Here is a 461,373-nt window from a genome sequence, read left to right as displayed (position 1 = left end):
TGTTCAAGCTCTGCTTCCATCAGCTGCCCCGGAACAATCTTTTTCGCTTCATCAATGGCTTTCTTCAAAGTCATGCCACTGTTCATTAACAGCTGGTACTTTTTACGTTTCAACTTTTTGCTGGAAAGCCTGTCTTTTTCGTCCAGCCAGACCTTTCCCGAGTCAGCATCCATAATTACTTCCAACTCAACGCTGTCTTCTGGATCAACAATGGCAAACTCATAAACCATTCTACCGTCTTCATCATCGATGCCAAATTCGCTGAGATGCCCGGAATAGCGGTCGGAAATTTTCGCAATGGCCTGTTCGGGTTTGATTTTGGCATTTTCGATAGCCAGCTGAAGCAGGACATTCTCCTGGCTTGCCAGAGCAGCGGTTGATACCAGAAAAAGGCCCAGAATGGCCTCTTTTAAAAGCCTCATGACACTTACCTGTATGAAATCAGTGAATAATCGCAAAGGATAGTGACTCTACAATGAAGACCCAATGAGCATAAGATTAACAAAAGTTAATCTTATGCTCATCTCGAATAATGACCGAGCAAAACTCGGACCGGACTACCACTTTCTGAAATTGAGTCCATACTTCCTATTCATTACAAAAAAATCGTTCATCTCCCAGGATTGAGCATGGACGTCCGTTTCTGACCAGATAACATTCAATCAAGGCAGAACCTTACGCATGAAGCAACGATTAAGTCTTCAGAACATCATTGGTATGGGTTTTATGACCTTCGCCATGTTTCTTGGCGCGGGCAATCTCATATTTCCTCCATTGGCGGGGCAGCTGGCTGGCACCCACGTCTGGCTTGCTGCTGCCGGTTTTCTGGTCACCGGAGTGCTTCTCCCTTTGTTAGCTGTGGTCATGATTTCCCGAGTTGGCGGCGGCTTCAACGAGATCACCGGTGAACTGCCACGCAGCATGATTGCATTGATGGGTTGCTGCATTTATATCATTGTTGTCCCGATATACGGTGTCCCGAGAACCGGCCTTGTTGCCTATGAAATCGGAATAATCCCGTTTCTGAAAGAGCCCGACAGCACTTCCAGACTGGCATACAGCATCATTTTCTTTGGCACTGCCTGGTATCTCAGCCTCTATCCGGGAAAATTACTTGAATCCGTAGGCAAGATCATCACACCGGCCCTCATCCTCTTGCTGATGATTCTCGGTATATCTCCCCTCATCTCCCCTCTGGGAGAAGCCGGTGAACCTATGAACGGATATGCAGAAAATCCTTTCTTTAGTGGATTCCTTGAAGGCTATATGACGATGGATGCTCTGGCTGCACTGCTGTTCGGCATTGTCATCATTACCAACCTTAAATCTCACGGTATTACCGCACCCGACGCCCTGGCCAGATATTCTGTCATAACGGCCTGTCTAGCAGCTTTCGGACTGGCTCTGGTCTACCTGTCCCTCTTCAATCTGGGTGCTCAAAGTCACGGAATCATTGCCCACCCAAACAACGGCGGCCAGATTCTTTCTGTTTATGTCAACAGACTGTTTGGTTTCTATGGCAATGTTCTGCTTGCAACGGTTGTGACACTGGCGTGCCTGACTACCGCAATTGGATTGATCACTGCTGCTTCGGAGTATTTCTGTGATCTCTCCGGGAAACTCAATTACAAGGTACTTGTGGCGACCATCAGTCTCTCCTGCATGATGTTTGCCAACTTTAATCTCAACCAGATGATCGAACTGTTTATTCCTGTTTTACTGGTACTCTACCCGGTCTCTATTGCCCTGATTCTCCTGGGACTGATCAAAAGCCTGCTACCCAATCCTCAGCTGGTCTACAGAGCCACGCTCCTGGTCACCTTTATACTCAGTCTGGTCGATGCCAGTAAGGGTTTGAACCATCCAATTACACAAAAGCTTCTGGTACCTCTTGAGTCACTACCAGGGTACGACTTTAATTTAAGCTGGGTTGCCCCCTCTGTGGTGACTATTGTTCTTACCTGCCTGATCGGGAAACGCGTTACCCCTTCATAGCCTGCTCACAAGGCCAGACTTCTTGGCAAGTCACCAAACATCAAGTAAGCTGCTCGGCTTGCGATAGACTATCGCGGCTACCATTCACTCATTTTATGTAAAAATAAGTAGCTTACCCATGACCCGTTTTCCGGCATTACCCGCGCTTATCCTGGCGATATCCGCTTTGACTGGCTGCCAGGTACTACAAAAACCTGCTCAAACTACGGACAGTCAAAAGACCTCCAGGACAGAAACCGAGGCGCCCGACTCAAAACAGAAGACAGAAGAATTACAAACTTTTAAACCTTCCAAGCCTCTTCATCCGGATACCATTTCTGTTAAACAGCGACTGGTTCAAACCCCCGCCCGTGTTGGCGGAAAACTGGTGTTGGGTTTTGCAGAGATAGGCACTCTCACAGAATACGGTCTGAAAATGAATGCCAAGATCGATACCGGTGCAGGACGCTCGTCGATTGATGCCAGAAACATTAAGAACTTTGAACGGGATGGTAAAAAGTGGGTTCGCTTTGACCTCCCCAGAACCAGCAAGGGCAATGTCACTCTGGAACTCCCCGTCAAAGACACTGTCTTGATCAAGGTTCCGGGCGGTGAAGAGTCCCAGACCCGTTATGTCGTCAATATAAACGTCAAGGTCGGCGATATTACCCAGAACCTGGATGTCTCACTGAACGACAGGGAAAGTTTTGAATTCCCACTGCTCATTGGTCGGGATTTTCTCAAAGACATGGCCATAGCCAATGTTGGCAAGAAATACATCGCAACCGAGAAAGTCCTGGATACCTTGACCGTTAAGCTCCCGACTGGCGGCAACCTGAGTATCAAGAAACAGATTGACAAGCCTGTCGACGTCAGTGGTCTTGCTTTGTTTGGAGAGCTTGAAGAGGTTCGTATCAAAGGATTCAAGAACCCATTCAAGGCACGTATTGATACAGGTGCCAAAACGTCTTCCATTGATGCAACCGATATTGAATACTTCACAAAAAATGGCGAAGAGTGGGTTCGTTTCAAGATCGTCAATGGTGACAACAGCCGGACCTTTGAGCGCAAAGTCCATCGTGAAGTTTCAATCAAACGTCACGGCGGTCTGGCAAACCAGAGCCGGGTTACTGTCTTTATTCCCATAACTTTGGGAAAGATTTCCAAAAATGTTGAATTTACGCTGACCAATCGCACTGGCTACGAGCATCCGATTCTTATCGGTGAAAGACTCCTGAGCAATACGGCTCTGGTTGATGTTGCCCAGCAAAATATTGCTGAGAAAAAGAAGTGAGGTTTTGAATGAAAGGACGTTTTCAACTCAGTCTGGCGGTGGTCATTTTGATCGCGGCAGGTTTGGGCCTGACTTTATACAAACACTTTGCCCTGGGGTTTCCCTTAACCCGGGGAGAAACTACCACCGTCTGGAGTGTTGAAGCTGAAATACAGTTCAAGGCCGACGGTGGACCCGCCAAGGCATCCCTGACCTTACCCGATCAACAATCCGGCTTCCGTATTCTGAATGAATCCTTTGCTTCTCCGGGTTATGGCATCAACCAGTATGATGATGAAGGACAACGTCGTGCAGAGTGGAGCATTCGCAAGGCCAGTGGCAAACAAAGCCTGTTTTACAAGGTGAGTCTGCATCCGGATCGACAACTGGTGGAACCTCTGGCCCCTCCTGTTGAAGAAAACAACGACACCCTGAAGGCCAAACCGTCCCTGCCGGAACCTTATCAGACTGCAGCAGACTCACTGCTGGAACAGGTGAAAGAACGCTCTGCTGATAGTCGAAGTTTCACAGGCACCCTGATCAAGGAATTTATTGCCCAACAGCCCAGTCAGAATACCAACATGCTGCTTAGCATGATTGATAGCCGTGCTGAGCTCACCAATCTGCTGATCGAGATGCTCTCCATGGCCGATATACCGGCCCGGGTTGTTCGAGGCCTTTACCTCGAAGACGGCAGACGTCGTCAGCCCATAGTAGAGATGCTGGAAGTCTACACCAATGATGGTTGGTTACTCTTTGATCCTGAAACCGGAGCATCCGGAAACCCGGAAAACTTCTTCCTCTGGCAACGAGGTGGTAAATCCCTGTTGGATGTCATGGGTGGCACAGCGTCCCGGGTCTCTTTTTCGATGATTTCCCAGAACGAGCCAACAAGGGATCTGGCCATTGAAACGTCCCGGGCTGACAATGCAGCACTGGTCGATTTCTCTATCTACGCCCTGCCTCTGGAAGTCCAGAATGCCTTCAAGAGCATTCTGCTCATTCCGATTGGCACCCTGGTCGTATTGATCATGCGTATCCTGGTCGGCCTGAGAACATCAGGAACCTTTATGCCGGTCCTGATCTCCGTGGCCTTCCTGGAAACCCAGTTACTGCCTGGTTTGATTATCTTTGTCACCATAGTTTCCATCGGCCTCTGGATTCGCTCGATATTGAGTCAACTCAATATGCTCCTTGTCGCCCGACTGGCGGCGGTGATCATTGTCGTCATAGGCATAATGGGCGTTATGAGCGTACTCACCTGGAAGATGGGGATTACCCAGGCCCTGACCGTGACCTTCTTCCCAATGATTATTCTGGCGTGGACCATTGAGAGAATGTCTATCCTCTGGGAAGAAGAAGGCCCCAAAGACGTACTGATTGAAGGCTCTGGTAGTCTGCTGGTGGCCACTATGAGTTACCTGCTAATGTCCAACCCACTGGTTGAGCACCTGACCTATAACTTTCCGGAGTTGCTATTGACCGTTCTGGGTCTGACCCTCATGCTGGGTCAATACACCGGTTACCGTCTGTTGGAACTTCGTCGCTTCAAGCCTCTGGTTGGAGGTTAACCCATGGAGTTCATCAAACGATTTTTTCGCAGTTTTGCCAGTCCATCCAGCCTCCACGAGGCCGGGATTCTCAGCATGAACATGCGGAACCTCGATTATGTTATCAAATATAATCCCCGCAAACTGCTACCTCAGGTGGACGATAAGCTCACTACCAAAAGGATGGCAGAAAAAGCCAATGTAGACGTCCCTGAACTGCTGGGTGTTGTCGAATACCAGCACGACATTAAAGATCTGGGTACCCTGCTTGAAGAACACAACAGTTTCGTGATCAAGCCCGCCCAGGGCAGTGGCGGTAAAGGCATTCTGGTCATCGTGGGTCGCGACGGTCCACGTTATGTAAAAGCCAGCGGCGACACTCTGGAATTTGAAGACATCAACCGACATGTTTCCAACATTCTGGGTGGCCTTTACAGTCTCGGAGGCAAAAGTGATGTAGCCATGATCGAGAGCCTGATCGTGGCAGACCCGGTATTTAATGATTACAGCTTTGAAGGTGTGCCGGACATTCGTATGATTGTTTTCCGGGGCTTTCCGGTGATGGGCATGCTGCGTCTGGCCACCCGGGCTTCTGATGGTAAAGCCAACCTTCACCAGGGAGCCGTTGGAGTGGGTCTGGACATTGCCTCTGGCAAAAGCCTCAGAGCCGTCCAGTTTGATCTGCCGATTGACAGGCACCCTGACACGGGTCACAGCTTTGAAAAACTGGCAGTACCTCACTGGGACAAACTGCTCAAGTTGACATCAGCCTGTTATGACATGACAGGATTGGGTTATCTGGGCGTGGACATTGTCCTGGATGAGAGGGATGGTCCACTGATCCTTGAACTCAATGCCCGACCCGGCCTGGCTATCCAGATCGCCAATGACTGCGGCATCCAGCCCCGTCTGGAGCTGATTGAGTCTCTGCCCAACTGGACTATGCCTATTAACGAGAAAGTCACTTTTTCTAAAGAGCACTTTGCAATGTAATTTCCACTACATCAGGACTCGATGTCCTGATGTACACTCGTTGCACCAGTGACAAGCAACGTCAGTCGAAGTTAAATTAGTGACGAATCCGCTCTGCCACCTTGGCCTGCACACCTTGTCTGTGTCACAATCATTTACAGGGTAAATAGATTTAACAGACGACCCTTTGAAGGAAGAGTGAAAAGCTGTCAATTCGTCATGGAGGACTGCCTGAATTGCGGGTTCTATTGACCTTCTCAACCTGTTCGCAAAGAGCAGTCATTTTCATCAGGGCTCTGGTGCTTCTGCTGATCTTTTTTGTCAGCCAGGCTACCCACGGGACTTCCGTTGCAGAATCTTCACCGTCTGGACCGGTTAAACTGGTCAGCTTCCTGACTTCGGTTCCTGCTCCGGAAGCGATCCTGAGCGGAAAACAGCCCGGCACCAGTGATCGCTGGTACAAACTCCGCCTGACATTGAATCATTCTCTTAATTCAGACTGGTTGTTGGTATTCAGAAGGACTCCCCACAAGAAACTTGATGTCTTCACACCTTCTGAAAAGGGTTATCGGATCACTTCATTGGGTATTGGCAGTCAAAGCCGCAAGTCAGACCCAAGAGTTCTGAAACTCCGGCTACCTGGGAACAAAACCCACGACATTTATATACGTGTGGACAGCTCAGAACCAAACAGGTTGAACCCTCACCTTTGGCCACAATCACTCTACATGCTGGATGAATACAAAAATCAGGCCTTGTCAGCTTCACTGCTGGCATTGCTTCTGCTCTTTCTGATCGTTACAGCGGCTGTAATGATCTACACCCGGCACCCTTCCTACCTGTTGCTTACTGCACACCTGCTGGCCACCACGACGCTGATCGTATTTTACCAAGGCGACATTTTCTGGATAATTAACGGGTCCTGGGACCCCGAATTCTGGGTGCTGATCATGACGGTCATCAGCCTTGTCTCGGCCCTGGGCTGTTACAAGAACCTCGGTTTGCTGGCACTCTATAATCCCAAAACAGACAGACTTATGCTCTGGCTTAGCTGCCTGTCGGTCGGACTGGTTCTCAGCTTCTTCGCCACAGAGAAAACCCTGCTTCTCAATGCGGCATTTTTAATGATCGCAGTGTCCGCAGTCCTGCTCATTGCCAGCCTTCTGACTATTTTTTCGCAGGGTGTCAGACCCGCCAAACTGGCGTTACCGGTCATGCTCACACTGTTCTTTGCCCTATTTAGCAGCTGGGCCTCAAAAGAGTGGCCCAGAGTCATTCCCAGTCAGGCCGAACTGGCATTAATTGCTCTCCAATCCATGCTAATTAACGGTCTTTACTGGATTAACCGCAAACACAAGAATCGCCAGGCTATCTCTATCAATCTGGTTAACAGCCAATTTGATAAACGACGAGTCTTTGATTCAGCCCTTCGCAAACATCTTCAGGCACCCAGCAATGCACTAATGGATGAAAAGACCATTCGACAGCGTATTCTGGCAACTCTGGATGCGATAATACCCGATACACCCTCTATGATACTGATTAAGAATAAAGACCAGTGGGATGTCAGCAGCCATTACCCTAAAGCAGCCCAGATTCTAACAAACAGTATTGACAGTATTGAAGATGAGCTGATGAACATCATTACCTCGGAACAAAAGCACCATATCCGGCTTGAAGATCGAAACGGCGTTAAATACTGGATATTTCTGCTTCACAGTGAAGAAAACCACCATAGTCTGCTGGTGGTCTCACCGGGAAGCCAACCCAACAGACCTTTGAAGTGGCAACAGATAACCGACATCAGCAACCATGCGCGAACCCTGTTTCAGGCCAATCAGCAGACTCGATTCTGGAAACTGCAGGCCAGCCTTGATTCACTGACGGGTCTTCTGAATCGGAGAGCTTTTGTCAATGAGGCTTCAGAACTGCTTCACCGCCCTGATTCCGCAAAGTCCCAATCCTGTCTGATTTTCATAGATATCGATGATTTCAAACAGATCAATGATCGTTTCGGTCACCCGGCGGGTGACAAGGTTCTCTCTGACCTTGCCTGTCAACTAAGGAAAGATCTTCGTCAAGAGGACCTGATTGCCCGCTATGGCGGCGAAGAATTTGTTGTTCTCCTGCCCAACACAGATGCTGTCAGGGGCGTAAAGATCGCTGAGCGACTCAGGAACTCGGCATTACTCTACAAGGGAGGTCCTGTTCCCCTGAGCCTCAGCCTGGGCATTGCTGCCACCGGTCCGCAGACCGACACTCTCGACAAAATACTTAAAGAGGCAGACGACGCTTTATACCAGGCCAAGCATCTGGGTAAGAACAGAGTCTGTCGGGCACCTTCCTGTGCAGATATTCGACTATCGGTTGGTGAACCAGACAAAGTTGGACAGCCTGCGCGAGAAGAGATTACAAAACGCTTATCCTGAAACGTAAATCTACATATACTACACCGTCACACTGAGGCTTTAGAATATAGTACTCATCTCCTACCGAAAAAAACGTAATATACGACAATGACCGCTCTTTTCAGTCGCTGGAGACGGCAACGGAATGACGCAGACCTGCAGCTTGAAGAACGAAATTTAAGCTGGCTGGAGAAAGTGGCACGCGCTCCTCACCAGGAGCCCTGGAGTGTCACCATACTGCAGTACGCCTGGACTGCCGGTCCGGTCACACTTCTGGCCGCCTTTGCAGGCTACTATATTGGTTACGGCACCATGATGCCTTTGGACAAAACCCTGTATTTTGTTGGCTATTCTATTGTTGCCATTGGTCTGGGTCTGTTCACCAAGCTAATTTACGACGTTACCCACGGCCGACGGATCAATCAAGACAAAAACAACCTGCTCAGCATCATCGACCGAATTCCCGAAATCATTTACATGGTGCGTGATCTGACCCAACGTAATATGACCGAAGATGCACGTCGCATCCACTCTGCCGGTATTCTCTTGCAAAAGTTCGATCTTGGTCCGGAATGGATATCAACAGCCATCGAAGATATTACGGGTGACCCCGATCTGGCCCGCAAGGCCGAACAGATTGAAATATTTCGCAGGGCTGGCCTTTATCACAGAATGCATGACATTGTTCACGAAGTCTCCGATGACACAGAGCGTTATCAAAACGAACTCAAAGAACTTCACCCACGCATAGCCAAAGCGCTCAAAAACAGGTTAAGCGGGATCGTGGCCAGACCCCATGAAGGGCAACCCAGGGAGCCTCTGTTTATTGAGCGGATTCTCACTGCCAGCGAGCGAGATAATGAAGAATTGATGACCCTTCACGATGTCGAGGAAATACTCATATTATGCTTCGAGCTGATTTGCGGGCGCAAAATTTCCTGGCTGAAAATTGAGTATACCGGTCGCTGGGATCTGGCCAAGGCTTTGGACAGGCTCGAGGAAGAACGCAATGATTTCCGGATCAGCCGGGCCAGGGTGTACTCACGCCTCAAGGCTCTGGCAACCTGGCTCCATAATGTTGATATCCAGAATGACATTATTACCGATCACGGCCTGAGCCCCCGGAATTTGCTGGCGGCAGTCAGGGAGTCACTCGACACTCTCAGTTTGCAGGTTCGCCAGGCCAGGGACCTGACCCATAAAACCGGCAAACACGTTAAGGCCCTGAACATAAAACGCAAACAACTCGATAAAGCCATTCAACTCTACAATGAAGCTCACCGCGCCTACCTGAAACAGGGACGGGACAGCGACAAACTCAAACGCGCCCTGAAGTACTGGCAAAAACTCTCCACACTCCATCAGCACAACCCTGAAGAGAACTTAAAACGCAGCCTGACTATTTCAGAGCAGAGTATCGAACTGGACGATGACACCAGAATGGAGGTTGCCAACCGTCTGGAAGCGTTTTCAAAGGAAACCCGCTTGAGAAAAGATAGCCATCGAGTCCACTCCCTGTCGCCTGCACGGAGATACCTGACAGAAACACGTGCCAGGGAGGTGGCCATCGAGGTGGCAACTATTCTAGACCCCTACATACATCTTCATGACCCACAGATTCAGAGGGCTATTGAGAGTTCCAATGCTTCCAGCCTGGCTTTTCTTGAGCCCGGTATGAGCGCCAGGACCAAGGCAGCGCTGGGAGAAGCTTTGGCCGCAGATGTTGATAAAAACCTCTCGGCCAGTGCCGAGAAACTGGCCCAGAACCTGATCCGTTACTATCGCGTCCCCCTGAGTGAGAGAACCATTAACTTCCTGGTACACACCTATCAGGCCGATTTGAAACGATTACAGTTCATTGCCCAGTTCGAGAGCCCTATGAGCGCTCGCTATTCACGGGATAATATTTCGCCCATCGAAGTTCCCCCTGCCAGTAACAAATGGCACATTGACTTATACAACGCCAATAAAGTCATCAGCAAATACAGCTCTGCCAGAAGCCATGGCTGAGTCACCTCTCAGCCCATCCTGATAACAATCAACCGAGCAAATATTTTCTATATGCCAATCAGAAATACTGATAGACAGATATTACATCCATCAGCATTCCTTATAGCCAAAAATCCACTTTACATTTCGAATGTTTCGTTTTTACACAGTGATTTATTCTTTATATTCAAACAAAAAACATTTATATCCCTAAAAAAAACCTGGATAACAATATATTTTAAACATTTTTGATGAAGATCAAACTTTGCGTCCTACTGTAGTTCATATATGTAACAAATCCGAGTAACATGTCCACAAATCTGTTTAACCAGCCACAGATTGATCCAGACCCATCTAAAACTCGTATATACCGGCGCACCGGCCAGATACATGCATTTAGCATGTATCTATTATCCAGAATGCGCGGTAACTGCAGCACAAAAAGGACCTCTGTGGCAGCATGCATTTTCTGATTTTCAGTACGGATTTGATTTAACACTGTCATAAACGAGGAGCACCATGATTACAGACGAAATCATCGACCTGTCGCGATTCCAGTTCGCGATGACAGCACTCTATCACTTCCTCTTTGTGCCGCTGACCCTGGGCATGACCTTCATTCTGGCGATCATGGAGTCGGTTTATGTTATGACCGGCAAACAAGTCTATCGGGATATGACCAAATTCTGGGGTAAATTGTTCGGTATTAACTTTGCACTCGGCGTTGCTACCGGCCTCACCATGGAATTTCAGTTCGGAACCAACTGGTCATACTACTCCCATTATGTTGGTGACATTTTTGGTGCTCCACTGGCCATTGAAGCCCTGATGGCCTTCTTCCTCGAATCAACGTTTGTCGGCATGTTCTTCTTCGGCTGGGACCGACTCAGTAAAGTTCAGCATCTGGCTTGTACCTGGCTCATGGCTATAGGTACTAACCTATCGGCCATGTGGATACTGATTGCTAACGCCTGGATGCAGAACCCGGTAGGTGCAGAGTTCAATTATGAAACCATGCGCATGGAAATGACCAACTTTGCTGACCTGATTCTGAACCCTGTAGCCCAGGTGAAATTTATTCATACGGTTTCTGCCGGTTATACAACAGGTGCCATCTTTGTACTGTCTATCAGTGCCTGGTACATGCTTAAAGGCCGTGATATAGGTTTCGCTCGTCGTTCATTTGCGGTGGCCGCAGGCTTTGGTCTGGCATCCATCCTCTCTACGCTTCTGCTTGGCGATGAATCCGGTTATGAACTGGGTGACGTACAGCAGGTCAAGCTGGCAGCGATCGAGGCCGAGTGGGACACCGAACCTGCACCGGCCGCTTTTACTGTTTTTGGACTCCCCAACCAGGAAGAGCAGAAAACAGATTACGCGATCAAAATCCCTTACGTCATGGGCATAATCGCAACCCGCTCAACAAACACAGAAGTACTGGGTATCAAAGATCTGATCGACGACAAGATTCAGAGAATCAACAATGGTATCAAAGCCTACGAACTGCTTGAAAAACTTAAAAATGGTGAAGATACACCCGACAATCGTCGCGAGTTTGATAAAGTCGTGGATGACCTGGGCTATGGCTTGTTGCTCAGCCGCTATACCGACGACATTCGAAGCGCGACACCCCAAATGGTTCGGCAGGCTGCAGAAGAGGCTATTCCGACCGTGTGGCCACTGTTTTTCTCTTTCAGAATCATGGTAGGTCTCGGTGTTGTGATGCTCCTGCTGCTTGTAACCGCCTTCTACAAGACGGCCCGCAGAACTGAGTACAATAGTCCAAAATTCCTCAAACTCTGTTTCTATGCGTTGCCACTGCCATTCATTGCCAGTGAAATGGGATGGTTCGTTGCTGAGTTTGGTCGTCAACCCTGGTCGATCTCAGGCATTCTGCCTACCTACCTGTCTGCTTCTACCCGGACAGAAGCTGACCTCTGGCTCAGCATCATTGGTTTTACTGCGCTCTACAGTATCTGCATCATTATCGAAATTTACCTGATCGTTAAATATGCCCGCAAAGGCCCTAGCAGCCTGCACACTGGCCGCTACCACTTTGAACGCAATCGTACCGACGATATGGCTCAGGCATAAAAGGAGGCCCTTATGGACTACGAAGTTCTCAAATTCATCTGGTGGGTTCTGATCGGAGTCCTGTTCATTGGCTTTGCCATAATGGACGGGTACGATCTGGGGACCGCCAACCTGCTGCCTTTCATGAGCAAAACTGACGAAGAACGTCGTATCATGATCAATGCCGTCGCCCCTCACTGGGACGGCAACCAGGTTTGGCTGATCACTTCAGGTGGCGCACTGTTTGCGGCGTGGCCTATCGTTTATGCCACAGCTTTCTCTGGCTTCTACTGGGCCATGCTGCTGGTTCTGTTCGCACTGATTGTCCGTCCGCTGGCCTTTGATTATCGCTCCAAGGTTAAACCCGAGCAGACAAAGTACTGTGACTGGGGTCTCTTTATCAGCGGCATCGTACCTTCTCTGGTATTCGGCGTAGCCTTTGGCAACCTGTTCCTGGGCTTTGGTTTTAATCTGGATGACACAATGCGCTCCAGTTTTACTCAGGGTTTCTTCTCATTGTTGAACCCCTTTGCCCTTCTTTGTGGTGTTGTCAGTGTCTCTATGCTAACCATGCAGGGATCTGTATGGCAAAGCATGCGCTCTGGTAGCCCAATCAAAGAGCGTGCGACCATTGTCGCCCGCATCTCTGCCCTTGCGACCATTGTCACCTTTGCACTCGCGGGTGTCTGGGTAGCTAACCTGCCCGGCTTTGAGGTCGTCAGCGGTCTGGTTATGAATGGCGAAGCCAACCCTCTGATCAAAACAGTTCACATAGCTGACGCAGGCATCTGGTTGGCTAATTACACCAAGTACCCGGTTATGCTGATTGCACCGGTCATGGGTTTTGCTGGCGCCATTGGTGTCTTCCTGCTGGCCAACAGCCGTCTGCACGGCCTGGCCTTTACCTGCAGTTCAATCACCCAGGCAGGCATTATCATGACAGCCGGCTTCTCACTGTTTCCATTTATTCTGCCGTCCAGCACCCACCCTAACGTTAGCCTGACACTGTGGGATGCAACGTCCAGTTACCTGACGCTGGGAATTATGACAGTGGTTGCCATGATATTTGTTCCCATCATTCTGGGATACACCATCTGGTGTTTCTACAAATTGTGGGGTCGTATGACAGCAGAACACCTTAACGAAAACACCCACTCACTTTACTAAGGAGGGCAGACTATGTGGTATTTTGCCTGGATTCTGGGCGTACTCCTTGCGTGTGCCTTTGGTATCATCAATGTCATGTGGTATGAGTTTCATGATATGGGATTTGATAATGATATCAACGAGTTAGATGACTAGAGCAGGTGTTTGGGAGTAATTTTTTGTTACTCCCAAGCTCAATTTTCGTTCCCAAACATGCCCAAAAAGAAGCAATAATTCCGGATCGTGCCTTATGGCAAGATTTAGTTGCTCAGGAAGAAAACGCCACTCTACAGCAAAAAAGCAGTGAGTGGCGTTTTAGTTTCAGTGCAGCAGCCAGTCCCTGGTCAAAGCGAACAGAGAAGATTTCAGCTGATACAACTGCTCAATCATCAGGCTTTTTGGGAACAGCTCTTCTGGTAGCTGAATACTGATCCCCAGCCCCATAACATCTATCCCTGAGTACTCACAACGTTTCACCAGGTCAACCACCGCATCATAGTGGTCAATATCCGGTGCTCCATCAGTAATCATCAGAATCAAGCGCCTTTCGGCATTTGACTGACAAATCTGATGCACTGCATACCACAACCCTGTGGCCATGGGGGTTGAGTCATGGCTGTCCAGAGCAGAGAGTGTTCCTGCAATTCGTAGATTGGACCTGCCTTTCACCACCCCGATTGATATTTGCCTAAAATCTGTTGTCAAAGAAATAAACAGACATTCAGGTGCACCAACATGCCTCAAGCTCAATACCAGTCTAAGAACCTCAACCACCTTGGCTTGGTTGCCGCTATGTGTCGGGAGTTAAAGATAGCCGAATACATTGATGCCCGTATCACAAATGACTCCGATGTTCGTAATGTCACTATTGGACAAGCTGTAGTTGCAATGATCATCAATGGCTTGGGCTTTACGGGGCAAACTCTGTACATGCTCCCTGAGTTTTTTGAGGATAAGCCGATTGACCGCCTTATCGGGGAAGGTATACAGGCTGAACACTTGAACGACAAGGTACTTGGTCGGGCTCTCGACAGTTTGTACGACGCTGGTGTTAGCGACTTGTATCTCAATCTGGCCGTCAAGGTCGTCAATCATCTGAAACTTCCTTGCAAGGCATTAAATCTGGATGGCACCAGCTTTCATGTGGATGGAGTCTATAACAGTCATGACAATCCAGACGACTTAAATTGTATTCATATCTGCCAAGGTTACAGCCGTGACCACCGGCCTGACCTGAATCAGGTAGTCTTGCAGTTAATGACTGAAAATCAGGCGGGCATCCCTGTGTTTATGGCCCCTGCCAGCGGTAATGTAAACGACAAAACCTGTTTTCAGGAAATTATCAAAAATCATCTGTCATGTTTTAAGGCCGCTTTGAATAGCCGCTATCTGGTTGCTGATGCTGCCATGTATGTTGCAGAAACCCTTCAGTTGCTTGATGAGCAAAAGCAGCTGTTTATCTCCCGGGTACCCCTGAACATCAAGGAGGCAAAGGAGCTGGTCTGCAAAGCGCCAACCGTGTCGCTGGTGCCTGTTGAAGGCTATGAAGATTACTACTCAGCTGAAGTGCCTTCCTGCTACGGAGGGGTTCAGCAACGATGGTTCCTGTTTCTCAACAAAAAGCGCGGGCTTAGTGAACGGAAAACATTGACCCGAAAGATGCAAAAGCAGTCACTGAAAGAGGCCCGTGATCTGGAGAAGCTGAGCAAAAAGGCCTTTTTGTGCCGGGACGATGCATTGAAGGCTTTTGCCTTGTGGCAGAAACAATCGAAACTTTGCCAAAGCGAAACAGAGCCAGAGGTTATCCGTAAACCCTGCTATTCGGGCAAAGGAAGACCATCGCCGGATAGCAAGCCTGATCACTTCGAGTACTTTGTGCAGGCTGAATGCTTTGTTTCCTGCAAGAAAAGGGAGCATGCAGAAGCCTCACTGGGTTGTTTTATCCTAAGCACCAATGAACTGGATAAAAATAGTTTGAATGCCTCTGAGCTGCTGTCTACTTATAAGTCGCAACAAAAAGTTGAAGGCGGCTTTCGGTTCCTGAAGAGCCCGGACTTTCTGGTCTCTTCGCTCTATCTGAAGAAAGCGGAACGTATTGAAGCCCTGTTAATGGTGATGACTCTATGCCTGATGGTCTATGCTGCTATCCAGCACAGAATCAGGCAGGAACTGAAAAAGCAAAGTCGTGTATTTCCAGACCAGAAAAAAAAGCCCTGCCAGAACCCAACAGCAAGATGGGTATTTTTCTGTTTCCAGGGGCTTAGTGTATTAACGGTCAATAATCAGGAGGAACATGTGATTGGCTTGAAGGAAAGGCAGTGGACGATCATTCAAATTTTGGGCATTTTTTACGAGTCCATGTATTCCTGATAGGGGTGGTGAAAGGCGGCTATCAACAAGGCTGGATCAATAAAGATGACTTCCAGAAAACCAGAATCACCAATGAAACCTGGGATAAAGGTTTGCTAACTGAAAAAATAAATCTATTTAGCAAGCCTCACTTTAACCCTCACTAATACCCAATGTCATAGTCTGAATATTATGAATACTGAACTGATGCTCTTTGCCAAGTACGAGAAACCTTACGTCCGCCTCGAAGAGGTATGTGACGAGTTTTTTGGTTTATGTGAGAAAAAGCTAAAGCAGCGGCAGCTTCCCAACAACTACCTGTACCGGTAGTGCGGCTGACTGAAAGTAGGAAGTCGCCGATGATGATTCGGTTGTCAGACTTGGCCAACTATCTTGATAATCGGCATCAAACCTATAGCAGTACTTGGGAAAAGGTTAGAGGAGTACGTTGATCAAAACAGCGCAGTTTATGATATTTAATATATTGACACCTTAGGTATTAATATCTGCATTTAGACAAACCTGTATGTTTGGCATAAGATATAAATTAACACCTTGGGTATTAATATGTCATCTAAAATAAACTGGCTAATAAACCATACCTCTCCGGGCTCTCTGGTGCTCCAACAATGGCTGACGGAGAACGGTATACGTTATTCCCTAGCCCAGAAATATGCCAAAAGCGGCTGGTTGAAGAGACTCAGCTCTGGTGTCTACTATCGTCCGGAACCCAGTGGCAAGATCAAACCTGACTGGCCGGACGCATTGCAGGCTCTTACTCAACAGTTACAGTTGCCAATACACCTTGCAGGGCTTAGCAGTTTGACTCACCAGGGGCTTAGCCATTATCTGCAACTGAATTCAGAACAGGTCTGGGTTGGGACCAGAAGCAAGCAAATCCTGCCCAAATGGTTTCGGGAGTTTTCCGAACAGCCCTGGTTATATAGTGGTAACCAAAAGCTTTGTGAACTAACTGACAAAGATTTCACTACAGTAACCGTAAAAGGAAAGGAACTCAGAGCCAGTCGCCCGGAACTCGCAGCTTATGAAGTGGTCGATGCTATCGGGAAAAATATTCGTTTTGAACACGCCGCCGAATTATTTCAGGGTTTAGTTAACTTGAGCCCAAGAAAAGTGCAGTCACTTCTTAATCGCAGTAATGCTGTTCAGACCAACCGCATATTTCTCTTTCTGAGTGATTACTATGGCCATCAATGGTTTGGCCGTCTTGATGAATCTCAAATACAACTCGGTTCAGGTAAACGTCAAGTAGTGACTAACGGTCGATTCGACGAGCGTTACCAGATCACTGTTCCTCAATCTCTACACTACCCTGCATCGTAAAAGAAGATCAGACTAAAATGGACAAAAAATCCGTTTATTACCAACAGCTGTCCCTGTTGATCCAAATGCTGCCAGTTGTGGCAACCGAGCCTGTCTTCGCCCTGAAAGGCGGAACAGCCATCAATTTGTTTGTTCAGAATTTTCCTCGACTTTCTGTAGACATTGACCTTGCCTACCTTCCTCTCGAACCAAGGGATGAAGCACTGAAAAATGTTCGCTCAGCACTCGAACGTATAGCTGAGCGGATTAATACGCAGCCTTCAACCAGTGCAGTGCTTCAGGACAACCGACAAGACGAATTAAGAATTATTGTTACTACAGAATCCGCAACCATCAAAATCGAAGTCTCTCCTGTTGCCCGGGGTACACTGCATGACCCAGAGTTGCTGCCTGTGGTTGAGTCAGTAGAGGATGGATTTGGCTATGCTGAAATACCTGTTGTCAGTCAGGCCGATTTATATGGAGGAAAGCTTTGTGCTGCTATGGATCGCCAGCACCCACGAGACTTGTATGATGTACAGCGAATGCTAAATGCAGGTGGAATTTCCAGAGAGATATTTACTGGCTTTCTAACCTACACACTGAGCCATCCACGCCCCATACATGAAGTCATGTCACCACGCTGGAAAGAGTTGGAGCAAACGTTTTACGATGAGTTTGCCGGTATGACGAAAGAACCAGTGGAATTGAACGAACTAATAGAAACCCGTTCTCGTATGGTGGCAGCCTTGCAAGCTCACTTCACCGAGAGAGACCAGGATTTTCTATTATCTTTCAAACGAGGCAAGCCAGACTGGACACTGTTTGACGAGCCTTCTGCTGCAGAACTTCCGGCTATCCGCTGGAAGCTAAAGAATATTCAGCAGTTGTCAAAAAACAAAGACAAGCATCAGCAGCAGCTTGAAAAACTGGAGAATACACTGAAGCAGTGGCTACAGGTTTAGAAAATATGCACTGACCACAGCAGGCAGAACTTTAAGTTTCTTACTCCGTTCCCCATGAAAGCGACATCGAAGCCTTGAGCAACTGCCTGTTCACCAGCTCATTTTCAGCCCAGTAATTATTTTCTATTCTCTTGCACTGCCCCCATAAATCCGGTGGCTCTTTGTGCAAGAGGTGAGTATAGCGCCGCAGATGCTCCCAGGTTTTATGACCACTACGAAGTGCCACTTCAGGAATCGACATATTTTGCTCAAACAGCCTTGATACACCTTCGTGCCGAAAGGAATGAAACCGGATATCTGGAAACCCAAGCTCTTTCGTCCAATAGGAAAAGCGCACAGCGATAGATTTTGCCTTATAAGGAAATATCCGGTCTTCCCCCTCGAACTTTGGCTGCCTCTCAATAATTTCAAGACACTCAACAGGTATGGGCACTTTTTCATGGTTCCCGAATTTATTGTTGGGGTCTTTCCTGTCTTCAATGATCACAAGCCCATGCTCCATATCGAGCTGACTGTACTTGATGCTACAAACCTCTCCCTCACGAAAGGTGCTGTATATGCTGAACATCATGATGTGATGGTGAGGTATGGTTCCAGTTGGTTTGTTATAACCAGCCAGTAGTACCTGATATAGCTGAAGTATCTGTTCCTCAGTAGGCCGTATGTCGTGCCGTCGGGATTTTCCCACCAATCCGAGCTTCCAAAGCTCCTTCATCACTTCATCATTAATAAAACTCTTGAAGTAAATTCCTACCCTCTTTTGCCAGCTGACGGCACGCCTCAGTACAGAGACATATAAATGATTGGTCGATGGAGTAACCGTCTCCAGTCGTTCATCGAGGATTTTGATTAAATCCTGCTCGGTAATTTCATTTGACCTCTTCTCTGCCAGCCAGCTTTTCTCCCAAAATTTGATCGCCTGCATATCCCGGCTGATCTGCTTTTCTTCTGGCAGGGTACCCTGTTTTAGCCTGTAATGTTCAAGGTAAGATTTCAGGGTAATATCGCCGGTTCGAGACTGAGCCGCCTCGTACTTTGGTTCCTCTTTTTCCGCTTCTCTCAGCATTTCCTTTTCAACCTGTTTTGCCCAGGCACGTCCTGACGGCTTGTCCGGAAATGTCATCTGTTCTTTGGCTACGAAATGCTTTTTCATGACCTGAACGATGAACTTGTAAACAGTGCCTTTCTTCCGCTTTCGGGTGTCGCAATAGATACTCATCAGCATTACCTTTCAAGCAAGTTTTTGGGAGTAAATTTGGGAGTAAATGCTGATGAATTATAGGTGTTTCAAGGGGTTTTATAGTTCTCAACGGTAATCAGAATCGCAGTAAAACAAGAGGTTAGAGTGACAGGAAGGGGCGCTTAACTTGATGTGGTATGAGTTTCATGAGATGAATTTTGATAATGAAAACAAAGATTTAGAAGAATGATGTGAATTTTGGGGGCCAATTTCACTGGTCCCCAAGCTTAAAAAATCGGGTGTTATTGTGCCTGATGGTGGGCAAAAGGTTGCTTTCTGGAGGGCATTCCCTACCCGGTTTTGTTAACCCCGGAATGATAGAAGAATAGAAAAATAGAATAGAAAAATCATCCTGAAAAATAGTGAAAAATAGGACATCCAAAAAAGAGAAACAGAAAAGGAAACAGTCTGACTGCTGTATCGTCCTAGGAGGCCGACCGAGAATAGCGCCCGTAGCGAGGACGGCAGAAAATTGAGGATGAAAATTCGGTTTTGTGAGGAGAATAGCGAGCTATTTGACGAACAAAAGCGGATTTTCAGACCAATTTGCTGCCGCCGCAGTAGGGCAGTCTATTCTCGGTCGGCCTCCTAGCAGAGGAAAATGCTAATAAACAAGCCGGGGAATGGGTCATGGTACCCCTTTTTGATGAGCTTTTGCCGGGAGCTTGAGGGTTCGCCCGTTGCAACTGATCAGCGGTATATGTCCTTCCAGGCATCTGATTCATGATAAGCTGACTGATACTGATAATCCTCCATAGCTGCTTTCAAATCAGCCACGGAAAACTCCATCAGCTGTTCAACATCTGCAGTAGGATGAGCAGAGTTTGCCCCTTGAGAAGTTTTAGAGTCCTCCTGTGGAGTCCCATTGTTACCGTCAAATTGTGCACCAAATTCTCTGGCGAGCCGACACTCTTGAGCAGATTGAACACTCTCAAAAAAGTTCCTGATACTTCTGGCATTAGCGAAATGTTCACCCTCTTGTTTTTTGATGTCTAATAATGTTTCTTTACAAATAGTGACGGCATCATCTGAGAGCTGATAACCGTTGTGATCACACATTTTCTGGAATATCTGGATTAACTGTTCATTTTTGTAATCATCAAAATGGATCTTTATTGGCACTCTGGATTTAAACCCCGGATTAGACTCAATCAATTGTTCCATCTGCTTATGATATCCAGCCAGGATGACTAATGTATTTATTTTAGGGTCTTCCAACATGACCAATATTTTTTCGATGGCTTCAGTGCCATAATCACGATCTGAACCGGGCTTGAAGAGACTGTATGCTTCATCGATGAACAGTACCCCGTTTTGTGCTGAATTAACCAGCGCCTCGGTTTTGATAGCCGTATGCCCAACATGTTCTCCAACCAGCCGGGATCGATCCGCTATAACGATTTTGTCTTCTTTTATTATTCCGAGTTCATACAAAATATTTGTTAACAGCCGAGAAGACATGGTTTTTCCTGTACCCGGATTACCTGTAAAGAGCATATGACCACGGGATAAATCCTTGCACTCCAGGCTGGCATTTCTCCGCATTTCTCGAACCATCATTTTTTGTTGTATTTTTTCGACGTGTCTTTTTAAGTTCTCTAAACCGACCATATTGTGCAACTTTTTGAGTGAGCCAGAGTCGACATGTTGTTGTCTTTCAAGTTGACCGCTTAACAGACGATATTCCGTGCGCAACCGGTTTATTTTTGGTTGAACGAAAAGTTTGTGGGTCAAGACACGAGTCAAGATCAGAGTACCTATTGATATAGCTACCGCTTTGCCTTCTCCAACATAGTTTCTGCTAATCTTCAATGCTTGCAGGCTAGTAGTAAGGCAAACTGTGCGAACAAGCCACTTTGAGACAGAAGTTTCACTGATTTCGTTTTCCAGTTTATCCAGCGTCTGCTCAAAATTCGGTGGTGAAACTGGTTTCAATCCATTACCACCCTGCCAGGTAATCGTGAACATAATTATCTCCTTTTGATACAGTATATTTATGCGAAGACCATGTTATCAATAACGTCGGCCTTCGCATCATTTCCAGTTTAATTAATGTATACATAAGTGACAAGAATTGCAGTGACAATAATTACAATGAAAAAGATTAATACACCTTCTAATTAACAGCCTGCGCAAAATCTTATTGAATTAATTAAATCGAATGACATTGACTGCATTATTTCTGACCATAGACCAGTGAGAAATCTCCTCTCGACAACCACATTGTTAGTTAAACAAACTAATTTGTTATGCCTATTGACATATTGAGCAGCACAGATGTCAGTTATGTGAGGATTTTTAGTCTTATGGTGTTGCAGTGCTATAACAGGGTGAGTCGTCCGGAAAAGGATCCAAACCGAATAGCGTGGTGTTTTATCCAAGCGGAGATTTTTGGATATCTGTTGACTGTCGAAAAGATGCAGAGCGCTCTATAGGGGGCTTTGTATTGGCAACGAATGATGTGGACGATAAGAAAAAATAGGACATCCACATTGAAAAAAAAGCAGGGAAAAACAGGACATCCATTAAAAAAAGAGCCTCGTCAGCAAAATCTGTGGGGCATTTCTGGTTCGGGCAGGTTGCCCAGTGCGTGATATAAAGCGATTTCTGCACATCTATAGGTTCTGAAACCATACGATTTTCTCGTAGTGAGTTTTATCTTGGTGTTCAGACCTTCCACAATTCCGCTGGAAAATGCTTTTTTTGCCCTGAACCAATTCAGGATCAGTGGTCTGTGTCGCCGAACAGTTTTAGCTACTTTCTTCATCGGTTCTATCTTTGACCGCATGACTCTTGTACACCACCGGTCCAGATACTTTCCTGCCCAGTGTGGTGATATGTAACTCCAGAACACTTGAAACTCCTCTCTGAGCAGATAGGCCCTGACACTTTTGAGATTATACTGAAGCACTGTATTTAACTTGATCTCTTCTTTCTCGGTCAGGTTTTCCTTCCGTTTCAGCAGACACCAACGGGTCTTTTTCAAAACAGGCTCATAGCCATCAGCCTGAAGCTGTTTGTGTTCTGATGCCCTGACCTCATCGATGGCCTTGTTCAGCATGGCCACAATGTGAAATCGATCAAGAATATGCAGCGCCTGATTGGCAAACTCGGCGATCGCCTTTACATAGGGCTTCCACATGTCAGAGCAGACATACCTCACCCGCTGTGTCCGAGTAGAAGAGGCCGTTGCCGACCTCAACCCTCGCAGACCCGGACGAGCGCAATTAACGCATCCGGTTCCTCACAATTATTGGTTCACTAGCCGACGACCATATGAATACCGATGATAGATTTTCGGCGGTGCCAAGGGGAAGCGATCCAGAAGCAGATTGAATTTCTCCCACGTGATATGGCTCTTCTGCGAACGCCGACTGAGCCACTTGTGCCAGATTTTCTTCACTCGATGTAGGATCGTACTTAACGCTTTGGCGTTGCCCGTTATTCCGAAGTATGCGTAGTGCCCCCGAAGCTTCCGGTTGAGCGCTATATATTGTTCACCCAATGACTTATGTCGGTATTTTTGACAGTATTGGTTGAACGACTTCAAAGTTCTGGCAATTCGCCCTTTTGCTGTTTTCTGGTAAACAACAGTATTCCCTCTACGGGAAGTTCCCCAGAAGTGGGTAAACCCGAGGAAGTCAAAGCTGACCGGATTGCCGTTGCGTTTGTTTTCTTTCCGGCAGTAAGGCCGAAAGTCAACGCATCGCGTTTTCTCCGGGTGCAGTGTAAGTCCAAAGCGTTCAAACCGCTTTGACAGCACTGCCTCAACCTTGTTGCAATCTTCATGAACCGAAAATACCATGACAAGGTAAGTAGCCCATAGGAACCTCCCCTACAGGCTCTCTCAGAACCGTACGTGAACCTCTCAGCTCATACGGCTCCCATCATCCAACCGACGGCTTGACACCAAATTTCCAGTGCGGGAACAGATTTGGAAATTTCTTGGCGATTTCCCCAAGTCTGTGTTCCGCCCTTCGCCGGTGCCTTTTAAGCCTTTTGTATTTCCTCGTCGCCCACAAACTGAGTTTGCGGTTGATTTGACGCAGTGTCGGGTACATGGCTGATTTGTAGAAACGACCGTAGTAGTTTATCCAGCCCTGTATCTGAGCCCTGAACATTCGAGCCAGATCAGGAAGCTCTTTGTCACTGCGTAAATGCAGCTTCCAACTTCTTACTACCTGTCTGATGGCCTTTCCTGCTTTTGGACTCATGGCTGGCGTAAAGTTAATGAAGTGCTTGCCCCATCGGTTCTTTGACCTCCTTGGGCGAAATGTATAGCCAAGAAAGTCAAAACTGGTGACAAGGTGCTCCTCCCTCCGGTCGTCGTCTTTACAGTAAACAATCTTTGTCTTGTCCGGATGCATTTCCAGACCGCACTCACGAAACCTTGCCTCTAAAGCATCCTTTAAAGCCTTCGCTTCCACCTCATGCCGACAATGGGCAAGCCCATCGTCAGCATAACGGCAGAATGGAATCGCAGGAAAATTCCTTTCCATCCACTTATCGAAGGCATAGTGCATAAACAGATTACTGAGTACGGGGCTGATCACACCGCCCTGTGGAACACCTCGCTCACGTATAATAACTGTGCCGTCTTCCCGCTGAATCGGCGCTGTTAACCAGCGCTCAATGTAGAGGATCAGCCAGCGATTATTCGTATGCTTGCGAACCGCTTTCATCAGCAGTTCGTGGTCGATGTTGTCGAACAACCCTCTGATGTCAAACTCCAGCACCCAGTTATAACGCCAGCACCGTTTACGGGTGATATCCAACGCCTGATGTGCTGATTTGTTTGGTCTGTAGCCATAGGAGTCTGGATGGAACCAAGGCTCAACCGATGGCTCAAAATGCAGCTTCACAACCATCTGTGCAACCCGATCTGACACCGTTGGAATGCCCAACTTTCTTTCCCCACCTGTTTTCTTCGGTATCGCTACCGTTTTAACAGCAGGCGGAAAGTAGCTGCCAGACGACATCCGATTCCAGATCTTGTACAGATTGTTCTTCAGGTCAGACTCAAATTGTTCAATGGTCTCACCATCAACGCCATGAGCGCCTTTATTGGCTTTGACCAGTTGCCATGCACGTACAACATCGTGCTTGGAAATTTCAAACGGTTTTGTTGTTTCCAAAAATTCCTCCCACCGACAGCGTCGAGCTGCCACAGTGGTTGACTTCTAAATTCAACAGGATGACCGATCCCCTTCGCTCCAACGCCATTACAGCGCCTTCATCACTACTACGGGATCGTCCGCCCCTGTGCCTTGCATTGGTACTCAGACTCTTGCAGGGTCTCTGCTTGAGTGGCTCCCTTAACATCAAGGCGACAGGTTCCCACGTTCCACACAGAAGCCTGTGTTAAGTTCATGCCTTCTCCACGCCGGATGCCATCTGGACAGTAAACAGGTGTCCTCCAGACTTATCCCGGGCTAACGACTACCTCCCGGTTTTGACATCGTTCCTACGCTTTCGACGCGTCATCAAAGGTTCACTTGCGTTCATCTCCTTAACACACACCTGACAGGATCAAGCCCTGCCTTTTCCTTAACGCTCACGACCAAGGCTCTTTACCTTCGCCGCTTAAGGTGGTTTGAAGCCTCCTCCTGTAAGACGGCTCCGAGGGGCCCACCCTCATCTTCTGTGCAGTTGCGCATCAGTGCTGCTTACGCAGCAGTCTGTGCTCGTGGCACACAGTCATCAGCAAATCTCGTCAGATTGCATCTTCCACGCATCCTTGGCTGGACTGTCTGAGTGAACCAGTTATCCAATACATAGTGAAGATAAATGTTGGCTAGTAGCGGTGAAATTACTCCGCCCTGTGGTGTTCCCTGCGTCGGGTAGACAAGCTCCCCAGACTCAAGAATACCTGCCTTCAACCATTTATCGATCAGTTTTCTTACTACGCCATCAGCCAGTCGTCTGGCTAGAAACTGTCTTAGCTGACCATGGTCAATCGTATCGAAATACTTTTGTATGTCCACGTCCAGCACCCAGTAGGCACCATTTCTCATAATGTTTTCACGCAGACTACACAAGGCTTCATGTGACGACCTTTGTTTGCGAAAGCCAAAGGAGCCGTTATAGAAGTCTTGCTCGTAGATGGGTTCCAGTAGCATAACCACCGCTCTCTGAGCAATTTTGTCTTCGAAAGTGGGTATGCCCAAAGGCCGTTTCTGACCGTTTCCTTTATCGATGTAACTCCGCTTCACAGCGGGTGCTCGGTAGCGACCGGATTTGATACGATCCAACAGATTCAGGAGGTTATACTCCAGCTGTCGTTCATACATTTCAGCCGTCTGACCATCTACTCCTGTAGCGCCATCTTTACGGGTCAGTTGGTATGCCTGATAAAGCCACTGATAATCCATGTGATGATTGAGAGAAGTGAAAGCCATGGCCGGGTTGTCTCTGGCCAGTGTGGCTATCCGTTTCTGTTTCGTTGACACAAACACAGGTTTCTGAGCACCTCTTGTGTTTCCCACAAACGGGTCAATAACTATGATGTCCCCTTTCCTCGTCCGGGTCCTCCTGAGCAGAGTTCCCCGTTGTCATCAGTACTATGGGACACTAAGACTTCCAGTACCTACTGCCCGGTCACTTATGTATTCGCTTCCGGGTTCCTGCATGCTGCTTCATGTTTGCTTCATCGGGTTTAAAGCGATACCTGATGACCGGGTTCTGTTCAGCCATAGAACCAATGGCGATTACACCCAGGTCAATACTGGACCTCACAGGTTCCTGAGAAATCCATCCTGTACCTCTGCCCTGCTCTCCGATCCCGGTTAGGTTGATGTTGCCTTACCGTAGCGGCAAACCAATGCTGACCCCATTTCCTGAACAATGAAGTCCACCAACAATTGCAACATTTCGAGACTCAATCACATGGCTTTAGCACCCACTGTCTACGCTTCACAACCATCGTTACCGCTGGCTATGCAAGACTCGTTTCCGGCTGATGGTTAGTCTTTGCCGGGCAGGAGTTGAACCTGCTGGATTTCAATGAATGATTTCAGTTCATGGAACCTCCCACATTCTCAGGCTTCGCCTCATCCAACAACGCCTGACTTTTAAACCGCCCTTCCCAGAAGCGACCTTGGCAGCCATCTTCCTGGTTAGCCTCACGGGCAAGATATTCGTTCAGGCAACGCATGAACCAGCTGATATTCGTTAAACGATTTCGATACTCTTCAACAAATTCATCCAAACGAGCCAGTTCCGAATGACTCAACTGGTCAGCAGCAAGATATCTCTGAACCAGGAGCGGCCCTGTGAAAAGCCTTGTCCATCGACTCAAAATTTCATCTCGTGTCCACTCTCTGGCAGGCTTCTGATTGATATGCAAAACCACATGATAGTGATTCGACATAACCGCATAGGCGCAGACTTCTATAGAAAAGATTGAAACCAGTTCCCTGAGCTTATCTACAACCCACTGCCGACGGTGCTCGTAGTTTTTGCCCGTTAAATGATCCTCTCCGCACAAATATGCTCTGCGTACGCATCGAGCTATACAGTGATAATAAGGCGTACAACCTGGGTCGATCAGAGAACTTCGCGCACGGGTCATAATCTCTCCTGCCGGAACTAAAAATCAGCGACAGGGAACAAAATTAGACGAGCTGGCTTGTTTGTCAAATATAAGGATGTCCTATAATCAATCCTAATCAATCCAGAGGGATAATCACTATCACTCATAATCACCATTGTAATCATAGTGGCACACCAGTAACTGGCTATCTTAGAAGGATGATCTATAAAGAAGGTGTTTATAGGTAGTTTTTCATTTTAGGAAGGCATTTTGATGCATACGTTTAAAGCTACTGGAGTACTGCTACTAATTTTAGTTATATCTGTTAAAGCCAAATCTGACCCTCTGGAAATATACTCACACTACGGCTATGAAATAAATCCAACTCTTGTGTATTTGGTTATAAGCTATCCTTTCATTCACGGTCTTCTTGAGCATCTGTACGCGCTGTCAGATAACTTTATCTTTGCACTAATGCAGCTGGTTTACAGAAGTTCATCAAATGCTGTCGATGAAAGAAACATGATTAATATGGAAAGAAGGTTAGCCACTACATTAGATCGTAATAAAACTGTCAATTACTTCAAAGAGCGCTTATACAAAAATAAGTGGTGGGCTAAAAAAAAACTATAGCCACCTGAATCAGGTAGCTGGATGTCTCTACTCTCCAGCCCCCAAGCACATCGACATTCGGGTCCGCACCGGGGTAGGTTCATCGAGGATGGTTAAAGCTGATCCATAAGCCCTCCAGAGAAACAAGCCCAAGGTTTGCAAGACAAGAAAAGTGTCGTTCAATGCCTCACTGTACAAGGTAGATGTCGCTTCGGCAATTCTACAGGCTATGGAAAATCTCAGAGAGCAGTACAGCCGTGTTGTTGATGGTTAAGCTTATGAGACTCCTGCCAATCAGGTGCAGCCAAAAGTCATCATTCAAGACTTTTGGCTGCGGCCATTTTTTTTGAACCACCAAGGGTGTTCTTGTCTGTTGAATGGCGATCGCTGATGAGAGAGCTCCTGGTGGATGTGCCTGCAGATACGTCGATTTCAGCAAATACTCTGAGCTCTTTTATGCAGTTGGATTTAGCTAAGTAGAATTCTGAATATGAGCAAGTACATTGGATGTTCCACATATGCTTGTAACATTGGATGTCCCACATATGTCTGTTGGATGTCCCACATATGACTTGAGCTAGTACATTGGATGTCCCATATATGCTCTCTCAGTTATTGAGAGTCATGAATCAAAAGAGGCGACATCTATCCTGACACAGAGGGTAAGTTAAACCTCTTGGTTCTTGGCGGAACCCTTGAGGTTAGCTACCGAAGCCTCGGTATGACCTATGCGAGTCTCCCCGGCATAGCCGGGGGTTTACCTAATGATTAATCAATTCTTGTATAATGTTCTATGTGATAAGTAATAGCGAGGGTCAAATCATGAAATCAATCATCTCCTTTTTAATTTCTCTGCTGCTATTTTTTTCGTTTTCTTTGTTTGCTGATTCTTTTGTATTCGACAATCCGGATGAATACACTATAGAAGTATTTGATGGAGATTCACTCATATACGACCAGCATGATAGAAGCATTTATCTTGATCGAAATCCTAAAACCAATTACTTCATAGTAAGAGTAGACAAGTTCACAACTCCTATAAATCTAGTATTAAACACTTCTTTAAATGAACAGTTCTATACAGGAGGTTGTAATTATAGCTTTACACTAAGTAAAAAAAATGGATGGGCTTTTGAGGGCAGTGATTTTCCTTGCACAAAAGGCCAGGACCATTTAAAAGTTGATGCTCCTTTATTTATCATCCGAAATGATTCGATTGACCCAAGTGTTCCAACTAAAAAAGGAATCAATGTCTACCCAGCAATTGCCGCAACTAAAAACGGTTTTACCGCTGATAACCAACGAGGGTTTCTCTATCCAGGAGACAGCAGACCTATTACTGAAGACAATATTATATTAATAAACTTAGGTATAAAACGTGGTTCAAACATACAATTAGGATTTTTTGATCCTGGCATTCCTGGCTATATAGTTTGTGGGGATGATGTAATGCCTTATACCGGTCGATATACATTCACACTGACAAAAGATAAAAAATGTATCATTGCAAAAAATATTAACCAGGTAAAAGCTTACTGATTATTGGAATGTTTAAAAATGGGAGTCTCAGTAATTTAGCAGTCTTCCGGTTGCACACCATATACAGCTGAACATAGGCTCCCATGTTTTGATCTGTATATTCTGTTGACATCAATTGCCATTTTTGATGGCCACCGGATTGATAGCTACAAGGTTTTCTCAAAACCGTCAACAGGTCAGGCAAAAGCCCGACCTGAATCAACGAACTTACTTTTTCATCCAGGCCTCGGACCAGTGTAAACCGGTTCCCGGAGCATAATACAAAGTAGACTGATTACACCAACCAGAGTAAGGGAAAGGCTTGCACTGATAGATCTCACCATCTGTGCCAAGGACAACTGAACCAGGCTGATAGCTACCTTTACCTTCCGGATACTTATATTCGTAATTCGGTGTCGGAGAGGGTGTGGGAACGTTATCTGCTTTTATGACGGAAGTGGATGCTGAGTGTTTAGTGTCAGGAGCCCAGATACGATTGCTGAACAGGTTGTCTTCATCATACATCAAATGATTCATCTCCTGATGCCAGATACCAATGAAGGCTTTACCCTGATTGCGATCATTCACCTTCAGTGCCAACTCTGTGGTCCAGAGGTTAAAGTCGGCATTGCTGCTGGTAATGGCAATCTGCTCATCCGCCACTTCTTTACCTGTGCCGTCAAAGAGTCGGAAGCGGACCCTATCACCAGCTTCAGCAATATCGTGCCCGGTACTCACATAGGTTCCAACATTCACCAGCTCAGGTGAAGGATCCGGATCTGGAGAAGGTGTTGGAGCTGGTGTCACCCCATCACTGCTGAAAGCAATGTCAGAACAGTTATAGAAGCCTTCTCCTGCAGGGTCAGCGCGTTGCCACCGCACATAAAGAATACCGGTACCGCTTCTTCCTTCGGGAATATTGATATCCATCTCGAAATACCCGTTCACTACGGGCAGGTCATCATGGCTGTTGATCAATTCGAGATCGGACCAGTGCAACCTTTGTAGGGAAGAATCAAATCCGGGTCTGGTCAAATAAATTCGCCAATAGCTGGGGTTGTGAGGTGCAGTTGCCCTGAATCTCAGTGTGTGTGTACCGGCAGACAATTCAGTCTTTTGCCATTGCGAGGAAGGAATATCCATGCCCGCTTTAGCGGCAGAGCCAGCACTGCAAAGATTACCATCTGTCACAACCGAGCTGACAGCTGCGTTATTATTATAATCAATGACATTGGCAGCAAACTCATTTTTCTGCACAAAAGGGTATGTACCAGACTCCAGAAACGCAGCACGACAAGCTGCATTGGGAATCGTGGAGCCATCCTGATTACCCCAGTAACCCCCATCATCAGCACAGATTGTCTGCCTTGCTTTGGGAAATTCAGTCCAGCCATGACCAATAGCCATACTGGAAAACACTGCAGTGGCCAGCGATGCCAGCCCGACAAAAGAAGTTTTTATCATTTTTATTCTCATCTTTATTTTCTACCCAGACAAAAGCCATGGGATATAAATACGACTTTCAAATACTAATATTAAGACGATGACAATAAAACTTGCGGATAATACCTACTGAGAATTATTGTCAATACAGAATCCGCAACCATCAAAATAAAGTGATGCTGACCCTATTTTTGCCATGTCATTCTACCTCTCACTCTGAACCTCTCTCTCCAAAACAGACAGTTCACAGGTATCAGAATTATAGAGAAAAACATCCAGTTCAAGTCCTAACTTTTTTTTCACTAAGTTCCGGAACAACTTACAGTCTTCTGAAATATAATTAACAATGAGACTCGATAAACCTGCCTCAGTATTTTTTCCATATTTTTTTTCATATGATGATAAATTAACGACCATTCCAACAATGGATTTTTTCGAGTATGAAATAATAAGTTCGTTTTCTAGAGGGCATTTTTCCGAGTTATACTTTAGATCCAATGAATCTTGCAGTGCAGAAATGGACTCCTTTTTAAATTCATGACTCCCCGTTACCGTTCGGTAGTACCCTCCAAAACTGGTTTCCAGCTCAAAGTATTTTGCTTTTTTTGCTTGTTCATTTTTTAAAAAAAAGTTTAAGTCGAAGGCTTTCTCGGGTATTGAAACCCGAAGATCCTGACCTGTAAGCCTCGAGTAAATATTCTGTAGTGCAAAGTTAAAGTATGTGTCCAACATTAAAGAAACAACTTCTGCTCCGACATACTGTTTATCTATTATCTTTAAGAGCTCATCTTTTACAAATTCATGCTTGTTTATACTCCACTTACAAACTTCGCCCTGATTATCCAGTAATCGTGTATACACATCTTTCGAATATATAGCCTTTACTTCGCACTTATCACGCTCAAGAAGAAAACCAATATCTCTGAATAACTGAGTTGGAACATTGGGGGACATATAGCTTACTGATGACACTTGAATGCATTTTCTATGCTTTAGCTCATCCACCTCTAAACTTACTCTGTCATAGCCTGAACGCAGACCAGTTTTTCTAATTTCGAATCGCTTGGGATTTTCAAGCATTTTGGCAATAAGTTTTCCTTCCTTGAAGGCTTTTATAACTTTACTTTGTTTGTAAGCATTACTGTTACCAGGCAGCTTATCAGGCTTACCTACGGACAGTGCAGGCTGCCGTAATAAGGCAGTTTCATCTTGAAGCCATTCTGCATAAGGCTGTGTGGGTAAAAGTTGAGCATCTATATTTTTATGCGAAGGAGAACTATGCTGCCTTGCAACAAAATATTCCTCTAATTTTTTTCTTGTCCTCATGATTCCTGGTTTGAATTTATCATCATCTTTAAGGACAAGGTTTTTAGGTGAAGGATCCACTGTCACAGGAGAGTATGCACTTCCATCTCTCGTTTGGGGCGGTGCCATAGTTGATACAGTTGATAATGGTTTGATAGATGAATCCATGATTAAGCCCTTTCTTGATAAAATGAATGTTTAGAGCCCTAGTCTTCAAGAAAAGTTCATAACAGCAACGACAGCACCCCTAACAAAATCCCTCAGAGACTGCCCGGTCACCTCGCTGGACCGCCAGAATCGAGCTTTTTTTGGCGTCTGACTGACAAATCTTTGCACTGCATGCCACAATTCTGTGACCATGATTAAGTCATGACTCCCAGAGCAGAGAGTATTTCGACAATTCTTTTACCAGGCCCCTTGACTGAAGCTGTACGATAAACTCCGAATGGTAACTCCAGACTCCATGAACAAAAGCTTCTGGAGCAGAGATATGCTTTAACAGAGAGCAGAGATTAGAAATACTTACCAATGACGCCTATTGTTCACATTTATACTTAAGTAGTACTTCAGTAGGTTATTTTTATCATGACTCCAATTTTTTATTTACCTCAATTCCGGAGAATAAAAAGCAGAAAAATACTTCTCTGTGTCCTGCTGTCTTTTTTTTTGTGCCTGCCGCTTTTTCTGCCTGGGAGTTTAAATATTCTCGTAGCCTGACAGAGTATTGCGATAAAGAAGGCACCAAACTGAAGGAGGATAGTCCCTATCAGTATTTCCTGTGCATCTCAAAAAAAAAGAACAAAGCATCTACGATTTCAAAAGCTGTGAGCCAGGTCATGCCTGTTCCGATGGTGGCTGTTCCAATCAACACACCGGGCGAACAACCAGGCTCTGATGACGCTGAAATTTATTCGGGCTATACCGAAATTGTTATAACCAATACACTTGCCGCAACATCAACCTCTTCGTCTTTAACTGTTTTAGGCGCCATTAGCCTCAATAAAAGTCGTGTGGCCATCAGTGAAAGCGAGCTACCCACACAGGCTCCCCCTATAGCAATAAAAAATGCCTTAGAAACTTTCAGGCAATCCACTGTCTTTAGCGCAAATCCTGATGGAACTCCAATCTACTTTACAACTTCGGCTGTTCAGATGAACTCTGAAAGAGCCAGAACTATTCATGAAGAGATAGGAAAAATAGTAAAACACCTGGATGATCTTGATGAACTAAACGAAGAAATTCCACATTGGATCAGGAGAGTCTGGTTAATGATCCGAAGTTACTATCCGACTTTCACTCGATTCAGCCCTGCAGGGGCATTATTTGTTTCAATATTTTCACCGCTCTACACAAAGCCACTGGAAAACACTTTTACTGACTATATAGAACAACCTTCTTATAACTTCACAGGCTGCCGTGTTTTTGTCATTATCAACACTGAAAGGTTAATAAGGGATATGTACCAACAGGGCGTATTAATTTTTGATCCTAAAAATGGTTTTCCGCTATTGACCAGCGCCAATACGGTGAGAGAATTTGCTTTATCAGCCAACAAATCTGTGCACTCATTTAAGACTAAAGGCGAGTTCATTAGCTTTTCAGACAACTCACTCCAGTGTCAGTGCCCCATTTGCAGCAAAACAGGAAGGCATGCGGCCAGTGCATTTGGAGGCTGTCTGGTTGATGGAATAGTATTACCCAATGTCCTTTTCGTTAATGTCATAGATGAAGTGCGTAATCGACTTGACTCACCTATTGGCAATATATCAGAGATTGAAATGTATGTTCATAACATCTCTGACCCTCGCTTATTAGACCGACCTCTAAAAACCAGGCTCTATAATTTTGTAAATTTCAGTTCTTTTGATGACACGAATGAAAAATTCTTTGGGCGGCACTCCCCGTGCCAATGTGAAAGCTGTCCGAATGTACCGACTAAAGAGTCGGAAGCCTCTGCAGTTTTAGTGACTTTTATTGTGAACGGATTAGTCTTTGTTGCTGCAACAGCAATGGCTATAGCCTGCAACAATGGCCTGAGACGTGTAATCATACATGCCAGAGAACGGTAATCTAAGTACTCAACCATACGAAATCATATTTTCTGACTTATTGTTCAGGCACTCGCGGCAACTGCTCCTGCGTTGCTCTAGCTCCTGCATCCATGCAGTCGTGATGCGTTGCAACTCTGGTCACATAGCTTGCTATGTTCCCGTCGTTGCGCCTTGCAGAGCACCTGCCCAATAAGCCAGAAATATTCGATTCCATATGGCTGAGTACTTACATATCTTTTCAGTCAGACTGCTGATGTTTGCCAGGTCGATTAGATAAAAAGGCCCTCCAGAGACACGATGCGGGTCATGTAATAGAGTGTTATTTAAATTGTTCAGGAGAATCAATCCCAAAATGATCATCAGGCAGAAGCCACTGAAGCTGCTCATCCGATACGGGTGGTTCAGAGTTTAAATTGTCTGTATGACCCAAAGTGCTTTGCATTCCTTCCAACAGCAATCCGAGGTCACTCTCGTTGACTATCATCATGCCCATTCCATAATTAGTGAACAAAGTGACCGTTTGATCATCATTTAAAGCAAGCAAAATCCAGATGTCAGAGTGAGGTTCTGGTAATTGATAGGTCGAGGTTCCATCTGATATATAAAAACGTCCCAGAAAGTTCCATCGTCCCTCTTGCAGGAATCTTAAAATCCAATCCTGCGGTTGCAGATACATCATAGTCCAACCCTGCGGATTGAGATATTGAGTAAGCCACTTCCATTTCCATGAACCTGTCATGTCAAGCACCGAGGATGGCACAACACAGGACTCAATATAAGAGCCAAATGTCATGTGCTCAGGAACAAAAAGATTGTCAATACTTTTCTCATCTCCCCTATCATAATCCAGTAAATAGCCATGCAATCGTTTGACCAGACTATTGTCCTCTTCCTGACGGGCCTGCTGTTGTCGCAGCATAATGTAATAGAGATAAGCAAAAAAACGCCTTTCATTCCTCAGTTGCTTCCAGTCATAGCTCGCCAGGTCAGCTTTTATTTCAATGGACAGCCAGCCAATTCTGATAAAGAAGGTTTTCTCAAGCCGATCTAAATCAACATCAGTGATCTCACCTGCCTCCATAAGGGCAAAAAAAACTGTCAGATCTTCCGGACTGAACAAGCTGGCATAGCCTTCACTATCTCCCCCGGGAAGGTTTCGGTGAATATGTCGCTGCATGAATTCAGATCTTTCTCTGAATGTTTGTATTTCATTGCTCAACCTCTCATTCAGCATGACTGGCTGACCTGTTAAACAGTTATTCGCAACGCTCAGTATATTTGCGTTCATTATGCTATCGTCGTCTGTTTTATCATTCAATAGCTCTACCAGCACTTCGCAGAACCCACGCAAACCCTGACTTGACATGTTAGAACTTGTTTCTAAACATCTGGCGCAAACGCCACCCACTGCCCCGAGGTTTGACAAATGTTGGCAGTCAGGACAACTGGCGTTAACCTTTGGCACAGACAGCGATAAAGTTACTAATAGTAATGCAGTGAAAAGTCGCAGCATACAAAGATGCTTAAATAGTCCTGCAGTTTCTCTCCAGGGCCGATTGTTAATGTTCGATTCAGATTGCACTTTATTGTCTCTATTGACCGGTTGAATAAACGGAAGAGTTTTAAGATTCCTGCCACGCTGGTTTGCAGTAAGAACCAGGCAAGGCAGACATGATAAATAATAACAACGATTTCCAACGGTCGCTCAAAGTTATCAACGCATTATAAAGCTCAGATGTGTTTTACGTGATGACAGTATAGTGAACTAGGACTTATGCGCCGCTTTCTAAATAAATTCAAGAACTTTACTGTTTTTTTCAATTGCTGACCTGACAAAGACTGTATCATTTTTAAGCTCATCATCCGCATAAATGAAAGCACGAGGATGCTTTTTAATTAATTTCAGCAAATACTTGCGATCATTCAATATCTCTTTACTGGCATATGATAAGAAACTAATGTCGTCGGCAATGACTCTTTGAATAAGGTGCTTATCGCTTCGGATTCTTTCACTTGCATCATTCAGAGCCATTGGGGACTTTGCGATAGCGGTCATTACAACCTCATCATTGTCCCGAAGTTCCGGGCTGGCATATTCCAGGTCGCCCGGATGTTCTTTAATGGTGAGTAATACAAAATCTTTATCACTTCGAACCCGTTGGCTGGCATAGGTCAGCCCATATTCCAGCAGGATGTTCCTGACCTTTTCTTTGTGATCCTGAAGCGATTGACCCGGTGAAACAATAAACTCCAGATTGTAAGTATGAGGTGGCTTGATAACAAAGTATTCATTTCTCAGATGGCTATAAAAATGCTCAAATAATGGGGTAGCTTTTCGGGAACCAACGAGTAGGAGATGAAATAAAAATTTCTTGCAGTTGTCCTCACCGATCCCTTCATTTATTAACATTTCCTGAGGATTCTCCTTTGATTCTGCCAACCGTAGACTGTCATCCATAAACTGCTTGTGGTGGCTGCTTAATAACTGGCACCAATCGGGAGCGCTGTGGAAAAATCTGAAATAGAACATTGAAAAAAGGCAATGCTGGAAGGCAAATCTATCAGCTTCTGCAAAAGAATCGCTATTAAGGCGTTGTGCAAGAAAGTTAAAGTTCCACTGATCTCCACCAAAAATGGTCGTATTGTGCCTCAAGTGAACTTCCACCTCATCAAGAGCATCATCTAACACTGCGATCAATTTCTCAAAGGCATCCTGCATAGTTTCAGTGGTTTTCATTCGGGGGCATTCGACGATAATTTCTCCCGCTACGGCATTGCTACTTAGCTTCATGCCATCAGCATTTTTATCCAGCTCGATCGCTTGTAATAACTGCACCAGAAACCACATACGCTTCAACCTGAAGGGTTGATCACTGCCATCAGGACTATAAAACTGGTCAGAGAATGTCAGCCGCAAGGTTCGTTTTTTTCCACCCTCTGCCTGTTCAAGTAACTCAATGATGCCCACATGATTGCCAAAATTCAGGTTAACAATCACGGCATCAACCATATTGACGACAGTTGCATTAATCCGCATTTTTTCGATGGCTGCTTTGCAGGTCTGATTCAATAGCGCCGTTTTATCGCCCGGGGGTGTGCAATCAACATAGGTGACTTCCTGTTCAGTAGAGACTTTGCCCTGACCAGAAGCCAGAGAGACCATTGCCAACGCTTTTACAAAGCGCTGATGCAGGGCAAAAATCAGGTCATGGACACTCTGAACCTGTTCAGCCTCCAAGGGATGGAGTGCCTGGAGAGAAGATTGCAGATGATGGCAGGTGGCCATCCACTGACGAAACATGTCCGGACACAGTTTCAGTGCTTCACCCGCCTGCAGGGGAAGAATGATACGCTTTAACGCTGATCCGATGGTCTCTTTCAGCGTCCCGAAACGGTTAATCAGTTGTGGTAATTCATCGTGCAATGACTCGAGCTGGGGTGAAAGGTGCTCACCCGCCAGTAACAGGAATGCCCGGTAACCTCCCAACAGTGCTTCAGCTCCCTGAAGCAGCAGGGTTACGTCATCCTCTGTCTCTGACATTATCTTTAAGCGTTCTGGAGACATGCTTAGTTTTATTGGATCTGCAAGACAATCCAGTCCGCCGCCGGGGGCAAAGAATGCCAACAGGCGGGCATTTTGATCCACAAGCCATTGAAACCCGCTGGCAACTTCACGGAAGGTCCCTTCAGGGGGAGATAAATCATCCGCTGACTTGCCGGTTCTTACTGATGGCACATCAGAGAATCCAGAGGATTGGGTTCTGTGACTGACCAGTTTTCCAGTAAGGTCACCGTTAACAATAAACGCGCGGGGCATACCGTCAAAGCGGGCGCAGACCAGCGTGGCTTGTTGTTCATCCTGGCCCGTCAATGTCAGGCACTGGTCACCGGCCAGCATTAAAGGTATTTTTTTCTGTCTCAGGAGGATCGCAACATGATCATTGAATCCTCCAATAACAAAGACAAAACCCGCAATCCGCTTCAGGCAATCAGGCTCAAGCATCCAGTCTTCAGCGTGTCGTGCCACGACAATGGCACCGTCTGGCATAGAGTCTGCCTTTTGTTTTTTGGCCAGCCAGAGTGGTCCGGTGCAATAGCCTTCGCTGATGCCCTCGCCACTGGCAAGGGTTACTTCGGGTTCGGCCATGGCAAAATCCATGCCCCCGGAAAGTCGGGTAATTGGGCGCACCTGCAACAGGAACAGACGACCCTGTTGATCGATGCCAAACTCCACATCCACAGGACAGAGCAACAGGTCTTCAAGTATTGCCACTGCCTGCCTGAGTTCTGAAACCAGGTCATCACTGAGTCGTTCCCCAACACTGTCTGGTTTGCCAACGATATTATGAATCTCTGTTTCCGAATAGCCGTCGTTATCGCTATTCCTTTGCAAGATAAAGTGACTTGAGACCGTCCCGGGAAAGTAAGTCACCTGGTCAGCCCCTCCCCTTCGTTCAATATTGATGCGGTGAGGCATGTTAACGGACTTGCCAGCCACTGCGCCTCTGGGCTGACCGGATGAGTACTCAACCCTGATGGTATTATCCTGGAGTGATTGAAAGCTCATGGCTACACCGCCACATTGGCAGACAATACACTGTTGGATGATCAGTGCCATAGGTTCCGGTATACCCCCATGACAGACTCCAGGCCTGTAACCTGAAGCCATAACCTTAAGACAGGTGCGCAATACATCATCTTCTCCCTGAATTTCAGAAAGGTATTTGCCCGCCTGGACATCGCCGTAGTTGTCTTCATTGATACCAGAGCTGCGGACAATAACAGGCTGCGATAGGGATGGCCCGCCCAGTTCAAAGCGCAGATCCCTGATTTGTTGAGCCGTTTCTGAATCTTTTACCTGCTCGTAAAAGTCATGACTGGCAACAAATTTTGCCAGCCCTGTCAGCCAGTCAACCCATCTGGTAGGCTCTGAATCCAGCCAGCCAGTGAGGTGCTTCCTGATATCCACCAGGCTGGTTTCTGCCCCCAATTCAGCCACTATTTCAGGAAGGTACGGGGCTAAACGACGGTTATCCAGTGGCTGTTGTTCAAGAGCATTCGTCAAAGAGGCTGCAACACATCTGAAGGGTGGGACTGTCAGCCCTGCTTCCTGCATACGCTGTAAAAACATACCCTTGCCCCCGAGCTGTTGCCGGTCGGGGAGAGAATGGTCAGAAGAAACAGGAAAAGGTTTACGGCAGATGCGCTTGGCTAATGGTTTTGTCTCGGTCAGAGTGTCATGGGGATCAGTACCCTTTAAATATCTCTTGGATGGGCTTTTGGCCCCGTTATTTTGAGAGGGTTGAGTGGTCGGGCTTTGATAATCAGGACTGCCAAATTGAGGATTTAGCATCAAGATCTCCAATATAACGTCTAATGTTTGTCCATGACTTAATGGCTAATATCTGTGGTTTTCAGTGATCATGGTGCCAAAAAGTTGGAAAAGAAAATCATTCATCCCGGTTGGACAGTAATATTTCTATAAAGTTCAACCGTTACAATGAAGTAGTTAATTTGGTCATTATCATAAGTACCTGGCCATCACCGGAGCCGATTGATAAGCAACAAAAAGATTTACGTGAAGAGCATGAATACGGGTTAACAATTCATGTTGAGGAATATAAAGGGGGCTCAATACCGACAGACCATCCATGGTCTGAATCGCTCGCAGATAGTACCGGCCTGTTACAGTTTCTACAGGCTGTCATCAGGACCCGTTAGGGGAGACTTTTATACTAAACGGATTAGCTAACTGTTGATTGCTGGTTTCGAGCAATCTTCTTAGCTGATCGGCATCCACGCAATCCGATACCTGGACATTAAACGTCAGTATCTGTCTTTCAACCTGTCGTTCAAAGGCTCTTAAATTGTAGCCACCCGAGCACTTCAGTAACTGCGCTATTTGCTGCAAAGCGTCGATTTCCTGAGTGATCGTCAAGCCGTTCCTGCTGAATGTGAAGCTCACCTGAAAATGATTTGGAAACTGGCTATGGCTAAAAAAAGAGATAGAGCCAAAAGTAGATAAACTTTCTGCTACTAACCATCCGAATTCCATGCCAAGTACCCCTGTACCAAGGTTGCCAGCAGTGCGTGCCGCTGTTGAAAGAGTCCTCAAAAAAATTGCAAACTTTCGACGCCACCCGCTTAGATTTGTGAGCGAATCACATGTACAGCTGCCAGAGCTCACGGAAGGCTGATTGGCATAGATTAGGATCGGCTCCTCCATCAGATTGATAAGCGTCATAACGTAATTACGCAGCTCGCTTTCAGGTATTTCATGAGCCGGTAAATGTTCTATTTCTGTTGCTGTTTCTATGTCTGTTGCTGTATTAAAACTTGTCAACCAAGCCAAAACAGTAGTACTTCCGGTTGTCAGGGAACGAGTCCAGTCATTAATATAATCTATTAATGTCGTTATAACTGGCAAAGCAGCTGTTCCAATTGCCGGGTAAGCCGGTAAGCCACCAACGGCTCCACACTCTTCCTGAGGGACTGATGCGCTATCAGTCCTGCCAGATTCCCAGGGAGGCAAGTCATCAATGGTTCCGGATTCCCGATTTGCTCTGGATAACAACCCGGAGGATGGCTCTTGTGGCCCCTGCACTTGCGATGATCCATCGGTTTCTGTATCGGGCTCGACTGATAGCAATAGTCTGACGTATGACTTGGTGCCTTTAAGGTGAAGCAGGTAATATCCTGCTAATGAAGTCGTGGGCATCAGCAGGATTGCCAACACAGTGATAAAACTCCACAAGACTTTCAGGTTGCAATATTTTTTTATAACCTGCTTTTTCATAACCAGACCTGTTCATAACAAACCACTAAAAGTAGTTAAGCCACTTGATAACAGGTGGTCTTTACTTAGATTATTTTCGACTTAGAGAGGGTGCCCGCTCAACCCATAATGGTTTCGGCAATTTTCCGAAAAGACTTGGTCATATAGTTCTAAAAATACGGCGAGCCTGACCAGATCACCGCGCCTGAATCTTTTCAGAATCGCTTATCACCGGTGACATACAACCACAGCCCCCGCTGTCGTAGAGGATACTAATCCACGACAGGGGAACACTTTACACAAGCGATCAGTCCGAGCGCTTCGGCAATAGAAGCCAGAGAACGGTTTGTTTTCCTGATTTTTTTCTCGTAGTTAGTCCAGCAAGGTTAAAAGACAAAGAAAAACTCATTCATCCTTTACCCGCTGGCTGATGGAACTCAATTACATTGCTATCAGGATCACGGATAAAAAGCAGTATTGAGCCATTGTTTGTAGTAACAGGACCTTCTGTGATAGTGATTCCAAACGCCTGCAGCTGCTTCTGAACCTCATGGATATCATCCACTTCAAGCGCCATATGGGTATAGCCCGGGTGCTTTTGGTCAATATCCATCAGGATATTCTCTTGCGGCTGAACCGTTGCGTTCAGGATGAAGTTCAGGTTGACGCCACAGGGGTGCTCCATAATGGCAACCGGCTCTGGCCCCACAGGCCCTGCCAGAAACTGGAAACCGAGCTGCTGATAAAAGCTCCTGGTCGTCTGCAAATCGCTTACCCGAATGCCCACATGGTTAATTCTGCTGACTCTTATCATCACTCACCTCCGTCAGACCCATAAGTACTCAACCGGTCTGACTGTTGTTTAACAGCTGAATTCCTGTTAAGTACCTAACCAGTTGGTTTCGCATATTCTGGACGGCGGCTTTTTCCATCCTTCTACGTTACAACTCTGGTTGCGTAGCTATGGCTACGCGCCCGTCGTTGCGCCTTGAAGGATGAAAAAATCCACTCGCCAGAATATGCGAAACCAACTGGCCAGGTACTTATTACAATTTATCAATTCCACCCAGTCATGTACAAACCGAACGCTAAACAAACCATACCCTGACTTTAGAATTAATAATACCTGAATTATTAAGTACAACTCTACCTGCCTTTATTCATATAAAAGTACAAAATACTGAAATCGTTAACGAAACCATGCAACCAAAACATTATAATCCGGCACAAAGTTTTTCAAACATACCTGTATGTTTACCCATTATTAAAATCCTCAAAAAATATCTCACCAATGACTTGAGCTATCCTTAATTGCCTACATCGGCAAGTTGATTTTAATGAAAAACAGGTGATTGACAATGAAAATGCACGTCAGATCAATTATTTTTTTTCTACTATTATTGCTACCATTTTATTCGCATTCAAAAGATTTACACCTCAATTGGAAGCTGGAACACCATAATAATTTGCTACTAAGTGGTAAAACAGTAACAACCAACCAGGTAAGTCATAGCAATTCTTTAACAGGTTGGAATGATCACCCATCAGAGCTGGATATTTCCACTCCACCTTCTGTTTCTTGTTCAGGGGACAGTTTTGCCATTTATTATGACGTAGTCTCTTTTACTACTGTGAATTTTGATCAAAATAATCCAGGTTATACTGTGCCAAAGCTTTTTAATACTTTATTAGGCAATGGCAATGATCGTCTTGACCATAGTTTCAATACTCAATACACACTAAGAGGTCACACAACAAAAGCAAGTAACCTTGCTGAACTCTTTTGTTGCGTGCTCTGTCATCCTTTTTATCTGGGATTCAAGAAATGCTCAGCCAAAGTCTCACATGGATCTGACAATGAGCTAGCCAGAATCAAAGCATTGGAAGCAGCAATAGCAGCCGATTTTCCAGAGCATATCACTATTCATAAATGCGCTTTATATCATGGGGCTGTGGACAGTCATCATAAGATGCTTTCATCATCAAGCACAGAAGCTACAGACGCTAAGACTCATATATTTGATCTTTTCCTGAATACTCCGGAAACACAGCATTGGCTAATAGAGAATCTAAACCCAAAAACCAACCAGAGGTTAGAACTGATAATACCTGAGTTATTCAATACAGCAGCACCTGCTGCAATTCTTGTGCAAGAGAATAACGGGGAAACTAATGATGAAAGCCTGCAACCATCACATTTTTTATCATTAGATTTTACCAATGGAATTAAAGTACAATATCACCTTAATCGAGTCTCCGACATAGAGATTGAGGTACTAGCAATTGTGGTAAGCGCTGAGGGGTATACCCTCACACTCGTAGTTAATAATTATGATATTACAGCTAACCAACCTCCCCCACATTATGCGGCATTACCAAAAACCTGTAACTGTAACGGCGCATGTAATTGTGACCATTCAAGGGCAAATGATACTGATAATTCAGATAATCGGATTCATAGAATTAACATTATGAATCCTCGTATATTTTTTCCTCATACTCGTCTGTGAGGCTGAAAATGAGCGTCTCCGTTGGGCAGTGGACGTTGGCAACAATCTGCTTCCCAGCCCCCTGAGAGTCATTCAGATGGTAAAATGACCTGGCCAACTGAGCGAAATTAACAGCAACAGAGTCCCAGCAGTGACTCTGTTATGATGCTTTTGTCGAATCGTGCCATCTTTGTGTCAATTCGCTTCAAAACTGCCCCACATCAGTGAATACTCGCCCTTATTTATACCAGGCTGTCGCTCAAGACAATACGTCAGTTTCTACCTGATCGCCACTAGCAGCTCGCCGAAGATTTACATTTATACAAAGACGTCTATTGGTCGCTAGAAGAACTCATAAAAAAAGTTATATCAAATGTTTAAGCTATTCTAAGCTTCAAATGTCTGGAAATTGATATTCGTAAAAAATAGGTAGTTAGTAATGAATATAGACGTCAGATTAATTATTGTATTCTTTCTCTACTCGCTATCATTTTATTCCAACTCAAAAGACTTACACTTTAACTGGAATCTGGAGCTGAACGACAGGTTGCTGATAAGTGGTACAGCCACATCATCCCATCATTGTGGTCATAGAGAAGATTTAACAGAATGTAATTATGAAGACCTTACTCAATCGAAGACTGATTGCTCAGGGTATGATTTTTGCATCTATGAAGTAACTACTGTTACCTCTATAGAATTCAATCAGACTCAATCTTGTAATATTATACCAATGTTCTTTTACAGTTTGTTAGGAGATGGCTTCAATAGCCTTAAACATAGCTCCCTGACTTGTTATACACTTAGAAGTCAATCGCCAAAGACGACATCTTCAATTGCTGAACTGTTATATTCCACTTTCTGCACTCCCTGCTTCATGCCTGCTGAGCTGGTTTCTCAAGATTCGCAAATTCAGCAAGAAAGAGTGAAGGAGTTGAAAGCAGCAACACCAAACCATTTGCCAGATCATGTAACTATCCATAGCCGCTCAATATTATCTGAAACAGCTGTGTCAAATGATCGTCATACGTTTTTATTGTCAAATACAGAAGCTATAGACGATGATACCCATATATTTGATCTCTTCCTGAATAATCCGGAAACACAAAAATGGATAATAGCGCATCTAAATCTTAAAAACGGAATGATGTTACAACTGATAATACCCGGGCTATTCAATACAGCTTTACCCGCTATGATTTTTGTGCAGCATCAAACCAGTGAAGATAACAATGTAAGCCTGCAACCCTCACATTTTGTATCAATATATTTTCCTAACGAAGCCAGAGTGCAATACCACATTAAGAAATTATCCAATAATGATATACAGGTATTAGCAATTGTAGTTAGCTCTCATCTTTACACCCTGACATTCGCTATTGATAACTATGATATTTCAGCCAACCAGCCTCCTGCGTATTCTAACCAGGCAGAAGTAGCACCAGTAAACACCTGTCATTGCCGAGGAGCATGTAATTGTTCCAACCAAAGAAAAAATGATACAGATGAATCACAGGGCACAGAAGACTCAGATTATCAGAGTGACAGCATTATTGGTCATGTAATTTCAGGTCTGGAGCAGTTGAAGTGAACATCAGATTAAACTACTTATTCTCCTGTATATTTCTCAGGCTTTATCATCTTGAAGCGGTCGAGAATAGGATTACCCGAAGCCGACTACATTCACGAAGACAGGTAAAAACACCCACATATCAGGTTGACAAAAAACTCTATACGTTTTTTTAGAGTTGTACAAGGACGTCTAATAGTTATTACAAGCTTCATGAAATTGTTATATGAAAGTTTTGTGCTACCTTTCACCTCTGATTTCTAAAATTCGATATGAGTGTAAAAACAGGTATTTAACAGTGAAAGAAAGCGCCAAATTAATGATTTTATTCTGTCTTATCTTGTTATCATCTTATTCAAACTCAGATGCCTTGCACTTTAAATGGAAGTTGGAGCATTTGGGTAGATTAGTACTCAACGGCACAGCCACATCATCCACTCATTCTAGTCATAGCGGGCCTACAAGAGAATGTTACTGGGATGATCCCACCAAAGGTTTTAGTGATCTATCCGGGGATTACATTCTCATTTATGAACTGCTTTCTTCGATCAATATAGAGTTTAATCAGCAGAACGCTGGAAATAATGTACCCGTTTTTTTTTATGAGTTGCTAGGAAATGGCCTTCATAACCTTCAACATAGCTTCCACACTCGTTACACACTAAGAGGTCAAATTGAAACCAGGAAATCCATGATTACTGAACTTATATGCTGTTTATTCTGTCCTTGTTGGTTTGTGGCTGGCAATGGGGATTATCACGACTTGTTGGACGAAAAAGTAAGATCGCTGGAAGCAGCCACACCAGAACATTTGCCAGAGCATGTAACTATTGATAGCCGCTCTCTATCTCATACAGCTGTGACCAATAATTATCAACCGTTTTTATCGTCAAACACAGAAGCCATAAATGATAACACCCGTATATTTGACCTTTTCCTGAATACTCCGGAAACTCAACGATGGATTATAGGGCATCTGGATTCAACGACCAACCATGTATTGGAATTGATAATTCCCGGATTAATCCGAACTGCTATACCAGCTACAGTTCTCGTGCAAGAGCAAGGCAGTGAAAACTTGCAAGCGTCACATTTTTTATCATTAAACTTTCTGACCGGTACTAGAGTGCAATATCACCTTAACAGGTTATCCAACAATCAAATTGAGGTACTGGCAATTGTTATTAGTTCTGCTGGTTACACTCTGACACTCGTTATTGATAATTATGATGTTATAGCAAACCAGCCTCCGCCACATTACACCGAGCTACCAATACAGTTACCATTACAACAAGCCTGTCATCATCATGGGGCATGTAATTGTGCAACTTCAAGAAATAATGATACCCATAATTCAAATTATCAGCGTGAAACCATAGGTGATAATGGCCAGGACATGCTCAATCATGCAGAAGTGATAGTGCCGCTGGGCACCCAGGAATCGCAAGATATGGATGGCAAACTCAATACGAAAATGTAATGAACATCAGGTTAAGCTATTTCCACCCGTTCACATTTCTCAAGCATAATCGTTTTACCTCTGAGCAACAGGTAGTTAACAATGAAAACAAACGTCAGTGTAATAATTTTATTCTTTCTCTACTTGCTATCGTCTTATTCAAATGCAGAAGACTTGCACTTTAGATGGAAGTTGGAGCATCTGGGTCAACTTGTACTCAATGGTAAAGTCACATCATCCACTCACTCCGGTCATAGCGAAGCCACAAGAGAAGGCTATTGGGATGCCCTCACTAACTATTTGAGTGGTATTTCCGGAGATCATTTTGTTATTTACGATCTGCTCTCTGACACCAATATAGAATTTTACCCGCATGATCCGACCATTAATGTGCCCGATTTTTTTCATGGCTTATTAGGAAATGGCAGCCATGACCTTCAACACAGCTTTCATACTCGTTACACACTAAGAGGTCAAACAACAACCAAAACAGGATCTATTGCCCAATTATTATGTTGCATTTTCTGTCTTCCCTGTTTTTTGAGTAGCAAGATAATTAATCAAGACATTCTGGAGCAGGAAGCAAAACTGAGAGAGCTGGAAACAGCAACACCAGACCATTTGCCTGAACATGTCACGATCGATAGTCGCTCTATGGCTCATATAACTATGACCAGTCATTATGAAACGCTTTCGTCATCAAACACAGAAGTTATAGACGATGATATCCATATATTTGACCTTTTCCTGCGCAATCCGGAAACACAAAAATGGATAACAGGATATCTAAACTCGGAGACCTACCTGACGCATGAATTTATAATACCCGGGTTATTCAATACCGCCAGACCTGCTGAGGTTCTTGTGCAAGAGCGAGACAGTGAAAACGAGAGTGAAGATGATGACACCCTGAAACCAACAGATTTTGTATCATTATACTTTGATGACGGAACCGTCCTGCGATACCACCTCAAGAGATCACTCACCAATGACCTTCAGGTATTAGCGATTTCGGTTAGCTCTAATTATTATACCCTGTCGTTTGTTATTAATAATTATGATGCTTTAGTCAACCAACCTCCCCTGATTCTCTCTTGGGCGGAACTTAGATTCTTTGATCCCTGTGATTGTAGTGGAGCATGTAATTGTGCACTCCCAAGATATAATAATAGAGATGGCTCAAATTATGAGAGTGACACGCATTAGTGTTTATGTATTTTTTAGTGTGAAGCAGTCAAACTGACATCCGCTTAAGCTGCTTCCATCTGTTTATACTCCCACAAAGGCAGTTAAAAACACCTATACATTAAGTACCTAACCAGTTGGTTTCGCATATTCTGGACGGCGGCTTTTTCCATCCTTCTGCGTTCCAACTCTGGTTGCGTAGCTATGGCTACGCGCCCGTCGTTGCGCCTTGAAGGATGAAAAAAACCACTCGCCAGAATATGCGAAAGCAACTGGCCAGGTACTTATGCTTACAAAAAAAACTCAAACGTTTTTCTTTTTTTAAACTAGTTTGAATACTTCACAACTAATGATAAAACTGTACTATAAACTGTGAGGTTTTCGTTGAATAAAACATTTCCTTCTTTCTCAAAAACTTTAACTCCGTCTTTTCTTCTGGCTGTTTCGATATCTCTGTCGACGAGCACCTATGGATTACCAAAGGACACATTGTGTGAAGAGTATGGAGAGCGTTTCAATTTGGCTAACTCACCCTCCAGTCGTGGAGGAGCCTATGGCGAGTGGATTGATAATAAATGCAACATCACTGTTCTTCCATTAAGCGAGCTCAACAGGAAGGTTTCTCTTGTAGATGCCAGACTCCCGATTGTTTTGAAACCATCTCCGGTTTCTGACTCGGGAGGCTCCATAGCCCGCGACCGTCAAAATAACAAAGAAGTAGATGTGTCATTTATTTCATTCGACAACATAGAACCCACCTCGCATACAGTCAAATATTATCCAATGTATTCTCCCAGTGCTAGCAATGATGGTTATTCTGATGGCTTAACACGGAAAGAACCCACCTTAATGGCAGCTCCGGGCTATGAAGAGGAAGTTCTTTTGGAACTGCCGGGCGATGTGATTATTGAAAATGGTTTCATCATCGATCGCTCTCAACTCAAACCCACCATCAGTGGCTGTTTCCATTCAGGTCTTGCCCTTTTTGGCGCATTGATTACAGGCGACGTTTCAGGTGTTGGCTTTTCAGATATAGGTCTTCCCGCATGCACTGGCTTATATATGGGAGGACCTGACTTCACAGCCCCTGTCAGCAAAAACCGACAGGCAACTAAAAAAGGTAACTCAAGAGGCAGTAACGGAAAAGCTGGCGCCAAAAGCAAGAAAAATGGAAATGGCCAGAAAGGTGGTAGCCATGGACGCAATGGAAAAAGTAGCAAAAATGGTAAAAACTCGGGTGCCAGTGGTGGTGCCGGTGGCGGCGAAGACCCCTTTCATAGCGGTAAAGGCCTTCACTATATGACGGAGCCACTTTATAAGACGGTTATAGATGCCATAAAAAACCTGGCCAGTAAGAGACTGGAGAAAGGCTTTGATCGAACGTCAGCCTCGTCAAGATCACTCATAGGACAAATCAAAAAAGGAACAAGGTCCTTGTCAGATGATCAGAGAGCATTCATTTACAGTACTGAGCCCTATAGATCAATCAGTCATTTATTATAAAAAACCGTTGTGATCCTGAAGCACTCTTCAATCGACGATATTGTTGAGTGCTTTTGATGAAAGTGTTAAAGGCCAAGCCATGTCAGTGACTTTAACATTATCTCAATAAGCCCCAAAACAGGGATTTTTGTTTAAATCCATGGCAGGATATCAAACAGGAAGAAACAACAAGAGTCTGACATTATGGAAAAAACAATTGCCACAGACCGGTTAATCCTCAGAGCCTTCACTCAGCAGGATGCTGACCAGGTACAGACACTGGCTGGAGAGGAACAGGTAGCCAGGCTGACCGAAAATATTCCCCACCCCTACCCGGACGGACTGGCAGAAAAATGGATTAAAGATCAAGAAAGCCTGAGAGAAACAAACAGCGCTTTTGTCTATGCCATCAAATTGAAATCATCAAGTACACTGATCGGAGCCATCGGATTGAATAACGCAACTCATACCGAGGCCAAATTAGGTTACTGGCTGGGTCTACCCTTCTGGGGGCAAGGGTATTGCTCAGAAGCCGGGCAAGCACTGCTAAACCATGCCTTTGAACAGTTACCACTCAGCCAGATCCGGGCCAGGGCACTGACCAGGAACATAAAGTCCGAACAGGTTCTTTTAAGGCTCGGTTTTCGGTCCACTTCGGAAATTCTTGAAAAAGTAAAAGAGGACATGGATACGGTAAAGTATTATGTCCTGAACCGGAGTCATTCAAGATGAGCCACCGAAAATAGTCAAGATCGTGATGCTCACCCGGCAGCCAGCGGATCACAGCATCAGCTTTGCAGATTAAATAACCATTCAGCAGTAAAAGAATAATTTATGGAAATAAAACTAGACGACCTACAGGGTCAGGAAATTGCCCATCTGCTCCAGGACCACCTGGATGATATGTATAGTCATTCACCGACAGAAAGCGTTCATGCCCTCGATATTGAGAGGTTGCGTTCGCAAGACATAACCTTCTGGTCCGCCTGGATAAACCGCAACCTGGCAGGTTGTGGTGCATTAAAAGCCCTCTCGCCCTCTGAAGGCGAAATCAAATCCATGAAAACCTCATCTGGCTTTCTCAGAAGAGGTGTAGCTTCCGCCCTCTTAAAAAATATTCTCAGTGAGGCAGAACGAAGACAATATAAGACCGTGTACCTGGAAACAGGCTCCATGAATCACTTCAAACCGGCCTGTGAGCTTTATGAACGCTTTGGTTTCGAGCCCTGTGCACCTTTTGGAGATTATCACGAAGACCCCAACAGTCTTTTCTTTTCAAAAAAACTGTGAACCCATAGCGCCCGGAATTCTGAGTGAATACCGGGTGGCTGGTTGCCTGAATCTTTATCATACCCCTGGAACAACACATCTCTTTTACAGGCAGCAAGTAAACACAAAAATAATGCAAGACCCGTCGAGAGCTTTTTCTGGCACCTGTGAAACGATATAATTTTCCCCGAAAATCATCCGGATAATCATTATGAGATTGACTGAACAGGAACAACAGATCATCAAAAAGGTCATTCAAGGTTACGATGCAAAGGCAGTGATTCTATTGTTTGGTTCGCGTGCCGACAGCGGTAAGAAAGGCGGCGATATTGATCTGCTGGTAACTTCACAAACACTGGGCTTTGCAGATAAACTCAATATTCTCGCTGATCTGCATGGTGAACTGGGTGAACAGAAAATCGATATTGTGTTAGACAACGATGGTTCCGGAGATTTTGCCAGATCAGTTCTCCCCACTGCGATTAAACTTTGAATAAATTGATCCGCCACAGAGTGACCCATGACTGATAAAATTGATCACTACCTGCATGACAAGCTGTCATAAGCCGTCATGGGTAGCCTTCTATACTGAGAGTGTCTTCTTTCAAAACACAATAAGGACAGCTCTACAGGGACTTAATCATGACCAGCAGCGTTGAAAACTGCCTCAATATACTTCGCCAGGACCTTCTTCAGGACATTCCCACAAGCCAGCAGACATCTGAGAATAAGCCTCTCTGGCTCGGAAGGCGTGTGGTCAGAAAAGTAAAGGGTTTCGGTCTTAAGCTGGCCGATATACTCAGGGGCCGGGGCTGGCTCAGTAATAAAAAGATCAATGAACGGGAAATTCGCGAATGCCGGTGGGCTCGAAGTGTTGCCGGGGCTGGACTGGTTGACCAGAATTTTTTTCCTGCCAACATTCCTCAACAGGAGCTTGTTGAGCGCACCCGCCTCGCCCGGGAACTCTGGCAAAAAGACCCGTACAGTTTTGCTCTCTGGTGCATTGAAAACGATCAACCTTTCCCGGAACACTTTCTGGAGGCAGAGCTTATCCCCTGGCAGATGGAGCAATTTGCCAGCCTGGGCCTTAATCGCAATCATGCGGCCCGCATGTCCCTGCGTCTGAGCATTGCAGTTAAGCTGCTGCATCCCTCTGAAGCCGCTGGTCAAAGGGAAAGCCTGTTAACCGTATTGCCCACAGATACCCCGGATGAGATTGAAAGAAAGGAGAAATATAACGAAAAACTTCTCAATCTCGATCATGATGAGGAATCAGCCGATATGTATCTGGACAGTTTTATTGGCAACTATACCCCCAGTGAACAGATCGAACTCCTGAAAGCCTGCCGGGATGAATTGGCGACCCACCCGGAAAGTCATCAGCTATCCGAGCAGAACCTGCTGAGAAAAGTGATCGGTGACCGTCAAAAGCAGGAGACCGCTCAATTTCTGAGCGAGCGACAAGGCAGTGATGACAACCTTGTCGACTTTGATACCGAACTGGACGAGAAAGGTCGTCCAAAAAAACCGTCATGACGATAACATTTGTGGACCATATAAGCCTCCTAGACAATACGTCCGCCATCCATTCGAATCACTCGGTCCATGCGCTCCAGCATGGCCTTCTTATGAGTAATCATAATGACGGTTTTATCCCGGTATGCGTCCAGAATCAGATTCATCAAATGATCCTCACTGACCGGGTCCAGACCTTCACTGGCTTCATCCATAATCAACACTTCACCCTTTTTCAAGAGTGCCCGGGCTATTGCGAGCCTGCGCTGCTCACCACCGGAGAGAGCGATCCCAGCCTGTCCCAACCATAGATCCAGCAGGTTCTGTTCACCCTCAGCCGCCGCAAGACGATCCAGGCCTACCACTTTGACAGTTTCCAGTAGCTCACTGTCTTGCGCTTCGGGTCGGGCCATTTTCAGATTTTGCCTCAGCGTCGTACTGAACACATGGGTTTGCTGGGGAATCACCGTTAATAATTGATAAAGTGAAGCCTCGGAATATTCATTAATAGCAATGCCGCCCAGCTCGATACTGCCCTCAAAACCCGGTAGCTGCCGGGTCAGGATACGGATCAGTGTCGATTTACCACAGCCCGTTTTACCCAGTAACGCCAAGTGCTGACCTGCCGGAACATCAAGACTGATGCCCTCCAGAATCATCGGCCCCGCTGCCGAAATTCCCGCAGCTGCGGGGTATTGGAAACACAGATCCCGAAAAATGATATGACCCTTGAAGGCATCCGGAATGCTTTGATCACCAAACTCAATAGCTTCTTCTTCAAGGATCTCTGTCAGCCTCGAAGCAGCCAGTTGAGTATTGCCGAGAAACTGGAAAGCACCCGGCAGAGGCATCAACGCCTCAAAGCCTGCCAGTACTGCAAAGACGGACATAACCATCACTGGTCCGGAAATAACGCCTTGCTGGTATTCCCCTGCAGCAAGATAGAGCATTATGACCGCTGAAATACCAGCCCCTGCCACCATCAACGCACCACCTAGCCCCTCCAGCCTTGACATTTTTCTCTGGATATAACTCAAATTTTGCCCGGTAACATCGATACGCTCCCTCATCCGGACTTCTGATCCATAAATTCTGGATTCGGCCATGCCCTGCAGATAATCCAGGGCTTTCTGTCTCAGCTCCCCCAGAAGTTTGCCCTGTGCCCGGCCACTCCTGAAACCCAGACGGTAGAACATCACCGGCAGAACGATCAACCAGACTCCCATCAGCAGCAGCGCCCCCTGAGCCAGAACAGGGCTAAAAAAGCTCAGCCCAAGAGAAAGCAGAATCACAACCAGCACCGCAGCAATAACCGGACTGAACAGTCTCAGATACAGCTGATCCAGGGCATCAACGTCCGCCACAAGGCGGTTAAGCAATTCAGCCTTACGATAACGTTTCAACTGAGTCAGAGAAAGTGGGAGCAGTTTTTCGAAAAACCAGCTTCTTAACCAGGCCAACAGTTTGAAGGTCGCATCGTGACTCACCAAACGTTCAAAGTAACGGGCAGCGGTACGACCGATTGAAAAACCTCTGACCCCGGCACCGGGAGAGAAGAAATCAAATCTCTGAGCGGTCACGACCGTCAGACCAGCCAAAGCTGTTGCCGTGATAAACCAGCCTGACAGTGCCAGCAACCCAAGACTGAACAACAAGGTTGCCAAAGCCAAAAACATACCCACAGACAGTGCCCCCCAGTGCCTGCGATAAAGCTTTAAATAAGGCAACAACTCACTCATCATCCAGACTCCCTGCTAAACCGGCCACAAAAGCTTGCACCACCGCAGACTGTTGCCTGAGGACACCGGGTTCACCATCAGCGACCAACTCCCCGTTTTCAAACATCAACACTCTGTCCATCGAATCTATCTGCTTGAGTCGGTGGGTGACAGTAATGACAGTGCATTGCGGATCGATGGCTTCCAGAGCATCCAGGACAAGACGCTCATTGTAGGCATCCAGGCTGGCCGTTGGCTCATCGAGAATTAACAGTTTTACCGGCTCGGCTATAGCTCTTGCCAAAGCTATCCGCTGTGCCTGCCCTACGGAAAGATTGCCTCCCTGTTCTTGCAGCAGACTGTTCAGCCCTTCCGGTAGCTGTTCGACAATCTCCATAGCCTGAGCCTTTGCCAGAGCCCGATTGACCTGAGATTCATCCAGATCCCGACCAAATGAAACATTTTCATAGACCGTGCCATGAATAATCAGGGGCTGTTGGCCCAGCCAGGCAATTCTTTTGCGCCAGTCATCCATTGACAGGCTGGAGAGGTCTTCACCTGCGGCTCTGATTTTACCCTGGTAGTTCCAGAACCCCATGAGGGTATTTACCAGGGTCGACTTACCTGCCCCGCTGGGGCCAATGATGGCCACTCGCTCGCCAGCTGCAATATCAAAAGAAACATCCCTGAGCAAAGCTCTGCCACCGGCACTGCCCTGAACCGTCAGACAATCTGCACTGAGTGAAACCGGCACGTCCATAGCCATTGAATTGCTGCCCTGATGCATCCCGGAGTCTTTGCGCTCTAGCAGCTCAAGGATCAATTCTGCTGCACCCACCGCTTTTGACTTGGCGTGATAGTGCGTTCCCAGATCACGCAATGGCTGATAGAACTCAGGCGCCAGCAACAGCAGAAACAAGCCGGTATAGAGCGTGACCCCGGCACCATAACTGCCAAAATTCAGATAGCCCAGAAAGCTCATTCCCAGATAGACGGCGAGAATAGCAATGGAAACAGAAGCAAAAAACTCCAGCACCGTAGAAGACAGAAAGGCCAGTCGCAGTACCTGCATGGTTTTGTGTCGAAAGTCTTCACTGGCCGATTTCAGCGACTGGTGCTCATGATAGGTCCGCTGAAATAACCTCAGCGTTTCCATGCCCTGCAAACGATCAAGGAAAAAACCACCCAGTCGGTCCAAGGCCCGGAAATTCCGTCGATTCGCTTCGGCTGCCTTCATCCCGACCAAGGCCATAAATACAGGAATCAAAGGGGCTGTTCCCAGGAAAATCAGACCGGCAGTCCAGTTCACTGGAAAGGCCACGATGAGTATGACCAGCGGAACCAGAACTGCCAGAGCCATTTGCGGAATGTAACGGGCAACAAAGTCCTGTAACTCTTCCACCTGCTCTACCACCATGGTCGACCAGCTACCAGCTGGCTGCTCTGCAATGACAAGAGGGCCAAGAGCTTTCAGCTTATTGAGAATAGCTCCTCGAATAGTCTCCTTGACGATCAACCCGGCTCTGAACCCGGTGATCTCCCTGCCCCAATGACAGAGTGCCCGAAGCAGGATAATCATAGCCGTCAGAATCAGGTCATGGATCAAAGACTCCCTGACTGCGCCTTCCATTACGATCTGATGAATAATTTTCGCCAGCAACCCAGCCTGAGCCAGAAACAACAGACCATTGATCAAGCCCAGTATGATGGCTACCAGCAACCAGTTCCGGGTAGGACTGAGCTGGCCAATCAACCATTTATAAGCCTGCTTCTCCGTAATACGACTCATAGCAGAGGACACAACCTGAGGGGGAAAAGAAGACTATTCTATCTGAACTCGGGTGGTTATACAGTCAGGCAACAGTAAATTACCGTCACTCTTCAGATGGAATGGCAATAATTCAATCCGGTTTCACCCAACCGGTCGTAAGTTAAAACGACTCAACGTATAATGACCTGCTTTTAACCCCTCTTCTCAGTGCTAATTCGGGTTACGATGCTGTCTAACATTCGCATTATTCTGATCAATACCTTTCATCCCGGAAACATTGGCTCCGCCGCCAGGGCCATGAAAACCATGGGACTCTCAAATCTTTGCCTGGTCTCCCCGCAACGATTCCCGGATCCGGATGCCGAATCCATGGCAGCAGGAGCCCAGAACGTTCTGGCGGCTGCCAGAGTATTTCAGACCCTGGATGAAGCAATTGCTGACTGCTCAATGGTAATAGGAACCAGTGCCCGCACCCGCAACCATACCTTTAACCGCCCCATGCTGACGGCTGAAGTTTGTGCCGACAAGCTGGTTGCTGAAGCGCCCCGAAATCCGGTGGCACTGGTTTTTGGTCAGGAGACTATGGGACTCACCAATCAAGAGCTGGAGAAATGTCATTATCATGTCTCCATTGATGCTAACCCTGAATACCCTGTGCTCAACGTGGCTTCTGCCATTCAGATTCTCTGCTACGACATTCGCAAGGCAGAATTGCGCAAGAGCCAGCCGGATTTCTCAGGCAACGAAGCAGAAGAATATCCACTGGCCCGTGAGCTTGAATATTTCTACGAGCACCTGGAAGAGACACTCAACAACATCAACTTTATTATCAAACAGCACCCTGGTCTGGTAATGACCCGCCTTCGTCGTCTGTATAACCGGGCCAGGCCTGAAGCCAAAGAACTGAATATGCTCAGAGGCATTCTTGCCGCTGTCCAAAAGTCAGTCAGCAGGGAAAATAGCCCCATCAAAAAAGACAACGAATGACGTTTTGCAGGTCAGTGACAGGCTCTTAGCGGCAGGCTGTTAAACAATGCCGCCTTGAGAGCAGCAGGAGCGGCAAATGAAGAACCTGTCAGCAATCGCCAGAATTTTTTAGGGTACTCTGTCATTTTTCGTGAATAGCCGGTCAGTCGATTTAAGGGAATATCTACACACTGGTCGCCATTGAGGTCATAACCAACGGGCTTACCTTCAGAATCATCAATACGGATGACTTCGTAGGCAGCCCGGGCGTAAGTATCAACAAAGGGATTATTAGCAACAAAGTGTTGCAACTCTGGTTCCACAGAGCCGACCGTGACTACATCATCCGCAAGAGAAAAGGTATTGATCATTCCTCTCCCGCCATTACCGGCTATGGTATAGACCTGTATACCCTGAGTGGTAAGTGCCTCCAGAGCCATTATAATCTGGTAAGTGGTTTTCCAGACTTCATCCGCCTGCCCCATCTCCCTGACTTTCTTCTTATACTCTCCTGCCCGCTGCAACTGAAGTGGCGCTTTGAATGTGCTGATCAACGTGGAAGACTCCCAGGAAAGAAGAACGGCATCAACGGGCTGTTTTTCGAAGCGAGCCAGAATATTCTGAAGGTTGACGAGGATTTCTGACATGGGCTTTTTCCCATCCAGAATCGGGTATTGGATAAACGTAATCTGAGGGTGAGACGCTATCATCCGAACCACATCACCATGATAAAAAGGCTCCCGACGTTCATCGTCGTCTAAGTCCATCATGCCATACAGCCAACCATGGAGAACTCGCTCTTCATCATTTTTAAAACCTTCGGCCGGAGGGAAAAAGCGATCGATGATCGCTACACGATAAACAGGTAACCGCACTTCGGCCTGAGTAAACAGACTCAACAGAACTATCGTAAAACCGGTAATCCATCGCATCGCAGCCTTTGCATCCTTTACTCATCCATCAGTAAAGTCATCGGCTTAAGGGCTTTTTTCTCAATGCGTGCTTATCAATAGAGAAGTGGGTTAACTCGAAACAAATGTTCAGGCACAATGTCCCTTCGTGAAAAACAGAACACCATGCTCGTCACCATAACTGCGTAATTAGAAGTAACCATTTAAGGAAAAAGAGTGTCCGAACAACGAGATTTCTCTGGCTTTGCATTGGGTATAATGGCCTTTACCATCTGGGGGCTGGTACCCATTTATTTCAAAGCTCTGGAACACGCACCTCCGCTGGAAGTATTGGGACACCGCGTATTCTGGTCAGCTTTATTGCTGCTGGCCCTACTGAAAATAACAGGTACGATTTCAGAGCTAAAGCAGATTTTCTCCAGTATCAAACTGTCGGGAACACTGACACTATCCGCTATTCTCGTTGGTGCAAACTGGTTGATCTTTATCTGGGGTGTGACCAATGACAGGATTCTTGAAACCAGTCTCGGTTATTACATCAACCCACTGTTTAATGTTCTTCTGGGCTATCTGTTTTTGAATGAAAAACTGTCACCGCTCAAACAGATTGCTATCCTGCTGGCTACTGTCGCTGTCATCTATCAGATACTGATGTTAGGTATTGTGCCCTGGGTTGCTTTTGCCCTGGCTATGTGTTTTGGCTTGTACGGACTGGTCAGGAAAAAGACTCAGGTGGAGGCTGTACCTGGCCTGGCTTTCGAAACTCTGATTCTGCTGCCAGTGACTCTGGGATATTTTTTCTGGCTCTACAAAAGTGGCAACCACAGTTTCCGTTTCTCGGACCCTCACACCAGTCTACTGTTGTCTCTGGCCGGATTGGTGACCACCGTCCCTCTGGTTTTGTTTATCACGGCGGCCAAAAAGCTGACATTAACCACAATCGGTATCCTGCAGTATCTTGGTCCATCCATTTCTTTTTTGGTTGGACTGTTCGTCTACAAAGAACAGGTGACTCAGGCTCAATTAATCACCTTTGGTCTGATCTGGCTGGCCCTGATTATTTTCACCTTTGATGGCTTGCGTAAAAAGTCATCTCCAATGAACCAGAAACCGAACTCAGTCAAGACTCAGAGCGCAGAGTAAATAACCCCCATTGCAATCGCGAGCCTGCCTGAGCAGGCTCATTTGCAATAGTATCAGGAAATTTACATCACTCCTGATTTTCCCATGACTGACTGCGAACGACCGCTTTCTTCCAACCGTCGTAAAGTTTCAGACGATCTTCATCGGACATCGACGGAGCATAGACTCGATCAACGGAAACCTTATCCTTTAACTCATCAGTGCTTTTCCAGAAACCAACGGCCAGGCCCGCAAGATAGGCCGAACCTGCGGCAGTGGATTCTACAACTGTCGGGCGAACCACTTCAGTGTCGAGAATGTCAGACTGGAACTGCATCAAAAAGTTATTGGCTACCGCACCACCGTCGACGCGCAACTGTTTCATTTCAATTCCGGAATCCTGTTCCATTGCGTCAATCAGATCACGGGACTGATAAGCAATGGCTTCCAGTGTTGCACGAACTATGTGGTTACGGTTAGCTCCCCGGGTCAGGCCAAAGATCGCACCACGCGCGTAGGGATCCCAGTAAGGGGCACCCAGACCTACAAAAGCAGGCACAACATAAACACCGTTAGTGTCGTCGACTTTATTGGCGAAATATTCCGTGTCGGCAGCATCACGGATCAGTCCCAGTTCATCACGAAGCCACTGAACTGAAGCACCACCCATAAATACGGCACCTTCCAGAGCGTATTGCACTTTGCCATCAATACCGAAAGCTATGGTGGTCAGCAAACCGTTTTCTGATTTGACCAGCTCACTCCCCGTATTCATCAGCAGGAAGCATCCTGTGCCATAGGTATTCTTGGCCATACCTTTTTCATGACACATCTGGCCGAACAGAGCCGCCTGCTGATCCCCCGCAATACCGGCTACAGGAATGCGGGTACCGCCTTTTCCACCAATGTTAGTCTGGCCATAAATTTCAGAGCTGGATTTCACTTCCGGTAACATAGAGGAAGGAATTCCCATAGCCTTCAGCAGATTTTCGTCCCAGTCCAGTCTATTGATATCGTACAGCATGGTGCGCGAAGCATTAGAATAATCGGTGACATGGGCACGACCTTCGGTCAGCTTCCAGGTCAGCCAGGTATCGATAGTACCGAACAGCAGATCGCCGTTTTCAGCTTTTTCACGAGCACCTTCTACATTGTCCAGAATCCACTTGATTTTCGTTGCCGAAAAATAAGCATCCAGAACCAGACCGGTGGTTTCCCGGATATAGTTTTCCAGACCTTCTTTCTTCAGCTGCTCGCAGATTTCGGTTGTACGACGACACTGCCATACAATGGCGTTATAAACAGGGCGGCCAGTGTTCTTATCCCAAACGACAGTGGTTTCACGCTGATTGGTGATACCCAGAGCAGCGATTTCGTCAGAACGAATACCTGTTTTAGCCAGAACTTCCGTCAGCACAGAACTTTGGGTCGCCCAGATTTCCATCGGGTCGTGCTCAACCCAACCCGCCTGTGGGTAGTGCTGGGTAAATTCACGCTGTGAAGTTCCCACCATGTCACCGTCGTGATTAAAGATAATGGCTCGGGAGCTTGTAGTACCCTGGTCTAATGAAACAACGTATTTCTTCTCAGTCGTCATAATCAATCTTCTTTATCATTCAGCTCTGGGCTGATATCAGCAGTGCACCCAGTTAAGCCTGTTATACAAAACAGTGAAAAAGACCGCGCTTTCTATGTAACAGGGTGCGTAACGGGTTTTACTGTGTTATGTGGTTTTTATCTCTAATTGGCTCGATGTTGTCTCGGGCTCTAATTGTTTGCCTAACAGGTTAATGTAAATCCATGCGCCAGCCATTGCGCCGCCGATCGGAGCCACTATTGGTACCCAAAAATAGGGATTGGCTCGAGCGCCGGTCAGAGCCACTTCACCCCAACCTGCCATATAGGTGAACAGCTTGGGACCAAAATCCCGGGCAGGGTTCATGGCAAAACCAGTCAGTGGGCCAAAAGCAGAACCAATGGTTGCAATCAGCAAACCGATCAGGAGGGCAGACAGCGCACCATTGGAGTCACCATTGTTGTTATCACCAATAGCCAGAATAACCCCCATCAGCACTGCAGTAATCACAAACTCCACAGCAAATGCCTGCATATTGCTCAGGGCACTGTGCGCATAGGTGGAAAAGATACCCGCTGTGGCCAGGCTCTCTTCGGAACCACGGACGATACCTTGAGACAGTTCAAAATCGGCAAACAGATTACTATAAAGAAAATAAACCAATGCAGCGGAACAGAAAGCACCCAAAATCTGGGCAAGGATGTAAGGCACAACCTTGTGCTTTTCGAAACCTTTAAACACAGTCAATGCCAAAGTGACTGCCGGGTTCAGATGAGCGCCGGAAACACCACCGGTTACGTATATCGCCATAGAGACGCCCAGCCCCCAGACAATAGAAATTTCCAGCTGACCAAAATCCGCGCCTGCCAGAACCAATGCGGCAACACAGCCAACACCGAAGAAAATCAGAAGGCCAACGCCGATAAACTCAGCCAGACATTCACCAAAGAAAGATTTTCGCATAAAAATGAGCTCCGCCCACGTAGGTATACATTCAAGATATTAATTGCGAGGCCTTATAAAAACTTGTTTATTTTTAGCAGCCCCGACAGCGGGCAGATTATTTCAAACAACAACAAAACTCATCAACGCAAAACCATTGATTTAAGTCAACCAATGTTCAAACATGTTCGTTTTTTTTCTAATCAGGTCTATCACTCCGCGCATTATGTAAAGAGTCAAGCATCTTGCTCTGCTATTTTTTCAATGTCGTGCCTTTCATGGGGCCAGGGTGGAAAAATGTCAATGTTATTTCTGCAAAGGGTCAAAAAAGCCCACTAACGAACTTTTCCCAGCTGCCAGTACGCTTCCATTTCTTCCAGTGTTAACTGTTGAAACTCATGGCCTTCTTCAGCAGCCCTTAATTCCATGGTTCGAAAACGCTTCTCAAACTTGTCACTGGCTTTGCGCAATGACAACTCCGCATCCACTGAAAGATGACGCGCAAGATTGACACAGGCAAACATCAGATCACCTATTTCTTCTGCAATCCGATCATTGCCCTGCTGTTCTCGCACAGCTTCACGAATTTCTTCCATTTCTTCCTGAATCTTGTCAAACACGGGTTCGACTTCTGGCCAGTCAAAACCGACCTTTGCAGCCGCTTTTTGCAGTTTGAACGCTCTTGTTAACGAGGGTAAAGCAGCCGGTAATTTTGACGGCATGGCCGACTCTGAAGTCTTCTCCCCCCTTGCCAGTTTCTCTTTCTGCTTGATCGCCTGCCAACTTTCAACGACTTGATCGGAAGTGGTGTCATCATTCGGCGACATTCTGGATTCCAGGGTTCCGTCAGGGAAAACATGGGGATGACGACGCACCATTTTCTCCACCAGACCAGCAGCGACCTGATGAAAATCAAAGAGCCCGGCCTCTTCTGCCATTCTTGAATGAAACACTACCTGAAACAGCAAATCACCGAGTTCTTCACGAAGGTTTTCAAAATCCTCGCTGGCAATGGCCTCCAGAACTTCACAGGTCTCTTCCAGTGTATAGGGGGCTATAGTCGTAAAGTTCTGCTCCAGATCCCAGGGGCAACCAGCTTCGGGGTCCCGAAGCCTGCTCATAAGATACAGCATATCCTCCAGGCTACTCTGACTCATCTGCCTTCCTTGCGATAACGCGCAACTTCGACCACGTTGGGCAGCTGATTGACTTTAGCCAGGACTTTACTCAGTTGCTGCAGACTCTGAACTTCAACCGTCAACAACATATTGGCAATGTTGTCTTCCTTGCTGGTTCGCGTCTGTACTGAGAGAACGTTGACACGCTCATTAGCCAGAACAATGGTAATATCGCGCAGCAGCCCTGAGCGGTCATAGGCGGTGATGATAATTTCCACCGGGTACATGTATTCCGGAGAATAGCCCCAGTTCACCTCTATCAGTCTTTCCGGTTCCAGCTCCTGAAGATTCAGGGCGTTATTGCAGTCCTGTCGGTGAATGGTGACACCACGACCGATCGTGATATAGCCTATGATGGGATCACCGGGCACCGGTTGACAGCAGCCGGCCATCTGGGTCATCAGATTACCCACCCCGTCAATGGTGATAGTACTGTCTGACACTTTTTCCTGAGGTGCCCGGGTACGTATCTCAAACTCTTTTTCTGCTTCCGGCTCCAGCTCTCTTTGAGCCAGGGCTACGGCCTGGGTGACACGATAATCGCCAGCTCCGATGGCTGCGTACATATCATCCATTTCCTTAAAGGGCGTCTGAGGCAGGAGATCGTTGAAATCAACGCCCGTCAGAGCCAGACGTTTGAGTTCAGCATTGAGCTGACTACTGCCATCAACAATATTGGAGTCGCGATCCTGCTTTTTCAGCCAGTTGGTAATTTTGGCTCTTGCCCGATTGGTATTGACATAACCGAGATCCGGGTTGAGCCAGTCACGACTGGGTTGAACATTGGGTCCGGTCAGAATTTCTACCTGATCTCCGGTTTTAAGATTGTGATTCAGAGGCACAATGCGGCCTCCCACCTTAGCGCCGCGACACTTCAAACCCACTTCTGAATGAATTCTGAAAGCAAAATCAATGGGCGTAGCACCCAGAGACAGATCCACTACATGACCTGCTTTTGTGAACACATAAATACGATCCGGCTCGACATCAGAACGCCACTCTTCAGCGATGCCTCCCAGATCACCCAACTCTTCATGCCACTCCATGACATTACGCAGCCAGTTGAGCTTTTCTTCATAACTGTCACTTTTGGTATTAACGTCGGTGCCCTTGTACTTCCAGTGGGCACAAACACCCAGCTCAGCTTCTTCATGCATCGCTTCGGTTCGAATCTGTACCTCAAGCGTTTTGCCTTCCGGTCCAAAGACCGCTGTGTGCAGGGAGCGATAACCATTCTCCTTGGGCGTTGCGATGTAATCATCGAATTCCTGAGGGATATGATTAAACAGAGAGTGCACAACACCCAGAGCCGCGTAGCAATCCCTGACCTCTCTGGTAATCACCCGAAAAGCACGAATGTCATAAAGGTCCCTGAAGTCCAGCCCCTTGCGTTTCATTTTTCGCCAGATGCTGTAGATATGTTTCGCGCGACCATAAACATTGGCTTCTATCTGAGCTTCACCCAGCGCTTGCCTGAGTTGATCGACAACATGGTCAATATATTGCTGGCGATCGGTTCTTTTCTCATCCAGCAGGCGGGCAATACGTTTGTAATCCTGAGGATTCAGATAGCGGAAGGAAAGATCTTCCAGCTCCCACTTGATATAACCGATACCCAGGCGGTGAGCCAGGGGGGCATAGATTTCAAAAACCTCACGGGCCACCCGGCGGCGCTTGTCTTTATCAGCATCTCTCAAAGCTCTGATGGCACAGGTACGCTCTGCCAGCTTGAGCAGTGCTACCCGAACATCGTCAATAATAGAAACCAGCATCTTGCGGACTTTTTCCAGCTGGTCCTGACTCTGATCCAGCACCTGGGTTCTGGCCGGGTTAAGGAGTTCACTGATGGCGGCCATACCCTGAACATCTTTAATCAGACGAACGACGGTCTTGCCGAAGTCTTCTTCCACCTGTTTCATGGACAGTCTGTGTTCACGAACAGCCCGATAGAGAGCAGCAGCCACCAGCGTTTCAGTATCCAGCCTCAGCTCTGCAAGGATTTCAACCATCTCAAGGCCGGTACGAAAACAACCCAAACCTGTAGGCCAGACAGTATCTGCCTGCTGACGAGCCTCAAGCTCGGCCCAACGACTGAGTTCACAGGCAGCCCTGAGGCGATCCGTTCCGGTCACACCAAAGCTTTCCTGCATACGCACCAGCCAGGCATCCAAATCGATGGAGCCATCAAAGCGAACGGGATGATCTTCTCTTACCTTTACCATGCAAGTTTTCCACTTATTTCTTCGGAGGCACTGCCTGAATGAAGGGATCTCCTGAATCAGGACTGTTTAAAAAGTGCCATGGATTCGACATGCCCGGTTTGCGGGAACATGTCCATCACGCCTAATCTGACCAGCTTGAACCCCTGTTGGGCCAGGGCTCCGGCATCTCTGGCCAGGGTTGCAGGGTTGCACGAGATATAAAGCAACCGATCGGGTATATGACCTTTCATGTGTTCAATAATTTCAATAGCACCGGTTCTGGGAGGGTCCAGCAACATGGCGTCGTAATGTTGATGCAACCAGCCCTCCCCTGACTTGTTCCCCTCAACCAGAGCAGTAAGGTTGGCCTGATAAAAGTGGGTGTTTTTCAGACCATTCAGACCGGCATTGAATGCAGCTCTCTCAACAGCCCCCGCACTGCCCTCGACACCAACGACAGAAGTTGTCTTTCTGGCCATTGCCAGAGAAAAATTGCCAAGACCACAAAAAAGATCCAGCACCCGGTCTTGCGGTGTCAATTCCAGCCAATCCAGAGCCTGTGCCACCATTTGACAATTAACAGGCCAGTTGACCTGGGTAAAGTCTGTTGGCCTGAACTGAAACCTAAGGTCCATCTCCGGTATCTGGTAATACAGCCAGGGATCAGCCACCGGAGAGTAGAGGCAACGGGTAAGCTTCTCATCCCCCATCAGGTACAGGTGCAATTGCTGCTCCCGGGCCATTGCTTCCAGCCTGTTCAAATCCTCGGGCGGCAACCCCCTGGTGTGTCTGAGCAGAATGGCGCGGCCGGAATCAGCCAGCAACAGTTCAGCATGACTGATCGCTTCTCGCTGGTTCAGTTCTGGTAAACAGTCTCGCAGCAACGCCGGTAGTGACTGCAAGGGTTCTGCCAGGACCGGACACTCACGAACATCGACAATCTGTTTACTGCTTCTCTCCCTGAACCCGAGTGATAAGTGGCCCTTCTTCCAAAGGATCGACAAACGGGCACGATAACGATAACCATAGGGTTGAGAAGCCAGAGGTTCAGCTATTGCCATGGGCGTCAGCGACGAAAACCGCTGCAACTGATCCAGTACAATAATTTGTTTGCCCTGAAGCTGGCCCTCATGGGACCAGTATTGCAGGCTGCAACCACCACAGACTTTAAAATGTCGGCAGGGAGGAGAGACCCGCTCATCTGAAGCAGACTCTATATCAGTGACCCGACCACTGCTGAAACGACGTCGATCTTCTGTCAGCAGGACCGAAACCTGCTCCCCGGGAAGCGCCCCATCGACAAAAAGGGTTTTGCCTTTTAATCGGGCAAGACCCCGACCATCATGGGAAAGACCCTGTACAAGAACTTCTCCAACGACCCGACGTCTGGCGCCCGGAGAAGCCTTCTGAGATCGCATGAAACTGTATCCTTCAGATTCAGAAATACACACGCAGCCTGTCAACGAAACAACACAGCCCCTCACAACAAGAAGCAGTGCCGGAGTGAATAATGCTGTATTTTCACGGGAATAGCTGCGTAAAAATTAATACCGTTGAGAATTGTACCTACAGCTGTATAAAATTTCAGTACTGGAGAGCAATGACTGTGTAAATGTTTTTTGAACCCGCTTTTAGACGACACAGTCAATGCGTTGATTCCCCTATCGGTTAAAGACGTTGGTAGAAAGATAACGATCACCCCGGTCACAGATAATGCAGACGATGGTGGCATTTTCCACTTCTTCAGCCAGTCTTAATGCTCCCGCGACAGAGCCACCGGAAGATACACCGCAGAATATACCTTCTTTTTTGGCCAGGGTTTTCATGGTTTCTTCGGCTTCGGACTGATGGATATCCATCACTCTGTCTACACGACTGTCATCGAATATTTCCGGCAGGTATTCCGGTCGCCAGCGCCGAATACCGGGAATGCTGGCTCCATCAGCAGGTTGCAGACCTACAATCTGGATATCCGGGTTCTGTTCTTTCAGGAACCTTGAGGTACCCATGATGGTGCCGGTAGTACCCATGGAGCTGACAAAGTGGGTGATCTCACCACCAGTCTGCTGCCAGATTTCAGGGCCGGTGCCTTTGTAATGCGCCAGAGGATTATCCTGATTAGCGAACTGGTTGAGCACTTTGCCCAGACCTTGCTTTTCCATTTCCAGCGCCAGATCCCGGGCCCCTTCCATACCCTCTTCCTTGCTCACCATTTTAAGCTCTGCACCATAAGCAGCCATGGCACCCTTGCGTTCTTCGCTCATGTTATCGGGCATGATCAGAATCATTCGATAACCCTTGATAGCAGCAGCCATGGCCAGGGCTATACCGGTGTTACCACTGGTCGCTTCGATCAGATTATCACCGGGCTGGATGACGCCCCTGGCTTGCGCCTCAGATATCATGGAGAGCGCAGGACGATCCTTGACCGATCCGGCGGGGTTATTTCCTTCCATCTTCAACAGAATAGTGTTCCCTCGCCCGGCAGAAAGCCTCTGCAGCCGAATAAGAGGAGTGTTGCCTACCAGCGACTCGATTGTGGGGTAATCCATACTCTCTAAACCAAAACTTCCTAAACCAAAACTTCCAAAACTGACACATAACTCTTATGATGCCCCCAGCATAAATGATAATAATCCAGTCTGTACAATTATTACTTATGAAAACATCTTTCCAGACTGTTCAGCGCAGGATTCTTGTTTTAGCACTGCTACCGGGCACACTCATCTCTGCCCTTACGTGCAGCCTCTATCTCTGGGCACATTTAGCCGGACTTGACCAGCAGCTGACCACGAAAGCCAGAGACATGACTCGCAAGCTGGCGACGCTTGTAGTTTATTCAATAGAAAGCGGTGAGATGCAGAACACCCGTGATCTGGCGGTCCGGATTCTGGATGATACTGATATCAGGGCAGTCAGCCTGCTCGATCGAAATGGCAGGGAATTACTTCATACCGGCCCCAACCTGCTCCCTGTAGGCATAGATCAACCACTTCCCGACGCTCTGACTCTTTTCACCACCCGGGATACCTTAAGAGCTATTACCCCCGTGGTTCGACTCAGTGGTGATTCAACTGAAACCCTTGGCTGGCTGCAGATTGAATACGCTTATTCGGAAACACGTATACAAAAACACAGAGCCACTCTTGTGGCCGTTATTCTGCTGGCTCTGGCTATTGGCATTGTCCTTTCTCTCTACATGAAGCTGTCCCGCTCCCTGATAAACCCCATGCGGGCCATCGCCGATGCTATGGATAAAATCGATGCAGATGATCAGGATAGCCGACTGGAAGCCTCTCCCGGGAGTCTCTACTTTACACTGGAGCTGGCTATCAACAGACTGCTCGAGCGGCTCACTCACTCCCGGGAGGTGTTGCAAAGAAGCGCTGACTTATCCACCAATGAATTACACGAAACTCTGGAAACCATAGAAATCCAGAATGTTGAGTTGGACCTGGCCCGAAAAGAAGCACTCGAAGCCTATAAGAGTAAAAGTGAATTCCTGGCCAATATGAGCCATGAAATTCGGACACCTCTAAACGGTATTTCCGGCTACACTGCCCTGCTGCTTGAAACGGAACTTAAATCACAGCAAAGGGAGTATCTGTGCACTATTGAGAAATCTGCCCAGGGTCTTATGACCATACTGAATGACATTCTCGACTTCTCCAGAATCGAGGCAGGCAAGCTCGAACTGGACAATCAGCAACTCAGTATCCGGGAAGTGATCGACGATGTCCTGGCTATTATGGCCCCTGCGGCACACCATAAATCGCTGGAACTGGTCAGTTTCATTTATGAAGATACTCCTGAAGATATCATTGGCGACAAGCTGCGGCTCTCCCAGATTCTGACCAACCTGGTAAGCAACGCCATCAAGTTCACCAATTACGGCAGTGTCGCCATTCGAGTCATGCTGGAGCAAGTGGATGACGCTGACATCCATACACTTAAGTTTACCGTCACAGATACTGGTTCAGGGCTGACGTCTGAACAGCACTCCCGCATTTTCAAATCTTTCTCTCAAGCTGACTCCAGCAGAACACGACAAGCCGGTGGTACTGGTTTGGGACTCGCCATCAGCAAAAGTCTTGTCGAACAGATGCAGGGGGAAATCGGACTCGATTCTGATCTGGGCAGAGGCTCTACTTTCTGGTTTACCATTCGAGTCCGCTCGATAAAAGATGAGAGCCTTCTGTTTAAGCCGGAGCCCTTACCCGGCTGCCGTCATGTATTACTTTACGAGCCTCAGGAACTCTCCAGGCTTTCCATAGGGCATCAGGCACAGAGCCTGGGATTAAAAGTCACTTCTTTTCAGTCTTTGTCAGAACTGCAGACTTACGTTGAAACTCATAACAACCATGACCTGCTTCTGCTGAGCCAGGGTGACGATCATCTGCAGCGCACCCTAAAAATCGCCGTAAACTATCTCCAGCAAAGCCCGGTTCTGATTCTTGCCGTGGCCGGTAGCAGCAACCTGCTGGATACTCTGCCCTCAGGGATTCACTGCCTCCTTAAACCCGTAGCCAGAAACAAGCTCTTGCGGGCGATTAAAGGGATGACTTCGAACCCCGCCCCCGGAGCCGATGTCATGCGACCTGCCAAAGCAGTGTTTGAAAAAAAACTGGATATCCTGATCGTGGATGATAATGAGGTCAACCTTAAGCTATTGGAAACCATTCTGTTAAAAATGGATCAGTCTGTAGTCACTGCCAAAAATGGTTTTGAAGCCATTGAATGTTGCCATCAGAAAATCTTCGACCTGATACTGATGGATGTTCAGATGCCTGAGATTGATGGCTTGGAAACGACTCGTCGAATCAGAAATATCAACACTATTTACAACCGTATTCCTATTATTGCAGTGACTGCCCACGCACTGCCTGAAGAACGCAAGCAGATCCTGCAAAGCGGGATGGACGACTATATGACCAAGCCCGTCAACACCCGTCAGCTGGTCTCTACCATCAGTCACTGGACAGGCAATTCAGTGCAGGCACCGGATGACCCGACTGAAGAGAGCCTATCCGTTCAGCTAGAGGCTGACTCCTCACCAATAGACGTGGAAAAGAGCATACAACTGGCAGCCGGCAACCGGGAACTGGCCAGAGAAATGCTGGACATGCTACTTGATGGTTTGCCAGAGGATTTGCAGACCATCGAAGAGAGCTTCCGAAACCATCTCCATGAGCCGTTACTGGATCGGGTTCACAGACTTCACGGAGCTTGCCGATATTGCGCGGCACCAAAACTTCTGAAAGCCTGTCTGGAGCTTGAAACCAGCCTCAAACAGAGTACCCACCTCAATTCAAGCCCTATTATTCATGGTGTTGAAGAAGTGATTAAAGCCATTAAAGAGCTTCTGGAATGGCAGCGGTCGAAGGAAGCAGTAGCTATTGCATGAGGGCTACCTGCTTCTGTTCCAGCCAGCCTTGTTGCGTCTTCGCTTAATTACGATCAGGCGGAACCTTCACGGGCACCAGCATTTTCTGCAGGTTTACCTTACCTTTCTCGTCATATCCCCTGAAGCGCTTCTCCTTAACCACCAGGCCCGCAATACATGACTGCAGTTGTGATCAGGCTTCCATACCCCGGGAAATGTGTCACTGCCAAGGCATTGGATAACTCGCTCTGGCCCGGGGCGACGGTGATAATGCTGTAGTATTCTCAGAATGGTCTCTTCGTTATCCATGGCATTAGGCAAAACCGGTGGTACTCTGAAGGGGTACTCTGAAGGCGTCGACGAGAAATTGCAACGCTTCTGGTTGTGCCAGGGAGGCAGGTTGCACAGATCGACAATGGCTGAGGCCAGGGGACCTTTGCAGTTCAACTATTTGTTGCTGCCCTACTTTGACTTTTTCTGGCCATCGCCGGTAAAAGGGCTTTTGACCACGCCGTTTCCAAAGTGCTTTAACCCAGTGGATATAATCATCTGCACTCAGCGTTCCCAGAGATTTCTCAATATATTCAGGGTGGGTGTCTGCTATTTCTATTTTCGAAGGTCGCCCGGAAATTTCGCTACAACCCTCAAGAAACAGCTCTCATTCTGGTCTCTCTGTGCAAGCAGAGGCCTGATGTTGATTTATTGAAACTTTTTTCAAAAGTACCGGTCTCATATAAAGGTAATCAACGAAATCAAGGAAATTAAGGCTATGGATAGCATTCAACCAACAAGATCAGGCCCGACTGAGGACAAATCTGCCCGGTTGTCGGGTGGTCAGGCAGCGTATGCACTCAGCCGTTCTATCACTCCTAACGATCATGAGAGCCCTCCTCACAAGCAGCTGCGGTTAATGAAGGTTGATCCAGGTGAAGCTTTCCCGTCTTTTACTCCGCTATCCGCTCGTGGTATCGAATGCCCGGATACGAAAAATAGCAAGCCTGCCAGCCATGACTTGCCACCTGACTTTTCAACTCTCATCAAAGACGAGCAAATCCGATCCTCTATAGGCGGCAAGGGATTGTTTCTGTACCGTATGCAACAGGCCGGGATTCCGGTTCCACGCTTCACGGTGGTTGACACAACCCTGATCGCCAGGCTCGAGCAACAGCCTTTCCCCGCAAAATGCCTGTTGCCATTTTTGCCAGATATAGACACGCAGAGTCAGCAATCATTCAGCCTGGAACAACTGCGCACGATCGTTACCAAACTCCCCCACCCGCAACAATCAGAATGGCTTAAGGGTTTATCCGGGTTTATTGCCAGTGAGGATTTCTATCAACAAGTAGAAAATATCAGTGCTGCCCGGGGTATTCGCCATCGCTACTTCAGACTTCGGCAACAAGCCAGTGGAGCCTGTATCGTCCGCAGTTCCGGCGTCGATGAAGACCGCTTCGGCAACGCCCAGGCCGGTCGCTATGATTCCCGGGTTCATGGTGGCGGCGATATCCTGAAAACCTGCCTGCAAGTCCTGTCATCCGCCTACCGGCCTGAAGTCTGCCCGAACGGACAGGTAAAGCCCATGGCGCTGGTCCTGCAGCAGTGCATTCATTGCCTGCTGGGGGGCGCAGTGATCAGCCACTCAACACTAAAGGACAATACCATTGAGGTGGAATATGCACTGGGTCAACCCCGGGGGGCGGTCTCCGGAACCACAGGTATCCGCCCCCATCGCTATTCGATCAAGCGCAGTGATGACGAAAACAGTCAACCAGATCGGCAATTTACCCCGGGTGATGTTACGACACAGTTTGTCCTGGAAAAAATCACCGATGAAGAGACCGGTGAGGCGGGTTATATCGAACGCAGCAAGACTGCAACCACCGATGCAAAAGACATCATGCTCTCTGACAAGATATTGCAAGAACTGCAGAAAAACATAGAAAAGCTCGAAGATATGTTCTGTTGCCCGGTCGATGCTGAGTTCGGCGTGGATGGCGATCTGCAACTCCACCTGTTCCAGAGTCGACCAGTGACTCAGCTGCCGGGCAGTACCCGTTTCTCTGCACCTGCGCCAGCCGCGTCAATGGCTGAAGGAATCATGGTCAGTGAAGGTTGCTGTAGTGGTGTGGCCCTGGCGGTCAACGAACCGGTCAACCCAGAACAGATTCCACCCGGTGCCATTCTGTTTGCCAATCACGCCAGTGACTGGATGCTGGCACCTGATATTTTAAAACGTCTGGGTGGCTGCGTGTTCAAACAGGGAGGAACTAACGATCATGTTGCCATCACCCTGCGTCAGGCGGGTATACCCTGTCTGTTGGCTGGTTGTCAGTATTCTGAGGCATTAAGACAGAGCAGCGGACAACAGGTAACGCTGGTGGCAGGCAGTTTTGCCGACAGCCCCGGAGCCTGTTTGCTGACCGGCGACCAGTCTGCCTACTGGCAGGCCAATAGCAGGACTTCTGGTGAGGATATCATAAGCCGACCCTCAAGCTGTCTCACAGAACCGCCCGACTTCACCAGAGTCGACACAGGTTTTGACTGGCTGAACCGCCAGAATAATCGCTTGCTGGACTACTTTCATGCCGACAGACTACTAAACCACTGCCTTGCTCCGGGTCGAAGCAAGGCAATGAGTATGTCAGCAAACCGAACGAATCTATTACCGGAACTCGGTATGGAGACTCTTCTTCTGCAGAACGATTTGCAGCAATTTCTAACCGGTTATGAGCGCTTTTTATATCTGGCTGCAGGCTCTGAATCGGGCGCCCTATCTTCCGGAGTCCAGCCTTTTGTCAATGAACTCACGGCACTCAAAAAACAATGTAAATACCTGGAGGATGCCATTAATGGTCTCTGCTCAAAAGTGCTCTTGCCGCTGGCTACGGAAGGAGAATTGCCCACCCGGCGGACGAATTTAGGACAATGGCTCAAAGATTGTCAGACCTTGCAGGATAAACTGCAAAAACTGACCCAACCCAGAGAAGTGTGCGATATCCATTCTGCTCATGACCTGATTTACTGGTTTCATCAGCGATTTGTCAGCGCTCTCGCCCCGGTGGCCGAAGCATCCGGCCAAGGTAAAATTACCGAAATTACAGAAAAGAGAATCCTGATTGATTTACTCCCCCGAGGCGTTTCCGGACTATTAAACGACAATTGCATCTCGGTACTGAGCAAACTTAACGTAGCCAGTCTTCGCATGCTTAATATGATGGATGCCGCTTTGATTAGTGCAACACTCGGAATACATGCCTGCACCATAACCATGCTGGAACAGGCCGAGGGTGGCAAGGGCCGAACACTCCGCCTCGACATCTCAGATAAGTTTTCCCAAAACGAGAAAAACAGGAATTTACAGGGCAAACTGAAGCGTTTCTGGTTTTTGGTCCAGACACTGCGCTGCGCATCCATTGATAGCAATTCACGGCCAATGGCAATCAATTTCAATCAAAGTGCGGGAAAAATGACCATAGAATACACTCAGGTTGATACAAAACGAGCATTGCAAGATGGCTTTGTGAAATTGGTGACCATTCTGTCAGGACTCACCAGCATGGATATATCAATCAACAAATTTAATCCCGGTGACACTTCTGAAAAGTGGTATTTTGAAACACTGGTTAAAAAGTGCCAAAACGGGCTGGACGAACCTGAAAATAACTGGATATACAAACATTGTCTGGTACTGGATGCAATCACTAGCCGATATATGCCGACAGAATGGCATTATGATTATACGTTCTTCGATTATCTGGATAGCGAGTACAGACTCTTCTTTGAATTGGCCAAAAGAGCTCGCCACCAGACTAACACATCCAAAGCTCCGAATCGAAATACAGAACTTCGCGAGATCCTCAGCTCAGCGACCAAACACCTTGAGCCGGATGATGCCGCAAGAATAATAAAAGAACTGTTAGCTCACATGGCCATTGGAAGCATATCGACACTCACTTATATTGAACTCTTGCGTGAGGACTTTAATTTAGATGACGACAGGGCTCAGGTTAAATTCCTGGTTCGCCATAACCCAAGGGTATTTGAATATATTGCCGACCGATTTAAGAATGATATTGAAATAGCTGAATCTGCAATAAAAAAGCAAGGAGATTTATTAGAGTATGCCAGCAATCATCTCAAAAATAATAAATCGCTAGTGACGATTGCCGTCAATAATTGTGGTAGAGCCATCGAATATGCCAGTACAGATCTCAAAAATGACCCCGCTGTGGTTTTGTCAGCTACCAGAAACTATGCTTTTGCCTTTTACTATGCCGGACAGACAGTAAAAAACAATGAAGCCCTGTCGAGGAAAATCATTAAGGAAAAACCGGAAGCCATGTACTTTGCTACTGAATCTCTTAAAAATGACAAGGATTTTGTCCTGCCTCTGCTCTCACGATATCCCTGCATTTACGAAGACCTTAGCGATAAACTGAAATCTGATCCGGACATCCAGGCTGCAGCGCAAAGGATGGAAATCTCATACTGATCAACGCCAAATCTCTGCATCCCATGCACTACAGAGGCTGCCTGCTTCATAGCCAGCTCAGTGGATGCGAGTCGCACACCTCAATTAAGCTCGGACTGATTAGTTGAAACTTTTTTCAAAAGCACTGGTCGAAATTAACCAGGATTATGGAAATCACAGTCATGGAAAACACTCAGCTAACAACATCGGGCCTTGCTTCACTCAAACCTGCCCGTAAGCCAAACTGCGACAGAGCATCTGCATTCGCTCGTTCTGTTATTTCTGCCAGACAAGACTCCTCTCCTTGCATGAAGGATAATTCAGACAAAACTCATCTCTCTTGTCCTGAACTCACTGCTCGTGATATCAAACTTCCGAATACGGATAACCGCAGGCCCGTCAGCTATGACTTGCAGCCTGTCACCTTGCCTAGCAGCAATGACAGGCAAACCCGGGCCTTTATGGGCGGCAAGGGGCTGTTTCTGCAGCGTATGCAGCAGGCCAGAATCCCGGTTCCACCCTTCACTGTGGTTGACACAACCCTGATCGCCAGGCTGGAGCAACAGACTTTCCCCGCAAAATGCCTGTTGCCCTTTTTGCCAGATATTGACACCCGGAGCCAGGAATCATTCAGCCTGGAACAACTGCGCACGATCGTTACCAAACTCCCCCATCAGCAACAATCAGAATGGCTCAAGGGGTTATCCGAATTTATTGCCAGTGAGGATTTCTATCGACAGATCAAAAATATCAGTGTTGCCCGGGACATTCGCCATTGCTTCTTTATGCTCCGGCAACAAGCCAGCGAAGCCTGCATCATTCGCAGTTCCGGCGTCGATGAAGACCGCTTCGGCAATGCCCAGGCCGGTCGCTATGATTCCCGGGTTCATGGTGGCGGCGATATCCTGCAAACCTGCCTGCAAGTCCTGTCGTCCGCCTACCGGCCTGAAGTCTGCCCGAACGGGCAGGTAAAACCTATGGCGCTGATCCTGCAACAGTGCATTCATTGTCAGCTGGGGGGGGTAGTGATCAGCCACTCAACCTTACAGGACGATACCATTCAGGTGGAATTTGCTCCGGGTCAACCCCGGGGGGCGGTCTCCGGGAATACAGGCATCCGCCCTCATCGTTATAGTATCAGGCGCAGTGATGACGAAAACAGTCAACCAGATCGGCAATTTACCGCTGGAGACGTTACCACACAGTTCGTTCTGGAAAAAATCACCAGTGAAGAGACCGGCGAAGCAGGTTATATCGAGCAGAGCACCTCGGCAACCTCGGATGCAAAAGACATGATGCTTTCTGACGAGATATTGCAACAGCTGCAGAAATACATAAAAAAGCTGGAAAATATGTTCTGTTGCCCGGTCGATATTGAGTTCGGCGTGGATGGCGATCAACAACTCCACGTGTTCCAGTGCCGACCAGTGACCCAGCTGCCGGGCAGTACCCGTTTCTCTGCACCAGCACCCGCCCTGCCAATGGCTGAAGGAATCATGGTGAGTGAAGGTTGCTGTAGTAGTGTGGCCATGGAAGTCACCGAACCGCTCAGCGCAGAACAGATTCCACCCGGAACCCTTCTGTTTGCCAATCACGCCAGTGACTGGATGCTGGCACCCGATATTTTAGAACGTCTGGGCGGCTGCGTGTTCAGACAAGGGGGGACCAACGATCATGTTGCCATCACCCTGCGCCAGGCGGGTGTACCCTGTCTGTTGGCTGGTTGTCAGTATTCTGAGGCATTAAGACAGAGCAGCGGACAACAGGTAACACTGGTGGCAGGCAGTTTTGCCGGCAGCCCAGGAGCCTGTTTGCTAACCGGCGACCAGTCTGCCTTCTGGCAGGCCAACAGCATCACTTCCGGCCAGGATATCATCGGCTTACCCGCAACCACTCCTGTAGAACCGCCCGACTTCACCAGAGTCGACGAAGGTTTTGCCTGGCTGAATCGCCAGAATAACCGGTTGCTGGACTACTTTCGCGCTGACCGGTTACTAAGCCACTGCCTTGGACCAGGGCGAAGCAAGGCGATCAGTATGTCAGCAAACCGATCGGATCTGTTACTACAACTTGGCATGGAGATTCATTTTCTGCAGGACGATTTGCAACGATTTATAACCGGTTATAAGCGTTTTTTAGATCTGGCCATTGGGTCTACAGCGGGCTCGATAGTCAGTTACTTTATCGATGAACTCCCGCTCCTTAAAAAACAATGGCGCTACCTGAAGGATGCTATTGGTGACCTGTACTCAGAAGTGGTCACGCCGCTGGCCAGCAAAGGAGAATTGCCCAGACGACGGACGAATTTCAGACAATGGCTGAGAGATTGCCAGACCTTGCTGGATAAATTGCAAAAACTGAACCAGCCCGGAAGAATGAGCGATATCCATTCTGCCCACGACCTGATCTATTGGCTTCATCGGCGATTTGTCAGTGCTCTTGCCCCGGTGGCTGAAGCATCCGGTCAGGGACAAATTACCGATATTACATTATATGGAACGCTGATTGATATACTCCCCCAGGGAGTTCCCGGACTATTAAACGACGATTGCCTCTCAGTACTGAGCAAACTTTTTGTAGTAGAGCTAGACATGCTAAATATGGCGGATGCCGCTTTTGTTAATGCAACCCTCGGAGTGCACGTCTGCACCATAACCATGCTGGAAGAGGCTGAGGGAGGCAAGGGCCGAACACTCCGCCTTGACATCTCGGACAAATTTTCCCAAGACGAGAAAAACAAGCACTTACAAGGTAAATTGAAGCGTTTCTGGTTTTTGGTCCAGACGCTCCGTTGCGCATCAATTGATAGCAGTTCACGGCCAATGGCGATCAGTTTCAATCAAAGCGCGGGGAAAATGATCATAGAGTATACCCAGGTTAATTCCACACAAGCATTACAGAAAGCCTTTGTGAAATTGGTGAACATTCTGTCCGGGCTCACCTCCATGGATATATCAATCAACCAATCTAATTTCAGTAAAAATACTGACAAATGGTATTTTGAAACGCTGATTAAAAGGTGTCAAAACGGGCTGGACGAACCAGTAAATAACCGGACGTTCAAACATTGCCTGGTATTGGATGCAATCAATGACAGAGATGCTGCTTATTGGCATCATGAATATACTTTCCTCGATTATCTGGATAGCGAATACAAGCTGTTTTTTGATATGGCCAATAAAGCTTGTCATTGTATTAAGGCAACTGAAGATCCGAACAAAAATTCAGAACTTCGGCAAATATTTAATGCTGATACCAAACACCTTGAGCCGAATGATGCCGCAAGAATAATAAAAGAACTGTTACTTTCCATGGCCATTGCAAGCGACTCGCCATTGCAGGACGCTTGCATTGAACTTCTGCGTGAGGACTTTGATTTAGATCATGACAGAGATCTGGTGCTTTTTCTGGTTCGGCAAAACCCATGGATATTTGAAGATGTCGCCGACCTATTCAAGGATGATATTGACATAGCTAAAACTGCCATAGAACAGGAAACTGATTTATTAGCCTTTGCCAGCGAACGTCTCAAAAACAATACATCGCTGGTATCGCTTGCCGTCAATAATCATTGATTGTGCTCTCCACTCTGCCAGTAAAGATCTCAAAAATGACAATAATGTGATTCTGTCAGCTACCAGAAGAAATATTTATTCCTTTGACTATGCCAGGTCGTTAGCAAAAAACATTGAAGCCCTGTTGAGGATAAGACTGACGGATAGTTGAAACTTTTTTCAAAAACACCAGTCAAATATAGAAAGGATTATGGAGATCACAGTCATGGAAAACACTCAGCTAACAACATCGGGCTTAGCATTACCCACATCTGCCTGTTCGCCAAAATGCGAAAAAGCATCTGCATCTGCATTCGCTCGTTCTGTTATTTCTGCCAAGCAAGATTTCCCACCCTGCATGAAGGATAATTCAGACAAAACTGTCCTCTCTTGTCCTCAACTACCTGCTCGTGATATCAAACTTCCGAATACGGATAACCGCAGGCCTGCCAGCCATGACTTGTCCAGCTTGCAAGCCAACAATGACCGGGCCTTTGTGGGCGGCAAGGGACTGTTTCTGCACCATATGCAGCAGGCCGGGATCCCGGTTCCACCCTTCACTGTGGTTGACACTGCTCTGGTCGCCAGGCTGGAGCAACAGCCTTTCCCCAAAAAATGCCTGTTGCCCTTTTTGCCACACATAAACATGCGGAGCCAGAAATCATTCAGTCTGGAACAATTGCGCACGATCGTTACCAAACTCCCCCATCCGCAACAATCAGAATGGCTCAAGGGGCTATCCGGATTTATTGCCAGTGAGGATTTCTATCAACAGGTCAAAAAAACCAGTGCTGCCAGGGAGATTCACCATTGCTACACCCTACTTCGGCAACAAGCCAGGGGAGCCTGCATCGTCCGAAGTTCCGGCGTCGATGAAGACCGCTTCGGCAATGCCCAGGCCGGTCGCTATGATTCCCGGGTTCATGGTGGCGGCGATATCCTGAAAACCTGCTTGCAAGTCCTGTCATCCGCCTACCGGCCTGAGGTCTGCCCGAACGGACAGGTAAAACCCATGGCGCTGGTCCTGCAGCAGTGCATCCATTGTCGGCTGGGGGGTGTAGTGATCAGCCACTCAACGTTGGAAGACGATGCCATGGAGCTGGAATTTGCACAGGGGCAACCACGGGGGGCCGTCTCCGGAAATGCAGGCATCCGCCCTCATCGCTATACGATCAGGCGCAGTGATGACGAAAACAGCCAACCGGATCGGCAATTTACCCCGGGAGACGTTAGCAGCCAGTTTGTTCTGAAAAAAATCACCGGTGGAGAGGGTTATGTTGAAGAGTGCATTGCGACAACCGGCAATGCAAAAGACATCAGGCTTACTGACAAGATATTGCAACAAGTCCAGAAGTATATAGAACAGCTGGAAAATATGTTCTATTGCCCGGTGGATGTGGAGTTCGGTGTCGATAACCGGGGGAATGTCTTCGTCTTCCAGTGCCGACCAGTGACCCAGCTGCCAGGCAGTAGCCGTTTCTGTGCAGCCGCTCCCTCCCTGCCTCTGGCTGAAGGAACCCTGGTCAGTGAAGGTTATTGCAGTGGCCTTGCCCTGGTGGTTAACGAGCCGGTCAGCGCGGAACAGATTCCGCCCGGTACCATTCTGCTTGCCAATCACGGCAGTGACTGGATGCTGGCACCGGATATTTTAAAACGTCTGGGCGGCTGCGTGTTCAAACAGGGAGGAACCAACGATCATGTTGCCATCACCCTGCGTCAGGCGGGTATACCCTGTCTGGTGGCTGGTTCTCAATATTCTGAGGCAGCCAGCGGGCAACAGGTCACACTGGTGGCAGGCAGTTTTTCCGGCAGCCCCGGAGCCTATTTGCTGACAGGCGACCAGTCTGCCTTCTGGGAGGCCAATAGTAACCATTCCGGACAGGAGACCGTCAGCTCACCCGCAACAGGTGCTGCAGAACCCCCGGACTTCACCCGGGTCGACGAAGGTTTTAGCTGGCTGAATCGCCAAAATAACCGCTTGCTGGATTATTTTCTCCCTGACCGAATACTCAGTCACTGCCTTGGCCCGAGGCGGAGCAAGGTCGTGAGCATGTCAGCAAACCGATCGGATCTGTTGCAACAGCTTGGCATGGAGATTCGGCTGTTGCAGGATGATTTGCAACTGTTTGTATCCGGTTATACGCGCTTTTTAGATCTGGCCAAAGTGTCTCAATCCGATAAAGCACACATTAAAGTGCGAACCTTTTGCAATGAAATCCAGCTCCTTGAAAAACAATGCAAGAGCCTGAAAGATGCCATTGATAACCTGTGTTCAAAAGTGGTCATACCGCTGACCACTGGCCTGAAAGTATCCAGCCAGCCTGCGAATTTCAGACAATGGCTGAAGGATTGCCAGACCTTGCGGGATAAATTGCAAACACTGACCCAGCCCAAGCAAGTGACAGCTATCCATTCTGCTCATGACCTGATTTACTGGCTTCATAAGCGATTTGTTAAAGCTCTTGCCCCGGTGGCTAAAGCATCAGGACAGGGAGAAATTACCAAATTTGCTAAAAAGAGATCGCTGATTGATATGCGCCCCCCAGGCGCTTACGGACTATTAAACCACCGTTGCATCTCGTTACTGGAGGATATTCCCGGATTGAAGCTAAGTGTGCTTAACATGGCGGATGCTGCTTTTGCCACTATATCCTTGGGAGTACACGTCTGCACCATAACCATGCTGGAACAGGCCGAGGGAGGCAAGGGCCGTACACTCCGCCTCGACATCTCGGACGATTTTTCCCAAGACCAGAGAAACATACACCTACAGGGTAAATTGAAGCGTTTCTGGTTTTTGGTCCAGACACTCCGCTGTGCATCGATTGATGAAAATTCACGGCCAATGGCGATCTGCTTCAATCAAAGCACGGGTAAAATAACCATAGAGTGCAATCAGGTTGATTCCACATCAGCATTACAGGAGGCCTCTGTGAAATTGTTGGTTATTCTGTCAGCACTGCGCGACATGGATATGTCAATCAACAATTCTTCTCAGGGTGCAATTGCTGATCGGTGGAATTTTGAAACACTGGTTAAAAGGTGCCAAAACGGACTGGACGATCCCTTAAATAAGTCGACATACAAACAATGCCTGGTATTGGATGCAATCATAAGAAATGAGACAAGCTTCAAAAATTACGTGCTATTGGATTCAATCTCAGGGGGCGGGGATGATGACTTCGACGATCGTCCAAGCCACTCCAGACCTGATGATGTTTCGCTCCTTGATTTTCTGGAAAGTGAATACAGGCTCTTTTATGAAATGGGCAAAGGAATCGGTGCCTGGTTTCAGAGAACTAAGGACCTGAATAACCATTCGGAACTTCGCCAAATCATTACCACTGCTACCAGCCACCTTGAGCCGAAGGCTGCACAAGGAATTATAAAAGAACTGTTATTTTGTATGGCTAGTCTGGATGATTGGCGGCGCATAGATGATGTTGCTATTAAACTCTTGCGTGAGGACTTTGATCTGGATAAGGATAGAGGACTGGTGCTTCTGCTGGTTAAGCAAAATCCAAAGATATTTGCATCTCTCGATGACAAATTGAAGGATGATGTTGACATCGCTAAAACTGCAATAGAACAAAATCCATATTTTTTAAAATATGCCAGCGATCGTCTCAGAAATGATAGAACGCTGGTAAAGATTGCCGTCAAAAAAGATGGTGATGCAATCAGGTATGCCAGTAGCAAGCTCAAGAATGACCACGAGGTGGTTCTGTTGGCCACGAAAAAGAATGCGTATGCCCTTTTTCATGCCGGGAAGACAGCAATAAACGATGAAGCCTTGTTGAGGATTATCATTAAGGAACAACCCATGGCCATCGTATTCTCTAATAAGTCCATCAAAAATGACAAGAAGCTTATTCTCCCACTGCTCTCACGAGAGCCTGACATCTATAAATATCTCAGCAACAGACTGAAATCTGATCCGGATATTCTGGCTGCTGCCGGGCAACGGAGTCAAGGCTCTTCGTGTGTAATCCTCTGACTCTGACTCTGACTCTGACTTTCACCTTCTGAGTGCGCTTTTGTGAACTGATGGGGTGCAGATAAAGACGCCCGGTACCGGAATGTCGCCCCGAAGGTCGCCCGGAAATTTCGCTAGAACCCTCAAGAAACACCTCTCATTCTGGTCTCTCTGTGCAAGAGGAGGCCTGATGTTCATTTATTGAAACTTTTTTCAAAAGTAAGGGTCTTATTTCAAAGAAATCAAGGAAATCCAGGCTATGGAGAGTATTCAACCCACAAAATCAGGTCCGGCTGAGGACAAATCTGCCCGGTTATCGGGTGATCAGGCAGCGTACGCACTCAACCGTTCTGTCACTCCTTACGATCAAGAGAGCCCTTCTCGCAAGCAGCTGCAGTTAATGAAGGTTTATCCAGGTAAAGCTTTCCCGTCTTTTACTCCGCTACCCGCTCGTGGTGTCGAACATCCGGTTACGAAAAATAGCAAGCCTGCCAACCATGACTTGCCACCTGACATTTCTACTCTCATCACAGACGAGCAAATCCGATCCTCTTTTGGCGGCAAAGGTTTGTTTCTGCAGCGTTTGCAGCAGGCCGGTATCCCGGTTCCACCCTTCACTGTGGTTGACACAACCCTGGTCGCCAGACTGGAGCAACAGTCTTTCCCAGCAAAATGCCTGTTGCCCTTTTTGCCAGATATTGACTCGCGGGGTCAGGAATCATTCAGTCTGGAACAATTGCGCAGGACTGTTACCGAACTCCCCCATCTGCAACAATCAGAATGGCTCAAGGGGTTATCCGGGTTTATTGCCAGTGAGGATTTCTATCAACTCGTCAAAAATATCAGTGCTGCCCGGGATATTCGCCATTGCTTCTTCAGGCTCCGGCAACAAGCCGGGGAAGCCTGCATCGTCCGCAGTTCCGGCGTCGATGAAGACCGCTTCGGCAACGCCCAGGCCGGTCGCTATGATTCCCGGGTTCATGGTGGCGGCGATATCCTGAAAACCTGCCTGCAAGTCCTGTCCTCCGCCTACCGACCTGAAGTCTGTCCAAACGGACAGGTAAAACCCATGGCGCTGGTCCTGCAGGAGTGTATTCATTGTCAGCTGGGGGGTGTAGTGATCAGCCACTCAACGTTACAGGACGATACCATTCAGGTGGAATTTGCACCAGGTCAACCCCGGGGGGCGGTCTCCGGAAATACAGGTATCCAACCCCATCGCTATACGATCAGGCGCAGTCATGACGAAAACAGTCAACCGGATCGGCAATTTACCGCTGGAGACGTTACCACTCAGTTTGTTCTGGAAAAAATCACCGGTGAAGAGACCGGCGAAGCAGGTTATATCGAACAAAGCACGACGGCATCCCCGGATGCAAAAGACATCATGCTCTCTGACGAGATATTGCAAAAACTGCAGCAATACACAGAACAGCTGGAAGATATGTTCTGTTGCCCGGTCGATATTGAGTTCGGCGTGGATGGCGATCAGCAACTCTACGTGTTCCAGTGCCGACCAGTGACCCAGCTGCCGGGCAGTACCCGTTTCTCTGCACCTGTGCCAACCCTGCCACTGGCTGAAGGAATCATGGTCAGTGAAGGTTGCTGCAGTGGTGTAGCCATGGCGGTCACCGAACCGGTCAAGGCAGAACAGATTCCGCCCGGAACCCTTCTGTTTGCCAATCACGCCAGTGACTGGATGCTGGCACCCGATATTTTAAAACGTCTGGGCGGCTGCGTGTTCAACCAGGGGGGAACCAACGATCATGTTGCCATCACCCTGCGCCAGGCGGGTATACCCTGTCTGTTGGCTGGTTCTCAGTATCCTGAGGCATTAAGACAGAGCAGCGGACAACAGGTAACACTGGTGGCAGGGAGTTTTGCCGACAGCCCCGGAGCCTGTTTGCTAAACGGCGACCAGTCTGCCTTCTGGCAGGCCCATAGCACCAGTTCCAGACAGGATATCATCAGCTCACCCGCAACCGGTGCTGCTGAGCCACCGAACTTCAACCGAGTCGACGAAGGTTTTGACTGGCTGAATCGCCAAAATACCCGGTTGCTGGACTATTTTCACCCTGACCGGTTAGCAGGCTTCTGCCTTGGCCCGGGGCGAAGTAAGGCCGTCAGCATGTCAGCAAACCGATCGAAACTATTAAAACAGCTTGGCATCGAGATTCAGCAGCTACAAGAGGATTTACAACGGTTTGTATCCGGTTATCAGAACTTTTTAACGCTGGCCACAGCGTCTGAATCGAATGCAATAGCAGCCGAAGTCCAACCCTTTACCGAGGAACTCTCATCCCTTGAAACACAAAGCAATTGCCTGAAAGATGCCATTGCTAACCTGCGCTCAAAAGTGGTCATACCGCTGACCAGCGACCAGGAAGTACCGGACCAGTCTGCGAATTTCAGACAGTGGCTGAGAGATTGCCAGGCCTTGCTGGATAAATTGCAAAAACTGAACCAGCCAGAAGAAGTGCGCGATATCCGCTCTGCCCACGACCTGATTTACTGGCTTCATCAGCGATTTGTTAGCGCTCTCGCCCCGGTGGCAGCAGCATCAGGGCAGGGACAAATCACCAAAATCACAGAAAATAGAACACTGATTGACATACTCCCCCAAGGAGTTCCCGGACTATTAAACGACAATTGCCTTTTTGTACTGAGAAGACTTGGCATAGTAAAGCTACGCATGCTTAATATGGTGGATGCCGCTTTTATTAATGCAACCCTCGGAGTGCACATCTGCACCATAGCAATGCTGGAACAGGCCGAGGGAGGTAAGGGCCGTACACTTCGGCTCGACATCTCTGATCGTTTTTCCCAAGACGAGGAAAAAAAACACCTACAGGGCAAATTGAAACGTTTCTGGCTTTTGGTCCAGACACTACGTTGTGCATCAATTGATAAAAGTTCACGACCAATGGCGATCAGTTTCAATCAAAACGCGGGGAAAATGATCATAGAATACACCCAGGTTGATACCACCTTAGCGTTACAGAATGGCTTTGTGAAATTGATCACTGTCCTGAGAGGACTGCCCTCGATGGATATATCAATCAACAATTTTAATCGCGGAAATAATACCGATAAGTGGTATTTTGAAACACTGGTTAAAAAGTGCCAAAACGGGTTGAACGACGACCTGAATAGCTGGATATTCAAACATTGCCTGGTATTGGATGTCATCAAAAGCCGTCATATACCCTCATACTACTATGACTTTGCGTTCCTTGATTTTCTGGACGGCGAATACAGGTTCTTCCATGAAATGGTCCAACAAGTTGATGATTTTCTTAACACAACTCAAGGCCCGGATAGAAGTTCAAATCTTCGTCAAATCCTGACCGCTGCTACCGGACACCTTCAGCCGAATTATGCTGCAAGAATAACAAAAGAACTGCTAGCTCACATGGCCATTGAAACCCACTCTCCAAAGATTTTTATTTTACTCCTGCGTGAGAACTTTGATATAGATCACGACAGGAATCTGGTGCTTTTCCTGGTGCAACAAAACCCAAATGTATTCAGATATATCTCCGACGAATTCAAGGATGATATTGAAATAGCCAAATCTGCAATAGGACAGCAAGGGCTGTCATTAAAATATGCCAGCGCTCGTTTCAAAAAGGATAGAGTGCTGGTAATGCTTGCCATTAAAAGTGATGGCTGTGCACTAAAGTATGCCGGTACGGATCTCAAAAATGACCCTGATGTGGTTATGGCGGCTACCAGAAGGCATTTTGATGCCTTTCACTATGCCGGGCAGACAGTAAAAAACAATAAAACCCTCTTGAGAATACTCATTGAAGAAAACCCTAAGGTCATGGACTTTGCTCCTGAGTCCCTTAAAAACGACAAGGACTTTGTTCTGCCACTGCTCTCAAGGGATGTCCGCATTTACGAATACCTTGGCGAGGAACTGAAATCTGATCCGGATATTCAGGCTGCAGCCCGGAACCAGGACGCTTGATTCAGGCAATAGAGCAATAGGCACAACTTATGAGGCTGGCTGTGCCTATTCCAGCCAGCCTTGTTGCGTCTTCGCTTCATTCCTTATACGGCAAAACACTAACATCACGATCAGGAACAACCTTCACGGGCACCCGCATTTCCTGCAGCTTTACCTTACCTTTCTTGTCATATCCCCTGAAACGTTTCTCATTAACCACCGCAAATCCTCTTTTCTCAAGCGCTCTTTTTGCCTTACGTGATTTCAGGGTTTCCTGGGTTAATGTGCCGAGGCTCATGAGTATCCCTTTGGATTGCAGTCGTTGCACCTCCTGAACGATGGCCTCTTGTGTTTCAGTGCTCAGTAATCTGAAGCCATGGCGACACTGCGTCTTTTCCAGACGGGTCATTCTTTCAGGCACCCTGACTTGTCTGAGATCATGAAAACTGTTGTGGATGCCACGGGTAATCCCCTTTTTCTGGTCAGTCTTGCACTCTGTATGGTCAGGGCTGGAACAGGTGTTAATGCCTGCACGGCTGGCAATATAGCGCCGGACGTTATCATCCAGGTATTTTTCCATGTTCTGCAGAGGCAGGGGCGTGTGTTCAAATTTATCGGTGATAGCGGTCCTGTCAGGCTGGAGCTGGAAAGTTTGAACATAGGGAACCGTCCGCAGGTCTTTGCTGTCACTGCCAGTGACTTGTAGCAGATCAGCAGCACCGTGCATGGCGGCTTCCAGTTGCTGTTGCAAGTCCGGTTTCAGGGCAGGACCATGGGTGAAATTCCGGGTCAGTTGCGACGGCAGATCCAGACGCGATGGGTCAAACTGTCTGGGCTTTTGTCGGTCTTTGAAGAGTCCCGGGAACGAGGCATCAACCCCGCTGAATCGGATAAAGTCCATGCGGTCGGCAAAGCGCAATACATGCAGATAACCGCGAACCTGTGTGGACAGATTCTGGTCGCTCTTACCCTGTAGGTCGTCTTCCTTGCGGGCCAGTGCTTCGGCAATATCATTCAGCTGATGTTGTGGGTACTGCCCCTTCAGATCCCGCTTGAAATAGGAAGCCGCCCTGTCTTCTTCATCCTCTTTGGGGACATCTTCTGCAGCGGCATCATGATAGATGATCGCCAACGACAACAGGTTCTTTTCAGATTCAGAGAAACGCATCAGATCGGATTTCTCCAGCAACTCGATGTACCACAACAGATTGTTCCGGGCCCGCAATACATGACTGCAGTTGTGATCAGGCTTCCATACCCCGGGCAATGTGTCACTGCCAAGGCATTGGATGACTCGCTCAGGACCGGGGCGACGGTAATAATGCTGCAGTATTTTCAAAATAGTCTCTTCGTTATCCCTGGCATTGGGCAAAACCGGTGGAACGCTGAAGGCGTCAACGAGAAATTGCAACTCCTCTGGTTGCGTCAGGGAGGCAGGTTGGGCAGATCGACAGTCGCTGAGGCCGAGGGACTTTTGCAGTTCGACTATTTGTTGTTGCTCTGCTTTGACTTTTTCTGGCCATTGCTGGTAAAAGGGCTGTTTATCTCGGCATTTCCAGAGTGCTTTAATCCAGATGATATAGTCATCTGCACTCAGCTTTCCCAAGGATTCTTTGATGCCTTTAGGGCCGGTGTCAGCTATTTCTTTTCTCACGGCGCTTAATGTTTGCTCATTGGGCTTGCCAAAATGAAACAGTGCTAACAAATAATTCCTAAGTTGGTTAAAGGGATGATGTCCCTCAAAAGGTCGTTGAAGGACAAGGTAAAACGCTTCCTGCAGTTGTGCTGAACTGAGTCTCAGACAACGCTGATGAAACTCCAGCATCACAGCCGGATCATTGCAAGATGGGTGGCAAAGTATCATAGACCGTAAATCAATACCCTTGTAGGATAATCCCAATGCCTTCAGATGGCGGCAAAGTCTTATTGAATAAAAATCCTGTAGAATGTTGTTGGCGGTTTTCTCATTAACAGACACTCCGCATTTGGCCAGATCAGTGGCTAATTGGACAAAAATAGCTTCCTGTTTAGCTGTCCAGCTCATACACTGGTCTTCGTCAGCTGCTGTCTCTCTGTGAAGATGGTCGTAAAGACATAATTCGCCTGCTGATTCGATCAATACATCAAATAGTGTTTGGTATTCTCCTTCGTAAAATACTTTCTTTTGTACAGGGAAACCCTGGTCTATTAATTTCCGTAAGCGTTGATGAGTGGAGGAATCCGGGTTCGTTACCAGTTTCATAATGTCCTCAACCTGAACCGGATGCCGCTGTGTTGGCAGATACTGTTGATTCAGAATTTCTGCTTTTAACGGCAATGGCAGAAGATTCAATAACATCATCAAGATCTCTTCAGAAATGTTATGGGATATCGCAAAATTTCTGAGCCTGGCTTCATTAAGCGTTAACAGATGATCACTGGGGAGTTCATCCTCAAAATAAACCTCTGCAGAACCGCCTTGCCTGGAAAACACCAGCCAGGGCAATGGGTCTATGCCTAAAGCCTCCTCTAATTGGTGTTTATCCTGCAAATGATCGGTAATACTTTTGGCAATGTTCTCTTTGATCGTGAAAAAACACTTGATGTGTGATTTTGTATAGCCGGTGGTTAGCCATTCTGCAGGGTTTCTTAACTTTTCATTATCTTTTTCCCTGAATTCGGGCGCTTTGAATGTGCCGTTCGGTCGCAGTTCACCTGACGTAGACTTCCTGTATACACTACAGAGCCGGTCAGCTTGTTCGAGCTTTTTCAATCTCAGTGAACTGTGGTCAGGGAGGCATTTAGTAGAAAGTTCATCCGGCTTTAAACCCCTGAACTGTAAATGAGCTGTAACAGCATGATTTTTATAAGCAGCGAGCGTATCGGGTTTTAGAATGCCAACTGTGACATCTTTCGTTGGGGGTAATAAAGAAGGCACATCTTCGATAATCAGGTTGACAGGTCTTGGTGCTTTTGGATGCTCGTCGTTATGGTCATGATAAATCGACTCTTTTTCGAATCTTGTATAACATGATTCCGAGTCGCACGCCCGAATCTGTCGAGCCCCCAAAGTGCCGACCTTCAGGGCTGCGTGCAATTCCTGTCTTAGCTGCTCTCTGCTACCCGGGGACAGGCAGTGTGCAGTGTTTGAATTTTTGCCAGATTGCGCCGAACAACTCTCAGGGTTCGTAAACGATGCTGTCGAGAGTGAATTTCCTGTTTCTGGTAATGAATCCATATCAATAACCCCTGGAGTAATTGCAAAATCATTGTGATGTCCGGATTAGAATTACCCCACTCGTATTGCCGCCCTGATGTTCCTGAAGCAAGGAAGCGTTAAACATAGAGATAAACCCGACGTCATTCCTGAGCCGCTGGTGAGTCACTGCTGACGATGAATACCTGACTTCATCGGGATGATGGTGTTGGTATTAAGGTTCTTTTAAAAACGGCACTATAGTTTCTGACTTTTTTACATCAAAAAAGTTCCTGCAGCTTAAACCCGGACTGACGATTAGTTGAAACTTTTTTCAAAAACACCGGTCAGATGTGAGAAGAATTATAGAGATCACAGTCATGGAAAAGGCTCAACCAACAACACCAGGCTTAACTTCACTGAAACCTGCCCGTAAGCCAGACTGCAACAGAGCATCTGCATTCGCTCGTTCTGTTATTTCTGCCAGGCAAGACTCTACTCCTGACATGGGGCACAGGACGGTTAATTCAGACAAAACGCTTCTCTCTTGTCCTCAACTACCTGCTCGTAATATCAAACTTCCGAATACGGATAACCACAGACCTGCCAGCCATGACTTGCAGCTTGCCATCTTGTCAGTCACCGATGACAGGCAAACCCGGGCCTTTATGGGCGGCAAGGGACTGTTTCTGCAGCGTATGCAGCAGGCCAGTATCCCGGTTCCACCCTTTACTGTGGTTGACACAACCCTGGTCGCCAGGCTGGAGCAACAGCCTTTCCCCGCAAAATGCCTGTTGCACTTTTTGCCAGATATTGACACCCGGAGCCAGAAATCTTTCAGCCTGGAACAATTGCGCACAATCATCAGCGAACTCCCCCATCCGCAACAATCAGAATGGCTGAAGGGGTTATCCGGATTTATTGCCAGTGAGGACTTCTATCAACAGGTCAAATATGTCAGTGCTGCCGAGGATATTCGTCATCGCTACTTCATGCTTCAGCAACAAGCCAGCGAAGCCTGCATCGTTCGCAGTTCCGGTGTCGATGAAGACCGCTTCGGCAACGCCCAGGCCGGTCGCTATGATTCCCGGGTTCATGGTGGCGGCGATATCCTGAAAACCTGCCTGCAAGTCCTGTCCTCCGCCTACCGGCCTGAAGTCTGTCCAAACGGACAGGTAAAACCCATGGCGCTGGTCATGCAGGAGTGCATTCATTGCCAGCTGGGGGGCGTAGTGATCAGCCACTCAACCTTACAGGACGATACCATTCAGGTGGAATTTGCTCCGGGTCAACCCCGGGGGGCGGTCTCCGGACGTACAGGCATCTGCCCTCATCGCTTCAGGATCAGGCGCAATGATGACGAAAACAGTCAACCGGATCGGCAATTTACCGCTGGAGACGTTACCACACAGTTTGTTCTGGAAAAAATCACCGACGAAGAGACCGATGAAACGGGTTATATCGAACAGAGCACCACGGCAACCACCGATGCAAAAGACATCATGCTTTCTGACAAGATATTGCAAAAACTGCAGGAATACACAGAACAGCTGGAAGATATGTTCTGTTGCCCTGTGGATATTGAGTTCGGCGTGTCTATGTTAGGGCAATTGTACCTGTTCCAGTGTCGGCCAGTGACCCAGCTGCCGGGCAGTACCCGTTTCTCTGAACCAGCACCAGCCGTGTCGATGGCTGAAGGAATCATGGTCAGTGAAGGTTGCTGCAGTGGTTTGGCCCTGGCGGTCAACGAACCGGTCAACGCAGAACAGATCCCGTCCGGAACCCTTCTTTTTGCCAATCACGCCAGTGACTGGATGCTGGCACCCGATATTTTAAAACGTCTGGGCGGCTGTGTGTTCAAACAAGGGGGAACCAACGATCATGTTGCCATCACCCTGCGTCAGGCGGGTATACCCTGTCTGTTGGCTGGTTGTCAGTATTCTGAGGCATTAAGACAGAGCAGCGGACAACAGGTAACACTGGTGGCAGGCATTTTTGCCGGCAGCCCCGGAGCCTGTTTGCTGACCGGCGACCAGTCTGCCTTCTGGCAGGCCAATAGCACCAGTTCCGGTCAGGATATCGTCAGCTTACCCGCAAGCAGTCCTTTAGAACCACCCGAGTTCACCAGAGTCGATGAAGGTTTTGGCTGGCTGAATCGCCAGAATGACCGGTTGCTGGACTACTTTCGCGCTGACCGGTTACTAAGCCATTGCCTTGGACCAGGACGAAGCAAGGCAATCAGCATGTCAGCAAACCGATCGGATCTGTTATCACAACTTGGCAGGGAGATTCATCTTCTGCAGGGCGATCTGCAACAATTTTTATCCGGTTATCGGCGTTATTTAGATCTGGCCGTCGGGTCTGAAGCGGTTGCTATACCCTCCAAAATCCAGCCCTTTACCGATGAACTCCCGTACCTTGAAACACAATTGATAGACCTGGAGGATGCCATTGATGACCTTTACACAGAAGTGGTCACGCCGCTGGCTGGCAATGAAGAATTGCCCTCCCGGCGGACGGATTTCGGACAATGGCTGAGAGATTGCCAGACCTTGTTGGATACATTGCAAAAACTGAACCAGCCCAGTTATGAATGCGAAATCTGTACTGTCCACGACCTGATCTACTGGCTTCATCAGCAATTTGTCAACGCTCTCGCGCCGGTGGCTGGCGCATCCGGCCAGGGAAAAATTACCGAAGTTGAAGAAGACAAAACGCTGGTTGAGATACTCCCCCGGGGAGTTTCCGGACTATTAGACGACAATTGCATCTCGGTACTGGGCAAGCCTAGTTTATTTGAACTAAGCGTGCTGAATATGGTGGATGCCGCCTTTGTTAATGCAACTCTGGGAGTGCACATCTGTACCATAACCATGCTGGAACAGGCCGAGGGAGGCAAGGGCCGAACACTCCGCCTCAACATCTCAGATGATTTTTCCCAAGACAAGAAAAACGAGCACTTACAGGGTAAATTGAAGCGTTTCTGGTTTTTGGTCCAGACACTGCGTTGCGCATCATTAGATAAAAGTTCACGGCCAATGGCGATCAGCTTCAATCAAAGCGCGGGAAAAATGACCATAGAGTATACCCGGTTTGATTCCACACCAGCATTACAGAAGGCCTTTGTGGAATTGGTGAACATTCTGTCCGGGCTCACCTCCATGGATATATCAATCAACCAATTTAATTTCAGTAAAAATAACGACAAATGGTATTTTGAAACGCTGGTTAAAAGGTGTCAAAACGGGCTGGACGAACCTTTAAATAACTGGACGTTCAAACATTGCCTGGTATTGGATGCAATCAATGACAGGGAGGCAGATTATTGGAATCATGAATATACTTTCCTCGATTATCTGGATAGCGAATACAAGCTGTTTTTTGATATGGCCAGTAAAGCTTGTCATTTTATTGAGGCAACTGAAGATCCGAATAGAAATTCAGAACTTCGCCAAATATTTAATGCTGATACCAAAGACCTTGAGCCGAATGATGCTGCAAGAATAATAAAAGAACTGCTATGTAGCATGGCCATTGCAAGCGAGTGGCAAGGGCGAGAAGCCTGCATTGAACTGCTGCGAGAGGACTTTGATTTAGATGATAACAGGGATCTGGTGCTTTCGCTGGTTCAGCAAAGCCCGGAAATATTCGGTTTGATCGCCGACCTGTTTAAAGATGATACTGACATAGCGAAATCTGCCATAGAACAGCAAGGAGATTTGTTAGCATATGCCAGCGAACGTCTCAGAAATGACAAGTCGCTGGTAAAGCTTGCCGTCAATAATTATGCGGATGCACTCAAATATGCCAGCACAGATCTCAGAAATGACCCGCAAGTGGTTTTGTTGGCTACCAGAAGCTATTTTCCTGCCTTTTACTATGCCGGACAGACAGCAAAAAACAATAAAGTCCTGTTGAGGACAATCATTGAGGAAAATCCTTTAGCCATGTTCTATGTCGCTGATTCCCTTAAAAATGACAAGGATTTTGTCCTGCCTCTGCTCTTACGAGTTCCCCAAATCTACGAATACCTTAGCGACAAACTGAAATCTGATCCGGATATTCAGTCTGCAGCTGAAAGGATGTAGTGGAATGGGTGACCATTCTGTCAGGTCTGACCTCCGTAAGTTTCTTGACATCCTCCCCGCCGTGAAGAGGGTGTTGCAAAACTTCAACAGCTCATTCTCACGCTCTGTAGTCGTCATTCCCGCGAAGGCGGGAATCCAGCGCCAACGGTGGATCTCTGTCTTCTCGGGGATGACAAGGCCAGGGGGACACCGGGCAGTACGGTTCTGGTGGAGAGTCAGTGTGGATTCCCGCCTTCGCGGGAATGACGAGAATGACGTTATTCCGGACAGCCTTATTGCTTGTTCGCTTCATTACGATCAGGCGGAACCTTCACAGGCACCAGCATTTCCTGCAGGTGTACTTTACCTTTCTCGTCATATCCCCTGAAGCGTTTCTCATTAACCACCGCAAATCCTCTTTGCTCAAGCGATCTTTTCGCCAGGGGTGATTTCAGGGTTTCCTGGGTTAATGTGCCGAGGCTCATGAGTATCCCTTCGGATTGCAGTCGTTGCACCTCCTGAACGATGGCCTCTTGTGTTTCAGTACTCAGTAATCTGAAACCGTGGCGACATTGCATTTTTTCCAGACGGGTCATTCTTTCAGGCACTCTGACTTGTCTGAGATCATGGAAACTGTTGTGGATGCCACGGGTAATCCCCTTTTGCTGGTCCGTTTTGCACTCTGTATGGTCAGGGCTGGAACAGGTGTTAATGCCTGCACAGCTGGCAATATAGCGCCGGACGTTATCATCCAGGTATTTTTCCATGTTCTGCAGAGGCAGGGGCGTCTGTTCAAATTTATCGGTGATAGCGGTCCTGTCAGGCTGGAGCCGAAAAGTTTGAACATAAGAAAGCGTCCGGAGGTCTTCATGATCACTGCCAGTGACCTGTAGCAGATCAGCAGCACCGTGCATGGCGGCTTCCAGTTGCTGTTGCAAGTCCGGTTTCAGGGCAGGATCAAGGCTGAAATTCCGGGTCAGTTGCGACGGCAGATCCAGGCGCGATGGGTCAAACTGCCCGAACTTCTGTCGTCCTGTCAAGAACCCCGGGAACGAGGCATCAACCCCGGTGAATCGGATAAAGTCCATGCGGTCAGCAAAGCGCAGTACATGCAGATAACCGCGAACCCGTGTGGAAATATTCTGGTCACTCTTACCCTCTACGTCATCTTCCTTGCGGGCCAGTGCTTCGGCAATATCATCCAGCTGATGCTGTGGGTACTGCCCCTTCAGATCCCGCTTGAAATAGCTGGCCGCCCTTTCTTCTTCATCCTCTTTGGGGACATTTTCTGCAGCGGCATCATGATAGATGATTGCCAATGACAACAGGTTCTTTTCAGGTTCAGAGAAATGCATCAGATCGAATTTCTCCAGCAACTCGATATACCACATCAGATTGTTCCGGGCCCGCAATACATGACTGCAGTTGTGATCAGGCTTCCATACCCCGGGCAATGTGTCACTGCCAAGGCATTGGATGACTCGCTCCGGTCCGGGACGTCGGTAATAATGCTGCAGTATTTTCAGAATGGTCTCCTCGTTATCCCTGGCATTGGGCAAAACCGGTGGTACGCCGAAGGCGTCGACGAGAAATTGCAACGCCTCTGGTTGTGTCAGGGAGGCGGATTGGACAGATCGACAGTCGGTGAGGCCGAGGGACTTTTGCAGTTTGACTATTTGTTGCTGCTCTGTTTTGACTTTTTCTGGCCATTGCCGGTAAAAGGACTCTTGATCTCGCCGCTCCCAGAGTGCTTTAACCCAGTGGATATAATCATCTGTGCTTAGCGTTCCCAGGGATTTTTTAATGCCGTTAGCGCTGGTGTCTGCTATTTTTTTTCTGATGGCGCTTAATGTTTGCTCATTGGGCTTGCCAAAATGAAACAACGCTAGTAAATATTTCTTAAGTTGTTTACAGGGATGATGTCCCTCAAAAGGTCTTCGAAGGACAAGGTGAAACGCTTCCTGCAGTTGTGCTGAGCTGAGTCTCTGGCAACGTTGATGAAACTCCAGCATCACAGCCGGATCGGTGATAGAGTCGTGATCAATCATTAAAGACCATAAGTCTGTACCCTGGTAGGATACTCCCAATGCCTTCAAGTGGCAGAAAAGTCTTTTTGAATAAAATTCCTCTAAAAGCCTATTGGCGGTTTTCTCAGTAACAGGCACTCCGCATCTGGCCAGATCAGTGGATAATTGGATAAGGATATCTTCCTGATAATCTGCCCAGCTCAGGCACTGGAATTCGTCATTACCCGTCATTCTGTAAAGCTTATCGTTCCGCCAAGATACGGTTGCTGACTTGATCAATAAATCAAATATTGTTTGGTATTGTCCCTGGTAAAGTACTTTTTTTTGAACAGGGAAACCCTGGTCTATCAACTCCCGTAAGCGTTCACGAGTGAAGCAATCCGGATTCGTTACCAGTTTTATAATGTCCTGAGTTCGAAACTGCACCGTTGGCAGATGCTGTTGATTCAGGATTTCTGCTTTTAACGGCATTGGCAGAAGATTCAATAACCTCTTCAGGATCTCTTCAGAAATGTTATGGGAGATCGCAAAATTACCAAGCCTGGTTTCATTAAGCGTTAACAGCTGATCACGGTGGAGTTCATCCTCAAAATAAACTTCTGCAGAACCGCCTTGCCGGGAATAAGCCAGCCAGGGCAATGGGTCAATGCCAAAAGCCTCTTCTAATTGGTGTTTATCCTGCAAATGATCGGTAATACCTTTGGCAATGTTCTCTTTTACAGTCAGAAAACACTTGATTTGTGATTTTGTATACCCGGTGGTGAGCCATTCTGCAGGGCGTCTTAACTTTTCATTATCTTTTTCCCTGAATTCGGGCGGTTTGAATGTGCCGTTCGGCCGCAGTTCACCTGACGTAGATTCCCTATAGACACTACAGAGCCGGTCAGCTTGCTCGAGCTTTTTCAATCGCAGTGAACTGTGGTCAGGTAGGCATTTAGTAGACAGTTCATCTGGTTTTAACGTATTTTCCTCTAAAGAAAATGTGCCGGCATGATCTTTATAAGCAGCGAGCGTATCGGGTTTTAGAATGCCGACTATGACATCGTTTGGTCTTACTAACATCGAGGGCACGTCTTCGATAATCAGGTTGACAGGTCTTGGTGCTTTAGGAAGCTCGTCGTTATGGTCAAGATAAACCGACTCTCTTTCGAATCTTGTAAAACATGATTCCGAGTCGCACACCTCAATCTGTCGAGCACCGAAAGTGCCTGCCTTCAGAGCTGCCCGCAATTCCTGTCTTAGCTGCTCTTTACTACCCGGGGACAGGCAATGTGCAGTGTTTGAATTTTTGCCAGATTGCGCCGAACAACTCTCAGGGTTCGTAAACGATACTGTCGAGAGTGAATTTCCTGTTTTTGGTAATGAATCCATATCAATAATCCTTAGAGTCATTGGAAAGCCATTGTGATGTCCGGATTAGAATTACCTCACTCGTATTGCCGCCAGGAGCCTGACGATAAAATAACTGCCTTCATCGGGATGATGGTGTTGACATTAAGGTTCATTTAAAACCGGTATTGATGCTTTCTGACTTTTTTATATCCAAAAAGTTCCTGCCGCCTGGATCCGGACTGACGGGTAGTTGAAACTTTTTTCAAAAGCACCGGTCAAAGGTAAGAGGGATTAAGGAGATCACAGTCATGGAAAAGACTCAACCAACAACGACGGGCTTTACTTTGCCCGAATCTGCCAGTGAAGCAGACCGCTGCATCGGACGGGCATTCGCTCATTCTGTTATTTCTGCCGGGCAAGACTCCCCTCCTTGCGTGGGGCACATGACGGATGATTCAGATAAAACCGTTCTCTCTTATCCTCAACTACCTGATCGTGATATCAAACTTCCGAATACGGATATCTGCGGGTCTGCCAGCCATAACTTGCAACCTGCCACCTTGCCAGCCACCGATGACAGGCAATCCCGGGGCTTCGTGGGCGGCAAGGGCCTGTTTCTGCACCGTATGCAGCAGGCCGGGATCCCGGTTCCACCCTTCACGGTGGTTGACACAACCCTGATCGCCAGGCTGGAGCAACAGTCTTTTCCCGCAATATGCCTGTTGCCTTTTTTGCCAGATATTGGCACGCGGGGTCAGGCATCATTCAGCCTGGAACAATTGCGCACGATCGTTACCGAACTACCGCATCAGCAACAATCAAAATGGCTCAAGGGGTTATCCGAATTTATTGCCAGTGAGGATTTCTATCAACAGGTAGAAAATATCAGTGCTGCCCGAGATATTCGTCATCGCTACTTCATGCTTCGGCAACAAGCCAGCGAAGCCTGCATCGTTCGCAGTTCCGGCGTCGATGAAGACTGCTTCGGCAATGCCCAGGCCGGTCGCTATGATTCCCGGGTTCATGGCGGCGGCGATATCCTGAAAACCTGCCTGCAAGTCCTGTCGTCCGCCTACCGGCCTGAAGTCTGTCCAAATGGACAGGTAAAGCCCATGGCGCTGGTCCTGCAGCAGTGCATTCATTGCCAGCTAGGGGGCGTAGTGATCAGCCACTCAACACTACAGGACAATGCCATTCAGGTGGAATATGCTCTGGGTCAGCCGCGGGGGGCGGTCTCCGGAACAACAGGAATTCGCCCCCATCGCTATACAATCAGGCGCAGTGACGATAAAAACAGTCAACCAAATCGGCAATTTACCCCGGGTGATATTACGACACAGTTTGTCCTGGAAAAAATCACCGATGAAGAGACCGGTGAAGCGGGTTATATCGAACGGAGCAACACGGCAACTACTGATGCAAAAGACATCATGCTCTCTGACGAGATATTGCAAGAACTGCAGAAAAACATAGAAAAGCTGGAAGATATGTTCTGTTGCCCGGTCGATGCTGAGTTCGGCGTGGATGGCGATCTGCAACTCCACGTGTTCCAAAGTCGACCAGTGACCGAGCTGCCGGGCAGTACCCGTTTCTCTGCACCTGCGCCAACCCTGCCACTGGCTAAAGGAACCATGGTCAGTGAAGGTTGTTGCAGTGGTGTCGCCCTGATGGTCACCGAACCGGTCAATGCGGAACAGATTCCACCCGGTGCCATTCTGTTTGCCAATCACGCCAGTGACTGGATGCTGGCACCTGATATTTTAAAACGTCTGGGCGGCTGCGTGTTCAAACAGGGAGGAACCAATGATCATGTTGCCATCACCTTGCGACAGGCAGGTGTAAGCTGTCTGTTGGCTGGTTCTCAGTATTCTGAAGCATTAAGACAGAGCAGCGGACAACAGGTAACACTGGTGGCTGGCAGTTTTGTCGGCAGCCCCGGAGCCTGTTTGCTGTCAGGCGACCAGTCTGCCTATTGGCAGGCCAGGAGCACCACTTCCGGTCAGGATATCATCAGCTCAGCCGCAACCAGTCCTGCGGAACCACCCGACTTTACCCGTGTCGACGACGGTTTTGCCTGGCTGAATCGCCAGAATCACCGGTTGCTTGACTATTTTCACCCTGACCGTATAACAAGTCGCTGCCTTGGCCCGGGCCGAAGTAAGGCAGTCAGCATGTCAGCAAACCGATCGAAACTATTACAACAACTTGACCTTGAGATTCAGCAACTACAGAAGGATTTAGACCTGTTTGTCTCTGGTTATCAGCACTTTTTAGGTCTGGCCACAGCATCTGAATCAAATACTGCACCATCCAAAGTCAAACCCTTTACCGAGGTAACCCATCTCCTTGAAAAACACTGCAAAAGCCTGAAAGATGCCATTGATAAACTGCGCTTAAAGGTGGTCTTGCCGCTAACCACCGAGCTGGAATTACCCGACCAACCTGCGAATTTCAGACAGTGGCTAAGCGATTGCCAGACCTTGCAGGATAGATTGCAAAAACTGACCCGGCCCGAATTTATACTCAATATTAGTTCTGCCCACGACCTGGTTTACTGGCTTCATCAGCGATTCGTTGATGCACTCGCCCCGGTGGCAGAAGCATCAGGGCAGGGACAAATCACCAAAATTACAGACGCCAGAGTGCTGATTAATATACTCCCTCAGGGCGCTTTGGGACTATTAAACGACAAGTGCATGTCGGTAGCGAGCAAACTTCCCATAACAAGGCTACGCATGCTTAATATGGTGGATGCCGCTTTTGTCAGTGCGAAACTCGGAGTGCACGTCTGCACCATAAGCATGCTGGAAGAGGCCGAGGGAGGCAGGGGCCGTACACTCCGCCTCGACATCTCTGATAATTTTTCTGAAAACGGGTTCAACACACACTTACAGGGTAAATTGAAGCGTTTCTGGTTTTTGGTACAGACACTCCGCTGCGCATCGATTGATAGTCATTCACTGCCAATGGCAATCAGTTTCAATAAAAATGCATGGAAAATGACCATAGAATACACTCAGGTTGATTCAAAAAAAACATTACAAGATAGTTTTGTGAAATTAGTGACTGTTCTGAGCGGACTGACCGACCTGGATATGTCAATCAACAAATTTAATCGTGGTGAAAATCTTGACGAATGGAATTTTGAAACGCTGGTTAAAAAGTCTCAAATCGGGCTGAGCGACTCTGTAAATAACTGGATATTCAAACATTGCCTGGTAGTGGATGTATTCGAAAGCCGTGACGTGCGTCGATGTTACAAAAACTATGCGTTCGTTGATTATCTGGACGACGAATGCAAGTTGTTACATGAAGTGGCCAAAAAAACTCATGAAACTCTTGAGGCATTTCGGGCCTGGTACAGAAGTTCAGAACTTCGCCAAATGTTAGCCGATGCCAGCAAACAGCTCAAACCCGATGATGCGGCAAGAATAACAAAGGAACTGCTGACCCACATGGTCATTGAAGACTTCCACCCGGAGCTTACTTTTACACTCTTGCGTGAGGACTTTAATTTAGATCACGATAAGGATCTGGTGCTTTTCCTGATAGAACAAAACCCGATGTTATTCCGTTTTGTCTCCGACGCATTCAGGGATGATTTCGATATAGCCAATTCTGCAATAAGATCGCGAGGGCGGTTATTAGAATATGCCAGCGATCGTTTCAAAAAGGATAAATCTCTGGTAATGCATGCCATTAGTGATCCTGGCGGTATTTCTCTTGAGTATGCCAGTACCGATCTCAAGAATGACCCTGAAGTGGTTATGGCAGCTACCCGATATAATTATCATTCCTTTCAATATGCCGGGCAGACAGTAAAAAACAACGAATCCCTCTTGAGAGTCCTCATTGCAGAAAACCCTTTGGTCTTGATCTATGCAACTGAGTCCCTTAAAAATGACAAGGACTTTGTCCTGCCAGTGCTCTCAGGAAATACCCACATTTACGAAAATGTCCACATTTACAAATATCTCAGTGACAGACTGAAATCGGATCCGGATATTATGGCCGCAGCCGGACACCCGATTAAAGTTGAACCTGAAACCGCGAGTTCAGATCAGCCTGAAAAGCCGAAAGATAAAAAGCGTTCGTGTGTCATCCTGTGACTCTGATTTTCACCTTCTGAGTGCGCTTTTGTGAACTGATGTGGTGCAGACAAAGAGGCCCGATACCGGAATAAAGTAAGGCTCTCATTTCAAGGAGAGAAATCAAGGAGATTAAAGCTATGGAGAGCATTCAACCAACAAGATCAGGCCCGACTGAGGACAAATCCGCCAGGTTGTCGGCTGGTCAGGCAGCGTACGCACTCACCCGTTCTATCACTCCTAACGATCATGAGAGCCCTCCTCACAAGAAGCTGCGGTCAATGAAGGTTGATCCAGGTGAAGCTTTCCCGTCTTTTACTCCGCTATCCGCTCGTGATATCGAATGCCCGGATACGAAAAATAGCAAGCCTGCCTGCCATGACTTGCCACCTGGCATTTCTACTCTCATCACAGACGAGCAAATCCGATCCTCTTTTGGCGGCAAGGGACTGTTTCTGCACCGTATGCAGCAGGCCAGGATACCGGTTCCACCCTTCACTGTGGTTGACACAACCCTGATCGCCAGGGTCGAGCAACAGCCTTTCCCCACAAAATGCCTGTTGCCCTTTTTGCCAGATATTGACACGCGAAGTCAGGAATCATTCAGCCTGGAACAATTGCGCACGATCGTTACCGAACTATCGCATCAGCAACAATCAAAATGGCTCAAGGGGTTATCCGAATTTATTGCCAGTGAGGATTTCTATCAACAGGTAGAAAATATCAGTGCTGCCGAGGATATTCGTCATCGCTACTTTGTGCTTCAGCAACAAGCCAGCGAAGCCTGCATCGTCCGCAGTTCCGGCGTTGATGAAGACTGCTTCGGCAATGCCCAGGCCGGTCGCTATGATTCCCGGGTTCATGGTGGCGGCGATATCCTGAAAACCTGCCTGCAAGTCCTGTCCTCCGCCTACCGGCCTGAAGTCTGTCCAAACGGACAGGTAAAGCCCATGGCGCTGGTCCTGCAGCAGTGCATTCATTGCCTGCTGGGGGGCGTAGTGATCAGCCACTCAACACTACAGGACAATGCCATTCAGGTGGAATATGCTCTGGGTCAGCCGCGGGGGGCGGTCTCCGGAACAACAGGAATTCGCCCCCATCGCTATACAATCAGGCGCAGTGACGATAAAAACAGTCAACCAGATCGGCAATTCACCCCGGGTGATATTACGACACAGTTTGTCCTGGAAAAAATCACCGATGAAGAGACCGGTGAAGCGGGTTATATCGAACGGAGCAACACGGCAACCACCGATGCAAAAGAGATCATGCTCTCTGACGAGATATTGCAAGAACTGCAGAAAAACATAGAAAAGCTGGAAGATATGTTCTGTTGCCCGATTGATGCTGAGTTCGGCGTGGATGGCGATCTGCAACTCCACATGTTCCAGAGTCGACCAGTGACCGAGCTGCCGGGCAGTACCTGTTTCTCTGCACCTGCACCAACCCTGCCACTGGCTAAAGGAACCATGGTCAGTGAAGGTTGCTGCAGTGGTGTGGCCCTGGCGGTCACCGAACCGGTCAACGCAGAACAGATTCCGCCCGGAACCCTTCTGTTTGCCAATCACGCCAGTGACTGGATGCTGGCGCCTGATATTTTAAAACGTCTAGGTGGCTGCGTGTTCAAACAGGGAGGAACTAACGATCATGTTGCCATCACCCTGCGTCAGGCGGGTATACCCTGTCTGTTGGCTGGTTGTCAGTATTCTGAGGCATTAAGACAGAGCAGCGGACAACAGGTAACACTGGTAGCAGGCAGTTTTGCCGGCAGCCCCGGAGCCTGTTTGCTGTCAGGCGACCAGTCTGCCTATTGGCAGGCCAGGAGCACCACTTCCGGTCAGGATATCATCAGCTCAGCCGCAACCAGTCCTGCGGAACCACCCGACTTCACCCGTGTCGACGACGGTTTTGCCTGGCTGAACCGCCAGAATAACCGGTTGCTTGACTATTTCCACCCTGACCGTATAACAAGTCGCTGCCTTGGCCCGGGCCGAAGTAAGGCAGTCAGCATGTCAGCAAACCGATCGAAACTATTACAACAACTTGACCTTGAGATTCAGCAACTACAGAAGGATTTAGACCTGTTTGTCTCTGGTTATCAGCACTTTTTAGGTCTGGCCACAGCATCTGAATCGAATACTGCACCATCCAAAGTCAAATCCTTTACCCAGAAAATCCGACGCCTTAAAATACAATGCAAAAGCCTGAAAGATGCCATTGATGAACTGCGCTTAAAGGTGGTCTTGCCGCTGACCACCGAGCTGGAATTACCCGACCAGCCCGCGAATTTCAGACAGTGGCTAAGCGATTGCCAGACCTTGCAGGATAGATTGCAAAAACTGACCCGGCCCATATCTGTGCTCAATATTAGTTCTGCCCACGACCTGGTTTATTGGCTTCATCAGCAATTCGTTCTTGCACTCGACTCGGTGGCAGAAGCATCAGGGCAGGGACAAATCACCAAAATTTCATACACCGAAGTGCTGATTAATATACTCCCCCAGGGCGCCTGGGGACTATTAAACGACAATTGCATGTCGGTACTGAGCAAACTTGCCACATTAAGGCTACGGATACTTAATATGGTGGATGCCGCTTTTGTCAGTGCAACACTCGGAGTACACGTCTGCACTATATCCATGCTGGAACAGGCCGAGGGAGGCAAGGGCCGTACACTCCGCCTCGACATCTCTGATAAATTTTCCCAAGACGAGGAAAACACACACTTACAGGGTAAATTGAAGCGTTTCTGGTTTTTGATCCAGACACTGCGCTGCGCATCGATTGATAGTCATTCACTGCCAATGGCGGTCAGTTTCAATAAAAATGCATTGAAAATGACCATAGAATACACTCAGGTTGATTCAAAAAAAGCATTACAAGAGGGCTTTGTGAAATTAGTGACTGTTCTGAGCGGACTGACCGACCTGGATATGTCAATCAACAAATTTAATCGTGGTGAAAATCTTGACGAATGGAATTTTGAAACGCTGGTTAAAAAGTCTCAAATCGGGCTGAGCGACTCTGTAAATAACTGGACATTCAAACATTGCCTGGTAGTGGATGTATTCGAAAGCCGCAACAGGAATCGATGTCACAAAAACTATGCGTTCGTTGATTATCTGGACGACGAATACAAGTTGTTACATGAACTAGCCAAAAATACTCATGAAACTCTTGAGGCATTTCAGGGCTCGTGCAGAAGTTCAGAACTTCGCCAAATGTTAGCCGACGCCAGCAAACGACTCAAACCCGATGATGCGGCAAGAATAATAAAGGAACTGCTGACCCACATGGTCATTGAAGACTTCCACCCGGAGCTTACTTTTACACTCTTGCGTGAGGACTTTAATTTAGATCACGATAAGGATCTGGTGCTTTTCCTGATAGAACAAAACCCGATGTTATTCCGTTATGTCTCCGACGCATTCAGGGATGATTTCGAAATAGCCAAGTCTGCAATAGGATCGCGAGGGCGGTTATTAGAATATGCCAGCGATCGTCTCAAAAAGCATAAACCTCTGGTAATGCTTGCCATTAGTGATCCTGGCTGTGTTGCGCTTGAGTATGCCAGTACCGATCTCAAAAATACCCCTGATGTGGTTATGGCAGCTACCCGATATAGTTTTCATTCCATAAAATATGCCGGGCAGACAGTAAAAAACAACGAATCCCTCTTGAGAGTGCTCATTGCAGAAAACCCTATGGTCTTGATCTATGCAACTGAGTCCCTTAAAAATGACAAGGACTTTGTCCTGCCAGTGCTCTTGGGAAATACCCGCACTTACGAAAATGCCGACATTTACAAATATCTCAGTGACAGACTGAAATCGGATCCGGATATTATGGCTGCAGCCGGGTACCCGATTGAAGTTGAACCTGAAACCGAAAGTTGAGATCAGCCTGAAAAGCCGAAAGATAAAAAGCGTTCGTGTGTCACCCTATGACTCTGATTTTCACCTTCTGAGTGCGCTTTCGTGAACTGATGTGGTGCAGACAAAGAGGCCCGGTACCGAAATAAAATAAGGGTCTCATTTCAAGGAGAGAAATCAAGGAGATCAAAGCTATGGAGAGCATTCAATCAACAAAATCAGGCCCGACTGAGGACAAAACTGCCCGGTTATCGGGTGGTCAGGCAGCGTACGCACTCACCCGTTCTGTCACTCCTTACGATCATGAGAGTCCTTCTCGCAAGCAATTGCAGTTAATGAAGGTTTATTCAAGTAATGTAAAAAATTAAGACACCCAAATAAAAATTAAAAAAAATTAAGACACCCATAAAATAAAAAAATTAAGACACCCATAAAAATGTCTCTTCAGGGGAAAAATAAAAAATTAAGACACCCATAAAAATGTCTCTTCAGGGGAAAAAAATAAGACATTCAAAAATGTGTACTCCCAAAAAGGATCAGAAAAATCTATCTTCAAGTAGCGTATCAACGAACCAAACAGCGCCACCCAACGAACAGAGGCTGTTCAAGCCATAATTCAGGCAATACAAATTCATTCCGACATAAGTCGAAGAGAGATAAAGAGAGGGTCTTTGACGTCTTAACTGACTTCTACGCTAACCTGTCAGGTACAAACGACTGCAGGCGTTTAAACCTCGAAGCCACTTCTGTCCGGCTTCAAGTGCACAAGCCTTCATCGCCTTCAGACGGCCAACTGCCCGATAAAAACGATTATTCCATTGCATGGTTTTCAGCCACTCATCCGGATCAATTTCCAATCTTTCAAGAATCGGAGGGGTACACGACGGGATGGAACCTTTCTTGTCTGCCCTGACAATGCGGCCACTCCAGTCAACCAGTTCCAGATAGTCGTGAAGAAGGTACGGAAGGGCAACGTCCGTATTCTGGCCCTGCAAACAAAAAGGTTTCAGGGTCAGCGGCTGATTTTTAGTCTCAGAATGTGTAACCTGCTCTACGCGTTCCTGAATCGACGTGTAGTCTGATTCTTCCGGTGTTTCTACCTTTCCAGCCCGAATCGGATTCAAGTCAACGTAGGTCATGCAGGTCAGTAACGCTGCTTCGTCCAGCAATGCCTGGCTTTTAAAGCGTCCTTCCCAGAAGCGTCCTTTACACTGGTCTTCTTTGTTGGCCTCACGAGCAAGATGTTCATTCAGGCAGCGCATAAACCAGCTGATATCCGTTAAACGACGCCGGTATTCCTCAGCATATTCATCGATACGGGCCAATTCAGCTCTGCCCAGCTTGTCAGCGGCCAGATGCCTTTGCACCAGAAGCGGACCTCTGAACAAGGTCGTCCAACGGTGAAGCACTTGATTCCGTGACCAGCCTCTGGCAGATGACTGATTGATGTGCAAAACCACATGATAATGATTCGACATGATAGCGTAAGCACAGACTTCGATAGCAAAGACTGAAACCAGTTCCCGGAGTTTATCCACCACCCACTGACGGCGATGCTCGTAGTTCTTGCCAGTCAGGTGGTTCTCTCCACAGAGGTAAGCCTGACGAACACATCTTGCCATGCAGTGGTAATAAGGCGTTGTGCCGGGATCAATCAGGGTATTGCGAGCTTGGGCCATGAACTTACCTGTCTGGGTAAAAAATCAGTGATGGGTGAAAAAGTAGACCAGGTGGATGGTAAAGCAAATTTATGGGTGTCTTTTTGATTGGAACTTTTTTTATTTTGTTGCGTCTAAATTAGTACAGGACGCAGTTGTTCATTTTGAGCTGAAGCTCGCGGATTTTTCCGGGCTGCAACTCATCGAGCTCAAAAGGTGCCTGCAAATTCTGAGCAGTGACTACGGAATAACCCAACAACCAAGTAAAGGAGAATCTTATGAATAATTTTAACTCTTATGGAACTAATGAATTTACTGCGGGTCCTTACCAGAAGCAAATGATGTCAGATACGCAGTCAGTCATCACGAAAAGTTTTGATGACTATAAAGTCCCTCGCTTTATAGACACTTCTAATTATAGATATCGCTATGAGACTAGAGGATTGTCTTCATATTCTATTAAGACTTCTGACGATAATTCTGAAAACAATAATAATAAAATCTTACAATTGCATACAGATGATCATGAATGGGTTAAGATGAATGAGAATGTTCAGGCCATAGGGCTTAAGGGTTGCTTATTCTTCATTCATGTTCCTTATTGTTGTAATTACTATAATGCCTGGCATTTTTCCTCGGCGTACGCAGCAATTTTATCAGCCGAAAAAAATGCAGCCATCTGCATGTTGGATTCTCCTGATGAAGTTGAAGCAGCTTACCGACAAGCCAGGTCGTGGCGAGATATGCTGAGTCAATATCCCGGGACGACCTATTTATGTGCCAATGACGACGTTACAGATGAGCTCAGGAGTGTTTTTGGTGTTAGTCCGGATAAAATCACCAAAACTGGAGAATCAGTAGCTGTTGACGTCACATTTAATATTGCTACCCGAACCTTTGAGGTGAGACATTCTCTTGAAGTTGACGCCGCTAACAGTGAGCTTGAATCCCTAGTAGAAATGCTGCAAGAACATTCCGGGACCAGCTATTTACATGGCCTTAACGATGCTGGAGATCTGAAAGGGAATCCTTCTGATATTGATGCGGCTAGACCAAAACCGGAGGACAGAGCTGACTCAGCCACGGAATAGATGGCATTGTTTGGGCCGCTCTTATTGACACCCTCTCCTAACAAGGAGGTTGACCGAAAATAGCGCCTGCCCAGGCGACCCATAGCGAGGAGGTTAGGAAATTGAGGATGAAAATTCGGTTTTGTGAATTCTGAGCAGTGACTACGGAATAACCAAGTAAAGGAGAATCTTATGAATAATTTTAACTCTTATGGAACTAATCAATCTACTGCGGGTCCTTACCAGAAGCTAATGGAGCCAGATAGGCAGAAAGCCATCACGGAAAATTTTGATAAAAATAAAGCCCCTCGCTTTATAGACACTTCTGATTATAGATATCGCTATGAGACTAGAGGATTGTCTTCATATTCTATTAAGAATTCTGATGATAATTCAGAAAACAATGATAATAAAATCTTACAATTGCATGTGGATGAACGTGAATGGATTGGGATCAATGAGAATGTTCAAGCTACAGAGATTTATGGTTGCTTGTTCGCCATTCATGTTCCTGATAATGCTGAATTCTATAATGCATGGCATTTTAACTCGGTGAACAAGGCAATTTTAGCCGACGATTTAATAGAAGCCATGTTCATGATGGAGAATCCTCTTGAAGTTAGATCAGCTTACCGCGAAGCTCAGTCCTGGCTAGAAATGCTGAGTCAATATCCCGGGACGAGCTATTTATGTGCCAATGACGACGTTACAGATAAGCTCAGGAGTGTTTTTCGTGTCAGTCCGGCTAATTTCACAAAAACTGGAGAATCAGTAGCTGTTGACGTCACATTTAATATTGCTACCCGAACCTTTGAGGTGAGACATTCTCTTGAAGTTGACGCCGCTGACAGTGAGCTTGAATCCGGAAAAGAAATGCTGCAAGAGCATCTCGGGACCAGCCATTTATATGGCCCTAACGACGCTGGAGATGATCTGGAAGGGAATCCTTCTGATATTGATGCGGCTGTAGAAAAACCGGAGGACAGAGCTAACTCAGCCACGGAATAGATGGCATTGTTTGGGCCGCTCTTATTGATATCCTCCCCCAACCAGAGGCTGTCGTGAAACTCCAACAGCCCGTTCCCAGCCTGAAGAGAGTTTTGCGACATCGTCAGAACGTGGAAACGAGTGATAACAATCAGGGTTAGCACTCAAGGATAACAAAAGCGAGAGCATGCTCTGCTTCATCAGAGAGGCTCAGATGGATCGCTTTTATCCCCCTCTCTTTTTGAAGTTCCCGGGCGTAGTCCAAAAAACGCATACGAGGCGCGCCCCTCTCATCACTGAATGTCTCAAGATGCCGAAACGAAACCTTGCCTATGCCGGTTCCCAGAGCCTTGGAAGCGGCTTCCTTGGCCGCAAAGCGCTTGGCCAGCCAGGCTGCCTGCTGGGGGTGGGACGCAAAGATTTCCAGCTCGGAATCCGTAAGAATTCTGCGAGTAAAGGCCTCTGCCCGCCGCTCCAGGATTTTCCTGAATCGCGCAATACTGGCGATATCCGTGCCTATGCCTGCAATCATTTATGAAGAGAAGCTCTCAGCATTAAGGTCTTCATCTCTTTTACGGCAGTTTTCAATCCGCTAAAAAATGCCCGACCAATAATAGAATGACCAATATTCAATTCATTCATGCCATTGATAGCAGCAACAGGCTCCACGTTCTGATAGTTCAAACCATGCCCGGCATTCACTATTAAGCCTTTAGACAGGGCAAACTCAGTGGCTTTTTTCAGCCTGTCCAGCTCTGTCTGCATAGCTTCTGGTGTTTCTGCATCGGCGTATGCACCAGTATGTAGTTCAATGACAGGCGCTCCCGCTTCCACAGAAGCTTCTATCTGCCCCAGATCCGGATCAATGAAAAGAGAAACTTCGATACCAGCCTTTGCCATTCGCGAGCAGGCAGAGGAGATGGAAGACATCTGTCCAACAATATCCAGCCCCCCTTCGGTGGTCAGCTCTTCGCGTTTTTCGGGTACCAGGCAAACTGCGTGAGGCAGAACCTCTTCAGCAATGGCTAACATTTCTTCCGTAGCAGCCATCTCCAGATTCATACGGGTCTGAAGTACATGGCGAATCAGCCTGACATCCCGATCCAGAATATGACGGCGATCTTCACGCAAATGCAGAGTGATACCATCGGCTCCTGCCTGCTCCGCCTCAATGGCGGCCTGAACCGGATCAGGGTAAGTACCTCCCCGGGCCTGACGGATGGTTGCGATATGATCAATGTTCACACCCAGCAGGATGCGGTTGTGAGGAATCATGAGACAAACTTCTCCCTGGTACGGAAAAATTCCCGACTTTTCAGCGGCTTCTCTCCCACCAGAGGAACCAGTGCCAGACGGGTTAATCGTTTATAGCCCGGATAATGCCGAACCTTGTCAAAACGCCTCTCTGCCAGAGACAGCAGCAGCTCTCCGGAAAAATAGTGGGACCGGTCTTTTTCCCTAAGCTCAAGAACAGGTATAAAACCCACTCCGGCTTTGAATTCATAAAGCAGATCGGGTTTTATGTCTGTCCCTGATGCAGCGTCAGAAGTCAATGACGGGGCGTAGCCAGTTATTTCCAGCAATTCAATCTCAAACACTCTCAACAAAGGTTGCAGAGGCGCTCCCGAAGTCAGTTGTTGCAGCACAGCACTGTACAGGTCGAACAACCCCTCAACATGCTGTCCTGGCAACACTGAACGCATCAAGAGTTCATTCAGATAAAAACCACAGTAGAGTGATTGTCCCTTCAGGTTTATGGCGGCAGCGGTTTCAAAGCTGTTGAGAGTTTTCAGTTCTGACCGCCCTCTCCAACTGACGAAGAGCCGGGTAAAGGGCTGAATAGCCCAGGAGCGGGATTTTGCCTGACGAACCCCTCTGATAACCATGGCAATACGGCCATGGTCTTTCACCAGGAATTCAGCAATAACAGAGCGCTCCTTGTAGGGTCTGCTGTGCAGCATCCAGGCTGCGCTCAGTTCATTCATCAGTCGAAGTCGTAGCCAAGGCTTTTCAGAGCCCTGTCATCGTCAGACCAGCCTCCCCTGACCTTAACCCAGAGATTCAACATGACCTTGCTGTCGAACATTTTTTCCATATCAATCCGGGCTTCCTGACCGATCTGTCTCAGTCTGGCACCCTTATCACCAATGACAATCGCCTTTTGACTGGAGCGTTCAACCAGAATCAGACCACTGATGACCAGCAATGGGCCTTTTGGACGCATTTCCTGCTTGAACTCTTCGATCTCAACCGTCATTTCGTAAGGCAGTTCGTCACCCAGCTGACGCATGATCTTTTCACGAATCAGCTCAGCGGCCATGAAGCGGGAACTGCGATCAGTGATCTGGTCTTCCGGGAAGAAGTGAATACTCTCAGGCATCAGATCAGCAATCAATTTTTCCAGTTCTTTCAGGTTATGACCATGCAGAGCCGACACCGGAATAATAGCTTTAAAGTTCGCCTTATCAGAAACTTCCTGCATAAACTGCATCAGCTCTTCTTTGCGTTCCTTGAGACGATCGACCTTGTTCAGTACCAGAATAATCGGACACTTGGCATGACTGAGTTTAGTGAGCACGAGCTGGTCTTCTTCGGTCCAGGTCAAACGATCGACAACAAACACGACGGCATCAACACCGGTCAGAGCACTGCTGGCAGCACGGTTCATGTAACGGTTAATGGCCTTCTTTTCCACTTTGTGCATACCGGGGGTATCCACAAATATGGTTTGTACATTATCTTCCGTCTTTATACCAAGAACCTGGTGTCGTGTGGTCTGGGGACGGCGGGAGGTAATGGACAGCTTCTGTCCCAGAACATGGTTGAGCAGCGTTGATTTACCTACATTAGGGCGCCCGACAATTGCCACGTAGCCACATCGTTGACCTTCAGTCACTGCTTCAGATCCGGTCACGGCTGAAATCATTGATTATCTACTCGCAGTTTTTCCAATGCAAAACGGGCAGCTTGCTGCTCTGCCCCTCGACGACTGGGCCCCTGACCTTCAGTGGTTATGTCCAGACTTTCCAGCTCACAAACCACAGTGAACACCTGATCATGGGCATCACCTTCAATATTCAACACCCGATATTTTGGCAGAGGATTCTGACGAGCCTGAAGGAACTCTTGCAGACGGGTTTTAGGGTCCTTGTTCTGCTGATCGGTGACGGAGAGCCCTGCCAAACGATCAGTAAACCAGCTGCGAATACGCGCACGACAAGCCTCCATGCCAGCATCCAGATAGATGGCACCAATAATCGCTTCTACCGCATCCGCCAAAATGGATTCGCGACGATAACCACCACTCTTCAACTCACCCGAACCCAATCGCAGAGAGTCTCCCAACTGGAATTCACGGCCAATTTCAGCCAGTGTCGCTCCTCGTACCATACGAGCACGCAGTCGGCTTAGCTGGCCTTCCCGGGCATCAGGAAAACGCTCAAACAGAGCTTCTGCGATGACAAAGTTAACGATGGAATCCCCAAGGAATTCGAGTCGTTCATTATTACGACTGCCACAGCTCCTGTGGGTCAGAGCCAGCTCCAGCCGGTTACGATCAGAAAATGTATAGCCCAGCCGTCTTTCCAGCCGGGCAAGTTCATCAGTCTTCACTGAGTTTTAGCATTCCAGTTATGTTCAAAAGTTAATACAAGATCAGCGTTGTGCACCAGATGTACACGACGCTCATAATTGATTTCAACCGCCACCGACTGGCCCTTATTCCGAAGAACATTGGATTCTTCCCTGGCCAGCTGCACCCGGTTAGTCGAGAGCCCCTTATTTAGCCATTCTCTTACCTGCTGCACTCCCGCTTCTTTAATACCTGGCTTGGTATCCAAAGACGTCAGCACTTTCTTGATGGCATAATCATCCAGATAGACCGGTGTCACCTTGAGAGTCAACATGATCATAAAACCACCGACCAGTATAGCTACCAGCCAGCCCAAAGTACTCAGTCCTTTTTGTCTGTTTTTTGCAACGGTCATGATCCCTCCCGCCGGGCTATTATTGTCCGTTTTTTAAACCCCGGGACAACTCTGTCTCTGCTCACCATAACAGGCAGAGCCAAACCGAGAGAATAATTAATTTATTGTCCCATTATTCTTGAAACCGGGCAGCTGAGTCCAGCTCGGCCAGTGCATCCAGATATAAACGGCTTTACCGACAATATTCTTCTCAGGCACGGTTCCCCAATATCGACTGTCGTTACTGCGATCCCGGTTATCCCCCATCATAAAATACTGCCCTTGGGGAATGACCCAGATTCCTTCAGCTCGCAGACTTCTCACGCCCAGGTCCTTGCGAATCTCGAAGCTTTTATCATCAATGGTCTCTTCAAACAGCTGATAAGCTCGACTTTCATCCCTCAGTTGCGCGATGTATTTCTCGGGAACCGGCTTGCCATTGATGGTGAGTTTCTTGTTCAAATAGCGAATTTCATCTCCCGGTATACCAATCACCCGCTTGATAAAATTGATATTCGGATTTTGTGGCTCCTTGAAGACCATAACATCGCCACGCTCTGGCTCATTGATGGAGACAATTTTGGTACCAATGACCGGTAGACGAAGTCCGTATTCAAACTTGTTTACCAAAATAAAGTCTCCCACCTGCAGGGTAGGTATCATGGAACCGGAGGGAATCTGAAAGGGCTCAAAGAGAAAAGACCGGACCACCAGCACCAGAGCCAGAACCGGAAATATCGACTTCGAGGTCTCAATAATACTGGGCTCTTTCTCCAGACTGACCAGAGTCTCCTCGTCCGGCTCAGAACCCGAACTGGAGTTGAAGCTTTCTATGGCCGCCTTTCTTTTGGGCAATAGAACCAGCCTGTCAAACAGCGCAACCAGACCTGTAATAAAAACCGCCAGAACCAACAGCAGTGGAAAATTAATATCCATGGTTATTTGTTCTCAGATACCCGATCTTTTTTCTACCAAAATTGCTGCCAAGGCAGAATCTAAGCTGCCTCAACGGGATGTTTTTTCATATTCATGGGAAGTCCGCCTGTTTTGACAGACTCTCCATTGAGTAACCCTGACACTTTTTATCAAAGGTCAGTTATTTATCTACCTTAAGCACAGCAAGAAAAGCTTCCTGAGGAATTTCAACCCGCCCCACCTGCTTCATCCGTTTCTTACCTGCTTTCTGCTTCTCAAGCAGCTTACGCTTACGAGAAGCATCACCACCGTAACATTTCGCAGTCACATTCTTGCGCAGCGCCTTAACAGTGGTCCGTGCACAGATCTGACCACCTACTGCAGCCTGAATGGCCACATCAAACATCTGGCGCGGGATAATCTCTTTCATCTTTTCAGCCAGTGAACGACCTCTGGAGACTGCATGATCTCTATGAGCAATCAGAGCCAGTGCATCAACTTTCTCACCATTGATCAGAATATCCAGCTTAACCATGTTGGCCGTTTCAAAACGATCAAAACTGTAGTCCAAAGACGCAAAACCGCGACTAACAGACTTCAGACGATCAAAAAAATCCAGAACCACCTCGTTCATAGGCATATCATAGGTTATTGCCACCTGGCTGCCAGTGAACTGCATGTCTTTCTGAACTCCCCGACGCTCAACACACAGGGAGATCACGTTACCCAGATAATCCTGGGGAACCAGAATATTTGCCTGAACGATGGGCTCCCTGATTTCCTGGATACCAGCTGGATCTGGTAGTTTGGATGGGTTATCAACCTCTACCAGATCGCCATTTTTCAGCTCTACTTGGTAGATAACCGTCGGTGCAGTAGTAATCAGATCCAGGTTATATTCACGTTCAAGTCGCTCCTGAATGATCTCCATATGCAGCATACCCAGGAAGCCACAGCGGAAACCAAAGCCCAGGGCATCACTGCTTTCAGGCTCGTAGAACAAAGAAGCATCATTAAGACTCAGTTTTTCCAGGGCTTCACGGAAAGACTCAAAGTCGTCAGAGCTGACCGGGAAAAGACCTGCATAAACTTGAGGTTTGACCTTCTGAAAACCTGGTAGTTCCTGAACACCCGGTGTTTTTGCCAGAGTCAGGGTATCGCCCACTGGTGCTCCATGAATGTCCTTGATGCCGGCGATAACATAGCCGACTTCACCCGCTTTCAGTTCACCAGTAGCATCCATCTTTGGAGAGAAGATACCCACATTATCTACGCCGTGGGTCTGGCCAGTCGATTTGACGAGCACCTTGTCACCTTTCTTCAAGGTACCGTTCTTGACACGGACCAGAGATACAATACCGAGATAATTATCAAACCATGAATCAATAATCAAGGCCTGCAACTCACCGTCGACATCACCTTCTGGAGCAGGAATAGTCTGAACCAGACGCTCAAGCACATCGTCAATACCCAGACCACTCTTGGCGGAGCAGCGTACTGCATCCAGGGCATCAATACCGATAATTTCTTCGATTTCCTGCGCAACTCGCTCAGGTTCTGCCTGAGGCAGATCCATTTTATTCAGCACGGGCATCACTTCCAGCCCTTGCTCGATTGCGGTGTAACAGTTTGCCACAGACTGAGCTTCAACGCCCTGAGCAGCATCCACTACCAACAGAGCACCTTCACAGGCAGAAAGAGAACGTGAAACTTCATAGGAAAAGTCTACGTGTCCGGGCGTATCAATGAAATTCAACTGGTAGGTGATACCGTCTTTAGCGGTATAGTCCAGAGTGACACTCTGCGCCTTGATGGTAATACCACGCTCACGCTCAAGTTCCATGGAGTCAAGAACCTGGGCTTGCATTTCACGATCACTTAACCCTCCGCAGGACTGGATAAAGCGATCTGCCAGCGTCGACTTACCGTGGTCGATATGGGCAATAATGGAGAAATTCCTGATATGACTTAAGTCGCTCACGATTGCATCACTACAAAAAATTTGTCCCCGTTCAGAGCTCAATCTCTTTCACGAGGACAGTTGTTCAGCTTGCAGGGTCTTCGCGAGCCTGAAACAAAGGCGCGAAGCTGCTGTAAATTCAGACGAAGTCTACAGCATCTGAAGATACAGATCACCCCTGAAGACCTGAAACCCCAACCAGAACTGAATTATTCGGTCAGCCGGAATGTGATGTAGCCTGACTGCCCACCACGAATTACCCTCATGGAAACCGAGCGATCTACAGGAAGATCAGCCACTACTTTGTTAAAGTCCTTAACTGATTGAATACGGTCATTATTCAGATCTGTGATAACATCCCCTTTACGAAGACCAATGGATCGACCCACACCTGAAATCTCGCCAGTCACCACCACTCCTTTAACACTCTTTTCAAGGCGCAACTTGTTGCGATAGTCATCATTGAGGGCTTCGACCTGGATACCCAGACGGTTCTTTTTAATATCTATGCTTTGAGGACGTTCTGAGCCCTGCCCCTGCTCATCAGGCAACTCACCGACTTCCACCTTAATGATTTTTTTCTTGCCTTCACGAATCAGCTCAAGCGTTGCCTTGTCTTCCGACTTGATAACACCAATTGCCATGGGAAGAGCACCAGATCTCATGATCTCACGACCATTGACCCGGGTAATGATATCGCCTGGTTGCAACTTGGCTTTATCTGCAGGTCCACTGGGCACAATCTGACTGATCAGGGCCCCCATCGGCTTTTCAAGACCAAAAGACTCTGCCAGATCGCGATCCACCTCCTGAATAGCCACCCCCAGCCAGCCACGAGAGACATAGCCTTTATCCTTAAGCTGTTCAACAGCCCATTCAACATGGTCCGAAGGAATAGCGAAAGACAGCCCCATGAAACCACCGGAGCGGGTAAAAATCTGGGAATTGATACCAATCACTTCACCCTTCATGTTGAACAGCGGGCCACCGGAATTACCCGGGTTAATAGGCACATCTGTCTGAATGAATGGAACATAGGCGTCACTGGGCAGACTTCTGTCCAGAGCACTGACAATGCCTTTGGTGATGGAATACTCAAAGTTAAAGGGTGAACCAATAGCTGCCACCCATTGTCCCGGTTTAATATCTTCCGAATTACCCATCTTCACTGCGGGCAAATTGGCATCACTCTCAATTTTAAGCAACGCCAGATCAGAGCGCTTGTCGGCACCAATCAGTTTGGCCACCTTCTCACTGCGATCATGCAGTCTGACGATAATTTTATCTGCACCCTGCACCACATGATTGTTAGTAAGGATATAGCCATCATTAGAGATGATAAATCCGGAACCCAGGGACATGGGCTGCGGCTTACCAGAAGGCGCCTCAGGCATGGGTAAACCAAAATAGCGACGAAATATCTCGGGCAACTCTTCGCTGCCCGGACCATAAATCTGCCCACGCCCCTGTTTTGGGGTCGCAAGTGTGCTGATATTAACGACTGCGGGCGAGGCCTCTTCAAACAATCGGTCAAAGTCCGGTAACTCAGTGGCCTTAACCATTTGCAATGAAAGCAGCGAGAGACTCAGAAAATAAATAAAGTTCCTGAAGAGAAGGTTGACCCTGTTCATGAACCTGACTTCTCCTTACACCTTGTGATTAGAGACCCAAAATGGGTTTTGTGAATGAATGGTTATAACGTTTATTATGAAAAATATTCTGATGGCTAACTTTCCATATTCATTTTTCATGTTAAAAAACATTTTTCTTTGTTTTAAGCTGTTTATGCAGACCAGGACTGATCGATTGTGATTAGTTCAGGTCCGACCAACTTGCGGGGCATCACCTTTATCACCCTGACGCGACATTGGTCGCTGGTTGAATGACCCAGCATACGCACGGAAACAAACCCCGCAGCAAGGCCTGCCATAGCAGACAAGGCGGTAAAAAAATCACTCCAGCCAACAGCCGTGGCCAGCAAGAGTGCCCCCATCATAGCTACCAATGGCATCAGATAAACCAGAAACGAGGCTCTCATCAACGCACTTTCAGGTATACCTATGATGACCTGATCATCCTCTTCAATAGAGAAGTCATTGATCGCCTGGATATACGACTGATGTTTATTGGAGCGATACTTCTCAAGCAGATTCTGACCACAGCCATTTCGTACACTGCAACTCGAACAGGTGCTTTTGCGAATGGTTTCTACCCAGACAGCCCCCTGCTCAATAGCCACAACCCTGCCTTCTTCCTCAATCATTTATCTGCCTTCCGACTCTGTTCCCTGGGGCGAACTGAAACCGCTATCCTCTCGGCCGTACCCAGTGGAATCTCTCCCAAAACAGTGACATGAAAATACTTTTCACCGTTACGAAAGACTTTAGACACTGCTGCCATAGAACCGATCTGCTCAGTAGCCTGACTCAATACCCGGGTTTCATCCGGCTCAACAAATACTGAAAAACTGGCCAGTCCATCAGAAAAGTTCAGAGTATCCACCTTTTGATTACTGACAGCTGAGTTTCTACTGCTGTGGCCACGAGGCGAAAAGCCTTCAGGTATCCAGCCAGTTTCCCATTTCCATTCAGCCTTTTCAGGGACTGATTTACTGCTAAGTTTCACTACATTCTTGCCCGATGATTCAGGCAGTTTCCGTTTTAATCGCTCCAGCTCTTGCGAAGTCAACTCTTTCGGAAATTCAAGGCTGGTAAACTGCATTCTCTCGATGATCCTGCCTTCTTTGTCCACCATAACGGACTTGAGCAGCAGACCGGTTCGACGATCCAGCCATAATTGATAACCGTAACGGAAGCGGTCCGTTGGTACCACCAGCAGCTGAACGGCTTCCCTGCCCGCCACCCTGTCCAGTGCGGCTGGCTTCAGTTTGTAATGTTTGTCAAAATGACCGGAAGTAAAACGCCCCACCATAGGAACCAGAGACTCGTGCTCAAACCTTGCAGGCTCTCTTCCAGCGCTGGCAAAAGTGATATTGTTTCCCTGACGAACCATCTCTCTGGGCAATCCATCAAGGTAAGCAATACTCTCCAGCTCTTCTGACTTACCATTCACCTTCTGAAGCGTATGCGTAACTGCCAGGGTCTCAAGATTAGCACCCTGTTGGTAAACAAAGTGTCCGCGATAGGTAAGATTTTGAGTGGCCTGAATCATGGTTTCCATCCACTTTTCGGGCGTATCGGCAGGCTTGGATGACTGGCCGACAGGCTTAGATGACTGACCGACAGATTTAGATGACTGGTCGGCAGGTTTTGATGACGGATTGCCCGATTTTGATGACTCCCCGTCAGCAAAGGGACGACCCACTGTTACTACCAGCAAAACCAGCAGTAATGGCAGTAAACGCCCCCTGTTCAATCGAATTCCTTTCATAAACTCATTGTGATTCAAAAGTGGTCAAGCGTGCAAAAGGGAGGATTCCCTGTCCTGAATTCATGGCACTCATTTCAGCATGCTGAAGTGCATAAGCCCTGAAACGTTCCTTAATAGCCCTGTCTGCTACGCTCTGGGCCTGAGCAAGTTGTTCCGGGGTAATGCTGTCATGCTGACGAGAGTTGTATCCCGCCTGGATCCCGGCAGCACCATAGCCATTATGCATGATCTGCACAGGCTGCAACAGTGTCGTTTGATCAGTTACCGATGTGACCAGAGGTAAAGCTTCCGGAGTGGTGTGGTAATTTTTTACACCCAGCAACACAGCCAATGCAACAGAAGCAGCTACCGCTAGTCGCCCCGCTTTAGACCACCAATGCCCAACACCCTTCAAGACGCTGTAACCGGTTACAGATCTTTCTTTAGCCAGAGAATGAGGTGGCTCAGCCTCCAGTTGGTCGCGAATACCGGCTGACAGATCGATATTCATAAATTCGTTGGTTTCTCGCCGCAGCGCGTCACCTGCTATCTGATACCTGCGAGCTTTGCCCCGTAGATCTTCATCGCTGCCGATATTATCAAGCACCCGCCGCAGTTCAAACTCTCCAGCTTCACCGTCCATCGCTGCTGACAGTGACTCATTCAACCTTTCCTGGGCATGATTGTGAGGTGTCTTCTCACTCATAGGCATACCTCCGGTCATCCGACCTGTCTGATACCCGATGCATCAAGTATCAACAATATCAATCAACATAACACGAAAATGATCACCATAAGGAAATCATTTTCTTCACTCATGGCCTTCACGGCCAGTTATGGACCGCGACGCAAAAGTGGCTCGACTTCCTTATCAATCGCCTCTCTGGCACGGAAGATTCTTGATCTTACCGTACCGACGGGACAATCCATAACATTAGCAATTTCGTCATAGCTGAGACCATCAAACTCCCTCAGCACGACAGCCGTTCGCAACTCATCCGGCAGACGACGGATTACATCATGGATAACCCGTTCAATCTCATCCCGGTAAAGATTTCTCTCGGGGGTATCAACCATTCGAAGAGACGTTGTAGTGTCCAGAAAATCTGCATCATGAACATCAATTTCAGACTCCGGAATCTTCCGCCCCCTGGAAACCAGATGATTCTTGGCAGTGTTCACAGCAATCCGGTACAGCCAGGTATAAAAAGAACTGTCGCCGCGAAACTTGTCTATTGCCCGATAGGCCTTAATAAAAGTTTCCTGAGCTACATCCTGCACTTCCTGATAGTCAGTAATGTAACTACCTACCAGACCCAGTACACGATGCTGATACTTGAGAACCAGCATATCGAAAGCCGCTTTATCGCCCTTCTGAACGCGCTCAACGAGCTGCTTGTCCGCCTGTGGTTGTTCTACCATAGAGGGGGTCTCCCACTATTGCAGAAAACACATGGGCAAAAGGGAAAGGAATGGAAATATGAGACAGTCAGCTGACCGACCACAAATCGGCATCCCGGCTGACCAGCCCCCCCCCCTTTCCACAAACACATGCTTGTGCTGTGAACTCTATTTTCTTCTATATAGACCATGTTTTGGCCAGAAAGTTCCCGAACTCATTCAAAAAAATTCACAGTATCGGCTGAAAACTGATTCGGATTATCACAGCGTACTATAGTGCTCGCCATAATTTCTATATACTAGATACCGATTTTTCAGTGTTTTATAACGCCGTACGTTGTGTCTGCTTTATATACCGCCAAAAGCGAAGACTGCATTACGAACCTCAGGGAGCGTAATGATTTTCACTGCAAAGGTGAGTGATATTCTCCGTACAGACCATCGGCAACCTATGACACAGCTTTAGATGGAAGTGAGTTTAACCGCCATGATTCTTAGTTCCAGTTTCACCTGTAAAACGACCATATTCACTTTATGTCCAGCTTCAGACACAGGAATCTCCACTGTCTATTGATGCCCAGTGGATAATTTCCCTGCCCGTGTTCATAATATTTTTCAGACCTGAGTCTGTCAGTGACAGACTCCCGGTACAGACCCAGCAGTCTGTTATAAAAGGATCAGAGAATATACATGCATCCAATACTTGACTATGACGTAGTAATCATTGGCAGTGGCGCAGCGGGACTGACACTAGCACTGCACCTGGACAGCCAACTTCAAGTCGCCATTCTCAGTAAGGGTGAGCTAATGGCCGGCTCTTCAGCCGGGGCCCAGGGTGGTGTCGCTGCTGTTCTGGACACACAACAAGACAGCCTGGACAAACACATAGAAGACACACTTCTTGCAGGTGCAGGACTCTGCAGGGAGTCCACTGTCAGGCACGTTGTAGAACAGGGTAATGCCAGCATCCAGTGGCTGATTAACCAGGGTGTCCCCTTTACCCGTGATGAAGAAGATGAAAAAAACTTTAATTTTCACCTGACCCGTGAAGGCGGTCACAGCACCAGAAGAATTATTCATGCTGCCGATGCGACCGGCAGAGCCATTTCAGAAACCCTGATCGATAAAGCCAGAAAACAACCCAACATTCATCTCTATGAGCACCACCTGGCCATCGATGTCGTTGCTACCAACAAACTGGGCCTGGATGAGCAAAGGTGCGTCGGGGTCTATGTGCTGGATATTCGTTCAGACCAGGTAAAACTGTTCCGTGGACGTGCACAGGCTATTGCCAGTGGCGGAGCCAGCAAAGCCTATCTTTTTACCACTAACAGCGATGGTGCCAGCGGAGATGGTATTGCTATGGCCTGGCGTGCGGGCTGCCGGGTTGCCAATCTGGAGTTCAACCAGTTTCATCCCACCTGTCTATTCCATCCCAAGGCCAAATCCTTCCTGATATCTGAAGCGGTTCGAGGAGAAGGAGGTATGCTGGTTCGCCCTGATGGAACACGCTTTATGGATGACTACGACCACCGTGGCGAGCTGGCCCCCCGAGATATTGTTGCCAGAGCCATCGATCATGAAATGAAAAAGCTGGGTGCAGACTGTCTGTTTCTGGATATCAGTCACAAGCCACGGGATTTTATTACTTCCCACTTTCCGAATATTTATGAACGGTGTCTGGAATACGGGATTGATATGACCCGTGAACCTCTCCCCATCGTTCCGGCAGCCCACTACACCTGCGGTGGCATTCTTGTTGACCTTAACGGTCAAACGGACCTTCCGGGACTTTACGCCATCGGTGAATGTTCATTTACCGGCCTGCATGGTGCCAATCGTCTGGCCAGCAACTCACTGCTGGAATGTTTCGTCAGCGCCAGAAGTTGTGCCGAAGACATCAACCGCACCATCGCCGATCAACCTCCCTGCCCTGAAATTCCGGTGTGGGACGACAGCCTGGTGAGCGACTCTGATGAAAATGTTGTAATCTCGCACAACTGGGACGAACTCAGACGCTTCATGTGGGACTACGTTGGCATTGTCAGAACGACCAAACGCCTGCTAAGAGCCAGAAACCGCTCCAGATTGTTACAGCATGAGATTCATGATTTTTACAGCAACTTCAAGATCAGCAATGACTTGATTGAATTGAGAAATCTGTCTCAGGTTGCGGAATTGATTATTGAATGCGCTCTCTCCCGGCAAGAGTCACGGGGATTGCATTTCAACCTGGACTTCCCGTTCACACAGGATCACAGCAAGGAAACTACCCTGATACCGGAAAATTTTGTGCCGGAAAACGCAATTAAGTTTTAATACCTCCAAAGGGCTGAAATCCACAGACTCGCAGGCCAGACATTTTCTAAGCCCCGGGTTTCGGCTCTTTAGAAACAGGAGCATGGTTCCTTCTCTGTTCCGGCGCTATCAGCATCGCCCCAAGACAGCCGACAACCCCAGCGACCATCAGGTAAAATGCTGGAGCTGCCTGCAACTCTGTCACTCGAATCAACCCCATTGAGATAACCGGGCCAAATCCGGCAAAAATCATGGCAGCTATGTTGTAAACGAAAGCCACTCCGGTAAAACGGATGCTTACTGGAAAGGCCGATACCAGCAACAAAAAGGAAATAGCATCAATACTTCCCCATAAGATGGCTCCAATGAGAGCAGTCACCGGCAGATTCGCATCGCCAGAAGCATACCAATGAAAAAGTGGCCAGGCCATCACAACGATCAGAAAAGAAGACCCCAGCATCAGATAGCGCCTGTCTAACCGATCAGCCAGCCAGCCCGTCAGCAGGCACACAGGCACTCCGACAAACATACTGATCCCGTTGGCCACCGCCACTTCTCTGGCCGAATAATCAAGCAGCCCTGTCAGATAGCCAGGCATAAACAGTACCAGGATTGTCACAGCAACCAGCACCGGCATAACCAGCAGAAACCCGGTAAAAATTTTTGACTTGTATTGCTTGAAAAGGGTGCGCACTGGCACTCTCTCTGCTTCACCCCGAGCCAACAGCTGCCTGAAAGCTTCCGGCTCCACAAAATGTCTTCTGACGACATAACTGACAGCCCCAAGAGATCCACCCAGTATGAAGGGCACTCGCCAGCCCCAATCAATCATTTGCTCCACCGTCAACAGATAAACAAGAACCCCTTGCAGGCCAATACCCAGAAGAGTTCCAGTCATAGTGGTTGCACTCAGGATACTGACAGCAAAACCCTTTGATTGAGCAGGGACGGTTTCATAGAGATAAACGAAAGCACCACAGAGCTCACCTGCAAAAGAAAACCCTTGCAAAAAACGTAAAACAGCAAGGAGTACAGGTGCCAGCAGCCCCCACTGAGCGTAACCGGGTAGCAGGCCAATCAATAATGTTGAGATAGCCATTAAGAGAATGGTGACCGTAAAACTGGATTTACGGCTATGGCGATCTCCCCAGTGACTGAAGGCGATAGCCCCAAGTGGCCTGGAAATGTACCCAAACGCAAAAGTAACAAAGGTATTAATGAGTGAACTGGTAGTACCAGAAGCTGGAAAAAAAACCTGAGAGATATAGACTACCATGTACGCATATACAGTAAAATCGAAGGCTTCAAGGAGTCCGCCCATTGATGTAATCGCTATTACCTTTTTCTGGGACAAAGCCATAGCTAACTCTCTGAAAAATTCATCAGTAATATTGCAAAAAAATGACTTAACTTAATCTCAATAGGTCTGCAAAAAAGCATCACATATCATCTATCCGCTTCTGGGAGCCCGTTTCAGAATAGCACCCGTCAAAAAGCCTCTCGGACTACTGTCCTACGCGGCAACGCAGGAGCAGTTGCCGCGTAGGACAGTCTGTGCCCGGTCAGGCTCCAGGTGCATCACCGATCGTTAGCCATAATCATAGACAGCTCTCTGAGACGTAAAGTAGGAGGCAGGAAGTCGTGAAAGCCCACAGAAATGGCTGCCTCTATCAACTGGGCGATGGAATGCACATCAAACTTTTTCTTCAGATGCTCAATGTGGGACCGGATAGTGTTTTCAGACAGTGACAGAATGCCGGCAATTTGCTTGATCTGCTGATTACAGATCAGGAAGAACAACACCTCGGACTCTCTGGGACTCAGGTTGGGCATGACACCCACACGAAATGTTGACTGACCTCTGGCTCGACCGTCCAGCTTCATCAGACAGCGGATGTTCATGGCTGCTTTCATCCATGACTGCGTCACCGAATAACCATGGCTGAGCACACCGTCTACCTGGTGCAGATGGTTGTAGTGAGGTTTTTTCCTGGAAATGTAGGCAAACCAGCCATTTCCTCCCGGATGCACATTAAGGACAGTAATCTCTTTTTTTTCCCTGATACAAATGTTGTTCTGCTCCACAATCTGGTCAGCACAGCGAGAGAATATGGGTGCTGGAATCTCTGAAAACCCTTTTCCACAGAGTTTGTAGCGGCGTGGAATACCGAACAACCGAAGAGAGTGCTCATTCATATAGAACGCTCTGGCATGGCAATCATGCACACCCCAGGCCTGCATGCGGTCGTGCTCCATAAAATGCATGAAGTCACTGGAGAGTTCCGGAGCAGAAGGTAAGTTATCGATAGAGGTCATTTTGTTATCACAATCGGTATGACTCAATACACCAGGTTTGCTCCTGCCCATCGTGGCCAGGCATAAAAAATTACAATCTGGACAACACTCTGAAATACTCACCGAAAGCCAGCTCAAAGTGACAAGAGTCACAATCCATTCAGTTGCAATTCAAGGCAAACCCAACCTGCGAATGAACAAGGATAGACCAATATTGACCATCACTGTGCGATCGATCATATTTTTAAAAAATAAAGAACATAAGTACTCAACTATTTACCTGCTGTGGCACAATGAACTTTAATCAGTCCGTTTCGTAATCTTTCATTAGGGTTTTGACTGGACAGGTAAAAATGTGCTGCCTAAGCTTCCTTCTGCTCTTGGCATTCAAGCAAGCTATTGCGTCCAGAAAACAACCTTTGTTTTTGGCTTTTATCCTTTAAGATGGTTTGTATAATTCATGAAGATACTTTCAAGTCTGTTTCTAGCCTTGATGCTGCCTTTTTGCTCTTTTCTCCGGGCTGCGAATAATGAAATTTTTGACGACGGCCTGCCGCCATATAATCATAAAGCCAAAATTAAAGTCACAAAATTCATGAATGGCTACTTGATCACCACCTCTAAAAAAATATCTGTCTCCATAAATCCGTTGGCTAAGACCATGCAAGGGAGTCAACCAATAAACAAAATTGAGTCCAAAGTTCGCTTTCAGAATAAAGAGTCTAATTTTCTTTATTACACTCTCAGTGGGTATGCATTAAAGGAGCCTTTGTTCCATCTGGTTTTAATTGAAGAACCAGAAGACTCTTCAAAATTGTATCTTGGTTACTATGAAGAGGATGAAGACAGTGTTATTGATACCACTGTTTTAAGTTCAACTCCTGCGTCCATCTTTCTAAAAAACGTTCTGGAAAAGTCTGACACATCGGCTTCCAAAATCAATGGATTCAGCACCAATAAGACTGTTTTACCACCTCATTCAGGGCAGTCTGCAAACGACACCTTGATAAATACCAATCTTACTTCCAGGAATACCGCCGGGTTACAGGGTTTGATGCCGAAAGAGCCTGAGCTTAAGCCCTTCAGACCCATACTAAGTCTGGAAAAAGGGCAGGATTATGCAATCGAAGTAGTCTGGAAATCAAAGGATGCAATAACGTCAGTTGTAATGTCTGACACCAGTAGTATGACGTTTACAGCAGCCAGTACTTCAGCAACCGTGTCTTCATCAATACACCCTTCACCAGTCCAGTCTTCATCAATATTGTCTTCGACAAAACAAATACAACCAGTCCCATTGGCAGAAATTTCCGAAAATGTCGGCACAGAGATTATTATCAAAGATAAAGACGGGATGACTCTGGCAACATTAAACCTTGATCTGGAGCCGGGTTATTTTTCGCTCAGTGATGAAAACGGATATTTGCTAGAGTACGGAATTGATCGGTTCGGGATTCATCAGCTCACTAAAATTCAAACTCATATTGAATATGTGAAAAAAAACGGGTCTAATCCTGATCGGGAAAAACCTGAGCCTGACATCATGCGTAATTTTATTGCCGGACTTGTCGCATTTGGATTAGGCTGTGTTGGTTTGGCAGCATTTATAAACCATCGTAAGAATCGTTCCCCTGCGAGACTTGATGAAGTGCCTTTATAAAAAGACCCTGAGTTTATTTATACGCTCTCTTTTGCCAACGGTTGCAGCATTAGTGGCAATTACAGCTTTCATGTCCTCTATAACGAAATTTAACTGATTGTTTGGAGCAGTGAAACACCAGTATTCGTTATGGCAGCAATATAAGCAGATATTCGTCGCTGCGTTCATCAATAACTAAACACAGCGTCTACCTTGTGCAGATGGCTATGTCGAAAAACCAACCATTTCCTCCCGTATGCACATTCAGGACAATAATTTTTGACCCTGATACCAATGTCGTTCTGCTAAACAATCCGCTCAGAAGAGCGAGACAATATGGCTACTGGAATTTCTGTAAACCGTTTTCCGCAGAGCTTGTAGTGGTTTGGAATATCGTACAACCAGAGAGAGTGCTCATGTATTTTGAGTGGACAGATAACAATGTGATATCGAATTTTCCTGCTACCATAAACATCTGACAAAACTATTATGTTCGGAAAATAAAATTTTCTTTGATTTTTTATCCTTCAGGTGCTTTGTAAAAATCATGAAGTTACTTTCTAGCCTTCTTTTATCCCTGACGCTGCCCTTTTGTTCTTCTCTTTGGGCTGTGAATGATGAGATCAGACCAGACGGTGTGTTTCCATACGATCCTCAGGAATACGCCGCTGACGAAGGAGTTGGTGCTGTTCCTGAAAGGGACAGAAGAGAAGCGCGAAGGGGCAGTGGATCCTCTGGAGGCGGCTCAAAGGGAAGCGGCTCAAAAGGAGGCGGCTACAAAGGAGGCGGCTACAAAGGAGGCAGCTACAAAGGAGGCGGCTACAAAGGAGGCAGTCATAAGGCGACAAACTACATAAAATCATTAGCATCAGGCGCCAAAGTCAAACTCACAAAATTCATGAAAGGTTACTCTCTGACCAACTCTAAAAAAATATCTGTCTCCGTAAACCCGATAGGCAGGTCCCTGAGGGGAAGTCAGCCAGTACACAAAATTGAGTCCAAAGTCCAATTTCAAAGTAAAGAGTCTGGTTTTCTTTACTACACACTCAGGGGATATTTATTACGGAATACTTTGTTCCATATGGTTTTAATTGGAGACCCGGAAGATTCCTCAAAATTGTATCTTGGTTACTATGAAGAGGATGAAGACAGTGTTATAGATACAGCTACTTCCAGTTCAACGGCTGCACCCATTTATTTGCAGAACGTTTTAAATAAGTCTGAAACGCCGGTTTCCAATGATTCTGAAACCAATAGCACGGTTTTACCACCTCATTCAGGTCAGACTTCAAACGACACTTTTATAAATGCTAATTTAACATCCCACAACACCACCAGATCGCTGGGTCTGATGCCAAAAAGACGTGAGCTTAAGCCCTTCAAACCCATTCTAAGTTTGGAAAAGGAGCAGGATTATTCAATCGAAGTCGTCTGGAAATCAAAGTCTGAAATAACGTCTGTTGCCATGTCTGACACTAGTACAATGACGTATACAACAATCAACCCTTCACCAACCCAGTCTTTATCACCACAGTCTTCATCAATAGCCTCTTCGAAGAGAGAAATACTGCCAGACGCCTCGGCCATTCCAGAAAATGTCGGCACACAGATCATTATCAAAGATAAAGAGGGGATGACTCTGGCAACATTAAACCTTGACCTGGAGCTGAGTCACTTTTCATTCAGTGATGAAAACGGATATTTGTTGGAGTACAGGATTGATGGGGACGGGATTCATCAGCTCACTAAAATTCATACCGAAACTGAATATGAGAATCAAGGCAGAATTGTTTTCACCTCTCAAGAAGGACCTGATGATACCAGTCTAATCGTGGTTGGCTCAGTGGTTGCTGGGCTTCTATTACTCTACGTCGGTGCACTCGCATTAATACACTATTATGAGAATCATTGGGAGAAGAGACCTTACGCAAATCCTTGAGTTTTTTTATACGCTTCTCATTTGCTCCAGTTGCAGCACTGATGGCAGTCTCTACTGTAATAGCTTTTTTAACGACATTTAACATATAGTTTGATGCATGGAAGCACCGGCATTCATCAGTACTAAGCGCAACCTGAAATAAACACGAGTACCATTCATGCAATCGACGACTTCTTTATTGGACAAGTAAAAATATGCTGTCTAAGCTTCCCACCAGTCTGATCATCCGGTTCAGCTGTTGTTTCCGGCGAACAACTTTTTCTTTTGGTTTTTAACCTCTTCAGCTGGTTACCATAATTTATGAAGATATTTTCAAGCCTGCTTTTGGCTCTGCTGCTCCCTTTTTGTTCTTCTCTTTGGGCTGGGAATGATAAGATCGGAGCAAATAGTTTGTTGCCATACGACTCTTATGAGTACGACGTTAATGAAGAAGGTGACGTTGTTTCTGAAAGGGACAAAAGGGAAGCGCGAAGAGATGGCGGCTCTTCAGGAGGCACTCACAAGCTAACAAACTACATAAATTCATTAGCATCAGGAGCCAGAATTAAACTCACAAAATTCTTGAAAGGTTACTCCCTGACTACCTCTAAAAAAATATCTGTCTCCGTAAACCCGCTGGGTAGGTCCATGCGGGGGAGTCAGCCAATTTACAAAATTGAGTCAAAAGTCCGCTTTCAAAGTAAGGAGTCTGATTTTCTTTACTACACACTCAGGGGGCATTCATTACAGGAGGTTTTGTTCCATCTGGTTTTAATTGAAAACCCGGTCGATTCCTCAAAATTGTATCTTGGCTACTATGAAGAGAGTGAAGACAGTGTTATAGATACAGCTGTTTCCAGTCCATCGGCTGCGCCGATCTGTTTGCAGAACGTTTTAAATAAGTCTGACTTACCGGTTTCAGTCACCAACGCTACTGACACTAATAGCACGATTCTAACACCTCATTCAGGCCAGTCTTCAAACAATACTTTTATAAATGCTAACTTGACTTCCCATAATAACACCGGGCCAGAGGGTTTGATCCCAAAAAGGGGTGAGTTTAAGCCCTTCAAACCTATTCTAAGCTTGGAAAAAAAGCTGGATTATTCGATTGAAGTCGTTTGGAAAGCAAGGGCTGAAAGAACCTCGGTTACCCTGTCTGACACTGGTCTAATGACGTATACAACAATCAACCCTTCTCCAATCCGGTCTTTATCAATATCCTCTTCAACAAGAGATATACTGCCAGACGCCTTAGCGGCCATTCCTGAAAATGTTGGTACAGAGATTATTACCAAAGATCAAGACGGGATGACTCTGGCAACGTTAAGTCTTGACCTGGAGCCGAATTACTTTTCGTTCAGTGACGAAAACGGATATTTGCTGGAGTACAGGATTGATGGCGATGGAATTCATCAGCTCACTGAAGTTCAGACCGATACTGAATATGTAAACAGAAATGGAAATAGAGACAGAAACGGAAATCTGGCAAAACCTGAACCTGCCTGCTCAATCCATTGTGCTTTGGCGTTAGTCGTCGCGATTGGTCTAGGTTGCATGGGTTTTGCAATAATGATAGTCAAGTATCAGGATCGTCGACTCGAGAGACAACATTATAGATTCCAGCGAAACCTGTTCGGTGAATAGCCCCCTATGATTCAGTGGCTGTCAATTTCTTCCTTCAGTCATCAACAGCAGGCGCAACCTCAAAGCATGCAGCGATTCAGGGTGATCAGAGTCTTTGAAAAAATTCACTGAATAATTTCGCTCATCCTCCCCACGAAATCTCAGACACATCAGCCATGGCAATACCAGCCATTCCCCCCTTGGTCGGCATGTCTGCCAACCTTTATGAGTCTCGATAAACCATCGATCTCCATGCCAGCGAATAGCCAGCACGCTAGTGCCAATACTCTTTTTTAGCCGCAACAGATAATAATGAATGGCATAGGCATTCAGGCCTGCAAAAAACAACAGGGAGTAAGTAAAATCAAGAGAGGTGAAAAACAGTGCCAGACTGGCAAGCAGATAACAGAAAACAGCCAGTATGAAGTGACGAACAGAAAGGCCTGCCCGCACTTCAATCAGAGTATCATTGGATGCTAACCGCATTCTTCAAACCACTCGCTAAACCACTACGGGCATATTGCAGAACTTTGTCCACCATACTTGCCAGCCCAGGGTCCTGAGGACGACCTTCTCCCATAAACCAGGCAAACAGGTCCGGATCTTCGCAATCAATTAATTTCAAGTAGACAGACTGATCTTCCACAGAGAGTTTTTTAAAAACCTGATTGGTGAAGGGCTCGAGCAAGACATCCAGCTCCAGCATACCGCGTCGACTGTGCCATTGCAGGCGTCTGAAATCATCAGCGCTCAACATTATCGCAATACTCCCTTGATTGAGTTCGATAAACAGGAACAGAAAGTCTTGTCACAGGACCAGAAGCCTGTCTAAAAGTAGACAGGACAAGCATCTTGTTTCCAGCGACGAGTATTATACGGTTTAGTTAGAGTCCTGAATACTCTATATTATGACGACTAACATTCACCCGCCCTTATCTGTATCCATTGCCAGCCAGCGGGGATACTGAAATCAGCATACTTTCGAAACATTGCAGAGAATGGATCATGACTAACGATCAAGAAGAAAGATTCCAACAGTTTTTTACTGAACGGGGCGCTCGTTATGAAAACGGCAAACTGCTTGACTTTGGTGAGGCCTCTCCAGCAGCCGAACCGGAAAGCCCGATATTATCTGTTCTGGATCAAAAAGCACTTTTGCAGGTTTCTGGCCCGGATAGTCTGAAATTTCTCCAGGGACAACTCACTTGCAATCTTGATACGCTTGCGACTGACCAGTTTTGCGGGGGAGCGGCCTGCACCCCCAAAGGTAGAATGTTCACCAGCTTCAGACTGCTCATGGCCGGTGAAGATCAATTTATGATGGCTATGCATCAGGGGCTGGTTGAGAGCACCCGGACCGGCCTGGGAAAATACGCTGTTTTTTATAAAACCGAACTGACCCCTGACCAGAAGTATGTTTGTCTGGGGCTTTCCGGAAATGCTGTTGAAGAGAAAATTGCCAGTCTCTTTAATGATGTTCCCGATGGCAACAGCGCGCTCAATATTGATCAGCAGGGTTGGCTTCTGAATGTTTCCGGGAGCCTGAATCGTTTTGAACTCTGGATTACCTTCGAGCATCTGGCAACACTCTGGGACAAACTCACTGAGCAGTTCTCACCCGCAGGGCATCAGCACTGGCAGCTGCTGGACTGTCTCGCAGTCGAGCCCTGCCTGTCACCGGAAACCGCAAATAATTACATTCCGCAGCATCTCAACCTGCCCTCACTGAAAAGTGTCAGCTTCAGAAAAGGCTGCTACACCGGCCAGGAAATAGTTGCCCGCATGCAAAATCTGGGGCAGCTTAAGAGTCGTTGCTATCGCCTCAGCTCAGACCAACAGCTGAGGCTGGAACCTGATACGCACCTGTTCAATAGCACAGGCAAAGCTATAGGTGAAGTGATTGAAAGCGTTCAAACCGGACAGGGAACAGAGCTGCTGGCGGTGATTCGAGTTGAATCCGCCCAGAAAAATGATATTCGACTGGATGGCGGTGAAGGACAAAAACTCAATTGTCAGCCACTGCCTTACGAAGTGGATCCCAAACAGGAACTGCAATTTTAAAAAGTGTCTAACTGCCAGTGAACTCTAAGTACTCAGCCATACGGAATCGAATATTTCTGGCTTATTGGGCAGGTGCTCTGCAAGGCGCAATGACGGGAACATAGCAAGCTATGTGACCAGAGTTGCAACGCAGTCAGAGTGCCTGAACAATGAGTCAGAAAGTATGATTTCGTAGGGTTGAGTACTTAAACCAGGGTACCTGCACATTAACAGGAGGTACCTCTGGCTTCAGATGCTCAGAACACCATCAGCTGAATACTGAGCATTCATTCCCTTGAGCTATTCCCGACGAATAACCCATCGATAATATAAAACATTGTCGTTTGTCCTGAAACCTCCACAAGCCGGTAATCTGTGTTTTAAAGTAGCGCTACCGGCTGCAATAAACAAACAATCCAAAGATGTAAATTTCATATCGTTTTGGAAAACGTTTTAGCTTTATTTATGAAATTTCCGGTCTAGGATGAGTAGCGCCCTTAAAATGAATTGTCACGGCACGGATGCTTTTGTTTTAACTTTTAAAAATCAGGCAGAGTGCAGTTATGAACATTTCCAGATCCGGGTCAGGGGTCGTGATATTTTCAGCAATCTATGCCCTCTCTTGTCATGCTTTGCCCTCAGGTGGCTCAACGGACAGTTCCATCGTTAGAGAGGTTTCAAGTTGTTCTGAATTGACCCTGACACACCCAGATCCGGGTCACTACCTGGATCGCAACAAAGCCGTAGTGTGTTGTTCTCCATGAACTTATGGCCCAGAGAAAATATTCTGAGCTTTGTCGATGCTACCTGTAACAGTCTCGTTGATCAGCATGATAATGATCTATCCATTGACTCAGCTCATCCAGCAGATCCCTATCACTATATGGGTGGCGTTTTTGGCAGTAATAACTGTTCCAATATCAAAATGGTTAATGGACCCTTTGGATTAAAAAACAGAGAGCAGGCATGGGGTTGGATATCCGTAGACGACACTGATCAACACAGTTGTACGACTCTGTTTGAAAAGGTTTATCGAACAGGATTTGCCCCAGTGCGCACATGGGCCAGGGCGGGTTTTGATGTTAAGTGTGATTCTTCTGTGCCAACACCCGGTTCATCACCCGCATTCATTCCTGATGCAGGTGATACGGGCGCTATGTTTATGAATAATATTGAAACAGCAGAGTCACAAAGACTGGAAAGGTTAGCCACATGGGAAAAAGTAGGCTTAGGTGCTGGCTTCTCTATTTTGAATCAGGCTATAACTCAAACCTGGTTCCACCTTTCAAAACTTATCAAGCAGGCCTGGATAAGACATACCAGTCAGGTGTTAGCGGCGACATTGGGTTTGGGTCTTCCGGCTCTCCCGTTGTTACCGGAATGTATTATTGGATTGAGAAGAAAGTCAGGACATAACCCATCAGGGGATCCTGGTCTATTGAGACGTCCAGATCTATATCAACCAGGTAATTTATTAGCGACATCTTCCGTTACTCAAGGATCTTTTGCTGAATTAGCTGTTTCCATAGCGCATGATGGGCGTTGGCCCACCCACGACCATACTTCCATCACTGGTGAAGAACAGGCGGATCACTTTATTACCCGTGATGGGATAACCTTTGCGGGCACGCATTTGATCCTCGACTTTTGGGGAGCTGAAAAGCTGGATCACCCCGCTCTGATGGAACAAGCACTGCGTGATGCGGTTGCAAAGGCAGGTGCTACCTTGTTGCATATCCATCTTCATCGCTTCGAGCCCAATGGCGGCATTTCTGGCGTTGCAATACTGGCTGAGTCGCATATCAGTGTGCACACCTGGCCAGAGAGGGACTTCGCGGCGTTCGATATCTTTGTCTGTGGTGATGCTCAGCCAGGATTAGCGATTCCGGTCTTAAAGGCCGCCTTCAATCCTGACTCGGTTAATATGGTTGAGCACTTGCGCGGTCAGGTACTCAGCGAAAGTGAGTAAAGCATTTATCATTAAGCGAATACACCTGTGGGAAGTTTTTCAAAGAACCTTTTATAAGGTGCTGTGCCAATAATATCGCGTCAACAAAATGCACTTTGAAAGTAACGAACCGACTATAAATTCAATCGTCGGGAATTGCTGCATTTTCTTAATGCTCGATTTCTGACTGAAAATCCTCAAGAATCTGCTCAGCTACTTCAAAATCATAGACTCTGATGCTTTTCTGCAGTCTGTCCAGTTTCTGTTTGTCAACCTTACCGTTCAGTCCGCCAACCAGTTCAGACAGAGACTCTGATGCAGAAACATCGCCTTCCTGAAGTTGAGTGATCATGGAACTCATCAGAAAGGACAAGCGTTCAACCTCAACCATCCCTTCGCCTATCACTTCTTCTTCCGGGCCGTTCTCGACCAGCTGCTTAAGACTCTCCATCACTTTGTTAAAGGCATGCTCAAAACTTTCAATCAACGCTTTTGAAGGCAATTCATCCCGGTTTCTCAAGGCTGCCTCCAAACGAGCCGCAGTAATATGCAACTGTTCTGCCCCAAGGCTGCCTCCAGCCCCCTTAATGCCATGAACAATAAAACGGGCACCCTGCCAATCCCGTTTATCCAGACAATTCAAGAGCTTTTGCAAGTCTTCTCTCTGATCCAGATAAAAGTTCACTAGCAACTGCCGGTATAAATCGACATTTCCTCTAACCCGGTTCAGACCATTGTGGAGATGAATGCCTTCCAGTTTCTCAAGATCTTCTGCAAACGCTTTTTGCTCTGATGCATCCTTTGCAGCGAGGCTGGATGACTTTCCTCGTTCAGGCACCTGAAGCCAGCGACCTACCATTTCCTGCAACTCAGCAGGATTCAAAGGTTTGGAAATATGATCATTCATCCCCATCTGCAGGCAACGCTCACGGTCACCGGTCATAGCATGGGCCGTCATGGCAACAATCGGCAAATTTTTATCACCTGAATTTCGTCGTATGACTCTGGTTGCCTGATAACCATCCATCAGGGGCATCTGAATATCCATAAAGACCAGGTCAAAAGCTTTGGATTCAAGAATATCTACAGCCTCCTGACCATTATCTGCCAGGGTCACCTTCAGCCCCATACCTTCGAGCAGCTCACGGGCTACCTGCTGGTTAATCTCATTATCTTCCACCAGCAGAATATCACCATTGAACGTCTGCTTGCCGGCACTGCTGTCGATACCCTTGCGGCCGCCACCCGAGCTTTTATAATCAAGGGTGCGAAGAATGGTTTCTATCAACACAGAGCTGCTGGCAGGCTTGATCAGGAAAGCGTCTACCCTGCCAGAAGCCCTGATCATGACCTCTTCACGACCGTAAGCTGAAACCATGATCAATACGGGTGCAGAGTCGAGATTCATCGCTCTGATCTGCTCTGCCAGCTCAATGCCATCGGTATCTGGCATTCGCCAGTCCAACAGAGTCACAGTAACCGGATTATTCGAGTCAAGATTGTGCTCTCTCAGGATATTCAGAGCCGTTGAACTGTCACAGGCTTCCAGAGTTTCACAGCCAAAACTGTTGAGCTGACTAACCAGTATCTTCCGGGCCTCATCAGTGTCATCGACGACCAGCACTCGTGTGCCGACCAGCGCCTGATCATTAAGCCCAATCGGTACACCCAGACCCAGCTCAACATCAAATCTGAAGGTACTGCCCCGATCAATTTCGGACTCCACCTCAATATCACCATTCATCATATTGACCAGACTTCGACAGATGGCCAGACCGAGACCCGTACCCCCAAATTTACGGGTAGTGGAGCCATCAACCTGAGAGAAAGACTCAAACAGTCGGGCCTGATGTTCAGGACTGATACCGATACCGGTATCCTGTACTTCAAAACAGATTCTGGCAGTTTTTGAATTAAGCGACAGTAGTCTTACTGAAATTCTGACAGCCCCAACGTGGGTAAATTTCACAGCATTGTGAATCAGGTTAATCAATACCTGTCCAAGACGCAGAGGATCACCCCGGAGGTGGTCCGGAACATCCGGCGCAATATCGTAGCCAAGTTCAATACCCTTCTCTTCTGCCCTTACGTTGGTAATGTCATAAACATTGTCAAAAACATCCTCCAGATTAAAGTCAATGGTCTCCATATTGAGCTTTCCGGCTTCAATTCTGGAAAAATCAAGGATGTCATTAATAATGCCTAGCAGAGCATGGGCAGAGGACTGGATCTTGGTGACATAATCCTGCTGCTTGTCAGACATATCTGTTTGCAACACCAGGTGGCTCAGGCCAATAATGGCATTCATTGGCGTACGGATTTCATGGCTCATATTGGCCAGGAAGTTACTTTTCGCCTGGTTAGCCTGATCTGCGGCTTCTTTGGCTTTATGAAGCGTTTCTTCAGCGTGCTTGCGGTCGGTGATGTCACGCCCGGTAGCAGAGAGATAACCTTCGCCTTCGTACTCCATATAGTTCGCCGTCACTTCAACCGGGAAAACCCTGCCATCATGGGTTTTGCGCAGGGTCTCATAAGTCATTGCCTTGCGCATGGTCAGCTGATCCCAGAGGCGCTCCCAGGAAGTTTCCGTCACCGCAGGATTGATATCCATGATGCTGAGTTCCATCACCTGTGCGGTGGTATAGCCCAGGGCGCGGCAAGAAGACTCATTCACATATTTATGGCTGCCATCATGGCGGAACCAGTGAATGAAGTCAGCAGCCCGATCCAGCGTGAAACGGGCCATTGAGAGTTCACGCTCACGTTCTTTCTGCTCGGTAATATCCACCATGGTGCCCACTGCTCGCAATGGATGACCACGACTATCCCGGAAAACAACCTTACCTTTGTTCCTGACCGTAGCGAAACTGCCATCCTTGCGTCTGATCCGGTATTCATAGACGAAGGCTTTATCCGAGTGAGCAAACTGGTCGTTAAAGAAATCTACGGTTGCAATCTTGTCATCTGAGTGGATCAGCCGACGCCAGCCCCCTGGGGTATTTATCAGCTCTCCGGCCTCATAGCCGAGCATACTTTGATATCGGGGACTGAAATAGATACGTTCATTAGCGACATCCCAGTCCCAGAGACCATCGGAAGCAGCATCCATCGCCAGCTGATAGCGCTCTTCACTCGACCTCAGGGCATCTTCGGAGAGTTGTCTTGAACGCGCAACAGCCACCAGTTCACTGGCCCTGCGCAGGAGATCCACTTCATCACTCAACAGTTCGTCTTCGGTCTGGCGATTGAGAAAAATGACCCCACCTATCTCTTCAGCGAATAGCCTCATGGCCACATGAATCCCTGCTACCACTCCGTCCTTACTGATGCTTCTCAAAGATTCGCTTTTGGCCAACTGTTCACTATCAACACTCAATTTCATTGTTGCTATACCATCTTCAGATGGCTGGCTTCCCTGACTGAGAGCACCCCGGAGCAACTCATTCAGGTCAGCCATTTTCAGAAATTTTCTGTCGGACCAGAAATGTTCAATGGCTGCATGTCCATCCGTTCTCGAATAAACCAGAGCTATGTCGTAACTCATAAAGACAGCCAATTTGCGAAGGAAGTACTGAACGGCCTCTTCAAGCGGTTTGTTAATGAACTTTCTGGAAATATCACTGAGCAGGCGGTCCAGATCTGAACGGGCTTTCAACTCTTCTTCGGCACGCTCCCTTTCACCGATTTCCAGAGTCAGCCTTCGGTTCCAATAAATAATGAGAATCAGCGTCACAAAAATCAGTAACAGCCCGATAAACAGTTCCTTGTTAGGCTGCCACCTCAGCTCAGTAATAGAGACCCAGCGACTGTTAATCTGCGACTTCTCTGCCTCAGTCAAACTGTCAACCGCTTTCTGTAGAATGGAACCCAGCATGGGCCAGTCATTGCGACTACCAAGAGCATATTCATATTCAAAACCTGCCTCACCCACCACGCGAAGATTGGTGACTTTGAGTCGATCAAGCTCAAAACTGGAAGCTGCAATGTCGGCAATCACCGCATCCAGAGCACCGCTGGAAACCCGACTGATACCTCCACTGAGACTGGCCACCGGCTTGAAATTAATACCGGAATTTTTCGCTCTGAAATAATCAAGAGAAGCACTGCCAGGCACATAACCCACATCGTGTCCTCTCAGATCCCGAATATTTTCAATGGTTTTATCCGAGGTTCTGGCCAGAATCACGGAAGGCACCTTAAACAACGGGCTGGTGAAGTCCAGATAACGACTGCGCTCGTCTGTCTTCTGTGCCATGCCGAGCACATCGGTTTCGTGACGATAGGCACGACCTAGAGATTCGGTCCAGACCTTGGAGGGGTTAAGACGGAATGTTAAACCCAGACGATCTTCAAGAAGACGAATATAATCAACGGCTATGCCTTGATAATTCCCTTCTTCGTCCTGAAAAAGGAACGGAGGATGATCCGCCTGCACATCAATCTGGATAATACGATTCCTGTCCAGCCAGCGACGCTCCGCTTCGGTCAGGTTGACATTGGTAACGCCCTTGCCAAAATACCGGTTATCACTGTTAACAATCCAGCGCTCTTCAATCTTACGGTATTCTTCTGGCGAGATATCTCCCAGCCCAGTGTTGACCAGAGTAATCAGATCATCTGTTCTATCGGCGGCTACCCCGGCAGCAATCGCCTCATTCATATTGAAGTATTTGCCACTTTTGAGTTCACCGATCAGCCCCATAGCGCCCAAGGCAGACTCAACCACCACAGGCTCAGCCAGGAGCGCATCAATATCACCTTTAAACAGACTCTGGATCAGCTCAATGACATTATCACGGGTTACCACTATAACCCCCGGAAGCCACTTGTCGACAAATTCTTCATGACTGGAGTCTGTGACAACGCCCAGCCTTCTGCCTTCCAGATCAGGCCCAAGATCATTGAGAGTCTGGTTACTGCGATAGTAAATTCGTGAATTGATGCCATAGAATGGATTGGACATACGCATCCACTCACTGCGAGCCCGGGAGGGCGAAATGCTCCCGAGAACATCTACCTTGCCACTCTTCAGTGCCCGAATGATCTCTTTTTGTTCTCCCATTCTAAAGCGAACAGGCGTAGAAGTTTTTTCTGACCACTTTCGCCAGATGTCTACATACATACCTGCCGGTTTACCCAGCGCATTCACAAAAGACAGCGGCGACGAGGCTGATTCCAGAGCAATAACCAGTTTGCCAGAAGTCTGGCTATCATTCCCAAGCCAGTTCTCGAATACCAGACTCTTACGGTCCTGCGGTATCATTTCCATACCGCTTTCAATGATAGAACCCAGGGCAGAACGTTTTTTATTAATCCCGGCCAGAAGTGAAACAGAAGTATTCAAAGGCGATGCATAAGGCGAGTATTCGGAGCTGACCCCCCGGCTTTCCAGATAATACCCCAATACATCTGCATTACCGGCAAACAGCGTCACCTTCCTGGCAGCAATGTCGTCAATCATTAAATGCTGATTGTCATACTCTTTCAGACGGACGTCAGGAAACCGCTTAATGATCTTGTCTTTCAGATAGTCATTGTCCAGAATGGCCACCTGATGCTCTGACAACAGCTCCTCAATGGGCTTTGGGGTAATGTCGTTGCGGATAAACAAAGCCCTGCGACTCTGGAAGATCTCGCGGGTCATAACACCTATTTCGGTGACTTCATCTGCCGACCCAAGCAGAGCAATGACATCAATTTCATTATTTTTAAGTAGATCGATCGCCTGTTGTCGAGCCATGGGATAGAACTTGACGGGCACGCCAACCTGTTCAGACCACTCCCGCCAGAGGTCGAGTATCAGACCGTCCGGTTCACCGGCATCATTGGTGAAAGCCCAGGGCAGAGAGTCTTGCGTATAAGCAATTTTAAGAGGCTTGAAATAACTGGAGTCCGACTTGAGCCTGCTGTCATCAGCCCAGGCTGAAAACGACAAAGTACAGAAAAAAAGCAGGCTAACGAAGTAAAAAATCAGGCCACGTTTTCTTTTTATAGTGAAAACAGACTCTTCACCGAAGGCTTCCAGACTAACCAACGGTTCAGGACTGTTTTCACGCTCAAGGCTTTTTAGAGCGTATGACATAAGAGCTCGTTCTGGGTCTATATAGGACTTGGCACGAACATTTTACCTGTAATCAACGGCTATGCCACTGAGAGAAGTACGCAATTTCACAGACAAGAACCTAGAATAAATAGAGGTATACCCATTCCGGATGAATCATGGATATTGAAAAACGATCCCAACAGAGTCTTGATGAGAGTAAAAACTGCATTCTTGAGGCCCAAAACCTGATGGACAAAATGGCCGCCCTGCGAGGAAAGCTAAACATCCAGGAAGGCGCAGGCAGACGCTACCTGCAAAGAATCAAGCCTGATGAAGCCAGCCTGAAAACCGCTGAAAAGGAAATTGCCAGCCAATACACCGGAAAAAGCAGCAACCCGGAAAGGAAGAAAAAGAAGCACAAGAACCTTATGAATGCCCTGCACAGACATGGCAGAGCCTGATCAGGAACACAGGCAGATTGTGATTACTGCCTGAAAGCATTGTTTTTTAACTTAAAGTCTTGGTACTCCTCCATTTGTGTTGACATAACCCACCAGAACATGAAGAGTTAGAACCTTCATAGATACAGGCTGATTTTCCTTTCGTGTTCACTATTTATCACTCTAACCAGCTTGACCTGCTTAAAGACCTGCTGATTGATCTGATACAGCGGGATCCTCTTCCCAACCCACTGGAAGACGAACAGATTCTTGTTCAGAGCCCCGGCATGGCCCAGTGGCTTCGGCAGGAGCTGGCTCAATCCATGGGCATCGCGGCATCTCTCAATTTTCCGTTGCCAGCCAGTTTTCTCTGGGACATGTTCGTCAAGGTGTTACCGGATGTCCCGGGACGTTCAGCCTTCAATAAGGAAGCCATGACCTGGAAGCTGATGTCATTGCTGCCCGACATGCTGGAAGAAGAGGCCTTCAAGCCTCTCAGGCACTATCTGGCCGATGATAGCGACACCGTGCGGTGTTACCAGCTGGCAGGCAAGGTAGCGGATATTTTTGACCAATATCTGGTCTATCGACCGGAATGGATCGCTGACTGGGAACAGGGAAAGGATAAGACAGCAAGAGATCAGCTCTGGCAGCCTATGCTCTGGCGAGCACTGGTCTCAAGAACGTCGGAAGCGGGCCAGTCACACTGGCATCGGGCCAATATGCATCAAAGTTTTTTGAGCGCATTGGAGAACGACTCTCATAAACACTTTCTTCACAAACAAGACCTGCCCCGCAGGTTATTTGTTTTCGGAATTTCCGCACTCCCCCCGCATTTTGTAGAAACCCTGAAAGCACTGGGTCAACAAACCGACGTCCATCTCATGGTCTGCAACCCCTGCCAATACTATTGGGGTGACGAGAAAGACCCTAAATACCTGGCCAAACTGGCAACCCGGCTCTTCAGTAAACAGGTCAGTCAATCGACGGCACATAAAGCTGAGGGCGCTTCACAACAGACTGACCTGTTCGAATCCCTGGTTGATGAGCAAAGCAACCCCCTGTTAGCCTCCATGGGCAAGCTGGGCAGAGATTACATGCATCAGCTGCATGACCTGGACGCAACCGAGATCATGGCCTTTGTTGACGGTCAGGAAGATTCACTGCTGCACCGGATTCAGAAAGATATCCTGGACCTGACCGACAGAACTCTTGAAGGTCCCGTCACTATAGCCCCTGATGATCAGTCTCTGGTTTTCCATAACTGCCACAGTGCGCTCAGGGAAGTGGAAGTTCTTCATGACCAGTTGTTAAGACTGTTTGAACGAAATCCTGATCTCACACCCAGAGATGTTGTTGTCATGCTGCCTGATGTAGATCAATACAGCCCCTGGATTCAGGCTGTTTTTGGTGGACTGCCGGATCATCACAACAATCCACGCTATATCCCCTTTGCTATTTCAGATCGAAGCGCCCGCCAGGAGTTTCCTCTGCTGAAAGGCTTACTGGAGCTGCTTGACCTGGACAATCAGCGCTGTGGTGCCCAGGAAATGCTGGAATTGCTGGAAATTCCAGCCATTCAGAGACGCTTCCAGATTGATGAAAAGGGCTTTGAACTCCTGCGCCGATGGATCGCTGAATCAGGCATTCGTTGGGGATTAAGCCCTGAACACCAGAGTGGCTTTGGCGTCCCGCCAAGAGAAAGTAACTCCTGGCTCTTTGGCCTCAAGCGGATGCTGCTGGGTTATGCGCTGCCAGAAGATGCCGGACTTTTCTCGGGCATACTGTCACTGGATTCTTCACAGGGAATGAATGCGGTTCTGAGCGGAAAGTTGGCAGCTTTTGTTGAAGAAGCCTCTGAACTGATTCTGCAACTTAACGAATCTCGCTCCATTGAAAGCTGGACACTTTTTATCAATCAGATACTGGAAAACTTCTTTCAACCCGATGAAGAAGACGAATACGCACTGAAACTGGTCCGAAGCTCACTGGAACACCTGACAGAGCAAGTTCGGGATGCAGGTTATAGCGACAGGTTATCCCGGCCTGTCTTACTGGATTACCTGACAGAACGACTCACCAGCGAACGGAGCAGCCAGAAATTCCTTTCAGGCCGAGTCAATTTCTGCACCCTGATGCCCATGCGATCCATTCCTTTTAAAGTGGTGTGTCTGCTGGGTATGAATGACGGTGCTTATCCAAGAAGCATTGCTCCAGCCGGTTTTGACCTGATGACAGAAAGCCCCCGACGGGGTGATCGCTCTCGCCGTGAAGACGACCGTTACCTGTTTCTGGAAGCCTTGCTATCGGCCCGCCAGACTCTCTACATCAGTTATACGGGTCGAAGCATTAAAGACAACAGTGAACGTATACCCTCAGTACTGGTAACGGAACTGCAGGAATATTGCAGTCAGTTTTTCACCGATAGTGAAGCTTTTCAGAACCTGATCACAGAACACCGGCTACAACCCTTCAGTCAGGAGAACTTCACCCCGGACAGCGGTCTGTTCAGTTACGCCAAAGAGTGGTTACCGAATGCCAACAATCCTACTGAATCATCCGCTCCTTTTCTGGCTTCACCACTAAGCACTCGAGAAACGCCGGAAGCACTTGAAGTCCCGGAATTATTGAGATTCTTTCGTAATCCCAGCCAATATTTCTGTAACCGAAGATTAAAAGTTTTCTTCGAGCAGGAAGACACCCTGCTGGTGGAAACCGAACCTTTTGCCCTGGATGCACTGGACACCTATTGGCTCAAAACGTCCATGCTGGACACTCTTCTTGCAGATAACAGGCTGGACAGCCTCCGGGAAAAATTAAACGCCACTGGCACACTACCCCATGGTGCCTTTGGTGAGCTGCTTCTGGAAGACCAGCAGAATGCCGTCTCACCACTCGTGGAAAAGCTGAAAGATGCCACCCTTGCCCCCCTGGATGATGTTGAGGTTAATCTGTCAGTAGCCGGTATCAAGGTCACTGGCTGGCTGAAACAGCATTACTCATTTGCAGGTCAGAATTCCGGATTGCTGCGCTACCGGGCTGCAGGACTTAAGGCAAAAGACAAACTCTTCGCCTGGATTGAACATCTCTTGTATTGCGCTTCCCTGGAAAGTGAATCACATAGCGGTGGCCATACCCGGTTGATGGGACTGGACGATGAGATCCTGTTTACCCCCATTGCCCGACAACAGGCCAGAGCCTACCTTGGCGATCTGGTGTCTCTCTACCTGCAGGGGCAAACCCGACCTGTTCCTTTCTTCCCAACCACCTCACAGGCATGGCTGGAAAAAGAAGACGACGAAGAAAAAGCACGCAAAGCGGCTGAAACGGCCTTTTATGGGGGTTTTAAGATTCATGGCGAAGTTGAGAATGTTTACATTCACAGGACGTTTCCTGAACTGGAACCCATCTTTGACGAATTTACCAACCTGAGTCGTCTTATTCTTGAGCCCATGGCCCGGACGATAGAAGTGGTTTCAAAAGGAAGCCGCAAATGACTGATACCACTCAACAGCCTGCAGCGGAAAACCAGCCCATGGCAGAAATAGCCAATCCACCACTACAGCTGGATGCCCGAACCTTCCCCCTGCATGGAAACCGCTTGATCGAAGCCAGTGCAGGAACAGGCAAAACCTACACAATTGCCAACCTTTTCCTCAGGCTGGTCCTTGGCCACGGACCTGAGCATAACCATAAAATATCAGCCCACTGTCAGCCTTTAACAGTGGACCAGATCCTGGTAGTCACCTTCACCGAAGCAGCCACTGAAGAGCTGAGAGACCGAATTCGTGCCCGGCTTCATCAGGCCAGAGAAGCGTTTGAAAAAGGTCTGAAGGATGATGACTTCATAGCAACACTGATGAACGACCTTGATCGTCACCCAGAAAGAGCAAAACTATTGCTGGCCGCAGAGCGTCAGATGGATGAGGCAGCGGTATTCACCATACACGGCTTCTGTCAGAGAATGCTGAAACAACATGCCTTTGAAAGTGGTACGCTGTTTACCAATGAGTTAATTACCGACGAATCCCACCTGCTGGAGCAGTCAGCCGCAGACTTCTGGCGCACCGAACTTTACCCACTTGACAAGCCTCTGGCACGACTGGCGCGATCTGTCTGGAAAACCCCCGGCGGTCTGCTTAACGATCTGCGAGGGCTATTGGGTAAACCGGGGCTGCAAATCAAAACCGGTGCAATGCCTGATAACCTTGAACGTTTCAAGCAAAAGTTTGTTGAACCCGCTGTGGCCATCAGAAATTTATGGCGCGACGATCGCAATGCCATAGAAGATCAGCTGCTGTCTTGTGGTCTCAATAAACGAAGCAAACCTTTTACGCGAATAGCCAAAATGGCGGCTTTTGCCAACAGTGATGCCCTCTTCCCGGTTCTTGGTAAAAACGAGAGCTGGGAAATCTATGGCAGGGAGATTCTGGAAAAGGCCCTGTCCAAAAAAGGCCAACTGCCCGGACACAAGGTTTTTGGTCTCATCGAAAACATACTGGATCAGTCCACCAGCATTCAGAACGCCTTCAAAAGCATGATGCTGGCCAGAGCCCTCTCCAGCATTCAGCAGAGAAGCCACAGAATCAAAAACCAGAAGCATCAGATGTCTTTTAACGACCTTCTGACCCGACTCCATCAGGCACTGCATCAGGGTCACGGCGAACAGCTGGCAAACAGGCTGCGAATCCAGTTTCCGGTGGCCATGATCGATGAGTTTCAGGATACCGACCCACTGCAGTATGCTATTTTCAGCCGAATCTATCCCGGTCACTCAAGCCCCAACCGTGATGCCGGGCTGTTTATGATAGGCGACCCAAAACAGGCTATCTATGCTTTCAGGGGCGCCGATATTTTCACTTACATGCAGGCAAGAAAGCAGGTTTCGGCTCACTACTCACTGGATACCAACTGGCGTTCCAGCAGCAATATGGTGCAAAGTGTGAACCGGATTTTTGAGCAATGTCTCAAAACATCCGCTGACACAGGTCGCCCACCTTTTATCTACCAGGACATTCCCTTTTTATCCGTCAAACCTTCACCGAAAGCCGACCGTCAACGACTGTTGGAAGCAAACTCTGAGGTTCCGGCTCTGACAATCTGGTGGCAGGATAATGAAGGCACTACGGTGGGCAAAACAGATTATGAGCAGACCATGACTCTGGCGACAGCCAGTGAAGTCAACCGATTGCTGAGCCAGGCTCAGGCTGCCATTCATTCAGACCAACAGCAAAAGTCTTTAAAAGCCGGAGATATTGCCATTCTGGTAAGAACTGGCCGACAAGGCCTGATGATCAGGGAAGCCCTGGCAAAACAGGGGATTCCCAGTGTTTATCTGAGCAGCAGTGACTCGGTGTTTACCTCAAATGAAGCGGTTGATGTGCTGAGAATTCTCACCGCCTGCCTCAATCCGGGCCACGACAGAACCTTGAGATCCGCCCTGGCAACGCCATTGTTGGATCTGACGGCTGAGGCCCTGGATGCACTGAATGAAAATGAGCTTGCCTGGGAAGAAGCCGTTGAAGAGTTTTCCAACTACCACCAGATCTGGATGAAGCAGGGTGTTTTGCCCATGCTCAGAGTCATGGTGCAAAAACGCAAACTGGCAGAAAAGCTGTTAGCAAAAGACCATGGCGAGCGACGTCTGACAGACCTGTTGCATGTGGGTGAGCTGCTGGCAGCAACCAGCCTTGAGCTGGAGAGCCCCCACGCTCTGCAGAGATGGCTGTCTGAACACATCAGCAAGCCGGACACCCATGCCGATGAGCAGCAGCTGCATCTTGAAAGCGAACGCAACCGGGTCCAGATTGTCACCATCCATAAATCCAAGGGGCTGGAATACCCTGTCGTGTTTTTGCCCCATATCTGCAGTTTCAGGGAAGCGGAAGAGCCGGTTTATCATGACAGCCAGCATACCACCTTAGACCTGTCTGGTGATGATCAGGCCCTGATTAAAGCCGATGAAGAAAGACTGGCTGAAGACATTCGATTGTTGTATGTAGCACTCACCCGTTCAGTTCATCGTTGCTACATGGGCATGGCTCCCGTCAAAAGTGGTTCGGGACGAAAAGGTGATCTGACCGATCTGCACAGAACTGCCATTGGCTGGTTGTTGAACGGCCCTGAAGAGCTTGATTATGCGACGCTGGAGCAACAACTGAAACATCTGGCCGAAAGCCACCCTGGCATTGCTTTCCAGCCCGTTGAAGACCTTCAGCTACCTCATTACCAGAGCGAATCTGAAGAGACTCCTCATCTTGTCGCAGAAGAGTTCAGGGGTGACATCCAGAAGGACTGGTGGGTCACCAGCTACTCCGCATTGTCCAGAACCTCGCAGTCTCATAAAAAAGAGCAGAGTCACCACAAAGCTCAGGAGCCTGATGCCTCTCTGGAAACAGCCGGTCTGGATATCGAAGTAATCAATGAGGCAGAAGCAGCTTTTAGCAATGAGCAAGAGCCCGAAGCGGAAACATTGGATATTTTCACATTTCCAAAAGGCGCTCGACCCGGTACCTTTCTGCACGCCCTGTTCGAAAACCTCGAAGATCTGACAGCAGATACACTGAATGACCTGCCCCGGGATTTATCTGGCTATGTGCTCGAACAATTGCAAATGGAAGGCTTTGATGAGAAGTGGTGCCCTACCCTCGAAAATATGCTGGATCATTGCCTGAAAGCACCATTGAACGACAACGGACTCACTTTGGGTGATCTGCCCAAGCGTTGCAAAAAAGTCGAGATGGAGTTTTATCTGCCGGTGAGCAGGCTCAGAGCCAGGGAACTAAACGCCATCCTGCAGTCAGAAGACAGACTGTCAGCCGAGGCGGGATTACTGGACTTTGTAACCGTGAAAGGCATGTTAAAAGGCTTTATCGATCTGACCTTTGAACAAGATGGCCGCTGGTATGTTCTCGATTACAAGTCAAACTGGCTGGGTGACCAGCTCGTCGATTACACCCGGGAGAACATGCAGAAAGTCATGATTGAGCACCGATACGATCTTCAATACCAGCTCTATTCACTGGCATTGCACAGGCTACTGAGTAGCAGGCTGCCAGATTATGACTTTGAGCAACATTTCGGGGGGGTTTATTACCTGTTTCTCAGGGGTATACGAAAAGATGAGCCAGGCCAGCCGGGCATTTTCCACTGTCGCCCCAGTAAAATCCTGATTGAAAAACTGGATCGTCTTTTTTATGGAGACTCTGCCCTAAGTGAAGAAGGCTCCACCAAAACCGGAGTCTCTTCATGATCAATGCCATTAAGCATCTTTACCAACAAGGCAAGATTCGCCCCCTGGATTACCAGTTTGCCCGTTTTATTCATGAACTGGACGACACGCCCTGTGTTGTAATGGTGGCAGCCCTCATCAGTCATGAGCTGGGTCGAGGCAACCTCTGTCTGGAGTTCAGTCATTTATTCCATAAGCCATTGTTCGAATTGAGTCTGGCAAACAGCAATGCACTCAGGGCTTTAGCAGACATTGACAATCAATCCGAAGACAAGCTGATCAGTCTTCTACTCTCAAGTCCGGTTATCAGCAAGGGTGAAACCAATTCGCCTCTGATTCTGGACGCTAAGCGACTCTATCTCTATCGATACTGGCAACATGAGTGTCTGGTTGCCCGACACCTGCTCAAAGAGGGAAAACAGTCAGAAGACTTTCAGGAAACCCGAGCCATTCTGGATCGGCTGTTTCAGCGAAACTATTCCGCTCTTCTTGAGAATCGTCCCGATACCAGCGATTCGAAAGCCCTCCAGGAATACCTCATAAAATGGCTCGATGTAGAATTTCCTGAGGCCATTGACTGGCAAGAATGTATCCAGACGCTGCTGTCTGCCAGAGAGACTGGAGACCTTAAGGTTTTCGATCAAACAATCCCGCAACACGATTGCCTGAACTGGCAGAAAGTTGCAGCGGCCATGGCAGCGACTCAACCCCTGGTCATCATCAGCGGTGGACCCGGTACAGGTAAAACAACAACGGTCACAAGACTGCTGGCCATGCTGGTTGAGAAAGGACTGAAGAGTGACAAAATACCGGACATCCGACTGGTGGCACCCACTGGTAAAGCCTCTGCCCGGCTCACTGAATCGATGGGGGGCGCCCTGCCCGCTCTTCACTGCAATGAAGAGGTGCGTAAGTTGATCCCAACTCAGGCAGGAACGATTCATCGGCTCTTGGGTGTTATCCCTAACCGCCCGGAATTTCGCCACAACGCCAACAACCCACTGCATCTGGATGTTCTGGTGGTGGATGAAGCCTCTATGGTTGATCTGACACTCATGCGTCAGCTGCTGGACGCACTGCCTGACCATGCCCGAGTTATTCTGCTGGGTGACAGAGATCAGCTGGCTTCTGTGGATGCTGGCAGTGTGCTGGGTGATATTTGTTCCGCTGCCGAAGGTGGTTACTCACAGGCCCAGGCTAATACACTGGAACAATTAACCGGCTTTGATCTGAAATCATGGACAAGACGACAAATGTCCACAGTAAAAGAGAACGCTATGACAGCCTGTTTTTCAGAAAAAAGTCGGGCTATCAATGACCGCTTCTGTCAGCTTCAGAAAAGTTACCGATTTGATGACCGATCGGGCATAGGCACGCTGGCCAAAGCCGTCAACAAAGGCGGCACCAGACTTATAAAGGAGATATTTCAGCAAACATTTGCTGATATTGCCCTGCACCCTGTAGACGATAGCAGCTACTCCCAACTGATGTCACTCTGTGCACAGGGCTATACCCCCTATCTTCAGGCCATTAATGATCAGCAAGATGAAAAAACAGTTCTCGCTGCCTTTAACCATTTACGCTTGCTCTGTGCATTGCGGGAAGGACGCTGGGGTGTTGAAGGACTCAATGATGGCATTCGCTCAGCTCTGGCAAGGAGCAACCTGATTCCATCAGAAGGCTTATGGTATCCGGGCCGCCCGGTTCTGATTACCCGAAATGCCCATGACCTCGGCCTGTACAACGGTGATATTGGCATTGCTCTTCCTGATTGCAATGGCCGCCTGAAAGTGGTCTTTGAATTACCCGACGGTAGCCTCAAACATCTATTGCCCAGTCGCTTGCCAGAGCACCAGACGGTCTTTGCCATGACCATACACAAAAGCCAGGGGTCAGAATTCCCCCACACCGTCATGGCACTTCCAGAACAGATGACACCGGTTCTTACCCGGGAACTGGTTTATACCGGCATCACCCGGGCCAAGGCCAGACTGGATCTGTTTGCACTGCCGCAGATTCTGGTCAAAGCCATTCAACAGAAGACCCTGCGTTCATCAGGATTGAAAGACCGACTCATTAACCATTAAAGCCCCTGAAATTGCTGTTATGACCAAGAAAATCTACGTTATTTACACCGGCGGCACCATCGGCATGAAACCCACTGATTCGGGTTATGCCCCCTCTGGTAATATGCAGGCGCTTCTGGATGAAAAACTGCCTCCCCACGTCCGTCAGGGTCTGCCCGACTTTGACCTGGTGGAGTATGGGGAGTTGATCGACTCCAGTAATATCCGCCCAAAAAACTGGAAGCAGATAGCAACGGACATTGCTGATCACTATGAAGACTACGATGGTTTTGTGGTTCTGCACGGTACCGACACCATGGCATTTTCCAGCTCCATGCTGTCTTTTATGCTTCGCAATCTGGATAAACCGGTTGTCTTTACCGGCTCCCAGATCCCTCTGTGTGAACCTCGTAGTGACGGACTGGAAAACTTTGTCGGCGCCCTGAGTATCGCCGCTGATGAGCGCATCAATGAAGTATGCCTGTACTTTAACGGTCGTTTAATGCGCGGCAACCGGGCTCGCAAACAAAACGCCTATCTTTTTGATGCTTTTGACTCTCCCAACTTCCCCTGGTTGGGACGTGCCGATATCAATATCGAGATCAATGATCTACTGTTGTTGAAGCCTGAAAAAAAACCAGAATTTCATCTTGAATGCTCTGAAGATACCCAGGTCGGCATTGTGCAACTCTTCCCCGGTATCACAGCCCAGTGGCTGGAAGCGGCCCTGAACCAGCCTCAAAAAGCCTTTATCATAAGGACTTATGGCACAGGGAATGGCCCTGATGACGACCCGGCCCTGCTGAACGCACTGAAAAAGGCGACAGATGCCGGAAAAATCATCGTCAATCTGACCCAATGCCACAGGGGCGCTGTCCATCAAGGCAGTTATGCCGCAGGCTCTGCACTGGCCAAAGCGGGGGTAACTGGTGGTCTGGACACCACGACTGAAGCCATGTTCTGTAAGCTTCATCACTTACTGTCAAAAGGCCTCTCAACACAAGAGATCAGAGAACTGGTCGGAAAGAGTATTTCTGGTGAGCTGACGATCTGAAAAAAGATGAGGACTTTCGAGTCCTCATTCAGTCGCTATCATGGCAGCTGCCAGTCGATGGGCTGAACGCCTCTGGAAGTCAGATAATCATTAGCCTGCGAGAAAGGTCGGCTGCCAAAGAAGCCCCGATGTGCTGACAGTGGCGAAGGGTGCACAGTCTGCAATACCCGATGTTTGCTGCGGTCAATGAATTGCCCTTTACGCTGGGCATAACTACCCCAGAGGATAAACACCAGCCCTTCTCTCTTATTGTTCAGCTCTGCAATCACTCTGTCGGTAAACTGCTCCCAGCCTCGCTTTTGATGGGAAGCAGCCTGCTTGTGTTCAACAGTCAAGACGCTGTTGAGCAGCAAAACCCCTTGCTCAGCCCAGTGTTCCAGGCAACCGTGACTGGCTGGGGGAATCCCGAGATCATTTTGCAGCTCTTTGTACATATTGATCAGTGAAGGAGGAATACGAACATCTGGACGCACCGAGAAACTAAGTCCATGAGCCTGACCCGGGCCATGATAGGGGTCCTGTCCAAGAATCACCACCTTGACCTGTTCAAAAGGTGTCAGCTCCATAGCCCGAAAATATTCACTGCCCTTAGGATAAATCGTTTTACCAGCGGCCTTTTCATTCAACAGAAAGCTACGCAAAACCTGCATATACTCCTTGTTGAACTCACTCTGCAAATGAGACTTCCAGGAGGGCTCCAGTCTGATTTCCTGCATAGGACTTCCCCGGTTCTGTAAATATTAACAATAAGAGTTGAATGATAATCGAGTCAGCAAGTAACTGACCAGTTGGTTTTGCATATAGTGGCGAGTGGATTTCTTCATCCCTCGTGGCACAGCCACGGCCCCATAGCCAGGGCAGGTTAACAGAATTGAAACGCAGAAGGATCGATTAAGACGTCGCCCAGAGAGGCAGAACCAACAAGGCAGGCACTTATACATACGATTGATGTTAAACTGACTTGATAAAATAGTTTCGTACACCCGTTAGCAGAGAGGTGTACGGTATTTTTAACTTTACAGAATGCCTGTTGACAGTCCGTGATTAATCAATGTTTGAACATCAACATTATCTGGCGATGTAGTCTTTCTTTAATCGGTGTCATATCCAGTCCACCTTTCTGCAACAGCCCCTCATACTCAACCTGCGCAATGAACGAGGCAAGCAGTTGTGCATCGGTTTCTGGCTGTGAAGAGCCTGTGCGCCTGAAGAGTGAAGTCAGGCTGTTCAACAGATAGGTCTGATGTTTAAAAGCGATGGGACGCAGATTTTCATTTCTCAGGCACTCCAGCTGGAAAGCCCGCTCTGCGATCAGGTAATCACGATGCTCAGTCAGCTGGTTGCCAACATAATCAACGGCCAGATCCAGCATCTGATCAACAAACTGATCCCTGGAATCACTGGAGTCATCCAGCAGTGAAAGCGCTTTTTGCAGCTGATCATCAGACTCTTCCCAGAATGCCTTGAAAGTTTCAGCCCCCATTTCCACAAACAGGGTAAAGGTGTCTGTTATGAGGTCGGAAATATCTTTGAAGTAATAAGTAGTCGCAGAGAGAGGTACTTGAGCTTCTTTAGCGACTGCGCGGTGTCTTACACCACGAACGCCATCTCTTACTACGATTCTCAGTGCTGCCTCCAGTATGGTTCGACGGCGCTGTTCACTATTGGCCCGACTGGTTTTACGCCCTTGGTATTTCAGAGTTCCATTTCCGAGAGCTGCTCCTTCATTCCGGGCCATCTGCGTTAGGACGCAGTTTCTTTCGTCACTGTACGTTGCTTCCATGATTAAATGCCTTGCAGTTGCCTGTTAGTCTTAAGACGTTTGAAACCCTCGCTTGAAAGAGAGGTTTCAGCTACGCCAATCTTCTTGTACTTCAGCCTGAAAATGACGGTTAAAGTGTCATTGTCCAGGCTTGGTCAATGGCCGCTGAAGACTGGGCTGCAGGCTAGGAGGCAGACAGATCAACTGTCTGCCATGATTCCAGCCGGGATTACTGCTGGGGTCGCATGTGCGGGAACAACAGTACATCACGGATAGAAGGTGCATCAGTAAACAGCATGACCAGACGGTCTATGCCGATACCTTCGCCCGCCGTTGGCGGCAAACCGTACTCCAGAGCGTTGATGTAGTCTGCATCGAAATGCATGGCTTCATCATCACCAGCGTCTTTTTCTGTGACTTGCTGATGAAAACGCTCAGCCTGATCTTCAGAGTCGTTCAACTCGGAGAAACCATTGGCCACTTCACGACCGCCCACGAAAAACTCAAAGCGGTCAGAAATGAATGGATTGTCATCATTACGACGAGCCAGAGGCGAAACCTCTGTCGGGTATTCGGTAATGAATGTCGGATCCATCAGCCGGTGTTCAACCGTTTCCTCAAATATTTCGATCTGAACCTTGCCCAGGCCCCAGGTACCCTTGACCTCGATACCCAGCTTTTCCGCAACCCGGGTTGCTGAATCAATCGTATCGATGTCAGCAGCCTCAAGATCCGGATTGATGTGCAGTATAGAATCGAAAACGGACATACGCACAAATGGCTTGCCGAAATCGATCTCCTTACCCTGGTAAGTCACTGAGGTTCCACCGGTCACGTCTTTTGCCAGACGCTTAAAGAGGGCTTCCGTGTGATCCATCATATCAATGTAGTCTGCGTAAGCCTGATAGAACTCAATCATCGTAAATTCAGGGTTATGACGTGTAGACAATCCTTCGTTACGAAAGTTCCGATTAATTTCAAACACCCGTTCAAATCCGCCCACCACCAGACGCTTCAAATAGAGCTCTGGAGCAATACGCAAGTACATATCAATATCCAGCGCATTATGATGAGTCACGAACGGACGAGCGCTTGCACCACCCGGTATCACCTGTAGCATCGGGGTTTCCACTTCCATGTAATCCTGCTCATGGAAATAGTCACGAATCACCTGAACAATACGGGAACGAACACGAAATGCTTCCCGGGACTCTTCGCGGGTAATCAGGTCCACATAACGCTGACGATAACGCATTTCGGTGTCGGTCAGCCCCTTGTGCTTCTCGGGCAATGGGCGCAGGGATTTGGTCAGCAACTCAACCTGCTCCATGTCGACATAAAGATCCCCCTTGCCGGAACGCTGCAGGGTGCCTTCAGCACCGATGATGTCACCCAGGTCCCAGGTCTTGGCTTCCTTCAGCACTTCTTTAGCCAGCACCTTGCGATTCACGTACACCTGGATACGACCAGACATATCCTGAATTTCCATGAATGCACCACGGTTCAGCATGATACGGCCAGCTATCTTGACCTTCTTTCCAGCTTCCAGCAGCGCTTCCTTGCTGGCATCTGCAAACTCTTTTTGAAGATCAGCAGCCAGTGCATCACGACGGAATTTGTTTGGAAAAGCGACCCGTTCAGCACGAATGGCAGTGAGTTTTTCTCGGCGAAGAGCCACCAGCCGGTTCTCTTCCTGGGTATCTAAGATCTGTTCTTCAAACATAGTTTCTCCGGTTCAACCCCAGGGGGGGGCGGGAGTTAACAGTTGCCTGCTACTCCTTTGCGTAAACTGTTCTCTGCCAACGGCTGACTTTAAAGGCCTTTCTTGAGACTTGCCTCGATAAACTTATCGAGATCTCCGTCAAGAACGGCCTGGGTATTTCGGGTTTCCACGCTGGTTCTCAAATCCTTGATTCGGGAATCATCCAGAACGTAGGAACGAATCTGACTGCCCCAACCAATATCGGACTTGGAATCTTCCAGAGCCTGGGCGTCAGCACTGCGCTTCTGCATCTCCAGCTCATACAGCTTGGCTTTTAACTGCTGCATAGCCTTGTCCTTGTTCTGATGCTGGGAACGCTGATTCTGACACTGCACCACAATACCGGAGGGCTCGTGAGTAATACGAACCGCAGAATCGGTGGTGTTTACGTGCTGACCACCGGCACCACTGGAGCGGTAGGTATCAATTCGAAGGTCGGCCGGATTAATCTCAATCTCGACATTATCGTCTATCTCCGGAGAGACAAAAACCGATGAGAAGGAGGTATGACGACGGTTACCAGAATCAAATGGAGACTTTCGTACCAGACGATGCACACCTGTTTCTGTTCTCAACCAGCCAAAAGCATATTCACCGGTAAACTGAACCGTAGCCGACTTGATACCAGCTACTTCGCCCGCAGATACTTCAATGATTTCTGTTTTGAAGCCTTTCTGCTCACCCCATCGCAGGTACATCCGCAACAGCATATTGGCCCAGTCCTGGGCCTCGGTACCACCGGAACCCGACTGAATGTCCAGATAGGCATTGTTGGGGTCCATTGCCCCGGAAAACATACGCCGGAATTCCAACTCTGCCAGTTTTTCGCCCAGCTGGTCCAGCTCTTCCACAACGCCTTCGACGCCGTCTTCGTCCTGCTCTTCCACCGACATTTCCAGCAGTTCAATGGAATCTTCCAGGCCTGATGTCAGCTGATCAATGGTAGCAACGATGCCTTCCAGCATGGAACGCTCTTTGCCCAGGGCCTGGGCACGCTCCGGTTCATTCCAGACATCCGGATCTTCAAGCTCCCGCTCTACTTCCTGCAGACGCTCACTCTTGTGAGCGTAGTCAAAGATACCCCCTAAGCACGTCAGTACGCGCTGTCAGATCCTTAATACGCTCCTTGATAGGGTTTACTTCAAGCATGGTTTATCGCTCAATATCGTTCAGTGTTCGATGAAAAATCGGGAAATATCACTTCGGCTGTCGGTATTGACCATGAGTAAGGCAAATGCCTGAACAGGAACAGAACCGGATGGCTTGCCCCGGGCAGTGACAGGAAAGAATGATTTCCACAATAAAAAACAGCCGACCATTCTACCTGATCAGCCCAAGTGTTGGAATGAGAGAAAAACAAAAGCTAGCCCCCGAATGTCTGGCCAGGAGACTATTCAGGGAACCTTTTCAGCATCTGGCAGTCAAATGTAATGAGAACAGAAAAAAAGCAACCAACAAGAGGTGTACATCATGATCAAACAGAAATTGACGGCCCTGGCCCTGATACTGCCCCTGACCGCTGTAGCCCTGTCCGGCTTTGCTGATGAAGAAGAGCCAAAGCAGGATGAGAGCAATAAAAGCGAGAAGGTTCTGATCCTTCAAAGCCTGATGGCTAAAAATGAAGAGACAAACACCGAAGAAGAGTCTGCGGAGGATGAAAAACCATCGACAGAACAAAACAACCGTTTTGAACTGCTGTAAAAAGATGGCGAGGCCGGAACAAAGTCAAAAGCTGGCATCCGGCAACTGCTTCTGCCGTCGATGAACCCCATCGACAGCAGAAGCAACGCTCTCTGCCAGATTCAGAAAACTGTATGCTCTATGGCTCTTCTGAAAGGCGGCAGAGAGTCCAGAATCATACGACCATACCTCGCTGTGACCACTCTTCGATCCAGCAGGGTGATCTGGCCGGTATCCTGCTCTGTTCTTAACAAACGACCGCAGGCCTGTACCAGCTTGATGGCTGCATCTGGAACGGTTATTTCCATAAACGGATTCCGACCCTGAGCCTCAAGCCATTCTGACAGTGCCGATTCCACAGGATCATCGGGAACCGCAAAAGGAATTTTCGCGATAATAACATGCTCACAATATTCACCAGGCAGGTCGATCCCTTCCGCCAGACTGGCCAGACCGAAGAGAATACTGTCTTTGCCTTCATCAATATGCTTGCGATGCAGTTTCAGAAGTTCCGCCCGGGAATAATCATCCTGCAAAAGGATCTTCTTGCGCCAGGCATCATCGAGACCAAAATGCACATCTTTCATCTGCTTGCGTGATGAAAAAAGTACCAATGTACCTTTTTGTCTGGCCATCAGATCGGGCAGCTTCTCAACGATTTCTTCCGTGTGCTCTTCACTCTGACGAGGATCAGACAACATACCCGGTACCACCAGCTGTGCAGCGAGACTGTGCTGAAAAGGGCTGGGAACCACAACGCAACGGGATTCAGACGGAACCCCTGAGCGCATACGGAAACGATTGAAGTTGCCCAATGCAGTGAGTGTGGCCGACGTAACAATCGATGCATAACCCGGATTCCAGAGCGTCTGCCAGAGTGTTGCCGAAGAAAGTATTGGGCTGCTGAAAACCTCCAGTTCCTCACCAAAGGGCCCTTCACTCCACTTCAGCCAGCGGGCACTGGGTGGCTCACCCTCAGGGTCTTTCATGGTGTAGGTCAACCAGAGCTTAAACTGGTTTTCCAGACGCATTTGCATTGCACCCATTTCCGGATACAGTTGCTCGGCCTGCCAACGGTCAATACCCGGGACATCACCGTCCATGGCATCGTCCAGTTCCCTGGTAATTTTTTCTACCATACCACTGCAACGACTGAAACCGGCTTTGAGTACTTCAGCCTGCTGACGAAGTGCTTCAGGTATTTTCCCTTGCTCAAAGCGATAGACAGCAACCGTCGTATCACCCTGAATTCGAGGTTCAAAGGTTGCAACACCCTGTAACAGAGTATGGGTGTGACCCAGGGCATTCACCAGTTCATCAAACTCAGGCATGAGTTTTTCGAGTCTTTCACCCAACTCACCGGGCAAGGCGTTTTGGGACAGGGTTTTCTGTAGAGACTTACTGGCTTTCTCCAGCCAGCTGGCCGTTCCTTTTATTCTCGAATGACAGGCGAAATGATCGATCGCCTTGTCAGGCAGATGATGGCCCTCATCGAAGACGTAAACGGTATCTTTCGGATCAGGCAGAATAGCGCCACCGCCCAGGGCCAGATCGGCCAGCACCAGATCATGATTGGTCACCACCACATCGGCCTGTTCAAGATCTGCCCGGGCTTTATAGAAAGGACACTGATTAAAATAGCCACAGCGGCGGCCACTGCACTGGGAATGATCCGTGGTAATCATTCGCCATTGTTGATCTTCCAATGCATCGGGCCAGCTGTCGCGATCACCCTCCCACCTGGAAGCGGCAAAGTCTTCCAACATAGTTTGATAGAGCTTCAGGGAAGTCTCGTCCTGCGCCAGTGTGAAACCTTCTGCGGCAAACATATCCATTAATGAGGCCGTTGACTGCTCTTCCTGCAACAACCGATCAAGCTTGCTAAGACAAGCATACCGCCCACGACCCTTGGCCAGGGTAAAAGAGAACTTAAGTCCGGTTTTCAGGATAATATCGGGCAGGTCCTTGCCGATAATCTGCTCCTGCAGCGTCACAGTGGCTGTAGAGATTACCAGTCTTTTATCAGCAGCCTGCGCCATCACCACAGCAGGCAGAACATAGCCCACCGTTTTACCGGTACCGGTACCAGCCTCGACGACAATCACGGAAGGATCAGAGGTTCTGCGCCCTTCACTGTCGGTCTTGACCTCACCCAGGGAACGGGCGACTTCTGCAATCATCTGTTTCTGACCGGGCCGGGCCTTCAGCTTTTTGCTGGCCAGAAACGTGCTGTAAGCCTTCTGGATCTTTTTTTTGTGTGAATCTTCAAGCACTGTGCTGATCACCCACCGGCTGGGTTGGAATTTTTTTCATCAGACTCATCAGGTGAAAGCCGCCAAAGATCAGAATCATGTAGCGATCTTTCATGGACAGCGGCGCGCCCATAGCGGCAAAACGGCGACTGAAGAAGAAATGCTCTGCCGTGTGCAACAGCAGCAACAGGGGCGCAGCCCAATTCAATACGGACCCCATGGGTTCTGCCACGGGCACAAAGAGATTCCACAGTGCTGAAAGCCAGAATAAAACCACCACCGCTTTGCCAAAGCCCATGTATCTGATCCTGTAATTTAAGTAAAATGATATTCTATCGAAAACCCATCACTCCTGCTCGAAGAATTCTATGACTGAAAACAGCCCTGAGCTTAAAAACAGCCTTGAGCACAAACATCCTTATTCAGACGCCTCTATCAACCATTGCCCTTGTGGTTCAGGCCAAACCTATAAAGCATGCTGTGGCCCTTACCATTCGGGGCAAGCGGCTCCAACCGCAGAAGCCCTGATGCGTTCCCGCTTTTCAGCCTATTATCTTAAAAACACGGATTATCTGCTGGCCACCACCTGGCAGCGCCAGATCAATGGCTTGGATAAAGCCGACATTCACCGAGAGACAGACGCCACCCGGTGGACCCGACTGGACGTGGTCAGCACTGAAGCTGGCGGCAGTGCTGACAGCCGGGGAAAAGTGGAATTCAAAGCCTGGTTCCTGAACCCCGCCACCGGCAGGGAAGAAGCGCACCATGAGCACTCAGACTTCATCAGGGAACAGGGTCACTGGTATTTTATTTATCCGGATATACCTGCCAGACTGCCTGGAAGAAACGACCCTTGTCTCTGCGGCAGTGGCAAAAAATACAAAAAGTGCTGCGGTTGACTCTCTCTCAGCTTTATCAAAAGACAGCAAAATTTAATTAAGAGAGGTGAGGTGAAACTTGTTTTTAATTGCTAAACCTTCCGGTTCAACCTGCCAGTACACTGTCGTTCTTGTGTTGCTCTGTTTACTATTGCTGCCCTTACAACTACTGGCTTTGACTTGTCACAAATGCGGCTTCAATTACAATCGAAAAGACTTCTCGTTCTGCCCAATGTGTGGGGAAGAAGCTGAAAATGAAGATCTTCTGCATCGCACAATGCCTTCCCAATCAGCAGCGCCAGTAAGTCCTGGTGCACAGGTGGATGAATCGCTGAGAAATCTGGAGTTTGCCGTAAATGTATTTAGCCGTGCAGCCCCCAATATTCCTGAAAATTTTGTATTATCCCCTGATAGTCTTTTTCAGACACTGGCATTGTTAGTATTAAATGCGGGTGCTGACGGTGCGATCGAGCAATGGCGTCAAAATTGTCTGAGTGAGGATCATTCTAAGCCATCCGGTGCAGCAGCCCATGAACAGAACAAGAACCCTTCTTCGATTATCTTGCTCGCAGCCAGTCAACCTGAGGCTGTGGCAGTTTATAGAGAGAGACTTAAACAAATACACGACGATTTTCGTGGTAAAATCAACTTGATGAGCCTCACGCTTATGCATAGCCTGGCCCAAGAGCTCAACGGACTATTTTGCCAATTAACCCATGGTATGGTGCACCGTTTATGCAGCCCCATCGCTTGGTCCTTATCAACATACATGGAACTCATGACTTCGATTTACTTCACAGGGCTGTTGGAAAGGTCTCGTGGGACCGAAAATGCAGCTTTATTTACCTTACCCGATGGTCAGGCAGCCGTTGTAGACAGAATTATGAATGGAGAAATCAATCCTTCCCGGTACGCACATCACAATGATTGGGAAGCAGTTACCTTTCCCTACCGGAGAGATGATGAAATAATTTTGGTCTTACCCCCGCCAGAAACAATGCTAAGAGCAGTCACATCAAAAATAATAACGGCATTATTTTCATCATTAGACTCCGACGAATCCTTTTCATCCAGCTTAACGATGACTCCCGGACTTCCACCCTCTAAAATTGCTAAGAACACTGACTTGAGCGAAGCTTTACGTCCATCAGGTTCAGGTTTACTTTCTGTTGTTACCACCGATCTGAGTTCAGGCGCTATGCCAGCTCTGTCGTTTCCTATGAATGCCTTTAGTAATCAAGAAGCCCCGGACGCAGCTCTAACCAATACTGATTCTAACAGAAACCGTGAAGGAGATAGAATACAATCAATCCGATTTGATCGACCCTTTCTTTATATATTGCGTAATAAAATAACAAAAAGAATCAACCTCATTGGCAGATACTTCTTTCCACCGGACTCAGGGACAAGCTCTTCAAGAAAAACAAAAAAACAAAAAAAACAACAAATAAAAAAATAAAAATAAAAATCAAAAATAAGACACCCATAAAAAAAAGGCCTCGTCAGCAAAAAAAAATAAAAAAAATAAGACACCCATAAAAAAAACAAACAAAAATAAACAAAAATAAGACACCCATAAAAAAAAGGCCTCGTCAGAAAAAAATAAGACACCCATAAAAAATGTCACTTCAAGGGAAAAAATAAAAAAATAAGACATTCAAAAATCTGTACTCCCAAAAAGGATCAGAAAAATCTATCTTCAAGTAGCGTATCAACGAGCCACACAGCGCCATCCAACGAACAGAGGCTGTTCAAGCCATAATTCAGACAATGCAAATTCATTCCGACATAAGTCGAAGAGAGATAAAGAGAGGGTCTTTGACGTCTTAACTGATTTCTACGCTAACCTGTCAGGTACAAACGACTGCAGGCGTTTAAACCTCGAAGCCACTTCTGTCCGGCTTCAAGTGCATAAGCCTTCATCGCCTCCAGACGGCCAACTGCCCGATAAAAACGATTATTCCATTGCATGGTTTTCAGCCACTCATCCGGATCAATTTCCAATCTTTCAAGAATAGGAGGGGTACACGACGGGATGGAACCTTTCTTGTCTGTCCTGACAATGCGGCCACTCCAGTCAACCAGTTCCAGATAGTCATGAAGAAGGTAGGGAAGGGCAACGTCCGTGTTCTGGCCCTGCAAACAAAAAGGTTTCAGGGTCAGCGGCTGATTTTTAGTCTCAGAGTGTGTAACCTGCTCCACGCGTTCCTGAATCGACGTGTAGTCTGATTCTTCCGGTGTTTCTACCTTACCAGCCCGAATCGGATTCAAGTCAACATAGATCATACAGGTCAGTAACGCTGCTTCGTCCAGTAATGCCTGGCTTTTAAAGCGACCTTCCCAGAAGCGTCCTTTACATTCGTCTTCTTTGTTGGCCTCACGAGCAAGATATTCATTCAGGCAGCGCATAAACCAGCTGATATCCGTTAAACGACGCCGGTATTCCTCAGCATATTCATCAATACGGGACAACTCAGCGCTGCCCAGTTTGTCAGCGGCCAGATGCCTTTGCACCAAAAGCGGACCTCTGAACAAGGTCGTCCAACGGTGAAGCACTTGATTCCGTGACCAGCCTCTGGCAGATGACTGATTGATGTGCAAAACCACATGATAATGATTCGACATGATAGCGTAAGCACAGACTTCGATAGCAAAGACTGAAACCAGTTCCCGGAGTTTATCCACCACCCACTGACGGCGATGCTCGTAGTTCTTGCCAGTCAGGTGGTTCTCTCCACAGAGGTAAGCCTGACGAACACATCTTGCCATGCAGTGGTAATAAGGCGTTGAGCCGGTGTCAATCAGAGTATTGCGGGCCTGAGCCATGGACTCACCTGTTTGGGTAAAAAATCAGTGATGGGTGAAAAAGTAGACCAGGTGGATGGTAAAGCAAATTTATGGGTGTCTTTTTAATTATTACGAGTCCATGTATTCCTGATAGGGGTGGTGAAAGGCGGATGTACTGGGCAAGCTGCCCGAACCAGAAATGCCCCACAGATTTTGCTGACGAGGCAACTTTTTAAACTGACCGTCAAATCCAATGGCTATGTAATTACCCGACGAGTGGATTGAATTCTGGATGGGATACAACCAGGAAACTATCCTATATTGAATTTCAGATTTCGTATTCAGTTGATCGCATCCATAGGGCAAGGGTTCGGTAGACAGAGAGGTTATGGCAAGTAAAAAACCTTAAACCAAGGTAAGAAGGTACAGACGTGGTTTTGCTCAGTCATTTTTTCAATTCAGTCTGCCATTACAGGATCCTTATGGTATTGCTCTGCTTATTCTATTTATCGTTGCCAGCCTCACACCTTCTGGCTGTGACTTGTGGAAATTGCGGTCTGAATTACGATGATGAAACCCTTTCATCCTGCCAAACACCGTCGTGTAACATAGAAGCTGAGAGTGAGCCCCCTCAACATGACACAGCACCTCCTGAAAGGGCAACACCAGTTAACCCTGATTCAAATCCTGTTGCACAAGTGGATGGATCCCAGGGAAATTTTGATTTTGCAATGAAGGTATTTTACCAGGCATCAGCAAATATCCTTAAAGATTTTGTCATGTCCCCTGACAGCCTTTTGCAGACAATGACGCTGTTACTGTTACAAGCGGGTACCAACAGTACGGACGAGCAATTGCGTCGAATTTATTGGCCAGGCTATGATTATGAGCCATCCGGTGCAGGCGCAACAGCCGGTGGAAAGAACAAAGACCCTTCTTCGATTATCATGCTCGCAGCCAGTCAACCTGAGGCTTTGGCAGTTTATAGAGAAAGACTTAAACAAGTCGACAATACTCCTGGTAATGTCGACTGCACCAATCGCGGACAAACCCAAACCCTTGGCCAACTGCTTAACAGACTATTTTGCCAATTAACCCATGGTATTGTTCAAGATTATTGCACTCCCGATGCTTACTCCTTTCAGTTATCTTTCTCCATAGAACACGCATGCTATTTATACTTCAGAGGGATGTGGAGAAAGTCTTTTGGGACCGATAGTGCCTATTTATTTAACTTACCCAATGATCAAGCAGACGCTTTAAAAAGAATTATCGAAGGAAAAACCAATCCTTCTCAATACGCACGTCACAATAATTGGAAAGCATTTAACTTTCCCTTCCGGGAAGACAATGAAATAATTTTGGTTTTACCACCGGCAGGGGTGTTTCTTTATGGGCTAAAGTGTAACATAATATCGGCCTTGGTATCCTCGTTCGACTCCAAGGAACCCTTTTCATCCAGTTCAACGACAACTACCGAATTCCCACCCTCTGAAGTTGATAAAAACACTGACTTGAGTGAAGCTCTAAGTCGATCGGGTTCAGGTTTACTTTCTATTGCTAGCAGTGATCTGGGCTCAGGAGCTATACCAGATCTGACAGTTCGTTCGAATATGTTTAGTGAACAGGGAACCCGGGGCGCAGCTTTAACACACGCTGATTCTGACAGAAACCATGAGAGAGATACAATACAACCAATCCGGTTCGATCTGCCCTTTATTTATATCTTGCGTAATAGAATAACAAAAAGAATCATCTACATTGGTCGGTTATTTTATCCCAGAGACGCCTCATGATTGTGAACCCGCTGACCGGGATCAGGAGAGCCTCATAAATCCCTCGCTGATTTCCTCGCAAGCGAAGGTCAATGGGACTTCCAAAGATTTAATGAGGGATATAAGCAATGAAAAGACAATGGACATTTGTTTTATACGACGTCGACACTCTATGTCCTTCAAATTGTTTTAGTTTTTATCTGGACGCTGATCAGAAAACCACCCTATATTGGACTATGGATTTCACACTCGATTGAGTGTTCGGCAAAATAACGTTCCATAAAAAAACAGGAAGGTTATTCCAGCTCACCCTAAAACTTCAGGCAGCATGGTACAAGCGTGGTTTTACTCAGAAAATCTTCCGATCCAGACTGCCATTACAGAGTCGACCTGGTACTGGTCTGTTTACTCCACATATTCTTATTGCCTTCGCAACTTCTGGCTGTGACTTGTGAGCAATGCGGCTTCAATTACGATCAGGAAGACTTTAAATTTTGCCCAACAGCGTCATGTAATAGAGAAGCTGAGAGTCAGCCCCCTCAACATGACACAGCACCTCCCCAGGGGGCGACAGGAGTAAACCCTGATTCAGATCCTGGTGCGCAAGTGAATGGATCCCAGAGAAATCTTGATTATGCCATCAATGTACTTGGCCATGTTGCCGCAAATATTCATGGAGATTTTGTCATTTCCCCCGATGGCCTTTTTCAGACAGTGGCAATGTTGCTGCTACATGTGGGTGCTGACGGTGCGGCCGAGCAATTGCGTCAAATTTATGTGGGAGAGTATTCTTCTGAGCCAACCGGTGCAGCATCATCACGCGCTACAGAATCCGGACAGGAGAAAAACCGGAATATGACTGACTGGCTCGCAGCCAGTCAGCCTGATCCTCTGGCAATTTACAGAGAGAGACTTGAAGAAGCAAACCGCCATGCTCGTAGTAATGTCAACTTCACCAACCGTGGGCCTATAAAAAACTTAGCCCTGTTGCTCAACAGTCTATTTTGCCAGTTAACCAGCGGTATAATTCAACGTTTCTGCAACTCCAACGTCTGGCCCCGATCCTGGTCCACAGAACTCATAAGTGCTTATTACTTCATAGGGCTGCGTGAAAGGTCTTTTGGAACCCAAAATGCAGCAGGTTTATTTACCTCATTACCTAACGACCAGGCCGCCACTTTGCGTAGAATTGTGGATGAAGAAATCAGACCTTCCCAATACGCCCATCACAATGATTGGGAGGCATTTTCCTTTCCCTACCCCAACTGGGGAAATGAAGAAATGGTATTGATTATACCACCGGCAGGGATAGTGCTTTATGGACTAAGTTCAGAAATAATAAAGGCATTATTATCGTCATTAGACTCCGAAAAATCCATTTCAACGACAACTCACGGACTTCCACCCTCTCGCGTTGATACAAGCACTCACTTGAGCGAAGCTTTAAGTCGTTCAGGTTCAGGTTTACTTTCAGTTGTTACCAGTGATCTGAGTTCAGGAGCTATACCAACGATGCCTGCTCGTATGAATGTGTATAGTGACCAGGCAGCCCCGGACGCAACCTTAACGCACACTGATTTTGAGAGAACACACGAGGGAGATACAATACGACCAATCCAATTTGATCGACCCTTTATTTATATCTTGCGTAATAGAATGACAAAAATAATCATCTATATTGGGCGGATATTTTATCTCAGAGACACTTCATGATCCTGAACCCGTTAATCGGGATCAGGAGATCCTCTTGGCTCCCTCGCTGATTTTGTATAAATTCAACACACTCTGATTTGAGACCAACCCTAAAATTAAGTCAACAAGGTACAAACGTGGTTTTACTAAGCAAATATTCCGATAGGGTCTGGCTTTCGATAAAGGCATTAACTCAAACAACTTTACATTCTCTTTTTACAAATACACTCAGCTTAGGAACCATGCTATCGGAGCCTGTACCTGTTTTAATTAATGTGTTTAATCAACACAGCGCCATAGAAGTTAACGAACAAGGAACCGAAGCCGCTGCTGTAACACACATCGGTTGTTCGAGAGGATTTAGTATGAATAGCCCTAAGCCCATTGAATTTACACGGCCATTTATTTATATATTGCGTAATAAAATAACAAAAAAAATCATCTTCATCGGGCAAATACTTGATCCCCGGAAATCAGGAGCAGGTACTTCAGGATCGGGTACCCAGTAATCGGGGTTGGGGGAGCCTCACGACCCCCCACCCTTTGTTGCAAACGAAGAAGAATGTGGCTTAGAAAGATTTTAATCTTCATACTGATTTGTTTTTTTGGCGCCAACCAGGAAACCATCCTATATTGAGTGCCTGATTTAACACTAGGTTGACCATTCTGCAGGGTAGCGGTTCATAAGATAGGGACGATATTCCTAACCGAAGATTAAGACGACAAGGTACATACATGGCTTCACCAGGCAAGGCTTCCAATATAGCCAGGCAGTACAGGTCCGTTTCAGTGTTATCCTGTTTGTTCTGCTTCCTGTTCATACCCTCACAACTTCTGGCAGTGAACTGTATAAAGTGCGGCCGTGAGTACAGTGATGACTTATTTAAAGAATCTGAACCCTGCTATTTATGTCGAACAAAAGACGGTTCTGATTCTGCTGATGAGGGTCATGATTTAAATCCCGGTGCACAGGCAGATGAATCACACGGGACTCTGGGTCTTGCCATAGATATATTCAGGCGTGCAGCACGGGCAACTCCTGAAAATCTGGTCCTGTCCCCTGATGGCATTTTTCAGACACTGTCACTGTTACTGATGGGGGCCACTGATGAAACCCGGCAATTGCTTCAAAAGTGTCTGGGAGAGGATTATTCTGAGCCATCCGGTGCCACAGCATCAGGCGCGACAGCCTCTGGACAGGACCAATACTGTATTGCCAATTGCCTGCTTGTCTCCAATAGGCATACTCTTCAGGAAACTTATAAAAAAAAGCTTGAACAAATAAACGCCGATATTCGAGATAACGTCAACTTCTCCGACCGTGCATCATTACAAAGCCTTGCTCAAGAACTCAACGATCTATTTTGCCAATTAACCCATGGATTGGTTCGAGAATTTTGCCAGGACAATGATTGGCATTCCAATACTTCCATGGCACTCATAAATTCTGTTTACTTCAAAGGCCTCTGGGAAACGTTTTTCAGGAAACGAATTGGAGGATCAACATTTACTTTACCCGATAATCAAAGAGTTGTTTTAGACGGGTTTATGGATGGAACAATTAATGCTGACCAGGAGGCTGAATATAATGATTGGAGGGCAGCTGCCGTCCCCTACCAGGGAGATCATGAAATGATTTTGGTTTTACCCCCGGAAGGGATAATGCCCCACGAGGTATCGCCAGAAATAATAATGGCACTATTCTCATCATTAGACTCCAAAGAGCTATTATTTTCAAGCTCATCAGTTCCTCTTGGTCTTGGACTCCCGACTTTTAGTGTTGACTCGGACACTAAATTGATAAATACATTAGCTCAAACAACTTTACACTCTCTTTTTACAGGCACACTCAGCTTAGGATCTATGCTATCCAATCCAGCACCTGTTTTTATTAATATGTTTAATCAGCACAGCGTCATAGAAGTTGATGAACAAGGAACCGAAGCCGCAGCTGTAACACACGTCGGTTTTTTTACATCAACGGGTATGAGTTTTCCGAAGCCCATTAACTTTACACGACCATTCATTTATATATTGCGTAATAAAATAACAAAAAAAATCATCTTCATTGGACAGATACTTGATCCCCGGACTTGAAAGAAGACTCTTCAGGTTCGGGTCCCAATAATTGACATGGGGAGCCTCACGACTCCCCATCACCCTTTCTTTGCAAGCCAGATGGAATAGTGTTCTCAGAGATTTTTGGGTAAATAGCCATCGATAGACATTAAATCTTTAATTTTTACAGCGTCAATTCCCTCGACCCTTGAGCAGGTTTAATTTTTCAGGCACTCACCAAAAAACCATCCTATATTGTACTACGGGTTCCATTCCCCACTCCTCAGGGCAACTGTCCGGTGAATAGGAAGGTCATCTTGTGACAATCCCTGAAATTGAGAAGTTATGAGGTGCCAACATGGCTCAAGTAATGAAATCTCCCGATATAGCCTTGCAGCACAGGCGCATTTTGCTCTTAGTCAGTTTGCTTTATTTCCTGTTGCTACCCTCACAACTCTGGGCTGCGCCCTATGACCACTTCGGCAACAACGAAAATCCTGGAAAATCTTCACCCTACCCGGTATTTCATGAAGAAGTTTCTGGCGACGAGCTTCAGGGTGACACGATGCCTTACCAATCAGTAACACCAGAAAACCCTGATCCAGATCCTGGTACACGAGCGGCTGAGTCCAAGCAGGATCTGGAGCTTGCCATAAGTGTATTTAGTCAGGCAGCAAAAGCAAAAGAAACTCCTGAAAATTTTCTTTTCTCCCCTGATGGCCTTTTTCGATCGCTGGTACCAGTACTCATGGGGGCTTCTGGAGAAACCAGGCGATTGCTTCAAAGCTACATGGGAGATAACTATTCTGAGCCATCCCCTGCAGAAGCAACCACAACATCTTCTGCACAGGACGACTACTTCGTCTCGAACACTGTGCTCTTGTCCGAAGAACTTGAAATTAAGGAAGCTTATCGTGGGAGAGTTAAAGAAGTAAACCTCGATGTTCGTGAAAAAATCAGGTTCGACGACGGTAAATCTTTAGAAAGCCTTGCTGATGAGCTCAACGAACTATTTAGCAAATTAACCCATGGCATGATTCCAAAATTTTGCAGCCCCAGAGAATGGTCGGCAGATACCACCTTGGGACTCATAAGTTCTATTTACTTCAATGCGCTTTGGAGAGACTCTTTTCAAGTCGGAATGATAGGTTTATTTACTTTACCCGGCGTCGTCAACAAAGTCATTTTGGACAAATGGTTGCAGGGTGAAATCAGTTCCTCCCAATACACAAGTCACGAACATTGGCAAGCAGTCAAAGTTCCTTACCGGGGAACCCATGAAATGGTTTTAGTTTTACCTCCCGAAGGGATAATGCCCCATGAGATATCAGCAGAAATAATAATGACTTTATTTTCATCATTAAACTCCGAAGAATCATGTCCATCATGTTCAAAAATCTCTATTGGACTTCCACCCTTTAAAGTTGATTCGGACATGGAGTTGAGCAATTATTTAAGAGAAACACCTCTACGTCCTGTTTTTACAGGCGTCGTCTTTAGAGGAACCAGCCCCCTCGAATTAGGAGATATGCTATTATCCGATCCTCGAGCTGCTTCTATTAATTTTGTTCGTCAACATTGCGCAATTGAGGTTAATGAAGCTGGGACCCGAGCCGCAGCTGTCACACGCACCGGTACAACGAGATCGTTTGGAAGAGGAGGACATGATAGAAAATCCGTCCAATTTAATCGACCATTTCTTTATTTTTTGATTGATGAAGAAACAGGAAGAATCCTCTTTATTGGGCAGATACTTGACCCTCGAAGCACTTCAGGATCGGGTACCGGTAGCCATTAATCAGGTGAGCTGTTCAGTGAACAGGAAGGTCATCTTGAGACAACCCCTGAAATCAGTAAGTTATAAGGTGCCAGCATGGCTCAGGTAATTAAATCTCCCGATATAGCCTTGCAGCACAGGCGCATTCTGCTCTTGGTCTGTTTGCTTTATTTCCTGTTGCTACCCTCACAACTCTGGGCTTTGACCAATGACAACTGCGGCATCAATCAGGATCGTGAAAAATTTTCAGCCTGCCCGGCGTTTCATGAAGAAGATTCTGACGACAAGCTTAAAGGTGACACAATGCCTGTCCAATCGGCAACACCAGAAAGCCCTGATTCGGATCCTGGTACACGGGCGGCTGAGTCCAAGGGGCATCTGGAGCTTGCTATAAGTGTATTTAATCAGGCAGCAAAAGTAACGCCTGAAAATTTTCTTATCTCCCCTGATGGCCTTTTTCGAGCTCTGGTACCATTACTCATGGGGGCTACTGGAGAAACCAGGCGGTTGCTTCAAAGCTACCTGGGAGATAATTATTCTGAGCCATCCCTTGCAGTAGCATCAACCGCAACATCTTCTGCACAGGACGAATACTCCATCTCGAACACTATGCTCTTGTCCAGTGGACTTGAACTTAAGGAAACTTATCGTGAGAGACTTAAAGAAGTAAACGTCGATGTTCGTGATAACATCAACTTCTTCGATGGTGTATCTTTAGAAAGCCTTGCTGATGAGCTCAACAAACTATTTAGCCAGTTAACCCATGGCATGGTTCCACAATTTTGCTACGCCGACCAATGGTCGCCAGATACCACCATGGCACTCATAAATTCTATTTACTTCAAAGGGCTTTGGGAAAGGTCTTTTAATGTCCGAAAAGCTAAATTTACTTTACCCGACGGTCAGAGAGTCAATTTGAACGAATTTATGGTGGGTGAAATCAGTTCCTCCCAGTACACAAATCACAATGATTGGGAAGCAGTCACCGTTCCTTACCAGGGAGCCCATGAAATGATTTTAGTTTTACCTCCCCAAGGGATAATGCCCCATGAGATATCAGCAGAAATAATAATGGCATTATTTTCATCATTAAACTCCGGGGAATCATGTCCATCATGTTCAAAAATCTCTATTGGACTTCCACCCTTTAAAGTGGATTCGGACATTGAGTTGAGCGATTTTTTAATTAAAACAGCTTTACATCCTCTTTTTACAAGACCCCTGGAATTAGGCGCTATGCTATCCAATCCTCTAGCTGTTTCTATTGATGAGGCTCATCAACATTGTGCGATTGAGCTTAATGAAAATGGGACCCGAGCCGCAGCTGTCACACACCTTATTTCTACGAGATCGACCAGGGACAATCAGAGAAAATCCGTCCAATTTAATCGACCATTTCTTTATGTATTGCATAATAAAATAACAAAAAGAATCCTCTTTATTGGGCAGACACTTGATCCTCGAAGCACTTCAGAATAGGGTACCGGTAGCCATTAATCAGGTAAGGGGAGCCTCAAGACTCCTCTCACCTTTAGTCGTTGGCAACGGGGGAGTCGTTTAATTGCGAGCAACCAGTTTCTTCACACACTCTGGTCCCTTGTTCGAAACATGATTCACCGTTCTGCCCACTTTATAAAAAGACAGTTTACTGACTGTCTCAGTCGGTTTGCCCAAACTCGCCAGAACCGTCTTATAGCGCTCACCCAGCCACTCCCTGGCCTGTTTTTGTTGCAACAGAACCGGCATTCTCTCAGTCAGCGGTGTAATATCACTGATAGCAGGACGAGTAAGAATCGCGCAGGACTCGAAACTCAACTGGTCGTCCACAGGATAACTCTCCCAGAGACCGGCAAACAGGCACAAACCACCCGACTTTGGACGTATATACCATGGCTGACTGTGATCCCCTACCCTTTGCCAGTCGAACCAGCCATCGGCCAGAATCAGACAACGCTGCTTTCTGAGGGCACTACGAAACATTGGTTTATCGGCAGCGGTTTCGATTCTGGCATTGATCTGGGCTCTGGAAAAATCCTGCAGCCAGTGAGGAACCAGCCCCCACTTAACCCGCGCGGTTTCAAAACAGCCCTGCTCATTATTTTTGACAATAAGCACCTGTTCACCAGGCGCAACATTATAGGAGGGAATATTGACTTCCGTCTGGTGGATACCCAGACACCCCAGGTCGATCTGATCAGCCATCAGCGTGTAACGACCACACATAATCACTCTTCCTGAATGTGATCAGATTCTTCCAAAACGGGGGACGCCCTGAGGTAATCCTCGATCATTTCTTTAGCCAGACCGGCATCGTAATCGTCAACGTAGAGAGCCAGCAGACCGGTAGCGGGTAGTTCACCCACGGCACCCGCCAGATAGCTACCTCCCAGATGGCAGGCAATGCCATGGCTCTCCAGAACATCCTTGAGGCATTGAGCCTCAAGGAGATTTTCAGGGCTGAATATCTTGATCATACTTTTAATAAAAACACGGCTATCGTCGTCAAGCAAGCTTACTTCAGGTAGACCGTCCTGATCTGGCTGACCAGCTCGTTCGCTTTAGCTCTCTGGGCAGGGTTGAGCAGTTCAGACAGCTCCTGCTTCTGTTTACGGGCCGCTGTCAGAAAGTCCCCCTCGGAATCTTCCAGACTCAGGGCAGTCCACATATAAGCAGCAATCAGGTTGCGGTCTGTGCCTGCCCCTTTATAATACGATTTCCCCAGTTCATACTGAGCCTCTGCACTCTTGCCCTGTCGACCTGCGGCCCGTTCGATCAGTTCAAAACCTTTTTTGGGATCTTTAGCTACACCCCCCAGACCCTCTCGATAGGCCTTGCCCAGCAAAAGTTCCGCCTGAACATTACCCCTGTTTGCCAGAGGTTCCAGCAGAGAAAGGGTTTGACTGGCATTTTGCGGCATGACTTTACCAGCAACCAACAGGCTACCCACTTCAAGCACGGCCTGTTCATCACCTGAGCTGGCCCGCTTCAACAGACCGGAAAAGTCAGTAGCCCAGCCACTCAGGGAAAACAGTAATGTCATGGCCAGCAGCCCACCCTGGCACTTTTTACTCAATAACATCTATTACCTCTAGCCATTTTGAGCAGTCGACTGCTCAATGATTTCATTTTTGAAACACTGATTTTTTCGATTGGGCAGAGTATACACACTCAAGGCAGGGAATTCTGCAAGGTTTCAATTATCACCAACTCAATAATCATTTAAATCCACATCAACAAACATTCATACGTCCAGCCATTCTCAAACCGTTACAAAGTGCCACAACCCGGCTACAGACCCTTTGTTTTAATAACTATATACTCGTGGTTTCACTCACTGCTGTTATAAAAGGCAACCACCCGAAACAGATGGAACGTTTTGAAGAGATCCGCCCCTATCACGATCAGGAAGTAAGGCCCGTCCTGGACCGCCTGTTGCAAGACCGTGAGCTTATTCAGGCACTGGTGCGTCATCAATACCCTGATATGCCTGCTTTCCTTAATGGTATTGCAGGCTGGCTGACAGCCATCGGATTGCGCTACAAACTGAAGAACATACATGACATTGATGGACTGCAACACGTCATTGAACCTTACCTGACCCGCGTCATTGAAGGCAGTACTTCCGGCATCAGCTTTTCCGGACTGGATCAGCTCAACAAAGAGCAGGTTTATCTGTTCCTGTCCAATCACCGGGACATTGTCATGGACCCGGCTTTTGTCAATCTGGCTGTTTACAAACAGGGCATGCAAACCGTTCGAATAGCCATTGGTGACAACCTGCTGCAAAGACCTTTTGTCAGCGACCTGATGCGTCTTAACAAAAGCTTTATCGTCAAACGCTCTGTGGAAGGCCGCCGGGAAAAACTCAGGTCTTATCAGACACTGTCAGCCTATATTCATCACTCCATAGATACCGGGCATCCCGTCTGGATCGCTCAAAGTGAAGGCCGGGCAAAAGACGGTGACGACAAAACCGACTCTGCTATCATCAAAATGCTCCACATGAGCCGAAAGGCTGCGGAAACCTCTTTTGCCGACAGCATTCGCTCCATGAACCTGGTACCGGTTTCGATTGCTTACGAATACGACCCCTGCGATATGGCCAAAGCCAGAGAACTCCACGCCACTGAAACCTGGGGTAATTACGAAAAATTTAAAGGAGAAGACCTGCAAAGCATAGTGACAGGCATCGAAGGCTTCAAAGGCAAGGTTCATGTGGCTTTCGGTACACCGCTGTTCGAGGAGTATGAAAATGCCAATCAGGTTGTTGAAGAGGTAGATCGCCAGGTTCATCAAAACTACCATCTGTTCGCTTCCAATCTGATTGCCTTTGATCGGCTCCGCAGTGGCTATCCCAATGTCACAGAGTGCACTTTAGAGGCTCTGTTTGAAAGGTTTTGCCCGGAAGAATCGCTCGACGATAAAGTCACAGACTTCAATGATCGCATAACCCAGTGCCCGGAGGCTCATCAACCCTGGTTCCTGAGGATGTACGCCAATCCTGTTATCAATCATTTTGCCGGAAAACGACATGTCTTTGCATAAGCTCTGTTTTTTTGTCCCTGAAAGTCATCTTGAATCAGTGAAGACTGCCGTCTTTGCTGCGGGTGCCGGTCGTTATGAAAAGTACGACAACTGTTGCTGGCAAACGTTAGGTCAGGGACAGTTCAGAGCGCTGGATGGCAGCGATCCTTTTATCGGTAGCCAGGGTAAGCTGGAAACCGTTCAGGAATTCAAGGTTGAAATGATCTGCGAGGACCAGTATCTGAAAGCCGCCATTGCAGCGTTGAGATCGGCACACCCTTATGAAGAGCCAGCCTTTGAAAGCTGGCCGCTTGGAGCCTGAGTCTAAAAGCCGGGAAACGCCTCACCGAGAAAACGAATAAAGTTTCTTTTAGCCTTGTGCTTTTCGCGCAGCTCTTCAAACCAATGACTGAATGCCTGCTGCTGATTCAGTCCAGTCAATATCTGCTGACACTCGGCCATTAGCTCGACCGCCTCTTTATAACTATTATTCGTTTTTTTCTGTAGACAAGCTTCAACCAGCTTCCCATAGAGAGCAAAAGAGCGTTCTCCATCCTGCCGAAAATGTTTCCTCAGCTCGAAGAGCAATGCCACATCCGGTTCTGCATCTGTAACCAGTTGCCAGGCCGACTCCAGATCGGACTCGGCAAGAAAAGTCATCATCAGTGTGTTTAACACACGGTGGTGGAGATACCCCTGAGTACTAACGACACGCTCTTTCATCCAGTCTATGGCTTTTTGCCGCCAGTCTTGCTGACTGTTCAGGTCTTGTGAAAGCTCCTGCAAATACTCAAAAGTGGACAGTGTTGGTGACTCTTTAAATTGCTCCCAAACATCCTGCAAAGCTTCAGAGCTTCGCCCCGTTTTCAAAAGCAGCAACTGTTGCAGTTCATGAATCTCAGCTGATTCACCGAAACGACTGCTCTGCCGAGCTCTATCAAGATAATTGTGGACTTCGTCATGCTCATCCAGCTCCAGATAACAGCGCGCAATAACCAGATAGTCTTTCTCAGTCATGGCAATCTTTTTATAGAGCTGAATCAATGTCTTGTAGTCATTTTCCAGTTCGGGTTCGACTTGCAGGACACTGAGCAACCGGTCATAAATGAGGCGATCCCGCCAGTTATCACTTTTCAGCCTGGGTAACTCATCCCAACGAGCCCGGGCGATCTCCAGGAAAGTCTTCTGACACTCTGGCGTCATAACTTCACTGAAATCATCCGGGACGCGGCCATGCCATTCATCTTCATCCTTGAGCAGCAACTCCAACAGATGCTGAGCCTTGGACGCTTCAGACCAGTTCAGTGAAGCAAAGGCCTCAACATACATCCTCTGTAACTGAGCGACAGCCTCAAACCTGAAACCTCCGGAATCATCCACTGTCTCCAGCGCACGGACGATTCTTGACATAGCATAGTCCAGCAACGCCAACTGATCAGTAGCTGCCAGCTTTTTTAAAGGTGGTTCAAGATTAGAGAGAACCTGTTCGACATTGGCAAAATACTGCCTGACTTGAGCGTATCTAAAGTAATGTCGATTGTAGGGGATAGCGGCGGTTATTCGTTTACGGATGGTTTTTCGGTCCATAATGCCCAGTGCTGTTTCAGCCTTGAGCAACCAGTGCTCTCGCACTGAACGACTGGCGTCTATCATTTCAACAAAGTGCCCCACCAGTTCTTCTTTGGGCATCTGCAATAAATAAGCGGCCAATACGTCTGTGGCCTGTGCGCCTTTTTTCACCCGGGGAACAGAGACTTTATCTCGCAACACCATAGCCACAGCAACACAGTGTTTGCAAAAGTCGATGCCATCAGAAGCCGGACAGTTACAACTGCCGTCCAGGGCACTCTGGGTATAAACCAGATTGACCTGATAAACCTCGCTGCCCATAACACTGGCTGAAATCCTCTGGCCCCGGATCGTCAGGTCTGTAACCCGTCCTTCCTGGTAGTACCCCTTCCCCCGGGAAAAAGCTTTCTCGCCTGCCAGTTTCACTAACTGCTGATCGGTAATTTCCGGCTTGTCATTCACGCTGCTTCAACCTGATAAAATACCCCTGAAATTCAGGAAGCCACTCTACGGCCCGGCAGGGCAATATCTTCCATCCGCTGAGGGAAATCACCTGTCTGACGATCACTGAAGTAATGGCGAAGGGTGCGACTGATGGTGTTGAAAGCCAGCTGATCCCAGGGAATATCTTCTTCACTGAAAAGGGCCACTGCTTCACTTTCTTCACCGGCGCTGTATTCGGGTTTATCAAGATGAGCCAGAAAAAATACCGAGAGTTGGCTCACATGAACAATATTAAACAGGGTATATAGTGATTGCAGAGTAACCTCGGCTCCGGCCTCTTCCATGGTTTCCCGCAGGGCAGCCTGCTCAAGGGTTTCTCCCAGCTCCATAAAACCGCCGGGTAATGTCCAGTAACCCCTGCGTGGTTCGATAGAGCGTTTGCAAAGGAGCACTTTACCTTCATAGACTGGCAGACAACCGGCAACGATTAACGGATTTTGATAGTGAATTTTGCCACAGTTGTCACAAACATCACGTAACCGGTTATCGCCACAAGGAACTTTCTTACTGACCTTCGCACCACACTCACTGCAGAAATTCACTGTTTTTCCTTCTAACTATGAAAATCTTTCTTCACCTTAACCTGATTCATACCTGAAGTCACTTGAATCAGAGTTGGTGTAGAAAATGCTTATCATTTCTTTACCAGATGGATCATGCCGTAAAAAATATCTGTGTTATGATCTTTTCAAAGCCTGAAAAATTAGTGTTGCACCCACGGAAGCTTAGCTCTGCCTGGTGTTACTGGCAGTCTGGTACCCAAGGTCGATAACAATAATGTTCCAACGGCGCCTTTTTTCAATGTCACTATATTTTCTGAGCATCTGAATGTCGCCAAGAAAGCCAGAGATTCACTTGTTATATGTTGATTACAGATATAGAACGAAGACTCCACAAACATCAGCCAAGAAGTATAGACACTCCTCTACCGGAAGCCGCAGTATTGATACCTCTGGTGACTAATGGCCAGGGACAGGCCACCGAAATAATCCTTACCCGAAGGGCTTCGCACATGAACAAGCATAGCGGTGAAGTGGCGTTTCCCGGTGGCAAACGGGAAGATGACGATCATAATCTGATTCAGACCGCCCTGAGAGAATCCCAGGAAGAGATTGATCTGAACCCTGCTTCCGTCCATATATTGGGCACCATGGGTCCAGTTATTTCGCGCTTTGGCATCAAGGTGATCCCTGTCGTCGGTTCTGTACCGGAAAACCTGTCACTCAGCGCAAACATTGAAGAGCTGGACCGCATTTTTCACGTCCCACTGGAGTTTTTCACCAATCTGGACAACCTGCAGTTTCACCATTGGAGCATGAACGATAAAACCTACTCCATGCCCTCTTATCAATACGATGAATATCTGATCTGGGGATTGACGGCCATTATGCTGGTAGAATTTCTGAATGTGGGATTAAACACCACTATTCCACTGGATGCCCCTCAGTTCCATGCCAGCCACAGTTTTACGCAAAACCGCTAACTTTCGGATGGCCTGAGGTTAAAGTCCATTTTACAGAATAAGTGACTCAGGTTAAGCAGTGAAAATTTTCACTGCTTTTACTCGATTGTCCTTGACCTGCATAATCTCAAACCGGTATTCGCCTACTTTGAGACAGACACTGGACTCCGGTATAAACTGCATCATCTCGGTGATCAAACCGTTAATTGTTCTGGCATCCCCGGTGGGTAATTTCCAACCCAGAGAACGGTTAATATCTCTTATGGATGCAGAACCATCAATGATGTAAGTGCCGTCTTCCTGAGGGGTAATATCCTGGCTGGAGTCGGAAACATCGGTAGTAAAGTCACCCACAATTTCTTCCAGAATATCTTCCAGCGTCACCAGGCCCAGAACATCGCCATATTCATCGACTATCAGCGCTACACGCTCTTTTGACTTCTGGAAATTAAACAGCTGGGTATGCAGGGGAGTGCTTTCAGGAACATAATAAGGCTCTGTGGTTTCCTGCAGGAGAAGCGCTTTGTTGACTTCTTCCTGACTCAATAGTCGCGCCACCTTTCGCATATGCAACATGCCCACAAGATTGTTCACATCGCCACGATAGACTGGCAAGCGGGTGTGCTGACAGGCCCTTAACTGCTCCAGGATATCCTTGATGTCATCGTCAATATCAATTCCGAAAATTTCATTTCGGGGTACCATGATATCGTCTACCCGGACTTTCTCCAGATCCAGAATACCCAGCAACATTCCCCGTCTTTTCTGCGGCAACAACATGCCAGGGTCGGTCACAATGGTGCGCAGCTCTTCAGCGTTCAACTGATCCTCGGCAGCCTGACCGGGTTTGATACCAAAAGGTCTCAGCAGGAAACCACAGACCCAGTTTAAAACGACCACCATGGGATAGAAGAGTTTCAGCAGCGGCGTCAAAATAAAAGAGGCAGGAAAAGCAATCTTTTCAGGATAGAGCGCGGCAACTGTCTTGGGTGTTACCTCACCGAAAATCAGTACTGCCACCGTCAGACCCAGAGTAGCAATTGCAATACCGCTATCCCCCCAGAGCCTCACTGCCACCAGAGTGGCCAGGGCAGAAGCCAGGATATTGACAAAGTTGTTGCCAATCAGAATCACACCAATCAGTCTGTCGGGGCGTTCAAGCAGTTTATGAGTCCGCATGGCCGCTTTGTGATTCTTGCGAACCAGATGGCGAAGGCGATAACGGTTGATCGCCATCATGCCGGTTTCCGAACTGGAAAAAAAAGCCGACAGCAACATTAAAAGGGCCAATATGGTTAAAAGAAGACTGGTAGATGCTTCGCTCAAGGCTGAAATCGCTCGTTAAGATTCTGTTTATGAAAGCGCTGATTCTAACGTTTCATACTCTAAACCCCAAACACTTTTATCGCTCTTCCTGACTCAAATAGAGCAAGGTCAAAAAAAACAATGTGGCCACCCTGAAGCCTGGCTGAATACCACTCCAGCTGCGGGACTGCCAGGCCAGAAACCACTCTCCCGAAATTCCCATAAAGGCCAGAAACCAGAGCATGATGCCCAGAGTCAAACCCAGCAGAGCCAGACACTTGCTTTCATGGAAATTCTCACCGTGCAGATTGAAGAACATACAAGCGACACCCGTCCAACATAAAAGGGTTATAATGGCTTCAACAGCAATAATCAGGCTGTAAGCAATTTTCCAGACCATGGGATCATGAATTGCTCGCCATTCTGCCTGAGCATGGTTCCCGGTTGTATCCATACTCATCACATGCTGGACATAAAGGTAATTGCTCTGATAGTCCATCAGATTATTAAACACAACCAACGTACTAAATAGAGCAACACCCGCCGTCAAGAAAATTTTACTGAGCTTGGTGGCTATTATCATTTTCATAGCCATAAACAATAGACCGACTTACAGACATCTCAAGCTGCCGGAAAAAAAAAGAAGTACCAAGAGAGATTAAGAGGAGCAGGAAACAGAGTCTGCTCCGAAAAGGCTCATCTAACCAGGATAAAGTCAACAACCGTCCGCCAGCCAAAGTAAGCCACCAATAACAGGACAAAACCGGCAACCGTCCAACGCATGGCCTTTTGTCCTCGCCAGCCATTGACCCAGCGCCCAATCAGCAGTGTCGTAAACAGCACCCAGGCCACCAGAGAAAGCACTGTTTTGTGGAACATATCACTGGCAAACATATTATCGATATACAGGAAGCCTGAAATCAGCGAGAGGGTCAGCAGGATCACTCCTACAGATAGAAACTCGAACAGCAATTTTTCCATAGTCTGCAGGGGCGGCAGGGCTTTTAGCAGACGCTTTTGATTGTGACTCCTCAGCTGCTTCTCCTGATAGGCCAGTAGCAGTGACTGACACACGGCCACCATCAACAAACCATAGGCCAATACCGACAGCAGAACATGCACCACCATCAGGGTGGGTGAATGAAAAATGTGTTCCAACGGAGCCAGCCAGTCCGCCAGAACCGAGATGATGGTAAAAGGCAGAATCGTAACCAGCAGACTTTCAGAAGGCTTTCGCAAACTGCTGAGCAGTACTACCAGTGTGACTATCAGTGTCGTCAAAGAACCGATCGTGAGAATACCAAGGTTGGTCCCTTTATCGGTGTGAATAGAAAAATAGAGCGAAAAAGCATGTAAAGCAGCTCCGACTGTGGTTGCCAGCAACACCACCTTTCGAGCGCCACCGCGACCAGTAATTCTTCCCCATTGGCAGACCATTCCCACCGCATAAAAAATGATGGCACCGATGCTGACGAGCATGAAATTCATTGATTCTTTTATAACCTCCATCTGAAATTTTCCTGATGGCGAAACCGTCACAAAGCCACTTAGGAAGATGCAAACCAGAGCTTGCCATGTCCAAATCTACACAAGAACCACTTTGTTTTCATCCATCAAGTGGAAATACTGTCTCTGCCGGGACCCGATACTGCCCCTTTTGCGCTGGATTGGATATAATGACTGCCAATTACATACTTGCACCTTACTTCAAGGTATTTCCAAGGTAACTGGATGTTCGAGAATTTAACCGAACGCCTGTCGCAGACGCTTCGTAACGTCACCGGCAAGGCGAAACTGTCTGAAGACAATATTAAAGATACCCTGCGCGAGGTTCGCAAGGCTCTGTTGGAGGCTGACGTTGCGCTGCCGGTGGTCAAAGAGTTCATCAACCGGATCAGAGAGCGGGCGATTGGTCAGGAGGTACAGGCCAGCCTGAGCCCCGGCCAGGCCTTCGTCAAGATTGTTCAGGCAGAACTGATTTCGGTCATGGGCGAAGCCAATGACCAGCTGAACCTGTCGACCCAGCCACCTGCGGTCCTGCTGATGGCCGGTCTTCAGGGTGCCGGTAAAACCACCTCTGTGGCGAAACTGGGCAAGTTCCTCAAGGAACGCCACAAAAAATCTGTGATGGTCGTCAGTGCCGACATTTACCGTCCGGCAGCGATCAAGCAACTGGAAACGCTGGCGGGTGAAGTCGGCGTCAATTTCTTCCCATCCAGCAGCGAACAAAAACCCGTTGATATTGCCACAGCAGCCATTCAGGAAGCTCGCCTGAAGCATATTGACGTGGTCATTGTCGATACCGCCGGTCGTCTGCACATCGACAGCGATATGATGGCTGAAATCCAGGCATTGCACGGTGCCATTAATCCTGTCGAAACCCTGTTTGTGGTTGACGCCATGACCGGCCAGGATGCCGCCAATACCGCCAAAGCCTTTGGTGATGCGCTGCCCCTGACCGGTGTCATTCTGACCAAGGCAGATGGTGACGCACGCGGAGGTGCCGCCCTGTCAGTTCGCCATATTACCGGCAAGCCAATCAAGTTCATGGGTGTCGGTGAAAAGACAGACGCTCTGGACCCCTTCCACCCTGACCGTATCGCTTCCCGAATCCTGGGCATGGGTGACGTTCTCTCCCTGATTGAAGAAGCTGAACAGAAGCTCGACAAAAAGAAAGCCGACAAACTGGCCAGCAAACTGAAAAAGGGTAAAGGCTTTGACCTGGAAGACTTCCGTGACCAGCTTCAGCAGATGAAGAAAATGGGCGGCCTTGCAGGCGTTATGGACAAACTCCCCGGCATGCCGGGTATGCCAGCCAACATGCCCGGCCAGATGGACAACAGGATTTTTGTCCAGATGGAAGCAATCATCAACTCCATGACCCCGGCTGAACGTGCAAATCCGGATATTATGAACGGCTCTCGCAAGAAGCGCATTGCCTCAGGTTCCGGCACCCAGATCCAGGACATCAACCGTCTGATCAAGCAGCACAAGCAGATGAGCAAGATGATGAAGAAAGTCACCAAGAAAGGCGGCATGAGCAAGCTGATGCGCGGTCTGGGTGGCATGAAAGGTCAGATGCCCGGCGGCATGGGCGGTATGATGACTCCAGGCGGCGGCAAGAAGTTTCCTTTCTAAGCTCTTTTGAAGAGTGGTACCACTCGTTCCCACGCTCTGAGGGTGTCGCAAAACTTCAACAGCTCGTTCTCACGCTCTGAAGTCGTCATTCCCGCGAAGGCCGGAATCCAGCGCCAACGGTGGATCTCTGCCTTCTCGGGGATGACAAGGCCAGGGGGACACCGGGCATATTGTTCTGATGGAGAGTCACTGTGGATTCCCGCCTTCGCGGGAATGACGAGAATGAAGCCGGGAATGACGAGAATGAAGCCGGGAATGACGAGAATGAAGCCGGGAATGGCGAGAATGAAGCCGGGAATGGCGAGAATGAAGCCGGTAATGACGAGAATGAAGCCGGGAATGACGAGAATGAAGCCGACAATGACGAGAATGAAGCCGGCAATGACGAGAATGAAGTCGGCAATGACGGGAGTCAGCGCGTTCCCACGCCGGAGAGAGTTTTGCGACACCCTCGCTCTGCGTGGGAATGCATACCTACCCTAAAAAGCTGACTCTACAACGCGAGATGGGTATGGGTTCCCACGCTGGGACCCTCAGGGCCTGAAAGCATGGAACCCAGAATTGTCCTGGTGCCAACGCCTCACTGACCAGCTGTAATCGTATTTCTTCATCGACCGTAATAAAAAACATGACTTTTCCTTTCTCATTCATGGATCAGGAAACGGTCGATTTTATATACGACAAACATCACCTATACCAGGTATTCAGGCTTTTCAGTCAACCCGGACAGTTTCAATAACATTAAGAATGGGCAATCTGAAAAGACTTTTTTAAAACTTACGTGCAATATAAAAGTCATAACAAGCCCGTCGTTTTAGCTCACAATGCCTGCCCTCCTCTCATTCCATGAGACTTTCCGCAGCAAGATAAGTGTCAAGCATATTGTCAGCAGGACGGTTATTCCTTAGAATATGCGCCCTTCATGGCCCACTGTCAGTGTTCCATGAATCTGAAGGCTCCCGGAGCCCTCAGAGATAAGCGTTGCCGGACATCACGATTACAGGAAATTATTCCATGGTAACAATTCGTTTAGCTCGCGGCGGTTCCAAAAAGCGTCCGTTCTACCACCTGACTGTTGCTGACAGCCGTAAGGCTCAAGGTGGCCGTTTCATCGAGCGTGTAGGTTTCTTCAACCCTACTGCCCGTGGTCAGGAAGAGCGTCTGCGTGTGGATCAGGAGCGTGTTGAGTTCTGGCTGAGCCAGGGCGCTACCGTATCCGACCGCGTTAGCAAGCTGCTGAAAGACGCCAAAGCAGCCTGAGGTCAGATTTGAACAACCCTGAGCCGTTTAGAACAGCCCCGGGCCGTTTAAACAACCACCTCAAAAAGGAACAGAACCAGTGAAAAAAGCATCAGCAACCGCTCAACCCAAACAGGTTGTCCTCGGAAGTATTACTGGTGTGTACGGAGTAAAAGGCTGGGTGAAAGTGTATTCACACACCAATCCCATGACCAATATTCTGAACTACAAACACTGGATTTTGCGCCAGGATGGTCGCCAGCAGACCATTGAAGTCGATCAGGGCCGCCGTCAGGGCAAGGGACTGGTCGCACACATCGCCGGATGCGATGACCGGGATATCGCCCGCCAGTTCACTGGCTCAGAAATCCTCATCGCTGAGAGCGAACTGCCCCCACTGGCTGATGACGAGATATACTGGCATCAGCTTGAAGGTCTGGAAGTGAAAACCGCTGACGAGGCGGGCAAGGAGCTTCTGCTGGGCAAAGCCAGCCACCTGATGGAGACAGGAGCCAACGACGTATTGGTCATCAAAGCCTGCAAGGGCAGCATCGACCGACGCGAACGACTGGTCCCCTGGTTACTGGATCAGGTGATTATGGAAGTGAATCCGGAAGCAGGATTCATTCGGATTGACTGGGATCCGGAATTTTAACCGTTATGAGTGAAACTGACATGGACAGCCCTGGTCTGATTAAAAGCCCAGAGCCTGCGGACAGCCTTGAGCCATTAAACAGCCCTGAGCCGTTAGACAGCCCTGAGCCGCAGAACAGCCATGAACAATCACCCGTAACAGCAGATATGTGGTTCGGTGTAGTCACCCTCTTCCCGGAAATGTTTCGGGCCATTACCGATCACGGCATATCCGGCCGTGCTGTAAAGGAGGGAATTGTCTCGGTAGAAACCTGGAATCCCAGGGACTTCACCCACGACAGACACCGGACTGTGGATGACCGACCTTACGGCGGTGGTCCCGGCATGTTGATGAAAATTCAACCTCTGCGTGACGCCATCCATGCAGCCAAGAAGGCTGCAGGAGCCGATGCCACGGTAGTATACCTGTCTCCCCAGGGACGCCTGCTTGACCAGGCCGGGGTTCAGGAGCTGGCCGCCAGAAAGCGGCTTATTCTGGTATCGGGGCGGTATGAAGGTATTGATGAGCGTGTAATCAACGAAGAAGTCGACGAGGAATGGTCGATCGGTGATTACGTGTTAAGTGGTGGCGAACTCGCCTCCATGACTCTGATTGATGCAGTTTCACGCTTTGTACCGGGCACCCTGGGTCACAAGGATTCCGCATTAGAGGATTCCTTTGCTGATGGCCTGCTGGATTGTCCGCACTACACCCGCCCTGAGGTTTTCAAGGGGCAGAGAGTGCCGGAAGTCCTGTTGTCTGGGGATCATGCAAAAATTCGTGCATGGCGCCTCAAACAGGCACTGGGCAGAACCTGGTTGAGAAGACCGGACCTGTTGCAAGACAGAAAACTGACCCGTGAAGAGGAAAAACTGTTGTCTGAATTCATTCAGGAGCATCATTCTTCGGATAGCCACAGCAAGGCAGACTCGACGAGCGGAACACTTGACTAACGGGAGCAAGATTTAAAATGAGCAAGAACAGAATCATTGAAGCGCTCGAACAAGAGCAGATGACCAAGGAAATCCCGAGCTTCGGCCCTGGTGATACCCTGGTCGTACAAGTTAAGGTTAAAGAAGGTAACCGTGAGCGTCTGCAGGCGTTCGAAGGTGTCTGCATTGCCAAGCGTAATCGTGGCCTGAACTCCGCTTTCACCGTTCGCAAGATTTCCAGCGGTGTTGGCGTTGAGCGTGTTTTCCAGACATACAGCCCTCTGGTCGCTTCTATCAATGTGAAGCGTCGCGGTGACGTACGTCAAGCCAAGCTGTATTACCTGCGCGCTCTGAGCGGTAAAGCGGCTCGTATCAAGGAAAAGCTCAACTAAGGGACGCTTTTCGCCTCGCGCGGAAAAACTCTTTAGGGTTCTCCAAAACCCTGAGCATGACGCCCAGGGTCATAAAAGTTCTGACAATCCGGCAACCTTGTCAGTCCATAAAAAAAGCGACGAAAGTCGCTTTTTTTATGGCTTCAAAACAGAAAACAGCTTTTCATTTTCAGGCTTGTACTGTTTTCTTTACGATCCTTCCATATGCCGCAATAATGGAGACCTGAACCTGATATACAGATAATAATGGCCAATACCTCCATCGAACTGTTTCTCAACCACCTCTGGCTTGAGAAAGGCCTTAGCGAAAACACCCGCACGGCCTATAAAAGCGATATAGAACAATTCGCTTCCTGGCTTTCTCAGAACAGACTCACACTTGAGAAATCATCTACTTCGGACCTGAGAAACTATCTGGCCTGGCGACACCAGCAAAAGTTTCAACCCAGCTCAACAGCCAGAGCACTATCCAGCCTGCGCGGCTATTACCGTTACCTTTTAAGAGAAAACATGGTCAGTCAGGACATTACTCAAAATATTGAGATGCCCAAACAGGGACGGCCTCTGCCCAAATCCCTGACGGAGACTGACGTTGAAAACCTGCTTGCAGCCCCTGATCTTGATACCGATTTAGGAGTTAGAGATCGATGTATGCTGGAGCTACTTTACGCCTGCGGACTCAGAGTATCGGAGCTGGTCAACCTCAACCTGAATCAAATCAACCAAAGGCAGGGCATCGTTCGTATTCAGGGCAAGGGTAATAAAGAGAGGCTGGTGCCTATGGGTGAAGAGGCCCTGAACTGGCTTCACCTCTACCTGAAAGACAGCAGACCCTTTCTGATCAGTGACCCGGAGAATCGGGTACTGTTTCCCGGCCGAAACGGCAGCCCGATGACACGTCAGACCTTTTGGCACCGGATCAAACAACATGCCATAACAGCTAACATTCAAAGCACGGTTTCCCCCCACGTTCTTCGACACGCCTTTGCTACCCACCTGTTGAACCATGGAGCCGACCTCCGGGTGGTCCAACTGCTACTGGGACACAGCGACCTTTCAACGACCCAGATATATACCCATATTGCCCGGCAGCGGTTGAGCGAACTGCATGAATCTCACCATCCCAGAGGCTGAATGCAGGTTCAGCCTTTTTAAACAGTAAAATACAAGACTAAGCTTCATTTGACAGACACCCATTGAACATCCGAATCCGGCTTCATCAGACCCAAAAAAAACAGATATTAAGTATTTATAAGCATCACTATTTAGCAATTATAAGACCTACGCCTTTTAATTTAGCCATTCGGATTAAAATCAGAAAACATTGTGTAGGCTTGCGCTTTGAACTTACCGGATACCATCAGGCTCTACCTGAGACCCTGGGCAGTTACAGCACTGCTGCTTTTGCCTTCTGCCATCCTGTCAACAGCCCAGGCAGCTGACAGATATGAAAAGTTAGCTAACATGTGTCGTGCCTGCCATGGTCAGGATGGTAGTAATAAGTTCAATACCATCCCGAATCTCAAGTGGCAGAATCGCCAGTACCTTTTCGCTCAATTACAGGCTTTCAAAAGCGGGAAACGACAGGACATCACCATGACTAAAGTCGCTCAACTGTTAAGTGAAGAAGATATGCTGCGTCTGGCTGACTTTTTCTTCGAAGGCAAAAAGCCTTGAGCATACCCAAAGCCTCTGTAACCTGAACAAACCAGACGCCAAAAGGTTAACCGGATACCAGACAATGAACAGAAGAAAGTTTCTACAGCAGGCACTGACCGCATCCGCTGCTTCCATTCTGTCTGTGAGGTGGGTTTTTGCTCAAAACCGTCCCCCGGGTCTGGAGCCTGTTGACATCTCCACAATGAAATGGGTCAGGGCGGAAGATCTGCCAGATTATTACACGGTATTGAATACCAAGCCGTTAAATGCCCATCCTGCTGAGCATATGCTGGACCCGGCAGTCACACCGGCAAACATAGCCTTTACACGCTGGAATGGTCTGATGCCGGATTTCGACAAGATAGACCCGAAGACCTGGACCTTTACTGTCGACGGTGAATCCGTCGTCAAATCCAGGACTTATACCATTGATGAACTCAAAAGCAGGTTCAAACACCACAAACAGAACCTGGTTCTGGAATGTGGCGGCAATAGCCGTAAAAATTTTTTTCCCAACACCAAAGGCAACCAATGGAATAACGCTGCCGTTTTTTGCTCACAATGGACCGGCGTCCTGCTCAGCGATGTACTGAAAGACTGTGGCGTGAAAGACGACGCAGTTTACACCGGTAACCATGGGATTGATAAACAACTGAGCGGCACAGGACCTGCGATTTCGCGGGGTGTACCCATTGCCGCAGCCATGAATGATAACGCCCTGATCGCCTGGGCTATGAATGGCGAAGATATTCCATTTCGCCACGGTTTCCCCCTGCGCATTGTCTTTGCTGGCCGCCCGGCTTCTGTCTCCCAGAAGGCAGCCACAGGTATCAGTGTTCGTAACAAGGTGCATGATGGCGCCAAGATGGCAGCACCGGCCTATCAGGTTCCCAGATACCCTATAGCACCCGGAGAGAAAGTGCCCAATGAAGATTATGAAATTATCGAAGAGATGATCGTCAAATCTTTGATCACTTTCCCGCAGAGCGGGATTGAACTGTCACTGGGTAAAACCCAGGAAGTGAGGGGGCACGCCTGGGCCGGTTTGCGAAAAGTCGTCAAGGTTGAAGTCAGTTATGACTATGGTACTCGCTGGCATCAGGCCGAATTGAGTCAACCGGTCAACAAGGGTGCCTGGCAACAGTGGCGCATAAATCTGAAGCTGCCAGAGCAGGGTTACTACGAAATCTGGGCCAAAGCCACGGACAGTGAAGGAGATTCCCAGCCTGTGGTACAACCCCAGTGGAATCCGAAAGGCTACCTCTTCAATGGCTGTCACCGAATTGCTGTGAGGGTTGCCTGATGCCGGACTTAAAAAAGCTCAAAATATTGATAGTCTCGGCGTTACTTTGTGGAGCAAGCCTGGCCGCACCCGATGAAGTGCCAAAAAAAGAGTACCCGGTTGATCCCGGGTCCGGACTGATAATGGCCCCGGGCTGGGAGATGGTTAACGCTCAGTGTAACGTCTGCCATAGCAGTCTTATTATCAGCCAGAACAGTGGTGACAAAAAAGCCTGGCGTGAGACCCTGCAGTGGATGATAGATACCCAGGGACTCTGGGATCTTTCTGAAACCTGGGAACCGATCCTGGACTATCTCAGCACCAACTATGGTGTTGCAGATATTGATAGGGAGACTTTTCGAAGGCTCCCCCTGGACGCGGCATTAATGCCTCCACCCAGAAAGTAAAGACCCAACTCCGAACGGGTCACGGTTTATGTCGCCGCCTGTTAGAGCACTCACCACTCGTTCCCACGCTCTGAGGGTGTCGCAAAACACTGATTCCCACACTTTCAGGCCCTGTGGGTCCCAGCGTGGGAACGAGTTGTCTTCACTCCCGTCATTCCCGCGAAGGAGGCTGTCGTAGTCGGGCTGGTCTGTGACACCCTCATAATCGGCGAGGATGGCCAAATATGGCGATGCGGGGAGATCTTCCCGAATGCCAGTAGTTTGTCGGCTCACGAAAACGCAGAACACAGCGGGCGAAGAAGGTGCGACATAACCGTAACAGATACGGATGGCCAACAGAGGCTATGTTGGACGCTCTGCAGAAGTTCAAGAGACCTGACGGAACACAAAAGGAGATATCACAACCAACCAGTAGTCAATTTTCTGATTCATGACAGCTAAAACTGACAATTCCAATAAAGTGTCTAAACTTCTGCCCCAGAACCTACGATCATATTGGCAGTAACTACCTGACTTGCTTCACACTGTCGGTCGAGAAAAAAACAATACTCAGGAGGATGACTCATGCGCCTAAGCACCCTGATCTTATCTGCCACTCTGGCGACTGCCCCCTTTTTGCGGGCTGCGCCATTAGCAGACCAGGTCACTCAAGAAGTACAAAATGCCATTACCAGTGAACTGAAAGGTCTGGATCCCAACATTCCCATTAAAAAGATTGAAAAGACTGGCTGGGAAGGCGTGTTCAGAATAACGCTGGAAGGCGGCAGCGTGATCCATTCCAATGAAACCGGCAAACTCCTGCTGCGTGGTGACATGCTGGAAATTAACAATGGCCAGATCGTTAACCTGACAGAAGAACTCCGTAATAAAGCCGTGGCAGACCAACTGAAGTCTCTGAAAAAAGAAGATCAGATTGTCTTTTCACCCGAAGAGGTCAAAGGCGTTGTTTATATCTTTACAGATACCGACTGTGGTTACTGCCGAAAGCTCCACCAGGAAGTGCCTGAACTCAATAATATGGGGATAGAAGTACGTTATCTGGCTTTCCCCAGAGGCGGAAAACAATCCCCCGCCTACGCCAAAATGGTTAATGCCTGGTGTTCACCTGAGAGAACGCAAGCCCTTTCAGAGCTGAAAAACGGCAAAGAGATTACTCATCAAGCTTCCAAAGAAGACAAAGATCAAACCCGATGCGAAGTTCTCGTTGAAGAGCAATTCGAGCAGGGCCTGAAGCTGGGTGTGAGCGGAACCCCTGCTCTGTTTCTTGAGAGCGGCAAAGCCATACCCGGTTACCGCCCAGCTGTGGAGCTTGCCAAAATTATGGGCATTACACCTCCTCCTGCCCCTGAACCAGCTCCTGACACTAAAGCTGACTCTGCGCCAAAGTCATAGAGTACTTCAGGGTGCGAACCTGCTTCGCACCTGCTTCCCAAATCAGTCATACCGCCATACATTAATAGCCTCTGATCGTCAGCAGGAACAGCGAAGAACCTGCAAACAGTTCGGGCAAACTATCGCTCTTAAGGCCGGTTTATGGCTATAATCCCCCATCCATTGATAATAAATCAGAGCGCTTTCTGTTTCTGAAAGCCGTCGACACAGACAGTGAGTTGAGATCAGCTCACGGGGGATAACAGTTTGAAACCGGTCAAAGTAGGAATATGTGGCCTGGGTACCGTAGGCAGCGGTACGTTTAATGTACTGACACGCAATGCCAGTAGCATTGCTGCACGAACTGGCAGACCCATTATTGTAGAGCAGATTGGTGCCCGTCGGGACAATCCTGCTGCTGATACCTCGACCACCCAAGTCACCCGTGACATCTTTGATGTCGCCCGTAATCCCGAAGTGGATATTCTTGTCGAAACCATTGGCGGATACGATGTTGCCAAGGAGTTGATTCTCACAGCGATCCAACACGGCAAACATGTTGTTACGGCCAACAAAGCGCTGATAGCCGAACATGGCAATGAGATCTTTCAGGCAGCCCGTGAAAAGAATGTCGTGGTTGCCTATGAAGCGGCAGTGGCTGGCGGCATCCCTGTCATCAAGTGCCTGAGAGAGGGTCTGGCAGGCAACCAGGTTAACTGGCTGGCCGGCATCATCAATGGAACCGGTAATTTTATTCTGACTGAAATGGGCGACAAAAATCGTTCATTTGAAGAAGTACTCGCCGAGGCCCAGGCCCTGGGGTACGCAGAAGCTGACCCCACCTTTGATGTAGAAGGCATTGATGCCTGCCACAAACTGACCATTATGGCTTCTATTGCCTTTGGTATCCCTCTGAACTTTGAGCGCGCCTATACAGAAGGTATCAGCCGTATAACTCCGGCCGATATTCAATACGCGCAAGAGCTGGGCTACCGCATAAAACATCTGGGCATTGCCCGACAAACTGATGAAGGCGTTGAACTCAGAGTTCATCCGACCCTGATTCCGGCTTCCCGACCACTGGCCAATATCAACGGCGTTCTGAACTCTGTTGTGATCAATGCAGATGCCATCGGTGAAACCATGATGGTGGGACCCGGTGCTGGCGCCGAGCCAACAGCCTCTTCTGTTGTTGCCGATATTATGGACATTGCCAGAGCACTGGCAACGCCAGAAGCAGCCCCTAACCCACTGGGTTTCTCCGAAGATCAGTTACAAAGCATTCCAGTTCTGGCCATCGGTGAAACACTGAGTCCCAATTATCTGCGCATCCATGCTGACGATCACCCTGGTGTCATGAATGCCATTACCCGGATTCTCAGTGACCGTGGGATCAATATGGATGCCATCACCCAAAAAGCGATCCGTGAAAGCGATGGCTTCGCTGACATTGTTATCCTGACCCAGACCATCAAAGAATCGGAGCTGGATAAGGCCATTGCCGAAATTGAAAGCCTGAGCGATATCCAGGCACCTGTCACACGCATTCGTGTTGAGACCATGGCTTGAAAACTGTCGTTTGTCAGACAGCTACTGATTAAGTCCTGAGTGCATAAGCCCCGGAAGGAGTGAGATTCAAGTCTCACCCTTCATGGGAAAGCAGCCATGAACTCATAAACAATAGATGGAATAGACCGTGAAATACATCAGTACCCGGGGACAGGGTGGAGAAAAGAGTTTTAAGGAAGTACTTCTGGCCGGTCTGGCCGAAGACGGTGGCTTGTACATCCCTGCCGAACTGCCCCAGTTTGATCAAGATAAAATCCGCTCACTGAGGGGCCTGCCTTACAACGAACTGGCCTTTGAAGTGATTAAACCTTTTGTGGCAGGTGAAATTCCTGACCCCAAACTGAAGGAAATGATTGATGACAGCTACGCAACCTTTGCTCATGAAGCAGTTGCACCGCTAACTCAACTAAAAAGTCACCAGTGGGTCATGGAGCTGTTCCACGGCCCTACCCTGGCTTTTAAAGATTTTGCCCTGCAACTGCTTGGCCGATTACTGGATTACACTCTTACCGAAAGAGGTGAACGTGCTGTCGTTCTGGGTGCCACCTCCGGTGACACAGGTTCGGCAGCTATCGAAGGCTGTCGGCACAGTAAAGCGCTGGATATTTTCATCCTTCACCCCTACGAGAGAGTCTCTGAAGTCCAGAGACGACAAATGACTACTATTTTGGACAACAACGTCAACAATATCGCTGTTCAGGGTAACTTTGATGACTGTCAGGCGATGGTCAAACGGTGCTTTGCCGATCAGTCCTTCCTGCCAGACTCGCCAGGAAAAAAGACCCGCCTGGTGGCTGTCAACTCCATCAACTGGGCCCGCATCATGGCTCAGGTCGTATACTACTTCCATGCAGCATTGGAGTTGGGTGGCCCGGACAGAGAGGTTTCCTTCTCGGTACCCACCGGCAACTTCGGTGACATCTTCGCAGGTTACATCGCCCGGGGTATGGGACTGCCAATCAATAAGCTGATTGTTGCAACTAACCGTAACGATATTCTGCACCGCTTTTTCCAGAGCAACGATTACAGCAAACAAGGCCTCGAACACACCCTGTCGCCCAGTATGGATATTATGGTGTCAAGCAACTTTGAGCGCCTGCTGTTCGACCTTCAGGATCGTGATGGCCAGGCCCTTGCCGCACAGATGGCAGCCTTTGAAGAAACCGGCAAGCTCTCGGTTTCAGAACAGCGCTGGCAGAAAATCCGCGAGTTGTTCGACAGCAGTCGTAGTGCCGACCAGGATACCTGCAATGCCATCAAAGACCTGTTTGATCGCACTGAATACCTGGCCGACCCTCATACTATTACCGCTATCAGAGCACTGACAGAAGTTGAAACGGACAGCCGTATTCCCAATGTCGTTCTGGCAACCGCTCACCCTGTGAAGTTTCCCGAAGCCATTGAAAAAGCCGGACTGGACGCCCCGGAGCTGCCACATCATCTGAAGGACCTTCTGGAACGTGAAGAGCGTTATGAGGTTCTGCCTGACGACCTGAACGCTGTGAAAAGCTTTATTCAGAATCATCTGGCACAATAAAGCTTACCGCAGGCAGCTTATCCTGAGCTGCCTGCTCTCATTTAGCCAATAACCCTCCTGTGCTCTGACGCTCTCTGTGATAGAGTAAACCGATACTTTTTACTGCAGACAGCCCAGAACTTCCATGCCGCTTCAGATCATTAGACGCACCAGCACCCCTCTCTCTTTAACTAATGGCATAGACCCGCTTCTCGCCCGAATATACAGTGCCCGGGGCATCAGCCACCCTTCGGAAATCAATCGTCAGCTAAAGGGTCTTCAGAGCTATAAAAGTCTCAAGGATATTGAAAAAGCAGCCAGTCTTCTGACTGACGCTGTTTATGGCCAGCAACGTATTTTAATCGTCGGAGACTTTGATTGTGACGGAGCCACCAGCAGTGCGCTGGGTGTCCTGGCCATGAGAGAAATGGGTGCAATAGTGGATTACCTGGTGCCTAACCGATTTGAATATGGTTATGGTCTGACACCGGAGATTGTTCAGGTCGCCAGACAATATCAGCCTGACGTTCTGGTCACCGTCGACAATGGCATCTCCAGCATAGAAGGCGTAGCAGCTGCAAAATCTCTGGGCTGGAAGGTCATCGTCACGGATCACCATCTGGCCGGCGAACAGATTCCTCAAGCCGACGCTATCGTCAACCCCAATCAGCCTGACTGCCCTTTCATCGGTAAAAATACCGCCGGAGTGGGCATTATTTTTTACGTCATGTGCGCACTGAGAACCGAGTTGCGCAGGCGGGGCTGGTTTGCAGGAAAAACCGAGTTCAACCCTTTTCAATTACTGGATCTCGTTGCCTTGGGTACCATTGCTGACGTTGTCAGTCTGGACGCCAACAATCGCATTCTCGCCTATCAGGGTCTGGCAAGAATTCGTGCTGGCCATTGTCGTCCGGGGATTCAGGCACTGATTGAGATCTCAGGCCGACAACAGTCACGCCTGACCTCTTCCGACCTGGGATTTGCCCTGGGACCTCGCCTCAATGCAGCGGGACGCCTGGATGACATGTCCACCGGTATCGAATTATTACTGACAGAGCGTATCGAGACAGCACGGGAACTGGCTGCTGAGCTGGACGGTCTTAACCGGGACAGAAAAGAGATTGAAGCAGGAATGCAAGTAGAGGCCATGAGCGACTTGTCCAGCCTGAAACTGGATCAGCATTCCGACTTGCCCTGGGGGGTCAGTCTTTTCCGCGAAGGCTGGCATCAGGGTGTGGTAGGCATTCTGGCCTCAAGGGTGAAAGAGAAATTACACCGCCCGGTGATCGCCTTTGCAGAAGCCGACAATGACGAAATCAAAGGTTCGGCAAGGTCCATAAAAGGTTTGCACATGCGCGACGCTCTGGACAGTGTTGCCCGGGAAAACCCCGGCCTCATCATCAAATTCGGCGGTCATGCCATGGCAGCAGGTCTGAGCATTTATAAAAAAGATTTCGAGACGTTCGCGGCTGCTTTTGACCGGATTGTAAAACAGGAGCTCTCTGCTGAGCAGCTTGAAGCAGAGATCCATACCGATGGCGAACTGGGTGTCTCCGAGCTGACAATGGATACGGCTCAACTGCTACGCGATAGCGGGCCATGGGGACAGAATTTCCCGGAACCTTCATTCGATGGCCGGTTTCAGATCATTCAGCAGCGGCTGGTAGGCCAGAAACATCTGAAAATGGTGCTCAAGCTGCCTTCGTCAGAATATTATGTAGATGCCATTGCCTTCAACATTGACCCGGGGCAGTGGCCAAACCAGAACATAACAACCGTTAAAGCGGTTTATAAACTGGACATTAACGAGTTTCGGGGTCAACAGAGCCTTCAGTTGATTGTTGACCACCTTGAATCAGCCTGATAGCAGGGGGACTGCCCTCATTGGCATATCATTGTTCTTTGCAGGTTTCTCAACTATTTTAGTGACAAGATAACTCTTTCCAGAAGACACAAGAAAAATGACTGAGCCCCGAAATTTCAGTATTGCTGCCCCCCTGATTGTTTTAATCATTTCACTAGGTTTATTGATTCCCGGAATCACCCAACCCATGATCACACTTCAGGCGGATATGAACCGACAGGCCCTGGTCAAGGAAGGTCAAAAAATTATGGAACAACAGTCCATTCACCCGGCACTGCTGACTATGGCCAACCAGTTTCTCTCTAATCTGAAGGTGGAAGGCCAGAGCCGGGTTTATGACAAGACCCGAAGCATTCTTGGCACTGCCAGCGACCTCTGGAATTTTGGCTACAAATTTGTCGCCATTCTGATTCTTACCTTCAGTGTCCTGATACCTGCTATCAAAAGCTTACTCTTGCTGGCATCCTGTCACTCGCCATCACGAAGAGTTGCACTTAAAGTCAACGCTGCGCTCGGTAAATGGTCTATGGCAGACGTGTTCGCAATGGGGATCATCATTGCCATGCTGGCTGCCAACGCCACTGCGTCGGAAAGCGCTCTGCTGAATTTTCAGGCAGAACTGCACTGTGGATTCTATCTCTTTGTCGCCTACTGCCTGGTTTCAGGATTGACAGGGCAGCTGTTATTGAAAGAGCAGCCATAAACTGCTCAATCTTCCATCTCACTTACCTGAAGTTCCAGCGCATCAATCGAAATTTTAATTTCGGCCAGACAGATGATCAGGGAAATCAATAAAGCCAGCAGGCTTATACCAAAAATGATAAAACCCACCTGATATTGACCCAGGTGAAGAAGAAACATAACCAGAACACAGCAGATAAAGCTGACAATTCCAGCTCCCTGCATGTGTTTGATGAGTATCATTCGTCGCCTGAGGTTTTCCATCTGCCCTTTGATGTGAGGGTTATCCGGATGTTTCTTGAACTCACCGTGAAGATTTCTGATCAATGTAGCCAGCGCCAGAAACTTGTTGGTATAGGCAAGGAACAATAGAGAAATGGCCGGAAACAACAGGGCGGGAGTTGTCAGATTCAGCTCCATGGGACCTTATCAGAGTTTAAATATTGAGAGATGCCATACTATATCCTTCCACCCCTGCGTTCAAACAACTCCAATTGCTGCATCTGCCCCGAGGTTCTCAAATCCAGCAGCCTTACGCCAACACCCAGTAGACGAACAGCTTTATCCCCCCTTTGCCAGGCTCGAATCAGCAATGCCTGGAAGTGTGCCTCGGGTGCCAGATCATCGGACTCTATCATTTCCTCAAGTGTTGTCTGGGTGAAATCGTTGAACTTCACTTTTACAAACCGCTTGGTGACCGAATATTCATTCCTGATTGCCTGAAAACGTCGCGACAGATCCTCAACCAGGGGTTTTACCTGAGTCAGTATCGACTGTTCGTCCTGCAAATCTGCATCAAAAGTGTGCTCAACAGATAACGACTTCCGTCTTCTATCCAGCTCCAGTGCACGATTGTCCTCGCCTCTGGCAAGCTCCCAGAGGCGCTCGCCGAAACTGCCAAACCAACGACACAACTCAACCGGAGAGTATTGTCGCAACATGCCACAGGTCATAATCCCTTTGCTATGTAGCTTTTGAGCAGTGACCTTGCCGACACCGTGTATCTTCTCAACCGGTAATTCAAAAACAAAATCCTGAACCTGGTCGGGCGTGATCACACAAAGACCTTTTGGCTTGTTCCAGTCGGATGCCACCTTGGCCAGAAATTTGTTTGGAGCCACACCCACAGAGACAGAAATCCCCACCTCTTCCAGGACAGACTGCATAATCTCCCGGGCCATCAGCGTGCCACTGCCCTGGCAGTGACTGGAGTGGGAAACATCCAGATAGGCCTCATCCAGCGACAAGGGCTCAATCATCTCAGTGTAACGATGAAAAATGGCATGCATCTGCCGTGAAGCGGCTTTATAGACATCAAACCGGGCTGGCAAAATAATCAGATCAGGACAGAGCCTGAGTGCACGATAGGACGCCATAGCAGAATGCACGCCCGACTTTCGCGCCGCATAACTGCATGTGGCAATCACTCCTCGACGTTCAGCTTTACCCCCCACAGCAAAAGCCTTGCCTTTTAGCGTGGGGTCATCCCTCTCCTCTACAGAGCAGTAAAAGGCATCTGCATCAACATGGAGAATTTTTCTCTGAACGGATTGATTCGTTTCCTGCATGGTGTTATCGAAAAATAGTGCGAAAAAAATTGAAGCTGCCTGTAAAGACTAACGACAGGTGAAGCAGGAAACAATGATTTCTTAGTGACTTTTTATACAGCCTTGATCGATCTCTTCACTCTGGACGAGGGTATCGCAAAACTCCAACAACTCGTACCCATGCTCTGGGGTCGTCATTCCCGCGAAGGCGGGAATCCAGCGCCAACGGTGGATCTCTGCCTTCTCGGGGATGATAAGGCCAGGGGGCACCAGGCGGTATGGTTCTGGTGGTAAGTCAGTGTGGATTCCCGCCTTCGCGGGAATGACGAGAATGAAGCCGGGAATGACGAGAATGAAGCCGGGAATGACGGGAGTCAACTCGTTCCCACGCTGGAGAGAGTTTTGCGACACCCTCTGGACATGTCTGACCTCAAAAATGTTCAGCAAAGTCTTAATGACGCAGAAAGATGCCATGTCACCCCAAGAGAGATGTCGCAACGCTGAATATTTAGGTATTTTCAAATGATCGATAAAAAACGAGGGAAATTTCCGGTCTGCTTCAGCCCGGTTCTATCCAGCAATCAGGAAAAACGACAATATTTTCACTGATCAGGGTTCTCAGAATAGATCAGACCTTATCTCCAGAAATAAGCAGAGTAATGATTTTTAGCCCGTTCGCTGGCATATTCCGGCCCATGCTCTCGCAAGACATTATTGAGCTTTTCTTTATTAACTGAAAGTGGCTGAACCGGTAGAAGATAAAACTCCAGTTTGTAGCTGAAGGATGGATTGATCACAAAGTAGTGGTTTTTATAGCCAAACAGCAACTCAACCACTTGAACAGCGTATTTGGGATGTAACAATACATAATGATGTAAGAACTCCCAGCGAATGTCCTCAGCGATCTCATCATTCAAGAACATCTCCCTCAGACTATCTACTGTTTTTTTCCCCTGAAATACTAACGAATTACACGAACCTAACTGCTGGGCCCAGCGAACAAACTGTTGCAGTCGGTTGCTTAATAACTGGCAGCATTCGCTGGAAATCCTGAACCCACCGCAGTAAAACATTGAGAAAAGGCAATGTTGAAAGGCAAATCTGTCAGCTGCTGTTGCAACATCGCGATTAAGGCGTTGTGCAAGCAAGTTGAAGTCCCACTGATCTCCTTCAAAAATACGTAAGTCCTCTAAATGTCTATCCAGATTATACATGGAATCTAACGCAATCATCAGTTTTTCAAAGGCATGCTGCATGGTTTGATGCAATTTCATTCGCGGGCATTCGACGACAATTTCACCCGCTATGGCATTGCAAGTTACCTTCATACCACCAGCATTTTTATTCAGTTCGATCGCTTTCAGCAACTGCACCAGAAACCACATACGCTTTAACTTGGCGCTGACATCGACACCATCATTGCCATCAAATTGGTCAGAAAACTTAAGCCGCAAGGTTCGTCCTTTTCCCCCCTCTGCGTTTTCCAGTAGCTCGATAAGGCACAGATGAACGCCAAGCTTCAGGTTAACAATCGTGGCACTGTCCATACTGAAGACAGTCCCCGTAGACCCGGAATTTTCAATGGATGATCTGTCGGACGGCCTCAGTAGCGATACTTTGTCACTCGGGGTCGTGCAGTCAACATAGGTGATTTTCTTTACTCTCGATACCCTGCCCTGAACCGAATCCAGAGCAATCGGAGCCAGCGCGTTTACGAAACGCTGATGCAAGGCAAAAATCAGTTCATGAATACTTCTGACCTGCTCAGCCTCTTTAAGATGCAGTGATTGCAGAACGGATTGTAGTTGCTGACAGTCTGCAACCCACTGACGGAAGGATCCCTGCCTTTTTTCAGCAGCTTTCAGGGGCAGCATAATAGCCTCCAGGCCTGACAGGACGCTCTCTTTGAGTGTCTTGAACCGTTTGATTAATTGTTGTGCTTCATCCTGCAAAGGTCTGACACTGCTTCTCCCCAGCTGCAAGAATGCATGGTAGCCATCCAGAAATGCTTCAGCCCCCTGAACCAGTTGATTTACCCTGACTCTGATCTCTGCCAGCAACTCTGCCCGTTGCGGCGACATGCTCAGTTTTATGGGATTTGCCAGACAATCCAGTCCGCCACCGGAGGCAAAAAATGCCAACAAACGGGCATTTTGATCCGTGAGCCACTGAAAACCGCTGGCGATATTAAGGAATGTGCCTTCAGGGGGGGACAAATCACTCCGTGACGGGACGGCTCCGGTGAGCGGCACATCAGAAAATGCAGAGGACAGACTTCTGTGACTGGCAAGTTTACCGCTAAGGTCACCGGCAACAATAAAGGCGCCAGGCTTTCCTTTGAAGCGGGCAAAGGCGAGCGTCGCCTGTTGGCCAACCTGAGCGGCCACGACCGCAAACTGTCCACCGGCCAGCATCAAGGTTTTTCCTTCCTGTTTCATAACGATCGCGACATGATCGTTGAAGCCTCCTTCGGCAAAGACAAACCCCCCTGCCCGCTTCAGGAACTCTGGCTCAAGCATCCAGTCTGCAGCGTGTTGGGCCACAACAATGGCACCCTCTGGCATAGAGTCCGCCGCTTGTTCTTCAGCCTGCCAGATTGTTCCGGTGCAATGGCCTTCGCTGACGCCCTGACCAACGGTCAGGGTCTTTTTGGGTATCGGCATCGCAAAATCCATGCCGCCAGAAAGCCGGGTAACAGGGCGCACCTGCAACAGGAACAAGTTACCCTGATGATCGATGGCAAACTCCACATCCACGGGGCAAAGCAACAGGTTCTCCAACTCCGTCACCGCCTGACTGAGTTTTACCACCAAATGATCACTGAGTTTATGAACACTGTCGTCTGATTGGTCGTCCGCATCATAAATTTCTGTTTCCAAATAGCCGTTATTGTTTTTGTGCAGGGCGAAGTGACTTGAAACCTTGCCGGAAAAGTATTGAAAGTGTTCAGCGCCTTCCTTGTGATAAATATCGATACGGTGGGGCGTATTACCGGACTGACCTGCCACTACGCCTCTGGGCTGACCCTTTGTGTACTCAATCCTGACGGTATCATTCTGAAAGGATTGAAAGCTCATGATGACTCCACCATATCGACAGTCAATACACTGTTGGATGATCAGCGCCATGGGTTGCGGTATGCCTTCGGGACAGACTTCAGGACGGTAACCTGAGGCCATGACCTTGAGACAGGTTCTGAAAACATCGCCTTCTGCCTGAATGACAGAGAGGTATTTGCCCGCCTGGGCATCACCGTAGTTATCTTCATTGATGCCAGAACTGCGAACAATAACGGGCTGTGATGCAGAGAGTCGGTCCACCTGACGGTGAAGTTCCCTGATTTTTCGGGCCGCTTCAGAATCTTTAACCCGTTCGTAAAAGTCATCACTGGCAATAAATGTTGCCATACCTGACAGCCAGTCATCCCTTTTGGTTTGCTCTGAAGGCGGCAGGGTATTGAGGTATTCCCGGAGGTTCTTCAGGCTGGTCTTAGCCAGCGGTTCAGCAACAAACCCGGGCAAATAGTGATCTAACCGATGAGTATCGAGAGGGTGTTGTTCCAGCGCATTCATGATTTGAGCAGTCACACATTCGAAGGGCGGAACAGACAGACCGGCTGCTTTCATGCGCCACAAAAACATCCCCTTGCCCCCGAGCAGTTCCCGTTTGCAGGAAGAATGGTAAGCAGCCTGATCTGAAACAGCTGAATGACAGCTGCGCTTGACCAGCAACCTTGGGTCGGGTGTACCACTGATATCAAGATTATCGAAATACCTTTTAGCTGGATGACCTGCCTCATTGGATCGAGTGCCAGCTGCGGTATTCTGATTTGGATTGGTTGTCAGGCTTTCAGGACATGATGCTCTGACAGTAACATGATTCATTAGACATCCCTCTCATAATGCTCATCTGTGACTCAATAGCTGATGAGTCACTTAATTACTTCCCTTTGACATTGATATTTTTATAAAGTTCATGAAGTTTTCACGAAGTTCGGGATTGCTTTGTTTCGCTGGCAAAGAATAAGGGAGAAATACTATCGGCCATTGCCATTTGCCAGTTGAATAATGTCTTTATCGCTTCGGAGCTCTTCACTGGCATAACACAAAACTGTGGGACATTCTGCGACAGCGGCCATAACGATATCTCTATCATTCCTCAGCACCTCATTCAAATATCTCAGTTCCATGGGATATTTTGAAATGACGGGTAATACAAAGTCTTTATCATTCCAGACTGGTTGGCTGGCATATTCCAATCCATGTTTGAGCAGGGCATTCCTGACCTTTTCTTTGTGATCCCCAAGCGGTTGGCCTGGTGCCGCATAAAACTCCAATTCGTGACTGAACGATGGCTTAATAACAAAGTATTGATTTCCCAGGTCATACACTTGCTCAACCCATCTGGTAGCACTTTTAGGTTCGAATAATAAAAAATGATGTAACAGCTCCCTGCGGATGTCCTCACTCATCTCTTCAGTCATAAAGATGTCCTGCAGACTCTCTTCGGGTTCTCTATTAAAAAACAATGACCACTGATACGCGCCTAACCGCCGGGCATGATGGATAAGCTGTTGGTGGTGGTTGCTCAATAAACTGCAGAAAGCGGCAGTAGTGTAGCGACCACCCCTGAGCCAATAAAACATTACGAAAAGGCAATGTTGAAAAGCGAATCTATCCGCGTCTGTCGCAACATCACAATCAAGACGTTGTGCAAGCAAGTTAAAGTCCCACTGACCGCCTTCAAAAATGGGTGAGCACTTCAACCGAATGTCCATATTATACATAGCACGTAACACAATGATCAGCTTTTGAAAGGCATTCTGCATGGTTCCAGGTAATTTCATTCGGGAGCATTCGACAATAATCTCACCCGCTACTGCGTTGCAACTTAGCTTCATGCTATCAGCATTTTGATCCAGTTTGATCTCTTTCAGTAATTGCGCCAGAAACCACATACGTCTGAACTTGCCAGATTTATCACGGTCCTCAGGCCTGTCAAATTGATCGGAAAATGTCAGCCGCAAGGTTCGACCTTTCCCCCCCTCTGCACACTCAAGCAGCTCGATAAGGCCCACATGACTTCCAAGATCCAGGTTAACAATCGAGGCTTCATTCATAATGATGACAGTCCCTATAAGCCTTAACTCTTCCATAAGTGCTCTGAGGGACGGACTCAATATCGGTGTTTTTTCACCCGGGATCGTGCAATCAACATAGTTGATTGCCCTTTTCCTGGTCAGTTTGCCCTGACCCGAGGCCGAAGTGACCGGTCCCAGCCCTTTTATGAAGCGCTGATGCAGGGCAAAAATAAGCTCATGGACACTCCGGACCTGCTTAGCCTCAGCCGGGTTGAGTGCCTGAAGACAGGATTGCAACTGATGGCAGTCTGTCACCCATTGACTAAAAATTACCGGGGATACCTGTCCTTTTTCAGTAGTCTGCATTGGCAGGATGAAACGCTCTAACCCTGATCGGATGATCCGTTTCAGTGTTTCGAACCGGTTGCTCAGTTGCGGTAATTCTTCCTGCAGTGATTTGAGTTGAGGTGAATCGCTGTTACCCGCCAGCGACAAGAATGCTCTGTACCCATCAAGCAGTTTTTCAGCCCCGTAAACCAACTGTTTTGTGGTGTCTTTGATCTCTTCCAGAATCTTGGGTCGTTGCGGCGACATGCTCAGTTTTATCGGGTTTGCCAGACAATCCAAACCGCTGCCGGAGGCAAAAAACGACAGCAGCCGGGCATTTTGATCCGTGAGCCACTGAAAACCGCTGGCAACCTTAAGGAAAGTGCCTTCAGGGGGGGACAAATCATCCCGTGACGGGACGGCTTTGTGTGACTGCACATCAGAAAAAGCAGAGGTCAGGCTTCTATAACTGGCCAGTTTTCCGGTAAGGTCACCGGAAACAATAAAGGCACCCGGCTTACCCTTAAAGCGGGCACAGGCCAGCGTCGCCTGTTGGCCATCCCCGGCGGCCACAACAGCCGCAAACTTTTCACCGGCCAGCATTAACGTTTTTCCTCTCTGTTTCATGAGGATCGCTACATGATCATTGAATCCTCCTTCAGCCATGAAAAAACCTCCCGCCCGCTCCAGAAACTCAGGCTTCAGCATCCAGTCTTCAGCATGGTGGGCCACGACAATGGCTCCCTGTGGCATAGAGTCGGCCTCTTGTTGTTTGGCCAGCCAGAGGGGTCCGGTGCAAAAGCCTTCGCTGACACCCTCGCCAATGGCAAGAGTCTCTTCGGGTACAGGCATGGCAAAATCCATACCACCAGAAAGTCGGGTAACAGGACGCACCTGTAACAGGAAAAGTTGACCCTGATGATCGATGGCAAACTCCAAATCCACGGGGCAGAGCAACAGGTCTTCCAGCGTTGTCACCGCTTCCATGAGTTCTGAAACCGTTTCATCACTGAGTTTCTGTCCGCCGTCGTCTGATTGAGCACCAGCATTATCAATTGCTACTTCCGAATAGCCGTTATTCTTCTTTTGCAGGACGAAATGACTTGAGATCGTGCCGACAAAGTATTGATAGCTGTCAGCTTCTTCTTTACGATCCTTGCGATAAATATCAATGCGGTGGGGCCTGTTACCGGACTGCCCTGCTACCACACCTCTGGGTTGACCTGGTGTGTACTCAACCCTGACGGTATCATCCTGAAAGGATTGAAAGCTCATGACGACGCCACCATATCGACAGTCAATACACTGTTGGATGATCAGCGCCATGGGTTGTGGTATGCCTTCGGGACAGACTTCAGGCCGATAACCTGAGGCCATGACCTTGAGACAGGTACTTAAAACATCGCCTTCTGCCTGAACGACAGAGAGGTATTTGCCCGCCTGGGCATCGCCGTAGTTATCTTCGTTGATGCCGGAACTGCGGACAATCACGGGCTGTGATGCAGAGAGTCGGTCCACCTGACGGTGCAGCTCACTGATTTTTCGGGCCGCTTCAGAATCTTTAACCTGTTCGTAAAAGTCATCACTGGCAATAAATTCTGCCATACCTGACAGCCAGTCATCCCTCTTGGTTTGCTCTGAAGGCGCTAAGGTATTGAGGTATTCCCGGATGTTCTTCAGGCTGATCTCCGTCAGCGGTTCATCAACAAACCCGGGGAAATAGTGGTCTAAAACATGGGTATCGAGAGGGTGTTGTTCCAGTGCATTCATGATTTGAACAGTAACACATTCGAAGGGCGGAACAGACAGACCGGCTGCTTTCATGCGCCACAAAAACATCCCCTTGCCCCCGAGTAGTTCTCGTTTGCAGGGAGAATGGTCAGCAGCCTGATCTGAAACAGCTGAATGACAGTTGCGCCTGACCAGCAAGCTTGAGTCGGGGGTACCACGGGTATCAAGATTATCGAAATACCTTCTGGCTGGATGACCAGCCTCATTGGATCGAGTACCTGCTCCGGTATTCTGATCAAGATTGGTTGTCAGGCTTTCAGGACACGATGCTCTGAAAGTAACATGATTCATTAGACATCCCTCTCATAAGTACTCAGCCATGCGGAATCGAATATTTCTGGCTTATTGGGCAGGTGCTCTGCAAGGCGCAACGACGGGAACATAGCAAGCTATGTGACCAGAGTTGCAACGCAGTCAGAGTGCCTGAACAATAAGTCAGAAAATATGATTTCGTATGGTTGAGTACTTAATGTTCACCTGTGACCCAATAGCTGATGAGTCAATTAATTACTGTCCTTGGACATTGATATTTTTATAAAGTTCAACCGTCGGCCAAAAGCACGCATTAGAAAAAAAGCCAATAAGCTGGCAAAACGGCTTGTGCCGGTCAACGATGTCAGAATTGATCAGACCTTATTCGCAGATTACTCGACGTATTCACGAACGTCGGGGTTTCTTTGTATTGCTGCCTCAATAAAATCCTCACCATCTTCAAATTCGAAAGCAACAAAATTGAAAACATCAGAATCCTGTTCAATCAAGTCCAGCATATAGTCACGATCCTTCAATAGCGTTTTATTGGCATATCTCAAGATATTAAAATTGATAGCCACTAAGGTTTTAATTATGTTTTTATCGCTTCGGATTCTTTCACTGGCATATCTGAGGGCTGCCGGATAATTTTTGATAGCGGCCATTACAACTTCTTCATTATCCTGTGGTTTCGGGCTGGCGTATCGCAGTTGATAGCCTTCTTGGGTGACTGCAGCCAGAACGACCTCGTTATCACTCTTCAGTTCTTCACTCAAATGTATCAGATTATAGGGGTTTGATGAAATGGCTGCTAATGCAAGGTCTTTATCATTTCGAATCCGTTGGCTGGCATATTTCAATCCTCCCCTGAGCAAGACACTCCTGATCTTTTCTTCGTGATCCCCAAGCGACTGCGCCGGTGGAAAATAAAACTCCAGGCTGTAAAGATAGGACGGCTTGATCACGTAGTATTGATCTTTCAAATCAGGATACACAAGATCAACCCATCCCATAGCCTTACCGGGATGTAACAATAAAAAATGATGCAGCAGCTCCTTGCCGATGTCCTCAGCGTTTTTATCACTCATCAATACTTCCCGAAGATTGTCCTTCGAATTAATGAGCCGTCGACTATGATCAATAAAGTCTTGTTGATGACTGTTTAATAACTGGTAGCAACCGGGATTAATGCCATTTCTGTGACTATCAACCATTAAGAAAAGGCAATGTTGAAAAACGAATCTATTGGCTTCTGCCGAAAAATCGCTATCAAGGCGTTGTGCAAGCAAGTTAAAGCTCCACAGATCTTCTTCAAAAATGCTTCTTAGCTCTAAAAACTCATCCAGATCATAAATGACATCTAACGCCGTTATCAGCTTTAAAAAGGCATCCTGCATGATTTCAGGTGATGTCAATCGGGAGCATTCGACGATCATTTCTCCCGCTGCAGCGTTGCAACTCAGCTTCATGCTATCAGCATATTTATCCAGTTCGATCGCTTTCAATAACTGCGCCAGAAACCACATACGTTTCAACTTGCCGGGTGCATCACTGCCATTAGTGGCATAAAATTCCTCAGAAAATATCAGCCGCAAGGTCCGCCCTTTTCCCCCCTCTGCGTTTTCAAGTAGCTCGATAAGGCTCTTGGTATCTTCTAAATCCAAATTAACAGTCAGGGTATTATCCATACGGATGACAGTCCCTTTAAGAAGCCTTAACTCTCTCAGACCTGCCCTGCAGGACGAACTCAATACCGGTGCTTTTTCACCCGAGCCATCCGTTGTCGTACAGTCAACATAGATCACGCCCTCGTCCATGGCCAGCATGCCCTGAGCCGAGACCGGAGTATCTGGTGCCCGGGACTTTACCAGGCACTCGTACAACGCAAGCATCAGGCCATTGACACTCAGGACCTCTCCAGTCTTCATGGGATAGAGTGCCTGAATACAGGATAGGATGACTTCTCTGTCATTCTTCAGTTCTTCACTCACGTACTCGAGATTGTATGGATGTACGGCAATGGCCGCTAATACCAGATCTTTATCATTTCGAACCCGTTGGCTGGCATATTTCAGTCCTCGCTTGCGCAAGACATTTTTAATCTTTTCCGTTTGATCCCCAGGCGACTGAACCGCTGGAACCTCAAAATTCTGGCTGTAACTGAGGGATGGATCGATAACAAAGTATTGATCTCTCAGGCTATATACATCCTCGTATAATGGAGTAGCCTTATTGGGCTCTAACAATAAAAGATGCTGTAAGAGTTCCCTGCGGTTGTCCTCAGCGATCCTGTCACTCATTAACACTTCCCGAAGATTGTCCTTTGATTGAGCTAACCGTCGACTATGATGAATAAACTTTTTTTGCTGTTGGCTCAATAACCGTTTTAATAACCGGAAGCAATCCTGAGTAATCCAATCCCCAATGCCATAAACCATTAAGAACAGGCAATGTTGAAAAGCAAATCTGTCGGCTTCAGCCGCAACATCGCTATCAAGGCGTTGTACTAACAAGTTAAAGCTCCACTGATCTCCTTCAAAGATGGCTGTCGACTTTAAGTCCATATCCAGATTCTTAATGACACGTAACGCCGTTATCAACTTTACAAAGGCATCCTGCATGATTTCACGTGATTCCATTCGCGGGCATTCAACAATCATTTCACCTGCTATGGCATTGCAACTTAGCTTCATGCTACCAGCGTGTTTATCCAGTTCGATCACTTTCAGCAAATGCGCCAGGAACCACATACGTTTCAATTTGCCGGGGGCATCACTGCCATCAGCCCTGACAAATTGGTCAGAAAATTTTAGTCTCAAGGTACGTCCTTTCCCCCCCTCTGCGTGTTCAAGCATCTCGATGATGCCCATGTGATGTCCTAACTCAAGGTTAACAATCAAAGCATCATCCATACTGACAACCGTCGCTGAACGCTTTGATTTTTTGAGGGATGCTTTGCAGGGGTAGCTCAATAGCTGTCCCATTTCATCGTCGCCACCCGGAGTCCTGCAATCAACATAGGTGATGTCCTTTTTCCTGGATATCCGGCCCTGACCCGAAGCCAGAGCGACCGGCGCCATTGCCTCTACAAAGCGCTGATGCAGGGCAAAAATCAATTCATGGACACTTCGAACCTGCTCAGCCTTCCCGGGGTTGAGTTCTTGAAGACAGGATTGTAGCTGATGGCAGGCGGCCAGCCACTGGCGAAAAGTTCCGGCAGGTACCAGGCCTTCTTCAACGGATTGCAGGGGCAGGATGATACCCTCTAGCCTTGACCAGATAATCTGTTTCAGCGTCCCGAAGCGGTCGATCAATTGCTGTGATTCTTCCCAGATTGACTTGAGCTGAGATGAATCACCGTCATCCGCCAGCCGCAGGATGGCCCGGTACCCCTCCAGCAAGGCTTCCGCCCCACAAATCAGGCGATTTATGCTGTCCCTGGTCTCTGACAATAGCTTTGATCGCTGCGGCGAAATACTCAGTTTGATTGGGTTTGCCAGACAATCCAGTCCGCCGCCGGTGGCAAAAAATGCCAACAGCCGGGCATTTTGATCCGTTAGCCATTTAAAACCGCTGGCCACCTGAGAGAATGTGCCTTCAGGGGGAGACAAATCATCCCGTGAGGGGACGGCTTTTGCTATCGGCACATCAGAAGCAGCAGAAGGCAGGCTTCTGTAACTGGCCAGTTTACCGGTCATGTCACCGCTGACGATGAAAGCACCGGGCTCACCGTTAAAGCAGGCACAGGCCAGTGTCGCCTGCTGCCCATTATGATTGACTACTGACGCATACTTTTTACCGGCAAGCATTAAAGCTATTTTTTTCTGTTTCATGAGGATCGCTACATGGTCATTGAATCCTCCTTCGGCAAAGACAAAACCCCCTGCTCGCTTCAGGAACTCAGGCTCAAGCATCCAGTCTTCAGCGTGCGGGGCCACGACAATAGCTCCGAACGGCATAGCGTCTGCCTCTGGTTTTTTGGCCAGCCAGATGGGGCCGGTGCAATAACCTTCGCTGACGCTCTCGCCAGTGGCCAGGGTCTCTTCGGGTATGGGCATGGCAAAAACCATGTCGCCGGAGAGTCGGGTAACAGGGCGTACCTGCAACAGGAATAGCTGTCCCTGATGATCGATAGCAAACTCCACATCCACGGGGCAGAGCAACAGGTTTTCCAGCTCTGTTACCGCCTCCCTGAGTTTTGAAACCCTGTCATCAGTGAGTGAATGCCCAGTGACCTTTGATTGCGGATTGGCATCATCAATTCTTGTTTCCGAATAGCCGTTATCATCCTTGTTCCTGTGCAGGATAAAGTGACTGGAGATGGTCCCGGGAAAGTATTGGTAGCTGTCAGTTTCTTCTTTAACACCCCCGCGATAAATATCAATGCGGTGAGGCCTGTTACCGGACCGCCCTGCCACCACGCCTCTGGGCTGACCCTGTGTATACTCAAGCCTGACGGTATTATCCAGATAAGATTGAAAGCTCATGGCGACACCACCATATTCGCAGTCAATGCACTGTTGGATGATCAGCGCCATAGGTTGTGGTATAGCTTCGGCGCAAACTTCAGGTTGGTAAGCTGAAGCCATGACCTTAAGGCAGGTTCGCAAAATATCCTCTTCTCCCTGAACTAAAGAGAGGTATTTGCCCGCCTGGGCATCGCCGTAATTATCTTCATTGACGCCAGAACTGCGGACAATTACGGGCTGCGATCTGGTGAGTCTGTCCAGCTCGGTGCGCAGATCCCTGATATTTTGGGCTGCTTCAGAATCTTTAACCTGTTGGTAATAATCATCACTGGCTACAAATTGTGCCAGACCCGCCAGCCAGTCATTCCTTTTGGTTTGCTCTGAGGGCGGCATGGCACTAAGGTATTCCCGGATGTTCTTCAGGCTGATCCCGGCATCCAGTTCACGGTCAATCCCGGGGAGATAGCGGCCTGAAAGATGGCTATCCAGAGGGTGTTTGTCCAGAGGGTATTGTGCAAGCGCATTCATGACCCGGACTGTCACACATCGGAACGGTGGAACAGACAGACCGGCGCTCATCATGCGCTGCAAAAACATTCCCTTGCCCCCAAATTCTTCCCGTTTGGCGGATGAACGGTCAGCAGCCTGATCTGAGACAGCTGAACGGCAGGTGCGCTTGGCTAGCGGCGTCCGGTCCGGAACGTCACCGGGATGAAGATCACTGAAATGCCTTTTGTGTGAATGCTTAGCCTCATTATCCTGATCAGGAACAGTTGTCAGGCCACTGGGACCTGGTATGTCTGTAGCAGGAGGTAACATCAAAATATCCCTCTCAGGTTCTTATTCATCCATGACTTAATCGCTATGGCATAAAACGTTTGGTACTTTTGACAATGATATTTTTACGAAGTTCACCACTCAGGCTGAAGAGCACAACAGGAAAGCGGCAATAAGGTGTGGCAAGACGATTTGAACCAGTCAACGTTTTCAGAGCCAATCAGACCTTATCCGAAAGTTTCCTGATGTATTTAATAACTTTGGGGTTTCTGTGTCTTGCTGCCTCAATAAAATCCTTATCCTGTTTAAGCTCAAAAGCAACATATTTGAAAGCTCGATGATTTTTTGCAATTAAGTCCAGCATAAAATCGCGATCACTCAATACACTTTCACTGGCATATTCTGAGTATTGAATATCATTAGCCATTGCGATTTTAATAATATTTTGATTGCTTCGCATTTTTTCACTGACATACCTCAGAGCCTCTGGATATTGTTCGACAGCCGCCATTACCACCCTGACATTATTCTTAAGTTCTGGACTGGCATATTGCAGCTGATTGCCATCTCGAGTGACTGATGCCATGACGACATCAGTATCATCCCTCAGTTCTTCATTCACGTATTTCAGTTGTTCGGGATGTTTTGCAATGGCGGCTAATACAAGTTCTTTATCATTCAGAACCCGTTGGCTGGCATACATCAACCCATGCATGAGCAGGGCATTCCTGACCTTTTCTTTATGATCCCCGGACGGCTGTCCCGGTGGAGCATAAAACTCCAATCTGTAACTGCAGGATGGCTTGATCACAAAGTATTGATTTTCCAGGCCATACAGACGTTCAACCAATCGAGTGGCGTAACTGAAGTCGACCAATAAAAAATGATGCAGGAGTTCCCAGCGAGTGTCCTCAGCGATCTCATCACTCATTAACATTTCCCGCAGAATGTCCTCCGATTTTCGTCGCCAAAAAATTGCCCGCGTGCACTCACCTAACCGCTGTGCATGTTCAGTAAAACGTTGAAACTGATTGCTCAATAACCCCCGGCAAGCCGGAGTGATGCACCAACCTTGTTTGTAAAACATTAAGAAAAGGCAATGTTGAAAGGCGAATCTATCGGCTTCTGTCGCAACATCTCGATTAAGCCGTTCTACAAGCAAGCTAAAGTCCCACTGGCCTCCTTCAAAAATAACCCTTTTCCGAAACTTTTGATCCAGTTCAGCCATTGAACCTAACACAATGATCAGTTTTTCAAAGGCATGCTGCATGGTTTCACGTGATGCTATTCCCGTGCATTCAACAGTGATTTCACCTGCTACAGCATTGCCATTCACATGCATGCTATCGGCATCTTTGTTCAGCCCGATTGCTTTCAGTAACTGCACCAGAAACCATACACGAATAAACCTGCCGGTTTTTCCAACACCATCAGATATATTGAATTGGTCAGAAAATTTCAGCCGCAGAGTTCGTCCTTTACCTCCCTCTGCATTCTCAAGCAGCTCGATAAGAGCCAGGTGACATCCTAACTCGAGGTTAACAATCAAGGCTTCATCCATACTGATGACAGTCCCTGAAAGCCTCAACCTTTCCATGGATGCTTTGCCTGACAGTCCCAATAGCGATAACTCTCCGCCCGGAGTGGTAAAATCAAAATAGGTGATGTGCTCTTTTCTAGATATCTTGCCCTGAACAGAAGCCAGAGTGACGGGGGCCAGAGCCTCTACGAAACGTCGATGCAAGGCAAAAATAAGCTCATGGACACTCCGGACCTGTTCAGCCTGCTCAGGGTCCAGTGCCTGAAGACAGGATTGCAGCTGATGGCAATCTGCCACCCACTGACTCAGGATTCTCGGGGATACATCCCCTTCTTCAGCGGCCTGGATTGGCAGGATAATATTATCTAACCCTGATCCTATGGTCTGTTGCAGCGTCTTGAACCGTTTCCTCAGTTGCGGTAATTCATCCCGCAATGACATGGTCAGGTATGGTCGACTTTTTAGAGCCAGCCCCAGAAATGCCTTGTATCCAGCTAACAGTTCTTCAGATCCATGAATCAGCCGTTTCACGCTATCTCTGGTCTGTGCCAATAGTTTTAAGCGATCTGGCGACATGCTCAGTTTTACCGGGTTTGCCAGGCAATCCAGTCCACCACCGGAGGCAAAAAATGCCAAAAGCCTGGCATTTTGATCCGTTAGCCATTTGAATCCACTGCCGACATGACAGAACTTGCCCTCAGGAATTGATAAATCCTCCCAGGACGGAATTGCGTTCGCCAGGGGCTGATCAGAAAAAACACTGGCCAGGCTTCTGTGACTGACCAGCTTTTCTGTCATGTCACCGGCAACAATAAAGGCTCCGGGCTTGCCTTTAAAGCGACCGCAGGCCAGTGTCGTCTGTTGGCCATTGTCAGTAGCAAATACCGGACACTGATCATTAGCCCGCATCAGGCTTATTTTTTGCTGTTTCATGAGGATCGCTACATGATCATTGAATCCTGCTTTGGCAAAGACAAACCCCCTCACTTGCTTCAGGAACTCTGGCTCAAGCATCCAGTCTTCAGCGTGGTCGGCGACGACAATGGCGCCTTGTGGCATAGCGTCTTTTGCTCTTTTTTCAGCCCGCCAGAGGGGACCGGTGCAATAGCCTTCACTGATGCTGTCGCCAATGGCCAGGGTCTCTTCGGGTATGGGCATGGCAAAAACCATGTCGCCAGCGAGCCCGGTAACAGGGCGTACCTGCAGGAGGAACAGGCGCCCCTGATGATCAACGGCAAACTCCACATCCACAGGGCAAAGCAACAGGTTTTCCAGCTTTATCACCGCCTCCATGAGTTCTGAAACCGTTGCATCCGTGAGTTGCAGTCCACCGTCGCATGATTGAGCATCAACATTATCAGTTATTGTTTCCGAATAGCCGTTATTGTTCTTGTGCAAGACAAAATGACTTGAGATCGTCCCGGGAAAGTATTGATAACTGACAGCTTCTTCTTCGTGATCCTTGCGATAAATGTCGATGCGGTGGGGCGTGTTACCGGTCTGCCCTGCCACTACGCCTCTGGGTTGACCCGATGTAAACTCTGCCCTGAGGGTATTATTCTGGAAAGATTGAAAGCTCATGGCGACTCCGCCGTATCGACAGTCAATGCACTGTTGGATGATCAGGGCCATAGGTTGCGGTATACCTTCGGAGCAGACTTCAGGCCGGTAAGCTGAAGCCATGACCTTAAGACAGGTTCGCAAAATATCCTCTTCTCCCTGAACTAAAGAGAGGTATTTGCCCGCCTGAGCGTCGCCGTAATTATCTTCATTGATGCCGGAACTGCGAACAATCATGGGCTGTGATGCAGAGAGTCCGCCCACCTGACTGTGCAGCCCCCTGATTTTTCCGGCCGCTTCAGAATCTTTAACCTGTTGATAATAGTCTTCGCTGGCAATAAATTCTGCCAGACCCGCCAGCCAGTTATTCCTTTTGGTCTGCTGTGAAGGTGGCAAGGCATTGAGGCATGCCCTGATGTTCGTCAGGCTGATCTCTTTCTCTGCTTCAAGTTCATATTCAATCATTGGCAGATAGCGGGCTAAAAGCCCGGTATCCAGAGAGTGTTGCTCAAGCGCGTTCATGATCCGGGCTGTCACACATTGAAATGGCGGAACAGACAAACCGGCTTTTTTCATGCGCCACAAAAACATTCCCTTACCCCCCAGTTCTTCGCGGTTGAGGGGAGTCGGATCTGAAACAGAAAAACAACAGTGACGTTTGGCTAAAGGCGTTTTGCTGATCGAAACGCCACTGGAATCAGAATCACAGAGATGCTTTTTGGGTGAACTATCAGTTCCTCTGGATGGACTACCAACCCGGTTATTCTGACTTGAATAAGCTGTCAGAAGTCCATCATTCGATTTATCAGAATTGACATTTAACATTAAGATATCCCTTTCGTGAATAACTGGCACACCAATAAAGTTCAACCTTCAGTCTGAAACAGGCACCAGTAAAAATGACAATAAGCCGTTAAGGTCAAGGTTGTCAGAATAGATCAGACCTGATTCACAAAATTATTGATCGTACCTAAAAGCAAAGTATTCATTTCGCAGCCGTTGACTGGCATATAGAAGCCCATTCCTCTGAAAGGCTTTCTCGACTTTCTCTTTATGCTCACTGAACAGCTGATCAGTTGAAACGACAAAATTCAACTGGTAATCTTCTGATGGTTTGATAATAAAACTTTTACCCTTCAAATGGGGATACACATCCTCAAACAACGGAGTCACCAATCCGGGATCTACTAATAAAGAATGATGCAAAAGTTCCCTGCGATTGGCCTCACCAATATCATCACTCAGCAGCACTTTTTCATAAGCATTCTCCAAATTAACTAACCGCCGGGAATGATCAATAAATTGCATCTGCTGGTGGTTTAATAACCGGTAGCAACTGGGAAGAATGTCATATTGCTGACTAAGAGCCATTAAGAAAAGACAATGTTGAAAGGCGAATCTATCTGCTTCTGTCACAACATCACTATCAAGGCGTTGTGCAAGCAGGTTAAAGTTCCACTCAACCTCTTCAAAAATGCTTTTATCCTCTAAAAAAAGATCCAGATTCTGAACAGCAAGTAAAGCTGTTATCAGTTTTTCGAAAGCCTTCTGCATGGTTTCAGGTGATGTCATTCGGGGGCATTCGACGATAATCTGCCCTGCAACGGCGTTGCAGCTTAGCTTCATGCTATCAGCATTTTCGTCCAGTTCGATGGCTTTCAGTAACTGCACCAGAAACCACATACGTTTCAGCTTACCCGGTTCTTCACTACCATCCGATGGATGAAATGTGTCAGAAAATTTCAGCCGCAAGGTTCGTCCTTTCCCCCCCTCGGCCTTTTCAAGCAGCTCAATTAAGCCCCAGTGTTCGCCAAACTTCATGTTAACAATCAAGGCTCCCTCCATAGTGACGACCGTCGCATGACGCACTAATCTCTTGAGAGATGTTTTGCAGGACGTACTGATTAGCGGGACTGTTTCACCCGGGGTCGAGCACTCAACATAAGTGACGTTCTTATCCATAGATATCTTGCCCTGACCCGAGGTCAGTGTGACCGGTGCCAGCGCCTCTACAAAGCGCTTATGCAGAGCAAAAATCAGCTCATGGACACTTCGAACCTGCTCAGCTTCTCTGGGGTTGAGTGCTTGCAGACAAGATTGCAGCTGATGGCAGGCAAACACCCACTGCCGAAACACTAACGGGGAAACCAGTCTTTCTTTAGCGGCTTGCATTGGCAGAATGACACTGTCTAACTTTGATTCCACGGTCTCTTCCAGCTCCACAAACCGTTCCCTCAGGAGTGGAAATTCATCCTGCAATAACTTGACATGGGGTGAATCTTTTTTTCCGGCCAGCTGCAAGAATGTCTGGTAGCCCTTCAACAGGGCTTCAGCCCCATAAATCAGCCTGTTAACCCTGTCTCTGGTCTCTGCCAGTAGCTCTGAACGTTGTGCCGACATGCTCAGTTTTATCGGGTTTGCCAGACAATCCAGTTCGCTGCCGGAGTTAAAGAATGACAGGAGCCGGGCGTTTTGGTCGGTGAGCCATTGAAAGGCACTGGTGACCCTGGAGAATGTGCCTGGAGGGGGGGACAAATCATCCCGTGACGGGAGAGTTTTTGCTAAGGGCATATCCGCAAAATCAGAGGACAGACTGCTGTGACACGCCAGTTTTTCGGTACAGTCACCGGCGACAATAAAGGCGCCGGGCTTACCCCTGAAACGGGCACAGGCCAGCGTCGCCTGTTGGCCAACAAGAGTATCCATTGCCGCAAACTGACCAGCAACCAGCATCAAAGTTTTTCGTTTCTGTTTCATGAGAATGGCTACATGGTCATTGAATCCTCCTTCGAGAAGGACAAAACCCCCCGCCCGATCCAGGAACCCGGGCTCAAGCATCCAGTCTTCAGCGTGGTGGGCCACGACAATGGCTCTCTCTGGCATAGAGCCTGCCTGTCGTTTTTTGGCCAGCCAGATGGGTCCGGTACAGTAGCCTTCGCTGACGCTTTCGCCAATGGCCAGGGTCTGTTCGGGTATGGGCATGTTAAAATCCATGCCGCCAGAGAGTCGGGTAACAGGGCGCACCTGTAACAGGATCGGACGACCCAGACGATCGATGGCAAACTCCACATCCACCGGGCAGCACAACAGGTTTTCCAGTCTTGTTACATAGTCACTGAGTTTTGAAACCATGTCATCAGTGAGTGCATGTCTAGCGTCGTCGGATTGGGCATCGGCATCAAAAACCTCAGTTTCCGAATAACCGTTATCATTTTTTTTCAGGATAAAGTAACTGGAGATCGTCCCTGGAAAGTATCGGAAACTGTTAACTTCTTCTACGCGATCCTCACGATAAATATCAATACGGTGGGGCCTGTTACCGGACTGCCCTGACACGACACCTTTGGGCTGACCATATGTGTACTCAAGCCTGACGGTATTCTCCTGAAAGGATTGGTAACTCATGGCAACCCCGCCATATCGACAATCAATGCACTGTTGGATGATCAGTGCCATAGGTTGGGGTACGCCTTCGGAGCAGACTTCAGGCCGGTAAGCTGAAGCCATGACCTCAAGGCAGGTTCGCAATACATCCTCTTCTCCCTGAAGTTTCGAGAGGTATTTGCCCGCCTGGGCATCGCCATAGTTATCTTCATTAATGCCAGAACTGCGGACGATAAACGGCTGTGATGGGCAGAGTTTTTCCAGCTGACAGCGCAGGTCTCTGATTTCCCGGGCTGCTTCAGAATCTTTAACCTGTTGGTAACAGTCATCACTGGCAATAAATGTTGCCAGACCCGCCAGCCAGTCTTTCCTTTTGGCTTGCTCAGAAGGTGGCAAAGTAGTGACGTATTTCCTGATCTTCGACAGGCTGGTCTCTGCCTCCGGTTGATCAGGAATCCAGGGGAGATAGCGGGCCAGGCAGCGGCGATCCAGAGGCTCATGTTCAAGTGCATTCATGACCTGGATTGTCACACATTCAAAGGGTGGAACAGGAAGGTCGGCTTCCTTCATGCGCTGCAAAAACATTCCCTTACCCCCAAGCTGTTGGCGGCTGGGGGGAGAATAGTCATCAGCCTGATCTGAAACAGGTGAACGGCAAAGACGATCGGCTAACGATGTCTGGACGGGAACGCCAGTGAGATCAGGATCACTGAAATAGCTTTTGTGTGGACTCTCAGCCCCGTCGAACAGACCCTCAGCCCCGTCGAACAGACCCTCAGCCCCGGGAATCTGATTTGAATTGGTTGCCGGAGTCGGAGAATCTGCCCTTTGATAGCAAGTGGGTAACATCAAAATATCCCTCTCATGTTAATATTCATCCATGTGACTCAATGACTGGAAAGTCAATAAACCTTTGACAATAGTTTTTTTATAAAGTTCACCCCTCAGGCTGAACCACGCAATAGGGGGAACAACAATGAGCTGTCAACACAGTTGGCACTGTTTAGCGTTGTCAGAATAAATGAAACCTTGTTCAGAGATTACTCGAGGTGTTGACTCACTTCGGGGTTTCTTTTTTTTGCTGCCTCAATAAAAGCCGCATTTTGTTTAAGCTCGGAGGCAACATAAATAAAAGCAGCAGAATCCTTTTGAATCAGGTCCAGCATATAATCACGATCCTTCAATACCGTATTATTGACATACATCAGGCAATTAATATTGACGGCTATTAAGGTTTTAATAATGTTTTTATCGCTCCGAATTCTTTCACTGGCATATTGCAAAGCGCCTAAAGAATTTGTAACAGCGGCTACGACAACCTTCTCATCATCCTGAACTGTCGGGCTGGCATATTGCAGATGACAACCATCCTTAGTGATCGCAAGCATGACGACCTCTGCAACATTCTTCAACTCTTCACTGACATATTTCAGGCTATCCGGATGTATCGCAACAGTTGCCAATACAAGGTCTTTATCATTGCGAATCCGTTGGCTGGCATGTATCAGTCCATCCCTGAGCAAGAAATGCCTGAGCTTTTCTTTATTATCCCCAAGCGACTGAACCGGTGAGAAATCAAACTTCAGGCTGTAACTGCAGGATGGCTTGATCACAAAGTAATGATCTTTCAAATGGGGATACACAAGCTCGACCCATCGATTAGCCCTACCGGGATCTAACAATAAAAAATGATGCAGAAGTTCCCTGCAGATGTCCTCAGGAAGCTCATCACTGATTAACACTTCCCGAAGGTTGTCCTTTGATTTAACCAACCGATAACCATGATCAATAAACTGTTGTTGATGATTGTTTAATAACTGACAGCAATCGGGATCAATGCCATATTGGTAATTATCAATCATCAAGAAGAAGCAATGTTGAAAGGCGAATCTATTGGCTTCTGCCGCAACATCGCTATCAAGGCGTTGCGCAAGCGAGTTAAAGCACCACCGCCCCTCGTCGAAAATACTTATCGAGCCCAGGAGTATATCCAAAGAAATAACTGCTCTTAATGCCGTTATCAGTTTTACAAAGGCATCCTGCATGGCTTGAGGTGATGTTATTTGCGAGCATTCGACCATCACTTCCGCCGCTGCAGCGTTGCAAACAGACCTGATACTATCAGCATTTTCGCCCAGTTCAATAGCTTTCAGTAACTGCACCAGAAACCACATACGTTTTAACTTGCCAGGTGCATCACTGCAATCAATACAGGAAAATTTATCAGAAAACTTCAGCCGCAAGGTACTTCCTTTTCCCTCATCTGCATTTTCAATCAGCTCGATTAAGCCCACAAGACCGAATAACTCAAAGTTAACAATCAGGTTATCATCCATACTGATCACAGTTCCTCTAAGAGGTCTTGATTCTCTGAGGGATGCTCTGCAGGACGGACTCAATACCGATGCCTTTTCAGCCGTGCCTCCCTGAATCCTGCAATCAACATAGATGAAGTTCTCGTCTCTGGATAGCATGCCCAAAGCCGAGGCCGTGGTAACCAATGTCCGGGCCTCTGTTAAGACCCAATGCAAGTCAAAAATCAGGTCATTGACACGGCGGACCTCCTCAGTCTTCAAAAGATTGAGAGTTTTAAAACAGCTCAAGACGACTTGTTTATCATGCTTCAGTGCTTTACTCACATATTTCAGGTTGTATGGATTTACGACAATGGTTGCTAATACAAGGTCTTTATCATTTCGAACCCGTTGGCTGGCATATTTCAGTCCATGCTTCAAAAAGAAACTTTTGACCTTTTCTCTATCTTCCGCAAGTGACTGAGCAGGTGGAGCATTAATCCCCATCCTGTAGCTGCAGGATGACGTTTCAATAACATAGTATTGATCTCTCAAATCAGGATAAACATCCTCAACCAATGGAATAGCCTTTTGGGCATCTATCAATAACAGGTGATGTAAAAGCTCCCTGCGGGTGTCCTCACTGATCTCATCACTCATTAACACTTCCCGAAAATGCTCCTTCGGCTTTTTCCAGCACTCTTCTAACCGTTGAACATAATCAATAAATTGTTGGTGTTGTTTACTTAATAACTGGCAACAATCGGGACTCATCCTGGAATAGTCATAAATCGTTGAGAAAAGACAATGTTGAAAGGCAAATCTATCGGCTTCTGTCGCTATATCTCTATCAAGACGTTGCGCAAGCAAGTCAAAATTCCACTGATCCCCTTCAAAAAGGGTGCAGTCCTTTAAATAAATATCTATATCCTGAATAGCATGCAAAGCTGTCATCAGTTTTACAAAGGCATCCTGCAGGGTTTGACGTAATGTCATTCGGGCGCATTCGACAATCATTTCTCCCGCTACGGCATTGCAACTGAGCTTCATATTACCAGCTTGTCCATCCAGATTGATCGCTCTCAGTAACTGCACCAGAAACCACATACGTTTCAACTTGCCGGGGCCATCACTGCCATCAGCTCTGGCAAACCGGTCAGAAAATTTCAGCCGCAGGGTACGTCCTTTGCCCCCCTCTGCGTTTTCAAGTAGTTCGATAAGGCCCACATGTTGTCCTAATTCAAGGTTAACAATCAAAGCATCATCCATAATGATGACAGTTCCTCGACACTCTGATCTTATCAGGGATACCTTGCAGGACCGATTAAATAGCGGTGCCTTTTCAAACGGGCCTCCTGGAGTCCTGCAATCTACATAAGTGACCGGCCACCCCCCGCTTATCCTGCCCTGACCCGAGGCCAGAGTGACCGGTGCCAGTGCCTTGACGAAGCGCTTATGCAAGGCAAAAATCAGTTCGTGGACACTTCTGACCTGCTCAGGCGTATTGGGGTTGAGTGCCTTAAGAGAGGATTGCAGCTGATGACAAGCTGCCAGCCACTGTCGAAAAACCCCCATGGATTTCTGACCTTCTCCACCGGCTTGCAGGGGAAGGATGAACGTTTCTGACACTGACTGGATGTTCCCTTTCAATGTCTCGAACCGATTGCTCAGTTGCGGTAATTCATTCAGCCATGGCTGGACCTTGGAAGGATCCCTGTTAGCGGCCAGCTGCAGGAGTGACTTGTACCCATCCAGCAATGCTTCAGCCCCATAAATCAGCCGGTTTACACTGTCCCTGGTCCCTGCCAGCAACTTTGACCGTTGTGGCGACATGCTCAGTTTTATCGGGTTTGCCAGACAATCCAGTCCGCCGCCGGAGGCAAAAAATGCCAACAGGCGGGCGTTTTGATCTGTGAGCCACTGAAAACCACTGGTAACCTGATCGAATGTGCCTTCAGCGGGCGACAAATCCTCCCGTGACGGAACAGCGTTGGCTAACGGCACATCAGACACAGCAGAACAGAGACTTCTGTGACTGACCAGTTTTCCAGTAAGGTCACCAGCAACAATAAAGGCACCGGGCTTACCCTTAAAACAGCCGCAGGCCAGGGTCGCCTGTTGGCCATCCTGAGCGACCACTGCCGTAAGCTGACCACCAGCCAGCAGCAAAGTTTTTCCAGCCTGTTTCATAAGGATCGCTACATGATCATTGAATCCTCCTTCGGCAATGACAAATCCCCCTGCCTGCTTCAGGAACTCAGGCTCAAGCATCCAGTCTTCAGCGTGTCGGGCCACGACAATGGCACCCTCTGGCATAGAGTCTGTTTTTTGTTCCCTGGCCAGCCAGATGGGTCCGGTACAGAAGCCCTCGCTGACGCTCTCGCCAGAGGCAATGGTCTCTTCCGGTATGGGCATGGCGAAATCCATGCCGCCAGAGAGTCGGGTAACAGGACGCACCTGCAACAGGAACAGACGACCCTGGTGATCAATGGCAAACTCCGCATCCACAGGGCAGAGCAACAGGTCTTCCAGCTTTGCCACCACCTCCTTGAGTAATGAAACCATCTTATCACTGAGTTTCTGTCCACCGTCGCCTGATTGAACGCCAACATTATCAATTCTTGTTTCCGAATAGCCGTTATTGTTCTTGTGCAGGATGAAGTGACTTGAGATCGTCCCGGGAAAGTATTGAACGTCTTCAGCGCCTTCCTTGCGATAAATATCGATACGGTGGGGCGTATTACCGAACTGTCCTGCTACTGCGCCCCTGGGCTGACCGGGTGTGAACTCAATCCTGACGGTATCATCCTGAAAGGATTGAAAGCTCATAATGACCCCGCCGTATTTGCAATCAATACACTGTTGGATAACCAGCGCCATGGGTTGCGGTACACCTTCGGAGCAGACTTCAGGCCGGTAAGCTGAAGCCATGACCTCAAGGCAGGTTCGCAATACATCCTCTTCTCCCTGAAGTTTCGAGAGGTATTTGCCCGCCTGGGCATTGCCGTAGTCATCTTCATTAACGCCAGAACTGCGGACAATAATCGGTTGTGACAGGGAGAGTTTGTCCAGCTGACGACGCAGGTCTCTGATTTGTTGGGCCGCTTCAGACTCTTTAACCTGTTGGTAATAGTCATCACTGGCAATAAATGTTGCCAGACCCGCCAGCCAGTCTTTCCTTTTGGCTTGCTCAGAAGGTGCCAAAGTAGCGACGTATTTCCTGATTTTCGACAGGCTGGTCTCTGCCTCCGGTTGATCAGGAATCCAAGGGAGATAGCGGGCCAGGCAGTGCCGATCCAGAGGCTGATGTTCCAGTGCATTCATGACCTGGGTTGTCACACATTCAAAAGGTGGAACACGCAGACCGGCTTCCTTCATGCGCTGCAAAAACATTCCCTTACCCCCAAGCTGATGGCGGCTGGGGGGAGAATAGTCATCAGCCTGATCTGAAACAGGTGAAGAGCAAAGACGATTGGCTAATGATGTCTGGACGGGAACGCTAGTGGGATCAGGATCACTGAAATACCTTTTGTGTTTACTCTCAGCCCCGTCGGATAGACCCTCAGCCCCGGGAATCTGATTTGAATTGGTTGCCGGAGTCGGAGAATCTGCCCTTTGAGAATAAGCGGGTAACATCAAAATATCCCTCTCATGTTAATATTCATCCATCTGACTCAATGACTGGAAGGTCAATAAACCTCAGACAATAGTTTTTTTATAAAGTTCACCACTCAGGCCGAACCAGGCAATAGGGGAAACAACAATGAGCTGTCAACACAGTTGGCACTGTTTAGCATTGTCAGAGTAAATAAAACCTTGTTCGGAGATTACTTGAGGTGTCGAATCACTTCGGGGTTTCTTTTTTTTGCTGCCTCAATAAAAGCCTTATATTGTTTAAGCTCATCAAACGCATACAAAAAAGCAAAAGAGTCCTGTTCAATTAAGTCCAACATATACTCCCGATCATTCAATAATGTTTTCCTGACGTTTTGTAGAATATCAATATTAACGGCTATCAGGTTTTTAATAATGTTTTTATCGCTTCGGATTCTTTCACTGGCATAAGACACAGGTCCTGAATAAGCTGCAACTGCAGCCCTGACAATCTCTTCATTGTCCCGAAGTCTCGGGCTGGCATATTTGAGATGTATACCATCCCGTTTGATTGCGACCATGACAATTTCATAATTATCCCGAAGTCTCGGGCTGGCAAATTCCAGATAACTGCCATGAATAGTGACTGCAGCCATGACAATTTCATAATTATCCTGAAGTTTCGGGCTGGCATATTTCAGAGAAGAGCCATTTTGAGTGACTGCAGCCATGACGACCACTTTATCATTCTTGAGTTTTTCACTCGCATATTTCAGGTTATCTGGATGTCTTGCAAGGGTCGCTAATACAAGGCTTTTATCATTTCGAACCTGCTGGCTGGCATATGTCAGCCCTTCCTTCACCACAACATTCCTGACCTTTTCTTTGTGATCGGGAAGCGCCTGCCCCGGTGGCACATCAAACATCAGCGTGTAATCCCATGATGGCTTAATAATATAGTATTGGCCTCTCAAACGAGGATAGACAAGCTCAAACAGTGGAGTCGCCTCATCGGGATTGAGCCATAAAAAATGATGCAGTACCTCCCTGCGGGTGTCCTCACCCACCTCATCACTCATTAACACTTCCGAAAAATTCTTCTCCGATCGAAAGAACCGCCGACTATGATTAATAAACTGCTGTTGATGGTCGCTTAAGAACGAGTAGCAAGCATCTGAAATACCGATCGCAACGGAGTAATATAGTGTGCATAAGCCATGTTGAATTAAGCATTTTTGAAAGGCGAATCGATCGGCTTCTGTCACAACATCGCTATCAAGGCGTTGTGCAAGCGAATTAAAGCTCCACTGATCTCCTTCAAAAAGGGCTATATTACGTATGTACAGATCCAGACTATAGGTTGAATACAATGCCATTATCAGTTTTTCAAAAGCCTGCTGCAGGATTTTACGTGATGACATTCGGGAGCATTCAACAATCATTTCACCCACTGCGGGATTGACACTGATCTTCATACCATCTGCCTCTTTATCCAGTTCAATTGCCTTCAGCAACCGCGCCAGAAACCACATACGCTTCAACTTGCCAGGTTGTTGATAGCCATCAGGGCTCCGAAACCGGTCTGAAAATCTAAGCCGCAAGGTTCTTTCTTTCCCTCCTTCTGCGCATTCAAGTGCCTCGATAAGGCCTAAATGATGCCCAAGCTCCAGATTAACCAACAAGGCATCATCCAGACTGACGACAGTTACCAGGTGCCTTGATTGTTCAAGCAATGCTTTGCCTGACTGCCTCAATAACGGCACCTTTCCATCTGAGCCACCCGGAGTCGTGCAATCGACATAGGTGATTTTCTTTTCTGTAGATATCCTGCCCTGTCCCGAAGCCAGAGTGACCGGTGCCAGTGCCTCTACAAAGCGCTGATGCAGGGCAAAAATCAGCTCATGGACACTTAGGACCTGCTCAGCTTTCCAGGGGTTGAGTGCCTGAAGATCGGATTGTAGCTTATGGCAATCGGCCAGCCATTGACGAAAGATACCGGGGAATGGCCGCCCTTCTTCAGCGGCTTGCATGGGCAGAATGACACTCTCCAGCCCTGATTGGATAGTCTTTTGCAACGTCTCAAACCGGCTGATCAGTTGCTGCAATTCATCCCGCAATAACTGAACCTCGGGCGAACCTTTCTCACCCGCCAGTTGTAAGAAGGCCCAGTAACCCTGCAACAGGGCTTCGGCCCCATAAACCAGCCGATTTACGCTGACTTTAGTCTCTGCCAGTATCCTGGATCGTTGTGGCGACATGCTGAGTTTTAGCGGGTTTGCCAAACCATCCAGTCCGCCACCAGGGGCAAAAAATGCCAGCAGGCGGGCATTTTGATCCGTGAGCCATTTGAAACCGCTGGCAACCTGAAGGAATGTACCTTCAGGAAAGGACAAATCATTCCGTGAGGGGACGGCTTTGGCTAGCGGCACATCAGAAACAGCTGAGGACAGGCTTCTGTGACTGGCCAATGTTCCGGTAAGGTCACCGGCAACAATAAAGGCTCCGGGCTTATCGTTAAAGCGGGCACAGGCCAGCGTCGCCTGTTGCCCAACCTGAGCTTCCACTGCCGCAAGCTGCCCACCGGCCAGCATCAACGCTTTTTGTTCTTGTTTCATAAGGATCGCAAAATGATCATTGAATCCTCCTTTGGCAATGACAAAACCACCAACCCGCTTCAGGAAACCGGGCTCAAGCATCCAGTCTTCAGCGTGTGGGGCCACGACAATGGCACCCTCTGGCATAGAGTCTGCCTTTTGTCGTCTGGCCAGCCAGAGCGTTCCGGTGCAAAAGCCTTCACTGACACCCGTACCTGTGGCAATGGTCTCTTCGGGTATGGGCAGGGCAAAATCCATGCCGCCAGAGAGTCGGGTAACAGGGCGCACCTGCACCGGGAAAAGCTGCCACTTACGATTGATGGCAAACTCCGCATCCACGGGGCAGAACAACAGGTTTTCCAGCGTTATCGCCATCTCTCTGAGATCTGAGACCGTTTGATCACCAAGTAACTGTTCACCGTCGTCTGGCTGGGCACCGACATTATCAATTCTTGTTTCTGAATAACCGTGATTGTTTTTGTTCAGGACAAAGTGACTTGAAATCGTACCGGGAAAATATTGATAGCTGTCAGGGCCTTCCTCATCAGAAATATCGATACGGTGAGGCGTGTTACCTGACTGCCCCGCAACCACACCTCTGGGCTGACCCTGAGTAAACTCAACCCTGATGGTTCCATCCTGAAAAGATTGAAAGCTCATGACGACACCGCCGTATTGGCAGTCAATACACTCCTGGATGATCAGAGCCATGGGTTGTGGTATGCCTTCGGGGCAGACTTCAGGGCGGTAGCCTGAAGCCATGACTTTCAGACAGGTACGCAAAACATCGTCTTCTTCCTGAACCAATGAGAGGTATTTGCCTGCCTGGGCATCGCCGTAATTATCTTCGTTGATGCCAGAACTGCGGACAATAATCGGTTGTGATAAAGAGAGATTGTCCAGCTGACGACGCAGGTCTGTGATTTGTTGGGCCGCTTCAGACTCTTTAACCTGCTGATAAAAGTCATCACTGGCAATAAATTCCGCCAGCCCCGTCAGCACCCCGGCTCTTTTGACGGGTTCTGAAGGTGGCAATGTATTGAGGTATTCCCTGATGTGCGTCAGGCTGCTCTGCACACCCGGCTCATAGGCGATATCGGGAAGATAGCGAGTTAAAGAGTGAGGATCCAGAGGGTGTTGTTCAAGCGCATGAATGAGCTGAGTTGTCACACATTTGAACGCTGGAACACGCAGACCAGCTTCCTTCATTCGTTGCAAAAACAGTCCCTTACCCCCAAGCTGATGCCGGATGGGGGGAGAATAGTCATCAGCCTGATCTGAAACAGATGAACAGCAGGTGCGTTTGCTAAGGCACGTCGGGTCTGGAATGGAAGTGCTATCAAGATAACTGAAATATCTTTTGAGGTAATTAACAGCCCTGCCGTATAAACTACCAACCCTGCCGGATGAACTACCAGTCCCGGTAATCTCATCTGGATTCGTTGTTGGACTCCGAAGCGCTGACATTTGAGAATTAGCAGGTAACATCAAGATATCCCTCCCATGTTAATATTCATCCATGATTCATCTAGAAAAAACATCAATTAATCTTTTGACAATAATTTTTTTATAAAGTTCAACCTATAGGATCCTTCAACACCGCTTTACTGACATATCTTAAGTTATCAAAACTGACAGCCATTAAGGCTTTGATAATGTTTTTTTATCGCTTCGAATTCTGTCACTGGCATATTCCAGGGCTGCTGAATCATGTTTGATAGCGGCTTTGACAACCTCTTCATTATCCCGCAGTTTGGTGCTGGCGTATTGCAGGCTAGAACCATCTCCGGTGACTGCAGTGAGGACGACCTGTTTATCACTCCTCAGCTTTTCACTGACATATTTCAGGCTATACGGATGTATTTCCAGAGCCGCTAACATAAGGTCTTTGTCATTTCGAATTCGTTGGCTGGCACATTCTATGCCATGCTTGAGCAAGAAACTCCTGACCCTTTCTTTTTGCCCCCCGAGCAACGGCATCGGTGGCACATCAAACTCCAGACTGTAACTACAGGACCGTTTGATAACATAGTATTGATCTTTAAGATGAGGATACAAAAGCTCAACCCATTGACTGGCGTTACCAGGATATGACAATAAAAAATGATGTAATAGCTCCCTTAAGATATCTTCAGAGACCTGATCACTCATTAATAGTTCCCAAACATTGTCCTTCGATTTGACCAGACATCGACCTTGATCCATGAACTCTTGTTGATGCTTGCTTAATAACGGGTAACACTCTGGAGCAATGCCATCTCGGATACTATTAACCATTGAGAAAAGGCAATGCTGAAAGGCGAATCTATTAGCTTCTGCCGAAGCATCGCTGTCAAGGCGCTGCGCAAGCCAGTTAAAGCTCCACCGACCTCCTTCAAACAGAGTTATCCGACTTAAGAATCGATCCAGACTAACTAATGAATATAATGCCTTGGTCAGTTTTACAAAGGCCTCCTGCATGTTTTCACGTGTTCTCATGCGAGTGCATTCAACGATAATTTCACCCGCTACAGCGTTACAACTTGTCTTCATGCTACCCGCATTTTTATTGAGTTCGAACGCTTTCAGTAACTCCACCAGAAACCACATACGTTTTAATTTGCCGGGTGATTCACTGCCATCATCACTGTCAAAAGAGTCAGAAAATTTCAGCCGCAGGGTTCGTCCTTTCCCCCCCTCTGCACGATCAAGTAGCTCGATAAGACTCACATGAGTGCCTAACTTCAGGTTAACAATCAAGGCTTCATTCATACAGACGACAATCGCTTTACGAAACAATAATCCTTCGAGGGTTGCTTTGCAGGCTGGACTCAGTAGCGGTGCCGTTTCACTCGGAGTCCTGTGATCAATATAGGTGATGCGCTTTTCCCGAGAGACCCTGCCCTGACTCGAGGCAAGAGTGATGGGTGCAAGCGCATTTACGAAGCGCTGATGTACAGCAAAAATCAGTTCATGGACACTCTGTACCTGCTCAGCCCTCCAGGGGTTGAGAGCTTGAAGAAAGGATTGCAGCTGATCGCAGTCTGCCAGCCAATGACGAAACGTTACCGGAGATAGCTGCCCGTCTTCAGCAGCTTGCATTGGCATAATGATACTCTTCAAGCCGGATAGGATGGTCTGTTTCAGCATCTCAAAGCGGTTGGACAGGTGCAGAAATTCATCCAGCAATGGCTCAACCCGGGATGAACGGCTGTCGCCCGCCAGCCGCAGGAATGCCTCATAACCCTGCAACAGCTTTTCAGCTCCATAAATCAGTCGGCTTATGTTCTCTCTGGTGCCTGCCAGTAACTCTGATCGTTGCGGCGACATGCTTAGTTTTATCGGGTTTTCCAGACAATCCAGTCCGCCGCCGGAGGCAAAAAATGCCAGCAGGCGAGCATTTTGATCCGTGAGCCATTGAAAACCGCTGGCGACCTGACAAAGTGTATCTTCAGAGGGAGACAAATCAGCCCGCGACGGGACGGCTTTTCCCGGCAGCACATCAGAGAAGGCAGAGGATAAATTTCTGTGACTGGCCAGTTTTCCGGCAAGGTCACCGACAACAATAAAGGCGCCGGGCTCACCATTAAAGCGAGCGCAGGCCAGCGTCGCCTGTTGGCCATCCTGAGCGATCACAGCTGCATACTCAGCACCGGCCCGCATCAAGGCTATTTTTTCCTGTTTCATAAGGATCGCTACATGATCATTGAAGCCTGCTTCGGCCAGCACAAAACCTCCTGCCCGTTTCAGCAAGCCAGGCTCAAGCATCCAGTCTTCTGCCTGCCGGGCGACGACAATAGCGCCCTTTGGCATAGAGTCTGCCTGTGTTTTTTTAGCCAACCAGAGTGGCCCGGTGCAGAAGCCTTCACTGATGCCCTCGCCAATCGCCAGAGACTCTATGGGTATAGGCATGGCAAAATCCATGCCGCCAGAGAGTCGGGTAACAGGACGCACCTGCAACAGGAACAGGCTACCCTGATGATCGATAGCAAACTCCACATCCACGGGGCAGAGCAGCAGGTCTTCCAGTTTTGTCACCGCATCCCTGAGATCTGAAACCATTTTATCAGTGAGTTTTTGTCCACTGTCGTCTGATTGAGCATCGGCATTAGCAATGATTGTTTCCGAATAGCCGTTATTGTTCTTATGCAAGACAAAGTGACTGGAGATTGTTCCGGGAAAGTACTGATAGATGTGAGCTTCTTCTTTGTGATCTTCGCGATAAATATCAATGCGATGGGGCCGGTTACCGGACTGCCCTGCCACTGCGCCTCTGGGCTGACCACGTGTGTACTCAACCCTGATGGTATCTTCCTGAAAAGATTGAAAGCTCATGACGACACCGCCGTATCGGCAATCAATGCACTGTTGGATGATCAGTGCCATGGGTTGCGGTATGCCTTCGGAACAGACTTCAGGCCGGTAACCTGAGGCCATGACCTTAAGGCAAGTGCGCAATACATCCTCTTCTCCCTGAACTTCCGAGAGGTATTTGCCCGCCTGGGCATCGCCGTAGTTATCTTCGTTGATGCCGGAACTGCGGACAATAACGGGTTGTGATCTGGAGAATTTGTCCAGCTGATGGCGAAGAGTCCTGATGTGTCGAGCCGCTTCAGAATCTTTAACCTGTTCGTAATAGTCATCACTGGCAACAAATTGCGCCAGACCCAGCAGCCAGTTATCCCTTTTGCTTTGCTCTGAAGGCGGCAAGGCATTGAGGTGTTCACGGATGTTCTTGAGACAGGTCTCTGCCTTCAGTTCACGGTCAATCCCGGGGAGATAGCAGGCAAAGTTATCCAGAGGCTGTTGTTCAAGAGCACTCATGACTTGAGCAGTAACACATTCGAACGGTGGCACAGACAGACCGGCTTTCTTCATGCGCTGCAAATACATTCCCTTGCCACCAAGTTGTTCCCGGCTGGCGGCAGAACAGTCAGCAGCCTGGCCTGAAACAGGGGAACAGCAGGTGCGCTTGTTTAGCCACGTTGGATCGGGAACGTCACTGAGATCAAGATGACTGAAATACCTTTTGGGGGAACTGGCAGCTCTGCTGGATGAACGACCAGCCCCGGTATTCTGCTCTGGGTTCGTTTTCGATATTTGAAGATCAATAGTTTCAGGCAACATCAAGATATCCCTCTCATTTATCCATAATTCAATGACTAACGCCTAAAAAATCGCTTATTACATATATGACAATTATTTTTTTATAAAGTTCACCACTCAGGCTGAACCAGGCAACAGGTAAACAACAATGAGCTATCAACACAGTTGGCACTGTTTAACGTTGTCTGAATAAACGCGTTAACTCTCTTAAGGGCGAGTCACCATAAGCTGGCCGTCGTCTCTCTTGACCACTATGAATTGCACAAAGGCAGTTCCTGCTGATGACTCATAGGGAATACCATTACCCAGGTCGTAGGCACTGACGGTAATTTTGCGTACCAGACATGCGCCTCGGGAAGGTGCAGTAAATGCTCCCCAGGGGGCGAGTGCATAGGTTTGTGTATCACAATCCCAAGCGGATCCGCCAATGTATTTGATTTCACCATATACATCGAGGTCAGTTTTATTAACGATATGGACATGAGACCAGGCAAAAACCTGAGTTGCAAACAGAAGCAATATGCCGACGATCATGCTTCCTGACTGTTTTACCTTTAACATATTTCATAGCCTTAAGACTTAAATGACTGATTATATCACTCAGGCTTCTGACTCACTCTCAGGGCATTATCCGTGCCGCCGTCTGCTTAAGCGACACACTGCAAACCAGAAACCACCAGACCGGGTTCTTTCGCTAATATATATGCGTTGCGTAAGGCTGTTAAAGTTAGAAAGCACGATGGGTATTACATGAGGTGTTGACTCACTTCGGGGTTTCTTTTTTTTGCTGCCTCAATAAAAGCCTCATTCTGTTTAAGCTCGGGAGCAACAAAAATAAAAGCAGCAGAATCCTTTGCAATTAAGTCCAGCATGTACTCAGGATCCTCCAATATCGTTTTATTAACGTATATCAGGTTATTAACGTTGATAGCTATCAAGGTTTTAATAATGTTTTTATCGCTTCGAATTCTTTCACTGGCATATTTCAGAGCGCCTGAAGAATTTGTAACAGCGGCTATGACAACCTTCTCATCATCCTGAAGTGTCGGGCTGGCATATTGCAGATAACAACCATCTTTAGTGACTGTATGCATGACGACCTCAGCAACACTCTGCAGCTCCTCACCTACATATTCCAGGCTATGTGGATGTCTTGCAAGAGCCGCTATCACAAGGTCTTTATCATTGCGAATCCGTTGGCTGGCACATTTCAGTCCATCCCTGTGCAAGATGTCCCTGACCCTTTCTTTATGATTACCAAGCGACTGAACCGGTGAGAAATCAAACTTCGGGCTGTAACTGCAGGATGGCTTGATAACAAAGTAATGATCTTTCAAATGAGGATACACAAGATCAACCCATCGATTAGCCTCACCGGGATCTGACAATAAAAAATGATGCAGTAGCTCCCTGCGGGTGTCCTCAGGGAGTTCATTTCTCATTAATACGTCGCCAGGATTACCCTCCAATTTAAACAACCGATGACCATTATCAATAAACTGTTGTTGATGACTGCTTAATAACAAGTAGCAACTGAGATCAATGGCATATCGGTAACGTTCAGCCATTAAGAAAAGGCAATGTTGAAAGGCAAATTTATTGGCTTCTGCAGCAACATCGCTATCAAGGCGTTGCGCAAGCATGTTAAAGCTCCACTGACCCCCTTCAAAAACAGGTCTTGGGCCTAAAAACATATCCAAAGATCTAACAGCCTCTAATGCCCTTATCAGTTTCACAAAGGCACCCTGCATGACTTGAGTTGATGTTATTTGCGGGCATTCGACGATCACTTCAGCCGCTGAGGCGTTGCAACCAGGCTTCATGCTGGCAGCACTTTTATCCAGCTCTATCGCTTTCAGTAACTGCACCAGAAACCACATACGTTTTAACTTGCCAGGTGCATCACTACCATCAGAGTAGGAAAAATTGTCAGAAATTTTCAACCGCAAGGTACATTCTTTTGCCTCTTCTTCGTTTTTAAGTAGCTCGATAACGCCTACAAGATCGGTTATCTTAAAGTTAACAATCAAAGTATCATCCATACTGATAACAGTTCCTTCAAAAAGTCCTGATTCTCCAAGGACTGCTCTGCAGGACGGATTCAATAGCGTTGACTTTTCACCCGCGCCACCCGGAGTCGTGCAATCAACATATATGACCTTATCATCTCTGGATAGCATGCTCAGAGCTGAGGCCCTGGTAACCGGTCTCCGGGCCTCTGTCACGGACCTATACAAGTCAGAGATCAGGTGATTGACAATGCGTACCTCCTCAGTCTTCAAAAGATTGAGCGCTTTAAAACAGGTTAGAACGACTTCTTTATCACACTTCAGTTCTTCACTCACATATTTCAGGCTGTATGGATGTACGGCAATGGTCGCTAATACAAGATCTTTATCATTGCGAACCCGTTGGCTGGCATATTTCAGTCCCTGCCTGCGTAAAACATTCTTCATATTTTCTCTTTGAACCCCAAGGAACTGAATGGGTGAAACCTCGAAATTTACACTGCAACTGCAGGATGGATTGATAACAAAGTACTGATCTTCCAGCTTATACACCTCTTCAAACAATGGCGCAGCGTCATCAGGCTTTAACAATAAAAAATGCTGCAAGAGTTCCCTGCGGGTGTCCCCGGGGATCTTATCACTCATTAACGTTTCCAGAGGGGGGTGTATTGATTCAGCAAGCCGTCGACTATGACGAATAAACTGTTTTTGATGATTGTTTAAGAACTTTATTAATAATCGGTAACAATCCTCATTAACGTTATATTGAGCAGAATAAGCCATTAAGAAAAGGCAGTGTTGAAAAGCGAATCTATGGGCTTCTGTCGTAACATCGCTATCAACGCGTTGCATAAGGCTGTTAAAGCTCCACTGATCTCCATCAAAAATGGCTGCTGACTTTAAGTCCTCATCCAGGTTCTTAATGACAGATAATGCCGTTGTCAGTTTTACAAAAGCTGCCTGCATGATTTGATGTGATTTCATTCGGGGGTATTCGACAATCATTTCACCCGCTACGGCATTGCAACTGAACTTCATAGGACCCGCTTGTTCATCCAGATTGATCGTCTTCAGTAACTGCGTCAGAAACCACATACGTTTCAATTTGCCGGAACCATCACTGCCATCAGCTGTGGCAAACCGGTCAGAAAATTTCAGCCGCAGGGTACGTCCTTTCCCCCCTTCTGCTTCTTCAAGTAGCTCGATAAGGCCCACATGATGTCCCAGTTGAAGGTTAGCAATCAAAGCAGCATCCATAATGATGACAGTCGCTTCACACTCTGATCTTACGAGGCATTCATTGTAGGAGTGAGTGAATAGCGGTACCTTTTTAGCCGAGTCACCCGGAGTCCTGCAATCTACATAGGTGATGGGCCATATCCTGCTGATCTTGCCCTGACCCGAGGCCAGAGTAACCGGTGCCAGTGCCTTGACGAAGCGCTCATGCAAGGCAAAAATCAGTTCATGGAGACTTCGGAGCTGCTCGGGCGCATTGGGATTGAGTGCCTGAAGAGATGACTTTAGTTGCTGACACGCCGTCAACCAGTGTCGAAAAATGCCCATGGATTTCTGACCTTTTTCACCGACTTGCAGGGGAAGGACCATCATTTCTAACTCTGATTGGATTTTCTCTTTCAACGTCTTGAACCGGCTGGTCAGTTCCGGTAATTCATTCAGCCATGGCCCGATTTCGGATGGGTCCTTTACGCTCGCAAGCTGCAGGAATGACTTGTACCCATTCAGCAATGCTTCAGCCCCATGAATCAGCCGGTTTACACTGTCCCTGGTCCCTGCCAGCAACTTTGAGCGTTGTGACGACATACTCAGTTTTATCGGGTTTGCCAGACAATCCAGTCCGCCGCCTGAGGCAAAAAATGCCAACAGGCGGGCGTTTTGATCTGTGAGCCACTGAAAACCGCTGGTAACCTGATCGAATGTACCTTCAGCGGGGGACAAATCCTGCCGTGACGGAACGGCTTCGGCTAACGGCACGTCAGAATCAATAGCGGTCAGGCTTCTGTAACTGGCCAGTTTTTCGCTAAGGTCACCAGCAACGATAAAGGCGCCGGACCTCCCCATAAAACGGGCACAGGCCAGCGTCGCCTGTTGCCCAACCTGAGCTTCCACTGCCGCAAGCTGCCCACCGGCCAGCATCAACGTTTTTCCTTCCTGTTTCATGAGGATTGCTACATGATCATTGAATCCTCCTTCGGCGATGACAAAGCCTCCTGCCTGCTTCAGGAACTCAGGCTCAAGCATCCAGTCTCCAGCGTGATGGGCCACGACAATGGCACCTTCTGGCATAGAGTCTGCCTCCTGTTCACTGGCCAGCCAGATGGGTCCGGTGCAGTAGCCTTCGCTAACGCTCTCGCCAGAAGCAATGGTCTCTTCCGGTATGGGCATGACGAAATCCATGCCGCCAGAGAGTCGGGTAACAGGGCGCACCTGCAACAGGAACAGGCGACCCCGGTGATCAATGGCAAACTCCGCATCCACGGGGCAGAGCAAAAGGTCTTCCAGTTTTGTCACCGCGTCCCTGAGATCTGAAAGCATTTTATCAGTGAGTTTCAGACCACCGTCGCCTGATTGAGCATCGACAGTATCAATTCTTGTTTCCGAAAAGCCGTTATTGTGCTTGTACAGGATGAAGTGACTTGAGATGGTCCCGGGGTAGTATTGAACGTCTTCGGCGCCTTCCTTGCGATAAATATCGATACGGTGGGGCGTATTACCGAATTGTCCTGCCACTACGCCTTTGGGCTGACCCTTTGTGTACTCAACCCTGACGGTATCATCCTGAAAGGATTGAAAGCTCGTAAAGACCCCGCCGTATCGGCAATCAATGCACTGTTGGATAACCAGCGCCATGGGTTGTGGTATGCCTTCGGGACAGACTTCAGGCCGGTAACCCGAGGCCATGACCTTAAGACAGGTTCGCAAAATATCCTCTTCCCCCTGAACTAAAGAGAGGTATTTGCCCGCCTGGGCATCGCCGTAGTTATCTTCATTGATGCCGGAACTGCGAACAATTACGGGCTGTGAGTTGGAGACTTTTACCAGCTGAGAGCGCAGAGCCCTGATTTGTCGGGCCGCTTCAGAATCTTTTATCTGTTCGTAATAGTCATTACTGGCAATTAATTTCGCCATACCCGACAGCCATTCATCCCTTTTGGTTTGCTCTGAAGGCGGCAGGGCATTGAGGTATTTCCTGATGTTTGCCAGGCTGGTCCCCGCCTCCGGTTCATAAATAATTCCGGGGAAGTAGCAGTCTAAAAGATGGGCATCCAGAGGGTGTTGTTCAAGCGCATTCATGACTTGAGCACTAACACATTCGAAGGGCGGAACAGACAGACCGGCTGCTTTCATGCGCAACAAAAACATTCCCTTGCCCCCGAACTGTTCCCGTTCGGAAGGAGAACAGCCAGCAGCCTGCTCTGAAACAGCTAAACGGCAGAGACGTTTGGTTAAAGGGGTTTCGCTGGTCGAAACGCCACGGGGTACAGGATTATCGAAATGCCTTTTGATTGCACTGCGAACCCTGTTGGATAGACTGCCAGCCCCGGTGTTCTGATTTGAACAGGTTCCCGGGCTTCGGGGATCTAATTTGCCAAAATTTTCAGGTAAAGGTAACATCGCGACATCCACGTCATACTAAGTACTCATACATAATTTAATTGCCAGAAATTCAATGTATCACCCTGTTCAGGCAATGATATTTTTATAAAGTTCCCCCCGTCAGACTGAAATACGAAATAAAAAGAATGCCAATAAGCTGGCAACAGGGTTTGCACTGACCAACTTTTCAGAGCCGTTCAGACCTTATCCAAAAGCTCTCTGGTGTATTGAATAACTGCGGGATTTCTTTGTTTTGCTGCCTCGATAAAAGCCTTATTAAGTTTAAGCCCGGGAGCAGCAAATTCAAAAGCACGTGGATTTTGTTCAATAAAATCGAGCATAGAATGGTAATTATTCAACACCGTATTACTGGCATATGCCAGGTAATCAATATTATGAGCAATGACACTTTGAATAATGTTTTTATCACTTCGGATTTTTTCACTGGCATACCTCACAACTGCTGGACGCTTTGCGATAGCCGCTATCACCAGCTCATCATAATTTGGGAGTTCCGGGCTGACGCAGCTCATACAATAGCTCTTCTGAGTAACTGCGGCTAGGATGACATCTTTATCACTCTTCAGTTCTTCACCTACATATTTCAGGTTAAATGGATGTACTGCAATGGCTTCTAATACAAGGTCTTTATCATTTCGAACCCGTTGGCTGGCATATTCCAGCCCATCTTTCAGCAAAGCTTGCCTGACCTTTTCTTTAATATCCGAAAGCGACTGAACCGGTGGAACAACAAACGTCAGCGTGTAAGCGTGTGATGGCTTGATAATAAAGTATTGGCCTCTCAAATGGTGATAAAAATCCTCAACCGGGCCAACAGAGTAATAGGGATCTAGCAATAAAAAATGATGTAAGAGCTCCCTGCGCATGCTCTCATTCATGTCATCACTCATAAATATTTCCTTCAGACTCGCCTCCGGTTTTTTCCCTGAATAGACTAAAGACCGACACTCCCCTAATCGCTCAGTATGATGAACAAACTGTTGAAGATGGTTACTGAGTAACTGGCAACAAGCGGGACTCATCCAATAATCGTTCTTATAAAACATTGAAAAAAGGCAATGTTGAAAGGTGAATCTATCAGCTTCTGTCGCAACAACGGGATTAAGACGTTGTGCAAGCAAGTTAAAATCCCAATGAGGTTCTTCAAAAATGTCTTCGTAATCAAAGAGAATATCAAGATCAGTCATAGAATCTAAAACAAGCATCAGCTTTTCAAAGGCATACTGCATAGCTTGAGGTGATTGCATTCGCGTACATTCGACAATAACTTCACGCGCTACCGCATTGTAACTGAGCCTCATTGGATCAGCATTTTCATCCAGTTCGATGGCCTTCAGAAACTGTGTCAGAAACCAGACCCGCTGTAACTTGCCGGATTTATATAAGCCACCAGGTCTATCGAATTGGTCAGAAAATTTCAGCCGCAAGGTTCGTCCTTTCCCACCCTCTGCGTTTTCAAATAATTCAACAAGGCTGACATGAACGCCTAATCCCAGATTAACCAACAAGGCATCATCCATAATGACAACAGTCCCTGAAAGCTCTAATTCATTCATAATGGCTTTACCGGTTGGACTCAATAGCAACGCATTTTCATCAGGATTACCCTGGGTCGTGTAATCAACATAAGTGATTCGCTTTTCCCTGGATAACCGGCCCTGACCCGAGTCCAGAGTGATCGGTGCCAGTGCTTTTATAAAGCGCAGATGCAGCGCAAAAATCACTTCATGGACACTTTGGAACTGCTCAGCCTCCCTGGGATTGAGTGCTTGAAGACAAGATTGCAGTTGTTGGCAGGCTGACAGCCAATGACGAAACGATAACTGCCGTTCTTCATCGTCATCCTGGGGCAGGATGATAGCCTCCAGCAATGATTGGATGGTCTGTTTCAGTGTCTTGAACCGGTTGCTTAATAGTGGTACTTCATCCTGCAATAACTGAACCTCTGATGAACTGCTGTTACCCGCCAGCAGCAGGAATGCCCGGTACCCATCCAGCATTGCTTCAGCTCCATGAACCAGCCTGTTTACACTGTCTCTGATCTTTGCCAGTATCCCGGATCGTTGTCGAGACATGCTCAGTTTTACCGGATTTGCCAGACAATCCAGTCCGCCGCCGGAGGCAAACATTGCCAACAGACGGGCATTCTGATCTGTGAGCCATTGAAAACCGTCGGCAACCTGAAGGAATGTGCCTTCAGGGGGGGACAAATCATCCCGTGACGGGACGGCCTTTGCCAACGATAGATCAGAAAATGCAGAGGACAGGCTTCTGCAACTGGCCAGTTTTCCGCTAAGGTCACCGGCAACAATAAAGGCTCCGGGTTTTTCGTTAAAGCGGGCGCAGGCCAGCGTCGCCTGTTGCCCAACCTGAGCGACCACTGCCGTAAACTGGCCACCGGCCAGCATCAAAGCTATTTCTGCCTGTTTCATGAAGATTGCTACGTGATCATTGAATCCTCCCTCAGCAATGACAAAACCACCAACCCTCTTCAGAAACTCAGGCCCAAGCATCCAGTCTTCAGCGTGGTGGGCCACGACAATGGCTCCCTCTGGCATAGAGCCTGCCTCTGGCTGACTGGCCAACCAGAGTGGACCGGTGCAGAAGCCTTCGCTGACGCCCTCGCCAATGGCCAGGGTCTCTTCGGGTATGGACATGACAAAATCCATGCCACCAGAGAGGCGGGTAACAGGGCGCACCTGCAAAAGGAACAGACACCCCTGATGATCAATAGCAAACTCCACATCCACGGGGCAGAGTAATAAGTTTTCCAGCTCTGTCAGCCACTCCATGAGTGTCGAAACCGTGTCATCACTGAGTTGTTGTCCAACGTCGCCTGACTGGGCATCGGCATTATCAATTCTTGTTTCCGAATAGCCGTTATCGTTCTTTTGCAGGATGAAGCGATTTGAGATCGTCCCCGGAAAGTATTGAGAGCTGGCAGCTTCTTCTTCACGATCCTCGCGATAAATATCAATACGGTGGGGCCTGTTTCCGGACTGCCCTGCCACTGCGCCTCTGGGCTGACCCCGTGTGTACTCAATCCTGACGGTATCATCCTGAAAGGATTGAAAACTCATGGCGACTCCGCCATATCGACAATCAATGCACTGTTGGATAATGAGCGCCATGGGTTGCGGTATGCCTTCGGGACAGATTTCAGGCCGGTAAGCTGAAGCCATGACCTTGAGACAGGTTTGCAAAATATCTTCTTCTCCCTGAACCAAAGAGAGGTATTTGCCCGCCTGGGCATCGCCGTAATTATCCTCATTGATGCCAGAGCTGCGGACAATAACCGCTTGTGATGCAAGGAGTACACCCAGCTGACGGCGCAGACCAGCTATTTGTCGAGCCGCTTCAGAATCTTTAACCTGTTGGTAATAATCATTACTGGCAATAAATTCTGCCAGACCCGACAGCCAGTCATCCCTTTTGGTTTGCTCTGAAGGCGGCAAGGTATTGAGGTAGTCACGAATGTTCCTCAGGCTGTTCTCTGTGTCCCACTCATGGACAATCCCGGGAAAATAGCGGTCTAAAAGATGGCTATCCAGAGGGTGTTGTTCAAGCGCATTCATAACTTGAGCAGTCACACATTCGAAGGGCGGAACAGACAGACCAGCCTTTTTCATGCGCCACAAAAACATCCCCTTGCCCCCGAGTTGTTCCCGATTGTGAGGAGAATAGCCAGCAGTCTGATCTGCAACAGATGGACGGCAGTGACGCTTGGTCAGGGGAGTTTCGCTGGTCGCAACGCCACAGGGATAAGGATCACTGGAATGCCTTTTAGATAAACTGCTAATCCCCTTGGATGAACTGTCGGCACCAGCATCCCGATTTGGATCAGTTTTCGGGATTTGACCCTCTGAACGGCCAGAATGAGCAGGAAACATCAAGACTTCCCTCCGTTATTGATATTCATCCATGATTCAATCGCTGACGAATAAAAAAATCTCTTTCTATTGACAATAATTTTTTTGTAAAGTTCAGCCTGAAGCACGCAACAGGATAAATAAGGTTTGCACTGGAGGGCGTTATCTGATGAGAAAATTATTGCTTGCCTGCTTAAAAAAACCGGTAGCAACTGGCTGATAATCAGGCTTAGAGGATGTTACACAGAACGCTATGGTCCTCAGCGTTTTCGGGCTGATTTTTCTGTTGTGAACTTGCACTCCCAGTACTCAGACACATTCTTAAAGTCTTCTCGGAGAGGTATTGAACAACATCAGGGTTCCTGTAGATTGCTGATCGGATAAAATCCCTATCGCGCCTGAGTTCATCAACAGCATAATTGAAAACACGACAATGATGTTCAATCAGGTTCAGCAGATACTCGCGATCACTCAGTATTCTTTTACTGGCACATTTTAAGTTCACAATATTATCATCGATAACCATTTTTATAATGTTTTTGTCGCTTCGGATTCTTTCACTTGCAAAACTCAGCGCTGGTGGATAACTGGCGATAGCGGTCTTTACAATATTTTCATCATCCCGCATTTCCAGGCTGGCATATTTCAGCCAAATGCCGTCCTCTTTGATTGCAGTCATGACAACCTCTTTATCATTCTTCATTTTTTCACCAGCAAATTTAAGATTTTCTTGACGCTCTGCAATGATTGGTAATACCAGGTCTTTATCATTCCGAACCCGTTGACTGCCATATTGCAGTCCGTGCTTCAGCAAGGCTTTTTTGAATGTTTCTTTATCACCAGAAAGCCACAGATCCGGAGGGACTTCAAAACTTAGCCGGTAACTGTAGGATGATGGTTTTATAACATAGTATTTATCTCTCAAATCGGGATAAATATCTTCAACCAATGGAGCCGTTCTTTTGGCATCGAGGAATAACAAATGATGTAAAAATTCCCTGCGGGTTTTTTCAGTGATCTCATTGCTCATCAATATTTGCCGATAGTCGTCCTCCGATTTATTACGACACTCATCAAACCGTTGGGCATAATTAATAAATTGCTGGTAGTGATCGGGTAATAACAGCAAATAATCAGGACTGTAGGAGAAATGCTTCTCATAATACATTGCGAAAAGGCAATGTTGAAAGGCGAACCTGTCAGCTTCTGCCGCAACATCGCCAGTCAGGCGTTGTGCCAGTGAGCTAAAGTTCCACTGATCTCCTTCAAAAACCTCAATGTACTGCATTTTACAATCCACATCACACATATCACGTAATACAACAATCAGTTTTTCAAAGGCATCCTGCATGTTTTCAGTTGCTTTTATTCGAGTGCATTCGACGATAATGCCTCCCGCTACCGCATTGCAAAACAGCTTCATGCTATCAGCATTTTCATCCAGTTCGAGGGCTTTCAGTAACTGCACCAGAAACCACATACGCTTTAACTTGGCGGTTGTATCAACACCATCATCTTTATAAAACGGATCAGAGAATTTCAGCCGTAAGGTTCGTTCTTTGCCTCCCTCTGCGTATTCAAGCAGCTCAATAAGGCATACATGACTTCCAAGCTCCAGGTTAACAATCAAGACATCATCCATGATGACGACAGTCCCTGAACAAGCAAACTTTTCAATTAATGCTTTCGAGGACGGCCTCAATAGCAGTGCCTTTTCTCCCGGGTTGCACTGAGTTGTGTAATCAAGGTAGGTAATATTCGCTTCTTTTGATAGCTTGCCCTGACCGGAAAGCTGAGTGATCGGTGCCAGTGCATCTACAAAGCGCCAGTGCAAGGAAAAAATCAGCTCATGAACACTCCGGACCTGCTCAGCCTCTTTAGGATTCAGTGCTTGCAGAGAGGATTGCAGTTGCTGACAGGCAGTCAGCCATTGATGAAATGTTATCTGCCTGTTTTTACCATCATCCAGAAGCAGGATAATAGCCTCTAAACTGGATCGGATGGTCTGTTTCAGCGCCTCGAACCGGTTGCACAATGTCGGTATTTCATCCCGCAATAACCGAACCTCGTAAGCACCTGTTTTTCCCGCCAGCAACAAGAACGCACGGTAGCCATCCAGAAATGCTTCAGCCCCCTGAACCAACCGATTTACCCTGACTCTGATCTCTGCCAACAACTCTGAACGTTGTGTTGACATGCTCAGTTTTATGGGATTTGCCAGATAATCCAGTCCGCCACCAGAGGCAAAAAATGCCAACAAACGGGCATTTTGATCCGTGAGCCACTGAAAACCGCTAGCGACATTAAGGAATGTGCCTTCAGGGGGGGACAAATCATCCCGTGACGGGACGGCTCTGAGCAGCGACACATCAGAAAATGCAGAGGACAGGCTTCTGCGACTGGCAAGTTCGCCGCTAAGGTCACCGACAACAACAAAGGCGCCAGGCTCACCTTTGAAGCGGGCAAAGGCCAGCGTCGCCTGTTGGCCAACCTGAGCGGCCACGACCGCGAACTGTCCACCGGCCAGCATCAAGGTTTTTCCTGCCTGTTTCATAAGGATCGCGACATGATCATTGAAGCCTCCTTCGGCAAAGACAAAACCCCCTGCCCGCTTCAGGAACTCTGGCTCAAGCATCCAGTCTGCAGCATGGTGGGCCACGATAATGGCCCCCTCTGGCATGGAGTCTGCCGATTGTTCTTCAGCCAGCCAGAGTGTTCCTGTGCAATGGCCTTCGCTGACACCCTCACCAATGGTCAGGGTCTCTTTGGGTATTGGCATCGCAAAATCCATGCCGCCAGAAAGCCGGGTAACAGGGCGCACCTGCAACAGGAACAGGTTACCCAGATGATCGATGGCAAACTCCACATCCACCGGACAGAGCAACAGCTTTTCCAGCTCTGTCACCGCCTGACTGAGTTTTGCAACCAAATGATCACTGAGTTTATGCTCACTGTCGTCTGATTGGGCGTCCGCATCATAAATTTCTGTTTCCAGATAGCCATCATTGTTTTTGTGCAGGACAAAGTGACTGGAGACCTTCCCGGGAAAGTATTGATAACTGTCATTGCCTTCCCTACCCTTGCGAGAAATATCGATACGGTGGGGCGTGTTACCGGACTGTCCTGCCACTATGCCTCTGGGCTGACCCCGTGTGTACTCAATCCTGATGGTATCATCCTGAAAAGATTGAAAGCTCATGACGACTCCACCATATCGACAGTCAATACACTGTTGGATGATCAGCGCCATGGGTTGCGGTATGCCTTCGGGACAGACTTCAGGCCGGTAACCTGAGGCCATGACCATGAGACAGGTTCTGAAAACATCGCCTCCTGCCTGAATGACAGAAAGGTATTTACCCGCCTGGGCATCGCCGTAGTTATCTTCGTTGATGCCGGAACTGCGGACAATTACGGGCTGTGATCCAGAGAGTCGGTCCACCTGACGGTGCAGCTCCCGGATTTTTTGGGCCGCTTCAGAATCTTTCACCTGTTCGTAAAAGTCATCACTGGCAATAAATGCTGCCATAGCTGACAGCCAGTCATCCCTTTTGGTTTGCTCTGAAGGTGGCAAGGTATTGAGGTATTCCCGGATGTTCCTTAGGCTGGTCTTTGCCAGCGATTTATCAACAAACCTGGGGAAATAGTGGTCTAAAGCATGGGTATCGAGAGGGTGTTGTGCCAGCGCATTCATGATTTGGGCAGTCACACATTGGAAGGGCGGAACAGACAGGCCCGCTTCTTTCATGCGCTGCAAAAACATCCCCTTGCCGCCGAGTTGTTCCCGATTGGGAGGAGAATAGCCAGCAGTCTGATCTGCAACAGATGGACGACAATCACGCTTGGCCAGTGGAGTTTCGCTGGTCAGAGCGCCCGAGGGACCAAGATCACTGAAATGCCGCTGGGATAGGCTGCGAGCCTCGCTGGATGGACCGCCAGCGTCGGCATTTCGATTTGGATCAGTTTTCAGGATTTGACCCTCTGAACGGCCAAAATTAGCATGAAACATCAAGATATCCCTCTATTATTAACATTCATCCATGATTCAATGGCTGTGACATTAATCAATTACTTTGTTTGGACAATACTATTTTTATAAAGTTCAGCCTGAAGCACGCAATAGGATAAATAACAACTCGGTTTGCACTGGAGGGCGTTATCTGATGAGAAAATTGTTGCTTGCCTGCTTAAAAAAACCGGTAGCAACTGGCTGATAATCAGGCTTAGAGGATGTTACACAGAACGTTATGGTCCTCAGCGTTTTCGGGCTGATTTTTCTGTTGTGAACTTGCACTCCCAGTACTCAGACACATTCTTAAAGTCTCCGCAGAGAGGTATTGAACAACATCAGGGTTTCTGTGGATTGCTGATCGGATAAAATCCTTATCGCGTTTAAGTTCATTAGCAGCAGAGTCGAAAGCACGATAATTATGTTCAATCAAGTTCAGCAAATACTCGCGATCACTCCGTACTCTTTTACTGGCACATTGTAAGCAACAGATATCATCAACAATTGCCATTTGTATAATGTTTTTGTCGCTTCGGATTCTTTCACTTGCAAAACTCAGTGCTGGTGGATAACTGGCGATAGCGACCTTTACAATGTTTTCATCATCCCGCATTTCCGGGCTGGCATATCGCAGCCAAATGCCATGCTCTTTGACTGCAGTCATGACAACCTCTTTATCATTCTTCATTTTTTCACCAGCAAACTCAAGGTCTCCTTGACGTTCTGCAATGATTGGTAATACCAGGTCTTTATCATTCCGAACCCGCTGACTGCCATATTGCAGCCCGTGCTTCAGCAAGGCTTTTTTGAATGTTTCTTTATCATCAGAAAGCCACAGATCCGGAGGGACTTCAAAACTTAGCCGGTAACTGTAGGATGATGGTTTTATAACATAGTATTTATCTCTCAAATCGGGATAAACATCCTCAACCAATGGAGCCGTTCTTTTGGCATCGAGGAATAACAAATGATGTAAAAATTCCCTGCGGGTTTCTTCAGTGATCTCACTGCTCATTAATATTTGCCGATAGTCGTCCTCCCATTTATTACGACACTCTGCAAACCGTTGGGCATAATTAATAAATTGCTGGTAGTGATCGGGTAATAACAGGAAACAATCGGGAGTGTAGAGGATATGCTTCTCATAATACATTGCGAAAAGGCAATGTTGAAAGGCGAACCTGTCAGCTTCTGCCGCAACATCGCCAGTCAGGCGTTGTGCCAGTGAGCTAAAGCTCCACTGATCTCCTTCAAAAACCTTAATGTACTGCATTTTACAATCCACATTACACATAGCACGTAACACAATGATCAGTTTTTCAAAGGCATCCTGCATGTTTTCAGTTGCTTTTATTCGAGTGCATTCGACGATAATGCCTCCCGCTACCGCATTGCAATACAGCTTCATGCTATCAGCATTTTCATCCAGTTCGAGGGCTTTCAATAACTGCACCAGAAACCACATACGCTTTAACTTGGCGGTTGTATCAACACCATCATCTTTATAAAACTGGTCAGAGAATTTCAGCCGTAAGGTTCGTTCTTTGCCTCCCTCTGCGCATTCAAGCAGCTCAATAAGGCACACATGACTTCCGAGCTTCAGGTTAACAATCAAGACATCATCCATAACGACCACAGTCCCATAACAACTACACTTTTCGATTAATGGTTTCGAGGAGGGCCTCAATAGCGGTACCTTTTCTCCCGGGTTGCGCTGAGTTGTGTAATCAAGGTAGGTAATTTTGTTTTCTTTTGATAGCTTGCCCTGACCGGAAAGCTGAGTGATCGGTGCCAGTGCATCTACAAAGCGCCAGTGCAAGGCAAAAATCAGCTCATGAACACTCCTGACCTGCTCAGCCTCTTTAGGATTCAGTGCTTGCAGAGAGGATTGCAGTTGCTGACAGGCAGTCAGCCATTGATGAAATGTTATCTGCCTGTTTTTACCATCATCCAGAAGCAGGATGATAGCCTCTAAACTGGATCGGATGGTCTGTTTCAGCGCCTCGAACCGGTTGCTCAATGTCGGTATTTCATCCCGCAATGACCGAACCTCGTAAGCACCTGTTTTTCCCGCCAGCAACAAGAACGCATGGTAGCCATCCAGAAAAGCTTCAGCCCCCTGAACCAGCCGATTTACCCTGACTCTGATCTCTGCCAGCAACTCTGAACGTTGTGGTGACATGCTCAGTTTTATGGGATTTGCCAGATAATCCAGTCCGCCACCAGAGGCAAAAAATGCCAACAAACGGGCATTTTGATCCGTGAGCCACTGAAAACCGCTGGCGACATTAAGGAATGTGCCTTCAGGGGGGGACAAATCATCCCGTGACGGGACGGCTCTGAGCAGCGACACATCAGAAAATGCAGAGGACAGGCTTCTGCGACTGGCAAGTTCACCGCTAAAGTCACCGACAACAACAAAGGCGCCAGGCTCACCTTTGAAGCGGGCAAAGGCCAGCGTCGCCTGTTGGCCAACCTGAGCGGCCACGACCGCGAACTGTCCACCGGCCAGCATCAAGGTTTTTCCTGCCTGTTTCATAAGGATCGCGACATGATCATTGAAGCCTCCTTCGGCAAAGACAAAACCACCTGCCCTTTTCAGGAACTCTGGCTCAAGCATCCAGTCTGCAGCATGGTGGGCTAAGACAATGGCTCCCTCTGGCATAGAGTCTGCCGCTTGTTCTTCAGCCAGCCAGAGTGTTCCGGTGCAATGCCCTTCGCTGACACCCTCGCCAATGGCCAGGGTCTTTTTGGGTATAGGCATCGCAAAATCCATGCCGCCAGAAAGCCGGGTAACAGGGCGCACCTGCAACAGGAACAGGTTACCCAGATGATCGATGGCAAACTCCACATCCACCGGACAGAGCAACAGCTTTTCCAGCTCTGTCACCGCCTGACTGAGTTTTGCAACCAAATGATCACTGAGTTTATGAACACTGTCGTCTGATTGGGCGTCCGCATCATAAATTTCTGTTTCCAGATAGCCATCATTGTTTTTGTGCAGGACAAAGTGACTTGAGACCTTGCCGGGAAAGTATTGAAAGTTTTCAGCGCCTTCCTTGCGACAAATATTAATACGATGGGGCGTGTTACCGGACTGTCCTGCCACTATGCCTCTGGGCTGACCCCGTGTGTACTCAATCCTGATGGTATCATCCTGAAAAGATTGAAAGCTCATGACGACTCCACCATATCGACAGTCAATACACTGTTGGATGATCAGCGCCATGGGTTGCGGTATGCCTTCGGGACAGACTTCAGGCCGGTAACCTGAGGCCATGACCATGAGACAGGTTCTGAAAACATCGCCTCCTGCCTGAATGACAGAAAGGTATTTACCCGCCTGGGCATCGCCGTAGTTATCTTCGTTGATGCCGGAACTGCGGACAATCACGGGCTGTGATCCAGAGAGTCGGTCCACCTGACGGTGCAGCTCCCGGATTTTTTGGGCCGCTTCAGAATCTTTCACCTGTTCGTAAAAGTCATCACTGGCAATAAATGCTGCCATAGCTGACAGCCAGTCATCCCTTTTGGTTTGCTCTGAAGGCGGCAAGGTATTGAGGTATTCCCGGATGTTCCTTAGGCTGGTCTTTGCCAGCGATTTATCAACAAACCTGGGGAAATAGTGGTCTAAAGCATGGGTATCGAGAGGGTGTTGTGCCAGCGCATTCATGATTTGAGCAGTCACACATTGGAAGGGCGGAACAGACAGGCCCGCTTCTTTCATGCGCTGCAAAAACATCCCCTTGCCGCCAAGTTGTTCCCGATTGGGAGGAGAATAGCCAGCAGTCTGATCTGCAACAGATGGACGACAATCACGCTTGGCCAGAGGAGTTTCGCTGGTCAGAGCGCCACAGGGACCGGGATCACTGAAACGCTTTTTGGGTAGGCTGCGAGCCTCCCTGGATGGACCGCCAGCGTCGGCATTCCGATTTGGATCAGTTTTCAGGACTTGACCCTCTGAACGGCCAAAATTAGCATGAAACATCAAGATATCCCTCTATTATTAACATTCATCCATGGTTCAATGGCTGTGGCATTAATCAATTACTTTGTTTCGACAATAATTTTTTTAAAAAGTTCAGCAATCAGCCTGAAACAAACAACAGAAAAAACAACAACACGGTTGGCACTGGCAGAAGTTGTCTGGATAAGTCAGACATTAATCGCAGATTATCTGAAGTATTCTCGAAGCTCGGGGCTTTTGAGGGTTGCTTCATCCATAAAAACCGGATCAGCTTTAAGCTCTGAAGCAGCATATCGGAAAGCTTGATGATTCTTTGCAATTAACTCCAGCATATATTCACGATCATTCAATAACGTTTCGCTGGCATAACACAGAGCTCTGGGATTTTTTTTGACAGCGGCCATGACTATAGCTCTATCATTCCTCAGCTCCTCGCTCAAATATTTGAGCTCTAAGGGATATTCTGAAATGAAGGGTAATACAGAGTCTTTATCATTCCAAACCCGCTGGCTGGCATAATCCAATCCATGTTCCAGCATGACATTCCTGACCTTTTCCTTATAGTCCCCAAACGGTTGACCTGGTGACAAATAAAACTCCAGTCTGTAACTGTAAGACGGCTTGATAACAAAGTATTGATTTCCCAAGACATACACTTGCTCAATGAATCTGGTAGCGCTTTTGGGCTCAAACAATAAATAGTGATGCAAGAGCTCCCTGCGGGTGTTCTCACTCATCTTATGACTCATTAAGATTTCCTGCAGACTCTCTTCCGGTGTTTCATGAAAAAACAATGACGACTGATACTCACCTAACCGCCGGGCATGATGGGCAAACTGCTGGTGATGGTCGCTCAATAACTGGCAGCAAACGGCAGTATAGTGCCAACCATTCCAATTCCGATAAGACATTACAAAAAGGCCATGTTGAAAGGCAAACCTATCGGCTTCTGTCGCAACATCACAATTAAGACGTTGCGCAAGCAGGTTAAAGTCCCACCGACCTCCTTCAAAAATGGGTCTGGAACGCAAATCAAGATCCAGATCAAACATAGCACGTAACACAATGATGAGTTTTTCAAAGGCATACTGCATGGTTTGACGTAATTTCATTCGGGAGCATTCGACGATCATTTCACCCGCTACGGCGTTGCAACTCAGCTTCATGGGATCAGCATTTTCATCCAGTTTGATTGCTTTCAGTAATTGCGCCAGAAACCACATACGCCTGAACTTGCCGGATTTATCAGCGTAACCAGTTCTGTTAAATTGGTCAGAAAATGTCAGCCGCAGGGTTCGTCCTTTCCCTCCCTCTGCCTGTTCAAGCAACTCGATAAGGCCCACATGACTGCCAAGTTTCAGGTTAACAATCAAGGCTTCATCCATGGTGATAACAGTCCCTGAAAGCTTTGACTCTGCAATAAGTACTTTGTCGGACGGCCTCAGCAGCGGTGCCTCTGCACCCAGTGTCGTGTAATCGACATAGGTGATTTCCCCTTTTCTGGACAGAATGCCCTGACCCGAGTCCAGAGTGACCGGAGCCAGCGCTTTTACGAAGCGCTGATGCAGGGCAAAAATCAGCTCATGGACACTTCGCACCTGCTCAGCGCTTTCAGGGTTGAGCGCTTGAAGACAGGATTGTAGCTGATGACAGTCTGCCACCCACTGACGAAAGCTTACCGGGGATACCTTCTCTTCTTCAGCGGCTTGCATGAGAAGAGTGATACGCTCTAACCCGGATTGAATGGTCTGTTTCAGCATCACGAACCGGTCGATCAGTTCTGGTAATTCATGCCGCAATGACTCGACTCTGTGTGAACTTTTCTTAACAGCCAGTTGCAAGAATGCCCCGTACCCATCCAGCAGCGCTTCAGCCCCATAAACCAGCCGATTTATGCTGTCCAGGGTCTCTGCCAGCAGCTTTGATCGTTGTGGTGACATGCTCAGTTTTACCGGGTTTGCCAGGCAATCCAGTCCGCCGCCGGAGGCAAAAAATGCCAACAGGCGGGCATTTTGATCCGTGAGCCACTGAAAACCGCTGGCGACCTGACGGAATGCGTCTTCAGAGAGGGACACATCATCCCATGACGGGACGGCTTTTTCTTGCGGCACATCAGAAACAGCAGAGGATAGACTTCCATGACTCACCAGCTTCCCGGTCATGTCACCGGTAACAATAAAGGCACCGGGCTTACCGTTAAAGCGGGCACAGGCCAGCGTCGCCTGATGGCCAACCTGAGCGGCCACAGACTCAAACTGATCACCGGCCAGCATCAGGGTTTTTCGTTGCTGTTTCATCAGGATCGCGACATGATCATTGAATCCTCCTGTGGCAGTAACAAAGCCTCCTGCCCGCTTCAGGAACCCGTGCTCAAGCATCCAGTTTTCAGCGTGTTGAGCCACGACAATAGCGCCCTCTGGCATGGAGTCTGCCGCTGATTCTTCAGCCAGCCAGAGTGGTCCCGTGCAATAGCCTTCGCTGACCCCCTCGCCAATGGCCAGGGTCTCTTCGGGTATGGGCATGGCGAAATCCAGGCCGCCGGAGAGTCGGGTGACAGGACGCACCTGCAACAGGAAAAGGCGACCCTGATGATTTATGGCAAACTCCACATCCACGGGGCAGAGCAACAGCTTTTCCAGCTTTGTCACCATCACCCTGAGGTCTGCAACCATGTCATCAGTGAGTTGTTGTTCAACGTCGTTTGATTGGGCATCGGCATCATCCATTCTTATTTCCGAATAGCCGTTATTGTCTTTACGCAGGATGTAATGACTTGAGATGGTCCCGGGAAAGTATTGATAGCTGTCGGCGCCTTCCTTGCGAAAAATATCAATACGATGGGGCCTGTTACCGGACTGCCCGGCCACTATCCCTCTGGGCTGCCCCCGTGTGAACTCAACCCTGACGGTATCATCATCAAAGGATTGAAAACTCATTGCGACTCCGCCGTGCAGGCAGTCAATACACTCCTGGATAATCAGCGCCATGGGTTGCGGTATGCCTTCGGAACAGACTTCAGGCCGGTAAGCTGAGGCCATAACCTTTAGACAGGTTCGCAAAATATCCTCATCTCCCTGAACTTCCGAAAGGTATTTGCCCGCCTGGGCGTCGCCGTAGTTATCTTCATTGATGCCGGAACTGCGGACAATAAGCGGCCCTGATGTTGATAGTCCGTGATCCCTGATGTGTTGGGCCGCTTCAGAATCTTTAACCTGCTCATAAAAGTCATCACTGGCAATAAAGTTCGCCAGACCCGCCAGCCAGCTGTCTCTTCTGGCTTGCTCTGAAGGCAGCATCGCATTGAGGCATTCCCTGATGTTTGCCAGACTGATCTCCGACTCCGGTTCATTGCCGATCCCGGGGAAATAGGGTTCCAGACGCTGGCTATCCAGAGGGTATTGTTCCAGCGCATTGGTGACCTGAGTTGTCACACACTGAAACGTCGGCACAGACAAACCGGCTGCTTTCATGCGCTGCAAAAACATTCCCTTGCCGCCCAATAGTGCCCGGTTGGCAACAGAACAATGAGCAGCCTGATCTGCGACAAGTGAGTGGCATTTGCGCCTGGCTAGTGACCTTGTATCGGGAATGACAACGGGTTCAATATCACCAAAATACCTATTGGCTGAACTATAAGCCTTAGTATTCTGATCGGGGGTTGCCAGACTTTGAGAATCTGATCTGCCAGTGGTTGCAGGCGGTAAAGGTAACATAAAGATATCCCTCTCATGTAAATCCATGATTCAACAGCGAGTCATTACCTTCACGTTCGACAATAAGGTTTTTATAAAGTTCCCCCGTCAACGCAGTAGAAAAACAGGGTTGGCACTGGTCAGCGTTGTCTGAATCGATCAGACCTTGTTCGCAGATTAAGTACTCAACCATACGAAATCATATTTTCTGACTTATTGTTCAGGCACTCGCGGCAACTGCTCCTGCGTTGCTCTAGTGCAGCTAAGCTCTGATATCCATACACCCCTCGTTCCCACGCAACAAAGGGTGTCGCAAAACCCTGGTTCACCTCCCGTCATTTCCGGCCTCACTCCCGTCATTCCCGCGAAGGCGGGAATCCACACAGACTCATCACCAGAACCATACTGCCCGGTGCCCCCCTGGCCTTTTCATCCGCGTGAAGGCAGAGACCCGCTGTTGGCGCTGGATTCCCGCCTTCGCGGGAATGACGACCACAGAGTATCGGAACGAGTGGGCTGTATGGATATCAAGGCTTGGCTGCACTAGCTCCTGCATCCATGCAGTCGTGATGCGTTGCAACTCTGGTCACATAGCTTGCTATGTTCCCGTCGTTGCGCCTTGCAGAGCACCTGACCAATTAGCCAGAAATATTCGATTCCGTATGGCTGAGTACTTATCTGAGGTATTTTCGAAGTTCGGGGTTTCTTTGTTTTGCTGCATTGATGAAAGCTTTATTATCTTTAAGCTCGGAAGTAGCATAATCGAAAGCTTCATGATTCTTTGCAATTAACTCCAACATATACTCAGGATCATTCAATATCGTTTCACTGGCAAAAAATAAGGGATTTATACTGTCAGCAATGGCCATTTGAATAATTTTTTTATCACTTCGGAGTCTTTTGCTGGCATAACAAAGAAGTCTGGGATCTTTTTTGACAGCGGCTATGACGACATCTCTATCATTCCTCAGCTCCTCACTCAAATATTGCAACTCCATGGGATATTCTGAAATGATGGGTAATACACAGTCTTTATCATTCCAAACCCGTTGGCTGGCATAATCCAATCCATGTTCCAGCAGGGCATTCCTGACCTTTTCCTTATGGTCACCGAACGGTTGATCTGGTGGCGCATAAAACTCCAGTCTGTAACTGTAAGACGGCTTGATAACAAAGTATTGATTTCCCAAGTCATACACTTGCTCAATGAATCTGGTAGCGTTTTTGGGCTTGACCAATAAATAGTGATGCAAGAGCTCCCTGCGAGTGTTCTCACTCATCTTATGACTCATTAAGATTTCCTGCAGACTCTCTTCTGGTTCTTTATATACTAACAATGACGATTGATACTTACCTAACCGCCGGACATGATGGGCAAACTGCTGGTGATGGTCGCTCAATAACTGGCAGCAAGCGGCAGTATTTTGCCAACCAGTCCAATTCCGATAAGACATTGCGAAAAGGCCATGTTGAAAGGCAAACCTGTCCGCTTCTGTCGCAACATCACGATCAAGGTGATGTGCAAGCAGGTTAAAGTCCCACTGGCCTCCTTCAAAAATGGGTCTGCCCTTCAACCAAATGTCCAGATTATACATAGCGCGTAACACAATGATCAGTTTTTCAAAGGCATCCTGCATGGTTTGACGTAATTTCATTCGGGAGCATTCTACGATCATTTCACCCGCTACGGCGTTGCAACACAGCTTCATGGGATCAGCATTTTCATCCAGTTTGATCTCTTTCAGTAATTGCGCCAGAAACCACATACGCCTGAACTTGCCGGATTTATCAGCGTAATCAGTTCTGTCAAATTGGTCAGAAAATGTCAGCCGCAGGGTTCGTCCTTTCCCCCCCTCTGCCTGTTCAAGCAACTCGATAAGGCCCACATGACTACCAAGTTTCAGGTTAACAATCAAGGCTTCATCCATGGTGATAACAGTCCCTGAAAGCTCTGACTCTGCAATAAGTACTTTGACGGACGGCCTCAGCAGCGGTGCCTCTGCACCCGGTGTCGTGTAATCGACATAGGTGATTTCCCCTTTTCTGGACAGAATGCCCTGACCCGAGTCCAGAGTGACCGGAGCCAGCGCTTTTACGAAGCGCTGATGCAGGGCAAAAATCAGCTCATGGACACTTCGCACCTGCTCAGCGCTTTCAGGGTTGAGCGCTTGAAGACAGGATTGTAGCTGATGACAGTCTGCCACCCACTGACGAAAGCTTACCGGGGATACCTTCTCTTCTTGAGCGGCTTGCATGAGAAGAGTGATACGCTCTAACCCGGATTCAATGGTCTGTTTCAACATCTCGAACCGGTTGCTCAGCAGCGGTAATTCTTGCCGCAATGACTCGACTCTGTCTGAACTTTGCTTAACAGCCAGTTGCAGGAATGCCCCGTACCCATCCAGCAGCGCTTGAGCCCCATGAACCAGTCGATTTACGCTGTCCAAGGTCTCTGTCAATAGTTTTGATCGTTGTGGCGACATGCTCAGTTTTACCGGGTTTGCCAGACAATCCAGGCCGCCGCCGGTGGCAAAAAATGCCAACAGGCGGGCATTTTGATCCGTGAGCCATTGAAATCCGCTGGCGACCTGACGGAGTGCGCTTTCTGAGAGGGACAATTCATCCCATGCAGGGATGGCTTTTGCTGAAGGCTCATCAGAAACAGCAGAGGATAGAATGCCGTGACTCAACAGTTTCCCGGTCATGTCACCGGCAACAATAAAGGCACCGGGCTTACCGTTAAAGCGGGCACAGGCCAGCGTCGCCTGATGGCCAACCTGAGCGGCCACGGACTCAAACTGGTTACCGGCCAGCATCAGGGTTTTTCGTTGCTGTTTCATCAGGATCGCGACATGATCATTGAATCCTCCTGTGGCAGTAACAAAGCCTCCTGCCCGCTTCAGGAACCCGTGCTCAAGCATCCAGTTTTCAGCGTGTTGAGCCACGACAATAGCGCCCTCTGGCATGGAGTCTGCCGCTGATTCTTCAGCCAGCCAGAGTGGTCCGGTGCAATAGCCTTCGCTGACACCCTCGCCAATGGCCAGGGTCTCTTCGGGTATGGGCATGGCGAAATCCAGGCCGCCGGAGAGTCGGGTGACAGGACGCACCTGCAACAGGAAAAGGCGACCCTGATGATTTATGGCAAACTCCACATCCACGGGGCAGAGCAACAGCTTTTCCAGCTTTGTCACCATCACCCTGAGGTCTGCAACCATGTCATCAGTGAGTTGTTGTTCAACGTCGTTTGATTGGGCATCGGCATCATCCATTCTTATTTCCGAATAGCCGTTATTGTCTTTACGCAGGATGTAATGACTTGAGATGGTCCCGGGAAAGTATTGATAGCTGTCGGCGCCTTCCTTGCGAAAAATATCAATACGATGGGGCCTGTTACCGGACTGCCCGGCCACTATCCCTCTGGGCTGCCCCCGTGTGAACTCAACCCTGACGGTATCATCATCAAAGGATTGAAAACTCATGGCGACTCCGCCGTGCAGGCAGTCAATACACTCCTGGATAATCAGCGCCATGGGTTGCGGTATGCCTTCGGAACAGACTTCAGGCCGGTAAGCTGAGGCCATAACCTTTAGACAGGTTCGCAAAATATCCTCATCTCCCTGAACTTCCGAAAGGTATTTGCCCGCCTGGGCGTCGCCGTAGTTATCTTCATTGATGCCGGAACTGCGGACAATAAGCGGCCCTGATGTTGATAGTCCGTGATCCCTGATGTGTTGGGCCGCTTCAGAATCTTTAACCTGCTCATAAAAGTCATCATTGGCAATAAAGTTCGCCAGACCCGCCAGCCAGCTGTCTCTTCTGGCTTGCTCTGAAGGCAGCATCGCATTGAGGCATTCCCTGATGTTTGCCAGACTGATCTCCGACTCCGGTTCATTGCCGATCCCGGGGAAATAGGGTTCCAGACGCTGGCTATCCAGAGGGTATTGTTCCAGCGCATTGGTGACCTGAGTTGTCACACACTGAAACGCCGGCACAGACAAACCGGCTGCTTTCATGCGCTGCAAAAACATTCCCTTGCCCCCAACTAGTGCCCGGTTGGCAGGAGAACAATGATCAGCCTGATCTTGAACAGGAGAACAGCATTTGCGCTTGGCTAGTGACCTTGTGTCGGGAACGCCAGTGGCTTCAGGATCACCAAGATACCTTTTGGCTGGACGATCAGCCTCAGTCTCATGATTGGGGTCAATTGCCAGACTTTGAAAATCTGATCTGCCAATGGTTGCAGGTGGTGAAGGTAACATAAAGGTATCCCTCTCACGTTAATATTCATCCATGATTCAACAGTGAGTCATTACCTTTGATTGGACCATAATGTTTTTATAAAGTTCCCCCGTCAGCTTTAAACAGGCAGTAGAAAAAACAACAACAGGGTTGGCACCGGTCAAGGTTGTCTGAACCGATCAGGCCTTATTCGTAGATTATCTGAGGAATTTATGAACTTTAGGGTTTCTTTGTTTTGCTGCATTGATAAAATCCCTATCATCTTTAAGCTCCGGAGCAGCATAACTGAAAGCTCCAGGATTTATTTCAATTAGTTCGAGCATATACTGGCGATCCATCAATACCTCTTTACTGACTACTCGTAAGTGACGGATACTATTAGCAGTGATCATTCGGATAATGTCTTTATCGCCTCGGAGTCTTTGGCTTGCAAAACGCAGAGATTTTGGATTCTTTGCGACAGCGGCCTTGATGACATCGCTGTCATCTCTCAGTTTCTTACTCAATTTTCGCAATTGTGCAGGATCTTTTGAAATGGCGGGTAATACAAAGTTTTTATCATTCCGAACCTGTTTACTGGCATATTCCAATCCATGTTTCAGCACGGCATTCCTGATCTTTTCTTTATGATCCCCAATTGGCTGGCCCGGTGATACATCAAACTCCAATTTGTCATTGCAAGATGGGCTGATAACAAAGTATTGATTTCCCAAGTCATACACTTGCTCAATCAATCGAGTAGCGATTTTGGGTTTGAGAAGTAAAACATGATTTAAGAGCTCTCTGCGGGCGTCCTCACTCATCTCATCACTCATCAAGATTTCCTGCGCAGTTTGTTCAGATTCTTCCCGACTTACCAATGACAAAAGATAAATACACAACCGATGAGCATAATCAACAAACTGTTGATGGTGTTTGCTCAATAACTGGCGCCAAGCGGCAGTTTTGTGCCAACCACTACTAGGCTCATAAGACATTAAGAAAAGGCCATGTTGAAAGGCGAATCTATCTGCTTCTGTCACAACATCATGATCAAGGCGTTGTGCAAGCACGTTAAAGTCCCAATGGCTTCCTTCAAAAATGGGTCTGCTCTGCAACCGAAAATCCAGATCACGCATCTCACTTAAGACAATGATCAGTTTTTCAAAGGCATACTGCATGGTTTCACGTAATTTTATTCGAGAGCATTCGACGATCATTTCACCCGCTACGGCGTTGCAACTCAGCTTCATGGGATCAGCATTTTCATCCAGTTTGATCTCTCTCAAAAATTGCGCCAGAAACCACATACGCCTGAACTTGCCGAAATTTTCAGCGTTATCATCTTTTTCAAATTGGTCAGAAAATGTCAACCGCAGGGTTCGTCCTTTCCCCCCCTCTGCGTGTTCAAGCAGCTCGATAAGGCTCACGTGACTGCCAAGATTCAGGTTAACAATCACAGCCTCATCCATAGTGATAACAGTCCCTCGACGCCTCAATGCTTTAATTAATGTTTTGCCATTCGGGCTCAGTATCGCTGCCTTCTCATCCAGGTTACCCCGAACTGTGCAATCAACGTAGTCAACGAAACCTTCCCTGGAAAGCCTGCCCTGGCCCGAGTCCAGAGTGACCGGTGCCAATGCCTCCACAAAACGCTGATGCAGGGCAAAAATCAGTTCATGGACACTTCGCACCTGTTCAGCGCTTTCAGGGTTGAGTGCTTGAAGACAGGATTGTAGCTGATGACAGTCTGCCAGCCACTGACGAAAGCTTACCGGGGATAACTTCTCTTCTTCGGCAGCTTGCATGGGAAGAGTGATACGCTCTAACCCGGATTGAATGGTCTGTTTCAGCAACCCGAACCGGTTGCTCAGCAGCGGTAATTCTTGCCGCAATGACTCGACTCTGTCTGAACTTTGCTTAACAGCCAGTTGCAGGAATGCCCCGTACCCATCCAACAGCGCTTGAGCCCCATGAACCAGTCGATTTACGCTGTCCAAGGTCTCTGCCAATAGCTTTGATCGTTGTGGTGACATGCTCAGTTTTACCGGGTTTGCCAGACAATCCAGCCCGCCGCCGGTGGCAAAAAATGCCAACAGGCGGGCATTTTGATCCGTGAGCCATTGAAATCCGCTGGCGACCTGACGGAGTGCGCCTTCTGAGAGGGACAATTCATCCCATGCAGGGATGGCTTTTGCTGAAGGTTCATCAGAAACAGCAGAGGATAGAATGCCGTGACTCAACAGTTTCCCGGTCATGTCACCGGCAACAATAAAGGCACCGGGCTTACCGTTAAAGCGGGCACAGGCCAGCGTCGCCTGTTGGCCAACCTGAGCGGCCACGGACTCAAACTGATCACCGGCCAGCATCAGGGTTTTTCGTTGCTGTTTCATCAGGATCGCGACATGATCATTGAATCCGCCTGTGGCAGTAACAAAGCCTCCTGCCCGCTTCAGGAACCCGGGCTCAAGCATCCAGTCTTTAGCGTGTCGGGCCACGACTATGGCTCCCTCTGGCATAGAGTCTGCCGCTGATTCTTCAGCCAGCCAGAGTGGTCCGGTGCAATAGCCTTCGCTGACACCCTCGCCAATGGCCAGGGTCTCTTCGGGTATGGACATGGCGAAATCCAGGCCGCCGGAGAGTCGGGTGACAGGACGCACCTGCAACAGGAACAGACGACCCTGATAGTTTATGGCAAACTCCACATCCACCGGACAGAGCAACAGCTTTTCCAGCTTTGTCACCATCACCCTGAGGTCTGCAACCATGTCATCAGTGAGTTGTTGTTCAACGTCGTTTGATTGGGCATCGGCATCATCCATTCTTATTTCCGAATAGCCGTTATTGTCTTTACGCAGGATGTAATGACTTGAGATGGTCCCGGGAAAGTATTGATAGCTGTCGGCGCCTTCCTTGCGAAAAATATCAATACGATGGGGCCTGTTACCGGACTGCCCGGCCACTATCCCTCTGGGCTGCCCCCGTGTGAACTCAACCCTGACGGTATCATCATCAAAGGATTGAAAACTCATGGCGACTCCGCCGTGCAGGCAGTCAATACACTCCTGGATAATCAGCGCCATGGGTTGCGGTATGCCTTCGGAACAGACTTCAGGCCGGTAAGCTGAGGCCATAACCTTTAGACAGGTTCGCAAAATATCCTCATCTCCCTGAACTTCCGAAAGGTATTTGCCCGCCTGGGCGTCGCCGTAGTTATCTTCATTGATGCCGGAACTGCGGACAATAAGCGGCCCTGATGTTGATAGTCCGTGATCCCTGATGTGTTGGGCCGCTTCAGAATCTCTAACCTGCTCATAAAAGTCATCACTGGCAATAAAGTTCGCCAGACCCGCCAGCCAGCTGTCTCTTCTGGCTTGCTCTGAAGGCAGCATCGCATTGAGGCATTCCCTGATGTTTGCCAGACTGATATTTGCCTCCGGTTCATCGCCGATCCCGGGGAAATAGGGTTCCAGACGCTGGCTATACAGAGGGTATTGTTCCAGCGCATTGGTGACCTGAGTTGTCACACACTGAAACGTCGGCACAGACAAACCAGCTGCTTTCATGCGCTGCAAAAACATTCCCTTGCCACCAAGCAGTTCCCGGTTGGCAACAGAACAATGAGCAGCCTGATCTGCAACAGGTGAGTGGCATTTGCGCTTGGCTAGTGACGTTGCGTCGCAGTAGCCAATGGGTTCAAGATCACTGAAATACCTTTTGTATGAACTATCAGCCTTAATATTCTGATTGGGGACACTGGCCAGGCTTTGAAAATCTGATCTGCCAATTTTTTCAGGTGGTAAAGGTAACATAAAGATATCCTTCTCACGTTAATATTCATCCTTGAATCAACGACTGGTGATTATCTTTACGTTTGACAATCATGTTTTTATAAAGTTCCCCCGTCAGCTTCAGGCACGCAGTAGAAACAACAACAGGGTTGGCACTGGTCCACATTTTCTGAATCGATCAGGCCTTGTTTGCAGATTATCTGAGGTATTCACGAAGTTCGGGGCTTCTTTGTTTTGCTGCATTGATAAAAGCTTCATTATCTTTAAGCTCGGAAGCAGCATAATGGAAAGCTTCATGATTCTTTGCAATTAACTCCAGCATATACTCAGGATCACTCAATACCGTATCACTGGCGAATGTTAAGGCATAAATGCCATCAGCAATTGCCAATCCAATAATGCTTTTATCGCTCCGAAGTCTTTTACTGGCATAACGCAAAGCTCCCGGATACTTTTCGACAGCGGCTATGACAATCTCTCTATCATCTCGCAACTTTTCACTCAAATATCGCAGCTCCATGGGATGTTCTGACATGACGGGTAATACAAAGTCTTTATCATTTCGAACCCGCTGGCTGGCACAGTCCAGACCATGTTTCAGCAAGGCACTCCTGAGCTTTTCTTTATGATCCCCGAGCGGTGGGCCCGGTGGCGCATAAAACTCCAATTTGTGTCTGAACGATGGATTGATAACAAAGCATTGATTTTCCAGGTTATACACTCGCTCAACCAATCGGGTGGCGCTTATGGGATTTAATAATAAAAAATGATGTAAGAGTTCCCTGCGGATATCCTCAGTTATCTCATCACTCATTAACATTTCCAGCAGGCTTTCCTCCGGTTTTTCCCGGAGAAATACTGAGTACTGACAGGCACCAAACCGCCGGGCATGATGAATAAACTGTTGGTAGTATTTGCTTAATAACCGGCAGCAAGCTGCTGTAATGTACCAACTCCCCCCACTCCGATAAGACATTACGAAAAGGCAATGTTGAAAGGCGAATCTATCCTCTTCTGTCGCAACATCACGACCAAGGCGCTGTGCAAGCCGGTTAAAGTCCCACTGGCCGCCTTCAAAAATAAGTTTATCCCCGAACTGACGATCGAGATTATACATAGCACGTAATACAATGATCAGATGTTCAAAGGCATACTGCATGGATTTACGTGATTTCATTCGGGGGCATTCGACGATCATTTCACCCGCTGCGGCGTTGCAACTCAGCTTCATGCTACCCGCATTTTCATCCAGTCTGATCTCTTTAAGAAGTTGCGCCAGAAACCACATACGCCTGAACTTGCCGGATCTACCATAGTCAAAAGGTCTATCAAATTTGTCAGAAAAGGTTAGCCGCAAGGTTCTTTCTTTACCTCCCTCTGCCTGTTCAAGTAGCTCGATCACGCCCACATGACTGCCAAGATTCAGGTTAACAATTATGGCTTCATCCATACTGATAACCGTCCCTGAGAGCCCCAACTCTTCCATGTATGCTCTGCCGGTCGGCCTCAATAGCGGTTCCTCATCACTTGAGGTTGTACAATCGACATAGGTAATTTTCCTTTCACTGGACAGTCGGCCCTGACCCGAGGCTATTGTGACCGGTGCCAGTGCCTTTACGAAGCGCTGATGCAGGGCAAAAATCAGCTCATGGACACTCCGGACCTGATCAGCCTGCTTGGGGTTAAGTGCCTGAAGGCAAGATTGCAGCTGCTGGCAGGCGGCCAGCCAGTGACGAAAAGCGCCCTTGGATTTCTGGTCTTCTTCACCGGCTTGCGAGGGGAGAATGATACTCTCCAAACCATATCGGATGGTCTTTTTCAGAGCCTCGAAGCGGTTGACCAGTTGCGGTAACTCTTCCCGCCATGACTTGAGCGGAGATAAATCACTGTTACCCGCCAGCCCCAGGAATGCCCGGTACCCAGCCAACAGTGACTGAGTCCCAAGCACCAGCCGATTGACGCTCTCCCTGGTCTCAGCCAGTAGCTTTGATCGTTGTGGCGACATGCTCAGTTTTATCGGGTTTGTCAGACAATCCAGTCCGCTGCCGGAGGCAAAAAATACCAACAGTCGGGCGTTTTGTTCCGTGAGCCATTTAAATCCGCTGGCAACCTCAAGGAATGTGCCTTCAGGGGGAGACAAATCCTCCCGTGACGGGATGGCCTTTGCCAGGGGTGCATCAGCAACAGCAGAGGCCAGGCTTCTGCGACTGGCCAGTTTTCCGGTAAGATCACCAACAACAATAAAGGCTCCGGGCTCACCGTTAAAGCGGGCGCAGGCCAGCGTCGCCTGCTGGCCATTCTGAGGGGCCAATGCCGCAAACTCTTCAGCGCACCGCATTAAGGTTATTTTTTCCTGTTTCATGAGGATCGCTACATGATCATTGAATCCCGCTTTTGCAAAGACAAAACCCCCTGCTTGCTTAAGGAACTCTGGCTCAAGCATCCACTCTTCAGCGTGGTCGGCCACGACAATGGCTCCCTTTGGCATAGAGTCAGCCGCTTGTTCCCGGGCCAGCCAAAGTGTTCCGGTGCAATAGCCTTCGCTGATGCCCTCACCAATGGTCAGAGTCTCTTTGGGTATGAGCATGGCAAAATCCATGCTGCCAGAGAGTCGGGTAACAGGGCGCACCTGTAACAGCAACAGGCAACCCCGGCGATCAATGGCAAACTCCACATCCACAGGACAGAGCAACAGGTCTTCCAGCTTTGTCACCGCCTCTATGAGTTCTGAAACCGTTTCATCAGTGAGTTTCTGTCCACCGTCGTCTGATTGAGCATCAACATTATCAATTGATATTTCCGAGTAGCCGTTGTTCTTTTTGTGCAGAACGAAATGACTTGAGATCGTCCCGACAAAGTATTGATAGCTGTCAGCTTCTTCTTTACGATCCTCGCGATAAATATCAATACGGTGGGGCCTGTTGCCGGACTGCCCTGCTACCACACCTTTGGGTTGACCGTATGTGTACTCAACCCTGACGGTATCATCCTGAAAAGATTGAAAGCTCATGACAACCCCGCCGTATTTGCAGTCAATACACTGCTGGATGATCAGTGCCATCGGTTTTGGTATGCCTTTGGGACAGACTTCAGGCCGATAAGCTGAAGCCATGACCTTAAGGCAGGTACTTAAAACATCCTCTTCTTCCTGAATTAAAGAAAGGTATTTGCCCGCCTGGGCATCGCCGTAGTTATCTTCATTAATGCCAGAGCTGCGCACAATCACGGGCTGTGATTTAGAAAGCTCTTCCAGCTGGCGGCGCAAAGCCCTGATTTGCCGGGCCGCGTCGGAATCTTTAACCTGCTGGTAATAGTCATCACTGGCAATAAATTGCGCCAGACCCACCAGCCATTCATCCCTTCTGGTTTGCTCTGAAGGCAGCAAGGCATTGATAGACTCCCGGATGCTTTTGACACTGGTTTCAGTCTGGGGTTCACAAACAAACTCAGGTAAATAACGGTCTAAAAGATGGGTATCCAAAGGGTGTTGTTCAAGCCCATTCATGATCTGGGCAGTAACACATTCAAAGGGCGGAACAGACAGACCGGCTTTTTTCATGCGCCGCAAAAACATTCCCTTGCCCCCAAATTGTTCCCGGTTGCCGGAAAAACAGTCAGCAGCCTGATCTGAATCAGGTGGACGGCAGGTGCGCTCGGTCAGTGACTTTGGATCGGGAACGACAGTGGTATCATGACCAGCCAAATAGCCTTCGGATGAACCATCAGCCCCTATGGATGGAATCGCAGTCCCGGCATTCTGATCCAGATTCGTTGTCAGGCTGTAAAGGTCTGATTTATCAACTAGAGCAGCAGGTAACATCAAGAAATCCCTCTCATATTAATATCCATCCCAGAGTTATTGGTTAGCATTGACATCCTCCCCGCCCTAAAGAGGGTGTCGCAAAACTCTGGTTCACATCTTCAGAGGGTGTCGCAAAACTCTCTCCAGCGTGGGAACGATTTGACTCCCGTCATTCCCGGCTTCATTCTCGTCATTCCCGGCTTCATTCTCGTCATTCCCGGCTTCATTCTCGTCATTCCCGCGAAAGCGGGAATCCACACTGACTGACCACCAGAACCATACTGCCCGGTGCCCCCCTGGCCTTGTCATCCCCGAGAAGGCAGAGATCCACCGTTGGCGCTGGATTCCCGCCTTCGCGGGAATGACGACCTAAGAGCATGGGAACGAGCTGTTGGAGTTTTGCGACACCCTCTAAAGGACGGGGATTCCTACGGCTAGACGGTCATGCTCGACCGCAGTGTATACCTTACCCTATAGCGGCATACACCTTATTCGACAATCTGCTCTACCTTTCGGATTGTCTAGGCGACCCCGTTAACAAACACGGGCAGAAAGCGGAAGGTATTTTACTTTTCCTGTCAGGTAGCGTAATCGCTAAAAACACCTGACGGATAGTAAAGTAGCACAAGGGGCTTGCTCTGCAAGCCGAGCTTTCATCCCCGTCATCAAAGTACGGGGTTTTATGCTCATTCGATAACTGCCTTTCACCACAGCGACTGATATTTACCTAAGTAACCGTCTGAGAACCTCAACCACCCTGGCTTGATTGCCACTATGGTGTCGGGAGTTGAAGATAGCCGAATATATTGATGCCCGTATCACAAATGACTCTGATGTTCGTAATGTCACTATTGGACAAGCTGTAGTTGCAATGATCATCAATGGCTTGGGCTCTACGGGGCAAACTCTGTACATAGCAGTAATTCATTGTTTACCGGCACTGAGTAGCGACATTCTGCCTATGCAGAAAGACGGACACTTTGCTCGTTTCGCTCAACAATAGAATGAACTTTCTTTTCAAAACCGACTCTAACCGACGAGATTATTGTTCGACATCCTTAACTATCGGGAATAAATATTTACTCCCAGGGAACCAGACATGAATGGAATAGACACTAACTTCAGTAGTGAAAGTCACAACTCATCATCACCCGGGCAAGTGGAATCGGCAACTTCAACGGGCACCATTGCAGGCAGGAGTGTCACTGTATCAATCAGGGAAACAAAGGATAAACTCTCACTGCTGGACTTATCCTCATTATCCATAATTTTTCGCTGTCTGGAACTTCGGGATATCTGCCGTTTAAAACAGGTATGTACCCTCCTGCGCGATGCAATCAAAGAGGATAATGCTGAGGCAAAAGCCTGGTATCGCCGTTTTCCTTCCTCGCACCAGAATCAGCTGAGGATAGCCATCAATACAAAAAACAAGGATCAACTTCGTGATTGGTTTGAATCGTTCACGAATGATCAGGCGTTAGTGAAGTCACTCACAGATCGCGACCCGGAGGGGGCTTATGTGCCTGCTCTGTTTTTTTTCACCAAAGCCAGGCTGATGGCTGAATGTAAAACATTTAAATTAGTCACAACGTCAACCATTCACGAACATAAATTCCTGATCTCAGCCAGCCTCAGTGTCGATGGCTGCCACTTGGTCACCGTCTGTCAAGATCACTCAGCAAAAATCTACTTTCATAAGGATGTTGGATTATGGGAACTAAAACTCGTCATTCGCCATGCCCATTGGGTCTTTTCAGCCACCTTCAGCCCCAATAGTCTGCATCTGGTGACTACCAGTTATGATGGCAAGGCCTTAATTCACAGCCACAAGGCCGATGGGTCCTGGGAACTGGCAGGCATCATTGCTCATACTGATGGTGTCGTCTCAGCCAGCTTCAGCGCTGATAGCCGCCATCTGGTGACTGCCAGTAAAGATAAAACGGCAAAAGTCTATGGCCTCAGGGACGATGGATCATGGGGAAGCGAAGCTACTATCTTGCAGAAAAGTCCGATCAAATTTGCCAGCTTCAGCTCCGATGGCCAGCATCTGGTGACCGCCTGTAAAGATAAAACGGCAAAAATCCTTAGTCAGCAGGCCGATGAATCATGGTTAGAAAAAGTCAGCATCGACCATCATGGCAGCGTCCAATCAGCCACCTTCAGCCCCAATAGCCACCATCTAGTCACTACCAGTAAAGATGGCAAGGCTGTAATCTACGGTCATAAGGCCGATGGATCATGGCAACCAGAAGACACCATTCACCATACTGACTGTGTCTGCGATGCCAACTTTAGCCCCGATAGCCGTTATCTGGTAACTGCCAGTAGTGATAACACGATAAAAATCTGTGCCCGGAAAACCGATGGATCATGGGAGCCTGTCGCCAACATCAGCCATGAAGACGAAGTCTTCTCAGCCACTTTCAGCCCTGATGGCCGTCATGTGATGACTGGCAGTAGTGACGAAACAGCGAAAATAATTGGTCAGGAGGCCGATGGTACATGGTTAGAAAAAGCCAGCATTTCCCACCATAACAGCATTAACCCTCATGGTTGCTGCGTCACCTCAGCAGCCTTCAGTGCCGATGGCAGCCATGTAATCACCGCCGGTTCCGACGGCGCAGTCAAAATCACTGAACTACGGAGCAGTAATTCATTGTTTACCATCACTGAGTAACGACATTCTGCCTATGCAGAAAGACGGACACTTTGCTCGTTTCGCTTAACAATAGGATGAACTTTCTTTTCAAAGCCGACTCTAACCAACGAGATTATTGTTCGACATCCTTAACTATCGAGAATAAATATTTACTCTCGGGGAACCAGGCATGAATGGAATAGATACTGACTTCAGTAGTGAAAGTCACACCTCACCACCACCCGGGCAAGAGGAATCGGCAATAACAACGGGCACCATTGCAGGCAGGAGTGTCACTGTAGCAATCAGGGAAAAAAAGGATAAACCCTCACTGCTGGACTTATCCTCATTACCCATGATTTTTCGCTGTCTGGAACTTCGGGATATCTGCCGTTTAAAACAGGTATGTACCCTCCTTCGCGATGCAATCAAAGAGGATAATGCTGAGGCAAAAGCCTGGTATCGCCGTTTTCCTTCCTCGCACCAGAGTCAGCTGAGGATAGCCATCAATACAAAAAATAAGGATCAACTTCGTGATTGGTTTGAATCGTTCACGAATGATCAGGCGTTGGTGAAGTCACTCACAGATCGCAACCCGGAGGGGGCTTATGTGCCTGCTCTGTTTTTTTTCACCAAAGCCAGGCTGATGGCTGAATGTAAAACATTTAAATTAGTCACAACATCGACCATTCACGAACATAAAGCACTGATCTCAGCCAGCCTCAGTGTCGATGGCTGCCACTTGGTCACCGCCTGTCAAGATCACACAGCAAAAATCTACTTTCATAAGGATGCTGGATTGTGGGAACTAAAACTCGTCGTTCGCCATGCCCATTGGGTCAATTCAGCCACCTTCAGCCCCGATAGTCAGCATCTGGTGACTACCAGTTATGATGGCACGGCCTTAATTCACAGCCACAAGGCCGATGGGTCCTGGGAACTGGCGGGCATCATTGCTCATACTGATGATGTCGTCTCAGCCAGCTTCAGCGCTGATAGCCGCCATCTGGTGACTGCCAGCAAAGATAAAACGGCAAAAGTCTATGGCTTCAGGGACGATGGATCATGGGAAAGCGAAGCTACTATCTTGCAGAAAAGTAAGATCAAATTTGCCAGCTTCAGCTCCGATGGCCAGCACCTGGTGACCGCCTGTAAAGATAAAACGGCAAAAATCCTTAGTCAGCAGGCCGATGAATCATGGTTAGAAAAAGTCAGCATCGACCATCATGGCAGCGTCCAATCAGCCACCTTCAGCCCCAATAGCCACCATCTAGTCACTACCAGTAAAGATGGCAAGGCTGTAATCTACGGTCATAAGGCCGATGGATCATGGCAACCAGAAGACACCATTCACCATACTGACCGTGTCTGCGATGCCAACTTTAGCCCCGATAGCCGTTATCTGGTAACTGCCAGTAGTGATAACACGATAAAAATCTGTGCCCGGAAAACCGATGGATCATGGAAACCTGTCGCCAACATCAGCCATGAAGACGCAGTCTTACTAGCCACTTTCAGCCCTGATGGCCGTCATGTGGTGACTGGCAGTGACGACGTAACAGCGAAAATAATTGGTCAGGAGGCCGATGGAACATGGTTAGAAAAAGCCAGCATTTCCGACAATAACAGCATTGACCCTGATGATGGCTGGATCACCTCAGCAGCCTTCAGCGCCGATGGCAGCCATGTGATCACCGCCGGTTCCGACGGCGCAGTCAAAATCACTGAACTACGGAGCAGTAATTCATTGTTTACTGTCACTGAGTAACGACATTCTGCCTGTGCAGAAAGACGTACACTTTGCTCGTTTCGCTTAACAATAGGATGAACTTTCTTTTCAAAGCCGACTCTAACCAACGAGATTATTGTTCGACATCCTTAACTATCGGGAATAAATATTTACTCTCAGGGAACCAGGCATGAATGGAATAGATACTGACTTCAGTAGTGAAAGTCACACCTCACCACCACCCGGGCAAGAGGAATCGGCAACAACAACGGGCACCATTGCAGGCAGGAGTGTCACTGTAGCAATCAGGGAAAAAAAGGATAAACCCTCACTGCTGGACTTATCCTCATTACCCATAATTTTTCGCTGTCTGGAACTTCGGGATATCTGCCGTTTAAAACAGGTATGTACCCTCCTGCGCGATGCAATCAAAGAGGATAATGCTGAGGCAAAAGCCTGGTATCGCCGTTTTCCTTCCTCGCATCAGAATCAGCTGAGGATAGCCATCAATACAAAAAACAAGGATCAACTTCGTGATTGGTTTGAATCCTTCACGAATGATCAGGCGTTGGTGAAGTCACTCACAGATCGCAACCCGGAGGGGGCTTATGTGCCTGCTCTGTTTTTTTTCACCAAAGCCAGGCTGATGGCTGAATGCAAAACATTTAACTTAGTGACTAGATCAACCATCAAACTAAATAGCCGCATCGACTCGGCCAGTCTCAGTGTCGATGGCTGCCACCTGGTCATTACCCGTTACGATAACGACACAGCACAAATCTACGTTCACAAGGGTGCTGGCTTATGGGAAGTAAAAGACATCATTCACCATGCCGATTGGCTCAGATCAGCCACCTTCAGCCCCGATGGTCAGCATATGGTAACTGCCAGTACCGATGGCACGGCTGTAATCTGTGGCCATCAGGCCGATGGGTCCTGGGAAAGAGTAGGCTGCATTACCCATACTGCCCGTGTCAGCTCAGCCAGTTTCAGCACCGATGGTCGCCGTGTGGTAACCGCCAGTAGAGATAAAACGGCAAAAATCTATGGCCTCAGGGACGATGGATCATGGAAAAGTGAAGCCACTATCCAACAGGACAGTCCGATCAAAAGAGCCAGCTTCAGCTCCGATGGCCGCCATCTGGTTATAGCCAATAAGCATCGTACGGCAACAATCCTCAGCCAGCAGGCCGGTGAATCATGGTTAGAAAATACCAGCTTTGAACATGATAACAGCATCAAATCAGCGACCTTCAGCCCCGATGATCACTATATGGTGACCGCCAGTACCGATTACACGGTTGTAATCTTCGGTCATAAGGCCGATGGATCATGGGAACAAGAAGACACCATTCACCATAATTTCTGGGTCTACAAAGCCAACTTCAGCCCCGATAGCCGCTATCTGGTGACTGCCTGTGAGGATCGCAGGGCAAGAATCTATAGCCAGAAAGCCGGTGGGTCGTGGCAACAAGAAGCCAGCATTTTCCATGAAGGCGGAGTCATATCAGCCACTTTCAGCCCTGATGGCTGCCATGTGGTGACTGCCAGCAAAGACGGAACAGCGACAATAATTGGTCAGGAGACCGATGGGTCATGGTTAGAAAAAGCCCGCATTTCACACAAAAACGGCATTTTTTCTAATGATTGCGGTTTAAAATCAGCCGCCTTCAGCGCCGATGGTCGCTATGTGGTAACCGTCTCCAGGGACCGATCGGTGAAAATCACTGAACTACGGAGTAATCATTAATGGCTCTCTAGGAGCCTCCTAGTGCATCAATAAATTACTTTCTTTTGACAGTACTGTTTTTATAAAGTTCACTCTTCAGCCTTAAGTTTGCCACGATACCTTGTCGAGACGATTGATGTCGGTGGCTGGAAAAAACTCCACCCAAACATGCCAAAACATGCCGGGCCGCAGGGCTTCAATCCGCATCAATCGGCCACGATCCGATCGGCCATTGAAGTCGATACGGGTGACAGACTGACCGCTGTCGTTGTACCAGGCCCCAAGACTTTCCAGTTTAGAATCGTATGCAATGACTACCGCTCGACCGCCAATCGTCACGTTGATGACATTATCCTGCTCAAACACAAAGTCCTCTGTATAGGCCACTGCATCACCATTTAGCGCGATACCCCATATATACGTCTTGTTAGGGAGCCGATCATCATAATGGGTCATATTATCGATAACAGGCGTGTTCTCACGAGCATGCCGACCGAGCAAGACAGCAAAGATCGAGTCGATACCGGCATCCAGCAAACGCAGAAACGGATTAGACACCGGCTTGTTCAGAAACACACGCCCATTTGGATAGGCCTTTTCAAAGGCGCGAAAACTCATGCGAAACGTTGGCCAAAGCGGCATGCCCTGGCGCTCGCAGGTCGAATGTCTGTCGGGCCGTCCATGACTGTTTGCAGACAAGTCGCAAACGCGCTGACCGAAAATATGCTGAATCGGCTCACGGGTTTGTTTGTCACGCATCACCAGGTTATTACCATGCTGTGCCAGCACGTCTAAATCGATAGGACGGCCATCCATTTCGGCCTTGAAGCCCAAACCCAGATTTGCCAGTGCGCAATAAGTCATGATCAAGCGCTTCTCGCCACCAAGACCTCTGGCACTGCTGGCCAGGTGCGGCCGACTCAAGTCGTAATCACTATGCGCAGCCGCTTCGCCATTGTTCTCGATCACCAGCATACTGGTGGAGGGATTGATAAAGTTGCGAGCCTTGTCGATGGAGTAATAGCTTGCAGTGCCTTGCTGATTGCGCAGGCCTATGTGAATCCAGACATAGGGAAAGCCATAGAACAATGTCACCAGTGCTGCCGCTGACCAGAAGGTCCAGCCGCTGCCGGCATCATACGTCAGATGACACAGGGCCATCAGCAACGCCAGACCAAGGCCGATCGCCATGAGGCGACGCTCCTGGCGAATCGCACGAAGGATGTTTTCTCGCTTAACCCTGATGAACGACTGACTGATATCACCCAGATCCCGAAACAGAATCGCACCAATAACCAAAGTGCCTGCCAGACTGAGCCAGAAGACCCACTGCCATAACATGATCCGAACCTCCGAGAGAACATGGTTGCCGCCGAAGAATTGACCGGATGTATAACAACCCCTGATGCTTTGCTTGTGCATTCTAGCGCATTATCGAACAGCAGATGCCGGAATTGCGGACAATAACCGACAGTGTCCTGGAGAGTTCGTCCCGCTGACAGCGCAAAGTGCTGACTTGCACTCTCAGTACTGAAGCACATTCTTAAAGTCGTATCGGACTTAAAGTCGTCTGGGAGACATATTCAACAACATCCGGGTTCCTGAAGATTGCTGACCTGATAAAATCCTTATCGTATCTAAGTTCATCAGCAGCATAGTCGAAAACATGATGATCACGTTCAATCAAGTTCAGCAAATACTCGCGATCACTCAGTACCTTTGTACTGGCACATCGTAAGTAAACAATATCATTATCGATAACTATTTTTATAATGTCTTTATCACTTCGGATTCTTTCACTTGCATATCTCAGCGCGGTTGGATAACTGGCGATAGCGGCCTTTACAATATTTTCATCATCCCGTATTTCCGGGCTGACATATTGCAGCCAATTGCCGTGCTTTTTGATTGCGGTCATGACAACCTCTTTATCATTCTTCATTTTTTCACCAGCAAACTCAAGGTTTTCTTGACGCTCTGCAATGATTGGTAATACCAGGTCTTTATCATTCCTGACCCGTTGACTGCCATATTGCAGTCCGTGCATCAGCAAGGTTTTTTTGAAAATTTCTTTATCATCAGAAAGCCACAGATCCGGAGGGATTTCAAAACTTGGCCTGTAACTGTAGGATGATGGTTTTATAACATAGTATTTATCTCTCAAATCGGGGTAAACATCCTCAACCAATGGAGCCGTTCTTTTGGTATCCAAGAATAACAAATGATGTAAAAATTCCCTGCGGGTTTCTTCAGTGATCTCATTGCTTATTAATATTTGCCGATAGTCGTCCTCCGATTTATCACGACACGATTTATCACGACACGATTTATCACGACACGATTTATCACGACACTCTGCAAACCGTTGGGCATAATTAATAAATTGCTGGTAGTGTTCGGGTAATAACAGCAAATAATCAGGACTGCAGGTGAAATGCTGCTCATAATACATTGCGAAAAGGCAATATTGAAAGGCGAACCTGTCAGCTTCTGCCGCAATATCGCCAGTCAGGCGTTGTGCAAGCAAGCTAAAGCTCCACTGATCTCCTTCAAAAACCTTAATGTACTGCATTTTACAATCCACATTACGCATATCACGTAACACAATGATCAGTTTTTCAAAGGCATCCTGCATGTTTTTAGTTGATTTCATTCGCGTGCATTCGACGGTAATGCCTCCGGCTACTGCATTGCAATTCAGCTTCATGCTATCAGCATTTTCATCCAGTTGGAGCACTTTCAATAACTGCACCAGAAGCCACATACGCTTTAACTTGGCGGTTTTACCAACACCATCATCTTTATAAAACTGGTCAGAGAATTTCAGCCGTAAGGTTCGTTCTTTGCCTCCCTCTGCGTATTCAAGCAGATCAATAAGGCACACATGACTTCCAAGCTTCAGGTTAACAATCAAGACATCATCCATAATGACCACAGTCCCATAACAATTAAGCTTTTCGATTAATGGCTTCGAGGACGGCCTCGATAGCGGCGCCTTTTCTCCCGGGTTGCGCTGAGTTGTGTAATCAAGGTAGGTAATTTTCTTTTCTTTTGATAGCTCGCCCTGACCGGAATGCTGACTGATCGGTGCCAGTGCATTTACGAAGCGCCGGTGCAAGGCAAAAATCAGCTCATGAACACTCCGGACCTCGGTTGCTCAATGTCAGTATTTCATCCCGCAATGACCGAACCTCGAAAGTTTCCGAATAGCCGTTATTGTTTTTGTGCAGGACAAAGTAACTTGACATCTTGCCGGGAAAGTATTGAAAGTTTTCAGCGCCTTCCCTGCGACAAATATCGATACGGTGGGGCGTGTTACCGGACTGTCCTGCTACTGCTGCTACTGCTGCTACTGCGCCTCTGGGCTGACCCAGTGTGTACTCAATCCTGACGGTATCATCCTGAAAGGATTGAAAGCTCATAACGACTCCACCATATCGACAATCAATACACTGTTGGATGATCAGCGCCATGGGTTGCGGTATGCCTTGGGGACAGACTTCAGGCCGGTAACCTGAGGCCATGACCTTAAGACAGGTTCTGAAAACATCGCCTCCTGCCTGAATGACAGAGAGGTATTTGCCTGCCTGGGCATCGCCGTAGTTATCTTCGTTGATACCGGAACTGCGGATAATCACGGGCTGTGATCCAGAGAGTCTGTCCACCTGACGGTGCAGCCCCCGGATTTTTCGGGCCGCTTCAGAATCTTTAACCTGTTCGTAATAGTCATCACTGGCAATCAATTTCGCCAGACCCGCCAGCCAGTCATCCCTTCTGTTTTAGACAGACTGGCTTCTTTCATGCGCTGCAAAAACATCCCCTTGCCCCCAAATTGTTCCCGGTTGCCGGAAAAACAATCAGCAGCCTGATCTGAAGCAGGTGAACCGCAGTTGCCCTCGGTTAGTGACTTTGGATCGGGAACGACAGTGGTATTATGACCAGCCAAATACCCTTTGGGTGAACCATTAACCCCAATGGATGGACTGGCAGTCACGGCATCCTGATCCGGATTCGTTGTCCGGCTATAAAGATCTGATATATCAACTAAAGCAGCAGTTATCACCAAGAAATCCCTCTCATGTTATTATCCATCCCATTACTAGGAGCCTGACCGAGAATAGCGCCCGTAGCGAGGACGGCAGAAAATTGAGGATGAAAATTCGGTTTTGTGAGGAGAATAGCGAGCTATTTGACGAACAAAAGCGGATTTTCAGACCAATTTGCTGCCGCCGCACGACTGCATGGATGCAGGAGCTAGAGCAACGCAGGAGCAGTTGCCGCGTAGGGCAGTCTATTCTCGGTCAGGCTCCTAGTGCATCAATTAATTAGTTTCTTTTGACAGCAGAATTTTTACAAAGTTCCCTCATCAGCCTGAAGTACGCAATAAGAAAAACAACAACAGGGTTTGCACCGGATGACATTGTCTGAATAGATCAAACCTTATTCGCAGATTATTCGAAGTATTCAGAAACCTCGGGGTTTCTTTTTATTGTGGCCTCGATAAAATCATCATTATCTTTAAGGCTGGATTCAAGCAATAACGATACAGATGACTCAGATTATCAGAGTGAAAACATGAGTGATCGTGTATTTTTTGGTCTAGAGCAATCAAAATGAACATCAGGTGTCAGAATCCTCAAAAAAAACAGTCATATAAACTGTGTGTGCTACTCTCAATCATTCACCGAAAATTGATATTAGTAAAAAACAGGTAATTAACGATGAAAATAGACATAAGATTAATCATTTTACTCTGTCTCTGCTTGCTATCATCTTATTCAAATTCAAATGACCTGCACTTTACATGGAAACTGGAGCGTTTAGGTCAATTAGTACTTGATGGTACAGCCACATCATCCGCTAATTTCAGTCACAATGGGAGAACAATAAATAGCTATTTGAATAACCCCACTAGCTTTTTTAGTTATATTTCCGGGGATCGTTTTGTCAATTATGACCTGACCTCTTCCGCTAATATAGAGCTTAATCAACATAACACGGCCAATCGTGTGCCAGCTTTTTTTAGTAGCTTATTAGGAAATGGCCAACATAACCTTCAGCATCGCTTACACACTCGTTACACACTAAGAAGTGAAACGAAAACAACAGCACGTAAATTTGCCCATATATTAAGCTTTTTTGCTATGCCTTTTATCTGGACTAGCAGGATGCTTTTTCAAAACTTACTAAATAGCGAAGAAAAGGTGAACGCGCTTGAAGCAGCAACGCCAACCACTTTACCAGAACATGTAAGTATCGATAGTCGCTCTATATCTGTATCTCGATCTCCTACAGATGAGACCGATAATGCTCAAACGCTTTTATCGTCAAGCACAAAAGCTATAGACGATAATAACCTTATATTTGACCTTTTCCTGAATAATCCAGAAACACGACAATGGATAATAGAGCATCTACTAAACTCTACGTCCTACGGTACGTTTAATTTGATAATACCTGAGTTATTCAATACAGTCAGACCTGCCAATATTATTGTGCATGAGAAAACCAGTGAAGATGATAGTGCAAACCTGCAACCATCAAATTTTTTATCATTATACTTTCAAAAAGGAACTGTCGTTCAATACCACCTTAGGAAATCACCCAACAATAACATTCAGATATTAGCGATTTCAGTTAACTCCAATTTTTATACCCTGACATTCTCCATCGATAATTATGATGCTGCAGCCAGAGCTAACCAACCCCCCGCACATTTTGCGGAATTCCCGGAAAACTGTAACTGTGGAGGAGCATGCAACTGTGCTACCTCAAGAAATAATGATACTCAGTTCAGCTTTGAAGCCATGAGAGCGACGATGCTCTGTTGGCAGATACTGAACGACAAAGATGGCAGGTTCAGTAAGAAGTTGTTTCGCGGCTTTTCACAAGACTTGCAGGACCGGGAAGCCAGGGACGATTTCAATATGGCGCTTTATCACTCTTTCTCGTCCATGCGTAATGACATAAGATCGCTCACACAAGATGATGTGAAAGAGATCCTGAAATGGCCGAAAAGGAAAGACAAGGATGACGAGCCCAATACCGAGCTGTAATGAACACCAGGTTAAGCTACTTCCACCAGTTCACATTTCTCAGGTGTCGTAGTTTTACCGCTGATCAGGAGGAAGTCCTGTTCACGGGTCGGGAAATTTATGCGCCACAAGTAAAAAAGGCTAAATTAGCCTTACCTGTTGTTTGAACTATGATGCAGCAGCCTCCTACTTTCAGGTATGCAATTATGCAATATGATCTCATCAAGGCATTTCTTGATGCCATTTCGACATTGACCAGCCATCAGATGAATATTCTCATCAAAGCCCTTTCTCCAGAGGTTGAGAACAAAACGCATAAGCCGAACCTGAGTAGTTGTTGAAGTTTTGCAACACCCTCTAAAAGTACAGGGTTTTACGCTCTTTCCGGTGAAAAATTGACGGCTTACTCAGAACCCGTAGCTGACTCTGGCAATAAAACCATAGGCCTTGAAGCTGTCCATCCAGTCATAGTGATAGCTGATAGTAAAGGCCAGGTTGCTGTGGCTCTCCATATTAATCACTGCATCGAACTGGTAACGGCTTTGTTCACGTTTGGCCCCGCTCATCAGAAAAGCATTGCCACCCTGGGCAAATTGCGCGGTCATGCTCACCGGGTCATCCTTGAAATCGTGGAAGGCCATCAGGCTGACTTCAGGTTTGACGGTCATACTGGCTGTGGTGATATCGCCCGACAGTTTCAGACCAGCGCCCAGTTCCAGTATCTCGTAAGTGTCGCTTTTGACTCTTGCAAACCGCAGGATATCTGACCAATCGTTAACGCTTGTCTCCCGGTAGTCGTCTGGCTTGATGCTGGCATAGTTGAAGGCCAGTTGTGGCAACCAGTGCCATTCTCCTGACTGACCCAATGGCATTTTATAGCCAGTCAGAAGACCAACATCCCACGAATTGAGATCATGTTTGGCCTTGATCTCATTGCCGACAACGTTACGTTTACCATCATTATTACTCCAGCTGTAACCTATACGGCCATCGACAAACACGGAGCCCTGCGCAAAGCTCGAATAGACGCTGAAGGTATGCCCTTCGGTATCAATCCTGCTGCTTGAGCCATCGGTCCCGTTAACATCACCCTTTGAGTAGGTATAGGCGACACCTAACGTCATGCGTTCATTCAGATCAGAGTCAACACCCATTGTGAAGCCGTGGGTTTTGGCTTCATAGCCGTTGTACCCGTCCTTTTTATCCTGCCTGGCATCCGTGTTGGCATACTGCATCCAGACATTACCGGAGGCAACCATATCACCCGCAGCAATACCGTTGCGAAGGCCAGTCTGTCGGGCGCCAACTGCAGTACGGGCCTGTCTGATCGAAGCGTTGGCAGAACTTATGGACGCACCGGACAGGTCCGGAGTCATCTGGTTGACAATTTTGGCGACTTCGGCAGTGTTGTTATTGATCATCTTGACCTGACTCAGGATCCAGTTATTCAATGGTTCACTGTCGTTTGATTGACGGGTAGTCAGTGCTATTTCAATCGCTTTCAAGGCTGAATCGTTGGCACCGCCGGATCTGGCAAGATCCGCAACAAATGTCGCTACATGGTAGCTGACAAGGAACAGCTGTCTGGCCGTCAGGCGAAGGTAGTAAAGGGTGTGAGGAGTGAATGAAGTCGTTACCAGGGAGGGCATTGTTTTAATGTCGCAGTCGCTTGATTGCATCAAAAGATATTCGGTGCTCTCACCGATATCCGGTTGATTATTCAGTAAAACACCGGCTTCAGGGCCGACTTCAATTCTGCTGGCTTTGATGTAAGGTGCTTTCAGGTCACGCAGTTCATCCAGAGTCACTACCAGTGTGCCCTCTTGCTTATAAAGACCTGCCACTTCCAAGGCACTGTCACGTCTGGACGACAGAGCTGCAGAAGGTGCCTTCGGGTATAAAGTACCGCCTTTGTTAATATGGACAGTTGTCTTGGCCAAGGCGGTTGAGGTATCAGATTCAGCTTCTGAAACAGATTGTAAAAATTTGACGGGAGTGACAGACAATTTCAGGTTTGAGGTCAGGGTCAGTTTGCCTGAAATGCTCACTGTTCCCATAGTCTCAATCAGCTGACCGCCGAATTGAGCCTCCGGACCACTGAAGGTCAGGGAGTCCAGCCCGATAATGTCGCCCTCTACGGTACTGTTCTGAACATCCAGACTGTCACCTTTACCCGGTAGGCTCCGGATGCTGCCAATGGTGCCAGCCTTAAGGACAATGTTGATGGGTGGGCGGTGACCGGTGTCATCAAACTTCATCTCCTTTATTGTGCCACGGGTGTTTAATGGTACTTTCTTGAAAAGTACCGCTGACTTAGTGAATTTAAGAGGTAATGTTAAAGCACCGCCAGCAGGGCCTGCGTCTCTGGTCGTTATCAGTCTGGCTGTACCGTCTTCAGTCACCGTGATGCTTAATGGGTTCTGTATTGCAATGGTTTCCCATTGTTTGCCTGTGATCGAGACATCATCTATGCCACTGACCGATCCAGTGATCTTGCCACCGCTGAGAAACAGACTATCGCCGTGGCCTTGTTGACCTTTAATGTTTTCGGTGATGCCATCGAGATGGTTCAGAAAGAGTTTCGGACGTGCGGAGTCTGGCCCTGAGAGATCGATTTCATGGATTTCACCGCCTTCATTATTGATAGCAAAGGCTGACCGATTAAATAAAGACTTTTTAAAGCCTAATACCAGACGATCAGTTCCTTTTTCAACCTTTGGGTCATCCGTGATTCTGTTAACGACAGCGCCTTTAACAAGGTTCACAAGGTCAAGATTATCCATTCTCAAATAGCCCCATGTATCTCCCTGCACGATCAGGTTGTCAAAGCCGCTCTGTTCCCTGATAGTGCCTGCGACCATTACAAGAGTGTCGTTCATTCCAGGGCGTGCTTTTACAAGGTCAGCAGCTCCACCGGATTGGATAAATTGCAGTGAAGGGCGGTGGGCGTCGCTGGAAAAGTCCAGGCTTGCCAGTGTTCCATGGTTATCCACTTTAAAAAAATCGTTGTTGCTAAAGGTGCCGTTAAATGCCACAGCTAAGGTTTTATTGCCATAGGTGGAACGAGTATTGATGCTGCTGACCCGGGCATCAGGACTTATGGTTATGGAACTGGGGTTGTTGACTTGCCCTGACACCGACCAGGCATCTGCACTGTCCAGCAGGATGTGTCTGGCTCCTTGAAGCTTTCTGATCTGGGCTTCACCTTTCAGCCATAGATCTGCCTGTTTATCGGCATGACTGGTAATAATGACTGGATGATTCTTATCACTGATGATGCTCAGGGTCTCTTCTGGAACTGTTTCCTGATCTTTTTTGTCGTAAACACGGATCTGATGAATGGGGCTTTCCAGAGTCACTTGTCGTGTATTTGTGGCCCAGTCCAGAAAATCCCATTTTTTACCTGTTACCCTGATGGTATGGATGCTATCAACCGCTCTTTTTACTGAGCCGGAGTCCAGTATCAGTTCATCATTTTTATCAGAGCGACCTTTGATTTCTTTAACTATTTCACCGCCTTTCTGAGAGAGCTTTAAAGAAGGGCGCTGAGCATGAGCTGACAAGTCCAGACTCTCCAGTGTTCCATAGTTATCCACTTTAAAGTCGTCGTCGGCATCAATACTTTTAAACACCAGAGCCAGAGATTGAGTCCCGAATCCGGAGTGGGTACTGATATTCTTGACCTGTGCACCCGGTCTTATGGTTATGGAGTCAGGGTTTAGTACTTGCCCCGTCACCGACCAGTCTTTAGCGCTGTCCAGCCAGATACCCCGGGCTCCTTCAAGATCGGTGATCCGGGCCTCACCTTGTAACCATAGATCGGTTTGTTTATCGGCATGACTGGTGATACTGACTGGATTGCTACGGGTGATGATGCCCAGAGTCGCTGCTGGCAACCCTTTTTTCCATTCCTCGTCTGTCTGCTCTCTCTGGTCTGAAACACGGATCCGCTGAATAAGGCTGTGCAGATCCACTTTGTGTGTGCCGGTGGCCCAATTCAGAAAAGTCCATTCCCGACCTGTTACCCTGATGGTATGAATATCATTAACCGCTTCTGTCAACGAACCCTTGTCAAGTATCAGTTCATCATTTTTATCAGAACGACCCTTGATTTCTTTTACTTCACCTCCTTTCAGAGAAAACTGCAATGGAGGGCGGTTAGCGTTACTGGAAAAGTCCAGGCTTCCCAGTGTTCCACTATTATCTACTTTAAAGACATTGTCGTCTTTGTAGGTGCCGTTAAATAACAGGGTTAAGGTTTTATCCGAGTTTCCCCTGTTTAAGTGGGTGGAGTGGGTATTGATACTGCTGACCTGTGCTTCAGGGCTTATGGTGATAGCATTGGAGTTGTAAACTGAGCCATTCACCGACCAGTCTTCAGCACTGTCAAGCAGGATATTTCGGACACCTTTAAGATCGCTGATGTTGGCTTTTCCCCGCAACCATAGATCCGTTTGTTGATCAGCATGACTGGTAATACTGACTGGACTGTTGCTGGTGATCAGGTTCAGAGTGGCGCCTGGCACGACTTCCTGTTGTTTCTTGTCGGAAACCCGGATCTGATGAACAGGGCTTTCCAGGATCACTTGTCGTGTGCCGACGGCCCAGTTCAGAAACGTCCATGCTTTACCCGTCACATTGATGGTACGGATATTATTAACTTCGCCTGTTACTGAGCCGGTGTTCAGTATAAGTTGATCATCCCGATCAGGATGACCCTTGATTACTCCCATCTCACCCCCTTTCAGAGAGAGCTGTAGAGGTGGTCGTTTAGCGCCGTTCGAAAAGTCCAGTCTCTCCAGTGTTCCGCGGTTATCTACTTTAAAAAAGTTATCGTCAGTGTAGGTGCCGTTAAATGTCAGGGATAACGTATTATCGCCGTGACTGGAGCGGGTATTGATGCTGCTGACCTTGGCATAGGGAGTTATGGTTATGGAGTCAGGGTTGGGGACTGATCCTGTCACTGACCAAACGTCAGCACTGTCCAGCAGAATATTCCTGACTCCATGAAGATCGCTGATCTGAGCTTTACCTCGCAACCACAGATCCGATTGTTGATCAGCATGGCTGGTGATACTGATTGGACTGTTGCTGTTGACCAGGCCCAGAGTGCTGCCTGGCAAGGTTCCCTGTTCTTTCTTGTCGGCAATACGAATCTGATGAACAGGGCTTTGCAGATCCACTTTCTGTGTGCCGGTAAGCCAATTCAGAACCGTCCACTCCCTACCTGTTACCCTGACGGTATGGATATTATCAACCGTTCCTTTCACTAAACCCGTCTTCAGTTCAAGTTCATCTTGTTTATCGGAACGACCTTTGATGGCTGCTGTTTGACCTTGTTGCAGAAACCACAGCCTGGGACGCTCAGCGTCACTCGAGAAGTCCAGACTCCCTAATTTCCCCTGATTATCCACTTTAATGAAGTCGTTGTTGGTATAGCTGCGGTTAAATGCCAGACTTAAAGCGCCACGGTCACTGCCACGGCTGGAGTGGGTATTGATGCTGTTGATCTGCGCACCGTCATTTATATTTATGGAATTGGGGTTGTACACTGGCCCTGTCGCTGACCAGGCGTCAGCATTGTCACTTGTTACCGTGATGGTAGAGATATCATTGACCGCTTCTGTTACTGACCCCTTATTCAGTACAAATTTATCATTTAGGTCAGAACGGCCCTTGATGGTTCCTGTTTCCCCCCCTTCCAGAAACAACAATAGAGGTTTTCGGTCGTCTTTTGACGATAGATCAATCGTCTTGATGATGCTCTCAGGCAAGCTATGAACAACCAGATCACGAGCAACCAAAGTTGATTGGCTGAACGACAAATAGAGTGATTTGGATTTGTTCGAGGGACGTTTAGTAGTTATCTCTTCAATCTGACCTCCTGAACCTGCTGTAATGGTGAGCAGGTCAGGCAAAGGTGCAACAGGCGAGACTGACCAGTTCCCGGAATGGTAAACAGCTATATGTTTTAGCTCCGGTAAATGATTAAGCTGAGCGCTACCGAAAAGGTTCAGACTCTCTACCTTCCCTCCCCCTTCAGTATTTATGTCCAGTTTGTTCTGGCTCTCACTTGTAGTAGCAAACCTTAAGGAAGCGTCAGGGGCTTCATGGGAGGATGCTATTGTATCGCTCACAAACAAGCTATTGATTTGACTGGATGTATCAAACCTTGTCGCCTCTGAAATCCAGCCACTCAGGCTCCAGCCTGATCCGGAAATCTTAATGGTGGAAAAGCCGGAAATATTGCCCTTTATGGATAATGTCGTATTTTTACCCGGAACTTCTTCAGGAAGAGCAATATAAAGAGTGTTGTCTTCGCCACCAGCACCCTCGATGTTTCCTGTTATGAATCCTCCGTGCAAATACAGAGGGGATTGACTTGCCTGCTCCATTTTAATGGCAGGCGACCCCTCAATGACGTATCCGGGTTTAATGCTAAGGCCTCTTGGAAAATTACCAGAATAAAGCAATCCGGTGCCAGTACCTCTTACGGTTCCCGCATTCACTAACTGACCATTGCCTGAGATTTTGATGCCAATGGCATTATCTTTGGTAAAAATATCACCACTGTTGTCTACTTTAGCTCGATGTGTGTCTGTGCTCATACCAACACTATCGTCGCCAGAAACGTTGATAGTGGCCCAGTTGGCAGCGGTGGAGGAGTAACCGACCGGGGGAGGGTTACTGGCATCGGCGGTTGCAGCCATACCATAATTGTTTTTGCCATTAACGTTGAGGGTACCTCTATTGCGAACTTCTGCATTACCCTGTTCTACTCCGAAGTCGTGGACATTTTGATTTCTGGCTTTCATTCCATAGGACGGCTGGTCGCTTGAGGACTGGCTAGACAAGTTAAGAGTGCCACTGTTTGTACCCAAACCGTTGATAATGAGAAAGCCCATTGCGGGAGCGCTTAAAATATTAAAGGTTCCATTTATCTCATTAGCGGCCTCAGAAGCTTTGTGCGCAGCCTGAAAGGCTGTGGGTGCAGTTCGTCTCTTTATCCCCTGAATAGTGACTATGCCCTCGTTGCTGATAGTATCCCCATATTTGGTCAGGGCCATGACGACGTCTGCAGCGTAACCCTTCTTCTCCCGTGCACTGCTGAGTATACCTTTGTTAGTGACTCTATTATTCATGCCTACAGCGCTGACGATCATATGAACCCCGGCCTGCACTTTATTGCCACTGGGTAATTCGCTCGTCAGAGAACCTTCGATGTTTAATGTTCCATTCACCATTTTTATGTAATTTATCTCGTCGGGTTTGGATGGATCAGCGGGACCTATGGTAACGGTACTATCTTTTGGGATGGATTCTACCCACTCTACAACTTTGGTTTTATGGGGGGGCCATTCCTTGGGGTCAAAGCGGCTGCCGCCGCTATCATCTCCCAAAACCCACCCGGAAATCACAGAAACAACGGCAAAAGCCAGAATAATCTTCGAGTAAAAAACATGAGGCCTGGGATGACTCATTGATAAACCTTCAAAAGTCATTGGAATATCAGCAGGAGGCGTATTATGGGAAAGAGGCGGCAGACAGTTTGGGAGAAACCGCCGCTGAAAATCTGATTTGGCGTTCGAAAGACGACCGGAGCTTGACCACGCTCATTTTAGGTAATCAAAGGAATGTTTTGAAATACCCATTAATTTTTAAAAAACAGGTTTTTAGCCCGAAAAACGACACAGTTTACGTATTCCGGGGCTGACTTTGATCCCTCATCTGCTGTTTAATAGCCCGGCTTCAAGTCATAATGAAGTGACTTGAGTGAATGTTGCCATGACGACATAGCTGCCATTCTTGGGCTCTTCACTCACATATTGGCGTTCTTTGGGATCTTCAGAGATAGTGAGTATAAAACTTTCTATCATTTCGAATCGCTTGGCTGGCATATTTCAGCCCATGCGTTCGTATGGCATTCTCAATCTTTTCTTTGTGATCCCCAACCGGCAAACCCGGTGGCACATAAAACGCCGGACGCTCACTGAAGGAGGGCCTGACAACATAATATTGACCTTTCAATTGAGGATACATAATGTCAAAAAATGGCATAGCTGCTTCAGGATTTCTGAATAAAAAATGCTGCAACAGTTCCCTGCGGTTGTTATCACTGCGCTCATCACTCATTAAAAGCGCCTGAAGATCGTCCTTTGATTTTATCGCGCACCGGGATAAACGTTGAACATCATCAATAAACTGTTGGTATTGCTTGCTTAATAACGGGTAGCAAAGAGTAACTTTGTGTAAATAGGTATAACTGATTGAGAAAAGGCACCGTCGAAAGGCGAATCTATCGGCTTCTGTCGCAATATCGCGATCAAGCCGTTGTTCAAGCAAGTTAAAGTCCCACTGGTCCCCTTCAAAAATGGGTTTATTGTCCAAATTCATATCCACATCTTTAATATCACGTAACACTATGATTAGTTTTTGAAAGGCATTTTGCAGGGTTTCAGGTGATCTTATTCGGGGACATTCGATGATAACTTCACTGGCTACGGCATTGATACTTGTCTTTAAGCCATCGGTATTATTATCGAGTACTATCTCTTTCAGTAACTGCACCATAAACCACACACGCTTTAATTTGCCGACTGCAAAGTCCCATTCTTTACCAAAGGTGTCAGCAAATTTAAGCCGCAAGGTTCGTCCTTTGCCCCCTTCTGCATGTTCAAGCAGCTCAATAACACTCATATGATTGCCAAGCCTCAGGTTAACAATCAAGGCATCGTTCAGACTGACGACAGTGGCTGTAAAATTAAATTGTTCCATGGCTGCTGCTGCGGAAGGCGTCAGTAGCGGCGGCCTTTCACAAGGGGTCGTACAATCAACATAAGTGATATCCTTTCTCTTGGATATACTGCCTTGCCCCGAACCCAGAGTCACGGGAGCCAGCGCCTCGACAAAGCGCTGGTGCAGGGCAAAAATCAGGTCATGGACACTTTGGACCTGTTCCGCCTCCTTTGGGTTGAGTTTTTGCAAACAGGATTCCAGTTCCTTGCAATCTACCAGCCACTGACGAAATATTACCGGGGAAAGCCGCCCTTCTTCAGCGGTTTGTATTGCAGAAATGATACTCTCCAACTTTGATTCGATGGCCCGTTTCAATGCCTGGAATCGTCTGCTCAGTTGCGGGAATTCAACCCGCAACGAGTTGACCAGAGGCGAATCCGTTTTACCAGCCAGCCGCAAGAACGCCTGATACCCCTCCAACATGACTTCAGCCCCACGAATCAGCTGGTTTACGTCGTTCCTGATCTCTGCCAGTCGTTGCGATCGTGCTGGCGACATGCTCAGTTTTATGGGGTTTGCCAGACAACCCAATCGGCCATCGGAGGCAAAAAATGCCAACAAACGGGCATTTTGGTCTGTGAGCCAGTGAAAGCAGCTGGCGACCTGACGGAACTGGCATCTATGAGGGGACAGTTCATCCCTTGAAAGGCTGACTTCCTTCAGGGGCGCATCAGAAAAAGCTGAGGACAGGCTGCTGTGACTGGCCAGTTTTTCAGTAAAGTTACCGGCAACAATAAAGGCTCCGGGCTTACCCATGAAGCGGGCACAGGCCAGCGTCGCCTGTTCACCAACCTGAGCGGCCAACGCCGAATACTGGCCACTGGCCCGCATGAAAGTGACTTTTAGCTGTCTCATGAGGATCGCTACATGATCATTGAATCCGGCATAGGCAAAGACAAAGCCACCTGCCCGCTTCAGGAACCCGGACTCAAGCATCCAGTCTTTAGCCTGTTGAGCCACGACAATGGCGCCCTTTGGCATAGTGTCTGCCTGTCGTTCATTGGCCAGCCAGATTGGCCCTGTGCAATAGCCTTCGCTGATGCTCTCGCCAATGGCAAGACTCTCTTCGGGTATTGGCATGACAAAATCCATACCGCCCGAGAGCTGGGTAACAGGGCGCACCTGCAACAGGAATAAATTACCCTGATGATCGATGGCAAACTCGACATCCACGGGGCAGAGCAACAGGTTTTCCAGCTCTGTCACCGCCTGGCTGAGTTTTGTAACCAAATGATCACTGAGTTTATGCCTGCCGTCGTCTGTTTGTGCGTCAGCATTCTGAATAGCTGTTTCTGAATAACCCTTGTTGTTTTTGTGCAAGACAAAGTGACTTGAGATCGTACCCGGAAAGTATTGAATGCTGTCAGCTCCTTCCACGCGAGAAATGTCAATGCGGTGAGGTGTGTTACCAGACTGCCCTGCCACTGCCCCCCTGGGTTGACCGGGTGTGTACTCAACCCTGATGGTACCATCCTGAAAAGATCGAAAACTCATGGCGACCCCGCCGTATTTACAATCAATGCACTGCTGGATGATCAGCGCCATGGGTTGCGGTATGCCTTCTGGACAGACTTCAGGCCGGTAAGCTGAGGCCATGACCTTCAGGCAGGTACTTAAAACATCGTCTTCTTTCTGGACGACAGAGAGGTATTTGCCCGCCTGGGCATCGCCGTAGTTATCTTCGTTAATACCAGAGCTGCGGATAATAATCGGTTGAGAGGTGGGGCACCCGTCCAGCTGACGACGCAGATCCCTGATTTTTTGCGCCGCTTCAGAGTCTTTAACCTGTTGGTAATAGTCTTCACTGGCAATAAATTCCGCCAGACCTGCCAGCCAGTCATCCTTTTTGCTTTGCTCTGAAGGTGGCAAGGTATTAAGGTATTCCCGGATGTTCGTCAGGCTGGTCAGTGCATCGGGTTCATCAACATTCACAGGGAGATAGCGGACTAACAGCTGTCTATCCAGAGGGTGTTTTTCGAGCATACTTATGACCTGGGCTGTCACACATTCAAAGGGCGGAACAGACAGACCGGCTTTTTCCATGCGCATCAAAAACATCCCCTTGCCCCCCAATTGTTCCCGGTCGGAGAAAGAATGGTCAGCAGCCTGACCTGGAACAGGCGAACTACAAATGCGCTTGACCAGCAAAGTCGAGGCGGGAATACCGCTGGGATCAAGGGCACCGAAATATCTTTTAGGTGAATCACCAGCCCTATTGGATCGAGTGCCAGCCAGGGTATTCTGATTTGGATTTGTTATCGGGTTTTTAGGATCTGATGTCTCAGAGGTAGCACAATGCATAAAATATCCCTTTCATTATGTTCATCTATGAATCAACGGTTGATACGTTAATTGACTACTTTCTATAGACATTGATGTTTTTATAAAGTTCAACCGTGCGGCTGAAGTGGGCAAAACGCAATCTGCTGGCCAATGCTTCAGAGCCGGTCAGACCTTGTTAGCAAGGTATTTCGACGAATTCAAAAACTGCCGGGTTTCTTATGGTTGCTGCATTGATAAAGTCATAATCCATTTGAAGGCTTGAATCAGCAAATTCGAAAGCAATAGAGTTCTGCTCAATTAAGCCCAGCATGTACTCTCGATCATTCAGTAAGGTTTCACTGGCATAATATAAGCTATGAACATCACCAGAGCTTGCGATTTGTATAATTTTTTTATCGCCTCGTAATCTTTCACTGGCATGACGCAGGGCTTGCGGAAACGTCTCAACAGCGGCCATGACCACCGCTTCATCGTCCCGAAGTGTTGCGCTGGCATATTCCAGCATACGACCATTCTGAGAGACTGCGGCCATGACGACCTCTTTATTGTCAAGAAGCTCCGGGCTGGCATATTGCAACTGTCTGGCCTTCTGAGTCACTGCGGCCATTACAACCTCTTTATCATTTTTCAGTTCTGTACTCACATATTCCAGGTCACCTGGATAAACTCTAATGGTGGGTAACACAACCTCTTTATCACTTCGAACCCGTTGGCTGGCATATTTCAGCCCATGCATGAGTAAGACATTCCTGACCTTTTCTTTATCATCCGGAACTGGCTGACCCGGAGGAATATCAAACTCCAGTCTGACATTAAAGGATGGTTTGATAACATAGTATTGACCTTCCAGATGGGGATACACATGGGCAAACAATGGCATAGCATGTTCCGGATGTATCAATAAAAGATGCTGTAATAGTTCCCTGCGGCTGTCGTTACCGATCTCATCACTCATTAACACTTTCCCAAGATGGCGCTCTGATTTACCTAAACGTCGACAATGATCTATAAACTGTCGTTGTTGCTGGTTGTTCAATAACTGGTCGCAGGGAATAAGGCATTTGTAAAAAATGTATAATTTCCAATCATAAAACATTGAGAAAAGACATTGATGAAAAGCGAATCTATCGGCTTCTGTGGTAATATCACGATTAAGGCGTTGTGCCAGCAGGTTAAAGTCCCACTGATCTCCTTCAAAGATGGGCAGGTCCGACAATTGTTGATCCAGATTATAGGTATTGTTTAATACAGTGATCAGTTTTTCAAAGGCACCCTGCAGGACTGGACGTGATTTTATTCGGGAGCATTCGACGATCATTTCACCTGCTACTTCGTTGCAGCTCAGCTTCATGCTCTGCGTATTTTCTCCCAGTTCGATCGCTCTCAGTAACTGTGCCAGAAACCACATGCGCTTTAACTTGCCGGGATTATAAAGACCTGATGCACGATGCTTACGAAATTTGTCAGAAAATTTCAGTCGCAAGGTTCGTCCTTTACCCCCCTCTGCCTGTTCGAGCAGTTCGACAAGGCCTACATGACTTCCTAATTTCAGGTTAACAATCAAGGCATCATTCATACTGATGACAGTCGCTTTATTCGCTGATTTTCCGATGGACTCCTTGCCGAACGGAGTCAATAGCGGTGCCTTTTCACCCGACTTACCCGGAGTGGTGCAATCAACAAAGGTGGCTTGCCCTTGTTTGGATAGCCTGCCCTGACCCGACCCCAAAGTGACCGCTGCCAGAGCCTCTACAAAGCGCTGATGCAGAGCAAAAATCAGTTCATGGACACTATGCACCTGCTCGGCCTTCCCGAAGTTGAGCGCTTGAAGACAGGATTGCAGCTGATGGCAGTCTGCCACCCACTGACGAAACATTAGCGGGGAAAGCTGCCCGTCTTCAGCAGCTTGCATTCGCATAATGATATTCTCCAAGCCGGATTGGATGGTCTGTTTCAGCGTCTCAAAGCGTTTGTTCAGTTGCGGTAATTCATCTCGCAATGTCTCAATCAGGGATGAACTGCTGTTGCCCGCCAGCTGCAGAAATGCCTGGTACACCTCCAACAGCTTTTCAGCGCCATAAATCAGTCGTTTTATGTTCTCTCTGGTCTCAGCCAGTAGCTCTGATCGTTGCCGCGACATGCTCAGTTTTATCGGGTTGGCCAGGCAATCCAGTCCACCACCGGAGGCAAAAAATGCCAACAGGCGGGCGTTTTGATCCGTCAGCCACTGAAAACAGTTGGCGACCTGGCGAAGTGTGTCTTCAGAGGGAGACAAATCATCCCGTGACGGGACGGCATTTCCCAGGGGCATATCTGAGAAGGCCGAGGATAAACTTCTGTGGCTGGCCAGTTTTTCGGTAAGGTCACCGGCAACAACAAAGGCTACGGGCTCACCGTTAAAGCGGGCGCAGGCCAGTGTCGTCTGTTGGCCTTTCTGAGCGGCCAATGCCGAAAACTGATCATCGGCCCGCATTAAGGTTATTTTTTCTTGCCTCATGAGGATCGCGACATGATCATTGAATCCTGCTTTGGCAAAGACAACCCCCCTCACTCGCTTCAGGAACTCAGGCTCAAGCATCCAATCTTCGGCATGGTCGGCCACGACAATGGCTCCTTCTGGCATTGAATCTACCGCTTGTTCTTCCGCCAGCCAGAGTGTACCGGTGCAATAGCCTTCGCTGATGCCCTGACCACTGGCCAGGGTCTCTTCTGGTATAGGCATGGCAAAATCCATGCCGCCAGAGAGTCGGGTAACGGGGCGTACCTGTAACAGGAACAGGCGACCCTGACGATCAATGGCAAACTCCACATCCACGGGGCAGAGCAACAGGTCTTCCAGCTTTGTCACCGCCTCCATGAGTTCTGAAACCGTTTCATCAGTGAGTTGCAGTCCACCGTCGCCTGATTGAGCATCAACATGATCAATTCTTACTTCCGAATAGCCGTTATTATTCTTGTGCAAGACAAAGTGACTTGAGAGGGTTCCGGGAAAGTATTGATAGCTGTGAACTTCTTCTTTGTGGCCCTTGCGATAAATATCGAGGCGGTGGGGCGTGTTACCGGACTGCCCGGCCACTACGCCCCTGGGTTGACCCAGTGTAAACTCTGCCCTGACAGTATTATCCTGAAAAGATTGAAAACTCATGGCGACCCCACCATATTGGCAGTCAATGCACTCCTGGATGATCAGCGCCATGGGTGGGGGTATGACTTCGGGACAGACTTCAGGCCGATAACCTGAGGCCATGACCTTAAGGCAGGTACGCAAAATATCCTCTTCTGCCTGCACTACCGAGAGGTATTTACCGGCCTGGGAATCGCCGTAGTTATCTTCGTTGATGCCTGAGCTGCGCACAATAACCGGCTGTGATGTGGAGAGTCGGTCCAGCTGACGGAGCAGACCTCTGATCTCCCGGGCCGCTTCAGAATCTTTGACCTGTTCGTAATAGTCATCACTGGCCACAAATTGCGCCAGACCCTGCAGCCACTTATCCCTTTTGCTTTGCTCTGAAGGCGGCAAGGCATTGAGGTGTTCACGGATGTTCTTCAGGCTGGTCTCAGCCTTCAGTTCGCGGTCAATCCCGGGAAGATAGCGGTCAAGTCTATCCAGAGGGTGTTGTTCAAGAGCATTCATGACTTGAGCAGTAACACACTCGAACGGTGGCACAGACAGACCGGCTTTCTTCATGCGCTGCAAAAACATTCCCTTGCCCCCAAATTGTTCCCGGTTGGAGGGGGAACAGTCAGCAGCCTGACCTGAATCAGCTGGACGGCAGGTGCGCCTGGCGAGCGACGCTGGGTTGGGAGCGCCACCGGGATCAGAATTGCCAAAATACCTTTTGGGAGAATCATCAGTCCCGATGGATGGACTACCATCCTGGATATTATGATTTGGAATCCTTGTCAGGCTTTTAGAATCTGACATCTCAGCAGTAGCAGGTAACATCAAGACATCCCTCACATGTTAAAATCATCCATGATTTAATCGCTAAAGTTCATTAGATTACTTTCTTTTGACAATGACATTGTTATAAAGTTCAACCGACAGCCTGAAGCTGACAATAGAAAAAAAGTAATGAGCTGGTAACAACCTTTGCACCGGTCAATGTCCCCGGAGTTGAAAAGAACTTAAGTACTCAACCTTACGAAATCATATTTTCTGACTTATTGTTCAGGCACTCGCGGCAACTGCTCCTGCGTTGCTCTGGCTCCTGCATCCATGCAGTCGTGATGCGTTGCAACTCTGGTCACATAGCTTGCTATGTTCCCGTCGTTGCGCCTTGCAGAGCACCTGCCCAATAAGCCAGAAATATTCGATTCCGCATGGCTGAGTACTTATTTGCAGATTACCCGACGTATTGACGAACTTCGGGGTTTCTGGAGATTGCTAAATTGATAAACTGAGTATCATTTTGAAGGCTGTTAGTAATATTTGAGAAAGCAAATGAATCGATTGCAATCAAGTCCAGCAAAAACTCGCGATCATTTAATATCTGTTCACCGGCCCCTCTTAAATAACACATACTTTTAGCAACGGCTATTCGAACAATATTTTTATCGCTTCGCAATCTTTCACTGGCATACTCCAGGGCTCCGGCATACTGTTTGACAGCAGCCATTACCACTTCCTCATTATCCTTAACTTTCTGGCTGGCATATTGTAGCTGAGAACCATTCTGAGTGACTGATGCCATGACAATATCGCTGTCATTCCTCAACTCTTTACTGACATATTCCAGTTGTTCAGGATGTTTTAAAATGGCGGGCAACACAAGGTCTTTATCATTCAGAACAGCCTGACTGGCATATTTCAACCCATGCTTGAGCAGGGCATTTTTGAACTTTTCTTTGTGACCCCCAGATGGCTGACCTGGCGGAACATAAAACTTCAGACGTGTACCGCAGGATGGTTTGATAACATAATGTTGACCTTTCAAGTGAGGATACATAATCTCAAAAAATGGCATAGCGGTTTTAGCATATGTCAATAAAAAATGCTGTAAGAGTTCAATGCGGGTGCCCTCACCGATCTCATCACTCATTAACATTCCCCGAAAATGGTCCGCCGATTTTCTCATGCACGTTTCTAATCGTTGAACACGATCAATAAACTGCTGGTGTTGTTTACTTAATAAATGATAAAAACGCGGAACTCTATGTAAATAAGTTCTGGCAATTGAGAAAAGGCAGTCTTCAAAGGCAAATTGATCGGCTTCTGTGACAACATCGCTATCAAGGCGCTGTGCAAGTGTGTTAAAGCACCAGTGATCTTCTTCAAAAATGGCTCTGTCCAGAAAAACATCTAATTGATCAGTAGCACCTAGCACTGTTAGCAATTTTTCAAAGGCATACTGCATGTTTTTCGTTGATGTCATTCGGTGGCATTCAACGATAATTCTTCCCGCTGCGCCGTTGCAACTGAGCTTCATGCTATCAGAATCTTTATCCAGTTCGATCACTTTCAGTAACTTGGCCAGAAACCACATACGCTTTAACTTGCCCGGTTGATCACTGCCATCAGGTTTCTGAAACTGGTCAGAAAATGTCATCCGCAAGGTTCGTCCTTTACCCCCCTCTGCGTGTTCAAGTAGTTCGATAACACTCATATGTTGACAGAGCGACAGGTTAACAATCAAGGCATCGTCCAAACTGACAACAGACCCTGAAAGCCATAATTTATTCAACATTGCTTTGCCGGCCGAGTTCAATAGCGGTGTCGCCTGACTGCGGGTCGTCCAATCAACATAGGTGATGTTATTTCCCTCAGATATCCTGCCCTGACACAAATCCCGAGTAACCGGCTCCAATGCCTCTACGAAACGCTGATGCAGGGCAAAAATCAGCTCATGGATACTACGGATCTGTTTAGCCTCATCAAGGTTGAATGCCTGAAGACAGTATTGCAGCTGATGGCAGTCTGCCACCCACTGACGAAACACTCCCGGGGATAACTGCCCTTTTTCAGCGGCTTGCAGTGGCAGAACGACACTCTTTAGCCCTGATTGAATGGTCTCTTTCAGCATCTCGAACCGGTTGTCCAGTTGCGATAATTCATCGCACCTTGACTTGACCTCGGATGAAGGCCATTTACCTGCCAACTGCAAGAAGGCCCGATACCCATCCAGCATTGCTTGAGCCCCATCAACCAGCCGATTTACACTGTCCTCAGTCTTTGTGAGTAGCTCTGATCGTTGTGGCGACATACTCAGTTTTACCGGGTTTGACAGATAATCCAGTCCACCGCCAGAAGCAAAAAATGCCAACAGCCGGGCATTTTGATCCGTGAGCCATTGAAAACCGCTGGCGACCTGATGGAATGTGCCTTCAGGTGGGGACAGATCCTCCCGGGACGGGGCAACTTTTGCAAACAGCGCATCAGAAACAGCTGAGACCAGACTTTTGTGACTGGCCAGTTTTCCGGCAATGTCACCGGCAACAATAAAGGCTCCGGGCTCACCGTTAAAGCGGGCGCAGGCCAGCGTCGCCTGTTGGCCATGGTGAGCGGCCAAGGCCAAATATTGGCCACCAGCCCGCATCAGGGTTATTTTTCTCTGCCTCATGACTATCGCGACATGATCATTGCATCCTGCTTCGGCCAGGACAAAACCCCCTGCCCGCTTCAGGAAGCCAGACCCAAGCATCCAGTCTTCAGCGTGGTGGGCCACGACAATGGCGCCCTCTGGCATAGATTCTGCGCGTTGTTTATTGGCCTGCCAGAGTGGTCCGGTACAGAAGCCTTCGCTGATACCCTCGCCAATGGCCAGGGTCTCTTCGGGTATGGACATGGCAAAAACCATATCGCCAGAGAGTCGGGTAACAGGGCGCACCTGCAAGATGAACAGACGACCCCAATGATCGATGGCGAACTCAACATCCACGGGGCAGAACAACAGGTTTTCCAGCTCTGTCACGATATTTCTGAGTTTTGAAATCATCTTATCAGTGAGTCGCTGCCCGCCGTCGTTTGATTGGACATCAGCGCCAGCAATTCTTTTTTCCGAATAACCGTTATTGTTCTTGTGCAGAATAAATTGGCTTGAGATCGTCCCGGCAAAGTATTGATAACTGTCAGCTCCTTCTCGACCCTCGCGAGAAATATCAATGCGGTGAGGCGTATTACCAGACTGCCCTGCCACCACACCTCTGGGTTGACCGGATGTGTACTCAACCATGAGGTTATCATTCTGAAAGGATTGAAAGCTCATGGCGACGCCGCCATACAGGCAGTCAATACACTGCTGGATGATCAGTGCCATGGGTTGCGGTATTCCTTCGGCACAGACTTCAGGCCGGTAGGCTGAGGCCATGACCTTAAGGCAGGTGCTTAAAACATCGTCTTCTTCCTGAACGACAGAGAGGTATTTGCCCGCCTGGGCATCGCCGTAGTTATCTTCATTGATGCCAGAGCTGCGAACAATCACGGGCTGTGATAGGGAGAATCCGTTCAACTCCTGGCGCAGATCCCTGATGTGTTGCGCCGCTTCAGAACCTTTAACCTGTTCGTAATAGTCATCACTGGCAATAAATTCTGCCAGACCCGCCAGCCAGTTATTCTTTTTGGTTTGCTCTGAAGCGGACAAGGTATTGAGATGTTCCCGGATGTTCGTCAGGCTGGTCTCTGCGCCCCATCCATGGGCGATCCCGGGGAGATAGCGGGCTAAACGATGGGGGTCCAGAGGCTGTTGTGCAAGCGCATTCATAACTTGAGCAGTGACACATTTGAAGGGTGGAACAGACAGACCGGCTTGCACCATGCGCAGCAAAAACATGCCCTTACCCCCAAATTGTTCCCTGTTGGCGCTAAAACAGTCAGCAGCCTGATCTGAAACAGGTGAACGGCAGGTGCGCTTGGTTAGCGACCTTGGATCGGGAACGCCACCGGGATCAAGATCCCTGAAGTGCCTTTTAGACAATTCATTGACCTCAGTATTCTGATTGGGGTCGGTCGCCAGGTTTTGATGATTTGAAATTTCAACAGTAGCAGTAGCATTTAACATCAAGATATCCCTCTAATGATATTATTCATCCATGATTCAAGTGCAAACGTTTAAAGCGATTACCTGACATTTGACAATGAGACTTTGATAAAGTTCACCCGTCCGTCTGAAGCAGATAACAGGAAAAACGATAACGAGCTGTTGAGGTCAACATTTTCAGAATAGATCTGAACCTATTCCCGGAATCAGACCCATTTACCCAGTAAGGGGTTTCTCAGGGTTGCTTCATTGATAAAATCTGTATCAGTTTTAAGCTCCAGAGCTACATATTGGAAAGCCTGATAATTCTTTGCAATTAAGTCCAGCATGAACTCGCGATCACTCAATAAGGTCTCACAGCCATATTTTAAGACATTAACATTGACAGCCATTAAGCTTTCAATAGTGCTTTTATCGCTTCGGATTGTGTTACTGGCATAGGACAGAACTTTTGCCTCCTCTGCGGCAGAGGCCATGACAACATCTCTGTCATTCCGCAGCTCTGCACTCAAAAACTGCAGTTCTTCGGGATGTCGTGAAATAGCGGGTAATACAAAGTCTCTATCATTTCGGACACGTTGGCTGGCGTATCTCAGTCCGTACTTAAGCAAGGCATTATTAATCTCTTCTTTATGATCCCCAAGCGGTTGACCCGGTGGCACATAAAACTCCAGTCTGTAACTGTAAGATGGATTGATAACAAAGCATTGATTTTCCAAATCGTACAGTTGCTCAATCAATCGGGTAGCGTTTCTGGGATTTAATAATAAAAGATGATGTAAGAGCTCCGTACGAGTGTTCTCACTGATCTTCATTAACCTTTCCCTCATAGCGTCCCATGGATTCCCCCTGATAAACTTTGACCTCCGACACATACCCAAGCGCCGGGCATGATGAGCAAACTGTTGGTGGTGTGTGCTTAAAAACTGGCAGCACATAGCAGTAACGGACCAAATGCTCCCAGCCCGATAAGCCATTATGAAAAGGCAATGTTGGAAGGCGAATCTATCCGATTCTGTCGCAACATCACGATTAAGACGCTGTGCAAGCAGGTTAAAGTCCCACTGACCTCCTTCAAAAATGGGTCTGGAATTCAAATCAAGATCCAGATCAAACATAGCACGTAACACAATGATCAGTTTTGCAAAGGCATACTGCATGGTTTTACGTAATTTCATTCGGGGGCATTCGACGATCATTTCACCCGCTACGGCGTTGCAACTCAGCTTCATGTTATCGGCATCTTTATCCAGTTCAATCTCTCTCAATAATTGCGCCAGAAACCACATACGCCTGAACTTGCCGGGTCTGTCATAGTCATAGTTTGCATCAAATTTGTCTGAGAATGTCAGCCGCAAGGTTCGTCCTTTACCCCCATCTGCCTGTTCCAGTAGCTCGATAATGCCCACATGACTTCCCAGCTCCAGGTTAACAATCACGGCTTCATCCATACTGATGACGGTCCCGGAAAGCTCCAGCTCTTCCATAGAGACTTTATCGGAAATTCTCAATAGCGGTGCCTCTTCACCCGGTGTCGTACAATCGACATAGGTGATGTTTTTTTCCCCGGATATCCTGCCCTGACCCGAAGCCAGAGTGACCGGTGCCAATGCTTTTACAAAGCGCTGGTGCAGGGCAAAAATCAGTTCATGGACACTCCGCACCAGATCAGCCTCTTGTGGATTGAGCGCTTGAAGAAAGGATTTTAGCTGATGGCAGTCTGCTATCCACGGACGAAACATTCCCGGGGATAGCTGCCCGTCTTCAGCCACTTGCATGGGCTTAATGATTTTCTCCAGGCCGGACTGGATGGCCTGTTTCAACGCCTCGAAACGGTCGCTCAGTTCCAGCCATTCTTCCTGTAATTGCCTGACCTCAGGTGAACCGCGTTGTCCTGCCAGCTGCAAGAACGCCTGATAGCCAGCCAACAGAGCTTCAGCGCCATAAATCAGCCGATTTACGTCATTCCTGGTCTCAGCCAGTAACTTTGATCGTTGCGGCGACATACTCAATTTTATCGGGTTTACCAGATAATCCAGACCACTGCCGGGGGCAAAAAGTGCCAACAGCCGGGCATTTTGATCCGTGAGCCATTGAAAACCGCTGGCGACCTGACGGAATGTGCCTTCAGATGGAGACAAAGCTTCCCGGGACGGGAAGGCTTTTGTTGACGGTGCATCAGAAAATGCAGAGGACAGGCTTCTGTGACTGGCCAGTTCTTCGCTAAGGTCATCGGCAACAATAAAGGCTCTGGGCTTGCCTTTGAAGCGGCCACAGGCCAGCGTCGTCTGCTGGCCAACCCTGGCAGCCAGGGTGTCAAAATGCCCACCGGCCAGCATTAAGGGCTTTTTTTCCTGTCTCATGAGTATCGCCACATGATCATTGAATCCTCCTTCTGCAATGACAAAACCTCCTGCCCGCATCAGGAACCCGGACTCAAGCATCCAGTCTTCGGTGTGTTGCGCCACGACAATGGCTTTATCTGGCATAGCGCCTGCCTCTTGTTTTCTGGCCAGCCAGAGTGGTCCGGTGCAATAGCCTTCGCTGATACCCTCGCCAATGGCCAGTGTCTTTTTGGGTATGGACATGGCAAAATCCATGCCGCCAGAGAGTTGCGTGATGGGGCGCACCTGCAACAGGAACAGGCGACCCTGTTTGTCTATGGCAAACTCCACATCCACGGGGCAGAGCAACAGGTTTTCCAGCTCTGTCACCGCCTTCCTGAGATCTGAAACCATTTCATCAGTGAGTTTCTGTCCACCGTCGTCTGACTGAGCAGCCACATGATCAATTCTTGTTTCCGAATAACCGTTATTGTTCTTTTGCAGGATAAAGTGAATTGAGATCGTACCGGGAAAGTATTGAGAGCCTGCAGCTGCTTCTTTGCAATCCTCACGATAAATATCAATACGATGGGGCGTGTTACCGGACTGCCCTGCCACAACACCTCTGGGTTGACCCCGTGTGTACTCAACCCTGACGGTATCATCCTGAAAAGATTGAAAGCTCATGGCGACACCACCGTATTGGCAATCAACGCAGTTTTGGATAATCAACGCCATGGGTTGCGGTATGCCTTCGCGACAAACTTCAGGCCGGTAACCTGAAGCCATGACCTTGAGGCAGGTTCGCAAAATATCCTCTTCTTCCTGAACTAAAGAGAGGTATTTGCCTGCCTGGGCATCGCCGTAGTTATCTTCATTGATGCCGGAACTGCGGACAATAATCGGCTGTGCCATGGAAAATCGGTCCAGCTGACGACGCAGATCCCTGATTTGCCGGGCCGCTTCAGAATCTTTAACCTGTTCGTAATAGTCATCACTGACAATAAATTCAGCCAAACCCGCCAGCCAGTCATTCCTTTTGGTTCGCTCTGAAGGCAGCAGGGTATTGAGGTATTCCCGGATGTTCGTCAGGCTGGTCCCGGCCTCCGGTTCACGGTCAACCTTCTGTAGATAGCGGTCTAAACGATGCCTGTCCAGAGGATGTTGATCAAAAGCATTCATGACTTGCGCAGTGACACATTTGAAGGGTGGAACAGGCAAATCAGCTTTCTTCATGCGCTGCAGAAACATCCCCTTACCCCCAACTTTTTCCCGGCCAAGGGGAAAACAGTCAGCAGCCTGATCTGAATCAGCTGGACAACAGGTGCGCCTGATAAGTGGCTCCGGGTCGGCAATGCCATCGGGATCAGAATGGCCGAGATACCTTTTGGGCACATCATCAGCCCCGATGGATGGACTGCCAGCCCGGGTATTATGATTTGGATTCGTTGTCAGACTCTGAGGATCTGACGTCTCAGAAATAACAGGTAACATCAGGATATCCCTCTCTAACGTTAACAATGATGTTTTTATAAAGTTCGCCAATCAGCCTGAAGCAAGCAAATTGATCAGGCTATGAAATAAGCTCTTGTAGGCTCATCAAAGTATTTAAAAGGTGAAAATCAGGCTCAGAGGATTTTACAAATAGCTATGGGCTTTGGTTTTTCAGGCTGCTGTTTGTATTACGAACCGGCAAATTCACTACTGTAGTATTTTTCTAAACTTTCCTCGTCTACGTGTTTAACAACACCCCGGTTCCTGTGGATTGCTGACCTGATAAAATCCATATCACGTTTAAGATTATGCGCAACAGATATGAAGGCACGGGAATTATGTGCAATTAAATCCAGCAAATACTTGCGATCATTCAATACCCTTTCACTGGCATAATATAAGTGGTCAATATGCTTATCAATTACCATTTGAATAATGTTTTTATCGCTTCGGATTCTTTCACTTGCATACCCGAGAGCCTCTGGATAATCGGTGATGGCAGCCTTTACAACCTCTTCATTATCTTTAATTTTCGGGCCGGCATATTGCAGATAAAAGCCATGTTGGTTGATTGCAGTCATGACGACCTTTTTACTATTCTTTAGTTTCTCACTGGCAAATTCAAGGCATTTGGGACGTGCTGCAATAATTGTTAATATCAGTTCTTTATCATTCCGAAGCTGTTGGCTGGCATATTGCAGTCCATGCTTCAGCAAGGCTTTTGTGATCTTTTCTCTATTATCCGCAAGCGACTTACCCGGTGGAACATCAAAACTTAGCCTGTAACCGTAGGAGAATGGTTTTAGAACATAGCATTGATGTCTCAAATCGGGATAAACATCCTCAATCAATGGAGCAGTCCTTTGGGCATCCAGGTATAACAGATGATGTAAAAGTTCCTTTCGGGTTTGCTCTGTGATTTCATTGCTCATTAATATTTCCCGAAAGTTGTCCTCAGTTTTATCACGAGACTCTTTATCACGAGACTCTTTATCACGACATTCTTCAAACCGTTTGGCATAATGAATAAACTGTCGGTGGTGGCTTGGTAATAACTTGAAACAATCGGGAGTGTAGTGGATACGCTTCTTATAATACATTGCGAAAAGGCAATGTTGAAAGGCGAACCTGTCAGCTTCTGCCGTAATATCGCCATTAAGCCTTTGTGCCAGCAAGCTAAAGTTCCACTGATTGCTTTCAAAAAGGTCAATGTGCAGCATCTTACAATCCAAATCACACATACCACATAACACAGTGAGCAGTTTTTCAACGGCATCCTGCATAGTTTTAGTTGTTTTCATTCGAGTGCATTCGACGATAATTTCTCCCACTACCGCATTGCAACGCAGCTTCATGCTATCAGCATCTTTATCCAGTTCGAGCACTTTCAGTAACTGCACCAGAAGCCACATACGCTTTAACTTGGCAGCTGAATCAATACCATCATCTTTATAAAACTGGTCAGAGAATTTCAGCCGCAAGGTCCGTCCTTTACCCCCCTCTGCGTTTTCAAATAGCTCGATAAGACACAGATGACTTCCAAGCTTCAGGTTAACAATCAAAACGCCATCGGCAATGATGACCGTTCCTGAGCACCCTAACTTTTCAATTAATACTTTGCAGGACGGCTTCAATAGCGGCATCTTTTCATTCGGATTACCCGAAACCGCACAATCAACATATTTGATGCTCCCGCTACTGGATTGCCTGCCCTGACCCGAAGCCAGAGTAACCTTCGCCAGTGCACTTACAAAGCGCCGATGCAGGGCAAAAATCAGCTCATGGACACTCCGAATCTTCTCAGCCTTCTCAGGGTTGAGTGCCTGCAGACAGGATTTCAGCTGATGGCAGGCGTCCAGCCACTCAGGAAAAGTTACGGTGGATAACGGCCCTTCAACATCGGCTTTCAGAGGAAGCCTGATCGTTTCCAACATTGATCGGATGGTCTTTTTCAGTGTCTTGAAGCGCTTGTTTAATTGCGGTAATTCTGCCAGAGCTGGCTTGATCCAAGGTGAATCGCTGTCACCCGATAGCAGCAGGAAGGCCTGGTACCCCTCCAGCAGGACTTCAGCTCCATAGAGCAGGCGTTTTAAGTTGTACTTATTCTCTGCCAGTATCTCTGATCGTTGTGGCGACATACTTAGTTTTACCGGATTTTCCAGACAATCCAGTCCGCCTCCGGAGGCAAAAAATGCCAACAGACGGGCATTTTGATCCGTGAGCCATTGAAAACCGCTGGCGACCCGGTCGAATGTGCCTTCAGGTGGTGACAAATCCTCCCGTGACGGGACGGGTTTTGTTGTCAATGCATCAGAAACAGCTGAAGTCAGGCTTCTGTAATTGGCCAGTGTTTCGGCAATGTCGCCGGCAACAATAAAGGCACCGGGCTTATTTTTAAAACGGGCGCAGGCCAGCGTCGCCTGTTGACCATCCTGAGCGAACAATGCCGAATATTGGCCACCAGCCCGCATCAAGGTTATTTTTTTCTGTTTCATAAGGATTGCTACATGATCATTGAATCCTGCTTCGGCCAGGACAAAACCCCCAACCCGTTTCAGAAACTCAGGCACAAGCATCCAGTCTTCAGCGTGGTGGGCCACGACAATGGCTCCCTGTGGCATAGAGGCTGCCTCTGGTTTTCTGGCCAGCCAGAGCGGTCCGGTGCAGAAGCCTTCGCTGATGCCCTCGCCAATGGCCAGGGTTTCTTTGGGTATGGGCATGGCAAAAACCATATCGCCAGAGAGTCGGGTAACAGGACGTACCTGCAACAGGAACAGGCGATCCCAATGATCGATGGCGAACTCGACATCCACGGGGCAGAACAACAGTTTTTCCAGCTTTTTCACCAGTTTCCTGAGTTTTGATACCATCTCATCACTGATTAGCTGCCCGCCGTCGTTTGCCTGGACATCGACAACATCCATTCTTTTTTCCGAATAACCGTTATTGTTGCTGTGCAGGGTAAACTGGCTTGAGATAGTCCCGGGAAAATATTGATAACTGTCAGCTCTTTTTCGACCCTTGCGAGCAATATCAATGCGGTGAGGCGTGTTACCAGACTGCCCTGCCACTGCACCTCTGGGTTGACCGGGTGTGAACTCAACACTGATGGTATCATCATCAAAAGATTTATAGCTCATGGCGACCCCGCCGCATCGGCAATGAATACACTGCTGGATGATCAGTGCCATGGGTTGTGGTATGCCTTCGGGACAGACTTCAGACCGGTAACCTGAGGCCATGACCTTAAGACAGGTACGCAAAATATCCTCATTTCCCTGAACCAGTGAAAGGTATTTGCCCGCCTGGGCATCGCCGTAGTTATCTTCATTGATGCCAGAACTGCGGACAATAACCGGCTGTGATATGTAGAGTCTGTCCAGCTCATGGCGCAGCCCCCTGATTTGCCGGGCCGCTTCAGAATCTTTAACCTGTTCGTAATAGTCATCACTGACAATAAATTCAGCCAGACCCACCAGCCAGTTGTTCCTTTTGGTTTGCTCTGAAGGCGGCAAGCTATTGAGGTATTCCCGAATGTTCGTCAGGCTGATCTCTGCCTCCGGATCATAAACAACCCCGGGGAAATAGCGGTCTAAAAGTCGGGTATCCAAAGGCTGTTGTTCAAGCGCATTCATGACCTGAGCAGTCACACATTCGAAGGGTGGAACAGGCAGATCGGCTTTCTTCATACGCTGCAAAAACATTCCCTTGCCGCCAACTTGTTCCCGGCTGCTGGGAAAACTGTCAGCCGCCTGATCTGAAACAGGTGAACGGCAGGAGCGCATGGTTAGCGACCTTGGCTCTGGAAAACTACGGGTGCCATGGTCACTAAAATGCTTTTTGGATGAACTACCAGCCCTGCTGGATGAACTTCCAGTCACCGTATTCTGATTTGAATTTGCTTTCGGAGTTTGAGCATCAAATGTAGTGGGAAACATCAAGATATCCTTCTTGTATTAACATTCATCCATTATTCACTAACAGCTAATTAATAAGCCTCTTTCTTTGACAATGATGTTTTTATAAAGTTCACCCGTCACCCGTCAGGCTAAAACACGCAAAAAAACAACAACAAGCCGACAACACAGCTTGCACTGACCAACCTTGTCTGAATCGATCAGTTTTAACTCGCAGGCTTCTCCACGTATCTTTGAACTTCGGCGTTTTTCCGGATTGCCACCTCAATAAAGGCCCTCTCACGAAGAAGCTCTTTGTAGGCATATTTAACAGCAAGAGCATTATCTTTAATTAAGGCCAGCATAGACTTGCGATCACTCAATATCGTGTCAGTGGCCCATGACAAGCGATTAATATCATCAGCAATCACCCTTTTAATAATGTTTATATCGCTTCTGATTCTCCAACTTGCAAAACGAAAAGCTTTCGGATGCGAAGCGAAAGCGGTCATTACAACTTCATCATCATCCTGCATTTCCTCGCCGGCATATGCCAATCCAATGCCATATTGAGTAACGACGGACATAACGATCTTTCTATCATTCCTCAGTTCTTCACTAGCATATGTCAGGTCACCCGGATGCACTTTAACCGTTGCCAATACCAGCTCTCTATCATCTCGAACCCGCCGACTGGCATATTTAAGCCCATGCTTCAGCAGATTTTTTTTAATCTCTTCTCTACCACCCGGAAACAACTGACCCGGTGAAACAGAAAACCTTAGCTCGTAGCTGTAAGCCGGGTCGATAATAAAGTAATCATTTCTCAAATTGGGATACTCATCTTCAACAAACCAAATAACCTCTTGGGGGTGTGATAATAAAAGATGATGTAACAATTCCCTGCGGATGTTTTCACCCATCTCATCACTCATTAGCACTTCCACAGGAGCCGAAAAAACTAACTCTCGACACTGATCAATAAACTGTTGTTGGTGATGGCTTAATAAATGATAGAAAACGGGGGTTGTTCGGTCTTCTCTATATAAATCACCGGCTATCAAGAACAGGATATGTTGAAAGGAGAATCTGTCAGTTTCAGTAACCGCATCACTATCGAGGCGTTGTGCCAGCATGTTAAAGTTCCACTGTTCTACTTCATCTCTTTCAAAAATAGCACTGTCCGCCAAGTAAAGATCCATATCACGAGAAGCACGTAACGCTGTCAACAGTTTTTCAAAGCCTTCCTGCATGGTTTCAGGTGATGCCATACGGGCACATTCGACGATCATGTCTCCAGCTATGGCGTTAAAACTAACCTTCATGGTTTCGCCCTCTTTATTCAGTCCGATCATTTTCAGTAACTGCACCAGAAACCACATACGTTTTAAAGCACCGGGATTGTCACTGCCATCAGGTTTATCAAACCTGTCGGAGAATTTCAGTCGCAGGGTATGGCCTTTCCCCCCTTCTGCGTCCCTGAATAGCTCAATAACGGCCACATGATAGCCAAGCTTCAGGTTAACAATCAAAGCATCATTCATACTGAGAACAGTCCCTCTGCGCCCTGATCGCTGGATCGATGTTTTGTCGCACGGTCTTAAGAGCGGTGCTTCTGCACCCGGAGTCGTGCAATCGACATAGGTGATCTTGTTTTCCGTAGATATCCGGCCCTGACCCGAAGCCAGAGCGACCGGTGCCAATGCCTCCACAAAACGCTGATGCAAGGCAAAAATAAGCTCATGAACACTCCGTACCTGCTCAGTCTCCCTGGGGTTAAGTGCCTGAAGAGAGAATTGCAGCTGGTGGCAGTTAGCCACCCACTGACGAAAAGCTCCCGTGGATAACTGCTCTTTTTCATCGGATTGCAGGGAACGGATGATCGTTTTTAACCCTGATAGGATGGTCTCTTTCAGCGTCGCGAAGCGGTTGATTAGCAGCTGCAATTCATTCAGCAATGGCTGCACCTTTTGTAAATCTTTGTCACCCGCCAGGTTCAGGAAGGCCCGGTAACCCTCCAACAGTGCATCGGCCCCATGAATCAGCTGATTGATGTTGTCACTGGTCTCTGCCAATAGCTCTGAGCGTCGTGGCGACATGCTAAGTTTTATGGGGTTTGCCAAACAATCCAGTCCCCTGCCGGGGGCAAAGAATGCCAACAAACGGGCATTTTGATCCGTGAGCCATTCAAAACCGCTGGTGACCTGGCGGAATGTGCCTTCAGGGGGGGACAAATCATCCCTTAACGGGATGGCTTTTACTGACGGCAGATCAGCAACAGCAGAGGACAGGCTTCTGTGACTGGCAAGTTTTTCGCTCATGTCACCGGCAACAATGAAGGCTCCGGACTCACCTTTGAAGCGGGCGCAGGCCAATGTCGCCTGATGGCCATCCCGCTCGGCCAGGGTCGTAAACTCTTCGCCGGCCAGCATAAAGGGTATTTTTTTCTGTCTCATAAGGATGGCCATGTGGTCATTGAACGCACCTGAGGCAAAGACGACACCTCTAGCCCGATCCAGACATTTGGACGTAAGCATCCAGTCTTCAGCATGTCGGGCCACGAGAATGGCTCCCTCTGGCATAAAGCCTGCCTGTTGTTTTTTAGCCAGCCAGAGTGGTCCGGTGCAATAGCCTTCACTGATGCCCTCGCCACTGGCCAGGCTGTGTTCGGGCATGGGCATGGTAAAAACCATGTCGCCAGAGAGTTGGGTTATAGGGCGCACCTGCAACACGAACAGCCCCCCCTGATGATCGATAGCAAACTCTACATCCACGGGGCAGTGCAACAGGTCTTCCAGCTTTGCCACCACGTCCTTAAGTTTTGAGATTATGTCGTTACTGAGTATGTGGCCATTACTGAATTTTTGACCATCGTCGTCTGATAGCGCATCCCCATCATCAATTCTTATTTCCGAATAGCCGCAATTATCTGTGTTTTTGTGCAGAATGAAGTGGCTTGAAATCTTTCCGGGAAAGTATTGAACGTTTTCGGCGCCTTCTTTGCGAGAAATATCAATACGGTGGGGTGTGTTACCGGACTGTCCTGCCACTACCCCCCTTGGCTGACCGTGTGTGTACTCGACCCTGAGGGTATCATCATCAAAGGATTGAAAGCTCGTGGCGACTCCACCTTGCAGGCAGTTAATACACTCCTGGATAATCAGCGCCATGGGTTGCGGTATGCCTTCGGAACAGACTTCAGGCCGGTAAGCTGAGGCCATAACCTTAAGACAGGTTCGCAAAATATCCTCATCTCCCTGAACTTCCGAGAGGTATTTGCCTGCCTGGGCATCGCCGTAGTTGTCTTCATTAATGCCGGAACTGCGGACAATAAGCGGCCCGGATGTTGATAGTCCGTGATCTCTGATGTGTCGGGCCGCTTCAGAATCTTTAACCTGCTCATAAAAGTCATCACTGGCAATAAATTTCGCCAGACCTGCCAGCCAGCACTCTCTTCTGGTTTGCTCTGAAGGCAGCAACGCATTGAGGCGTTCCCTGATCTTTGCCAGACTGATCTCCGCCTCCGGTTCATCGCCGATCCCGGGGAAATAGGGTTCCAGACGCTGGCTATCCAGAGGGTGTTGTTCCAGCGCATTGGTGACCCGGGTTGTCACACACTGAAACGGTGGCACAGATACACCAGCTGCTTTCATGCGCTGCAAAAACATTCCCTTGCCGCCCAGTAATTCCCAGTTGGCAGGAGAACAATGAGCAGCCTGATCTGCAACAGGTGTGCTGCATTTGCGCTTGGCTAGTGGCGTTGCGTCGGGCTCGCCAATGGGTTCAGGGTCACCAAGATACATTTTGGCTAAACGATCAGCCAAAGTCTCCTGATCGGGGAGAGTTGCCAGGCTTTGAGAACCTGATCTGTCAATATTTACAAGTGGCAAAGGTAACATAAAGATATCCCTCTAACGTTAATATTCATCCATGATTCAACAGCGAGTCATTACCATTTCTTTGACAAGAATATTTTTATAAAGTTCCACCATTGGCCTTAAGCACATAACTTAATCAGGATAAAAGATGGAGCATTCCGAACTTATGTGCCAGACCATTAGTCCACAAAAGCAGCTTGGCGAGGTTGATATCTCTGCCATTACATTCAATCTCAGATCAAGGGATGACATTCCCCGCTTGCTCCTGGCATTGCAATATATCTGGACAAATAAGAACTGGTACGTTGGGTAAAAGATTCAGACTACCAGTGTCAGCTGATTGTCCGTCGTGTATTGAGCCATGAAAGCATCCCTCATAATGAGAAGGTTTTTTCTTTGTTCGAACGTCATACCGAATGGATCAGCAAAGGTAAGGCTGGCACTCCTGTAGAGCTTGGCCTCAGAGTCTGCGTATTGCAGGATCAGTTTGGCTTTACCCTGCATCATCTGGTCATGGAAAAACGAGAGGTTATGACCCCCAAAGCATTGGTCACTGGAGTTGTATCCGCTGATGAAGCAGAGGATTAAGGCTCTGTCGTGCAAACAGCTGAGTCAAAGTAGAACTGACCCTCGACGTTGGTCAGTCCAGTCAAAGCAGTGGCTTTGGAATCATTGACAGGAGTACATCTATTCACGATCTGGCAAAGTGTCGGTGCACTGGTCGTTGCCGGGCCATGGGCTTTACTGTGAACACCAGTACAAACTGCAAACCCTGCAAGGGGTACTGCTCACATACCCTCGAAAAGTTCACTAGGAGCCTGACCGAGAATAGCGCCCGTCTAGGCGACCCCGTAGCGAGGACGGCAGAAAATTGAGGATGAAAATTCGGTTTTGTGAGGAGAATAGCGAGCTATTTGACGAACAAAAGCGGATTTACAGACCAATTTGCTGCCGCCGCACGACTGCATGGATGCAGGAGCTAGAGCAACGCAGGAGCAGTTGCCGTGTAGGGCAGTCTATTCTCGGTCTAACGGGATGGTCCGCCCCTCCTAAACGGCTTCAAATGAGCCAAAATGGAGTTAACCATTTAAACAGGATTAACCGGAGCGAACCACCCATGACTATTTCAGTACATGGTATCGATATTGGCAAGAACAACTTTCACCTGTTTGGTGTTGATGAGCAGGGTAGCAAAGTCATCAGAAAGAAGTTGTCCAGGAAGAACCTTCTGGAGTACGTGGCAAATCTGGAGCCATGCATTATCGCTATGGAAGCCTGTGGTGGTGCTCACTATTTGGCTCGGTTATTCAAGAACTATGGGCATACTGTCAAGCTGATTTCACCTAATTCTGGAAGATGCTGAAAATGGACTCCATTCGCTGACTCGTGAGCTGCTACATGGTTTATCAGAAGAGTTGGCCAGTCTTGACAAGCGTATTCAACAGTATGACCAGAAAATTCAGGAGCTGGCTGAAAACGACGACGAATGTCGTCGAATGATGACTATGCCGGGTATCGGAGCCATCACTGCCACTGCATTGAAGGCAGCCGTTGGTGATGCGACGTATTTTAAATCTGGTCGACACCTTGCCGCATGGTTGGGATTAGTTCCAAGACAGCATTCCACAGGCGGTAAGTCAGTCCTGCTGGGCATCAGTAAACGGGGTGATAAATACCTGCGCACATTATTGATACACGGCGCACGTTCGGTACTCCACTGCCTCAAAAATAAGGATGACCGCTGTAAAAAATGGGTTAGCCAACTTAATGAGCGCAGCAATCACAACGTTGCCGCCGTTGGTCTGGCTAATAAAATGGCTCGGATTGTCTGGGTCATCATGACCCGAAATGAAGTTTACAAGGCTGCATAATGAGGTAAAGGCGGCAGCGGCAAAGTAAAGCATAAGCTTAATCAAAGGGGAACCCCCCCGCAGATTGCGATGAGCATGCACAGTTGATGGCAAACAGGTAAAAACCGGCAACCTGAAACCTGATAGGAGTCTTGGCCCTTGAGGCCGTCGGACTGATAAGGCCAGGTTGCGCGGATACCCATCAGGGCCAGAGGGTTAGACCTCATGAATAGGCCGTATATATGATTGCAGTTATCTTTGTTTGCTAATTAACAAAACAGGCTCTTGCAAAACGGGGCGGACCATATAAGGCTCCTAGTGCAGCCAAGCCTTGATATCCATACAGCCCACTCGTTCCGATACTCTGTGGTCGTCATTCCCGCGAAGGCGGGAATCCAGCGCCAACAGCGGGTCTCTGCCTTCACGCGGATGAAAAGGCCAGGGGGGCACCGGGCAGTATGGTTCTGGTGATGAGTCTGTGTGGATTCCCGCCTTCGCGGGAATGACGGGAGTGAGGCCGGAAATGACGGGAGGTGAACCAGGGTTTTGCGACACCCTTTGTTGCGTGGGAACGAGGGGTGTATGGATATCAGAGCTTAGCTGCACTAGTACCGTTGTTAGTTCGCCATCAGTACGATACAAGGCAACATAATCACTGCTACCAAAGTCAATCAGCCACTCCCTAAACTCAGGCTCCATGCCATCAACAGGCCGACCAACTTCAGGTTGATGGGCTAAAATTTTCACATTAGAACGGATTGTTTTGATAGCACGGCTGGCAGACTTTCCACCTTTGCTTGCCAGAAACCGATGAAGTCGCTGAACATCTCTAAGGGCAGAAGGTGACCATATCAATCGTGACACTTAGGAATCTCCGCATCTTCTCCGGCTTCAAGTTTGGCCAGCCATGCATCTGCCTCTTCAAGCGTCAGGTGCATGCCATTTTCCTGATAGGCTTCCCAAGCATTGAGAGCATCCTGCTTGAAGGCTTCTTTCTTTTCCTCACAAGCCACATAGTGACGAATTGCCTCACACATAATCCAGTGGGCTGATCGGTGTCTGGCTTCAGCCAAGTGCTGAACCCTCCTTTTCAAGTCTTCATCAAGTTTAACTGAGGTGGTGGCCATCCTCTTCTCCTTTGGTATTAAAAGGTGTTACCTATTAACACTGCACCACTACAACAGAAAGTAAAGAAAACCCTCGTTTTATTTACTTTTGTACTGGGTGACCAGAGTGAGCCTTTAAGTACCTGGCCAGTTGGTTTCGCATATTCTGGCGAGTGGATTTTTTCATCCTTCAAGGCGCAACGACGGGCGTGTAGCCATAGCCAGGCAACCAGAGTTGGAACGCAGAAGGATGGAAAAAGCCGCCGTCCAGAATATACGAAACCAACTGGTTAGCTACTTACCTTTGATTTGACAAGAGAATTTTTATAGAGTTCCGCCATTCGCTGCAAGCACAGAGCTTAATCAGGATAAAAAATGGAGCATTCCGAACTTCTTACTTGCGTATGTATTTAAGAACTTCGCAATTTCTTTGGACTGCTGCATCAATAAAGTCCTCATCTTCTTGAAGTCTGTAGGCAGCATATTCGAAAGCCAGAGGATATTCCTGAATTAAGTCCAGCATATACTCGCGATCATGAAATACCGCTCTGTGGGCATGTCTTAAGTGAGTGATATCATCAGCTATCAAGATTTTAATCATGTTTTTATCGCTTCGAATTCTTGGACTTGCGTACTTAAAAGCGCCTGGATACTGTGCGATAGCAGCAATGACAACCTCATCATCATCCTGAAGTCCCGAGCTGGCATATTCCAGCAGACCGCCATCTCCAGTGACTGCGGCCAGGACGACCTCTTTATCAGCTTTCAGTTCTTCACTCAAATACTTCAGGTTATGGGGATGTGCTGCAGTGATAGCTAATACCAGATGTTTATCATTTTGAGCCCGTTGGCTGGCATATTCCAGCCCATACTTCAGAAAGAAACTCTTGACCTTTTCTCTGTCTTCCGGAAGCGACTGACCTGATGGAACATCAAACTCCAGGCTATAACTGCAGGCTGATGGTTTTACAATATAGTATTGGTCTCTCAAATCGGGATAAACAGCCTCAACCAATGGCATAGCGTTTTGGGCATCTATCAATAACAGATGATGTAAAAGCTCCCTGCGGGTGTCCTCACTGATCTCATTACTCATTAACACTTCCCGAAAATGGTTCTCCGACTTTCTCCACCACTCTTCTAACCGTTGAACATAATCAATAAATTGTTGGTGTTGTTTACTTAATAACTGGTAACAATCGGGAGTAATCGTGGAATAGTCATAAATCGTTGAGAAAAGACAATGCTGAAAAGCAAACCTATCAGCTTCTGTCGCTGTATCTCTGTCAAGACGTTGCGCAAGCAAGTCAAAATCCCACTGATCCCCTTCAAAAAGGCTGCAGTCCTCTAAATAAATATCCATATCCTGAATAGCATGCAAAGCTGTCATCAGTTTTTCAAAGGCATCCTGCATGGTTTGACGTGATGTCATTCGGGTGTATTCGACAATAATTTCTCCCGCTACGGCGTTGCTACTGAGCTTCATACCAGCAGCATTTTTATCCAGTTCGATCGTTTTCAGTAATTGCACCAAAAACCACATACGTTTCAATTTGCCGGGTGCATCCGTGCCATCAATGGCATCAAACTCGTCAGAAAATTTCAATCGCAAGGTTCGTCCTTTACCCCCCTCTGCGTTTTCAAGCAGCTCGATAAGCGCCAGGTGATGTCCTAACTTAAGGTTCACAATCAAGGCATCATCCATACTGATGACCGTCGCCGGACGGGCTAATTTTTTGAGGGATGCCTTGCAGGAGGGACTCAATAGCGGAGTCCTTTCACCCGAGCCAACCGGAGTCGTACAATCAACATAAGCGACTTCTTCCTCCTTGAACGATCTGCCCTGACCCGAGGCCAGAGTGACCGGAGCCAGTGCCTCTACAAAGCGCTTATGCAGGGCAAAAATCAGCTCATGGACACTGCGCACCTGCTCAGCCTCTGAAGGGTTGAGTGCCTGAAGACAGGATTGTAGCCGGTGGCAGGCGGCCAGCCACTGACGAAACGATATCTTCCCATCTTCACAGTCATCCAGTGGCAGGATGATAGCCTCCAGCTCTGCTCGGATAGTCTGTTTCAACGTCTCGAACCGGTTGATTAATAGCGGTAATTCATCCAGCAATCGCCCGACCTTGGGTGCCCTGCTGTTACGCGCCAGCAGCAAGAAGGCCAGGTAACCCTCCAACAGGGCTTTTGCGCCATAAATCAGCCGATTTACGCATTCCCTGGTCTCTGCCAGTATCTTTGCTCGTTGTGGCGACATACTCAGTTTTATCGGATTTGCCAGACAATCCAGGCCACTGCCTGGGGCGTAGAGCAGCAGCAGTCGGGCATTTTGATCTGTGAGCCACTTAAAGCCACTGGCGACCTGACGAAATGTGCCTTCAGGGAGGGACAAATCATCCTGTGTCGGGATGGTTTGCGGTAAGGTTTCATCGAAAAAAGCACTGGATGGCGTTCTGAAACTGGTCAGTTTTGCGCTATGGTCACCGACAACAATAAAGGCACCGGGCGTCCCTTTAAAACGAGCGCAGGCCAGTGTAACCTGATGGCCGTCCTGAGCGGCTATGGCCGGGTACTGGCCAGCAGCCAGCATCAAAGTTTTTGCTTTCTGTCTCAGGAGGATCGCTACATGATCATTGAATCCTCCTTCATCAAAGACAAGCCCTCCTGACCGCTTCAGGAACTCAGGCTCAAGCATCCACTCTTGCGCGTGGTGGGCCACGACAATGGCTCCCTCTGGCATCAAGTCTGCCTTTTGTTTTTTGGCTACCCAGAGTGGTCCGGTGCAATAGCCTTCGCTGACAACCTCGCCGATGGCCAGAGTCTCTTCGGGTATCGGCATGGCAAAACTCATGCCACCAGAGAGTCGGGTAACAGGGCGCACCTGCAACAGGAACAGGCGCCCCTTATGATCGATGGCAAACTCCATATCCACAGGACAGAGCAAGAGGTTTTCGAGCTTTGTCACCATCTCCCTGAGTGCTGAAACCCTGTCATCACTGAGTTGCTGACTGAAGTCGTCTGATTGAGTATCCGCATCATGAATTCTTATTTCTGAATAGCCGTTATTATTCGTGTTTTTGCGCAGGATGAAGCGACTTGAAATCGTTCCGGGAAAATAGTGAGCGCTGTCAACGCTTTCTTTGCGAGAAATATCGATGCGATGGGGCCTGTTACCGGACTGTCCTGTCACAACGCCTCTGGGCTGACCCGGTGTGTATTCGACCCTGAGGGTATCATCCTGAAAGGATTGAAAGCTCATGACGACCCCACCATATTGGCAGTCAATGCACTGTTGGAGGATCAGCGCCATGGGGGGTGGTATAACTCCGGGACAGACTTCTGGCCGGTAACCTGAGGCCATAACCTCAAGGCAGGTTCGCACAACATCCTCTTCTCCCTGAACTTTCGAGAGGTATTTGCCCGCCTGGGCATCGCCGTAATTATCTTCGCTGATGCCAGAGCTGCGAACCATCACCGGCTGTGTCCATGGTCCGTCCAGCTGAGCACGCAGTTCCCCGATGTATCGGGCCGCTTCAGAATCTTTCACCTGTTCGTAAAAGTCATTACTGGCAATAAATTTCGCCAGACCCGCCAGCCCGATATCCCTTTTCACTTGTTCTGAAGATGGCAGGGCATTGAGGTATTTCCGGATGTTAATCAGGCTGGTCTGAGCCTTCTGTTGATGAACAATCCCCGGGAGACAGCGAGCAAGTTGATGGCTATCCAGAGGATATTGTTCAAGCGCATTCATGATTTGAGCAGTAACACACTTGAAGGGTGGAACAGGCAGACCTGCTGCCTTCATGCGCTGCAAAAACATTCCCTTGCCCCCAAGCAGTGCGCGGTTGGGGCGAGACTGGTCAGCAGCCTGATTGAGTGGAACTGAAGTCTGTATACGACAGACACGATTGGCCAGTAGTGTCTGGCAGGGAATGGGACTGGCAACCAGATAACTGAAATATCTTTTGGCTAAAAGGTTAGCCCTGTTAACTGAACTGAGAGCCCCGGTAATCCGATTTGGAATGGTTGTCGGGATTTGCTGATTTGAACGATCAGAATTGGCATGTAACTGAGACATCCCTCTGATGTTTATGTTCAACCTCCGGGCTTGCATCTGCCAGCCCGTTGCCATACCGAGTGACCGCAGCCATGACGACGTACTTATCATTCTCTGGTTTTCCACTAATACCAATCGAACTTTCTAATTCCCTATTGCGCACTTCATTAACAGACAACATCTAGATTTCCCTCTCCCCCCTTTGACAATGGCGTTTTTATAAAGTTCACACGTCAGCTTCAAGCACGCATTAGAAAAAGCAACAACAGGCTGGCAACAGTGTTGGCACTGGTCAGCGTTGTCTGAATCAATCAGACCCTGTTTGCAGATTATCTGAGGTATTTACGAAGTTCGGGGTTTCTTTGTTTTGCGGCATTGATAAATTTTTTATCATCTTTAAGCTTTACAGCAGCATAATGGAAAGCCTGAGGATTTTTTGCAATTAAGTCGAGCATGCACTCGCGATCACTCAAAACTTTTTCGCTGGCAAATGATAGGGGATAAGTACTCTCAGCAATGGCCATTCGAATAATGTTTTTATCGTTTCGGAGTCTTTCACTGGCATAATTCAGAGCTAAGGGATTTTTTTCGACAGCGGCCATAACAATATCGCTGTCATCCCTCAGCTCCACACTCAAATATTGCAGTTGTTTGGGATGTTTTGAAATGGCGGGTAATACAAAGTCTCTATCATTGCGAACCCGTTGGCTGGCATATTCCAAACCATGCTTCAGCACGGCATTCCTGACCTTTTCTTTATGATCCCCGGACAGTGCCTGAGGTGACGCATAAAATTCCAATCTGTAACCGTAAGATGGCTTGATAACAAAGTATTGATCTCCCAGGTCATACAGTTGTTCAACCAATCGGGTAGCGCTTTTGGGATCGAATAATAAAAAATGATGTAAGAGTTCCTTGCGGATATCCTCACTCATCTCATCACTCATTAAGATTTCCCGCAGACTCTCTTTCGGTTTGTTCTTAAGCAACAACGACCACTGACACGCGCCCAACCGGCGGGCATGATGAGCAACCTCTTGCTGGTGTTTGCTTAACAGCCAGCAGAAAGCGGCAGTCGAGTATTGACCACCCGCAATCCGATAAAACATGACAAAAAGGCAATGTTGAAAGGCAAATCTATCCGCTCCTGTGGCAACATCACGTTCAAGGCGTTGTGCAAGCAGGTTAAAGTCCCACTGACTTCCTTCAAAAATGGGACTGCACTTCAAATGCAGATCCAGATCAGACATAGCAGGTAAGACAGTGATCAGTTTTTCAAAGGCATCCTGCATAGCTGGACGTGTTGTCATTCGGGAACATTCGACGATAATTTCACCCGCTACGGCGTTATAACTTAGCTTCATGTTATCAGGATTATCAGCCAGTTTGATCTCTCTCAGTAATTGCGCGAGAAACCACATACGCATTAACTTGCCGGATTTACCTGCGTAATCAGTGCTAACAAACTGGTCAGAAAATGTCAGCCGCAAGGTGCGTCCTTTCCCTCCCTCTGCGCGTTCAAGCAGTTCGATAAGGCTCACATGGCTGCCAAGATCCAGGTTAACAATCAAGGCTTCATCCATACTGATAAGAGTCCCTGAAAGCCCTGACTCTTCCATGAATGCTCTGCTGGACTGCCTCAACAGCGGCGCCTCTTCACCCTGGGTCGTGCAATCAACGTAGGTGATTTTCCTTTTTATGGACAGACTGTCCTGACCCCAGGCCAGAGTGACTGGTGCCAGCGCTTTCACGAAACGCTGATGCAGGGCAAAAATCAGCTCATGGACACTCCGGACCTGCTCAGCCTCCTCAGGGTTAAGTGTTTGAAGACAGGATTGTAGCCGACAACAGTCTGCTACCCACTGACGAAACATTACCGGGGATAGCTTCCCTTTTTCAGTGGCTTGCATGGGAAGAATAATACGCTTTAACCCGGATAGAATGGTCTTTTTCAACATTGCGAACCGGTCGTTCAATTGCGGTACTTCTTGTCGCAATGACCTGACCCTGTGTGAACACCTCTTACCAGCCAGTTGCAAGAATGTCCCATACCCATCCAGCAGAGCTTGAGCCCCATCAACCAGCCGATTTACACTGTCGCAGGTCTCTGCCAGTCGCTTTGATCGTTGTGGCGACATACTCAGTTTTACCGGATTTGCCAGACAGTCCAGCCCGCCGCCGGAGGCAAAAAATGCCAACAGCCGGGCATTTTGATCCGTGAGCCATTGAAATCCGCTGGCGACCTGACGGAGTGCATCTTCAGAGAGAGACAAATCATCCCATGACGGGATGGCTTTTGCTGAAGGCTCATCAGAAACAGCAGAGGATAGAATGCCGTGACTCAACAGTTTCCCGGTCATGTCACCGGCAACAATAAAGGCACCGGGCTTACCGTTAAAGCGGGCACAGGCCAGCGTCGCCTGTTGGCCAACCTGAGCGGCCACGGACTCAAACTGATCACCGGCCAGCATCAGGGTTTTTCGTTGCTGTTTCATCAGGATCGCGACATGATCATTGAATCCGCCTGTGGCAGTAACAAAGCCTCCTGCCCGCTTCAGGAACCCGGGCTCAAGCATCCAGTCTTTAGCGTGTCGGGCCACGACTATGGCTCCCTCTGGCATAGAGTCTGCCGCTGATTCTTCAGCCAGCCAGAGTGGTCCGGTGCAATAGCCTTCGCTGACACCCTCGCCAATGGCCAGGGTCTCTTCGGGTATGGACATGGCGAAATCCAGGCCGCCGGAGAGTCGGGTGACAGGACGCACCTGCAACAGGAACAGACGACCCTGATAGTTTATGGCAAACTCCACATCCACCGGACAGAGCAACAGCTTTTCCAGCTTTGTCACCATCACCCTGAGGTCTGCAACCATGTCATCAGTGAGTTGTTGTTCAACGTCGTTTGATTGGGCATCGGCATCATCCATTCTTATTTCCGAATAGCCGTTATTGTCTTTACGCAGGATGTAATGACTTGAGATGGTCCCGGGAAAGTATTGATAGCTGTCGGCGCCTTCCTTGCGAAAAATATCAATGCGATGGGGCCTGTTGCCGGACTGCCCGGCCACTATCCCTCTGGGCTGCCCCCGTGTGAACTCAACCCTGACGGTATCATCATCAAAGGATTGAAAACTCATGGCGACTCCGCCGTGCAGGCAGTCAATACACTCCTGGATAATCAGCGCCATGGGTTGCGGTATGCCTTCGGAACAGACTTCAGGCCGGTAAGCTGAGGCCATAACCTTTAGACAGGTTCGCAAAATATCCTCATCTCCCTGAACTTCCGAAAGGTATTTGCCCGCCTGGGCGTCGCCGTAGTTATCTTCATTGATGCCGGAACTGCGGACAATAAGCGGCCCTGATGTTGATAGTCCGTGATCCCTGATGTGTTGGGCCGCTTCAGAATCTTTAACCTGCTTATAAAAGTCATCACTGGCAATAAAGTTCGCCAGACCCGCCAGCCAGCTGTGTCTTTTGGTTTGCTCTGAAGGCAGCAGCGCATTGAGGCGTTCCCTGATGTTTGCCAGACTGATCTCCGCCTCCGGTTCATCGCCGATCCCGGGGAAATAGGGTTCCAGACGCTGGCTATCCAGAGGGTATTGTTCCAGCGCATTGGTGACCTGAGTTGTCACACACTGAAACGGTGGCACAGACAAACCGGCTGCTTTCATGCGCTGCAAAAACATTCCCTTGCCGCCAAGTAATTCCCGGTTGGCAGGAGAAATATGAGCAGCCTGATCTGCAACAGGTGAGCTGCATTTGCGCCTGGCTAGTGACCTTGTGTCGGGAATGACAATGGGTTCAGGATCGCCAAAATACCTTTTGACTGAACGATCATCCTCAGTCTTATGATTGGGGTCAATTGCCAGACTTTGAGAATCTGATCTGCCAATGGTTGCAGGTGGTAAAGGTAACATAAAGGTATCCCTCTCACGTTAATATTCATCCATGAATCAACGACTGGTCGTTACCCTTACGTTTGACAATAATGTTTTTATAAAGTTCCCCCGTCAGCTTCAGGCACACAGTAGAAAAATAACAACAACGGGGTTGGCACTGGTCAACATTATCTGAATCGATCAGACCTTGTTCGCAGATTATCTGAGGAATTCATGAACTTCAGGGTTTCTTTGTTTTGCTGCATTGATGAAAGCTTTATTACCTTTAAGCTCGGAAGCAGCATAATTGAAAGCCTGAGGATTTATTTCAATTAATTCGAGCATACACTCGCGATCCTTCAAAATCTTTTCACTGGCCAATGATAAGCTGGAAATACTCTTAGCAATGGCCACTCGAATAACCTTTATATCCCCTCGGGCTCTCTCACCTGCATGAACCAGAAGTGTGGAAGACGTTTCGATAGCGGCCTTGACGACATCGCTATCATTTCTCAGCTCCTCACTCAAATCTCGCAGTTGTGAGGGATCTTTTGTAATGGCGGGTAATACAAAGTATTTATCATTTCGAACCCGTTGACTGGCATATTCCAATCCATGCTTCAGCACGGCATTCCTGATCTTTTCTTTATGATCCTCAAGTGGCTGGCCCGGTGGTACATAAAACTCCAATTTGTAATTGCAAGATGGATTGATAACAAAGCATTGATATCCGATGTCATACACTTCCTCAATCAATCTAATAGTACTTATGGGATTAAATAATATAAAATGGTGCAAGAGTTCCCTGCGGGTCTGTTCACTCATCTCATCACTCATCAAGATTTCCCGCGCAGTTTCTTCAGGTTTTTCCCGACTTTTCAATGACAAACAATAAACACATAAGCGATGAGCATAATAAATAAACTGTTGATGGTATCTGCTTAATAACTCACAGCAAGGAGCAATACTGAACCACTCTCTTTTATTCTGAAAAGACATTAAGAAAAGGCAACGTTGAAAGGCGAATCTATCCGCTTCTGTCGCAATATCACGATTAAGGCGCTGGGCAAGCAAGTCAAAGTCCCACTGGCCTCCTTCAAAAATGGGTCCGTAATTCAAACGAATATCCAAATTACTCAAAGCACATAACACAATCATCAGTTTTTTAAAGGCAGCCTGCATGGTTTGAGTTGATTTCATTCGGGGGCATTCGACGGTCATTATACCCGCAACAGCGTTGCAACTCAGCTTCATGCTATCAGCATTTTCATCCAGTTTGATCTCTCTCAATAATTGCGCCAGAAACCACATGCGCCGGAACTTGCCGGATATATCAAAATCATCAGATCTATCAAATTGATCAGAAAATGTCAGTCGCAAGGTTCGTTTTTTACCTCCCTCTGCGTGTTCAAGCAGCTCGACAAGGCTCATATGAGTGCCAAGCTTCAGGTTAACAATCAGAGCATCATCCATACTGACGACAGTCCCTGAGCGCCTTGATCCTTCAATGAATATTTTGTCGGACGGCTTCAATAACGGCGCCCCTGCGCCCGGACTCGTGCAATCAACATAGGTGATGTCGTTGATCGTAGATATCTCACCCTGACCCGAAGCCAGAGTGACCGGTGCCAGCGCTTTTACGAAACGCTGATGCAAGGCAAAAATCAGCTCATGAACACTTCGCACCTGCTCAGCGCTTTCAGGGTTGAGCGCTTGAAGACAGGATTGTAGCTGATGACAGTCTGCCACCCACTGACGAAAGCTTACCGGGGATACCTTCTCTTCTTGAGCGGCTTGCATGAGAAGAGTGATACGCTCTAACCCGGATTCAATGGTCTGTTTCAACATCTCGAACCGGTTGCTCAGCAGCGGTAATTCTTGCCGCAATGACTCGACTCTGTCTGAACTTTGCTTAACAGCCAGTTGCAGGAATGCCCCGTACCCATCCAGCAGCGCTTGAGCCCCATGAACCAGTCGATTTACGCTGTCCAAGGTCTCTGCCAATAGCTTTGATCGTTGTGGTGACATGCTCAGTTTTACCGGGTTTGCCAGACAATCCAGCCCGCCGCCGGTGGCAAAAAATGCCAACAGGCGGGCATTTTGATCCGTGAGCCATTGAAATCCGCTGGCGACCTGACGGAGTGCGCTTTCTGAGAGGGACAATTCATCCCATGCAGGGATGGCTTTTGCTGAAGGCTCATCAGAAACAGCAGAGGATAGAATGCCGTGACTCAACAGTTTCCCGGTCATGTCACCGGCAACAATAAAGGCACCGGGCTTACCGTTAAAGCGGGCACAGGCCAGCGTCGCCTGTTGGCCAACCTGAGCGGCCACGGACTCAAACTGGTCAGCGGCCAGCATCAGGGTTTTTCGTTGCTGTTTCATCAGGATCGCGACATGATCATTGAATCCGCCTGTGGCAGTAACAAAGCCTCCTGCCCGCTTCAGGAACCCGGGCTCAAGCATCCAGTCTTTAGCGTGTCGGGCCACGACTATGGCTCCCTCTGGCATAGAGTCTGCCGCTGATTCTTCAGCCAGCCAGAGTGGTCCGGTGCAATAGCCTTCGCTGACACCCTCGCCAATGGCCAGGGTCTCTTCGGGTATGGACATGGCGAAATCCAGGCCGCCGGAGAGTCGGGTGACAGGACGCACCTGCAACAGGAACAGACGACCCTGATAGTTTATGGCAAACTCCACATCCACCGGACAGAGCAACAGCTTTTCCAGCTTTGTCACCATCACCCTGAGGTCTGCAACCATGTCATCAGTGAGTTGTTGTTCAACGTCGTTTGATTGGGCATCGGCATCATCCATTCTTATTTCCGAATAGCCGTTATTGTCTTTACGCAGGATGTAATGACTTGAGATGGTCCCGGGAAAGTATTGATAGCTGTCGGCGCCTTCCTTGCGAAAAATATCAATACGATGGGGCCTGTTACCGGACTGCCCGGCCACTATCCCTCTGGGCTGCCCCCGTGTGAACTCAACCCTGACGGTATCATCATCAAAGGATTGAAAACTCATGGCGACTCCGCCGTGCAGGCAGTCAATACACTCCTGGATAATCAGCGCCATGGGTTGCGGTATGCCTTCGGAACAGACTTCAGGCCGGTAAGCTGAGGCCATAACCTTTAGACAGGTTCGCAAAATATCCTCATCTCCCTGAACTTCCGAAAGGTATTTGCCCGCCTGGGCGTCGCCGTAGTTATCTTCATTGATGCCGGAACTGCGGACAATAAGCGGCCCTGATGTTGATAGTCCGTGATCCCTGATGTGTTGGGCCGCTTCAGAATCTTTAACCTGCTCATAAAAGTCATCACTGGCAATAAAGTTCGCCAGACCCGCCAGCCAGCTGTCTCTTCTGGCTTGCTCTGAAGGCAGCATCGCATTGAGGCATTCCCTGATGTTTGCCAGACTGATCTCCGCCTCCGGTTCATCGCCGATCCCGGGGAAATAGGGTTCCAGACGCTGGCTATCCAGAGGGTATTGTTCCAGCGCATTGGTGACCTGAGTTGTCACACACTGAAACGGTGGCACAGACAAACCGGCTGCTTTCATACGCTGCAAAAACATTCCCTTGCCCCCAACTAGTGCCCGGTTGGCAGGGGAACAATGATCAGCCTGATCTTGAACAGGAGAACAGCATTTGCGCTTGGCTAGTGACCTTGTGTCGGGAACGCCAGTGGCTTCAGGATCACCAAAATACCTTTTGGCTGAACGATCAGCCTCAGCCTTATGATTGGGGTCAATTGCCAGACTTTGAAAATCTGATCTGCCAATGGTTGCAGGTGGTAAAGGTAACATAAAGGTATCCCTCTCACGTTAATAATCATCCATGAATCAACGACTGGTCATTACCTTTACATTTGACAATAATATTTTTATAAAGTTCATAATTCAGGCTAAAAAATACCTGACGTATTTATCAACTTCGGGGTTTCCAAGCCTTGCTGAATCGATAAAAACCTGATCATTTTTAAGCCTGTAAGCCGCATGTTTGAAAGCTCCAGGATACTCTGCAATTAAGTCAAGCATATACTCGCGATCATTTAACAAGGTTTTACTGACATATCGCAAGTGACAAACGCCTTGTTTAATTACACTACTAATAATGCTTTTATCTCTTCGAATTCTTTCACTGGCATACTCCAGAGCATCTGGACTCTGTTTGATAGCGGCCTTGACAACGTCATCATCATCCTGAAGTTTCGAGCTGGCGTCGATCAGACAACAGCCTCTCTGAGTAACTGCGGCTATGACAACCTGTTTATCATTCCTCAGTTCCTGACTTGCATATTTCAGGTTAGATGGATGCCCTGTAACAGCTTCTAATACAAGCTCTTTATCACTTCGAATCCGTTGACTGACATATTCCAGTCCATCTTTCACCAGGGCTTTCTTCACCGTTCCTTTGATATCCGAAAGCGACTGAGACGGTGGAACATCAAATGTCAGCGTGTAATCCCGTGATGGTTTGATAATAAAGTATTGATCTCTCAAATGCGGATAAAAGTACTCAATCAGTCCTATAGAGTAATGGCGATTTGACAATAAAAAATGATGTAAGAGCTCCCTGCGGATATCCTCACTAATCTCAACACTCATTAAAATTTCCCTTAGACTATCCTCCGGTTTTTTCTTGGAATTTACTAACGCCAGACACTCCCCTAACTGCTCAGCATAATAAACAAACTGTTGAAGGTGGTTGCTTAGTAACTGGCAGCATTCGGGAACAAGACGGCATAAACGCAGATAATACATTGTGAAAAGACAATATTGAAAGGTGAATCTATCGGTTTCTGTCATAGCATCGGAATTAAGGCGTTGTGCAAGCAAGTTAAAATCCCAATGATTTTCTGCAAATGTCTTTCTGTCAGTAAAGAAAATATCAAGCTCAGACATATCACTTAACACAATCATCAGTTTTTCAAAGGCATCCTGCATGGCTTTGCATGATGTTATGCCGGAGTATTCGACGATAATTTCACCCGCCACGGCGTTACAACCCAGCTTCATGCTAACAGCCTCCTTACCCAGCTTGATCGTTTTCAGTAGCTGCACTAAAAACCACATACGTTTTAACTTACCGTGTTCATCACTGCCATCAGGGCTCCGAAACTGGTCAGAAAATTTCAGCCTCAAGGTTCGTCCTTTACCTCCCTCTGCGTTTTCAAGCAGCTCGACAAGGCTCATATGACTGCCAAGCTTCAGGTTAACAATCAAGGCAGTATCCATACTGATGACAGTCCCCAAGAGCCCTGATTCTTCAATGGATACTTTGTCGGACGGTCTCAATAACGGCGTCTTTGCGCCCGGTGTCGTGCAATCAACATAAGTGATGCCATTTGCCGTAGATACCTCACCCTGATCCGAAGCCAGAGTGACCGGTGCCAGTGCCTCCACAAAACGCTGATGCAAGGCAAAAATCAGCCCATGAACACTTCTCACCTGCTCAGCGCTTTTCGGGTTGAGTGCTTGAAGACAGGATTGTAGCTGATGACAGTCTGCCAGCCACTGACGAAAGCTTACCGGGGATACCTTCTCTTTTTCAGCGGCTTGCATGAGAGGAGTGATACGCTCTAACCCGGATTCAATGGTCTGTTTCAGCATCTCGAACCGGTTGCTCAGCTGCGGTAACTCTTGCCGCAATGACTCGACTCTGTCAGAACTTTGCTTAACAGCCAGTTGCAGGAATGCCTCGTACCCATCCAGCAGCGCCTGAGCCCCATGAACCAGTCGATTTACGCTGTCCAAGGTCTCTGCCAGTCGCTTTGATCGTTGTGGCGACATACTCAGTTTTACCGGATTTGCCAGACAGTCCAGCCCGCCGCCGGTGGCAAAAAATGCCAACAGCCGGGCATTTTGATCCGTGAGCCATTGAAAACCGCTGGCGACCGTATGGAATGTGTCGTCTGAGGGGGACAAATCATCCCGTGACGGGACGGCTTTTACTGGCGGCAGATCAGACAGGCTTCCATGACTCACCAGTTCCCCGGTAATGTCACCGGCAACAATAAAGGCTCCGGACTTTCCGTTAAAGTGGGCACAGGCCAGCGTCACCTGTTGGCCAGGCTTAGCGGCCACTGCCGCGAACTGACTAGCGGCCAGCATCAGGGCTTTTCGTTTCTGTTTCATGGCGATCGCTACATGATCATTGAACCCTCCTGTGGCAGTGACAAAGCCTCCTGCCCGCTTCAGGAACCCGGGCTCAAGCATCCAGTCTTCAGCGTGTCGGGCCACCACTATGGCTCCGTCTGGCATAGAGTCTGCCGCTGCTTCTTCAGCCAGCCAGAGCGGTCCGGTGCAATAGCCTTCGCTGACACCCTCGCCGATGGCCAGGGTCTCTTCGGGTATGGGCATGGCGAAATCCAGGCCGCCAGAGAGTCGGGTGACAGGACGCACCTGCAACAGAAACAGGCGACCTTGATGGTCTATTGCAAACTCCACATCCACGGGGCAGAGCAAAAGTTTTTCCAGCTCTGTCACCATCTGCCTGAGGTCTGAAACCATGTCATCAGTGAGTTGTTGCTCAACGTCGTTTGATTGGGCATCGGCATCATCAATTCTTGTTTCTGAATAGCCGTTATTGTTCTTTTGCAGGATAAAGTGACTCGAGATCGTCCCGGGAAAGAATTGAAAGCGGTCAGTTTCTTCTTTGCTATCCCCGCGATAAATATCGATGCGGTGGGGCCTGTTACCAGACTGCCCTGCCACTACGCCTCTGGGCTGCCCCATTGTGTACTCAACCCTGACGGTACCATCGTTAAAGGATTGAAAGCTCATGGCAACCCCGCCGTATTGGCAGTCAATGCACTGTTGGATGACCAGTGCCATGGGGGAGGGTATGCCTTCGGAACAGACTTCAGGTCGGTAAGCTGAAGCCATAACCCTGAGGCAGGTACGCAAAACATCCTCATCTCCCTGAACGTCCGAGAGGTATTTGCCCGCCTGGGCATCGCCGAAGTTATCTTCATTAATGCCGGAACTGCGGACAATAACCGGCTGTGATGTGCAGGTTCCATCCAGCTGACGACGCAGATCCCTGATTTTTTGAGCAGCTTCAGAATTTTTAACCTGTTCGTAACAGTCATCACTGGCAATAAATTCCGCCAGACCCGCCAACCATTCATCTCTTTTGGTTTGCTCCGAAGGTGGCAAGGCATTGAGGTATTCCCTGATCTTCGTCAGGCTGGTCTGTGCCTGCTGTCCGTGGTCAATCCCGGGAAGATAGTGGGATAAACGACGGGTATCCAGAGAATAACGTGCAAGAGCAGCCATGACCCCGGTTGTCACACATTGGAATGGCGGAACAGATAAACCGGTTTTGCTCATGCGCCACAAAAACATCCCCTTGCCTCCAAGTTGTTCGCGGAGTGTGTCAGCCTGATCTGAAACAGACAAACCACAGAGACGCCGGGATAAAGGAGTTTGAATGGATCGAATGCCAAAGGACTGAGGGTCACTGAAATACTTTTCGGGTGAACTATCAGCTCGGTTATTCTGATTGGGAATCCTTCTCAGGATTGGAGGCTTTGATGTACCAAAATCAGCATTTAACATTATGACATCTCTCTTATGTTAATGTTTTCTGTTATTTATTAGCTGACCCCGGAGTTTTTTATGATCTTACGACCAATAAGTTAGCAACGCAGCTTGCACTGGCCATTGCTGTCAGAACAGATCAGACACTATCTAAAAAATATCTGATGTATTTATCAACTTTGGGGTTTCTAAGCATTACTGAATCGATAAAATTCTGATCACTTTTAAGCCCGGAAGCCACATATTGGAATGCTTCAGGATACTCTGCAATTAAGTCAAGCATATACTCGCGATCATTTAACAAAGTTTCACTGGCATCTTGCAAGTAAAAAACGCCATGTTTAATCACACTATTAATAATGCTTTTATCCCTTCGGATTCTTTCACTGGCAAACTCCAGAGCACCTGGATTCTGTTTGATAGCGGCTTTGATAACGTCATCATCATCCTGAAGTTTCGAGTTGACGTCAAACAGGAGACAGCCTCTCCGGGTGACTGCGGCTATGGCAACTTGTTTATCACCCCTCAGCTCCTTACCTGCATATTTCACGTCCGATGGATGCCCAGCCAGGGCTTCTAATACAAGCTCTTTATCACTTCGAATCCCTTGGCTGACATATTCCAGCCCACCCTTCACCAAGGCTTCCTTCAGCGTTCCTTTGATATCCAACAGCGACTGAGACGGTGGAACATCAAAGGTCAGCGTGTAATCGCGTGATGGTTTGATAATAAAGTATTGACCTCTCAAATCAGGATAAAAATACTCAATCAGTCCTATAGAGTAATGGCGTTCTGATAATAAAAAATGATGCAAGAGTTCCCTGCGGATATCCTCACTAATCTCAACACTCATTAAAATTTCCCTCAGACTGTCCTCCGGTTTTTTCTCGGAATAGACCAACGCGCAACACTTCCCCAACTGCTCAGCATAATAAACAAACTGTTGAAGGTGGTTGCTTAACAACTGGCAGCATTCGGGATTAATACGGCAAAAATCCCTCAGATAATACATTGTAAAAAGACAATATTGAAAAGTGAATCTGTCGGCTTCTGTCATAACTTCGGGATTAAGGCTTTGCGCTAGCAAGCTAAAGTCCCAATGATCTTCTGCAAATGTTTGCCTATCCCTGAAGAAAAAATCAAGCTCAGCCATACCATTTAACACAATCATCAGTTTTTCAAAGGCATCCTGCATGGCTTTACGTGATTTCATACCGGAGTATTCGACGATAATTTCACCCGCCACGGCGTTACAACCCAGCTTCATGCTATCAGCCTTTTCACCCAGGTTGATCACTTTCAGTAGCTGCACTAAAAACCACATACGCTTTAACTTACCATGCTCACCACTGCCATCAGGGCTCCGAAACCGGTCAGAAAATTTCAGCCGCAAGGTTCGTCCCTTACCCCCCTCTGTGTGTTCAAGCAGCTCGACAAGGCTCATATGACTTCCAAGCTTCAGGTTAACAATCAAGGCATCATCCATACTGACGACAGTTCCTGAAAGCTCTAAACCTTCTATGTACGCTTTGCCGGATGGTCTCAATAGCGGTGCCTCTGCACCCGGTGTCGTGCAATCGACAAAGATGATGTCATCTACCGTAGATACCTCACCCTGACCCGAAGCCAGAGTGACCGGTGCCAATGCCTCCACAAAACGCTGATGCAGGGCAAAAATCAGCTCATGGACACTTCGCACCTGCTCAGCCTTTCCAGGGTTAAGTGCTTGAAGACAGGATTGTAGCTGATGACAGTCTGCCACCCACTGACGAAAGGTTACGGGGGATACCTTCTCTCCTTCGGCAGCTTGCATGGGAAGAGTGATACGCTCTAACCCGAATTGAATGGTCCGTTTCAACCTCTCGAACCGGTTGCTCAGCTGCGGTAATTCATTCCGCAATGACTCGACGCGGTCTGAACTTCTCTCAACAGCCAGTTGCAGGAATGCCTTGTACCCATCCAGCAGTGCTTTAGCCCCATAAACCAGTCGATTTATGCTGTCACAGGTCTCTGCCAGTCGCTTTGATCGTTGTGGCGACATGCTCAGTTTTACCGGGTTTGCCAGACAATCCAGTCCGCCGCCGGAGGCAAAAAATGCCAACAAGCGGGCATTTTGGTCCGTGAGCCATTGAAATCCGCTGGCGACCTGACGGAGTGCGCCTTCTGAGAGGGACAAATCATCCCATGAAGGGATGGCTTTTGCTGAAGGTTCATCAGAAGCAGCAGAGGATAGAATGCCGTGACTCAACAGTTTCCCGGTCATGTCACCGGCAACAATAAAGGCACCAGGCTTACCTTCAAAGCGGGCACAGGCCAGCGTCGCCTGTTGGCCAACCTGAGCGGCCACGGACTCAAACTGGTCACCGGCCAGCATCAGGGTTTTTCGTTGCTGTTTCATCAGGATCGCTACATGATCATTGAATCCTCCTGTGGCAGTAACAAAGCCTCCTGCCCGCTTCAGGAACCCGTGCTCAAGCATCCAGTCTTGAGCGTGTCGGGCCACGACAATGGCTCCCTCTGGCATAGAGCCTGCCGCTTGTTCTTCAGCCAGCCAGAGTCTTCCGGTGCAATAACCTTCGCTGACACCCTCGCCAATGGCCAGAGTCTCTTCAGGTATGGGGATGGCGAAATCCAGGCCGCCAGAGAGTCGGGTGACAGGGCGCACCTGCAACAGAAACAGGCGACCTTGATGGTCTATGGCAAACTCCACATCCACAGGGCAGAGCAAAAGTTTTTCCAGCTCTGTCACCATCTGCCTGAGGTCTGCAACCATGTCATCAGTGAGTTGTTGCTCAACGTCGTTTGATTGGGCATCGGCATCATCCATTCTTGTTTCCGAATAGCCATTATCATTTTTGCGCAGGATGTAACGACTCGAGATCGTCCCGGGAAAGAATTGAAAGCTGTTAGTTTCTTCTTCACTATCCCCGCGATAAATATCGATGCGGTGGGGCCTGTTACCGGATTGTCCTGCCACTACACCTCTGGGCTGACCCATTGTGTACTCAACCCTGACGGTACCATCCTCAAAGGATTGAAAGCTCATGGCGACCCCGCCGTATTGGCAGTCAATGCACTCTTGGATGACCAGCGCCATGGGGGATGATATGCCTTCGGAACAGACTTCAGGTCGGTAAGCTGAAGCCATAACCCTGAGGCAGGTACGCAAAACATCCTCATCTCCCTGAACTTCCGAGAGGTATTTACCCGCCTGGGCATCGCCGTAGTTATCTTCATTAATGCCGGAACTGCGGACAATAACGGGCTGCGATTTGGAGGATCGGTCCAACTGTCGGCGCAGCCCCTTGATGTGTTGGGCCGCTTCAGAACCCTTAACCTGCTGGTAATAGTCATCACTGACAATAAGTTGCACCAGACCCGCCAGCCAGTCATACCTTTTGGTTTGCTCTGAAGGCAACATGGTATTGAGGTATTCCCGGATGTTCTTCAGGCTGGTCTCCGTCGCCGGTTCATAAACAAACCCGGGAAAATAGCGCTCTAAAAGATGGCGATCGAGAGGGTGTTGTTCAAGCGCATGCATCACTTGAGCCGTAACACATTCGAAGTGCGGAACAGACAGACCGGCTTCTTTCATGCGCAACAAAAACATCCCCTTGCCCCCGAGTTGTTGCCGTTTGGAGGGAGAATAGCCAGCAGCCTGATCTGAAGCAGGGGAGCGGCAGGTGCGCCTGGTAAGCGACGTTGGATCGCGAACGCCACTGGGATCAAGATCACTGAAATGCCTTTCAATTGAACTGTTGACCTCAGTATTCTGATTGGGAACGGTTGCCAAGCTTTGAGAATTTGAAATGTCAAATCTAGTTGCAGGTAACATCAAGATATCCCTTTCATGTTACTGCCTTTCACCACCCCGATTGATATTTGCCTAAAATCTGTTGTCAAAGAAATAAACAGACATTCAGGTGCACCAACATGCCTCAAGCTCAATACCAGTCTAAGAACCTCAACCACCTTGGCTTGGTTGCCGCTATGTGTCGGGAGTTAAAGATAGCCGAATACATTGATGCCCGTATCACAAATGACTCCGATGTTCGTAATGTCACTATTGGACAAGCTGTAGTTGCAATGATCATCAATGGCTTGGGCTTTACGGGGCAAACTCTGTACATGCTCCCTGAGTTTTTTGAGGATAAGCCGATTGACCGCCTTATCGGGGAAGGTATTCAGGCTGAACACTTGAACGACAAGGTACTTGGTCGGGCTCTCGACAGTTTGTACGACGCTGGTGTTAGCGACTTGTATCTCAATCTGGCCGTCAAGGTCGTCAATCATCTGAAACTTCCTTGCAAGGCATTAAATCTGGATGGCACCAGCTTTCATGTGGATGGAGTCTATAACAGTCATGACAATCCAGACGACTTAAATTGTATTCATATCTGCCAAGGTTACAGCCGTGACCACCGGCCTGACCTGAATCAGGTAGTCTTGCAGTTAATGACTGAAAATCAGGCGGGCATCCCTGTGTTTATGGCCCCTGCCAGCGGTAATGTAAACGACAAAACCTGTTTTCAGGAAATTATCAAAAATCATCTGTCATGTTTTAAGGCCGCTTTGAATAGCCGCTATCTGGTTGCTGATGCTGCCATGTATGTTGCAGAAACCCTTCAGTTGCTTGATGAGCAAAAGCAGCTGTTTATCTCCCGGGTGCCCCTGAACATCAAGGAGGCAAAGGAGCTGGTCTGCAAAGCGCCAACCATGTCGCTGGTGCCTGTTGAAGGCTATGAAGATTACTACTCAGCTGAAGTGCCTTCCTGCTACGGAGGGGTTCAGCAACGATGGTTCCTGTTTCTCAACAAAAAGCGCGGGCTTAGTGAACGGAAAACATTGACCCGAAAGATGCAAAAGCAGTCACTGAAAGAGGCCCGTGATCTGGAGAAGCTGAGCAAAAAGGCCTTTTTGTGCCGGGACGATGCATTGAAGGCTTTTGCCTTGTGGCAGAAACAATCGAAACTTTGCCAAAGCGAAACAGAGCCAGAGGTTATCCGTAAACCCTGCTATTCGGGCAAAGGAAGACCATCGCCGGATAGCAAGCCTGATCACTTCGAGTACTTTGTGCAGGCTGAATGCTTTGTTTCCTGCGAGAAAAGGGAGCATGCAGAAGCCTCACTGGGTTGTTTTATCCTAAGCACCAATGAACTGGATAAAAATAGTTTGAATGCCTCTGAGCTGCTGTCTACTTATAAGTCGCAACAAAAAGTTGAAGGCGGCTTTCGGTTCCTGAAGAGCCCGGACTTTCTAGTCTCTTCGCTCTATCTGAAGAAAGCGGAACGTATTGAAGCCCTGTTAATGGTGATGACTCTATGCCTGATGGTCTATGCTGCTATCCAGCAAAGAATCAGGCAGGAACTGAAAAAGCAAAGTCGTGTATTTCCAGACCAGAAAAAAAAGCCCTGCCAGAACCCAACAGCAAGGTGGGTATTTTTCTGTTTCCAGGGGCTTAGTGTATTAACGGTCAATAATCAGGAGGAACATGTGATTGGCTTGAAGGAAAGGCAGTGGACGATCATTCAAATTTTGGGCATTTTTTACGAGTCCATGTATTCCTGATAGGGGTGGTGAAAGGCGGATGTTATGTATTCATTTCGCACCCTTTGACTGGCACCCGAATCGAAGGCACCAGACTCATCGTTAAAACGGGGGCAGACCAGCGTCAGGGTCCAGCATCAAAATTTTTCCTTTCTCTTTCATGAGGGTCGCTACAGTGTCAGTGATGAGTTCTGCTTTGGCCAGGACAAAGCCCCCTGCCCGTTTCAGGAACTCAGGCTCAAGCATCCAGTCTTCAATGTATGGGGCCGAGACCATGGCACCATCTGGCATAGATTCTGCCTCCCATTCTTTGGCCAACCAGATTGGCCTGGTGCACAAGCCTTCGCTGCCCCCCTCGCCGATGGCCAGGGACGCTTGGGAATGTTTAACCTGTTCGTAATAGTCATCACTGGCAACAGGTGGTGTCAGACCCTGGATATTGCGCTTGGATAGTGGCGTTGCTTCGGGAACACCAGTGGATTTAAGATCGCCGAAATGCCTTTTGTGTGAACTATCAGCCCCGGTATTCTGATCGGGGACAGTAGCCAGACTTTCAGAATCTGATCTGACAATGTTTGCAGGTGGTAAAGTGAACATAAAGACATCCCTCTCAGGTTAATATTCATCCATGACTCAATGGCGAGCCGCTATACCCATCGAACTTTCTAACGCCCTGCTGCACTGAAGATTTGAGCCTTAATCCTGCGTTGGCGATCGTCGCCTTGCCTTAAGGCTCAAATCTCCATGCTCATCACGGGCGTCAGAAAGCACGATTGGCATTACTTTAATTTGACAATCATGTTTTTATAAAGTTCCCCCGACAGCTTCAGGCACGCAGTAGTAAAAACAACAACAGGCTGGCAACAGGGTTTGCACCGGTAGAGTTTGCAAATTCACCGATCAAATAAAAACCAGTATTCTTTTCGCACCCTTTGACTGGCATGTTCGATCTCATGCTTCAGCAAGGCTTTTTCGACTTTTTCTCTATTTTGCCGCCAAAGCGGCTGATCCGGTGAAACAGCAAACCTCAGTTCGTAACCTTGTGATGGTTCGACAACAAAGTATTTATCTCTCAAATGGGGATACACATCCTCAGTCAATTGACTAGCGATGCTGGGCTTATACGTTAAAAGATGATGAAAGAGTTTCCTGCGCGTGTCATCAGCAATCTTGTCATTCATTAAAACTTCCCGAAGCTGGCGCACTGGTTTACAATCGTACTCTGCCAAGCGGCGAGCTTGATCAATAAACTGTTGGTAGGGGTTGGCTAATAATCGGTAGCAATCTTCAGTGATGTAATTTCGTGTACCATGAACCAGTACGAAGAGGCATTGTTGAAAGACGAATCTATCAGTTTCTGTCGTAACATCGCCATTAAGGCGTTGTTCAAGCAAGTTAAAGTTCCACTGATCTCTTTCAAAAATGACTTTTCCATTTAAATATAAATCCAGATTGCTAATGACCTTTAATGTCGTCATCAGTTCTACAATAATATCCTGCCTGGTTTTAACCAGTGGCATTCGAGCGCATTCGACAATAATTTCTCCCACTACGACATTGCAGCTTAGCTTCATAGCATCAGCATTTTTATCCAGTTCGATTGCTTTCAGTAACCGCGCCAGAAACCACATACGTTTTAACTTCCCAGGTGCATCACTGCCATCAGGGCTATAAAATTTGTCAGAGAATTTTAGCCGAACGGTTCGACCTTTTCCCCCCTCTGCATGCTCGAATAGCTCGATAACAGTCTTATGATCACCAAGATCCAGGGTAACAATAAAGGCATCATCCATACTGACGACAGTCGCTTCAGACTCTAACTCATTGATGGATGCAACGGTCGGGCTCAATAGCGGAGCCTCTTCACCCCAGGTCGTGCAATCAGCATAGGTGATGTCATTTATTTTAGATAGCCTGCCCTGACCCGAGTCCAGAGTAACCTGTCCCAACGCCTTTACGAAGCGCTGATGCAAAGCAAAAATCAGCTCATGGACACTCCGGACCCACTCAGCCTTACCAGGACTGAGTGCCTGAAGACAGGATTGTAGCTGATAACAGTCTGCCACCCACTGATGAAATATTCCCGGGGATAGCTGTCCTTTGTCGGAGGCTTGCATGGGAAGAGTGATACGCTTCAACCCGGATTGAATGGTCTTTTTCAGCTTCTCGAACCGATTGATCAGTTGCGGTACTTCATCCTGCAATGACACGACACTGTGTGAACGTCTCTCTCCAGCCAGTTGCAAGAATACACCGTACCCATCCAGCAGCGCTTCAGCCCCATGAACCAGTAGATTTACGCTGTCACAGGTCTCTGCCAGTCGCTTTGATCTTTGCGGCGACATGCTCAGTTTTACCGGGTTTGCCAGACAATCCAGTCCGCCGCCGGAGGCAAAAAATGCCAACAGTCGGGCATTTTGATCCGTGAGCCATTGAAATCCGCTCGCGACCTGACGGAGTGCGCCTTCTGAGAGGGACAAATCATCCCATGACGGAGCGGCTTTTGTTGAAGGCACATCAGAACCAGCAGAGGATAGACTTTGGTGACTCACCAGTTTCCCGGTCATGTCACCGACAACAATAAAGGCACCGGGCTTACCGTTAAAACGGGCACAGGCCAGCGTCGCCTTTTGGCCAACCTGAGCGACCACGGTCGCAAACTCGCCACCCGCCAGCATCAGGGTTTTTCGTTGCTGTTTCATCAGGATCGCTACATGATCATTGAAGCCTCCAGTGGCCGTGACAAAGCCTCCTGCACGCTTCAGGAACCCGGGCTCAAGCATCCAGTCTTGAGCGTGTCGGGCCACGACAATGGCTCCCTCTGGCATGGAGTCTGCCGCTGATTCTTGAGCCAGCCAGAGTGGTCCGGTGCAGTAGCCTTCGCTGACTCCCTCGCCGATGGCCAGGGTCTCTTCGGGTATGGGCATGGCAAAGTCGAGGCCGCCGGAGAGTCGGGTGACAGGACGCACCTGCAGCAGGAGCAGGCGGCCCTGATGGTCTATGGCAAACTCCACATCCACGGGGCAGAGCAACAGTTTTTCCAGCTTTGTCACCATCTCCCTCAGGTCTGAAATCATGCCATCAGTAAGTTGTTGTTCAACGTCGTTTGATTGGCTATCGCCATCATCAATTCTGGTTTCCGAGTAGCCGTTATTGTCCTTATGCAGGATAAAGTGACTCGAGATCTTCCCGGGAAAGAATTGAAAGCTTTTAGTTTCTTCTTTGCTATCCCCGCGATAAATATCGATGCGGTGGGGCGTGTTGCCGGACTGCCCTGCTACTACGCCTTTGGGCTGACCCTTTGTGTACTCAACCCTGATGGTGCCATCCTCAAAGGATTGAAAGCTCATGGCGACCCCACCGTATTTGCAGTCAATGCATTGTTGGATGACCAGTGGCATGGGGGAGGGTACGCCTTCGGAACAGACTTCAGGCCGGTAAGCTGAAGCCATAATCTTGAGGCAGGTACGCACAATATCCTCTTCTCCCTGAACTTCTGAGCGGTATTTGCCCGCCTGGGCATCGCCGTAGTTATCTTCATTGATACCGGAACTGCGGACAATAACGGGCTTTGATTCGGAGGTTCGGTGCAACTGTCGGCACAGCCCCCTGATGTGTTCGGCCGCTTCAGAATCTTTAACCTGTTGGTAATAGTCATCACTGGCAATAAATTGTTCCAGACCCGCCAGCCAGTGATTCCTTTTAGTTTGCTCTGACGGCGGCAAGGCATTGAGGCATTGCCTGATGCTCGTCAGGCTGGGCTCTGCCTTCAATACACAGCCAATCTCAGGGAGATAGCGGTCTAAACGATGGCTATCCAGAGTCTGTTGTTCAAGGGCATTCATGACTTGAGCAGTAACACACTCAAATGCTGGAACAGACAGACCGGCTTTCTTCATGCGCCACAAAAACATTCCCTTGCCGCCAAGTTGCTCCCGGTCGCCGGGAGAACAGTCAGCAGCCGGTGAACGGCAACTGCGTTCAGCCATTGGCGTTGGATCGACAACAACTCCGGGACCAACATTACCGAAATGTCTTTTGGGTGAACTATTAGCCCCGTTAATCTGATTGGAATGAGTTGCCGGGCTTTGAGGATCCGTTTTTTTTAAAACAGTTGTATCTAACATCAACACACCGCCATTAAATAAATCGATTACTTAACTTTCGACAACGGTTTTTTTATAAAGTTCACCCATCGGCCTTAAGAAATACCACAACGCATTTCATCGACCCATGTTGTCAGAGTCAATCTGATATTCTCCAAACGGCCCCCGATGTATCTAATAACTTTGGGGTTTCTTAGCTTTGCTGCATCGATAAAAGTCTGATCATACATAAACTTGAGAGCCGCATATTCGATAGCACCAGGATCCACTGCAATTAAGTCGAGCATATACTCGCGATCACTCAACAGGCTTGCCTCGACATCCATTAAACATTCAACATCTATAGCAACCAGCTCTTTAATAAAGTCTTTATCGCTTCGGATTCTTTCACTGGCAAACTGCAGAGATCTTGAAAACTTTTTGACAGCAGCCTTGACAACATCATAATCATCCTTAAATTTCGGTCGGAGGTACCCCAGTTCACAATCACAATTAGACACTAAGGCGATGGCGACATCTTTATCTTCCTTCAGTTCTTCACTAAAATGCCTCTGTTTTTCCGGACTTGTTATAATGGCTTCTAATACAAGTTCTTTATCACCTCGAATCCTTTGGCTGACGTCTTTCAGCCCATTCTTCGCCAAGGCTTTGCTGACCTCTTCTTTAATATCCGAAAGAGACTGACTCGGTGGCACAGCAAACGTCGGCTTGAAATCGCGTGTTGGTTTGAGAATATAGTATTGATCTCTATAACGGTCATAAAAATCCTCAAACGGTGGAATAGAGTAATGGGCTTCTAACAAAAAAAAATGATGTATCAGCTGCCTGCGGGTGCTCTCACTCAACTCATCACTTCTGAATATCTCCCTCAGACTGTCCTGCGGTTTTTCCCCGCGAACGACTAATTTCCGACACTCATGTAACTGCTCAGCAAAATGAACAATCTGTTGAAGGTGGTTGTTTAATAACTGGCAGCAAGCGGGACTAATAGTAAGGCGGTCAACCTTCAGATAAGGTATTGCGAAAATGCAGTGTTGAAAGTTGAATGCATCAGTTTCTATTGTAACATCGGGATTAAGACGTTGCGCAAGCAGGTTAAAATCCCAACGAGTTTCCTCCAGAATAGCTGCTTTATGAAAGGCTAAATCGAAACCAAAGATAGCTTCCAGGACAATCATCAGTTTTTTAAAGGCAGCCTGCATATCTTCACGTGTTTTCATTCCCGGATATTCGACAATTAATTGTCGCGCCACGGGGTTGCAGGCGAGTTTCATGCCAGCAGCATTTTCATCCAGTTTGATCTCTTTCAGAAGCTGTGCCAGAAACCACACACGCTGAAACTTGCCATTATCAAAGGCTGCATCGAAGTTGTCAGAAAATTTCAGCCGCAAGGTTCGTCCTTTTCCACCCTCTGCGTTTTCAAGTAATTCGACAAGGCCCACATGATTCCCTCCCCCTAATATCAGATTAACGATCAATGCAGCATCCATACTGATGACAGTCGTGTCACGCGCCAATTGTTCGATGGATTCCTTGACGGACGAACTCAGTAATGGTGCCCTTTCACCCGATATGTCCGGAGTTGTGCAATCAACATAGGTGATCCACCCTCTGGAGCCTGGCCCTTTACTGACACACTCCTTGGATAGCCTGCCCTGACCCGACTCCAAAGTGACCGGTGCCAGGGCCGCTACGAAGCGCTGATGCAGAGCAAAAATCAGCTCATGGACACTTCGGACCAGTCTGGCCTTGTCAGGCTCCAATGCCTGAAGACAGGATCGCAGCTGATGACAGTCTGCCAACCACTGACGAAAATCTCCCGGGCATGCCTGCCCTTTTTCAGCGGCTTGCATTGGCCGAATGATTCTCTTTAGCACTGGTTGAATGGTCCGTTTCAGCATTTCGAACCGGTTGATCAGTTGCTTGAATTCTTCCTTCTGTGGCTTCAGCTGAGATAGATCATCGTTACCCGCCAGACTGAGGAAAGCCCCATACCCATCCAGCAGTGCTTCAGCCCCACCAACCAGTCGAATTACGCTCTCCTGAGTCTTTGCGAGTAGCTCTGATCGTTGTGGCGACATGCTCAGTTTTACCGGGTTTGCCAGGCAATCCAGTCCGCCGCCGGGGGCAAACAATGCCAGCAGGCGGGCATTTTGATCCGAAAGCCATTGAAAAGCACTGGCCACCTGAAGGAATGTGCCTTCAGGTGGGGTCAAATCATCCCTTGAGGGGACGGCCTCTGCTAAAAGTTCATCAGAAAATGCAGTAGACAGGCTTCTGTGACTGGCCAGCTTTCCGGAAAGGTCACCCGCAACGATAAAGGCTGCGGGCTCACCGTTAAAACGGGCGCAGGCCAGCGTCGCCTGTTGGTCACTCTGAGCGGCCAATGCCGCAAACTGTTCACCGGCCCGCATTAAGGGTACTTTTTCCTGTTTCAGGACGATCGCTACATGATCATTGAATCCTGCTCCGGCCAGGACAAAACCCCCTGCCCGTTCCAGGAATTTGCGCTCAAGCATCCAATCTTCAGCGTGGTCAGCTACGACAATGGCTCCCTTCGGCATAGAGTCTGCCGCTTGTCGTTTGGCCAGCCAGAGTGGTCCGGTGCAGAAGCCTTCGCTGATACCCTCGCCAATGGCCAGAGCCTCTTCAGGTATGGGCATGGCAAAAACCATATCGCCAGAAAGTTGGGTAACAGGGCGCACCTGCACCACGAAAAAGCCACCCTCAGGGTCGATAGCAAACTCTGCATCCACGGGGCAGAGCAATAGATTTTCCAGCTTTGTCAGCGCCTTTCTGATTTTAGAAACCATTTTATCAGGGAGTCGCTGTCCACCTTCGTTTGATTGGACATCGGCATCAGCAATTCTTTTTTCCGAATAGCCGTTATTGTGCTTTTCCAGGATAAAGTGGCTTGAGATCCTCCCGGGAAAGTATTGCGAGCGGCCAGCCTCTTTTTTGCGATCCTCGCGAAAAATATCGATGCGGTGTGGTGTGTTACCAGACTGCCCTGCCACTGCGCCTCTGGGTTGACCGCGCGTGTACTCAAACCTGATGGTTTTATCCTGAAAGGATTGAAAAGTCGTGCCGACCCCACCATACAAGCAGTCAATACACTCCTGGATAATCAGCGCCATGGGTTGCGGTGCACCTTCGGGGCAGACTTCAGGCCGGTAACCCGAGGCCATAACCTCAAGACAAGTAAGTAAAACATCGTCTTCATTCTGAACTTTAGAGAGGTATTTGCCCGCCTGGGCATCGCCGTAGTTATCTTCATTGATACCGGAACTACGGACAATAACGGGCTTTGATTTGGAGGATCGGTCCAACTGTCGGCGCAGCTCCCTGATGTGTTGGGCCGCGTCAGAATCTTTAACCTGTTCGTAATAGTCATCACTGACAATAAATTGTGCCAGACCTGCCAACCAGTTATTCCTTTTGGTTTGCTCTGAAGGCGGCAAGGTGTTGAGGTATTCCCGGATGTTCGTCAGGCTGGTCTCTGTGCCCCATTGAGGGTCGATCCCGGGGAGATAACGGGCTAAACGATGGGTATCCACAGGGTGTTGTTCCAGAGCATTCATAACCTGGGCAGTAACACATTTGAAGGGTGGAACAGACAGACCGGCTTCTTTCATGCGCTGCAAAAACATACCCTTGCCGCCGAGCTGTTCCCGGTTGCCAGGAGAACGGTCAGCAGCCTGACGTGAGCGGCAGGTGCGCCTGGTGAGTGACTTTGGATCGGGTACACCACCGGGATCAAGAGCACTGAAATACTTTTTAGCAGGTGCACGATCAGCCTCAGCAACCTGATCGGATTGAGTTGTCGGGCTTTGACGATTTAACAGGCCACAAGTAAAGGTAGATAGTTGCATCAGGATTCCCCCCCCCCTATGTTATTGTTCTTCCCCGATTTAATCGCTACTGCAAAGAACGATTATTTATATAACCTTTGACAATGATTTTTTTATGAAGTTCACCCGTCGTCCTGAAGTACGCAATTTGATCAGGATAAAGAATCCAGTCTTCTGAATGCCAATGAAAAGACTCTTGAGAAAATCCCGACAGGTTCCAAAAACCAAAGATCCAAACAACTGCGGCCGATAGAAACATTGTTCAGGACGCAGCCGGCACTTGATGTCAGGGCCGGCTTCAAAACAATAACAACGGTCGGTCTCCACCACTGACCAGGTAATTGGCACTCTGAGTCCATGGCATACAAGATCATCATTGCAGACGACCACCCTCTGTTCAGGGCCGCATTACAGGCTGCTCTGCGTCAGGGGCTGGAGAATCCTGAAATTTATGAAGCCGGGTCCATCGCAGCCCTGCAGAAGATCCTTGAACAGGTGCCATCGCCTGACTTGATCCTTCTTGATCTCAACATGCCGGGTGCTCATGGCCTTTCTGGTCTGATCTTTCTCAGGGGACAGTATCCGCAGGTCCCTGTTGTTATTGTTTCCGCTTCCGAGGATGCCCAGATCATCCATCGCTCACTGCATCATGGCGCTCAGGGTTTTATCCCGAAATCCTCACCTCTGGATGTTCTGAAGAATGCCGTGTCTCAGGTGCTTGAGGGGAAGACCTGGCTGCCAGAATCGCTGCCCGAACTGCCAGAACAGGGACAGCTGTCCGAACTGGAAGAAAAGCTCGCCACACTGACGCCACAACAATTCAGAGTTCTGGGCATGATTAGCGAAGGGCTGTTGAACAAACAGATTGCCTACGAACTGGAAGTATCAGAAGCCACGATAAAGGCACATATCACAGCTATTTTCAAAAAACTGGGCGTTCGCAGCAGAACCCAGGCTGTGATTGCCATGAACGAGCTGGAAATTGATCAGCCTTTCGCAGGTGACAACGGCTCGTCTGCTGTCCCTCCTCCTGCTTAATCAACTCACGGTCAAATATAGCCCTGACGGATACAGGCGCTGTGAGCGATGAGAATAGAATTATGGTGACAAAGTCTGATTTCTTTATGGAAGTATCGCCTTAAGATGACATTCAGACACCACAATGCTAAAAACTACAAACACCGTATCAATACACTGCCAGAAGAACAATCACAAGAACAATTAAAATAAACCAGGGATTCATTATGAACGAAGTGCGTGTGTACCCGGTAACTGAGGTCCAACGAGAGAATACATTGGCAGATAACAAACGTTATCTTGAGATGTACCAGCAATCAGTCGTCAGCCCCGAAAAGTTTTGGCGAGAGCATGGCAAGAGAATCGACTGGTTCACTCCATACACTCAGATCAGGAAGGTGTCGTTCGATCATGAAAATGTCGATATCAAATGGTTCTTCGACGGCACCACGAACGCCTCTTTCAACTGTCTGGATCGTCACCTCAACAAAAAAGCCGATCAGGTTGCCATCATCTGGGAACCGGATGAAGAAGGCGATGCCCCCAGAAAAGTGACATACCAGGAGCTTCACGAACAAGTTTGTCGGTTAGCCAATGGGCTTAAGAGTCAGGGCATTGGCAAAGGTGATGTTGTCGCCATATACATGCCAATGGTCATAGAGGCCACAGTGGCGATGCTGGCCTGTTCACGCATTGGCGCCATTCACTCAGTCATCTTCGGTGGCTTTTCACCCGAAGCCCTGGCGGGAAGAATAATCGACGCCAACGCCAGGCTGGTTATTACCGCTGATGAAGGCATTCGGGGTGGACGAAAAGTCCCTCTCAAAAAGAACGTTGATCAAGCTCTCGAAAACCCGGAAGTGACCAGCGTTGAAAAGGTCATTGTTTTGCGACACACCGGTGAAACGGTTTACTGGCAGGATGGTCGTGATCTGAGCTGGCAGGATCTGACGACCATGGCTTCACCTCACTGTACGCCTGAAGCGATGAACGCCGAAGACCCACTGTTTATACTCTACACTTCCGGCTCCACGGGCAAACCTAAAGGCATTCTGCACACCACTGGCGGTTATCTGGTTTATGCATCCATGACCCATCAGTATGTCTTTGACTATCGGGAGGGTGAAGTATTCTGGTGTAACGCTGACATTGGCTGGATTACAGGCCATACCTATGTCACCTATGGCCCACTTCTGAATGGCGCCACCATGGTTATGCACGAAGGTGTACCCAACTACCCGGCCTGCAACAGAGTCAGCAAGGTCATCGACAAACATCAGGTTAATATTCTTTACACCGCCCCCACGGCAATACGGGCGCTAATGGCTGAAGGTGATGCGGCTGTTGCAGACACTCATCGCTCCAGTCTCAGACTTCTGGGCACCGTAGGAGAACCGATCAACCCCGAGGCATGGAACTGGTACTACAAAACCATCGGCAATGAAAACTGCCCCATAGTAGATACCTGGTGGCAGACAGAAACGGGAGGGGCCATGCTGACACCTCTCCCCGGCGCCACCGATCTGAAACCCGGTTCTGCAACTCGCCCATTCTTCGGTATCAGACCCGCCCTGGTTGATAACGATGGTCGTATTCTCGAAGGCGAACAGGAAGGTAACCTGGTTATTCTCGATAGCTGGCCCGGACAAGCCCGGACCGTCTTTAATGATCATGAGCGCTTTGTTCAAACCTACTTCTCCAGCTTTAAGGGTATGTACACCACGGGTGATGGCGCCCGCAGGGATGATGATGGCTATTACTGGATCACGGGGCGTGTTGATGACGTTCTCAATGTCTCCGGTCACCGCATGGGTACTGCTGAAATTGAGTCCGCTCTGGTTTCTCATCATGATATTGCCGAAGCTGCTGTTGTTGGCTTCCCACACGATATCAAGGGGCAGGGAATATACGTCTACGTAACACTGATAGCCGAGTCTGAGTATTCAGAAGAGCTACAGAGTGAATTAAGACAGTGGGTTCGCAAGGAAATCGGCCCTATAGCCTCACCGGATATCATCCAGTGGGCTCCGGGACTCCCCAAAACCCGATCCGGCAAGATTATGCGCCGAATCCTGCGCAAAATTGCCTCAGGCGAGTATGAAAGTCTGGGAGATACATCGACACTGGCGGATCCTTCTGTTGTAGAAACGCTCATCAGGGACCGCGCATTAGCGGGCTGACCTTGTTCCCGGACTGAGATTTTAAACCCACAGAGAGCTCTGCATTCCGGAGCTCTTTGTCTCACCCTTGGTATAGTTATTAACCGCAGCATTTTAATCTTTTATTGACTTTAGGGATCATCGTCCATACTATGCGCTCCTCGTTGATGCGGGGTGGAGCAGCCTGGTAGCTCGTCGGGCTCATAACCCGAAGGTCGTCGGTTCGAATCCGGCCCCCGCTACCAACAACAACGACAGTTGATTACCAGAAAACTGTCGGACAGATTTCGGTGCGGGATGGAGCAGCCTGGTAGCTCGTCGGGCTCATAACCCGAAGGTCGTCGGTTCGAATCCGGCTCCCGCTACCAACTTACAACGACAGTTGACCACCAGACAACTGTTGCACAGATTTCGGTGCGGGATGGAGCAGCCTGGTAGCTCGTCGGGCTCATAACCCGAAGGTCGTCGGTTCGAATCCGGCTCCCGCTACCAACTTACAACGACAGTTGACCACCAGACAACTGTTGCACAGATTTCGATGCGGGATGGAGCAGCCTGGTAGCTCGTCGGGCTCATAACCCGAAGGTCGTCGGTTCGAATCCGGCTCCCGCTACCAAATACAAGCCGGATTTTCCGGCTTTATTTTTTTTGCAGAAAAAACTTTTAATGCCTGCATCAGGCAGGGATAAAAGATTTCTCTTCCGTTCGTGACTGTTTGGGATCTCAATGCAGAAAAAAGAGGCCAGCTCACTCACAAAAACGGCACTTGTCGTTGAGGGCGGAGGAATGCGTGGTATATACTCCGCCGGCATTCTGGACGCCTTCATGGACAAACGCCATCGGCAGTTCAATGGCTTCTATGGAGCTTCGGCCGGTGCGCTCAACCTGGTTTCCTTTATTGCCGGTCAACGGGGTCGTAACCTCGACATCTACACAGGCGCCTGTCTGGAAACCCATTTCATCAGCCTCAAGCGCCACATGAAAGGCGGTAATCTGTTTGACCTCGACTGGCTGTTTGATCGCATCCAGAGACAGCACATGAATATTGACAAGTTTCGAAACCATCTTCGAGACAAAACATTCACGGTTGTTACCAGCTGCGCAAGTTCAGGTTACCCTATCTACCACAAGTTCGATGAATACTTTGAACTGGAACAACTGTTCACAGTTCTGAAGGCCTCCAGCGCACTTCCCATGATTTATCGTAGTACCATAACCATTAATGAAAGAAATCATGTAGATGGAAGTCTTGCCGACCCCCTGCCAGTTATGAAAGCTGCCGAGGATGGCTATGAACACATAGTTGTGTTGAGGAGTCGCGAAAGCCATTATCGCAAGAAGGCTTCGTCGAGCAATAGATTGCTGGCCTGGCAATTCCGAAAGCAACCTGAAGTGGCCGAGCTGATTCGCCAGCAGTACTCAATCTATAACGAAACTCTGGACAGCTTTGATCAGTTAAAACGTAATGGTATATCCATTACAGAAATTGCTCCGGATACTTCCCTGAGTTCAACCAGAAGCACGCGAGACCGTGCCAGACTGGTTTCCGACTACCACAAAGGCTATTCCGCAGGGTTTTCGTTCCTCCAACAGCTCAATCAGGCCTGACTGACCTGATCCTGGTGATCATGCCGATTTACAAACTCTGTAACATACTCTCTGGCTTTATTAACCATCCCTACTAGGCTTATGAATCTGTGGAACTGACGATTGTCTCAATCAGCTCGACAGGCTCAGCAGTGCCTGTTCTAAAACCGCCAGATTCAGAGCAGGTTGTATACTTGCATTCCGAAGGTTCAACCATAGAGGTTTCATTATGCCAAGGCAGATTCTCGTTCCGGTTGCTCATGGCTGTGAGGAAATTGAAGCCGTCACTATTATCGATACCCTTCGCAGGGCCGGAGCCCAGGTCTCTGTCGCTGCCTGCACTTCCGATGGCAATCTGGAAATTGAGGCATCCAGAGGTATCAAGCTGATAGCCGACGATCACATCGAAGTATTTCTCAATAAAAACTTCCACCTGATAGCCTTGCCCGGGGGCATGCCCGGGGCAGCCAACCTCAGAGACAACCCACACCTTACGGAACTTTTGCAACGGCAACACAAAGCCCAACGCTGGTACGCCGCTATCTGCGCCTCATCAGCCGTTGTACTGGCTCATCACTCACTTCTCGATAATGTGCGTGCTACCTGCTACCCCACTTTTTTTGATCAGCTTGAGGGGGCTCTGCCACAACCGGAAAGCCCGGTGGTCGTCGATCAGAAAAACCGGGTAATTACCGCTCAGGGGCCCGGCTGCGCCATGAATTTCAGCTTCGCTCTGATTGATGCGGTATACGGTAAAGACGCCTACCGTCCTATAGCCAAACAGATGCTGGCAGACTGGGCACTCTGAGCACAACATCCAGACAGTGGATGTTATGACATTAAGCTGCCATGAACAGCAGTGTATTTCGTTAAGCCTGAACTCAAAAAACTCAGCGCCCTCTTTCGTCCGGAAAAAGTATTCCCCAGTAAGCCACACCTCATAATGGCTTTCAGCTGCGCCGCAGGCGCTCTGAGGTAGAATTTTGTGTTTTATGTTCTTTCCAGGTGGTTAGTAAAACTCACACTTTATGAACTTTGGTTTGAGATCAGAGTCTAAATCATATATCTAATGATTAAAGGGTCTTGATATATGGATGGCATAGGAAAAGGAACTGATTTTCAAGTCGGAGTCATGAACAGCTCATTGCTCAGGTCATACAGAGATGAACCATTGTGGAATGGAATTCCTGTTTGCACAGTAAACTGTACAGAAAAACATATTTCATTTTGTCCAGACCACGAACGCTCTACCCGCTTGTTCAATCGCTCAATTGAATTGTCTTTGAGTAATACTTGCATTGATTTCATCAAGTATTCTGTCGGAAACAAATGGCAGTTAATGGCATCATCTTTAGGTTTCACTGATACTGAAATTCAAGAACTTCAGTATACCTATCTCCGTGGAACCGAATCTCATCACAACAAGCTTCACTTTAAACTGCCTGACTTTGTTTTTTTAATTGAAGCTATGATACGAAAAGCCCAAATTGATAAAAATATGGATTCAGAAGCTATCTTTAATGCTATCGAAAGAAGTGGGCATTTTAACAAAAAAATTTACCCATTTCGGGAAATACACAATCAAGAAAAAATCCAGACAAATTCTTTTCCTGATAAATCAGGCTGCTTTACATCATATATTTTTCTTATTTGGATTAAAAAAGATGAAAGCTCATTCGCTTTACCAAACACAACGGATTGCCCGGTAAAACAAAGATGTTATGACTGGGCTCAACACAATAATGATAAATTAGTTGTTTTATGGTACAGCTCATCAATGTTATATCGAAAAGAAGAAAAAAACACATTCTCAGATTTTCAAAGGAATATTTTATCTGATGGAATTAAAAATATATTGATCCTGGATATTGATAATATCAACTGGGGTGATGAGGAAAGATATACTTACTGGCATATAGGAAAATCCAGAATTTCTGAAACATTGGTTTTCAACAAGGAACTAGCGTTCAGTCAAGTTATAGATGGCTTAAGACCTGTGCTTTTATCAAAAGGAAGTTCTTATATAAAATCTGCGATGAGGGAATCACATATTCATGAAAAGCAAATTCCAACTATGGGGGCTTATTTTGATGTAGATTATATACCTGTCCCGTTCAAATCATTTTATCATCCCTATAGAAAGATTTGTAGAGACGGTACTTTTGATAAAATATTTTTTTTTGAAGGATCGCTTTCTATTAGTGGCATGGTGCCTAACAGCTTTCTTGCCACTTATGAAGATAATAATAATTTAATAACAGATTACCCAATGTGCGACGCATATGGAACCTTGTCTTTTTACGCGGATTACAGACCCCATCTTGTTGCAACAACCAGACTTTTCAGGATGTCTGATTGTATATATGATGACGATGGGCAATTACTGAAATGGGAAAGGCAAGCTACCTGGACTGAAAAATATTCAGACAAAACACTCTACAACAGCGCATCTAAAGATAAACCATCTTTACCTGACTACTTGGTAAAATACAAAGCATCAGGCAGCTCAGGATCTGACCCAATGGTGCAGGATTAATGTTGATTACATAGCGCCAAATTCAGCAGTAGAGCCACTTGCACTGTCTGCCGGAATTTTTACGGATTTGTTTTTCTCATATGCACCCTCATTTATGACAATGGTATGAAATTCAGGCTGGCCTTCAGCATTGATAAAATTCACTTCAACCCAACGCTGACCAAGTTATACCAGATTCGCTACAAAAATTGTCAATCTATCAACACTTTACTCTGAAGCCGTATCTTCTGATGCCTCAAGTAAATCTGAAAGTCATCGAAAACACTAATTACATAATCAATCATAAGCTTCCCTAAGCCAGGGATATATGGTTTGATTGAAAAAGAGGTTAGAAAAAGCAGGTAAGGACGCTTGCACTTATTAATAAAGCCTTGAGGTACTCATTATGGAAAGCGTAATCATTCTGTTCTTATGTGGGCTGGCTCTCTATCAGTTGAGTCTGAGACAAGACAAAATGGCTGAACAGCTGATCGCTCAGACGTTTAACCGGTTTGAACGACGCTACAACGATATTACCTACTCCTGCCTGAACTCTACAGTTGTCAAAAAACAACTACATGGCTTCCCTGCAGTCCCCCTGGTACCATCTGTTAACTACACGGCCAGAGCCTTGTGTTATTCGGAGAATAAAAACTGGTTCTGGTTTGATGCCAGTATCCGCAACATGAAGCTCTACTCGACCAGCATCACTCCTGTTTCACAACCAGAAGCCTGCGATGCACTTAGCAATGATCCAGAGGTACTCAGCCAGTATTTTCCGGAGAATAAAGACAACGAATCCAAGGCTGAGACAAGTACCTGATAAACTATCTACTCAAAATATTTTCAGGTACTCATAAAAAAACCAGCGCAAAGCCGGTTTTTTTATGAGTACCTGAATGGATATCAGGAGTTTTTTTCCAGCTCTTCCTTACGCAAATCTTTCCTCAGAATTTTTCCGACCGGTGTCATGGGTAGCTCCTGACGGAATTCTATATCCTTGGGCACTTTGTATGCAGTCAGATGATCCCTGCAATAAGCCACCACATCTTCTTTCTTCAATTCGTCGTCTGCAGGAACCACAAACAACTTGATTCTCTCTCCGGTGACGTCATCAGGAATGCCGATGGCGGCACAATTCTCTACCCGGTCAAAGCTGGCCACTATATCTTCAATCTCATTGGGATAAACATTAAAGCCGGAAACCAGAATCATATCCTTGATTCTGTCAACAATTTCAACAAAGCCGTCTTCTTTAATAACGGCCACGTCGCCGGTTCTCAGCCAGCCATCCTCAGACAGCACCTCGGCAGTGGCTTCTGCCCTTTTCCAGTACCCCTGCATGACCTGGGGTCCTCGCACACACAGTTCCCCCCTCTCTCCTACGGCTTGAGCTTCGCCGCCATCATTAATCACTTTCAGTTCAGTACTGGGCAATGGCAGCCCGGCAGTGCCCAGCTGGGCAGTATCGCCAAAAGGATTCATGCAAACTGCTGGAGAGCACTCCGTCAAACCATAGGCTTCCGAGACATAACATCCGGTAAATTTCCGCCAGCGAATTCCGGTTTCTTTCTGCAAAGCCGTACCACCGGAAAGGGTAAGTTTTAGTTTACTGAAATCGCACCCCCTGAAGTCTGGGTGATTGAGCAAACTGACAAACAGCGTATTCAAACCAATGAAGCCAGTAAACTGCCAGGGCTTAATAAATTTGATAAAGGTTTTGGTATCCCTGGGATTGGCAATCAGGACATTCTGATTTCCCATATACGGCATGCAGAGCAGATGCACGGTAAACGCATAAATATGATAAAGAGGCAGTGGCGCCACGAGAATTTCATTGCCGAGCTGCTGTACCGGCTGACCACTTTCATCCAGCTGTGAGAGAGCTGACGCAGCCTGAAGCATATTGGCAATCAGGTTGCGTTGAGTCAGTACCGCCCCCTTCGCAACCCCTGTGGTTCCGCCCGTGTACTGGAAAACAGCAGGGTCCTCAGGTGCAGGAGGATTTTCAAGAGGTACAGCCTGAAAGGCTTCGCCTTTTGCCAGTGCATCCCTGAAAGACACCGCCTTTGGCAGATTAAAAGGCTCCACCATCTTCTTGACATGTTTTGCAGCAAAGTTAATCAGGGTACGTTTTGCAAATGGCAGCATGTCGGCCACGCGGGTTACAATCAGGTGCTCAATGCCGGTTTTTTCTACAACCTCTTCAACCAGATGGCCAAAGTTGTCCATAAACACCAAAGCTTTGGCACCGGAATCATTGAACTGATGCAACATTTCCCGATCGGTGTAAAGAGGGTTGGTATTAACTATGACAAGACCTGCTCTGATGGCTCCGTAGACGGCTATAGGATACTGAAGCAGATTCGGCATCTGGATGGCAATTCTGTCACCAGGCTTCAGGGATGTGTGCTCACGAAGATAGTTGGCAAACTGCTGACTGTAGCGGTCCAGATCACCGTAAGTCAGAGTATACCCAATACCTGTAAATGCCGGTCGGGAAGCATTTTTTTCAAGAAGCTCCTCTATAATCGCCAAAAGATTGGGGTAGCGATCGGGATCAATAGTTTCAGCAACGCCAGCCGGACGCTTATCGCTCCAGAAAGATGCTTCCATAAGTACCTGCTCTCTTCTTGTTATCATGCGACGACTTCTGGCGCACACAAGTGATCGTTCGCCTGCTGCCGCATACATCACCATTTATATAAGAGTGTTCGCACTTTTGGGTCTGGCCGACTTCTGTCGTCAACCGTCAACTACCAGCCCCATAGGCTCTTTGCTCTTACAGCCGCTTTGGCGCATTTGTAGGGTAAATACGCTAAAAATGCACCTGCACTCATATAGCCGCTAAGGGAGTTTTACCAGCTTTTCGTGGTTGATACTAACCTTATCAGCACTTTGTTCGAAGATGTAGACCAAATAAAGAACTCTGGAAAAGATAGGTAGTTTCACTTAACCTAGGATTTAAATCACCTGAAAATCAAAGTTTATAAAATCTTTATCAGGGGAAAGATAGCCCAAAAAAACCATTTCATTTTTTAAACTTAAGAACGATGAAATGAGATAGGCTCTGGGAAAGTGAAAATAACCATTAGCCCACGCAGAACCATCAGCTAAGGAAAGCATTTCGGGTAGACGGCCATGATCGAGTTTTACCTTAAAATACTCTCTGGCAATCACCAGGGGGCTGAAATTCCACTTGAACCCGGAAGCTACTCTCTGGGCAAAAGCGATCAGTCTGATCTGGTCCTGACCGATGAATCACTCAGTGATCTGGAACTTATAATAAACATCAGCCCGCAGGGTCAAATCAAAATATCCAGCCAGTCTAAAGACGGATTACTCTATAGTAACGGCCTGCCCCGGGGCTCAGAGCTAAACGCCAGTCATTTTGACATCATAACCTCCAGTCAACTGTTTTTTTCTCTGGGTCCTGTAGATGCGGATTGGCCCGATCAACCACTGCCAGAGCTTCAGAGACCTGACCCGGAACCGGAAGAACATCAGAACAAAGGCTCTGAGCAAGATGAAGATGATGAATTCCCCGATGCTCCAGACATCCTGACGGAGGATGGGGATGAAGAGCTTGACAGTGATGACCTCAATAACCTGAACAATGATCTGGATGACATTGGCGACTCTCTGGCAGATGACGAAGAGGCTGAAGACGAATCAGAGGAGTTTGAGAACCCCCTGAAAAATATTGACCGGAAATGGCTGATAGGAATCCCGGCAGGCATATTTGCACTTTTCCTGCTTCTTATTATTTTACTTTCAGGTGGCTCTGACGAAGCGCCTCCTGAAATAAGCCATCTTGATCAGGCCAAAGAGATCCGCAATCGACTGAACCAGAAAAACATCAAACTGAAAGAGCTTCCTGACCAGAGCATCCTGATCTCTGGCTACACCCTGACAATGAGTGATAAACAGACAATCCAGCGTGAACTTCGTGAGCAGGGGATTCCTTTCAGCTCACAGCTGGTGGTCATGAGTGAATTAAGGGCTAATGCCGATGTGCTTTTAAAGAATCAGGGGCATACGTCTCTCAGTCTGGAGCTGGATAACTCGCCTGGTTCACTGGTTATGACCGGTTATGTTGCCTCCTCAGAAGAGCTTCAGAAAATCACTGCCGCTCTGAAACAGGAGGTTCACGGACTGGTTTCCATTGTCGATCAGGTAGAAAATCAGGCAGGTCGTCTTAACACGCTCAAGTCCATGCTCAGGGAGAAAGGCCTTAGCCCCCGCATACATTTGATACAAAAACCTAATCAAATCACTTTAGAAGGCCACCTCTTGGACGATGAACAAGTATATAACCTGAACGATGTGGTCACACGATTCAGAAAACAGTATGGCAATCAGCCCCAGCTGAAACTCGCTACCAAAACAGCTGGAGCACCTGCCAAAGTATTAAACACCCCACTGGCCCCTTCTCTGAAGATTCGGTCAGTGAGTATGGGAAGGGTGCCCTTTGTAACCATGGAAGATGGTGCCAAATACCTGATCGGCGCAAAGCTGGCCAACGGGTATATAATTGAAGATATTAATCTTGACTATCTTTTATTATCAAAAGGCACAGATCGGATCAAATATCGTCTTGGAGGCAACAGTGAAGGACCCACAAACCGACAATGAGAAAGTCCATCTCTCCGACCTCGAAGATCGCCTGATTCAGGACACTGACGGTGAGCTCAAGGAGCAGGTTCTGAAGGAATTGGTGGATGAAGCCTTGCGCCTGAAGTCGGAACGGGACAAAGGGCTTTCTCCTGATGAGTTTGAAATCAACGACAAGATGATCACTGCCCTGATCGCCGCTGCTGAAGTCGTTGACAAGACCTGGAATACTCATCACAAGAAACGCGCTGATTAAACACCTTCTGACAGCTACGTCCGACAGGGAGAGGGATCATGGCAGAGCAGAGAGCCAACCATTTAAACTTCGATCATGTACAGAACGTATTTGGTAAAACGGCCGAAAATCTTGATCAGGCCCTGAAAAGCAAAATATCGAGCATGGACCCGAACAATACCAAAGACATGGTGGAGTTTCAGGTTGAGTTCAATAAATACATGATTATTGAGGGTTTGAGATCCAGCATCATCAAATCCATCAAAGACACACTCCAGAGTATTATCCAGAAGTTGTAAGCCGGGTAAACAGCAAGAGGCCTGAAACATGACCGATGAAAAAATAATCAAAACCCTGGCAGATGTAGGCTTTATGGCCTCCAGCGTGGGTATGTCAAAACATGCTTTCGGTATTTTCAGCGCTCTGGAGAAAGCCAGACCTGAGAGCATCCTGCCTACTCTGGGCTTTGCCTTGACCTTCATTAATAAAAAGATGAATCAGGAAGCCCTCGAGATTCTTCATAAGGAAGCCATCCCAAAAGATCCTGACAACCCGACGGTTAAAGCCTTTATCGGTATGGCTCTGATGATGGAAGGAAGAAATAAGGAAAGTGAAGATTACCTGACCACGGCCAACAAAGAAGGTGACCAAGAGACCACCATCATGGCCAAAGAGCTATTGGAGAACATCAGAAAGGGTTAAGTCTTTCTCTCCCTGTCAGCCAACGCTTCCAAAACCCCATGCCTGAGCTCTTCAGGCATTCCTTCTCCCGCATTGATATGTTGCTCAAACCAACCTTCAATCATCTGCTGAAAGGCATTCAGGAATCGATCCCTGAGCTTGTGATCCGTCAGGCTGGCAATCAACTCTGACTGTTTTTCTATGGTATTTACAGAAAAGTAATGACGACTTATTTCATCCAAAGTTCCATCGTATCGCTGGACAAATACCCCGGTCTCTCCAAGCTTTCTGACAAATTCACGCTGCTCCAGAGCCAGCCACCCATCCGTCACCGAATCAGCCAGAACACTGACCGGCTCCTGCCACGGAGCATCAAGCCAGCGCTGACTGACCTCGGCGGCCAGCGTGATGCGCCTTGCCAGACGCAGAAAATAACCTCTGCGGCGCTCTCTGGAAATATCCTGCAACTCTCTGGCGACATGAAGGTCACGAAACTGTTTGCGAGCCTCATTGAGATTCCAGCGCGGCTGATACCTCACCTCACAGCCTGCCATCGACTTCAGGTAATCACACCACTGCTGTGAATGTTGAGAAATAGCAGACACTGAACATCGAAAGCCTTCCACAAACGCTTTGCTATATTGAGAGGCCACTGACGGATGACGATTATCCAGAGAGTGTCGACCCTCTTCCATCAGCAGGTGATCCAGAAAAGGAGTGATTTTTTGCGGTTGTTCCGCCACCAGCTCACCATTTTCCAGTTTGACGGAACGGTAATGAGTCTGACAGGTATGGAAATTTTCCCAGATTTTCATCAAACCGGTCTGGCCCAGGCTGGAATCCCGAATGCCTCTTAAAAAACCCAGCTCGGGATTTTGCAACTCTGCCTGCAATTGCATAATCACAGCACTGTGCAGTGCTGTCTCAGCATCAATAAGGTAAGGCTTGTTACCATTGACATGAAGATTTTTGCTGTGAATATCTGCCAGACCCGACATAAGACAGAAGCCGCCCGCCACACCCATGCGACGATGGTAAGTTTCTGGATCATCACACTCAGAAAGAGTTTCCGGAGCAATAAACTCAACATAACCGTAGGAAGACTTATTCAATATCCTGAATACACCCAGAGCTTCCGAGTCCTGCAACCAGCCATTCAGTGACTGGGCCATGCTCCGCTTATCACCCAGTAATAACTGGTCAATGGCAAGATCCCTGAGTTTGTATACCAGGTGCTCACCATTGTTAAACGCCAACTGGTAAACGGGCGATCCAGCATCTGATTGCAAATGACGAATAGAAATCAGACCAGAAGCCAGTTTACGGCTCTCTCCAAGCTGAGGGCTCCCTGAAAAAAAGTAATGATTGATCTCTGACAAGTCCTGCTTTACCCGACTCAGCAATGAACGGATCACTCTGACTTGCTGGAAAAACTCTTTCTGAATGTTTCGATACCAGTGAGGATAGGCTTCAATCAGTGTCTCCATCCCTTTGGATTCCAGTAGCTTTAGCACTTCACCGTAGCTGGTCAATGTGTGATCTTCTGCAAACCAGCCAATAGCCTGCAGCAACCTGTCATCCATCCATTCAATGACTGACTGGGCAATGGATTGAATCAAGCTACTTTCTGAACCCTCTTCAGAACTATCAATGTCATTCACATAACTCTGAATGAGTTGGACGTATTGAGTGATAACGGGCTTGATCCATTTGGATCTCAGCTGCTCGGGAAAGACCAGGCCACACACCGGGCAGGGATCTTCAACCTTGAACCAGTCCGGTAATCCGGGGAAAGAGGGCTTGCGCCCCTCTGCCTCATCGGAAAAAGAGACCAGCTGATACTTCAACATCCAGGATAATAAAAATAATAAGGTCTGCCTTTCAGGAAACAGCTTCTGCATGTTGCTGACGCTTTGAGGTGTCACCAGTTTCCTGATCACCTCTCTTATTTCGTTTTTATCAAGGAGATGATTCAGCTGATTGAAAAAGAAACCTCTCTCCGACATCAACAAAACCCGGAGACCTCTGTCGGTGGCTACAAGGAAGTCCGTTTCCTGCAGAGCCACAGACGCATAATGCCCAAACACGTCCTGGTAGGGCATACCCACTGCCCTACCCTGATGATGTCGTATTCTTGATGCTTCCAGCCTCAAATCGTCTACCAGCCGGTGATACTGATCAATCAGCAAAGGCCAGCTGAAGGTTTCATTCACCCTCCGGATGGCCGCATCGGACATTTCTTTCCGGGTAGATTCATCCATTAATAATGTCGACAAGGCTGTTTTCAACGCTTCTATATCTACAGCGACTCCCTGAGCCTGAATCAGCTGAGCCTGAGTTTTGCTGACAAGGCTGAGAGAACGGGAAATAGCATCATGGTCAGCCGAGGTGGTTTTGATCAGGAAACCTTCCTGCCCGGAAACAATCAAGTCTCGATAACCATTCCAGTCTGAAAGAATCACCGGAATACCTGCCCTCATTGCTTCTAACGGAGCCAGCCCAAAGCTCTCCTGAACATTATCTGCAAGAGAAACAAACACATCCGCTTCAGCCAGCAACTGCTCCCGCTTCTCATCATCAACGGTGAGTTCAAAGCGAATACAATCTTCAAGATTAAACTCATAGGCCTGAGCCAGTAATGAGCGAACATATTCGCCGGAGGCATCACCAGCCCCAGCAATCACCAACTGAAACCGGGAAACGGTTCCTTCCTCAAACAGATCATTCAATGCCAGTAATAATGGATGAAGGTCCATTTTATCGGCTGCTGATAACCTGCCAAGACAGAGCATCTGAAGCACATTACCTTCTCTTGAAGGAACAGCCTCTTGTCTGGCCGGTTCAATACCCAGTGGAATGAGACTCACTTGCCCACGATAGGGAACAGCCCTACCCACAGTATCACTGACACTGGCACTGGCCGAAGAGATCAGACGCTTCATCACAGTTTTCTGAGCTGTGGAACTGCAGAGGATGGAGTCACAAGGTTTAACGGGAGAGAAGATCAAATCCCTGACCCGGGATAAACGGGCATCATCACTGAGACTGTGAGCCCTGCCAGTGATAGGAAATATACTGGACGCATGTCTTTCTCGCAGAGCGGCCAGGTCTGATATGTAGGGATCGCCGCAATGAAAAACGCTATAAGCATGCCTCTGAAAACAGGAAGGCAGGTCATGAACCGGCAGAATATTGATATTTTTACCCGCCCCGTACTGGTGCAGGTATTCTTTCCAGTCTTGCCTGAAAGCAGGAATCTGCCCTTCATGAAGAAACAGATGCAGTTCGTTAAAACGGCTGTATCGAATCACCGCCTTCAAAAAGGCTTCATTGGCCTTACGGAGTCCGTTATACCCATCGATTGAGTTCTCTGCCCAGGTGACAAGACAACCGAATAAAGAATGATTAGAAACCGGATCCATCATGGCATGATCATCGTTGGCATGGTCGGCATAACAGTCTGCTCCTGACCGACTTCTTTGAGGTAATACTCAAAGTTATTGGCAAACTCAGCCAGAGCTTCCTCAAGGAGGTTGTCATCCATCCCCTGAAGCGGGCGGGAGTAATGTAAAGCTAACGCATCTTTCTCAGGCTCTATGGACAAAATAACCCGCTGGGTAGTCGCCAGACCCACAGTTTTGGTCATCAGATTTCGGAGGATATTTTCCCGATCTTTTTCACCAGGTGGCAGCTGGGCAATGACGCCATGGATAAAGAATCGCCCATTGGCCTGAAAACAGGTGAACTCAATGCGGCTGTCGATGGTGAGGTAATAGCGGTTATCGCGAAAGTCCAGTTCACCCAGCTGATTATTGCGGGCAACGGCTTTCATAAGATTGTCGAAACTCATAGCTTCCCTGCTCCGGGTGAAGGCATCCATGCCTTCTGATGGGGTATTAATTACAGTTTACTATGAAATACTGTTTCGGCAGGTAGCGGAAAAAATCTCCCGGGATTATAACTTGTAAATACCGTCTGGGCTTATTCTGCCACCAGGTGATCTTCAGATTTGGCCATCTGCCCGGGGGACATCTTGCGAAAGACAAGCACAAGCAAAATAAAACCGGCTCCGGAAGCAAGAAAGCCCATGATTGAAGAATCCGTCAGCCCCATCACCAGATAGCCCAGCATAGCCACAACAGCAATACTGAGGGCATAAGGAAGCTGAGTCATCACATGATCAATGTGGTGACAGGAGGCCCCTGTAGACGACAGAATCGTGGTATCGGAAATCGGTGAGCAGTGATCGCCAAACACCGCACCGGCCAGAACAGCGGCCAACATTGGCAGAATCATGGCAATATCTGCTGCTGCAGCCATATCTCCCGCTATGGGCAACATGATGCCGAAAGTGCCCCAGCTGGTGCCGGTTGAGAAAGCCATAGCGCCGGAAACCACAAACAGGATCAGAGGTAAATAGCCAGTATCAATCTTCGAGCTGCTGACCAGGTGAGCCAGGTACTTGCCGGTTTCCAGAGAGCTGATGATATCCACCAGCACCCAGGCCAGCACCAGAATGTAAATGGCAGGCAGCATGGAGCGCGTACCTTCCACAATCGCCTTACCCCAGGTGGAGGCATCCAGATTATGGCTGAGCATTCTGATCGCCGTGACCAGAAGGCCAGCAAGACCGCCATAGATAAGCGAATTGACCACATTGGTGTTTTCAAAAGCGCCCAGAATAGAGAATGGCGTACCGGCTTCCTGAAGCGCAGAAGCGCCCGTAGCAATCAGGAAAGCGGTCGTCGCGATCACCAGAGAGAGAACAGGAATCACAAGATCGGCAACCGTTCCTTTTTCACTGCTACTGATGGCCTCAGAAGATCCCGGAGGTGTCCCTTTTCGGCTGTCATACAGTTCACCGGCTCGGGCACGGCGCTCATGGGTCCGCATGGGACCAATGTTTAAATCCATGGCCGCAGTACAAAACACCAGTGCCAGAGCAAAGACAGCGTAGAGATTCATCGGCACCATACTGACAAAAGCACCAATAGCAGTGACATCGGTCACTTCATGGGCCACCAGAATAGTGCCAATCAGGGCAATGATGTAGGCACCCCAGCTGGAGACAGGTGTAATGACACAGACCGGTGCCGCCGTTGAGTCAATCAGGTAAGCCAGCTTGGCTCTGGAGACACCCTGACGATCTGTCATGGGACGACCAATATTGCCAACGGCCAGTGCATTGAAGTAATCATCAATAAAGATAATGATACCCAGCAGCACAGTCACCAGTTGTGATCCCTGCCGGGATTTTACTCTCTGACGAGCCCAGTCACCAAAGGCTCTGGCGCCACCAGAAACATCTATCAGAGTGGTAATGATGCCAAGTATCACCAGAAAGAACAGAATAAAGACAGTGCCTGTATTGAGACCATTATCCCAAAATATCCCGGCAAAACTGTTAAGCAGGTAAGAAAACGTTCTGCCGGCGCTGAAGTCAGTCAGCAGCAGCGTACCGGCAAGGATACCTGCGCCAAGAGAAAACAGGACGTGACGAGTCAGAATCGCCAGGATAATAGCCACTGCCGGAGCGACTAATGACAGGGATGATGTGCTGTAACTGAGTAATTCCATAAATACTGATCTTTTGGGTGAACACGTCCGGAGGGCAGAATATTCATGACTGCCGACTTTAAGCTTAATTCACGAGACAGGATCAGGAGGGCAATGGATTGAAGCAGAATACGACCGGATAGATCCCGTATCTGCCTGTTGCTGAGCAACCTGCCTTTTGGGCAAAGTCCTTCAGAAACGATTGTCCAGTAGCGCTCCACAGTAAAAAACTGTGACAATGATACACCTCTTCGATGTACCACCAGCAGATGAGTTTGACGACGACTCTGCTTCGGCACCTTTTCCTTTCATCCGGCTCTCTGTCCTGGTCAATCCAGGACATTCGGAGTCACCCTGCTACGGATTACTGATAAACGGTGCGCCTCTACTTTTAGCCCTGACCCATGGATTCCATGGACCAATGGCTGATTATTGTGGGTAGTTCCTGTGCATTTGCAGGGAAGCACCCTTTCACTCATAACCGCTCTCTAACAAGCTCTGTAACCTGAAGCGAATCCGGCTTATGGTGTTTATTAAGAGGATCACAGGCAGAAGTGTAGCGACAGCATCCTGCCACGTCACCCCTGCTGATGGGCGGTAATTATGCACATCGCTGGATGATTGACAATTGTGAGATATAGTTAGTGAGGTTTTGCTCTTTATGGAAATAGATTCTTCACGTTCTCATCTCATCCGGCGCTCCTGGGTTTGACAAACTTTGAATTACTGCAGGGTCACAGCGATTATCACAGGGGAGTAATTCATTATGTTCAACCCAGTGCACCCCGGCGAGGTTCTCAAAGAATCTTATCTGGAGCCACTGAATATCAGCGTAACGGAGGCTGCCAAGCATCTGGGAGTTGCGCATAAAACCCTGTCTGAACTCGTTAACCAGAGATCAAATGTCAGTGTAGAGATGGCTTACAAATTAGCTAAGGCTTGCAATACCTCCCCTAAGCTGTGGCTGAATATGCAGGTTAACTACGACCTCTGGCGCAACAGGGATATGGACAAAATCCAGATCGCTGCCTTTGCTTGATGACTAAGACAATTTCTCTGGTTCCCACACACCAGAGTTTAATCATGGCTTTTGCATTCCGAGGTATTTTTGAGCATCCCGATCAAATGAATAGATTTGTTCGCAATCGGCTTTTTGACACTTTATTGTGATAAGACAGTCGTTTAATTTCGGCTTTGTCTTTTTATAGAGCCTCAAGGCAGCTTGCATATCGGATGCATTTTCAACAATTAACTCTTTAGTCGTCAGAAGGCTTTCTAAAATGGCAATCAAGTCGGTTTTTTCCAGCTTATAGCCTCTTTGCAGAGTGAAATAAACCTCCAGCATAACGGGCTCTGTTACGTAGCCCTGATATTCAGGTGTGAGTTGCTTAAATAATCTGGAGGCCTGTTTGGACTGAGATGGGTGATCCTGGGTCAGAAATCGGAGCAAAATATTGGTATCCAGTCCAATCATACTGCTAACCTTTGATCTTGTTCGTCGCCGTTATCCTTTCCGGAATACCCCTCTGAAATACAGGCTTTGATCTCATCGTCCGAAAGACTTATGTTTGTCTTAACCGCTCCACACAGCGACATAATGCTGAGGTTTTTGGGAGCAATTTGCCAAGTGCCGTCTTCCTGCCGGATGAACTCAAGCTGGTCGCCTTCACTAAGGTTCATATCTGCTCGCACTTTGGCAGGTATAGTGATCTGACCTTTTGATGTTAATTTAGCTGTGGGCATGGCTGTACCTCTATGATTCCTTAAATTCCTTACATTATAGTAAGGAATTTTTTGGAAGTTCTGTTTTTAACTCCTTCCGATGCTGCTTGTGAGAATGCCCTACGCTATGATTTCTTCGGTTCCCAGGCTCCAGCATGGTAACCAGGCACAATTCACCGGGATTCATAATGTCTATATAGCAACCCTTCCAGTCTCCAGGGCTATCGCCCAGTCCAAGCGATTTCTCTGCTTTGCTGCCTGAACAGCACTCTCATATTTATATGGAATTCTCATATGTTCAACTTGCCAACCAGATGAAGTACTTTCAACAATGCAGTACGAAGCCAAATTGGAATAGTTTTCCATTTTGTGGGGAATTGGCTCATCATCAAAATAGGCGGGTAATCCAACGCTTCCGGGGTTTACAACAAGCTGGCCGTTACTGAGCTGCACAGAGCGTGGAATGTGGGTATGACCACATAAAATCAATGATTCTTTGACCCCTGTCAGTAATCCCAGGATTTCTGTGTCTGATCTCACTCTGGCATAACCTTGAGTAACATCCTCAAGCATGTAGACCAGGTCATTGTCTGGAGTGCCGTGACAGATGAAAACATCATTATCCAGAGATTTTGCTTCTGGTAATTCCCTCATCCATTGGAGTGGCTCTTTACCCAATTCGGACAAGATAAATTGCATTGTTGGATTTGAAGAGATCTCTGATTCTGTAGCCTGATAAATTTGACGGTCCTGATTCCCTCGAATCGTTATTACTTCTTCTGTTTGGAGAAGATCATAGGTCTCTCTTGGAGCCAATGGGCCATATAAAATATCTCCAAGATTTATAAGGCCATCAACGCCCTTGCGTTTTGCATCCAAGAAAATGGCTTCCAAAGCCCATACATTGCTATGAATATCAGAAAGTACTGCAAATTTTTTCATATTCTTGGTTCTGCAATTTACTCAAATGTTTGATTTGGCCATGTAACAGCTTACTTGCCGACTCAGTTTCGCATAACACACTTAGTGTGAAAACCAGAGTTTTTCGGCCCCCTGTGGAGCGTGAGAACAACTCAAAAAAAACGGCTCATCCTTCGACAAGCCGCTCCATTTCACTTAACCGGTCAATCCGATGCTATTCCCACTCAATCGTCGCAGGTGGCTTGCTGGATACGTCGTAAGTCACCCGGGAAACATGCTCTATCTCATTGATGATCCGGCTGGAAACCTTCTCCAACAGTTCATAAGGCAGGTGGGCCCAACGAGCCGTCATAAAGTCGATGGTTTCTACCGCGCGTAAAGCCACCACATACTCGTAACGACGACCGTCACCAACCACACCTACGGATTTAACCGGCAGGAAGACAGCAAAGGCCTGACTGGTCTTGTGATACCAGTCGGCTTTATGCAGTTCTTCAATAAAAATGGCATCTGCCTCACGGAGAATATCGCAGTACTCTTTCCTGACCTCTGCCAGTACCCTTACGCCCAGACCCGGGCCGGGGAATGGGTGACGATAAACCATGTCATAGGGCAGTCCAAGCTCAAGACCAATCTTGCGCACCTCATCCTTGAACAGTTCACGCAGAGGCTCAACCAGCTCCATCGCCATATCTTCAGGTAAACCACCCACATTGTGGTGTGACTTGATGACATGGGCCTTGCCAGACTTGGCGCCTGCTGATTCGATTACATCAGGATAGATAGTGCCCTGAGCCAGGAACTGGACATTATCCAGGGCAGCAGCCTGCTGATCAAAGACTTCAATAAAGGTGTTACCGATAATTTTTCGCTTGGCCTCAGGGTCCTGAACACCTCTTAGCTTGTCCAGAAAAAGCTCTTCAGCATCAGCGCGAATAACACGTACCCCCATGTTCTCAGCGAACATGGCCATCACCTGATCACCTTCATTCAGACGCAGCAGACCATTATCGACAAAGACACAAACCAGCTGATCACCGATAGCCTTGTGCAACAGCGCTGCCACAACACTGGAATCCACACCGCCAGAAAGACCCAGCAGTACGGTTTTATCACCCACCTGTTCCCGAACGCGGGCAATGGCATCCTCAATAATTTGTCCCGGAGTCCAAAGCTTTTGGCAGCCGGCAATATCAATGACAAAACGTTCCAGGATGCGACCGCCCTGTTTGGTGTGAGTCACTTCGGGGTGAAACTGGACACCATAGTATTGCTTCTCTTCACAAGCTATGGCTGCAAAAGGACAGGAATCGGTAGAAGCCGCTACCACAAAGCCTTCAGGCAGCTGGGAAACCTTGTCGCCGTGGCTCATCCAGACATCCAGACTCAGACGACCCTGCTCATTCACATGGTCTTCAATGCCATCGAACAGTCTGACCTTGTTTTCCAGATTCACTTTGGCATAACCGAACTCACGCAGATTTGAGGTCGATACCTTGCCACCCATCTGCCCTGCCATAGTCTGCATGCCATAGCAGATACCCAACACAGGAACCCCCAGATCAAAAACAGCCTCCGGCGCGCGAGGCGAAGCATCACCGGTCACGGATTCAGGCCCACCGGAAAGAATCACCGCCCTGGGGGCAAACTCGACAATAGCCTGCTCATCCATATCATAGGGATGCAGCTCACAATAAACGCCTATCTCACGTACACGACGGGCGATCAGCTGTGTGTACTGGGAACCAAAATCCAGAATCAGAATTCGTTCGGCGTGGATATCCTCTAACATGTGTCTTCTCAAAATTAGATAACTGCTACGACAAGCAACAAGCGGTCTTCGAGGTGGATGAAGGCCTGTTACTGATACGACATTCGTTAAACTGCGGATGATAGAGCCAACAGTTCAAGGGATAATCAAATTAACCCACCCGGTAATTGGGTGCTTCTTTGGTAATGGTTACATCATGGACATGAGACTCTTTCATACCCGCATTGGTCACCCGAACGAACTCAGGCACCGTGCGCATGGTCTTCATATCTGCCGAGCCGGTGTATCCCATTGCAGCACGCAGACCGCCTACCATCTGATGGACAATGGCATTCAGCGGCCCTTTGTAGGGTACACGACCTTCAATACCTTCCGGGACCAGCTTCTCGGCACCGGCTTCCGCACTCTGGAAGTAACGATCACTGGAGCCGGAAGCCTGAGCCATGGCACCCAGAGAACCCATGCCACGATAGGCTTTGTAACTTCTGCCCTGATACAGTTCAACTTCGCCGGGAGCTTCCTCGGTACCTGCCAGCATACTTCCCAGCATGACCGCACTGGCACCCGCTACGATGGCTTTAGCCAGATCACCGGAGAAGCGAATCCCGCCGTCGGCAATCACCGGAATACCCGTTCCTTCCAAGGCTGCCACAACGTTGGCTACCGCAGAAATCTGCGGTACACCGATACCGGTCACGATGCGAGTAGTACAGATTGAGCCGGGACCGATACCCACTTTCACACCATCGGCACCTGCATCAGCCAGGGCCCTGGCTGCTGCACCGGTAGCAATATTACCGCCAACAACCTGAACCTGTGGATAGGTTTCCTTAACCCAGCGAACCCTCTCGATAACCCCTTTGGAGTGACCGTGAGCGGTATCAACGATCACAACGTCAACACCAGCATCGACCAGAGCAGCGACTCGCTCCGGGGTTTCAGGTCCGGTACCAACTGCCGCACCCACTCTCAGCTGACCATGGGAATCTTTACTGGCGTTAGGGTAGTCCTGGGCTTTCTTGATATCTTTTACGGTCATCATACCGACCAGATTAAACGCCTCATTAACCACCAGCACTTTCTCGATACGATGTTTATGAAGCAGCTTGCGAACGGCCTCCTGGTCAGTTCCTTCCTTCACAGTGACCAGTCTCTCTTTAGGGGTCATGATATCAGCCACAATCTTGTCCAGATTGGAGACAAAACGAACGTCACGGCTGGTGACAATACCGACCAGATCACTGCCATCCAGGACAGGAACTCCGGATATCTTATGACGACCGGTCAGTTCAAGAAGATCTCTGACCGACGCTGCCGAGTCAATCGTAATAGGGTCCTTGACCACACCACTTTCATGCTTTTTGACCTTGCGAACTTCATTAGCCTGTTGAGCAACAGTCATATTCTTGTGAATGATGCCAATCCCACCCTCCTGAGCCATGGCAATGGCCAGACGAGCTTCAGTCACGGTATCCATGGCTGCCGAGATCAGGGGGATTTTCAGCTCGATTTCGCGAGTCAGTTTTGTGGTCAGAGAAACATCTTTGGGGAGAACTTCTGAATATCCGGGCAGAAGCAGGACGTCATCGAAAGTGAGGGCTTCTTGGGCGATTCTCAGCATTACCTGTTACCGATCCGAGTGTATTGAGTGGATGGAAAGAATCCAGAGGATTATACATCAAGATCATTATCAATAAAACAGAAAATCCATTCAAATAGTTTGAATGCGCATACAAAAATACCAAGAGGCGGCTCAAGATCTTTTTCCCTTGAGAAATCAGGGTATAAGAGGGTAGCACCCCGGCAATATCAGCCGCGAACAGTACACAAACGGACACCGACTCAGATTTTGAGAATCCGGACTATCGGCTGGTCTGCCAAACAAGATAACCGACACAGTACATGAGTTTACGATTATTGATCATCACCCGAAGGTGTTGTTTCAAGAAACGTTTGGTATTTTCATCAGGATTTTTGCAAAGCTAAACGACTGACTGTTGCCTAAATTGAAAAGTGTCATCAATGCGTTAACCCCATTCTGGAAAAAGCAGACTCAGTGGACATCCCTTTGGTTACTTTTGACTCTGATGTTAATTCTGATATTCCAAAAACATGTATCGCAGCTCACAATAAAAAGACAGGACCAATGGCCCTTGAAACCTTAGCTGAGATCATTAGAGATCAGACAAGTTAGCCATTATTTTTCGCAATGCCTGCATTTCGTCTGCTACTAATTGCATTGAAAATTTTGTTAAGCAGATCAAAAAGAACTTCCCATCTATCGAGCTGATTAGTTTTCTTTATTCAAATAGAGAACCACAAAAAGTAATGAACCAGACAATGAAAACTGTTCTTATCAGTCCTGACCTGAAACCAATTTATGCCAGTAATAAGTGGTACTTATTCAGATGTAGCCAGTGCTAATCAAAGCCGATGACTGGCTGGAAAAATCAAGTTAGCTGGTTTTGATGTCGTTGATGCCGTCATTAACTTGGTTTTAACGTTCCGCAGGGACTCATTATTCAGGATACCCATCATAATGACTTCCTTGACCTTACGAACTTGAATATTGAGAAGGTAATCCATGTATCTCCAAAACTTGTAAACATTAGAAAAACACGCAGCCCTGAAAAAAATAATTTTATCAAGCCATCAGGTTAATAGATTACAAACTGTTAAAGAAAAAATATCCTCCTCCGGCTTTTCTATGACTACCGGCATTCACTAGCCGTTCTGACATCAATCGATTTATTCCTGATCGGGATGGTGAATATCACCGGTTCAAAACCAACACCCAAACTACATACAGAGCCAATCTTGCTACATCCTGAACCCACTGCTATTTTTTCTCAGACTCCATGGATATCAAAACAATACAGTCGGTAAAAATAAAAACTGTTATTTAACAGGTCAACTTTGATTGACAAATTAATAATTATCAAATGGGATCTACGGCAATTCTATGCTTGTTTGTCACAGAAGACTGTTAAAACTTCTCTTAATTGCCCTGCTATTCATAATTGAAATGAACGTACAATCAGGTCATACCTCCGGCCACCAGAATGAACCCGGGCACAAGGCACCAGAAATCCGCTTTTTGGGTCTCTACGCCGGATTTAAAGCCAATAATTTCCACCTCAAGCTGGGTAACCATTATCACGTAATACACGACGTTGGCAGCCCCAAAAAGCTGTCCCTTTTTTTCCAGAATCAATGGTTGAGTCATCTGCCCGGGTTTCTGTTAGCAAAGCTGCTTCCTCCTTCAACCGTACCCTACCCTTCTTTCAGTCGCGGATTTCCCTCACTGTCCCGGGCTTTTGGTGATGCCCCCGATTGCAACCCTCATCCGGTGATGATCGATCACTCTTTGCTGAAAGGCCAACTGTCAATACAAACCACTTGTATCGAAAATCATCCTGTCTGGCAGATTACGGCCTCACCCTCGACATCATCGTCAGAGACTCAGGCCGTCGAGGGTGATTCTCTGTCTGCCTGGCTGTCGCTTTGGAAACTACTAAACGACACCCATACCAGTACACTTTTCCTGCGTCCCTGGCGAGAAAGTCAGCAGAATCGCCTGCAGGCCATTATCTGCCAGACCAATCCGCTTACAGAGCATAAAAAGTGTCAGAGCGTTCTTATTGATTTCCCGCTGAATCACGCAAAACCCTGGCTATTGCCCGAACTGGCTGGAAAAGACAGTATCAGCGCTGACGGGCAAACCGCTTTGGACAGTAGTTATATCAAGCGGGTCAATCAGGCTATTGATTGCCTCTCTTCCCACGATAAGTTGTTTGGAGAACCCAATAAAAGCAAGCCAGCTGACAAAGAAAAAATACACGCTTGCCAAAATAAGCACTGGCTTTATCAGTGGTCAGATCAAAACTGGGTTTATCAACCTGGCATTCCCGAGACTGCAATAAACCCCGGCCCGGCACTCATGACCGGGAAGTACTTTAACCTCTGGGCACTGGAAAAGGTATCGCCCGGCAATGATACCTACCCGGCCTGGTCGAGATCTTCTTTGTTCATCGCCCGCAACGACAGACATCGGAAATACCATTTCTGGGGAGCAGGTGACCCGGTGCTGCTGATGCGGTTCGCTGATGCCCCTTATAATGTCGAGGATCATTACGCCGGTTGGGATGGACCAGAGATTGGCACCCTGGTAGAAAGTGAGCATCTCAACCTGGCTGCCCTGCTTATGAGCACGGTGACCAATACGCCCTTTAATCTCTATCAGTGGCGGGGAATTCTCTCAGGGTTCACATCACCCATCCCGAAAAGCCTCAGTGCCCTGGTAAGGGAGCAGATTCTGAGCGACCCTGGTTCACTTTACCAGTTTGTTAAACGGCGGCCTGAGTTACTGAACAATGTGTTGACCTATTTAAACCGTGAGTTTCCGGGCCACCCTGTCCACTCATACTTTTCCGGTCGTGTATCACCTTTTTTTAGCCATCAAACAAACGGAAACCCATTGGCTTTGGTGCCCGAAACAAGCAACGCGTTCGACCGTTTTCTTACCCTTGCCCCCCCTCATCAATCAGATGCATCACTCCCTTCAACAGAGTTTGCTTCGGGCATAATGACTGTTTCTGGTATTCAAGGGAGTAGTGAGCCGCCTGTAGCCCAAGCCTGCCCAGCTTTTTGCTCTGACCAAAAAGCGCAACAAGGCGGCAACAGAAGTCAACGAAGTGCTAAATCGGACGCCAGGAAAAATAACGATAATGAGCCGCCACCACCGGACGGCAACCATCCGGTCACACCAGCAGACGCAGTGTACTCAGCCTCCCTGCTTAAACGTCTATTGTATTTGTACAGGTGCTCCGGTCTTCGGCCTGAAAGAGTGACTCAAAGATCAGACTTTCTTTCAGAACAGCTTGGTGTCACATCCAGGGAAAAATTTGAAACCCTGCTCCGTCTGTGCCAACCACCCGATTGTGGAAGTGAAACATTATATAACCAGATGCTCCGGGGTTTTGACCCAAAAGACCAACAACACATGATGCTGGCATCAAAAGCTTTGCAAAATTCGATACAAGTCATCGTTCATGATGGTCAGGAATATCGCTGCTATGACCATGATAAAAACCACGATCATGCTACTCGTCGGCTTCTGGAAAGGCTTGAAGATCGCTATATCTTCCTGTTTCACAACAATCACGCTGTAAAACTGTCTTCTCACAGTGACAACAAACTATGGTTCACTCACTTCCTGACCAACTCCCGCTTAAATACTGAGGAAAGTGACTGGCTGGCAGCCAATTGGGTTGAAAAGGCTTTATGGGATCTGTTTCCACAATGGCAGAAAGATGTCTTATTATGCCGGGAAAGTCTTGAAAACCCATCCATAAAATTTGCCAGCGAAGCACTAAAACGGGCATTTACTTCACCTGCTGAATTCATGCGGGGAGGACACGAAAATAACCAGTTCAGGTTTTACAATAAATTAGGCCTTGTTTGCTACCCCTTCGAGGATACAGAGAACCCCGATGGAATGTTTTACATTAGTAAAAACGTGCTTGGAGCAGTGATTTTTTTCTGGGAAGACTCTGCCAGCAAATATATTTCCTTTATAGCGCCGGATCTCTCCACATCAGCAATAAACGACAAAATACAGTCTTTGGATACTCATTTAAAAGATTATTCCGAGGGTGCATTTTTAGTAAAAAAACAGGATATCCGCTATGTAATTCCTGCACTGATAGTGCTCGCACCTGTTTTTAGAAAAACCTATACAGAAGCCGAAAAAATTATATCCGATACTGAAGGTGCTCTCGTTTACGGTGGTTTAGCCAGGTGGCAACACCTCAGGTCATCGGTTAAACCCACTGAACTGGGCAAGGTACCTGTTACCAATGATATTGACCTGGCAGTCAAAGATACCACAAGCCTGGAAAACATTTCGGCTTCTATGGAGGCAAAGCTAAGAGGTGTCCTGCCTGGCACTACCGTTAGACGCAACAACATTTACGGTACGGTTTTAGACAGCCCAAAGATCTTGCAGCGCCAAGGGCTACTGCACACCTTAAAGATCAACTGCTTTCCCGATACGAACGAAGAAAACACCATCGGGTTCGCCAGTTACGAGGCGAAAAAATGGCGAATCTTATCAATCGATATTTCTGCCGGTCCTGAAGGGTATTTCGATTTCATACATGTAGAACCTTTTGCCACAGGCTCCAGACTGGCTATGCCAAACCTGCCCACAATGGTTGAAAAACTGTTGCAGGATACCCAACTCGATCAAACCTACCCGGGTATTGATTCAAAGCGACGGATGAAAAATGCTCAAAATGCATTAAAAATATTGCTATCAAGTGACACTGAGCAACAGGTACAGACAATGATTCAAAAGTCGGTATTCAGCAGCTCTTCAGAGTCATCCGGGTTACCGGAATTTCTGCATCCGTATATCAAGCCTGAACCCGAAAATGAACAGAAAAGCACTATTGAGTTAGAGAATAAGGCAGAGAATAAGGCAGAGAATGATGCGAATAATCAACATCCTTTAGTTGCTGCCAAAACCAAAACAACAACTCCCGCTGTCAATGAGCCTCTGAAAGACAATGTACCGGGACAGACAACTATTGCCGCACATGCTGCAATTGCCAGTACTGCTAATGTCAAAGGTACAGAATCGATAACTCATGATCCGACTTTAAATTCCCGTAGGAAGAAAAAGAAACAGAGACAAAAGCTGAAAAAAACGGTTCAGCCAAAAGCAGGCAACATTGCAACTGCGACAGACGAGGGCGATATCAAAGTAGAAGCCAGCCCTGATAATCAAAGCGCTACAGTAGTTCATAACAGCAAGACAACAGCCCCTGATACTACTGAACGCTCAAACAAAAGAAAGAAGGAAACCGTCGCCCAAAAGCCAATCTCGAATCTGATCGACTTAGAAACGGCACTGTCCTGGTCCGTAGAAATATCAAACTGGCTTAAGGAGATGGAATATAACTTTTCGGGAGAGCTAAACAAGGCAATAAAGACACGACATTGTGGTCCCACTGAAGAAAGGGAAGCCTCTGATGAAAACAAAGCCACAGCAGAAAAACCTGCCACCAATACAGAACTGGATACACTGCAAAATCAACTGCAGGAGGGAAAAGCAAAAATCTTGAAAATACTGGCCTGTACCGGGGCTTCTGCTGATACATCCGGATATCAACCTTTCATCACCATCAATCTGACTAATACCCTGAGTAGAGAGCAGCACATAGAGTTAAAACAGGCAGCTTATGAGGACCACTTTCCCTATGCCCAACTGGTTCAGGCGTTGTTCATTTTGAACAAAAAATTACCCTCTGGAAAATCAGAAGCACTTCAGATCTATGAACATGCCTTCGAGCTATTGTTACCGGCAGCTATTGCCGGTATACCACTTGCCTATCAATTATTAATCGCAATGCAATTGCACAGCCACCATCCGGCGGGCTGGCCCCAGATAGAACCTGTAAACCGATTGTTACGTAGTATGACTTCCAGAGAGACAAGCTTGAACCAGGTAAAGATTGAAGGCTTGTTGAATGGTGGATTTCTGGAACAGCTCTATCAGGATACAGATGTTACCGCCCTGTTAAAGATTGAGCAGGGTTTCGCCAAAGCGTCAGACCTCTCAGGCAGAGGCAGAGAAGTGAAGGCCATACTCAATGCCCTGAGAGAACCGGATACCCCCTCTACATTAAAAGCCCTGAAAGCTGTCCGCCCCGGAACCCGGGAACTGCAACAAACCATCGCTTCACTGAAACTGATTCTGGAAAGAAAAAAAGAACCAGCGGCAGGTCAGATACATAGTGAGCTTTGGGCCTGCACCCTCAACACCCTGCAGATCCAGGGAGCCTCCAGGAAAAAAACTCAGTTCATTGATATAACGAGTTTCCCGCAGGTGCTGGCGATGACTGACCTGAAAGTATTCACGGGCGCTGAGCGTACCGGACAATCGTTCAGAAGTAATCAACCCAAATTCATAGCTTTTTGGAAAATGAGTTTTTGGGAGGACTATCTCAAAGCTTCGTTGAGCAAAGACAGGAAGAATGAAAGGGAAGTATTTGAGGAGTATCATGACAAAATAGGCCATAAAGCGACTGATAAATTCAGGCCCTATTTAATTAACGACTGGATTCTTGCCCGATCTTTTCTGTTTTCAAGGAGCTTTGTTCAAACCAGAGAAGTTCCGGTTTCGATCTCCTCCACTCCACCAGTCATTTCGAAGCAAGTAACTTCTGGATCAGGCACAAATTCTGGAAAAACAAAAAACTCAGCCAGACCGTCAAAAGGACCAAAGCCAGGCATCAGAATATCAAAAGACCAATTCAATGAACACGCTCACATCCAGTATTTATTACAGCTGGATATAAATATTATTCAGGAAGTCAGATTTATTCAGGAAAACCCGGAAAATTTTTTGCAACAGGTAGAAAAGCAGATCTCTGCATTCAGAAGGTCTTTACTAAAAAACAAAAATCCAACAAACGAGCTGGGAATAGGATATTACTATTTTCTAAAGGCACTCGCACTGATGAGGGCAAAAGTGTCAGGTGATAACAGAACCATTGAATTGTCCTTTAGCCCGGAAGTCAGGCTCAACGCCAAAAACATAAAGGAAACTATTATACACTCTCAACATTTCTACTTCCCTTATGCAAGGATGCTCATGCTGTTTTTCGATTATGCTATTAAAGGAGAGCCTGACGTTAAATTACAAGCCTGTATCTCTGCATTCTCCGGGGTGTCACAGTCTATTGAGATTTTATTAGAAATGGAATCAGATTCAGCAGCTCTGGCCGGAATCTTACTCAAGTGGCTACTGCTGATTCCAAAGCCTTTCGAACTGAGACTGGCCCTTGCTGCAGATATTAACCTGAAAAACCCGCAAAGCAAGATTCCGGGCAGGATAACACCTTCCATACTTATAATCAGAGAGTTTTTGGATCAGCTTCCGCTAAAAAGCACTGATGACGCAGTTGATCTTGCCTTGAAGCGAATAAGCGAGATGTTTCTGAATATCCAACAGCTGCCAAAAGGACAGCACGAACAAATGCTGGCGGTAGCGGCATGTTTAGCGGCAACGGAAGCAGCGCAAATGGAATCGGCGGCAATGAAAGCGCATGAGGAAGCACAGAAGCGTGCAGATACAATCAAAATCAATGAAGCAGCGTTGGCATTTGTGGTAGCGAAAGCAGCAGCAAAAGAGGCATCGGAGGCTATAGCAGAAGTGGAAATGCGAATGGAAATAGAGGTAGGAGATGGTTCTAAAGCGGCAGCATCAGTGGCAGCTCAATCGGAACTGTCAACAGCGGCAATATTGAGACTGGAAGTGGCATCGGAGAAAGCAGTGGAAGCAGAAAAAGTAATGCAAGAGGAAGCGAAAAAGGAAGCAATATTAAAATTGGTGCTGCACTTTGCCACTGATCGAATAGACTTGCTTCACTTTAATAGCCTGGATTTATCCTCAGTTATCTTGCGTCTTACTGTGCCAGGCATTCTTTACGCAACCTCATTGGGATCCGCATTCCTCACCAAAAAAAAGGCGCAACTCGCTGAAGATATTAATCCAGAGAAGCGGGCAATTGCAGACATCATTAAACTTGCTTTTCATCTGATCGGTTCACCTGAAGAAGTAGAGCCCGTTTTTCCTCATCTTGAAGCCCTTCCCCTCGATACCCAAGTCAACTTAACCGCTAATCATTTTGGCCATGACATACAACTTCTAAAAAAATTAATTAGCTTATTCCCTGAACTGGCTGCCGAGAATAAGCTACAATGGTACAATATTTATTTGCTGATTCACGAGTACACGATCAGGCAGTTCGGTGGCAATGCAGAACAGGTAAAACAACTGCAGAATGATTCAGAAGATTGGAAAAAAACACGTAAATGGCTTGAAAACCATATATGGTATAAGCCATTCCAAACGGGTGATACTTATTTTACACCAAAGAACGTCGACTATGCTATTTTTGACACTACTTTGATTAAAGAGTTCAAAAGTGGGGACGAAAGAGCTTTTATTTTTGCTATTGAGCAAAGCAGCAGAGTTGGCTATCAGAAATTGTCACAACGGATAAACCAATATAAAGATAAAAATGACCCTGAATCAGTAGATATTTTAAGCTGGCTTCATTGCCTGGCTGGCTTGACACTTCTGGAGGCGGAAATAAGTTCTGATCACCAGCGGGTAATACTAAACGGCCACAAAAGAGTCCTGCGCATTGCTTATGATCATTTCTTCAAGTCACGTAAAATTGGCTTTCAATATGCTGGTTATCTGGAATCACTGGTACTTATGCGACTAATAAACCACTACCAGCATTATCAGGGCGAGACATCCGAAGCCTGGCAAACTGACTCGATCAACAAGCCTGTTACTGAATATGCATCGACCAAAAGACCGGAGGAAAAAATCTTTATTGAAGCGGATAAGATTGTTACGGAAGTTTTGCCTGGCTTGTTATCAAGCTCTATATTTGGTGTACGTTTTGCCGCTGAAACAGCCATCAGAATATTTACTGACAAACGCTTTAATCTTCTGCATATCCCACAGGCTGGCTGGCCGGCAATGATCATAAGACATCTTCTGGTTACCCCTGTAAATCATCACCTCCAGTTTCTGTTCAGCAATGGTGAGTCTGAAGCTGAAAAAGCGTTATTTCCCATGATAAGTGACCCAGACAGTATTGAAGGAATACTTATGAAACCACTGGAGGAAACAAGGCAGGTAACCATTCATGAAAGACTGAAAGATTATGGTATTTTCCTGGACAATGAAATCGAAAATAGCAACAGGCCAGAAAATATTAAAAAGTATTTAAGTCTTGTCAAGGCTTTTGTATTGGATAAACCAGAGGTTCTGAATACAGCATCCGAGGCAACAGTCTCTGATAGTGATCAACTCTCAGAGAATATTGCAAGCTATGAGTTAAGCCGTTATGACTATACAAAATTGTTTGAAGCACTTCAGGAAACACCACATCCTGAAACCGGTTTTGATGAATTCGTTTATAACCTGCCCCAGCTGGAATCTCACCCAAATTATGAGGCTATAAGCAATGCTCTTTTGAAGAAACATCGCACAAAGTCAGCCTTGGTTCACTATTATTTATGGGCTTATGAGACCCTCAATGATAACAGTGATAACGAGCGAGACCTGTTCTGGGATGGGATAATGACACAGGAGATTGAAAAAAATGAACCAATGAAAAGAGCTTTTCTTGCACTTCTGGCAACTGCCGATCTAACTGTTATGTATGAAGAGAAGCGGGAAGCCATGATTACCGCATTCAAACGATACAATATAGATATTGCTTCCTGGTTGGCCTTTTTACACTCGATTACAGCCACTTCCGCCTTCCTTCTGGGAGAGAAGCAAAAAGCAGATTTCCATTTCAAGCGTTTTTCAATACAAAAAGAAATATTACCTCAAACCGGATTAATATATTAAGTACCTAACCAGTAAGAGTACCAATAAGGCCAAATGCTTCGGTTCGACAACCCGGCACCGGGCATCCGGCAGATTAACGTATCACCTCTAAGAGTCTATTCGCACAGGTACAAAGCCATCAGGTTCATAGCTTATAAACTGACCGGAGATATTTATTCTCCGACTTTTCAAGAACTACCAGCGTTGACTGACCGGGATGGTGAATATCTCCGGTTCAAAACCAACACTCAAACTACATTCAGAGCCATCCTTGCTACATCCTGAACCCACTGCTATTTTTTCTCAGACTCCATGGATATCAAAACAATACAGTCGGTAAAAATAAAAACTGTTATTTAACAGGTCAACTTTGATTGACAAATTAATAATTATCAAATGGGATCTACGGCAATTCTATGCTTGTTTGTCACAGAAGACTGTTAAAACTTCTCTTAATTGCCCTGCTATTCATAATTGAAACGAACGTACAATCAGGTCATACCTCCGGCTACCAGAATGAAGAGCACAAGGCACCAGAAATCCGCTTTTTGGGTCTCTACGCGGGATTTAAAGCCAATAATTTCCACCTCAAGCTAGGTAACCATTATCACGTAATACACGACGTTGGCACCCCCAAAAAGCTGTCCCTTTTTTTCCAGAATCAATGGTTGAGTCATCTGCCCGGGTTTCTGTTTGCAAAACTGCTTCCGCCTTCAATCATACCCTACCCTTCTTTCAGTCGCGGCTTCCCCTCACTGTCCCGGGCTTTTGGTGATGCCCCCGATTGCAATCCTCATCCGGTGATGATCGATCACTCTTTGCTGAAAAGCCGCTTATCAGTGCAAACCACTTGCATCGAAAATCATCCTGTATGGCAGATTACGGCTTCACCCTCGACATCATCGTCAGAGACTCAGGCCGTCGAGGGTGATTCTCTGTCTGCCTGGCTGTCGCTTTGGAAACTACTAAACGACACCCATACCAGTACCCTTTTCCTGCGCCCCTGGCGGGAAAGTCAGCAGAATCGCCTGCAGGCCATTATCTGCCAGACTAATTCGCTTACAGAGCATAAAAAGTGTCAGAGCGTTCTTATTGACTTCCCGCTGAATCACGCAAAACCCTGGCTATTGCCCGAACTGGCTAAAAAAGACATCATCAGCACTGACGGGCAAACCGCTTTAGACAGTGGCTATATCAAGCGGGTCAATCAGGCTATTCACTGTCTCTCTTCCCACAATAAGTTGTTTGGAGAATCCAATAAAAGCAAGACAACTGACAAAGAAAAAATTCACGCCTGCCAGAATAATCACTGGCTTTATCAATGGTCGGATCAAAGCTGGCTTTACCAACCGGGTATTCCCGAGACTGCGGTAGAACCCAGCCCGGCACTCATGAACGGGAAGTACTTTAACCTCTGGGCACTGGAAAAAGTATCGCCTGGCAATGATACCTGTCCAGCCTGGTCAAGATCTTCTTTATTCATCGCCCGCAACGACAGACATCGGAAATACCATTTCTGGGGAGCAGGTGATCCGGTGCTGCTGATGCGGTTCGCTGATGCCCCTTATAATGTCGAGGATCACTACGCCGGTTGGGACGGACCTGAAATTGGCACCCTGGTAGAAAGTGAGCACCTTAACCTGGCCGCCCTGCTTATGAGCACGGTGACCAGTACGCCCTTTAATCTCTATCAATGGCGGGGAATTCTCTCAGGGTTCATATCCCCCATCCCCAAAAGCCTCAGTGCCCGGGTAAGGGAGCAAATTCAGAGCGACCCCGGTTCACTTTACCAGTTTGTTAAACGGCGGCCTGAGTTACTGAACAATGTGCTGACCTATTTAAACCGGGAGTTTCCGGGGCACCCTGTCCACTCACACTTTTCCGATCGTGTATCACCTTATTTTACCCGTCAAACAGACGGAAACCCACTGGCTTTGGTGCCCCAAACAAGCAACGCATTCGACGGTTTTCATCCTCCTGCCATCCCTCATCAGCCAGATATGTCACTCCCCTCTATAGGGTTTGCATCAGGCATAATGACTGCTTCTGGTGTCCAGGGGAATAATGGACCGCCTGAATCTCAGTCCTCCCCGAGTAATCCCTCTGCACAAAAAGCCGAACAAAGTGGCAACAAAAGTAAACGAACTGCCAGCTCTGTCGGTAGGAACAATATTGACGACAATGAGCCACCACCACCGGGCGGCAAGCATCCGGTCACACCAGCAGACGCAGTGTACTCAACCTCCTTGCTTAAACATCTATTCTATTTGTACAGGCGCTCCGGACTTCGGCCTGAAAGAATGGCCCATAGATCAGACTTTCTTTCAGAACAGCTTGGTGTCACATCCAGGGAAAAATTTGAAACCCTGCTCCGTCTGTGCAAACCGTCCGATTGTGGAAGTGAAACATTATATAACCAGATGCTCCGGGGTTTTGACCCGAAAGACCAACAACACATGATGCTGGCATCAAAAGCTTTGCAAAATTCGATACAAGTCATCGTTCATGATGGTCAGGAATATCGCTGCTATGACCATGATAAAAACCACGATCATACTCCTCGTCGGCTTCTGGAAAGGCTTGAAGATCGCCATATCTTCCTGTTTCACAACAATCACGCTGTAAAACTGTCTTCTCACAGTGACAACAAACTATGGTTCACTCACTTCCTGACCAACTCCCGCTTAAATACTGAGGAAAGTGACTGGCTGGCAGCCAATTGGGTTGAAAAGGCTTTATGGGATCTGTTTCCACAATGGCAGAAAGATGTCTTATTATGCCGGGAAAGTCTTGAAAACCCATCCATAAAATTTGCCAGCGAAGCACTAAAACGGGCATTTACTTCACCTGCTGAATTCATGCGGGGAGGACACGAAAATAACCAGTTCAGGTTTTACAATAAATTAGGCCTTGTTTGCTACCCCTTCGAGGATACAGAGAACCCCGATGGAATGTTTTACATTAGTAAAAACGTGCTTGGAGCAGTGATTTTTTTCTGGGAAGACTCTGCCAGCAAATATATTTCCTTTATAGCGCCGGATCTCTCCACATCAGCAATAAACGACAAAATACAGTCTTTGGATACTCATTTAAAAGATTATTCCGAGGGTGCATTTTTAGTAAAAAAACAGGATATCCGCTATGTAATTCCTGCACTGATAGTGCTCGCACCTGTTTTTAGAAAAACCTATACAGAAGCCGAAAAAATTATATCCGATACTGAAGATGCTCTCGTTTACGGTGGTTTAGCCAGGTGGCAACACCTTACGTCATCGCTTAAACCCTCCGAACTGGGCAAAGTACCTGTTACCAATGATATTGACCTGGCAGTCACGGATATCAAAAGCCTGGAAAACATTTCGGCTTCTATAGAGAAAAAGCTAAGAGGCGTCCTGCCTGGCACTGCTGTTAGACGCAACAACATTCACACCTTAGTTCTAGCCAGCCCGGGAGAATTGCAGCACGGAGGGCTCCTGCACACCTTAAAGATCAATTGTTTTCCCGATACAAATGAAGAAAATACCATCCGGTTCGCCAGTTACGAGGCAAAAAAATGGCGAATCTTATCGATCGATATTTCTGCCGGTCCTGAAGGATATTTCGATTTCATACGTGTAGAACCTTTTGCCACGGGCTCCAAAATGGTTATGCAAAGCCTGCCCGCAATGGTTGAAAAACTGTTGCAGGATACACAACTTGATCAAACCTACCCGGGTATTGATTCAAAGCGACGGATGCAAAGTGCTCAAAATGCATTAAAAATATTGCTATCAAGTGACACTGAGCAACAGATACAGACAATTATTCAAAAGTCAGTATTCAGCCGTTTTTCAGAGTCGTCCAGGTTACCGGAATTTCTGCATCCTTATATCAGGCGTAAACCTGACAATGAACAGAAAAGCACTATTAAGGTAGAGAATAAGGCAGAAAATGATACGAATAATCAACATCCTTTAGTTGCTGCCAAAGCCAAAACAACAACGCCCACTGTCGATGAGCCTCTGAAAGACAATGCACCAGGACAGACAACTATTGCCGCACATGCTGCATTTGCCAGTACTGCTAATGTCAAAGGTGCAGAATCGATAACCCATGATTCGGCTTTAAATTCCCGTAAGAAGAAAAAGAAACAGAGACAAAAGCTGAAAAAAACGGTTCAACCAAAAGCAGGCGACACTGCAACTACGCCAGACGAGGGCGATATCAAAGTAGAAGCCAGCCCTGATAATCAAAGCGCTACAGTAGTTCATAACAGCAAGACAACAGCACGTGATAATGCTGAACGCTCAAACAAAAGAAAGAAGGAAACCACCGCCCAAAAGCCAATCTCGAATCTGATCGATTTCGAAACGGCATTGTCCAGGTCCGTAGAAATATCAAACTGGCTTAAGGAGGTGGATTATAACTTTTCAGGAGAGTTGAATAGAGCAATAAAGACACAAAATTGCGATGCCACTGAAGAAAACAAAGCCACTACAGAAAATCCTGCGCTCGAAACAGAACTCGATACACTACAAAAACAACTGAAGGAAGGAAAGACAAAAACACTGCAAATACTGGCCAGTTCCGGAGCTTCTGCTGATACATCCGGAGACCAGCCGGTCATTACCATCAATCTGACTAATATCCCGGACAGTCAGCAACGCAGGCGTTTAGAGCAGGCGGCTTATGAGGACCACTTCCCCTATGCCCAACTGGTTCAGGCGTTGTTCATTTTGAACAAAAAATTACCCTCTGGAAAATCAGAAGCACTTCAGATCTATGAACATGCCTTCGAGCTATTGTTACCGGCAGCTATTGCCGGTATACCACTTGCCTATCAATTATTAATCGCAATGCAATTGCACAGCCACCATCCGGCGGGCTGGCCTCAGATAGAACCTGTAAATCGATTGTTGCGTAGTATGACTTCCAGAGAGACAAGCTTGAACCAGGTAAAGATTGAAGGCCTGTTGAATGGTGGATTTCTCGAACAGCTCTATCAGGATACAGATGTTACCGCCCTGTCAAAGATTGAGCAGGGTTTAGCCAAAGAGTCAGAACTCTCAGGCAAAGGCAGAGAAGTGAAGGCCATACTCAATGCCCTGAGAGAACCGGATACACCCTCCACATTAACAGCCCTGAAAGCTGTTCGTCCCGGGTCTCGGGAACTGCAACAAACCATCGCTTCACTGAAACTGATTCTGGAAAGAAAAAAAGAACCAGCGGCAGGTCAGATACATAGTGAGCTTTGGATCTACACCCTCAACACCCTGCAGATTCAGGGTGCACCCAGGAAAAAATCTCAGTTCATTGATATAACGAGTTTCCCGCAGGTGCTGGCGATGACTGACCTGAAAGTATTCATGGGCACTGAGCGTACCGGACAATCGTTCAGAAGTCATCAACCCAAATTCATAGCTTTTTGGAAAATGAGCTTTTGGGAAGGCTATCTCAAAGCTTCATTGAGCAAGGACAGAAACAATGAAAAGGAAATGCTCTACGAATATCATGAAAAAATAAGGAATAAAGCGATTGAAAAGTCCAGATCTGATTTAATAAAAGACTGGGTTCTAGCTCGATCTTTGCTGCTGTCAAGAGATTTCATTCAAACCAAAGAGGTGACGGTTCCGGCTGCCACTAAACCAGCCACTTCAACTCAACTCACTTCGGCAACAGTTACAAATACTGAAAAAGCAAAAAAAACAATAAATGCCACCAGACGACGAACGGAGCTGAAGCCAGGCATCAGACCCTCTACAGAACAAGTCAATGAACAACTACATACACAGTATTTGTTGCAACTGGATAACAATATTATTCAGGAAGTCAAATGTATTCATGAGAACCCGGAAGTTTTTTTGCAACAGGTGGAAAAGCACATTACTGCATTCAGAAAAGTTTTATTAAGAAATCATGACCATACAACAAACAAGCTTGGAATGGGTTATTACTATTTTCTGAAAGCACTGGCCATGTTAGGGGCCAAAATGTCGGATGACAACAAAACTATTGAGTTGTCCTTTAGTCCCGAAGTCAAGCTCAACGCCAAAAAGATAAAAGAGGCTATTGTATTGTCTAATAGTCATTTTTTCCCTTATGCCCCGATACTCTTGCTATTTTTTGAACATGGTATGGAAGGCAACCCCAGCGCAGTCACGCAAGCTCATCTCTCTGCATTCTCGGGGGTATCTCAGTCTATTGAGATTTTATTCGAATCGGACTCAGACTCAGCGGTTCAGGCCGGAATGTTACTCAAGTGGCTGGTGCTGATTCCAAGGACTTTCGAACTGAAACTGGCCTTTGATCCAGACACATACCTGAAAAACCCCCATAGCCAGATGCCGGGAAGGGTAACACCTTCCATAAGTGTACTCAGAGAGTTTCTGGAGCAGCTTTCAATAAAAGGCTCTGATGGAGCAGTTGATTTTGTTTTGAATCGAATGAGCCAGAAATTTAAAAATACCCGACATTTTTCAAAAATACAGTATGAACGAGTGTTAGTAAAACCGGAATCAACTGCAGCTGTGCTTACCGCAAAAGAGGCTAATGCAGCGGCAGAATTAGCCGTAAATGAAGAGCAAACGAAAGCGAGAGCGTTCAAGGAAGCGAAAGAGTTAGAGGAAGTGAAAGCAAAAACCTTATCGGCAGTGGATTTAACAGCGAAAGTGCAAGTACTAACAGCAAAAAAAGCAGCTCAAAAAGCAGCACAGGAAGCAAAAGCAAAACTGACAGCAGCAAAGAAAGCGATAGCGGCAGCTGAAGAGGCAGCGACAAAGAAAGCGATAGCGGCAGCTGAAGAGGCAGCGGCAGCTGAAGAGGCAACTAAAGTGAAAGCGGCAGAGAGGGCGGAAGCAACAATAAGATTGATACTGTACTTCGCAACCGGTCGAATGGAACTGTTGGATTTTGGTTGCCTGGATTTATCTCTGTACATCATTAACTTTTCTATATTCGGCTCTGAAGCAAACCCGGAGATTCCCATATTCCTTAGAAAAGCTCAGAGGACGCTCTCTAAAGATATTGACCGTCATAATCGGGCATTGGCAGATATTATAGAACTTGCTTTTTATCTGGTTGGTGCATCAACAGAAGCAGAGCCGACTCTCCCCCATCTTAAAGCCCTCCCCTTCGTTAACCAGGCTCGCTTAACATCCCTTCATTTTGGTCATGATGTACAACATCTGACAAAGTTAATTGGTTTTTCTCGTGAACTGGTTACCGAGGATAACACGTCGTATTGTTATAACACCCTTTCGCTGATACATCAGCATATCATCACGCTCATCGGTGGAAATGCAGAAAATGCACGAAAACTCCAGATTGATTCAGGTGATTGGGAAGAATTACGCAAAATATTTAAGCTCTTTATATGGCATAAGCCAGTAAAGGCTGTTGCACGTAATGTTCAATCAAAATTCATCGACTACTTTGTCTTTAACAGTGAAAATTTGAAAAGGTTCGCAGATGGAGACGAAAGTGCTTTTTTTCTTGCCATTGAACAAGCCAAACAAGCTGGCTATCAGAAATTAAAACAGAAGTTAAGTCTGTATGAAGATAAAATGGATTCCGAATCATTGCAGATGTCAGGCTGGCTTCATTGCCTGGCTGGATTGACGCTTCTGGAGGCAGAATTAAGATCTTTCCAAGAGCCGATAGTATTAACCAGTCGCAAAAGAGTTCTGCCCAGTGCACATGATCATTTCAGGAAAGCACGTCAACTTGGCTTCCCTTATGGTGGTTATCTGGAATCACTGGTGAGTATGCGGCTAAACAACTACCAGCATTATCAGACCGAAACATCAGAAGCCCTGCAAAAAGACTCGACCAATGGGCTTGTCATTCAATACGCATCGACCATAAAACCAGGGGAAAAGCTCTTTATTGAAGCGGGCAAAATTGTTACGGACACATTGCCCGGATTGTTATCAAGCTCTCTAATGGGTGTGAGTTTTGCTGCCGAAGCAGCCATAAGAGTATTTACTAATGAACGGTTTAATCTTCTGCATATTCCTCAGGCTGGTTGGTCAGCACTGATCACAAAGCAATTTTTGATTACCCCCGTAAACCATAACCTCCAATTTGTGTTCAATAATGATGGCACTGAAGTTGAAAAAGCGTTATTTCCCAGGATAATTGATCCAGACAGTATTGAAGGAATACTTCTGAAACCACTGGAAAAAACAAAGCATTTTTCCATTAAAAAAAGACCGAAACACTATGGTATTTGGCTGGATGGTGAAATCAAAAGTGGTGGCAGATCAGAAAATATTAAAAAGTATTTAAGACTTGTCAAATCTTTTGTATTGGGTGAATCAGACGCACTGGATATATCATCAGAGGCAGCAGCTTCTGATGTTGAACAACTCTCAGAAAATACTGCAAGCTATGAGCTAAGCCGATATGATTATGCAACATCGTTTGAAGTACTGCGGGAAACACCAAAACCTGAAACCTATTTCGATGAGTTCGTTTATAACCTTCCCCGGCTGGAATCTCACCCAAATTATGAGGCTATAAGTAATGCTCTTTTGAAGAAACATCGCACAAAGTCAGCCCTGGTTCATTATTACTTATGGGCTTACGAGACCCTTAATGATCACTTTGATAACGAACGGGATCTGTTCTGGGATGAGATAATGACAAAGAAGATTGACGAAAATGAACCAATGAAACGTGCTTTCTTGGCAGTTCTGGCAACGTCCGACTTAACGGTTATGTACGATAAAAACCGGGAGGCCATGAACATTGCATTTCAAACGTATAATAGAGATCTTGCCTCCTGGCTGGCCTTTTTTCACAGGATCTCGGCCAATTCCGCCTTTATTCTGGGAGAGACACAAAAAGCAGATTTCCATCAAAAGCATTATGATAACCAAAAAGCAATATTACTTTATTCAGTACCTGACCCGTAAGATTACCAGAAAGACCAAAGGCTAAGTTAGCCTTATCTGTTGTTTGAACTATAATACAACGGTCTCCTACTGTAAGGGATGCCGTTATGCAATATGCTCTCTTCAAGTCATTTCTTGATGCCATTTCGACATTGACCAGCCATCAGAAGAATATTCTTAACAAAGCTCTTTCTCCAGAGGTTGAGACCAAGACGCATCAGCCGAACCTGAGCACCACCATTCAACAGAAATTCTCTGAGCACCCGAGGTGCCCTCATTGTGAAAGTGATCAGATAAAACGCTGGGGTAGCAGTGATGGCAAGCAGCGCTACCGTTGCAAGTCATGCCACAAGACATTTAATGCATTAACAGCAACCCCGTTAGCCCGGCTTCGACATCCTGAAAAGTGGCAGACTTATCTGAATGGAATGAGCCACTCCACAACCCTGCGAGTGGCAGCATCTGAATGTGGCGTCACTCTGCGCACCTCTTTCCGCTGGCGACACCGCTTCCTTGTCGTGCTGGAGGATGACCAAGGAAATGATCTGGGTGATATTGTTGAACTGGATGAAACATTTTTGCGTGAGTCCTTCAAAGGGCAGAGATCAGAGCTACCAAGACCAGCAAGACAAAGAGGTAATGATAAAAAAACGGATTGCCGCAAAATTCCCGTTTTGGTCGCAAGAGATCATTCCTCACGAACAGTTGATGGCATCCTCGCCAATGAAAGTGCATCGGAGATGCAGCAGCACCTCGAAGGCCATCTGTCTTCAAAAGCCATTCTGTGCGCTGAAGCCAGCCTGGCTCACGAAAAGCTGGCCAGAGACATGGAGCTGCCGTTGAAAGAGTTAGTGACCTCAGTCGGCCAGCACGTCATTGAAGGTGTGTTCCACATCCAGCATGTGAATGCTTACCACAGCCACTTGAAAGGATGGATTCATGGTGTTTTTCACGGGATTGCGACCAAATACTTGAAACATTATCTGGGCTGGCGGCGAGTGCTGACAGAGGCTACCGAGCTAACAGGTGAACGGCTTTCTGAAAAAATTGCGGGACACTGGTTCAAACAACAGATAAAAGCAACTTAGCCAAGACCAAATGTGTAAATTGAAGACTTGGGTTCAGTTTACGCTCATTATTTTCTATAAACGGCGATAGTTTTCTAACCAGTCAAATAAGGGATCTACAACCCAGCGTTCGGCAGAATTACATAAACCCCATTAAAAGCTATTCACGCAGATACAAAGCCACTCTTGCTACATCTTGGTCCCACTGCTATTTTTTCTCAGTCTCCGTAGAGATCAGAACAATTTATTCAATCAGTATCAATAAAAGCTGTTATTTAACAGGTCAACTCTGATTAACAAATTATCAAATGGGGTCTACGGCAGCTCTATGCCTGTTTGTCACAGAAGACTGTTAAAACTTCACTTAGTTGCGCTGCTATTCGCGATTGAAATGAACGTACATTCAGGTCATGCCTCCAGCTACCAGAATGAACCTGGGTACAAGGCGCCAGAAATCCGCTTTTTAGGTCTCTACGCAGGATTTAAAGCCAATAACTTTCACCTCAAGCTGAGTAATCATTATCACGTAATACACGACGTTGGCACCCCCAAAAAGCTGTCCCTTTTTTTCAGGCATCAATGGTTGAGTCACCTGCCCGGCTTTCTGTTAGCAAAGCTGCTTCCTCCTTCAATCGTACCCTACCCTTCTTTCAGTCGCGGATTTCCCTCACTGTCCCGGGCTTTTGGTGATGCCCCCGATTGCAACCCTCATCCGGTGATGATCGATCACTCTTTGCTGAAAGGCCAACTGTCAATTCAAACCACTTGTATCGAAAATCATCCTGTCTGGCAGATTACGGCCTCACCCTCGACATCATCGTCAGAGACTCAGGCCGTCGAGGGTGATTCTCTGTCTGCCTGGCTGTCGCTTTGGAAACTACTAAACGACACCCATACCAGTACCCTTTACCTGCGTCCCTGGCGAGAAAGTCAGCAGAATCGCCTGCAGGCTATTATCTGCCAGACCAATCCGCTTACAGAGCATAAAAAGTGTCAGAGCGTTCTTATTGATTTCCCGCTGAATCACGCAAAACCCTGGCTATTGCCCGAACTGGCTGGAAAAGACAGTATCAGCGCTGACGGGCAAACCGCTCTGGACAGTAGTTATATCAAGCGGGTCAATCAGGCTATTCACTGCCTCTCTTCCCACGATAAGTTGTTTGGAGAATCCAATAAAAGCAAGCCAGCTGACAAAGAAAAAATACACGCTTGCCAAAATAATCACTGGCTTTATCAGTGGTCAGATCAAAACTGGGTTTATCAACCTGGCATTCCCGAGACTGCAATAAACCCCGGCCCGGCACTCATGACCGGGAAGTACTTTAACCTCTGGGCACTGGAAAAGGTATCGCCCGGCAATGATACCTACCCGGCCTGGTCGAGATCTTCTTTGTTCATCGCCCGCAACGACAGACATCGGAAATACCATTTCTGGGGAGCAGGCGATCCGATATTGGTCATGCAGTTCGCTGATGCCCCTTATAATGTCGAGGATCATTACGCCGGTTGGGATGGACCAGAGATTGGCACCCTGGTAGAAAGTGAGCATCTCAACCTGGCTGCCCTGCTTATGAGCACGGTGACCAATACGCCCTTTAATCTCTATCAGTGGCGGGGAATTCTCTCAGGGTTCACATCACCCATCCCGAAAAGCCTCAGTGCCCTGGTAAGGGAGCAGATTCTGAGCGACCCTGGTTCACTTTACCAGTTTGTTAAACGGCGGCCTGAGTTACTGAACAATGTGCTGACCTATTTAAACCGTGAGTTTCCGGGGCACCCTGTCCACACATACTTTTCCGGTCGTGTTTCACCTTTTTTTAGCCATCAAACAAACGGAAACCCACTGACTTTGGTGCCCGAAACAAGCAACGCATTCGACGGTTTTCATCCTCCTGCCATCCCTCATCAACCAGATATGTCACTCCCCTCTATTGGGTTTGCATCAGGCATAATGACTGCTTCTGGTGTCCAGGGGAATAATGGACTGCCTGAATTCCAATCCTGCCCGGCTTTTTCCTCTGAACAAAAAGCGCAACAAAGCAGCAACAGAAGTCAACGAAGTGCTAAATCAAATGGTGAGAACAATATTGACGACAATGAGCCACCACCGGGCGGCAGCCATCGGGTCACACTGGCAAACGCAGTATCTTCGGCATCCTTGCTTAACCATCTATTGTATTTTTACCGGCGCTTCGAGCTCAGGCCCGGAAGAGTGATTGGTGTGTCCGATTTTCTTCAGGAAGAACTTGATATTAAATCCAGTGGAAGATTTGAAACATTGGTCAGTGAATGCCAACCACCTGACTGCGACAGTGAAACATTATATGACCAGATACTCCAGGGTTTTGATCCGAAAAACCAACAACACATGGAATTGGCATCAAAAGCCTTGCAAAATTCTATAAAGGTCATCGTGCCTGGTGGTCAGAAATATCGCTACTACAGCCATGATATAAACCATGCTCATACGCCTCAACAGCCTCTGGAGGAGTTTGAAGGTATTCATACGTTCCTCTTTAGCGAGAATCACGCGGTAAGACTGTCCCGTCACGATGACAACGACCTGTGGTTCAATCACTTCCTGAACCGCCCCCACTTAAGCAAACAGGAGAACAAATGGCTGCGAGGCAGTGAGTTTGAAAATGCGTTATGGGAGCTGTTTCCACAATGGCAAAAAGATATTTTATTATGCCGGGAAAGTCTTCAGTGCAACACTATAAAATCTGCCAGCAAGCAGCTAAAACAGGCGTTTACTGCACCCGATAAATTCATGCAGGGAGAATACGGACACAACCTATTCAGTTTTTACAACAAATTACGCCTTGTTTGTTACACGTTCGACGATACAGGGAACCCCGACGGAACATTTTACATCAGCAAAAACCTGCTTGGAGCAGTGATTTTTTTCTGGGAAGATTCTGCCAGTAAATATATCGCCCTTATAGCTCCGGATCTCTCGACATCAACAATAAACTACAAAATGCAATTTTTGGATATTCATGTAAAAGCTTATTACGAGGGCGCCTTTTTAGTAAAAAAACAGGATGTCCGCTATGTAATTCCTGCACTATTGGTGCTCGCACCTGTTTTTAGAAAAATCTATACAGAAATCTGGAGTGTTATATCAGATATTGATGGTGCTCTTGTTTATGGGGGTATAGCCAGGTGGCAACATCTTTCATTGTTGGTTAAGCCCACCGAACTTGGCAAGGTCCCTGTTATTAATGATATTGATTTGGCAGTTGAGGATATCAAAAGTCTGAAAACCATTTCAGCCGCTTTAGAGAAAAAGCTAAAAAGTACCCTGTCTGGCCCCATTGTTAGAAGCGGCAACATTCATGCTATGGCTCTAGCCAACCCAAAAGAATTGCAGCGCAAACGGCTACTGAATAACGTAAAGATCACCTGCCTTCACGATAAAAACAATGAAAAGACACTGGGGGACGTCCGTTACAAGACAAAAAAATGGCGAATCTTATCGATCGATATTTCTGCTGGCCCTGAAGGGTATTTCGATTTCACGCGTGTAGAACCTTTTGCCAGGAATTCCAAACTGCTTATGCCAAGCCTGCCCGCTATGGTTGAACAACTGCTTCAGGACACACAACCTGATCAAACCTACCCGGGTATTGTTGCAAATCGACGGGTGCAAAATGCCCGAAATGCATTGAAAATATTGCTATCAAGTGACGCTGAGCAACAGGTACAGACAATTATTCAACAGTCAGTGTTCAGCGGTTCTTCAGAATTATCCAAGTTACCGGAATTTCTGCATCCTTATATTAAGCCGCAGTCTTACAATGAACAGGAAAGCACTATCAAGGTAGAGAATAAGGCAGAAAACGATGCCAGAGATCAACACTCTACAGTTGCTCATGACAGTGAGGTGGTGGCACCTGATCCTGCTGAAGGGTCAAAAAAGGGAAAGAATAAAACCGCCGCACAAAAGCCAATCCCGAATAAGATCAATTTCGAATCTGCATTGTCACAGTCCGTAGAAATATCAGACTGGCTTAAGGAGATGGATTATAACTTTCCGGACGAGCTTAATAAGGCAATAAAGATGCAACATTGCGATGCCACAGGAGAAGGCGAAACCCCTGAAGAAAGCCCTGCGCGAGATACAGAACTCAATACACTGCAAAATCAGCTGGAAGACGGAAAAACAAAAACCCTGCAAATACTGGCCTGCTCCGGAGCTTCTGCAGATAAATCCGGTGACCAACCGGTCATCACCATCAATCTCGCTAATACCCCGGGCAGTCAGCAGCGCAGAGACTTGGAACAGGCCGCTTATGAGAGCCACTTCCCCTATGCACAACTGGTTCAGGCGTTGTTCATTTTGAACCAGAAACTCCCATCTGGAAAACCAGAAGTACTTCAGATCTATGAAAAAACCTTCGAGCTGCTGTTACCGGCAGCCATTGCCGGTATACCGCTTTCGTACCAATTATTAATCGGGATGCAATTACACAACCAACATCCGGCAGGCTGGCCCCAGATGGAACCTGTCAACCGGCTGTTACGCAGCATGGCTACCAGAGCGACAAGCTTCAACCAGATAAAGGTTGAAGGCCTGTTGAAAGGTGGATTTCTGGAGCAGCTCTATCAGGATACTGACGTCACTACCCTGACCAGGATTGAGCAGGGGTTAGCCAGAGAGTCAGACCTCTCAGACAGAGGCAGTCAAGTAAAGGCCATTGTCAATGCCCTGAGAGAACCGGATAACCCCTCCACACTAACAGCACTAAAGACAATCCACTTCGGGGCTCGGGAACTGGAACAAACCATCGGGTCGCTGATACTGATACTGGAGAGAAAAAAAGAACCCGCAGTCGGTCAGATTCACAGTGAACTTTGGTCGTACAGCCTCAACGCCCTGCAAATTAAGGGCGCCTCGAAAAAAAAACCTCAGTTCATGGATATATCTTATTTCCCAAACGTACTGGCCATGACTGATCTGAAAGCATTCATGGATACTGAGCAAACCGGACAACTGCTCAAATATCATCAACCCAGATTCATAGCCTTTTGGAAAATGGGTTTTTGGGAAAGCTATCTCAAAGCGTCGTTAAGCAAAGACAGCAAGGCTGAAAAGGAAATATTTGACGAGCATCATGACCAAATAAATAATAAGGCGATTAAAAAGTCCAGACCCGATTTAATAGAAGACTGGATTCTTGCCCGATCTTTGCTGCTTTCAAGAGACTTTATTCAAATCAAAGAAGTTCCGCCTCACCCTACTCCATCGACTTCGGTGCAACTAACGTCTGAAACAGATAAAAACCCTGAAAAAGCAAAAAAAACCGCAAACGCAGCCGGTCAACCAACAGCACTGAAGCCAGGTATCCGACCCTCGGCAGGACCATTCAATCGGGAAGAACATCTCCAGAATTTGTTTCAACTGGATGACAAGATTATTCAGGAAGTCAAATTTATTCAGGAAAACCCGGCATTTTTTTTGCCGCAGGTGGAAAAGCAGATTTCTGTATTCAGAAGGGCTTTACTAAAAAATAAAAATCAGACAAACGAGCTGGGAATGGGTTATTACTATTTTCTAAAGGCACTGACACTGATGGGGGCAAAAATACCAGAGGATTACGAAACGATTGAGTTGCCCTTTAGCCCGGAAATTAAACTCAACGCCAAAAAGTTAAAAGAGACTATTGTGTTGACCGGTCACAAAAGTGCACTGGCCAGTGCTTATGATCATTTCATGAAAGCACGTCAACTCGGCTTCCCTTATGGTGGTTATCTGGAATCATTAGTGGCTATGCGGCTAGACGACTATCAGTATTATCAGGACGAGACATCAGAAGCCTGGCAAACAGACTTGGCCAATAAGCCTGTTATTCAATACTCATCGACCATAAAACCCGGGGAAAAGATCTTTATTGAAGCAGGTAAGATAGTTACGGACATTTTGCCCGGGCTATTAGCAAGCTCTCTACATGGTGTACGTTTTGCCACTGAAGCAGCCATCAGAGTCTTTACTAATGAACGGTTTAATCTTCTGCATATTCCTCAGGCTGGTTGGCCAGCACTGATGGCAAAGTTTTTTTTGATTAACCCCTTTGAACATAACATCCAATTTGTGTTCAGCAATGATGGCCCTGAAGTTGAAGAAGCGTTATTTTCCAGGATAGTTGACCCAGGCAGTATTGAAGGAATGCTTTTGAGGCCACTGGAGAAAAAAAGGGAATTTACAATTAAAGAAAGACCAAAACAATATTGTATTTGGCTGGACAGTGAAATCGAAAATAGTGACAGGCCAGAAAATATTAAAAAGTATTTAAGTCTTGTCAAAGCTTTTATATTGGACACATCAAAGGTGCAGACTACATCATCTGGGAAAACAGCTTCTGATATTGATAAATTGTTGGAGGATATTGCCAGCTATAAGCTAAGCCGGACAAAATTGTTTGAAGTGTTGAAGGAAACATCACATTCTGAAAACAATTTAGATGAATTCTTTTATAACTTGTCCTGGCACCAACCCCACCCGAATTGTATGGATTTAAGTTATGCTCTTTTGGAAAAACATCGCACAAATTCTGCCCTGGTTCACTATTATTTGTCGGCTTACGATACCATCACTGATAGCCGCTACAACGCACAGGTTCTGTTCTGGAACGCGATAATGAAACAGGCAATTGAAGAAAATGAACCAATGAGAGAGGCTTTTTTCGCACTTCTGGCAACCGCCGATCTGACGGTTATGTACGATGATAACCGGGAGGCCATGAGCATCACATTTAAACCATACAAAAAAGACCTTAATTCCTGGTTGTCTTTTTATCACTGTATGTCAGCCCAAATCGCCACTATTCTGGAAGAGGCGCAAAATACAGATTTCAATTCCACTTATTTTGAAGTCTCAAAAAAATATAAAATCATTAAGCACCGGATCCGTTGATTCTGTCGCATAGTGATTGAGTTTACTGCGTTGACCCGATGCTGTCAGTCTGGCCTCTGTAGACAAAGCCGCTCACTGCAGCAACATAAAAAAGTTATCACAAGATTCGCAGCCAGCAGCCAATCCGAACACGGAACCATTCTTGCTACATCCTGAACCCACTGCTATTTTTTCTCAGACTCCATAGAGGTTAGAACAATTCATTTAATCAGTATAAAAAAACTGTTGTTTAACAGGTCAACTCTGATTAACAAATGAAGTTATCGAATGGGATCTACGGTAATTCTATGCTTGTTTGTCACAGAAGACTGTTAAAACTTCTCTTAATTGCTCTGCTGTTCATAATTGAAATGAACGTACAATCAGGTCATGCCTCCGGCCACCAGAATGGACCCGGGTACAGCGCACCAGAAATCAGATTTTGGGATCTCTACGCCGGATTTAAGGCCAATAACTTTCACCTCAAGCTGGGTAATCATTATCACGTATTACACGACGTTGGCACCCCCAAAAAGCTGTCCCTTTTTTTCAGGCATCAATGGTTGAGTCAGCTGCCCGGGTTTCTGTTAGCAAAACTGCTTCCGCCTTCAACCGTACCCTACCCTTCTTTCAGTCGCGGCTTCCCCTCACTGTCCCGGGCTTTTGGTGATGCCCCCGATTGCAACCCTCATCCCGTGATGATCGATCACTCTTTGCTGAAAGGCCGACTGTCAGTACAAACTGCTTGTATCGAAAATCATCCTGTCTGGCAGATTACGGCCTCACCCTCAACATCATCGTCAGAGACTCAGGCCGTCGAGGGTGATTCTCTGTCTGCCTGGCTGTCGCTTTGGAAACTGCTAAACGACACACATACCAGTACCCTTTTCCTGCGTCCCTGGCGAGAAAGTCAGCAGAATCGCCTGCAGGCCATTATCTGCCAGACCAATCCGCTTACAGAGCATAAAAAGTGTCAGAGCGTTCTTATTGATTTCCCGCTGAATCACGCAAAACCCTGGCTATTGCCCGAACTGGCTGGAAAAGACAATATCAGCGCTGACGGGCAAACCGCTTTGGACAGTAGTTATATTAAGCCGGTCAATCAGGCTATTGATTGCCTCGCTTCCCACGATAAGTTGTTTGGAGAACCCAATAAAAGCAAGCCAGCTGACAAAGAAAAAATGCATGCTTGCCAAAATAATCACTGGCTTTATCAGTGGTCAGATCAAAACTGGGTTTATCAACCTGGCATTCCCGAGACTGCAATAAACCCCGGCCCGGCACTCATGACCGGGAAGTACTTTAACCTCTGGGCACTGGAAAAGGTATCGCCCGGCAATGATACCTACCCGGCCTGGTCGAGATCTTCTTTGTTCATCGCCCGCAACGACAGACATCGGAAATACCATTTCTGGGGAGCAGGTGACCCGGTGCTGCTGATGCGGTTCGCTGATGCCCCTTATAATGTCGAGGATCATTACGCCGGTTGGGATGGACCAGAGGTTGGCACCCTGGTAGAAAGTGAGCATCTCAACCTGGCTGCCCTGCTTATGAGCACGGTGACCAATACGCCCTTTAATCTCTATCAGTGGCGGGGAATTCTCTCAGGGTTCACATCACCCATCCCGAAAAGCCTCAGTGCCCTGGTAAGGGAGCAGATTCTGAGCGACCCTGGTTCACTTTACCAGTTTGTTAAACGGCGGCCTGAGTTACTGAACAATGTGTTGACCTATTTAAACCGTGAGTTTCCGGGCCACCCTGTCCACTCATACTTTTCCGGTCGTGTATCACCTTTTTTTAGCCATCAAACAAACGGAAACCCATTGGCTTTGGTGCCCGAAACAAGCAACGTGTTCGACGGCTTTAATCCTCCTGCCATCCCTCATCAGCCAGATATGTCACTCTCTTCTACAGGGTTTGTATCAGGCATAATGACTGCTTCTGGTGTCCAGGGAAATAATGGACCGCCTGAATCTCAGTCCTGCCCGAGTAATCCCTCTGCACAAAAAGCCGAACAAAGTGGCAACAAAAGTAGACGAACTGCGAGCCCTGACGGCAGGAATAATATTGACGATAATGAGCCGCCACCACCGGACGGCAGCCACCCGGTCACACTGGCAGACGCAGTAACATCAGAATCCTTGCTTAACCATCTATTGTATTTCTACGGGTGCGCTGGACTCCGGCCTGAAAAAATAGGCGATATATCGGATTTTCTTCCGGAACAGCTTGGTATCACATCCAATAAAAAATTTGAAACCCTGTTCCATCAATGCCAAATACCCGATTGCGATAGTGAAACATTATATAATCAGATGTTCTGGCGTTTTGACCCGAATAATCAACGACACATGATTCTGGCATCAAAAGCACTGGAAAACTCTATACGGATTTTTGTTTCTGATGGTCAGGGATATCACTCCCACAACTACCATGATCGTACGCCTCAACAACTGGACAAGTTTGAAGATGTCGTTACGTTTCTGTTTCACGAAAATCACGCTGTAAAACTGTCTCATCTCAGTGACAACAACCTGTGGTTCACCCACTTCCTGATCAGCTCCTGCTTGAATAAGCAGGAAAACGAATGGCTGCAAGACAGTGATTTTGAGAATGCATTATGGGAACTGTTTCCACAATGGCAAAAAGACATTTTGTTATGCCGGGAAAGTCTTCAGTGCAACGCCATAAAATCTACCAGCGAACAGCCAAAAGAGACGTCCATAAAATCTGCCAGCCAAGTGCTAAAACAGGCATTTACTGCACCCGATAAATTCCTGCGGGGAAAACAGGGACAGAACCTGTTCAGGTTTTATAATAAATTAGGTTTGGTTTGTTACCCGTTCGACGCTACAGAGAAACCCGATGGAACGTTTTACATTAGTAGAAACGTGCTTGGCGCGGTGATTTTCTTCTGGGAAGAATCTGCCAGTAAATATATCGCTTTTTTAGCACCTGATCTCTCCACATCAGCAATAAACAACGAAATGCAATCTTTGGATATTCATGTAAAAGCTTATTACGAGAGCGCATTTTTAGTAAAAAAACAGGATATCCGCTACGTAATTCCTGCACTATTGGTGCTCGCACCTGTTTTTAGAAAAACCTATACAGAAGTCGATAGAGTTATATCCGATATTGGAGATGTTCTTGTTTATGGTGGTTTGGCACGATGGCAACATCTTTCGTCATTGGTTGGCCCTACCGAACTTGGCAAGTTACCTGTTACCAATAATATTAATTTGGCAGTCGATAATATCAAAAGTCTGGAAACCATTTCGGCCTCTTTAGAGAAACAGCTAAGCAGCGCACTGGCTGGCACCGTCGTAACACGCAGCTACATTCATACTATGATTTTAGCTAACCCCAAAGAATTGCAGCACAGTCGGCTACTGCATAACGTAAAGATCAGCTGCACTCCCTGTAAAAACAATGAAAAGGCAATGGGGTTCGTCACTTGCAAGGCAAAAAAATGGCGAATCTTCTCGATCGATATTTCTGCTGGTCCTGAAGGCTATTTCGATTTCACCCGTGTAGAACCTTTTACCAGAGGTTCCAAACTGCTTATGCCAAGCCTGCCCGCTATGGTTAAAAAACTGCTTCAGGACACGCAACCTGATCAAACCTACCCGTGTATTAATGCAAATCGACGGATGCATAATGCTCAAAATGCATTAAAAATCTTGCTCGCGAGTGACACTGAGCAACAGGTTCAGGCGATTATTCAACAGTCACTGCTCAGCCGATCTTCAGAATCATCCGGGTTACCGGAATTTCTGCTTCCTTATATCAAGCCCGAACCTGACAAGGCACTGGAAAGCAATAGTGATATTGACGAACATGCAACAGTTTCTACTGCTAATTATGCCGAAGGTGCAGAGGCGATAACAAAAGATTCTTCTTTCAATTCCCATAAGAAGGAACAGAAACAACAAGAAATAAGCGACATTGCCACTGTGCCTGAAAAAAACGATATCACAGTAGAAGCAAGCCCTGATGATCAACGCTCTACAGTTGCTCATATTAGCGAGGCAGTGGCACCTGATACTGCTGAGCACTCAAATAAAGGAAAGAATAAAACCGCAGCCCAAAAGTCAATCTCGAATACGATCAATTTCGAAACAGCCTTATCTCAGTCCGTAGAAATATCAAACTGGCTTAAGGAGATGGATCATCGCTTTGCGGACGAGCTGAACAGGACAACAAAGACACAAGATTGCAAAGCCCCTGCAGAAAACCCTGCGCCCGATACAGAATTCGATACACTGCAAAAACAACTGCAGGACGGAAAAACAAAAACCCTGAAAACACTGGCCTGTTCCGGAGCATCTGCCGATACATCCACAGACCAACCGGTCATCACCATCGATCTGGCCCATACCCCGGGCAGTCAGCAGCGCAAAGGCCTAGAACAGGCCGCTTATGAGAACCACTTCCCCTATGCGCAACTGGTTCAGGCGTTGTTCATTCTGAACCAGAAATGCCCTGCTGGAAAATCAGAAATACTGCAGATCTATGAGAAGGCTTTCGAGCTACTGTTACCGTCAGCCATTGCCGGTATACCGCTTGCCTACCAATTATTAATCGGAATGCAATTGCGCAACCAACATCCGGCAGGCTGGCCCCAGCTGGAACCTGTCAACCGGCTGTTACGCAGCATGGCTTCCAGAGCGACAAGCTTAACCCGGATAAAGGTTGAAGGCCTGTTGAGCGGTGGATTTCTAGAGCAGCTCTATCAGGATACAGACGCCATTACCCTGACCAGGATTGAGCAGGGGTTAGCCAAAGAGTCAGACCTCTCAGACAGAGGCAGAGACGTGAAGCACATTGTCAGTGCCCTGAGAGAACCGAATACTGCGTCCATATTAACAGCCCTGAAAACAGTTCGACCCAGGGCTCGGGAGCTACAACAAACCATCGGCTCACTGATACTGATACTGGAGAGAAAAAAAGAACCCGCAGTCGGTCAGATTCACAGCGAACTTTGGTCGTACAGTCTCAACGCCCTGCAAATTAAGGGCGCCTCGAAAAAAAAACCTCAGCACATGGATATATCTTATTTCCCACAGGTACTGGCCATGACTGACCTGAAAGCCTTCATGGATACTGAGCAAACCGGACAACTGCTCAAATATCATCAACCCAGATTCATAGCCTTTTGGAAAATGGGTTTTTGGGAAAGCTATCTCAAGGCTTCGTTAAGCAAAGACAGCAAGACTGAAAGGGAAATATTTGACGAGCATCATAACCAAATAAATAACAAGGCGATTAAAAAGTCCAGACTCGATTTAATAGAAGACTGGATTCTTGCCCGCTCTTTGCTGCTTTCAAGAGACTTTATTCAAATCAAAGAGGCTCCTGCCTGCCCCACTCCGGCGCAGCTAACGTCTAAAACAGGTACACATTCTGAAAAAGCAAAAAGAACCGTAAATGCGGCCAGGCAGTCAAAAAAAATGAAGCCTGTTATCCGACCATCAACAGGACCACACAATGAACAAGTACATACCGGGTATTTACTTCAACTGGATAACAATATTATTCAGGAAGTCAGATTTATGCAGAAAAGCCCGAAATTATTTTTGCAACAGGTAGAAGAGCACATCACAGCATTCAGAGTAGCTCAGGTACAAAATGGCAATGATTCAACAAACACGCTGGGAATAGGTTATTACCACTTTTTGAAGGCACTGGCCTTGATAGGGGCCAAAATGTCAGATGACAACAAAACTATTGAGTTGTCCTTTGGACCGGGAGTCAAACTTAACGCGAAAAAGATAAAAGAGTCTATTTTAATCTCTAAAGAGTATTACTTCCCCTATGCTCCAATGCTCTCTCTGTTTTTTGAACATGGTATGGAAGAAAAGCTTAAAACACCAAAGCAGGCCCTCTACTCTGCATTCTCCGGGGTGTCACAGTCCATTGAGATTTTATTAGAATTGCAAACATATGCACCGGTTCTGTCCGGACTGTTACTCAAGTGGCTGATACTGATTCCAAAGACTTTCGAACTGAAACTGGCCTTTGATGCAGAGACTTACCTGAAAAACCCGCAAGTCAATATTCCGGGCAGGGTAACACCTTCCATTCGTTTACTCAGAGAGTTTCTGGAGCAGCTTCCGGTAAAAGGCTCTGATGGCGCAGTTGATGTTGTTTTGAATCGAATGGGTCAGCAATTTACCAATACCCGGCATCTGCAAAACGTACAGCATGAACAAGCGGAAGCGACTGAGTCCGTGTCAGCAGAAGCGGCTACGACAAGTGCAGCAGATGCCATAGCTGAATTAGCCATAGAGGTAGCGATAGCAGAAGCAAACTCGCACTTGTGCTCGAGCTCGTGCTCGTGTTCGAACTCGAACTCAACAGAAAACGCTATAGTGTTAGCGGAAGCAATAGCGGAATCGAAAGCAAACGTCAAAGCGAAAGCGATAGCCTTGGCGGAAGCGACAGAGAAAGTGACAGCAGAAACGAACTCGAACGCGACAGCGTTAGATAAAACGACAGCGGTAGTGGCAGCGTTAGATAAAGCGGCAGAGACAGGTAAAGCGGCAGCGATCACGGTTCTGGAAAGGTTAAAGGAAGCGAAAGCGAAAGCAATTAAGGAAACGATAGACGAAACGGTAAACGAGGCGGTCAAGGTAGCAGTAAAGGAAACGGCAGAGAGTAGAGCAGCAACATTAAGATTGGTACTGTACTTCGCTACTGGTCGAACGGAATTGATTGATTTTGTTTACCTGGATTTATCCACATTGACCATTGTTTTTTCTATAATTGGCTCTGAATCACACTCGGGACTCTTCGAGTACCTGAAAAAGGCTCATAGGCAGCTCTCTAAAGAGACTAATTTTGATGATCAGATGATGGCAGATATTATAGAACTTGCTTTTCATCTGGTTAGTGTATCATCAGAAACAAAGCCGACCCTTTCTTGTCTTAAAGCCCAACCCTTCAATGCCCAGGCCCTTTTAACCGCAATGCATTTCGGTCATAACTTACAACTTCTGACAAAATTAATCGGTTTTTCTCGCGAACTGGTTACCCAAGATACCAAATTGTATATTTACAACATTCTTTTGCTGGTTCACCAGTATATTCTCGAGCTTATCGGTGGAAATGCAGAAAAGGCAAAAAAACTTCAGGTTGACTCAGATGGTTGGCAAACACTACATACATGTTTTAGGAACTATGTATGGCATAAGCCAGTCAAGGCTGTTGCACATAATATGCAATCAAAAGTCATAGACCATGTTGTCTTTAACAGCGACAGCGTAAAAAATTTCACAGATGGAGACGAAAATACTTTTCTTGTTGCTATTGAGCAAGCCAGAAAAATTGGCTATCAAAAATTAAAACAGCAGTTAAACCAATATGAGGGAAAAGTGGATTCTCAATCTACAGCGATGTCAGGCTGGCTTCATTGCCTGGCTGGATTGACGCTTCTGAAGGCACAAACAAGTTCTGATGACCAGCGGGTAATATTGACCGGTCGCAAAAGAGTACTGACCATTGCTCATGAGCATTTCGCAAAAGCACGTCATCTCGGCTTCCCCTATGGAGGTTATCTGAAATCACTGGTGGACATGCGGCTAGACAACTACCAGTATTACCAGAACGAGACATCAGAAGCCTGGCAAAGAGATCTGACCAATAAGCCTGTTATTCAATACGCATCGATCAAAAAACCAGGGGATAAGATCTTTATAGACGCGGGTAAAATTGTCACGGACATCCTGCCCGGGCTATTATCAAGCTCTCTATATGGTGTACGTTTTGCCGTTGAAGCAGCCATCAGAATCTTTACTAATGAACGGTTTAATCTTCTGCATATGCCTCAAGCTGGTTGGCCGACACTGATCGCAAAGCACTTTTTAATTCTCCCCGTAAACCATAGCTTACAGTTTGTCTTCAACAATGATGTCACTGAAGTTGAAGAAGCGTTATTTCCAAGGATAAGTGATCCTGACAGTATTGAAAGAATACTTCTGGAACCAATGGAGAGAACCAGGCAATTTGCCACTGAAAAAAGACCAGAACAATATGGTATTTGGCTGGACAGTGAAATCGAAAATGGCGACAGGCCAGAAAGTATTAAAAAGTATTTAATCCTTGTCAAAGCTTTTTTATTAGATAAATCAGATCTGCTGGAAACACCGGCAACAGTTTCTGATAGTGATCAATTATCAGAGAGTACTGCAAGCTATAAGCTACGCCGACTTGACTATACAGCATTGTTGGAAGAACTACAGGAAACACCACAACCTGAAACCGGTTTGGATGAATTCGTTTATAACCTGCCCAGACTGGAGTCTCACCCAAATTACGAGGCTATCAGTAATGCTCTTTTGAAAAAACATCGCACAAAGTCAGCCCTGATTCACTATTATTTATGGGCTTACGAGATCCTCAATGATAGTCGTAACAACGAACGGTATTCGTTCTGGAATAGGATAATGACACAGAAGATTGAAGAAAATGAACCAATAAAAAAGGCTTTTTTCGCACTTCTTGCAACCGCTGATCTAACGGCTATGTACGATGATAACCGGGAGGCTATGTGCACCGCATTTAAAAAATACAAAAAAGATCTTAATTCCTGGTTGTCTTTATTTCACTGTATATCGGCTGAAATCGCCTCTTTTCTGGGAGACGACCTAAAGAAAGATCACCATTATCTCGAGTATTTTAGAGCCTTGACAGAATATTAAGTCATTAAGTAACAGCCCCCTTATTCTCATCTATCTGAATACCAACTTTTTCCATCCCTCTGCGTTCCAACTCAGTTTAATTGGCTGAAGCTATTCGCCTGTTGTTGTCACCAAAGCTATAAACGCCTTAAAGGATGAAAACCTTCTGAAAAATATTAGTGTTAGGCACCCTACGGTTGCCACTCATTTCAACTTCGACAGCCCAAAAGAATTCATCAATGAACATGAAACAAACTGACGTACGATTCTCAACGTATATCAATTTAGCAAATAGATTTTTGTCGTATAATTATTGAGTCGGCTGCTTTAACCCGAAATTGCCAGCCTCACCTCCGGAAACAGAGCCGCTACCTTCAGCAGCAACATAAAAACGTTATCACAAGATTCGAAACCAGCAGCCAAACCGAACGCGGGACCATTCTTGCTACATCATGAACCCACTGCTATTTTTCCTCAGTCTCCATAGAGACCAGAACAATTCATTCAATCAGTATTAATAAAAACTGTTATTTAACAGGTCAACTCTGATTGACAAATTAATAATTATCAAATGGGATCTACGGCAATTCTATGCTTGTTTGTCACAGAAGACTGTTAAAACTTCTCTTAATTGCCCTGCTATTCATAATTGAAATGAACGTACAATCAGGTCATACCTCCGGCCACCAGAATGAACCCGGGTACAAGGCACCAGAAATCCGCTTTTTGGGTCTCTACGCCGGATTTAAAGCCAATAACTTCCACCTCAAGCTGGGTAACCATTATCACGTAATACACGACGTTGGCAGCCCCAAAAAGCTGTCCCTTTTTTTCCAGAATCAATGGTTGAGTCATCTGCCCGGGTTTCTGTTAGCAAAGCTGCTTCCTCCTTCAACCGTACCCTACCCTTCTTTCAGTCGCGGATTGCCCTCACTGTCCCGGGCTTTTGGTGATGCCCCCGATTGCAACCCTCATCCGGTGATGATCGATCACTCTTTGCTGAAAGGCCAACTGTCAATACAAACCACTTGTATCGAAAATCATCCTGTCTGGCAGATTACGGCCTCACCCTCGACATCATCGTCAGAGACTCAGGCCGTCGAGGGTGATTCTCTGTCTGCCTGGCTGTCGCTTTGGAAACTGCTAAACGACACCCATACCAGTACCCTTTTCCTGCGTCCCTGGCGAGAAAGTCAGCAGAATCGCCTGCAGGCCATTATCTGCCAGACCAATCCGCTTACAGAGCATAAAAAGTGTCAGAGCGTTCTTATTGATTTCCCGCTGAATCACGCAAAACCCTGGCTATTGCCCGAACTGGCTGGAAAAGACAGTATCAGCGCTGACGGGCAAACCGCTTTGGACAGTAGTTATATCAAGCGGGTCAATCAGGCTATTCACTGCCTCTCTTCCCACGATAAGTTGTTTGGAGAATCCAATAAAAGCAAGCCAGCTGACAAAGAAAAAATACACGCTTGCCAAAATAATCACTGGCTTTATCAGTGGTCAGATCAAAACTGGGTTTATCAACCTGGCATTCCCGAGACTGCAATAAACCCCGGTCCGGCACTCATGACCGGGAAGTACTTTAACCTCTGGGCACTGGAAAAGGTATCGCCCGGCAATGATACCTACCCGGCCTGGTCGAGATCTTCTTTGTTCATCGCCCGCAACGACAGACATCGGAAATACCATTTCTGGGGAGCAGGTGACCCGGTGCTGCTGATGCGGTTCGCTGATGCCCCTTATAATGTCGAGGATCATTACGCCGGTTGGGATGGACCAGAGATTGGCACCCTGGTAGAAAGTGAGCATCTCAACCTGGCTGCCCTGCTTATGAGCACGGTGACCAATACGCCCTTTAATCTCTATCAGTGGCGGGGAATTCTCTCAGGGTTCACATCACCCATCCCGAAAAGCCTCAGTGCCCTGGTAAGGGAGCAGATTCTGAGCGACCCTGGTTCACTTTACCAGTTTGTTAAACGGCGGCCTGAGTTACTGAACAATGTGTTGACCTATTTAAACCGTGAGTTTCCGGGCCACCCTGTCCACTCATACTTTTCCGGTCGTGTATCACCTTTTTTTAGCCATCAAACAAACGGAAACCCATTGGCTTTGGTGCCCGAAAAAAGCAACGTGTTCGACGGCTTTAATCCTCCTGCCATCCCTCATCAGCCAGATATGTCACTCTCTTCTACAGGGTTTGTATCAGGCATAATGACTGCTTCTGGTGTCCAGGGAAATAATGGACCGCCTGAATCTCAGTCCTGCCCGAGTAATCCCTCTGCACAAAAAGCCGAACAAAGTGGCAACAAAAGTAGACGAACTGCGAGCCCTGACGGCAGGAACAATATTGACGACAACGAGCCACCACCGGGCGGTAACCATCCGGTCACACCAGCAGACGCAGTGCACTCAACATCCTTGCTTAAACATCTATTGCATTTTTACAGACACTGCGGACTTTGGCCTGGAAGAGTAATCCATGGCTCGGATTTTCTTCCAGAGCACCTCGATATCACATCCAGTGAAAATTTTGAAACCCTGGCCCGTCAATGCCAACCACCTGACAGTGAAAGTGAAGCATTATATAACCAGATGCTCCGGGGTTTTGATCCAAAAAACCAACAACACCTGGTGCTGGCATCAAAAGCCCTGCAAAACTCTATACTGGCCATCGTTCCTGACGGTCAGAAATATCGCTGTTATAGCCATGATATAAAACATGATCACATGCCTCAACAACCTCTGGAAGGGCTTGAAGATTGTCATACGTTCCTGTTTCACGAGAATCACGCTGTAAGACTGTTTCATCACAGTGACAGCAACCTGTGGTTCACTCACTTCCTGATCCGATCCCAATTAAACGAAGAGGAAAACCAATGGCTGCAAGACAGTGAGTTTGAAAATGCTTTGTGGGAGTTGTTTCCACAATGGCAAAAAGACATTTTATTATGCCGGGAAAGTCTTCATTGCAACGCCATAAAATCTACCAGCGATCAGCTAAAAGAGGCGTCCATAAAATCGGCCAGCAAACAGCTAAAACAAGCGTTTACTGCACCCGATAGATTCATAGAGGGAGAACACGGACATAACCTACTCAGTTTTTACAATAAATTACGCCTTGTTTGTTACCTGTTCGATGATACAGAGACTATCGATGAAACTTTTTACATTAGCAAAAACCTGCTTGGAGCCGTGATTTTTTTCTGGGAAAACTCTGCCAGTAACTATATCGCCTTTATAGCTCCAGATCTCTCGGCATCAACGATAAACAACAAAATGAAATCTTTGGATAATCATTTAAAAGCCTGTTCCGAGGGCGCATTTTTAGTAAAAAAACAGGATATCCGCTATGTAATTCCTGCACTGTTGGTGCTCGCACCTGTTTTTAAAAAAACCCATGCAGAAATCGAAAGTGTTTTATCCGATACTGGAGATGCTCTTGTTTATGGGGGTTTAGCCAGGTCGCAACATCTTTCATCAGTGGTTAAACCCACCGAAATTGGCAAGATACCTGTTACCAATGATATTGAATTGGCAGTCAGGGATATCAAAAATCTGGAAACCATTTCGGAGTCTATAGAGAGTAAACTAAGAAGCGCTCTGTCTGGTACCATCGTTAGGCGCAGCAATATTCACACTATGGTTTTAAACCCAAAAAAATCGCAGCGCAGACGGCTAAGGAATACCGTAAAGATCAACGGCTATCCTGATAAAAACAATGAAAAGGCCATGGGGTTGAGCCGTTGCAAAGCAAAAGAGTGGCGAATCATATCAATCGATATTTCTGCCGGTCCTGACGGGTACTTCGATTTCATCCGTGTAGAACCTTTTGCCAAGGGTTCCAAACTGCTTATGCCAAGCCTGCCCGCTATAGTTGAAAAACTACTTCAGGACACGCAACTTGATCAAACTTACCCGGGTAGTAATGCAACAAAGCGACAGGCGCAAAATGCTCAAAATGTATTAAAGATCTTGCTCGCAAGTGACACTCAACGACAGGTTGAGGAGATTATTCAGCAGTCAGTGTTCAGCAGCTACTCAAAATCATCCAGGTTACCCGAATTTCTGATGCCTTATATCAAGCCACAACCTGACAACGAACAGGAAAGCACTATTAATGTAGAGAATAAGACAGAAAATGATGCGAGCGATGAACACTCTACAGTAGCTCATGACAGTAAGCCAGTGGCACCAGTCCTGGCTGAACATTCAAAAAAGAAAAAAAACGAAACCTCCGCCAAAAAGTCAATTTCCGATACGATCGATTTCGAAACGGCATTGTCTCAGTCCATAGAAATATCAAACTGGCTTAAGGAGATGGATTATAACTTCCCGAATGAGCTGAATAGGGCAACAAAGGCACAAGATTGCGAAGGCTTTGAAGAAAACGAAGCCTCTAAAGAAAACCCTGCGTCCGATATAGAATTCAATACACTGCAAAATCAACTTAAGGAAGGAAAAACAAAAACCCTACAAATACTGTCTTGTTCAGGGGCTTCTGCAGATACATCCGGTGAGCAACCGGTCATCACCATCAATATGGCAAATACCCCGGACAGTCAGCAGCGCTCAGGGTTAGAACAGGCTGCTTATGAAAACCACTTTCCCTATGCACAACTGATTCAGGCGTTGTTCATTCTGAACCAAAAAATCCCATCCGGAAAACCGGAAGCACTTCAGATCTATGAAAATGCTTTCGAGCTGCTGTTACCGGCGGCCCTTGCCGGTATACCGCTTGCCTACCAATTATTAATCGCGATGCAATTACACAACCAACATCCGGCAGGCTGGCCCCAGATAGAACCTGTAAACCGGCTGTTACGCAGCATGACTTCCAGACAAACCAGCATCAATCAGGTGAAGGTTGAAGGCCTGTTGAGTGGTGGATTTCTGGAGCAGCTCTATCAGGATACAGACGTCACCACCCTGACCAGGATTGAGCAGGGCTTAGCCAAAGAGTCAGAACTCTCAGACAAAGGCAGAGAAGTGAAGCACATTGTCAATGCCCTGAGACAACCGGATACCCCCTCTATATTAACAGCCCTGAAAGCAGTTCATCCCAGGACTCGGGAGCTGCAACAAACCATCGGGTCACTGATACTGATACTTGAGAAAAAAAAAGAACCCGCAGTCGGTCAGATTCATAATGAACTTTGGTCGTACAGCCTCAACGCCCTGCAAATCAAGGGAGCCTTGAAAAAAAAATCTCAGGTCATTGATATATCGTGTTTCCCATATGTGCTGGCCATGACTGACCTGAAGGCATTCATGGATACTGAGCGCACCGGACAATTGCTCAAAAATCATCAACCCAGATTCATAGCCTTTTGGAAAGTGGGTTTTTGGGAAAGCTATCTCAAAACTTCGTTAAGCAAAGACAGCAAGACAGAAAAGGAAAGATTTGACCGGCATCATGAAAAAATAAGCAATAAAGCGATTAAAAAGTCCAGATCCAATTTAATAAAAGACTGGATTCTTGCCCGATCTTTTCTGCTTTCAAGAGATTTTATCCAAATCAAAAAGGTTCAGGCTTCCCCCACTCCATCCACTTTAACGCAGCTATCATCTGGAACAGCTACAAACTCTGAAAAAGCAAAAAGAACCGTAAATGCAGCCAGACAGTCAACAGAACTGAAGCCAGGCATTCAACCATCAAAAGGACTATTCAATGAACAACTACATAACCAGTATTTATTTCAGCTGGATAACAACATTATTCAGGAAGTCAGATTTATGCAGGAAAACCCGAAAAGATTTTTGCAACAGGTAGAAGACCGCATTACCGCATTCAGAAAGGCTCTGGTAAAAAATAGCAATAACTCAACAAACAAGCTGGGAACAGGTTATTACTATTTTCTGAAGGCACTGGCCATGATAGGGGCCAAAATGTCAGATGACAACAAAACTATTGAACTGTCCTTTAGCCCGGAAGCCAGACTCAACGCGATAAAGATAAGGGAGTCTATTTTAGTGTCCAAAGATCTTAACTTCCCTTATGCCTCGATGCTCTTTCTGTTTTTTGAACATGGCATGGGAAGAAAGCCTAATCAAGTAATCCAGGCCTATTGCTCTGCATTCTCCGGGGTATCACAGTCTATTGAGTTTTTATTAGAATCGCGCGCAGATACACCGGTTCTGGCCGGACTATTACTCAAATGGCTGGTGCTGATTCCAAAGCCTTTCGCACTGAAACTGGCCTTTGATGCCGACACTTACCTCAAAAACCCGCAAAGCAAGATTCCAGGCAGGGTAACACCTTCTATACATATACTGAGAGAATTTCTGGAGGAGCTTCCGGTAAAAGGCCCTGGTGGTGCAGTTGATGTTGTATTGAATCGATTGAGCCAGCTATTTACAAATACCGCGTATCTGCTAAACGAACAGCATGAACAAGGGGAATCGTCTCAGTCAGCCTCAGTGGCAGCAATTGAGGCCAAGAAAGCGGCAGAAGAAGCCATAGTAGAAGTAGCCATAGCAGTAGCGGTAGCGGTAGCGAACGAGAACGAGAACGAGTTAGCGAACGAGATAGTAAAAGTGAAGGCGACCGCAAAAGAGAAAGCGATGGCGTTAACGAAAGCAACAAGGAAACTGACACTAATAACGAAGTCGAACGCTACAGGGTTGGAGATATCGACAGAGGTGGTAACGGCGATAGGTAAGCTGGTAGACGCAGGTAAAGCGGCAGCGAATACGATAATAGAAGTGTTAACGGACGAGAAAGCGAAAGCGGTAGAGGAAGCGGTAGAGGAGGCGATAGACGATACGCTAAGGGTAACGGTATTAGAGGCGGAAGAAAGAACAGAAGCAGCATTAAGATTGATACTTTACTTCGCCACTGACCGAACGGAATTGATTGATTTTATTTGCCTGGACCTATCCATATTGACCATTGTCTTTTCTATAATTGGCCCTGAATTAGACACGGAGCTCCCCATATACCTGAAAAAAGCCCAGAGGAATCTCTCTGAAGATAGTGAACCTGAAAATCGGGCAATGGCAGATGTTATAGAGCTTGCTTTTCATCTGGTTGGTGCATCACCAGAAGCAGAGCTGGCCCTCCCTCATCTTAAAACCCAATCCTTCGATAACCAGGCTCTCTTAACCGCTATGCATTTTGGTCATGACTTACAATTTTTGACAAAATTAATTGGTTTGTCTCGCGAACTGGTTACCGAAGATAGCCATTCGTTTTATAACATTCTTTTGCTGGTTCACCAGCATATTCTCACTCTTATCGGTGTAAATGCAGAAAAGGCAAAAAAACTCCAGGCTAACTCAATGGGCTGGAAAATATTAGGCACCGGGTTGAAGAACTCTGTATGGTATAAGCCGGTCAAGACTGCTTCCCATAATATGCAATCAAAAGTCATGGACTATGTTGTCTTTAAAAATGACAGCGTGAAAAAGTTCTGGGATGGAGACGAAAGTATTTTTATTCTTGCTACCGAGCAAGCCAGAAAAGTTGGCTATCGGAAATTAAAACAGCAGTTAAACCAATACGAGGGTAAATTGGATTATCAATCTTTACAGATGTCAGGCTGGCTTCATTGTCTAGCTGGATTGACACTTCTGGAAGCAAAAGTAAGTTCTGATCACCAGAAGATAATATTAACCGATCGCAAAAGCGTCCTGATCAGTGCTCATAATCATTTTATGAAAGCACGTGAAATTGGCTTTCATTATGGTGGTTATCTGGAATCTCTGGTATTTATGCGACTAGCAAACCACTACCAGTATTATCAGAACGAGACATCAGATACCTGGCAAAAAGACTCAATCTATAAGCCTGTTATTCAATACACATCGACCAAAAGACCAGGAGAGAAGATTTTTATTGAAGCGGGAAAGATTGTTACGGAAATTTTGCCCGGTTTGCTGGCAAGTTCTTTACTTGGTGTACGTTTTTCGGCCGAAACAGCCATCAGAATCTTTACTGATAAACGGTTTAACCTTCTGCATATCCCACAGGCTGGTTGGCCGACAATGCTCACAAAGTACCTTTTGAGTTGCCCTGCAAACTATCGCATCCAGTTTCTGTTCAGCAATGACGGTCCTGAAGCTGAAAATGCGCTATTTCCCAGGACAAATGATCCAGACAGTATTGAGGGAATACTTCTGAAACCACTAGATAAAACAAGACAGGTATCCATTAGCGAAAGACCAGAGTATTATGGTATTTTTCTGGACAGTGAAATCGAGAATGGTGACAGGCCAGAAAGTATTAAAAAGTATTTAAGCCTTGTCAAAGCTTTTTTATTCAATAAATCAGATCTGTTGGATACACCATACGAGGCAACAGTTTCTGACAGTGATCAATTATCAGAGAGTATTGCAAGCTATAAGCTAAGCCGGTTCGACTATACAACATTGTTGAAAGAACAACAGGAAACACCACAACCTGAAACCGGTTTGGATGAATTCGTTTATAACCTCCCCAGGCTGGAATCTCACCCAAATTACGAGGCTATAACGAATGCCCTTTTGAATAAGCATCGTAAAAAGTCAGCCCTGATTCATTATTATTTATGGGCTTACGAGACCCTCAATGATAGCCTTGAAAACGAAAGGGATCTGTTCTGGAGTGAGATAATGACAAAGAAAATCGAAGAAAATAAACCAATGAAAAAAGCTTTCTTGGCACTTCTGGCAACCGCCGATCTAACGGTTATGTACGATGATAACCGGGAGGCAATGATCAATGCATTCAAACAATACAATATAGATCTTTCTAGCTGGCTGGCCTTTTTACACTCGATCTCAGCCACTTCCGCCTTATTTCTGGGCGAGAAGCAAAAGGCAGATTATCATTTCGAGCTTTTTGAAAAACTAAAAGGCATGTAACTTCATTAATTAACTAATCAGCAGGAATAGCAGGAAGACCAAATCCGTAAATTGAAGGCATGTGTTCAGTTTACGCTTAGCTACAAAGCCACTCTTGCTACATCCTGAACCCACTGCTATTTTTCCTCAGGCTCCATAGAGATCAGAACAATTCAATAAATAAAATCTGTTGTTTAACAGGTCAATTCTGATTAATAAATTAATAATCATCAGTTGGGATCTATGGCAACTCTATGCTCGTTTGTCACAGAAGACTGTTAAAACTTCTCTTTATTTCGCTGCTGTTCATGATTGCAATGAACGTACAAACAGGTCATGCCTCCGGCCACCAGAGTGAACCCGGATACAAGGCACCAGAAATCCGCTTTTTGGGTCTCTACGCCGGATTTAAAGCCAATAACTTTCACCTCAAGCTGGGTAACCATTATCACGTAATACACGACGTTGGCACCCCCAAAAAACTGTCCCTTTTTTTCAGGAATCAATGGTTGAGTCATCTGCCCGGGTTCCTGTTTGCAAAACTGCTTCCGCCTTCAATCATACCCTACCCTTCTTTCAGTCGCGGCTTCCCCTCACTGTCCCGGGCTTTTGGTGATGCCCCCGATTGCAATCCTCATCCGGTGATGATCGATCACTCTTTGCTGAAAAGCCGCTTATCAGTGCAAACCACTTGCATCGAAAATCATCCTGTATGGCAGATTACGGCTTCACCCTCGACATCATCGTCAGAGACTCAGGCCGTCGAGGGTGATTCTCTGTCTGCCTGGCTGTCGCTTTGGAAACTACTAAACGACACCCATACCAGTACCCTTTTCCTGCGCCCCTGGCGGGAAAGTCAGCAGAATCGCCTGCAGGCCATTATCTGCCAGACTAATCCGCTTACAGAGCATAAAAAGTGTCAGAGCGTTCTTATTGACTTCCCGCTGAATCACGCAAAACCCTGGCTATTGCCCGAACTGGCTAAAAAAGACATCATCAGCACTGACGGGCAAACCGCTTTGGACAGTGGCTATATCAAGCGGGTCAATCAGGCTATTCACTGCCTCTCTTCCCACGATAAGTTGTTTGGAGAACCCAATAAAAGCAAGACAACTGACAAAGAAAAAATTCACGCCTGCCAGAATAATCACTGGCTTTATCAATGGTCGGATCAAAGCTGGCTTTACCAACCGGGTATTCCCGAGACTGCGGTAGAACCCAGCCCGGCACTCATGAACGGGAAGTACTTTAACCTCTGGGCACTGGAAAAAGTATCGCCTGGCAATGATACCTGTCCAGCCTGGTCAAGATCTTCTTTATTCATCGCCCGCAACGACAGACATCGGAAATACCATTTCTGGGGAGCAGGTGATCCGGTGCTGCTGATGCGGTTCGCTGATGCCCCTTATAATGTCGAGGATCACTACGCCGGTTGGGACGGACCTGAAATTGGCACCCTGGTAGAAAGTGAGCACCTTAACCTGGCCGCCCTGCTTATGAGCACGGTGACCAGTACGCCCTTTAATCTCTATCAATGGCGGGGAATTCTCTCAGGGTTCATATCACCCATCCCGAAAAGCCTCAGTGTCCTGGTAAGGGAGCAGATTCTGAGCGACCCTGGTTCACTTTACCAGTTTGTTAAACGGCGGCCTGAGTTACTGAACAATGTGTTGACCTATTTAAACCGTGAGTTTCCGGGCCACCCTGTCCACTCATACTTTTCCGGTCGTGTATCACCTTTTTTTAGCCATCAAACAAACGGAAACCCATTGGCTTTGGTGCCCGAAACAAGCAACGTGTTCGACGGCTTTAATCCTCCTGCCATCCCTCATCAGCCAGATATGTCACTCTCTTCTACAGGGTTTGTATCAGGCATAATGACTGCTTCTGGTGTCCAGGGAAATAATGGACCGCCTGAATCTCAGTCCTGCCCGAGTAATCCCTCTGCACAAAAAGCCGAACAAAGTGGCAACAAAAGTAGACGAACTGCGAGCCCTGACGGCAGGAACAATATTGACGACAACGAGCCACCATCGGGCGGTAACCATCCGGTCACACCAGCAGACGCAGTGCACTCAACATCCTTGCTTAAACATCTATTGCATTTTTACAGACACTGCGGACTTTGGCCTGGAAGAGTAATCCATGGCTCGGATTTTCTTCCAGAGCACCTCGATATCACATCCAGTGAAAATTTTGAAACCCTGGCCCGTCAATGCCAACCACCTGACAGTGAAAGTGAAGCATTATATAACCAGATGCTCCGGGGTTTTGATCCAAAAAACCAACAACACCTGGTGCTGGCATCAAAAGCCCTGCAAAACTCTATACTGGCCATCGTTCCTGACGGTCAGAAATATCGCTGTTATAGCCATGATATAAAACATGATCACATGCCTCAACAACCTCTGGAAGGGCTTGAAGATTGTCATACGTTCCTGTTTCACGAGAATCACGCTGTAAGACTGTTTCATCACAGTGACAGCAACCTGTGGTTCACTCACTTCCTGATCCGATCCCAATTAAACGAAGAGGAAAACCAATGGCTGCAAGACAGTGAGTTTGAAAATGCTTTGTGGGAGTTGTTTCCACAATGGCAAAAAGACATTTTATTATGCCGGGAAAGTCTTCATTGCAACGCCATAAAATCTACCAGCGATCAGCTAAAAGAGGCGTCCATAAAATCGGCCAGCAAACAGCTAAAACAAGCGTTTACTGCACCCGATAGATTCATAGAGGGAGAACACGGACATAACCTACTCAGTTTTTACAATAAATTACGCCTTGTTTGTTACCCGTTCGACGATACAGAGAACCCTGATGGAACATTTTACGTTAGCAAAAACCTGCTTGGAGCAGTGGTTTTTTTCTGGGAAGAGTCTGCCAGTAAATATATCGCCTTTATAGCCCCTGATCTCTCCACATCTGCAATAAACGACAAAATACAGTCTTTGGATAATCATGTAAAAGATTATTCCGAGGGCGTATTTTTAGTAAAAAAACAGGATATCCGCTATGTGATTCCTGCACTCCTGGTGCTGGCACCTGTTTTTAGAAAAACCTATGCAGAAGCCGAGAGTATTATATCCGATACTGAAGATGCTCTTGTTTATGGGAGTTTAGCCAGATGGCAACATCTCTCGTCATTGTTTAAACCCACCGAACTGGGCAAGGTACCTGCTACCAATAATATTGATCTGGCAGTTGAGAATATTCAAAGTCTGGAAAAGATTTCGGCCTCCCTTGAGGAAAAGCTGACACGCGCCCTGCCTGGCACTACCGTGAGACGCAACAACTTTCACACCATAGCTTTAGCCAGCCCGAAAGAATTGCGGCGCACAGGGTTACTGCACACTTTAAAGATCCATTGCTTTCCCGATAACGGCAAAGAAAATACGATAAGATTCGCCGCTTGCAAGACCAAAAAATGGCGCATCTTATCGATCAATATTTCTGCCGGCCCTCAAGGGTATTTCGATTTCACCCGTGTAGAACCTTTTGCCAAGAGTTCCAGGCTACTTATGCCAAGCCTGCCCGCTATGGTTGAAAAACTGCTTCAGGACACACAACTTGATCAAACCTGCCCGGGCATTGATGCAAAGAAAAGGGGGCAAAATGCTCAAAATATATTAAAAATCTTGCTGGCGAGTGACACTGAGCAACAGGTTCAGGCGATTATTCAACAGTCACTGCTCAGCCGTTCTTCAGAAGCATCCGGGTTACCGGAATTTCTGCTTCCTTATATCAAGCCCGAACCTGACAAGGCACTGGAAAGCAATAGTGATATTGACGAACAGGCAACAGTTTCTACCGCTGCTTATGTCGAAGCTACAGAAGCGATAACAAAAGATTCTTCTTTCGATTCCCAAGAGAACAAACAGAAACAACAAGAAATAAGCGACATTGCCACGGTACCAGAAAAAAACGATATCACAGTAGAAGCAAGCCCTGATGATCAACGCTCTGTAGTTGCTGATAACAGTGAGGCAATGGCACCTGATCCTGCTGAACGCTCAAATAAAAGAAAGAATAACACCCCAGCCCAAAAGTCAATCTCGAATACGGTCGATTTCGAAACGGCCTTGTCTCAGTCCGTAGAAATATCAAACTGGCTTAAGGAGATGGATCATAGCTTTGCGGACGAGCTGAACAGGGCAACAAAGACACAAGATTGCAAAGCCTCTGCAGAAAGCGAAGCCCCGACAGAAAATCCTGCGCCCGATAAAGAATCCAATACACTGCAAAAGCAACTGCATGACGGAAAAACAAAAACCCTGAAAACACTGGCCTGTTCCGGAGCATCGGCTGATACATCTACAGACCAGCCAGTCATCACCATCAACCTGGCCCATACCCCGGCCAAAAGCTTAGAACAGGCGGCTTATGAGAACCACTTTCCTTATGCGCAACTGGTTCAGGCGTTATTCATTCTGAACCAGAAATTCCCAGCTGGAAAATCAGAAGTATTGCAGATCTACGAAAAAACCTTCGAGCTACTGCTACCGGCAGCCATTGCCGGTATACCGCTTGCCTACCAATTATTAATCGGGATGCAATTGCGCAACCAACATCCGGCAGGCTGGCCTCAGATGGAACCTGTCAGCCGACTGTTACGCAGCATGGCTTCCAGAGCGACAAGCTTCAACCAGGTAAAAGTTGAAGGTCTATTGAAGGGTGGATTTCTGGAGCAGCTCTATCAGGATACAGACGCCATAACCCTGACCAGGATTGAGCAGGGGTTAGCCAAAGAGTCAGACCTGTCAGACAGAGGCAGAGAGGTAAAGGCCATTGTCAATGCCCTGAGAGAACCGGATACCACCTCGATATTAACATCCCTGAAAGCAGTGCGTCCCGGGGCTCGGGAGCTGCAACAAACCATCGGGTCGCTGATACTGATACTGGAGAAAAAACAAGAGCCTGCAACCAGTCAGATTCACAGTGAACTTTGGTCGTATAGCCTCAATGCCCTGCAAATTAAGGGAGCCTTGAAAAAAAAACCTCAGCACATGGATATATCTTATTTCCCACAGGTACTGGCCATGACTGACCTGAAAGCATTCATGGATACTGAGCAAACCGGACAACTGCTCAAATATCATCAACCCAGATTCATAGCCTTTTGGAAAATGGGTTTTTGGGAAAGCTATCTCAAGGCTTCGTTAAGCAAAGACAGCAAGAGTGAAAAGGAACTATTTGACGGGCATCATGACCAAATAAGTAATAAGGCGATTAAAAAGTCCAGACCCGATTTAATAAAAGACTGGATGCTTGCCCGCTCTTTGCTGCTTGCAAGAGACTTTATTCAAATCAAAGAGGTTCCGGCTTCCGCCACTCCGGCGCAACTAACGTCTGGAACGGGTACACATTCTGAAAAAGCAAAAAGAACCGTAAAAGCAGCCAGGCAACCAAAAGACCTGAGGCCTGGCATCCGACCATCAACAGGATCGCACAATGAACAATTATATATCCGGTATTTAGTACAACTGGATAACAATATTATTCAGGAACTCAGACTTATTCAGAGCAACCCGGAGAATTTTTTACAACAGGTAGAAGCTCACATCACTGCATTCAGAAAAGCTCTGGTAAGAAATGGCAACGATTTAACAGACAATCTGGGAATCGGTTATTACTATTTTCTGAAGGCACTGGCCATGATGGGGGCCAAAATGTCAGATGATGAAAAAACCATTGAGTTGTCTTTTACCCCTGAAGTCAAACTCAACGCTAAAAAGATAAAAGAGACTATTAGATTGTCTGATAAACATTTCTTCCCCTATGCCCCATTGCTCTTGCTGTTTTTTGAGCATGGCATGGGAGGAAATACTAATACAATAGCGAAGGCCCATTACTCTGCATTCTCCGGAGTGTCGCAGTCTATTGAGATTTTATTAGAATCGCTCTCAATCCCACAGGTTATGGCCGGACTATTACTCAAGTGGCTGATACTGATTCCAAAGCCTTTCAAACTGAAACTGGCCTTTGATGCAAACACCTACCTGAAAAGCCCGCAAAGCAATATTCTCGGCAGGGTAACACCTTCCATACGAATACTCAGAGAATTTATGGATCAGCTAACGGTAAAAGGCTCTGACGGCGCAGTTGATGTTGTTTTGAGTCGAATGGGCCAGAAACATACCATTACCCAGCATCTGCCAAACAAACAGAATGAAAAAGCGGAAAAGAAATCGGCTGCAGCCGAGTCAGGCAAAGCAGGAGTGGCTGGAGTACTGTTAGCCGCAACGAAAGAAGCTCTGAAAGCTTTAGAAGTAGCGAAAAATGCTTCGAAAGCAGCAGCAGTAGCTCTGGAGACAGCAAATGCAGAAGCGAGAGAGGCTTCGAGAGCGGCTGCAGTTGCCTTAGAGGTAGCGAATACAGAAGCGAAAGAGGCTTCGACAGCGGCAGCAGTAGCCTTAGAGATAGCGAATACAGAAGCGAGAGTATTAACGTTAAATACGGAGTTAGCAAAAGCTAAAGTGGAAGTGATAGCTGCAGAAAAAGCGCTGGCGGCAGCGAATTTGGAAGCAGTAGAGACAGCGGAAGCAGAATTAAGATTGACACTTTACATCGCTACTGGCCGAACGGAACTGTTGGATTTTCATAGCCTGGATTTTTCGACATTGATCATTAACTTTTCTATATTAGGCCATGCTTCAGGCTTGGAGGTTACCACATTCCTGAGACAGGTTCAGAGCGAGCTCACTAAAAATATTGATCCTGAGAGGCGGGCACTGGCAGATATTATAGAACTTGCTTTTTATCTGCTTTTGTATAATCCATCACCAGAAGAAGAGCCGGATCTCCATCATCTTAAGGCCCTTCCATTCTCTTCCCAGGCTAACATGACCATTTTTCATTTTGGTCATGACTTACGACTTCTGGCAAAAATAATTCATTTGCTTCCTGAAATAGCTGTCCACGATACCATGTCGTATTATTACAACACCTTTTTTCTGATTCACGAGTATATTCTCACGCTCATTGGTGGAAATGCAGAAAAGGCAAAAAAACTCCAGATTGATTCAGTTGGTTGGCAAACATTACACGATTGGTTTAGGCACTATACATGGTATAAGCCAGCAAATACTGTCGCAAGTCGTATTGAATCAAAAATCATGGAACAGGTTGTCTTTAACTATGACAGCTTGGAAATATTCATAGCTGGAAACGAAAGTATTTTTATTCTTGCTATTGAGCAAGCCAGAAAAGTTGGCTATCAGAAATTAAAACAGCAGTTAAACGAATATGATGGTAAATTGGATATTCAATCTGTACAGATGTCAGGCTGGCTTCATTGTTTGGCTGGATTGACGCTTCTGGAGGCACAAGTAAGTTCTGGCTTGCAGCGGGTAGTATTAAACGGACACACAAGCGTCCTGTCCAGTGCTGTTTATCATTTCGGAAGAGCACGTCAACATGGCTTTCCTTATGGTGGTTATCTGGAATCACTGGGGTTTATGCGGCTGTCAAACCACTTCCAGTATTATCAGGATGAGACTTCAGAAGCCTCGCGGACAGACTCCACCAATAACCCTGTTATTCAATACACATCGACCAAAAAACCAGGGGAAACGATCTTTGTTGAAGCAGGTAAAGTTGTTTACGATATTTTGCCCAGCTTATTAACAAGCTCTAGATTGGGTGTACGTTTTGCGGCTGAAGCAGCTATCAGACTCTTTACTGACAAGCGGTTTAATCTTCTGCAAACCCCTCAGGCCGGTTGGCCAGCACTGATCGCAAAGCATTTTTTGATTACCCCCGTAATCCATAACCTGCAATTTGTATTCAGCAATCATGGCCCGGAAGTTGAAGAAGCGTTATTTCCCGAGATAAGTAATCCTGACAGCATTGAGAGAATACTTCTGGAACCACTGGAGAAAACAAGGCATTTCCCCATTAAAAAAAGACCAAAACAATATGGTATTGCTCTGGACAACGAAATCAAAAGCAGTAGCAGGCCAGAAAATAGTAAAAAGTATTTGAGCCTTGTCAAAGCTTTTGTATTGGGTAAATCAGAGGTGCCGGATATATCATCCCTGACAACAACTTCTGATGTTGATCAATTATCAGAGAATATCACAAGCTATGAGCGAAGTCGGTTTGACTATACAACGTCGTTTGAATTGCTACATGAAACACCACAACCTGAAACCGGTTTGGATGAATTCGTTTTTAATCTGCCCCGGCTAAAATCTCACCCAAAGTATGAGGCTATCAGTAATGCTCTTTTGAAGAAACATCGTACAAAATCAGCCCTGATTCACTATTATTTATGGGCTTACGAGACCCTCGATAACAGCTATGACAACGAACGGCAGCTGTTCTGGGAAGAAATAATGACAAAGAAGATTGAAGAAAATGAATCAATGAAAAAAGCTTTCCTGACACTCCTGGCAACCGCCGACCTAACGGTTATGTACGATGATAACCGGGAGGCCATGAACACTGCATTCAAACAATACAATACCGATTTTGCTTCCTGGTTGGCCTTTTTTCACGGGATCTCGGCCACTTCCGCTTTTGCTCTGGGAGAGACACAAAAAGCAGACTTCCATCAAAAGCAATATAAAAACCAACAAAAAATATTACTTCATTCAGCACCTGGCTGGTTAAGAGCACTGGAAAGGCCAAATGAGTAAATTGAAGGCATGTGTTCAGTTTACGCTCAGCTACAAAGCCACTCTTGCTACATCCTGAACCCACTGCTATTTTTCCTCAGACTCCATAGAGATCAGAACAATTCAATAAATAAAAACTGTTGTTTAACGGGTCAACTCTGATTAATAAATTAATAATCATCAATTGGGATCTATGGCAACTCTATGCTTGTTTGTCACAGAAGACTGTCAAAACTTCTCTTTGTTTCGCTGCTGTTCATGATTGCAATGAACGTACAAACAGGTCATGCCTCCGGCCACCAGAGTGAACCCGGATACAAGGCACCAGAAATCCGCTTTTTGGGTCTCTACGCCGGATTTAAAGCCAATAACTTTCACCTCAAGCTGGGTAACCATTATCACGTAATACACGACGTTGGCACCCCCAAAAAACTGTCCCTTTTTTTCAGGAATCAATGGTTGAGTCATCTGCCCGGGTTCCTGTTTGCAAAACTGCTTCCGCCTTCAATCATACCCTACCCTTCTTTCAGTCGCGGCTTCCCCTCACTGTCCCGGGCTTTTGGTGATGCCCCCGATTGCAATCTTCATCCGGTGATGATCGATCACTCTTTGCTGAAAAGCCGCTTATCAGTGCAAACCACTTGCATCGAAAATCATCCTGTATGGCAGATTACGGCTTCACCCTCGACATCATCGTCAGAGACTCAGGCCGTCGAGGGTGATTCTCTGTCTGCCTGGCTGTCGCTTTGGAAACTACTAAACGACACCCATACCAGTACCCTTTTCCTGCGTCCCTGGCGGGAAAGTCAGCAGAATCGCCTGCAGGCCATTATCTGCCAGACTAATCCGCTTACAGAGCATAAAAAGTGTCAGAGCGTTCTTATTGACTTCCCGCTGAACCACGCAAAACCCTGGCTATTGCCCGAACTGGCTAAAAAAGACATCATCAGCACTGACGGGCAAACCGCTTTAGACAGTGGCTATATCAAGCGGGTCAATCAGGCTATTCACTGTCTCTCTTCCCACAATAAGTTGTTTGGAGAATCCAATAAAAGCAAGACAACTGACAAAGAAAAAATTCACGCCTGCCAGAATAATCACTGGCTTTATCAATGGTCGGATCAAAGCTGGCTTTACCAACCGGGTATTCCCGAGACTGCGGTAGAACCCAGCCCGGCACTCATGAACGGGAAGTACTTTAACCTCTGGGCACTGGAAAAAGTATCGCCTGGCAATGATACCTGTCCAGCCTGGTCAAGATCTTCTTTATTCATCGCCCGCAACGACAGACATCGGAAATACCATTTCTGGGGAGCAGGTGACCCGGTGCTGCTGATGCGGTTCGCTGATGCCCCTTATAATGTCGAGGATCATTACGCCGGTTGGGACGGACCTGAAATTGGCACCCTGGTAGAAAGTGAGCACCTTAACCTGGCCGCCCTGCTTATGAGCACGGTGACCAGTACGCCCTTTAATCTCTATCAATGGCGGGGAATTCTCTCAGGGTTCATATCACCCATCCCCAAAAGCCTCAGTGCCCGGGTAAGGGAGCAAATTCAGAGCGACCCCGGTTCACTTTACCAATTTGTTAAACGGCGGCCTGAGTTACTGAACAATGTGCTGACCTATTTAAACCGGGAGTTTCCGGGGCACCCTGTCCACTCACACTTTTCCGATCGTGTATCACCTTATTTTACCCGTCAAACAGACGGAAACCCACTGGCTTTGGTGCCCCAAACAAGCAACGCATTCGAGGGTTTTCATCCTCCTGCCATCCCTCATCAGCCAGATGTGTCACTCCCCTCTATGGGGTTTACATCAGACATAGTGGCAGCTTCTGGTGTCCAGGGGAATAATGGACCGCCTGAATCTCAGTCCTCCCCGAGTAATCCCTCTGCACAAAAAGCCAAACAAAGTGGCAACAAAAGTAAACGAACTGCCAGCTCTGTCGGTAGGAACAATATTGACGACAATGAGCCACCACCACCGGGCGGCAAGCATCCGGTCACACCAGCAGACGCAGTACCCTCAGCATCCTTGCTTAAACATCTATTCTATTTGTACAGGCGCTCCGGACTTCGGCCTGAAAGAATGGCCCATAGATCGGACTTTCTTTCAGAACAGCTTGGTATCACATCCAGGGAAAAATTTGACACCCTGCTCCGTCTATGCAAACCACCCGACTGTGGCAGTGAAACATTATATAACCAGATGCTCCGGGGTTTTGATCCAAAAAACCAACAACACATGATGCTGGCATCCAAAGCACTGGAAAATTCTATACAGGTCATTGTTACTGATGGTCGGGGATATCTCTCCCATAGCTACCATGACCACACCCCTCAAGAGCCTCTGGACGGGCTTGAAAATATCCATATGTTCCTGTTTCACGAGAATCACACGGTAAAACTGTCTCATCAAAGTGACAACGCCCCCTGGTTCACTCACTTCCTGATCAGCTCCTACCTGAACAAGCAGGAAAACGAATGGCTGGAAGACAGTACGCTTGAAAATGCTTTATGGGAACTGTTTCCACAATGGCAGAAGGATGTTTTGTTATGCCGGGAAACGCTCCAGTGCAACGCCATAAAATCTGCCAGCGAACGGCTAGAGGAGGCATCCACAAAATCTGCCAGCGCACTGCTGGAAGCGGCGTCCATACAATCTGCCAGCGAAATGCTACAACAGGCGTTTATTGCACCCGATAAATTCATGCTGGGAGATCTCGGACAGAACCTGTTCAGGTTTTACAATAAATTACGCCTTGTTTGTTACCCGTTCGACGATACAGAGAACCCTGACGGGACATTTTACGTTAGCAAAAACGTGCTTGGCGCAGTGGTTTTTTTCTGGGAAGAGTCTGCCAGTAAATACATCGCCTTTATAGCCCCTGATCTCTCCACATCTGCAATAAACGACAAAATACAGTCTTTGGATAATCATGTAAAAGATTATTCCGAGGGCGTATTTTTAGTAAAAAAACAGGATATCCGCTATGTGATTCCTGCACTCCTGGTGCTGGCACCTGTTTTTAGAAAAACCTATGCAGAAGCCGAGAGTATTATATCCGATACTGAAGATGCTCTTGTTTACGGGGGTTTAGCCAGATGGCAACATCTCGCGTCATTGTTTAAACCCACCGAACTGGGCAAGGTACCTGCTACCAATAATATTGATCTGGCAGTTGAGAATATTCAAAGTCTGGAAAAGATTTCGGCCTCCCTTGAGGAAAAGCTGACACGCGCCCTGCCTGGCACTACCGTGAGACGCAACAACTTTCACACCATAGCTTTAGCCAGCCCGAAAGAATTGCGGCGCACAGGGTTACTGCACACTTTAAAGATCCATTGCTTTCCCGATAACGGCAAAGAAAATACGATAAGATTCGCCGCTTGCAAGACCAAAAAATGGCGCATCTTATCGATCAATATTTCTGCCGGCCCTCAAGGGTATTTCGATTTCACCCGTGTAGAACCTTTTGCCAAGAGTTCCAGGCTACTTATGCCAAGCCTGCCCGCTATGGTTGAAAAACTGCTTCAGGACACGCAATTTGATCAAACCTACCCAAGCATTGATGCAAAAAGAAGGGGGCAAAATGCTCAAAATATATTAAAAATCTTGCTGACAAGTGACACTGAGCAACAGGTTCAGGCGATTATTCATGAGTCACTGCTCAGCCGTTCTTCAGAATCAACCGGGTTACCGGAATTTCTGCTTCCTTATGTCAAGCCCCAACCTGACAAGGCACTGGAAAGCAATAGTGATATTGACGAACATGCAACAGTTTCTACTGCTACTTATGTCGAAAGTGCAGAGGCGATAACAAAAGATGCTTCTTTCAATTCCCATGAGAAGAAACAGAAACAACAAGAAATAAGCGACATTGCCACGGTGCCAGAAAAAAACGCTATCACAGTAGAAGCAAGCCCTGATAATCAATGCTCTGCAGTTGCTCATAACAGTGAGGCAGTGGCACCTGATCCTGCTGAGCGCTCAAATAAAAGCAAGAATAAAACCGCAGCCCAAAAGTCAATCCCGACTACGATCGATTTCGAAACAGCCTTGTCTCAGTCCGTAGAACTATCAAACTGGCTTAAGGAGATGGATCATAGTTTTCCGGACGAGCTGAACAGGGCAACAAAGACACAAGATTGCAAAGCCTCTGAAGAAAACCCTGCGCCCGGTACAGAATCCGATACACTGCAAAAGCAACTGCAGGACGGAAAAACAAAAACCCTGAAAATACTGGCCTGTTCCGGAGCCTCTGCTGATACATCCACAGACCAGCCAGTCATCATCATCAACCTGGCCAATACCCCGGGCAGTCAACAGCGCAAAGACTTAGAGCAGGCGGCTTATGAGAACCACTTCCCCTATGCGCAACTGGTTCAGGCGTTGTTCATTCTGAACCAGAAATTTCCATCTGGAAAATCAGAAATACTGCAGATCTATGAGAAGGCTTTCAAGCTGCTGTTACCGGCAGCCATCGCCGGTATACCGCTTGCCTACCAATTATTAATCGCGATGCAATTACACAACCAACATCCGGCAGGCTGGCCCCAGATGGAACCTGTCAGCCGACTGTTACGCAGCATGGCTTCCAGAGCGACAAGCTTCAACCAGGTAAAAGTTGAAGGTCTATTGAAGGGTGGATTTCTGGAGCAGCTCTATCAGGATACAGACGCCATAACCCTGACCAGGATTGAGCAGGGGTTAGCCAAAGAGTCAGACCTGTCAGACAGAGGCAGAGAGGTAAAGGCCATTGTCAATGCCCTGAGAGAACCGGATACCACCTCGATATTAACATCCCTGAAAGCAGTGCGTCCCGGGGCTCGGGAGCTGCAACAAACCATCGGGTCGCTGATACTGATACTGGAGAAAAAACAAGAGCCTGCAACCAGTCAGATTCACAGTGAACTTTGGTCGTATAGCCTCAATGCCCTGCAAATTAAGGGAGCCTTGAAAAAAAAACCTCAGCACATGGATATATCTTATTTCCCACAGGTACTGGCCATGACTGACCTGAAAGCATTCATGGATACTGAGCAAACCGGACAACTGCTCAAATATCATCAACCCAGATTCATAGCCTTTTGGAAAATGGGTTTTTGGGAAAGCTATCTCAAGGCTTCGTTAAGCAAAGACAGCAAGAGTGAAAAGGAACTATTTGACGGGCATCATGACCAAATAAGTAATAAGGCGATTAAAAAGTCCAGACCCGATTTAATAGAAGACTGGATTCTTGCCCGCTCTTTGCTGCTTGCAAGAGGCTTTATTCAAATCAAAGAGGTTCCGGCTTCCGCCACTCCGGCGCAACTAACGTCTGGAACGGGTACACATTCTGAAAAAGCAAAAAGAACCGTAAAAGCAGCCAGGCAACCAAAAGACCTGAGGCCTGGCATCCGACCGTCAACAGGACCATACGATGAACAAATTTATAACCAGTATTTATTACAACTGGATAACAATATTATTCAGGAACTCAGACTTATTCAGAGCAACCCGGAGAAATTTTTGCAACAGGCAGAAAAGCAAATCACTGCATTCCGAAAGGCAATAATAAGAAATGGTAACCATTTAACAAACAGACTGGGAATCGGTTATTACTATTTTATGAAGGCACTGGCCATGATGGGTGCCAAAATGTCAGATGACAACAAAACCATTGAGTTACCCTTTGGCCCGGAAGTGAAACTCAACGCCAAAAGGATAAACGAAACTATTTTATTGTCTGGTGATCATGGCTTCCCTTATGCCCCGATACTCTTGCTGTTTTTTGAATATGCTATGGAAATAGAGTCCAGTGCAACATCCAGAGCCATTTACTCTGCATTCTCCGGGGTGTCACAGTCTATTGAGATTTTATTAGAATCGGATTCAAACCTAATGGTTATGATCGGAGTATTGCTCAAGTGGCTGATACTGATTCCAAAGCCTTTCGAACTGAAACTGGCCTTTGGTACAGAGACTTATACGAAAAACCCGCAAAGCAATATTCCCGGCAGGGTAACAACTTCCATACGAATACTCAGAGAGTTTATGGAGCAGCTTCCGATAAAAGGCTCTGATGGTTCAGTTGATACTGTTTTGAGTCGAATGAACCAACAATATACTATTACCCAACATATGCGTAACGGACAGCATGAACGATCGCTGGTGAAAGCGGGAACAGCTGCGGCAGTGATAGCGACGTTGAGAGAGGCTGCGGCAGAGAGAGAGGCTTCGGCAGTCAGGGAAGCTGAGAATGCGGCAGCAGTAGCCATAGAGTTAGCAGATACAAAAGCGACAGCAGCAGCGATAGCGCTGGCAGAAGCTACAGTGGAAAAGAAACCTCAAAGGAGAGCGCCAGAGGAATCGGGAACGGTAGCGACAGCAATAGCGGAAACGAAAGCGGCAGTGACAGCGGCAGCGAAAGCAAAAGTAGTAGCGGAATCGAATGCGGCAGAGAAAGCAAAAGTAGCAGCGAAATCGAAAGCAGTAACAAAAGCGGCAGCGGAAGCAGAAGCAAAATTGCAAGCGGAAGCTGATAAGGAAGCAATATTAAGACTGATTCTCTACCTCGCTTCTGGTCGACCGGATTTGTTGGATTCTGATTATCTGGATTTATCTATGTTGACCATTTACTATTCAGTCTTCGGCCTGGCATCAGACTCGAACGTGTACGTATCCCTGAAAGAAGCTCAGGGCAAGCTCTCTAGTGATACTGATCCTGATATTCGGGTAATGGCAGATATTATAGAACTTGCTTTTTATCTGGTTAGTGAATCACCAGAAGCAGAGCCGGATCTCCCTCATCTTAAAGCTCTTCCCTTTGAAATCCAGGCCCGCACAACCGCACTTCATTTTGGTCATGACTTTCGACTTCTGAAAAAAATAATTCATTTGCTTCCCGAAATGACTGCCCACGATAAAGAATCCTACTGGTACAACACCTTTTTTCTGATTCACGAGTATATTCTCAGGCTCATTGGTGGAAATGCAGAAAAGGCAAAAAAACTCCAGATTAAGTCCTATGACTGGGAAACATTTCTCGCACGTTTTCAACACTTTGTATGGCATAAGCCAGTAAACACTATTGCAAGTCATATTGAATCAAGAATCATCGAACATATTGTCTTTAATCATGAACACTTGAAAATGTTCACAGCTGGAAACGAAAATATTTTTATTATAGCTATTCAACAAGCGAGAAAAGCTGGCTACGAGGAATTAAAACAGCAGTTAGAAGAATATGAAGATAGAATGGACTCTCAATCATCAGAGATGTCAGGCTGGCTTCATTGTCTGGCTGGCCTGACACTTCTGGAGGCACAAATAAATTTGGACTTTCAGCAGATAATATTAACCGGTCACAAAAGAGTTATGCTCAGCGCACATGCCCATTTCCAGAAAGCACGCCATCTCAACTTTCCTTATGCCGGTTATCTGGAATCACTAGTGGCTATGCGACTGGATAACTACCAGTATTACCAGGACGAGACATCAGAAGCCTGGCAAACAGACCTGGACAATAAGCCTGTTATTCAATACGCATCGGCCAGAAAACCAGGGGAAAAGATCTTTATTGAAGCGGGTAAGATTGTCACGGACATCTTGCCAGGGCTATTAGCAAGCTCTCTATATGGTGTAGGTTTTGCCGTTGAGGCAGCCATCAGAGTCTTTACTGATAAACGGTTTAATCTTTTGCATATCCCCCAGGCTGGTTGGCCAACACTGATCGCAAAGCATTTTTTGATTACCCCCATACACCATAACATCCAATTTGTGTTCAGCAATGATGTCCCTGAAGTTGAAGAAGCGTTATTCCAGAGTATAAGTGATCCTGAAAGTATTGAGCGAATACTTCTGGAACCACTGAAGAAAACAAGGCTTTTTCCCATTAACCAAAGAATAAAACAATATAGTTTTTGGCTGGACAGTGAAATCAAAAGTGGTGACAGGCCAAAAAATATTAAAAACTACTTAAGCCTTGTTAACGCTTTTTTGTCGGATAAATCGGAGGCGCCTGATACATCATCTGAGGCAACTGCTGCTGATATTGATCAATTACCAGAGACTATTGCCAGCTACGAGCTAAGCCGATATGACTATACAAACCTGTTTAAAGCACTGCGGGAAACACCACAACCTGACTCCAGTTTTGATGAATACGTTTATAACCTTCCGCAACTGAAATCGCACCCGGATTATGAAGCTATAAGTCATGTTCTTTTGAAAAAACATCGCACAAAGTCGGCCCTGATCCACTATTATTTTTGGGCGTACGAGACCCTCAATGATAGCTGTGACAACGAACGGGATCTGTTCTGGAATGGGATCATGAAACAGAAGATTGAAAAAGATGAAAAAATGAGAAGCGTTTTTTTGGCACTGCTGGCAACTGCCGATCTAACGCTTAAGTACGATGATAACCGGATGGCCGTGAGGACCGCATTCAAAAAATACAATCTGGAAATTAGTTTCTGGGTGACTTTTTTTCACATTTTCTCACGCGAAATCGAATTTTTTTTGCATAAATCAGAACATGGAAATGGCGATGGATGAGATGTGGATGTTTATTAAAAACCGAATGATAAGTACCTGGCCAGTTGGTTTCGCATATTCTGGCGAGTGGATTTTTTCATCCTTCAAGGCGCAACGACGGGCGCGTAGCCATAGCTACGCAACCAGAGTTGGAACGCAGAAGGGTGGAAAAAGCCGCCGTCCAGAATATGCGAAACCAACTGGTTAGGTACTTAATGTTCGGTCTTTAAAAAGTTGTTGATAATCTACTCAGTAAGAGTATCAGGAGGCCCGTGGCTGAAATACCCAACCTGACATCAATGATGTGTATAGTTTGCTCGGGAATAATCCGGTATATTGTTGTTCAGCCTTATCTCATCTCTCAAACACTGTAGCATCAACATTCTCATGCAAGGCCAGAATTTATTTCATGCTGAGCCGGGGTCTCCCGCTCAATCAGACAATCAGCGTCCTCTGACGGTAACAGAGCTGAACAGCCAAACCCGGAGAATGCTGGAAACGCGCTTCGCAAACGTCAGGGTGGAAGGCGAACTTTCCGGCCTTGCCCGACCCGGATCAGGACACTGGTACTTCACCCTTAAAGATGCCAATGCCCAGATTCGCTGTGCGATGTTCAAAAACCGCAATCGCAGCATTCGTTTTGTTCCGGCTGAAGGCATGCAACTGATTGTCAGGGGTCGGGTGAGCCTTTATGAGGGCCGGGGCGACTACCAGCTGATTGTCGATCACATGGAAGAAGGCGGTGCCGGTGCTCTTCAACGTGCTTTTGAGGCGCTTAAGCTGAAGCTGGACAACGAGGGTCTGTTCAATGCGGAGCGGAAAAGGCCCCTGCCTGCCCTGCCCTCCCATATTGGTGTTGTGACCTCTCCAACAGGCGCGGCTATCCGCGACATCCTGGCGGTATTAAAAAGACGCTTCCCCTCCATACCCATCACAGTCATTCCCAGTTCGGTTCAAGGGAAAGAAGCCGCCGACGAGCTGGTCAGAGGCATTGAAATGGCCAATCGCAGTGGGTTGTTTGACGTTTTGATTGTCGGTCGTGGGGGTGGTTCACTGGAAGACCTCTGGCCTTTCAATGAGGAAAGAGTCGCCAGAGCCATAGCGGCTTCTGAAGTTCCCGTGGTCAGTGCTGTGGGCCATGAAATTGATTTTACCATTGCTGATTTTGTCGCTGATTACCGGGCACCGACGCCATCGGCGGCGGCTGAAGTACTCAGTCCGGACCAACAGGATATTCTCAATAAGCTCGGTCTGCTGAATCGAAAGCTACAGACTCTGATGAAGCATCGTCTGCAGGCCCTGTCCCAGCGGCTTGATAACACCAGTCTGCGCCTGCGTCATCCGGGGGAACGCCTGAGAGAGCTCAACCAGCGGCTGAAAGATCTGGACATTCGTCTGCAACAATCGATGACCATAGCCCTTCAGGCTCAGGCTGCAAAGTATCAAAGGCTAAACGACAGGCTTTTACAGTCTTCACCTTCAAGACGCATTGAGCGGCTGCAAGGAGAGTTGAATCTGCTGAAAAGCCAGCTTGATTCATTTCTGCAGGTACTTTTAAAACAGAAAGAAAATCGCTTGAAACAACTGACAGGCATGCTGGATGCTGTCAGCCCTCTGGCAACCCTGTCTCGAGGCTACAGCATTGTCGCCAGAGGCGATGAATTTATTCGGGATGCCGGACAACTGACTGAAGGTGAACAGGTGACAGCCCGATTCAGCCAGGGTTCAGCAGACTGTCAGGTGATTAAGATTCACAAATCGTAGGCGTTTTGCAACACCTTCTTGATGAAAAAGATAAAGAAACACTCTTGTTTTCTTAATCTATCCTTCTTCTCTGTAAACCAGAGGGCAAGGATAGAATTATTAAACAATCACTTTTTGCGGCACTGCTGTTACTGTCGTTTTCTGTGGTCTGCCCATCAGTCACTGTAGACACAAACGGCAATGTAGGACCAGACTCATCACCTGATGACAAACGACACAAACCTGATAGTCAGGAAGTGCAAGCGAATCTTATAGAGTCAATTTCCTGGCCATGGCGTTACGCGACGAATCTGCTGGTTGCTTATGAGCTCATTCTGACTACCAGAGACGCCTCTCCAGGCTCAAACCCTCATTCACCCATAGCTGTAGAAGCAGTTTTCACTGTTGGCTGGCTTTTAAAAAGCTATTGGAATGCCAATTCACTACTGTTTAACCCAATTGAGCAACAAGAGGCGAGTCAAAATCACCGACTTGCTATCACCGCCGTGATGCCAGGCTCGGAACAAGGCCCACCTCCCTATCAACCATCAGAATCATCAGGCCAGGGTGCCCCACAAACCAGCACTTACACCACAGGCTATTTCACCAGTCTCCTGTTTTCTGACTCTGCCGACGGTGACGAGGGTCCTGAACAACACCTGCATACTTTGGGTTTAAATTGTTATATCTATCCCTGTAATGGTGTTTGTCGATTCCGACAATCTTCCGACCCATCCGATAGCGTAGAGCCAGGTTGTGAAGAAAGTTCGACATACGACACTGAAGAAACATCCGGAAAAAGTGCATGCTCCCACCTGGCCAGTAGACACTGTTATCGTTGCGGCCCTGTAGACGGGGTCGCCTTAGACGGGGTCGCAGACTCAACAGGTGCAGGGACCGCCAGTACAATTGACACTACCGGGCGAGCAACCTGCAACGTAATCTTAGTCGGCGAGGATGGCCAACTGTGGCAATGCCGGAAAGTCTACAAGAATGAAAAAACACTTTTGTCTCACAAAAACCAATACCATAGCGGGCAAAAAACCTGTTACGTCACAATAGTCGGGGAGGATGGGCAGCCAAGGCCTTGCGGAATGGTCTGCCAGAATGTTGTAGCCCTCAAGTATCACAGGAGAAGCGTCCACACCAGGCAACAAACCTGTAACGAAACCATAGTTGGGCAAGATGGCCAGCACCAACCATGCGAAAAAAACTACAATAGTCTTCAAGCCCTGTCGAATCACAAAAACTTATACCACAGCGGGGAAAAAACCTGCGGCGTAAAAGTAGTCGGAAAGGATGGCCAGCCACGACCATGCGGAATGGTCTACAGAAGTGTTGGTGCCCTGTCGAGTCACAAAAGTAGATTCCATACCGGGCAAAAAACCTGTGTCATGATGGTGCTCGGGAAGAATGGCCGGTCGCAGCCATGCGGAACACTCTGCAGCAATGCTAAAGCCCTGTCAGCTCACAAAACCGCTCTCCATAGCAGGCAACGAACCTGTGACGTAACCGTGATCGGGGAAGATGGCCAGCCTCACCGATGCAGGACGCTCTGCAAAAGTTCTAAAGCCCTGACGGATCACAAAAGAACCTTCCATACTGGACAACAAACCTGTGACGCAACCTTAGTTGGGGAAGATGGCCAGAAGCGACTATGCGGGACAGTCTGCAAGAATGCTCAAACTCTGTCTAATCACAAATGCAGAATGCACGGCGGGAAACGAACTTGTGGAGTGACCATGGCCGGAGAGGAAGGCCAGCAGCAGGCATGCGGAAAGGTCTACAAGAGTTATCAGGACCTGAGGAATCACATAAGAAAAGATCACACCGGGCAACAAACCTGTAAGGAAACTGTCATTGGGAAGGATGGGCAGCAGCGGCCGTGCGGGGCGGTGTATAAGAATGCTATGTGCCTGTCGAGTCACAAAAGCACATACCATAGCGGACCAAAAACTTGCGACTTAACACTCATCGGAGTGGATGGCCGACCATGGCCATGCAGAAAGCTCTTCAATAATTCCTATGCCCTATCGACCCACAAAAGAAGAGACCACAGCGAACCACAGACCTGCGATGTGACAGTGATCGGCGAGGATGGTCTGCAGAGACCATGCGGGACTGTCTGCAAGAGTGCTTTTGACCTGTCGAATCATAAAAGAAGACATCGAAAACGCCAGCTTGTTGATGTAAACCGGAACAATCACCTCAATCCTTGAAATGGCACCCGCCCTTGAGGGGGTATCGCAAAATTCCCTTGTCGCCAGAGGCGATGAATTTATTCGGGATGCCGGACAACTGACTGAAGGTGAACGGGTGACGGCCCGATTCAGCCAGGGTTCAGCAGACTGTCAGGTGATTGAGATCCACAAATCCTGGTTGTTGGCGTTTTACAACGCCTTCTTGATGAAAAAGATAAAGAAACACTCTTGTGTTCTTAATCTATCCTTCTTCTCTGTAAACCACAGGGCAAGGATAGAATTATTAAACACTCACTTTTTGCGGCACTGCTGTTACTGTCGTTTTCTGTCGTCTGCCAGACTAAAGCGTTGGCAAGACGTTTTGTTATCGAGGTTGAACAGAATGCAGATTTTCCCGATCATAACTTTTCTATAAAGCTTAACCGACCAACATTTTCAGGCAACCCATCAGACATTGTCGACACAAACGGCAATGTAGAGCCAGACTCATCAGCTGATATAAAACGACAAGTGCCTTACAGTCAAAAAATGAAAGCGACTCTTGTAGAGTCGATTTCGTGGCCATGGCTTTATGCGACGAATCTGCTGGTTGCTTGTGAGTTCATTCTGACCACCAGAGATGCCTCTCCAAGCTCAAACCCTTATTCATCCTTAGCTATAGAAGCAGTTATCACCGTTGGTTGGCTTTTAAAAAGCTATTGGAACGCCAATTCACTGCTGTTTAACTCTACTGAGCAACAGGAAGCGAGTGAAAATTACCGGCTTGCTATCACTGCTGTGATGCCAGGCTCTGAACAAGGCCAACCCTATTATCAAGCACCGGAATCATCAGGACGTGCTCCACAAGCCAGCACTTACAGCACAGGCTATTTCACCAGTCTTCTGTTTTCTGACTCTGCCGACGGTGACGAAGATCCTGAACAACACCTGCATACTTTGGGTTTAAATTGTTATACCTATCCCTGTAATGGTGTTTGTCGATTCCGACAATCTTCCGACTTATCCGACAGCATAGAGCCAGATTCTGAAGAAAGTTCGACATACGACACTGAAGAAACATCCGGAGAAAGTTCATGCTCCCACGTGGCCAATAAACACTGCTATCGTTGCAGCTCTGTAGACGGGGTCGCCTCAGACGGGGTCGCCTCAGACGGGGTCGCCTCAGACGGGGTCGCCTCAGACGGGGTCGCAGACTCAATAGGTTCAGCCGCAGCCGGTACAACTGAATCTGACCGGCGAGCAACCTGCAACGTGATCTTAGTCGGCGAAGATGGCCAACTGCGGCAATGCCGGAAGGTCTTTAAGAATCAAAAAATACTTTTGTCTCACAAAAACAGATACCATACCGGACAAAGAACCTGTGGCGTTACACTCGTCGGGGAGGATAGCCAGCCAGGGCCATGCGGAACGGTCTGCCAGAATGCTGCAGCTCTCGCGTATCACAAAAGAAGTGTCCACACCGGGCAACAAACCTGTAACCTGACCATGGTTGGGAAAGACCGCCAGCAGCGACCATGCGGAAAGTCTTACAACAGTCTTCAAGCCCTGTCGAATCACAAAAGCTTATGCCATAGCGGGGAAAAAATCTGTCACGTAAAAGTAGTCGGAAAGGATGGCCAGCCACAACCATGCGGAATGGTCTACCGAAATATTGGTGCCCTGTCGGATCACAAAAAAAGATGCCATACCGGGCAAAAAACCTGTGTCGTGATGGTGATCGGGAAGAATGGTCAGCCGCAGCCATGCGGGGCAGTCTGCAGCAATGCTAAAGCCCTGTCAGCTCACAAAAACAATCACCATAGCGGGCAACGAAGCTGTGGCGTAAACGTGATCGGGGACGATGGCAAGCCTCGCCGGTGCGGGGCGCACTGCAGAAATTCTAAAGCCCTGGCGGATCACAAAAGAACCTTCCATACTGGACAACAAACCTGTGACGCAACCCTAGTTGAGAAAGATGGCCAGAAGCGACTATGCGGGGTAGTCTGCAGAAACGCTCAAAAACTGTCGAGTCACAAAAGCAGATTCCACAGCGGGAAACGAATCTGTGGCGTGGCCGTGGCCGTGGCCGTGGCCGGAGAGGATGGCCAGCAGCAGCCATGCGGCAAGACCTACAAGAATTCTCAGGACCTGAGTGATCACATAAGAAGAGATCACACCAGGCAACAAACCTGTAAGGAAACTGTCATTGGGAAGGATGGGCAGCGGCGGCCATGCGGGTCGGTGTGTAAAAGTGCTTCAAGCCTGTCTATTCACAAAAGCACATACCATACCGGACCAAAAACCTGCAACCTGACACAAGTCGGTAAGGATGGCCGACCATGGCCATGCGAAAAGCTCTTCGATAATGCCAAAGCCCTGTCGAACCACAAAAGGAAAGACCATAGCGAACCACAAACCTGCGATATGACAGTGGTCTCAGAGGGTGGTCTGCAGAGACCATGCGGGACGGTCTGCAAGAACGCTTTTGACTTGACGAATCATAAAAGAATACATCGAAAACACAAGCTTGCTGATGTAAACCGGAACAATGACCTAACTCCTTGAAATCACCTCCTTGAAATGACACCCGCCCTTCAGAGGGTGTCGCAAAACTCTCTCCGGCGTGGGAACGCGCTGACTCCCGTCATTGCCGGCTTCATTCTCGTCATTCCCGCGAAGGCGGGAATCCACACTGACTCTCCACCAGAACCATACTGCCCGGTGTCCCCCTGGCCTTGTCATCCCCGAGAAGGCAGAGATCCACCGTTGGCGCTGGATTCCCGCCTTCGCGGGAATGACGACTTCAGAGCGTGAGAACGAGCTGTTGAAGTTTTGCGACACCCTCTTAGGAGCCTGACCGAGAATAGCGCCCGTAGCGAGGACGACAGAAAATTGAGGATGAAAATTCGGTTTTGTGAGGAGAATAGCGAGCTATTTGACGAACAAAAGCGGATTTTCAGACCAATTTGCTGCCGCCGCAGTAGGGCAGTCTATTCTCGGTCAGGCTCTTAGTGAAGAAGACACAAAAACACTCTTATTATCTTGATCTATCCTTCAACTCTTTAAACCGGAAGGCTGACCTGGAATGGTGCCCGTTCTCGCTACGGGCGGACCATATAAGCCTCCTGGAGAAGTGCTACCCGAAATTCTTGAAGAGTTTCGCCGAAACCCTGGGCAACAGAAGGACCCCACCAAGTAGCTCAACTCAGACATTTAGCAGATCGCCAGCCAGAAAACTGGCTGGCCAGAAGGATCAGAGCAAAATTCCCAACATCCGACGCAGAGGCTCTGCAGCCCCCCACAACAACTGGTCACCTACCGTAAAGGCAGACAGATATTCAGGACCCATATTCAATTTGCGAATACGACCCACGGGAATATCCAGACTGCCGGTCACCGCTGCCGGTGTCAGCTTCTCCATGGTCACCTCACGATCATTGGGAATCAGAGAAACCCAATCGTTGGCATTGGCAACAAGGCTTTCGATATCAGCTATTGGCACATTTTTGTTCAGCTTGATGGTCAACGCCTGACTGTGGCAACGCATGGCACCGACACGAACACAGACACCATCAACCGGCACCAGAGCCTGACCGTCCAGACCGAGAATCTTATTGGTCTCTGCCTGAGCTTTCCACTCCTCACGGCTCTGCCCGTTCTCCAGTTGACGATCAATGTAAGGGATCAGACTGCCTGCCAGAGGCACCCCGAACTCACTTTGTGGTAAATCCGAGCTGCGCAGCAGATCAGATGTCTTACGATCAATATCAAGAATGGCACTGGCTGGATCGGCCAGCTCCCGGGCAACGTTATCGCGAATCACACCCATCTGAGCGATCAATTCACGCATGTTTCGGGCACCGGCGCCACTGGCAGCCTGATAAGTCATGGCGCTGACCCAGTCCACCAGCCCCTCACGAAACAGACCACCAATGGCCATCAGCATCAGGCTGACAGTACAGTTACCACCGATAAAATTCCTGACACCGGCATCAATGGCCCGATCGATAACAGGACGATTGACCGGATCCAAAACAATAACACTGTCGTCCTTCATCCTCAGAGAAGAAGCGGCATCAATCCAGTAGCCGTGCCAACCACTGTCACGCAATGGCTGAATAACCTTATTGGTGTAATCGCCACCCTGACAGGAAATAATGATATCCATAGCGGCCAGCGCTTCAATTGAGTGAGCGTCCTGAAGCGCTGTAGCAGGTCTGCCCGCATCCTGACCTACGAGTGGACCAGGCTGACCCTGCTGGGAAGTGGTAAAGAAGACCGGGTCAATATTCGCAAAGTCGTTTTCTTCACGCATACGATCCATCAAAACCGAGCCGACCATTCCCCGCCAGCCAACAAAACCGACCTTTTTCATAACTAGCCTCCCTAAATGCTCAACCCTTCAAACAAGCCACTAAGGCATCGCCCATTTCAGAGGTGCTTACCTGTTTGCAACCTGCTGATGCAATATCTCCGGTACGCAGTCCCTGATCCAGAACATCGCTGACGGCTTTTTCAATCGCATCTGCCGCTGCAATTTCCCCCAGGGAGTATCGGAGCAGCATCGCCAGAGAAAGAATCTGAGCCAGCGGGTTCGCTTTACCCTGACCGGCAATGTCCGGGGCAGAACCATGCACAGGCTCATACATCCCCTGGTTGGCTTCGTTCAGGGAAGCCGATGGCAACATACCAATGGAGCCGGTCAACATAGCAGCACAGTCGCTGAGAATGTCGCCAAACATGTTGCCGGTGACCATTACATCAAACTGTTTGGGTTCACGCACCAGCTGCATTGCCGCATTATCAACATACATATGGCTCAGTTCCACATCGGTGTAGTCAGAGCCCATATCTGACACTATTTCACGCCAGAGAGCGGTCACTTCAAGCACATTGGATTTATCAACCGATGTCAGTCGACCACCACGCTTTTGAGCCGCTTCAAAAGCCACTTTGGCAATACGCTTGATTTCAGATTCACGGTAGACATAGGTGTTGTAACCTTCCCGCTCTCCGCTCTCGAGGGTACGAACACCTCTTGGCTCACCAAAGTAGATACCACCGGTCAGTTCACGGACGATCAGAATATCCAGACCCGCCACCCGTTCGTGCTTGAGACTGGATGCTTCTGCCAACTGGGGAAACAGCATTGCTGGTCGCAGATTGGCGAACAGTCCCATTTCGGAACGCAGCTTCAGCAGTCCACGCTCAGGACGGTTCATCATCGGCTGGTCATCCCACTTGGGACCACCCACAGAACCAAAGAGAATCGCGTCAGATTTTTTCGCTTCGGCCAGAGTCTCGTCGGTCAGGGGAACACCATGAACATCCAGCGAAGCACCACCCACCAGACCTTCACTGATTTCAATAGCCAACCCAAAGCGGGTTTTAACGACATCCAGAACTTTCAGCGCTTCTGCCACAATCTCAGGGCCAATGCCGTCACCGGGCAGGCATAAAATCTGTTTACTCACTTCCCTTTACCTCTCATTAAAAACAGTGTTTTGTAAGCTCGATTTGACACTGGGCAGGCTGTTGAAAAACTCCCCCAGGGCTCCGGCGGCTGTCACAAAAAGCTGATTCCCACGCTCTCAGGCCCTTTGGACCCCGGCGCGGGAGTGAGAGCTTTGCAATAGCCTCTGATGTATGGGAGCAAGAGTCGACTTACTTTGTTATTTGTTAAACTGGCAAAATTTAATGAATAGCATCAAAAAGCCAGGGCTGACTGTTGCGATGGCGCCCTTCAAAGGCTTTGATCGCATCAGCGTCCTGCAATGTCAGACCTATGTCGTCCAGACCATTGAGCAGACAGTGACGTCTGAACTCATCAATCGAAAAGCTGAGTTCACTGCCATCAGGCTTGATCACTTTTTCACGTTCCAGATCCACGTTCAGCTGATAGCCTTCCTGCGCATCAATTTCACTGAACAGCTCGTCAACAGCCTCTTCCGAGAGAGTGATCGGCAGAATGCCATTTTTGAAACAGTTGTTGTAAAAAATATCAGCAAAGCTCGGCGCAATGACGCAGCGAAAACCAAAATCATCCAGAGCCCATGGAGCGTGCTCCCGACTGGAGCCACAACCAAAGTTTTGACGGGCGATCAGTACCGATGCCCCCTGATAACGATCCTGATTCAGCACAAAGTCAGGATTCACCGGACGCTTTGAACAATCCTGGCCGGGCTGGCCCTCATCAAGGTAGCGCAACTCATCAAACAGATTGGGACCAAAGCCACTGCGCTTGATGGACTTGAGAAACTGCTTGGGAATGATCATGTCGGTATCAACATTGGCACGATCAAGAGGTGCTACCAAACCTTTATGAATAGTAAATGCCTTCATGGTGTCTTAAGCCCCCTGCCCCATCATCTGACGCACATCAACAAAATGGCCGGTTACCGCAGCCGCTGCGGCCATAGCCGGGCTTACCAGATGGGTTCGACCACCAAAACCCTGACGACCTTCAAAATTGCGGTTTGAAGTGGATGCGCAATGCTCACCGGCACCCAGTTTGTCGGCATTCATGGCCAGACACATGGAGCAGCCCGGCTCACGCCATTGCAGACCGGCCGCTTCAAAGATTTTGTCCAACCCTTCATTTTCTGCCTGTTCTTTTACCAGACCCGAGCCCGGGACAACCAGAGCTTCCTTAACGGTGTCAGCTACCTTTCGACCTTTTACGACAGCAGCCGCCTCTCTGAGGTCTTCAATTCTGGAGTTAGTACAGGAACCAATGAAAACACGATCAACAGGGATATCCGTGATCGGCATGCCTGCTGTCAGCCCCATGTACTCGAGGGCTCTTGCATAACCTTCCGCATCTGCCGGGGACGGTACATTAGCATCCACAGGCAGAACCATTTCAGGTGAGGTACCCCAGGTCACCTGAGGTTTGATGTCTTCACCTTTTAAAACAACCACTTCATCAAAAACAGCATCAGCATCAGAGTGCAGATCGGACCAGGCCTCTACCGCCTTGTTCCAGAGCTCACCTTTGGGTGCAAAAGGACGACCTTTTACATAATCGACCGTGGTCTGATCGACCGCAACCATACCTGCACGGGCACCTGCTTCAATAGCCATATTGCAGACAGTCATTCGACCTTCCATACTCATGGCTCGCAGAACGTCGCCACCAAATTCGACAGCAAAGCCGGTACCACCAGCGGTTCCGATCTTGCCAATAATGGCCAGAACCACGTCTTTCGGCGTAACACCCAAACCCAGCTCGCCATCAACACGCACCAGCATGTTTTTCATTTTCTTGGCAACCAGGCACTGGGTAGCCATGACGTGTTCGACTTCGGAGGTACCAATACCATGGGCCAGCGCGCCGAAAGCACCGTGAGTAGAGGTATGGGAATCACCACAGACTACGGTCATACCTGGCAGAGTTGCGCCCTGTTCAGGACCCACAACATGGACAATCCCCTGGCGGGTATCCATCATATCGAACTGGACGATATCGAAATCGTGGCAATTATCATCCAGCGTTTTAACCTGAATTTTCGAGATAGGATCTTCGATACCATCAATGCCGGTTTTGCGCTCATTAACGGTAGTTGGCACATTATGATCAGGCGTTGCCAGGTTGGCATCAATTCGCCAGGGTCGGCGGCCAGCAAGACGCAGACCTTCAAACGCCTGGGGAGAGGTGACTTCATGAAGTAGCTGTCGATCAATGTAGATCAAAGACGAACCATCGTCTCGTTGACGAACAAGGTGGTTGTCCCACAACTTGTCATAGAGCGTCTTACCTGCCATTGGTTGAATCCTCATTACAGCGTTTCCGTTTTATGGGTATCCTAGAACGACAGAACAGATTACTCAAATTCATCTTTTTCATGCTATTAATAACTATAAGTTATCAATCATTTACCCCTTACAAAAAACTGAACCATGGATATACCCAGCCTCACCGCATTTCTGACCGTTGCTGAGTGCAAGTCTTTCTCCCAGGCGGCAGAAAAGCTGCATTTAACCCAGCCGGCCGTCAGCAAGCGCATTGCTTCGCTTGAGAGCCAATTAGGCACCCAGTTATTTGATCGCATGGGTCGACAGATCAATTTGAACGAAGCTGGACGCATCCTTATGCCCAAAGCCAGACAAATGCTGGACTTGATGAAGGACTCCCGTCAGGAAATCAGTAACCTGAAGACTCAGGTAAAAGGGACTCTGGCCATAGCCACCAGTCACCATATAGGCTTACGCAGGCTCCCTGACATCTTGAGGGAATACTCCCGCCGCTACCCGGATGTCAAGCTCGACATTCGCTTTGTGGATTCGGAGGTGGCTTATGAAATGCTGAGTCGTGGTGAAATTGAATTCGGTATCGTAACACTCTCTCCTGACAACCCGGATCGATTTGAATCCCGTCTGGTCTGGAATGACCCGCTGATTTTTATGGCGGCCAGAGACCACCCCTTATCCAGCCTGAAAAAAGTCACCACCCAGCAGTTAAGTGAACATCAGGCAATTCTGCCAAGCTCAAACACATTCACTCACCGGCTGGTTCGCACACTGTTTGAAGAAGAAGGTCTGTCTTTGCAAACCACCATGTCTTCCAATTACCTCGAAACAATCCGTATGCTGGCTTCCATCGGCCTGGCATGGACCATTTTGCCCGCCTCGATGCTGGACGACGATCTCATTGCATTGAACACACAATGCCATACGCCTTCAAGAAAGTTGGGGTATATCATCCACAAAGAGCGAACCCTGTCGAATGCGGCCAATGCGCTTCTGGACCTTCTGAATCAGGAAACCGGCTGATCATTGTTATTCGCCAACTTGTCCCTATAATTCCACTATCGATTTCACTACCTTTCACAGAACTGACGGAGTGTTGTATGTTCAAGGCGCTGTTGCTGGAGCAGGAAGGCCAAGCCACTGTATCTTCTGTCCGGGAACTGGACGACAGTCGTTTACCCGAAGGGGAGGTCACGGTAGCCGTCGAATATTCCTCGCTGAACTATAAGGACGGTCTGGCCATCACTGGCAAGGGCAAGATTATCCGCAACTTTCCCATGGTACCGGGCATTGATTTTGCGGGTACAGTCATTGATTCTGACAATCCTGAATTTTCAGAAGGTGACAAAGTTATCCTCACCGGCTGGGGCGTGGGTGAAAACCACTGGGGTGGTATGTCTGAAAGAGCCAGGGTCAAAGCCAGTCAACTGGTAAAAATGCCAAAGGGACTCAACAGCCAGAAAGCCATGATGATCGGCACAGCAGGTCTGACAGCAATGTTGTGCGTAATGGCTCTGGAACACTCAGGTGTCACACCTGAAAAAGGTGAAATTCTGGTCACCGGTGCCAGTGGTGGCGTGGGCAGTACTTCTGTCGCCCTGCTGGCAAAATTGCATTACGATGTTGTCGCTGTATCAGGTCGTCCGGAAAACTCCGGCATGCTGGTCAACCTGGGAGCCAAACTGATCCTGCCAAGAAGCCGTTTTGAGGAGCCAGCCCGCCCGCTGGATAAACAAATGTGGGCGGGTGCAATTGATACGGTTGGCAGCAAGCTGCTCGCCAGGGTTCTCTCAGAAATGAACTATGGCGGTGCCGTTGCAGCCTGTGGACTGGCAGGAGGTTTTGACCTTCCGACTACGGTGATGCCATTCATCTTGAGGGGCGTAAACCTCCAGGGCGTCGACTCTGTGATGTGTCCAACAGAAAAACGTACTCAGGCCTGGGAGCGACTGGTGGACCTGTTACCTGCTGATTTTTACAACTCTGCCTGTCAGGAAGTGACACTGGAAGAAATTGCTGAGTACGCTGAAGCCATCACGGTGGGTCAGGTGACCGGTCGTGTGATCGTGAAAATCTAACCCGTTCTTTTTATAAGTCATTTTTATAAGCAGCCTTTACAAAAGGCATCGAATTTTTCGCTCTGCTGTTTTTCAGCTGACTCATTTTCTCATCCTCTTGATGTTGTCGTGCTGTTCATGATCGCTCCATGAATCTTGCGGCAACATGCTTTCATGGCAAAAATTGAGGATACACTCATTGAAGCCATGTACTGGTATTAACCCCTAATTACTTCGAACCCTTTAAGTGCAATAGTTCGAGGTTTGACTGATTAAACAAAAACAACCATGAATTTGCGCCCCGTTCTGCTTGTCATAGGCCTGTTTCTGATGATGCTGTCAGTATTGATGCTACTGCCAGCCCTGCATGATTTCGTCATTGGCGAGGAAGGAATTTATTCATTCGGCTTGTCGGCCCTGATCACCCTGTTGGCAGGCGCACCACTTTACTACTTTTGTCGTGTACCTGTATTCAGCCTGCAACCAAGGCAAATATTTCTGCTGACCAACGCATCCTGGTTGACACTGAGTGCCTTCGCAGCTCTGCCTCTCTACATACAGCTGGATATCAGCTACACCGACGCATTCTTTGAAACCATGTCCGGGATTACAACCACCGGTTCTACCGTGCTCAGTGGACTTGACCAGATGAATACTGGGGTCCTGCTGTGGCGCTCTCTGCTTCAATGGCTCGGCGGCATTGGCTTTATTGTCCTGGCTGTAGCGGTACTGCCTTTTCTGAAAGTCGGTGGTATGCGTCTGTTCCAAAGCGAATCTTCCGACTGGTCAGACAAAGCCATGCCCCGTTCAGGCAGCATCGCCAAACGTATTGTTTGTATCTACTTGGGCATGACCATTTTTTGTGCGTATCTCTATTTTCTCGGAGGCATGCATGGCTTTGAAGCCATCAACCACGCCATGACCACGCTTTCCACCGGAGGCTACTCAACTTCCGACAGCTCCATGGGTCACTTCAAAAACCCCTTCATTCACTGGGTTGCTATAGTGTTCATGATTTTTGGATCGCTTCCCTTTGTCCTTTTTGTCAAATTTCTCAGGGGTGATTCTCAGTCTTTGTTGAGGGATAACCAGGTTCAGGCTTTTCTCAAATTCCTGCTCATACTCTGGGGCTTTTTGACTCTGCGACTGTTTATAAACAGTGATTATTCACTGCTCAAGTCTTTGACCCTGGTCGCCTTTAATACTACTTCTGTGATCACGACGACAGGTTTCGCATTGACTGACTACGAGTCATGGGGAGGGTTTGCAGCCGCCCTCTTCCTCTGCCTGACGGTCATTGGTGGCTGCTCAGGCTCCACAGCAGGAGGAATAAAGGTTTTCCGTTTTCAGATTGCAGCACGTTTGCTGGGCATTCAACTGAAACAACTGGCTCATCCGAGAGCCTGTTTTGTACAAAGCTACAACGGCCATCAAATCAGTAGCGACATATTGAGATCTCTGATCGCTTTCTGCTTCTTTTTCGCACTCCTGACCACTATTCTCACCCTGCTTTTGAGCTTTCTGGGGCTGGATCTTGTCACCAGTCTCAGTGGTGCATTGACAGCAGTTGCCAACGTAGGACCCGGACTTGGAGATATTATCGGACCTGCGGGCAACTTTTCATCACTGCCTGATGCCGCCAAATGGTTCCTGAGCGTGGGAATGCTGCTAGGCAGACTGGAAGTTATTACCGTTTTGGTACTCTTCACTCCAGCATTCTGGAAGCACTAGGAGCCTGACCGAGAATAGCGCCCGTAGCGAGGACGTCAGAAAATTGAGGATGAAAATTCGGTTTTGTGAGGAGAATAGCGAGCTATTTGACGAACAAAAGCGGATTTACAGACCAATTTGCTGCCGCCGCAGTAGGGCAGTCTATTCTCGGTCAGGCTCCTAGGAGCCTGACCGAGAATAGCGCCCGTCTAGGCGACCCCGTAGCGAGGACGCTTAAGTCCGACAGGCTGCTAGAAAACTGATATAAATCAAATAGTATTTATCGTTACTGCTGTAATATTCTTCGCCGCAAACGAAAGCATTGAAAGCAGGCTGCAACCTGTTTGATGCTAAATAAAATCAGCCATAAGCAGAAAGTGTCGTTTTTTGAACCGAGAAAACAGTCACTTCTATAATATGTATATTGCTTGCCAATGAATGATAATCCTCCGTCGCACCTTGTCAGCCTGATTCGTCAGCGCTCAAATAACCATTCCCGTCAAACGGCTATTCGTTTCTCTGAAAATCATCAATGGCAATCCATGAACTGGCAGCAGCTCGGAGAAAAGATCGATTGCGTTTCCCGTTCTCTGCTAACAGACAATCTGCCGATTCAGACTAATATCGGGATCTGGTCACAGAACCTTCCCGAATGGACTATTGCAGACCTTGGCATTTTGCAGACTCGCTGCGTCACTGTGCCCATTTACCCAACCAATACCGCTGAGCAGGCTCGCTACATTATTGAAGATGCCGGAATTTCCATTTTGTTTGTCGGCGAACAGGAGCAGTTCGATAGCGCGCTGAAGCTTCTGGACCATTGTGAATGTCTGGAGAAAGTTATTGTATTTGACTCCCGGACTAACCTGAAAGGCTGCGATAAAGCACTGTATTTCAGTGATTTTATGGCCAGTGCTCCCACTGAGTCCGAATTATTGACAGAACGCCTGAAAAATCAGGCTCTGGACGACCTCTACACCCTGATCTATACCTCGGGCACCACCGGTCAACCAAAAGGCGTTATGCTCGATTACAACAGCATCGGTGCATCGTTTGAGTCACATGATCTTCTGATTCATATTGACCATACCGATGTATCCATAGCGTTTTTGCCTCTGAGCCATATTTTTGAAAGGGCCTGGAGTTATTACGTTCTGACCCGGGGCGCTGTTAACTGCTACCTGAAAGATCCGACCAAAATTGCAGAAATATTGCCCACACTGAAGCCAACGGTGGTCTGTGCAGTACCACGCTTCTACGAGAAGATTTATACCGGCGTGAACACCATGGTACAAAAGGGCTCTCCGCTTAAGCGCTTTATTTTCAAGACGGCTATGAAAGTCGGTCTCACCACCATGGAATTGAAGCGCCAGGGCAAGACAGTACCCGGTTATCTGACAAGCCTGAACCAGCTGGCTGACAGAATGGTGTTCAGCAAAATCAAAGAAAAGCTGGGAGGGCGTATCCGTTTCATGCCCTGTGGTGGTGCCCGGCTGGATGACGAAATCAACCGTTTTTTCCATGCCCTTGGCATCAATGTCAAAGTGGGTTATGGCATGACTGAAACCACGGCAACTGTTACCTGCTTTCGCGATACGGGTTACCAGTTTGGCAGCTGCGGCTCACCGCTCCCCGGCACTCAGGTTAAAATCGGGCAGGAAGGCGAGATACTGGTGAAAGGCCCAACCGTCATGCGCGGCTACTACAAAAAGCCGGATGAAACAGCCAAAGCCTTTGATGCCGATGGCTGGCTAAAAACCGGCGATGCAGGTCTGATCGATGAGACAGGGCAGCTTCGCATCACCGAGCGCATCAAGGAGCTGATGAAAACGTCCAACGGCAAATATATTGCACCTCAATACATAGAAGGCACTTTGGGCAAGGATCGGTTTATTGAACAGGTTGCCATCATTGCTGATGCCAAAAACTATGTTTCTGCTTTGATAGTACCTGCTTTTGAAGCATTGGAAGAGTATGCAAAAAGCACTGACCTGAAATACGAAAACAAAATGGATCTGATCCGCAATGCGGATATCCGGGCTATGTTCCAGAAACGCCTGGATCACATTCAGAAAGAACTGGCCCGGTACGAGCAGGTTAAGAAATTCACTCTGCTGCCTCGTGAATTCTCCATCGAAACGGGAGAGATCACGCCAACACTGAAATTGCGCAGAAAGATTATCATGGAACGTTTCCGCAAGGAAATCGAAGCCATGTACCAACCGGTCACGTCACCCTGACACCAAGGCAGGCCATTCTCAAAACGGATGGCCTCTTAATGCTGCAGTGGAAAGCCCTACTTGGCTTATCAATATTAAATCACCTATCCTTCCCTGCTTCAGTTTTATTAGCCTGTCAAAAGACTCTTCATTCATCTAAAGGTTTAAGTGCTCATGGAGCAATATAATTTCACCTATAACGATATCCATAACACCATTCGCGCCTCAGCGGAAAAGATCAGAGCCTCCGGATTTGAGCCTGATTATCTCCTGGCCATTGGTGGCGGTGGTCTGATTCCAGCACGCATCATGCGCACCTATATCAACAAACCGATTCTGATTGTATCCCTCTCCCGCTACAGTGACGAGACAGGTACGGCGCCATCAGAGACACCGGTCAAACTACAATGGCTGGAAACAGACACCAACCTGGATGGTAAAAAAGTTCTGGTCATTGATGAGGTCGATGATGAAAGAACCACTCTGCAGTTCACACTGAATCATCTGTACGACACACACCCTGAAACCGAGTTTGCTGCCTTCGTCGTGCACAATAAACTGAAAGAAAAGAAAGGCACACTGCCAGAGAGGCTGAACCACTTCTTCACTGGTGAGGACATCCACGACCACTGGATTAACTACGCCTGGGATGCTGAAGACATTGATCAGTTTGGCAAAAAGTAAGCCACTGAAAGCCGTTGAATACTCATAACACAACCCCCGACCCCTGACAGAGGGCCGGGGAACGGAACGGTTCAGGCCTGACCCTGAATAACCGGAGCCGGACTGACCACATCAGCATTCTGGGCACGTTGACGCATCAGGTGATCCATCAGGGTGATAGCCATCATGGCTTCAGCAATGGGTACAGCACGAATTCCGACACAGGGATCGTGACGTCCCTTTGTGACCACTTCAACAGGTTCGCCTTCCATATTGATGCTCTTGCCAGGCGCAGTCATGCTGGAAGTGGGTTTCAGGGCAATATGGGCAACAATATCCTGACCTGAGCTGATACCGCCAAGAACACCACCGGCTGAATTGGACAGGAAGCCTTCTGGCGTCAACTCATCACGATGCTCTGTTCCCTTCTGGGCTACAGAGTCGAAGCCATCGCCTATCTCAATACCTTTGACGGCATTAATGCTCATCAGAGAATGAGCCAGGTCGGCATCCAGACGATCAAAAACCGGTTCACCCAGTCCCGGCATCACACCTGTAGCCATCACGGTCACTTTGGCCCCGGTAGAATTACCATCACGACGCAAATCATCGATCAGTTTTTCCATGGCGGGCACTTTATCCGCATCCGGGCAGAAGAAAGGATTGTTGCGAACTTCATCCCAGTCAATCTTGTCGATACTGATCGTGCCCAGCTGGGACAGATAACCTTTAATTTCGATGCCCTGACTTTCCAGGTATTTCCGGGCAATCGCACCGGCTGCAACACGCATGGCGGTTTCACGAGCAGACGAGCGTCCGCCGCCACGGTAGTCACGAAAGCCGTATTTGTGGGTGTAGGTATAGTCAGCATGGCCAGGACGGAAACGATCCATGATATTGGAATAATCTTTGGAACGCTGATCCACATTTTCGATAAGCAAACCAATGGGGGTGCCGGTGGTTTTACCTTCAAAAACGCCGGACAGAATCCTGACCTGATCCGGCTCACGACGCTGCGTCGTATATTTAGAGGTACCGGGCTTGCGCAGATCGAGATCCTTTTGCAGATCGGCCTCACTCAGAGGTATGCCCGGAGGGCAGCCATCCACTATACACCCCAGGGCAATACCATGGGACTCACCAAAGGTCGTAACCCTGAAAACCTGGCCTATGCTGTTGCCTGCCATTTCAACTTCCCCCTCCTCTGACAGTTGTCCGTCGTTGCTCCCGTCAGGGATTTAATGCTCTACTGTGAAACCTTTTTCCAGAAAAAGGTTTCAGTCATTCATAGCTGTTTCAGCCTGCTTTCTTTGCTCACGGCTGCTAAACAGAGGCTGATATTTACGACAGCTTCCGGCATCCAGTATCAGGATGCCATGACCACCTGCCTCAAACTCCGGCCAGATAAACGGCACATCAGGATACTCATCTCTCAGGGCCCAATGACTGTTACCTACTTCCAGAACCAGCAAACCCTTTTCATCCAGAAAGTCTGCGGCACGTGCCAGAATAACGCGGGCCATATCCAAACCGTCTTCTCCCGCTGCCAGACCGAGCTCCGGCTCGTGGCTGAACTCATCCGGAAAATCGACCATATCTTCAGCATCCACGTAGGGTGGATTGCTGACAATCAGCTGATACTTTGGCTTTTCCGGAGCATGATCGATCGCTTCAAAAAGATCAGAACGAATGGCCTGAACCCTGCCCCAGAGCTCATGACTGTCGATATTGATACCCGCCACTTCCAGAGCGTCTTCTGATATATCCAGTAAGTCGACTGTGGCTTGAGGAAACTCATGGGCCGCAGCAATACCAATACAGCCGGAACCTGAACAAAGATCCAGCACCCTTTCAACCCGGATGTCCATCAACCAGGGTTGAAACTGATGCTGAATCAGCTCGGCAATCGGTGAACGAGGTACCAACACTCGCTCATCAACGTAATAGGGTTGACCACAGAACCAGGCCTGATTGACAAGGTAAGCCAAGGGTTTGCGTTCTGAAATTCTGCGCTCGATCAGCCCTGCCACTCTCTCCTGCTCATTCAGGGAAAGTCGGCAGTCCATGTAGGGTTCCGGCAATTCCCAGGGCAGCTGTAGCACCTGAAACACCAGATGAAAAGCCTCATCCAGAGCATTATCACTTCCATGCCCGAAAAACAGCCCGGCTTCGTTAAATCGTGATGCTGCCCAGCGAATGAAGTCCCGGATACTGACCAGACCATCATAGGGCTTGATGGCTCTGTAGGACTTGCCGGTATGCGTGTCACTGATTTCAGTCACTCTCTCTCCTCTGGGTCACTTTCAGGATCTCCCCTGCAAAACCGCCATAAGGTAGCATATTCAGGCACAGGCAAAGAACCACTTTTTCGCCGCAAACGGCTCCGAACAGCTGCCACGGTATTAGTCAGACCACAATTAGGGTTAGAATACCTCTATTTCAGGCTACCGGGAGCCTGTTAAGTCTGTTTAAAAATGAGCGCAGAGTCATGACCGAAAACGATAACGACGATCAGGAAGGCCTGTTCAAAGAAGCCATGATGGACGTGCGGCCATTGAAGAAAACCAATCGCTCTGCTGAGCTCAAAAAACCAGCGACTAAAGTGCCCGACTGTACACTCAGAGCTCGTCGGCAGTCTGCTCAGATGGAAGACAAGCCGGGCGGAGCCGCTCTTTCGGAAGCCTGGGTTGAACCTATAGAACCAGAGCAAAAACTGGTATACAGCAGATCAGGCATTCAACATACCCGTATGCGCCAGTTACGCCAGGGATTACTGCCTATCCAGTATCAACTGGATCTCCACGGTTACAGGATCGAGGAAGCCAGAGAGCTGATTTCAGAGTTTCTATTGTTCTGCCGTAATGAAGGCATGCAATGCGTTCGAATTATCCATGGCAAATCACACCGCAGTACCAATCGCCAGAACACCCTGAAAAGTCATGTCAATCACTGGCTGCGACAGCTTCCGGAAGTCCTGGCATTTTGTTCAGCACCCCCTTCAGAAGGCGGGACCGGGTCGCTTCTTGTGCTTTTGAAGAGAAAAGCCTGATAACCCTTCACAAACACCTTCAGCACTCAGCCTCACTAATAGGTTGAGATTTTTTTCAAACAGAGGAAACTTATGCTTCCAGGAGAATGGCAGACTCCTCCTGGTGACGGGATTCCCATTGATCCAGGGCATCAATAGCCAATTGTCTGCCCACAGCCGCGATCTCGTTAAAGCGATGGAATTCGTAGAACTGACAGATGTTTCGAGGCACATTGACCAGGACATCTGGCTGATAGCCCGCCATTTTATATCGGGAAAGTGACTCCTGCATCACTTCCATGGATTGGTTGGAAATTTCCATCAGGCTCATGGAAGCACTGAGTTCATCCTGAGACTTTTTACTCTCATTGACACCTACAAACTTGTCAATAAGCCCGTCAAAAATGGATTTTTTCTCCTTCTCTCTCTCTTCAGCCCCGTCATTTTTCTGAAAAGGTTTGCCCAACAGATCAACAGCCACCACCATATCGGCCAGAGCGGACCCTGCAGGTGCCATTGGCAAAGGATTAAGCACACCGCCGTCTACCAGCACCTGACCATGTATTTCTACCGGACTGAACAAAGAAGGAATGGCACTGGAAGCACGAATAGCCGTCACCAGATCACCACGCTGGAACCAGATTTCCTTGCGATAAGTCAAACTGGTAGCCACCGCTGTATAAGGAATCGGCAGATCTTCTATACGACAGTCACCAATAATATCGCGCATGCGTTCAAAAAGACGGTCACCCTTGATGACGCCCGGACGCCCCAAAGAAATATCCAGCAAACGGATAATCTCGAACGAATCAAGGGTCTCGGCCCATTGACAGTACTCATTCAGTTTACCCGTAGCCCATAGACCACCGATCAGTGAGCCCATGGAAGAACCGGCTATAGCCGTAATTTTGTACCCTCTGGCCTCCAGCTCCCGAATGACCCCGACATGGGCATAACCCCGGGCACCACCACTGCCCAAGACCAGAGCTACTCTTTTTGTCATCGCTCTTGTGTCCTTTGAATTGCTTGCGTTGGGCAATAGCATGAACCCTGTCAGCCCTCAGGTCTATAGGGTCTGGATACTTTGAGTTATCGGTAATGACTGAAGTCAACCAGCACTCTGTTTCGATCCAGACAGCAGGTTTACTCATACTGGTTTTTGTTTTTTTCCCGGGAGATGGCAAGGTATTGCGATGAGTATGGTCGAAACTGTCAGGCTAGCCTGCCCGCAATCTGAGCTACACTCAGCCCTGACTAAAGGAAGATGGAAATTTGAGTGCAAATTAAAACAGTGATCTTTCTTATAATCGGGACGCTCTTGATCTCTTTGGCAGTCAGCGGATTTGGTGATAGCCGTTTTCAAGGACGTCTGCTCATCGTCACAAACAGGGCGCTTGACCAGGAGGCTTATCTGATAACAAATTTTGTCTTCTTTGTGCCTGAAGACTCTCTGGCCTTGTTTGAAGAAATGCTGGTCGCTGCAAATGCTACCCACATTGGCAGGGTGCCAATAGACGAAGTTTCATTCAACTGTTATCTACTCAATCGCGATAACATTGAAACTCCCTCAACGGAACAAGGAAACTTCTTGTGCATCAGCCCTGCATTGCAACTGGATAGAACTGACAGTGACGAGGGTGACCTGGCTACAGGTAAGGTTTCTGAGGAAGCAGAGAAAAACGGCATGAGCTTCGCATTGCCAGAATGGCCCGCATTAATACCTGAACCCAACTTGCGATTATCAGGGGGAGGCTTTCCATTTGACCCACCACCGCCTTCTCCTCCTTTTATGCCGGGTATTCCTGCCAAGGGATTTTTTAATCTGCCCGACTGGCAGTTTGACTACCTATTAGCTTTGGCCCGGATCAGCCAGTGGCTGAAACAATGGCTTCATAATGGGTATCCCACCACTTCCGGTAAATCCCGACAATTCGTCAGGGCAGCAGATTTATCTGCGGCTTTGGATGGAATTAAAAAGGCACACAATAAATCCTTATTCCGCCAAATGCCGTTAGATGCCTCAGAACTGCTTGCTCAACTTCCAGGGAAAGGTTTGTCCGGCTATTCGCAGATACATCAGTCAGAGACAGTTATGTTGTATCCCGTATTTATACTACCAAAGTCTGCGTCAAACAGCTTTGAAGAAGCGCAAGGGGTTGAATATGTTGGAAGAACTTGCAGCATATGTCTGACTAATTTTGAGGAATCTGACGACGTAGTGAAAACGTCATGTTCGCATTTGTTTCATATAGACTGTCTGAAACTGTGGTTAACGACAGAAATTGATGAGCGAACAGTTAATTCCTGCCCGGAATGTCGACATGATCAGGGCGCTTTACATGGTTTTTTGATCCATAAAGAAAACACTGTCAACCAAGAGAGACTAGTCAGCTTTGCTCGTATCGCACTCCAAGAGGTTGCTCAAATTGTAACGGAAATGCAGGCAGGGAGAAGAACCTGGCCTGAAGATGAAGAGTGTACCTATGCAAGGTTGAGCACTGCAATACGTAGCAATGATCCGGCCATTACTGAGCAGGCACGAGCACTTAGGCCATTGGTTAATTTTTACTCTGTGCAGCATCTGATGTCACAACTGCGGGCAGGTAGAGGAACCTGGCCTGAAGATGACGAATATATCTATTTAAGGTTGGGTAGTGCAGAACGTCGCAATGATCCGGCTATTGCTTTGCAGGCACAGGCACTCAGGCCAATGGTTAATTTGCACTCTGTGCAGCATCTGGTGTCACAAATGCAGGATGGGAGAGGAACCTGGCCTGAAGATGACGAATATATCTATATAAGGTTGAGAGGTGCAGAACGCAGCAATGATCCGGCCATTGCTGAGCAGGCACAGGCACTCAGGCCATTGGTTAATTTGTACTCTGTGCAGCATCTGGTGTCAGAAATGCTGGCAGGAAGACGAACCTGGCCTGAAGATAACAAACATATCCATGCAAGGTTGAAAAGTGCAGTACGCAGCAATAATCCAGCCATTGCTGAGCAGGCACAGGTACTCAGGCCATTGGTTAATTTGTACTCTGTGCAGCATCTGGTGTCACAAATGCAGGATGGGAGAGGAAACTGGCCTGAAGATGACAACACTATCTATGCAAGGTTGAGAAGTGCAGAACGCAGCAATGATCCTGCCATTGCTGAGCAGGCACAGGCACTCAGGACATTGGTTAATTTGTACTCTGTGCAGCATCTGGTGTCACAAATGCAGGATGGGAGAGGAACCTGGCCTGAAGATGACAAGCCTATCTATGTAAGGTTGAGTAGTGCAGAACATAGCAATGATCCTGCCATTGCTGAGCAGGCACAGGCACTCAGGCCATCGGTTAATTTGTACTCTGTGCAGCATCTGGTGACACAAGTGCTGGCAAGGAAAGGAACATGGCCTGAAGATGACAACCCTATTTATGTAAGGTTGAGTAGTGCAGAACGAGACAATGATCCGGCCATTGCTGAGCAGGCACAGGCACTCAGGCCATACGTTAGTTTTTTACACCGTGAAGTATCCGGTGTCACAAGTGCAGGCAGGGAGGGGAACCTGACCAGAAGATGACAACCCTATCTATGCAAGGTTGACCAGTGCGGAACCTGGTAATGATCCGGTCATTGCTGAGCAAGCACGGGAACTTAGGCCGCTGGTTGATAAATACCGTCGTAAGTCGTCAGTCAAGTGCTTCCCTGAAGATAGCCATCGCTTCGAGCAACAGACAACCACCTTGGCAAAAGCTGGTGGAGAGCGTTTAAAGCACTTTCAAGTCCGATGGTCAATGACCTTGTTATCATGGTTTGACGGCTGTTTTTAAATAAGAAGTAATTTGTGGTTTCACGACCAGCTTCATTGTCAACTTAATAGTGAATTCAGCAGCTAATGCCGCTACTTTTACCTTTCGGTCAGGTAATTTTCCACAAGAATTAGCGGCTGCAGCAAGGCTTTTAGAAATATTCACCAAACCTCTGGTGGCGGACCGGAATGTTATGTCAGAGACGCCCTTTGGCATCAAATTCTCTTCAACTTGACAACTCCTTACCTCTCGGACCCGGAATCTTCCTGAGTCACCCTGGGCAATGCCATTAACCTGACAGCCCGAGTTTGTTCTTAAATGGGCAGGCCAGTTTTGACCGCAAAGTTTTTCCAAGATCATACTAACATCCTTGTCATAAGACTTAGCTTCGATACTTTAACAATAGGAATTTGGTTCAGATCTCACAATTAGATCAAAGTATTACTTGTTGCCTCTCCTGATGTGGGCTGGTAGTGCTTTATTTACTGGCTGACTAAATATTAAACAGTGAAAACGGGGCGTTAAAAACATTCTCTGTCTGTTGCTTAGAACCTTCTCAGCATAAGAGCTTTTCTAAGTACCTGGCCAGTTGGTTTCGCATATTCTGGCGAGTGGATTTTTTCATCCTTCAAGGCGCAACGACGGGCGCGTAGCCGTAGCTACGCAACCAGAGTTGGAACGCAGAAGGGTGGAAAAAGCCGCCGTCCAGAATATGCGAAACCAACTGGTTAGGTACTTATATGCACAGGGAACTAAATGCATAGACAATGATCTAAAACTATAAGCCATTTGAAAAATCAGAGACAGGAGTATGAGATATGAACGGAACCAGACCACCCGGCACACCACCCGGCACACCACCCGGCACACCACCCGGCACACCACCCGGCACACCAAGTCCGTCAGCACCTTATCAAGAGCCCACCGACAATTGCCCTGTTTGTCTCGAATCCTTTGCCGGAAGGGAAGTCAAGGTTCTCGAAGATTGCCGCCATATGTTTCACGAAGACTGCCTGGCGAGGTGGCTATCGGACAATAATATCTGCCCTATGTGCAGAACCAGTCTCAGGGGAAGGGAAGTACAACCAGTGCCTGCCATGCCATTGAACTTTCTAGATTTGTTGCTTCATCAGCCAATCTACTTCGAGTTCACTCTATCTAGGCAGCAGAGATTGAGTTGGCCAGAACATTCAATCAACTCACCCAGAGTTGACGCTCGTTACGGCTAATTAAAAGAAATCACTGTGAAATTCCCTTGGGTCACTTGGGTTGCTACTTTCTCAAGTTTTCGCAGTGGTTCCTGTTTTGACGAATGAATGGGATCGGGCCACTCTTTTTCTATCTGGAAACTGTTGTACCATTAGCCCGACTTGGAGGTAATGGTGCATTTCGCCTTTATATGTGATGCTTTATTCTAAAAAACCGCCCTATTCCGGCAAAAGCGGGCTGAGGTATATCATGCGTCTTGAAAATGTGCGTCTACATCAACAGGAAGGCCTGTTTGATATCCTTTTTAATCAGGGCATGATCCTGAGCGTTACTCCCGCCGGTACTCAACGCCAGCCTGACACTGATAGCCTTGACGCCGGGGGTAAGCTGGCACTCCCTCCCTTCATTGATCCTCATGTCCATCTGGATACCTGTCTAACGGCAGGTGAACCCGTCTGGAATCGCACAGGCACCCTCTTTGAAGGGATTCAAAACTGGTCTGAGCGCAAGAAAAACCTGACTCACGACGACGTCAGGCAACGAGCCAGAAAAGCACTTGCCTGGTATATAGGTCAGGGCGTGCAGCATGTTCGCAGTCATGTCGACACTACCGATCCGGGTCTTACCGCAGTTCATGCTCTGCTTGAGCTGAAAGAAGAAGTTAAAGATCTGATTGATATCCAGCTGGTCGCCTTTCCGCAGGAAGGCATCCCATCTTTCCCTAAAGGTGCAGAGCTTCTCGAAGAAGCCATGAGACTTGGCTGTGATGCCGTCGGCGCTATTCCCCATTTTGAATACACCCGTGAATATGCTCTGGACTCTCTCAATACCGCCTTTGACCTTGCCGAAAAATACGACAGCCTGATCGACATTCACTGCGATGAGATAGACGATGAACAATCCCGATTTGTCGAGACTGTTGCCTGTCTGGCTCTGGAACGCAACATGGGTCAGCGTGTGACTGCCAGTCATACTACTGCCATGCATTCCTATAACAACGCCTATGTCGTGAAGCTGATGCGGCTGCTGAAACGGTCAGGCATACACTTTATCGCCAACCCGGTAACCAACCTGAACCTTCAGGGGCGAATGGATTCTTACCCGAAACGCCGTGGTATTACTCGTATACCAGAACTGCTTGAGGCCGGTGTAAATGCTTGCTTTGGTCAGGACGACATTGTTGACCAATGGTTCCCGATGCAGGGCTGTAATATGCTACAAGTGTTGTTTACAGGTCTGGTGGGCTGTCAAATGACAGGGCTGGATCAGATAAATCAGGGCATCGACCTGATTACCACTAACAGTGCGAAATGCCTGAATATTCACGACCAATACGGGATTGAAGAAGGGAAACCCGGCAACCTGATTGTTTTGGACTCCGAGACCGTCTTTGATGCCATCAGACGTCAGTCAGTGGTAACCCACTCTTTCCGCAACGGCCAGCTGATTGCAGAAACCAGACCCGCAGAGTCGTGCATCAGGGCTAATCACTCGCTGTCTGGCCCTATCGATTATTCTTTCTGCCCTCAATAAGCTTTTTATCTGATAGACACCAGGAGAAGCAGATACTTAGAATCTGCCTGCTGAAAAAATACTTGCCTCCCTCTTGGGGAGGCAATGTTATTCACGGTAGAATAACTGCCTTAAAATTAAAACATAGCCCGGTGCAGTCGCATCCGGGGCAGTCAACCCGCCCTTTTTAATCGTAACCAAACCATGAAAAACAGCGATTTACAGGCTCGCTTCAACGCCATACGCTCCAACAAGATATTTGAGCTCTTTGTCGTTAGTATCATCATCTTCTCTGCCCTGGTCATTGGCGCGAAGACTTATAAGCTGCCACCGTACCTTGAAGGCACTATCAGCGTGCTGGACGTCGGTATTACACTCTTTTTTCTGGTGGAAATACTGATCCGCTTTTTTGGCGAAGAGAACAAAAAGAATTTCTTCAAGTCCGGCTGGAATCTCTTTGACACCCTGATTGTGATCGTCAGCCTGATCCCGGTCAGCGATACCGAGATGGCTCTTGTGGGTCGATTAATCAGAATTTTCCGGGTACTGCGGATGATATCTGTCATCCCCGAGCTTCGACTGCTACTGAACTCACTGCTGAAAGCTCTGCCACAACTGGGTTATGTCATGTTGCTGATGTTCATCATTTTTTATATCTACGCCGCTGTTGGCAGCACCTTCTTCCTGAATATCAATCCTGAACTCTGGGGTAATATCTCCATCAGTATGCTGACCCTGTTCAGGGTCATGACTTTCGAAGACTGGACCGATGTCATGTATGAAACCATGGCTGTCTACCCACTGAGCTGGGCCTACTATCTCAGTTTTATTTTCTTCACGACCTTCGCCTTTCTGAACATGATCATTGGTATTGTCGTCAACGTTCTGGAGGAAGAGCGTCAAAAGGTGCGCAGTGAAGAAGAAGCTATTAAGAATGAGGGTCAACCCAACCTTGAAGATTTGCAGCAACAGCTGACCGAAATCAAATGCCTCCTGCAAAAGAAAAGCTAATCATCGGGTCTCTGCCAGACTGTTTAGCCTAGGAGCCTGACCGAGAATAGACTGCCCTACTGCGGCGGCAGCAAATTGGTCTGAAAATCCGCTTTTGTTCGTCAAATAGCTCGCTATTCTCCTCACAAAACCGAATTTTCATCCTCAATTTTCTGTCGTCCTCGCTACGGGCGCTATTCTCGGTCAGGCTCCTAGCAGGTTGGAGATACTCAGAACAAACGGTTCAAACCATCCAGAGTAGCCACACGGTAGGCTTCGGCCATAGTGGGATAGTTGAATGTGGTGTTCAGGAAGTAGCGGATATTGTTAGCTTCCCCTTTTTGGGACATCACAGCCTGACCGATGTGTACGATCTCCGATGCCTGGTCACCAAAACAATGGATACCCAGCACTTCACCGGTCTCGCGGTGGAACAGGATTTTTAGCATACCCACTGTTTCGCCGGTAATCTGGGCCCGGGCCAGCCTCGAGAAGAAAGCTTTGCCCACTTCATAGGGCACAGCAGCAGCTGTCAACTCTTCTTCGGTTTTACCCAGCGAGCTGATTTCCGGAATGGTATAGATACCGGTCGGTACTTCGTTGACAAAACGCCACTGCCCGATATTTTCCATATTACCTGCGGCGGACCTGCCCTGATCATAAGCGGCACTGGCCAGGCTGGGCCAGCCAATCACATCGCCCGCTGCATAGATATGATCAATCTCTGTCTGATAATTCTCATTAACAGACAGCTGTCCGCGGCTGTTCGGCTTCAGACCTATCAGTTCAAGGCCCATATCCTGAGTATTGCCCGTTCTGCCATTGGCCCACAATAGAATATCCGCTTTCAGCTTCTTGCCTGATTTCAGGTGCATCACTACGCCGTCATCCAGCATTTCCACTTTCTGGTATTCTTCATTGTGACGAATAATGACGTTCATTTTCCGCAGCTGGTAGCCCAGAGCATCGGAAATCTCCTTATCCAGAAAAGAGAGCAGACGATCACGGGTATCCACCAGATCCACCAGCACACCCAGACCAGAGAAAATGGAGGCATACTCGGAACCGATAACACCCGCTCCATAAATGATCATCCGGCGTGGAGTAGTGGTTAGCTGAAGAATAGAATCACTGTCGTGAATCCGTGGATGACGGAAGTTAACATCTGCAGGCTGGTAAGGACGGGAGCCGGTGGCAATCAGAATATTGGACCCGTGAAGTTTTTCGACATGGCCATTATCCTGCTGAACCTCAATAGTATGCTCGTCAACAAAGGAGGCATGGCCAAAATAAAGATCAATCCGGTTTCGGGCATAATATAAGGTGCGGGACTGCACCTGCTTCTGAATGACGCGTTCAGCCGTTTTCAAAACCTTGGGAAAACTGAACCAGCGGGGCTCACCAATTTCACGGAACATGGGATTGGTATTGAAGTCCATGATCTGTTTGACTGAGTGCCGCAGAGACTTGGAAGGTATGGTACCCAGATGGGTACAGTTACCACCTACAAAGGCATTCTGCTCAACGACTGCAACCTTCTTGCCCAGCTTGACAGCATTCATTGCCGCCCCTTCGCCCGACGGCCCGGAACCCAGCACAACCAGATCGTAGTGACTTACACCCATCCTTTAACCCCTCAAAGCGATCCGGGCAGCATTGCATCAGGTCATGAACTCTGTGCCCAGAGGTTCATGACACTGCAAGGCTCCCATATTTTTATTAATTTTCTCAGAGGCTGCCCACAAACTTTAAGGGAACAGCCTCTTAACCTTCAATACAGAAACAATCGGTCATCCGTATTGGGAAACTCCGGTTTTTTCCGGATATTGCTCGCACTCTTCCTGCAGAGCAGAAAGCCCGTTCAGAGAGCAAATCAACTCTTCTTAACAGTCTTTTCGGCAGTCGCATCGTAAAACAGATGCTCCATATCCCTATGCTGACCTTCAGAGAAAGGATCGTTCTTGTCCCCACCGCCACAGATCATGCAGCCATCCTTCAGGCCAAGGGTGCTCAAACCACCACAGGACCCCTTGATCGGCTTGTTGGCAACAATTACACCAATGGCCATCAGGGCCATCAGTAGCAAAAAGATTCCAAATGTAATCAGCATCAGTGTCATGATATTGCCCTCCTGAGAAGAGGCCCGTAGCTAAAGAAAACACTCTTATTTATCTAGCACCGCTCGGGCACTGTTAATTTTATATGACAGTTTTTCATTGCAATAAGTGCTCTGTCGTTTGCAATGGCAGCCAGGGTTATCGGCCTGGTCATCACTCAATTCTGTTCTGGCAGAAAGGGTTTGAATGCATCACTGCTGACCGCTTCAAAACCCTTTTCAGTATGATAGGTGAAGTAGGCTGAGATTCCCTCCCTGTTGGCCAGCTTCAGACCTTCTTTATCACCTAAAACCATAAACAGGGTGGCCAGTGCATCAGCCTCAGCAGCATTATCCTCAATCACAGCCACTTCGGCCAGACGCCCCATTTCAGGATGGCCGGTTCGGGGATTGATCGTATGGGAATACTTCTGGCCATCCACTTCAAAATAATTCAGGTAGTCGCCCGATGTCGCCATGGCCCTGTTTTCCAGCTCAACAATCAGGGCCGGATTACTGCCGATCATAGCTGGACCACGGATACCCAACTTCCAGAGAGAGCCATCCGGTTTAGGGTCACCGACTATGACCTCACCACCAATCTCAACCAGATAACTGTTGATGCCTTCTGACTTGAGCAGATAAGCCACTTTGTCGACACCATAACCTTTGGCAATGGAGCTGAGATCCACAAAGACGTCTTTGGTTCGGGTCAGCTCATCGTTTCGGGTATCTGCGATAACCGCCTGATAACCCACTTTAGCCTGAGCTGCAGCAATCTCTTCATCAGAAGGCAGTTCAGCCGGATAATTATTGATCATCCATTCTATGTATTCCGGAGCTTTTTTATCACCGGAACCGGACGATTCTTCTTTACTTTGTGAGGCTTGCCTGCTGGCATCGGAAGGGCCAAAACCCCACAGATTTACCAGAGGACCCACAGTCACATCGTAGGCACCATCCGACATGCGGGAAACCACCAGACTTCTCTCGACAAGATCCACCAGCTCATCGGAAGCCTTGAATGGCTTCCCGATTTCGGCGCGGTTGAATTGCATCAACTCGGAGTCTTCACGGTATGTAGACATGCTGTCGTTGATCTCTTCCAGCAGCCTATCCACCTGCTTTTTAACACTCCCTGTCGAATGGGAAAAAGGCGTTGAAACGTAAGTAATACTGTAGGTAGTGCCCATGGTCTCACCCTTTATATGCTTCAGGGTAGGACGCAAAGACAGAGCATAAAAGCCAGCAGCCAGAAGAATTAAGCCGATCAACAGTGACCACTTATAGGATTTGGACAACAACCTGTTCTCTCCCGTAGACACTGGAAATGCCGTTCTGACACCTCCAGAATTCGTTCAAGGGGACGCAGTGTACCACCGGGAGTGTTGCATCGTCATCCGTACAGAGCACCAGAGCGCTTTCTTATCTGACCAGACCATCAATATTGACTGGTCTGCCAGCCGGAGCACATCTGAATACCCTTCTCCAGATTGCTCTCAGGTGTCTTTCCGGTCAGGTTCATGATCTTTTGTCAGGTCGGTCAGATAAAAACACTCTCTGGCTCAAAAGCCCCTGCTATTTTTGATACGATCTAATCGTTGGTCCGTCAGCCCAGGTAGCGTGGGTACCACTACTGATACGGTGCGGAAGCACAATGCGGCAAAGGGCTCCTGCTTCTAAATCTCTGGCATCGATCAACACACACTCCGAACGGTTTTCATTCATATCCGTAATGAAGGTCACCAGGTAACCGTCGTCTTCATCTTTCGCGTTGATACGCGGTACAAAGGGCGCTTCACTGCCAAAGCGCTGTTCACCAAAGGGCAGGCTCCAGGACTCACCGGTCTGAGTATCATGCTTGACAATGCCTGAGAAAATAAACATATCGGGCTCACCCCAAACGGAATACACGAATCGAGATTTCTGGCCAGCGTACTGTTGATTAAACGTGCCGAATTCCAGATCCCGATCATCCAACCTGCCCTCAACAACCTCACCTGTTACCAGGTTAAATCGCCAGCGATACAGCTTCGGCTGAAGATGATTCAGGGCCAGCTGAGCCATCAGTTTACCAGCGCCTTTGGGCAAGCCAGGGATGGGATCCGGATTGGGGTTTTCCTGAAAATATCCTTCCAGAATAACTTCATCACCCTCTTCGTAGGCATTAAGCCAGTGCAAAACATAAGTCGGCTTTGCTTCAAACTGAACAATGTCTTTCTCGTTACCGAACCTGGGAATGATAGAAAATCGCGAAGGCAACTCAGGGTAATAGCAAGGGAAGTGAATATTGTCTTCCAGCAGCACGGGGTCCCAAAACAGTGGCAGGTCGGCAAAAATCGAGTAGTTTTCAGAGAATGCCATGTCATGGGGCAAGCGGGGACCGGGTAGCGGCACCGGTGTGAAGTGCACCAACTTGCCGTCACGATTAACGACACCGTAGTGTTGATAAGGTGGATACCTGGAATAATTGAAGAACAGCATCTCACCCGTCTTTTCATCGACTTTCGGATGGGCAGATATCCCATCAATGGGTGCCCAGCTAACTGTGCCCAACTGTTCAAGGGTATAGGGGTCCAGCTGATAACCGTCACCGCATTGCCAAAATGTGGAAATGATCTTGCCTGCGTGAACCACCACGTCCGTTGATGAACCATCTTTCGAACTGCCCTGAGCACCAACCCCCGGGCGCTTCGACATCTTGTGGTCATTGATAAAACCAGCCCAAAGCGCTTCTCCGGCCTCCTGCTCGGCGACAAACCCCTTGGTGCGAACAAAGCGGTTACTGTATTCAGCCTTTCCATCGCGAAATGACATCGCATGAATCATGCCGTCAGCATCAAAAGGGTGGTAATGACCGATGGGTTCCTGCACAGGGTTTTCAGTATTTCTTACATATACGCCGTCTATATCGGTCGGTATTTCCCCAATAACCTCCATATCACAGGCCGTGAATTCCGTGAAATTGGGAGTCCAGGCACCGCTTAGATAGGGGTGTGAACTGGGCTTCAGACTGTGTTTGACCTCGTTCTTATGGGTAATCTTCATCATTTACCCCCTTTCCGGGCTAGTGAAATACTGGGCTCTGAAGGAGCGTGGGAACCCATACCTATCTCGCGCTGCAGAGTCCGCTTTTCAGGGGAGAAGCGAGGCGTCGCCTCGCTTTCAGGTGAATGTTGCAAAATTACTGCCCGCGCACAATAAACCAGTCCGTAACGTAATTGACCTGGGGCTTTCACAGTCCTTGTTGCTCCAGTGTAATAAAGAGTTTTCAACAGTCTGGATAGCAATAGGACCACCTGTGCCAAACATACCGATGCAGAAACCGGAGTCTATGTAGGTCGTGGAATGAATCCACTCTTGTGTAAAGGTATCTGCCAAGTTTAGATAGCTGAATGGCTTAACTGTTTTTATATCAGTGACTATTGCTTCGTTGTAACAGGTTATAACGTTTTTAATAGAGAATTTTTTTACTCCGCAGTGCAAGAAATGTTCGAACTGATGACATGATGGAAGCTGATCCTTATCGTCTTCGCAAGTCGTACAGTAATTGGCCCCTAGTGAAATCCACTGAACAAATCGTTTTCCCCAGAGAGCCGGAGGGTGATATTCACGCTCAATGTCGTCCTGCTCTTTGACAACAAAAGAAATATCGTCATCTTTGTCTTGAAAAAGTGATCTTATGTACTCATTAGCGCCCTCATCACAAAATGAGCCAAAAGCTCTGCCTCCGATTTCAAAGCTATGGAGGGTTGTTTTGTTGGTAATAGAGGGATTTATTAATGACTGATGTGTCTGTATAAACGAATCCTTTATATAAACCCTGACAGTTTTTGCATGGCCTGTTTTTTTACCGGCAAATGAGGTGTTGCTGTTTTCCTCTGGACTATTGTTGTTCACGGTTTTTTCGGGGCGAAACACAGTGTTTGTGCTAGATGATATGTTCATCATATTTCCTGTTTTTTTGCGCAAGTACGATTGCATTGCCTATTGGCCATAAGAGCGCCCCCAGCCTTGTTAGAGTTCATCCCTTGAATCAGGGAGGTTAGGATCAACAAGGCCTTTCTCATCCACCAACCGGGTAGTAAAAGAATGAAAATAGTTTAATCCGTTTAATGGATAGCTCAGCCCCTCCAGCTTGTCGGGCCGCGTGTAGTGCGCAGAAGCTTTTTCCCACTGGCATTGCCTGGGCTCTATCCAGGCACCTTTTGTCCAGGCTTCTCCAGAGGTCAAACCGGTATCGCATTGATAGACGAACTGCCCAAAACCTTCAAAGTCCGCTTCTGCAGAATAGATAATGCCCTTTTTCATGCTGATCATATGATGATGCGCATAACGCTTCTTCTTCTCTTTAGTGGCTGGCAGTAAATCAGATTTATCCTGAAAGTCGTGGGTCACTCTGAATGTTTTGGGATAACCATCTTCAAGCAGCGGTGGTTCTTTGCCATCCAGTATTTCCAAGCTCACCGCTTTTCCCCAGGCACCAATATAGGCCATGCTCACGGGCTCTACAGGGTATCGAACAACGACCAACTTGTGATGCTTGCCTCTGAGCACCATTGAACGGGTGTAAGGGTCAACATTAAGGCCACTGAAGTCTCCTCTCAAAGTGGAAGGCACAAGAGCGTGTATTTCTAACATATCGCTCGTTATATAGTTGGTTTCGCCGAACTGTAAGAGACCATCCCCTTTCGCATTGATCGGTTCATCTTTTATATCATCCCAACGGCTGGCAGGCTTGCCATTATTGAGGTTGACACTTTGCAGGAGCGCTCTGGAGTAATAACTCTCAGATTTCTTCAGATTTCTTTGCATGATACCCAGTACATGGAAAGTTCCTTCATTATCCTGGTAAATATCCAGCCCGGTCATGGGTTTGGAGTGATCAACCCCCTTGCGGAAATCTTCCATTGGAAGGTAGGTTCGGTGTTCCCAGCCCGGTACTGTCACCAGCTCTTTCTTGTCAATATCGATGATAAACAGATGTCCATGCTGAGCGGCAAACAACCAGTTTTTCTTATAGCGCTGGTTAAATTCAGCACTATGCGCCAGATAAACAGGCGAGTTGGCATAGGATAAATTGAAGAAACCAAGATTTGGTGATGGAGAATCGATTGAGAAAGACTCCTCTCCTTCGCCCCCAACAAATACCAAACCGTTGGAACAACCAAAAGCAAACCGGTTATTTCCCAGAGGCTTATGGAATGAACTCAGACTGTGATGATGAGCCATGGTTTTTCCGGTTAGAGGGATATTGGTAAATTCATTCATAAGACAACCGGGAAGGTTACCATTAAAAACCGTTTTCCAGGCCTTGCTGCCTGGCCTGCTTTCGATAACAACTGCATTACCGTCACTATTGACAGCTCCAAGCTGAAATACCAGGGTTTCCTCAGCATGTGAATTCAGTGAGGATACCAGCGTGACAGACGACAACAACAGAGCTTTAAGTGTCCGGATCATACAAACCTCCTTATCAGGGTAATAATGTAAGTACCTAACCACAAATAAATGGCCTCTATGAGTTTTGACTCAGTAAATTGCCAAGGGTTCAATGAAACCGACAATTTTAGACGAGCGGGCTAAATAGGCCACACACTGCAAAAGTTAAGAAAGGCAGGTCAGGCTGATCGGGCACAGACCGTCGTTTTGCAGGACACCACCTTCTTGCCCAACAACCCGGTAGCCAGCAGTTCATGTTCATAGCTCATAGGGTGTGGGCGCCCCTGCCCTTTTCGGGGAGTCCTGTTAGAGTTCATCTCTTGGCTTAGGATCATTGGGATAAATAACGCCCGTTTCGTCCTCCACCCGATCGCTGAAGAAATGGATTTCGTCCATCACTCGGGCCGTGAAGGAATGGTAGTAGTTCAATCCGGTTAATCGATAGTTCAGCCCCTCCAGCTTGTCGGGCCGGGTGAATCTGGCAGAAGCTTTTTCCCAATTGCATTGCCTGGGCTCTATCCAGGCACCTTTTTTCCAGGCTTCTCCAGAGGTCAGACCGGTATCGCATTGATAGACGTACTGCCCAAAACCTTCGGAGTCTGCTTCTGCAGAAAAGATAATGCCTTTTTTCATACTGATCATATGGTGATGCGCATAGTGTTTCTTCTTATCTTCAGTGACCGTCAGTAGATCAGAATCATACTGAAAGTCATGGTTGACTCTGAATGTCTTGGAATAACCATCTTTAAGCAATGGAGGCTCTTTGCCATCCAGTTTTTTTGAGCTCACCAATTTTCCCCAAGCACCGATATAAGGCACGTTTACGGGTTCTTCAGGGTATCGAACAATAACCAGCTGATGATGCCTGCCCCTTAGCACCATTGCCCGGGTATAAGGGTCAACATTGAGGCCACTGAGGTCTCCTCTTAAAGAGGTATTCGTACCAGGGTGGTGTATCCCATTTTCTTCATCTGCTATAAACAGGGTTTCACCAAACTGTAACAGACCATCTCCTGCCCTGTTGATCGATTCATCGTCAATATCATCCCAATAGCTGTAAGGGATTCCATCTTCGAGCGTTACATGTTGCAGGAGTGCTCTGGAATAATAACGCTTTTTTTTCTTCAGATTTCTTTGCATGACACCCAACACATGGAAAGTCCCTTTTTTGTCCTGGTAGATATCCAGCCCGGTCATGGGCATAGAGTAATCAACACCCATGCGGAAATCCCACATAGAGAGGTAGTTTCCTTCTATCCAGTGCGGAAACCTAACCAGCTGCCTCTTGTCGATATCGATAATAAACAGGTGTCCATGCTGGGCGGCAAACAACCAGTTTTTCTTGTAGCGCTGATTAAATTCGGCACTGTAGGCGAGATAAACAGGCGAGTTGGCATAGGATAAATTGAAGTAACCAAGATTAGGAGATGGAGAATTTACCGAGAAAGGCTCCTCTCCTTCGCCCCCAACAAACACCAAACCGTTAGAACAACCAAAAGCAAACCGGTTGTTTCCCAGAGGCATGTGAAAAGAGCTCAGACTGTAACGATGAGCCATAGTTTTGCTGGTCAGGGGAATATTGGTAAATTCATTCATCAGACAACCGGGAAGATTGCCATTAAAAACCGTTTTCCAAGCCTTGCTATCGGGCCTGCTTTCGATAACAACTGCGTTACCGTCGCTGTTGACCGCTCCAAGCTGAAACACCAATGTTTCCTTAGCTTGTGAATTCGGTGAGCAAAGCAGCGTGACAGATGAAAACAACAGGGCTTTAAGAGTCCGAATCATAAAAACCTCGAAATCAGGGCGATGAATGAAGCCATAAGTGCTTGGCCTTTATGAAATTTGACTCAACAAATTGCCAAGGGCTCAATGAAACGGATAAGTTTAGACAAGCGGGCTGAATACGCCACGCATCAGGAAAGGCAGGTCAGGCGGTCACCCAGAGAATAACGGCATCTTCCTCACTGAGAGAAATCAGAGCATGTCCCATCTCGGCATCGTAATAGGTGCTATCACCCTCATTGAGTTCTACCGGTTGATAAAACTCTGTGTAGAGCATGATTTTGCCACTGAGAACCAGCAAAAATTCCTCACCCTCATGCCTTACCCAATCCTGATAATCCTCAAATGACCGGGCACAAACCGTCGTTTTGAAGGGCACCATCTTCTTGCCCGACAACTCAGTCGCCAGCAGCTCATGTTCGTAAGTGGTGGTGGGGTGTGGGCGCCCCTGCCCTTTTCGGGTAATGTCCCGGCGACCGCTGGCGGCCTTCTTTTCCGAAGGTTGGGTGAACAACTGGGGGATATCAATACCCAGACCCCTGACCAGTTTGGTCACAGCAGTAAAGGTGGGCGATATCTGCTCATTTTCTATTTTGGAGAGGGTTGATCGGGCCAGACCGGTTTTCTGGCTGGCTTCTTCCAGTGTCAGATTGAGGCTCAGACGGATTTCACGGACTCGCTGTCCCAGTTGCAACGGCTCAACAGCAGCCTCCCTGTTACTGCGGGAGATGATGACCGACTGTTTTTCCTGCTTCAGAAAGTGCGCCTGCTCTGATATTTCCTGTTCTGACATTTATAGTTATCTCTACTTCCAGACGTACTCGATACTATATAAGCTTCCCGTAAAAAGAAATAAGCTACCCGGAAATTAAATTCCCCTAAAATCTGTCAAAAAACATTCAGCGTTGTATTTACTCAATTAATTCATTAAGTTAGGCGTACCGTCAGGATAAGAAACCTTTGTACTGCAGGTCTCGTCCTGACCCTGATCATCTGTCTGAGCTGACACCCTGTGGTGTCCTATAACAAAGACCTGAAAATAATAACAGAACATCCAATAGCGTGGAGTGAAGTTTCATAATGGAAACACTGACCGAAATCATCGGTGCCATTAATGGCGTCGTTTGGGGACCCATGATGCTGGTCCTCATGCTGGGGATAGGACTATTCCTGATGCTGGGCCTGCGACTGATGCCCATCCTGAAGCTGGGCACCGGCTTTAAACTCCTCTGGCAAGGCCGCAGTGCCGGGTCCGGCGACTCCGGTGAAATCCCTCCTTTCCAGGCCCTGATGACCGCCCTTTCTGCCACCATCGGTACCGGTAACATTGCCGGTGTTGCAACGGCCGTCTTCATGGGGGGTCCCGGTGC

The 461,373-nt window shown here is 47.6% G+C and carries 249 protein-coding genes, 4 tRNA genes, 4 pseudogenes and 1 riboswitch (2 of these 258 running past the window's edge); of the genes and pseudogenes, 125 read left to right on the top strand and 132 right to left on the bottom strand.

From position 1 onward, the window contains the following. Nucleotides 1-422, bottom strand: partial view of a PepSY domain-containing protein gene (locus ACOJUO_RS19570; protein WP_422137891.1) — the 5' portion only. It extends 109 nt beyond the left edge of the window; 422 of the gene's 531 nt are visible here — the first part of the coding sequence; its start codon is at nucleotides 420-422; the stop codon falls past the left edge of the window. 259 nt (nucleotides 423-681) lie between these two features. Here ACOJUO_RS19570 and brnQ point away from each other — a divergent pair, with 259 nt between their 5' ends. The 9 genes from brnQ (at nucleotide 682) to cydX (ending at nucleotide 13,541) form a co-directional block, all read left to right on the top strand. Then, complete coding sequence (gene brnQ, locus ACOJUO_RS19565) at nucleotides 682-1,995, top strand: branched-chain amino acid transport system II carrier protein (RefSeq protein WP_422133616.1); 1,314 nt, start codon at nucleotides 682-684, stop codon at nucleotides 1,993-1,995. 118 nt (nucleotides 1,996-2,113) lie between these two features. Continuing rightward, nucleotides 2,114-3,268, top strand: coding sequence for an ATP-dependent zinc protease (locus ACOJUO_RS19560; protein WP_422137890.1), 1,155 nt, complete (start codon nucleotides 2,114-2,116; stop codon nucleotides 3,266-3,268). Nucleotides 3,269-3,276: 8 nt separating this feature from the next. After that, the gene (locus ACOJUO_RS19555) at nucleotides 3,277-4,818 is read left to right on the top strand and encodes a UUP1 family membrane protein (RefSeq protein WP_422133614.1); all 1,542 of its coding nucleotides are present in this window, start codon (nucleotides 3,277-3,279) and stop codon (nucleotides 4,816-4,818) included. Between the two features lie 3 nt (nucleotides 4,819-4,821). Next, complete coding sequence (locus tag ACOJUO_RS19550) at nucleotides 4,822-5,790, top strand: alpha-L-glutamate ligase-like protein (protein ID WP_422133613.1); 969 nt, start codon at nucleotides 4,822-4,824, stop codon at nucleotides 5,788-5,790. A gap of 215 nt (nucleotides 5,791-6,005) precedes the next feature. Then, the gene (locus tag ACOJUO_RS19545; RefSeq protein WP_422133612.1) at nucleotides 6,006-8,198 is read left to right on the top strand and encodes a diguanylate cyclase; all 2,193 of its coding nucleotides are present in this window, start codon (nucleotides 6,006-6,008) and stop codon (nucleotides 8,196-8,198) included. Between the two features lie 87 nt (nucleotides 8,199-8,285). Beyond that, nucleotides 8,286-10,187 carry a hypothetical protein gene (locus ACOJUO_RS19540; RefSeq protein ID WP_422133611.1) on the top strand — a complete coding sequence of 634 codons (1,902 nt, stop codon included), beginning with the start codon at nucleotides 8,286-8,288 and terminating at the stop codon, nucleotides 10,185-10,187. Nucleotides 10,188-10,685: 498 nt separating this feature from the next. Beyond that, a complete protein-coding gene (locus ACOJUO_RS19535) occupies nucleotides 10,686-12,260 on the top strand; it encodes a cytochrome ubiquinol oxidase subunit I (protein ID WP_422133610.1) in 1,575 nt (524 codons plus the stop codon). A 12-nt stretch (nucleotides 12,261-12,272) separates the two neighbouring features. Next, entirely contained in the window at nucleotides 12,273-13,406 is a 1,134-nt protein-coding gene (gene cydB / locus ACOJUO_RS19530; RefSeq protein ID WP_422133609.1) for a cytochrome d ubiquinol oxidase subunit II, read from the top strand. A gap of 12 nt (nucleotides 13,407-13,418) precedes the next feature. Further along, complete coding sequence (cydX, locus tag ACOJUO_RS19525) at nucleotides 13,419-13,541, top strand: cytochrome bd-I oxidase subunit CydX (protein ID WP_422137889.1); 123 nt, start codon at nucleotides 13,419-13,421, stop codon at nucleotides 13,539-13,541. 165 nt (nucleotides 13,542-13,706) lie between these two features. Here the strand turns inward: cydX and ACOJUO_RS19520 are convergent, their stop codons facing one another. Further along, complete coding sequence (locus tag ACOJUO_RS19520) at nucleotides 13,707-14,090, bottom strand: hypothetical protein (RefSeq protein ID WP_422137888.1); 384 nt, start codon at nucleotides 14,088-14,090, stop codon at nucleotides 13,707-13,709. A 30-nt stretch (nucleotides 14,091-14,120) separates the two neighbouring features. Between ACOJUO_RS19520 and ACOJUO_RS19515 the strand changes: the two genes are divergently transcribed. From ACOJUO_RS19515 to ACOJUO_RS19500, 4 genes and pseudogenes are all read left to right on the top strand, one after another. Next, nucleotides 14,121-15,755: an IS1634 family transposase gene (locus ACOJUO_RS19515; protein WP_422137887.1), complete on the top strand. Its 1,635-nt coding sequence runs from the start codon at nucleotides 14,121-14,123 to the stop codon at nucleotides 15,753-15,755. A gap of 275 nt (nucleotides 15,756-16,030) precedes the next feature. Continuing rightward, nucleotides 16,031-16,186: pseudogene (locus ACOJUO_RS19510) on the top strand (pyocin activator PrtN family protein); the annotation flags it as partial. A gap of 115 nt (nucleotides 16,187-16,301) precedes the next feature. Further along, entirely contained in the window at nucleotides 16,302-17,078 is a 777-nt protein-coding gene (locus tag ACOJUO_RS19505; protein ID WP_422137886.1) for a type IV toxin-antitoxin system AbiEi family antitoxin domain-containing protein, read from the top strand. A gap of 17 nt (nucleotides 17,079-17,095) precedes the next feature. Continuing rightward, nucleotides 17,096-18,022, top strand: coding sequence for a nucleotidyl transferase AbiEii/AbiGii toxin family protein (locus tag ACOJUO_RS19500; RefSeq protein ID WP_422133603.1), 927 nt, complete (start codon nucleotides 17,096-17,098; stop codon nucleotides 18,020-18,022). 40 nt (nucleotides 18,023-18,062) lie between these two features. Here the strand turns inward: ACOJUO_RS19500 and ACOJUO_RS19495 are convergent, their stop codons facing one another. The 8 genes from ACOJUO_RS19495 to ACOJUO_RS19460 form a co-directional block, all read right to left on the bottom strand. Then, nucleotides 18,063-19,241, bottom strand: coding sequence for a tyrosine-type recombinase/integrase (locus tag ACOJUO_RS19495; protein ID WP_422137885.1), 1,179 nt, complete (start codon nucleotides 19,239-19,241; stop codon nucleotides 18,063-18,065). Nucleotides 19,242-19,952: 711 nt separating this feature from the next. Next, nucleotides 19,953-21,197 carry an AAA family ATPase gene (locus tag ACOJUO_RS19490; protein ID WP_422137884.1) on the bottom strand — a complete coding sequence of 415 codons (1,245 nt, stop codon included), beginning with the start codon at nucleotides 21,195-21,197 and terminating at the stop codon, nucleotides 19,953-19,955. A gap of 607 nt (nucleotides 21,198-21,804) precedes the next feature. Then, nucleotides 21,805-22,464 carry a transposase gene (locus ACOJUO_RS19485; RefSeq protein ID WP_422133599.1) on the bottom strand — a complete coding sequence of 220 codons (660 nt, stop codon included), beginning with the start codon at nucleotides 22,462-22,464 and terminating at the stop codon, nucleotides 21,805-21,807. A gap of 685 nt (nucleotides 22,465-23,149) precedes the next feature. Beyond that, nucleotides 23,150-24,397 carry a group II intron reverse transcriptase/maturase gene (gene ltrA, locus ACOJUO_RS19480; protein WP_422137883.1) on the bottom strand — a complete coding sequence of 416 codons (1,248 nt, stop codon included), beginning with the start codon at nucleotides 24,395-24,397 and terminating at the stop codon, nucleotides 23,150-23,152. Nucleotides 24,398-24,504: 107 nt separating this feature from the next. Beyond that, nucleotides 24,505-24,633: a hypothetical protein gene (locus ACOJUO_RS19475; protein WP_262599910.1), complete on the bottom strand. Its 129-nt coding sequence runs from the start codon at nucleotides 24,631-24,633 to the stop codon at nucleotides 24,505-24,507. A 295-nt stretch (nucleotides 24,634-24,928) separates the two neighbouring features. Next, nucleotides 24,929-25,711, bottom strand: coding sequence for a reverse transcriptase domain-containing protein (locus ACOJUO_RS19470; protein ID WP_422137882.1), 783 nt, complete (start codon nucleotides 25,709-25,711; stop codon nucleotides 24,929-24,931). Between the two features lie 148 nt (nucleotides 25,712-25,859). Continuing rightward, on the bottom strand, nucleotides 25,860-25,997 hold the full coding sequence (locus ACOJUO_RS19465; RefSeq protein WP_422133597.1) for a hypothetical protein: 138 nt from the start codon (nucleotides 25,995-25,997) through the stop codon (nucleotides 25,860-25,862). Between the two features lie 277 nt (nucleotides 25,998-26,274). Then, the gene (locus ACOJUO_RS19460) at nucleotides 26,275-26,832 is read right to left on the bottom strand and encodes a transposase (protein WP_422137881.1); all 558 of its coding nucleotides are present in this window, start codon (nucleotides 26,830-26,832) and stop codon (nucleotides 26,275-26,277) included. A 234-nt stretch (nucleotides 26,833-27,066) separates the two neighbouring features. Between ACOJUO_RS19460 and ACOJUO_RS19455 the strand changes: the two genes are divergently transcribed. Both ACOJUO_RS19455 and ACOJUO_RS19450 read left to right on the top strand, forming a co-directional pair. Further along, nucleotides 27,067-27,426: a hypothetical protein gene (locus ACOJUO_RS19455; protein WP_422137880.1), complete on the top strand. Its 360-nt coding sequence runs from the start codon at nucleotides 27,067-27,069 to the stop codon at nucleotides 27,424-27,426. Between the two features lie 801 nt (nucleotides 27,427-28,227). Then, nucleotides 28,228-28,944: a hypothetical protein gene (locus ACOJUO_RS19450; protein ID WP_422137879.1), complete on the top strand. Its 717-nt coding sequence runs from the start codon at nucleotides 28,228-28,230 to the stop codon at nucleotides 28,942-28,944. 207 nt (nucleotides 28,945-29,151) lie between these two features. Here ACOJUO_RS19450 and ACOJUO_RS19445 read toward each other — a convergent pair whose 3' ends face one another. Together ACOJUO_RS19445 and ACOJUO_RS19440 are read right to left on the bottom strand one after the other, a co-directional pair. Beyond that, nucleotides 29,152-30,387 (bottom strand): lytic polysaccharide monooxygenase, encoded by a 1,236-nt coding sequence (locus tag ACOJUO_RS19445; RefSeq protein WP_422137878.1) that lies wholly within the window; start codon nucleotides 30,385-30,387, stop codon nucleotides 29,152-29,154. 183 nt (nucleotides 30,388-30,570) lie between these two features. Next, on the bottom strand, nucleotides 30,571-31,839 hold the full coding sequence (locus ACOJUO_RS19440; protein WP_422133592.1) for a hypothetical protein: 1,269 nt from the start codon (nucleotides 31,837-31,839) through the stop codon (nucleotides 30,571-30,573). A 500-nt stretch (nucleotides 31,840-32,339) separates the two neighbouring features. Here ACOJUO_RS19440 and ACOJUO_RS19435 point away from each other — a divergent pair, with 500 nt between their 5' ends. Then, nucleotides 32,340-33,740 (top strand): hypothetical protein, encoded by a 1,401-nt coding sequence (locus ACOJUO_RS19435; protein ID WP_422133591.1) that lies wholly within the window; start codon nucleotides 32,340-32,342, stop codon nucleotides 33,738-33,740. Between the two features lie 301 nt (nucleotides 33,741-34,041). On the opposite strand, the gene ACOJUO_RS19430 is transcribed toward ACOJUO_RS19435, so the two are convergent. The 4 genes from ACOJUO_RS19430 to ACOJUO_RS19415 form a co-directional block, all read right to left on the bottom strand. Further along, nucleotides 34,042-35,088: a hypothetical protein gene (locus ACOJUO_RS19430; protein ID WP_422137877.1), complete on the bottom strand. Its 1,047-nt coding sequence runs from the start codon at nucleotides 35,086-35,088 to the stop codon at nucleotides 34,042-34,044. 420 nt (nucleotides 35,089-35,508) lie between these two features. Further along, complete coding sequence (locus tag ACOJUO_RS19425; protein ID WP_422137876.1) at nucleotides 35,509-39,075, bottom strand: DUF4116 domain-containing protein; 3,567 nt, start codon at nucleotides 39,073-39,075, stop codon at nucleotides 35,509-35,511. 354 nt (nucleotides 39,076-39,429) lie between these two features. Next, nucleotides 39,430-40,518, bottom strand: coding sequence for a hypothetical protein (locus ACOJUO_RS19420; RefSeq protein WP_422137875.1), 1,089 nt, complete (start codon nucleotides 40,516-40,518; stop codon nucleotides 39,430-39,432). A 388-nt stretch (nucleotides 40,519-40,906) separates the two neighbouring features. After that, a complete protein-coding gene (locus ACOJUO_RS19415; protein WP_422133587.1) occupies nucleotides 40,907-41,311 on the bottom strand; it encodes a VOC family protein in 405 nt (134 codons plus the stop codon). 544 nt (nucleotides 41,312-41,855) lie between these two features. On the opposite strand from ACOJUO_RS19415, the gene ACOJUO_RS19410 reads away from it, so the two are divergent. The 9 genes from ACOJUO_RS19410 to ACOJUO_RS19370 all read left to right on the top strand — a co-directional run bounded on the left by ACOJUO_RS19410 (nucleotide 41,856) and on the right by ACOJUO_RS19370 (nucleotide 51,487). Then, nucleotides 41,856-43,007, top strand: a complete 1,152-nt coding sequence (locus tag ACOJUO_RS19410) for a hypothetical protein (RefSeq protein WP_422133585.1) — start codon at nucleotides 41,856-41,858, stop codon at nucleotides 43,005-43,007. Nucleotides 43,008-43,425: 418 nt separating this feature from the next. Next, nucleotides 43,426-44,577: a hypothetical protein gene (locus ACOJUO_RS19405; protein WP_422137874.1), complete on the top strand. Its 1,152-nt coding sequence runs from the start codon at nucleotides 43,426-43,428 to the stop codon at nucleotides 44,575-44,577. A 277-nt stretch (nucleotides 44,578-44,854) separates the two neighbouring features. Next, nucleotides 44,855-46,036, top strand: coding sequence for a hypothetical protein (locus ACOJUO_RS19400; protein ID WP_422137873.1), 1,182 nt, complete (start codon nucleotides 44,855-44,857; stop codon nucleotides 46,034-46,036). A gap of 81 nt (nucleotides 46,037-46,117) precedes the next feature. Then, nucleotides 46,118-47,221, top strand: coding sequence for a hypothetical protein (locus ACOJUO_RS19395; RefSeq protein WP_422137872.1), 1,104 nt, complete (start codon nucleotides 46,118-46,120; stop codon nucleotides 47,219-47,221). Nucleotides 47,222-47,584: 363 nt separating this feature from the next. Continuing rightward, entirely contained in the window at nucleotides 47,585-48,703 is a 1,119-nt protein-coding gene (locus ACOJUO_RS19390; protein ID WP_422137871.1) for a hypothetical protein, read from the top strand. 183 nt (nucleotides 48,704-48,886) lie between these two features. After that, nucleotides 48,887-49,414 (top strand): GNAT family N-acetyltransferase, encoded by a 528-nt coding sequence (locus ACOJUO_RS19385; RefSeq protein ID WP_422133579.1) that lies wholly within the window; start codon nucleotides 48,887-48,889, stop codon nucleotides 49,412-49,414. A 102-nt stretch (nucleotides 49,415-49,516) separates the two neighbouring features. After that, on the top strand, nucleotides 49,517-49,972 hold the full coding sequence (locus tag ACOJUO_RS19380) for a GNAT family N-acetyltransferase (protein ID WP_422137870.1): 456 nt from the start codon (nucleotides 49,517-49,519) through the stop codon (nucleotides 49,970-49,972). A gap of 190 nt (nucleotides 49,973-50,162) precedes the next feature. Continuing rightward, entirely contained in the window at nucleotides 50,163-50,444 is a 282-nt protein-coding gene (locus ACOJUO_RS19375; RefSeq protein ID WP_422137869.1) for a nucleotidyltransferase domain-containing protein, read from the top strand. Nucleotides 50,445-50,593: 149 nt separating this feature from the next. Next, nucleotides 50,594-51,487, top strand: a complete 894-nt coding sequence (locus ACOJUO_RS19370; protein ID WP_422137868.1) for a hypothetical protein — start codon at nucleotides 50,594-50,596, stop codon at nucleotides 51,485-51,487. A 29-nt stretch (nucleotides 51,488-51,516) separates the two neighbouring features. On the opposite strand, the gene cydC is transcribed toward ACOJUO_RS19370, so the two are convergent. Both cydC and cydD read right to left on the bottom strand, forming a co-directional pair. Beyond that, nucleotides 51,517-53,208 carry a heme ABC transporter ATP-binding protein/permease CydC gene (gene cydC / locus ACOJUO_RS19365; RefSeq protein WP_422137867.1) on the bottom strand — a complete coding sequence of 564 codons (1,692 nt, stop codon included), beginning with the start codon at nucleotides 53,206-53,208 and terminating at the stop codon, nucleotides 51,517-51,519. Beyond that, the gene (gene cydD, locus ACOJUO_RS19360; protein ID WP_422137866.1) at nucleotides 53,198-54,973 is read right to left on the bottom strand and encodes a heme ABC transporter permease/ATP-binding protein CydD; all 1,776 of its coding nucleotides are present in this window, start codon (nucleotides 54,971-54,973) and stop codon (nucleotides 53,198-53,200) included. Before cydD ends, cydC begins: the two co-directional genes overlap by 11 nt. Before the next feature lie 207 nt (nucleotides 54,974-55,180). Here cydD and trmJ point away from each other — a divergent pair, with 207 nt between their 5' ends. Then, nucleotides 55,181-55,942 (top strand): tRNA (cytosine(32)/uridine(32)-2'-O)-methyltransferase TrmJ, encoded by a 762-nt coding sequence (gene trmJ, locus ACOJUO_RS19355; protein ID WP_422137865.1) that lies wholly within the window; start codon nucleotides 55,181-55,183, stop codon nucleotides 55,940-55,942. Nucleotides 55,943-55,953: 11 nt separating this feature from the next. On the opposite strand, the gene ACOJUO_RS19350 is transcribed toward trmJ, so the two are convergent. Continuing rightward, on the bottom strand, nucleotides 55,954-56,853 hold the full coding sequence (locus tag ACOJUO_RS19350; protein WP_422133572.1) for a hypothetical protein: 900 nt from the start codon (nucleotides 56,851-56,853) through the stop codon (nucleotides 55,954-55,956). 195 nt (nucleotides 56,854-57,048) lie between these two features. On the opposite strand from ACOJUO_RS19350, the gene rarD reads away from it, so the two are divergent. Then, nucleotides 57,049-57,975: an EamA family transporter RarD gene (gene rarD, locus ACOJUO_RS19345; RefSeq protein WP_422133571.1), complete on the top strand. Its 927-nt coding sequence runs from the start codon at nucleotides 57,049-57,051 to the stop codon at nucleotides 57,973-57,975. 67 nt (nucleotides 57,976-58,042) lie between these two features. On the opposite strand, the gene glpK is transcribed toward rarD, so the two are convergent. The 6 genes from glpK to cysM all read right to left on the bottom strand — a co-directional run bounded on the left by glpK (nucleotide 58,043) and on the right by cysM (nucleotide 66,403). Continuing rightward, on the bottom strand, nucleotides 58,043-59,551 hold the full coding sequence (gene glpK, locus ACOJUO_RS19340) for a glycerol kinase GlpK (RefSeq protein ID WP_422133570.1): 1,509 nt from the start codon (nucleotides 59,549-59,551) through the stop codon (nucleotides 58,043-58,045). Between the two features lie 126 nt (nucleotides 59,552-59,677). Continuing rightward, the gene (locus tag ACOJUO_RS19335) at nucleotides 59,678-60,493 is read right to left on the bottom strand and encodes an MIP/aquaporin family protein (protein ID WP_422133569.1); all 816 of its coding nucleotides are present in this window, start codon (nucleotides 60,491-60,493) and stop codon (nucleotides 59,678-59,680) included. Nucleotides 60,494-60,807: 314 nt separating this feature from the next. Beyond that, nucleotides 60,808-61,629, bottom strand: coding sequence for a nucleoside triphosphate pyrophosphohydrolase (gene mazG, locus ACOJUO_RS19330; protein WP_422137864.1), 822 nt, complete (start codon nucleotides 61,627-61,629; stop codon nucleotides 60,808-60,810). Next, the gene (gene relA, locus ACOJUO_RS19325) at nucleotides 61,626-63,872 is read right to left on the bottom strand and encodes a GTP diphosphokinase (RefSeq protein WP_422133567.1); all 2,247 of its coding nucleotides are present in this window, start codon (nucleotides 63,870-63,872) and stop codon (nucleotides 61,626-61,628) included. The genes mazG and relA overlap by 4 nt, the downstream gene beginning before the upstream one ends. Before the next feature lie 56 nt (nucleotides 63,873-63,928). Next, nucleotides 63,929-65,269, bottom strand: a complete 1,341-nt coding sequence (gene rlmD / locus ACOJUO_RS19320) for a 23S rRNA (uracil(1939)-C(5))-methyltransferase RlmD (protein WP_422137863.1) — start codon at nucleotides 65,267-65,269, stop codon at nucleotides 63,929-63,931. A gap of 243 nt (nucleotides 65,270-65,512) precedes the next feature. Beyond that, nucleotides 65,513-66,403: a cysteine synthase CysM gene (gene cysM / locus ACOJUO_RS19315; protein WP_422133565.1), complete on the bottom strand. Its 891-nt coding sequence runs from the start codon at nucleotides 66,401-66,403 to the stop codon at nucleotides 65,513-65,515. A 107-nt stretch (nucleotides 66,404-66,510) separates the two neighbouring features. On the opposite strand from cysM, the gene ACOJUO_RS19310 reads away from it, so the two are divergent. Next, nucleotides 66,511-69,255, top strand: a complete 2,745-nt coding sequence (locus tag ACOJUO_RS19310; protein ID WP_422133564.1) for a response regulator — start codon at nucleotides 66,511-66,513, stop codon at nucleotides 69,253-69,255. A gap of 93 nt (nucleotides 69,256-69,348) precedes the next feature. On the opposite strand, the gene ACOJUO_RS19305 is transcribed toward ACOJUO_RS19310, so the two are convergent. Further along, entirely contained in the window at nucleotides 69,349-69,681 is a 333-nt protein-coding gene (locus ACOJUO_RS19305; RefSeq protein WP_422133563.1) for a hypothetical protein, read from the bottom strand. Between the two features lie 322 nt (nucleotides 69,682-70,003). Between ACOJUO_RS19305 and ACOJUO_RS19300 the strand changes: the two genes are divergently transcribed. From ACOJUO_RS19300 to ACOJUO_RS19285, 4 genes are all read left to right on the top strand, one after another. After that, entirely contained in the window at nucleotides 70,004-73,726 is a 3,723-nt protein-coding gene (locus ACOJUO_RS19300) for a DUF4116 domain-containing protein (RefSeq protein WP_422137862.1), read from the top strand. A gap of 161 nt (nucleotides 73,727-73,887) precedes the next feature. Then, nucleotides 73,888-77,280, top strand: coding sequence for a PEP/pyruvate-binding domain-containing protein (locus ACOJUO_RS19295; RefSeq protein WP_422137861.1), 3,393 nt, complete (start codon nucleotides 73,888-73,890; stop codon nucleotides 77,278-77,280). 205 nt (nucleotides 77,281-77,485) lie between these two features. Beyond that, nucleotides 77,486-81,256 carry a DUF4116 domain-containing protein gene (locus ACOJUO_RS19290; protein ID WP_422137860.1) on the top strand — a complete coding sequence of 1,257 codons (3,771 nt, stop codon included), beginning with the start codon at nucleotides 77,486-77,488 and terminating at the stop codon, nucleotides 81,254-81,256. 238 nt (nucleotides 81,257-81,494) lie between these two features. After that, nucleotides 81,495-85,208 carry a DUF4116 domain-containing protein gene (locus ACOJUO_RS19285; protein WP_422137859.1) on the top strand — a complete coding sequence of 1,238 codons (3,714 nt, stop codon included), beginning with the start codon at nucleotides 81,495-81,497 and terminating at the stop codon, nucleotides 85,206-85,208. A 76-nt stretch (nucleotides 85,209-85,284) separates the two neighbouring features. On the opposite strand, the gene ACOJUO_RS19280 is transcribed toward ACOJUO_RS19285, so the two are convergent. Further along, nucleotides 85,285-88,404, bottom strand: a complete 3,120-nt coding sequence (locus ACOJUO_RS19280) for a hypothetical protein (protein ID WP_422137858.1) — start codon at nucleotides 88,402-88,404, stop codon at nucleotides 85,285-85,287. A 338-nt stretch (nucleotides 88,405-88,742) separates the two neighbouring features. On the opposite strand from ACOJUO_RS19280, the gene ACOJUO_RS19275 reads away from it, so the two are divergent. Further along, nucleotides 88,743-92,450, top strand: a complete 3,708-nt coding sequence (locus ACOJUO_RS19275; protein ID WP_422137857.1) for a DUF4116 domain-containing protein — start codon at nucleotides 88,743-88,745, stop codon at nucleotides 92,448-92,450. Between the two features lie 97 nt (nucleotides 92,451-92,547). Here ACOJUO_RS19275 and ACOJUO_RS19270 read toward each other — a convergent pair whose 3' ends face one another. Next, the gene (locus tag ACOJUO_RS19270) at nucleotides 92,548-92,742 is read right to left on the bottom strand and encodes a hypothetical protein (RefSeq protein WP_422137856.1); all 195 of its coding nucleotides are present in this window, start codon (nucleotides 92,740-92,742) and stop codon (nucleotides 92,548-92,550) included. After that, nucleotides 92,723-95,827, bottom strand: a complete 3,105-nt coding sequence (locus tag ACOJUO_RS19265; RefSeq protein ID WP_422137855.1) for a hypothetical protein — start codon at nucleotides 95,825-95,827, stop codon at nucleotides 92,723-92,725. The genes ACOJUO_RS19270 and ACOJUO_RS19265 overlap by 20 nt, the downstream gene beginning before the upstream one ends. 269 nt (nucleotides 95,828-96,096) lie before the next feature. On the opposite strand from ACOJUO_RS19265, the gene ACOJUO_RS19260 reads away from it, so the two are divergent. From ACOJUO_RS19260 to ACOJUO_RS19250, 3 genes are all read left to right on the top strand, one after another. Further along, nucleotides 96,097-99,897: a DUF4116 domain-containing protein gene (locus tag ACOJUO_RS19260; protein WP_422137854.1), complete on the top strand. Its 3,801-nt coding sequence runs from the start codon at nucleotides 96,097-96,099 to the stop codon at nucleotides 99,895-99,897. A 119-nt stretch (nucleotides 99,898-100,016) separates the two neighbouring features. Then, nucleotides 100,017-103,772 (top strand): DUF4116 domain-containing protein, encoded by a 3,756-nt coding sequence (locus ACOJUO_RS19255; protein ID WP_422137853.1) that lies wholly within the window; start codon nucleotides 100,017-100,019, stop codon nucleotides 103,770-103,772. A 170-nt stretch (nucleotides 103,773-103,942) separates the two neighbouring features. Further along, on the top strand, nucleotides 103,943-104,116 hold the full coding sequence (locus tag ACOJUO_RS19250; protein WP_422137852.1) for a hypothetical protein: 174 nt from the start codon (nucleotides 103,943-103,945) through the stop codon (nucleotides 104,114-104,116). A 327-nt stretch (nucleotides 104,117-104,443) separates the two neighbouring features. Here ACOJUO_RS19250 and ACOJUO_RS19245 read toward each other — a convergent pair whose 3' ends face one another. Next, the gene (locus tag ACOJUO_RS19245; protein ID WP_422137851.1) at nucleotides 104,444-105,427 is read right to left on the bottom strand and encodes a transposase; all 984 of its coding nucleotides are present in this window, start codon (nucleotides 105,425-105,427) and stop codon (nucleotides 104,444-104,446) included. 257 nt (nucleotides 105,428-105,684) lie between these two features. Here ACOJUO_RS19245 and ACOJUO_RS19240 point away from each other — a divergent pair, with 257 nt between their 5' ends. Both ACOJUO_RS19240 and ACOJUO_RS19235 read left to right on the top strand, forming a co-directional pair. Then, nucleotides 105,685-106,497, top strand: coding sequence for a hypothetical protein (locus ACOJUO_RS19240; RefSeq protein ID WP_422137850.1), 813 nt, complete (start codon nucleotides 105,685-105,687; stop codon nucleotides 106,495-106,497). Nucleotides 106,498-106,668: 171 nt separating this feature from the next. Then, nucleotides 106,669-107,484: a hypothetical protein gene (locus ACOJUO_RS19235; protein WP_422137849.1), complete on the top strand. Its 816-nt coding sequence runs from the start codon at nucleotides 106,669-106,671 to the stop codon at nucleotides 107,482-107,484. A gap of 136 nt (nucleotides 107,485-107,620) precedes the next feature. Here ACOJUO_RS19235 and acpS read toward each other — a convergent pair whose 3' ends face one another. From acpS to rpoE, 13 genes are all read right to left on the bottom strand, one after another. Beyond that, complete coding sequence (gene acpS, locus ACOJUO_RS19230) at nucleotides 107,621-107,995, bottom strand: holo-ACP synthase (protein ID WP_422133547.1); 375 nt, start codon at nucleotides 107,993-107,995, stop codon at nucleotides 107,621-107,623. Next, nucleotides 107,992-108,738, bottom strand: a complete 747-nt coding sequence (gene pdxJ, locus ACOJUO_RS19225; RefSeq protein ID WP_422133546.1) for a pyridoxine 5'-phosphate synthase — start codon at nucleotides 108,736-108,738, stop codon at nucleotides 107,992-107,994. Before pdxJ ends, acpS begins: the two co-directional genes overlap by 4 nt. Continuing rightward, nucleotides 108,735-109,448, bottom strand: coding sequence for a DNA repair protein RecO (gene recO, locus ACOJUO_RS19220; RefSeq protein WP_422133545.1), 714 nt, complete (start codon nucleotides 109,446-109,448; stop codon nucleotides 108,735-108,737). Before recO ends, pdxJ begins: the two co-directional genes overlap by 4 nt. Then, a complete protein-coding gene (gene era, locus ACOJUO_RS19215; RefSeq protein WP_422133544.1) occupies nucleotides 109,448-110,389 on the bottom strand; it encodes a GTPase Era in 942 nt (313 codons plus the stop codon). Before era ends, recO begins: the two co-directional genes overlap by 1 nt. Then, on the bottom strand, nucleotides 110,386-111,075 hold the full coding sequence (rnc, locus tag ACOJUO_RS19210; RefSeq protein ID WP_422133543.1) for a ribonuclease III: 690 nt from the start codon (nucleotides 111,073-111,075) through the stop codon (nucleotides 110,386-110,388). The genes era and rnc overlap by 4 nt, the downstream gene beginning before the upstream one ends. Next, nucleotides 111,072-111,449: a DUF4845 domain-containing protein gene (locus ACOJUO_RS19205; protein ID WP_422137848.1), complete on the bottom strand. Its 378-nt coding sequence runs from the start codon at nucleotides 111,447-111,449 to the stop codon at nucleotides 111,072-111,074. Before ACOJUO_RS19205 ends, rnc begins: the two co-directional genes overlap by 4 nt. A 96-nt stretch (nucleotides 111,450-111,545) precedes the next feature. Beyond that, on the bottom strand, nucleotides 111,546-112,364 hold the full coding sequence (lepB, locus tag ACOJUO_RS19200; protein ID WP_422133541.1) for a signal peptidase I: 819 nt from the start codon (nucleotides 112,362-112,364) through the stop codon (nucleotides 111,546-111,548). 160 nt (nucleotides 112,365-112,524) lie between these two features. Next, nucleotides 112,525-114,324: a translation elongation factor 4 gene (gene lepA / locus ACOJUO_RS19195; protein WP_422133540.1), complete on the bottom strand. Its 1,800-nt coding sequence runs from the start codon at nucleotides 114,322-114,324 to the stop codon at nucleotides 112,525-112,527. Nucleotides 114,325-114,512: 188 nt separating this feature from the next. Beyond that, entirely contained in the window at nucleotides 114,513-115,934 is a 1,422-nt protein-coding gene (locus tag ACOJUO_RS19190; RefSeq protein WP_422133539.1) for a DegQ family serine endoprotease, read from the bottom strand. Nucleotides 115,935-116,086: 152 nt separating this feature from the next. Then, entirely contained in the window at nucleotides 116,087-116,566 is a 480-nt protein-coding gene (locus tag ACOJUO_RS19185) for a SoxR reducing system RseC family protein (RefSeq protein ID WP_422133538.1), read from the bottom strand. Then, nucleotides 116,563-117,693, bottom strand: a complete 1,131-nt coding sequence (locus tag ACOJUO_RS19180) for a MucB/RseB C-terminal domain-containing protein (RefSeq protein ID WP_422133537.1) — start codon at nucleotides 117,691-117,693, stop codon at nucleotides 116,563-116,565. Before ACOJUO_RS19180 ends, ACOJUO_RS19185 begins: the two co-directional genes overlap by 4 nt. 4 nt (nucleotides 117,694-117,697) lie before the next feature. Next, a complete protein-coding gene (locus ACOJUO_RS19175; RefSeq protein ID WP_422133536.1) occupies nucleotides 117,698-118,378 on the bottom strand; it encodes a sigma-E factor negative regulatory protein in 681 nt (226 codons plus the stop codon). Nucleotides 118,379-118,506: 128 nt separating this feature from the next. After that, on the bottom strand, nucleotides 118,507-119,094 hold the full coding sequence (gene rpoE, locus ACOJUO_RS19170; RefSeq protein WP_422133535.1) for an RNA polymerase sigma factor RpoE: 588 nt from the start codon (nucleotides 119,092-119,094) through the stop codon (nucleotides 118,507-118,509). Between the two features lie 669 nt (nucleotides 119,095-119,763). Between rpoE and nadB the strand changes: the two genes are divergently transcribed. Beyond that, nucleotides 119,764-121,392, top strand: a complete 1,629-nt coding sequence (gene nadB / locus ACOJUO_RS19165) for an L-aspartate oxidase (RefSeq protein WP_422133534.1) — start codon at nucleotides 119,764-119,766, stop codon at nucleotides 121,390-121,392. Nucleotides 121,393-121,438: 46 nt separating this feature from the next. Here nadB and ACOJUO_RS19160 read toward each other — a convergent pair whose 3' ends face one another. Next, nucleotides 121,439-122,731: an MFS transporter gene (locus ACOJUO_RS19160; protein WP_422137847.1), complete on the bottom strand. Its 1,293-nt coding sequence runs from the start codon at nucleotides 122,729-122,731 to the stop codon at nucleotides 121,439-121,441. Nucleotides 122,732-122,949: 218 nt separating this feature from the next. Continuing rightward, nucleotides 122,950-123,687, bottom strand: coding sequence for a helix-turn-helix transcriptional regulator (locus ACOJUO_RS19155; protein WP_422137846.1), 738 nt, complete (start codon nucleotides 123,685-123,687; stop codon nucleotides 122,950-122,952). A 439-nt stretch (nucleotides 123,688-124,126) separates the two neighbouring features. On the opposite strand from ACOJUO_RS19155, the gene ACOJUO_RS19150 reads away from it, so the two are divergent. From ACOJUO_RS19150 to ACOJUO_RS19140, 3 genes are all read left to right on the top strand, one after another. Beyond that, nucleotides 124,127-125,326 carry a hypothetical protein gene (locus ACOJUO_RS19150; protein ID WP_422137845.1) on the top strand — a complete coding sequence of 400 codons (1,200 nt, stop codon included), beginning with the start codon at nucleotides 124,127-124,129 and terminating at the stop codon, nucleotides 125,324-125,326. Nucleotides 125,327-125,852: 526 nt separating this feature from the next. After that, nucleotides 125,853-127,244 carry a hypothetical protein gene (locus tag ACOJUO_RS19145; RefSeq protein WP_422137844.1) on the top strand — a complete coding sequence of 464 codons (1,392 nt, stop codon included), beginning with the start codon at nucleotides 125,853-125,855 and terminating at the stop codon, nucleotides 127,242-127,244. Nucleotides 127,245-127,634: 390 nt separating this feature from the next. After that, nucleotides 127,635-128,870, top strand: coding sequence for a hypothetical protein (locus ACOJUO_RS19140; protein WP_422137843.1), 1,236 nt, complete (start codon nucleotides 127,635-127,637; stop codon nucleotides 128,868-128,870). A gap of 21 nt (nucleotides 128,871-128,891) precedes the next feature. Here ACOJUO_RS19140 and ACOJUO_RS19135 read toward each other — a convergent pair whose 3' ends face one another. After that, a complete protein-coding gene (locus tag ACOJUO_RS19135; protein WP_422137842.1) occupies nucleotides 128,892-129,335 on the bottom strand; it encodes a hypothetical protein in 444 nt (147 codons plus the stop codon). Next, a complete protein-coding gene (locus tag ACOJUO_RS19130; protein WP_422133527.1) occupies nucleotides 129,316-129,606 on the bottom strand; it encodes a succinate dehydrogenase assembly factor 2 in 291 nt (96 codons plus the stop codon). The genes ACOJUO_RS19135 and ACOJUO_RS19130 overlap by 20 nt, the downstream gene beginning before the upstream one ends. Before the next feature lie 248 nt (nucleotides 129,607-129,854). Between ACOJUO_RS19130 and ACOJUO_RS19125 the strand changes: the two genes are divergently transcribed. Together ACOJUO_RS19125 and speD are read left to right on the top strand one after the other, a co-directional pair. Further along, complete coding sequence (locus tag ACOJUO_RS19125) at nucleotides 129,855-130,910, top strand: YgfZ/GcvT domain-containing protein (RefSeq protein ID WP_422133526.1); 1,056 nt, start codon at nucleotides 129,855-129,857, stop codon at nucleotides 130,908-130,910. 739 nt (nucleotides 130,911-131,649) lie between these two features. After that, on the top strand, nucleotides 131,650-132,858 hold the full coding sequence (speD, locus tag ACOJUO_RS19120; RefSeq protein ID WP_422137841.1) for an adenosylmethionine decarboxylase: 1,209 nt from the start codon (nucleotides 131,650-131,652) through the stop codon (nucleotides 132,856-132,858). Nucleotides 132,859-133,006: 148 nt separating this feature from the next. Here speD and ACOJUO_RS19115 read toward each other — a convergent pair whose 3' ends face one another. Beyond that, a complete protein-coding gene (locus ACOJUO_RS19115) occupies nucleotides 133,007-138,919 on the bottom strand; it encodes a transporter substrate-binding domain-containing protein (protein WP_422133524.1) in 5,913 nt (1,970 codons plus the stop codon). A 137-nt stretch (nucleotides 138,920-139,056) separates the two neighbouring features. Here ACOJUO_RS19115 and ACOJUO_RS19110 point away from each other — a divergent pair, with 137 nt between their 5' ends. From ACOJUO_RS19110 to ansA, 5 genes are all read left to right on the top strand, one after another. Next, nucleotides 139,057-139,341 carry a hypothetical protein gene (locus tag ACOJUO_RS19110; RefSeq protein ID WP_317141800.1) on the top strand — a complete coding sequence of 95 codons (285 nt, stop codon included), beginning with the start codon at nucleotides 139,057-139,059 and terminating at the stop codon, nucleotides 139,339-139,341. A 143-nt stretch (nucleotides 139,342-139,484) separates the two neighbouring features. Continuing rightward, the gene (recC, locus tag ACOJUO_RS19105; protein WP_422137840.1) at nucleotides 139,485-142,817 is read left to right on the top strand and encodes an exodeoxyribonuclease V subunit gamma; all 3,333 of its coding nucleotides are present in this window, start codon (nucleotides 139,485-139,487) and stop codon (nucleotides 142,815-142,817) included. Then, nucleotides 142,814-146,572 (top strand): exodeoxyribonuclease V subunit beta, encoded by a 3,759-nt coding sequence (gene recB, locus ACOJUO_RS19100; RefSeq protein ID WP_422137839.1) that lies wholly within the window; start codon nucleotides 142,814-142,816, stop codon nucleotides 146,570-146,572. The genes recC and recB overlap by 4 nt, the downstream gene beginning before the upstream one ends. Further along, on the top strand, nucleotides 146,569-148,638 hold the full coding sequence (gene recD, locus ACOJUO_RS19095) for an exodeoxyribonuclease V subunit alpha (RefSeq protein ID WP_422137838.1): 2,070 nt from the start codon (nucleotides 146,569-146,571) through the stop codon (nucleotides 148,636-148,638). Before recB ends, recD begins: the two co-directional genes overlap by 4 nt. 19 nt (nucleotides 148,639-148,657) lie before the next feature. Beyond that, nucleotides 148,658-149,671 (top strand): asparaginase, encoded by a 1,014-nt coding sequence (ansA, locus tag ACOJUO_RS19090; protein ID WP_422137837.1) that lies wholly within the window; start codon nucleotides 148,658-148,660, stop codon nucleotides 149,669-149,671. A gap of 38 nt (nucleotides 149,672-149,709) precedes the next feature. Here the strand turns inward: ansA and ung are convergent, their stop codons facing one another. The 4 genes from ung to prfB form a co-directional block, all read right to left on the bottom strand. After that, a complete protein-coding gene (ung, locus tag ACOJUO_RS19085) occupies nucleotides 149,710-150,387 on the bottom strand; it encodes a uracil-DNA glycosylase (protein ID WP_422133519.1) in 678 nt (225 codons plus the stop codon). 332 nt (nucleotides 150,388-150,719) lie between these two features. Continuing rightward, complete coding sequence (locus tag ACOJUO_RS19080; RefSeq protein WP_422133518.1) at nucleotides 150,720-151,454, bottom strand: TetR/AcrR family transcriptional regulator; 735 nt, start codon at nucleotides 151,452-151,454, stop codon at nucleotides 150,720-150,722. A gap of 208 nt (nucleotides 151,455-151,662) precedes the next feature. Beyond that, nucleotides 151,663-153,156: a lysine--tRNA ligase gene (gene lysS, locus ACOJUO_RS19075; RefSeq protein ID WP_422137836.1), complete on the bottom strand. Its 1,494-nt coding sequence runs from the start codon at nucleotides 153,154-153,156 to the stop codon at nucleotides 151,663-151,665. A gap of 89 nt (nucleotides 153,157-153,245) precedes the next feature. Next, nucleotides 153,246-154,344, bottom strand: a protein-coding gene (gene prfB / locus ACOJUO_RS19070; RefSeq protein WP_422133516.1) for a peptide chain release factor 2 whose coding sequence is annotated in 2 segments (ribosomal slippage) — nucleotides 153,246-154,268 and nucleotides 154,270-154,344 — 1,098 coding nt in all. Because the reading frame shifts where the segments join, the coding sequence is not laid out codon by codon here. A 321-nt stretch (nucleotides 154,345-154,665) separates the two neighbouring features. On the opposite strand from prfB, the gene ACOJUO_RS19065 reads away from it, so the two are divergent. Continuing rightward, nucleotides 154,666-154,896, top strand: a complete 231-nt coding sequence (locus ACOJUO_RS19065) for a hypothetical protein (RefSeq protein ID WP_422133514.1) — start codon at nucleotides 154,666-154,668, stop codon at nucleotides 154,894-154,896. 101 nt (nucleotides 154,897-154,997) lie between these two features. Here ACOJUO_RS19065 and dinG read toward each other — a convergent pair whose 3' ends face one another. Together dinG and ACOJUO_RS19055 are read right to left on the bottom strand one after the other, a co-directional pair. After that, nucleotides 154,998-157,148, bottom strand: a complete 2,151-nt coding sequence (gene dinG / locus ACOJUO_RS19060; RefSeq protein ID WP_422137835.1) for an ATP-dependent DNA helicase DinG — start codon at nucleotides 157,146-157,148, stop codon at nucleotides 154,998-155,000. Then, nucleotides 157,141-157,425 (bottom strand): DUF1145 domain-containing protein, encoded by a 285-nt coding sequence (locus ACOJUO_RS19055; RefSeq protein ID WP_422133512.1) that lies wholly within the window; start codon nucleotides 157,423-157,425, stop codon nucleotides 157,141-157,143. Before ACOJUO_RS19055 ends, dinG begins: the two co-directional genes overlap by 8 nt. 70 nt (nucleotides 157,426-157,495) lie before the next feature. On the opposite strand from ACOJUO_RS19055, the gene ACOJUO_RS19050 reads away from it, so the two are divergent. Together ACOJUO_RS19050 and ACOJUO_RS19045 are read left to right on the top strand one after the other, a co-directional pair. Next, a complete protein-coding gene (locus ACOJUO_RS19050; protein ID WP_422137834.1) occupies nucleotides 157,496-158,026 on the top strand; it encodes a YchJ family protein in 531 nt (176 codons plus the stop codon). A gap of 58 nt (nucleotides 158,027-158,084) precedes the next feature. Beyond that, nucleotides 158,085-159,464, top strand: a complete 1,380-nt coding sequence (locus ACOJUO_RS19045; RefSeq protein WP_422137833.1) for a serpin family protein — start codon at nucleotides 158,085-158,087, stop codon at nucleotides 159,462-159,464. Nucleotides 159,465-159,847: 383 nt separating this feature from the next. Here the strand turns inward: ACOJUO_RS19045 and ACOJUO_RS19040 are convergent, their stop codons facing one another. Next, entirely contained in the window at nucleotides 159,848-160,831 is a 984-nt protein-coding gene (locus tag ACOJUO_RS19040; RefSeq protein ID WP_422137832.1) for a transposase, read from the bottom strand. Nucleotides 160,832-161,490: 659 nt separating this feature from the next. Between ACOJUO_RS19040 and ACOJUO_RS19035 the strand changes: the two genes are divergently transcribed. The 6 genes from ACOJUO_RS19035 (at nucleotide 161,491) to ACOJUO_RS19010 (ending at nucleotide 169,573) form a co-directional block, all read left to right on the top strand. Beyond that, nucleotides 161,491-162,588: a serpin family protein gene (locus tag ACOJUO_RS19035; protein ID WP_422137831.1), complete on the top strand. Its 1,098-nt coding sequence runs from the start codon at nucleotides 161,491-161,493 to the stop codon at nucleotides 162,586-162,588. Nucleotides 162,589-162,906: 318 nt separating this feature from the next. Next, nucleotides 162,907-164,280 carry a serpin family protein gene (locus tag ACOJUO_RS19030; RefSeq protein ID WP_422137830.1) on the top strand — a complete coding sequence of 458 codons (1,374 nt, stop codon included), beginning with the start codon at nucleotides 162,907-162,909 and terminating at the stop codon, nucleotides 164,278-164,280. A gap of 116 nt (nucleotides 164,281-164,396) precedes the next feature. Further along, nucleotides 164,397-164,768 carry a serpin family protein gene (locus ACOJUO_RS19025; RefSeq protein ID WP_422137829.1) on the top strand — a complete coding sequence of 124 codons (372 nt, stop codon included), beginning with the start codon at nucleotides 164,397-164,399 and terminating at the stop codon, nucleotides 164,766-164,768. A gap of 226 nt (nucleotides 164,769-164,994) precedes the next feature. Further along, complete coding sequence (locus tag ACOJUO_RS19020) at nucleotides 164,995-166,356, top strand: serpin family protein (RefSeq protein ID WP_422137828.1); 1,362 nt, start codon at nucleotides 164,995-164,997, stop codon at nucleotides 166,354-166,356. Between the two features lie 319 nt (nucleotides 166,357-166,675). After that, nucleotides 166,676-168,115 carry a serpin family protein gene (locus tag ACOJUO_RS19015; protein ID WP_422137827.1) on the top strand — a complete coding sequence of 480 codons (1,440 nt, stop codon included), beginning with the start codon at nucleotides 166,676-166,678 and terminating at the stop codon, nucleotides 168,113-168,115. Between the two features lie 75 nt (nucleotides 168,116-168,190). Next, on the top strand, nucleotides 168,191-169,573 hold the full coding sequence (locus ACOJUO_RS19010) for a serpin family protein (protein WP_422137826.1): 1,383 nt from the start codon (nucleotides 168,191-168,193) through the stop codon (nucleotides 169,571-169,573). A gap of 78 nt (nucleotides 169,574-169,651) precedes the next feature. Here ACOJUO_RS19010 and ACOJUO_RS19005 read toward each other — a convergent pair whose 3' ends face one another. The 3 genes from ACOJUO_RS19005 to ACOJUO_RS18995 are packed head-to-tail and all read right to left on the bottom strand — an operon-like array spanning nucleotide 169,652 to nucleotide 171,173. After that, the gene (locus ACOJUO_RS19005; RefSeq protein ID WP_422137825.1) at nucleotides 169,652-170,317 is read right to left on the bottom strand and encodes an SOS response-associated peptidase; all 666 of its coding nucleotides are present in this window, start codon (nucleotides 170,315-170,317) and stop codon (nucleotides 169,652-169,654) included. A gap of 2 nt (nucleotides 170,318-170,319) precedes the next feature. Then, on the bottom strand, nucleotides 170,320-170,604 hold the full coding sequence (locus ACOJUO_RS19000) for a DUF2007 domain-containing protein (RefSeq protein WP_422133501.1): 285 nt from the start codon (nucleotides 170,602-170,604) through the stop codon (nucleotides 170,320-170,322). Between the two features lie 2 nt (nucleotides 170,605-170,606). Then, nucleotides 170,607-171,173: a tetratricopeptide repeat protein gene (locus ACOJUO_RS18995; RefSeq protein ID WP_422137824.1), complete on the bottom strand. Its 567-nt coding sequence runs from the start codon at nucleotides 171,171-171,173 to the stop codon at nucleotides 170,607-170,609. Between the two features lie 287 nt (nucleotides 171,174-171,460). On the opposite strand from ACOJUO_RS18995, the gene ACOJUO_RS18990 reads away from it, so the two are divergent. Beyond that, nucleotides 171,461-172,639 carry a 1-acyl-sn-glycerol-3-phosphate acyltransferase gene (locus ACOJUO_RS18990; RefSeq protein ID WP_422137823.1) on the top strand — a complete coding sequence of 393 codons (1,179 nt, stop codon included), beginning with the start codon at nucleotides 171,461-171,463 and terminating at the stop codon, nucleotides 172,637-172,639. Beyond that, nucleotides 172,626-172,940, top strand: coding sequence for an NGG1p interacting factor NIF3 (locus ACOJUO_RS18985; RefSeq protein WP_422137822.1), 315 nt, complete (start codon nucleotides 172,626-172,628; stop codon nucleotides 172,938-172,940). Before ACOJUO_RS18990 ends, ACOJUO_RS18985 begins: the two co-directional genes overlap by 14 nt. Before the next feature lie 2 nt (nucleotides 172,941-172,942). Here ACOJUO_RS18985 and ACOJUO_RS18980 read toward each other — a convergent pair whose 3' ends face one another. Then, nucleotides 172,943-174,649: an SWIM zinc finger family protein gene (locus tag ACOJUO_RS18980; RefSeq protein ID WP_422137821.1), complete on the bottom strand. Its 1,707-nt coding sequence runs from the start codon at nucleotides 174,647-174,649 to the stop codon at nucleotides 172,943-172,945. Between the two features lie 32 nt (nucleotides 174,650-174,681). Next, nucleotides 174,682-175,233, bottom strand: a complete 552-nt coding sequence (locus ACOJUO_RS18975) for an NUDIX hydrolase (RefSeq protein ID WP_422137819.1) — start codon at nucleotides 175,231-175,233, stop codon at nucleotides 174,682-174,684. A 320-nt stretch (nucleotides 175,234-175,553) separates the two neighbouring features. On the opposite strand from ACOJUO_RS18975, the gene ACOJUO_RS18970 reads away from it, so the two are divergent. Then, nucleotides 175,554-176,174 (top strand): CoA pyrophosphatase, encoded by a 621-nt coding sequence (locus ACOJUO_RS18970; protein WP_422133495.1) that lies wholly within the window; start codon nucleotides 175,554-175,556, stop codon nucleotides 176,172-176,174. Nucleotides 176,175-176,225: 51 nt separating this feature from the next. Here ACOJUO_RS18970 and ACOJUO_RS18965 read toward each other — a convergent pair whose 3' ends face one another. The 3 genes from ACOJUO_RS18965 to ACOJUO_RS18955 all read right to left on the bottom strand — a co-directional run bounded on the left by ACOJUO_RS18965 (nucleotide 176,226) and on the right by ACOJUO_RS18955 (nucleotide 178,967). Next, nucleotides 176,226-177,479: an HlyC/CorC family transporter gene (locus ACOJUO_RS18965; protein WP_422133494.1), complete on the bottom strand. Its 1,254-nt coding sequence runs from the start codon at nucleotides 177,477-177,479 to the stop codon at nucleotides 176,226-176,228. A gap of 76 nt (nucleotides 177,480-177,555) precedes the next feature. Further along, a complete protein-coding gene (locus ACOJUO_RS18960) occupies nucleotides 177,556-178,053 on the bottom strand; it encodes a DUF2165 family protein (RefSeq protein ID WP_422137818.1) in 498 nt (165 codons plus the stop codon). 101 nt (nucleotides 178,054-178,154) lie between these two features. Further along, on the bottom strand, nucleotides 178,155-178,967 hold the full coding sequence (locus ACOJUO_RS18955; protein ID WP_422133493.1) for a cytochrome C assembly family protein: 813 nt from the start codon (nucleotides 178,965-178,967) through the stop codon (nucleotides 178,155-178,157). A gap of 222 nt (nucleotides 178,968-179,189) precedes the next feature. On the opposite strand from ACOJUO_RS18955, the gene ffh reads away from it, so the two are divergent. Beyond that, complete coding sequence (gene ffh, locus ACOJUO_RS18950) at nucleotides 179,190-180,596, top strand: signal recognition particle protein (RefSeq protein ID WP_422137817.1); 1,407 nt, start codon at nucleotides 179,190-179,192, stop codon at nucleotides 180,594-180,596. Here ffh and ACOJUO_RS18945 read toward each other — a convergent pair. Further along, nucleotides 180,593-181,045: a hypothetical protein gene (locus ACOJUO_RS18945; RefSeq protein ID WP_422137816.1), complete on the bottom strand. Its 453-nt coding sequence runs from the start codon at nucleotides 181,043-181,045 to the stop codon at nucleotides 180,593-180,595. The genes ffh and ACOJUO_RS18945 overlap by 4 nt on opposite strands. 565 nt (nucleotides 181,046-181,610) lie before the next feature. On the opposite strand from ACOJUO_RS18945, the gene rpsP reads away from it, so the two are divergent. The 13 genes from rpsP to ACOJUO_RS18880 all read left to right on the top strand — a co-directional run bounded on the left by rpsP (nucleotide 181,611) and on the right by ACOJUO_RS18880 (nucleotide 194,164). Continuing rightward, nucleotides 181,611-181,856, top strand: coding sequence for a 30S ribosomal protein S16 (gene rpsP, locus ACOJUO_RS18940; RefSeq protein WP_317141840.1), 246 nt, complete (start codon nucleotides 181,611-181,613; stop codon nucleotides 181,854-181,856). A 79-nt stretch (nucleotides 181,857-181,935) separates the two neighbouring features. Continuing rightward, nucleotides 181,936-182,490 (top strand): ribosome maturation factor RimM, encoded by a 555-nt coding sequence (gene rimM / locus ACOJUO_RS18935; protein WP_422133490.1) that lies wholly within the window; start codon nucleotides 181,936-181,938, stop codon nucleotides 182,488-182,490. A gap of 146 nt (nucleotides 182,491-182,636) precedes the next feature. Then, the gene (gene trmD / locus ACOJUO_RS18930; protein WP_422137100.1) at nucleotides 182,637-183,422 is read left to right on the top strand and encodes a tRNA (guanosine(37)-N1)-methyltransferase TrmD; all 786 of its coding nucleotides are present in this window, start codon (nucleotides 182,637-182,639) and stop codon (nucleotides 183,420-183,422) included. A 17-nt stretch (nucleotides 183,423-183,439) separates the two neighbouring features. Next, nucleotides 183,440-183,793: a 50S ribosomal protein L19 gene (rplS, locus tag ACOJUO_RS18925; protein ID WP_252180499.1), complete on the top strand. Its 354-nt coding sequence runs from the start codon at nucleotides 183,440-183,442 to the stop codon at nucleotides 183,791-183,793. Between the two features lie 246 nt (nucleotides 183,794-184,039). Then, on the top strand, nucleotides 184,040-184,927 hold the full coding sequence (xerD, locus tag ACOJUO_RS18920; protein WP_422133489.1) for a site-specific tyrosine recombinase XerD: 888 nt from the start codon (nucleotides 184,040-184,042) through the stop codon (nucleotides 184,925-184,927). 207 nt (nucleotides 184,928-185,134) lie between these two features. Then, complete coding sequence (locus ACOJUO_RS18915) at nucleotides 185,135-185,470, top strand: c-type cytochrome (RefSeq protein ID WP_422133488.1); 336 nt, start codon at nucleotides 185,135-185,137, stop codon at nucleotides 185,468-185,470. Nucleotides 185,471-185,534: 64 nt separating this feature from the next. Beyond that, the gene (locus ACOJUO_RS18910; RefSeq protein ID WP_422133487.1) at nucleotides 185,535-186,755 is read left to right on the top strand and encodes a sulfite oxidase; all 1,221 of its coding nucleotides are present in this window, start codon (nucleotides 185,535-185,537) and stop codon (nucleotides 186,753-186,755) included. After that, nucleotides 186,755-187,141, top strand: coding sequence for a hypothetical protein (locus ACOJUO_RS18905; RefSeq protein ID WP_422133486.1), 387 nt, complete (start codon nucleotides 186,755-186,757; stop codon nucleotides 187,139-187,141). Before ACOJUO_RS18910 ends, ACOJUO_RS18905 begins: the two co-directional genes overlap by 1 nt. 564 nt (nucleotides 187,142-187,705) lie before the next feature. Beyond that, on the top strand, nucleotides 187,706-188,533 hold the full coding sequence (locus tag ACOJUO_RS18900; RefSeq protein WP_422137815.1) for a DsbC family protein: 828 nt from the start codon (nucleotides 187,706-187,708) through the stop codon (nucleotides 188,531-188,533). Between the two features lie 246 nt (nucleotides 188,534-188,779). Continuing rightward, nucleotides 188,780-190,081: a homoserine dehydrogenase gene (locus tag ACOJUO_RS18895; RefSeq protein ID WP_422133484.1), complete on the top strand. Its 1,302-nt coding sequence runs from the start codon at nucleotides 188,780-188,782 to the stop codon at nucleotides 190,079-190,081. A 127-nt stretch (nucleotides 190,082-190,208) separates the two neighbouring features. Next, nucleotides 190,209-191,618 carry a threonine synthase gene (gene thrC / locus ACOJUO_RS18890; protein ID WP_422137814.1) on the top strand — a complete coding sequence of 470 codons (1,410 nt, stop codon included), beginning with the start codon at nucleotides 190,209-190,211 and terminating at the stop codon, nucleotides 191,616-191,618. 124 nt (nucleotides 191,619-191,742) lie between these two features. Beyond that, on the top strand, nucleotides 191,743-193,461 hold the full coding sequence (recJ, locus tag ACOJUO_RS18885; RefSeq protein ID WP_422137813.1) for a single-stranded-DNA-specific exonuclease RecJ: 1,719 nt from the start codon (nucleotides 191,743-191,745) through the stop codon (nucleotides 193,459-193,461). Nucleotides 193,462-193,558: 97 nt separating this feature from the next. Further along, complete coding sequence (locus tag ACOJUO_RS18880; protein ID WP_422133481.1) at nucleotides 193,559-194,164, top strand: paraquat-inducible protein A; 606 nt, start codon at nucleotides 193,559-193,561, stop codon at nucleotides 194,162-194,164. A 5-nt stretch (nucleotides 194,165-194,169) separates the two neighbouring features. Here the strand turns inward: ACOJUO_RS18880 and ACOJUO_RS18875 are convergent, their stop codons facing one another. The 18 genes from ACOJUO_RS18875 to ACOJUO_RS18790 all read right to left on the bottom strand — a co-directional run bounded on the left by ACOJUO_RS18875 (nucleotide 194,170) and on the right by ACOJUO_RS18790 (nucleotide 249,811). Then, complete coding sequence (locus tag ACOJUO_RS18875; RefSeq protein ID WP_317141854.1) at nucleotides 194,170-194,562, bottom strand: DUF2721 domain-containing protein; 393 nt, start codon at nucleotides 194,560-194,562, stop codon at nucleotides 194,170-194,172. Nucleotides 194,563-194,600: 38 nt separating this feature from the next. Then, complete coding sequence (gene dinB, locus ACOJUO_RS18870) at nucleotides 194,601-195,710, bottom strand: DNA polymerase IV (RefSeq protein ID WP_422137812.1); 1,110 nt, start codon at nucleotides 195,708-195,710, stop codon at nucleotides 194,601-194,603. A gap of 81 nt (nucleotides 195,711-195,791) precedes the next feature. Next, on the bottom strand, nucleotides 195,792-196,067 hold the full coding sequence (locus tag ACOJUO_RS18865; RefSeq protein WP_422137811.1) for a hypothetical protein: 276 nt from the start codon (nucleotides 196,065-196,067) through the stop codon (nucleotides 195,792-195,794). A gap of 257 nt (nucleotides 196,068-196,324) precedes the next feature. Next, nucleotides 196,325-199,573 carry a PEP/pyruvate-binding domain-containing protein gene (locus ACOJUO_RS18860; protein ID WP_422137810.1) on the bottom strand — a complete coding sequence of 1,083 codons (3,249 nt, stop codon included), beginning with the start codon at nucleotides 199,571-199,573 and terminating at the stop codon, nucleotides 196,325-196,327. A 152-nt stretch (nucleotides 199,574-199,725) separates the two neighbouring features. Continuing rightward, nucleotides 199,726-203,178, bottom strand: a complete 3,453-nt coding sequence (locus tag ACOJUO_RS18855) for a PEP/pyruvate-binding domain-containing protein (RefSeq protein ID WP_422137809.1) — start codon at nucleotides 203,176-203,178, stop codon at nucleotides 199,726-199,728. 353 nt (nucleotides 203,179-203,531) lie between these two features. Beyond that, on the bottom strand, nucleotides 203,532-208,427 hold the full coding sequence (locus ACOJUO_RS18850) for a DUF4116 domain-containing protein (RefSeq protein ID WP_422137808.1): 4,896 nt from the start codon (nucleotides 208,425-208,427) through the stop codon (nucleotides 203,532-203,534). Nucleotides 208,428-208,605: 178 nt separating this feature from the next. Then, on the bottom strand, nucleotides 208,606-212,310 hold the full coding sequence (locus tag ACOJUO_RS18845; protein WP_422137807.1) for a DUF4116 domain-containing protein: 3,705 nt from the start codon (nucleotides 212,308-212,310) through the stop codon (nucleotides 208,606-208,608). 132 nt (nucleotides 212,311-212,442) lie between these two features. Beyond that, nucleotides 212,443-215,718: a PEP/pyruvate-binding domain-containing protein gene (locus ACOJUO_RS18840; protein WP_422133474.1), complete on the bottom strand. Its 3,276-nt coding sequence runs from the start codon at nucleotides 215,716-215,718 to the stop codon at nucleotides 212,443-212,445. 191 nt (nucleotides 215,719-215,909) lie between these two features. Continuing rightward, nucleotides 215,910-220,799 (bottom strand): DUF4116 domain-containing protein, encoded by a 4,890-nt coding sequence (locus tag ACOJUO_RS18835; protein WP_422137806.1) that lies wholly within the window; start codon nucleotides 220,797-220,799, stop codon nucleotides 215,910-215,912. A gap of 191 nt (nucleotides 220,800-220,990) precedes the next feature. Then, on the bottom strand, nucleotides 220,991-224,839 hold the full coding sequence (locus tag ACOJUO_RS18830) for a DUF4116 domain-containing protein (protein ID WP_422137805.1): 3,849 nt from the start codon (nucleotides 224,837-224,839) through the stop codon (nucleotides 220,991-220,993). Between the two features lie 153 nt (nucleotides 224,840-224,992). Beyond that, nucleotides 224,993-228,457, bottom strand: coding sequence for a DUF4116 domain-containing protein (locus ACOJUO_RS18825; protein ID WP_422137804.1), 3,465 nt, complete (start codon nucleotides 228,455-228,457; stop codon nucleotides 224,993-224,995). 186 nt (nucleotides 228,458-228,643) lie between these two features. Further along, a complete protein-coding gene (locus tag ACOJUO_RS18820) occupies nucleotides 228,644-228,997 on the bottom strand; it encodes a hypothetical protein (protein ID WP_422133470.1) in 354 nt (117 codons plus the stop codon). Between the two features lie 185 nt (nucleotides 228,998-229,182). After that, complete coding sequence (locus ACOJUO_RS18815; RefSeq protein ID WP_422137803.1) at nucleotides 229,183-234,078, bottom strand: DUF4116 domain-containing protein; 4,896 nt, start codon at nucleotides 234,076-234,078, stop codon at nucleotides 229,183-229,185. Nucleotides 234,079-234,257: 179 nt separating this feature from the next. Next, complete coding sequence (locus ACOJUO_RS18810) at nucleotides 234,258-237,971, bottom strand: PEP/pyruvate-binding domain-containing protein (protein WP_422137802.1); 3,714 nt, start codon at nucleotides 237,969-237,971, stop codon at nucleotides 234,258-234,260. A gap of 208 nt (nucleotides 237,972-238,179) precedes the next feature. After that, nucleotides 238,180-241,959 (bottom strand): DUF4116 domain-containing protein, encoded by a 3,780-nt coding sequence (locus ACOJUO_RS18805; protein WP_422133467.1) that lies wholly within the window; start codon nucleotides 241,957-241,959, stop codon nucleotides 238,180-238,182. Between the two features lie 214 nt (nucleotides 241,960-242,173). Next, a complete protein-coding gene (locus tag ACOJUO_RS18800; protein WP_422137801.1) occupies nucleotides 242,174-245,947 on the bottom strand; it encodes a DUF4116 domain-containing protein in 3,774 nt (1,257 codons plus the stop codon). A 185-nt stretch (nucleotides 245,948-246,132) separates the two neighbouring features. Next, a complete protein-coding gene (locus ACOJUO_RS18795) occupies nucleotides 246,133-249,639 on the bottom strand; it encodes a PEP/pyruvate-binding domain-containing protein (protein WP_422133465.1) in 3,507 nt (1,168 codons plus the stop codon). Nucleotides 249,640-249,652: 13 nt separating this feature from the next. Further along, entirely contained in the window at nucleotides 249,653-249,811 is a 159-nt protein-coding gene (locus tag ACOJUO_RS18790) for a hypothetical protein (RefSeq protein ID WP_422133464.1), read from the bottom strand. A gap of 114 nt (nucleotides 249,812-249,925) precedes the next feature. On the opposite strand from ACOJUO_RS18790, the gene ACOJUO_RS18785 reads away from it, so the two are divergent. After that, a complete protein-coding gene (locus ACOJUO_RS18785; protein ID WP_422132873.1) occupies nucleotides 249,926-250,165 on the top strand; it encodes a hypothetical protein in 240 nt (79 codons plus the stop codon). Between the two features lie 127 nt (nucleotides 250,166-250,292). On the opposite strand, the gene ACOJUO_RS18780 is transcribed toward ACOJUO_RS18785, so the two are convergent. The 3 genes from ACOJUO_RS18780 to ACOJUO_RS18770 all read right to left on the bottom strand — a co-directional run bounded on the left by ACOJUO_RS18780 (nucleotide 250,293) and on the right by ACOJUO_RS18770 (nucleotide 261,447). Next, nucleotides 250,293-253,877, bottom strand: a complete 3,585-nt coding sequence (locus tag ACOJUO_RS18780) for a DUF4116 domain-containing protein (protein ID WP_422137800.1) — start codon at nucleotides 253,875-253,877, stop codon at nucleotides 250,293-250,295. Nucleotides 253,878-254,054: 177 nt separating this feature from the next. Further along, nucleotides 254,055-257,648, bottom strand: coding sequence for a PEP/pyruvate-binding domain-containing protein (locus tag ACOJUO_RS18775; protein ID WP_422137799.1), 3,594 nt, complete (start codon nucleotides 257,646-257,648; stop codon nucleotides 254,055-254,057). 175 nt (nucleotides 257,649-257,823) lie between these two features. Further along, on the bottom strand, nucleotides 257,824-261,447 hold the full coding sequence (locus ACOJUO_RS18770; RefSeq protein ID WP_422137798.1) for a PEP/pyruvate-binding domain-containing protein: 3,624 nt from the start codon (nucleotides 261,445-261,447) through the stop codon (nucleotides 257,824-257,826). Nucleotides 261,448-261,717: 270 nt separating this feature from the next. Between ACOJUO_RS18770 and ACOJUO_RS18765 the strand changes: the two genes are divergently transcribed. From ACOJUO_RS18765 to ACOJUO_RS18745, 5 genes and pseudogenes are all read left to right on the top strand, one after another. Continuing rightward, the gene (locus ACOJUO_RS18765) at nucleotides 261,718-261,867 is read left to right on the top strand and encodes a hypothetical protein (protein WP_422133459.1); all 150 of its coding nucleotides are present in this window, start codon (nucleotides 261,718-261,720) and stop codon (nucleotides 261,865-261,867) included. A 336-nt stretch (nucleotides 261,868-262,203) separates the two neighbouring features. Beyond that, nucleotides 262,204-262,345: pseudogene (locus tag ACOJUO_RS18760) on the top strand (DUF4277 domain-containing protein); the annotation flags it as partial. A 183-nt stretch (nucleotides 262,346-262,528) separates the two neighbouring features. Continuing rightward, nucleotides 262,529-264,106, top strand: a complete 1,578-nt coding sequence (locus ACOJUO_RS18755) for an F-box/WD repeat-containing protein (RefSeq protein ID WP_422137797.1) — start codon at nucleotides 262,529-262,531, stop codon at nucleotides 264,104-264,106. Nucleotides 264,107-264,257: 151 nt separating this feature from the next. Continuing rightward, nucleotides 264,258-265,835, top strand: a complete 1,578-nt coding sequence (locus tag ACOJUO_RS18750) for an F-box/WD repeat-containing protein (protein ID WP_422137796.1) — start codon at nucleotides 264,258-264,260, stop codon at nucleotides 265,833-265,835. Between the two features lie 151 nt (nucleotides 265,836-265,986). Further along, nucleotides 265,987-267,546, top strand: a complete 1,560-nt coding sequence (locus tag ACOJUO_RS18745) for an F-box/WD repeat-containing protein (RefSeq protein ID WP_422137795.1) — start codon at nucleotides 265,987-265,989, stop codon at nucleotides 267,544-267,546. An 81-nt stretch (nucleotides 267,547-267,627) separates the two neighbouring features. Here the strand turns inward: ACOJUO_RS18745 and ACOJUO_RS18740 are convergent, their stop codons facing one another. The 4 genes from ACOJUO_RS18740 to ACOJUO_RS18725 form a co-directional block, all read right to left on the bottom strand. Next, nucleotides 267,628-268,866: a DUF3179 domain-containing (seleno)protein gene (locus tag ACOJUO_RS18740; RefSeq protein WP_422133455.1), complete on the bottom strand. Its 1,239-nt coding sequence runs from the start codon at nucleotides 268,864-268,866 to the stop codon at nucleotides 267,628-267,630. Nucleotides 268,867-269,068: 202 nt separating this feature from the next. Then, on the bottom strand, nucleotides 269,069-270,451 hold the full coding sequence (locus ACOJUO_RS18735; protein WP_422137794.1) for a DUF4116 domain-containing protein: 1,383 nt from the start codon (nucleotides 270,449-270,451) through the stop codon (nucleotides 269,069-269,071). A gap of 205 nt (nucleotides 270,452-270,656) precedes the next feature. Next, nucleotides 270,657-271,268, bottom strand: a complete 612-nt coding sequence (locus tag ACOJUO_RS18730; RefSeq protein ID WP_422137793.1) for a PEP/pyruvate-binding domain-containing protein — start codon at nucleotides 271,266-271,268, stop codon at nucleotides 270,657-270,659. After that, complete coding sequence (locus tag ACOJUO_RS18725; RefSeq protein WP_422137792.1) at nucleotides 271,265-271,588, bottom strand: hypothetical protein; 324 nt, start codon at nucleotides 271,586-271,588, stop codon at nucleotides 271,265-271,267. Before ACOJUO_RS18725 ends, ACOJUO_RS18730 begins: the two co-directional genes overlap by 4 nt. A 658-nt stretch (nucleotides 271,589-272,246) precedes the next feature. On the opposite strand from ACOJUO_RS18725, the gene ACOJUO_RS18720 reads away from it, so the two are divergent. Both ACOJUO_RS18720 and ACOJUO_RS18715 read left to right on the top strand, forming a co-directional pair. Then, nucleotides 272,247-273,581, top strand: coding sequence for a hypothetical protein (locus ACOJUO_RS18720; RefSeq protein WP_422133451.1), 1,335 nt, complete (start codon nucleotides 272,247-272,249; stop codon nucleotides 273,579-273,581). A 185-nt stretch (nucleotides 273,582-273,766) separates the two neighbouring features. Then, the gene (locus tag ACOJUO_RS18715) at nucleotides 273,767-273,901 is read left to right on the top strand and encodes a hypothetical protein (RefSeq protein WP_422137791.1); all 135 of its coding nucleotides are present in this window, start codon (nucleotides 273,767-273,769) and stop codon (nucleotides 273,899-273,901) included. A 66-nt stretch (nucleotides 273,902-273,967) separates the two neighbouring features. On the opposite strand, the gene ACOJUO_RS18710 is transcribed toward ACOJUO_RS18715, so the two are convergent. Next, a complete protein-coding gene (locus ACOJUO_RS18710) occupies nucleotides 273,968-281,041 on the bottom strand; it encodes an autotransporter outer membrane beta-barrel domain-containing protein (protein WP_422137790.1) in 7,074 nt (2,357 codons plus the stop codon). Here ACOJUO_RS18710 and ACOJUO_RS18705 point away from each other — a divergent pair. After that, nucleotides 281,041-281,274 carry a hypothetical protein gene (locus ACOJUO_RS18705; protein WP_422137789.1) on the top strand — a complete coding sequence of 78 codons (234 nt, stop codon included), beginning with the start codon at nucleotides 281,041-281,043 and terminating at the stop codon, nucleotides 281,272-281,274. The two genes, ACOJUO_RS18710 and ACOJUO_RS18705, sit on opposite strands and share 1 nt — an antisense overlap. Before the next feature lie 131 nt (nucleotides 281,275-281,405). Here the strand turns inward: ACOJUO_RS18705 and ACOJUO_RS18700 are convergent, their stop codons facing one another. The 6 genes from ACOJUO_RS18700 to ACOJUO_RS18675 form a co-directional block, all read right to left on the bottom strand. Then, nucleotides 281,406-284,657 carry a PEP/pyruvate-binding domain-containing protein gene (locus tag ACOJUO_RS18700; protein ID WP_422137788.1) on the bottom strand — a complete coding sequence of 1,084 codons (3,252 nt, stop codon included), beginning with the start codon at nucleotides 284,655-284,657 and terminating at the stop codon, nucleotides 281,406-281,408. A 157-nt stretch (nucleotides 284,658-284,814) separates the two neighbouring features. Next, complete coding sequence (locus ACOJUO_RS18695) at nucleotides 284,815-288,585, bottom strand: DUF4116 domain-containing protein (RefSeq protein ID WP_422137787.1); 3,771 nt, start codon at nucleotides 288,583-288,585, stop codon at nucleotides 284,815-284,817. A 400-nt stretch (nucleotides 288,586-288,985) separates the two neighbouring features. Then, nucleotides 288,986-292,636, bottom strand: a complete 3,651-nt coding sequence (locus ACOJUO_RS18690) for a DUF4116 domain-containing protein (protein WP_422137786.1) — start codon at nucleotides 292,634-292,636, stop codon at nucleotides 288,986-288,988. 185 nt (nucleotides 292,637-292,821) lie between these two features. Beyond that, nucleotides 292,822-296,433: a PEP/pyruvate-binding domain-containing protein gene (locus ACOJUO_RS18685; protein WP_422137785.1), complete on the bottom strand. Its 3,612-nt coding sequence runs from the start codon at nucleotides 296,431-296,433 to the stop codon at nucleotides 292,822-292,824. Between the two features lie 188 nt (nucleotides 296,434-296,621). Next, nucleotides 296,622-300,371 carry a DUF4116 domain-containing protein gene (locus tag ACOJUO_RS18680; RefSeq protein ID WP_422137784.1) on the bottom strand — a complete coding sequence of 1,250 codons (3,750 nt, stop codon included), beginning with the start codon at nucleotides 300,369-300,371 and terminating at the stop codon, nucleotides 296,622-296,624. A 185-nt stretch (nucleotides 300,372-300,556) separates the two neighbouring features. Continuing rightward, on the bottom strand, nucleotides 300,557-304,228 hold the full coding sequence (locus ACOJUO_RS18675; RefSeq protein WP_422137783.1) for a PEP/pyruvate-binding domain-containing protein: 3,672 nt from the start codon (nucleotides 304,226-304,228) through the stop codon (nucleotides 300,557-300,559). A 318-nt stretch (nucleotides 304,229-304,546) separates the two neighbouring features. Between ACOJUO_RS18675 and ACOJUO_RS18670 the strand changes: the two are divergent. Further along, nucleotides 304,547-304,729 (top strand): annotated as a pseudogene (locus ACOJUO_RS18670) (ISNCY family transposase); the annotation flags it as partial. A 595-nt stretch (nucleotides 304,730-305,324) separates the two neighbouring features. Further along, nucleotides 305,325-306,078 (top strand): annotated as a pseudogene (locus ACOJUO_RS18665) (IS110 family transposase). A gap of 294 nt (nucleotides 306,079-306,372) precedes the next feature. Here ACOJUO_RS18665 and ACOJUO_RS18660 read toward each other — a convergent pair. From ACOJUO_RS18660 to ACOJUO_RS18630, 7 genes are all read right to left on the bottom strand, one after another. After that, nucleotides 306,373-306,921, bottom strand: a complete 549-nt coding sequence (locus ACOJUO_RS18660) for a type II toxin-antitoxin system RelE/ParE family toxin (RefSeq protein WP_422133442.1) — start codon at nucleotides 306,919-306,921, stop codon at nucleotides 306,373-306,375. Beyond that, the gene (locus ACOJUO_RS18655; RefSeq protein ID WP_422133441.1) at nucleotides 306,909-307,184 is read right to left on the bottom strand and encodes a CopG family ribbon-helix-helix protein; all 276 of its coding nucleotides are present in this window, start codon (nucleotides 307,182-307,184) and stop codon (nucleotides 306,909-306,911) included. Before ACOJUO_RS18655 ends, ACOJUO_RS18660 begins: the two co-directional genes overlap by 13 nt. Before the next feature lie 373 nt (nucleotides 307,185-307,557). Continuing rightward, nucleotides 307,558-311,334, bottom strand: coding sequence for a DUF4116 domain-containing protein (locus ACOJUO_RS18650; protein WP_422137782.1), 3,777 nt, complete (start codon nucleotides 311,332-311,334; stop codon nucleotides 307,558-307,560). A gap of 218 nt (nucleotides 311,335-311,552) precedes the next feature. Beyond that, nucleotides 311,553-315,137: a DUF4116 domain-containing protein gene (locus ACOJUO_RS18645; RefSeq protein ID WP_422137781.1), complete on the bottom strand. Its 3,585-nt coding sequence runs from the start codon at nucleotides 315,135-315,137 to the stop codon at nucleotides 311,553-311,555. 180 nt (nucleotides 315,138-315,317) lie between these two features. After that, nucleotides 315,318-318,902 carry a PEP/pyruvate-binding domain-containing protein gene (locus ACOJUO_RS18640; RefSeq protein ID WP_422137780.1) on the bottom strand — a complete coding sequence of 1,195 codons (3,585 nt, stop codon included), beginning with the start codon at nucleotides 318,900-318,902 and terminating at the stop codon, nucleotides 315,318-315,320. 93 nt (nucleotides 318,903-318,995) lie between these two features. Next, on the bottom strand, nucleotides 318,996-322,658 hold the full coding sequence (locus ACOJUO_RS18635; RefSeq protein ID WP_422137779.1) for a DUF4116 domain-containing protein: 3,663 nt from the start codon (nucleotides 322,656-322,658) through the stop codon (nucleotides 318,996-318,998). Between the two features lie 121 nt (nucleotides 322,659-322,779). Then, on the bottom strand, nucleotides 322,780-326,475 hold the full coding sequence (locus ACOJUO_RS18630) for a PEP/pyruvate-binding domain-containing protein (protein WP_422137778.1): 3,696 nt from the start codon (nucleotides 326,473-326,475) through the stop codon (nucleotides 322,780-322,782). 98 nt (nucleotides 326,476-326,573) lie between these two features. Between ACOJUO_RS18630 and ACOJUO_RS18625 the strand changes: the two genes are divergently transcribed. Next, nucleotides 326,574-328,208 carry an IS1634 family transposase gene (locus ACOJUO_RS18625; RefSeq protein ID WP_422137187.1) on the top strand — a complete coding sequence of 545 codons (1,635 nt, stop codon included), beginning with the start codon at nucleotides 326,574-326,576 and terminating at the stop codon, nucleotides 328,206-328,208. An 81-nt stretch (nucleotides 328,209-328,289) separates the two neighbouring features. Here ACOJUO_RS18625 and ACOJUO_RS18620 read toward each other — a convergent pair whose 3' ends face one another. The 3 genes from ACOJUO_RS18620 to ACOJUO_RS18610 all read right to left on the bottom strand — a co-directional run bounded on the left by ACOJUO_RS18620 (nucleotide 328,290) and on the right by ACOJUO_RS18610 (nucleotide 336,165). Continuing rightward, nucleotides 328,290-328,784 (bottom strand): hypothetical protein, encoded by a 495-nt coding sequence (locus ACOJUO_RS18620; protein WP_422133435.1) that lies wholly within the window; start codon nucleotides 328,782-328,784, stop codon nucleotides 328,290-328,292. Between the two features lie 296 nt (nucleotides 328,785-329,080). Continuing rightward, nucleotides 329,081-332,314, bottom strand: a complete 3,234-nt coding sequence (locus ACOJUO_RS18615; protein ID WP_422137777.1) for a PEP/pyruvate-binding domain-containing protein — start codon at nucleotides 332,312-332,314, stop codon at nucleotides 329,081-329,083. Nucleotides 332,315-332,388: 74 nt separating this feature from the next. Beyond that, entirely contained in the window at nucleotides 332,389-336,165 is a 3,777-nt protein-coding gene (locus tag ACOJUO_RS18610) for a PEP/pyruvate-binding domain-containing protein (protein ID WP_422137776.1), read from the bottom strand. Between the two features lie 336 nt (nucleotides 336,166-336,501). Here ACOJUO_RS18610 and ACOJUO_RS18605 point away from each other — a divergent pair, with 336 nt between their 5' ends. The 10 genes from ACOJUO_RS18605 to ACOJUO_RS18560 all read left to right on the top strand — a co-directional run bounded on the left by ACOJUO_RS18605 (nucleotide 336,502) and on the right by ACOJUO_RS18560 (nucleotide 344,245). Further along, nucleotides 336,502-337,182, top strand: a complete 681-nt coding sequence (locus ACOJUO_RS18605; protein WP_422137775.1) for a response regulator transcription factor — start codon at nucleotides 336,502-336,504, stop codon at nucleotides 337,180-337,182. A gap of 206 nt (nucleotides 337,183-337,388) precedes the next feature. Then, nucleotides 337,389-339,341, top strand: coding sequence for an acetate--CoA ligase (gene acs / locus ACOJUO_RS18600; protein ID WP_422133431.1), 1,953 nt, complete (start codon nucleotides 337,389-337,391; stop codon nucleotides 339,339-339,341). Between the two features lie 147 nt (nucleotides 339,342-339,488). Continuing rightward, nucleotides 339,489-339,565 (top strand) — tRNA-Met (locus ACOJUO_RS18595). A gap of 46 nt (nucleotides 339,566-339,611) precedes the next feature. After that, nucleotides 339,612-339,688 (top strand) — tRNA-Met (locus tag ACOJUO_RS18590). A gap of 47 nt (nucleotides 339,689-339,735) precedes the next feature. After that, nucleotides 339,736-339,812, top strand: a tRNA-Met gene (locus ACOJUO_RS18585). Between the two features lie 47 nt (nucleotides 339,813-339,859). Next, nucleotides 339,860-339,936: transfer RNA gene (locus ACOJUO_RS18580), tRNA-Met, on the top strand. Between the two features lie 110 nt (nucleotides 339,937-340,046). Further along, entirely contained in the window at nucleotides 340,047-340,928 is an 882-nt protein-coding gene (locus ACOJUO_RS18575; protein WP_422133430.1) for a patatin-like phospholipase family protein, read from the top strand. Nucleotides 340,929-341,136: 208 nt separating this feature from the next. Next, entirely contained in the window at nucleotides 341,137-341,715 is a 579-nt protein-coding gene (locus tag ACOJUO_RS18570; RefSeq protein WP_422133429.1) for a DJ-1 family glyoxalase III, read from the top strand. Between the two features lie 282 nt (nucleotides 341,716-341,997). After that, complete coding sequence (locus ACOJUO_RS18565) at nucleotides 341,998-343,443, top strand: hypothetical protein (RefSeq protein ID WP_422137774.1); 1,446 nt, start codon at nucleotides 341,998-342,000, stop codon at nucleotides 343,441-343,443. Nucleotides 343,444-343,828: 385 nt separating this feature from the next. After that, nucleotides 343,829-344,245 carry a hypothetical protein gene (locus ACOJUO_RS18560; protein ID WP_422133427.1) on the top strand — a complete coding sequence of 139 codons (417 nt, stop codon included), beginning with the start codon at nucleotides 343,829-343,831 and terminating at the stop codon, nucleotides 344,243-344,245. An 83-nt stretch (nucleotides 344,246-344,328) separates the two neighbouring features. On the opposite strand, the gene ACOJUO_RS18555 is transcribed toward ACOJUO_RS18560, so the two are convergent. Further along, nucleotides 344,329-346,065, bottom strand: coding sequence for an AMP-binding protein (locus ACOJUO_RS18555; RefSeq protein ID WP_422137773.1), 1,737 nt, complete (start codon nucleotides 346,063-346,065; stop codon nucleotides 344,329-344,331). A gap of 498 nt (nucleotides 346,066-346,563) precedes the next feature. On the opposite strand from ACOJUO_RS18555, the gene sctD reads away from it, so the two are divergent. The 4 genes from sctD to ACOJUO_RS18535 are packed head-to-tail and all read left to right on the top strand — an operon-like array spanning nucleotide 346,564 to nucleotide 348,973. Continuing rightward, the gene (gene sctD / locus ACOJUO_RS18550; RefSeq protein WP_422137772.1) at nucleotides 346,564-348,057 is read left to right on the top strand and encodes a type III secretion system inner membrane ring subunit SctD; all 1,494 of its coding nucleotides are present in this window, start codon (nucleotides 346,564-346,566) and stop codon (nucleotides 348,055-348,057) included. Then, nucleotides 348,032-348,292, top strand: a complete 261-nt coding sequence (locus tag ACOJUO_RS18545; protein ID WP_422133424.1) for a hypothetical protein — start codon at nucleotides 348,032-348,034, stop codon at nucleotides 348,290-348,292. Before sctD ends, ACOJUO_RS18545 begins: the two co-directional genes overlap by 26 nt. Nucleotides 348,293-348,330: 38 nt before the next feature. Continuing rightward, nucleotides 348,331-348,570: a type III secretion system needle filament subunit SctF gene (gene sctF / locus ACOJUO_RS18540; RefSeq protein ID WP_422133423.1), complete on the top strand. Its 240-nt coding sequence runs from the start codon at nucleotides 348,331-348,333 to the stop codon at nucleotides 348,568-348,570. Between the two features lie 28 nt (nucleotides 348,571-348,598). Beyond that, nucleotides 348,599-348,973, top strand: a complete 375-nt coding sequence (locus ACOJUO_RS18535) for a tetratricopeptide repeat protein (protein ID WP_422133422.1) — start codon at nucleotides 348,599-348,601, stop codon at nucleotides 348,971-348,973. Here ACOJUO_RS18535 and ACOJUO_RS18530 read toward each other — a convergent pair. The 3 genes from ACOJUO_RS18530 to ACOJUO_RS18520 form a co-directional block, all read right to left on the bottom strand. Beyond that, nucleotides 348,970-352,377, bottom strand: coding sequence for a DUF4135 domain-containing protein (locus ACOJUO_RS18530; protein WP_422137771.1), 3,408 nt, complete (start codon nucleotides 352,375-352,377; stop codon nucleotides 348,970-348,972). The two genes, ACOJUO_RS18535 and ACOJUO_RS18530, sit on opposite strands and share 4 nt — an antisense overlap. Continuing rightward, the gene (locus ACOJUO_RS18525) at nucleotides 352,374-352,802 is read right to left on the bottom strand and encodes a CesT family type III secretion system chaperone (RefSeq protein ID WP_422133420.1); all 429 of its coding nucleotides are present in this window, start codon (nucleotides 352,800-352,802) and stop codon (nucleotides 352,374-352,376) included. Before ACOJUO_RS18525 ends, ACOJUO_RS18530 begins: the two co-directional genes overlap by 4 nt. 131 nt (nucleotides 352,803-352,933) lie before the next feature. Continuing rightward, the gene (locus tag ACOJUO_RS18520) at nucleotides 352,934-354,529 is read right to left on the bottom strand and encodes a Na+/H+ antiporter NhaC family protein (RefSeq protein ID WP_422133419.1); all 1,596 of its coding nucleotides are present in this window, start codon (nucleotides 354,527-354,529) and stop codon (nucleotides 352,934-352,936) included. A 181-nt stretch (nucleotides 354,530-354,710) separates the two neighbouring features. Continuing rightward, nucleotides 354,711-354,904, bottom strand: a riboswitch (Lysine riboswitch). A 370-nt stretch (nucleotides 354,905-355,274) separates the two neighbouring features. Here ACOJUO_RS18520 and ACOJUO_RS18515 point away from each other — a divergent pair. Next, nucleotides 355,275-355,547, top strand: a complete 273-nt coding sequence (locus tag ACOJUO_RS18515) for a HigA family addiction module antitoxin (RefSeq protein WP_422137770.1) — start codon at nucleotides 355,275-355,277, stop codon at nucleotides 355,545-355,547. A 42-nt stretch (nucleotides 355,548-355,589) separates the two neighbouring features. Here the strand turns inward: ACOJUO_RS18515 and ACOJUO_RS18510 are convergent, their stop codons facing one another. From ACOJUO_RS18510 to ACOJUO_RS18485, 6 genes are all read right to left on the bottom strand, one after another. After that, entirely contained in the window at nucleotides 355,590-355,982 is a 393-nt protein-coding gene (locus tag ACOJUO_RS18510; protein ID WP_422137769.1) for a PIN domain-containing protein, read from the bottom strand. After that, a complete protein-coding gene (locus ACOJUO_RS18505) occupies nucleotides 355,979-356,251 on the bottom strand; it encodes an AbrB/MazE/SpoVT family DNA-binding domain-containing protein (protein WP_422137768.1) in 273 nt (90 codons plus the stop codon). Before ACOJUO_RS18505 ends, ACOJUO_RS18510 begins: the two co-directional genes overlap by 4 nt. A 171-nt stretch (nucleotides 356,252-356,422) precedes the next feature. After that, nucleotides 356,423-357,172 (bottom strand): metallophosphoesterase family protein, encoded by a 750-nt coding sequence (locus ACOJUO_RS18500; protein WP_422137767.1) that lies wholly within the window; start codon nucleotides 357,170-357,172, stop codon nucleotides 356,423-356,425. A 193-nt stretch (nucleotides 357,173-357,365) separates the two neighbouring features. Further along, on the bottom strand, nucleotides 357,366-358,943 hold the full coding sequence (guaA, locus tag ACOJUO_RS18495; RefSeq protein WP_422137766.1) for a glutamine-hydrolyzing GMP synthase: 1,578 nt from the start codon (nucleotides 358,941-358,943) through the stop codon (nucleotides 357,366-357,368). Between the two features lie 130 nt (nucleotides 358,944-359,073). Beyond that, nucleotides 359,074-360,543, bottom strand: coding sequence for an IMP dehydrogenase (gene guaB, locus ACOJUO_RS18490; protein ID WP_422133414.1), 1,470 nt, complete (start codon nucleotides 360,541-360,543; stop codon nucleotides 359,074-359,076). A gap of 803 nt (nucleotides 360,544-361,346) precedes the next feature. Continuing rightward, nucleotides 361,347-361,508, bottom strand: coding sequence for a hypothetical protein (locus ACOJUO_RS18485; RefSeq protein WP_422137765.1), 162 nt, complete (start codon nucleotides 361,506-361,508; stop codon nucleotides 361,347-361,349). Between the two features lie 439 nt (nucleotides 361,509-361,947). Between ACOJUO_RS18485 and ACOJUO_RS18480 the strand changes: the two genes are divergently transcribed. The 12 genes from ACOJUO_RS18480 to ACOJUO_RS18425 all read left to right on the top strand — a co-directional run bounded on the left by ACOJUO_RS18480 (nucleotide 361,948) and on the right by ACOJUO_RS18425 (nucleotide 428,564). Beyond that, entirely contained in the window at nucleotides 361,948-370,368 is an 8,421-nt protein-coding gene (locus tag ACOJUO_RS18480; RefSeq protein WP_422137764.1) for a hypothetical protein, read from the top strand. A gap of 395 nt (nucleotides 370,369-370,763) precedes the next feature. Further along, a complete protein-coding gene (locus ACOJUO_RS18475; protein ID WP_422137763.1) occupies nucleotides 370,764-379,241 on the top strand; it encodes a hypothetical protein in 8,478 nt (2,825 codons plus the stop codon). Nucleotides 379,242-379,327: 86 nt separating this feature from the next. Continuing rightward, on the top strand, nucleotides 379,328-380,308 hold the full coding sequence (locus ACOJUO_RS18470; protein ID WP_422137762.1) for an IS1595 family transposase: 981 nt from the start codon (nucleotides 379,328-379,330) through the stop codon (nucleotides 380,306-380,308). A 370-nt stretch (nucleotides 380,309-380,678) separates the two neighbouring features. Further along, the gene (locus ACOJUO_RS18465; protein ID WP_422137761.1) at nucleotides 380,679-387,203 is read left to right on the top strand and encodes a hypothetical protein; all 6,525 of its coding nucleotides are present in this window, start codon (nucleotides 380,679-380,681) and stop codon (nucleotides 387,201-387,203) included. A 350-nt stretch (nucleotides 387,204-387,553) separates the two neighbouring features. Then, nucleotides 387,554-395,884, top strand: a complete 8,331-nt coding sequence (locus tag ACOJUO_RS18460; RefSeq protein ID WP_422137760.1) for a hypothetical protein — start codon at nucleotides 387,554-387,556, stop codon at nucleotides 395,882-395,884. Between the two features lie 633 nt (nucleotides 395,885-396,517). After that, a complete protein-coding gene (locus ACOJUO_RS18455) occupies nucleotides 396,518-404,707 on the top strand; it encodes a hypothetical protein (RefSeq protein WP_422137759.1) in 8,190 nt (2,729 codons plus the stop codon). Nucleotides 404,708-405,003: 296 nt separating this feature from the next. Beyond that, complete coding sequence (locus tag ACOJUO_RS18450; protein ID WP_422137758.1) at nucleotides 405,004-413,325, top strand: hypothetical protein; 8,322 nt, start codon at nucleotides 405,004-405,006, stop codon at nucleotides 413,323-413,325. Nucleotides 413,326-413,571: 246 nt separating this feature from the next. Continuing rightward, nucleotides 413,572-421,848 (top strand): hypothetical protein, encoded by an 8,277-nt coding sequence (locus ACOJUO_RS18445; RefSeq protein ID WP_422137757.1) that lies wholly within the window; start codon nucleotides 413,572-413,574, stop codon nucleotides 421,846-421,848. 366 nt (nucleotides 421,849-422,214) lie between these two features. After that, nucleotides 422,215-423,591: an exodeoxyribonuclease VII large subunit gene (gene xseA / locus ACOJUO_RS18440; RefSeq protein ID WP_422137756.1), complete on the top strand. Its 1,377-nt coding sequence runs from the start codon at nucleotides 422,215-422,217 to the stop codon at nucleotides 423,589-423,591. Between the two features lie 143 nt (nucleotides 423,592-423,734). Further along, entirely contained in the window at nucleotides 423,735-425,789 is a 2,055-nt protein-coding gene (locus ACOJUO_RS18435) for a hypothetical protein (protein WP_422137755.1), read from the top strand. 330 nt (nucleotides 425,790-426,119) lie between these two features. Beyond that, nucleotides 426,120-428,315 carry a hypothetical protein gene (locus ACOJUO_RS18430; protein WP_422137754.1) on the top strand — a complete coding sequence of 732 codons (2,196 nt, stop codon included), beginning with the start codon at nucleotides 426,120-426,122 and terminating at the stop codon, nucleotides 428,313-428,315. Nucleotides 428,316-428,330: 15 nt separating this feature from the next. Beyond that, nucleotides 428,331-428,564 carry a hypothetical protein gene (locus tag ACOJUO_RS18425; protein WP_422133402.1) on the top strand — a complete coding sequence of 78 codons (234 nt, stop codon included), beginning with the start codon at nucleotides 428,331-428,333 and terminating at the stop codon, nucleotides 428,562-428,564. A 439-nt stretch (nucleotides 428,565-429,003) separates the two neighbouring features. Here ACOJUO_RS18425 and asd read toward each other — a convergent pair whose 3' ends face one another. From asd to leuC, 4 genes are all read right to left on the bottom strand, one after another. Next, nucleotides 429,004-430,125 (bottom strand): aspartate-semialdehyde dehydrogenase, encoded by a 1,122-nt coding sequence (gene asd, locus ACOJUO_RS18420; protein ID WP_422133401.1) that lies wholly within the window; start codon nucleotides 430,123-430,125, stop codon nucleotides 429,004-429,006. A gap of 19 nt (nucleotides 430,126-430,144) precedes the next feature. Continuing rightward, complete coding sequence (gene leuB / locus ACOJUO_RS18415; protein ID WP_422133400.1) at nucleotides 430,145-431,224, bottom strand: 3-isopropylmalate dehydrogenase; 1,080 nt, start codon at nucleotides 431,222-431,224, stop codon at nucleotides 430,145-430,147. 220 nt (nucleotides 431,225-431,444) lie between these two features. Next, nucleotides 431,445-432,092 carry a 3-isopropylmalate dehydratase small subunit gene (leuD, locus tag ACOJUO_RS18410; RefSeq protein ID WP_422133399.1) on the bottom strand — a complete coding sequence of 216 codons (648 nt, stop codon included), beginning with the start codon at nucleotides 432,090-432,092 and terminating at the stop codon, nucleotides 431,445-431,447. Nucleotides 432,093-432,098: 6 nt separating this feature from the next. Further along, a complete protein-coding gene (leuC, locus tag ACOJUO_RS18405; RefSeq protein ID WP_422137099.1) occupies nucleotides 432,099-433,514 on the bottom strand; it encodes a 3-isopropylmalate dehydratase large subunit in 1,416 nt (471 codons plus the stop codon). A gap of 135 nt (nucleotides 433,515-433,649) precedes the next feature. Between leuC and ACOJUO_RS18400 the strand changes: the two genes are divergently transcribed. From ACOJUO_RS18400 to ACOJUO_RS18380, 5 genes are all read left to right on the top strand, one after another. After that, on the top strand, nucleotides 433,650-434,522 hold the full coding sequence (locus tag ACOJUO_RS18400; RefSeq protein WP_422133398.1) for a LysR family transcriptional regulator: 873 nt from the start codon (nucleotides 433,650-433,652) through the stop codon (nucleotides 434,520-434,522). A 77-nt stretch (nucleotides 434,523-434,599) separates the two neighbouring features. Further along, nucleotides 434,600-435,577 carry an MDR family oxidoreductase gene (locus ACOJUO_RS18395; RefSeq protein ID WP_422137753.1) on the top strand — a complete coding sequence of 326 codons (978 nt, stop codon included), beginning with the start codon at nucleotides 434,600-434,602 and terminating at the stop codon, nucleotides 435,575-435,577. 267 nt (nucleotides 435,578-435,844) lie between these two features. After that, the gene (locus tag ACOJUO_RS18390; RefSeq protein WP_422133396.1) at nucleotides 435,845-437,287 is read left to right on the top strand and encodes a TrkH family potassium uptake protein; all 1,443 of its coding nucleotides are present in this window, start codon (nucleotides 435,845-435,847) and stop codon (nucleotides 437,285-437,287) included. A gap of 413 nt (nucleotides 437,288-437,700) precedes the next feature. After that, the gene (locus tag ACOJUO_RS18385) at nucleotides 437,701-439,506 is read left to right on the top strand and encodes an AMP-dependent synthetase/ligase (RefSeq protein ID WP_422137752.1); all 1,806 of its coding nucleotides are present in this window, start codon (nucleotides 437,701-437,703) and stop codon (nucleotides 439,504-439,506) included. 153 nt (nucleotides 439,507-439,659) lie between these two features. After that, nucleotides 439,660-440,169, top strand: a complete 510-nt coding sequence (locus tag ACOJUO_RS18380) for a phosphoribosyltransferase (RefSeq protein ID WP_422137751.1) — start codon at nucleotides 439,660-439,662, stop codon at nucleotides 440,167-440,169. A 71-nt stretch (nucleotides 440,170-440,240) separates the two neighbouring features. On the opposite strand, the gene aroC is transcribed toward ACOJUO_RS18380, so the two are convergent. Next, entirely contained in the window at nucleotides 440,241-441,335 is a 1,095-nt protein-coding gene (aroC, locus tag ACOJUO_RS18375; protein ID WP_422133392.1) for a chorismate synthase, read from the bottom strand. A gap of 90 nt (nucleotides 441,336-441,425) precedes the next feature. After that, entirely contained in the window at nucleotides 441,426-442,430 is a 1,005-nt protein-coding gene (gene prmB, locus ACOJUO_RS18370; RefSeq protein ID WP_422133391.1) for a 50S ribosomal protein L3 N(5)-glutamine methyltransferase, read from the bottom strand. A gap of 206 nt (nucleotides 442,431-442,636) precedes the next feature. Between prmB and ACOJUO_RS18365 the strand changes: the two genes are divergently transcribed. Beyond that, on the top strand, nucleotides 442,637-443,197 hold the full coding sequence (locus ACOJUO_RS18365) for a Smr/MutS family protein (protein WP_422133390.1): 561 nt from the start codon (nucleotides 442,637-442,639) through the stop codon (nucleotides 443,195-443,197). A gap of 70 nt (nucleotides 443,198-443,267) precedes the next feature. Here the strand turns inward: ACOJUO_RS18365 and ACOJUO_RS18360 are convergent, their stop codons facing one another. After that, nucleotides 443,268-444,179: a patatin-like phospholipase family protein gene (locus ACOJUO_RS18360; RefSeq protein ID WP_422133389.1), complete on the bottom strand. Its 912-nt coding sequence runs from the start codon at nucleotides 444,177-444,179 to the stop codon at nucleotides 443,268-443,270. A gap of 273 nt (nucleotides 444,180-444,452) precedes the next feature. On the opposite strand from ACOJUO_RS18360, the gene ACOJUO_RS18355 reads away from it, so the two are divergent. Further along, nucleotides 444,453-446,741, top strand: a complete 2,289-nt coding sequence (locus ACOJUO_RS18355) for an RING finger domain-containing protein (protein ID WP_422137750.1) — start codon at nucleotides 444,453-444,455, stop codon at nucleotides 446,739-446,741. A 226-nt stretch (nucleotides 446,742-446,967) separates the two neighbouring features. Here ACOJUO_RS18355 and ACOJUO_RS18350 read toward each other — a convergent pair whose 3' ends face one another. Further along, a complete protein-coding gene (locus ACOJUO_RS18350; RefSeq protein ID WP_422133387.1) occupies nucleotides 446,968-447,330 on the bottom strand; it encodes a hypothetical protein in 363 nt (120 codons plus the stop codon). Nucleotides 447,331-447,788: 458 nt separating this feature from the next. Here ACOJUO_RS18350 and ACOJUO_RS18345 point away from each other — a divergent pair, with 458 nt between their 5' ends. From ACOJUO_RS18345 to ACOJUO_RS18335, 3 genes are all read left to right on the top strand, one after another. Further along, nucleotides 447,789-448,199, top strand: coding sequence for an RING finger domain-containing protein (locus ACOJUO_RS18345; RefSeq protein ID WP_422137749.1), 411 nt, complete (start codon nucleotides 447,789-447,791; stop codon nucleotides 448,197-448,199). Nucleotides 448,200-448,428: 229 nt separating this feature from the next. Next, the gene (codA, locus tag ACOJUO_RS18340; protein WP_422137747.1) at nucleotides 448,429-449,712 is read left to right on the top strand and encodes a cytosine deaminase; all 1,284 of its coding nucleotides are present in this window, start codon (nucleotides 448,429-448,431) and stop codon (nucleotides 449,710-449,712) included. A 183-nt stretch (nucleotides 449,713-449,895) separates the two neighbouring features. Next, on the top strand, nucleotides 449,896-450,702 hold the full coding sequence (locus ACOJUO_RS18335) for an ion transporter (RefSeq protein ID WP_422133384.1): 807 nt from the start codon (nucleotides 449,896-449,898) through the stop codon (nucleotides 450,700-450,702). A gap of 209 nt (nucleotides 450,703-450,911) precedes the next feature. Here ACOJUO_RS18335 and sthA read toward each other — a convergent pair whose 3' ends face one another. From sthA to ACOJUO_RS18295, 8 genes are all read right to left on the bottom strand, one after another. After that, the gene (gene sthA / locus ACOJUO_RS18330; RefSeq protein WP_422133383.1) at nucleotides 450,912-452,306 is read right to left on the bottom strand and encodes a Si-specific NAD(P)(+) transhydrogenase; all 1,395 of its coding nucleotides are present in this window, start codon (nucleotides 452,304-452,306) and stop codon (nucleotides 450,912-450,914) included. A 248-nt stretch (nucleotides 452,307-452,554) separates the two neighbouring features. Beyond that, nucleotides 452,555-452,800, bottom strand: a complete 246-nt coding sequence (nqrM, locus tag ACOJUO_RS18325; protein WP_422133382.1) for a (Na+)-NQR maturation NqrM — start codon at nucleotides 452,798-452,800, stop codon at nucleotides 452,555-452,557. A gap of 155 nt (nucleotides 452,801-452,955) precedes the next feature. After that, nucleotides 452,956-454,077: an FAD:protein FMN transferase gene (locus tag ACOJUO_RS18320; protein ID WP_422133381.1), complete on the bottom strand. Its 1,122-nt coding sequence runs from the start codon at nucleotides 454,075-454,077 to the stop codon at nucleotides 452,956-452,958. A gap of 277 nt (nucleotides 454,078-454,354) precedes the next feature. Beyond that, nucleotides 454,355-455,827, bottom strand: a complete 1,473-nt coding sequence (locus ACOJUO_RS18315; RefSeq protein ID WP_422137746.1) for a carotenoid oxygenase family protein — start codon at nucleotides 455,825-455,827, stop codon at nucleotides 454,355-454,357. Nucleotides 455,828-455,941: 114 nt separating this feature from the next. Further along, nucleotides 455,942-456,748: a hypothetical protein gene (locus ACOJUO_RS18310; RefSeq protein WP_422137745.1), complete on the bottom strand. Its 807-nt coding sequence runs from the start codon at nucleotides 456,746-456,748 to the stop codon at nucleotides 455,942-455,944. A 45-nt stretch (nucleotides 456,749-456,793) separates the two neighbouring features. Then, nucleotides 456,794-458,239, bottom strand: coding sequence for a hypothetical protein (locus tag ACOJUO_RS18305; protein ID WP_422137744.1), 1,446 nt, complete (start codon nucleotides 458,237-458,239; stop codon nucleotides 456,794-456,796). A gap of 285 nt (nucleotides 458,240-458,524) precedes the next feature. After that, the gene (locus ACOJUO_RS18300) at nucleotides 458,525-459,925 is read right to left on the bottom strand and encodes a hypothetical protein (RefSeq protein WP_422137742.1); all 1,401 of its coding nucleotides are present in this window, start codon (nucleotides 459,923-459,925) and stop codon (nucleotides 458,525-458,527) included. A 223-nt stretch (nucleotides 459,926-460,148) separates the two neighbouring features. Next, on the bottom strand, nucleotides 460,149-460,736 hold the full coding sequence (locus ACOJUO_RS18295; RefSeq protein WP_422140081.1) for a helix-turn-helix domain-containing protein: 588 nt from the start codon (nucleotides 460,734-460,736) through the stop codon (nucleotides 460,149-460,151). 347 nt (nucleotides 460,737-461,083) lie between these two features. Between ACOJUO_RS18295 and ACOJUO_RS18290 the strand changes: the two genes are divergently transcribed. Further along, nucleotides 461,084-461,373: the beginning of an alanine/glycine:cation symporter family protein gene (locus tag ACOJUO_RS18290; protein ID WP_422137741.1), read on the top strand. Its footprint extends 1,081 nt past the window's final position; the window shows 290 of its 1,371 coding nt (coding positions 1-290); it begins with the start codon at nucleotides 461,084-461,086; its stop codon lies beyond the right edge, outside the window.

The sequence above is a fragment of the Endozoicomonas sp. ALC020 genome (assembly GCF_049275935.1).
GTDB lineage: Bacteria > Pseudomonadota > Gammaproteobacteria > Pseudomonadales > Endozoicomonadaceae > Endozoicomonas_A.
The sequence above is the reverse complement of the archived record's forward strand: the minus strand, read 5'-3'. Positions and strand labels throughout refer to the sequence as shown.

Coding starts and splice junctions, on each gene's coding strand:
- ACOJUO_RS18800 (WP_422137801.1), bottom strand. CDS start 245,947: ATGTTTCATGCTAATTTTGGCCGTTCAGAGGGTCAAGTCCTGAAAACT.
- ACOJUO_RS18305 (WP_422137744.1), bottom strand. CDS start 458,239: ATGATCCGGACACTTAAAGCTCTGTTGTTGTCGTCTGTCACGCTGGTA.
- ACOJUO_RS18795 (WP_422133465.1), bottom strand. CDS start 249,639: ATGTTACCTTTACCGCCTGCAACCACTGGCAGATCAGATTCTCAAAGT.
- ACOJUO_RS18810 (WP_422137802.1), bottom strand. CDS start 237,971: ATGTTTCCTGCTCATTCTGGCCGTTCAGAGGGTCAAATCCCGAAAACT.
- ACOJUO_RS19295 (WP_422137861.1), top strand. CDS start 73,888: ATGGAAAACACTCAGCTAACAACATCGGGCCTTGCTTCACTCAAACCT.
- ACOJUO_RS18860 (WP_422137810.1), bottom strand. CDS start 199,573: ATGAATCATGTTACTGTCAGAGCATCATGTCCTGAAAGCCTGACAACC.
- ACOJUO_RS18615 (WP_422137777.1), bottom strand. CDS start 332,314: ATGTTAGATACAACTGTTTTAAAAAAAACGGATCCTCAAAGCCCGGCA.
- ACOJUO_RS18645 (WP_422137781.1), bottom strand. CDS start 315,137: ATGTTACCTTTACCACCTGCAACCATTGGCAGATCAGATTCTCAAAGT.
- lepB (WP_422133541.1), bottom strand. CDS start 112,364: ATGGATATTAATTTTCCACTGCTGTTGGTTCTGGCGGTTTTTATTACA.
- ACOJUO_RS19550 (WP_422133613.1), top strand. CDS start 4,822: ATGGAGTTCATCAAACGATTTTTTCGCAGTTTTGCCAGTCCATCCAGC.
- ACOJUO_RS18830 (WP_422137805.1), bottom strand. CDS start 224,839: ATGTTACCTGCTAATTCTCAAATGTCAGCGCTTCGGAGTCCAACAACG.
- ACOJUO_RS19010 (WP_422137826.1), top strand. CDS start 168,191: ATGGCTCAGGTAATTAAATCTCCCGATATAGCCTTGCAGCACAGGCGC.
- ACOJUO_RS19415 (WP_422133587.1), bottom strand. CDS start 41,311: ATGATAAGAGTCAGCAGAATTAACCATGTGGGCATTCGGGTAAGCGAT.
- cydB (WP_422133609.1), top strand. CDS start 12,273: ATGGACTACGAAGTTCTCAAATTCATCTGGTGGGTTCTGATCGGAGTC.
- leuC (WP_422137099.1), bottom strand. CDS start 433,514: ATGGCAGGTAAGACGCTCTATGACAAGTTGTGGGACAACCACCTTGTT.
- leuD (WP_422133399.1), bottom strand. CDS start 432,092: ATGAAGGCATTTACTATTCATAAAGGTTTGGTAGCACCTCTTGATCGT.
- ACOJUO_RS18460 (WP_422137760.1), top strand. CDS start 387,554: ATGAACGTACAATCAGGTCATGCCTCCGGCCACCAGAATGGACCCGGG.
- ACOJUO_RS19310 (WP_422133564.1), top strand. CDS start 66,511: ATGAAAACATCTTTCCAGACTGTTCAGCGCAGGATTCTTGTTTTAGCA.
- pdxJ (WP_422133546.1), bottom strand. CDS start 108,738: ATGATTCCTCACAACCGCATCCTGCTGGGTGTGAACATTGATCATATC.
- ACOJUO_RS18620 (WP_422133435.1), bottom strand. CDS start 328,784: ATGTTCACTTTACCACCTGCAAACATTGTCAGATCAGATTCTGAAAGT.
- ACOJUO_RS18480 (WP_422137764.1), top strand. CDS start 361,948: ATGAACGTACAATCAGGTCATACCTCCGGCCACCAGAATGAACCCGGG.
- ACOJUO_RS18565 (WP_422137774.1), top strand. CDS start 341,998: ATGGATGGCATAGGAAAAGGAACTGATTTTCAAGTCGGAGTCATGAAC.
- ACOJUO_RS19255 (WP_422137853.1), top strand. CDS start 100,017: ATGGAGAGCATTCAACCAACAAGATCAGGCCCGACTGAGGACAAATCC.
- guaA (WP_422137766.1), bottom strand. CDS start 358,943: ATGTTAGAGGATATCCACGCCGAACGAATTCTGATTCTGGATTTTGGT.
- ACOJUO_RS18695 (WP_422137787.1), bottom strand. CDS start 288,585: ATGTTACCTGCTACTGCTGAGATGTCAGATTCTAAAAGCCTGACAAGG.
- ACOJUO_RS19065 (WP_422133514.1), top strand. CDS start 154,666: ATGATCAAACAGAAATTGACGGCCCTGGCCCTGATACTGCCCCTGACC.
- ACOJUO_RS19080 (WP_422133518.1), bottom strand. CDS start 151,454: ATGGAAGCAACGTACAGTGACGAAAGAAACTGCGTCCTAACGCAGATG.
- ACOJUO_RS19445 (WP_422137878.1), bottom strand. CDS start 30,387: ATGATAAAAACTTCTTTTGTCGGGCTGGCATCGCTGGCCACTGCAGTG.
- ACOJUO_RS18835 (WP_422137806.1), bottom strand. CDS start 220,799: ATGTTACCCGCTTATTCTCAAAGGGCAGATTCTCCGACTCCGGCAACC.
- ACOJUO_RS18605 (WP_422137775.1), top strand. CDS start 336,502: ATGGCATACAAGATCATCATTGCAGACGACCACCCTCTGTTCAGGGCC.
- ACOJUO_RS18470 (WP_422137762.1), top strand. CDS start 379,328: ATGCAATATGCTCTCTTCAAGTCATTTCTTGATGCCATTTCGACATTG.
- ACOJUO_RS18655 (WP_422133441.1), bottom strand. CDS start 307,184: ATGGCCACCACCTCAGTTAAACTTGATGAAGACTTGAAAAGGAGGGTT.
- guaB (WP_422133414.1), bottom strand. CDS start 360,543: ATGCTGAGAATCGCCCAAGAAGCCCTCACTTTCGATGACGTCCTGCTT.
- ACOJUO_RS19110 (WP_317141800.1), top strand. CDS start 139,057: ATGGATATTGAAAAACGATCCCAACAGAGTCTTGATGAGAGTAAAAAC.
- ACOJUO_RS19350 (WP_422133572.1), bottom strand. CDS start 56,853: ATGCGATGGATTACCGGTTTTACGATAGTTCTGTTGAGTCTGTTTACT.
- ACOJUO_RS19155 (WP_422137846.1), bottom strand. CDS start 123,687: ATGACCTCTATCGATAACTTACCTTCTGCTCCGGAACTCTCCAGTGAC.
- ACOJUO_RS18775 (WP_422137799.1), bottom strand. CDS start 257,648: ATGTTACCTTTACCACCTGAAAAAATTGGCAGATCAGATTTTCAAAGC.
- ACOJUO_RS19505 (WP_422137886.1), top strand. CDS start 16,302: ATGTCATCTAAAATAAACTGGCTAATAAACCATACCTCTCCGGGCTCT.
- ACOJUO_RS18520 (WP_422133419.1), bottom strand. CDS start 354,529: ATGGAATTACTCAGTTACAGCACATCATCCCTGTCATTAGTCGCTCCG.
- ACOJUO_RS18450 (WP_422137758.1), top strand. CDS start 405,004: ATGAACGTACAAACAGGTCATGCCTCCGGCCACCAGAGTGAACCCGGA.
- ACOJUO_RS19395 (WP_422137872.1), top strand. CDS start 46,118: ATGAAAACAAACGTCAGTGTAATAATTTTATTCTTTCTCTACTTGCTA.
- ACOJUO_RS19050 (WP_422137834.1), top strand. CDS start 157,496: ATGACTGAAAACAGCCCTGAGCTTAAAAACAGCCTTGAGCACAAACAT.
- acs (WP_422133431.1), top strand. CDS start 337,389: ATGAACGAAGTGCGTGTGTACCCGGTAACTGAGGTCCAACGAGAGAAT.
- ACOJUO_RS18515 (WP_422137770.1), top strand. CDS start 355,275: ATGTTCAACCCAGTGCACCCCGGCGAGGTTCTCAAAGAATCTTATCTG.
- ACOJUO_RS18995 (WP_422137824.1), bottom strand. CDS start 171,173: ATGTTATTGAGTAAAAAGTGCCAGGGTGGGCTGCTGGCCATGACATTA.
- ACOJUO_RS18610 (WP_422137776.1), bottom strand. CDS start 336,165: ATGCAACTATCTACCTTTACTTGTGGCCTGTTAAATCGTCAAAGCCCG.
- codA (WP_422137747.1), top strand. CDS start 448,429: ATGCGTCTTGAAAATGTGCGTCTACATCAACAGGAAGGCCTGTTTGAT.
- ACOJUO_RS19135 (WP_422137842.1), bottom strand. CDS start 129,335: ATGCGGTTAGCATCCAATGATACTCTGATTGAAGTGCGGGCAGGCCTT.
- ACOJUO_RS18505 (WP_422137768.1), bottom strand. CDS start 356,251: ATGCCCACAGCTAAATTAACATCAAAAGGTCAGATCACTATACCTGCC.
- ACOJUO_RS19130 (WP_422133527.1), bottom strand. CDS start 129,606: ATGTTGAGCGCTGATGATTTCAGACGCCTGCAATGGCACAGTCGACGC.
- ACOJUO_RS19125 (WP_422133526.1), top strand. CDS start 129,855: ATGACTAACGATCAAGAAGAAAGATTCCAACAGTTTTTTACTGAACGG.
- ACOJUO_RS18630 (WP_422137778.1), bottom strand. CDS start 326,475: ATGTTACCTGCAACTAGATTTGACATTTCAAATTCTCAAAGCTTGGCA.
- sthA (WP_422133383.1), bottom strand. CDS start 452,306: ATGGGTGTAAGTCACTACGATCTGGTTGTGCTGGGTTCCGGGCCGTCG.
- ung (WP_422133519.1), bottom strand. CDS start 150,387: ATGCAGGAAATCAGACTGGAGCCCTCCTGGAAGTCTCATTTGCAGAGT.
- ACOJUO_RS19040 (WP_422137832.1), bottom strand. CDS start 160,831: ATGGCTCAGGCCCGCAATACTCTGATTGACACCGGCTCAACGCCTTAT.
- ACOJUO_RS19240 (WP_422137850.1), top strand. CDS start 105,685: ATGAATAATTTTAACTCTTATGGAACTAATGAATTTACTGCGGGTCCT.
- aroC (WP_422133392.1), bottom strand. CDS start 441,335: ATGGCAGGCAACAGCATAGGCCAGGTTTTCAGGGTTACGACCTTTGGT.
- ACOJUO_RS18700 (WP_422137788.1), bottom strand. CDS start 284,657: ATGCATTGTGCTACCTCTGAGACATCAGATCCTAAAAACCCGATAACA.
- ACOJUO_RS18675 (WP_422137783.1), bottom strand. CDS start 304,228: ATGTTACCTTTGCCACTTGTAAATATTGACAGATCAGGTTCTCAAAGC.
- ACOJUO_RS18465 (WP_422137761.1), top strand. CDS start 380,679: ATGAACGTACATTCAGGTCATGCCTCCAGCTACCAGAATGAACCTGGG.
- ACOJUO_RS18710 (WP_422137790.1), bottom strand. CDS start 281,041: ATGAGTCATCCCAGGCCTCATGTTTTTTACTCGAAGATTATTCTGGCT.
- ACOJUO_RS19420 (WP_422137875.1), bottom strand. CDS start 40,518: ATGAAAAAGCAGGTTATAAAAAAATATTGCAACCTGAAAGTCTTGTGG.
- ffh (WP_422137817.1), top strand. CDS start 179,190: ATGTTCGAGAATTTAACCGAACGCCTGTCGCAGACGCTTCGTAACGTC.
- ACOJUO_RS19560 (WP_422137890.1), top strand. CDS start 2,114: ATGACCCGTTTTCCGGCATTACCCGCGCTTATCCTGGCGATATCCGCT.
- recO (WP_422133545.1), bottom strand. CDS start 109,448: ATGAATGAACTGAGCGCAGCCTGGATGCTGCACAGCAGACCCTACAAG.
- ACOJUO_RS19260 (WP_422137854.1), top strand. CDS start 96,097: ATGGAAAAGACTCAACCAACAACGACGGGCTTTACTTTGCCCGAATCT.
- ACOJUO_RS18820 (WP_422133470.1), bottom strand. CDS start 228,997: ATGTTAAAGGTAAAACAGTCAGGAAGCATGATCGTCGGCATATTGCTT.
- ACOJUO_RS18770 (WP_422137798.1), bottom strand. CDS start 261,447: ATGTTACCTGCTGCTCTAGTTGATAAATCAGACCTTTACAGCCTGACA.
- ACOJUO_RS18715 (WP_422137791.1), top strand. CDS start 273,767: ATGCAATATGATCTCATCAAGGCATTTCTTGATGCCATTTCGACATTG.
- ACOJUO_RS18875 (WP_317141854.1), bottom strand. CDS start 194,562: ATGGAGCTGAATCTGACAACTCCCGCCCTGTTGTTTCCGGCCATTTCT.
- ACOJUO_RS18750 (WP_422137796.1), top strand. CDS start 264,258: ATGAATGGAATAGATACTGACTTCAGTAGTGAAAGTCACACCTCACCA.
- ACOJUO_RS19300 (WP_422137862.1), top strand. CDS start 70,004: ATGGATAGCATTCAACCAACAAGATCAGGCCCGACTGAGGACAAATCT.
- cydC (WP_422137867.1), bottom strand. CDS start 53,208: ATGATGAGTGAGTTGTTGCCTTATTTAAAGCTTTATCGCAGGCACTGG.
- trmJ (WP_422137865.1), top strand. CDS start 55,181: ATGCTGTCTAACATTCGCATTATTCTGATCAATACCTTTCATCCCGGA.
- ACOJUO_RS18850 (WP_422137808.1), bottom strand. CDS start 208,427: ATGTTACCTCCTGCTACAGACATACCAGGTCCCAGTGGCCTGACAACT.
- xerD (WP_422133489.1), top strand. CDS start 184,040: ATGGCCAATACCTCCATCGAACTGTTTCTCAACCACCTCTGGCTTGAG.
- era (WP_422133544.1), bottom strand. CDS start 110,389: ATGATTTCAGCCGTGACCGGATCTGAAGCAGTGACTGAAGGTCAACGA.
- nqrM (WP_422133382.1), bottom strand. CDS start 452,800: ATGACACTGATGCTGATTACATTTGGAATCTTTTTGCTACTGATGGCC.
- lysS (WP_422137836.1), bottom strand. CDS start 153,156: ATGTTTGAAGAACAGATCTTAGATACCCAGGAAGAGAACCGGCTGGTG.
- ACOJUO_RS18815 (WP_422137803.1), bottom strand. CDS start 234,078: ATGTTACCTTTACCTGAAAATTTTGGCAAATTAGATCCCCGAAGCCCG.
- ACOJUO_RS18880 (WP_422133481.1), top strand. CDS start 193,559: ATGACTGAGCCCCGAAATTTCAGTATTGCTGCCCCCCTGATTGTTTTA.
- ACOJUO_RS19235 (WP_422137849.1), top strand. CDS start 106,669: ATGAATAATTTTAACTCTTATGGAACTAATCAATCTACTGCGGGTCCT.
- ACOJUO_RS18650 (WP_422137782.1), bottom strand. CDS start 311,334: ATGATAAGTACGTCGTCATGGCTGCGGTCACTCGGTATGGCAACGGGC.
- ACOJUO_RS19285 (WP_422137859.1), top strand. CDS start 81,495: ATGGAGAGTATTCAACCCACAAAATCAGGTCCGGCTGAGGACAAATCT.
- ACOJUO_RS18360 (WP_422133389.1), bottom strand. CDS start 444,179: ATGACAAAAAGAGTAGCTCTGGTCTTGGGCAGTGGTGGTGCCCGGGGT.
- ACOJUO_RS18740 (WP_422133455.1), bottom strand. CDS start 268,866: ATGTTATGGCAGTGGGTCTTCTGGCTCAGTCTGGCAGGCACTTTGGTT.
- ACOJUO_RS18685 (WP_422137785.1), bottom strand. CDS start 296,433: ATGTTACCTGTTATTTCTGAGACGTCAGATCCTCAGAGTCTGACAACG.
- ACOJUO_RS19440 (WP_422133592.1), bottom strand. CDS start 31,839: ATGGATTCATCTATCAAACCATTATCAACTGTATCAACTATGGCACCG.
- ACOJUO_RS19385 (WP_422133579.1), top strand. CDS start 48,887: ATGGAAAAAACAATTGCCACAGACCGGTTAATCCTCAGAGCCTTCACT.
- glpK (WP_422133570.1), bottom strand. CDS start 59,551: ATGACGACTGAGAAGAAATACGTTGTTTCATTAGACCAGGGTACTACA.
- rpsP (WP_317141840.1), top strand. CDS start 181,611: ATGGTAACAATTCGTTTAGCTCGCGGCGGTTCCAAAAAGCGTCCGTTC.
- rplS (WP_252180499.1), top strand. CDS start 183,440: ATGAGCAAGAACAGAATCATTGAAGCGCTCGAACAAGAGCAGATGACC.
- ACOJUO_RS18395 (WP_422137753.1), top strand. CDS start 434,600: ATGTTCAAGGCGCTGTTGCTGGAGCAGGAAGGCCAAGCCACTGTATCT.
- ACOJUO_RS18475 (WP_422137763.1), top strand. CDS start 370,764: ATGCTTGTTTGTCACAGAAGACTGTTAAAACTTCTCTTAATTGCCCTG.
- acpS (WP_422133547.1), bottom strand. CDS start 107,995: ATGATTGCAGGCATAGGCACGGATATCGCCAGTATTGCGCGATTCAGG.
- ACOJUO_RS19020 (WP_422137828.1), top strand. CDS start 164,995: ATGGCTTCACCAGGCAAGGCTTCCAATATAGCCAGGCAGTACAGGTCC.
- ACOJUO_RS19460 (WP_422137881.1), bottom strand. CDS start 26,832: ATGACCCGTGCGCGAAGTTCTCTGATCGACCCAGGTTGTACGCCTTAT.
- ACOJUO_RS18530 (WP_422137771.1), bottom strand. CDS start 352,377: ATGATGGATCCGGTTTCTAATCATTCTTTATTCGGTTGTCTTGTCACC.
- ACOJUO_RS19280 (WP_422137858.1), bottom strand. CDS start 88,404: ATGGATTCATTACCAGAAACAGGAAATTCACTCTCGACAGCATCGTTT.
- ACOJUO_RS19335 (WP_422133569.1), bottom strand. CDS start 60,493: ATGCGAAAATCTTTCTTTGGTGAATGTCTGGCTGAGTTTATCGGCGTT.
- ACOJUO_RS19275 (WP_422137857.1), top strand. CDS start 88,743: ATGGAAAAGGCTCAACCAACAACACCAGGCTTAACTTCACTGAAACCT.
- ACOJUO_RS19190 (WP_422133539.1), bottom strand. CDS start 115,934: ATGAACAGGGTCAACCTTCTCTTCAGGAACTTTATTTATTTTCTGAGT.
- ACOJUO_RS19005 (WP_422137825.1), bottom strand. CDS start 170,317: ATGTGTGGTCGTTACACGCTGATGGCTGATCAGATCGACCTGGGGTGT.
- ACOJUO_RS19515 (WP_422137887.1), top strand. CDS start 14,121: ATGCCTCAAGCTCAATACCAGTCTAAGAACCTCAACCACCTTGGCTTG.
- ACOJUO_RS19265 (WP_422137855.1), bottom strand. CDS start 95,827: ATGGATTCATTACCAAAAACAGGAAATTCACTCTCGACAGTATCGTTT.
- ACOJUO_RS18365 (WP_422133390.1), top strand. CDS start 442,637: ATGACCGAAAACGATAACGACGATCAGGAAGGCCTGTTCAAAGAAGCC.
- ACOJUO_RS19185 (WP_422133538.1), bottom strand. CDS start 116,566: ATGATTGAGGAAGAAGGCAGGGTTGTGGCTATTGAGCAGGGGGCTGTC.
- ACOJUO_RS19270 (WP_422137856.1), bottom strand. CDS start 92,742: ATGAAGCGAACAAGCAATAAGGCTGTCCGGAATAACGTCATTCTCGTC.
- ACOJUO_RS18845 (WP_422137807.1), bottom strand. CDS start 212,310: ATGTTAAATGTCAATTCTGATAAATCGAATGATGGACTTCTGACAGCT.
- ACOJUO_RS18625 (WP_422137187.1), top strand. CDS start 326,574: ATGCCTCAAGCTCAATACCAGTCTAAGAACCTCAACCACCTTGGCTTG.
- cydD (WP_422137866.1), bottom strand. CDS start 54,973: ATGAGTCGTATTACGGAGAAGCAGGCTTATAAATGGTTGATTGGCCAG.
- ACOJUO_RS18560 (WP_422133427.1), top strand. CDS start 343,829: ATGGAAAGCGTAATCATTCTGTTCTTATGTGGGCTGGCTCTCTATCAG.
- ACOJUO_RS19540 (WP_422133611.1), top strand. CDS start 8,286: ATGACCGCTCTTTTCAGTCGCTGGAGACGGCAACGGAATGACGCAGAC.
- ACOJUO_RS19410 (WP_422133585.1), top strand. CDS start 41,856: ATGAAAATGCACGTCAGATCAATTATTTTTTTTCTACTATTATTGCTA.
- ACOJUO_RS18570 (WP_422133429.1), top strand. CDS start 341,137: ATGCCAAGGCAGATTCTCGTTCCGGTTGCTCATGGCTGTGAGGAAATT.
- asd (WP_422133401.1), bottom strand. CDS start 430,125: ATGAAAAAGGTCGGTTTTGTTGGCTGGCGGGGAATGGTCGGCTCGGTT.
- ACOJUO_RS19180 (WP_422133537.1), bottom strand. CDS start 117,693: ATGAAAGGAATTCGATTGAACAGGGGGCGTTTACTGCCATTACTGCTG.
- ACOJUO_RS19555 (WP_422133614.1), top strand. CDS start 3,277: ATGAAAGGACGTTTTCAACTCAGTCTGGCGGTGGTCATTTTGATCGCG.
- ACOJUO_RS19290 (WP_422137860.1), top strand. CDS start 77,486: ATGGAAAACACTCAGCTAACAACATCGGGCTTAGCATTACCCACATCT.
- rpoE (WP_422133535.1), bottom strand. CDS start 119,094: ATGGTAGAACAACCACAGGCGGACAAGCAGCTCGTTGAGCGCGTTCAG.
- relA (WP_422133567.1), bottom strand. CDS start 63,872: ATGGTAAAGGTAAGAGAAGATCATCCCGTTCGCTTTGATGGCTCCATC.
- ACOJUO_RS18745 (WP_422137795.1), top strand. CDS start 265,987: ATGAATGGAATAGATACTGACTTCAGTAGTGAAAGTCACACCTCACCA.
- brnQ (WP_422133616.1), top strand. CDS start 682: ATGAAGCAACGATTAAGTCTTCAGAACATCATTGGTATGGGTTTTATG.
- ACOJUO_RS19405 (WP_422137874.1), top strand. CDS start 43,426: ATGAATATAGACGTCAGATTAATTATTGTATTCTTTCTCTACTCGCTA.
- nadB (WP_422133534.1), top strand. CDS start 119,764: ATGCATCCAATACTTGACTATGACGTAGTAATCATTGGCAGTGGCGCA.
- ACOJUO_RS18485 (WP_422137765.1), bottom strand. CDS start 361,508: ATGGATTACCTTCTCAATATTCAAGTTCGTAAGGTCAAGGAAGTCATT.
- ACOJUO_RS18910 (WP_422133487.1), top strand. CDS start 185,535: ATGAACAGAAGAAAGTTTCTACAGCAGGCACTGACCGCATCCGCTGCT.
- ACOJUO_RS18955 (WP_422133493.1), bottom strand. CDS start 178,967: ATGGAGGTTATAAAAGAATCAATGAATTTCATGCTCGTCAGCATCGGT.
- ACOJUO_RS18840 (WP_422133474.1), bottom strand. CDS start 215,718: ATGTTACCCACTTGCTATCAAAGGGCAGATTCTCCGACTCCGGCAACC.
- ACOJUO_RS19250 (WP_422137852.1), top strand. CDS start 103,943: ATGGAGAGCATTCAATCAACAAAATCAGGCCCGACTGAGGACAAAACT.
- mazG (WP_422137864.1), bottom strand. CDS start 61,629: ATGAGTCAGAGTAGCCTGGAGGATATGCTGTATCTTATGAGCAGGCTT.
- ACOJUO_RS18900 (WP_422137815.1), top strand. CDS start 187,706: ATGCGCCTAAGCACCCTGATCTTATCTGCCACTCTGGCGACTGCCCCC.
- ACOJUO_RS18385 (WP_422137752.1), top strand. CDS start 437,701: ATGAATGATAATCCTCCGTCGCACCTTGTCAGCCTGATTCGTCAGCGC.
- ACOJUO_RS18445 (WP_422137757.1), top strand. CDS start 413,572: ATGAACGTACAAACAGGTCATGCCTCCGGCCACCAGAGTGAACCCGGA.
- ACOJUO_RS18690 (WP_422137786.1), bottom strand. CDS start 292,636: ATGTTAAATGCTACTGCTACTGTTGAAATTTCAAATCATCAAAACCTG.
- ACOJUO_RS18990 (WP_422137823.1), top strand. CDS start 171,461: ATGGAACGTTTTGAAGAGATCCGCCCCTATCACGATCAGGAAGTAAGG.
- ACOJUO_RS18510 (WP_422137769.1), bottom strand. CDS start 355,982: ATGATTGGACTGGATACCAATATTTTGCTCCGATTTCTGACCCAGGAT.
- ACOJUO_RS18985 (WP_422137822.1), top strand. CDS start 172,626: ATGTCTTTGCATAAGCTCTGTTTTTTTGTCCCTGAAAGTCATCTTGAA.
- ACOJUO_RS18635 (WP_422137779.1), bottom strand. CDS start 322,658: ATGTTAAATGCTGATTTTGGTACATCAAAGCCTCCAATCCTGAGAAGG.
- ACOJUO_RS19245 (WP_422137851.1), bottom strand. CDS start 105,427: ATGGCCCAAGCTCGCAATACCCTGATTGATCCCGGCACAACGCCTTAT.
- ACOJUO_RS19370 (WP_422137868.1), top strand. CDS start 50,594: ATGACCAGCAGCGTTGAAAACTGCCTCAATATACTTCGCCAGGACCTT.
- ACOJUO_RS18680 (WP_422137784.1), bottom strand. CDS start 300,371: ATGTTTCCCACTACATTTGATGCTCAAACTCCGAAAGCAAATTCAAAT.
- ACOJUO_RS18335 (WP_422133384.1), top strand. CDS start 449,896: ATGAAAAACAGCGATTTACAGGCTCGCTTCAACGCCATACGCTCCAAC.
- ACOJUO_RS19055 (WP_422133512.1), bottom strand. CDS start 157,425: ATGGGCTTTGGCAAAGCGGTGGTGGTTTTATTCTGGCTTTCAGCACTG.
- ACOJUO_RS18400 (WP_422133398.1), top strand. CDS start 433,650: ATGGATATACCCAGCCTCACCGCATTTCTGACCGTTGCTGAGTGCAAG.
- ACOJUO_RS18455 (WP_422137759.1), top strand. CDS start 396,518: ATGAACGTACAATCAGGTCATACCTCCGGCCACCAGAATGAACCCGGG.
- ansA (WP_422137837.1), top strand. CDS start 148,658: ATGACCAAGAAAATCTACGTTATTTACACCGGCGGCACCATCGGCATG.
- ACOJUO_RS19455 (WP_422137880.1), top strand. CDS start 27,067: ATGCATACGTTTAAAGCTACTGGAGTACTGCTACTAATTTTAGTTATA.
- trmD (WP_422137100.1), top strand. CDS start 182,637: ATGTGGTTCGGTGTAGTCACCCTCTTCCCGGAAATGTTTCGGGCCATT.
- ACOJUO_RS19150 (WP_422137845.1), top strand. CDS start 124,127: ATGAAGATACTTTCAAGTCTGTTTCTAGCCTTGATGCTGCCTTTTTGC.
- ACOJUO_RS19115 (WP_422133524.1), bottom strand. CDS start 138,919: ATGTCATACGCTCTAAAAAGCCTTGAGCGTGAAAACAGTCCTGAACCG.
- xseA (WP_422137756.1), top strand. CDS start 422,215: ATGCAAGGCCAGAATTTATTTCATGCTGAGCCGGGGTCTCCCGCTCAA.
- cydX (WP_422137889.1), top strand. CDS start 13,419: ATGTGGTATTTTGCCTGGATTCTGGGCGTACTCCTTGCGTGTGCCTTT.
- ACOJUO_RS19495 (WP_422137885.1), bottom strand. CDS start 19,241: ATGAGTATCTATTGCGACACCCGAAAGCGGAAGAAAGGCACTGTTTAC.
- ACOJUO_RS18380 (WP_422137751.1), top strand. CDS start 439,660: ATGGAGCAATATAATTTCACCTATAACGATATCCATAACACCATTCGC.
- ACOJUO_RS19015 (WP_422137827.1), top strand. CDS start 166,676: ATGGCTCAAGTAATGAAATCTCCCGATATAGCCTTGCAGCACAGGCGC.
- ACOJUO_RS19500 (WP_422133603.1), top strand. CDS start 17,096: ATGGACAAAAAATCCGTTTATTACCAACAGCTGTCCCTGTTGATCCAA.
- speD (WP_422137841.1), top strand. CDS start 131,650: ATGAACTTATGGCCCAGAGAAAATATTCTGAGCTTTGTCGATGCTACC.
- ACOJUO_RS19430 (WP_422137877.1), bottom strand. CDS start 35,088: ATGTCAAGTCAGGGTTTGCGTGGGTTCTGCGAAGTGCTGGTAGAGCTA.
- ACOJUO_RS19425 (WP_422137876.1), bottom strand. CDS start 39,075: ATGCTAAATCCTCAATTTGGCAGTCCTGATTATCAAAGCCCGACCACT.
- ACOJUO_RS19375 (WP_422137869.1), top strand. CDS start 50,163: ATGAGATTGACTGAACAGGAACAACAGATCATCAAAAAGGTCATTCAA.
- rlmD (WP_422137863.1), bottom strand. CDS start 65,269: ATGCGATCTCAGAAGGCTTCTCCGGGCGCCAGACGTCGGGTCGTTGGA.
- ACOJUO_RS18425 (WP_422133402.1), top strand. CDS start 428,331: ATGACACCCGCCCTTCAGAGGGTGTCGCAAAACTCTCTCCGGCGTGGG.
- ACOJUO_RS19475 (WP_262599910.1), bottom strand. CDS start 24,633: ATGAACTTAACACAGGCTTCTGTGTGGAACGTGGGAACCTGTCGCCTT.
- ACOJUO_RS18780 (WP_422137800.1), bottom strand. CDS start 253,877: ATGTTACCTTCACCACCTGCAACCATTGGCAGATCAGATTTTCAAAGT.
- sctF (WP_422133423.1), top strand. CDS start 348,331: ATGGCAGAGCAGAGAGCCAACCATTTAAACTTCGATCATGTACAGAAC.
- ACOJUO_RS18390 (WP_422133396.1), top strand. CDS start 435,845: ATGAATTTGCGCCCCGTTCTGCTTGTCATAGGCCTGTTTCTGATGATG.
- ACOJUO_RS19380 (WP_422137870.1), top strand. CDS start 49,517: ATGGAAATAAAACTAGACGACCTACAGGGTCAGGAAATTGCCCATCTG.
- ACOJUO_RS18905 (WP_422133486.1), top strand. CDS start 186,755: ATGCCGGACTTAAAAAAGCTCAAAATATTGATAGTCTCGGCGTTACTT.
- ACOJUO_RS18735 (WP_422137794.1), bottom strand. CDS start 270,451: ATGGATGATGTCTTGATTGTTAACCTGAAGCTTGGAAGTCATGTGTGC.
- ACOJUO_RS18555 (WP_422137773.1), bottom strand. CDS start 346,065: ATGATAACAAGAAGAGAGCAGGTACTTATGGAAGCATCTTTCTGGAGC.
- ACOJUO_RS19145 (WP_422137844.1), top strand. CDS start 125,853: ATGAAGTTACTTTCTAGCCTTCTTTTATCCCTGACGCTGCCCTTTTGT.
- ACOJUO_RS19450 (WP_422137879.1), top strand. CDS start 28,228: ATGAAATCAATCATCTCCTTTTTAATTTCTCTGCTGCTATTTTTTTCG.
- sctD (WP_422137772.1), top strand. CDS start 346,564: ATGATCGAGTTTTACCTTAAAATACTCTCTGGCAATCACCAGGGGGCT.
- dinB (WP_422137812.1), bottom strand. CDS start 195,710: ATGCAGGAAACGAATCAATCCGTTCAGAGAAAAATTCTCCATGTTGAT.
- recJ (WP_422137813.1), top strand. CDS start 191,743: ATGCCGCTTCAGATCATTAGACGCACCAGCACCCCTCTCTCTTTAACT.
- cysM (WP_422133565.1), bottom strand. CDS start 66,403: ATGGATTACCCCACAATCGAGTCGCTGGTAGGCAACACTCCTCTTATT.
- ACOJUO_RS18315 (WP_422137746.1), bottom strand. CDS start 455,827: ATGATGAAGATTACCCATAAGAACGAGGTCAAACACAGTCTGAAGCCC.
- ACOJUO_RS18575 (WP_422133430.1), top strand. CDS start 340,047: ATGCAGAAAAAAGAGGCCAGCTCACTCACAAAAACGGCACTTGTCGTT.
- ACOJUO_RS18755 (WP_422137797.1), top strand. CDS start 262,529: ATGAATGGAATAGACACTAACTTCAGTAGTGAAAGTCACAACTCATCA.
- ACOJUO_RS18535 (WP_422133422.1), top strand. CDS start 348,599: ATGACCGATGAAAAAATAATCAAAACCCTGGCAGATGTAGGCTTTATG.
- ACOJUO_RS18350 (WP_422133387.1), bottom strand. CDS start 447,330: ATGATCTTGGAAAAACTTTGCGGTCAAAACTGGCCTGCCCATTTAAGA.
- ACOJUO_RS19160 (WP_422137847.1), bottom strand. CDS start 122,731: ATGGCTTTGTCCCAGAAAAAGGTAATAGCGATTACATCAATGGGCGGA.
- ACOJUO_RS18640 (WP_422137780.1), bottom strand. CDS start 318,902: ATGTTACCTTTACCACCTGCAACCATTGGCAGATCAGATTTTCAAAGT.
- ACOJUO_RS18500 (WP_422137767.1), bottom strand. CDS start 357,172: ATGAAAAAATTTGCAGTACTTTCTGATATTCATAGCAATGTATGGGCT.
- ACOJUO_RS18345 (WP_422137749.1), top strand. CDS start 447,789: ATGAACGGAACCAGACCACCCGGCACACCACCCGGCACACCACCCGGC.
- ACOJUO_RS18960 (WP_422137818.1), bottom strand. CDS start 178,053: ATGGCTATGAAAATGATAATAGCCACCAAGCTCAGTAAAATTTTCTTG.
- ACOJUO_RS18825 (WP_422137804.1), bottom strand. CDS start 228,457: ATGTTGCCTGAAACTATTGATCTTCAAATATCGAAAACGAACCCAGAG.
- ACOJUO_RS18790 (WP_422133464.1), bottom strand. CDS start 249,811: ATGGTTGAGTACTTAATCTGCGAACAAGGTCTGATCGATTCAGACAAC.
- ACOJUO_RS19175 (WP_422133536.1), bottom strand. CDS start 118,378: ATGAGTGAGAAGACACCTCACAATCATGCCCAGGAAAGGTTGAATGAG.
- recD (WP_422137838.1), top strand. CDS start 146,569: ATGATCAATGCCATTAAGCATCTTTACCAACAAGGCAAGATTCGCCCC.
- ACOJUO_RS18970 (WP_422133495.1), top strand. CDS start 175,554: ATGTTGATTACAGATATAGAACGAAGACTCCACAAACATCAGCCAAGA.
- ACOJUO_RS18855 (WP_422137809.1), bottom strand. CDS start 203,178: ATGAATCATGTTACTTTCAGAGCATCGTGTCCTGAAAGCCTGACAACC.
- ACOJUO_RS18805 (WP_422133467.1), bottom strand. CDS start 241,959: ATGTTTCATGCTAATTTTGGCCGTTCAGAGGGTCAAATCCTGAAAACT.
- ACOJUO_RS19535 (WP_422133610.1), top strand. CDS start 10,686: ATGATTACAGACGAAATCATCGACCTGTCGCGATTCCAGTTCGCGATG.
- ACOJUO_RS19205 (WP_422137848.1), bottom strand. CDS start 111,449: ATGACCGTTGCAAAAAACAGACAAAAAGGACTGAGTACTTTGGGCTGG.
- ACOJUO_RS18525 (WP_422133420.1), bottom strand. CDS start 352,802: ATGAGTTTCGACAATCTTATGAAAGCCGTTGCCCGCAATAATCAGCTG.
- recB (WP_422137839.1), top strand. CDS start 142,814: ATGACTGATACCACTCAACAGCCTGCAGCGGAAAACCAGCCCATGGCA.
- ACOJUO_RS18720 (WP_422133451.1), top strand. CDS start 272,247: ATGAAAATAGACATAAGATTAATCATTTTACTCTGTCTCTGCTTGCTA.